This is a genomic window from Amycolatopsis sp. NPDC114503, assembly GCF_055633655.1.
Map to the genome: position 1 here is coordinate 1 of NZ_JBVKDT010000010.1, position 331,919 is coordinate 331,919.

A 331,919-nucleotide genomic window follows, 5' to 3' on the forward strand; every position below is an offset into this window, starting at 1 on the left:
CCTGAGCCAGGATCAAACTCTCCAACAATGAACAGTTCGATCGAGACTATTTCTCAATCATTCTCAAAGGAAACCCCGACGAGGGGGTTTCATATTAAGCTCTACTGGCTTAGTTCACTAGCACACTGTTGAGTTCTCAAGCAACACACCCCGCATCAAACCCCACCCCCGTAAGGGCGAGCCTGACCGAAGCGGTCATTCCTAGCAGTTTTTGGTGGGACACCCACTCAATCACCCTAGAGGCGAGAGCTTGGTTCGTGTCCCGGCGGCCACCCGGTTTCCCTGGCGACTTGGAGAACTTTACATGGCTCGAAACGGCCCGAAACAGGGGGGTCCCTTAATACGATCTTCGCAGGTCAACCGGCCGAATAGACCCCTTGCGGCTCCTCTGGCGGACCGAGCGGCCGCGAGTCGGCGGACCGAGCCCGGCGAATCCGGTCGCTTATCGGCTCGCGGATGCCGCAATGCGAAGGAACGGGCGGCGCGCTATCGGCGAATAGCGGTCCTCTGGACGGAGCGGCTGGCAATAGGAGCACCGGGCGCGGCGGTGGACGGCGATCGACCGACCGTGGCGGAGTGCGGCATCGAGGCCACGGAGGCGGACCAGCAGCGGGGCGAGCGACGAGGTCGGCTCGGCGGACCAGCAGCGGCACGAGGTCAGTCCGGCGCAGAAGCTGCGGGCAGCGCCAGCAGCGGGAGGGCCGAAGCGCCAGCGAGACGGTTCTGCCGGGGGCATCCTGGTCACCAAGCCGGTCCCGCATGAACCGGCGGGTGACCCAGGTCACCCGAACGGACGCCGACGCGATGTCCGGTCCGGGGCAGGCAGCTTCGTTCTTTCCTCGACTGGCGGCCAAGCGCCGGTCGCAAAGAGCAGGCCCGAGAGAGGGAGCACCCGATGAAGTACTTGATCCTGGCGTACGGCAACCAGCAGGACTACGACCACCTGGGCGGCAAGGACGGCGCCGCGCCCCCGGCTACCCCGGCGGAGCTGACGGCGATCGAGGAGTTCCTCGGCGAGTTCACCGGAGCGCTGGCCGAATCGGGAGAGCTGGTCGAGACGCAGGGGCTCACCGCTCCGCTCCTGGCCCGTCGCCTCGATCTGCGGGACGGCGTTCCGGTCGTCACCGACGGGCCGTTCGGCGAGACCGAGGAGGTCATCGCCGGGTACTGGATGGTCGACTGCGCCAGTTTCGACCGGGCGACCGACATCGCGGCGGGGCTGCTCAAGGCGCCGGGCCGGTTGTCCGAGGCCGGGGTGGTGGTCCGGCCGGTGATGGGGGCCGAGAGCGAGCTCTGACCCGGGCCGGACGCGTCAGCCAACACAAACCGCCCGAGCAAGCCGACCCGGGCGGAACCGAGCGACAGACCGAGGCGGCAGAGATGACCGACCGACTCCACGACACCCTGCGCACCCTCGCCCCGCAGGTGCTGGGCGCGCTGGTCCGCCGGTACGGGCGGTTCGACCCGGCCGAGGACGCCGTCCAGGAAGCCCTGCTCAAAGCCTCCCGGCAGTGGCCGGAGACGGGCATCCCCGAGCGCCCCTTCGGCTGGCTGCTGCAGGTCGCGAGCCGGAAGCTGATCGACCTGCTCCGGGCGGAGCAGGCGAGGCGGGAGCGGGAGGTCCGAGCAGCCCGCGAGGAGGTCGGCGAACCCCAGGGCGACGCCGACGACACGGTGATTCTGCTCCTGCTCTGCTGCCATCCGGCGTTGTCGACGGCGTCGCAGATCGCGCTCACGCTGAGGGCCGTCGGCGGGCTCACGACCGCGGAGATCGCGCGGGCGTTCCTCACCTCCGAGGATTCGATGACCCGCCGGATTTCCCGGGCCAAGCGGACCGTCCAGGACAGCGGCGTGCCGTTCCGGATGCCGCCGCGGGAGGCGCGACAGGAGCGGCTCGCAGCGGTCCTGCACGTCCTCTACCTGATTTTCACCGAGGGCTACTCAGCGACGTCAGGGCCGGATTTGCGCCGAGGGGACCTGGTCGCGGAGGCGATCCGGCTGGCGGAAATGACCGCCGCGTTGCTGCCGGACGACAGCGAAGCCGCGGGATTGCTCGCGTTGATGTTGCTGACGGACGCGCGGTCGCCGGCGCGGGTGACCGAGCAGGGCGAGCTGGTTCCGCTGCACGAACAGGACCGGACGCGCTGGAAAGCCGAGTCGATCCGGCGAGGGGCGGAACTGGTGACGGCGGCCTTGCCGCGCGGGCCGGTCGGGCCGTATCAGCTGCAGGCGGCGATCGCGGCGGTCCACGACGAGGCGGCCACCGCGGAGGAGACCGACTGGCGCCAGATCGTCGGGCTTTACCGGCTGCTGCTCAAAGTTTCGGCGAGTCCGGTCGCGAAGGTGAGCCACGCCGTCGCGGTCGGGATGGCGGACGGGCCGGCGGCGGGGCTCGCACTGCTTGCCGCACTGGACAACCGCGACCGGCGGTTTCACGCGGCGCGGGCACATCTTCTGGAAAGGGCGGGCGACCGCGAAGCGGCTCGGAGCGAGTACCTGCGCGCGGCCGGACTCGCCACCAACATCCGCCAGGTGCGGTATCTCAACGCCTGCGCCCGGCGGCTCTCCGAAGGAGCTGGACATGAGTGACGAGATCCGGCCGTATCGGCTCGAGATCCCGGAAGCGGACCTGGCCGACCTGCGGGAGCGGCTCGGTCGGACGAAGTGGGCGCCGGAGCCGGCCGGCGGCGACCAGGGATACGGCGTCAACGTCGCCCGGGTGCGCGAGCTGGCCGAGCACTGGCGCCGTCGCTACGACTGGCGGGCCTTGGAACGGCGGTTCAACGAGTATCCCCAGTTCACGACGACGCTCGACGGCAGCAACGTCCACTTCTTGCACGCCCGTTCCCCGGAGCCGGGCGCGATCCCGTTGATCCTCAGCCACGGCTGGCCGGGGTCGGCTGCGGAGTATCTGGCCGCGGTCGGGCCGCTGAGCGATCCTCGCGCGCACGGGCTTGATCCGTCGATCGCGTTCGACGTCGTGCTTCCGTCGTTGCCGGGGTTCGGGTTTTCCGGTCCGACGGCCGACACCGGCTGGGGTCCGCGGCGGATCGCGCGGGCCTGGGCGGAGTTGATGCGCCGGCTCGGCTACGAGCGCTACGGGACGGCGGGCAACGACTGGGGTTCGGGGATCGCTCCGGAGGTCGGCCGGGTCGCGCCGGAGCGGGTGATCGGCGCGCACGTGACGCAGACCTGGGATCCGCCGCCGGACGACGATCCACAATGGATCGCCGAACTGTCCCCTAAGGACAAAGCCGCGTGGGACGCGTTCCACCGCTACTTCGCCCACGAAGCTTCCTACGGCGTCGTCCAGGCACAGCAGCCGCAAACGCTCGCGCACGCGCTGTCCGACTCCCCCGTCGGCCTGCTCGGCTGGAACGCGCAGGCGATGCACGACCACGGCCTCGACGCCGACGGGATCCTCGCCCACGTCACGATCCACTGGCTGACCGGCACGGCGGGTTCGGCGATCCGGATCTACGCCGAGGAAGCCCGCGAGACGCCCGCCGAGGGCCGCAATCCGGTGCCGCTCGGGGTCGCGCAGTTCCCGGGCGACCTCCCGTCGATCCGGGTGTTCACCGAGCATCACCGGAATCTGGTGTCCTGGAACGAGTACGACCGCGGCGGGCATTACGCGGCGCAGGAGGTGCCGGAGCTGTGGGCGGGCGACGTCCGACAGTTCTTCGCGAAGCTGCGCTAGAAAACATTGCTCCGACTACATTGCGCCTTATTGCACTGAGAAATCGCCCCGATTAGCGTCGGGGACATGCAGACAGTCCTTCTCCCCTCCGGCGCGCGGATCGCCTACGACGATCCGGGACCGCAGCCGAAGATCCCGGTGCTTCTCGTGCACGGGCATCCGTTCGACCGGTCCATGTGGGGTCCGCAGGCTGAGCATCTCGCGCGGAACGGGCATCGGGTCGTGGTGCCTGACCTGCGGGGATACGGGGACAGCACCGGTCCGGCGGTCTGCGGGCTCGAAGACTTCGCCGGGGATCTGATCGAGCTGGCCGATCACCTCGGTCTGGCGCGCTTCGCGCTCGGCGGGCTGTCGATGGGCGGGCAGATCGCGATGCAGACCGTCCGGGATCACCCGGAGCGGATTGCCGCGCTGGTGCTCGCCGACACGTTCGCCGAGCCCGAGACCGACGAAGGCAAGGTGGTCCGCAATCAAGCCGCGGACCGGGTGCTGGCGGAAGGCATGACCGCGTACGCCGACGAGCTGCTGCCGAAGATGGTGTCGCCCGGCACGCTCCGCTCAAAGACCGAGGTAGCCGGGCACGTCCAGAAGATGATGCACGACGCACCGGCGACAGGCGCGGCGGCAGCGCTTCGAGCCCGGGCGAAGCGACCGGACTATCGCGATTCGCTCAAGCAGGTCAGCGTGCCGACGCTGGTCGTCGTGGGCAGCGAAGACGAGTTCACGCCGGTCGCCGACGCGCAGCTGCTGCACCGGCTCGTAGCCGGCTCGGAGCTGGTGGTGCTCGACGGCGCGGGGCACCTGCCTAACCTGGAACTCGCGGCCGAGTTCAACGACGTGTTCGGCCGCTTCCTGGACCAGGTCCGGCCGGACCACGCAGAAGAACGGTGACGCACTCCATGAAGACCGTATTGGTGAGCGGCGCGAGCGCCGGGTTCGGTGCCGCGATCACGCGCCGGTTCGTCGCGGAAGGAGCCCGGGTCGTCGCCGCGGCCCGCAGCGGCGACCGGCTCAAGACCCTCGCGGACGAACTGGGCGACGCGGTGTACCCGCTGGTGCTGGACGTCCGTGACGCGGCGGCGGTCGCCGACGTCGTCGCGGAGCTGCCCGAGGAGTGGGCGAAGATCGACATCCTGGTCAACAACGCCGGCCTCGCGAAGGGTCTCGAACCCGCGCACGAGGCGAAGCTGGACGACTGGGACCAGATGATCGAAACCAACGTGACTGGTCTCGTCCACCTGACCCGAGCGGTGCTGCCCGGAATGGTCGAACGCGGAGCCGGGCACGTGATCAACATCGGCTCCGTCGCAGGCACCTACGCCTACCCCGGCGCGAACGTCTACGGCGCGACCAAGGCGTTCGTCCACCAGTTCAGCCTCAACCTGCGCTCCGACCTGCGCGGCACCGGCGTCCGAGTGACCAACGTAGAGCCCGGCCTGGTAGGCGGCACCGAATTCTCGACCGTCCGCTTCGGCGGCGACCAGACCAAGGCGAACAACGTCTACGCCGGCACCACCCCCCTGACCGCAGACGACGTCGCCGAGTCCGTCTACTGGGCCAGCTCCCAGCCAGAACACGTGAACATCAACGTCATCGAACTGATGCCAGTAGTCCAAACCTTCTCCGCGCTGAACATCGACCGCGAGAGCTAAGCCTCCGACGTCCGTGAGGGGAACCCTGAGGGAATCAGATTCCTTCAGGGTTCCCCTCACAGCCCTTCGGCCACCCACCCCACCGCAGCCGAATCACCCAGGCGCAAACCGCTCCAACCCGAACAACTCAAACAACGCCTGCTGCCGACCAGTCCGATCAGACAAAATCCGCCGCGTCCGGGGCCGCCCGCCCGTAGACCGATGCCGCAGCACCGTCTCCCCGATCCCCCGCAACTGGTCAAGCAACTCAGCCACCGACAGATTCATCCCAGCCCGGTCCGCCTCCCGCCGCATCAGGTGCGTGACCGTCGCAGCCAGCACCGACACCAACGTATGCACCGCGATCCGGTGCGGCGTCCACTCCCATCGCGGCGACGGCCCGGCCACCGCGGACCCGGTGAGCCAGCGAAACGTCGAGTCGAGGTAGGTCCGGGCCCGATAGGCGGTGACCACCTCGGCAACCGGCCAGTCCCGGTCCGTCACGAGGATCTGCTTGCCGAAAAACTCCTCCGCCAGCCGAGCGACCGCAGCGTCATCAACCCGCCGCTCCAGCCGCAGCTCCCCAGCGCGGCTTCCGGTGAGCGTCGTGTTCAACACCCGCTCCACCCGCCGACCACGAATGATCCGGGACATCTCCGCATGCACCTGCGTCCGGTCCCCCCGATGCGTACCAGCCGCAAGCGCAGCCGCTAACCCGTCCAGCTCCCGCACCGTCGTGCTCAGCTCGCTGGTGAACGCCCGATACTGCGCCGCGTGCAACGTCGCGGAATGAGTAAGGATCACGCGCCGACGCGCACCGTCCACAGTCGCCAACGTGTCAAAGGCAGTCAGCCCGGCGAACCGCTCCGGATCCACCCGCCGCCGCACCGACGCCGGACGCGAGAGCAACTCCGGATGATCAGCCAGCGGAAGCGAACCGACAAACCCGGTCCTCGCCCCCAAATCAAGCTGCGCAGCCTGCCCGGCATGGAAGACCAATGTGACGTCCGTGGCCGGATACCGCTCCCCCAACTCCACCGCCAGCGCACCGAAGGTAGGGGCCTTCTCCCTCCGATAAACCCGGGAAGCCAACGGAATCGCCCCATCCCGCGTGACAACCAGCCCCAGCCCGGCGAGCACGTCCTGACAAGCCGACGGCAGCGTGCAATCCGCAGCGGTGAACGCGGCGAACTGCGCGACATCGACCGCCAACGCCTCTGTGCCATCGTCGCCCAGCAACTCCAGAACCGCTTCCGCGACAACGGTTTCCACTCCAGCGATCCGCTCCGGGTTGAGCCGCTGCAACGCCCGCCAATGGCTGGCCGTCGTCATCGACCCCTTGGGCGGCCGAGGCCGGACGAGATCCTGCGCGAGACAGCCCGTCCACCACTCCTCGAACTCCATCTCCGGAGCGGTCGCCCGATGCAGCACGGCCAGCGCGACATGGAGGCCGAGCGTCGGCCGGGCACGCTGCGGCCCGGCGACGGAATCAACGCGCCGGACAAGGTCCAGCCGCTGCAACGTCCCCCACACGGCGGAGACGTCCCCGAACGACCGATGCCGCGCGCCGGCCGCCTCCGGACCGCCGCCGGCCACCGCAGCAGCGATGTCCTCCGCCGTGCCGAGATAACGCTGGCCGACCACGCGCGGCTTGCCGTCGACGCGCGCGGACTCGGCGAGGTAGTAGTACGTCCGCCCGCCGATGCGCTTCCCGATCACTGACGCCACCCTTTAGGTAATACCGGCGCGAACGACCGTCCACAAGCCCGCAACCTGCGCTAATGATCACTCTGGACCCAGCGCGCGCACCGTGGCGGGCTAAGAGCTGGCTGGTCGCGGCGGCCGGGTCCTAGCGTGGCGGGAATGGAGCCCGAAGCTGGCGTGACCACGCCCACCCCGTCGGCCATGCGCCGTGCGCTCGCCCGCGCGCGGGACGGGAAGACGCTCGACGTCGCCGAGGCGGCCGTGCTGCTGCACGCCCGCGGCGACGACCTCAAGACTTTGTCCGACCACGCCTCCCGCATCCGCGACGCGGGCCTCGAAGAAGCCGGTCGCGCGGGGATCATCACCTACAGCCGCAAGGTGTTCATCCCGCTGACCCGGCTGTGCCGGGACCGGTGCGGCTACTGCACCTTCGTCACCGTCCCCGGCAAGCTCGAATCGCCGTTCTTGTCCCCGGACGAGGTCCTCGACATCGCCCGCAAGGGTGCCGAAATGGGCTGCAAGGAAGCTCTTTTCACCCTCGGCGACCGGCCGGAGGACCGCTGGAAGGCCGCGCGCGAGTGGCTGGACGCGCACGGCTACGACGACACGCTGTCCTACGTCCGCGCGATGGCGATCCGGGTGCTCGAGGAGACCGGTCTGCTGCCGCACCTCAACCCGGGGGTCATGAGCTGGCAGGACTTCCAGCGGCTCAAGCCGGTCGCGCCGTCGATGGGCATGATGCTGGAGACCACCGCGCGCCGGCTGTGGAGCGAGAAGGGCGGGCCGCATTACGGTTCGCCGGACAAGGATCCCGAGGTCCGGCTGCGCGTGCTGGAGGACGCCGGGCGCAGCTCGGTGCCGTTCACCACCGGCGTGCTGATCGGGATCGGCGAGACGCACGAGGAACGCGCCGACGCGCTGTTCGCGATCCGCAAGACCGCGCGCGAGTACGGCGGCATCCAGGAAGTCATCGTGCAGAACTTCCGGGCCAAGCCGGACACGAAGATGCGCGCGACCCCGGACGCCGACCTCGAAGAACTCGCCGCGAACATCGCTGTCGCCCGGTTGGTGCTGGGTCCGCGGATGCGCATCCAGGCGCCGCCGAACCTCATCGGCGACCAGTACGACCTGATGATCCGCGCGGGCATCGACGACTGGGGCGGCGTTTCGCCGCTCACCCCGGACCACGTGAACCCCGAACGCGCGTGGCCGCAGATCGACCTGCTGGCAAGGCAAACCGAAAAGGCCGGGTACGCGCTGCGCGAGCGGCTGACCATCTACCCGGAGTACGTGAAGCGCGGCCAGCCGTGGCTGGACCCGCGTGTCACGCGGCACGTCGCGGCACTGGTCGACGGGGAGACCGGGCTGGCGCGCGAAGGCGCGATGCCGGTCGGGATCCCGTGGCAGGAGCCGGACGGCGGCTGGCAGGAATCCGGCCGCACCGATCTGCACACCGAGATCGACACCACCGGCCGCACCGAGGACCGGCGAGGCGACTTCGATTCGGTCTACGGGGACTGGAAAGAGATCGGCCGGAAGATCAAGACCGGGCCGCAGCGGTTCGACACCGACATCCGGGATGCGTTGCGCAGTGCGGAAAAAGACCCCGCCGGGCTGTCCGACGACGCCGCGCTCGCCCTGCTGCACGCGGACGGGCCGGAGCTGGACGCGCTCACGAAGCTGGCCGACGACCTGCGGCGCGAGGTGGTCGGGGACGACATCACCTTCGTCGTCACGCGGAACATCAACTTCACCAACGTCTGCTACACCGGCTGCCGCTTCTGCGCCTTCGCGCAGCGAAAGACCGATGCGGACGCGTACACGTTGTCGCTGGAGCAGGTCGGCGAACGGGTGGACGAGGCGTGGGCCGCGGGCGCGACCGAGATCTGCATGCAGGGCGGGATCCACCCGGATCTGCCGGGGACCGCGTACTTCGACCTCGCGGCCGAGGTGAAGCGGCGGCAGCCGGACATCCACCTGCACTCGTTCAGCCCGATGGAGGTCGTGAACGGCGCGTCGCGGACGAATCTGTCCATTCGCGACTTCCTGATCCGGGCGAAGGAGTCCGGAGTGGACTCGCTGCCGGGCACCGCGGCGGAGATCCTCGACGACGACGTCCGGTGGGTGCTCACCAAGGGCAAGCTGCCGACGGACGCGTGGATCGAGGTGGTCACCACCGCGCACGACGTCGGGCTGCCGACCACGGCGACGATGATGTACGGCCACGTGGACAACCCGAGCCACTGGGTCGGGCATCTGAAGCTGCTGGCCAAACTGCAGCGCGAGGGCGTGGAACGCAACGGGCGGCGCGGGTTCAGCGAGTTCGTGCTGCTGCCGTTCATCCACCAGAGCTCGCCGATCTATCTGGCCGGCCTCGCCCGCGCGGGCACCACGCTGCGCGAGAACCGGGCGGTGCACGCGCTGTCCCGGCTGCTGCTGCACGGCACGTTCGACAACATCCAGAGCTCCTGGGTGAAGCTCGGCGAGGAAGGCAGCCGGGCGGTGCTGCAGGGCGGCGTCAACGACATCGGCGGCACGCTGATGGAGGAGACGATCAGCCGGATGGCGGGCGCGGCGAACGGCTCGTACAAGACGATCAGCGACATGCGCGCGATGGTCGAGCCGCTCGGACGTCCGCTGCGGCAGCGGACCACGTCGTACGGCACGCCGACGGACGAGCGGATCGCCGCGGCGAACGAGTCCGACGGGGTCGCGACGGCGGTGCGGAAGCCGTTGCTGCCGCTGCTCACGCCGTGATCAACCGGTGCGGTGCAGCCGCCACAGCGCGATAGCCAGCTGCAACCGCAACCGGCCCGCGGGATCGCGCACTGGCCAGCCGAGCAGAGCTTCGGCGTGGGCCAGGCGCTCCTGCAGGGTCGAATGGTGCACTACCAGCGCGTTCGCGGCGGCGCGCAGGCTCGGAGCTCCCGCGACGGCGACCAGCGTGGGCAACACCCACGGGGCCGTCGTGCGGGCGTTCTCCAGGCTCGTGACGTCCGCGACCGGTTTGGTGCCGGGTCCGACCGCATCGGCGAGCACCGACAGGCCGCCGAGGTCGGCATAGTCCACAACGGACGGACCGGGGTCTTCTTCGGTTGCGGTGAAACGGAAAGCGGTCCGGGCTTGCTCGCCGGACACCGGCAGGTCGACCAGGTTCACCACAGTCCCCAGCCCCACGCGGGTCCGCTCCGGCGGAGTCCACTGTGGAGGGACGATCAGCGGTACCGCGTCGGCCACGACAGCCCGCGCGGTCGTGCCGAGACCGAGGCGGTGTGCGGCGCGGAGGCGGGTTCGCTCGTCCGCTGACGCGTCCAGCACCACTTCGACCGACGCCGGATCGACGACCCGCCCGCGCGTGCGGTCCAGTACTGCCCGCGCCGCGGCAGATGCGCGCTCCAGCACCATGGCGTCCACCGGACTCGCCGGACCGGGCCGTTCCAGCCACAACGCGACCGGCCCGTCCGGACGCACCGGAGCCGACGGCCATTCCGGATCGGGCAGCTCGGCCGACGGCACGACACGTCCGTCCGGTTCGACGCGGACGCGCACCCGGCGTTCGTCGTCGGCCAGCCGCGCCGGACAGCCCGACAGCACCGCCGCGCCGCGCACGATCGGCTCCAGGCCGGCGCGGCCCTCGACCAGCCGGTCGAAGTACGCGATGACCTTGACCGTCTCGGCCGCGCCGGGATCGAGCGCGCTCAGATGCGTGACCAGCTCCCTCATCGGTCCATCATCGCTTGTCCGGCTCAGCCGAGCAGCCGCCGCAGCCACGGAGTCCGCTCGGCGCGAGCCTGTTGCGACAGCGCCGCTTGCGGGGCGGAGCCGTCGAAGCCGTGGAAGGCACCGGGCCAGACGTGCAGTTCCGCCTGCACCCCGGACAGCCACAGCTGGTTCGCGTAAGCGATGACCTCGTCGCGGAAGGTCTCGGTGCTCCCGACGTCGAGGAAAGCGGGCGGGAGGCCGGACAGGTCTTCGGCGCGCGCGGGCGCGGCGTACGGCGACACGTCCGGACCGCCGCGGGCGTCGCCGAGCAACGCCGTCCAGCCGACGTTGTTCGCGGCGCGGTCCCAGCTGCCCATCTCGGCCATCTGGATCGCCGAGGGAGAGTCGTTGCGGTCGTCGAGCATCGGGTACACCAGCAGCTGGCCGATCAGATCCGGGCCGCCTCGGTCCCGGGCCAGCAGCGCGGTCGCCGCCGCGAGCCCGCCGCCCGCGCTCGCTCCGCCGATCACGACACGGGAGGCGTCGAAGCCGTACTCGGCGGCGTGTTTGACCGTCCATTCGAGACCGGCGTAGCAGTCCTCGACCGGTGCCGGATGCGGGTGTTCGGGCGCGACCCGGTAGTCGACGCAGACGAAGCCGAGGCCCAGTTCGGTCGCGTACTCCTTGAGGACTTGCAGGTCACCGCCCTTGTGGCCGCCGATGATCATGCCGCCGCCGTGCAGCCAGTACAGCACCGGGACGTCGACCGCCCCGGCCGGCCGCGCGACGATCAGCGGGATCGGGCCGCGCGGTCCTTCAGCGTCCGCTTCGGACACTTCGAGGGCGCCGTCGGCGGTGATCTCGTCCAGCGAGATCTGTCGCTTCGCCGCCTCCGCGCGCACCGCCGGGATCGACTCGAGCGTTTTGATCGGCGGGCGTTCGGCTGCCAGCACTTCGAGCGCCGCGGCGAGCTCGGGGTCGAACGGGAGCGGCGGATAGGCGGTCATCGCGGGGGGCCTCCAAGGACTCGGGTACTGGACCCATCCTCGCCACCCGGGAGCCGGACGGGGCCAGCCGGGCGGCGGGAATCTCCCGCCGGATGGCGGGGTCAGCGGTCCAGGCTGATCGCGTTCTTCGCCCGTGCGACGGATTCCTCCGGCGCGGGTCCGTTCGCGTTTTCCGTGGCCAGCGCCTGGTTCAGCTCGACGAACGGGCGCATCCGGGTCTCGTAGTCCGCCAGGCCGTCAGCCAGGACGTACGCACCGACCAAGGCGAGGCTCGTGCCCTGCCCGGACAGCACGGACGCGCAGTACCCGGCGTCGCCGACCAGCGCGACCCGGCCGGTCGTCCAGCGGTCAAGGTGGATCTGGAGCATGGCGTCGAAGAAGAACGCCGGGGCGTCCTCCATGGCCTTGAGCAGCTCGGGAACCGGTCCGCCGACCTCGCTCAACCGCTGCGCGATGAGCTTCTTCTGCTCCGCGACGTCCCGGATCTCGCGGTACTCCGGTTCGCCGAAGCCGAGCGTCACCCGGATCTCCGCGTTGCCCGGCACCGGATAGACCGCGCCGCCGACGCCTTCGCCCTGGAACCAGATCTGCCAGTCTTCGAGGCCGACCGTGTTGGCCGCCGGGAAGATCGCCAGGTACTGGCCGAGGTAACGGCGGAACTGGTCCTCCGGACCGAACGCGAGCCGCCGGACCGCCGAGTGCGCGCCGTCCGCGCCGACGATCAGGTCGAACGTGCGCGGCTCGGCGTTGGCGAACTCGACCCGGCCGGACTCGGCGTCGAGCGCGGTGATCTCGTCGCCGAAGCGGTACTCGACGTCGGCCGCATTGTGCAGCAGCTCGACCAGGTCGTCGCGGAGGATCTCGATGTCCGCGCTGTCGAGCCGGCCGCTGCTGTAGGTGCGTTCCTCGGAACGGAACACCTCGTTGCCGGATGCGTCGAGCATCGACATCCCGCGCATCCGCGTCCGCTTGGCGCGGACCTGCTCCCCCAGGCCCATCCGCTCGACGACCTCCAGCGCGACGCCGCGGATGTCGATCGCCTGACCCCCGCTGCGCAGTCCGTCCGCGCGCTCGACGACCGTCACGTCGTAGCCGTTGCGACGCAGCCAGTAGGCCGACGCGCATCCGGCAACTCCCGCGCCGCAAACCAGTGCTTCAGGCATGTTCTCACCCCTCGATACGGTGCATCCTTACCCTGATGAACCTGCCGTGACCTGGGATCCGCTGCCAAAACTGACCTAGTACAGTTACCCTTCTGACCTAGTACAGACAGGACGCCGATGCCGACCGAACCGCCGTACCTCCGCATCGCCGCCGCACTCCGCGAGGAGATCGCGCAGCTGCCGCCGGGTGCGAAAGTGCCGTCGACGCGTCAGCTGGCTTCGGCGCATGGTGTCGCGACGGCCACCGCGGCCAAGGCGCTCGACGTCTTGCGCCGTGAGGGCGTGGTCCGTGCCGAACCCCGGTCGGGTCATGTCGTCGCCGGTCCGCACACCGCTGCCGACCCGAAGCGGCCAGCGTTGACACGGGATCGGTTGGTGCGCACGGCAATCGCGATCGCCGATGCGGAAGGTGTCGCGGCGTTGTCGATGCGCGGGCTGGCCGCGCGGCTGGGCGTTCCGGCGATGGCTCCGTACCGCTATCTGTCCGGAAAGGACGAACTGGTCTTCCTGATGGCGGACCACGTCTACGGCGAAATCGGTTATCCGGCACGGGAACCGGAGGGGTGGCGGGCGCGGCTGGAGCTGTCGGCGCGCACGCTGTGGTCAGTGCACCGGCGACATCCGTGGCTGGCGCATCTCGTGCCGCTCACCCGGCCGTGGCCGCTGCCGAACCTGGCCGCGCACAACGAACGCGCACTGGCGGCGTTGTCGGTGTTCGGGCTGAACTCGGCTGATCTGTGCGATCTGAATGTGCTGTTCTTCAACCACATTCAGGGCACGGCGATCCATCTGGAGCGGGAACGGCACGCGATGGGCGCGACGGGGATCACCGAGGACCAGTGGATGGAGACGCAGGAGCGAGGGTACGCGGCGCTGACCGGGTCGGGGCGGTATCCGGTGCTCGCGCGGATGGTGGGGGATCTTGCCGAGGGGTACGACCTCGATCTGGACCATCTGTTCGAGATCGGGCTGCAGGCGTTGCTGGACGGGCTGGCGGTGCGTTATCCGGTTGGCGGCGAGGTTTCCGGGAGGCGGGCGTGAACCGCATCCGCCTGGTCCCCGCGATCCGCGAGCGCAGGAAGCATCAGCGTGAGCGCAGGTATCTCGACTTCGAGGTCGACGGCGTCAGCCTGCGCGGCTTGGTCGACACCGAACTGGACCTGATCTCGGTGTTGCCCACCGACCGCCCGCGCGATCCGTTGCGCTTGGCCCGCGTGCTCGGCGAGGCTCCGGGCGACTCGCCGGACGGCCGGGTGCTGCTGTACGTCTGCCCCGAATGCGAAGACATCGAGTGCGGTGCCATCGCCGCGAAGGTTTCGCGGCGAGGTGACCTCGTCACCTGGCGAGACCTTGGCGTACCGGAAGAAGACGAGGCGGACAACGAATTCGTCGAGCACACGGTCACCTTCTCGGCGCGACAACTCCCCCGCGAGCTGCCCTCCCGCTAAGCAGTGAGCTTCAGAATGTCGATCCCACGCTTGTTGTCCGCCACATACGCGTACCCGTCGTGCCAGTACGGAGCCCACGAAGCCGCGTCCGCCGGCCGGAAGTACGCGATCTGCGTCGGGTTCGACGGGTCGCTCACGTCCAGGAACCGGGTCCCCTGCGCGTAAAACGACTGCACCAGCACATGCCCGCGCACGTCGAAGTAGTGTGCCGAGCAGTCGTCGGACACCGGGTCGCTGCCTTCCTGCCCGGCGACGCCCCAGGTGCCGATGCTGCGCATCCGGAACGGATTCTCCGGCGTCGACCGCCAGCCTTCGCCCTGGTACGAGCCGTCCAGCGAGGAAATCGTCAGCACGCCGTCGCCCGCGCAGCCGGGGAGGAAGCTTTCCTCGGTGGCGTACACCAAGTCATGACCGCGCCAGGCGCCGTCGTCGCGTGCGCCGACCGGGTGGAAGCTGTTGTGCAGGAACTTCGACGGCGCGGCCGTTTCCGACACTCCGCCGCCCGCGTACGGCACCGGTTTGAGCGCGGTCGCCCAGCGGTAGCGGTTCTGCACCGGGTCGTGATGGAGACCGGAAGTCCAGTAGCCGCGCACGCCGCCCGCGCCGGACACCCACGCGACGCCCATCTTGTCCACCTGCACGTCGTGCACGTAGTCGGTTTTGCCGTCGTTGCGGGCGAGTTCGATCGGGTCCGGGTGCACCTTCGGGTCGCGCGGGTTGCGCACGTCGGTGACCCAGATCGGCCTGCCGCCCCAGTCCGCGGGCTGGTTGTCGGCCTTCGCCGGGCCGCCGGTCCAGAGGTAGCGGCAGTCGTCGACGCAGCTGGTGGTGTGGCCCGCCGGGACCTTGACGTAGCTGAGGATCTCGGGCTTCTCCGGATGCGACACGTCGACCACGTAAATCCCGGACTCGCCGGTGTGCGTGTTGCCCTTGAACGCACGCGGGTCGCGGGAGAGGAACACGAGCTTGCGCTTCGCGTCGACCTCGGTGTCCTCGGTCTCCCACAGCCCGGGCAGGCTCAGCTCGCCGATCGCGCGCGGCTTCGCCGGATTGTCCGTGAGGTCGTAGACTTTCAGGCCGAACTGGCCGGACACGACCATCACGTCGCGTTTGCCGTAGCTGAGGAAATTCGCCGAAATGGCTCCTTGCGCGTCGGGCACGTTGCCGACCGGCTGCACGCCCTTGATCGCGCCGGGATCGCCCAGCGAATGCTTCGCCTCGGTGACCGGCTTGTCGTCCTCGCAGGCCGCGGCGGGCCATCCGGTCGCGACGAGCGTCGCCGCCGCGGTCGCCATCGCCAGTCCGGAACGAATCCACCAACGGCGCACGCGAAACCTCCAGGAGACCCCAGTGTGACTGAAGTACTTTAAGACGGTCCCTAACCGGACACAACCGCCTTTAGTGGCTTTCCACCTGGTAGTAAGTCAGCATGCGATCGCGTCTGCTGGTCCCGCTCACGCTCGCCGCCGTCGTCGCGGCCGGTCTCTCCGGCTGTTCGTCGTCGGCCGAACCCGCCCGGCCCGGCGTCTTGTCGGTCGGCCTCGGCGAACCCGGCACCCTGCTGCCCGCCGACGTCACCGATCCGTCCGGACGGCTCGTCACCGGCGCGCTGTGGACGCCGCTCGCCGATTACGATCCGGCCAGCGGAAAAGCGACCCCGCGCGCGGCCGAATCGATCAGCAGCACGGACCGCGTGACGTGGACCGTGCGGTTGCGGCCTGGGAAGTTCCACGACGGCACTCCGGTCACCGCACAGTCCTATGTGGACACCTGGAAGGCGATCGCGGGTCATCACTGGGCCAGCTCCCCGGTGCTCACGAAGTCGCTGCGAGCCAAGGAAATCACCGCAGTCGACCCGGCGCAGCTGCGGATCGTGCTCGACCGGCCGTCGAACCAAGTGCCAGCCTGGCTGTCCGCGCCCGGGCTGGTGCCGCTGCCCGCGTCGGTGCTGAAATCGCGCGACTGGAACGGGTTCGCCCGCCATCCGATCGGCAACGGACCGCTGCGGCTGGAGGGCGACTGGCAGTCCGGTTCCGGCGGCAAGCTCGTCCGGGTCGCCGCGGATCCGGGACGGGCCAAGGAGATCGAGCTGCGCGTCGGCAATCCGGCGGAGCAGTACGACGACGTCAAGGAAGGCAAGCTCGACGTCGCCACGTCCGTCCCCGGCGATCGGCACGAGGCGATGCACGCCGATTTCGCCGACCGGCACGCGACGTGGGCGCTGCCCCGCGCTGGCTACCTGGTGTTTTCCGCCGAGGCGACGCGATTCGCCGACCCGACGGTGCGGCACGCTTTCGCGCTCGGCACCGACCGCGGCGCACTGGAATCCGGGCCGCTCGCGCACCAAGCGGACGCGGCCAAGGGGTTGCTGCCGCCCGCGGTCGCACCCGGCGAACGGTCCGGAAGCTGCCGTCCGTGCACTTTCGACGGCCCGGCCGCCAAATCCCTGTTGAACCAAGCGGGATTCGCCGGCGACGCCACAATGTACTACGACAGCTTCGACGGCACCTGGCCGCAGGCATTAGCCGACGGATTGTCGAAGAGCCTGGGAATCCCGGTCACCGCACAGCGAAAAGCCACCGGAGGCAAGCCGACCGGGCCGTCCGCGTTGGAGGTCAAGGCGGTTTCGCCAAGCCCGTCCGACATCCTCCACGCGCTCGCGGACGCCGCGGGTTACACCGATGCCGGGTTCGCCGCCGACCTCGACTCCGCCGAAACCACCGCCTCGCCGGAAGAATCCGCGCAGCTCTTCCGGGTCGCGGAGAACGAAGCACTGCGCGATCTCCCGGCGATTCCACTGTGGACCGGGCACGGACACGCCGTCTGGTCCGCCCGGGTCCACGACGCCGTGACGACGCCGTTCACCGGAATCGACCTGACTCGGCTGCGCGATTAAACCCGGGCGTGCCGCGCCAGCACTTCGCCGAACGCTGCGGTCAACGGATCCGGTTCGCTGCGTCCGTAAGCGACCAACTCGCGCCGAATCGGCTTGCCAGGACGCAAAACCCGGCCGCTGAACTCCGCTGGCAGCACGTTCGCCGGAACCAACGCAGGCCCCAGCCCGGCCGCCGCGAGCAACGGTGCGGCGGCGGTCTGTTCCGTGCGCACGGCAGGCCGCGGCCGGAACCCCGCTTCCGCACAGGCCGCATCGAGAAGTTCCGCTAACCCGTGCCCAGGCGCGTAATGCACCCACGCGCAGTCGGCAAGATCGGCTAACTCGACCGTACCGTCCGAAGTGGACTCCGTCGCGCCGTCAGCCGGGAGCACCACGACGAACTCCTCGGTGCCCAGCGACCGCACCGGCCCGGTCCAGTTAGCCGGACGCGGACCGATCGCGAGGTCCGCTTCTCCGGCCAGCATCGCGTCGCGCAGTTCGTCGGCGTGGCGGTATTCGAAAAGCCGCACGTCGACGTCCGGCCGCTCGCGCCGCCACACCCGGAGGGCGGGCGGCAGCACGCCGAGACTCACCGAGTAGACGGTCGCGATCAGCAGCTCTCCGGCGACCTGACCAGAAGCTTGCCGCGCGGCGCACCGGGCGCGTTCGGCGTCGGCGAGCGTGGCGCGGGCGTGCGGGAGCATCGCGCGGCCCATCGGCGTGAGCCGGACCGAACGCGGCAACCGTTCCAGCAGCGGCCCGCCGACACTGTGTTCCAGCGCCCGCATCTGGTGCGAAAGCGCGGGCTGCGTCACGTGCAGCTGCTCGGCAGCCCGGGTGAACGAACCCATGTCCACCACCGTGACCAGGTATTCGAGCTGCCGCAGACTTGTCATAAGCCCAGTTTATCGAAGCAGTGAGAAGTAAGCCTTGGATTTATCAGCTGGGCGAGGACAGGATCGAAGACATGAGCAGCACACGCGTGGCCCTCGTGGCCGGGGCCAACGGGATCATCGGCCGGAAACTCGTCTCTCACCTGCGAACTCTCGACGGCTGGGAGGTGCTCGGGCTCTCCCGTCGCGGCGGGCCGGGCGGCCTCGCCGTCGACCTGCTCGACCCGGCGGGCACCCGGGCGGCGCTGGCCGGCGTCGGCGCGACGCACCTGTTCTACGCGGCCTACCAGGACCGGCCGACGTGGGCGGAACTCGTGCCGCCGAACGTCGCGATGCTGGAGAACCTGGTGAACGGCCTCGACGAAGGCCCGCTGGAGCACGTCAGCCTGATGCAGGGCTACAAGGTCTACGGCGCACATCTCGGCCCGTTCAAGACTCCCGCCCGCGAAGCCGACGCCGGACAGCACATGCCGCCGGAGTTCAACGTGGACCAGCAAAAGTTCCTGGAACGCCGGGCCGCGGCCAGCGGCTGGTCGTGGTCGGCGATCCGGCCGTCCGTAGTCGGCGGAACGACTCTGGGCAACCCGATGAACCTCGCGCTCGTCATCGCGGTCTACGCCTCGATCTCGAAGGAACTCGGCCTGCCGCTGCGGTTTCCCGGCAAGCCCGGCGCGTACGACAGCCTGCTGGAGATGACTGACGCACAGTTGCTCGCCGAAGGCACGGTGTGGGCGGCGACGTCGAGCCGCAACGAAGCGTTCAACATCGCCAACGGTGACCTCTTCCGCTGGCGAGAGCTGTGGCCGAAGCTGGCCGCGTACTTCGACCTCGAAGTCGCTCCGCCGCTACAGCTGCCACTGACCACGGTGATGGCCGACAAGGAACCACTGTGGACGGAGATGGCCGCGAAGCACGGCCTCACTGCTTCGTACGCCGACGTGTCTTCGTGGGCCTTCGGCGACTTCGTGTTCTCGTGGGACTACGACATGTTCGCGGACACGTCAAAGTCACGCCGCGCCGGTTTTCATTCCTATGTGGACACTGAGCGGATGTTCTACCGGCTGTTCGACGAGTTCCGCCGCGACGGCGTCATCCCCGGCCGATGAACGGCATCGTGGTGGCGGTGATGGTGAGGAACTGGACGTTGGCGTCCAGCGGCAATCCCGCCATGTAGAGCACTGCGTCGGCGACGTGGCCCGCGTCGAAGGTCGGCTCGGCCAGCAGCCGTCCGTCGGCCTGCGGGGTGCCCGCGGCCATCCGCTCGGTCATTTCGGTGGCCGCGTTGCCGATGTCGATCTGTCCGCACGCGACATTCCAGGCGCGGCCGTCGAGCGAGATCGACCGGGTGAGGCCGGTGATCGCGTGCTTGGTTGCGGTGTAGGCAACGCTCGCCGGGCGCGGGACGTGCGCGGAGATCGAGCCGTTGTTGATGATCCGGCCGCCGCGGGGGTCCTGGTCGCGCATCAGCCGCACGGCCTGCTGCGCGCAGAGGAACATCCCGGTGAGGTTCGTGTCGACAGTGCGCCGCCAGTCCTCGACGGACAGATCCGCGACGGTGCCGCCGAGCGACACTCCGGCGTTGTTCACCAGCAGGTCCAGCCGGCCCCACTCGCTGCGCACCGCCGAGAAAAGTGCCTCCACCGACGCGGGATCGGCGACGTCCGTGGGAACGACCAGCGCCTTCGCGTCCGAACCGGCCGTCTCGCGCAAGGCGTCCTCGCGACGTCCGGCGAGCGCGACCCGGTACCCGGCGCCGAGCAGCGCTTCGGCGATCCGGCGGCCCAGCCCGGAACCTGCCCCAGTGACCACAGCGGTCTTCTCCGACACAGTCTTCTCCAGCACCTGGCCTCCTCGAAAGTCCGTTCGCCCGCACGTTGCCATATCGCGGCACACTGGGTTCATGGGACCACGTGACACTCTGCTCGCCGGCCTCGCCAAACAGCTGGGCCATCCGCGGGGCCGGGCCGGGCAGGCTGTTGTCCGGCTGCTCAACAACGTCAACCGCGGCCCGGTCACCGGAGCGGTCGACGCGCTGGAGATCCGGCGCGGCGAAACCGCGCTGGACCTCGGTTTCGGCGGCGGGCTGGGCCTCGACCTGCTGCTGCGCGCCACCGAGGGCGGCACCGTGCACGGCGCGGAAATCTCCGAGACAGCGCTGGCCCGCGCGCGACGGACGTTCCCGAAGAACCTCGCCGCCGGACGGCTGGTGCTGCACCAAGCCGGAATGGCCGAGCTTCCGCTGGAAGACGGGACGATCGACGCGGCGCTGACCGTCAACACGGTCTACTTCATTCCCGATCTGGCGCCCGCGTTCGCGGAGGTCGCGCGGGTGCTCGCGGACGGCGGCCGGTTCGTCGTCGGCGTCGGAGATCCCGAAATGATGCGCGAAATGCCGTTCACCGGCCACGGCTTCCGGCTGCGCCCGCCGGAAGAGATCGAAAACGCACTCGCGGACGCCGGGCTGGAACTCCGCCGCCACGACCGCCTCGGCGACGGGCCGCGCGCGTTCCACCTGCTGGTCGCCGGGCGCTGAAAAGGGCGGGCTCCCCAGTCGGGGAACCCGCCCTTCCCGATGCCGCTACTTCTTCGGCACGCCCAGCGCGGCCAGCGCCGGACCGGCCATGATCACGCCGTTGCCGGTCACCGCGTCGAACCCGGGCGCGCCGAGGTCGATCGCGCTCGACACCAGCGCCGTGCGGACGTCCGCCGGGGTCGCGGACGGCTTGCCGGACAGCAGCAGCGCCGCGATCGCCGCCGCGTGCGGGGCCGCCGCCGAGGTCCCGAAGAACGGCTGGAAGCCGGTCACCGAGGTGGCCACGCCGTCGGCCGCGGTGATGTCCGGCTTCGCGCGGGTCGCGCCGCCGGTCGAGGACACGTTGCCCGGGGTCAGCTCAGTGCCGTCGGCGTTGTAGAAGAGGTGCCGCTGGCCGTCCGAGGTGAAGCGCTCCCACTTGCTGGCCGAGGTGAACGGGCCCGGGTACGGGCCGGCCGGGTTCGCCGGGTCGCCGGTCTCCAGCGGCCGCCCGAACGCGGTCGCCGCCGGGGCCGCGGCCACCGAGAACGCCGCGGCTGCCGCCGAATGGCCCGAGGTGACGCCCGCGGTGCTGAAGCCCTTGAGCGAACCGGAGTCGACGAACCGGCCGCGGACCACGTTGACCGCGAAGAACCGGTCCTGGCCGCTGTACTTGACCACCGCGAGGCGGTAGCCGGAGCCGGACGTCGGCACGGTCAGGCTCTCGTACGGGTTCTGCGAACCGTCCTGCGCGTTGGCGCTGGAGGCGACGACGCTGCCGGAAGCGTTGAGCAGGAACAGGTCGTAGTCGTTGGCCGAGTGTCCCCACGGGTCCGACCAGAACAGCGTCACCGGCCTGCCGAGCGAGCCCGGCGACAACGGGTCGGTGGTCTGCACGCCGGAGCCGGGGTCGAAGTCGTGCGGGGTGCCGGTGACGCCCGGCAGCGTGGTGCCGGACGAGCGGAAGTCGCCCTCGTAGTAGCCGCTGCTGCCGTCGGTGAGGTTGCCGGAGTTGCCCGCGGAGGAGAAGTAGAGCGCGCCGGCCGCGGTCACGTCGTTGACCGCCTGCGCGACCTGCGTGTCCTGGAACGGCGACTCGTCGAAGTACGCGACGTCGTCGACGATCACCGTGCACTTGCCGGTGTTGCGCAGCGCGCGGATGTTGTCCGCGAAGCTCGACTCGCTGGTGAAGGCGGTGGCGAAACCGAGCGTCGCGCCCGGGGCGAGGTCGTGCACGATCTCCAGCATCGCGGTGCCTTCGTCGCCGCTGCCTGCCTGGCCGGGCAGCACGTCGACCGCGGGAAGTTCTCCGGCGTCCTGCGACTTCTTCAGCGAGTTGACGCCGTCGGAAAGCACGCAGACCTTCACGCCGGTGCCGTTCACGCCGTAATCCGTGCGGGCGGTGTCCGCGCCGTGGGCTTTGTCCCCTTCGGACACCTGCACGGCGGCGACGGCCTTCTTGGCCAGCTGCCGGCGCTGCGCGTCGGGCTCGTTCCAGGTCATCGCCTGCGTCGCGGGCTGGACCTGGCGGACGTCGCCGCGCGCCGCGATCCGGTCCACCGCGTTCAGCGGCAGCTGGGCGCGAATCGAGCCATCGGACGAGGTGGACTGAACGGTGCCGCCCGCGGCGCGCACAGCCTTCGCGATCGCGGCGCCCGCAGTGCCGGCGATGTCCACCGAAACCGTGCCAGTCTGGCTGACCGGCAGGCCGGTGCGGTAATCCGGAAGCAGCGCGGCGAGACCGCGGTCGGCGCGCAGGCGCTTCTCCACGACGAGCTGGCTGGACTGTTTCCGCTCGGCCGGGCTGAGGGTCTTCTTGATCCCCTGCAGCGCGCTGATCCCGGCTCCGGAGCGCGCGTTCGCCACGTCCGCGGCAGACGGCTGCGCGACGGCGATCCCGCTCCCGGCGAGCACGACCCCGACCGCCAGCGGCACCGAATACGCGGCCACCCGGCTCGTTCTTCTCATGACAACTCCTGTTCTCGCCCCCGGCCACCGACTGTGGTCACGTGAATCTAAAGAGCGACCGCGAGTAAGACCACCGACCAAAGTGGTATCTGCCCGGATGGCCCACCTGGTGAGACTTCAACGGGCCCTTTCCGGCGCGGAACCGGAGCTGGCACTCTGCTCAGGTGGCGAACCTGGGGAGGGATTTCGCGCGGCTGTGGGCTGCGTACGCGATCAGCACGGCGGGCAGCACGGTCGGAGCGGGCGCGCTCGGGCTCGTCGCGGTGCTCGTGCTCGACGCTCCCGCGTGGCAGGTCTCCCTGATCACCGCCATCTCGGCCGCCTCCAGCGCCGTTCTCGCTTTCCCGCTCGGGCCGCGCGTCGAGTTCGCCCGGAAACGTCCCGCGATGATCACCGGAGACCTGGTCCGCTGCGCCGCATTGGCGAGCGTGCCGTTGGCGGCTGCGCTGCACGTGCTGACCATGCCGCAGCTCTATGCCGTCGACATCGTCGTGGCCACCGCGGCCGTCATCTTCTCCGCGGCCAGCGGCGCGCATCTCAAAGCCCTTGTCGCGCCGGACGAGCGGGCAGTCGCGTTGAGCCGCTTCGAGAGCACCGATTGGATCTGCTGGTCAGCCGGACCGCCGTTGGGCGGCGTCTTGATCAGCGCGCTGGGCGCTACCGCGACGATGCTCATCGACGCTTTCTCGTTCCTGTTGTCCGCTCTCGGAATCCGTCGCTTGCATGCGCCGGAGCCGCCGCCTGCGGTTGCTTCAGGACCTGCGCGCCGAGGGTTCACAGACGGATGGCGTTACCTGCTGCGCAGTCCTGAACTACGGCCGTTGTTCTTCAACTCGGTGTTGTTCAGCGGCGCGGTCCTTTGGGTCACGCCGCTGCAAACCGTGCTGATGCTGCGGGATCTCGGCTTCGCGCCATGGGAATACGGGCTCGTGCTCGGCGTCCCCTGCCTCGGCGGACTCCTCGGCGCTCGTCTCGCACCGGCGCTCAGTTCTCGATACGGTGCGCCGAAAGTGTTGCTGTGGACCAGTTTCGCGCGTACGCCGTGGTTGCTCGCGCTGCCGCTCGCAATTCCCGGGCCTGCCGGAGTCGCCTTACTGATCGCCGCGAACTTCGGGCTGTTGCTGGTGGCGGGCATCTTCAACCCGACCTACTCGGCGTACCGGCTGTCGCTGATCGACGACACTGTTCTGACGCGAACCCTCACCGCTTGGTCGACCGGAACCCGTACCGCCAAACCGATTTTCATCACCCTGGGCGGGATCGCTGCCGGAGTGCTCGGTGTGCGCTTCTCGCTGGAGATTGGCGCCGCGCTCTGCCTCCTCAGCGCGGCCGCGTTGCCCGCCCGGCGAGCCGGGTGATCAGTTTTTGTCGGTGGTGCCGGTTACCGTGGCTGGCATGTTCAAGATCGACCGCGCGACCGCTGCCGACGCCGCCGCGCTCACCGACCTCATGCACTCGTCATCGGCCTACCAAGGCCAGTACGCCTCGATCCTGGAGGGATACGCCGTCACCGCGGATTACCTTCGTCAGCACCAGATTCTGGTCGCACGCGGACCGTCCGGACCGCTCGGGTTCGCCGCGCTCACCGATGCCGAACTGGATCTGCTGTTCGTCGCCGACGACGCGCAGGGCACGGGGTTGGGCGCCCGGCTGGTGCGGCAAATCCTTGACGTGGCAAGGGAAAACGGGCTGCCCGAAGTGCGCGTGGTGTCGCATCCGCCCGCGGTGAAGTTCTACGAACGCATGGGCGCCCGGCAGGTCGGGACTGTGCCGCCGAAGCCGCCGAAGATCTCGTGGTCCCGTCCGGAGTTGGTGTTTTCCTTGTCCGAGCCCGAAAACGACAGCGCCCCGGCCCGCGAAACCACCGCGGACCAGGGCGACCGTCGAAGAATCAGAAGTTGATCATATGTCCGGCCAGACCGTGCACCGCTTCCTTGACCGCCTCGCCCAGTGTCGGGTGGGCATGCACGTTGCGCGAAACCTCGTGCACCGTAAGGTCCCACTGCTGCGCCAGCGTCAGCTCCGGCAGCAGCTCCGTCACGTCCGGGCCGATGAGGTGCGCGCCGAGCAGTTCGCCGTATTTCGCGTCGCTCAGCACCTTCACGAAGCCCGCCGCGTCGCCGAGGCCGTGCGCCTTGCCGTTGGCCGTGAACGGGAATTTCGACACCTGGACGTCAAAGCCCTTCTCGCGCGCCTGTTCCTCGGTCCAGCCGAAGCTCGCGATCTGCGGCTGGCAGTAGGTCGCGCGCGGGATCATCACGAAGTCCAGTTCCATGGTCTCCGCGCCGGCGATCGTCTCCGCCGCCACGATGCCCATCGACTCCGACGCGTGCGCCAGCATCAGCTTCGCCGTCACGTCGCCGATCGCGAACAGGTGCGGCACGTTCGTCCGGCCGCGGCCGTCGATCGCGATCGCGCCGCGCTCGGTGACCTCGACGCCGGTGTTCTCCAGCCCGTAGCCCTCGACGTTCGGCCGGAACCCGATGGCCTGCAACACCTTGTCCGCCTCGAGCACCTGCTGCTCGCCGTTCTTCGACACGGTCACCAGCACCTGGGATCCCGAGTCGTCGATCGCCTCGACCTTGGTGCCCAGCAGCACCTTGATCCCCAGCTTGCGGTAGCGCTTCGCCAGCTCGGCCGAGACCTCGGCGTCCTCGAGCGGCACCATCCGGTCGAGGAACTCGACGATGGTCACGTCCACGCCGTAGTTGCGCAGCACGTAGGCGAACTCCACGCCGATCGCGCCGGCGCCCGCGATCACGATGCTGCCCGGCAGTTCGCTTTCGAGGATCTGCTTTTCGTAGGTGACCACGCGCTCGCTGCGCTGCGTGCCCGGCAGCAGCCGAGCCGTCGCGCCGGTCGCGATGATGCCGTAGGTGAAGGTGATCCGCTCGCCGTTCACCTCGAGGGTGTTGGCGTCGACGAAGGTGCCTCGCCCGTCGTACTCGGTGATCTTGTTCTTCTTCATCAGGAAGTGCACGCCCTTGACGCGCCCGTCCGCCACCTTGCGGCTGCGCTCGTACGCCGCGGTGTAGTCGAACCGGATCTCCCCGTCGGAGGAGATGCCGTAGGTCTTGGCCTCCTCCTTCACCGTGTGCGCCAGCTCGGCGTTGCGCAGCAGCGCCTTCGAAGGGATGCAGCCGACGTTGAGGCACACCCCGCCCCAGTACTTCTCTTCCACGACCGCCACGCTCAGGCCCAGCTGCGAAGCCCGGATCGCCGCGACGTACCCACCGACTCCGGCCCCGAGGACCACCACGTCATAGTCTGCGCTCATACCGTTGAAACTACCCGCCGCGCCCGCGCGGGGCGGCGTGACGGCGCCCGCTTTCGGACCGGCGGCCGCCCGCTCCGGCGCATTCCCGGACGGCGGATCCTGGCGATGCTCGCCGGAACCGGACGTCACCTGGTCCGCGACGCGGCATCGGGCGCGGCTGAATTGTCCACAATGGTCGCCGCCGCGTTCCCCGGCGCACCGGGCCGGACCGCCGGATCCGGTTGTCAGACCGGCGGGCGCACGCCCCGGATGCCGATCAGCAGATCCGTCACCGCGGCCATGATCCGCGCCGTCGCCTCCTCCAGCACGTCCCTGGTCAGCTCGCGCCCGCGCAGGTCGGCGAGATCGACCGGCGGCCCGGCGACGAACTCGATCTTCCGCCGCGGCAGGACGCGCGGGAACCGCGAGCCGGCGGGCAGCAGTTCGTGCGTGCCCCAGTTCGCGACCGGGATCACCGGCACGCCGGTCTCCAGCGCGATCCGCGCCGCGCCGGTCTTGCCCTTGGCAGGCCAGCCGTCCGGATCGGCCGACAGCCCGGCCTCCGGGAAGATCGCCACGCATTCGCCCGCCCGCACCGCCGCGACGGCGTCGCGGTACGCGCCCGCCGCGGTCGGCGCGCCCCGGTGGACCGGGATGTGCTTGCCCGAACGCATCACCGACTTGATCACCGGCGCGTTCCACAGGCTCGCCTTGGCCAGGTACCGAGGCACCCGGCCGGAGCCTAGGCAGAACGCGGTGAGCGTCGTCGGGTCGGCGTTCGACAGGTGGTTGGAGGCCACCACGACCCCGCCCGAGGCCGGGATGTTCCGCGCGCCGCGCACGCGGAACCGGCTCGTGAGGGCGAGCAGCTGCCAGACGACCTCGATCGCGAAGTGGTACCAGGCTCCCCGCCCGGACTTCGCGAACCTCCTGCCGTACTTCTGCATGCCGCGGAAGCCGAGCAGCTCCCCTTCGAGAGGGGTCCAGTTGTCCCGGGTCCGGGTGCGCAGCGCCATGAGCGTCATTCGTAGCGGAAGACGCTCCGGTTCGGCGCCGCGCGGACCCGGGACGCGGCGGGAATCACACCCGCTCGAGCACCACCACGGGGATCTCGCGGTCGGTCTTCTTCTGGTAGTCGTTGTAGGCGGGCCACACCGCGGCGAGCTTGTCCCACAGCCGGGCGCGTTCCTCGCCGGTCGCGGTCCGGGCGCGCGCGGTGAACTTGTCCGCCCGCACCTGCACGCGGACCTCGGGGTTCTCCTGAAGGTTCAGGTACCAGCCGGGGTGGTTCTCCGCGCCGCCCTTCGAGGCGACGATCACCGGGTTGCCGTCGTCCTCCTGGTAGATGAGGGCGAACTTGCGGTCCTGTCCCGTCTTGCGGCCCTTCGTGGTGAGCACCAGCGTCGGCACGCCCTCCTGCCAGTCGTGCCCGACCTCCCCGTCGGTCTCCTCGTAGCGGCGAACGTGCTCGTCACCGAACAGCATGCGGATTTCCTTTCGTTCGACTTCCGCGCTCGACAGCCCGGACCTGCCCTCCCACCCTGCCGCGAACCGGTCGGTCGCGCTGATCAGCTCGTGCAGCGTGCCCGGTTCGTCGAAGGCGTGCCCGGCGTCGCCGATCATCTTCAGCTCGGCGCCCGGCAGCACCTGCGCGAGTTCCCAGGCGGTGGTGGCGGGAGTGACCACGTCGTACCTGCCCTGCACCAGAACACACGGGATGCCCGAGAGCTTCCCGGCGCCGCGGATCAGCTGGTCAGGGGCGAGCCAGCCGCCGTGGCGGAAGTAGTGGTTCTCGATCCGCGCGATCGCGAGCGCGAACTCCGGCTCGGCGAACGCGGCCACCACTTCTTCCTGCGGCGTGAACTTGACGGTCTCGCCCTCCCACCGGCTCCAGGCGAGCGCGGCGGGCCCGTGCACGTTCGGATCCGGGTGATTCAGCAGTTCGTGGTAGACCTCCAGCAGGTCGCCGCCGCGGCGCGCGTACGGCACCGGTGCGAGAAACCGCGACCAAGCCTCGGGGAACAGGCATGCCGCGCCCCCGCCGAAGAGCCACTGCACTTCCTTCAGCCGCAGTGTCGCGACGCCGCGCAGGACCAGTTCGGTCACCCGCTCCGGATGCGTCTCGGCGTAGGCGAGCGCGAGCACGCTCCCCCACGAGCCGCCGAACAGCTGCCACCGGTCGATGCCGCGGTCCTCGCGCAGCTGCTCCATGTCGGACACCAGATGCCAGGTCGTGTTCACCGAGAGGTCGACGTCCGGCTCGCTGCAGTGCGGCGTGCTCCGGCCGCAGCCGCGCTGGTCGAACAGCACGATCCGGTAGCGCTCCGGGTCGAACAGCCGCCGGTGCCGCGCCGACGCGCCGCCCCCGGGGCCGCCGTGCAGGAACGCGACCGGTTTGCCCTCGGGATTGCCGCATTCCTCCCAATACAGCGTATTGCCGTCTCCGACCGGCAGCATCCCGTGGTCGTACGGATCGAGTTCCGGGTACAGACCGAGCATGCAGCCACTATGCCCGACCTCGGCCGCGTCCCGCTGAGGGTCCACTGTGGACGCGCGGACACGGCAGGGAGGGGCCGGTTAGGCTTCCCGCATGGCGAAGGTACTGGTGGTGGAGGACGACGCGGCGATCGGCAGCGTCCTCGACTCCGCGCTGCGCGGGCACGGCCACACAGTGCAATGGTGCCGGGACGGCCGGAGCGCGCTGCGCGAGACCTCGGCCGATCTCGTGCTGCTGGACCTGGGCCTCCCGGACGTCGACGGCGTCGAGGTGTGCCGGCGGCTGCGCTCGGCCATGCCGGGCGCGGTGCTGGTGATCCTCACCGCGCGGGCGGACGAGATGGACGTCGTGGTCGGGCTGGAGGCCGGGGCCGACGACTACCTCACCAAGCCCATCCGGCTGGCCGAACTGCTCGCCAGGGTGCGCGCGCACCTCCGCCGCGGCGCGCCCGCCGCGCCGTCGACGCCGGTCGTGCGGATCGGCGCGCTGGAGGTCGACATCGCGAGCAGGCGGGTCAGCCTGAACGGCCGGGAGGTCGCGCTGCGGGCGCGGGAGTTCGACCTGCTCGCGCGGCTGGCCGTCCAGCCGGGGCAGGCGGTCAGCCGCGAGACGCTGATGTCCGACGTGTGGGATTCGCACTGGCACGGCTCCACCAAGACGCTCGACGTGCACATCGCCGCGCTGCGCCGGAAGCTGGCCTCGGCCGCCGAGTCGCCGTACGAGGTGCCGAGGATCGCGACCTTGCGCGGGCACGGATACCGGTTGGAAGGGGACTGAACGGAGTGCGCCGCCGGATCGTGACGCTCACCGTCCTCGCGGCGGTCCTGGCCACGAGCCTGTTCGGGCTGCCGCTCGCCGTCGGGGCGCTGTGGTACTTCCGCACGCACACCACGTCCGCGCTGGAGCGGGCCGCCGACGGCACGGCCGTCGCGGTGTCCGACGCGCTCGCCGCTGCCGAGCCCTTCCAGGTCCCGGACAACGAGGACGGCGCCGAGGTCGGGGTCTACGACCCGGCGGGCAAACTCCTCGCCGGAGACGGCCCGCCCACCGCGGACGACGTCGTGCGCGGGGTCGCCGCGAGCCGCAGCGACATGCTGAACCAAAAGGTCGGCGACGAGGATGTGCTGGCCGTGCCGGTGCTGACCGGCGCCCGCCTCACCGGCATCGTGCGCGCCGCGCTCCCCCGGTCCGCGCTGACCCGCGACGTCGGCGCCACCTGGCTGGTGATGGCCGGGTGCGCGATCGGCGCGGTGCTCGCGAGCTGGATGGTCGCCCGCCGGATCGCCGCGCGGCTGACCCGCCCGCTGGAAGACCTGGCCTGCGCCGCCGCACGCCTGGGCGAAGGCGACTTCTCCGCACGGTCCCGGCGCTCGGCGATCCCGGAAATCGACCGCGTCGGCGCGGCTCTGGACGTCACCGCGACCCGCATCGGCGAAACCCTGGAACGAGAGCGAGCCTTCTCCGCCGAAGCGTCCCACCAACTGCGCACCCCGCTCGCCGGGCTCCGCCTGCAGCTGGAATCCGCCCTGGAAACCCCTGGCCGCGACCCCTATGCCGCCATCCGCGCCGGAATCACCGCGGCCGACCGGTTGGAACGCACCGTCGAAGACCTGCTCGCGCTGTCCCGGGAACGCCGTACCCCTCGCGACGAACTGGACCTCACCGCCCTCCTGGCCGAGCTGACCGAAGGCCCGCTGCCCGACCACCGCGAGCTGCGCCTGGAAATCACCGACCCGCCGCCAGTCCGCGCATCGGCCCCCGCGGTCCGGCAAGTGCTCGCGGTGCTGCTGGACAACGCGCTGAACCACGGCGAAGGCACGATCACCGTCCGAGCCCGCGACGCCGGCGGCGCCCTGGCGGTAGACGTCGTCGACGAAGGCCCGGACCTCGGCGAACGCGACCCGTTCGCCGACCACACCCCCGGCGGCCACGGCATAGGCCTCCGCCTGGCCCGAAGCCTGGCCGAAGCCGAAGGCGGCCGCCTACGCCTTTCGCGGCCCGATCCGCCGACGTTCACCTTGCTGCTTCCCGAAGCTCCCGCTTCCTGATCTGGCCCTGCCAGCGCCTCGCTGCTCGTGCGACGAGCGGAATTCCGCCCGCGCCCGACGCCGCCGGGAGTGATCGCGCAGCCCCTTCGCCCACCGGCCTGCCGCAACCCGCCCCGCTGACGGAGCCGATGCACCCACGTCAGGAACCCGCGGTGCCCTAGCCCAGTGCCCCAAGTCGCTCAGCCCAATCAGTCCGCGCGCCCGACGACCAGCACCACCCAGCAACACTCCGCCGCCTCGACCTCCCAACCTCGCGACGCCCGGCCGCCCCGACCTCCCAACCCCGCAACGCAACCCAGAGCACCCTCACCCAACGCCCCACCGCCCTCCGCCCAACCGGCCGCACGCCCGATAACCGAAGCCACCCGATCCCCGCACCCAAACCCGCCGCCGCGAACCCGCTCCCCCGATCACTTACAGTCATTCCCGGCCCGGAAGCCCGAACCTCCCCAGGCCGCACCGCCCCGCAGAAACCGACCCCGAGAGCGCAATGAATCACCCACCGCCACCCTCAATCCGCAACAGATCTCGGTTTTCGGGGCAGTTTTCGATCGATACCGTGGCTCGAAGTCGACAGTGGCGTCACAATGAATCACTAGGAGCCGCCCGGTGAGCACCACCTCCTCCAGTCCTGCGCGCGGGAGGATCGCCGCGGCGATGCTGCGCCGCAAACCGGTCACCGATCTGGTGGCCGAGGCGGATCACGGTCCGCTGAAGCGGTCGCTCGGGCTCAGTCAGCTGACCATGCTCAGCATCGGAGCCACCCTCGGCAGCGGGATTTTCGTGGTGCTCGGCGAGGCGGTCCCGGTGGCCGGGCCTGCAGTCGTGGTCTCGTTCGTGCTCGCGGGGATCACCGCGTTGTTCTCCGCGCTTTCCTACGCCGAACTGGCGGGCATGATTCCGCTGTCGGGCTCCTCTTACTCCTACGCGTATGCGACTCTCGGCGAACTGATCGCCTGGGTGTGCGGCTGGTGTTTGGTGCTGGAGTACGGCGTCTCCGTCGCGTCCGTCGCGGTCGGGTGGGGGCAATACGTCAACGAACTGCTGCATCTGGCGTTCGGCGTGACGTTGCCGGAGGCGCTCAGCGGGCCGCCGGGCGACGGCGGGCTCGTCAACATTCCGGCGATTGTCGTGGTGCTGCTGGCGATGGTGCTGCTGCTGTCCGGCGCGAAGGAGAGCGCGCGGGCCAACGCGATCATGGTCGTGGTGAAGATCGGCACGCTGATTCTGTTCTGCGCCATCGCGTTCACCGCCGTCCGGGCGCAGAACTTCACGCCGTTCCTTCCGCTCGGGCTGGCCGGAATGAGCGCGGGCGGGGCGAAATTGTTCTTCTCCTACATCGGGTTCGACGCCGCCTCCACCGCCGGCGAGGAGGCGCGCAACCCGCAGCGGGACCTGCCGCGCGCGATTCTGCTGTCGCTGGCCATCGTGACCGTGCTCTACTGCCTGGTCGCGTTCGCCGCGATCGGCGCGCTGCCCTGGCAGGAGTTCGGCGACAAGCAGGCCGCGCTGTCGCACGTGCTGACCACGATCTCGAGCAACCCGCTCTGGGCGATCCTGCTCGCGATCGGCGCGATCGTGGCGATCTCCAGCGTCGTGCTGACTGTCCTTTACGGACAGACCCGGATCCTGTTCGCCATGTCCCGCGACGGGCTCGTGCCGAAGTCGCTGTCCACTGTGCATCCGAAAACCGGCGTGCCGCGCACCAACACGCTCGTGGTGTCCGGGTTCGTCGCGGTGCTCGCCGCCTTCATCCCGCTCGGCAAGCTCGCCGACGCCACGAGCATCGGGACGCTGTTCGCGTTCGGGCTGGTCAACATCGCCGTGCTGATCCTGCGCAAGCGCCGTCCCGAAGCCGAGCGCACTTTCCGGGTGCCGTTTTCGCCGGTCACGCCGATCCTCGGCGTGGCGTGCTGTGCCTACATGATGTTCAGCCTCGACGGGGCGACCTGGATCGTGTTCGGCGCGTGGATGCTGCTCGGCCTCGTCATCTACTTCGGCTACAGCATCCGCCGCTCGCGGCTCGCGGAGGTCCGATGATCATCGCCGTCCACCAAGGACCGTACGACCGGCTGCCCGAGGCGATGGCCGCGGCGGCGGAGCGCGGCGCCGAGCTGATCGTGACCTCTGAGATGGGCACGACGGGATACAACATCGGCGCCGAAGCCGTCGCCGAGCTGGCAGAACCGGCGGACGGACCGCACGCGGCCGAACTGGGCGCGTTGGCTGCCAAGCACCGGATCGGGTTGGTCTACGGCTATCCCGAGCGCGACGGCGACGCGGTGTACAACTCGGCGCAACTGCTGTCCGCGCAAGGGGAACGGCTCGCGAACTACCGCAAGACCCACCTCTTCGGCGACCTCGACCGCGACCAGTTCTCCCCCGGCGACGAGCCGGTGGTGCAGGCCGACTTCAACGGCCTCCGCGTCGGTCTGCTGATCTGTTACGACGTCGAGTTTCCCGAGCTGGTCCGCGCGCACGCGCTCGCGGGCACGCAGGTGCTGCTCGTTCCGACCGCGCTGATGCGGCCGTATGAGCGCATCGCCGATTTGCTCATTCCGGTTCGTGCGCACGAAAGCCAGCTGTACGTCGTGTACGCGAATCGCTGTGACACCGAAGGCGAGCTGAGCTACTGCGGACGCTCGACAGTCGCGTCGCCGGATGAAGTCGTCGCGAAAGCCGGGCCGGACGAAGAGCTGCTCTTCGCCGATCTCGACCCCGCCGTGCTCGCTCAAGCGCGAGCCGAAACCCCGTACCTGGCCGACCGACGGCCGTCGCTGTACCGCTCTCTCACCGAAGGACCCCGGGCATGACCTCCGCAGTTCCCGCCGCGATCCACGCCGAGGAACCGGCCGGCAGGCCGATCACGATGTTCGGCCCCGATTTCCCGTTCGCCTACGACGATTACCTCGCCCACCCGGCCGGGCTCGGCACCGTGCCGGAGCAGGCGCACGGCACCGAGGTCGCGGTGATCGGCGGCGGCCTCTCCGGCATCGTGGCCGCCTACGAGCTGATGAAGCTCGGGCTGCGGCCGGTCGTGTACGAGATCGACGGGATCGGCGGACGGCTGCGCACGCACCATTTCCCCGGCCTGCCCGACGACGTCGTCGCCGAGATGGGCGCGATGCGGTTCCCGCCGGCGTCGACGTCGCTGTTCCACTACCTCGACACCGCCGGGCTGGAAACCACGCCGTTCCCGAACCCGCTTTCGCCCGCGACGCCGAGCACGGTCGTCGATCTTAAGGGCCGCAGCCATTACGCGCGCACGCCCGAAGATCTGCCCGATGTGTACGGCGAAGTGGCGAAGGCCTGGCAGCGCACGCTCGATGAGCACGCGTCATTCGCCGAGATGCAGACCGCGATCCGCAATCGCGACGCCGCGACGGTCAAAAAGATCTGGAACGAGCTGGTGCCCCGGCTCGACAACCAGACGTTCTACGGATTCCTGTGCGATTCCCCGGCATTTTCCTCATTCCGGCATCGAGAGATCTTCGGGCAAGTCGGATTCGGCACCGGCGGCTGGGACACCGACTTCCCGAACTCGATTCTCGAAATCCTCCGGGTGGTGTACACCGGCGCGGACGACGAGCACCGCAGCATCGTCGGCGGCAGCGAGCAGCTCCCGCGACGGCTGTGGGAGCACGTCCCGGACCAGCTCGCGCACTGGCCTTCCGGCACGAATCTGGCTTCCCTGCACGAAAACGGCCAGCCTCGACCCGGTGTCACGCGGCTGCACCGCACCGCGCCGAACAACATCACCGTCACCGACGCGTCCGGCCACATCCGCACGTTCGGCGCGGCGGTGTTCACCGCGCAGAGCTGGATGCTGCTCTCGAAGATCGAATGCGACGAGGCGCTGTTCCCGATCGACCACTGGACCGCCATCGAGCGCACGCACTATATGGCTTCCTCCAAGGTGTTCGTGCCCGTCGACCGACCGTTCTGGCTCGACCCGGACCCGGTCACCGGCCGCGACACGATGAGCATGACGCTCACCGACCGGATGCCGCGCGGCACCTATCTTCTCGGCGACGACCCGAACCGGCCCGCGGTGATCTGCCTGTCCTACACGTGGGCCGACGATTCGCTGAAGTGGCTGCCGCTTTCCGTGTCCGACCGCGTCGAGGTGATGTTGCAGTCGCTGCGCGAGATCTACCCCGGCGTCGACGTGCGGCGGCACATCGTGGGCGACCCGGTGACCGTGTCGTGGGAAGCCGAACCGCATTTCATGGGCGCGTTCAAGGCGAACCTGCCCGGGCATTACCGGTACCAGCACCGGCTTTTCACGCACTTCGTGCAGGATTCACTGCCCGAGCGCTATCGCGGTTTATTCCTTGCGGGCGACGACATCTCGTGGACCGCGGGCTGGGCCGAGGGCGCGGTGCAGACCGCGCTCAACGCGGTGTGGGGCGTGCAGCGGCACTTCGGCGGCGCGAGCGATCCGGCGAATCCCGGTCCGGGAGACCGGTTCGCGGACCTCGCGCCGATCGAGCTTCCGGACTGAGCGGGGCCGTCAAGCCGTACCGCGCGGTAGCAGCCGAACGTGTTTCCGCTGCGACATTCCGCCCGGTTAATCCGCCTTACTGAACCGATCATGCCAAACTCATGCCATGAGCACCGATCCGGCGCCGAAGTGGCGGCGACTCGAACCGGACGAACGCAAAGAGCAGATCTACGCCTGTGCGGCGAGACTGTTCGGCGAACGACCGTATTCGGAAGTGTCCACTTCGGACATCGCGGCCGAGGCAGGCGTGGCCCGCGGACTGATCAATCATTATTTCGGAACGAAAAGGGAGTTGTACCTCGAAATAGTTCGGCGTGCGCTTACCGTGCCACGGATTGCGGTGCAGATTCTGCCGGACGGACCGCTGGAAGTGCGCGCGGACGCCGCCATCGACTGGCTGCTCGACATGGTGCGCGGGCAGGAGAAACTGTGGCTCGCCGCGATCGCGCCGGAGGGCATCGGCCGCGACCCGGAGGTGGACCGGATCGTCGCCGAGGCCGACCGAGCGTCGGCCGACCGCGTGCTGGAGGCGGTCGGGCTGTCCCGCGACAGCGCGCACGGCGAGGAACTGAACGCCGCCGTGCGCGCGTTCGCCGGCATGGTCAAGGCGGCGGGCCGCGAGTGGCTCGTGCACCGCTCGCTCGACCGGCACCAGGTCCACACGCTGCTCACGATGTCGCTCGTGACCGTCGTGGGCCAGGTGTTCCCCGCGATCCAGCATCCGCCCCAGCACTGAGGCACCGGAAGGAGAACCCCCGGCACCACGAGGGGGGAGGAAAGTGCCGGGGGCCCCTTCCGGAGGCAAGGCCCCCGGTAGCTGTCCACGCTACGCCGGGAAGGCGTCGAATCGGTGTCGGTCGGCGCAGGGGCGGCCCGACTTTTCACCATGACCACGCGGACGGCCCAGTCCGAACGCCCTGACGGAGCAATTTCGCGAATTTCACCCGTTCAGCTGGGCCAATCTGCAGGTGAGCCCGTCGAGGCACCGGCGGATCGCGAAGTCGAACAGTCGCGGATGGTAACCGGCCGCCGCTTCGGGGTCGCTGAGCAGCCCGTGCATCGAGCGCCCGAACGCGGCCATGCCGGGCAGGTCCTCGCGGTCGCGGTAGGAGGCGTACTCCTCGGTGTTGTCCAAGCGCAGCGCGAGGCTGCAGTCGCGGTCGTCCTCGAGCGCGACGTACTGGCACGCGGTGGTGGTGAGGATCGTGTAGGCGAGCGAGCTCTCTTCGCCGAAGCCCGCGTCCAGCAGGATCCGCACGCCGCGGTCCAGCGTGGGCGTGGTCGCGCCCACCGACGGGCCGAACGAGGCCATCCGGCGCGCCGTGCCCGGGTGCTTGCGCAGCAGCTCGCGCAGGCCGGTCAGCAGTTCGACGAACCACTCCTGCCAGTCCAGGTCGTCGTCCGGCAGCCGAAGCTGGCCGACGACCCGGTCGAGCACCGCGCACACGACCGCGTCCCGGTCCCCGACGTGGTGGTAGACCACCGCCGGGTACGCGCCGATCGCGGCGGCCAGCTGCCGCAGCGTCCAGTTTTCCAAACCGCGCTCGACGGTCAGCTTCACCGCCGCGTCGATCACTTTTTTCGCGGTGACCGCGGGCAGCCCGGCGGCCGAACGGGACCGGGCGCGCTGTCCGGCACGCGGAGTCGGCATGCCGTGCACCGTAACCGGCGACCCGCCGGCTCGGCCACACGCGGTTCCGCGCTGCGGCATGATCGGGGCATGCCACGCGCACAGGCCAACGGCCTCGAACTCGAGTACGACACGTTCGGCGATCCGGCCGCCCCGCCGATCGTGCTGGTGATGGGGCTCGGCGCCCAGATGATCACCTGGGAGGAGGGCTTCTGCGAACTGCTCGCGAGCCGGGGCTTCCACGTGGTGCGCTTCGACAACCGCGACGCGGGCCTGTCCACCTGGTTCGACGAGCTGGGCGCGCCGGACCTCGCCGGGATCGTCGCGGGCACGGCGCCGGCTCCGTATCTGCTGTCGGACCTCGCGGACGACACCGTCGGGCTGTTCGACGCGCTCGGTTTCGCGAAGGCGCACGTCGTCGGCGCTTCGATGGGCGGGATGGTCGCGCAGCAGCTCGTGCTCGACCATCCGGACCGGGTGCTGAGCCTGACGTCGATCATGTCGACGACCGGTGACCCGTCGGTCGGCCAGGTCTCGCCCGCCGCGCTGGCGACGCTCACCAAACCGGTGCCGGAAACGCGCGGGGAGCAGATCGAACTGAGCGTCGCGAACTACCGCGTGACGGGGTCGCCGGGCTATCCGTCCACCGAGGAATACCTGCGGCGCAAGGCAACCCGGAACTACGACCGGGGCCGGCACCCCGTCGGAATGCAGCGGCAGGCGGCCGCTGTCGTGGCGTCGGGCGACCGTACAGAACGACTGCACGACGTCCAGGTGCCGACCGTCGTGCTGCACGGAGACTCCGACGTGATGATCGACGTCAGCGGCGGGAAAGCCACCGCGGCGGCGATTCCGGAGGCGGAGCTGGTCATCGTTCCGGGCATGGGTCACGACCTGCCGGAACCGCTGTGGCCGGAGATCGTGGCCGCGATCGTCCGCGCGACCGCTCGCGCCTGACGGAGGTCAAGAAGCCGTCAATAACCAGGGCCTGGGCGTACAGGTCCTGTACGCGCACCCTCGCCTACGCGCCCGCGCGGGGTGCCATGGGGCATGCGTACTGAAGGACGACTGGCTGGCGGGTTCGGTTTTCCGCTCGGTTGTGTGGCGGTGGTGACGGCCGTGATCGCGGCGGACCTTGTCGGGGCCACCGCGCATCCCAGTTATGCCGTGGCGGCGGTGGCGCTCGCGGTCGGCGCAGTGGCAGTGATCACGACGCCGCTCGCGGTGGCCGGGCTGGTGGGGGTGGCCTGGGCGGTGCTTTCCGGATTCGCCTACGGCCGGGCCGGCGACCTGGTTTTCACCGCCACGACCGGCTGGGTCGCGGTGATTTTGGCTGGTGCGGCGGGGTTCGGGTTTGTCCTCGGCGCCGGATGGCGCACGGTTCAGCGGGTTCGCCCGGTCTTCGCGGAGGCTGTCGTGCCGGAGCCGCGGAAGGCTGTCGAAGCAGGCCACCGCCGGGTGGCATCACTCTGAAATGGCTCGCCAAGGTGCGTGAAGGGTGCCAGGCTGACGGGGTATCACGTCGTCACCTTCGGAGGTCAGCCATGAGTGAAGCGCAACCGGCACCCAGCGACGGGGAGGGCGACGTCAAGCGGAAGTTCCGCGAGGCGCTGGAGCGGAAGCAGGCGAAGTCCCGGGAAGGGGCTGCGCACGAGAACGCCGGGCAGCAGGGGCAGCATGCGCACGGGCCCGCGGCGAACAAGCGGACTTTTCGGCGGAAGAGCGGCTGATTGCCGCGGGGGTGCTTTGCGACCAGCGTTGCGTGGGGGCACCCCGAAGCTGATGGTGACTACGGGCTGAGGGTGCTTGTCAAGGCGGGAAAGATGCCTTGACAAGCACCCTCAGCCCGTGTTTTTGGCTTCGTATCGGGGTGCAGGGCCAGGTGTGGGTGCCTGGATCGGTTGGGTGCGTCGGCGGCGGATAGCGGTGGGGGCGGGGGTTGGTGCGCTGGCCGCCGGTTGAGCGCCGCGGTTGCGGCTGAGTGGCAGCGGGGCTTTAAGGCCTCCGCGAGGGGAGCCCTCACTACGTGCCGAGGTCGTGAGGGGAACCCTGGGGGAATCTGATTCCCCAGGGTTCCCCTCACAGCTTTCGCAGAGCTACACCGTGAGGATCGAACGCAGGCGGCCGACATCCGCCATCCGGCGTTCGGCCAGGCGGTCGGCAGCGGCGGCGGGCGGCACGCCGTCGGCCTTCGCCAGGTCGTACACCGCCTTCGTGGTGTCGAAGATGGCCGCCGTTTTGCGCTGGGCGCGGGCGAAGTCGAAGCCGTGCCGTTCGTCGTCCACCTGGATTACGCCGCCCGCGTTCACCAGGTAGTCCGGGGCGAAGAGGATGCCGCGGTCGTCGAGCAGCTTGTCGACGCCGGGGTGGGCGAGCTGGTTGTTCGCCGCGCCGCAGACGATCCGGGCTTGCAAGGCGGCCACGGTCTCGTCGGTGAGCACGCCGCCCATCGCGCACGGGGCGAAGACGTCCAGCTCGGCGCCGATCATGGTGTCCACATCGGACACCACCTCGACGCCTGGGTATGCCGCGCGAGTGCGTTCGACCGCGCTGGGCGCGACATCGGTGATCACCACGTGCGCGCCGGCTTCGACCAGGTGGCCGACGAGAATGTGTCCGACCTTGCCGACCCCGGCCACGCCGACGCGGCGGCCGGTCAGCTCGGGGACGCCCCAGGCCTGGTCCGCCGAAGCGCGCATCCCCTGGTACACGCCGAAAGCAGTGAGCACCGAGGAGTCGCCAGCACCGCCGTCCTCTGGCGAGCGGCCGGTGACGTGCCGGGTTTCGCGGGCGACCACGTCCATGTCGCGCACGTAGGTGCCCATGTCGCACGCAGTGATGTAGCGGCCGCCGAGTGAATCCACGAAACGGCCGAAAGCGCGCAGCAGCGCTTCGGACTTCAGCGTGTTCGGGTCGCCGATGATGACGGCCTTGCCGCCGCCGAGATCGAGGCCGGCGAGTGCATTCTTGTACGCCATTCCCTTGGAGAGCGCGAGAACGTCGTCCAGCGCGGCGTCTTCGGTGGCGTAGGGGTAAAACCTGGTACCGCCGAGGGACGGGCCCAAAGCGGTGGAGTAGATGCCGATGATGGCTTTCAGCCCGCTGGCCTCGTCGTGGCAGAACACGACTTGTTCATGGCCGCTGTGCCGGCCGAACACGCCTTCGGTCACGGTGGTGACTCCTTTGTCTCCCACGCGGCTTGTGGCCGCGCAAATGTGTGAACGGTGCGCACCAGGGGACGGGGGTTGCCCGTTCACCGGTGCACACCGTCAACCTACTTCGCCGTTCTTCGGGCCACCACCCGCATCCCGGGAGCTTCACCCCAGATCCGCGACAGCTTCCCGAAGTGTGGAAATGGCGGTCTCGAGCTGTTCATCCGACAGGTACGGCGCAGGACCGAACCTGAGGTAATGGCCCCGGCTGTCGGTCCGCACGCCGCGCGCGGCCAGGCGTTCGCACAGCTGTCCGGCGACGGGACTGCGCAGCGAGAGGAAGCCGCCGATGTCTTCGAGCGGGGTGTCCCGGTCGCGGGTGACGACGTCGTCGGGGAGACCGAGAGCGTCGAAGCAGCGGGCGAGCAGGCCGACCTGGTGCTGAGACACCTCGCGCAGGAACTCGGCGGTGAGTCCCTCTTCGGCGAAGAATCGCTGGACCCGCACGCCGCGGTAGTGGCTCGACGGGTCGTAGGTGGCTCCGGCGAACCGGTCACCGCCGGGTGCGTACGCGACTTCGTCCGGTCGGCGTTCGTCGGCGAGGGCGCCGAATTCCGCGTACCAGCCGGTAATCACCGGGCGCAGTTCCTGGGCGTGCGCGGGCAGTCGCAGGAAGCAGTTGCCCTCGCCGAGCTGGAGGTATTTGTAACCGCCGCCGAGGACCCACGCGTTGGTGAGGCCGAGGTCGTGCAGCGGGAACGGGACCGCGCCGACCGCGTGGTAGGCGTCGACGACCAGCTCGACCGAGCGGCTCCGGCAGGTTTCCGCCAGATGCGCGAGACCCGGCACGATCCAGGACGTCTCGAACAGCACCGCCGAGGTGAGCACCGCGGCGGTGCGGTCGTCGACCTGCTCGGCGAGCCGTTCGGCCAAAGTGGCCACGGGTGCGGCAGGCACACGGACGACCTCGACGCCTTCCTCGGCCAACCGGGTGAGCTGGCGGCGCAGAGTGTGGAATTCTCCGTCCGTGGTCACCAATCGCGGCCGCTTCCGGAGTTCGATCGCGGACAGAAAGCGCAGCACGAGTTCGTGCGTGTTCTGGCCGAGCGCGTAGTCGCCGTGCGGATCGGACAGCCACTGCCGGAACCCGTTTCGCAGCTCGTCGGCCTTCGCGAACGCCCGGCCCCACTTTTCGTCCACCTCCTCCGCGGCGTCGGCGAACGCTTCGCGCAGGCCCTCTTCGGCGACGTCCGGCCAGGCCTGGTGCGAATGCGCCGACAGCAGCAGCCGGTCGGCGACGCGGAACCGCGAGTAGTGCGGGGCGAGCGCGTTTTCCTTGGCGCGCAAGGATTCCACTGTGGTCACAACCGGCTCCGGACAGCCCAGAGGTCCGGGAACATCGGGTTGAACAGCGTGGTGCGCAGGTAGGTCGCGCCGGACGAACCGCCGGTGCCGGTCTTGTCGCCGATCGTGCGTTCGACCATCTTCACGTGCCGGTAGCGCCATTCCTGCAGGCCCTCGTCGAGGTCGACCAGCGCCTCCGCGAGCACCGACGGGCCGCCGTCGTCCTGGTACACCTTCAGCAGCACTTCCTGCAGCTCCGGCGACGCCTCGATCGGACGGGTCACGTCGCGATCGGTGGCGACCGGGTAGCCCTTTCCGGACAGATACGTCAGGAACGAGTCGAACACCGACGGGCGGCGCATCGCGTCGGCGATCCGGGTGCGCTGCTCGCCGCCGTCCGGATAGTGGGCGAACACGCGCTCGTCGCGGCGGCCGAGCACCGCCTCCAGCTCGCGGAACTGGCCGGACTGGAAGCCGCTCGACGCGTCGAGGCGGGCGCGGAAGCTGGTGAACTGGCTGGGCGTCATCGTCTCCAGCACGTCGATCTGCGCGACCACCACCTTCAGCACGGTCAGGATGCGGCGCAGCGTGCGGATCGAATGCGCGGTCTTGCCCGCTTCCAGGCTTTCCTGCAGGAACTCGGCCTCGTGCAGGATCTGCTTGAACCACAGTTCGTAGACCTGGTGGATCACGATGAACAGCAGTTCGTCGTGTTCGTCCGAGCGGGGGCGCTGCGCGGTCAGCACCTCGTCGAGCGCCAGGTAGGACGTGTAACTGAGCGCGGCTTGGGTGTCGTCGGTTCCGGTCATCGGGTTCCTCATCTCGTGGACAGGGTTCGGTCGAAGTGGCGCTGAGCGGGTGGCGCGAGCGCCGAATACAGGTCGTGGAACAGCTTGACCGCGGCGTCCCGGGTTTCCGGCGCCGGGATCAGTTCGGACGGCAATTCCGGGTCCAGCGAAGGAAATTCGCGATAGGTGTGCACCAGGCGGGTGCGCACGGCGAACGCCTGCGCGTCGCTGAGGTCGCCCGGGCAATCGCCGAATTCGGCGACGAACGCGGCGTAGCGGGCGGACAGTCCGTCGAGATCCCAGGCCCGTCCGGCGAGCCGGCGCACGTCCAGCGCGGCGGACGGGGTGCCGAGCATCAGGCCGGCGTGCTCGGCGACTTCGAGTTCGGTCAGCACCGCGAGCACCTCGGCCTCACGGTCGTGCGGGGCGAGCCAGGTGCCGTCCTGGACCGGGCCGAAACCGAGAAAGCGCAGCCGCCGCACCAGCCGTTCGCGGGATTTGCGCCGCGTTTCCGGGATGTTCTGCCACAGCACGGTCCAGGTCCCGGCCGGCTCGTCGCGGCGGCCGAGGCCGAAGATCCGCCGGTCGCCGTCGTCCAGCAGGGCGACCGTGCGCGAGGTCAGCGAGTAGTGCACGAGCCTCCCCTCGCGGTGCCGGGACAGCAGGCCGCGGCGCACCAGCCGGGTCAGCGCGATCCGGGCCGCGCCGTCGGAGAACCCCAGCTCGTGCAGCAGCGCGACGAGCCCGCCGGACCACACGCGCTTGCTCTCGCGCGGGCGCACGTAGCTGCCCAGCAGCGTCATCACGAGCTCCTGGGGCGTGCGGGCGGGTTCGGTGTCGGGCACGAGGCAACTCTATACACCTCAGCCCGCTGCAGTGTAGCTTTCGGGAGTGAGCAGTTTTTCGGACCGAGTCGTCGTGGTCACCGGCGGGACGCGCGGCATCGGCGCGGCCGTCGCCGAGCGGTTCCGCGGCGCCGGCGCGACGGTGCACTCCCCCGGCCGCGCCGAATGCGATGTGACCGACGAGGCCGCCGTCCGCGAGTACTTCGCCCAGCTCGGACCAGTCGACGTGCTGGTCAACAACGCTGGAGTGTCGTCGAGCGCGCCGCTGGCGAAGACGGGCCTCGACGATTGGCGCGGCCAGTTCGAGGTCAACGCGACCGGTGCGTTCCTGTGCACCCGCGCGGTGCTGCCGGGGATGCGCGAGCGCGACTTCGGACGGATCGTCACGGTCGCGTCGACTGCGGGTCTGGCTGGTGCGCGCTACACGTCGGGCTACACCGCGTCTAAGCACGCGGCGGTCGGTTTGATGCGGGCAGTGGCGGCGGAGGTGGCTGGCACTGGCATCACGTCGAACGCGGTGTGCCCGTCGTTCGTGCGCACCGACATGACCGCGACCTCGGTCGCCCGGATCCGCGAACGCACTGGCCGCGACGAAGCCGACGCGGAGGCCGCGCTCGCCGCCGCCTCCCCGCTCGGCCGGCTGCTCGAACCCGGCGAAATCGCGTATGCCGTGGAGTTTTTCGCCGCCCCGGAGGCGGCCGCGATCAACGGACAGACTCTCGTACTCGACGGTGGAGGAATCCAGAAATGAGCCCGTTCCGCGCCAGTGTCCCGCTCACGAAATCGTGGGAGCATTTCGAGTTCACGGTGGACGACGGGGTCGCGACGGTGACCTTCGACCGTCCGGAAAAGCTCAACGCGCTCACCTTCGACATCTACGCCGACCTGCGCGACCTCGTCGCCGAATTGCCGCACCGCGGCGACGTGCGAGTGCTCGTGCTCACCGGGAAGGGCCGCGGGTTCTGTTCGGGCGGCGACGTCGAGGAAATCATCGGCGAGCTGCAGAAAATGGACACCGCGGAACTGCTCGAATTCACCCGGATGACCGGCGCGGTGGTGAAAGCCATGCGCGAAACGCCGATCCCGATCATCGCGGCGATCAACGGCGTCGCGGCCGGAGCCGGTTCGGTGCTCGCGCTGGCGAGCGATTTCCGGCTGCTGGCCGAATCCGCGAAGTTCGCCTTCCTGTTCACGAAGGTCGGTTTGGCGGGCGCGGACATGGGTTCGGCGTATCTGCTGCCGCGGCTGGTCGGCCTCGGCCGCGCGACGGAACTGCTGATGCTGGGCGACAAACTCCCCGCCGCGCGCGCCGAAGCGATCGGGCTGGCGAACCGGGTGGTGCCGGACGCCGAACTGGCCGGCGAGGCCGCCGCGCTGGCCCGGCGGCTCGCGGACGGCCCGGCGCTGGCGTACTCCACCACGAAGGTGCTGCTGACCCGCGAGCTCGACAGCGACCTCGGCAGCTCGATCGAACTGGAAGCCATCACCCAGGCCCTGTTGATGACTGCCAAGGACCACAAGGAGTTCTACGCCGCATGGGCCGCCGGTCGCAGTCCACAGTGGACTGGCCGCTGATCAGGACCGGATCACCGGCACCTGGAGCTCCGTCACCCAGTCGTCGCGGTTTTCCGGGCACTCCAGGTTGACCTCGCGCGGATAGCCGGTCGACTGGTAGCCGTTGGCGTCGATCCAGCGGGCCAGTGCCTGGGCCGCCGGATCGATGGTCTCCATGGAACCGCGGTGCACGATGGTCGCGGCATGGTCCAGCGGCGGCAGGTCGAGGACCCGGACGTCGCCGTCCCGCGGCGGGACGGAAACCTCGACGGCGGCGTGGACGACGACCTTGCCGTCGCCGTCGGGGACGTCCTCGTAATAGGCCACCCCGGGTCCGGTGCACGCGATGCCCGCCGCCTCCAGCCGGGGGAGAAGCTCGTCGTAGAGCGGTCCGATGACGGGACCGATGTCCTCGGGCTCGAAACTCGCGGCGATCGCGGACAGCTCCGCCACCCGCACGGCGGGAACGCTTTTGACGACGACGTCGTTCTCGGGCATGTGCCCCTCGCTTTCGATCGCTCGGAGCCTCGCCTCGACCCGCATCAGCCGAGCCGCCGCGGCCGCCATCGCCGCCTCCAGATCGGCCCGCCGCAGCCGCAGCATGGCGCCCAGCTGCTCAGTGGTGACCTTCTCGTCGAGGATCTCCTGGACCTGCTGGAGAGTGAAGCCGAGATCCTTGAGCGCGATGACGCGGTTGAGGCGCGCCAGCTGGGCGGCGGCGTAGTAGCGGTAACCGGTGGCGGGGTCGACATGGGCCGGGCGCAGCAGTCCGGTCGCGTCGTAGTGCCGCAGCATGCGGACCGAGACGCGGCCGTGCCGGGCGAAGTCTCCGATAGTGAACATGACGTCTTAGAGTTGACCGCCTGACACGGTGTGAGGGTCAAGAACCTGATCAGAGATCCGTGTAGGCGATCGCGTTTTCTTCCAGGGAGCCGAACCACAAGCGGCCGTGGTACTCGCGGATGCCCACCAGCAGGTGGAATCCCGGGATCTCGCCGCGCAGTTCCCGCACGACCGAACCGTCCGGGTCGACGGCGACCGCGCCCACCCGGCGTTTCGGCGCCGGCTGCACCGCGTCCGGCAGAGCGCGCACGGCCGTCCGGACCGCGCGGGGAAGACGGCGCACGACGTCGAGGGCACGGATGCGCGGGCTGGCCTCGGTGATCCAGATCAGCCCGTCCGAACCGGTCGCGATGTTGTCCGGGAAGCCCGGCAGATCGTCGATCAGGACGTCGCGGTCGCCCGCGCGCGGGCCGGTCAGCCAGACGCGGCTGACCCGGCACGCGCCGGTTTCGGCGACCGCCACATAGGATTCGTCCGGCGGCAGCGCGACGCCGTTCGCGAACTGGAGGCCATCGGCCAGCAGGTCGATGTGACCGTCCGGCGCGCGGCGCAGCAGCCGTCCGCCCGCGGTCTGCTCGATGAGGTCGTCACGCCAGTTGTCGATGCCGAAGCGGCGCGAGGAATCCGTGAAGTAGACCGTGCCGTCGGCGGCGACCGCGGCGTTGTTGCAGAAGACGAAATCCAGCCCGGCGCCGGAGGTCGCGAGGGTCGTCGTCTCGCCGCCTGCCAGCGGCATGGTCAGCAACCCGGCGCGGGCGTCGCAGATCAGCAGTTCGTCGTCGCCGTACAGCTCCAGCCCCAGCGGGCGGCCGCCAGTGTCGCCGATCAGGTCGATCCGTCCTCCGTCCGGCGAAAGCCGCAGGATCCGGCCGTCGTCGACGCCGGTGTAGACCCGGCCCTCGGCGTCCACGACCACGTCTTCGGGACCGTGCCCGTTCACCGGGACGATCGTGACCTCACCGAACTGCACTCCGGCCTCCTACCGGTAGCTGAGCAGCCGCGCGTTCTCGCCTTCGAGATGCGGATGCTCGTTGAAGGACAACAGGTTCACGCCGCCGCGGCCGGACGTCAGCTTCGTGATGCCGGTGTTCACGGTGACGCGGTTGAGCTTCAGCAATCCAGGTCCCGGCGTGCCCAGCAAGGATCCGGCGACCGCGCCCAGCACGCCGCCGGAGGTGAACACGAGCCCGTTTTCGCCCTTGCCCAGCGAACCGGCCAGCTCAGCCAGGGCCGCCGTGCAGCGGCCGAGGAAGGCGGGCCAGCTTTCCGCGCACGGACCGGTGTCGCCGGAGTCGACCCACGCGGTCAGCGCGGCGTCCAGCAGCCGCTGGTACTCGCGCGAATCCTGTTGCGGCGCACCGCCCGCGTGGTGCACCGCGATGTCGACGTGGTCGTATTCGTTCCAGCGTTCGTCCTCGATCGCCGGCACGTCGCAGCCGAGCGCCTTCAACGCCGTCGCCGCGGTGTCCCGTTGGCGGGCCAGCGTCCCCGAGCGCACCTGCGTGAACTCGACCCCGCGCCGTTTCAGCTCCGCACCGACCACTGTGGACTGTTCGAAACCCAGCGGCGACAAGGCGTCGTAATCCGCCGCGCCGAACGACGCCTGCCCGTGCCGGATCAGGTAGATCGCACCCATTTACGCCCGTCCCGTCAGGAAAACATCCGCAGCAACCGGCCAGGGGCCCAGCGTACCGCGAGGCTCAGCGGTACCCAGGGCCACGAAGGCACGTACGCGCGCTTCGGCTCCGCTTCGATCGCCTTGACCAGCGCGTGCGCTCCGGCCTCCGCCGACACCATCAGCGGATTGGGTTTGGTCGAGCGCGCGGTCATCTCGGAGCTGATGTAGCCGGGCCGCACGTCGGTGACCGTGATGCCGTGGCTGCTCAGCTCCAATCGCGCACCTTCGGCGAACGCGGAGATCCCGGCCTTCGACGCGGAGTACGCGGTGAGGTTCCGCGGAAAACCGCGCAGCGCCATGAACGACGAGATCACCGCTAGGTGCCCGTCGCACTGCTCGCGGAAGATGCCCGCCGCCGCCTCGATCTGGGCCACAGCGCCGACGAGGTTGGTTTCGAGCGTCTGCAGGTTGGCGTCGAACCGGCCCGCGCCGACCGGCTGTCCCTTGCCGAGCCCGGCGTTGACGATCACGCGGTCGAGCCTGCCGAGTTCCGTCCGGAACTCCTCGAACACCTCGAAGACGCGCGCGTGGTCGGTGACGTCGAGCGCGCGCGTCGCGACGGTGATGCCCGGGTACGCCTCGCGCAACTCGGCAGCCAGGTCGTCGAGCCGTTCGGTGCGCCGGGCGCACAGCGCGAGATTCCGGCCGCGAGCGGCGAACTGCCGGGCCATTCCCTCGCCGAGGCCGGAGCTGGCTCCGGTGATCAGGATGTTCTGCCGCAGGACCATGCCCGGAGCCTACCCGCTGGTAACCAACCTGGCGGTCCCGCGGCTCACCTCGCCGCCCACCTCCGCTCGGCCCGTTCCCGGCTGCCGGGAATCAGCCGGAACAGGAGCTTCGGCACCGCCCCGGAGAAGCAGTACGTCTTGCCGTCGACCTCCAGCGTGTGCTGCTCTTTGCCCGCGGGCGCTTTCCCCGCCGGCCCCAGGCTCAGCGCGAACGCGCACTTGCCGTCGAACTCCGGCGCGGCCATTTCACGCGCCTGGCGGAGGAAGGATTTCCAGCACGTCGATCGTGCCGATCTCGGTGTGCGGGTGCCCGGCGAGAAGGCCCTGCACCGCCTCCGCCGAATCGGCCTGCAGGATCGAGTACCCGCCGATCGTGCCGTCCCCGCCTGCGGTGGGCGCGCCGCCGTCCACCACCGCGTCGCCCGCTTTCGCGAACCACGCCATCCAAGCCTGCATCCCGGCGGCCTGCTGTTCCGGCGTCGCCTGGGCCATGCGCTCCGCTGCCGACTGGTCGGCGCGGTAAAGCAGAAGGAATTTCGCCATAGCTCTTCCCCTGCGATCGAGGGAAACCGCCCCGCTGACGGGGATCTCGCTTATGGTCTGCCGCTTCGGCGACTCGCGCAAGCTCGGGCGGATCCGGCGCGGATGACCGGTGGCCCGGCTTCTGGGGGCATGCCGGGCCACCGGTTTCCGGGCGCGGCCGCCGGCCGGGCGCGGGGCGCGGTCCGCGCTGCCGGGGCCGAGGCTCCGGACGCGCCGGGGGCGGCGCGTTCCGTCCTGGCCATGGAAGCGCGACCGTGCAGGTCACGGCAATGGTTCACAGTTGCCAGTACTAGCCCGTTCGCCGGAGTGGTACGGCGGTACAACCTGGTCCGGCGGCTGCTACCGTGCCTGTGTCGGGCTCGGCACGGTCGGTTACCGATGGGGGCGGTCGAGAAGGAAATGGCGCAGCGACATGCGGACCACGCCGGTCCGGACACCGCCGAAGGTGCCCGGACCGCGTTCGCGAGCGCGCTGCGCGCCGCGATCGGAGCCAGCGGGCTTTCCCTCGACCGGATCCAGGCACGGTTGCGCGCCCGCGGCGCGACGGTGAGCGTCACGGCGCTCAGCTATTGGCAGTCGGGCAAACGCCAGCCGGAACGGGCCGGATCGCTGTCGGCGGTGCGGGTGCTGGAGGAAATCCTCGACGTCCCCGACGGCGCGCTGCTCGGCTTGCTTCCCCCGCCCCGCCCGCGCGGCGCGAGCAGGCGCGACCGGGCGGGCGAGGAACCGGTCACGTTCACCCGCGAAATCCTGCAGCCGCTGCTGGACCGCGTCGGCGCACCGGACGCGCTGGACCAGCAGCACCAGCTGAAGCTCGTCGGCCTGCACGACCGCTGCGACATCGCGGCCGACGGCGGCCAGCTCGCGGTCACCTCGCGCGCGGTGTTCCAGTCCGGTGCGGACGGTCAGGACCGCTGGCTGCTGGTGTACGCACAGGGCGACGCGACGGCGGTGCCCGACTTGCAGCCGGTGCGCAACTGCCGCGTCGGACGCGCCGAAGTGGACGACGACCACGGCATCCTGGTGGCCGAACTGCTCTTCGACCGCGCGCTGGAACGCGGCGAGACGCATCTCATCGAGTACACCTTGCACAACTCCGGGCCGCCGTATCCGCAGTGCCGGGCCACGCATTACCGGGAATTCCGCCGCCCGGTCCGCGAGTACCTGCTGGAGATCCGCTTCGACCCGACCGCGGTGCCCGCCCGCTGCTGGCAGTACGCGAACGCCACCGACGAGGCGCCCGCCCGGCGCCGGCTGCGGCTCGACAGCGGCAACGGCGTGCACGCGATCGCGCTGGACTTCGGGCCGGGGATCTTCGGCATCGGCTGGGGTTCGTGAATCCGGCGGCTGAGCTGCGGGAGCTGCCTGCTCTGGTCGGCGCGGGGCGGTGGCGTGAGACGGTTCTGGACTCGGTGTGCCGCTCGTGCCGCAGTCCAGGGTCACGGCGTTCGCCGCGGAGCGAACCGTCGGCGACCAACTGAACGAGCGTCAAGAGCGCTGTCACGGCCGGAGCGTCGGCGATGCCTGCAAGGCAGCGGTCTATCCCGTGTAGACGCTGGACCTTTGCCCGAACCAGCGCCTCCCTCGACCGCCCTCGAAGATCCTTGCCTGCAGGGCTTTTTTCAGTAACCGCGCTCAGCCCAGCTTGGTCCGCAACACCTTCCCGGTCGCGTTGCGCGGCAGCTCCTCCAGGAACTCCACGTCCCTCGGCACCTTGTAGCGCGCCAGATTCGCCTTCACGTACTCGCGCACGCCGTCCTCGTCGAGCGTCGAGCCTTCCGTGCGCACCACGAATGCCTTGAGCCGCTCGCCGAAGTCCGGGTCCTCGACCCCGATCACGGCCGCCTCGAGGACGTCTTCCCGCTCCACCAAGAGGTTTTCCACCTCGATCGGGAACACGTTCTCGCCGCCGGAGACGATCATCTCGTCGTCGCGGCCGTCGATGAAAAGCAGGCCGTCCTCGTCGAAGTGGCCGACGTCGCCGCTGGAGAGCAGGCCGTCGATGATCTCCTTGTTGCGGCCGTCGGTGTAGCCGCCGAAGCTGAGCCCGCTGCCGACGAACACCCGTCCGGTCACGTGCGGCGCGGTGATTTTGGCACCGTGTTCGTCGTACAGCGCGACGCGACAGCCGACCGGCGCGCGGCCGACCGTGCCCGGCGCGCGCTTCCAGTCCTCCGGCGTCGCGACCGTCGCCACGGCGACTTCCGTGGAGCCGTAAAGGTTGTGCACGACATCGCCGAATTCCTCGTTCGCCCGGTTGCCGAGATCCGGCGACAGCGCGGATCCCGCGACGAAGATGATCCGCAGGCACGAAGTGTCGTAACGGTCGCGGACTTCCTTCGGCAGGTCGACGATCCGCTGCAGCATCGTCGGCACCAGAACGAGCGCGGTGCACCGATGCGTGGCGACGCCCTTCAGCGTGGCCTCGGGGTCGAACTTCCGGCGCATCACCACCGTGCAGCCGAGCGCGAAGCTGAGGATGAACTGCGACAGCCCGGTGCCGTGGAACAGCGGTGCGCCCATGAAGGTCGCTTCGCCGGAGCGCAGCGGGATGCGGTCCAGGAATTGCGCCGAGGCTAGCGCGGACGTGTGCGGTCGCGGCGCGCCCTTGGGGGTGCCGGTGGTGCCGCTGGTGAGCAGCACGAATCCGCCGGGTTTGGCGGGCGCGGGCAGCGGGCGGTCGTCGGTGCTGGCGATGATCTCGGCGAGCACCGGGATCTCGTGCCCGCCCGGCTGGTCCACCCAGGCCAGGTAGCGGTCGACATCTCCCTCGATCGCGTCGAGCAGGCCGGTGAATTCCTGGTCGTAGACGAGCGCGGTGACGCCCTCGCGCTGGGCGACGTCGGCGAACTGCGGTTTGGCGAACCCGGTGTTCATCAGCAGCAGCCGCGCGCCGAGCTTGCCCGAGGCGGCCATCGTCAGCACGAGCCCGCGGTGGTCGCGGCACAGCGCGGCGATCACCGAACCGGGGCCGAGACCGCGCTGCGACCAGGCGCGGGCGAGCGCGTTGGACTGGTCGTCGAGCTGCTTGAACGTGAGCGGGCCGAGGTCGTCGACGATCCCGACGGCCGTCGAATCGCGCCGGGCCGCGATGTGGTTCGCGCCGGCGAACGGGCCGTACTTGCGGATCGCGACGAGGGACCGCACGCCCTCGTCGAGACGGGGGAACGGCACCAGCCCGGCGCGGCGCATCACTTCGACGCTGCGCACGGTCTCGGTCAGCTTGCCTGCCACCTGGCCGGCCAGCTCGGCCACACTCATCCGGGCACCTCCATTGCTGCTGCGGGAGCGCCCACGCCGACGGTCTCCGTACCGCCGGTATGGGAGTTACTCGACAGTAAAGCAAGGCCCGGCCGCGCACCAGTGCCCGGCCGGGGAGGAAATCCCCAGTACCGGTCACCGACCGTCCGTGAAGGGCTCCTTGAGGGAATCTGATTCCTTCAAGGAGCCCTTCACGGACGCCGAGGACGCCGGGTGCGCGGAAATTGTCGGTGCTGGTCCGCACAATGTGACGGTGCAGGTGATCACCGGCCGGGAGGAAGAGTCCGGCTACACGATCGAGGGCCCCTCGGGGACCCTCCGCGGGCTGTCGCGCGCTGACTGGGCCGACGAGGTGCGTCGGCTCGAGGCGGCCGAGAGCCCGCGCTGGGTGCTGCCCTCGGCCGAGGAGATCTACCCCACGCTGGTCAAGGCCGGGGTGCGGCTGGGCCGGTGCTACGACCTGTCGCTCGCCGAAGGACTGCTGCTCGCCTACGAGGGCCGGGAGGGCGAATCGCGCAGCCTGCGGGCAGCGTGGGCCCGGGCGAACGGCGAGGAACCGCCCGACGACGGCCCGGCCTTCGGCGAGGACGCCCAGCCCACGCTGTTCTCGCCGCGCGGCCCCGGCCTGCCGCCGGGCGTCACGGTCGTCGCCGCGGCCCGGCGAGTACTGGCCGAGCAGGAGAAACGCGTCGCCGCCACCGAGGCGCCCGCGCGGATGCGGCTGCTGCTCGCGGCCGAATCGGCGAGCGCGCTGGCCGCCGCCGAAATCTCCGCCGCCGGGCTCCCCTGGCGCGCCGACCGCCATCTGCAGTTGCTGGAAGAGCGCCTGGGACCGCGCGTACCCACTGGTCAACGCCCGAAAGTCCTCATCGACCTCGCCGCGAAAATCTCCGCGGCCCTGGGCGGACGGCCGGTCAACCCCGACTCGTCGGCGAGCGTCGTCCGCGCGCTGGCCCGGGAGGGCATCGAAATCCCGGCCGCGCGGAAGTACCTGCTGCAGGACATCGACCACCCCGCCGTCGCGCCCCTGCTGGAGTACAAGGAACTGTCCCGGCTGCATTCGGCCAACGGCTGGGCATGGCTGGACGAATGGGTCAGCGAAGGACGATTCCGGCCGCACTACGTGGTCGGCGGCGTGGTGTCCGGCCGCTGGGCCACCCGGGGCGGCGGGGCCCTGCAAATCCCGCGCGCGCTGCGCTCCTGCGCGTCCGCGGACCCCGGCTGGAAACTAGTCGTAGCCGACGGTGCACAGCTGGAGCCGCGCGTCCTCACGGCTTTGTCCGGCGACCGCCGCCTGGCCGAAGTCGCCGCGGCCACTGATTTGTACGCCCGGCTGGCGGAGGCGCTGTTCTCCGGTACCCGTTACGTCCCGCTTCGCCCTGGGGACACGAGAGACGACCGTTCCCGCGCGAAGATCGCCATGCTGTCCGCGATGTACGGCGGCACCTCCGGCGAGGCCGGACCGCTGCTTGCGTTGCTGCGCCAACGTTTCCCGGATGCGGTGTCCTATGTGGAGCATGCCGCCGCGGCTGGTGAGCGAGGTGAACGGGTCCGGTCCCGGCTGGGCCGGACCTCTCCGGCCCCGTCCGCTGCCTGGCGGGCATTGACCGGTGGGCTCACCGAGGACGAGGCAACGGAAACCCGCGCTCGCCGGGCGTCGCGGAGCTGGGGGCGGTTTACGCGGAACTTCGTGGTGCAAGCCAGTGCGGCCGACCTGACCGCGGTCCTGTTGGCCACGCTGCGCGGGCGACTGCCCGATCCGGCGCATTTGGTGTTCTTCCTGCACGACGAGGTGATCGTGCATGCGCCTGCCGAGCTGGCGGACGAGGTCGCGGGCATCGTGGAGGAGGCGATCCAGGAATCCGCCCGTTTGGTGTTCGGCGAGGCGTGCCCGGTGCGGTTTCCGATGCACGCGAAGCCGGTGGACACTTACGCGGAGGCGAAGTGATCAGCCTCGCCCCGGGGTTTTCCCAGGCGCCCCAAGACTGTCCGGGCACCACACGGCGGGTCCCCGTCTCACCAGTACGGCTGAACGCCTGGCTGCACCGGGTCACCGCGAACCGATTTCGATCATTCTCCCGCGCGAGCCGGCGACGTCGCGCGTCCGCTCACGTCCTCAGTCGCCGATCTTGATATGCATTCGCACGGTTCCGCCGGGATGCGTGCGAAAGTAGGTCAGGATCTGCGCGCTGTCCGCCGTGCATCCGGCGTTCGTGAAGCCGTTTTGTTCCGTGTAGCCCAGAATGACGGAACATTTCGCGATAAAGGTGTACTCGTCGGGCAGCAGCACGAAGAACGTCGCCACCGCCGTGCCCGGCCCGCCGTCATTGCGGAAAATGGCGCTCATCGTGCACGCGGAGCCCTGGCACGGTCCGTCCCATTGGGAGGACCGCACCTGGAACGAGGGTTCCGCGGGCGCGGTGCTGCTGGGACTCTCCGAAGTTTCCGAGGTGCTGCTCGGGGTGGTGCTCGGCGTGATTTCGACTGTCCGCACCGGGCTTGTCGGCGGCGCGCCAGTAAGCGTGCCCGTCGCCTGCGGCTGGCCGGCCCCAGCGACCGAATCGCCCGCAGCTCCGGAAACCGGAGTGTTTTTGCTCGTATGCGGCGAAATCCATTCTTTCACCGGGTTGAACCCGGTCAGCGTATTGACAGCCACCAGAATAGCCAAAACGCCGCTCACCACGCCGATGATCAACGACCATTTCTTGACGCCGGAATCGTCGTCGGGCTTCTTCGGCTCGTCCCCCTCGCCTGCCATCGGCCGATTCTACAGCGCTTCGTCCAAGGCCTTCGTAATCCGCTTCAGCGACACCGGATGCGCCGTCCCCAACGTCTGCGCGAAGAAGCTCACCCGGAGCTCCTCGATCATCCACCGCACCTCCGCCAGGGCGGGCGACGACGTTCCCGGCGGCAACGCGCTCACCGCGTCCTGGTACTCCTTCGCGATCCACGCGACGTCCGCCATCCGCTGCAGGTCTCGCGTCTGCTCCAGCGGCAGCTTCTCCAGCCGCCGCTCGATGCCGCGCAGGTACCGGACCACGTTCGGCAACCGTCCGGCGCCCGTTTCCGTCACGAAGCCCGCGTGCACCAGACCGTCCAGCTGACGGCGGATGTCCGCCAGCGATTCGGCCGGGCCGCGGGTGTCGGACAGGCGCGTTTCGACGTCGATGGCCGCGCGAAGGATCCGCTCGACCTCCGTCAAAACCTCCAGCACCTTCGAGTTCAAGCCCGCCCGCACCTTTTCCAGCAGAGCGGCGAAACCCGCCTCGTCCCAGACCGGGCCGCCCGCCGAGGCCATCAGCGCGTCGACAGCACAGTCGACGCAATCCTCCAGCAGGCCCGCGACGCTGCCGTGCGGATTGCGGTTCAGCACGAGCTTCGAGGAGTTCGACAGCGACCGCGTAATGAACTTCATCGGCGAGTTCAGGTTCAGCCGCAGCATTCGCCGCGTGCCGGACCACATCGCGTGTTGCTGTTCGGCGGGCGTGTCCAGCAGCCGCACGGCCACCGACGCGCCCTCGTCCACCAGCGCCGGATACGCCTTCACGTCGTGGCCGCGCCGGGTGGAGGCGAACACCTTCGGCAGCTCGCCGAACGACGGCTGCACCAGGCCGGCCTTCTCAATGCTGTTGGCAGCCTTGGAAATCGTCTCCCGCACGCGCGGCGCAAGACGGCGCTTCAGCTCCTCCAGGTCCTTGCCCTCGGCCACCCGCTTGCCGCGCTCGTCCACCACGCGGAAGGTGATCCGGAGGTGGTCCGGCACCGTCGAAAGGTCCCACGCCGAATGCGGGACGTCGATGCCGCGCATCGCGTGCAGCTCGTCGCCGAGGATGTCGAGCAGCGGACCGTCCGAAGGGGACATTCGCGTCAGCGCGTCCGCGGCCGTGTCCGGAGCCGGGACGAAGTTGCGCCGCAACGTTTTCGGCAGCGATTTGATCAGCTGCGTCGCCAGTTCGCCGCGCAGGCCGGGCACCTGCCAGTCGAAACCGTCCGGCGTGACCTGGTTCAGCACCGGCAGCGGGATGTGCACGGTCACGCCGTCGGCGTCCGCGCCGGGTTCGAACTGGTAGGTCAGCTTGAAGACGTGCGTGCCCTGCGTCCACGAGTCCGGGTAGTCCGATTCCCGGACCGCGCCCGCGACCTCGTTGATGAGCATGGACTTCTCGAACGACAGCAGGTCCGGCTCGTTCCGCCGCGCCTTCTTCCACCAGCTGTCGAAGTGCCGCACGGACACGATGTCCTCGGGCACTCGCGCGTCGTAGAACTCGTACAGCGTCTGGTCGTCCACCAGGATGTCGCGCCGCCGGGCGCGGTTCTCCAGGTCTTCGACCTCGTCGAGCAGCGCGCGGTTCTCCGCGAAGAACCGGTGATTCGTGTGCCAGTCGCCCTCGACCAGCGCGTGCCGGATGAACATCGCGCGCGAGATCTCCGGGTCGATCCGGCCGTAGTTCACCCGCCGGTCGGCGACGAGCGGAACGCCGTACAGCGTCACCTTTTCGGTCGCCATCACCGCGCCCTGCTTGCGCTCCCAGTGCGGCTCCGAATACGAACGCTTCACCACGTGCTGCGCGAGCGGTTCGACCCAGTCCGGCTCGATCCGCGCGTTGACCCGGCCCCACAGCCGCGACGTCTCCACCAGCTCGGCCGACATCACCCAGCGCGGCTGCTTCTTGAACAGCGCCGAACCGGGGAACACCGAGAACCGGGCCCCGCGCGCGCCGAGGTAGTCGCCCTTCGCCGGGTCTTTGAGCCCGATGTGCGACAGCAGCCCGGAAATCAGCGCCGTGTGCACGTGCTGCGGTTCGGCGGGCGTGGTGCTGAGGGTGATGCCGAGCGGTTTGGCGAGCTGGCGCAGCTGCCCGAAGATGTCCTGCCACTCGCGGATCCGCAGGTAGTTCAGGTATTCGGTACGGCACATCCGGCGGAACTGGTTGCCGGTCAACGTCTTCTGCTGTTCGCTGACGTACTCCCACAGCTTGAGGTAGGAGAGGAAGTCCGACGTCGGGTCCGCGAACCGGGAGTGCTGTGCGTCGGCGGCCTGCTGTTTCTCCGCCGGCCGCTCGCGCGGGTCCTGAATGGACAGTGCGGCGGCGATGATCATCACCTCGCGCACGCAGCCGTTCTGCGCGGCCTCCAGCACCATCCGGCCCATCCGCGGGTCCACCGGCAGCAGCGCGAGCTTGCGGCCGACCTCGGTGAGCCTCGAGGAATCGCCGGTCTCGAACGCACCGAGTTCCTGCAGCAGCTGCACGCCGTCGGTGACCTGGCGGCGGTCCGGCGGCTCCACGAACGGGAACGCGTTCATGTCGCCGAGGCCGAGCGACGTCATCTGCAGGATGACCGACGCCAGGTTCGTCCGCAGGATCTCCGGATCGGTGAACTCCGGCCGCGATTCGAAGTCTTCCTCGGAGTACAGCCGGATGCAGATGCCGTCCGAGGTACGCCCGCAGCGGCCCTTGCGCTGGTTCGCCGACGCCTGCGAAACCGCCTCGATCGGCAGCCGCTGCACCTTCGTGCGGTGGCTGTAGCGCGAGATGCGCGCGGTGCCCGGGTCGATCACGTACTTGATCCCGGGCACGGTCAGCGACGTCTCGGCGACGTTCGTGGCCAGCACGATCCGGCGTCCGGTGTGCCGCTGGAACACGCGGTGCTGATCGGCCGCGGACAGCCGCGCGTACAGCGGCAGCACCTCGGTGTTCCGCAGGTCCAGCCGGTTCAGCACGTCCGCGGTGTCGCGGATTTCGCGCTCTCCGGAGAGGAACACGAGGATGTCGCCCGGCGCCTCGCCGGACAGCTCCTGGACCGCTTCGGCGATCGCCTGCGTCTGGTCGCGGTCCGGATCGCCCTCGGGCTCGTCCGGGTCCACGAGCGGGCGGTAGCGCACCTCGACCGGGTAGGTCCGGCCGGAGACCTCGACGATCGGCGCGTTGTCGAAATGCCGCGAGAACCGTTCCGGGTCGATGGTCGCCGAGGTGATGACGACCTTCAGGTCGGGACGGCGCGGCAGCAGCTGCTTGAGGTAGCCGAGGATGAAGTCGATGTTGAGGCTGCGCTCGTGCGCCTCGTCGATGATCAGCGTGTCGTACTGGCGCAGCATCCGGTCGGTCTGGATCTCGGCCAGCAGGATGCCGTCGGTCATCAGCTTGACCAGGGTGTCCTGGCCGGAATGGTCGGTGAACCGGACCTTGTAGCCGACTGTGTCGCCCAGTTCGGTCTTCAGCTCGCTGGCGATCCGGTCGGCGACCGTGCGCGCGGCGAGCCGGCGCGGCTGGGTGTGCCCGATCTGCCCGCGCACGCCGCGGCCCAGCTCCAGGCAGATCTTCGGCAGCTGCGTGGTCTTGCCCGACCCGGTCTCCCCCGCGACGATCACCACCTGGTGGTCGCGGATCGCGTCGCCGATCTCGTCCTTGAGCCTGCTGACCGGCAGCTCGGCGGGGTACTCGATCTTCGGCACGCTCTCGCGGCGCTGCTGCACGCGCAGCAGCGCCGTTTCGACGTCGGCGGCGATGCGCTCGGCCGTCTCCTGCTTGCCACGAGACCGGCGCGCGCCGTCGAGACGACGACGGAGCCGGTACTCGTCGCGCAGCATCAGTTCGGGCAGCTGGGCGCGCAGCTCTGCGAAGGGGGATGGAGTGGACATACTTGGGCCAAGGATAGCCGTGCGTGACCGTCGTGGCTTCCGAATATGCCGCGAGTGACAGCCCCCGCTCCCCGGCTCACGGCGCCGGGGCCGGGCGCGGCCGGACGAGCTTGGCCGGAAGCAGCCAGGTCAGCCGGTCCGAGCGGAGCACGGCGAGCGGTCCGATCACGGCCAGGAGCAGCACGTATCCGGCGACGAACGGGGCCACCCGCGAGTCGAGCCCGGCCGCGGTCGCCATCGTCGCCAAGACCAGCGAGAACTCGCCCCGGGTGAGCACGGTCAGGCCGATGTTGACGCCTTCCTGCCGGTCGAAGCCGTGCAGGCGGGCGGCGAACGCTCCGGCGGCGAGGTTCAGCACCAGCGTCAGCGCGACCGCGGCGATGACCGGGAGGACGACCGTGCCGACCGCGCCCGGGTCGATCGACAGCCCGAAGATGAAGAAGAACAACGCGCCGAACGCGTCGCGCAACGGCAGCACCAGCTTGTGCACGCGCGGCGCGACCTGGGAATTGCCGAGCATCATGCCGACCATGAACGCGCCGATCGCGTCGGAAACGCCCACCTCCTCGGCCACCGCGGCGCCGAGCACGGCGACACCGACGAAGCAGACGGTGAGCAGTTCGTCGTCCGCCGAGCCGAACAGTCGCGACACCAGCCGCCCGCCCCAACGGGCCAGCGCGGCGAGCACGAGCAGGAAGCCGAACGCCTTGCCGAACTCGGCGAGCGCCGCGCCGAATCCGTCCGCACCGCTCAGCACCGGCTGCAGCAGCGCCAGGTAGAGCGCGAGGAACAGGTCTTCCAGCACGATGATGCCCATGATCAGGCGGGATTCCCGGTTGTTCATCCGCCGGGTTTCCAGGAGCAGTTTGGTGACGATGGCCGAGGACGAAATGCCGATCGCGCCGGCGATCACCAGCGCCTCGCGCGCGCCCCAGCCCAGCGCGAAACCGAACGCGAGCCCGCCGCCGACGTTCAGCACCAGGTACGCCAGCCCCGCGCCGGCGAGTCTGGCGCCGCCGCGGGCGAGGTCGTCGAGCGAGAACTCCAAGCCGAGATAGAAGAGCAGGAACACGAGGCCGAGCCCGGCCAGTACGCCGAACTCGGCCGGATCGTCCACAAGGGACAGTCCGGGGGTGTGCGGGCCGAAGACGAAACCGGCCAGCATGAACAGGGGGATCGTGGGCAGCCCGATCCGGGCGCCGACGCGGGCGAGGGCGCCGGCGGCGAGAAACGCGCCGCCGACGGCCAGCAAAGCATGACCGTTGCTCATGAAATCCTCTTGAGAGCCGGGTACAGGTGGGGAACGAGTACTCAGCAATCAGGAGGGGCGCGCGCCGCGGCGGGCGCGGGCGCGCGATCCAGTTCGACCGGCGACGAGGCGGAGAACGGGACGGTGCACCAATCCGGCCGGGCGAGGCGGATCTCGCCCGGGGCGTCGGCGAGCGGCAGCGGATGCGCGGCGACGAGATGCGGGCCCTGTTCCTGGACCAGGGCCGGTTCGGGATCGTGCGGACGCGGGCCGGACGGCCCTGGCCCGGGGACCGCGACGCCGAGCAGGAGCAGCGCGGCGAGTGCCACGACGAGGATGGACCGGTGCCGTGGCGCGGGAGCGGCGGCAGCAGTCGTCATCTCGGGGCGAGTTTACCATGTCTTTAATCTATGCCGAGGACTCTCGATTTCGTCCACAGTGGACAGTCCAACGAAGACTCCCGCAGTTCCAGCGGATTTTCGGCCGCCTTCAGGCAATCTTCATTGTCCACAGTGGACGACTCGCGTTCACATCCGTGAAAAATTTTCGCATCCCTTGCCCTGCGGCTTCACGCTCGGTTATCGTGGCGCTACGCCGCAGCAGTACCCGGAACCGGTCCCTTCGCCGGTCCGGCCGCCTTGCCCACGTACCGCGGAAAGGGATTCCCCTCATGCGCAAGACGATGCGGCCCACGCTGGTCGCCGGTCTCACGGCTGCCTCGGCCCTGGCCCTCGTGCTCAGCTCTCCCGCTCTCTCGGCCGCCGCCGTGCCCGCCCCGCTCGCCGCCTCGGCGGCTGTGCTCGGCTCCGGCGGCGACCTCGCGTCTCCGGAGAAGAAAGAGATCGCGATGCAGCTGGTGTCGAGCGCGGAAAACTCGTCGCTCGACTGGAAGAAGCAGTACTCCTACATCGAGGACATCAAGGACGGCCGCGGTTACACGGCGGGCATCATCGGGTTCTGCTCCGGCACCGGCGACATGCTCGAACTGGTTCAGGCCTACACCAAATCCGTGCCGGACAACCCGCTCGCGAAGTTCCTGCCCGCACTGGAAAAGGTCAACGGCTCCGATTCGCACGACGGTCTCGGCGCACCGTTCGAGAACGCGTGGAAGGAAGCCGCGGGCACCCAGGAATTCCAGGCCGCGCAGAACAGCGAACGCGACCGCGTGTACTTCGACCCGGCGGTGAACCAGGGCAAGTCCGACGGCCTGGGCGCGCTCGGCCAGTTCATCTACTACGACGCCATCGTGATGCACGGTCCCGGCACGAGCACCGACAGCTTCGGCGGCATCCGCGACGCCGCGCTGTCGAAGGCGAAGCCACCGGCCCAGGGCGGCGACGAAACCGCTTATCTCAAGGCGTTTCTCGACGCGCGCAAGGTGGTCATGAAGAAGGAAGAGGCACACGCGGACACCTCCCGCGTCGACACCGAACAGCTGGTGTTCCTCAACGACGGCAACCTCGATCTGCACACGCCGCTGAAGTGGAAGGTCTACGGCGACCCGTACGAGATCAACTGAACCCGCAGCAGGTTCTCGCGGTCGACGCGCACAGCGCGTCCGGGTGGGACCACGACCGCGGCCGCTGGGTACGGACCCTCGGTCCGTACCCAGCGGAAGTCGGCGTGCAAGGAATCGGCGTTGCGCGCGAAGGACTTTCCCTTACCCCCGCCGGAATCTGGCCGCTCACCGAGGCGTTCGGCATCGAGCCGAACCCCGGGACCCGGCTCCCCTACCGGCAGGTGACCACTTCGGACTGGTGGGTGTCCGATGTGCACTCTCCGCGGTACAACACGCATTACCGAGGCGCACCAGGCCCATTCGACGAAGCGGCGGGCGAGAATCTCGGTGCGGCGGGCCCGGCGTACGCGCACGCGGTGGTGATCGACTACAACCGCTCGCCAGTCGTACCCGGTGCCGGTTCGGCGTTCTTCCTGCACGTGGCCACCGGCGGACCGACCGCTGGCTGCGTCGCTCTCGCACAAAACGACCTGATCGCGGTGCTGCTCTGGCTCGATCCAGCGCGGAATCCCGCTATCGCAATAACTGATCAGCCGTCCGCGTATTGATGATCCGTTCCGGTCCGATGCCCGCGTTTTCCGCCCGCTCGCAGCCGTAAACCTGCCAGTCGAGCTGGCCGGGCGCGTGCGCGTCGCTGTCGATCGCGAACTCGCACCCCAGCTCGGCGGCCTGGTGCAGCAACCGCGTCGGCGGATCGAGCCGGTCCGGCCGCGAGTTGATCTCCACCGCCACCCCGTTCTCGCGGCAGGCGGTGAACACCTTCTCCGAGTTGAACTGCGACTCCGGCCTGCTGCGTCCGCCGACCAGCCGTCCGGTGCAGTGCCCCAGCACGCGGACATGTGGATTCTCGACGGCGGCCAGCATCCTCGGCGTCATCTCCCGGGCCGGCATGCGGAGCTTCGAGTGCACGCTCGCCACCACGAAGTCGAGCCGGTCCAGCAGCTTCTCGGTCTGGTCGAGCGCACCGTCGTCGAGGATGTCGACCTCGATGCCGTGCAGCAGGCGAAACGGCGCCAGCTGCTCGTTCACCCGCGCGACCTCGTCCATCTGCGCCCGCAGCCGCTCCGGGGACAGGCCGCGCGCGACGGTCAGCCGCGGCGAATGGTCGGTGAGCACGATCCACTCGTGCCCCAACTCGCGCGCCGTCTCGGCCATCTCGAGGATTGGACTGCCGCCGTCGGACCAGTCGGAGTGCGTGTGACAGTCGCCGCGAAGCGCCGTACGCAGCGCGCCGCCGTCCGGCAGCTTCTTCTCGGGCAGCTTTGCTGCGTACGCAGGCGTACGGTCGTGCCACGCGTCTTCGATGACCCCGGCAGTGGCTTTGCCAATCCCCTTCAACGCCTGAAGCGTCTTCGCACCGACGCGCGACGCCAGCTCGTCTTCGGAGAGCCGGTCGACCACTGCGGCGGCCTGGCGGAACGCGCGCACCCGGTAAGTCGGTTCACCGGCGCGTTCGAGCTGGAAGGCGATGTCGCGCAGGGCGCGGGCCGGGTCCATGACTCCTGTTCTACCCGTTCAGCCGCGCCGAGGCAGCTCGTGCAGCTTGACGTCGCCGAGACGGCCGTCGCGGATTTCGGCGGTTTGGTACGTGCAGAACGGCTGTCGCCGCCGGTCCGTGGGCGAACCGGGGTTGAGCAGCCGCAACCCGCCGGGCGTCACCGAATCCCACGGGATGTGGCTGTGGCCGAAGATCAGCACGTCAACGTCCGGATACAGCGCATCGCACCGAGCCGGACGGCCCTTCGCGTCGCCAGTTTCGTGGACTACCGCCAGCCGGACGCCCTCGATCGTCTCGCGAGCCACCTCAGGCAAGCGCTTCCGCAGTTCAGGGCCGTCGTTGTTACCGTAAACGCCGATCAGCCGGGCACTGCGGGACTCAAGGGCATCGAGAGTATCCACGTCGACCCAGTCGCCCGCGTGCACCACGACGTCGGCCTTCGCGACTTCGTCCCAGACCTGAGCAGGCAGTTCCTTCGCCCGCTTCGGCAGGTGGGTGTCCGCGAGGAGCAGCAACCGCACGCCGTCACTCCTCCCCGATCGCCTCGAGCACGTGGTCGAGGAACGCCGCGATGTGCGCGCGCAGCAGCTCGGCCGCGCCGTCCTCGTCGCCCTTCTTCGCCGCGGCGAGCACCGCCTTGTGCTCGTTCCATTCCTTGCGCCAGCTGGGATTCGCGTCCCAGCCGACCACCGTGATCAGCGCCGCGCGGTCGCGCAGGTCGTCCAGCATCGACACCATCAGCGGGTTGCCGCAGCCCGCGTACAGGGCACGGTGGAACCGCCGGTTCAGCAGGCTCAACGTGGTCTGGTCGGCGTCCGCGGCCGAGGCTTCCTTCAGGATCTGCCCGGCCTCGTCGAACCCCGCCCGGTCCGAAGACCGCACAGCGCGGCGCAGCGCTTCCGGCTCCAGCACCATGCGCACGTCGTAGACCGACCGCGCGAGCTCCGCGTCGACCACGCACACCGACGCGCCCTTGTACGGGCTGAACGTGACCAGCCCGGTGTTGGACAGCACCTTGAGCGCCTCGCGCACCGGCGTCTTCGACACCCCGAGCCGCGCGGCCAGCTCCGCCTCCACCAGCTGCTGACCGGGCACCAGCTCGCGGGCGAGAATGCCGCGCCGGATCTCCTCCAGCACCACCTCGGTGCGGGAGGCGGGGAGGCTGAACGTGGACGGCATGCCGACCCTCCTGGCTTTCGCGCTCGTCCCCGCACATTCAACCAGGCGGGCGTCTCCGAGCGTCGACACGTACGATCATATATCAGATGCCATCCGCCGACCGAGGAGACGCAGCCCGATGAAGGCACCCGAGGACTTGCGCAGCCACCGCTGGTTCGGCGGCGACGACCTGCGGAATTTCAGCCACCGCACCCGCGCCCGGCAGCTCGGCTACGAGCCGGAAGAGCACCTCGGCAAGCCGGTGATCGGCGTTCTCAACACCTGGAGCGACATCAACCCGTGCCACCAGCACCTGCGCGAACGCGCCGAGCAGGTCAAGCGCGGCGTGTGGCAGGCGGGCGGATTCCCGCTGGAGTTCCCGGTGGCGACGCTGTCGGAGACCTATCAGAAGCCGACGCCGATGCTGTACCGGAATCTGCTGGCGATGGAGACCGAGGAACTGCTGCGGTCGTATCCGGTCGACGGCGCGGTGCTGATGGGCGGCTGCGACAAAACCACCCCGGCGCTGCTGATGGGTGCGGCGAGCGCGGGGCTGCCGTCGATTTTCGTGCCCGCCGGTCCGATGCTGCGCGGAAACTGGCGCGGCGAGGTGCTCGGCAGCGGCACCGACATGTGGAAGTACTGGGACGAACGGCGCGCGGGCACGATCGGCGACCGCGAACTGGCCGAGCTGGAGCGCGGTCTCGCCCGCTCCCCCGGGCACTGCATGACGATGGGCACCGCGTCGACCATGACGTCCGCCGCCGAGGTGCTCGGGCTGACGCTGCCCGGCGCGGCGTCGATCCCGGCGGTCGATTCCGCGCACCACCGGATGGCCGCGGCGAGCGGCGCGCGAATCGTGGGCATGGTGTGGGAAGACCTCACGATCGGGAAGCTCCTCGACGAACACGCGTACTCCGACGCGATCACCACCGTGCTCGCGCTCGGAGGGTCGACCAACGCGGTGATCCACCTGATCGCGATGGCCGGGCGCAGCGGGATTTCCCTGTCCCTGAAGGATTTCGACGAGATCGCGCGCCGAGTTCCGGTGCTGGCGAACATCCGGCCGGGCGGCGATTGGCTGATGGAGGACTTCTACTACGCGGGCGGCCTGCCCGGGCTGTTGTCCCGCTTGACCGACCTGCTGCACCTCGACCGGATCACCGTCACCGGGCGTCCGCTCGCCGATTCTCTCGCCGACGCGCGCGTGCACAACGACGACGTGATCCGTCCGCGCGACAACCCGGTCGCCAGCGAAGGCGGCGTGGCCGTGCTGCACGGAAACCTCGCTCCCGGCGGCGCGGTGATCAAGCACATCGCCGCCGACCCCGCGCTGCTGACGCACACCGGTCCGGCGGTGGTTTTCGACAACTACAAGGACCTGAAGAAGCGCATCGACGATCCGGCGCTGGGCATCACCGCCGATTCCGTGCTGGTCCTGCGCGGGTCCGGTCCGCTCGGCGGTCCCGGGATGCCCGAGTACGGCATGCTGCCGATCCCGGCGCACCTGCTGGAACAAGGCGTTCGCGACATGGTGCGGATCTCCGACGCCCGGATGAGCGGCACCAGCTACGGCGCGTGCGTGCTGCACGTGGCACCGGAATCGCACGTCGGCGGCCCGCTCGCGCTCGTCCGCGACGGCGACCTGATCACCCTGGACGTGCCTTCCCGGACGTTGCTGTTACAGGTGGACGACGCCGAGCTGGAACGTCGTCTCGCTTCGTGGGCCGCCCCTGCGCCGAGGTTCGAGCGAGGTTACGGTGCGCTGTACGCGGAGCACATCACGCAGGCCGACGAGGGCTGCGACTTCGACTTCCTCGCCCGTGCCGGCGCCAATCCGGAACCGGACGCCGGGTGACCGGTTTGTTCCGCTGGGGGCAGTAGTCCGGCATGTCCGGCTCGGCCCGTACGCTGTGCCCCTGACCGCAGCGAATCGAAGGGGTCGTAGAGGTGCAGTACGAACCGCGCTGGCCGGAAACCGACAGCGACCAGACCGAGATCCTGCCGGTCGTGCCGCCCGAGGAACCTCCGGCCCCGCCGCGAAGGCGCGGCCTGCGCAAAGCGGGCTGGATCAGCGGCGGCGTGCTCGGCGTGCTGGTCGTCGCCTACCTCATCGACCTGCTGACCAGCCAGGGCCGGGTGCCGCGCGGCGTCGTCGTGGCCGGCGTGGACGTCGGCGGGCTGGAGCGGCCGGTCGCCGAACGCGAGCTGCGCGGGAAGATCGAGCCGCGGCTCACCCAGCCGCTCACCGTCACCGCGGGCAACGCGCACACCAAGCTGTCGCCGACCGAGGCCGGGCTGGGGCTCGACTGGAGCGGCACTCTCGACCAGGCGGGCGACCAGCCGATCAACCCCTTCACGCGGCTCGCGTCGTTCTTCAGCACCCGCGAGCTGGGCGTCGTGTCGCACGTCGAGGCCGAGAAGCTCGATCCGGCGCTCGAGGACCTGCGCGGACGCGTCGACCGGGAGCCGGTCGAGGGCACGATCCGGTTCGACGGCACTACCCCGGTCGCTGTCCCGCCGCAGGCCGGGCAAAAGCTCGACGTCGCGGCGGCGCGGGCGAAGGTGCTGAGCGGCTGGGCTTCCAGCAACGAGCTGACGCTCCCAGTCGCGCCGACGCCGGTTCGCACCACTGCCGAGGGCGTCCAGCGGGCGCTCGCCGAGTTCGCCAAGCCCGCGGTGTCCGCGCCGATCGTGGTCAAGGGCGAAGGCGCGGACGCGACGCTGGCGCCGGAGCAGATCGCCGGCGCGCTCACGTTCGTGCCCGGCGACGGCGGCGGACTCGCCCCGCAGGTCGACCCGAAGAAGGTCACCGACGCGCTCGCGCCGCAGCTGAAGTCCACCGAGCAGGAGGGCAAGGACGCGGCCATCGCGTTCTCGGGTGGCAAGCCGGTCGTCGAACCGTCCGCGGACGGCAACACCGTCGACTGGGAGCAGAGCCTCAAGCCGCTGCCGAACACGCTCAAGCAGACCGACAGCCGCGAGCTGAAGGCGATCTACAAGAAGACGCCCGCGAAGGTCACCACCGAGCAGGCGGACAAGCTGGGCGTCAAGGAAGTCATCGGCGAATTCAGCACCGGCGGGTTCGCGGCCGACTCCGGCACGAACATCCGCGTGGTCGCCGAAAAGGTGAACGGCGCGATCGTGAAGCCGGGAGAAACGTTCAGCCTCAACGGATTCACCGGTCCGCGCGGGCGGCCGCAGGGGTACGTCGAGGCGGGCGTGATCGAGAACGGCGCGCCTGCCCGCGAGGTCGGCGGCGGCATTTCGCAGTTCGCCACGACGCTGTACAACGCGGCGTACTTCTCCGGGATGAAGGACGCCGGGCACAAGGAACACAGCTACTACATCAGCCGTTACCCGGCCGCGCGCGAGGCGACGGTGTTCCAGAACCCCAATGGCGCCAGCGTGATCGACCTGAAGTTCACGAACGACTCGGACACCGGCGTCGCGATCCAGACCGTCTGGACGCCGTCCTCGATCACCGTGAAACTGTGGGGCACCAAGCGGTACACCGTCGAATCGGTTCCCGGCGAGCGGTCGAACCCGACGCCGCCGCCGACGAAACCGGGTCCGGCGGAGAACTGCCACGCGTCCAACGGCGCGCCCGGTTTCACCGCGAGCGACACCCGGATCCTGCGCGACGCCTCGTCGGGCCGGGAAGTTTCGCGGCACACGCGGTCGGTCCGCTACAACCCGCAGCCGAAGATCACCTGCGGGGAGCAGTGAGTCGTTGCATCGTGGCGGCCACCGCCAGATCGACCGCGAAGGAAAACTCCGCTTCGTGATCGCACCGCGCCAGATGCGGCGCGGATTCGACCACGGCGGGAAGTCCGGTCTGCTCCAATTCGGCGCGGCGGTGGGCGATTCCGGCTTCGTCGGTGACGCCGAACGCCGGTCCCGCGCCGGCCTCGCGCAGGAGCGAGCCGACCACGACGGCCAGGAGCGACCGCAGCAGGTGTACCGACTCCTCGGGTGACGCGCCTGCCTTGCGCAGCACCGAAAGCACCGCCTCGACCGGGGCGAGCGCGGCGAGCGACGGCAGCTGCCTGGTCAGGACCAGCGCGGCGGCCTGCGGATGCGCTCGCGTCGCTTTCCGGAAGGACTGGGCGATCGCGCGGAGGTCTTCTTCGGGCTGTCCGGTCAGGTCCGGGAGGCCGACCCCGCCGAGCACGTGCCCGGCAACGGCGTCGAGCAAAGCTTCTTTGCCGTCGATGTGGTGGTAGAGGCTCTTCGCGTCCACGCCGAGGCGCTGCCCGACGGTCCGCATGCTCACCGCCGCCGCACCGTCGGCGTCGACCACTTCCAGCGCGGCCGTCAGGATCGCCTCCCGCGACAGCCGGGCGTCTCCCTTGCGCGGGCGTCCCCGGCGCGTCGTGGTGTTCACGGCTCCATCATGGCGCACTTGCGGTTAACCCACACTGTGGATTAAATTGCGGTTCCGCTTTCCCGGCTTGGAGGAACCCGTGGACCCGTTGGCCATCCCCGCGCCCGAAGTGCTGCGAGCCCGGCAAAAGCTCGTCCTCGACCACTTTCGCGACGAGGTGCGCCAGGACTGGGACGACGTGCTGGCGACGTTCCCGCACCCGCGCTACGAGATCGTCCCGACGATGACCGTGCACGACGGCGATTCCGCGGTGCGCGGCTACTACGACGAAACGCGTCGCGCTTTTCCCGATCAAGACCACGAAATCATCGCGTTGCGGCACAGCGCGGATGCGGTAATCGTTGAGTTCTGGCTTCTCGGCACGCATCTCGGACCACTCGGCACAATTCCGCCGACCGGGCGGCGGTTCCGGGTCCGGATGACCGCGTACTTCCTGTTCGACGCCGGCGAACAGCTGGTGTGCGAACGCATTTACTTCGACACGCTCACCATGCTCCGCCAGCTGCTGCGCGCGTACGACGTCCGGAAACCCACGTCCTGGCCCAAGCTCGTCCGGGCCGCGCGCGGGCTGCTGGCGATGTCCGGAACCCCTGATCCCCGGCTTTCCGGCACCACTCCGCCGGAGCTGTCCGCTTTTTGTCGGTGACCCCTTGTACAGTCGGGCGCACACCACGGGAAGGGGGAACCGGTGTCCGACGACGCGGCCATGGGGCTTTACGGACTCACCAAACGGTTCGGGACCACGCTGGCAGTAGACGATGTGCGGCTGGAAGTGCCACGGGGGTCGTTCTTCGGCCTCGTCGGGCCCAACGGAGCCGGGAAAACGACGTCGTTGTCGATGGCGGTCGGGCTGCTTCGGCCGGACGCCGGCGAAGCGCGCGTGTTCGGAGTGGACGTTTGGCGGGAACCGGAACGGGCGAAAAGCCTGATCGGGGTTCTTCCGGACGGATTGTCCATTCCGGAGCGGCTCACCGGACGGGAACTGCTGACGTACATGGGCTTGCTGCGCGGGCTCGCGCCGGACACGGTCGCCGAACGCGCGCAGGAACTGCTCGGCGTGCTGGAGCTGACGGACGCCGAGCGCACGCTCGTCATCGACTATTCCGCGGGCATGCGCAAGAAGATCGGCCTCGCGACGGCGTTGCTGCACGGCCCCCGGCTGCTGGTCCTTGACGAGCCGTTCGAGGCGGTCGACCCGGTTTCGGCGTCGACGATCCGCACGATCCTGCAGCGGTTCGTCGCTTCCGGCGGCGCGGTCGTGCTGTCGAGCCACGTGATGGCGTTGGTGGAACAGCTGTGCAGCCACGTCGCGGTGATCACGCGCGGGCGCGTCGTCGCCGCGGGCGCGGTGGCGGACGTGCGAGGCGAAGGCACGCTGGAAGACGCGTTCGTGCACATCGTCGGCGGGCGGACCGGTGGAGCGGAGGGGCTGGCGTGGTTGGCGTCCTCGTCCGACTGAAGCTGCGGGTCCTGCGCAATTCGCTGCGCGGGCGGCAGATCGCCGGAATGATCGTAGGGGGCATTTTCGGTCTCCTCGCGGCCTTGTTCACGATCGGCGTCGCGGTGTTCCCGGCTCCGGAAGCACGGATCACCGTCGACCTGCTCACCTCCGTCTACGCGGTGTGGATGGTGGGCTGGGTGCTCGCGCCGATCGCGACCGGCGGCGGGGACGACACCCTGCGGCCGGAGCACTTCGCGCTGCTGCCGATCGGCAGGCGCAAGCTGGCGGTGGGACTGCTCGCGGCGAGTTTCGTGGGGGTCACCGCGCTGGTGAGCCTGCTGGCGTTCCTCGGGCTGGTGTTCTACGGGCTGCGGTTCGGCGCCGGCGCGGCGCTCGTCGGGCTGGTGTTCACCGTGCTGCAGCTGGCGTTCGTGGTGCTGCTGTACCGCGTGGTGATGGCCGCGCTCGGCACGCTGCTGACGTCGCGCAAGGGCAAGGAACTCGGCATCATCCTGGTGGCGCTCACCGGGTTGTCCGGCGTCGCGGTGAACTACGTGATGAGGAGCGTCGGCCCGGCGATCGTCACCGGCCAGATGCCCGGCTTCGTCAGCGTCATGCACGCGCTGCCGTCCGGCTGGGGCACGCTCGCGGTACACGCCGCCGGCACCGGCGAATGGGGCACCGTCGGCGGTCTGTTCGCCGCGCTGCTCGGCGCGGTGGCGGTTCTGGTCCTGATCTGGGGCGCGCTGCTGGCCCGCCAGGCCACCACTCCTTCCTTCCGCGGCGCCTCCCGCACCCGTGCGAAGAGCACCCGCACGCGGCGCAGCCTGCTGCCTGCCACTCCGGTCGGCGCCGTGGCCCGCAAGGAGCTTTTCACCTGGTGGCGAGACGCCCGCCGACGCGTCGCCCTGCTGTCGACGCTCCTCATCGGCTTCGTCATCACCGTCGTGCCAGCCCTGTCCGGCGGCAGCGGCGGACAGTCGGTGATGCTGCCGTATTTCGGTGTCGCAGTGGTCCTTTTCGCGTCCATGCAGTCCGGCAACCTGTACGGAATGGACGGCAGCGCGCTGTGGCACACGCTGGTCGTCCCCGGAGCCGAACGCGCCGACGTGCGCGGCCGGCAACTGGCGTGGGCCTTGATCGTCGCCCCCGTCGCCTTGGTACTGGCGCTGGTCCTGCCCGGGGTCACCGGCGTGCCGGAGGCGTACCCGTGGGTCCTCGGCCTGGTCCCGGCGACGCTGGGCGCCGGAGCCGGAATCTTGATGCTGCAGTCCGTCTTCCTGGCCTTCCCCCTGCCGGATCAACGCCGCAGCGGCAGCCCGTGGTCGTCCGGCGGACGCCCCGGTTGCGCCCGAGCCGCCCTGATGCTGGCGACGACGCTGCTCATCGTGCTCGGCGCGCTGCCGGTGGTGGCGCTGTGCGTGGCCGGAAAGCTCGCGGACCTGCCCGTGCTGCAGTGGCTGGGCATTCCGGCCGGGATCGCGACCGGCGTCGCACTGGCGTGGTGGTGGGGCTCGCTCGCGCAGCAACGCCTGGTCACCCGTGGCCCGGAGCTGCTGGCGACCGTCTCCAAAGAACGGTGACGGATTTTCTTGCCGGGTTTTCTTGCCGGTTTTTCGCCGGGGTGTCGAATGGCGTCGAGCGCGTTCGTAGCCAAGGCAAGAGACCCGGCTTGAGGAGTTCGCCATGAAGCAGTACCTGCTGGCTGTCCAGGGAGACGAAACCACGCTGGAGACCGGCGACGAGCTGGCCGCCCAGATGGCGCGCACCACGAAAGTCACCGACGACATGAAGGCCGCCGGCGCCTGGGTGTTCGTCGGCGGCTTGCGTCCCTCGCACGCCACCACGGTGGTCCGCCCCGCGAACGGCACCACCACGATGACCGACGGCCCGTTCGCCGAAACGAAGGAACAGCTGGGCGGCTTCTGGGTGATCCAATGCGCGGACCTGGACGAAGCCCTTTCCTGGGCCGACAAGTGCGCGCAGGCGTGCGGCCGTCCCATCGAAGTACGTCCGTTCGCCGACGGCCCGGAGGACGCTGCGTGACGCTGGACGCGGTCTACCGAGCCGAGTACGGCCGCTGCGTCGCCACCCTGACCCGCCTCCTCGGCGACATCGGATTAGCCGAGGAGGCGGTGCAGGACGCCTTCGCCATCGCCGTCACCGCCTGGGCCGAGTCCCTGCCGGCCAACCCCGGCGCCTGGATCGTGACCACCGCCCGAAACCGCGCGATCGACCGCCTCCGCCGCGAGTCCACCCGCGAGGCCCGGCACGCCCAAGCCCTGCTCCTCCACCAGCCCGACGAACCAGCAGAGGAGAGCCCCGTGCGCGACGACCAGTTGCGGATGATCTTCACCTGCTGCCACCCAGCCCTGTCGCCGCTCGCGCAAACCGCACTGACTTTGCGCCTGCTGGGCGGTTTGGAAACCGCCGAGATCGCACGCGCGTACCTGGTCCCGGAACCGACGATCGCCCAGCGCATCGTCCGGGCCAAAAAGAAGATCCGCGACGCCGGCATCCCGTACCGAGTCCCCGACGAAGCCTCCCTGCCAGACCGCCTGGCCTCCGTCCTGACGGTCCTGTACCTGGTTTTCAACGAGGGCTACACCTCGACCTCCGGCCCGCTCGTGCGGACAGACCTGTGCCTGGAAGCCGTCCGCCTGACGCGCGCCCTGGCCGCCCTGATGCCCGACGAGCCCGAAGTCCAAGGCCTGCTGGCCCTGCTCCTGCTGACCGAGGCCCGCCGCCCGGCCCGCGTCGACTCCGCCGGCAACCTTGTCGTCCTGACCGCCCAAGACCGCTCTCTGTGGAACCAAGACCTGATCGCCGAAGGCCACGCCCTGGTAAGGCAATGCCTACGCCGCAGCCAGCCCGGGCCGTACCAGCTGCAAGCCGCGATCAACGCCGTCCACACCGACGGCACCACGACGGATTGGCCGCAAGTACTGGCCCTCTACGACCAACTCCTGGCCCACACGCCAACCGCCGTGGTCGCCATGAACCGCGCCGTCGCAGTCGCCGAAGTACACGGCCCAGAACTGGCCCTGGCCCTAGTAGACGAGCTAGACCTCCCCGGCTACCACCTGCTGCCCGCCACTCGCGCGGATCTCTTGTCGCGCTTGGGCCGCACCGCCGAAGCCGAAGCCGCCTATGGCGAGGCGATCGCGTTGGCTACGAACGAGACTGAACGAGCCTTCCTTGAGACACGCCGGGCGCAGCTCGCCGGGGATGCCTGAGCTTGGTCTCGCTGGGTGACCAAGCATCGGTTCTTCGCCCAGGCACATACCGCGGTTCGGCTTGGCTGGGCTTTCAGCTTCCGCTCGCCAGCCTCAACCGGCCCACTCGCCCACCCCAGGATCTGCGCAGGCCGGTCCACAGGCACCTGCCGCGGCGTGATTCGGCGGAGCTTCCTTCCACCGTCCGCCACCGCGACCCTGCCCATCGACTGGCTGCGGTCCATCCGCGGGATCCAGCTCGCCTGCCCACTCCGACGAGGACGCGCACCGAACCAGCTCGACGGAGCATCGCGCCATCCGAGACAAAGCCCCAGCCGCTTCCTGCCCAACCGCCCGCAGCTCCGACCAGACCGCTCAAGCCAACCGAACCGGCCCGCCAACCGGACCGGCCGCCGCCGTCTCGTCACCGCCGAAACCGTTCCAGCAAAACCTCGCCAACCGACCGCAACCTAACCGACCCGCCAGCTGATCCACCCGGCCTCCTGCCGCCCGCTCACCGATCCCAGCCACCGACTTCCGGCCAGCCCTTAGCGCAGCATCGCCCGCCAACTAGTTCCCTCAGTTACCTCCTCTCCAATCCGCCAGCCACACCCCTCAGGGAAGCGCCGCCAACGATTCCTCCAATGCCGCGTCCGGTAGTTCGTTGTCCACCATGTCCCCAGCCAGATACGCGCCGTACGCGGGCAAGTCGAGGTGCGCGTGTCCGCAGAGTGCCGTCAGGATCACCTTCTCCTCGCCAGTCTCCTTGCAGCGCAACGCTTCCTGGATGCACGCGGCCAGCGCATGCGTCGGTTCGGGCGCGGGAATGATGCCTTCGGTGCGGGCGAACTGCACTCCCGCCGCGAAGCATTCCTGCTGACCGATCGCGAGCGCCTCGATGAGACCCAGTTCGTAGATGTGCGAGATCAGCGGCGACATCCCGTGGTAGCGCAGGCCTCCGGCGTGGATCGGGTCCGGGATGAAGCCGTGGCCGAGCGTGTGCATTTTCAGCAGGGGCGTGAGACCGGCCGTGTCGCCGAAGTCGTAGGCGTAGCGGCCTCGGGTGAGGGTCGGGCAGGCCGCCGGTTCGACCGCGCGGATCACCGGGTTCATCCGGCCAGCGAGCTTTTCCCGCAGGAACGGGAAAGCGAGCCCGCCGAAGTTGGAGCCGCCGCCGGTGCAGCCGACGAGCACGTCCGGGGTGTCGCCTGCCATTTCGAACTGCCGGAGGGCTTCCTCGCCGATCACCGTCTGGTGCAGCAGCACGTGGTTGAGCACGCTGCCCAGCGCGTACCGCGCACCCGGATCCGCCGCGGCCTGCTCGACGGCTTCACTGATCGCGATCCCAAGACTGCCCGTCGACTGCGGGTTCTCCGCCAGGATCGCGCGGCCAGCGGCAGTGCGATCCGACGGGCTCGGGTAAACCTGCGCGCCGAAGGTCTCCATCATCAGCTTGCGGTACGGCTTCTGGTCGTACGACGCCCGCACCTGCCAGACCTCGCACGACAGCCCGAACGTCGCGCACGCGAACGCCAGCGCGCTCCCCCACTGCCCGGCTCCGGTCTCGGTGGTGAGTCGCGTGACGCCCTCGGCCGCGTTGTAGAACGCCTGCGGCACAGCGGTATTCGGCTTGTGCGAGCCGACCGGGCTGACGCCCTCGTACTTGTAGTAGATCCGGGCCGGAGTCCCGAGCGCCTTCTCCAGCCGACGGGCGCGGTAGAGCGGAGACGGACGCCAGAGCCGGTAGACGTCGCGGACTTCCTCGGGAATGTCGATGTAGCGCTCGGTGGTGACCTCCTGCTCGATGATCGCCCGCGGGAACAGGGGAGCCAGGTCCTCGGGCCCGACGGGCTCGCGCGTTCGCGGGTGCAGCGGCGGCGGAGGCGGCTCGGGCAGGTCCGGCACCACGTTGTACCACTGCGCCGGGAGATCGGCCTCGTCCAGGATGTATTTCGTCCGTTCTGCCATGACGCCTCCTCGGTCGGCGGACCCCAACGTAGGCCGGGCCGAGGGAGAAGCCAAGCGCCGGAGCGCGCGAGGGGACCCCTCGCGCCGATAAAGCAGCAGGTCCACCCATGTGGGCGACCTGTCCACAATGGAGGGTGTGGAGGATTCGCCGGAAGCCGTTTCCGGCGGGCGCCGGTTTTTGTCGGTGGGTGCCGGTAGGTTCGTTGGCATGGCGACATTGGTGACGTTCCACGCCCATCCGGACGACGAGGCGATCATGACCGGCGGCGTGATGCGCAAGGCGGCCGACGAGGGGCACCGGGTGGTGCTCGTGGTGGCCACGCGCGGAGAAAAGGGCGAGATCCCCGAGGGCCTGCTCGAAGACGGCGAGCAGCTCGCGGACCGGCGAGTGAAGGAGACGCAGGCGGCGGCCGAGGTGCTGGGCGTCTCGCGAGTGGAGTTCTTGGGATACCAGGACTCCGGAATGATGGGCGACCCGTCGAACGACGGCCCGGGCACGTTCTGGACCGCGCCGGTCGAAGAAGCGGCGGAGCGGCTGGCGGCGATCCTGCGCGAGGAGTCGGCGGACGTGCTCACGGTGTACGACGACTTCGGCGTCTACGGCCACCCGGACCACATCCAGGTCCACCGCGTCGGCATGCGCGCGGGAGAACTCGCGGGCACGCCGCGGATCTACCAGGGCTCGGTGAACCGCGACGAGATCCGCCGCGCCGCCGAAGCCGCGCGCGCAGCGGGCGAGGAAGGCGGCCCGGACGAGGACATGATCATCGGCAAACCGGCGGCCGAGCTGACCGCGGAAGTGGACGTCACGGCATACGCGAAGGCGAAGCGGGCGGCGATGCGCGCGCATCAGAGCCAGATCAGCGAGGAGTCGTTCTTCCTGGCGCTGCCGGACGACAAGTTCGGCCAGACGTTCGGGACGGAATGGTTCATCCGGGAAGGACAGGGTCCGGGGGTGACGGAGACGGATCTGATGAAGGGGCTCTGACCGGAGTTAAGGCGATCCGCGGGGAGGCGGGTTTCCGGCGCGGGGCGCTGGGTCTGGCCGAGTCGGCAGGTTGACGCTGTCGGAGTCGCCCGCAGGTTCGGGTCTCCGGCGCAGATGGTGGGCCGAGTCCGGGCGGCGGGTGGGCACCAACAGAGTTGCCTGCGGGCACGGTTCCCGACGCAGATGGTCGGGCAAGTCTCGGTGCCGGATCGGCGTCGACAGAGTTGTCCGCAGACACGGTTCCCGGCGCACGTCGCGGACCGAGCCCGGGCGGCGAATCGGCACCGTCAGAGTTGTCCTCGGGCACGGTTCCCCGCCGCCACTCGCGGACCGAGATCGGTGGCGAATCGGCACCGACGGAGTTGTCCTGGGGCACGGTTCCCCGGCGCAACTCGCAGACCGAGCCCGATCGGCGAATCGGCACCGACGGAGTCGCCCGCAGGCGCGGCTTCCACGCGTGCATCGCGGACCGAGCGCAGTCAGCAGATCGGCACGGGCGGCCACATGCGGGTCGAAGATCGGCACGGGCGTCCGCACGCGGGTCGAACTGCGAAGGGCGGCAGGGTCCGCGATGAGCCGACGGTCGATGGCAAACCGACCATGCCCGGCGAAGGCGGGATTGGTCGCTTCGCACCGGGCAGATAGCCCCAGCCGACGCGAGCGACGCCCAGGCCGAGCGAAATGGCTGGCCGGTCCGCGTTCTCGGCGGGCTTACAGGCAGTTGCGTGCGCGCGGCTTGGCAAGCCGGGCGCAGACGGCCTGGCAAAGCAGCTCAGTAGACCTGTCGGTTCCCACAAGCGGCCAGCCGTCACGCAGGGTTCGCGGGTTCCGCCTCTCCGACTCGGGCCGAGGCCAGGCGGACTGCGTCCAGGATTTTCTCGTACCCAGTGCAGCGACAGAGATTACCCGCCAGGGCCTCGCGAATCTCCGGGTCCGTCGGGGCGGTCACGCGGTGCACGAGTTCGTGTGCGGCGACGATCAACCCCGGCGTGCAGAAGCCGCACTGCACGGCGCCGGCTTCGACGAAGGCTTGCTGGACCGCGTCCAGGTGGTCGCCGTCCGCCAAGCCCTCTACGGTGCGGACGTTCCGACCTTCGGCCTGGCCTGCGGCGACCAGGCACGAACACACTGGGGTACCGTCCAAATACACTGTGCACGAACCGCATTCGCCCTGTTCGCAGGCGTTCTTCGAGCCTGGCAAGCCCAGTTGGTCGCGCAGCACGAACAGCAGGCTTTGTCCTTCCCAGACCTCGTCGACGGTGCGCAGTTCGTCATTGACAGTGAGGTTCAGGCGCATTTCGGCTGCCCGCCTTTCCGATAGTCTTCCCAGGCCCAGCTCAACGTCCGGCGGGCCAGCACTGCGATTGCGTGGATGCGGTAATCCGCGCTGCCCCGGACGTCGTCGATGGGGGACGCGGCGCTCGCGGCCAACTCGCCGAAGCGGCGTACCACCGGGTCCGGCAGCGGGGAGCGGGATTCCCACGAATCAGAGAGGGCGTCGCGGAGGAAGTCTTCGGCGGCGCTGGCTCGGCGTGGCGTCGGGGCGGCCGAGCCGATCGCCGCGCCCACCCAGCCGGTTTCCGGGGCCAGGTCCAGCGCGAACGAGCACACCGCAATGACCATCGCGTTGCGGGTGCCGACTTTCGCGAACTGCTGCGGGCCGGTCGCGACTGGGAGGTGGATGGCGGCGATCAGCTCGTCCGGGGCCAGTGCGCTGCGTTTGACGCCTTGATAGAACTCCGTCGCCGGGATCATCCTGGTGCCGCGTGCGGACGCGACTTCGATGGTCGCGTCGCAGGCCAGGAGCGTGGGGTGGGTGTCACCGGCTGGGGACGCTGCTCCCAGGTTTCCGCCGACGGTGCCGCGGTTGCGGATTTGCGGGGAGCCGACGGTGCGGCTGGCCATCGCCAGGCCGGGGAGGCGGGTGCCGAGTTCGGTGATGATCCGGGTGTACGACACGCCCGCGCCCAGGCGGATCCGGCCGTCCTGCACGGTCCATTCGGACAGCTCGCTGATCCGCGTGAGGTCGAGCAACGCGGCGGGACGGCGGTGGTCGAAGTTGAGCTCGACCAGGACGTCGGTGCCGCCGGCGAGGGGGACGGCGTCCGGGCGGTCGGCTTTCAAAGCCAGGGCTTCCGCCCAGGTCGCGGGGGTCAGGAAATCCACGGGGCACCTCCGGGAGGCGACAGCCGGTTCGAGGCCGGTGGTGCGGTGGCGCGGCTAGGCGGGCCAAGGGGATGGGGGTTCATCGTGCGCACTTTCTCGATCGGGGACGGTCGGCGGAGTGGGGCGTGCCGATTGCCGAATCAGTCGACGGGGAATGGATCAACGAGCCGGAAAGAAATGGCTCGCCAAGCCAGAGACGAAGAGGCCAGACGCGGCAAGCCCGGCCGTGCGAAGCTGACTGGCAAGGCAGATTCGCGGCCGAGCGCCCGACGCCTCTCCCGACCATCCCGGCCACCGCAGCGCACGCCGGTCACGAAGCGACCCGCAAGGCCACGCCCGGTTCCTCTCCCCAGGCGATGTCGGCCAGGCCGACCGAGGGAATCCGCCAAAGACAAGCCGGTCACGAAGCGACCCGCAAACCCGCCCCCGTCTCCCCCGCCAGTGCGATGTCGTCCGGGCGGATGGGGGCGTTCGGCAAAGGCAGGCCGGTCGCCGAGCGGAGGGCGTTCAGGATCGCCGGGGTCGACGACAGGGTCGGCGGCTCCCCCACGCCGTTCAGGCCGTACGGCGAATCCGGGTGCGGAAACTCGAACAGGCTGATCGGCATCGGCGGCACGTCGAGCACCGTCGGGATCAGGTAGTCCGTGAAGGACGGGTTCCGCACCCGGCCCTCGCGGTCGACCAGGATCTCCTCCATCAGAGCCAAACCCAGGCCCTGCACGCTCCCGCCTTCGATTTGGCCTTCCACGGCCAGCGGGTTCATCGCCTTGCCGACATCCTGGGCGGTCGCCAATTCCACCACCTTCACCAAACCCAGCTCGACGTCCACGTCCACCACCGCTCGGTGGGCGGCGAAGGCGAAAGCGATGTGTGCGTCGCCTTGGCCGGTTTCTGGGTCTATGCCTTGGGTGGGGCGGTGGTGGTACTCGAAGGTGTGCGAAAGGGTGTCCGAACCCACCAGGTCGGCGATGGAGCAGACCGAGTGGCCAGCGCTGTCCAGGACTTGGTCGTTTCCCAAGGAGAGCGCGGGGAGGCCAGAAGCGGCAGAAGCGCGACGCAGCAGTTCGCGAGCGATGTGGCGGCAGGCGCCTTGCACAGCCCCGGTGGACATCCAGGTCATGCGGGAAGCGGACGCGGAACCGGCGTCGCCGATTTGGGTGTCGGCGGGGAGGACTACTACTCGCGACACGCCCAGTTCCGTGCTCGCGACTTGCGACTGGACGGTCGTGACGCCTTGTCCGCATTCGGCGGCGGCAGTGTGCACTGAAACCACCGGGGCACCGTTCACGACGGACAGAGCGACTCGGGCCGTCGAGATGTCGTCGACACCTCCTGAGTAGCCGATCGCTTTCACCCCGACCGCGTAGCCGACTCCGCGACGCACCCCCTCGCCGTGCGTCGTGTTGGCGGCTCCGCCTGGCAGGGAAAGAAGATCCGTTGCACCAGCGGGAGGGAGTGGACGGTCTCGGAGGGCTTGCAAGAGTTCCGCGACGGGGGCTGGGCCGTCGACGGCTTGGCCGGTGGGCAGGACGGTGCCTGTGGTCATTGCGTTGCGGAGGCGCAATTCCATCGGGTCCATGCCCAGTTCGCGGGCCAGTTTGTCCATATTGGACTCACAACCATAGGCCGATTGGACGGCACCGAAACCGCGCATCGCGCCGCACGGCGGGTTGTTCGTGAAGACTGCGAGACCGTCGATTTCGGCGTTCGGGACGTCGTAGGCGCCGGTGACGAAATAGCAGGCGTTGGCGATGACTACCGGGGAGGTTGAGGTGTAGGCACCGCCGTCGAGAACCAGTCGTGCTTTGACGTAGACCAAGCGGCCGTCTTTGGTGGCTCCGTGTTCGTAGCGCATCTTCGCCGGATGGCGGTGCACGTGGCCGAAGAAGGATTCGTAGCGGTTGTAGGACATTTTCACCGGACGGCCGAGGCGCAGGGCCAGCATGCAGGCGTGCACGTGGACGGACAGGTCTTCTCGGCCGCCGAAGGCTCCGCCGACGCCTGCCATAGTCAGGCGTACTTTTTCTGGTGGCAGGCCTAGACAGGGAGCCAGTTGTTCCAGGTCTTTGTGCAGCCATTGCGAGGAAACGTAAAGCTCGACGCCGCCATCCTCGGAAGGAATTGCCAGGCCGGATTCCGGGCCAAGGAAAGCCTGGTCCTGCATGCCGACTTCGTACTCGCCAGTGACCACGACATCCGCCTCCGCGCGGGCGCGGGAAAGGTCGCCGTGGCGGATTTTTACGTGCCGTACGAGGTTTCCGTCGGGATGGACGGGGCGGACGCCCTCGTCCAGGACCGTCATCGGGTCGGTGACCGGGGTGAGCGGTTCGTAGTCGACGATGATCAGTTTCGCTGCCTGGCGGGCGGTTTCGGGGTCGTCGGCGGCGACTAGCGCGACCGGCTCGCCGTGGTAGCGGACCTCGTCGACAGCGAGGACCGGCTGATCGGCGGATTTCATGCCGTACGTTTTCGCGCCGGGCACGTCCTCGTGGGTGAGGACGGCGTGCACGCCTGGTTGAGCGAGAGCTTTGCTCGTGTCGATCGACCGGATCCGAGCGGCCGCGTACGGGCTGCGCAGCGTGGTCGCCCAGACCATGCCCTCGATCCACAAATCCGACGAATAGGCGAACCTGCCGGTCACCTTGGCGTTGCCGTCCGGACGGAGAGCGCTTTCGCCCACCCCGGCGGCTTTCCCGGTTTCCGCGGCGCGTACCAGCGAGTCCACAGTGACCACCAGCTTTCCTGCTTTGCCGACTCCACGGGATTCAACACGTGTAGATCGGGACTGTCAACGGCTCTTCGGGTATCGTCTGGCGCATGCAGCGGGTCACCCGGGACGATGTCGCACGGCTGGCGGGCACCTCGCCGGCCGTGGTCAGTTACGTGCTCAACAACGGTCCGCGTCCGGTCGCTCCCGCTACGCGAGCGCGGGTGGAACAAGCGATCGCCGAGCTCGGTTACCGGCCGAATCTCGTCGCGCGGGCGTTGCGGTCCACGCGCAGCAATGTGCTCGGCCTGGTCGTGCCGGACAGCAGCGAAGGCTACTTCACCCAGCTCACCCACGCGGTCGAGCGGGCCGCGTTCGCGCGCGGATCCCTGGTGCTGCTGGGGAATTCGGCCTTCTCCCGGGAACAGGAGCTGCGGTACGCCGAATCGCTGGCGAACATGCGCGTGGACGGCCTGCTGCTGGTCCGCGCCGAGATCGCCGGAGCGGCCGCGACGCACTCCACTTTGGACGTTCCGGTCGTCTACCTGCACCACCACGCGCCGTCCGGCAGCACCGCGCCGTCCGTCGTCCTGGACAACAAGGCCGGCGGGCGGTTGACCACCGAACATCTGCTCGGGCACGGCTACCGGGAGATCGGGTGTCTCACCGGGACCGCGCGGTCCGGGCCGGTGGCCGATCGGGCTCGCGGCTGGACGGAGGCGATGCGGGCGGCGAAAAGGAGTGCGGGCAATGTCGTCCGGACCGGTCTGGATCGGCATGCCGCGCGGGCGGACATCCGGCGGTGGCTGCAGTCGCCGGAGCGGCCGCGCGCGATCATGGCGACGGCGGACGGGCTGGCGCTCGACACGCTCACCGTCGCGGCGGAACTCGGTTTGAGCGTGCCGAAAGACCTTGCGGTGATCGGCTTCGGCGGTACCGACGCCGCCGCGCACAGCTGGCCCGCGCTGTCCACCGCCGGGCATTCCTTCGACGATTTCGCCGACGCGGCGGTGTCCACTCTGGACAAGCTCCGGGAAGACGCTCAGCCGGAGGACCGGATTCTCGACGTGCACCTGACCGCGCGCGCCAGCTGCGGGTGCGACTGAACCCGCAGCCGGCGCGAGCGAATCAGGAGTTAGCGGCCTCCGCCCACGCCGAAGGCGTGTAGCCGAGATAATGCGACGCGTGCGTATTCGCCGCCGAGGCCTGCGGAATGTCCCCGCGCAAATACGCCTCGGCTTCCGCCTTGTCCTTCGGCGGCGGTGTCGGCGCGAGGCCGAGCAGCTTGGCCATGTTGTTGCCGAGGTAGCCCTCCAGGTCGTCCTCGGACAGGTTCAGGCCCTGCGGCGGCTGGTGGCACAGCACTTCCAGCTCCCGTGCCCACATGCCGGGCTCGTTCGGCGGCGAGTCGGTGCCGAAGACCAGGTCGCTCTTCTTCATCTCCTTGGCGAATTCGACGATCCGCGACTGCAGCAGCCAGCCCGATTCGCCGATCACGTTCGGCGAGTCCTGGATCATCCAGAACGCTTCGAAACAGTAGACGCCGCCGGTCTGGATGCCGAAATGGCCGAGAATGAACGTGACGTTCGGGAACTCGCGGATGATCGGGTAGAACTGGGTCGGGATCGAGTACGGCCCGTCCCCGGTGTGGATCAGCACGATCACGCCGAGCTCGTCGCACACCCGCATCACCGGCCGCAGCCAGTCCAGCGCCCGGTCCGGGCGGTAGGAATGCATGTTGGCGTGCAGCTTCAGCATCTTGTAGCCGTATTCCTTCACGTGGAAGGCCAGCTCCGCCGCGCCGTTTTCCGGGCCGAACCGCGGGTTGTACATGAAGTTCCCGACGAACCGGTCCGGGTACTGCTGCACGAGCGAGGTCACGTACGCCTGGTACTCGCGGATGCCTTCGCGCCCGGTTTTGTTGCCCTCGCGCCAGGTCGTGTTGCCCGGCGGCGGCATGATGCAGCTGACGTCCACGCGCCGCGGCTTGCCGTTGATCCAGAATGGACCGTCCATCATTTCCAGCGTGCGCTCGCCGGTGAACGGGGTTCCGGTGTGCCGCCAGGCTTCGTCGACGAGATTCGTCGGATGGACATGGGTATCGATAATCACCGGATGTCTCCTTACGCAAGACTTGAGTAAAGGACTCCCCGGCCGCGCTTCACCGCACCTACGGGACCCGGAAGCGCGATCCGCGCTCCGGCGCAACCGAGTGCAGCACCTTCGCCGCCCGCTGTCAACACATGATCGTCAAATGCGTTGCGCGGCAAGACTTTTCCAGAAGAGGCTCTTGACACCGGCGCCGCGAGGGCTTTGCATTGAACGACCCGGCGGCGCTGCCGGGCGCCGGTGACCTCCCGTTTCGGGCCAACCGTTCGGCCAGCTGCCTCCAGCCGCGCGCTGGAGACGACCGCCGGGCCGGGTCCGACCCCGCCCGGGGAAGGGCGGCCCGATGTCGGCTGCGGAACCGGAACCCTGCGATCTCCTGCTGACCGGCGGCACCGTGGTGACCGTCGACGACCAGCGCACTGTCCATCAGACCGGCCACGTCGCGATCGTCGGCGACCGGATCGCCGGAGTCGGCGAAGGGCCTGGCACCGAACGCTGGCGCGCCGCCGAGATCATCGACTGTCGCGGCAAAGCCGTGCTGCCCGGCCTGGTCGACGGGCACAACCATCTCTACCAAGCGCTCGCCCGCGGGCTCGGCGAAGGCATGTCGATCGTGCCGTGGCTGTGCGAGTTCATGTGGCCGTATTCGATCGCGATCACCGGGCCCGAAGCGGTGGCCGGGGCACGGCTCGGCGCGGTCGAGGCGTTGCGCGCCGGCATCACGACGGTGATCGACAACCATTACGCGCCAAGCGATCTCGAAACGACGCTCGCCGTCGCCGACGTCATCGAGGAGGCCGGGCTTCGCGGTGCGGTCGCCCGCGGCATGCTGGGCGAACGCACCGAAATCGCCGACCGCCGCGGTCAGCCGATCGAACTGTTCCGCTATTCGAGCGAGGACGAATTCGCGATCACCCGCGAGGCGATGGAACACCGGCCGCCGACGTCCAAGGTCGCGGTGTGGCCCGCCGCGCTCAACCTCTGTTACGTGGAGCAGAAACTCGTCCGCCGGACGGTCGAACTCGCCCGGGAATTCGGCACTCGCTGGCACACCCATTGCTGCGAAAGCAAAACCGATCCGGTCAGCTACCTCGAAACCCACGGGGTCCGGCCGGTGGAATGGCTCGCGACGGAGGGCCTCCTCGACGAGCGGGCCACCCTCGCGCACGCGATTTGGCTCGACGAGGCCGAAATCGACCAGGTCGCGGCGGCTGGCGCGGGGATCTCCCACAACCCGGCCTCCAATGGCTACCTCGCTTCGGGCACCGCGCACGTCGCGAACATGCGAAAGCGGAACATCCCGGTCGCGCTGGGCACCGACGGTCCCAGCTGCGGCCACCGGCAAGATCTTTTCGAGGCAATGAAACTCAGCGTCTTCGGCCAGCGAACGGCCACTTTGGACCCGACGGCCCTGCGGGCCGAGGACGCGCTGGAAATGGCTACCCGCGAGGGAGCCCGTTACGCCGGAATCGACGCGGGAGTGCTGAGCGAGGGCAAACTCGCCGACGTCATCGTGACCGCGCTCGACCGTCCGCACGTGCGCCCGGTGCACCGGGCTGTCGCCGCCCTCGTCTACTCCGCCCGCGGGTCCGATGTGGAGCTGACGATCGTGGGCGGCGAGATCGTCTACCGCGCCGGACAGTGCGTCCGCGTCGACGAAGAAGCCGCCGCCGACGAGGCGGAACGGCACGCGGCCCGGCTGCTGGAGCGCAGCGGCATGGGCGGACTGCTCACTCCCTGGGCGCGGTGATCCGCGCTCCCCTTTTCCCCGCTGTGGAGGAAACCATGCGATTCCGTCCGCGCACCACCCGAGCCGAAACCACGACCCGAGACGCGGTCGACACCGTCCCGCGGTTCCGGCAACTGCTCCCGCTCGGCATCCAGCACCTGCTGGTCGCCTACTCCGGAATGGTCACGGTCCCGCTGCTGATCGGCCTCGGCGTCGGCCTGTCCACCGCGCAGATCGCCACGCTCGTCACGGCGAACGTGCTGGTCAGCGGCGTCGCGACGCTGTTGCAGACGCTCGGGATCGGCAACGTCGGCGTCCGGCTGCCGATCGTGATGGGCTCGACCTTCACCGGCATCACCCCGGCGATCATCGTCGGCAAGGAGGCCGGGCTGCCCGCCGTCTTCGGCGCGACGATCGTCGCTGGGCTGCTGACCTGGCTTGTCGCGCCGTGGTTCAGCAAGCTGATCCGGTTCTTCCCGCCGATCGTCACCGGGACGATCATCGCGATCATCGGGTTCTCGCTGCTGCCCTCCACCGCGACGCTGATCGCCGGGTCCAATCCGGGCGCCGCCGACCACGGTTCGGCCGGACGGCTGATCCTCGGGCTGGGCACCATCGTGCTGACTGTCTGTTTGGAACGGTTCGCTCCGCCCGCGGTGCGCCGCTTCGCGATCCTGATCGCGCTGGCCGCCGGCACGCTCGTGGCGATCCCGCTCGGCATGGCCGACTTCAGCTCGGTCGGACAGGCGGATTGGGTCGGCGTGGTGAAACCGTTCGAGTTCGGCATGCCGACGTTTGCCTTGTCCGCGTTGCTGCCGATGATCATCGTGCAGCTGGTGAACATGGTGGAATCGACCGGCGACACCCTCGCCATCGGGCAGATCGTCGGCCGCGATGTCGGACCGCCCGAGATTTCCCGGGCACTGCGCGCGGACGGCATCGGCACCGCGTTCGCGGGCGTGTTCGGCTCGTTCACCGTCGTCACCTTCGGCGAGAACGTCGGCCTGGTCAGCATCACCCGCGTGATGAGCCGGTTCGTGGTCGCCACCGCGGGCGCGGTGCTGGTGCTCATGAGCCTGGTGCCGAAACTCGGCGCGGCCGTCGCGTCGCTGCCCGGTCCGGTGCTCGGCGGCGTCGGAGTGGTCATGTTCGGCACCGTCGGGGCGGTCGGGCTGCGCATCATGAGCCAGGCGGATCTCAGCAACGGCCGCAATATCCTGATCGTCGCCATCTCGTTCGGCTTCGGCCTTCTGCCGGTCGGCGCGCCGGAGTTTTACCAACATCTGCCGGTTGTGGTGCAGACCGTGCTGACGAGCGGCATCGCGGCCGGCGGCATCGCGGCGTTCCTGCTGAACCTCGTGCTCAACCGCCGCGAGCGGGCCCCGCGCACCGGGCCGGAAGCCGCGCCCGGGTATTGACCCTCGGCGGCTTCCGATGCACCATAGTCGAAACTCCTTGCAGGGAAGGAAAAATCTTCGGACATCCCATAACCCCGTAGGTGCGGCGGCAGGATTCGCGCGCGGCCGGGGGTCATCGACGCCGGCTGCCCGTCCGGCTCCGGCGACGACCCACGATCCGCCCGGCCCGGCCGCTTCCCGGTCCCGCCGGCCCAACGAGGTGAGGGAATCATGGCGAATCACCCGTCTCCCCCGTCCCCTGTGGACGAACGTCCCCGATTCGGTCCGCTGGTGCTGCTGGGTTTGCAGCACGTGCTCGTGATGTACGCCGGTGTCGTCGTGGTGCCGATCGTCGTGGGCGCCGGGCTGGGGCTGCCTCAGTCGCAGATCGCCGACCTGGTCAGCGTCGACCTGGTGCTCGCCGGGATCGGCACCATGCTGCAGGCCTTCGGCGTCTGGAAGTTCGGCATCCGGATGCCGCTCGTGGTCGGCGCCGCGTCCAACGGAATCTTCCCGATGGTGCTGATCGGCAGTACGCAGGGCCTGTCCACAGTGTACGGCTCGCTGCTCGTGGTCGGCGTGCTCTGGGTGCTGATCGCGCCGTTGTTCAGCAAGCTGCTCAAGCTGTTCCCGGAGGTCGTCACCGGCACCGTCATCACGTTGATCGGGCTGACGCTGATTCCGGTGGGACTGAAACTCATCGCCGGTTCCAATCCGTCCGCGCACAATTACGGTGCGCCGGCGAATCTCGCGCTCGCCGGGTTCACGCTCGCATTGATCGCGGTGTTCTACCGGGTGTTCCGCGGTCTGCTCGGCCAGCTCGCGATGCTGATCGCGCTGACCGTCGGCGCGATCGTCGGCTGGCTGACCGGACTGGGCAGCCTCGCCGGAGTGGCCCATGGCCCCGTCTTCGGGCTCCTGCGACCGATGCATTACGGAGCGTTGCATTTCGACATCCCGTCGATTCTGCTGTTCCTGGTGATCGTTTTCGTGCTGATGGTCGAGGCGTCCGGACAGGGCCTCGCGGTCGGCCAGGTGGTCGGCAAGAAGGTCGGGCCGCGCGACATCGCCAATCTGCTCCGGGTGGACGGACTGCTCACCGCGCTCAGCGGCGTGTTCAACGGCTTCGCCTACACCACGTTCGGCCAGAACATCGGGCTCGTCGCGCTGACGAAGGTGCGCAGCCGTTATCCGGTCGCGGTCGGCGGCATGATCCTGGTGATTTTCGGGGTGGTGCAACCGATCGGCCGGGTGATCGCGGCGATCCCGCAACCGGTGATCGGCGCGGCCGCCGTCGCGACGTTCGCCGCGCTGACGGTGTCCGGCATTCAGCTGCTGTCCCGAGCGGACTTCAACAAGACCGGCAACCTCGTGATCGTCATGCTGTCTCTGGGCATCGGCCTGATCCCGGCCGGCGCGCCGGACTTCTACAAGCAGTTCCCGTTCGCCGCGCAGGTTTTCCTCAAGAGCGGCGTGGCCACCGGCACGGTGCTGGCGGTGCTGCTGAACCTGCTTTTCTTCGCTGCCCGGAAACGGCGGCCGGAAGAGCCGCTCGTGCACCGAGAACCCGCCGCTGAGCTTTCCCAGTCCTGAAAGGACGTCATGGGCACCGAACCGCAGCGGCCCCGGCTGATCGTCGGCATCACCGGGGCCAGCGGCCCGCACCTGGCTGTCCACCTGCTGACCGCGCTGCGCAAGCTCGGCACGGTGGAAACGCATCTGGTGATGTCCCGGGCCGCGCACCGCACCATCGAACTGGAAACCGGAAGGCCGCCCGCCGAGGTCGCCGAACTGGCCGACGTCCGCCATGCGCGCGGGGACATCGCCGCGTCCATCGCGTCCGGTTCCTTTCGCACCATGGGCATGGTCGTCGTGCCGTGCTCGATGAAAACCGTCGCCGGGATCGCGCACGGCTACAGCGACGACCTGCTCGTCCGCGCCGCCGACGTGACGCTGAAGGAACGCCGTCCGCTCGTGCTCGTCGCCAGGGAGACCCCGTTGAGCCTCGTGCACCTGCGCAATCTCGTGGCGGTGACCGAGGCGGGCGCGACCGTGCTACCGCCCGTTCCCGCCTTCTACCACCAGCCCGAGTCCATTGAGGACATCCTCGCCCACCTGACCGGCAAGGTGCTCGACCAGTTCGGCATCGAGAACGAACTGTTCGCGCGCTGGCAGGGGCCGCCCGCCTCGCAAGGAGTTTCGCGGTGAACCACCGGCAAGATCCCCATGCTTTCGTTGACCAGTACCGGCGCGATTTTCCCGGCGACGTCCTCGTCCTCGACGATCCCGTTCCGGCCGACGAGGGCGTCACCGGGGTGATTTACGAACTCGCCGCGGCCGGACGGCACGAGATGGTGCTGTTCCGGAAGGTGACCGGGCTCGACGTGCCGGTGGTCAGCAACCTGTTCGCTTCGCGGCAGCGCATCGCCCGCATGCTCGAAACCGGACCGTCCGGTTTGCACAGTGCCTACCAGCAGCGAGCCCTTCGCGCGGTGCCGCCGAGGGTGGTCGACAACGGGCCCGTGCTGGACGACGTGACGACCGATGTCGACTTGGCGACCGTCCCGATGCTGCGGCATTTCGCCACCGACCGGTCCCCTTACGTCACCAGCGGAATCATCGTCGCCGAGGATCCGGACACCGGCGTCGGCAATCTCAGCTATCACCGGGCGATGCCGCATTCCCGCACCGAATTGGCGACCAGCCTCCATTCTCGGGGCGACCTGTGGCGAATGCTGCAGAAGTACGCCGAACGCGGAGAGCCGATGCCGGTCGCGATGGTGCTCGGCGGGCATCCGCTGTTCATGCTGGCGGCGTCCGCGCGAGTCGGCTACGACGTGGACGAACGCGCGGTGGCTGGCGGACTATTAGGCGAACCGCTGGAAGTCGTCCGCACTCCGCGGCACGGCATCGGTGTTCCGGCCTGGTCGGACTTCGTCTTGGAGGGCACGATCGACGCCTCCGAGCACGCGGACGAAGGCCCGTTCGGCGAATTCTCCGGCTATTCCTCGAACCGCTCGACCAACAACGTCCTCCGGGTGCACACGATCATGCGCCGCTCCGACGCCATGCTCATCGACGTCGTCGGCGGCAATACCGACGAGCACCTGAATCTCGCACGCGTACCGCGGGAATCGGAAATGGCGGAGAAACTCAAGGCTCGCTTCCCCGACGTCACCGCGGTCCATTACCCGACCTCCGGCACGCACTTCCACTGCTATGTCGCGCTACGTCAGCGACGGCCCGGCCAAGCCCGGCAGGTGATGCTCGGCCTGCTCGGCTGGGACCCGTACGTGAAGACGGTGATCGCGGTGGACGAAGACGTCGACGTCACCAACGACAGCGACGTCCTCTGGGCGCTCGCGACGCATTTCCAGCCGCACCAAGACTTGTTCACTGTGGACGGTCTGCCCGGCTCGCCGCTCGACCCGTCGTCGGGCTCCGACGGCACGACGTCCCGGATGGGCCTGGACGCCACCCGCGGCCCGCACTTCGACGGCAATCGCATCGTCGTCTCGGAAGAAGCACGTCAGCACGCTCGCCGGATTCTCGGCGGGAACGTTTAAGGAGGGAATCATCATGGCCAAAATCCCGGTGACCGTACTGACCGGCTTTCTCGGCTCCGGCAAGACCACGCTCGTCAACCACATCCTCACCGCGAACCACGGGCACCGGATCGCGGTGATCGAGAACGAGTTCGGCGAAATCCCGATCGACAACGCCCTCGTGCTCGGCGGCGACGAGAAGATCATCGAAATGAGCAACGGGTGCTGCCTGTGCTGCACCGCGCGCACCGACCTGATCGAAATCCTGCAGTCGCTGCTGCGCCGGCGCGAACGGTTCGACCGGATCCTCATCGAGACCAGCGGAATGGCCGACCCGAACCCGGTCGCGCAGACGTTCTTCGTGGACGACGAGGTGTCGTCGGCCTTCGCGCTGGACGCCATTGTCACGCTGGTCGACGCGCGGCACGTCGGCAGCCATCTCGAGGAGGGCGAGCACGACGGCGTCGGCGGGCAGGTGAGCAACCAGATCGCTTTCGCCGACCGGATCGTGCTCAACAAGATCGACCTGGTCACCGAGCCGGAAATCGAGGAACTGCGCACGCAGCTCCGCTCGGTCAACGCGACCGCGGACATCCTCACGTCCAGCTACGGGAGCGTCGACCTGGACGACATCCTCGGCATCAACGCCTTCGACCTGAACCGCACCGTCGCCGCCGACCCGGACTGGCTCGAAGACGAGTCCCACCACCACGACCCGACGCTGGAATCCGTCTCGATCGAACTCGACTACCCCCTGGACCGCGCCGCGTTCGAACAGTGGCTCACTGCATTGCTGGCCGAACGCGGCGACGACCTGTACCGGTTCAAGGGAATCCTGGCTTTCGACCGCCGCACGGTACTGCAAGGCGTGCACCGGATTTATGAATTGACCGATGCGGGCGAGTGGGGTGAAGAGCCGCCGGTCAGCAAGCTCGTGCTCATCGGGCGAAATCTCGACCGCACGGAGCTGACGGACACGGTGTCGCGCTGCAGCCTGGCCGCCGCTGGACGGTGACTCACACGAGCGCCGCGGTCACGTCCAGCTCGACAAGCTGCCCCCGGAAGCCCAAGCACGTCACCCCGACCAGCGTGCTCGCCGTGGTGAACGCCGCCGCGATCGGAGAATTCACGAACCGGTCCCACACCGCGGCGAGGACCGGCTGATCGGAGGTCGCCACGTAGATCACCGTGCGCACCACGTCCTCGGGGGTCGCGCCAGCATGGGTCAGCGCGGCCTCGGTGTTGGCGACGATCTGGTCCACCTGCGCGAGGACGTCGCCGGGAACGACCTGGCCGTCGAGCGACAGCGGGCACTGGCCGGCGAGGTGCACGGTGCGGCGCGCGTCGACGGTGGTCACGTGGTGGTAGCCGGGAGTCGGATGCAAGGCGGGCGGGTTCTGCCGTTGAATGGTCACGAGGCGGATCGTCGCGCACGCACGCGGCGGCCCGCCACGGGATTTCCGGACCGGGAGGGCGTATGCGCAGGACAGTCGACTGGGCCGACGGGGCGATCGTGATCGTGGACCAGGTCGCGCTTCCGGGCGAGTACCGCACCCTCACGCTGCGCACCGTGACCGAACTGGTCGACGCGATCCAGCGGCTGGCGGTTCGCGGGGCGCCGGCGTTGGGGGCGGCGGGCGCGCTGGGGGTCGCGCTGGCGGCTCAGCAGGGCGGGGATGCGCGAGCCGAGGCGGACCGGATCGCCCATGCCCGGCCGACGGCGGTCAACCTGGCTTGGGGCGTTTCCCGGGCGCTGGCCCGGCTGCCGCAGGGAGCCGGCGCGGTGCTGGCCGAGGCGCGGACGATGCTCGACGAGGACGAGCAACGCAACCGCACCGCGTCGGCGCACGCGGCGGAAGTCGTGCTCGACGCGTGTCCGCGCAGGCCGTTGCGACTGCTCAGCCACTGCAACACCGGGCACCTGGCGACTGTCTCGTGGGGCACGGCGCTCGGCGTCGTCTGGCACCTGCACGAGCGGGGCCTGGTGGAGTCAGTGCTGGTCGACGAGACGCGGCCGTTGCTGCAGGGATCCCGCCTCACCGCTTGGGAACTCGAGCAGGCCGGGGTGCCTTACCGCGTACAGCCGGACGGCGCGGCAGCCGCGGCGATGGCACGCGGGCTCGTGGACTGCGTCCTCGTCGGCGCGGACCGGATCGCGGCGAACGGCGACGTGGCCAACAAAATCGGCACTTACGGGTTGGCCATCGCCGCCGCGCACCACCGGGTTCCGTTCGTCGTCGTCGCCCCAACGTCCACTGTGGACAAAACCGTCGCCACCGGTGCGGACATCGACATCGAGGAACGTGCTCCCGTCGAACTGACAGAGTTCGGCGGGACTCAAATCGCGCCGGACGGAGCGGCGGTCTTCAATCCGGCCTTCGATGTCACGCCCACCGCGTTGATCACGGCGGTGGTCACGGAGGACGGCGTGTTCCGCTAAGGCCGCGGCCCGACGACCTCCGCACCGTCCCGCACAGTGATCGCCATGGCGGGACAGGAATCCGCCGCGTCCAGCACTGTCTCGTCCGGTTCGACGGTCTCCGCGATCGCACGGGCCGTGGCACCGTCCAGCGCGAACGTCTCCGGCATCAGCGACGCGCACATCCCGCTGCCGATGCACGTTCCCCCGTCGACCTCGACCGCCCAGCTCATCGTCACCACCCGACCGGCATCGAACGCGGTCCGCGGACCAGCATCTGCGTCTTCCACTCGATATCCCCGGCCAACCGCAACCCCGGCAACTCCCGGGTCAGCGCGCGCAACGCCTCTTGCAGTTCCAGCCGGGCGAGCTGGGCACCGAGGCAGTGGTGCACACCGTGCCCGAAACCGAGGTGGTGGTTGTCGCCGCGGTCCAAGACGAGCTGGTCCGCCGCGCTGAACTGCAGCCGGTCGCGGTTCGCCGCACCGACCGCCACCAGCACCGGTTCTCCTTGGCGCACCAGCACATCGCCGATCTCGACGTCCTCCGTCGCGTAGCGGGCGAACCCGGCCCCGGCGCCGAGCGGCACGAAGCGAAGCAGCTCCTCCACCGCGGTCGGGATCAGCCCGGGGTCGGCACACAGCCGTTCCCAGTGCTCGTGCTGGTCCAGCAGCGCGTACACGAAGTTGGGAATCTGACTGGCGGTCGTCTCGTGGCCGGCGACCAGAATCCCGACGCACAGGTCCACCAGCTCCAGCTCCGTGAGCCGATCCCGGACATCCCGCGCCTCGATGAGCGCGGTCATCAGGTCGTCCTGCGGCTGCGCACGATGTTCGGCGATCAGGCCGGCCATGTACGCCCGCAGCTCCTCGCGGCTGCGCTCCGACTCCTCCGGCGTAAGCCGCGTGGTCGACAACGCCGCGTCGCTCCACTCGCGGAACTGCGGGCGGTCGCCCACCGGCACCCCGAGCAGCTCGCAGATCACCGCGACCGGAATCGGGAGCGCGTACAGATCGACCAGGTCAGCCGGCTGCCCGTGCTCCCGCAGCTCTTTGATCAGCTCGTCGGCCAGCCGCGCGACCCTCGGGCGCAATTCCTCGACCCGCCGCGCGGTAAACGCCTTCGCGACGAGCGTGCGCAGCCGGGTGTGATCCGGCGGGTCCATCGACAGGATGCCTCCCGGACGCCGGTACTCCGACATCCGCGGCTCGTCGCTTTCCTGTGCCAGCGCACGGGAAAACCGCCGGTCCCCCAGCACGAGGCGGGCGTCGGCGTAGCGGGTGGCGAGCCAGGCGGCCTCGCCGTGCGGCATCTGGACGCGAATCATCCCGGCGTTCTCGCGAGCGGCGGTGTAGGCCTCGTTGAGCGCGAGGCCCGCCTCCTCGTTGAACGGGTAGGCGAGCGGTTCGGTGTGCGTGGTGGTCATGCCAACGACTCCCCGGATCCCTTTGTAAGCAGGTGCTTACATGCCTACACCCGAGATCGGCCGCGCGTCAATCCGCCAGGAGATTCCAGAAAGCCGCGGGACACCCCCCGTTCTTCCGCGGCGGATCGCTCATCGACCCGGACAGGTGCTTCCCGGCTGGTACTAGGTTCACCATGAGATCGGGTGCAGGTTTCATGGCACCGTCCTCCTGCGGTGTCCTAGCGTCGTGCCATGACGATTCCAGCCGGGCTGAGCCGCACGGTCCTCCGGGCGCGGCGGGACACCGGCTTTCTCGCCGCTGGCGTGCTGTCGCACCTGGCGCTGATGCCCGTGTGGGCCTGGGCGGCGGTGACCGCCGCCAGGACGGAGAACTGGCTCCTCACGGTTTCCGTGTCGGCCGTCCTGGTCCTGCTCGGCGCCCCGGTGCTGACGGCCGTTCAGCGCGCTCGCTACCGGGCGCTCATCGGCGTGGACGTCCCCCGGCTCACCCCCGCCGCGCAGGAAAAATGGACGTGGTCCTCGACCGCCCGATGGCTCGCGGTGACGCGGCCTTGGCGCAAGATCGGCTACCACCTCCTGCTGGGCCCGCTGCTCGCACTGCTGGAATTGCTGGTGCTCGCGGTGGCAGCGGCGGGCTTGGCGGGCGGCACCGCCTACGCCTGGTCATGGGCGCTGCCAACCGGAATTCGCCAAGAGTGGTTCGGCTACGCGACCCAGCTGCCGGCGTACACCGCGGCTGGACTCCTCCTCTTGTGCGCCCTGCCCTGGACCGCGCTGGCATTAGCCCGGGCCGAGGCGCGGCTGGCGTTGAGCCTGCTCGGGCCCAGCCAGGCGCAGCGGCTCCAGGAGCGGGTCGATCAGCTGGCCGTGAGCCGGACCGACTTGATCGAGGCCGTCGACGCGGAGCGCCGCCGGATCGAGCGCGACCTGCACGACGGCACCCAGCAGCGGTTGGTGTCCCTCGCGGTCAACCTGGGTCTGGCCATCGCCACCCGCCCGGACCTGCCGAGCGATGCCCGCGAGGTGATCGCGAAAGCGCACCTGGAGGCGAAGGACGCGATCGCCGAACTCGATGACCTGGTGCGGGGGCTGCACCCGGCCGTGCTCGAAGACCGAGGTCTGGACGCGGCGTTGTCCGGGCTGGCTGTCCGCACGCCCCTGCCGGTGCGGCTGCGGGTCGATCTGGAGGAACGGGTGGCGCCCAACGTGGAGTCAGTCGCGTACTTCGTGATCTCCGAGGCGCTGACCAATGCGACGAAGCACGCCAACGCGATGCGCGCGGAGGTGACCGTCCGTCAGGTCGGCGAGGTGCTGCGAGTGCGCGTTACCGACGACGGGCTGGGCGGTGCCGACGCCGCCGCTGGCACCGGCCTGACCGGACTGGCCAAGCGAGTCGGCTCCCTCGACGGGACCTTCCGCGTCAGCAGCCCCGTCGGCGGGCCCACCACCGTCACCGCGGAGCTGCCGTGCGCGCGGTGATCGCCGAGGATTCGGTGTTGTTGCGGGTCGGCCTGATCAAGGTGCTGGAGACGGCCGGGTTCGAGGTCGCCGCGGAAGCCGGCGACGCGGAGGGGCTGTTGGCGGCCGTGGCGGAGCACCGGCCCGAACTTGCCTTGATCGACGTCCGGATGCCGCCCGGCTTCACCGACGAGGGAGTGCGGGCGGCGATGGAGATCCGCCGGCGCTGGCCGGGGACGCCGGTGGTGCTGCTTTCGCAGTACGTGGAGGAGCGGTACGCGGCCGACTTGCTGTCTGCGAACACCAGCGGTGTCGGCTACCTGCTCAAGCAGCGGGTCGCCGATGTCGCCGACTTCGTCGCGGCGGTCCGGCGAGTGGCCGACGGGGGCACAGCCCTGGACCCGCAGGTCGTCGCCCAGTTGCTCCTGCGGCGCGACAGCGACCCGCTCGCGCGGCTGACTCCCCGCGAACGGGAGGTGCTCGGCCTGATGGCCGAGGGACGCTCCAACGCTGGCATCGCGCAGGCGCTGGTGGTCAGCGAGAGCGCCGTGGCGAAGCACATCAACAACATCTTCGCCAAGCTTGACCTGCCCGTCGTCGACGCGGACCATCGCCGCGTCCTGGCCGTGCTGCGGTTCCTCGGAGCGTCCCGGGCCTGACCTTCCCCGTGCTGGAGGTACTGGGCAGTGTCGGCCAGCCGTTGCTTCCCAGGCGATTCGGGCGCTGGACCGGGCCGCCGAGCACGTCACGCGCTCAGCGGGCCCGGCCGAGGGAAGACCCGGGTCGCGAGAACCGCGCAGGCCACCGCCAGTGGCAGCTCGGCGAAGACCGCCATCAGGACCGCCAGCCTGAAGTCCGAACCCGGGGCAGCTGTCATGGTGTCGAACCAGGCGTCGACCAGCAGCAGGGCCGCGGTCGCGGCGGAGGTCAGGCAGGCCCGGCGGTCGCCGCGTCTGAGGAGAAGTCCGGTGGAGAGCAGGCCGAGCGCCTCGAGGCTGTCCAGGCCCGTCCACGTCCAGGCCCAGTGCGAGACCTGAGCGGTGGCCGGCAGCCCGGCGTGCAGGACGATCAGCCAGGGAATCATCGCGAGCCCGAGCACAGTGAGGACCGTGGCCGTCCGGCGAAGCAGCACGGGCAGCGGCGAATCGGCCTTCGGAAGGATCCGCCGGACAACGCTCGCCATGACACCTGACCCCCTCCGGTGCCCGCCCCTCGGGCACGACGTCAGCTTGTCGTTCAGGCGCGCCCGAGGCAGTCACGCTTCTATCCGACTTCGCGGTGGCAGTAGGTACACCATCCGCATCCGAAAGTGCGGCCGCGGTCCGGCAGTGGAACACCGGCAGCACCCGGGAATCGATGGAAGCGACCGCCGAGAGCGGCGACTTCTCCAAGCAGCATCTGGTCAACCCCGTTCTCCTCCGGCTTCTCGGCGACGTGCGAGGCCGGAGAGTGCTGGACGCGGGCTGCGGCAACGGTTACTTCAGCCGGATGCTCGCCGCGCCCGGGTGCGCGAGGTCGTCGAGCCGGGGCTCGACCCGGAGGCGGGGGCGGCGAACGGGATCGAGGCTTGCGTGCGCATGCCGAACTTCCTGATCGTCGCGGCAGAAACCGGCTGCCCGTTAGGGCAATGACCGGTTCCCGAACGCCCCGGCCGAGGCCCGGCTTTGGATAGCGTGGTCGCATGCTGGACTACGGCTTGGATTTGTCCGAAACGACCCGTGAAGTCGTGTTGCCGGATTTGCTCGCGGAAGGCGACGACCTCGACGCGGTGGTGTCCGCGGAGCCGGACTGGTCGAGACCGACTCCGGCCGAGGGGTGGACGATCGGCCACCAGATCGCGCATCTCGCGGCAGCCGACGCGAACGTCCTCCTGGCCATCCGCACCCCGGAGAAGTTCGCCGCCGTGCTGGAGGAAGACGCCGACGCGGTCGCGGCCGAGGGAGCCGCGCGACCGCGTTCGGAACTGCTGGACTCCTGGCGCGCCGGTCGGGCCGAAGTGGCGGCAGCACTCGGCGAGATCCCGTTGGACCAGCCTTTTCCCTGGTACGGCTCGGAATCCACCGCGACGCTCGCGGTGATGCTTCGGCTGATGGAAACCTGGGCGCACGGACAGGACATCTTCGACACCGTGGGCGTCGAACACCGCCCGACGGACGGCCTCAAGCACATCGCCGCTCTGGGCGTGGCAGGGCGCGGGCTTTCGTTCTACGCCGCCCAGCTGCCGCTGCCGGCCGAACCGATCCGGGTCGAGCTGACCGGCCCCGACGGCGCCGTCTGGGGTTGGGGTCCGGACGACGCCGCACAACGGATCCGGGGCAGCGCACGGGACTTCTGCCTTCGCATCACTCAGCGGCGCGCGTTGGACGAAACCGGTCTGGCCGCGATCGGCGACGACGCGAAAGCATGGCTGGAGAACGCCCGGATCTTCCTCTAACGACGCCTGGGCCGCAGCAGCGCGACGCCCAAGGTCAACGCGCTCGTCGACGCGACATGGATCGCCAGTGCCTTCCGGTTCGGCGCCCACACTCCGGTCGTCGGACCGCCGGACCACATCGCCGCGACGAAACCGCCTGCGGCACAAGCCATTGCCCGCCACAACGCCGACGAGCGATCCCGTCCGGCCGCCAAACCTGTGCCCACCGCACCGAAAGCGCCCGCGGTGATCAGCGCTTCGCGCGCCATGTGGTACTGCACATGGCCTTCGCCGTGCCGGACTTCCGGTGCGCGGTAGCTCGGATCGGTGATGTGCGTGACCGTCTGCCATACCGACGGCACGGCAGCGGCCAGGCCAGCGACAACAGCTGCCGCGCCAAGGGTTTCCCGCTTCATTGCTCGTCCTTTCCCTTGAGGTGGTGCGAAACCCGCCGCAGCGCGTCGTTCACCAGCTCGATGGTTTCCGGGTCGAGAGCCTTCGCGATTTCGCGTTCGATCTCGGTCTTGAGCTCGAACGACGCGAGCGCCTGCCGTTTGCCCTCCTCGGTGAGAGACACGAGCACCGAGCGCCGGTCGCCGGGGTCCTTGTCCCGGCGGACCCAGCCGCGGGCTTCGAGCCGGGTGATCCGGTGCGTGACCGAACCCGAGGTCAGCTCGACCGCGGCCATCACCTGCCCGGGCGTCAGCCGGTGTTCGGGCGCGCGCTTGAGCGCGGCGAGCATTTCCAGCTCCCACAGCTCGATCCCGTGCGCGGACAGTTCCCGGCGCATCGCCAGTTCCAGCTGGTGGGCGACCCGCCGGAGCCGGTAGGACAGCGATTTCGCGCCCAGCACGCGCTCGTCGCCGCCTCCTCGGCGGACGGCGTCCACCAGATCGTCGACCGCGTCCCGCGGCGCTGCGTTCACCGGCCGGACCTTTCTCTCGACATCAAGACAGTGAGAGAATACCTTGACGTCAAGAGAGTTTGCCAGTCGAGCATCGGCCAAGGGGGAATCATGGAGATCGAAGTCGCGGTGATCGGAGCCGGACCCGTCGGGATGGCGGCGGCCGCGTTCCTGCATCGCGCGGGGGTCGCGGTCCGGATATTCGAGGCGGATCCGGAACGCGCCGGGCAATCGAGGGCGACGACGATCCACCCGCGCACCCTCGAAGTTCTCGATTCGCTGCCGGACGCGCGGGGTTCGCTGGCCGCGCGCATGGTCGCGGCGGGAAATCCGGTGCCTGCCGCACATTTCGCGGCCCTGCCGAACCGGTTGAGCTACACCGGACTCGACACCTCGTTCCCGTTCGTCCTCATGCTCCCGCAGCCGGAAACCGAGCGGCTGCTGGCCGAGCATCTCGCCGGACAGGGCGTCGTGATCGAGTACGGATGGAAACTGGCCGACCTCACGCAGGACGAGCAGGGCGTCGCCATCGTCTCCGAAACCGGCGACACCCAGCGCGCCGGTTACGTCGTGGGCGCGGACGGCGCACACAGCGCGACGCGGCACGCGCTCGGGCTCGCCTTTCCCGGAAATCCCGCGTCCACCATGGGTTTCCTCGCCGACGTCCGACTGGAGCGCCCGCCAGCACACCCGCACAACTGGGACTACAAGCGCGGCTCGTACAGCGTGCTTCCCCTGCCCGGTGGCATCCACCGCATCTTCGGCCACGAACCCGGCGACACCGGCCTCACGCCCGAGGAAGCCGCGCGCCGCCAAGCACTGATTCCCGACGAGACCGAACTGCGCGCGACGCTCAAACGGCTCGCCGACGACGATTTCGGGATCACCGAAGTGATCTGGTCCTCGCGGACCGGCGACACCACCCGACACGTCGAGCAGTACCGCGCCGGCCGGGTGTTCCTCGCCGGCGACGCCGCGCACGTCCACCTTCCGGCGGGCGGCCAGGGCCTGAACGTCGGCGTGCAGGACGCGGCGAACCTCGCGTGGAAGCTCGCCGCGGAGGTGCAAGGCCGCGCGCCCCGGCGGATCATCGACGGTCCGCAGTCCTACGACGCCGAACGCCGTCCCATCGCGGCCCGGCTCGCGGCCAACACGCTCGCCCAGGCCGCACTCATGGTCACCTTCACTCCTGGCGGGAAAGCGTTGCGGGACTTGATGTCCGACCTCATCGGCCGCGACGGCGACACCGCGGACGAACTGCGCGGCTGGCTGTCCGGTCTGGACGTTTCCTACGCCGAAGACGGCAGCCTGGTCGGCCGTCGCGTGCCCAACCTTCCGCTCGCCGACGGCCGCACCCTCCACCGCGCGTTGCGGCCAGACCGGTTCACTCTCGTGGCTTTCGGCAGCACTGTCCCGGAGCGCGAGAACGTCGTGCACTCAACCCGGGATTGGCACGACTTGGCCGCCGTGCTCGTCCGCCCCGACGGCTACGCCGCCGAAGTGTGGGCTCCGGACGAAAAGATCACCAACGACTGGACGGAGCGCTGAATGGGCGTCGACACCGCACGCGGGCGCTTCGGCATTCTCGCGATCCTGTGCTCCAGCATCCTCGTCGTCGCGATGGACAACACGATCGTCAACGTCGCGCTCCCGGTCATCCGCACCGATCTCGACGCGTCGATCAACGGTCTGCAATGGACAATCGACTCCTACACGCTCGTGATCGCTTGCTTCCTGATGCTCGGCGGCGCCACCGGAGACCGGTTGGGGCGCAAGCGAATCTTCCTGGCCGGGTTGGTCCTTTTCGGACTCGGCTCGCTGCTGTGCAGCCTCGCCCCGTCGATCGGCTGGCTGGTCGCCGCCCGGATCGTGCAGGCGCTCGGCGGCGCGATGCTGAACCCGGTCGCGATGTCGATCATCACGAACGTCTTCGCCGACCCGGGCGAGCGGGCGCGGGCGATCGGGGTGTGGGGGTCGATCGTCGGGATCTCGCTGGGCGTCGGCCCGGTGCTCGGCGGTGTGCTCACCGAGAGCATCGGCTGGCGGGCGATCTTCTGGGTCAACGTCCCGGTGGTTCTCGCCGCGCTCGTGCTGACCGTGCGCTACGTCCCGGAATCGCGGGCTCCGCGGCCGCGCCGGCCGGATCCGGTGGGACAAGCGCTGGTCGTGGTGCTGCTCGGTTCAGTGGTGACCGCGGCGATCGAAGGCCAACGGCTCGGCTGGGGCTCGCCGCTGATCCTCGGTCTGTCCGGGCTCGGCGTCCTCGCCTTGATCGCGTTGATCCGCTGGGAAATCCGCCGCCGGGAACCCCTGGTCGAGCTGCGGTTCTTCCGGAGCGCGCCGTTCTCGTCGGCCACGATCAGCGCGGTGTGCGGGCTCGCCGCCTTCGGCACGTTCCTGTTCCTGTCGCCGCTGTACCTGCAGGACGTGCGCGGATTGTCGGCGCTGCAATCCGGCTTGATGCTGCTGCCGACCGCCGCGGCCGTGACGATCGCCGCGCCGCTGTCCGGCCGCCTCGTCGCCACTCGCGGCGCGCGGATTCCACTGCTGACCGCTGGTATCTCAATGACCGTCGTTGCCATCTTGCTCACCACCGCGTCGGCCGCCACGCCGCTGTGGGTGCTCGCGATCACGTACGGCGTGTTCGGAATGGGCTTCGGCCTGCTGAACCCGCCCATCACCAACGCGGCGGTGAGCGGCATGCCGCGGTCTCAAGCCGGAGTCGCCGCTGCGGTCGCGTCCACGTCGCGGCAGGTCGGGCAGACCCTCGGTGTCGCCGTCGCGGGCACCATCCTGGCCGCCGCGGCCACCCCGCTCACCGGCTACGCCACCGCCTGGTGGGCCGTCGCGGGCGGCACCGCGCTCATCATCCTGCTCGCCGTCCTCGCCACCACCGCCTGGGCCCGCGCCGGAGCGGAACGGGTGGCCCGCCGTTTCGCCGACGAGCCGATCACCGAACCGGTCTAGCTTCGGCGCTCGCCACCTCGCCATCGCATGCAGCGTGTTCGGGTGGGATTCGACATGTTGAACCCGCTCGCCGCCACTCTGCGGCGAGCGGCACGCCGCGCTCCCGAGCCGGGGGCGTCGCCGCCCGGTAGGCCGTCGCGAGCGGCACCACGCTCATCATCCTGCTCGCCACCACCGCCTGGGCCCGCGCCGGGGCGGAACGGGTGGCCCGCCGTTTCGCCGACGAGCCGATCACCGAACCGGTCTAATCGCGGCGGGGTGAATCGGGCAGAGGTGTGGTCCTTCCGTCGCCTATCCCGATCGATCGCCCCGCGACGGTGCGGGCTTCTCCAGAGTGGAAGATGCCCGCACCGTCGGAGGAAAGGCGCCATCCGCATGCCCACCCCGCCCGAGACCCCGGCACTTCCGACCACCCGCACCGCGGATCTCCCGACCACCCGCCCGGCAGAGTGCCCGTTCGACCCGCCCGCCGAGTACGCCGCGTTGCGGGAGAGCGCGCCGGTGTCGCGGATCCGCTGCCCGGCCGGGTTCGACACCTGGCTCGTCACCCGCTACGACGACGTCCGCGCCGTGCTCGCCGACCCGGCGCTCAGCTCGCGCGGCGCCTCGTCGGTACACGTCAAGGCCGATCTAGACCCGTACGCCGAGGTCGACCCCGGTTCGATCATCCAGCTCGACGGCGCGGAGCATTCCCGGCTGCGCAAGATGGTCGTCGCCGAGTTCACCGTCCGGCGGGTGGAGCGGCTGCGCGAATACGTCCGTGAGCAGGTAGACCAGCATCTCGACGCCATGCTCGCCAAGCCCGGCCGCGCCGACCTGGTGCAGGATTTCGCGCTGCCGATCCCGTCGCTGGCGATCTGCGAACTGCTCGGCGTCCCGTACGCCGACCGCGAGCTGTTCCAGCGCCAGAGCAGCCTCCTGGTCAGCACCGACCAGGACGCCGAAACCACGGAGCAGGCATATCACGAACTGGCCGGCTACCTGGGCAAACTGTTCGCCGGCAAGCAGCAGGACCCTCACGACGACCTGTTCAGCAGGCTCATCGTCCGCGCCGAGGACTCCGGGGAACCGCTCGACCTGGACGAGCTGATCATGCTCGGGCTGAGCCTGCTGGTCGCCGGGCACGAAACCACCGCCAACATGATCGCGCTCAGTGCCCTTTTGCTGCTGGAACACCCGGAGCAGCGCGCGCAGGCCCTCGCCGATCCGCCGCGTGCGGTCGAAGAGCTGCTGCGGTATCTGTCGGTCGTACAGTTCGGCGTGCTGCGCTACGCCACCGAAGAGGTCAAGGTCGGCGGCCAGACGATCGCCGCGGGTGATTGGCTGATCGCCGCACTGAACTCCGCCAACCGCGACGAGGACCGGTATCCGCACGCCGACCAGCTGGACTTCACCCGCGAATCGCCGCGTACGCACGTCGCCTTCGGGTTCGGCGCGCACCAGTGCATCGGCCAGCAGCTCGCGCGGGTCGAAATGCAGGAGGCGCTGACCGCGTTGTTCCGCCGCGTGCCGCGCCTGCGGCTGGCGGTGCCGAAGGAATCATTGGCGTACAAGCACAACGCGCTCGTCTACGGCCCCGAGGAGCTGCCGGTCGCCTGGTCCGCGTAGTTCGTCCGGCCGATCCGGGACCGTCCGGGTTAACCTCGTCGCGCACCACCGGCGCACACCAGGGGGAAACCGAATGGCCGCGGACCAGCCTTCGCGCAAACGCGACGCGACGGCGACGAAAGCCGCGCTGCTGGACGCCGCGGCCGAACTGTTCGCCGACCGCGGCTTCGACCGCACCACGGTGCGCGACATCGCGAACCGCGCGGGCGTCAACCAGGCGCTGCTGTTCCGGTACTTCGGCAGCAAGGACGCGTTGTTCGAGCACGTGATGGCGCGCGGCGGCCTTGCCCAGGTCGAGACGACCCCGCCGGAGCGGCTGTTCTCCGCGGCGCTGCGAAGCCTCCTCGAACGCGACGACTCGGCGTCCCGCTCGATCGAGACCTACTTGCGGTCGTCCGGCACCGATCGCGCCGACGAGGCTCTCCGCGCGCAACTCGACGCCGAGTACACCCGCGCGCTGTCCGGGCTCACCGACGAGCCGGACGCCGAACTCCGCGCCGACCTCGCGATGGCCTGGCTGCTCGGCATCGGGCTGGTCCGCTCGATCACCCGCAAGGAACCGCTCGCCACCGCGCCCGCCGACGAGATCGAACGGCTCATCGGCCCGGCTGTGCGCACCCTGCTCGAACGCAGCAAATAATTCGCTGCGGCGGAGGAACACGCGCCGATACCGTCGGCGCATGTTCCCGCCCGCCGCCACCGCGGCCGAGTCCGACCAGTTGACCCGCGAAGGCCTGCTGCCCGCAGTACGAGCCCTTCTCCGTTCGCTCGGCGAACCCGGAGTACCCGTGCCGTTCGACGACGGTTCGCTGCCGGTGTACGCGGTCGGCGACCAGCTCGTCCTGAAGCTCTATCCGCCGGTCGATCTCGACGAGCTGACCACCGAGCGCACCATGCTGGAAGTCCTCCACGGCAAGCTCCCCGTCCCCACGCCGGGCGTCGTGCACGCCGGAACGCGCGACGGCTGGGGTTACGTCGTGATGGAACGGCTGCCCGGGCGCACGCTCAAACAGGTCTGGCCGGAACTGTCCACAGCGGACAGACTCGCGCTCGCCCCGAAGATCGGCGAGGCGCTGTCCACATTGCACTCCGTGCGCGACCCGGCATTGTCCGTGCTCGCTCCGCGGGACTGGGCCGCGTTCCTCGCCGGGCAACGCGAAAAGCTGGTCGAGCACCATCGCAAGACCACATTGGACGAACACTGGCTCGCCCAGCTGCCGGAGTTCGTCGACGCGGTCGACCTGGGAACGCCGGAAACCGTGCCGTTGCACACCGAGGTCATGCGCGACCATCTGATGGTCACCCGCGAAGGGGATGGCTGGCGGCTGTCCGGCCTGTTCGATTTCGAACCGGCCATGCGCGGCGCGGCGGAATACGAGTTCGCCGCCGTCGGCTTGTTCGTTTCGAGCGGCGACCCGGCATTTCTGCGCAGTCTTCTGCTCGCTTACGGTTACCGTCCGGCCGAACTCGGCCCGGACTTCTCGCGCCGGTGCCTCGCGTACACGCTTCTGCACGTCTACAGCGACTTCCGCTGGTACCTCGACGTGCTCCCGGCTCCGGAAGAACCTACTTTCGTATCCCTCGCGAAGGCATGGTGGGGCACGTGAGGGGTACCCCCAAACTACCCCGCGACATACCCCCGTAAAAAGGAGTGAAATACGCGACAACGTGGCATTCGCGACGGACACTGGAACTGTTCCCGGGGTACACCAGGGGCCGGGACAGAAGGAGGAACCGCCGTGACTGCCGAGCTGAACCATCGGGAGCGGGCAACCCTGCGTGCCGTGGCCGGAGGAAACGCGGAGATCAGCTGCAGCTGCGAACCGGACTTGTTCGTCGACGGGCTGAGCTGCTGCGACCAGGGCACGGTCCGCGACCTCGTCCGCAAAGGGCTGATCGCGCCCGCCGAGGACGGAGCGTGCGGCGCGCGAGTACGCGCGGTGCTCACCGAAGCCGGGGCGCGGGCGTTGGACGGAAAGCCCGTCGCAGCTTGATCTTCCGGAGGTGAGCCGGTGCGCGGCTACCCGCGCACCCACTCCTCCCCCAGTTCGGCCGCGACCGCCTCGCCGCCGGTGAGGTCGGCCAGCCAGCCGCTGAATCGTTCCTCCTCGCCGGGCGACAACCCGACCTCGAAATGCGCCGCCGCCTCGAAACGCGTCTCGCGCAGCACGTAGGGCGAAGCGCGGAGATCGTTTTCGAAGCGGCCTGCCCGGGTGTAGTCCATCGTTACGTCGAACAGCCGCAACCGCCGGTACTCCACCAGGCCTACCGCGTCGAGCGCCTCCGACACCGCCTGTCCGTACGCGCGGATCAACCCGCCCGCGCCCAGCAGCACGCCGCCGAAATGCCGCGACACCACCGCGACCGTGTCGGTGACTTCGCGGCGGCGCAACACCTCCAGCATCGGCACTCCGGCCGTCCCGGCGGGCTCGCCGTCGTCGCTCGAGCGCTGGGTCCGGCCGTCCGGGCCGAGGACGAACGCGTGACAGTGGTGCCGGGCCGCGGGTTCGGCGCGCCGGCGGGCCGAAATGATCTCTCTTGCGGCCGCCTCGGCACCGACGGGAGCGAGCGCGCACAGGAACCGTGAACGCCGTATTTCAATCTCGTGCAGCCCGGCCGCCGCCACGGACAGATAACGATCAGTCATCGGCGCTCCCCCTCATGACCACCAGTCAACCAGCATCAGACGCCGGGTTGACACCGGGCGGGCAGACAGGTTTGCGCAGGTCAGCGCCCTGGCTGACCGCGTGCCGGGAGAGACGGCCCGACATATGGGAGTACCCCGGAGGGCGTCAACGTATGCGTGGCTTATCCCACGAGAGCGCGATGACGTATGTCGATCACAGCGAATTCACACTATCGTCATAAGACCCGGCGAACCCGGGAGTCACCACCACGCGCCCCGGCTGGCCCCCACCACACAGGCTGACCGACCCCGGCGCGTGCGCCTGTACAGCGACGTGCAGAACTTTTTCCGCCGCCCATCGCCGTGCGGTGACAAACCATCCGGCACCCGGCCCGGTCTGCGACCGGCCGCGGTCAGCCACGCATCGCGACGCAGTGCCGCGCCTCGCGAGAGCGAAGGCACCGGATGGTTTCCCTTCTCGACTGACCATCGCGGTTTCGGACCACTTCGTTAACCGGTTCAGTGATGAACCCCCCTTCGGAGTGAAAGAAACCGCGCCAACGCCTTGGGAGGCGGCCAGCCGTGACCCACCGTTCGAGCACCCCGGCCACTGACGGCCTTTACGACCCCGCTTACGAGCACGATGCCTGCGGGGTGGCGTTCGTCGCGGACCTGACCGGTCGCCGAGACCATCAGATCGTGGCGAAAGCCCTTGTCGCGCTGAAGAACCTGGAACATCGCGGGGCACGCGGGGCGGAACCGGACACCGGGGACGGCGCGGGCCTGCTCATCCAGGTTCCCGACGCGTTCTACCGCGAGGTCGCCGGGTTCGAGCTGCCCCCGGAAGGCAGCTACGCCGTCGGCACCGCGTTCCTTCCGCAGGACGAAAAGCGCCGAGGCCGCGCCATGACCACCATCGAGCGGATCGCCGCCGAGGAGGACATGCGCGTGGTGGGCTGGCGCGAGCTGCCGGTCGACACCGCGCACTGCGGTCCGACCGCGGCGCAGACCATGCCGCACTTCACCCAGCTGTTCCTGGCCGGGCGCAAGAACAATCTCGACGGCCTGGCGCTCGAGCGCGCCGCATTCTGCGTGCGAAAGCGCGCCGAGCACGAGCTGGTCGAGGACGACGTGTACTTCCCGTCGCTGTCCTCGCGCACGATCGTCTACAAGGGAATGCTGACCGAGCCGCAGGTCGAGAAGTTCTTCCTCGACCTCGCCGACGAGCGCGTGACGAGCGCGATCGGCCTGGTGCACTCCCGCTTCTCCACCAACACTTTCCCCTCGTGGCCGCTCGCGCACCCGTACCGCTACGTGGCGCACAACGGCGAGATCAACACGCTCAAGGGCAACCGCAACTGGATGGACGCCCGCGAGGCGCTGCTGGAGACCGACCTGATCCCGGGCGACCTCAAGCGGATCTACCCGGTCATCACGCGCGGAGCGAGCGACTCGGCGTCCTTCGACGAGGTGCTGGAGCTGCTGCACCTCGGCGGCCGGTCGCTGCCGCATTCGGTGCTGATGATGATCCCGGAGGCCTGGGAGAACCATCAGGAGATGGACCCCGCGCGCCGCGCCTTCTACGAATTCCACTCCACGCTCATGGAGCCGTGGGACGGGCCGGCGCTGGTGGCGTTCACCGACGGCGCGCAGATCGGCGCGGTGCTGGACCGCAACGGCCTGCGCCCCGGCCGCTACTGGGTGACCGACGACGGGCTCGTGGTGCTCGCCAGCGAGGTCGGCGTGCTGGAGCTGGACCAGGCGAAGATCGTCCGCAAGGGACGGCTGGAGCCGGGCCGGATGTTCCTCGTGGACACCGTCGCCGGGCGGATCGTCGAGGACGAGGAGGTCAAGGGCCAGCTCGCATCCGAGCACCCGTACGACGAATGGGTCGACGCCGGGCTGCTCCGCCTGGAGGAGCTGCCCGAGCGCGACCGCGAGGTCCCGCTGCACGCCGCGCTCGTGCGCCGTCAGCAGGCGTTCGGCTACACCGAGGAAGAGCTGGAAACCATCCTCGAGCCGATGGCCCGCACCGGCGCGGAGCCGATCGGGTCGATGGGCAACGATTCGCCGCTCGCGTCCCTTTCGTCGGGTTCGCGCCCGTTGTTCGACTACTTCATCCAGCTGTTCGCCCAGGTGACCAACCCGCCGCTGGACGCGATCCGCGAGGAGCTGGTGACCGCGCTCGGCACGCAGATCGGCGCGGAGCCGAACCTGCTGGCCGCGGACTCGACGTCGTGCCGCCGGATCGTGCTGCCGTTCCCGGTGCTGGACAACGACCAGCTCGCGAAACTGGTGCACGTCAACGACGACGGCGACCTGCCGGAGTTCCAGGCGGTCACCGTCATGGGCCGGTACAAGGTCAACGGCGGCGGCGACGCGCTGCTGCAGCGGCTCGACGAGATCCGCGCCGAGGTGTCCGAGGCGATCGAGGACGGCGCGCGGCTGATCGTGCTGTCCGACCGCGGGGTCGACGCCGACCACGCGCCGATTCCGTCCCTGCTGCTCACCGGCGCGGTGCACCACCACCTGGTGCGGGAGAAGACGCGCACGCAGGTCGGCCTCATCGTCGAGGCGGGCGACGCGCGCGAGGTGCACCACATCGCGCTGCTGGTCGGCTACGGCGTGGCCGCGGTGAACCCGTATCTGGCGATGGCGACCGTCGAGGAGATGGCGCACCGGGGCCTCATCCCGGGCGTGACTCCCAAGCAGGCCACCGCGAACCTGATCAAGGCGCTCGGCAAGGGTGTCCGCAAGACGATGTCGAAGATGGGCGTCTCGACGGTGGCCTCCTACACCGGCGCGCAGATCTTCGAGGCGGTCGGCCTCGGCGCCGAAGTGATCGACACCTGTTTCACCGGAACCACTTCGCGCCTCGGCGGCGTCGGTTTCGACACCCTCGCCGACGAGGTTTCGCAGCGGCACGTGCGCGCTTTCCCGGTCGACGGCGTCCGGGCGAGCCACCGCGAGCTGGAAACCGGCGCGGACTACCAGTGGCGGCGCGAAGGCGAGCCGCACCTGTTCAACCCGCAGACGGTGTTCAAGCTGCAGCACTCCACGCGCGCCGGGAAGTACGACGTCTTCAAGGAGTACACGAAGGCGGTCAACGACCAGGCCGAGAAGCTGCTGACGCTGCGCGGGCTGTTCGACTTCAAGTACGGCGACCGGAAGCCGGTGCCGATCGAAGAGGTCGAGCCAGTTTCGGAGATCGTGAAGCGGTTCGCCACCGGGGCCATCTCGTACGGCTCGATCTCGATGGAAATGCACCAGACGCTGGCGATCGCGATGAACCGCCTCGGCGGCAAGTCGAACACCGGCGAGGGCGGCGAGGACCCGGAGCGGCTGTACGACCCGGAGCGGCGCAGCGCGGTCAAGCAGGTCGCCAGCGGCCGGTTCGGCGTCACCAGCGAGTACCTGGTGAACTCCGACGACATCCAGATCAAGATGGCGCAGGGCGCGAAGCCCGGCGAGGGCGGGCAGCTGCCCGGCGGCAAGGTGTACCCGTGGATCGCGAAGACGCGGCACTCCACGCCGGGCGTCGGGCTGATTTCCCCGCCGCCGCACCACGACATCTACTCCATCGAGGACCTGGCGCAGCTGATCCACGACCTCAAGAACGCCAACCCGGACGCGCGCATCCACGTGAAGCTCGTGTCCGAGGTCGGCGTCGGCACGGTCGCCGCCGGTGTGTCCAAGGCGCACGCGGACGTCGTGCTGATCTCCGGCCACGACGGCGGAACCGGCGCCTCGCCGCTGTCCTCGATCAAGCACGCGGGCGGACCGTGGGAGCTGGGCCTGGCCGAAACGCAGCAGACGCTGCTGGCCAACCGGCTGCGCGACCGGATCGTGGTGCAGACCGACGGCCAGCTCAAGACCGGCCGCGACGTCATGATCGCGATGCTGCTGGGCGCCGAGGAGTTCGGTTTCGCGACCGCGCCGCTGGTGGTGTCGGGCTGCATCATGATGCGCGTGTGTCACCTCGACACCTGTCCGGTCGGCGTCGCGACGCAGAACCCGAAGCTGCGCGAGAAGTTCAGCGGCAAGGCGGAGTACGTGGTGAACTTCTTCGAGTTCATCGCCCAGGAGGTCCGGGAATACCTGGCGGAGCTGGGATTCCGGTCGGTCGAGGAGGCCGTGGGCCACGCTGAGCTGCTCGACAAGCGCAAGGCGGTCGACCACTGGAAGGCCGCCGGGCTCGACCTGTCGCCGATCTTCCACGTGCCCGAGCTGCCGCCGCGCGCGGTGCGGCACCAGACCGTCAAACAGGACCACGGGCTGGACAAGGCGCTCGACAACACGCTGATCCAGCTCGCCGAGGGCGCGCTGGCGGCGGGCGACAAGGTGCGGCTGGAACTGCCGGTGCGCAACGTGAACCGGACCGTCGGCACCATGCTCGGCTCGGAGCTGACGAAGAAGTGGGGCGGCGAAGGGCTTCCCGACGACACCATCGACGTCACCTTCACCGGCACCGCGGGCCAGTCGTTCGGCGCGTTCATTCCGAAGGGCATCACGCTGCGGCTCTACGGCGACGGCAACGACTACGTCGGCAAGGGCCTGTCCGGCGGACGGATCATCGTGCGGCCGCCGAAGGAATCGCCGATCGTCGCGGAAGACCACATCATCGCGGGCAACGTGATCGCGTACGGGGCCACGAGCGGCGAGATCTTCATCCGCGGCCAGGTCGGCGAACGGTTCTGCGTGCGCAACTCCGGCGCGCTGGCGGTCGTCGAAGGCGTGGGCGACCACGGCGGCGAGTACATGACCGGCGGCCGGATGGTCGTGCTGGGCCGCGTCGGCCGCAACTTCGCGGCAGGCATGTCCGGCGGCGTCGCGTACGTGCTGGACCTGCCGGCGCACCGGGTCAACCCGGAGATGGTCGACATCGACCCGCTGGACACCGCGGACGTCGACTTCCTCCGCGAAACCATCGAAAAGCATTACAACGAAACCGAATCCGCCGTCGCGCGGGCCTTGCTGGCGGACTGGGACAGTGCGGTCGACCGGTTCGGCAAGGTCATGCCGAAGGACTACAAGCGCGTCCTCGCCGCTCAGGTGGCCGCGGAACGCGATGGCCGGGACGTGAACGAGGCGATCATGGAGGCCGCACATGGCTGACCCCAAGGGCTTTCTGACCACCACGCGCGAGGAACCGAAGCGGCGTCCGGTGGACCTGCGGCTGATGGACTGGCGAGAGGTCTACGAGGACTTCGCGTCGACCAAGCTGGAAAAGCAGGCCGGGCGCTGTATGGACTGCGGGATCCCGTTCTGTCACCAGGGTTGTCCGCTCGGGAACCTGATCCCGGAGTGGAACACGCTGGTGTGGCGGGAGGACTGGCAGCAGGCGGCGGAACGGCTGCACGCCACGAACAACTTCCCGGAGTTCACCGGCACGCTGTGCCCGGCCCCGTGCGAAACCGCGTGCGTGCTCGGCATCAACGACGATCCGGTGTCGATCAAGCGGGTCGAGATCTCGATCATCGACCGGGCCTTCGAGGAAGGCTGGGTCACGCCGCAGGTTCCGGTCGCGAAAACCGGCAAGAAGGTCGCGGTGGTCGGGTCCGGTCCGTCCGGGCTGGCCGCGGCGCAGCAGCTGACCCGCGCGGGCCACACCGTCGTGGTCTACGAGCGGGCGGACAAGATCGGCGGGCTGCTGCGGTACGGCATTCCCGAGTTCAAGATGGAGAAGTTCCGCCTCGACCGCCGCCTCGACCAGATGCGCGCCGAGGGCACGGAATTCCGGACGTCGGCGAACGTCGGCGTGGACGTCACCGTCGAGCAGCTCCAGTCCGAGCACGACGCGGTGGTCCTCGCGGGCGGCGCGACGGCGTGGCGCGACCTGCCGATCGAAGGCCGTTCGGCCGAGGGCATCTACCAGGCGATGGAGTTCCTGCCGCCGGCCAACCGGGTCGCGTCGGGCGAGCTGGCGGAGTCGCCGTATTCGGCCAAGGGCCTCGACGTCGTGGTCATCGGCGGCGGCGACACCGGCGCGGACTGCGTCGGCACGTCGCACCGGCAGGGCGCGAAGTCGGTGACGCAGCTGGAGATCATGCCGAAGCCGCCGGAGTCGCGTTCGGACGCCCACCCGTGGCCGACGTACCCGATGATCTACCGGGTCACCTCCGCGCACGAGGAGGGCGGCGAGCGGCTGTACTCGGTCAACACCCAGGAGTTCCTGTCCGATGAGGACGGTCGGGTGCGCGCGCTGAAGCTGGTGGAGGTGCGCAACGAGGGCGGCAAGTTCGTGCCGGTCGAGGGCACCGAGAACGAGCTGCCCGCGCAGCTGGTGCTGCTGGCGATGGGCTTCCTCGGCCCGCAGCGCGAGGGCCTGCTGACCGAGCTGGGCGTGGAGCTGGACCAGCGCGGCAACGTCGTGCGGGACAAGGACTTCAAGACCACTGTGGACAATGTGTTCGTGGCGGGCGACATGGGCCGCGGGCAGTCGTTGATCGTGTGGGCGATCGCGGAAGGCCGCTCGTGCGCGGCCGGCGTGGACGCCTTCCTGACCGGCCGGGGCGTGCTCCCGGCCCCGATCGCGCCGACGGACCGGCCGATCTCCTGAGGACTCGGAGCAGGCGCGTCAACGTCGCCGCGCCTGCTCCGTTCAGTCTCGGGGCCAAGCGCGTCACTGCCGCCGCGCTTCGCTCCGTTCAGTTTCGGGACGGGCGCGTCACTGCCGCCGCGCTGGTCCCGGCTGCCGGGCGGGTGTGACAACGGCGTCGCACCCGCCCTTCTTATTGCGCCGTTCGGCCTGCTCGCTGTCCCCTTTTGTGGCGCGTTGGGCGAATGAAGACACTCGGTGAGAAGTTTTCGTTGCGGCGCAACAGGTTCTCCTGGCTATTCTCTGCTGGTGCTCTACGACTACTTCGTCGCGACGGACGACACCATGGCCGCGCTTGCGTTCGAGGATCCGGATGGTGCCCGTTGCGCGGGCTACGCCGAACTCGTTGTGAAGGGCGCCGATCCGATCACGGATCTGCTGCCCGTCGAGGCGTCCCTCACCCGCAGGACCACCGCGGAGGTCGAGGCCGAGCCCGACCGCGGCCGGGAGATCGCGCTCCTCGACGAAGGCGAGGCCGTGGTGCTGTCGCTGGCCGATTCCTTTCGGGACGCACTCGCCACCGCCGACGACGCCGCTCGCCAAGGCGCTGCCGCCGCCTTCGCCGAGCAGCACGAGGAAGACGTCGAGGCTGAGCACATCGTCACGTTCCTCAAGGAACTCGCCGCCCTGGCCGCAGGCGCCAGCGCGGACGGCCACCACCTCTACTGCACCATCTCGCTGTAACCACCTTTTCGCCCGATCCGGTGACCCGGCGGCCGATCCCGTGCTAAAACAGTGCGGCGATGGGAAAACTGACCCGCCGGGCCCGGGCCACGGCCGACTATCTCTTCTTCGTCGGCGCCGGGGAATGGCCGGTCGCCGTCTCCGGGCTCGGGGTCGTGCTCGGAGCGGTCACGATCCTGCCGAGCGCGTTCGGCGTCGCGGTGTCGATCGTCGCGCTCCTGCTCGGCCTGCTGACGCTGGTGCGAGACATCCGCTTGCTGCGGAAACGGTGGGCCGGTTACGAATTCACCGCGATCGCCGCGCCGTTCCCGATCGCGGACACGCCCCCGCCGCGCGCCTATCCCGACGCGCAGTACCTGGCGATTCCCTCCCGTGGCACGGCATTGGTCAGCGACGCCATCGACGCGGCGCTCGCCGAAACCACCTTCAGCATCACCGTCTCCGAGGATCCGTACCGGCTGCCCGCGAAGCTGAAGGCCACCGCACCGCACGTGCTGCCGTTGCGGGCGCGCGGGCGGTTGCTGTTCAACGGCCCGATCGTCGGCATGCGCGGCGAACCACTGCCGGTCACCGGAGCCAGGCCGGCACCGATCGTCCTGCATCGTGCGCGGTTCTTCGACGCGGTCTGCACCAATGAACTGGCCTCGCTGCGCATCACGAACTCCGCGGACGGCCGCGAGTACGACCTGCGCAACGAGGAACTGACCGACTCGTCCGGCGCCCTGCGCACTCTCGCCGCGAGCACGCTCGCCGACCTCGTCGGCGTGTCCACCATCGCGTTCACGTCGGACGGCCTGCTCGTCGTCGTCCGCCAGTCGGCCCGGAACTCGGCCAGCGGGCTGCTGCTCGCGCCGTCCGGAAGCGGCAGCCTCGAACCGAGGGATCTCCTTACCGCGCAAGGAGGAACCCGTCGGACCCTGCACACCGCGGTGTGCGCGGGAATGGAACGCGAACTGTGCGAGGAAGCCGCCGTCCGGCCCGGCGAAATCTCCTCGACGCGGCTGACCGGGTTCGCCCGCTGGCTCGAACGCGGCGCGAAACCGGAATTCTTCGGCGTCACGCAGCTGTCCGTCGACAGCACCGAACTCACCAGCCGCCGAGCGAAGGGCGCGGAACGGCTTTACAGCGCCGGAGTCACCGTGCTGGAAATCGACCTGGCCGCGTTAGGCCAAGAGCTGATCGACGGCGTACCGCTGATCGAAGCGAGCGCACTGCCGCCGCGACTGCGCGAGGACAGCTCGCTCCCGCTGCTGTTGTGCCTCCGCAGCGCCGCGCTGCGGATCAGTGCTCGTTCTTGATGACGAAGTAGGACCCGCGGATCGTCCCGGCCAGCTTCGACTTCTGGCGCGCGAACTTGAACTTGTCGGCGAGTTCCTCGGGCACGTCCATCCCGTCGGAAAGCTTGAAGCCGACGGCGCGCTTGCCGCCTTCCTCGAGGGTGTACATGACGTTGATCGACAGGCCGCTCTCGTAGAAGACGTAAGACATCCGGATGCCGTCGACCTCGAATTCGGTCGCCTCGAGCGGCCGCGAGGAAATGACGAGATCGCGTTCTTCCTTGAGAATCCGGTGCACCCGGTCGATGATCTCCGGGACCTCGGCCGCGGGCTCGACGGTGAAGACGTGGTCGTACTTGTTCTTGAAGTAGCGGGCCTCGTTGGCCCGCAGCCCGGCGAGCGCGTCCGCGACCGGAGAAGACTCCAGGCCGACTGTCGACACGGTGGTGAAATCGACGGCGTAGGACATGATCCGCACTCCCCGGGCTGGGTTAGGTCGCGACGTCCCGGAGAATACCCCGGCACGACAGCGCGGCAACCGCAACGCCTCCCGGGAGCACCCGATGAAGAGCACGCTTTTCCTGGTCCACGGCGGGTTATGGGACGACATGGACGCCAGCCGGTTCTGGACGCGGCCGGGCATCGCCGGCGGTCTCCGCCGGGCCGGGCGCCCGGTGCTGGCCCCCGACCGCCTTCGCCGGGCGCCGGATTGGCAGGCCGAAGCCGTGCACCTCGCGACCTTCCTGCCCGACCGGCCGGTCGCCGTCGTCGCCGGTTCGAACGGGTGCTCCGCGGCGGTCCGTCTCGCGCTGGCCTTTCCCCAGCGGATCGAGCGGCTGCTGCTGGCCTGGCCCGCCACCCCGGTGGACTCCGGCGCCGAGCTGGCCGCCCTCGGCGCCGAGCCGGAGACCGTCGACGCCTTGCTGGGCGGACAGACCCTGCGCGGGGTCGCCGACGACGAACTGGCCACGCTCGCGATGCCGGTCGGCGTGCTCCCCTCCGTCCCGGAAAACGCGTTCCACCAGCGCCGCACCGTCGATTCCCTCCGGCGGCTCCTGCCCGGCCGCGCGGACCTGCCCGGCTGCCCGGAACCGCCCCGGCCCGGCTTCGAGTCCCATCTGGACGGCTTGCTCGCCTCGATCGCCGAATTCGCCGACCGCTGAACCGGCGGTTCTTCCCCCACAGCCGCCAAGCGGGGGAATTTCGGGCAAGCCCTACGGTGGCTTGGTGCGCAACCACCTGATCGACCTGGCCGTGGCGCTCGCCGTGCTCGGCCTGACGCTGGCCGGCGACCTGCCGGACGCGGACCATCCGTGGTTCTGGCCGATCGCGGTCGCGGTGACGTTCGTGGCGGTGCTGCTGCGGCGGCGGTTCCCCTTGAGCGCGCTGCTGGTGTCGGTCGGGGTCGCGCTCGTCACCCCACCCATGTGGGGCACCACGGTCACCCTCTACACAGTCGCTTCGCTGCGCGGGCTGCGCTGGCCGACCGCGGTCGCCGTGCTGGCGGAAGTCGGGCTGACCGCGTCGTTCTCCCGGCCCCCGCCGGACTGGAAGTCGTTCGGGCTCGCGGTCGTGCTGATGGCCGGGGTCCCGGCGCTGGCCGGGCTGTGGATGCACCAGCGCGCGGCGTTGCTCGCCGCCTTGCGCGACCGCGCGGAGCAGGCCGAACGCGAGCGTGACCTGCTCGGCGAGCGCGCCGTGACGGCCGAGCGGCGGCGGATCGCCCGCGAAATGCACGATGTCGTCGCGCACCGGGTCAGCATTGTCGCGCTGCAAGCGGGCGCGCTTTCCGTGCGGGCCAAGGACGAAGAGACCGCGCAGCTCGCCGAGGTGATCCGCGAATCGAGTTCCGCCGCGCTCAACGAATTGCGCGACATCCTGCAGGTGCTCCGCGACGACGGTCCGGAACCGCGTTCGCTGCCGGACCAGACGCTGAGCGGGGTCCGCCAGCTCGCCGGCGACCTCGCCGCCGCCGGTGCGCAGGTCCGCGCCAGCCTGCCGGATCCGATGCCGGACGTGCCCGATCCGATCGGGCGCGCGGCGTACCGGATCGTGCAGGAAGCGCTGACGAACGCCGCGAAACACGCGCCTGGAACGACAATCGACGTGCGACTGTCCGCTTCCGACGACGACCTGGTGGTCGAAGTGGCCAACCCGCTCGCCGATTCGGCCGGGCTGCCCGGCGCGGGCTACGGGGTGATCGGCATGCGCGAGCGCGCCACGCTGACCGGCGGGACGCTCCGCGCCGGTCCGGACGGCGCGGGCAGCTACCGGGTGCGGGCCGCGTTCCCGCTGCGAGCGGAGGAACCGTGCTGAAAGTCCTGCTGATCGACGACGAGGTGCTCGTGCGCAGCGGCATCCGGATGATCCTGGAGTCCGATCCGGGGATCGAGGTGGTCGCGGAAGCCGGCGACGGGCGCGGAGTGCTGGCGCTGGTCCGCGAGCACCGGCCGGACCTCGTGCTCACCGACGTCCAGATGCCCGAGGTCGACGGCCTGGAGGTGACCCGCCTGGTGACCGCCGAACCGGACGCGCCCGCGGTGGTCGTGCTGACGACGTTCGACCTGGACGAGTACGTGCACGAGGCGCTTCGCCACGGTGCCACGGGTTTTCTCCTCAAGGACACGCCGCCGCGCGAGCTGGTCAAGGCGATGCACGTGGTGGGCAGCGGCGAGGCGATGCTGTCGCCGTCGATCACCCGGCGGCTGCTGACGCACTTCGCCACCGCCGCCACCCCGACGCCCGCCCTCGCCCGGCTCGAACCGCTGACGCCGCGCGAGCGCGAGGTCGCGGTGGCCGTCGCGCAGGGGTCGAGCAACGCCGAGATCGCCCGCGGGCTCGGGCTCAGCGAGGCGACCGTGAAGGTCCACTTGGGACGGATCATGGCCAAGACCGAGGCGGCGAACCGCACCCAGGTCGCGATTCTGGTGCACGACGCCGGGCTCGCCTGAATCGTTACCCCGCAACGGGTTGCCAGGTTCTATGCTCGACGCCGGGTCGGGGGGCCGTTTCCGAGGGGACCCCATGCTGCCGCCGAAACCGACCGGGCCGAGCTACGAGGACGCGCCACCGCCGCCGACGCAACCGCGCGGCACCAATGGCTTCGCGATCGCGTCGCTGGTCCTCGCCGTTCCGGCGTTCAGCCTGCCGCTGAGCATCGCGTTCGGGATCATCGCGCTCCGCCAGATCCGCGTGTTCGGCAGCCCGGGCCGCGGGCTCGCGATTGCCGGGCTGTCGATCAGCGGCGCATGGCTGGCGGCGCTCCTGATCGGACTCGCGGTGGCGAGTCCTTCAGCGGACCCGCTTTTCCACGCCAGCCCCGGCGACTGCTTCCGCTCGGGCGCCAAGGCCAGCCCCGTCTCCTGCGAGGACGCGCACGACATCGAGGTGTTCCGCCTGGCGCCCGGCGGCAATTCACTCCTCGACGCCTGCGCGGCCGAAGCCAAGGAGTACTTCGCCAGCAGCGTCCCGCCGGACTACGTTCATCTGGGCGCGCGGCAGCCGTCCACCTCAGACTCACCGGACCAACACGCGGTGTGCACGCTCGAGACCGACTTCCCCACCACCGGCCGGGTCGTGCACTGACCGGTCAGGGCGCTCCCGGCGGCACGAACGGCAGTCCTCCCGGAGCGCCCGCTTCCGCCAGCGCCATCAGCATTCCGGTGTCCACTTCGGACTGGATCGCGTCGGCCAGCCGGTCCAGCATGTCCTCGCGCAGGTCCGCGAACCCCGGCGCGCCCTCGGCGGCCCGCCATTCGACACCCGCCTGCGACGCCGCTTCGGCAAGCCACGCGCGACGGAACCCGTCGTTCTCCAGCGCGCCGTGCCACGTCGTGCCCCACACCGAACCGACGCAGTAACCGTCCAAAAACGACTCCGCGTCCGCCGGGCCGGCACTCCCGTGGTGGATCTCGTACGCGTCCACCTGATGTCCGCGCCATTCGCCGGTCGGACGGCCGAGCACCTTCTCCCCCGCGAACGTCACGCGCGTCGGCAACAGCCCCAGCCCTTCGACGAGACCGGCGCCCGATTCGACATTGTCCTCAATGGACTCCGCGAGCATCTGGTACCCGCCGCAAATCCCCAGCACCGGACGCCCCGCCTTGGCCCGCGCGGTCACCGCGTCCGCCAAACCTCGCGCACGCAACCACTTCAGATCGTCCACAGTGGCCCGAGAGCCCGGCAACACGACCAGATCCGCCGCGGCCACCGTGTCCGGATCAGCGGTCAAACTCACCGTCACGCCCGGCTCGGCGGCGAGCGCGTCCACGTCGGTAGCGTTGGACGCCCTCGGGAACCGGACCACCGCCACCCGCAACCCGCGTTGCGCGGCCTCATGCCGCCATCCGGCCGCGGCGAGGGCGTCCTCGGAGTCGATCCACACGCGGTCCAGCCACGGCAGCACGCCCAGCACCGGCCGTCCGGTGACCTTCTCCAGGCTGTTCAGACCAGGCTGCAGCAACCCGACGTCGCCGCGGAATTTGTTGACCAGCCACCCCGCCACCAAGGCTTGGTCCTCGGCCGACAGCAACGCGAGCGTCCCGTACATCGCGGCCAGCACCCCGCCGCGGTCGATGTCGCCGACCACCAGGACCGGCAGGGAAAACCGCCGCGCGAGGCCCATGTTGACGTAGTCGCCGGAACGCAGGTTGATCTCCGCCGGACTGCCCGCGCCCTCGCAGACGACGAGGTCGAACCGTTGCCGCAACCGGTCAAACGCGTCGAAGGCGATCTCCGCGAGCCCGGCCCGTCCGGTCGCGTACTCCCCGGCTTCGAGGGTGCCGTACGGCTTGCCGAGCGCGATGACGTGACTGCGCCGGTCGCTGCCGGGCTTGAGCAGCACGGGATTCATCGCCGCTTCCGGCTCCACCCGCGCGGCCCGCGCCTGCAGCCACTGCGCGCGACCGATTTCCGCGCCGTCCGCGCAGACCATGGAGTTGTTCGACATGTTCTGCGCCTTGAACGGCGCGACCCGCACCCCGCGCCGCGCGAACCATCGGCAGAGTCCGGCGGTGACCAGGCTTTTCCCGGCGTCGGAGGTGGTCCCGGCGATCAGCAGCCCGCTCATCTCGCCACCGTAATGCTTGAGGCGGCCGGTCCGGGGAGCCGCCCCGCGCTCCGCAAGCCGCCGCGATCGCCAACCCAGCCACCCGCACTGCCCGGCGCCGATCGTCCAGGCTCAGCCCGCGACCGCCGCCCCGCGAACCCGCTCACCGAGCCACCGCGATCCCCGCCGCGACCGCCAACGCCGCCGCCCCCACCAGCCGCGACAAGCGCACCGCCCGGCGCAAATCGCTCGCCCTGGGCGGCCGTCCGTCACCCAGCGTGCTCCGGCGCTCGACCTCGCCGTGATACGTATTCGTGCCGCCGAGCCGGATGTCCAGCGCCCCGGCGAACGCCGCCTCGACCTGCCCGGCGTTCGGGCTCGGATGCGCGCTCCCATCCCGTCGCCACGCACGCCAAGCCGACCGCGCGTGCCCGCCGGCCAACGGCGCGGTCACCGCCGTCAGCACCGCGCCGACGCGCGCCGGCACCAGGTTGGCCCAGTCGTCGACGCGCGCGGCGAACCAGCCGAAGTTGCGGTGCCGCGGCGAGCGGTAGCCGACCATCGCGTCGAGCGTGTTCACCGCGCGGTACCCGAGCAGTCCCGGCACGCCCGCGACCGCACCCCACAGCAGCGGCGCGACGACCGCGTCGGACGTGTTCTCGGCGATCGATTCGGTGGCCGCGCGGGTCAGCTCGGCCGCGTCGAGGCCGGTCGCGTCGCGCGCGCAGAGGTGGCTGAGCCGCTGCCGGGCGGCGGGCAATTCACCCGATTCGAGTAATCGCGCCATTTCGTGCCCCTCCGCGGCGAGCCCGCGGCCGCCGAGGACGGCCCACGTCGCCGCGGCAGTCAGGACAAATCGGGCGCCCGGCCGGTCCCGCGCGGCTTTCTCGGCAAGAAATCCCAGCCCGGCGGCCGACCCGGCGCAGACCGCCGCGTAGACCGCCCCGCGCGGCTTGGAATCGGCCCACCACCAGCGTTCCAGCTGGCCAGCGGCGGTGCCGAACGCCGCGACCGGATGGCCCCGGCGCGGGTCGCCGAACCACGCGTCGGCGGCGTATCCGGCAACGATCCCGGCCGCGGTGACGGATTGTCGGAGTGGCACGTGGCGAACCGTAGCGCTAGGGAGAGAATGCCGGGTATGACCAAGCTGACGCACCGGCTCGCCGGGTCTCTCGAAACCCTGGCGCAGGCCCTCCGCCGGTACGGACGCGACGACGGCAAGGTGCTCGTTCTCGGCGGGGTTCGCTCGGGCAAGTCGAGGCACGCGGAGCGGCTCGTCGCGCACCACCCTCACCTCGTGTACGTCGCTCCCGGGCTGCCCCCGTCGGCCGAGGACCCGGAATGGGCCGCCCGCGTCGAGGCGCACCGGGCCCGCCGCCCGCGCCACTGGACGACGATCGAGACCACCGATCTGGCGACTGTGCTGCGCAACGCGACCAGCCCGCTGTTGATCGACTGCCTCGGCACCTGGCTGTCGCGGGTGCTCGACGAGGTCGGCGCGTGGACGGGCAAATCGGGCTGGGAGCGCAGACTGGACGACCGGCTCGAGGATTTCCTCGCCGCGTGGAGCCAGGCGCGGGTGCCGATCGTCGCGGTGAGCAACGAGGTCGGCAGCGGTGTGGTGCCCGCAACGGTGTCCGGGCGGCTGTTCCGTGATGTGCTGGGCGCACTCAACAACCGGGTGTCCGCCGACAGCGACCGGGTGTCGCTCATCGTCGCCGGGCGGGCGCTCGACCTTCCGTGAGGAGCTAGCCGTGCCGCGTTTCGCCATTCCCGTCCCGGACGCCGCCGCCCGCGCCACCGCACTGGAGCGACTGGACGGCCTGGTCAAACCGGTCGGCTCGCTCGGAAGGCTGGAGGAACTCGCGGCCTGGCTGAGCGCCGCGCACGGCGTGGTCCCGCCGCGCCCGCTGGACGACGTCCGCGTGGTCGTCTTCGCCGGCGACCACGGGGTGTCGGCGCAGTCGGCGTACCCGCGCGAGGTGACGGCGGCGATGGTGCGCGTGTTCCTGGCCGGGCGCAGCGGGGTGACGGTGCTCGCGGCGCAGGTCGGGGCAAAGGTGCGGGTAGCCGACATCGCCGTGGACTGGGACGCGCCTGACGTTCCTGCGGAGGTCACCGCCCACAAGATCCGCCGCGGGTCGGGCGCCATCGACGTCGAGGATGCTTTGGCTCCTGGTGAGGCTCTTGCCGCTTTTGAGGCGGGTCGGGCCATCGCTGCTTCGGAGTCCACTGCGGACGTTCTCATTCCTGGCGACATGGGCATCGGCAACACGACTGTCTGTGCTGCGGTGGTGGCTTCGGCTTTGGGCCTGCCCGCTGCCGAAGTGGTCGGAACCGGGACTGGGGTCTCCGGGGAAGCTTTGGAGCGCAAGACATCTGTCGTCGCCGCTGCTCTTTCGCGCCGCGCGGTGACCGATCCGTTCGATCGCCTGACGGCCCTGGGCAGCGCCTGCCTGGCCGCGACGGCCGGGTTCCTCGTGGAAGCTGCGGTCCGGGGAATCCCGGTGGTGCTGGACGGAATCTTCTCCGCGACGGCGGCGTTGGTGGCCCGGGATATCGCGCCTGGTGCGGAGCAGTGGTGGCTGGCGGGGCATCGGTCGACCGAGCCCGCGCAAGCGTTTGCTTTGAAGGCGCTGGGGTTGACGCCGATCCTGGATCTGGGCTTGCGGCTCGGGGAGGGCAGCGGGGCGGTGCAGGCGGTGCCGACGCTCCGGGCGGCGCGCGCGGTGATCGCGGAGATGGGTCTGTTGGCGGATCTCGGGTGACGGGGTTGCTCGGGGGGCGGGGGTTGGCCGGGGCGACGGGTTTGGCCGGGGTGCGGGCCGGGGTTCGGTGCGGAGGTTGGCTCGGGGTTCAGCGCGGGTGGTGGGCCGCAGTTCGACACGAAGGTCGGCTCGGGGTTCAGCGCTGGCGTTGGACGGCAGTTCGACACGAAGGTCGGCTCGGGGTTCGGCGCGGGCGTTGGGCCACAGTTCGACACGAAGGTCGGCTCGGGGTTCAGCCCAGGCACTGGGCCGAGATTCGGCGCGGGGGCTGGTTCGGGGCTCGGTGGGCGGATCGGCTCGAAGTTCGCTTCGCCGGGGACCGCCCTAATGTGGCTTTGGGCGCATCTCACGCACCCCAAGCAGCGTTCGGCGCGCCCCATCCACCCAACGCGGCATTCCGTGCACCCCACTCACTCAACGCCACATTCCGTGCATCCCACCCGCACAACGCGGCATCGGGGCGCACGCCGTGATCCCGCTGAGCGACGGAATCCGCCTGGCCGTCGGCACCCTGACCACGGTCCCGGTCCCCGCCCCGCGCACGATTGATCGGCGCGTGGCCGGGGTCGCGATGGCGCTCGGCCCGCTGGCCGCCCTCCCGCTCGCGGTGGTGGCAGGGCTCATCGTGGCCGGCGGAGTCGCGCTCGGGCTCCCCGCGCTGGCCGTCGCCGCACTGGCGCTCGGGGCGGTCGCCCTCGGTAGCCGCGGACTGCATCTCGACGGCCTAGCCGACACCGCCGACGGACTCGGTGCCTCCTACGACCGCGCGAAAGCCCTCGACGTCATGCGCCGCGGCGACTCCGGGCCTACCGGGGTCGCGACGCTGCTCTTCGTCCTGCTCGTCCAAATCGGCGCGCTGACCGGCGCGATCGCGCACGGGCACGGGATCGCTGCCGCGGTCTTGTCGGTCCTGTGTGGACGGTGTGTGCTCTCGCTGTGCTGCGCGCGAGGGGTCCCCTCGGCCCGTCCGGAGGGGTTGGGCGCGACGGTCGCCGGATCGGTGCCGATCCTCGTGGCCGCGGTGGTGTTCGTGCTCGCGGCGGGGTGTGCCGCGTTGACGCCGGGGTTGCCGTGGTGGCGAGGGGTTCTCGCGGTAGCGCTCGGTTACGCGGCTGCGGCGGTGTTGCTGGCCCGGTGCGTGCAGCGCATCGGCGGAGTGACCGGCGACGTCCTCGGCGGGTGCGTCGAGGTGGCGGTGGCCGCGGCGTTGCTGGCGACCGCCTGACCCGGCTCAACCCTCAAAGGAAATCGTCGCCGCGTCCGGCAGAGAGGTCGGGAGTTCGTCGAGGCAGCAAGCGTATTCCAAACCGGACAGTACGCCCTGGGTGACCCACACGAGGATCTCGCCGGACCCCTCCACCAAGGCCCGCCGGGGAAACACCCCGTTCAGATCGCCGTACGGGATCGCGTCGGGAACCCCGAGATCGACGCTCACCGAACCCGGCGACCAGTGCGCGACCACCTCCGCCCGGTCCACTTGCGCGAGCAGCACCGGATGTCCGATCAGGACTCGACGCAGTACCGCGCGTTCAGCGGCCGCGTCATGCGAAGTACTCCTCGATCCACGAACCCTCCGTGCGCACAGATTCCGCACGCACCTTCCGCGCGAAGTCGTCGATCGCCGCGTCGATCTCGGCGACTGGACGCACGGCGCCGGCCACCGCTTGCGCCGCGTCGTCGATCGCCTGCCAGCCGCCGGGAGCGCGGCAGATCCGCAGCGACCATCGTCCTTCCAGCGAAAGGGACAGGAACTCGAAGTCAGGCCGGGCCGGCTCCGAGCACGCCTTCCATCTCCGCAGGGCCACGGCAAGTTCCGCCACCGGAAACGACTTCCAGGCGCAGAGGACGATTCCGTCGTCCACGACTTCCAGGTCCGCTTCCACGTTGACGAAGACGTCGCCCTCGCTCCGGTAATGCAGATCCGAAGTGTCAGAGCAGGAGTACGCGAACTTCACCAGCACTTCTCCCCTCTGCCCCCCAATACCATCGCACCGGCAATGCCCGCGCAGCAACCGATTTGCCGGGTACGTCCGGCCAGTCGGGCAGACCGAACCGTCCCAGGCTGCGGCGGGAGTCAGACCCGTGTTACCAAGGGATGCCTGCGACGATCAACCGAGGGGAACTCGTGGCACCCAGCTCGCCCGTATCCGCGCACCTCACCCGGCGTCGGCTGTTTCACCTCGCCGCCGGTCTTTCGGTTCTCGGCACGGCTGCCTGCAGTTCGGCCCCGGACAGCCCGGCCCCGGACGCAGCGGCACCCAAACCGGACGGAGCGCTCGGGGCGAATTTCAACGCCGACCCGGACACCATGGGCTGGGACGAGCTTCAGCGGTCCGGCGCGAAGTGGGTGCGCGGGTTCACCGCGATGCCCGATCTGGACAAGCACGACGCCACCGAGAACCCGACGATCAAGACTCTCCTGCAAGCGGTCGAGCGCAAGCACGGGACCGTCCTCTCCCTCAAGTTTCCGTATTTTCCCGAGTCCCACAAGCAGATTCCCCGCCCCGGAACGCCGGAGATGCAGGCGGATCTCGCGCGGCTCGACAAGGTGCTGCCCGCGGTCATGGGCAAGGTCGACATCCTCGTGATCGGCAATGAGCCGTTCATCGAATGCCCGCGGTCCGACTGGAACAACGGTGCTCTCAACGAGTTTTACGAGACCGTTGCTGCCCACGTAATCAAGCAGCGCAAGGGAAAGACCGTCCTCTACATGGGTGCGCTCAACAATCTTGACGATCCGAAGTGGACTGGCGCGGGTACTGAACGCTGGATGAAGTACGTCCGCGAGACGCCGGAGATCGAAGGCACCGACATCCATCCGCACGTCGGTGCGCCGGATCATGTTCAGGCGTTTCTGGATTACGTCCTGCCCAGGCTCGGTGGCAAGAAGTTTCTCGTCACCGAGTTCTCGCTCGTCCAGCTGTGGAAGAAGCATCTCGGCGACAAGGTGTCAGCCGAGTATGGGGGCAAGTACCGCGTGCCGGAGGAAACCAAGGTCTGGCAGGTCATCCGCAATGCGCTGCATCAGCCGTTTCCCAAGGCGCGCTGGGATGATTTCCTTCGCACCAGTCCGTGGTTCGAGAACAACAAGAACTTCCTGACCGACCAGATGGCGAAGTTCCGCGCGACGGGCAAGCTCGCTGTCGCCACGTACGGGATCGACCAGGGCATTTCCGCGCTCAAGGGCGCGGACTTCGGTCCGGACACCCCGCCGTGGTTGCTGAACAGCGTGTTCGCCCGCGCGACTGTCCAGAAGAATCCCGACGGGACGATCGCGCCGAATTACGCCTGGCTTGAGGAATTCACGAAGCTCCAGAACAGCTAGCCCAGCGCGGCAAGGAAAGCGTCTGTCGTAGCGCGGTCGCGGACTGCGATGCGCAGGTGATCCGGGCCCAGGCCGGGGAAAGTGTCGCCGCGGCGGACGGCGTAGCCTGCTTCGCGCAGCCGCAATCGGACGTCTGCGCCGCCGGGGACTCGGATCAGCACGAACGGGCCGCGCGGGATGCCGAGTACGGGAATTCCCCGTGCTGCCAAGCCGGATTCCAGGTAGTCGCGGTCGGCTTCCGCGGCGGCGGCCAGTTTTTCGGCTTCTTCCAGGGCGGCCGGACGACAGCAAGCAACCGTCGCGACAGCGGCCAAAGTGGACACTGACCAGGGTGGCTGCACCGAGCGCAGCCGCGCGATCAGTGCTGGTTCACCGAGGACGTATCCGGCTCGCAAACCCGCCAAACCCCACGTCTTGGTAAGGCTTCGCAATACCACGACGCCCGGGATCCGTTCTCCGGCCAGGCTTTCGACTTCTCCGGGGACGGCGTCGAGGAAGGCTTCGTCCACTACGAGCGTACGGCCGGGGCGAGCCAGGGTCCGCACGGAATCGGCTGGGTGCAGGACTGAGGTCGGGTTGGTCGGGTTGCCGAGGAAGACCAGATCGGCGGAAGCGGGGACCAATGCTGGATCTAGCCGGTAACCGTCTGCTTCGGACAGGATGATCCGGTCGACCGCGTGTCCAGCAGCGCGCAGAGCGGCTTCCGGTTCGGTGAATTGCGGGTGGATCACCACCGGGTGCTTAGCCGGAACTGCCGAAGCCAGCAGCGTGAACGCTTCCGCGGCACCGGCGGTCACCAGAACGTCGTCGAAATCCCGGCTGTGTCGGGCGGCGACGGCTTCCGCGGCGCGAGTGGGGTCTGGGTAGGCAGCCAGATCGTCCAGGGCGGCCGCGAGTTCCGCGCGAAGCCAGGCAGGCGGAATCGGGAGCCGGACGTTCACGGCTAGGTCGACAAGGCCCTCGCCGACTTCGCGGTCGCCGTGGTGGTGGAGGTCGTAATCAGCCATGAACTGCTGCCAGGGAATGCGCGCGCACCCGGGACGCGAAACGGTCCGCCAGTTCGGGATGCCCGGCCCAATGGACGTGCAAGTAAGACGCGTGCAGCGAATCCGAAGCGAATCCGTCCGGTCCGCGATCCCAGCCCCACGCAGCGGTTTCACCGTGCGCGGGCGTGATTTCGGTGCGGTGGAATTCATGGCCGGTGACGCGCTGCCCGGCTGCTGCCAGAACATTGTCCGCTACCGCTACGGCCCGGCGGTAGCCGAGCTTCCCGCGCGCGGTCATGGTCGCGTCCGCGGCGACGGCGCCGACCATCGGCAAACCGTCCAGAGAACGGCACAGGTACAGCAAGCCCGCGCATTCCGCGCTGACCGGCATGCCCGCATCGATGGCCTCACCGACGGCCGCAAGGAGTTCCACATTGGACGAAAGTTCGGCGGCATGCACTTCCGGGAAGCCTCCGCCGAAGTACAAACCAGCACAGCCAGGCGGTAAGGCCTTGTCCTGCAACGGGTTGATGTCCACGACATCGATCCCGCGAGCGGCCAGCAGTTCGAGGTTCTCGGCGTAGCGGAAGGTGAACGCCGGGCCGCCCGCAGCGGCGAGCGTCGCACGTGGACCCTCGAAAGCGGGGCCCGGATTCCACAAAGGACCAGTCAGCGCGGGAGCGCTCCGGGCCACCCGCACAATAGCCTCGAGATCGACCCCGGCAGCGACCCAGTCCGCCAGCTCCGGCAGCAGCCGTTGCGACTCAGCAGCTCGTTCGGCAGCCGGAACCAGCCCGAGGTGACGGCTCGGCGCGTGCACGTTTTCGTTGCGCCGCAACGCACCCAGCAAGGGAACGCCGGTCGCTTCCAGCGCGGTGACGATCTCGTCCTCGTGCCGTTGCGAGCCCAGTTTGTTCAGGATCACCCCGGCGAGCCGGACGCGAGTGTCGTACTGCGCAAACCCCAGCACGGTCGCCGCGACGCTGCGCGAGGCCGCCGAAGCATCGACCACCAGCACGACCGGCGCGTCGAGCAGTCGCGCGACATGGGCGGTCGACGCGTAGCCCTCGGTGCCCAAAGCGCCGTCGAAGAGACCCATCACGCCTTCGATGACAGCGATGTCCGCGCCGGCGGAACCGTGTCGCAGCAACGGAACCAGAGCCTCCTCGCCCTGCAGGAACGGGTCGAGGTTCCGCGCGGGACGGCCGGTGGCCAGCGAGTGGTAGCTGGGGTCGATGAAGTCGGGGCCGACTTTGTGCCCGGACACCGCGTGCCCGGCGGAGCGCAACGCGGCCATGAGCCCGGCCGCGATGGTGGTTTTGCCGTGCCCGGAACCGGGCGCGGCGATGACGACCCGTGCTACCACTCGATCCCCCGCTGGCCCTTCTGCCCGGCGTCCATCGGGTGCTTCACCTTCGTCATTTCGGTGACCAGATCGGCGGCCTCGATCAGTTCCGGCGGCGCGTACCGGCCGGTGATCACGACGTGCTGATGCCCGGGCCGGGACGCCAATGTGGACACGACGTCGTCCACCTCCAGCCAGCCCCATTTGAGCAGGTAGCTGAATTCGTCAAGGACATAGAAATCGTGCGTCTCGGCGGCGAGCCTGCGCTTGATTTCCGCCCAGCCTTCTTGCGCGTTGGCGGCGTGGTCCTCTTCGGACCCCTGCTTGCGCGACCAGCTCCAGCCCTCGCCCATTTTGTGCCACTCGACCGGACCGCCCTGCCCGGTGTCGTCGTGCAGCTTCCCGAGCGCCTTGAACGCGGCTTCCTCGCCGACGCGCCATTTCGCCGACTTCACGAACTGGAACACGCCGATCGACCAGCCCTGGTTCCACGCGCGCAACGCCATTCCGAACGCCGCGGTGGATTTCCCTTTCATCTCGCCGGTGTGCACGGCGAGCAGCGGACGGTTCCGGCGCTGGCGCGTGGTGAGCCCGTCCTTCGGCACGACAGCCGGTTTTCCCTGCGGCATCAGGCAGCCCTTCCCGTCCGTTCGCGCACTGCCGAGGCCAGCGATTCAGCGGCCACAGCGGACAGCGGCACGTGCTCGGCATCCAAGTGCCCGGCCAATTCCGCGGCCAGGCCAAGACGCATCCGGCCGGTCTCGCAGTCCATCACGATCGTCGTCACGCCGGTGAGCAAACCCGCCGCGGCCTTGGCGCGGGCCACCGCGTCGGCGCCGCTCGTGGCGCGGCCGTCGGTGACGAGCACCAGCAACGGCCGACGCCGCGGGTCGCGGATCGCCTCGACCCGCAGCACCCGCGCGGCCTCCAGCAATCCCTCGGCGAGCGGCGTGCGTCCGCCGGTGGGCAAACCGTCCAGCCGGGCGGCAGCGGCTTCGACGCTGATAGTCGGCGGGAGCGCCAGTTCGGCGTCCGCGCCGCGGAACGTGACCAGGCCGACCTTGTCCCGCCGTTGGTAAGCGTCCAGCAGCAGGGAAAGCACCGCGGTCTTCACTTCCCGCATCCGGGCCCGTGCGCCCATCGAGCCCGACGCGTCCACACAGAACAGCACCAGATTGCCTTCGCGGCCTTCGCGCAACGCGAACCGAAGGTCCGGCGACCGAACCTCCAGCCCCGGCCCGGATCGGCCCCGCGCCTGCTGATGCGGTGCGGCGGCACGGATCGTCGCGACCAGGTGCGGACGCCCGTCCCGCACACTGGGCGGCTGCACGCCGATCGTCCGGCCGGTGTCGGTGATCGCGCGCGACCGACGGCCTCGTTCGCCCTCGCCGGTGCCCTTCACCCGGAACACCCGCGCGCGAAACGTATCCCCGGCGCCGACCGTCTTCTGCGGCGAGGACCCATTGCCCGACGGGGCCGGGGTTTCGCCGCTGTCAGCGGGCGGAGCGCCATCAGAAGGGCCGCCGTCCGGAACCGGGCCGCCGTCGTCCGGACCGGGGCCGCCCTCGCCAGGACCGTCGTCGTCCGGCCCCTCTGGCGGTTGCGCGTCCTCCAGCGCCTGTTCCAGCTGCTCCTCGGAAATCCCCGGCGCGTCAAACGGATTCCGCCGCCGCCGATGCGGCAACGCGAGCCGCGCCGCGACCCGGATGTCCTCCGTGGTGACCTCGTCACGCCCGGCCCAAGCCGCGTGCGCGACCGCCGTCCGCGCCGTCACGATGTCCGCGCGCATGCCGTCGACCTCGAACGACGCGCACACCTCGGCGATCTGCCGCAGCGCCTCGTCCGGCAGTTTCACCGAGGGCAAAAGCCGTTGCGCCGCCTCGATCTCCGCCGCCAGCGCCGCGTCCGCCGAGGCGTACTCGTCCGCGAAACCGTCCGGATCCGCTTCGTAGGCGAGCCGTCGCCGGACCACCTCGACGCGCTGCTCCGGATCCCGGCTCGACGCGACCTCCACGGTCAGCCCGAACCGGTCGAGCAACTGCGGCCGCAGTTCGCCTTCCTCCGGGTTCATCGTCCCGATCAGCACGAACCGCGCCGCGTGCGAAACGGAAACGCCCTCGCGCTCGACCGTCGCCCGGCCCATCGCCGCCGCGTCGAGCAGCGTGTCCACCAGGTGGTCGTGCAGCAGGTTGACCTCGTCGACGTACAGCAGCCCGCGATGCGCGGCGGCCAGCAGGCCGGGCTGGTAGTCGGTGACGCCCTCGGCCAGCGCCTTCTCCAGGTTCAGCGAGCCGACGACCCGGTCCTCGGCCGCGCCGACCGGCAATTCCACCAGCCGCGCCGGCCGCCGGTGCGCGGGAACGCCCGCCGCGTGCGGGCCGTCCGGGCACCCCGGGTCGGGGCTGACCGGGTCGCAGGAGAACCGGCAGCTGTCCACCACGTCGACGCCCGGCAGCAGCCCGGCGAGCGCGCGCACCATGGTCGACTTCGCGGTGCCCTTCTCGCCCCGCACCAGGACCCCGCCGACCGCGGGCGAGATCGAGGACAGGACGAGCGCCAGACGCAGGTCCGGCATCCCGACGACAGCGGTGAACGGATAGGGCTTCAAGAGCACTCCCTCGTGGGTCGGCGTCCGGCCGATCATCGCACAGCGAAGCTCTCGCTTAGGGTGGGAAATCGTGCGCGAAGAATCACGCCTGACGGTGGTCGGGATCGGGGCCGACGGGTGGGCCGGGCTCACCCCGGCGGCCCGCGACGCCGTGCGGCGGGCGGACGTCGTGCTCGGCGCGGAACGGCAGCTGAAGTCCTTGCCCGAAGACCTCTGCACTCAGCCGTGGCCGAGCCCGCTGCTGCCCGCGCTCGACGAGATCCTCACCGAGCAGAACGGCCGCGTCTGCGTCCTGGCGAGCGGCGACCCGTACCTGTCCGGCATCGCCACCACCCTCCGTGACCGCGGCTACGCACTCGATGTCCACCCAGCGGTCTCCTCGGTGACGCTGGCCCGCGCGCGGCTCGGCTGGTCGTTCGAGGAAACCGAGGTCGTGACGGTCGTCGGCCGCGCCGTCCACCGCGTCGCGCGAGCGCTGGCGCCCAACCGGAAACTGCTGGTCCTGGGCGGCTCCGCAACAGAACTGCGCGAGCTGCTCAAAGCCCGCGGCTACGGCGATTCCGCCCTTACCGCACTGGAAAACCTCGGCGCGGACGACGAACGGATCGCCGACGGCTGGACCCACGACCCCGGCCCGCTCACCGTGTTCGCCGTGCTCTGCGACGGCCCCGGCCTCCCGCTCATCGGACTCCCCGACGACGCCTTCGAACACGACGGCCAGCTCACCAAACGCGACCTCCGCGCGTCCGCCCTCGCCCGCCTCGCGCCAGCCCCGGGGGAACTCCTCTGGGACGTCGGAGCGGGCGCGGGCAGCGTCGGCATCGAATGGTCCCGCGCGCATCCGCTGAACCGCGCCGTAGCGATCGAACGCGATCCGGCGCGCGCCGAGCGCATCCAGCGCAACGCCAATGCCCTTGGCGTGCCGGAATTACAGGTGGTCACCGGCCCGGCACCCGAGGCACTGGCCGGACTCCCCCGCCCGGACGCGATCTTCATCGGCGGCGGCCTGACCGTCCCCGGCGTCCTCGACCAGTGTGTCGAAACCGACGCCCGGATCGTCGCGCACGGTGTCACCCTCGAAGCCGAGCAGATCCTCGCGGCCGCGTACGCCCGGCACGGCGGGGAACTGCAACGGATCTCCGTGGAGCACGCGAAACCGCTCGGCGGGTTCACCGGATGGACGCCGTCCCGAGCAGTCACGCAGTGGAGCTGGAAATGACCGTTTACTTCATCGGCGCCGGACCGGGCGCGGCCGACCTGATCACCGTGCGCGGCCGCGACCTGCTCGCGCGCTGCCAGGTGTGCCTGTACCCGGGCAGCATGACGCCGACCGACCTGCTCGCCTACTGCGCGCCGGACGCCGAACGCGTCGACACCGCGAACCTCAGCCTCGACCACATCACCGCGAAGCTCATCGACGCGCATCGAGCCGGGCACGACGTCGCGCGGCTGTGCTCTGGAGATCCGTCGCTGTACAGCGCGGTTGCCGAGCAGGTGCGGCGGCTGGAACCGGAAGGCGTGCCGTACGAGATGGTGCCCGGGGTTCCGGCCTTCGCCGCGTCCGCCGCCGTGCTCGGGCGGGAACTGACCGTGCCGGGAATCGGACAGAGCCTCGTGATCACGCGCGCGCAGGCGAGGTCCACCGCGATGCCGGACGCCGAAACGCTCGAGAATTTCGCGCGCACCGGCACGACTCTCGCGCTGCACCTGGCGATCAACCACATCGAGCGCGTCACCGAAGAACTCGCCGGCCACTACGGCGAGGACTGTCCCGCCGCCGTCGTCGCCTTGGCCAGCCAGCCCGGGGAAACGGTGGTGCGCGGCACGCTCAAGGACATCGCAGGCCAGGCGCGAGAAGCCGGAATGACCCGCGCGGCCACGATTTTCGTCGGACGGGTCCTCGCCGCAGGCGGATTCCCGGACAGTTTCCTGTATTCGAGCACCCGCGATCGGGCGAGCCAACCGGAGTCGTTGTGACCGAACTGCGCTGGGGCCTGCTGGCCACCGGGACCATCGCCGCCGAATTCGCCGCGGGCGTCGAGCAAAGCCGCCACGGCGTGCTCGCCGCAGTGGCCTCGCGCACGGCCGAGCGGGCACGGGATTTCGCGACCAGGTACGAAATCCCGAAGGCGTACGGAAGCTACGAAGAACTTCTCGCCGACCCGGACGTCGACGCCGTTTACGTGGCGACTCCGCACGCGCAGCACGAGGAATGGGCGATCCGGGCCGTCGAAGCGGGAAAGCACGTGCTGTGCGAGAAACCGCTCACGCTCACCGCGGCCGACGCGGAAAAAGTCATCGACGCCGCACGGCGCAACGACGTTTTCCTCATGGAAGCGTTCATGTACCGGCTGCACCCGCAGACGCGACGGCTGGTCGAGCTGATCGAATGCGGCGCGATCGGCGAAGTCCGCGCGGTGGACGTCACGTTCAGCTTCGATTCCGACGAAAACGACGCGGCTCGCCTCGGCGACCCCGCGCTCGGCGGCGGCGGAATCCTCGACGTCGGCTGCTACTGCACCTCGCTGGCCCGGCTGGTTTCCCAGGCCGCGACCGGAATTCCGGCAGTGGAGCCGACGCGCGTCACCGGCATGGCGCGGCTCACCGAAAGCGGCGTCGACGAGTTCGCGATGGGTTTGCTACGGCTGCCCGGCGACATCATCGCCCAGCTGTCCTGCGGCTATCTGCTCACCCAGGACGACCACATCCGGATCTACGGCACCACCGGCCAGCTGTATGTGCCGAAACCCGCGTGGATCCACGAACTGCGCACGCCGGGCGTCTCGACGATCGTGCTGACTCCGTCGGGCGGCGAGCCGGAAGTCATCGAAATCGAAGCCACACAAGGGGTTTACGCCCGCGAAGCGGATTACGTCGCCGCGCACGTCGCTGACCGGCAAGGCCCGGAGCTGACCTGGGCGGAGACGCTCGCCAACATGCGCACCCTCGACCGGTGGCGCACGGCCGTCGGGTACGGGCGATGACCGTCCTGATCTTGGGCGGCACCGCGGAAGCCCGCGACCTTGCCGCCCAGCTGCACGAACGCGCCGTCCCGGTGGTCTCCTCGCTGGCCGGGCGTGTCACGCGACCGCGGCTGCCGGTCGGCGAAGTGCGGGTCGGCGGATTCGGCGGCGTCGAAGGTCTCACGACCTGGCTGCGCGAAAACGGCGTGCAGGCAGTGATCGACGCCACGCATCCGTTCGCGGAACGCATCGGCGCCAACGCTTTCCACGCCACTCAAGCTGCTGGCATTCCCCTCCTGCGGCTCGCGCGCCCCGGCTGGCAGCCGACCGGCGACGACCGCTGGCATTGGGCCGCCGACCTCGAAGACGCCGCGGCACTCCTGCCCGGCCTCGGCACCCGCGTGTTCCTCACCAGCGGCCGCCAGGGTTTGGCCGCGTTCGCCGACCTCGACCCGCTGTGGTTCCTGATCCGCTGCGTCGACCCGCCCGGCCAGCCGCTGCCGCGACAGCACGAGGTGGTCCTCGACCGCGGCCCGTACCGCCTCGACGGCGAACGCGCGCTGATGACCGAACACGACATCGACGTCCTGGTCACCAAGGACAGCGGCGGCGCGATGACCGCCGCGAAGCTGGACGCCGCGCGGGAACTCGGCCTGCCGGTGGTCGTCGTGCGCCGTCCGCCCCGACCGTCCACAACGGAAACCGCGGACGTCACCGCCGCTGTCGAATGGGTACTGAAGCAATGAACGAACTGTTTTACGAAGTCCTGCACCGCCGCCGCGACGTCCGCGCCGAGTTCACCGGCGAACCGGTCGACGACGCCGTCCTCACCCGGGTGCTCGAGGCCGCGCACGCCGCGCCGAGCGTCGGGATGAGCCAGCCGTGGGACTTCGTGCTGGTCCGCGACCCCGGCACCCGCGAGGAATTCGCCCGCCACGTGCACGAGGAACGCGACGTCTTCGCCGCGTCCCTGGACGGCGAGCGCGCGGAGACGTTCGCCAAGATCAAGGTCGAGGGCATCCGCGAATCGAGCCTCGGCATCGTCGTCACCTACGACGAGCAGCGCGGCGCCCCGGCCGTGCTCGGGCGGCACGCGATCGCCGACGCCGGGCTGTACTCGGTGTGCCTCGCGATCCAGAACCTGTGGCTGGCCGCGACCGCGGAAGGGCTCGGCGTCGGGTGGGTGAGTTTTTACCGCGAACCCGCGCTCGCGAAGCTGCTCGGCATCCCCGCCGGGATCCGCCCGGTCGCCTGGCTTTGCGTAGGACCGGTCACGAATCTCGCCGAGGTCCCGGACCTGGAACGGCACGGCTGGCGCAGCCGCGCGCCGCTGGCCAGCGCGTTACACCACGAGCGCTTCACCCCGCGCGACGAGGGGCCCGCGCGACAGCGTCAACCATGACCCAATAGATTTCCTCTAATGCGTCCGATTGCCGTAGTGCTGGGGTTGCTTTCGGCGCTGTGCGCCCTGGCCTATCCCTTCCTGCCGGTCGTGCAGGACACCGCGGAAGTCGTCTGGCCCACCGCCTCCGACACGCGTTCCGTCAACGCGCCCTTGACCGGGTACTGGGCACAGGACCTGAAGGCCGAACTGCCCTGCGACACGATCCGCTCGCTCGACGCGCGCACGAACGGCCCCGCGCTGCTGTTCTCGACCGTCCCGGACGGGCGCACCGGCAAGCACGCGGCCAACGGCGTCGGCCTTCAGCTGCGCGTCGACAACGGCGTGCTGCTCGCGTCCAGCCAGGGCCAGCAGATCTCGCAGCAGCCGCTCCCGGAGACCGGCTGCTCGGTCACGCTCGATTCGGACGCGACCCAGATGACGCTCTCGGTCGGCAAGACCCCGATCTTCCACACCACCGGCGACGTCCGGCCGCGCGTGCTCGGCATCTACTCCTCGATCACCTCCGCGCGCGACCCGATCGCCGGGCTGCACGTGTCGGTCGTCCCGGACACCCGCTACCAGACCTCGCCGACCACGCTGAAGATCGTCGTCGGCATCCTCGCCGCGCTGTCGTTCCTCGGCTGCCTGATCGCGGTGTGGCGGATGGACTCCGGGTTCGCCCGCCGCGCGCCGCGCTGGGCCCCGGTCGGCTGGTGGCGGCTCACCGGCCGCGACGCGACGGTGTTCGGCGTGCTCGGCGCGTGGGTCTTCATCGGGCCGGTGACGTCGGACGACGGCTACATCCTCACCATGGCCCGGGTCACCGAGGCCACCGGCTACCTCACGAACTACCACCGCTGGTTCGGCGTCGCGGAGGCCCCGTTCGGCTGGTTCTACCACCTGTACGAGCTGATGACGCACGTCAGCACGGTGCCGCCGTGGATCCGGCTGCCCTCGTACCTGCTCGGCGTGATCAGCTGGCTGCTGATCAGCCGCGAGGTGATGCCGCGGCTGGGCACGCAGGTCCGCCGCAGCCGCGCCGCCGGCTGGGCCGCCGCGGCGGTGTTCCTGGTCTGGTGGATGCCCTACAACAACGGCGTCCGGCCGGAACCGGTCGCCGCGCTCGGGTCGCTGCTGGCCATCTGCGCGGTCGAACGCGCGCTGGTCACCCGCCGTCTGCTGCCGCTGTGCCTCGGCCTGACCGCGGCCGCGTTCACCCTCGCCGCGACGCCGACCGGGCTCATCGCGGTGGCCCCGTTCCTGGTCGCCGGGAAGCCGCTGTTCAAGCTGGTCCGGCAGCGTTCGTCGAGCGGCTGGCTGCCGATGCTCGCGCCGATCCTGGCGTCCGGCTTCCTGGTGCTCGTGGTGATGTTCGCCGACCAGACGTTCGCGACGGTCCAGGAGGCCACCCGCATCCGCACCGCGGTCGGCCCGAACCTGTCGTGGTTCCAGGAACTCGCGCGGTACCAATTGCTGTTCGAGAACCTGCCGGACGGCTCCGCGCCGCGCCGGTTCCCGGTGCTGCTCGTGCTGCTCTGCACGGTCACCTGCCTGGTGGTGCTGCTGCGCCGCGGCCGGATCCCCGGCGCGGCGCTCGGGCCGAGCCGGCGGCTGATCGGCACCACAGCGCTGTTCTTCCTGCTGCTCGCGCTGACCCCGACGAAATGGACGCACCACTTCGGCGCGTTCGCCGCGGTCGGCGCGTCGATGGCGGCGCTCACCGCGCTGGCGACCAGTTCCACGGTGCTGCGCTCCAACCGGAACCGAGCGGCGTTCCTGGCGGTGCTGCTGGTGGTCGCCGCGCTCGCCGCGACCGGGCCGAACGCGTACTGGTTCGTCTCGAAGATCGGGGTGCCGTGGACGAACGGCGCGCCCTCGGTCGGCGGCATCCCGCTGTCGACGATCCTGCTCGGGGCCGCCGCCGTCGCCGGGATCTACGCGTTCGTGGAGAACATCCGGGCGCACCGGCCGGGACCGGCGCCGCAGGAAGGCCGGAGCCGGTCGCTGCGGCTCGGTTCGCTGTCGCTGGTCGTGGTGTGCGGTCTGGTCGCCGCGGGCGAGATCTACACGATGGGCGCGGCGATCTACTTCCAGCGCGACAGCTACAGCCTCGGCGCGGCCAACGTCGGGCATCTGTTCGGCAAGAGCTGCAACCTGTCCGATCACGTGATGGTCGAGCGCGACGCGGCGAAGAGCATCCTGCACCCGCAGCCCGAACAGCGGACCGTGCCGGAGAAGCCGGTCGCGCAGAACCCGCCGAACCCGCTGCCGAACCCGGACCAGGACAACGGCCGCGTCCGGACCGGCTTCCACACCAGCCCGGTCGACGACAAGGACCCGCTGGCCGAGCCGCCGCACGGGTTCAAGCAGGACCAGGTGCCGATGTGGAGCAGCTACCTCGACACCCAGACCCGCGCCGGACGGCTGCGCAGCGACTGGTACGCCCTCACCGACCGGACCGAGAACGGCCAGATCGTGGTCGCCACCGCGAGCCAGTCGCGGCGGCCCACGTCGGTGAGCCTGGAGTACGGCGTCAACACTCCCGAGGGCGTGCGCGTGCTGCGCGGCCAGTTCGCGCTCCCGCCCGGCGCGGGCACCGGCGGCTGGAACGACACCCGGATCAACCTGCGCGACCTTCCGCCGGAAACCACGTCGGTGCGGATCGTGATGGTGGACAACGACCTCACCGAGGACGGCTGGATCGCCGCGTCCGCGCCCCGCGTGCCGACGTTCACCACGCTCACCGACAAACTGGCGGGCAAATCGGTGTACATCGACTGGCCCGCGTCGTTCGTGTACCCGTGCGCGAACCCGGTCACCTCGCACGACGGCATCTCCGCGATGCCGGACTACCGGATCACTCCCGGCCAGCTCGCCGACGAGGCGAAATGGGCGTCCAGCACCAACGGCGGCCCGAACGGCTGGCTCGAGGAGATCGCGGACGAGCCGGAGGTGCCGAGCTATCTGAACGGGCAGCCGTACCAGTCTTGGGGACAGTTGCTGCAGATCGAGCCGTATACGACCGGGGTGGCGCCGACGGTGCGGCAGGGGGAGAAGACGGTCTGGGGCTGGTGGTCGCCTGGGCCTGGGCCTTCTCAGCCGAACGGCAAGGACCCGACGCGCTAGGGCCTCGTGAGTGGCGAAGCCGGTTCTCACCGGCGTTGCCACTCACGAGGGCTCCCGCAACCTCCGCGCCGCAACCACCGACACCGCGGGCAGCACCGCCAGCGCCAGCAACGCCCACTGCAACCCGGCCGCGTTGGCGAGCGCCCCCACGGCAGGCGCGGCCACCCCGCCGACGCTCACCGCCAGCCCCAGCGTCACCCCGCTGGCGGTGCCGAGGCGATTCGGCAGATAGTCCTGGCCGAGCGTGACGTGCAGGGAAAACGGGACATACAACGCCAACGCCGCTAACGCGACCAGCACGAACACGCCGTACCCCGGCACCAGCGCGATCCCGGCGACCGCGGGCACTGACACGACGTACGCGAGGTAAACCGTCCGGATCCTCCCCCACCGTCCGGCCAGCACGCCGCCCAGCAACGTGCCCAGCGCGCCGACCCCGAACAGCACCGCCAAAGCCACTTCCCCGGCGAGCACGCTGCCGGTCCGCTGCGTGACCCAGATGGCGAGGAAGGTGTTGAGCGAGAAGGCCGCGATGGAGCGTCCGACGACCACGACGGTCAGCCACCCGAACTGACGCCAATCGTCCCGCCCGGCGTGGTCCCTCTGCCGCACGGCGGAATGCAGATCGCTCATCCGCCGGAACAACGCGGCGACGACCACCCCGGCGACGAGCGCGGGCAGCACCAGATACGGCGTCGCGCCGAGTCCGCCCGCCTGCAGCACCGGGGTGACGAGGATCGGCCCGAGGGCGAAACCGACGTTGCCGCCCAAGGAAAACCAGCTCATCCCGACGTGCCCGCGCCCGGCGATCCGGCGGGCGATCCGCGCGGATTCCGGGTGGTAGGCAGCGACGCCGAGGCCGGACAACGCGATCGCGAGCCAGGTCAGCGCGTAGGAATCGGCGAGCCCGGAGAGTCCGATCCCGGCACCGGCCACCGTCATCCCGACCGGCACGAGCCACGGCATCGGCCGCCGGTCGGTCAGCACGCCGAACAACGGCTGGACCACCGAAGACAGCAGCGTCGCGGCCACCGTGATCCCGGCCGCGGCGAGGTAGCCGTAATGCCGCTCGGCGACGAGAAACGGCACGAGCGCGGGGACCGCGCCTTGGTAGAGGTCGTCGACCGCGTGGCCGAGCACCATCAGCGGCATCGGCCAGCGCGCGGTGCGGGCCGGCGCGGGGAGTGTTGTCGTCACCCGATCATCGTCAGACCAGGGCGGGTCTTCGCGATTCCGTTATTGTGCCGAGTTGTGTCGATTTCCAGCCACCTGCCGACCGCGCCCACGAACATCCGGGACCTGGCCGCGACCGCGAGCATCGCCGAGCACTGGCACGACGAGCACCAGGTCGTCTACGCCAGCAGCGGCGTCCTGGCGGTGCACACGGACCGGTCGCGCTGGATCACGCCCGCACACCGAGCGCTGTGGATTCCGGCGGGCACCGTGCACTCCCACCGCGCTTACGGCGTCACGCGGTTGCATCTGTTCGGTTTTTCGCCGGAGCTGAGCCCGTTGCCGGTGACCGAGCCGACTGCGCTCGCGGTCACCCCGTTGCTGCGGGAACTGCTGATCGCGTACACCGAACTCGGCGAGGACCGTGCGACACCTGCGGGGCAACGGATGCGGGCCGTGTTATTCGATCAGCTCACCCTCGCGCCGGAACGTCCGGTGCAGGTCCCCGCCGCGCGCGATCCCCGTCTGGTCGCGGTGTGCCGGTTGCTGGAGGAAGATCCGTCCGACTCGCGCAGCCTGGAAGCGTTGGGCCGCACCGTCGGGGCGAGCGGCCGGACGCTGACCCGGCTGTTCCGCGCGGACACCGGGATGACGTTTCCGCAGTGGCGTACGCAGCTCCGGCTCTATCACGCGCTCCGGTTGCTGGTGGAGGGTCGTTCAGTGACGTCCGTGGCGCAGCTGTGCGGGTTCGCGACCACCAGCGCGTTTATCGACGTGTTCCGGCGTTCCCTTGGCCATACGCCGGGATTTTATCTCCACAATGGACAATCCGGCGCCGCACGACGAGACTCGCCGCGAGCCGGTTGACGCCGAACGAGACGAGGATCAGGCCGGTCGCGTCGAGCAGATGCGCGCCGAGAACGCCGGCCAGCGCGAACGAGCCGATGCGGATCGCGAGAAAGACCGCCCACAGCACGATTCCCGCGCCGGTGAGCCGGTACTGCACGCCGTCGGCTCGCCGGAACCGCGTCACGTAACCCATCGCGGTGCCGGTGCCCGCGACCAGGACGAGTTCGCCGACCAGCAGCCAGTCCGCCGGCTGGAGCCCGCCGCCCAGCTCGAAGCTGAGATAGACCAGTCCGATCGCGATCAGGAGAAGCGGCATCAGCAGCATCCGCCGCGGTTCGGCGGAGCGCCACTGGAACTGCCGCACGATCAGGATCCCGACCGCCACCGCGATCAGCACGTCGTCGACCATCGCCAACTCCATCACTAGTGATACTTCCCTGAATGTATCACCAGTGATTGAATAAGGCCATGCGCGCCGCCGACCTGCACCGCCTCGCCCGCTCCCTGCGCGAGATCGCCCTGACCAGCACCGGAAACACTGGCGCGGAGCAGGTCAACGCGGGAGAACTGGCCGTGGTCGAGGACGTCTCGCGCAATCCGGGCTCGACGATCAGCGACGTGACCCGCCGGACCGGGCTGGCGCAGAGCCTCGTCTCCCGGATCACGCACCAGATGGCGGACGCGGGCATCATGCTCGTGCGGCCCGACGAGAAGGACCGACGCAAGTCACGGCTGGAGATCGAACCGTCCGCACGCGCGATGTTCCGCACCCGCGCGGACGGTTCGATCGCCTCAGCCCTCGCCGCGCACGCACCGAAACTCAGTGCCGCGCAACGGAAAGAACTCACCCACCACCTCGCGGAGGCGGAACGGCTGCTGCGAAAAGGTCAGGAATAGCTCCGCGGCGTCCAGACGATCGACCGCCCGTCCGGAGCTTCTTCCACCACCGTGCGCGAAGAACCCACGATGAGCAGGCACCGCATGTCCACCGTGGACGGATCAAGCTCGCCGAGCGTGGTAACCCGGACGTCTTCCTCCGGTCCGCCGACATCGCGGGCCACCACCACCGGCGTCCCCGGATCCCGGTGCCGCAGCAGGACTTCCCGCGCGTTCTCCAGCTGAGTCACCCGAGTCCGCGAAGCCGGGTTGTACAGCGCCAGCACCAAATCCGCCGCCCCGGCAGCGTCCAGCCGCCGTTCGATGATCTCCCACGGCTTCAACCGGTCCGAAAGGGACAGCACGCAGTAGTCGTGCCCCAACGGCGCACCCACCCGAGACGCGGCCGCCTGCGCCGCCGTCACCCCGGGCACGATCCGCACCCGCGCACCGGCGCCGTTCCCGGCCGAAACCTGTTCCAGCACCGCCGAAGCCATCGCGAACACACCTGGATCCCCGGACGACACCACGGCCACCCGCGCACCCGTCGCGGCCAGCTGCAACGCCTCGACCGCCCGGTCCGCCTCGACCCGGTTCCCCGACGCGTGCCGTTGCTGCCCCGCCCGCTGCGGAACACGCGCGACATACGGTCCGTAGCCGACAATATGGTCCGCTGCCGCCAATTCCGCCGAAGCCTCCGGCGTCAGCCACTCCGGACCGGCCGGACCGAGCCCGACGACCACGACCTCGCCGCCTTCCGCCGGCGCCGAGGCGACCGGAACGGCGGGCTCACCGTCCACACGCGACTTGTAAGCCGGACTTGGCAGCAATGCCAAGGAGAAGTACGGCACCGACTCCGGATCGACGTCCGCGAACGGCTCCACCCGCTGCTGTCCCCAGGTCGCCCGCTCGACGTACCAGGCGTCGTCGAGCTTGCCCGCCTCCGCGAGCGCTTCCCGGACAGAACCGAAGGTACGGCCCAATTTCAGCACCGCCGCCGCTTCGGTGTCCGCCAACCGCCGCGCCAATTCGGGCGCTGGCAACGTTCCCGGCAGCACGGTGAGCACTTCGTCACGCTGCACCAGCGGACGGCCGAGCACCGACGACGCCGCGCTCACCGACGTCACGCCCGGCACCACCTCGGCCTCGAACCGACCGGCGAGCCGCTCGTGCATGTACATGTAGGAGCCGTAGAAGAACGGATCACCCTCGCACAACAGCACGACGTCGCGCCCCGCGTCGAGGTGCTCGGCGAGTTTTTTCGCGCTCAGCTCGTAGAAATCGGCGATCGCGCCTTCGTACCCGCCGGGATGGTCGGTGGTCTCGGTGGTGACCGGGTAGACCAGCCGCTCTTCCAGCTGCCCCTCGCGCAGATACGGCTCAGCCACCGACCGCGCGATGCTGCGCCCGTGCCGCGCGCTGTGGTAGGCGATGACGTCCGCCTCGCCGATCAGCCGCGCCGCCTTCACCGTCATCAATTCCGGATCGCCGGGACCCAGCCCGACGCCGTACAGCCGCCCCGTCATTCGACCGCGCTCGCAATCGCGTTCACGGCGCCGACGGCCATCGCACTGCCGCCGCGACGACCGTGCACGACCAGATACGGCGCTGGCGCCCGCTTCGCCAATTCCACTTTGGACTCCGCCGCGCCGACGAAACCGACCGGCACACCGATGATCGCGGCCGGCGCGCCGACGCCCTCGTCGAGCAGCTCCAGCAACCGGAACAACGCCGTCGGCGCGTTGCCGATGGCCACCACCGAACCGGGCAGCCGGTCGCGCCACAGTTCCAGCGCGGCGGCCGAGCGCGTGGTGCCCAGCCGTTCGGCCAGCCCGGGCACGCTCGGGTCGTCCAAAGTGCACACGACGTCGTTCGCCGCGGGCAGCCGTTTGCGCGTGATGCCGCTGGCGATCATCTTCGCGTCGCACAGGATCGGCGCGCCCGCCTCGAGCGCGGCGCGGCCCGCCTCGACCACGTCGAGCGAGTAGCGCAGGTCGTCGACCAGGTCGACCATGCCGCAGGAGTGGATCATCCGGACCGCGACGCCCGCGACGTCGTCGGGCAGGATCGCCAGGTCCGCCTCTTCGCGGATCGTGGCGAACGAGTGCCGGTAGATTTCGGCCCCGTCCCGCAGGTAGTCGATCACGAAGGTCCCTTTCTCGCCAACGCATCCGCCAACTCGGACGCCGGAGTCCAGCGTCCGTCGACACGGTAGCCGCCGGGTTCGGCGACAACGTCGTGGTGGGTGCCGGACGGTCGTCCGCACCGCCGTGCACAGCCCGAAACGTGCACCAGCTCTCCGCCCGCGACCAGTGTCGCCGCGTCCGCGCGGACGTCGGCGAGAGACTTCGCACACCCCGGCGCGCCGATGCAGGCGCTAAGCTCCGCCGTCGCCGGATCCGTCGACAGCCCCGCCGCGTGCAGACGCTCGATGTCCGCGCCGCCGGGCAGCAGCACCGAACGCCACGGCGTGACCACTGCGTCGCCGAAGTCCGCGATCGTGCGCAACTGCGCGGCAGTCAACTGGCCGAACCGCGGCGCGACCCCGACTGCCTCGCCCCCGTCATCGCGCCGGATCCGGCCGACCGTCGGGTCAATCCGGGTCGGCAGCAACCGCGGCGCTTCCCGCGGACCGTCCGGCACCAGCGTCGAAGGATCGTCCAGTTCCCCGATCCGCCACGCCGAACCCCGCGTGCGCGCAAACGTTTCCGCCACTGTGAGCAGCGCAGACACCGCCTCGTCGCGCGACACCAGCCAGCCGGAATCAGCGCCCGCCAACAGCACCGCACCGGTCGTCGGACCGACCGCGCGCCAGCAAACGTCCGTGCCCACGACGTCGCCGCGCCCATCGTCGAAGCCGAAGAGGAACCGCCCCGGCAGCTCCGCGAGTTCCGGCCGCGCACACAGCTCACGATCCAGCGTCGCGGAAAGCCCCCGGACGTCCGCCAGCCCGCCACGCACCCCGCCCAACGGCGAGGCCAGCACGTTCCGCACGCGCTCGTGACTGGGCGAGGGCAGCAACCCGGCTTCGGCCAGCCGTCCCGCCAGCCCCGGCCGACGCACTCCGCGCAGCTGGACGTTCGCCCGCGAGGTCAGGTGCACGTCGCCGTCGCCCAGGTCTTCCGCGCAGGAAGCCAACGCGCGCAACCGATCCGCGGTCACCACGCCGCCGGGAAGCCGCACCCTGGCGAGCGGCCCGTCCGCCGCGTCGTGCGTCGCGAAGACTCCGGGGCAGGCGTCGGCGCGCACACGGGCAGGGCTGGACATGGCGCTCACTGTAACCCGCGGCTTTTTTATCAGGCTTGCAATCATTTGTAGTACATCTGCTACATTTCATCGTACAGGCAGGATGGGGGTCATCCAATGAGAGATCAAGCGGACACCGTGCTCCGCGTCGAAGGCTTACGCATGCGCTACGGCGCGAACGACGTGCTGCACGGCACGTCGTTCACCGCGCACCGCGGCGAGGTGCTGTGCCTGCTCGGCCCGAACGGGGCGGGCAAGACCACGACGATCGAAATCCTCGAAGGATTCCGGATGCGGTCCGCGGGCGAGGTGTCCGTGCTGGGCGCCGACCCGGCGCGCGGCGGCGAGGACTGGAGGGCGCGGCTGGGGGTCGTCCTGCAGTCCTGGCGCGACCACGGCAAATGGCGCGTGCGCGAGCTGCTCGACCTGCTCGGGTCGTACTACTCGCCGTATTCCACCGACCGGATCCGCCGCCCGTGGGACACCGACGAGCTGATCGAGGCGGTCGGGCTTTCCGAACACGCGGGCAAGAAGATCCGGATGCTCTCAGGCGGGCAGCGGCGCAGGCTGGACGTGGCGATCGGCATCGTCGGCCGTCCCGAACTGCTGTTCCTCGACGAGCCGACGGCCGGGTTCGATCCGCGGGCCCGGCGCGATTTCCACGAGCTCGTGCACCGGCTGGCCGACGACGACACCACGATCCTGCTCACCACGCACGACCTCGACGAGGCCGAGAAGCTCGCCGACCGGATCCTGATCCTGAGCGGCGGCCACATCGTCGCCGACGGGTCGCCGGACCAGCTGAGCAGGAAGATCGCGGGCGAGGCCGAGGTGCGCTGGACGGTCGACGGCCAGCGGTTCGTGCACTCGACGACGGAGGCGACGAAGTACGTGTACGAGTTGTTCAAGCAGCACGGCGAAGCGGTCGCCGACCTGGAGGTCCGGCGCGCGTCGCTGGAGGACACGTACCTGACGCTCGTGCAGCGCGCGGAGTCCGGGCTGACCTCGGCGGGTGCGCGATGACGGCGTCGGCGCAGCGGACCGCGGCGCGGGTGGGACTCCGCCGCGGGTTCATCGAATTCCGCCAGCAGTGGACGAATCGGGAAGACCTGATCGGCCAGCTCGTGTTCCTCGCGATGCTCGGCACCACGCTGTTCTTCATGAGCGGCGCACAGCTGCCGGGCACCTCGCTCTCGCTGGGCGCGGCGACAGTGCCGAGCGTAATCGGCGCGGGCCTGGTGTTCAACGGCCTGTCCGCCGTCGCGGGCTCGCTGATCGTCGATCGCGAGGACGGCACGCTGCTGCGCGCCAAGGCGACGCCGAACGGGATGCTCGGCTACCTCGTCGGCAAGATCACGACCTTCTCGTTGGCGCAGACGGCGGGCGTGCTCGTGCTGCTGGTGCCGTCGCTCTTCCTGTTCTCCGGACTGGCCCCGGACGGGTTCTTCTCGATCCTGAACCTGGCCTGGGTGGTGGCGGCGGGCCTGGTCGCGACCATGCCGATCGGCGCGGCGATCGGCTCGCTGATCCAGGACTCGCGGATGATGGCCCTGGTCATGCTGCCGGTGCTCGGGCTCGGCGCGATCTCCGGGATCTTCTACCCGATCACCGCGCTGCCGGGCTGGCTGCAGGGCGTCGGACAGGTGTTCCCGATGTACTGGCTCGGCCTCGGCATGCGCTCGGCGCTGCTGCCGGACGAGGCGGTCGTCGTCGAAATCGGGCAGTCGTGGCGGCCGTGGGCGACCCTGGGGGTGCTGCTCGCGTGGGCCGTGATCGGATTGGTGCTGGCCCCGATCCTGCTGAAGCGGATGGCCCGGCGCGAATCGGGGTCGTCGGTCGCGGCACGACGGGAAAGGGCACTTCAGCGTGTGTGAGGCGCGGTGAGCGAGAACGTCTACAACCGCATCGCGGTGCTGCGCGCCGAACGCGGCATCTCGCGGCGGCAGCTCGCGGACGCGCTCGGCGTGCACTACCAGACCATCGGGTACCTGGAGCGCGGCGAGTACAGCCCGAGCCTTTACCTGGCGTTGCGGATCGCGGAGTTCTTCGAGGTCGCGGTGGAGGTGCTCTTCTCCACCGCGCCCTTCCCCCGCATCGGGGACGAAAGCAAGCCCGCGTGAGGGTCTGCTCACCTTGACGGCGCCGGTGCGCCCGGCGAGAGTAAGAGCGCACACGCGTCGGCATGCGGAGGAACCCGGTGGAAATCCGGGGCGGTCCCGCCACTGTGACCGGCGGCCCCGCGGCCGCCGGCAGCCAGGAACTCCCGCCGGCGTGCCCGACGACCCGGGGCGCGGACACCCCGAGTGAGGAACGCCGTGATCCTGCTGCTGTCCACTTCGGACACCGACCTGCTCAGCGCCCGGGCCAGCGGCGCGGACTACCGGCTCGGCAACCCGTCCCGGCTTCCGCTCGGCGATCTGCCCGGGCTGCTGGAAGACGTGTCGATCGTCGTCGTCCGCATTCTCGGCACGCCGCGGACCTGGCAAGAAGGCCTCGACACGCTGCGCGCGTCCGGTGCGCACGTGGTCGTGCTGGGCGGCGAGCAGACGCCGGACGCGGAGCTGATGAAGCTCTCCACGACTCCGGCCGGGATCGCCGCGCAAGCGCATCTGTACCTCGCGCAGGGCGGTCCGGAGAACCTCACGCAGCTGCACCGGTTCCTGTCCGACACCCTGCTCCTGACCGGCGAAAGCTTCGAGCCGCCCGCCGAACTGCCGTCGTGGGGCGTGCTTTCGCGACCGGCGTCCTCGAACGACGGACCGGTCATCGGGATCCTCTACTACCGCGCGCACCACCTGTCCGGGAACACCGGTTTCGTGCACGCCTTGGCCGACGCGGTCGAGTCCGCGGGCGGCCGGGCGTTGCCGATCCACACCGCGTCCCTGCGCACGCGCGCGCCGGAGATGATGGCCGAGCTGGGCAAGGTCGACGCCCTGCTGGTCACCGTCCTCGCCGCGGGCGGCACCCGTCCGTCGGAAGCCGGGGCGGGCGGGGACGATGAATCGTGGGACGTCGCGGAAATGGCCGCGCTCGACGTGCCGGTACTGCAGGCGTTGTGCCTGACCAGCGACCGCGAAACCTGGTCCGCCAGCGACGACGGCCTGTCCCCGCTCGACGCCGGCAACCAGATGGCGGTACCGGAATTCGACGGGCGGATCATCACCGTCCCGTTCTCCTTCAAGGAATTCGACGACGACGGCCTCCCCCGCTACGTCGCCGATACCGAACGCGCCTCCCGCGTCGCCCGCATCGCCCTCGCGCACGCCCGGCTCCGGCACACCCCGCCTGCTTCTCGCCGGATCGCCTTGATGCTGTCCGCGTACCCGACGAAACACTCGCGCGTCGGCAACGCGGTCGGCCTGGACACCCCCGCTTCCGCGATCAAGCTCCTGCGCCTCATGCGCGAACGCGGCTACGACCTCGGCGCGGAGGCGTTCCCCGGCGTCGACCCGACCGGCACCGACCAGCCGGACGGCGACGCCTTGATCCACGCCCTGATTGCCGCGGGCGGCCAGGATCCCGAATGGCTCACCGAGGAACAGCTGTCCGGCAACCCGATCCGCGTCCCCGCCGCCCGCTACCGCTCGTGGTTCGCTTCTTTGCCGGTCGAGTTGCAAGAAGCGATGGAAGAACACTGGGGCCCCGCACCGGGTTCGCTGTATGTCGACACGTCGGCAAATCCCGAGGGGGACATCGTCCTGGCGTCGCTGCAGTCCGGCAACGTCATCCTGATGATCCAGCCGCCGCGCGGGTTCGGCGAAAACCCGGTCGCGATCTACCACAACCCGGACCTGCCGCCGAGCCACCACTACCTCGCCGCTTACCGTTGGCTGGAAGAAGAATTCGGCGCGCACGCCGTCGTCCACCTCGGCAAACACGGTTCGCTGGAATGGCTGCCCGGCAAGACCGCCGGCCTCTCCGCCGCCTGTGCCCCCGACGCCGTACTGGGCAATCTGCCTTTGGTGTACCCGTTCCTGATCAACGACCCCGGCGAAGGCGCGCAAGCGAAACGCCGCGCGCACGCGACCATCGTGGACCACCTGGTCCCGCCCATGGCCCGCGCCGAGTCCTACGGCGACCTGGCCCGCCTGGAGCAGTTGCTGGACGAACACGCCAACATCGCCGCGATGGACCCGGCGAAACTCCCGGCGATCCGCGCCCAGATCTGGACCCTCATCCAGGCCGCGAAACTCGACCACGACCTCGGCGTCGAGGAACGTCCGCACGACGCGGAGTTCGACGACTTCCTGCTGCACATCGACGGCTGGCTGTGCGAGGTGAAGGACGCCCAGATCCGCGACGGCCTGCACATCCTGGGCGAGGCCCCGGTCGGCGAAGCCCGTGTCAACCTGGTCCTCGCGATGCTCCGAGCCCAGCAAATGTGGGGCGGCAAGCAAGGCGCCGTTCCCGGGCTGCGCTCCGCTCTCGGCCTGAAGGAAAACTCGGACGCCCCGCTGTCCGAAGTGGACGCCATCGAAAAGACCGCCCACACACTGGTTTCTCTTATGGAGACCCGCTCGTGGTCCCCCGATTCGGTTTCTTCAGCGGTCACCGAGGTGCTGGGCACTTTTGATGCCGAAGTCGCCCGCGTCCTGACCTTCGCCGCCACCGAAATCGTCCCCCGCCTGGCCGGCACTTCGTCCGAAGCAGACGCGGTCCTCCACGCCCTGGACGGCGGCTACATCCCCGCAGGCCCCAGCGGTTCCCCCTTGCGCGGCTTGGTGAACGTCCTGCCCACCGGCCGAAACTTCTACACGGTGGACCCGAAAGCCATCCCCAGCCGCCTGGCGTGGGAAACCGGCCAGGCCCTGGCGGATTCCCTGCTCCGCCGCTACCGCGAAGACACCGGCGACTGGCCACGGTCCGTCGGCCTCTCGGTCTGGGGCACCTCCGCCATGCGCACCTCCGGCGACGACGCCGCGGAAGTCCTTGCCCTGCTGGGAATCCAGCCGATCTGGGACGAAGCCTCCCGCCGCGTGACCGGCATCGAGCCCATCCCGCTGTCCGAACTGGGCCGCCCGAGGATCGACGTGACAGTCCGCATCAGCGGCTTCTTCCGCGACGCCTTCCCGCACGTCATCACCATGCTGGACGACGCCGTCCGGTTGGCCGCCTCCCTGGACGAACCGGAATCCTCCAACTACGTCCGCGCCCACGTCGCCGCGGACCTGGCCGATCACGGTGACGAACGCCGAGCCACTACCCGCATCTTCGGCTCGAAACCAGGCGCCTACGGAGCCGGCCTGCTCCCCTTGATGGACTCCGGAAACTGGCGCGACGACAAAGACCTGGCCGAGGTCTACGCAGTCTGGGGCGGCTTCGCCTACGGCAGGGACCTGGACGGCCGTCCCGCGCGCGAGGACATGGAATCGTCGTACAAACGCATTGTGGTGGCCGCGAAGAACACTGATACCCGCGAACACGACATCGCGGATTCAGACGATTATTTCCAGTATCACGGCGGAATGATCGCCACCGTCCGCGCCCTGACCGGCTCCGCCCCCGCTTCCTACGTCGGCGACTCCACCACACCCGATGCCGTCCGTACCCGCACTTTGGGCGAAGAAACAGCCCGAGTCTTCCGCGCCCGAGTGGTCAACCCGCGCTGGCTGTCCGCAATGCGCCGCCACGGCTACAAGGGCGCTTTCGAACTCGCGGCAACCGTGGATTACCTCTTCGGCTTCGACGCGACTGCCGGCGTCGTGGGCGACTGGATGTACGAGAAGTTGTCGCAGTCGTATGTGCTGGACGAGGAAAACCAGCAGTTCTTGCGAGATGCGAACCCGTGGGCTTTGCGGGGAATCATCGAACGCCTGACGGAAGCTGCGGATCGAGGCCTGTGGGAGGAGCCGGATCCGGAGTTGCTGGCGCAGATGCGCGAGGTGTATCTGACGCTGGAAGGCGATCTGGAGAACGACTGATCCTGCTGTTCCGGGTTGCCTTGGCTGGATTGGGTTTGACCAGCTGAGGCAACCCGGTCAACTGGCTGTCGGCGAACCGGCTCGGCTCTTTCACCCGCTCGGCAGTTTCGTCTGGGCCCCGCTTATCCGGGAACCGGCACTTCCGCTGCAACCGACGGTCGCGATCTGCCAAGCTGCCGGACCCTGCCCGCGGCACACCGCCTCTGCCCGCAACTCACCAGGCCAACCGCGTCGCCGACCTTCGCTACCCGGCCGCTTCCCGGCCGTTCTCCCCTCCGACCAGCCGCCGTCGCCCCACTGCGCCGTGCATCACCGCCATGCCCGCCGCACCGCTTCAGCCCGCCGCGCCGCTTCAGCCCGCCGCACCGCCCCAGCCGCTGCGCCACTCCAGCCCGCCGCACCGCCTGGAGCCCAGCCGCACCAAGCCGCGCCTCCCGGCCACTACCCCGCCCCGTGCCCTCGCCTCGGACTCGCCGAAACCAACCGCGCCGCCGAGTCCGCTCCACCCACCTCCAGCATCTGTGCCCAGCCACCGAAACGTCAGTCATCCCCGCCAAGCCCACCGCGTCGCTACCCACCAGCGTCCGCGAACTGCCCCCGGCTCACCGCCAAGCCCGCCCGTCCCAGCCACGCCACCAGCGCCCGCGACCCGCGCCACACGACCCCCGGGGCTCACCACCAGCCCACCAAGCCACCACCCCGCCAGCGCCCGCGCCCCGGCCAGGCAGCCCCCGGAGCTTCACCGCCAAACCCACCGCGCCACCACCCGCCAACGCCCGCGTCCCCCGCCAGGCAGCCCCCGGGGCCCACCGTCAAACCCGCCGCGCGTCCACCCCGTCAGCACTCACGACCAGCACAGGCCACCCCGGGCCTCACCGCCAAGCCCGCCCACTCCAGCCACGCCACCACCACTGCCCCCGCCACCACTCACCGAGCCTTCCGAACCTCCCCCGCCGATCAGCCACCGCAGCCCTCGCCCCGCGCCTCCTGGCCGCCCCGGTCCAGTCCAACCGCACCGTCACCGTCTCCCCCTCTTCCCTCACCACCGCAGTCCTCGCCTCACCCCTCTGGCGGCGCCAGTCCCACCGCACCGCCGTCCCCCTTCCCCGCAGCGGACCACTCGCCCCCGCGGTCCGCGTCCCTTTGCGCGGAACCGTTGCGCCGCAAGGGTGAACCCGCCGAACCGAATTCCGGCATACCCCCCGAACCCGCCGTCCGCCGGACAAGAGCAGCCGACCGCACCTTGACTTCATAATGGTCTAGTCCAATGCTTACCGCATCAATTTTCCGCATGTTCGCCGGAGGACAGATGCAGCGAAGCAGACTGGCCGCCACACTCGTCGCCGCCGCTACCGTGGCCGGGGCAGCTGCCGTCGTGGCCGCGACCGCCCACGCACAGACCGGGACGTCGACCGCCCTCGACAACAACTGGTACGCCGCCGCGCCGTACCTCATGCCGCAGAGCAACAACCCGCCCGACCCGGTGACCGTCATGAACGCGACCGGGCAGAAAGCGTTCCAGCTCGCCTTCATCCTCGCGCCCAAGAGCGGCGGATGCAGTCCCACCTGGGACGGCACGACGCCGGTTTCCTCGGACACGACCGTCGGCGACGCGATCAACCGCATCCGCGGCAACGGCGGCGACGTGTCGGTTTCAGTCGGCGGCTACGGCGGGACGAAGCTGGGCCAGACCTGCGGGACCGTCGACGCGACCGCCGCGGCCTATCAGCAGGTCGTCGCGAAATACAACCTGAAAGCCATCGACTTCGACCTCGAAGAACCCGAATACGAAGACACCGCCGCCATCGCGAACGAACTCGGCGCCGCGAAGAAACTGCAGGCGGACAACCCCGGGCTGTTCGTCTCGGTGACCATGCCGGGCACCGCCGCGGGCACCGGCTGGTTCGGCACCCAGTTGCTGGACCAGGCGAAGTCGATCGACTTCTCCCCCAACGACTTCTCGATCATGCCGTTCGACGGCGGCTTCACCGGCGGCGGCGCGTCGCAGGTGTCCGCGCTCGAGGCGTTCCACGGCCTGCTCCAAAGCCACCTCGGCTGGGACAGCGACACCGCGTATTCGCACGAGGGTTTCTCGGGAATGAACGGGAAATCCGATTCGGCGGAAATCTTCAACGTTTCCGATTTCCAGACCGTGTACGACTACGCGACGAGCCACCACCTCGGCCGGTTCACCTTCTGGGCGGTGAACCGCGACCGACAGTGCACGACGACCACCGACAACAGCGTGTGCTCGAACGTCCAGCAAAACGACTGGGACTTCACGAAGTTCACCACCCGGTTCGCTGGAGCGACCCCGCCGCAGACCACTCCGCCGACGAGCCCGACCAGTCCGACCAGCAATCCCCCGGGGACTTGCTCGGCACCGGAATGGCAGAAAACGCAGGTCTACAACGGCGGCGCCGTGGTTGCGCACAACAGCCACAAATGGACCGCCAAATGGTGGACCCAGGGCGAGGAACCCGGCACGACCGGCCAGTGGGGCGTCTGGACCGACAACGGAGGCTGCTGACCGGCTAGGTTTTCCGATCGGGCGCTGCGGATTCCATGCCGCAGCGCCCGATCTGTCAGCTGCTTTGAGGAATCAAGGCCGAACGCCGGGCAGATGCGTATTCGCCCGGCGCACTTCCGAAGCCAACGCCGGCACCTCGATCACCCGACGACCGGCCGCGACCAGCCGCTCGACCCCCTCCGCCTCGACGAACAACGACGGTTCCCGCCAGGCCATCACCACCCGCGGAATAGCCGTCTCGAGGATCAGCTGCGTGCAGCTTTTGGGATGGGACGCGCGATCGCTGCACGGTTCGAGCGAGCTGTACATGGTCGCGTCGGCGAGCCGCGGGTCGTGCGGATCGAGCTTCGCCAGCGCGGACTCTTCCGCGTGATTATGCGGATCGCCCTCGCCCGAATGCCCGGTGGCGAGCACCGTCCCGTCGGGCAACCCGACGACCGCGCCGACCCGAAACGTCGAACTCGGCGGACACTCGTCGGCAAGCTCGATGGCCTGACGCAACCGCAGCAGATCGAGCGACGACGGTTCAGCCGCCGCGCGATACCGAAGCACCGCAACTTCCCCGAGCCGCCGCACTTCCGTCAATTCCAGCGGTCGCGGAAACGCACCCGGCCCGAGAAACCGCGGCGCGCGCGGGTCGCCGACCATGACCGGCGCGACCGCGAGCCGGAGTTCGTCGGCGAGCCCGGCGTCGAGGAACTGCGTGTGCACCGCCCCGCCGCCCTCGACGAGCAACGTCCGGATCCCCCGCGCGCCGAGGTCGTCCAGGACGCGCCCGAGCTGCGGCGGACTGCCGACATCCACGACAGTCGCGACCGCGCTCAGGCTCTCCGCACTGCCCCTCGGCGCGTAGACGAGCTTCTCGGCGTCGCCGACAGTGAAGAACCGCGACGCCGGATCCAGCTTGCCGCTGCTGGTGACCGTCACTTTGACCGGTTGCTCCGCCCGCCCCGCCGCGACGCGCTCACGGCGCAGTTCGGCGGAGCGCACGAGGAGCCGCGGATTGTCGGCCCGCACCGTGCCCGCGCCGACGAGGATCGCGTCAGCCTCGGCACGGAGCCGGTCGACCTCCGCGAAGTCGTCCTCGTTGGACAGGAGCAGACGGGTGCTGCCGGCGTCGTCGAGATAGCCGTCCAGCGATTGCGCCGCGGACAGCAGGACGTGCGGCCGCCCGGTCATCGTGCCCATCCGCTCATCGTGCTCCGGCCAGGTCAGGCAGGCACCACGGCGTACTGGCGGACGTACAGGTCGGTGTAGGTCACCGGTCCGCGCGGACCCGGCACCCGGTCGAGGTTGATGCCGGTTTCGGGCACCGCGAGCAGCTTGAAGCCGTCCAGCAGCCGGGTCGGCGCGTTCCAGAACACGCCGGTGCCGGTGTAGCCGTCGAAGAACTGCTCCGCGGCCGCCGGGTCCTCGGTCGCGATCCCCGCGGCCAGCCCGGACGTGCGCTCGTTCGCGATCTCGACCGCGTCGACGAGCCCGCCGACCTTCTCCACGGTGACGGTCGCCTCCCGCTCGGAGTCCAGCGCCCACTCGTAGCCGATCGGATGCTCGTGCGGCGCGAGCGAGGGCGTGACGCCGCGCTCGGCGAGCGCCGACTCGATCTGCGGCCACACCGTGTCGTGCACGTCCTCGTGGATCAGCAGCAGGTTCAGCCGGTTGCAGACGCCAAGCCGGTCGAGGCTCGAGAACACGAGGTCACGGACCTTGTCCGCATCCGCCGCGGCGTCGACGTACAGCACCCCGCCGCCGTCGGCATGCGCCAACGTGCGCACCCCGTGCACCGCGGCCTCAGTCGCCAGCGCGCGCGTGCTGTCGCCGCTGCCGCGCAGGATGACGAGCGGCACGAGCCCCGGCAACCGAACCAGCGCCGACGCCGCCTCCCGCTCAACGCGCGGCACCAACTGCACGACGTCCGGGTTGATCCCGGCGGCCTCGAGCGCGGGCGCGATCACGACGTCCCGCAACCGCTGCGCCGACCCCAGCGCCGCCGACCCCGTCCGCAGCACGCCGCCATTACGCGACTTGACCAACTGCGACGCCACATCGACGGTCACGTTCGGCCGCGCCTCGTAGTTCGCACCGATGACACCCACCGGACGCCGCCGCTCGACCAGCCGCAGCCCACCGTCCAACGTGGACACGGGGACGGACCGCTCCTGGTGCGGAGCTCCGGCTAGCAGCCGCAGCTGCGCAGCCATCCCGTCCAGCCGCTCGGGCGTGATGGTGAGCCGATCGAGCAGACCGGCGCTCATCCCGTCAGCAGTAGCCTTGGCGACGTCGGCACGGTTGGCCTCAAGCACCTCGTCCCGGTGCTCGACGAGCCGCTCCGCCATCCCGACGAGCGCCGCATCCACCGCATCGTCCCCGGCGGCAGCCAACGACGGCGCAGCCGCCTTCGCCGCCCGCGCACACTCCTCGACGGCCTTCGCGACCTCGTCCATCGCCTGTCTCCCTCCGGCGGCTCAGCAGACGTCCAGTCTGCCGTACCGCCCACATGGGGAGACGACGGGCTCAGCCCTCGGGACACTCACGGCACCAGTCTCCTGGTGGACTACATGGTCGACAACGCCGCCGCTCACGACCGCTGCGTCGCTGTCCGCGGCCTGCCGCCGTAACCGGGGACGCACCCACGCGAGCCGCTGGTGCTGCTGGGGTGCGGCCGGTGCTCCGGTCCGCGATCGCGTCGTCACGCGGTCACGCGCTCACGCCGTCCGCCGCCCTGCTTTCCGCCCAGCGGGCCCGGACCGCCACGAACTCACCCGGCGGTCCGGCCCAGCAGCTAGCCGCTCCGCACCAGACCAGCCCACGGCCTCAACCGCCACAGCACGCCCGCGCAGCCCTCCATGCCTCACGCCACCTCAACGCCCAGAGCGCCAACCACGCGGTCCACATGCACCAAGCGCGACCAGACCTCGATGCCCACGGACGTCGCCGCCGAACCACCGACCCGCTCCGCCGCATCCCAGCGGCCCCACGCAGTCACCCCACGCGACCCCGCGACCGTCCGCGTCAGCGCGCCGCACGCCAGAACCGCTACGGCAGCATCACAGCCCCAACGGCTGCAGCAACCACAGCCCGCCCGCGATGACGCAGCTCACCGTGAGCACGCCGAACACCAGCACCCACAACACCGCAGGCACGGCGGTCAACCGGCTCAGCTGATCGGCATCGGAGTCCCGCGCTTGGCCGCGTCGCCGTTTGAGCTGAAGCTCCACCACCGGCCGAACCCCGCCGAACAGCAGGAACCAGGTCAGCAGATACACGAACGGCGCCTGCACCACCTTCGGCGCGACCAGAGCCACGAGCCCGAGCACGACGGCACTCGCCACCACCGTGAACACGCCGTAGGCATTGCGCACCATGATCAGCACACCCAGCAGCAGCAACGCGACCAGCACGAGCACCGCGGTGATCAGGTCGGCTCCGACCAGGCTCGCGAACAGCAGCCCCAGTACCGACGGCGCGACGTATCCGGCCAAGGCCGTGAACGCCATCCCCGGCCCCTCGGGCTTGCCACGCGACACGGTGACCCCGGAAGTGTCCGAGTGCAGCCGGATCGACCGCAGCCGCCGCCCGACCGTCACCGCCGCCAGCGCGTGGCCGGCCTCGTGCACGATCGTGATGACGTTGCGGGCGAACCGCCACGGCGTCCCGCCTGCGAGGACCACCAGCAAGGCGATACCGCCGGTGACCAACGTGATGACGCTCGGCGTATTCGCCTGCTCCAGCGCCGCACCGACTGTCCCAGTGCCCGCTGCCATGGCCGCACCAGAGATTTCTCCGGTACCCGGTCGAGCACTGAGCACAGTCGAGACGGCGAGTACAGGCGTAGTCACGCGGACACCTCACCACAGGCCCTATTTGGCCCCTGTGAGTGCCCAGGCAACAACCGTCGGCCGCGATTCGGTATGGCGGCGGCCTCACTCCATAGCGTCTCCCTCCCGTGGATCCGCGACTTCAGAAACCGCTCAGTCCGCCACCTCCCCGGACTCCGCCGTCCTCAACCGATCGAGCCGGAAGAGATGCGCGACCCACGACCGATACGGACGCCAGTCCTCAGCCAGCGGTTCGAGCTCGTCCGGTGGAGTGTCGGGAGGCAACGAGTATTCCGCGCACAGGATCTGGTGAAGCTGGGTGTCCAGCCGCGGGAAGAAATCGGGATGTCCCGCGCCGTGCAGCAGAATCTGCTCGGCGGAGAACGCTCCGATGCCCGGAATCGTGCACAGCCGCGTCATCGCGTCGGGGATCGACAGAGCCAGCAGCTCTTCGGTTTCCAGGCGGCCGTCGGTTGCGGCCCGGGCGACAGCTCGAAGGCGTGCGAGCCGGAACGGCCCCACTGACGGTTCGTCACCCAATTCGGCCAGAATCTGCGGCGCGGGAAAGGAAACCGGCCCGTCGTCGCCCACCTGGCGGCCGTGCCGCGCTGAAAGCTGTTCCCGCAACCGCATCGCCTGCCGGGCCCGCATGCCTTGGGTGAGCACGGCCCAGCAGGCTGCTTCGTACGGCGACGAATACAGCACCGGGCGCGCTCCGCTGTGGCGAGCCTGCAGCCGCCGGACCACGGAGTCACGGCTCGCGACCTCGGCGAAACCGGATTCGTCGACGTCGAGCGAGAGCATCCGGCTCACCTGCGCGACCACCCGCGAGGCAATCTCCACCGGCGCCGCCACGCCGACTTCGACCGTCCCCGGGGATCTCTGCCGGATCGCGGCCCCGGCATGGGTCCAGGTCCCCTCCACCGGGAACGCCAGCCGCAGCACGCCCGGTTCGGCGGCGAAGGATCCCGCCGGGCCCGCCCCGGCGAGCCACTGCGACGCGGCGCTCAGGTCGAAGTCCCCGCGCACGGCGATTTCACCGGTGGGCAGGTCGATCGGACGAAAGATCGGTGCGGTCATCAGACAGTCCTCCTCGCTGGTCTCCGCGGGTCGGAGACCGTGCGGACGACGTTAGGAACAGGCACCGACAATGCCGGGCCTCGAACGCTTGATCGGACCGATCTTCACTCGAACGAGTTAGCCACTGATGCCGCATACTGCCGGTATCCCCATCGACCGGTATCCCCATCGAGAGGACCCCAGTGCCCCATCACAGCACCCGGCAACGGCTCGCCGACCTGCTCAGCGAGCCGGCCACGACGGTCGACGGCTTCCTCGACACGCTCGGCGACGCCGCCCAGGCAGGCCCGCCCACCGGACTCACCCAACGGCTCATGCGCACCACACTGCTGCCGCAGGTCTACGAACGCTATTGGCGGCCAGTGCTCGGCCGCGTCCTCAAAGGTCCCGGCGGCCCGAGCATGGCCGACGAGGTCGCCCTGGCCGCCGAACGGCTCGCGCTGCAGTCCGGCCAGGTCGTGCTCGACGTCGCGTGCGGGACTGGCCGGTTCACGCGCGCATTCGGGGACGCAGTGGGACCGGACGGGCTTGCGGTCGGCTTGGACGGCGCACGCAGCATGCTTTCGCGCGCGGTCGAAGAAACTGATTCGCCGGCCGTGACTTACCTTCGCGCCGACGCGGTCGAGCCGCCACTGCTTTCGTCCACTGTGGACGCTGTCTGCTGTTTCGCCGCACTGCACATGTTCGCGGAGCCGGAACGCGCGCTTGATTCGTTCACCCGGATTCTGCGTCCCGGCGGCCGGATCGTCCTGCTCACGAGCGCTCGCCGCGACTGCCAGGTGACCCGGATCGCCGACACCGCAGGAGGAATCGTCAGCGGACAACGCATGTTCGACCGCGGGGAGATCGCGGCCAACCTGCGCGCGCGGGGCTTCGACGAAGTGCGCGAGCAGTACTTCGGGGTCGCCCAACTCGTCTCCGGTCGGCTGTCCGACGTGCAGTGATCCATTTTTGTCGGGGTTCGGAGATAGCATTCCCCGCATGACCCACGCCGCGCCTGTCCCGCCCGACGACAGCCACCTCCGTTCCCTCATCGAAGCCACCGCCGATGCCGTGGCCGCCGCCGAACCGCTTGGCTCCGACCACGCCGGAGCCGACGCGGAAACCCGTGCTGCGGTTGAAGAAGAAGTGCGCGCCCGAGCCGGCGAACTCGTCGCGCTCAGCCAGGATCTGCACGCGCACCCGGAAGAAGGGTTCGCCGAACACCGGTCAGTCGGCGCGCTCGCCGAATTGCTGCGCGCGCACGGACACGAGGTAACCGTCGGGCTCGGCGGGCTGGACACCGCGCTGCGCACCGGAACTCCGGGCAACGACGGGCCGCACATCGCAGTCCTGTCCGAGTACGACGCCCTGCCCGGATTGGGGCATGGCTGCGGGCACAACGTTATTTGCACGGCCGGAGCCGGCGGATTCCTCGGCGCGGCGGCCGTGGCCGAACGGCTCGGCGGTCGGGTGTCGCTGGTGGGCACTCCCGCGGAGGAAGGCGGTGGCGGCAAGGAAACGCTCGCTCGCGCCGGGATCTTTGACGATGTCGACGCGGTGATCATGCTGCATCCGTTCAGCCACGACATCGCACTGCACCCGTTCCTCGGCAGGCGACAACTGGAGATGGTTTTCCATGGCGTCGGCGCGCATGCTTCGGCTCAGCCGTTCATGGGCCGCAATGCGCTCGACGCCGCGGTGGCGGCCTATCAAGGAGTGTCCGCGCTGCGGCAACAGTTGCCGTCGAGCGACCGAGTGCACGGTATCTTCACGGACGGCGGCGCACGGCCGAATGTCATTCCTGCCCGGGCGGCTCTTTTGTTCTATCTCCGGTCGGCGAATCCGGAGACGCTGCGCGACCTGGCCAACCGGATGACCGCGATCGCCCACGGCGCAGCCGAAATGACGGGCTGCGGGGTGGAACTGCGCTGGGACGCGCAGCCGGCATACCTGCCGATCCGGTTCAACACCACACTGGCCGGCCGGTGGTCGGTCAATCAACAGGGCACCGGGCGGAAACCGCTGCCGCCGGGCATCGTGCCGGAGTTCCTGACCGGGAGCACCGACCTCGGAAACTTGTCGTTCCGCATGCCCGCGCTGCATCCGATGATCGCGGTGTCCGGGCCGACGGTCGCGTTGCACACCAAGGAATTCGCCGAGGCGGCCGGGTCGCCGACGGGTGATCAAGCGGTCGTCGACGGTGCGCTGGGCCTGGCTCTGACGGCCGCCGATTATCTCGCCGACGCGGGCCTGCGCAAAGCCGTGCACGACGAGTTCGAGGCATCGGGAGGGGCGTTGGACGTGCCGAGTTTCTTTGACTGACGCGTGGTGGGAGAGACGGAGGATGCGGGAATGGCGATGGGCCGCGAGGCTAGAGAGGAGGTGCAGCGGCCGGTTTGACGAGTTGGGCTGGAGCTTTTCGCGGGCGGGGCTGGCTCTGTGTGGGCTGGGCTGGCTCTGTGACGGTCGCGGGTGGCGAGCACTGATGGGCTCGTGTCGGCACGACACGGACGCACTTCCCGGCTGAGAGCGGCTGAGAATTCTCAGCTGATTCTTCTCAGGAAAGCCTGAGGGTTTTCCACAGGTTGCTCATAAGCGCAGGCGCGAGTCTGGGTTCATGACCGAGAACGAGAGCCGGCCCGGCCCCGCTGCCCCCGGTGGGCGCCAGCCGCACCAGAGCAGTGAGCAGTACGGCCAGTACCGGGCCGGGTCGAGTCCGTTCGATGCCAACGCGGAGATGCCGCGCGGAGCTCAGCGCGTTCCGGCGGTGCCGCAGCCAAACGCGCAGCAAAGGCCGTCGGCGATCGATGGTGCGCAGCCAGCGGCGGCGGGACCCGCGCAGCAACCAGCACCGGGCAACGCGCAGGCGGGCCGCAGTGTCCCGGCGAGTTGGCCGAGTGCCGCCGAACCGGTCGGGCCGAGCACCGCCCGACAGCCCCAAGGGGCCGAACTGGGCGCTACCCGACGATCCCAGCCGTTCTGGCCGGACACTGGCCAACCATCCCAGTCCGCCGGGCCGAGCACTGCACAACCATCCCAGCCAGCCGGGCCAAGCACTGCCCAGCGATCCCAGCCAGACGCTGCACGCCAATCCCCATCGAACGCTGCCCAGCAGCCCGAGCCGAACATCGCTCTCCTGCCAAACCAGCACGCCGCACGCCAATCGCAGCCGAACGCTGCCCCACAGTCCGACCTGAATACCGCTCCCCTGCCAAACCAGCACACCGCACAGCAACCCGGCACCCCGCACTACGGCCCGATGCCACAGCCCGCGCAACCACCCGCAGCCCTGGCCGGCCCGAGGAAACGACCCGCCCGCATGGCCGTCCTCGTCGGAGCCACTGCGCTGGCCGCAGCCCTCCTCGGCGGCGGTGCGGGAGCGGCGATTGTCGGGCTGAGCGGCGGTTCCAGCGAGTCCTCGACCACCGCGTCGTCTTCCGCTACCGGGCAGACCATCAGCAACACCACGGGTTCCGGGGACGTCAGCACCGTCGCGGCGAAGGTCGTGCCCAGTGTCGTTCAGGTGAACGTCACGACTGGCCGCGGCACGGCGATCGGGTCGGGCGTCATCCTCACCGCTGACGGCCGGATCCTCACCAACGCTCACGTCGTGCAGGGGGCGCAGACCGTCACAGTCACCACGTCGGACGGCAAGAAGTACCAGGCCAAGGTCGTCGGCTCGGACACCAAGAGCGACATCGCGGTGCTGCAGGCACAGGGCGCGAGCGGGCTCGCCGCGGCGACACTCGGCGATTCGGGCAAGCTCGCCGTCGGGCAGCAGGTCATCGCGATCGGGTCGCCGGGCGGACTGCAGAACACCGTCACCACCGGCATCGTCAGCGCGCTCAATCGGCCGCTTTCCGATGTCGGAGGCGGTGACGGCGGCGATCAGCAGAATTCGCCCTTCGGCAGGCAGACCTCGAACGTCACGTCCGGCCCCAGCTACACCGCGATCCAGACCGACGCCTCGATCAACCAGGGCAACTCGGGCGGTGCGCTCGTCGACAGCCAGGGCCGGGTGATCGGCATCAACTCCGCGCTCTACAGCCCGAACTCGTCAGCCGGCAGCGTCGGGATCGGGTTCGCCATCCCGATCAACGACGCCAAGAAGATCGTCGACCAGATCGTGAACGGCTGACCGAAACCCAGGAGGCGGACCGCGGTCGGGGCGGCCCGCCTTCGCTCCTCACTCGGGACGGTGAGGAAACCTGGCCGCTCTCTCCGGGAATTCGGGGCCTGGAGAGAGCGGCTTCCTCACGCGTCCGGCAGCTCGTAGACCAGCGTGAACGTATGCTTGCCCGCGTCGTCCACGGCGATGTCGGCCGACCCGGAAATGCCTGCCAGCTCGTCCGTTCCCGAGCCGGGAAGCAGGACCAGCGACAGTCCCTCGTCCCCGGCCGTGTGCCGGAGGACGAAGCTTCCCTTCCGCCCGTCGACGGAGCCGGTAAAGCGCTCGAAAGCGACATACGCGCGCGAGATGTCGTTCGACGCCGTCAGCATCTCGACCCGGCTGGTCCCCTCGACCGCCCCGGTGAACGTCTTCTCGATCAGCACCTGCGCGAACGCCGTGCCCCCAGACTCGTCCTGCGCCTGCGGCTCCCATTTGTCCAGTTCGAACGCGGCGACGGCGGTACTGGTCATGCTGCTGCTCCTCTGCCGGAAACTCGATCAGGAACAGTCAACCGCGGATACCTGCCATCTCCTGTCAGGTATCTCAGCGGCGCCGGTTGCCGAACAGCCCGCGCGAGAACTCCCGTCCGAGCGAACTCGCCGCCGAGCGCATGAACGACTTCACCGCCGGGTTGCTCAGCACCTGCGAGATCATCCCCGGCTCCTCCTTCTCCGGCCTGGGCGCAGCTGGAGCCTCAGGTTCGGCGGCAGGCGCGGAGGGCTCGGCCGGGGTGGCCTTCGCCGTCAACTTCTCGTACGCCGACTCGCGGTCGATCGTCTCCCCATACTTGGCGTTCAGCTCCGACGATGTGACCGCCGCTCGGATCGCGTCCGCCCCGATCGATCCCATCTTCGACCGTGGCGCGCGCAATCGCGTCCACGCGACCGGCGTCGGCGCACCGCGTTCGGACAGCACGGTGACGATCGCCTCGCCGATGCCCAGCGACGTCAACGCCGTCTCGAGGTCGTAGTGCGGCGACTTCGGATACGTCTTCACCGTGCGCGCCAACGCCTTCTGGTCGTCTGGCGTGAACGCGCGCAACGCGTGCTGCACCCGCGCGCCGAGCTGGGACAGCACGTTGTTGGGGATGTCGGTCGGCAGCTGCGTGCAGAAGAACACGCCGACGCCCTTCGACCGGATGAGCTTCACCGTCTGCTCGATCCGCTCCAGGAACGCCTTCGACGCCCCAGAGAACAGCAGGTGCGCCTCGTCGAAGAAGAACACCAGCTTCGGCTGGTCGAGGTCACCCTCTTCGGGCAGCTCCTCGAACAACTCGGCCAGCAGCCACATCAGGAACGTCGAGAACAGCGCCGGCTTGGACTGCAGATTGTCCAGCTCCAGCAAGGTGATGACGCCCTTGCCGTCCTGCTGGCGCATCAGGTCGTGGACGTCCAGCTCGGGCTCGCCGAAGAACTCCTCGCCGCCCTGAGCCTCCAGATTGGACAGTGCGCGCAGGATCACGCCGGCCGTCGCCGCGGACACCCCGCCGATGCCCTTGAGGTCTTCCTTGCCCTCGTCGCTGGTCAGATGCGTGATGACCGACCGCAGGTCCTTGGTGTCCAGCAAGGCGAGACCGCGCTGGTCAGCCCAGTGGAAAATCAGGCCGAGGGTCGATTCCTGCGTCTCGTTCAGCCCCAGCACCTTCGACAACAGCACCGGCCCGAAGCTCGTGATCGTCGCGCGCACCGGGATCCCGGTACCGCTGGTGCCGAGCGACAGGAACTGCACCGGACCCGCCGCCGGCGCCCAGTCGTCGCCCAGTTCCGCGGACCGTTTCGCCGTGCGGTCGCTCGCCTCGCCGGGCGCGGACAGGCCGGAAAGGTCGCCCTTGACGTCGGCCAGCACCACCGGAACCCCGGCCGCGGACAGCTGCTCGGAGATCAGCTGGAGCGTTTTGGTCTTGCCGGTGCCGGTCGCGCCGGCGACCAGGCCGTGCCGGTTCAACGTCGCCAGCGGCAGCCGAACGGCGGCCGACGCTTCCGTCTTCCCGTCGATCACCACCGCGCCCAGCTCGACCGCCGCCCCGTCGCTGACGTATCCCTGCGCGATCTCCGCCGCTGGTCCCGACCCTTGCTCGGCCACTGGCCGCACCCCGTTCCGAGTCCGAAATCACACCTCGTTGCACTGGCTGACCGAGCGTAACGCGCCGGAAGCCCAGGTGACGCCGCTGATATCCCCGTGTCGGGTTAGGGTGGTGCGGGTGAACGACCATCTTGTCTGGATCGACTGCGAGATGACGGGGCTCGACCTCGGCAAGGACGCGTTGATCGAAATAGCCGCGCTGGTGACCGACGCCGACCTGAACGTGCTGGGCGAGGGCGTCGACATCGTCATCCACGCCGACGACGCCGAGCTCGACGGCATGCCGCAGGTCGTCCACGACATGCACGCCAAGTCCGGCCTCACCGAAGAAGTCCGCGCCTCGACGACCACGCTGGCCGAGGCCGAGCAGCGCGTGCTGGAGTACATCCGCGAATGGGTTCCGGACCCGGCCAGCGCACCGCTCGCGGGCAACTCGATCGCCACCGACCGCGGCTTCATCGCCCGCGACATGCCTGCGCTCGACAGCCACCTGCACTACCGGATGGTCGACGTGTCGTCGGTCAAGGAGCTCGTGCGCCGCTGGTACCCGCGGATCTACTACGCCAAGCCGGAAAAAGGCCTGGCCCACCGCGCGCTCGCGGACATCAAGGAGTCCGTCGGCGAACTCGAGTACTACCGCGCGATCGCCTTCGTCCCGCAGCCCGGCCCGACGAGCGACGAGGCCAAAGCCGCCGCCGCCGAAGTGCTGGAACGCCACCGAGGGTGACCCCCTGAAAAGCGCTCGCGGGCACCCGCTAGGATTGCTTCCAGCAAGGCGATCGCGAGATCTTTTTGCCAGATGGTGGCTATAGCTCAGCTGGTAGAGCACCTGGTTGTGGTCCAGGAGGTCGCGGGTTCGAGCCCCGTTAGCCACCCTTGCACCCCGGCTTCACCGAGATCTTTTTCGGAGAAGCCGGGGTTTTGTCATTTCCGGGGTACGGTGGCAGTACGGGTGTCGCTCAGGTCACTGCGGCGTCTCCGCTGGCCAGCTGCCGCCGCACTGGCCGCCGATCGCCGGTTTCACGGCGGGTCACCGCCCCTGACCAGGGCGGTTGCCCCGGCGAGCCGAAAAGGGGACCCCCCTGGAACGGGGGCTGAACGCCCTGCTAATCTTTTCCACGTCGCCGAGGGAAACCACAGCGGCGGGAAGCACCAAGCGCCATTAGCTCAATTGGCAGAGCAGCTGGCTCTTAACCAGCGGGTTCGGGGTTCGAGTCCCTGATGGCGCACAGTTCTGAATCGAAGCCCATCTGCGGGGTTCCTCAATCACGGGGATCTTGCCGGTGGGCTTTGATCATGAGTGGGGCCGAATGCGGCCGCACCGGCCGATGTTGCTTCTTAGCCACCCTCCTCCGGCTGCGGCGTCCCTTCCCGCGTCGGCGCTGCCTTCTCCTTCCTCGTTCTCGCAACGCGATCGCAGTGTCGCGGGCGGCCTCCAACACCAGCGCCGCGGTTGCCTCGGCAGCGCGATGGGCCAGACAAGGCAGCACGCTCGTGTAAGTGTCCGCTGTGAGCACAATGCTGGAGTGCCCGAGCATCGCCTGCACGACCTTCAGATCGTTGCCCGCAGCCAACGACAAGCTCGCCGCGCCATGCCGCAGATCGTGCAACCGGACCGGCGGCAAACCCGCCTCCACCAACAATCTCGTGAAGGTGTGCGTCACATACCCTGGGCTCAACGGCCCGCCGTCCCGGTTGGCGAACAGGAACCCGACCGGCTCACCACCGTCACCTTGCCGCCGCTGCGACCGAATCACCCGCAACGCCGCCACCAGGCCATGATCCAACGCCACCGTGCGCACGCTCGCCTCGGTCTTCGGCGGACACACCACCGTGCGGCCACCGCGGTCCTGGACCTGGTGCGACACCTGCGCCACTCCGGCGTCGAGGTCGAGATCGCACCACCGCAACCCCGTCGCCTCGCCACGCCGCAACCCGAGCAACGCCACCGCCAGATACAGCACGTACAACGGGTGACCGCGAGCATGCTCCAGGAATTCGGCCGTCTGTTTCGCCGTCCACACCGCCACCTGCGGACGCTCCCCGGTAGCTCGCCAATGCGCCACCCGCGCATCCGTCCACACCACCGCGCGCGGCCGCCGCCCCGAGGGCAACTCCACCAGATGCGCCGGATTCTGTTCGATCAGCCCGACCCGGATCGCGCCGTTCAACGCCGCATGCAGCGTGCCGCGGATCCGCACGAACGTCGCCGGCGACAAAGGCCGCCGTCGCGTCGCGTTCGCCCGGACGAGCCCGACGAACATCGCCTGAACCCGCGCCACCGTCAACGACCGCAACGGCACGCTCCCCAGACACGGCTTCAAATAGTCGTTCACCTGCTGCGTGTACAGCCGACGCGTATTGAAACCCAAGCTCTGCCGCATCTCCAGCCAAATGTCCAGCCACTGCCCCACCGTCACCGCGCCCCGCCCCGGAACCACATCCGCGCCCAGCAGATACGCCCGCGCCTGCTCGGCAGCAGCACGGGACCGGAAACCACCGCGGCGCACCCGATGCCGACGGCCGTCCCGACCACACGGCAACTCCAGCGAGAAATACCAACTCCCATGACCCCGCTCCCCCAACCGAGGACAACGCCCGCCACCCGCTTCATTTCGCGTCCTGCAACCGCACCGCTTGTACACCGCCACTCGCCTCATCACGACCTCCATATCGAACACCCCAGCGTGCGCCTTCTCGTCCTAGACGACGACCAGCCTGCTGTGGATAACTGACGAATAACCCACGACGGCCCTTCCGTCGTTGAGCCTCGCGAGTACGACGCCGCGACCGTTCCGCACAGCAGCCGACAATCTCCAAGCACCCGACTCCTCCTGGCACTCGGAATCAGCCAATCTGGATCACCCAGGGTGCTGAGTCGATGGGCATCGGCATCACGGTTCGACTCGGAGCGTCTCGGCGTTCACCCAGTACATCAATGCTTCGCAGAATTGCTGACCGAGTTCAGCCTCGCTGAAACACTTCATAATCTCGCGTCCTTGGCGAAATAGGCTCGACTGCTTTGTGAAGAATCTCCAGCGCCAACTCCCGCCACCTCACCGGCGCACCGCTCTCATTTTTCCTTCGGTGCAACCGAAGCCACGCCGGACGACCTCCTCGACCTGTTCAGCGATCTTGATCCAGTTGCACGGAGTCTTGTGTACCGCCGACGCGAAAAGCAACGCGCAAGTTGCTCAGTACGGCAGCGAGACGATCAACAGCTACCAACGAAGGGCCGGGTACCCAGCTGCCACCTGCCGCGATGACTTACCGACCCCTACAAGATTCGAGCCGTCCGACGCCGCGGCTCGGCTGGATCAGCTGTCACTCGCACGAGGGAATCCCGTGCGCGGCCCCGCCATCAAACATGCTGGTCAATGCCACCCTTGCTGTGTGAAACACCACACCGACGCCAGCCCACGGCAGCTGTCCCTGCTGGACCAACTCGGCCAGCCCGCCTTGACCAGCCCGCCGCCAGACTCGGCCGGCTCAAGCACGTCGGTGTACGAGCACGACGGTATGCTGTGGAAACCCGGCGAAGGCACCACCGTCACGTTCGACGAGTTCGTGGCCGCCCGCAACACCGTGGTCGAGATCCTCGGCACCCAGCATTGGAACCCCTGGATCCGTGAGGAACGCGAACCCGAGTTGCGTACAGCCGCGGCGATTTTCGAGCAGTGGCATCGCGGCGAACCCGACCACCACATGTGGAGCAGCGCAGAGACCCAAGCATGGCTCACAGCCGAAGACGCTCGCTGGAGGCAGAAACGCGAACGCGAGGAACGAGAGCGGCAAGCCCGCATTCCACTCTATGACCCCGACCGAGCCCGAGCCCGCCTCGAGCTCCTGGAAGACGAAGCAGGCCTTCGGGCCTCGATCAGGCACCTCGGCGAGCTGAGGGACGGAACCTACGCACCTCTCATGGCCCCGGAGAAACGCGCGGTGGAGATCACCGACACCGAAGCGAGCGTCGCTGCGCAGCAAAGCCGGGTCGAGCAGCTCCGTCACAGGGTCGGCGACCCCGAGACCGTCATCGACCAGAACGGGCGTCTCCCCGCCCGCCGGCGCGAACTCAACCTGGTCGGCTTCTCCTGCCATCGCCAGCACGAAGTACGGCGGCTCCGCGCCCTCATTGCCGACCTCCGTGCCAAGCTCAAAGCGAGCACCGACCGGAGCGAACGCAGCGAACTTCGTAACCAGATCGCCCGTGAAGACCACACGCGCGTCGCGTGGGAAGCCATCCCGCAACTCGACGCGGCGGACATGTGTTCCGAATGCGACACGCCATCAAACTGGCACGAAAGCTCCTACACCATGATCCTCCCCAAAGGCCCCTGCTTCGCCTGGCCCCGCCGCGCCGAACGCATGCGCGAAGCCCGCAAATGGTTCCTCGAACTCACCAACAAACCCCGCACGCCCGAGCTCCCCAAACCGAAACCACTCGCCGTCATCCCCTCCGGTCTGCCCCTTAACCAAATCGTGACCAAACTCGCCGAATTCCAAGCGAAACACCCCAACGCGATCGTCCGCCGCGGCAACGCCAACAAATGGGAACTCTGGCCACCCCCCAGCACCACCTCTCACGAGCCTGTGCCAGATGAGACGGCTCGAATCCGTTGACCCGAATCTCCATCCGCGAACCCTCGTTAGCCTGATTCTAATTCCAGTGGAGACCCCGGCATTTTGGGCACCGTCCCGTAGTAAGGAGACGGTCACGGACTGGCAGGGAGTAAGAGTGTTCTGGGTTTGCTACACACGTCCAGACCGCCCTGAAATTAGATCTGAAATAAAGCTCATCGGCACTTCTTCCTGACTGGTCAGCATTTAGGTAGGCAGCAACTTCCGGCACTCGGGTATCCAATCTGTTTGTTACCGACAGCCTCTTTCCTGCACAAAAAGGTCATCCTGCTATTCGTCCCTTTCGTATTCGCGATGCGGGTGGCCCCGTCCATCGATGGTCGAGCGCCACCGGGCACACCCAAGGAACACTTTTTTGGCTCCCAGCGGTCAATTCTGACACATCGATTGAGGATCTCGTCAAATCTAGTTGAGCAGCGAGTTCTGGGTGAGTGACATCGAGGCGCGTTGTTGACGATGGACGGCGACCGGAGCAGAACGGGCATCCAGCAGGTTTAGATGGATTGGTTCGACTGTACGGCGGAGCACTCCAGCGATGATCATCGCCAGCTTGGCACTTCCACCAGATGGTCGCCCGCCCGGCGGTTGGTATCCGCTCTGGACTGCGCCCAGTTTTCCCGACATCGACTTGCGCCGCAAGTTCAGGATGACTCACCGAGAGAACACGACCTTGCCCCGCGGAGAGCCGAACACGTGCGACACCGCGCTTTTTATACCCGCACTCGGCACAGCCCCTCCGCTGCACCGCATCCGCGACACGGCACACACGAGTGTTTGGACATCCCGGACACAACCAGACACATCGATCCCCGCTATTGGCGTAGAGACGGTCTGGCCCAGCATCGGGATTACTCAGGTTCTCGATAAACTGCCGTGCAACATCCGGTCGCAATTCCGCCAGCGACTGGCCTGTACCCGCGCGCGCCCTTCGCCTTCCTCCGATAGCACGGGAACACTCGCGACACCCAGTGGATTCACTACTACTCCGTTTACTGGCCGGTGTGACCCACTGATGGCCACACGCGGAACATTTCCACCTGCATCGGTCATTGCTGCTTCGATGCATCAAATCTGGCGTCAATCCAGGACGATCGCAGTTCTCGACGAACTCGCTGACAATATCGGGATGAGCCGAAGCCAAGGACCGCACTGGAGGGTTCCCCACGAGTTCGATCCACGCATGCACGGCCGCCGCCAGACATTCCTTGACACGACTGTTGCTTAGATTTCGCACCGAAATATCACGCTTAGCGATATAACGGCATAGTGCCTGCATCCACACGACCGGATCACCAGTTTGATCATCCACTATCACCGTCGACGCGCGCAGTGGAGGAAGAGTCCGCGGCCTCACGCGGACGAAGTGCCGATCAGCCAGACCGTCCGCTTTGCGCTGATCCCGCTGAACATCAGCAGCCGAACTATGCCACGAGAACGGATCAAGGTCGATCAGAATGTCAACCTCCGGAAGATACAGGTCGACACGATAGGTCCGCGCTCCTTTGCCGGATTGACTTCGAGCCGGATGGTCATACACCACACTCAGACCAGTTGCCGCCGCGAGCAAAATTCCAACCTCCAACTCAAAGCGACTCCGTCTCGTCATTGCATTACAAACCGGACAATGCGTCTTCTGCTTACCGCGCTGCGCAACAGTAGTATTCCACAGGTGACCAAAATCGCATTGCCATTCGACTCGATCACTTCCCGAAACAGGCGTGGTATTCGCAGTTCGGTCAGGACGAGAGAGATTGCGACGAAATTCGGCCGCCAACGCAGGATTCGCAACACTCAGCGGTGTCATAAGCTTATCCCCCTTGGCCCTGTAGGCGCACCGCTTACATCCCGTGCCGACCGTCACCCGTGTCGCCACCGTCGCAATCCAGACGTGCCCGCAACTCGAGCACTTCCATCGACATCGGTCACTCGACCCTCGCGTAAGGTGATGAAGGTCGCGTCCTGTCGTTAGATTTTCTAGAAACTCAGCAACCACATCCGGGCTCGCCAGCGCAGCCGGCTCCGCTGGCAAAGTCGCGAGTCGCACACAGCTAGCGCATCCATCGTCCATGGCTCGCGACGCGCGCGTTTTCCACTGGTGCCCACACACGCGGCAGCGCCACCGGCAAATATCCGTAGAACGACAGCTCATCCGCTCCAGAGATCGTCCTGGATGCGTAACGTTCTCGACGAGTTCTAACGTTGTCGAGCCAATAACCGCTGCCAGTGACTTATGGACGCGTCCGGCGCAGCGCGGGCATCCGCTTCCCACTACCGCCACCCTGTTTGCGTTGGCTTCCCACTCGTAGTCGCATGTCAGGCATTTCCAGCGGAATCGGTCGTTCGACCCTGCGGTCACTCCGGTGCCCAAGCCGGGGCGGGACAGGTTGTGCAGTGGCCGCACCGAGCGACCCTCCAACGCTGCCAGCAGGGCAGGGTGCCGGCGACGGGTCCGTATAGGTCGGTCCATGTGTGAGCTGGCCTCTTTCAGTAATTGCCGGTCGCGGAGTGAACGGGCTGCATCCTGCCAGCTGGGTACGACAACCTGAGCATTCGCCAACCCGGTGATAACACGACGCCGCCTCCGCTCCGCCGTGCCACACGCCGTCGCCGCCCCGGTGTGTTCACACCTGGAGGGCCCGGGCGGTTCTACGATGCTGCGATGAGCATTCATCTGGGTGACCTGCCGACCTGGATCGCCGCTCGGCGGCAGCAGAACCGCGGTAGCCGCGCTGATCAAATGGTGCTGCAACGCCGCCAGCTAGCCAACCAACGCCAGGCACTCGAGGCCGAGACCGAACGAACCGTAAGCGCGACGAACTGCTGCTCCAGCAGTTACACGACTTCGACCAGCGGATACGCACCTGGCAACGACGGCAGGCCGAGAAAATCACGAAACTTGACCAGCACGCCAGAGTCGCCAAGCGGCATCACCGCGAAGGTAAAACCCTAACCCAACAGGTTCATTTGGGAATTCGGTGCAGAATTGAGCCATTTGGGTTATGCGGACTGGCTCGATCGGCGCTTGCTCAGGGAGACCACAATACAGAGACGAGCTCCGTGAAGGGCAGAGCTTCGCCACATCAGTCCAACCCAGCCTCCACAGCAGTGGGTTCGAATTTCATCGTACGGGCAATCAGGTCTGCTCGGACGATGCCGTTTCCACCGTGATCGTCGAGTTGCTTCCACATCCGGAAACCCTCGATGATGGCGCGCTCCCAGTCGGCTGCCGTGCGAGCACCGACCTCGAACTGGGCGGTGGAGGTCGCGATCGAGGCGAGGACGTCGCCGTCGACGCGGGCTGTGCCTCTGAGGTAGTCACGCGTGGCCGCGTAGGCGAAGGTCGACGCCGCCAGCCCTTCTTCGATGGCGATCGCACGTCCTCCGTCGTCGTTTTCGTCGATCGCCGGATCGCTTCGGCGCTTGCACCCGAGCAACGGGCGGGTGACCGGAGACCAGCCGAGCAGGCACGCGTAGCTCAGGTGGAATACGTCGTGTAAGCGGTAGCTGTCGGTGTTGCGCGAAGCGTCAGTGAGGGTCGCGTCGACCTGCACGCTTCCGCAGGAGACCTCTGTCGCGAGGACGCCGTCCGGCTCGCGGTAAGTCCGGAACTCGTATGCGATCGACAAGGGCAGCCGTTCCCCAGTCGGGAAGCCCGATCCAAGCCGAGGCCGTCGGCGAACGCGGTCAGATTCCACAGGACATCGCCGAGTTCTTCGCGGCCCTGGAGTTTGCCCACCTCTAATGCTCGCCATCACGCTGGGTCCGTTGGTACTGCCTGGAAGCGAAGAGAACGGCGAAACAACCACACAAGCCGGCCGAGACGACCTGCCGGGTCCACAACGGCTTCACAGAGCCTGGTCCAGCAGGTCGTAGCGAAGGGCTTCCTGCGGTATGGCCCGACCGCCGGTCAGGAGCGCGATGCTGCGGTCCCTCACGCTTTCCGGTAGCCACTTGGCCAGATCACGGGCTCGCCCAGGCTCGACTCCGGGGCCGGGTCGCGAAGGCCGGTCCGCCAGCAGCCGCCAAAGCGTCTCCGCCGGTCCGGCCAGGATTCCTGACCGGCTGACGATCGCGCATGCGGTCGCAGCGATCTCGAGGCCCGGGGCGTCGAGGTCACCAAGGTAGTCGAGCCGCGTCACCCGGAACGGCAGATCGAGAACCGACTCCAGCGGTGCCGTGTTCCGTCCCTGGATCCAGGCCACCGCCACCCACCTCGGTGTAGTCCGTCCCCGGAGCACCCGGAGCAGGCTTCGGAAGGTGGCGTGGTTCTCCACGCAGACCAGTGCACCAGGCGGGCCGACGACCGGTACGGCCGGCTCCCACGTCAGCGGCGTCGGAACGCGTACGCATCGCAGCAGGCCGAAATTGAGCCGGTCAGGCCGCCACAGCGTCTCCCCGCCCACCGGAGGCGTCGAGTCGAACGCCTTTTCGTTGCCGAGAAGTTCGTACGCACGCTCGGCGGCCGGGATGACCGCCACCTGTCCGCCGTTCGTGCGGCGCAACCAGTCGTTGACGGCCAGCAGCACGGTTCGCTGACCGCTGAGCAGGTCGAGCGACGTCGCCCAGTCCGCGAGTTCGGGACGCAGGGGTACGCCGACCGGACGCCGTTGGTCACCGGCTTGGACCGCCCGGATGAGCTGGACAGACTTAGGCAGCACGCTGCGTCCGCGTCGGACCGTGGTCTTGGCGACGGACCAGAGACCAGCCTCTCGGCCGCGCTCGAGGGTGGCTCGGACGAGCTCAGGGACGTCGCCGGGCCCGGCTCCGGGAACGAGCTTCCTCAGCTCGGTGGCGAACGCGTCGATGTCGCGGCGGCCGCCCCGGCCTTCCGGATCGAGCGCGAGGACCAGTGCGCCGAGGTCGACCATGGTCATTCGCCGAGCACCTGCAGGACGTCGTGCTGGATCAGCTCGAGATCCGCCAGCTCGCGGTTGCCGTCGTCGACGAGCACGACCTTCTCGCCGGACGACGGGCGTGAACGACGAGCCAGGGTGATGATCCGGTCGAACATCGACAGCGCCCCCTTGTCCTTGGGGGCGGCGGTGAAGACGAGCTGCAGCCCGAGCTTGTCGGCCGCGAGCCGCATGGTCCGGACGAACTGGTCGGCGGACGCCTGGCCGAATGGGTTGTCCAGCCAGAGCCAGCCGATCGAGGTGTCGTTGCCGGCCGCCTTCACCCGGGCCATCGTGGCGTACAGCAGCACTCCCGCAGTCACCCGCTGTCCGCCGGAGAAGTTCTTCAGCTCGGCGACGTCGACCCGGTCGAGGGCGAGGTCGGTGTGGGGCTTCAGGAGCCGGACGCGGAACGGCGCGTCGACGAGAGCCCGGGCGGCGGCGAACAACATCGCCTGGGCATCCGAGCTGCCCGCACTGGGCGAGAGGAGAGCGTGGACAACTCGCGCCACACGGTCGACCGAAACGGATTCGTCGGCCGGCACGGGTTCGTGGTCGATGACGGCGAAGCGCTGTCCCGACCACTCGCCCAGCCCTTCTGGCAGACGTGACTGGTTCTGGTAGTGGCGCAGCTTCTCGATCGCCGTGGACGCCTGGATGTGCAGCATCCGGGCACAGGTCCGCACGCGTTCGTCGTGTTGCCCGAGGTCGTCCCGCAGGGTGGCCGCCCGCTGCTCGAGCTGCTCCGCGATGCGTTCGGCGTCGAGGGCGAGGCTCTGGTCCGTCCTGAGCCGCGTGATCAAGTCGGCCAGGTGGGGATCGGCCCGGTCTTCGACAGCTCTGGCGTCCTTGCCGTTGGCGTGTGCCTGCACGCCGGCGGTCAGTTCGTTCAGCGCGTCTTGGGCTCGCGAGACGTTGTCGGTCGCGGCCCGCAGCTCTTCAGTGCTGTTGGCGAGGGCCTCGGTCAGCTTGCCCACGTCGTCGAAAACGCGTCCGGCAGGAAGCTCGGCCGCGAGGTGGCGCAGCGGCCGCACCGAAGCCTCGATCAGCCGACGCGCTTCCGCAGCCTTGGCACCGGTCTCTTCGGCCTCCTTCATCAGGCGGTCCTCGACGTTGCGTTTCTCGAGAAATTCCACGGCCACATCGTTGAGCTGACGTGCGTACTGATCGGCTTCCAGCGGCGAAATGACCCGCACCGCGCTCGGGAACCCGTCGGCGTCCGGAGAGGTGCGGTCCTCGCGGTCGTCGACCCGCTGCTGGTAGACGCGCCGGGCGGCCTCCGCTGTCGCCTCCGCCTTCGCGAACTCGACCCCTGCATCGGAACTTCGCCCCTCGGCGATCCTCATCGACTCGGCCAAAGCGACCGGATGGCGGGCACCTCTGCTCGCTGCGTACTGCTGGGCGAGCTCGCGCCGCTCCCGGTCCGTGCCGATCATCGCCTCGGCATTGGCGAGTTCGCCGCGGAGCCGCTCGATCTCGTCGAACAACGCGGGATCGATCGTGGCGCTCGCCAGTGTCTCCTGCACACCGGCCAGTCGTGCCTGGATAACCGTCTCTCCTTCGTCCGGGATCGGCCCCTCCGTCGTCGGCGCCAACCCCGCTTGGCGCAACGCGTTGGCCGCGTCATCGCGAGCGTTCGCGTGTTCGACCTTCAGCCCCTTAGCCTCGTCGATGCGTTCCGCCAGATCGGCCTTGACGTCCGACAGCTCCTCGATGCGCGCGCCGAGCGAGGCGATCGCATCACGGAGTCCCGGCAACGCGCGGCGCGCCGCGGCGATCGTCTCGGCCGCGGCGATCGCGGGGACGAGCAACCGGCGGTGCTCGGCTGCCGTGTCGATCGTCAGCTGGGCCTCCTCCACCACGCCCCGCTGCACGACCTGCTCTTTTTTCAGCGCGGCGATTTCCTCTTGCGCAGTCTGTTCGTGCCGGCTTGCCTCCTCCCCTCGTTGCTCGGCGGCCTCGATACTGCGGTTGAGCGCGGGACGAGGATCCACCGGAAATTCCAGCCACAGCTGCTCGCAGGTCGCGAGGACGCCACGAAGTAGCTGGGCGCGTGCGGTGGCCTTGGCGCGATCGTCTTCCGCGCGTGCGCGGTCGTCGGCGGCCGCGGCGACGAGTCCCGCCGCGGCGTCCCGGTCGAAGACTCCCGCGGGCGGCAGCAGAATCCGCGCTTCGGTCCCGCTGCCGCCGCCACCTGACGCCGCGGCATCGGGATTGGTGACCGCGCCGACCCAGAGGGCAACACCGAGGTCGAGACCGTCGAGCACAGCCGCTACCGCAGGCACGAGGCGAGGCTCCGCGACGACGAGTCCGGAAGCGATGTCCGGCCGCGACCGGGCGAACGACTCCGCAGGCTCGGCGGACATCGTGTCCGCGATCCACCGCCACCCGGACCACACCGTGAGTTCTTCCTGCTCGCACCGCCGCACCGCGTCCTCGACGATCTCGGCCGGCGGCAGGAGCCCGTCGGTGCCGATCGAGTCGATCGTGCGCTGCGCCGCCTCGGCCGCCCGGCGCGCTTCTTCCGCGCCACCGTCCGCTCGGGTGGCGCGCCCGGTCAGCACGTCCGTGAGCAGCGCGCGGCTGGCCCAGAGATCGGCGACCGTACCGCCGAAGGCGTCCACCACGAGTTCGTTCTCTTCGAGTGCGACCACTCGCCGATCGACCGTGTTCAGCTGTCCGCGGAACCGCTCGACGTTGTCACGCGCTTCGCGGACCCGCCGCTCAGCCGCCACAAGCCGGTCCTGTGCCGACCCGAGAGCGGTTTCGATCCGTTCCAGCTCGACCCTGGCGGCGTTTCGCCGGCCCTGCGCGGCGGTGATCGCTTCGGCGAGCTCGAGGTCCTGCTGTGCCGGTTCCTCGCCGTCCGGCAGCAAGCTCGCCTCGACAGCCTCGGCCAGCGTGCCCTCTGCCGCGGTCCGGTTCTTTTCGTGCTGCTCCGCCCGCTGGGTGACGGCGCCTCGCTCGCCGAGCGCCTGCTTCTCCTCGTGAGTTGCGTCATCCAGGTCGTCGCGTGCCTTCTTCAGCCTCGTCTCGGCTGCTCGGCGGGCGCTCTCCGCTTCGTCTCGGCGTGCAGTCAACAAGCGAGCGATACTGTGCCTGAGCGTGCTTTCCTCGCGCTGCAGTTGTTCCGTCTTCATTTCGACGACCCGCCGGCGCTCTTCGAGACCGGCGAGACGGCCGGTGAGCTCTCCGGCCAGGATGACGTCTCCGACGATCCGCCAGGCGGCGAGTTCCCGCTCGGCGTCCTCTCGTTCGTCGCGCCGCCGGTCGGCGATGCCCTCGGCTTCCCGCACACGCAGCTCGGCGGCACGCAGTTCCATCCGAAGGCGGTGTGCCTGCGCTCGCCGCGCCGCCGAGCCGGCCTCCCGGCGAGCGCCGTCGTGGTGATCGTAGAGCTGCTGCGCCGTTTCCTCCTTGAGGTGCAACGCCGCAGTCGTTGCCTCCGCGTCGGCAACGGCCGAGACAGCACGTGTCCTGGCCGCCGTGGCCGCGCGGCGCTGCTTGCCGGCCTCGTCGTGTGCGACGGCGAGGTCGAAGAGCGGCTCGATGAGTTTCTGCCAGAGGTTCAGCTCCTCCTCCCAGCGCGGCCGGGCGGCGGCGTTGGCCCGGAGGACGTCCACGCTCTTCGTGATCTGCTCCACGGTCGAAGTCGGCATGGTGGCACCGACGAGCCACTGGACGAACTGGTCGGAGTCGGTGAACCGCATGACCCGGTCGACGCCGCCCTCGGCGGCGTTCATGACGGCCTGGAAGCGAACCTGGTCGAGATCGACGCCGACGGCGTCGAGCCACCTGCGCCAGTTTCCCTGGTGGTCGGACGGCGGATGCGGTGGAACCGCACCCCCGTACGGCAGCACGGCACGCACGCCGTCCGTGAACTGGTTGCGGGTGGCCCACCTCCCGGCATCGGTCCGGAACGGAAGGTCGTCGATGGTCGGCCCGTGCTCACCCGAAAACCAGCCGTAGAAGACGCGGTGGAGACGTGACGGGTTCTCGAGGTCCTGGGTGCCTCCGCTCGCCCAGTCGGCGACCATGCCGACCACGACACGCTGCAGCTCCCCGTCGACGACCCGGCTGGCCTGCTCGACAACGTGGCAGACATCGCGGGAGCGGACCAGCTGGGCCAGCGACCGGTCCGATTCGCCGCGGATGAAATCCCGGGCGGACGGCAGGTAGAGGGCGTAGCGCAACGCCGTGACCATCGTCTTGCCGGTGCCGTTGTCCGCCCACAGAGCCGCGTGCGCCGTGCGGTCGAGGGGCCCCGACCACCTGAGATCCAAACCTTCCAGCCGGGACTCGGCCAGGCCGGCTCCCGCCAGGAAGGTGCGTTCCAGCCGCCAGCCGAGATGTCTCACGCATCCTCCTCGTCGAGCGCGGAAATCCCCGAGTTGACGATGGTCTGCCACGCCAGCGGACCACCACCGGTGGCGACGTGGGCGCGGAACCGGTCGGTCGAGCGCCACACCCGCAGGTCCGGACGCGGCGGCGGCACCGTCCGATCCACCACCAGGAGGCCGAAGGCGGCCAGCATGCCGAGCGCTTCTTCGCACATCTTCACCGTGCAACCACGCTTGAGCTGGCCGGTGTTCTTCGTGACGGCGATTTGCTTGCGGTGGACGCTGTACTGCTCCCACGCCGGCCCCAGACCGGCAGGCAACTCGGCTTCCCCGGCTTCGACCGCGGCGGCGTGTTCCCGGATCAGCCGGTCGACGTCGATCGCGGAGACGCGCCGGGTGCCCGGCTCCCGCACCGACCGCGCGGTCGGGTAGCACCAGGCGGCGGCCCCTCCGAGCGCCACCCCGTAGACCATCCGGTCCCCGGCGCTGCTGATCCGCAGCCACGGGGTCGTGTCGGCGACGGCAAGCGGTGAGTCGACCTCCGCGGAGAGCACCAGGCCGGTCGTCCGATCCGCGGCCAGTGTGCGGACCCCGAGGCCGGCCGCGGTCTCTTCGAACGCCGTCCGCAGCTCGGGATCCGTGGTGTAGCGGTCGAGGAGCCGGTTGTAGGTGTCGTGGCGAGCGGGCGTCACCGTGTGGTCGAGAGCGAACCGCAGCAGCAGGCCGACGTCCCTGGCGAGGTCACGGTCGGTCATCCGGCCCCCTCCGGTGCAGCAGCAGATCCGGGAAATCGAGATCGGGCGCGGATTCGCGGCAGGCGTCGTCGACGGCCCACCAGTCGTCGCTCGGGTCAGGCACGCCGTCCGGGCGCCACAGCATCAGGGCGTCCAAGGCGAGCAGCAGCCGGAGGCGCAGCCGTGCGGTGTGCCGTCCGCCGGCAAGGGTGGCCAGCTCGACGACGGTGCGGAGGTCGGGCTGGGAGAAGAGCGCATCGGCGTCGGCCAGCAGATCAGACAGCCGCGCCTTCATCCCGGGTGCGATCCGCCGGCCGCGCAGGGCTTCGGCGACATTGTGGAACTGCTCGGGGAACTGCTGGTAGACACCGTCGTTGTCCTCCAGCGCGCCGGTCGCCACTTCCCGTCCGGGGACGTCGAGAACGTGACGCGGCGGCGCGACGAGCCGATCCGTCAACGCCAAGAAGTTCAGCAGCCGTGCCGGTGCCGGAGGCGAGGCGTCGGCACCGGCCGGCAGCGGCTGTCCGGCCAGCAGCGCGGACAGGACGTCCGCGGTGGGGTCGACCTCAGTCGCCGGAACCGCCGTGAACGCCTGCGCCGCCTGAGCGTCGCGCCAGCGCGGTGTCGCACCGATGACGTCGGTGTGGAGTTCGGCGAGCGTCTCGACGGCCTCGCCGAGCCGGGAGATCGCCATCGTGAGCTGCTGGACGGCTTCGGGATCCTGTTCTTCGGACGCATCGGAACGCAAGCTCTCCAAGTGGCGCAGGAAGGTCCCGTCGACCTGGATCCGCCGTTCCAGGTGCCTCGACGCGGCGGTCAGTTCCGGCCGCAGCGTGGTCACGTAGTCCACCCGGCTGACATCGCGCTCAGCTTCGATGATCATGCGGCGGACATTCGCCGAATAGGTCCGAGACAACATCAAGGCGTCTTCGGCCGATTCGATCGCCGCACCGAGCCGTCCGCTGTCAGCCTGCGCCTGCATGACGGCGATGACCGCTTCGTGTTCGTCTTCGAGGGAGCGGTTGGTCGCGAGCAGCAACAAGGCCACCGCGGTGTGGTCGGCGTTGACCTGCAGCGACGACCCGTCCTCCGCCAGGGTTTCATACAGGACACGGACCTGGTGGGTCACGGGTGCCCAGCCGGCATCAGCGTCGGCGTGCTCGACGGTGAAGTACGGCGACGGCTCGTCGTGCCTCAGCAGATGATCCAGCACGAACCGGGCGACCCGCTCGTGCTCGGCGACGGGCCGGTGCGGGGCCATCATGGCCGCGCCCCGCGTCATCTCGTCCAGGACCGTCTCGCGCGGAGCACCCAGAGTGCCGTCCAGGCCCGAAGAAAGCGCGATCGTGTCCACGCTCAGCTGGACCAGCGCGACGAAGTCGTAGGCGGCCCAGTCGACGTCCGACGGGTTCCTGGCCCGGTTGAGGTGCACCTCGAAAATCGGTGACAGGTGCGCGAGCGTGCGCCGTCGGCGAGCGGCGCTCCCGGACAACGAGAAACCGGCCGTCACCCGCGTTCTCCGCTCGGGTCCCCGCCGCCGAACCACGAGGTCATTCCCCACCTCCCGGACACTGACCGTAATCGCAGGTGATCCGCCCGAACGACGACCGATCGGGTGATGAGACACGAACTGCCTGCCCACGGGCCCTACGCCAGCCGCTGCAGGCCGCTGGCCAGGTCGGCTTGCACGAGTTCGTCGCGTTCCGCCGCCGTCAGCCAGCGAGCCGTCGAACCGGCAGCACTGCGCTCAACCCACAGGACGTCGTCGACGGCTTCGGCGACCGCGTGCAGGTGACTGATCACCATGACGAGGCGGTCACCGCCGGCCTGAGCCCGCAGCACTTCCAGTGCCGACTGCAGGGCCGCCGTATCGAGGGCCGCGAAGCCCTCGTCGAGGAACAGCGAGCCGAGCCGGGGACCGCTGCGCGAGTGCAGCTCGGCCAAGGCCAGCGCCAGGGCGAGGGACGCCAGGAACTTTTCGCCGCCGGATAGCCGGTTCGCGGCGTGGACGACGCCGGAGTTGCGGCTGACGATCTCGAAGCTGCCGGCGAAACCGAACCTCAGGTCGGTCAGCTGCCCGAGCAGGTCACTGGCGATGCCGAGCAGCGCCCGGGTGTTCAGTCCCGTCAGGTGGCCGAGGAACTTGGCTTCGACGAGCTCGCGGCGCAGCACGTCCAGCGCCGCCAGCCGTGCCTGTCCTGCCCGGATGGCGAAGTCCAGATCGGCGGCGGGCTTGACCAGGTCCTGGGCTCTGCCTTGGAGCTTGCGCTGGTTCGCGGCTTCGGTTTCGGCTTTGGCGCGAGCCGCGACGAGCGGGTGCAGGTGCGACGAGTCCGTCAGGCAGCAGGCGGGATCGACTCCCTCGACGTCGGTCAGCACCGCGGCCTGTGCCCTGAGTCCGGCAGCCGCTTCAGCCGCCCGAACCGAATGAGCGGCGCCGACCTTGGTCAGTTCGCTCCGCAGGGCGCCAGTGACCGCGGACAGCGCCGTGGCGAACGTCCGGATTTCCGTGATTCCCGGCTCCGCCGGAGCTTCGGGCAGCCGGTTCCCATCGGCATCCGGCAGCTGGGCCGCGGCCTGCACCGCCGCGTCCGCCCACCCGTCCAGGCGGTGGCGAAGGCGGGTGAGCGGCTCGTCCACCGCTTTGCCGGCCTCCTGGTCGAGTGCACGCTGGAGCTTGAGGACCGTGTTCTGCTCCGTGCGCACCGACTTCTGCTCGGCAAGCAGGTCCTTGATCTCCGCCAGCCCCGCGGCAATGGTTCCGGCCACCTCGGCGGCGACCTCGGCACCGACGTCAATCGCCTTGTCAGGCAGAACCTGCCGGATCCGGGCCGGCAGAGCGTCGATGTCCTCGGTCATCCGGTCGACTGCGCGCGAGTGCCGCACCGACGCTGCCTTGGCGGTCTTGACCGCCTTTGCGTGGATCTCCTTCCGGCCGCTCAGCGCCTTGCGTTCGACGTCGAGCGCGGCGGTTGCCTCGATCGCTTCGGTACGCAGCCGGTCCGCACGTGTCGCGGCGGCGTGCTCACACCTGGCGAGCGCAGCGGAGACGGGTTCGACGAGCTTCGACGGGTCGAGCGTGCTGTCGTCCGAGTGGGTGGCCAGTGCCGTGGTGGCCTCGGTCAACGTCGCCGACGCGGCCTGGGCGTCGAAGGATTCTTCGGCTTCGACGGCAAGAGAAGCGAACTCCACGTGAACCTTCAGCGCTTTCTCGGTGGCGCGTTGCAGGTTCTCTTCGGCTTTCCGGTGGTCTTTCGCGTGGCCGGACGCGGCCGTCTCGGCCGTGGTGACCGCGCCGCGGGCGTCGGCGAGCGCACGGTCGGCGCTCTTCGCATTCGCCCTTGCCTTGCGCACCAGCTCCTTCGCCGCGCCGAGGTCGGCCTCACCCGCCCCGGCGGCCAGCTCGAAACCGGCGGGGAGTGCGCGCCGGCACACGGGACAATCGTCACCGGCGTGGAGTTCGGCGGCAACCGAAGCGGCCCGGTCGCGCAGCTTGAGAGCGTCGAGGTGCTGCTCCGCGGCTTCGACCTCGGCTTCGGCGCCGCGGACCTCTTCGTCTAGCGGCGCGACGGCCTGCTGCGCGAGGTCGACGTCCCTGACGGCGGTGCGGTGTGCGAGCGCAGTACGGGCGACCTGCTGCGCGGCCGCCGTCGCTTCGGCCAAGTGAGTGCGAACGCCAACGCCCTTGGCCTGCAGTCGCTTGCTCACGTCGACGGCGGCTTCGGACGCTTTGGTCAGCGGCTTGGCCAGCTCGGTACGCTGCGTCACGGCAGCCGCGACTGCAGTGATGGCTTTGGTTTCGGCCGCGAGTTCGGCTTTCTCGGCGACGAGCCGATCGCGCTCGGCACGATGTTCCCCGGCTTGCCCCGGGAGCTTCGCCACGACGGCGGCGGCCGTGACGAGTTCGTCATGTCCTTCGCCACGGTCCTCGATCTCTTCGATTTGCGACGTCAGGACGCCGTCCCGCGCAGCGGCCGCGGTGGCTCGCGAGTTCAGTGACCCGCGGCGTGCGGAGATGCCGGCGGCAACCGGCTCGAGCGCGTCCAGAACGGACTCGGCGTCGGGCACCGCCTTTTCGGCCAGGAACCGCGCAGCGTTGTCAGCTGCAGCCGCGGCCGCTGTGGCTTCGGACACGAGCTTCTGCAGCGCAGAGACGGTCTCGATGGCGGAGTCCAGGCGTTCGACGCGTTCCTCGGCGGCTTTGGCCGCTGCTCCGGCCACCTCGGCGGCAGCTGCGGGATCTTCGGGCATGCCGGAGCGTTTGCCCTTCGCCTCCGCCAGCAATCCGCTCAGGCTCGAATGCCGGAGGACAGCGCCCTCACGGATGGTCTCGAGGGCGTCGGCTCCGAAGAGTTCCCGCAGCCGCGCGGTGCGTTCCTTCGCGGCGGCCGTGAGGAGCTGGTCGAACTTGCCCTGGGGCAGCAGCCCGACCCGCAGGAAGGTGTCGTAGCCCATCTGCAGCACGGCCTTGATCCGAGCGTCGACCGCGCCGGCGCTGTCGACCTCCTCGCCGGTGTCGAGGTTGGTGAGGTGGTGCCGCCCGGCGTTCGCGTTGGTGGCGTGCATCGTGCGGTCCACCCGCCAGCGGTGCCCGTTGTGCAGGAAGATGAGGCTGACGCTCATGGCCTGGGCGCGGTCGGCGATGAGTTGCCGGGGTTCCTTGGCGTCCCAGGAGCTCTTGCGGAACAGCGCATAGGTGATCGCGTCGAGCAAGCTGCTCTTCCCGGCGCCCGTATCGCCGACCGCGGCTGCCAGGTTCCGGCCGGTGAAGTCGACCGTGGCCGGACTCGGGTAGCTGCGGAAGCCGGTCAAGGACAGTTCGATGGGTTTCATCGCCGCTCCTCCGCTCCCGCGGTCTCGGCGCCGATCAGCAGACCGGCCCGGTCGACGCCGTCGAAGGCCTCGCCGGCGATGGCGGCGGTCAGCAACGTCTCCTCGCAGCAGGGAACCGGCTCAGCGGGATCCGGTTCGGCCTGCAGGTCCGCGAAGGTGGCCATGACGTGGTCCAACGCGACCCCGGCCGTGCCGCGGCCGGGCAGGTACTCGCGCATCAGCTCGTCGACGCCGGGGAGGTCGGCGACGGAGGTCGCCCGATCCAGGACCTGAACGGCGGCACCGGGACGGCGTTCCTCGATGTCGACGATCGTCGCCCGCGGCAGCAGCTTGGCCAAGGCCTCGGGGAGGAACACGGTCGGTCCTTCGACGTTCACCACGGCCTTCACCCAGGCATCGCCGACCCGGTCGGCGCGCTGGGCGATCTCTTCCAGCGAGCCGGTCAGGTGGACCAGACGGCGTCCGCCCGTGAGCGGCTCGAGGGTGATCCGAGGCTCCTTGCCCGGGGCGAGCTCGGCCAGGACGACGCTTTTGGTGTCACGGGTCTCGCCGAAGTCCAGCTGCAGCGGGCTGCCGGCGTAGCGGGCGGGGAAGCCGGCTCGTCCGACGCGCTGGGGCTGGTGGATGTGGCCGAGGGCACCGTAGTCGACGCCGGGCAGGTCTTCGGCGGCGACGGCGTAGTCGGAGCCGATCGAGACCGGCCGCTCGGAGTAGGACGGCGTGGCCCCCTCGACGAAGAGGTGGGCGGCGAAGATCAGGAGGTCGCGCGGGCCGCGACCAGCGGCCAGGCGTCGGTGAACGTCAGCCTGGACGGCACGAATCCGCTCGGCGTAGGTGGCGGTCGCCGCAGCGGGATCGGCGAAGTCGTAGGTGAACCGGTTGGGGTGCAGGTACGGCAGGGCGCCGACGCGCAGGGTCAGCTCTCCACCGGATGCGGGGAATTCGGTCAGCAGCAGCCCGCCAGGGCGGGCGTCGGTGGCGAAGCGCACCCGGACCTGGTCATCCGGCCGGTGGCCCATGTCGTTGAGGAAGTACTCCAGGTGTCCCAGGACGTACCGGGTGTCGTGGTTGCCCGCGACGACGACCACCGGAGCGATGTCCCCGAGCCGGCGCAGTGCGTGGGCGGCCCGGCGGATGTCGTCCAGGCTCGGGCGTGGGCCGTCGAAGAGGTCGCCGCTGTGCACGATCAGGTCCGGGGCGAAGTCCGTGGCGATGTCGACGATCTCGGCGAGAACCGCGTCGAATTCGGCGTCGCGCCGGTGGCGGCCGATCTGGCGCCCGAGGTGCCAGTCGGAGGTGTGGAACACGCGTCCCGTCACGGGATGCCTCCCCGGGGAGTAACGGCGTCGGCCGAGGCCGCGTCTGTGGGTGTGACACCGCACACCGTACACGACATCTCAGGAAATGTCTGGAATAATTCTGGAAGTCTGGTACTCTTCGATCATGAGCGATCCCCTGGACGTGCTCGAGAAGAACATCGCCGAACTGCGCCGCGCGATCCGCGACGCGGCGACCGCCGGCGCCTCCGAGCGGGCGGCAGAGCTGCGCACACGGCTTCGCCGCGCCGAACGCGCCTGGGACGCCCTCCTCGACACCGACGAGGACGCGGCCGCACCGGCGGCCGCCGGGCCGGACGACGTGCCGCCGGGGCCGCCCGCGACCCGGGGCGCGATGCTGCCGGCGCGCGAACATGCCCACCGGGCACTGATGCTGCTGCAGACCCCCGCCGCACCCAAGCTCATCGTCGGCGTCCACGAGGCCTTCTTCCCCGGGGAGCTGTCCGCGGCCAAACTCTCCAGCCTGCGCCGCGACGAGGAGCGTTCCTACCGGGCCGCACCCGGTGCCCGGCCGTACTACCTTTGCCCCGCCCTGACCCACGACCTGCTCTCGCCCGCGCGAGCGCTCGTCACGATCAGCACCTGGCCGCTGGAACAGCGGATCATCGGCCCGCTGTCCCCGCGCGCCGACTTCCTCGGCGGCGCCATCCGCATCGCCGAGGCGATCCGTGCCATCGCCGCTTCGCCGGACACCGAGCCGCGTCCGGCGGCGCAGCGCCTGCTCTGGCGCTTCGCCGTGAACATCCCGGGCGCGACGAGCGCGGAACCGGCCGCCGGAGCCGGCACACCGGACCCGGACCGGGTGATCGCCGCGGCCCACGCCGAACTGGCCGTGCACGCCGACACCGACCACGCCACCCGGGCCGCGGCCGCCCAGCGTGCGCGCAAGCAGCTCGGCGACACCCAGCGGCTGTTCGGCGCGTCGCTGCAGGATGTCAAAGCTCGTCAGGCCGAAGCTTGACCCCGCCCCACCCGCACCACCGCAAGGAACGAACCACTGTGAAGGCTGCTCCCGACCAGCGCCTGGACGTGCTGCGCGGCTCCGCACCTCGTGTGCACCACAACGCCCGCACCCTGGCCGCGCTGGAGAACAACCCCCGTTGCATGCTGCGGGCCGTGCTGGACGCCTCCGGCTCCGACAAGGCCGCGATCGCGGCCCACGCCGGGTACCCGAGCCCCTTCGGCCAGTCCTCGTTCGCCATCGTCCGCGGCAACACCTTCGAGGCCATGGTGAAGGCCAATGGCTGCGCCGAGCTGCTGCGCGTCCTGCGCGAGACCCTCCAGCTCACCCTGCCGGAGGTCGGGTACCAGGATCTGAACGACGTCGGCGGTGACGGCCGCCCCGAGACCCGCCGCGCCCGGACCGCACACCTGCTGACCGGCGCCACCCAGGGACGCGGCAGCGACACCCTCTACGACCACCCGATGCTGCGGCTCACCGTCGGCGGGCACCCGGTGTTCCTCGAGCCGGACCTCGTGGCGTTCCGCATCGGCGACCGCTTCCACATCGTGGAGATCAAAAGCTTCCCGATCGTCGACGGGCAGGCCGACCCGGCGCAGGTCCGGGCGGCGACGACCCAGGCGTGCGCCTACATCATCGCGCTGCGGGCCATGCTCGCCGAGGCCGGTGTCGGCCCCGAAGCCGTTTCCGACACGATCGTCCTGGTCGCCCCCAAGGACTTCACCAACCGGCCGACCGGCGCGTTCGTCGACGCCCGGAAGCAGGTCGCTACGCTGACCCGGCAGCTGGCCCGGATCGAGCGCATCGCCGACCTGGTCGACCTCCTGCCCGAGGGCTTGACCTTCGACCTCGCCGCCGACGACACCGGTCGCCCGCGTCGGCCGGCCCAGGAGCTGGCCGAGGCACTGGACCAGGTACCCGCCACCTACCGACCGGACTGTCTCAACCACTGCGAAATGGCATTCTACTGCCGTTCTCGCGCGCGGGCCGAATCGTCGCTGGACGTGCTCGGGACCGAAGTACGCGAGCACCTCGGCGGCATCGACACCGCGACCATGGCCCTGGGCCTTGCCCGCGGGACGCTGACACCGGACGACGACCAGGTCGAGATGGCCACCGCGCTGCGGCACGCCGCACGGCTGCGGACCGAGCTGCTCGAGTCCGGGGACGCCCGATGAGCAGGGTGTCCGCGCTGGCGCACCTCGAGGCGATGGAGGAGATGCAGGCGGTGCCCCTGACCCGGTTCCGGCACCGGCACCTGTCGGACCGGCCGCTGGTGGTGGTGCCGCTGACCATGGCGGGCGAGGCGGGCACTCCGCTGGCGGTCATGGTCGGCGCCGCCCGGAGGTCGCCGGTCCTGCTGGTCGTCGGCCAGCCGCGCAACCGCGACCAGCGGTTCGCGTTCGCGGCCGAATTCGGCCGGATCGTCATGGACTACATCGACTCCTGCCGCCAGGACCGCCGCGACCTCCCGTCCCGCGGCGAGGAACGACCTTCCCGGTACACCGCGGCTCCCCAGATCCTGGTCCCCAACCGCGGCGGCATCAAGGCGCTGGCAGACCTGGGCCGCATGTGCCGGTTCCGCCGCACGACCGGTCCGTACCCGGTGCCCGGGGCTGTCCCCGAACTCGGGAAGTGGCTGACATTCCTGGTCGAAACGGCCGAGCAGGCGGGCACCTCGATGCTGCTGCCGGTGACCGGCCTGCTCGGCGAGCACTGGGCCACCGGCCAGAGCACGCTCGAGGACCAGAACCTGGCCTCGATCATGGCCTGGATCTCGCCCCCTGACGGCCTGACCGTCGAGCAGGCCATGGCCGACGCGGAGAACCCCATGGTGTGCCCGCCCGCGGGGCCCGCGACGTCACCTGAGTTCGACAACACCTACCTCGCTCCCGCGATCCGGCGCTTCGACTCCGCGCGGGCGGTCGGCGACCAGCAGGCGCTGGCCGACGCCCAGGCTGACCTTCGAGACCTGATCGGCGAGCAGCTCAAACCGACCTGGCGGCTCATGTGGAGCGCCGTCTCGCTGCTGCGCAACGTTCCGGAGGCGCCTCGTGCGGCCAGCCGCTTCGACCGCGACCGCGGCCTCTTCACCGACTACTCCGACTACCAGGAATCTCCTGACGCCCGGCCACAGCCCAAGCGGGACGGTGCCATCGGCGCCGCGCGGCGGCTGAGCCGGCTCGAGCGCGCACTCGCCGACTTCGAGGCCGAAATGGCGTTCGACGACCCCTACGTCCTCGCCGACCGGCGCAGTCTCGGTGAAGCTTTCGCCGGAGCAATCGTCATGGCCGAGCCGGACCGGGTCGTGACCACCGAGTCGAACCGGCGGGTGCCGAGGCCACGGGTCACCGTGCGCACCCTGGATCCCGTCCGGCTGGCCGACGACACCAAGCTGATCAGCCCCACGATGCCACCCGGCCACAAGGCCGTGATCGTCTCCACCGTCCGCGACGGCGAGGCGAGCCTGGTCACGGTGGAGATCACGGGCGGAATGGGCCGCGCCTGCGTACCCAAGCCGGGAACCGTTCCCGCGGCCGGGCAGCGCGTCGCCTACCTGCCCGACCCCGGCTGGCGCCCGGCCCCGGTGTTCCCGGAGCCGGGCCGGATCCCCTGGACGCACGCCGGCGATGCGGCGGATTCCGAAGCCGCGAATCCTGCCGCGGACGATGCAGCCGCTGCCGAGGAGTGGGGCGATGACACCTGAGTGCGACCCGGGCTTCGACCCGGCCTCGGCCGCCGACGCGGCCACCACCGCGATCCTCGCCGACCTCGAGGAGAGCGGCCACCGGGCGGTGGTCGTCGACTCGCCACCCGGCGCCGGCAAGAGCACGCTGGTGGTCCGGGCCGCCGGCGACCTCGTCGGCGGCGGTGAGCGGCCGATCATCGTCGCCCAGACCAACAACCAGGTCGACGACCTGGTCATCCGGCTGGCCACCGCCCACCCGGACCTCATGATCGGCCGGCTCAGCGCGTCCACCTACACCGCGCCGCCCGCCGTCGCCGCCCTCGCGAACACGACCGTCGCGGCCCGCGTGGCCGACCTTGCCGGCTGCCGGATCGTCGTCGGCACCTCCGCCAAGTGGGCCACGGTCCGCGACGCCACGTTCGGGTGGGCGATCCTCGACGAGTCGTACCAAATGCGCTCGGACATGCTGCTGCAGATCGTCGAGCGCTTCGACCGCGGCCTGTTCGTCGGCGACCCCGGTCAGCTGGACCCGTTCACCATCGTGGGCACCGAACGGTGGGTCGGGCTGCCTCACGACCCGACGCAGAACGGCGTCACCGTGATGCTGGAGCACAACCCGGACACCCCGGTGCACCGCCTGCCGGTCTCCTGGCGGCTGCCGGCGACCGCAGCCGCCACCGTTTCGGCGGCGTTCTACCCGTTCACCGGCTTCACCGCGGGGACGGGCCGAGAGGCGCGATCTCTGGAATTCCGCACGCGAGCCTTCGGCGGCTCCACGCTCGACGAGACCCTGGCGATGGCCTTCACCACAGGCTGGGCACTGCACCAACTGCCACGGCGGCACGTCCCCCGCACCGACGCCGAGACGATCCAGACCGCGGCGGACCTCGCTGCCCGCCTCCTCGACCGCGGCGCGGTCGTGACCTGTGAACGCCACCGCGACGGACGGGTTCTCGAACCCGGCGACATCGCCATCGGCGTCGCCCACCGCGACCAGGCCGACCTGGTCCGGCTGGCGCTCGCCCGCACCGGCCGGCCGGGCGCGTCCGGTGTCGCAGTCGACACAGCCAACCGCCTGCAGGGCCGCGAGTTCGAGATCGTGATCATCGTGCACCCGCTGTCGGGGCGTCGGGACGCCACTGCGTTCCACCTGGAGACCGGCCGGTTGTGCGTCCTCACCTCTCGCCACCGGCAGGCCTGCATCGTCGTCGCCCGCGAAGGGATCAGCGACCTGCTGGACAGCCACCCGTCGACGGACGCCGTTCACCTGTCGGTGCCCGCGAAGTTCCCGGACGGCTGGGAGGCGAACCAAGTCATGATGGCCACGTTCGAACGGCATCGCGTCCTGGGGTGACTCCGCATGCGGAGGCGCAGCAAGAAAACGACCGATGGACTCTTTGGCAGGATCACACCATGGTGGCTGTCAGCCACGGTGAAGACCTCACCGAACTGCTGGACATCGCCGATCTTCACGGCCGGGACCGCAGGCTCGACACCCGTGGCCCCGGCGCACCTGAGCCGGAGCCGAAAGCAGAGTCTCTGACAGGTGAATTTCCAACTCGCGCCGAACCCCTCGAGTGACGATTCGATCAAGTCGGTAACTCCCCTTCGGCAAACAACGATCCTTCACCAGGAACGAAGCAGTATGTCGCCTCAAGGCGTGCGATCGAGGGGGTTTCTTTGGCAGCGCTGGTCGTCCTCCTGATCGCGGTGGCCATCGTGATCCTGCTGGTCAGGAAAGCCTGGCGAGCGTCCGATTCCAGAGCATCACAGAGACCGGCAGAACCTCCGCAGTTCCGGCAGGCGCCTCCGCCAGCTGTGCCTCCGCACTGGCAATCGGCACCGCAGGGGCCCGATCAGGAGCATCGCCGCCCGAGTACGGCGCAAGTTCTCCGGCCTCCAGCGCTCGCACCTGCTCACCGGGCCACACCTCCTCGCCAACCTGACCGGCGCCCCTCACAGCGTGCCGCCAACGCGGCTTCGGCGCCGAGCCGATCGGCCCGTACCCGTCCCGCTCACCGGTGGCTTCCCCAAGGCCAGGATGTTGTCGTCGCGGGAACGACGCTGCGGGGCGGTCTGCTCTACGTGGGCACCGGCATGCCCGACGCCGCCAGGATCGGAACAGAACCCGCCTTGATCGACCCGGGCCTGCCAGTGGACCTGCGCAACCCGGACTGGGCGGGCGAGTCGATGGACTACTGGCCTAGCTACGCCGACATATCCCCACGAGCTCGTGGCGCCTACCTCTCTTGGCTGGCCGGTGGTCGCGCGAACGCGAACGCCTACATCGGCTATGTGTTCCTGTACTTCTACGGTCTCGAACGTCGCCTGCTCACCGAGCTCCCCAACATCGACGACGCCGACGCGGAGTTCGCAACGTTGGTGATCGAAGTCCGCCGGTTGCTCCGGATTTACCACGGCAATCGCTCCTTCCGCGGCTACGCCGAAGGACTGCTCGACGCGGTCGCTCTTCTCGACCCGACGGTGCGGTACGACCGCGCGGCGCCGGCTGTCCCCGAATGGAGCCACGAGCTGCCCGTCGAGCTCAAAATCGGGTTAGCGCAATTGGCCGTCGACGAACATCCGGTCCCGGCGGACTGGGCGTTGTCCTGGTACGGCCACCATCCCGACGCCCACCTCCGCACGCCGGCGGTGCGCTGCGCACACGAGTTCCAGGAGCTGTTCACCAAGCGGTACCACGCCAAGTTCGGCGAGGGAATGGTCGTCAAGCCGAACAAACCTCGCCTGGCCGTCGGCTACTACGCGGCCAGTAGTGGCTTCCACGGCCACGTCACGCTCGAGAACACGAAACTGCCCGACGTCGGCAAGCTGACCGGCCCGATCACCAAGCTACGCGACATCGTCGAGGGGGTGACCAGCGATCTCGACGCCTACAGCCGCTACCTCGGCCGCAATCCCGACGGTGCCGGCTCACCCGCGGCCATCGCGCTCCTGCCGGAGGGCGTCACCCATAAGCCGACCCCCGAAACCGAGGCACTGTGGTCGTGGGCCACGCAGAGCATCGGCAGCGACGGCCGCGGGGTCACCCCGGCCCAGGAGCTGATCTCGCGATGGCCGACCAAGACCGGCAAACTGGCCAAGCCCGACGCCGTCGCCGTGGCTCAACTGCTCGAACACCGCGGCCTCGGCATCGAACCCGACGTGCGGTTCGGCGGGAACACGCCGACCCCGACGTCATCGGTGGTGTTGTTCCGGCGAGCGGATCCCCCAGTCACTGCCCCCAGCGCCGAGTACGCCTCCGCGCTCGCGATCATCAACCTCGGCATGCTCGTCGCCGCCGCGGACGGCACAGTAAGCGAACCAGAGCGACGTGCACTGCGGGAACTGGCGATCGACGACCTCGATCTCAGCGAAGACGAGCAACTCCGGCTCGACGCCCACGCCGCACTCGTCCTGACCAAACCACCCACCCCCGCGGTCCTGCGCCGGCGTCTGGAATCCCTCCCGACCTCGCGCAAGGCCGCGGTCGGGCGATTGCTCACCACAATCGCAGCGGCCGACGGCCAGGTCACCCCGGACGAGATCCGCACTCTCGAGCGGCTGTTTACCACCCTCGGCCTCGATCCCGGCGAGGTATACGGAACGCTCCACGCCGCCGCCACGTCGGCGGACGAGCTGACCAGCACTCGGATCCCCGGTGCACGGCGGTCCGGTCGCACCATCCCGGCTCCGTCGCCGAGTCCGGCGGGAACCTCGACGCTCACCCTCGACCCGGAACGGCTCGCACGAACGAGGGCCGAGTCCGTGCAGGTCGCCGCCGAACTCGCCGAAATCTTTGCCGACGACAAACCCGCTCCTCCACCGCCCGCTCCCGTAGACGCGGTTGTCGGCGGGCTGGATTCCCCGCACGCACTGCTGTTCCACCGGCTCGTCGAACAGGACACGTGGAGCCGTGCCGAATTCGACGTGCTGGCCGCCGAGGCGGGGCTGCTGCCCGACGGTGCCCTCGAAGTCCTCAACGAGGCAGCCTACGACCGCACCGACGAGCCGCTGTGCGAAGGCTCCGACCCCATCGAGATCAACCAGGACATCGTGAAGGACATGCTCGGATGACCACACCGACCCCGAAGCCCGCTCGCCTGCGCCCCCGCGACCGGGACACGATCATCTCCTCCCTGCGATCCGGGGTGGTGCCCCGCGCCGGATTCCAGTACATCCAGGTCGGACGTGCGGCCGAGGTCTCGGCGATGAGCCGGGAGATCACCCGGATCGCCGACGGCGGCTCCGCGGTCCGCTTCGTCATCGGCGAATACGGCGCCGGCAAGACCTTCTTCCTGAACCTGGTCCGTTCCATCGCCGCCGAGCGCAAGCTCGTCACGACCGCCGCCGACCTCAGCCCCGACCGTCGGCTGCACGCCAGCGGTGGTCAGGCGCGCTCGCTCTACGCCGAGCTGATGCGCAACATCGCCACTCGCTCCACACCGAACGGGAACGCCCTGCCCAGCATCGTCGAGCGGTTCGTGACCTCGGCGATCCAAGAGTCCACCAGCTCCGCGACCTCGCCCGCCACGGTGATCGCAGGCCGCCTTGAACTGCTGTCGGAAAGCGTCGGCGGCTATGACTTCGCGCAGGTCATCGCCGCCTATTGGAAGGGGCACGACACTGGCAACGAGCAGCTGAAGTCCGACGCGATCCGCTGGCTGCGCGGCGAGTTCGCGACCCGCACCGACGCCCGTGCGGCGCTGGGCGTGCGCACCATCGTCGACGACTCCAGCTTCTACGACCACCTCAAACTCATCGCCCGCTTCGTCCGGCTCGCCGGCTTCTCCGGCCTGCTCGTCTGCCTCGACGAGATGGTCAACCTCTACAAACTCGCCCACACCGGCGCCCGCAAGTCGAACTACGAGCAGGTACTGCGGATCGTCAACGACTGTCTCCAAGCGAACGTCGAAGGCCTGGGCTTCTGCTTCGGCGGCACCCCGGAAATGCTGATGGACACCCGCCGCGGGCTCTACAGCTACGAAGCGCTCCGCAGCCGTCTCGCCGAGAACAACTTCGCCGTCGGCGGCCTGGTCGACTACTCCGGCCCCGTCCTGCGGCTGGCGAACCTGACCCCCGAAGACATGCACGTACTGCTCGAACGCCTGCGCCACGTCTACGCCGCAGGCGACCCGGCTACCTATCTCGTCCCGGACGAAGCGCTCGCCGCGTTCATGCAGCACTGCGCCAGCCGGATCGGCGACGCGTACTTCCGCACCCCTCGCAACACCATCAAGGAATTCGTCAACCTCCTGGCCGTGCTCGACCAGAACCCCGGTGCCGACTGGCGGCAGCTGCTCGGCAACGTCTCGATCGACACCGAAACCAACCCCGATCTCGAGCCGCTGCCCGACGAACTCGACACCTCGGACCCGAACGGCACCGATGAACTCACCAGCCTCCGCATCTGAGGCCGTCAACTTCGGCTTACTACACCCGAAAGCGCAGAGGTGGGTGTGGCAGCAAGGGTGGAGCGAGCTGCGCGACGTCCAAGACGCGGCCATTCCCGCCATCCTGGGCGGCGACACCGATGTCTTGATCGGCGCCGCGACTGCCGCGGGCAAGACCGAGGCGGCGTTCCTGCCGATCTGCTCGAAGCTCGCCGACCACCGCGGCCCGGGCATCCAGGCGCTGTACGTCGGGCCGCTCAAGGCATTGATCAACGACCAGTTCCGGAGAACTGAGGAGCTGTGCGAAGCCCTCGAAATCCGGACCCACCGCTGGCACGGCGACGTCGCCGGCGCCCGCAAGCAGGCCTTGCTGCGCGATCCGTCTGGAATCTTGCTGATCACCCCGGAGTCGCTGGAAGCCATGTTCGTCCTCCGCGGAACGCAGATCCCACGGCTGTTCGGGGCACTGCAGTACGTGGTCGTCGACGAGCTGCACTCGTTCCTGGGCACCGAGCGCGGTGCTCAGCTGCTGTCGCAGCTGCACCGCCTCGAAATTGCCATAAGGCGACGCGTACCGAGGGTCGGCCTGTCCGCGACATTGGGCGATATGTCGCTGGCCGCCGATCAGCTCCGCCCGGACCACAGTGACCGAGTCACGATCCTCGAATCCGCTGCGACCGGTCAGGAACTGCGGCTACAACTGCGCAGCTACGTCGACAAACGACCGGACACCGACGAGGACGCGGGCATGGCCGTTCGCCGCATCGCCGACCACCTGTTCGCGAACCTGCGTGGCCGGACCAACCTGGTGTTCGCCAACGCGCGGTCTCGCGTCGAGCTGTACGCGGCTGAACTCGCCGACCGCAGCTCGGCCGCAGGGATCCCCAACGAGTTTCACGCGCACCACGGCAATCTCGGCAAGGAGCTCCGCGAAGACGTCGAAGCGATGCTCAAAGACCCGACCAAGCCGACCACCGCCGTCTGCACGACGACACTGGAGATGGGCATCGACATCGGTGCCATCGCCCAGGTCGCGCAGATCGGCCCGCCACCTTCGGTCGCCTCGTTGCGGCAACGGCTCGGTCGCTCCGGCCGTCGCGACCAGTCGGCGGTCCTCCGTGCCTACTACGCCACCGTGGCGATCGACGCCGAGACATCGCTCCTCGACCGCCTCCAGCTTCCCCTGGTACAGACGATCGCGTCGATCGATCTGCTGCTCGAACGCTGGTGCGAGCCGCCCGAGCCGTCCCGCCTTCACCTGTCCACGCTGATCCAGCAGCTCCTCTCCTTGATCGCCCAGCACGGCGGAGCCAAGCCGGCCGAGGCGTATCGGGTGTTGTGCGGACGCGGAAGCCCGTTCTCGGCCGTCACCACAGCACAGTTCGCGGACCTGCTCCGCACACTCGGCGCCAAAGACGTGCTCACCCAAGCCGGCGACGACACCCTGCTGCTCGGTGGACGCGGAGAGCCGACCGTCAATCACTACACGTTCTATGCCGCCTTCCAAACGCCAGAGGAGTACCGCCTCGTTCACGGTGGACGGCAGCTCGGCACCATGCCGATCGACTTCCCCCTGTACGAGGGCCTATTACTGGTCTTCGCCGGTCAACGGTGGCGTGTCGTCTCGGTCCATGAAGAAGACAAAGTCGTCCAGCTCACCCCGGCATCCGGCGGCAAGCCCCCGAACCTCGGCGACTCCGGCGGTTTGGTGCACAGCGAAGTCCGGGCGAAGATGCGAACACTCCTCGGAGGCGACCACGCTCCTGCCTACCTCGACCAGCAGTCGCGAACGCTGCTCGAGCAAGCCCGGAGGGACTACGCGACCCTCGAACTCGACAGTCGTCCGGCAATCACCGACGGCTCCGACACGCTGCTGTTCCCGTGGACCGGCGACCGCCAGCTGCACACTCTCGCAGCGATGCTTAACGCGTCCAGGTTGGAAGCCGCAGTCGACGGAGCCGTCATTCGGCTGGTCGGCACGCCCTGCGAAGCGGCGCTGACCGCGTTGGCAAAGGTGGCAAAAGGGCCTGCGCCCGACGCGCACGAACTCGCCCGCAAGATCGAGAGCAAGGCGACCGAGAAGTTCGACAGATGGTTGAGCGAGGAGCTTCTCTGCGATCAGTTCGAGTCGGCCGTCCTCGACTGCCCGGGAGCTGTCCAAACTGCCCGGCTTCTCACAAGCTAACCGCTGCCGATGTCTTGATTCGCCCCGGATTTGGTGCAGGTCTCGTTGTCTGACACCGAGCCCGGGCAGGCTCGCGGGGTTGATCGTAGCGTGACTCTCGGTGGTCGGCTTCGGTCTGGGCTGGGGGTGAGGTGGCCGACTCGCGGTGGATGCGGCGATGGTTGTACCAGTCGACGTATTCGGCGACGGCGACCTCGACATCGCGGACGGATTGCCAGCCGCGGCCGCGGACGATAGGATTGATGAATCAATTAACCCTTGAATAGCGAGTTGAACGCCTCGGCCATCGCATTGTCGCATGAATCCTTGCGTGAGCCGACAGGGGCGACGACTTCGGCTTGCGCTAAGCGCTCGGTATAGCGGATGGCTCGATATTGAACTCTGCGGTTGGAATGGTGGACGAGGTCGGCGACGTCCTTGTCCGGATCGTTTTCTCGCCCAGATCCCCGTCTCCAGAGCGTCGCGGGCGAACTCAACGAACGACTACCGTCCGATTCGCGAACGCGCTGCGGACAGAAGCCGCAGCCAGCCAGAACCGCCCGACATGACCGGCCACGACAACGGACACCCGCTAGGCTCAGGCGACCACCGCCGGAGCCGACGCAGACCCGTCGCACCACTCCTCGCGGACCACTCGCGTCAACATCCGGGAGCGTTTCGCCCCTACCCCCAGCGCCTTCCGCAGCACCTCCGCCGAGACCGGACGCTGATACCGCGCACGATGCTCCGCGTCAACCTGTCGTGCCCGCTCCACCAGATCAGGATCGAGCCCAGCTCTCCCACCAGCGTCCTCCGACAAGGACTCATGGCGATCAGCCACTGACACACCGGGACGCCGATCGACTCCCCCGTGCACGTCGACAAGAGCTTGCAGAAGATCCGGGCCGACCTCAGACCAACCAATCAGCAACAACGGCCCCACCGCATCGAACAACGCTCTGCGGACCTCGCCAGCCACCAGTGGCTCAGCAACATTCAACGCCAACGTCACCACACTCGCACCTACCAGCAACCGCCGCGCAGACCGCATGGTCGCTGGAGAAGCCCCGCACGCCGACAATCGTCGAACCGCGACCAGCAACGCCACCACCGTCAGATCAACCGCAGGCGCAACCAACGGTGCCACCCAGACCGGAACGCCTAGCCGAAGGGCAAGCGCCAGCACGTTCCCGAAGCCGAACGTGAATGTGAGCCCAACCACAACGCCGACCATGACGCTCACCGCCGAAACGACCGGATCACGCCGAACCCCTGACCCCGTCACGGCAACCACCCCAAAACGCGGTGCCAGACCGGGCCGGACCACGCGACACGACCCGACATTTGCGAGCCCGAGGCGAGCCCGAGACCTCCAGCACACGACAACAGCAGCCGACACAGCACGACACCACGGACGCCCCTCGACCAGACGAAAAGGTCTTGTCTGACATCACTCGGCACCACCCGGCAGGTCAAACCGTGAACTCTTAACCAGCGGGTTCGGGGTTCGAGTCCCTGATGGCGCACCCTCACTCCCCAGGTCTTGAGATTCATAGGCCTGGGGATTTTGGTTTTCTGGAAGCTTTTTCCGATTCTGGACTGTCCATTGTGGTCGTTGGCGAGCCCGAGACTTTTCGCTGCCTGCCGCGGGATGATCGCAGCCGTGGCTTCCGCCGCGGCGAACGTCACCTGGGGCAGCACGGTGGTGTAGATATCGGAGGTCACCGTGATCGAAGAGTGCCGCAGCATCCGCTGCACCGCCTCCGCCCCCGCCCCCGCCGCCAACGTCACCGCACCGTGCCGCAGGTCAGGCAGCCGGATCGGCGGCAACCCGGCTTGGGAAGACAGCTCGTAGAACACGTGCGTGACATACGCCGGGTGCAACGGCGAACCGTCGGACTGGGTGAAGGCCAGATCGTGCTCTTTCCACTGCGACCCGGACCGCGGTGCTCGCCGGGCTGGGTTCCTGGCTTCCGCCGAACGTGGTGACCAACGCCGAACTCGCCGCGCACCTGGACATCCTCAGCCGCACCGGCATCACCGCACGCAGGCGGGCCGATCCCGGTGCCGCCACCAGCGATCTCGCAGCCCGGGAAGCTTTCGCCCGGTTCCCATGGTGTCAGTTGCTGCCCGCTCCGTCGCTCTCAAGTGCGGCCCCGGCGCGGAGGCCCGCCCGAGCGTCGTCCGGCTCGACCGACATCGCCGAGCGTTCTCCGGTGGGGCGCAAGGCAGGCACCAGCACCGCTGCCCCGATGAACGCGGCGACCATGATCCAGACCGCGCCGACGTGCATCGCGTGGATGAACGCGTCGTCGGCGGCCCGGGCAAGCGCGGGCTGGCCGATCTCGGCGGCGACGTGCCGGGCCTGTTCCGCGGAAACCCGCGCTTGGTCCCGCGCGGCCTGGGGCAGCCCGCCCAGCGACGGTTCGATCGAGTTCCGGTACGCGACCGACAGCACTGTGCCGCCGATCGCGATCCCGATCACGCTGCCCGTCTGCCGCGCGGTGTGCGTGACGGCCGACCCGGCGCCGGCCCGGTCCATCGGCAGGGTGCTGATCAATTCCCCGGTCACCGGCATCAGCATGCCGACCGAAAGGCCCTGCACGAACAACAAGAGTGCGATCAGGACGAGCGGGGTGTGCAGTCCGAGCAACCCGAACGCGCCCATGGACAGCGCCACCACGACGAGCGTCGGGACCGAAACCGCGCGCAGCGGCCACAAGCGAACCAGACGGGCCCCGAGCGGCGCACCCACCACCGCGCCGACCGCGGTCGGGATGTTGACCAAGCCTGCCTTCATCGGCGAGAAGCCCAGTGCGCCTTGCAGATAGAACGCGTTGTAGAACGTGATCGCGGCCACCGCGAAGAAGACCATGGCCATGGCCGCGTTGCCGCCGCCGAACATCCGTTTCGCGAGCAGCCGGGGATCGAAACTGGGCGCCTTGATACGCAGTTCGACGAGCACGAAGGCGACCAGCAAGGCCAGTCCGACGGCAATCGGAGCCCAGACGTCCGGATGCCCCCAGTCGACTACCTGCCCGGCGCGGATCAGCCCGTACGCCAGCGCCGCGAGCCCGGTGATCGACAGCAGCATCCCGGCCGGGTCCAGCGGCCGCACGGTGGGGCTGCGGAAGTTGGGGACCAGCGCGACGATGCCGAGCAGGGCCAGCACCACGATGGGGACGTTGACCAGGAAGACCGAGCCCCACCAGAAATGGCCGAGCAGGATCCCCGCCAGCACCGGACCCGCGGCCATGCCGACGCCGGCGGCGGTCGAGGAAATGGAGATCGCGGTGACCCGCGCGGGGCCGCTGAAAGTCCACAACAGGATGGCGAAGTTGGCCGGCATGATCAGCGCGGCGCCCACTCCCATCACCGCGCGGGCGGCGATCAGCTGAGCGGGGTCGCCCGCGTACGCCGCCCATACCGAGGCCGCGCCGAAGATCACCACTCCGGCGGCGAGCACGGTCCGGTGGCCGAAACTGTCGCCCATCGCGCCCGCGGTGAACATCAAGGTGGCGAAGACCAGGGTGTAGGCGCCGGTGGCCCATTGCAGCTCGGACGGGCTGGCGCCCAGCCCGTTGACGGGATCGGTCAGAGTTTCCAAGGCGACGCTGAGGATGGTGTTGTCCACCCAGATCACCAGCTGGGAGAGCATGAGGACAGCGAGGATCAACCACTGCCGAGTCTTCGGCAATGCTGAAGAGGCGGTCATGAACACCTTCGAATGCGATCGGTAACAGTCCGGTAATGGGACCGTACGCACTCTTCGCAACCCCGTCAATCCGATTCGCTGAAACCGTTCTTGGCGATGCGAGGACATATTTCGGAATTCTTGTCAACTTTGACTCGAGGCATACTTTCGAAGCCTCGTCAATTTTCTCCGGGGGCATTGTCCGCCCATGCTTGTCAATCTCGAAATAATGTGAACCAGCTCATTTATTTCTCTCGGCAGTGCGGGCTGTGCCGCCCCGCCCACTGCACGACCGGGTGTCCGCGAGGGGAACCCTGAGAGAGTCCGATTATGACCTGTTCCCCGGAAGTTGGACTGGGAATCCGGTTCCGACTGTCCGGGAAGTGGTTCGTTGTATCCGTGTAGTTCGTTGCCCGAGGAGCAGCGGGAGGCTGCTGTGGCGTTGTTCGGCGCCGGTTGAGCAGGTGTGCGGTCGCGACCCGGTTGGGCGTGTCGGTGACGGCGGTGCAACGTTCGCGCGATCGTTGGGTGCTGCGCAGCGCGGGAGCGCTGATGAACAAGCCGGACAGACGGTCTTTCACGTTCGAGTTCCAGCTCGCGGTCGTGCGCCGCCATGTCGGCGACGAGGCAACCACGATCGAGCTGGCCCTCGAGTACGACCTGTCCTCGCCCAAGCTGGTCGAGTCGTGGGCGCGGGCGTACCGGCGCGACGGGGAGGACGCCTTGCGGCCCAGGAGGAAGGGCCGCCCCGTCTCGCCGGGCCCGGACGGGTCCGGCGAACTGAAGCGGTTGCGGGCCGAGAGCCCGCGCCTGTCGGCGACGGTGGCCTACCTGGAAAGATCGCGGGTCTTGAGAGACCAGGGGCGAGGGTGAAAACCCAGGCCGTCGCCGCCCTCAAGGCCGAGTATCCGCTGCTGGCGGCCGCGGTCCTGGCCCGGTCGACGTTCTTCTGCCACCAGGCCCGCCTCGATCGGCTCGCCCCGCACGCCGAGCTCAAACCCGCGATCACCGAGGCATTCCGGGCCGCCCGCGGCCGCCACGGACACCGGCGTATCCACACGGTGCTGGCCCGCGCCGGCTGGCAGGCGGCCAAGACCCCGAAAGACTGCGAAACCCGCGCGTCCGCCTCCGTGAACACGCCCCCGCCACAGCCGCAGGTCCACCGAACCAAGACCGGTGCCAGCCGGGAAATAGTTCATGCCGTGGCACGTCCCGCCGCAGTGCAGGAAATCGCGGACGAACTCGGCGAACACACCGGCGTCCGGCGTGACCGACGAAGCGCTCCCCCGCGCGAAAAGCCCTCGGAGTCAGATCATCGATGTGCCGAAAATGCCTGTGGCAGGCGCGGATTGGTCGGCGACGGCAGCGCAGGTGCGGCACGCGAGAAAATCGTGCGACGTTGCAGCATCGGCACCGGTCCACGCGACCGTCCTCGGCCCGTTCGGCTACCGCAAAGCGGATGCCCTCGCGAGGCCGTGAACCGGCGGCGCACCGCGGGCCTGTCGCTCGCGGTGCGCCGCCGGAGTTCAGGCGCGGGCCGTCCGCGTGGATCGGCGCGCCCGGTAAAGCGTGACCGCGACTAGGACGAGCACTGCGGCTTCCGCCAGGACGCTCAGCAAAGCCTCCGGCGCGGGCTGGAAACCCTGTTCGGAGAAGCCGAACAACCCGGTCGTCCGCGAAAGCACAAAGCCAGCCAAGGCGCCCGCCGCCAGTGCGGCCGCTGCCAGCCGCAGCAGGAGGGGACCGCCCAGGGCCACCAGTGCGGCCACCGCGAATGCCGCGGAAGCCTGAACGAGGAACGACGGCCCGATCACCGGGATCACGCGATAGCCGCCGATGTACAGCTGTGCGTGGAGATAGCCGCTCGCCGCGAGGCATACCGCCGTCGCGAGGCGGAGGACGGTGTTCATGCCAGCTTCACGTCCTTCACCGCCAGGCCCGGCCCGCCCGGGCGGTAGGACACCTCGCGGATGCCGAGCGCGTCCTTGAGCTTGCCCGCGGGCAGCGTCACCGGCGTCGGCGCCGGCCGCGATCCCGGCTGGGGCAACGGGTACGCGGTCGTCGTCGCGCTGTGGAAGGTGATGTTGCCTTCCGTCTTCGTGAAAAGCTGGTGCACGTGCCCGTTGAGGCAGGTCACCGACGAGAACCGCCGCAGGTACGAGAGCGCCTGGGTCGCGTCGTCGGTCCCCCAGCCCCACTTCGGGTACATCGCGAACAGCGGGATGTGGCTGAACACCACGATCGGCGTGTCCGAACCGAGCTTCGCGACGTCCTTGCGCACGAACTCCAGCTGTTCTTGGCCCAAGTGGCCGAGCTTTTCCAGGCTCAGCGTGTTGACCAGCGCGATGAAGTGGACGCCCTTGAGGTCGAAGCTGTACCAGCCGTCGCCCGCCGTGCCCGCGCCGAACGCCTTGCGGTACTTCTGGCCGGCGTCGTCGATCGAGTCGTGCTCGCCGGGCACCGTGGACACGTGCCCGGTGTTGAGGGTGCCCATCATCTGCTTGACCTGGTCGAACTGGGCGGGCGTCGAAAGGTGCGTCAGGTCGCCGGTGTGCATGACGAAGTCCGGGCGGTAGCCGAAGGCGTTGATCTGCGTGATGGCCTCGGAAAACGACGACTCGACAGCGGTGTTCGCGGGCCCGGTGAAGCCGAGGTGGCTGTCGCTGATCTGGACGAACCGCAGCGCGTTCGGGTCGCCGTCGGCGGCCGCGTCGCCCGGCGCGGCGATCCGGCTGATGACTTCGCCGCCGGTGACGGTCAGGACCACTGCGGCGCCGAACCACGCCGTGTGGCGCAGGAGCTGGCGGCGGGTCATGCCCTCCGGGCTGTGGTCGTCTTCGGTCACGGGTTCACCGTCACGGTCGCCGTCATGAACGGATGGATGGTGCACAGGTACTCGAAGGTGCCGGGCGTGCTGAAGGTGTACTGATAGGACTGTCCGGTTTGGAGGGTCGGCGACCGCAGCGGGCCACCGGATCCCGTGCTGGTGACCGTGTGCGCGTCCTGGTCCTGGTTGGTCCAGGTGACGGTGGTGCCCTTCTTCACCGTCGTCGCGGCGGGCGCGAACGCGAAGTCCTTGATGGCCACGGCATTCGCCGTCGAGCTGGCGGCCGTGGTCGGCGGGGACGACGGCGTCATCCCAGGCATCCCAGGCATCCCAGGCATCCCGGTCATCCCGGTCATCGGTGCGGCGGGCGGCGGCGCTGCGGGCGGCGAAGCGCCGCAGGCCGTCAACGCCAGCGCGGCCGCAGTGATGAGCAGGAAGTGTTTCACCCCAATGGATTTCCTCATACCAGTAATACGTGCGGGGGTTACGCTCCCTCCGCCGGCACCAGGACCTCGACGACGCCGCCGGACTCGCGCACCACCAGGTGCGGCAGCGGCGGCGGGGTCACCGGCAGCTGGTGCGTGAGGACCGCGCCGTCGACGGCGAACGACGTCCGGTGGCACGGGCAGTTCAGCCGCCGGGCCGGCGCATCCAGGTTCAGCCGGCAGCCGAGGTGCGTGCACGTCGCCGAAACCGCGCGCACCTGCCCCCCGGAGCGCTGCACGAATCCGGCGACGGCCCCGAAGTCGAACGGCAGCACGCCGCCTTCGGGCAGGTCGCGGGCCGCGACAACAGCTCGCCACTGGCCGTTCTCGGGCCGCAGGGTCTTCTCTTCCGGGGGCGCGGCGGCCGGTTCGGCCCCGGACGTCACCAGGTACTCGACGCCCGCGCCCGCCGCGGCCGCCACCGCGGCGGCCGAGGACACCTGGATGAACCGGCGCCGGTTGCCGCCCGGCACCGGCGCGGGTTCGCGCAGCTCCTGGGCGAGCCGGCGGTGCAGCGCGGCGACGAACTCCTCGCTCGCCGCCGCACCACCGGGCCGGGCGGCGCGCAGCAGCACCGCGGTCCGCAGCTCAGCCTCGTCGCCGGGGCCTGCCTCGAACGGGCGCGGCCGGCGCCGGCGCAGGAGGTCCTTGACGAACCGGCGGACGCCTCGAGTGCTCACGTCTCCATCCCTTCCGCCAGCTGGGCCGCCTGGCGCAACGCGCGGTGCTGCAGCACCTTCGCGTTGCCGACGGTGGTGCCCAGCTCGGCCGCCGCCTCCTTCAACGAGCATGCCTGCAGGAACCGCAGGCGCAGGATCCGGCCGTAACGCTCGGGCAATTGCGCGAGGATCGCCTCGGCGCGGACGAGCACGCCCGGGTCCACGGTGTCCGCCTCGAACGCGGCGATGTCGCGCTCCTCGTCCAGCGCGGTGATCTCCCGGCCGAGTGTGCGCCGCCAATGCCCGGCCAGTACCGTCCGCGCGGTGGCCAGCAGGTACGCCCGGACCTCGCCCACGCTCGCCGAGACTCGCAGCGGCCGCAACGCTGTCAGGAAGACCTCCGTGGTGAGGTCCTCCGCGTCGGGCCGGTTGCCGACCTTCGAGAACATCAGCCGGAACACGCGGTCGACGTTGTCGCGGTAGACCGCCTCCCAGTCCGGGTAGACGTCCGCGCCGACCGCGTGCAGCCGCGCGCGGGGCGCCGCGCCCGCTTCGTCCTGTACGGCGCGTCTGCGCCGGAACCGCTGTGCCACCGGCACCGCCCGCCTTCTCCCCACCGGGTTCTTCCCATCACCAGAGGGATACGAACCGGGGTTACGCCGTAACCAGAAACCATATCCATGAGCGGAGTTCCCGACGACCCGAGGAGCGAAATGACCGCATCGATGTCACGCCGGCAACTGCTCGTCACCGGCGGGGCGGCCGCCGCCGTGCTCGCCACCACCGCCCTGCCGGGGCCCGCCGCCGCGGCGACGCCGCTCCGGCCGGGCGGCGCGGACGTCGTCCTCGCCTGGAACCGCGAGCTGCTGGCGATCGTGCGCACGCCCGGCCTCCAGCCTGCGACCGTGCACCCGACGCGCAGCTTCGCGCTGCTGCACGCGGCGATGCACGACGCCGTCGTCGCGACGGCCGGTGACGGGCATCCGTACCTGTTCACGCTCGACGTCCGAGGCCCCGCGTCACCGAAAGCGGCGGCGGCGCAGGCCGCGCACGACGTCCTGGCCGCGCTCTACCCCGCCCGGTCCGCCGAACTCGCGAGCCTGCTGACCGGGCAGCTGACCGGCATACCGCCGGACGCGCGCGACGGCGGCGTGCGAGCCGGGCGGCTGGTGGCCCGGTTGCTGCTCGGCCTGCGCGCGGACGACGGCTCCGCGGCGATCCCGCCGGTGCTGACGCCGGGCACGGCCCCCGGGCAGTACCGGCCGACGCCGCCCGCGTTCGCGCCCGCGGTGTTCACCCACTGGCCCGACGTGACGCCGTTCGTGCTCGACCGGGCCGGGCAGTTCCGGCCATGTCCCTACCCCGCGCTGGACAGCGCCCGGTACGCGAGAGCGCTGAACGAGGTCGCCGCGACGGGCCGGGACAAGAGCACTACCCGCACCGCGGACCAGACCGTGCAGGCGCGGTTCTGGGCGGCGCCGATCTGGAACTACTGGAACGAGATCGCGCAGTCAGTCGTCGGCGGTTCGCGCAGCAGCCTCCTCGACGCGGCCCGGGTGTTCGCACGGCTGAACCTGACCTTCGCCGACGCCGTGATCGCGTTCTACGAAGCGAAGTACCACTACCGGATCTGGCGGCCGATCACCGCGGTCCGCCTCGCCGACGGCGACGGAAACCCGGCGACGGACGCGATCCCGGACTGGTCGAGCCTCGCCACCACCCCGGCGGATCCGGCGTACCCCGGCGCGCACAGCGTCATCTCTCAGGCGGGCGCGCTGGTCCTGCGCGAGGAGTACGGGCCGCGACGGGCGCTGGAGGTCACGTCCGAGGCACTGCCGGGTGTGGTGCGGCGGTTCAGCACGTTCCAGGACGTGGCCGACGAAGCGGGGTTGAGCCGCATCCCCGCGGGCGTGCACACCCGGCTCGACCACGACGCCGGCCGCCAGCTCGGCCTCGACGTCGCCGCGTTCGTGCTGCGCTCCTGACCTTCGCAGCTGAGGATCTGGAAACCGACGCGGCGGGGCGGTTTGCGCCGAGGATGCCGGTGTCAAGACGGGGATGGGCTGCATCCACTCGGTCGCGGAGGGAAGCCACCGGGCGTGAGGCTGGCGGGCGGTGAGGGGTGCGGTGAACAGACGGTCGGCGATCCGAACGAGCCTCGGGAACAGGCCCGCGTGGACCGTCTTCCCCGCGCGAGCGGAGGTGGTCCCTGCGCCGTGCTCAACGCCGCCCGACTGGCCGCCGGTTCTCCCCGTGCAAGGACGGGTGGCCCCCAGGAACCGACCCGCGCAAACTCCGATCGAATCTTCCCCTCGCGCGAGGGGTCCAAGGCCGGCACCGCGTCCGACTCGGTGGTGTGTGTTTTAGGGGGGGAGGGGGAGGGGGGAAGGGGAGGAAAGGAGGGATCCAAGGCCGGCACCGCGTTCGACTTGGCCTTGTCTCTCCCCCCCCCCCCCCCCCCCCGTGCGCGAGAAAAATGATGAACGTCGACCAAGCACGCATTCACGCGAATCTTTCTGGAGCAGAACTGGAGCAAGGCCATGCGTCCAACGACTCCGACCAGCATTGAACCGCACTCAAGAGCGGCCAACTACGTTGCCCGTCCAACAGATTCTCGATAACCGCAGTTCAGGGACGCGCCCCAGCCATACTGGCAAGGAGGTAGCCAGCAGCGCTTTTCCCGTAGACCAGAGACAGCCGGCCAACACGATCTCCAGCGGCCTTAGAGCACCACTACATATTGCGCGACCCGTTGACGCGACGCCTTCGGCTGAATCCGCTATAAGGCCCTCGACCCACCATTTCACGACCGCGTTCACCCGGCTCCGCGCAGCCCCCCGGCCCAGATTGTGCGCGTCTCGTGTCCATCCGACCAAGATCCCACGGAATCCGCCCGCCGACGCGGCAGTCGGCCAACCCTGCTCCGACGACAATTCAGTCGGAACCCTCCATCCAGCGAAACCCGCTGAACCTCGTCTCCGGATATCTTGCCCCGCCTGTCGCTGCGTTGCGAGTCAGACCGCGCCGCGGCGATTCAGCGATCGGCTCATCGTCCTCCACCCGCAGCACTCGAGCGGCACGACCGCCTCAGTCTCCGCCGAGTACGCCGGCGCGGCGGCGCGCCTTGATCTCCGGATCCCGGTCGATCCAGCCTTTTCCTTCCGCGGCAATTCCTTCCAGGATGTGCAAGGTGTGCTTGAAACCCGCGTTGTCGAGGTTCAAGTCGGCCACCTTCCTGGCGTCCTCCTCCTCTCCGATGCCGGACCGGTCGTCGATCACCCGGATCTGGCGCGGCTGCCCGTTCATCAAGGTGAGTTCCAGTGCGTGCCGCAACTCGTCGGTGACGGCGACGTGCACCGACGACACCGCGTCGAAGCGATAGTTGATGCGCGCTTCGTCTCCGAAGCTGACCTTTTCGAAGTCGAGTTCGGCCATGCATTCCCGCACTCCGTCGACGGTCATCAGAAAGAGCCGGATATCGTACTTAGAATACCGCCAGGGCCCGTTGCGCACCCGTGCTCGCTTCGAGGGGACTCCGGGGGTTTGGAGGAAGGCATAGGCGAGCACGTCCCGCCAGGCCAGTTTGTAGTGCCTCAATGCCTTGTCGAGGACCATGATGCGGTCGCAGCCCAGCCAGTCCTCCATCTCCCGTTCACGAGGCCGGGTATCGTCGAGCTTTGTGCTCCACCGGCGGTATTCCTGTTCTCTGGCCGCCAGGACCCGTTTCCGCTCGCGCTCCTGTTCGCTGATCCGGCGGTGCTCGCACAAGATGTGTCCCCAGCCCGAAACAGCAGCCCACGCTCCGGCGAAACCCAGCACCGCCGCAGCGGCATTGGGAAAGATCTCAATTCGGACCGCGGCCGACCCGACGTAGATGCTGCTGGCGAGCAGCGCGAAGCACGACAGCGCACACCACACCTGCGTGCCCGGCGGGACGCGGTACTGCTCGCGGTAGTCGAACAACGTGCCGTCCGTCCATCGCTTCCGCGCTTCCCGCGCATGGAAGCGGATCAACCAGTGCACCTGGCTGGCGTCGGTCCGGGATTCCCGGTAGACGTCGACGAGCTCATTGCGCAGCGCCGCCTGGAATCCCGCGCTCTCCCGCAGCCATGCTTCCCGCTCGATGTCGCGCGGCAGGAACTTCCCGAAGTAATATCGCACCTCGCGGTCGACGTCGCGGGCGAAACCTGGCTCGCCGTAATAGGCCCGTGCGCCAAAGCGGGAGAAAGCCCGGTGCTTCGCTGCCAGTCGCTCCGCGAGATGACGCCATTCCAACCCGGTGCGCGCGGCGATGACCCCGACCGCGATGAGCAACACGAACACGATGATCGGAAGCGCTTGCCCGCTCGACAGGACGGTCCATCCCAGATAGCCCAGCCCGCCAACCGCGGCAAGACCGCCGAGCACCGCCCGGACACGGTCCCGCATGCTGACTGTCGACGGCGGCACCACCCGCGCCCTCGGAGGGGCCGGGATCGGATGGAAGTAGGCCCAAGCCCGGTCCAACCGGCCGCCGGAGAGCCGGTTTTTCTTGGCGGTCTGCCGGGTTTCGGCCCACAGGCTTTCGCGAAGACTTGCGGTGAGCACGAGGTCGAGATGCTTGATGATCTCCTGTCGCTGTGCCGCGGCGACCCCGTGCAGCTTCCTCAGTGCCGCACCCGAGTCGAGGGTGGGATCTTCGTAGCAGGCGAGCACTGCCGACACCGCGACCAGCGCTCGGGTCCATTCGTCGGCAGGCAGTTTATCGGCGTCTTGCGGCAAGGCAGCCAACTGCTGCCGATCTTCCTCGGTCAGGTCGCGGTACGACCTCTTGCTGAGCAGGGCGAGCATCAGGTGGAACCGGACGTGCCCGCCGTCGTAGCCGTTCGCCCTGGCGTCGGCGATGAGCTCCCTCGCTTGCGACGGACACCCCTCCCGGAGGTAGGCGACTCCGACCGAATACTTCTTCTCCGGAGGCGAATCCGGCGACACGTCATAGTGAACGGAATTCTGGTAGACGACAGAATCGACGACGTTGTGGCCGTGGATTCCGGTTTGACGGCCGGATCCGGAAGACTCATCGGACGGAATCCCGGTCATGCCAGCCCCTTGGCCGCGGCGATCAGGGCGGTGACCTTCGCCGCCAGCGCAGCGAGATCGGACACCAGCCCGCCCAGCCGCTTGAGCGCCAGCACCACCTTGTCCTTGCGCTCCGGCCCGTCCGCACCGAGTGCTTCGTCCGCCTGGTCGAGTTCCGCGCACGCCGCGCCGTAGGTCGCGTCGTCCACGTGTCCGCAGGCCCGCTCCTGCTCCAAGTCAGCACGGACGGTCGCCAGCTCAGCCGCCAGATCTCGAGGGCCGCCGACCGGTCCGGAGGAATTCTGGTAGACCGTGCTGCCCATGACGTTCACTGCCTGGATGCCGACCTGACCGGCGGCGTAGTTGTGCACAGAGCCGTGCTGCCCGTTTCTGCGTCCGCTCATGGTCCGATGCTCCCCTTTTCGGATCAGTTGTTCTGCCAACCGCACGGCGAAGGCCGCCGCGTGCGAAGCCGCTATCGGTTGCCAATTGCGGTCGGCAGCCGAATTCTTGTTGCCGTCGGCGAGGTCGCTGATGCCCCGGACGATCGCGACGGGGCAGCCGCCAAGGTGTCCTGCCTGCGCGACTCCGGCGGCTTCCATTTCGATCGCCACGGCGTCGTTGTAGTGCTGCCGGATCCAGCGCGCTTCCGCGGACAGCCGCGAATTGTGCACCACTTCGCCGGCAGCGATGACTCCGAACCGCACCTGCGTTCCAGGCGCGACATCCGGCTCCCAACTTCCGGCCCGCGCGACGTACTGGGCGACCTGGCTGACGTCGTGCGCGATCTCCCATCCCCGCGGGCGAGCCTTGAGGCCGTCGTCTTCGGCAGTGCCGCCGTGATACGCCTGCACGTGCGTCGCCACCACGACGTCCCCGAGGGGCGTGTCCCACAACGCACCCGCGACGCCGACGAACAGGAGGGCGGCCGGAGAGAAATGCTCGATCGCCCGCTCGGCCAGCACTGCGGCCGGATGGGTGCCCTTCCCCGTCAAGCTCAGCGCGATCCGGCAGGACGTGCCCTTGATCGTGCCGATTTCGAAGAGCGTTCCCTTGTCGTGCCAATGCGGCTCGACGTCGGCCAGCTTGGACAGGACCGCGTTGTACTCCGTATTGAACGCGGTCAGCACTACGATCAGATCGTCGTTCATTGTTCCCCCTTCGCGGGTACTGCGGGACGCACGAGCGGCGGCCAGAGCGTGACTCGTCCCCCGGCCTTGAACAGCCGCGCGGGGCGTCCCCGGCCGACCCGCCGTTCCTCCCCGACCGGCACCAGAAAGCCGTCGACTGCCTGCACTTTCCGGTAGAAGTTCCGCGGATCCAGCTCGACCCCCCACACCGCCTCGTACACCTGCTGCAGGTCGCTGATCGCGAACGGACTCGTGCAGAACGCGGTAGCCAGCGCCGTGCTCTCGAGCTTCGCCCGCGCGCGTTCCAAGCCGTCTCGCAGGATCAACTCGTGGTCGAACGCGAGCCGGACGCGCTGGTCGAGAATCTCCGGCATAGGCACCCAGACCGCACGCGCGGCGTCGGTGCCCGCTCGCGGCTCGGGAAGGCGCGGCGCGATCGCGAGGTAGGCCACCGAAATGACTCGCCCTCTCGGATCCCGGCCCGGCGCGCCGTATGCACCAAGCTGTTCCAGATGCAACTCGGCCGCATCGAGCGCGGCTTCCTCCCGCAGCTCCCTTGCCGCGGCAGCGACGACGTCCTCGCTGTCGTCCGCGAGAAACCCGCCTGGCAGTGCGAATGCGCCACGGAACGGCTCAATGCCACGTTCCACGAGCAGTACCTGCAGCGCCGACTCGCGCAGAGTGAAGATCACCAAGTCGACAGCAAGCAGGACCGGCGGCGGAGTCCAATGATCACCAGGCATGGCCACCACTGTAGATTACTGTCGATATGACAGTAAAGTGGTTTCTGTCTGTGTCTTCCCAGGCGGTCGGCGAGCAAGCCGAGCACCAGGCACCGAACGCACAGAACGCGGCAGCCAAGATTGCGGTCGACGACTGGAAGTCCGCCACCCCGTCCGCGATCGGCCGGAGACGCACAAACCCGAGGGCAGGAAACGGGTTTTGAGGAACAGCAGGTCAACCGTGGCACCCACGAGCAACGCAGCTACGAGCGCCAGGCACGCCTTCGGCCGTTTTATGGCGGCCAACCAGCACTGGCTGTTCCTCGTGGCCAGCCGGGCTGCGGAACTGGAGAACGCGCTGACCCTCTACCTCAAGGCGGCTCCCCACCCGCGCGCGGCGGCAGGCCAACGCCTTCACCTGGCCCTCGACCTCCACCGCCTGCAGACGCACCCGAAAACACAGGGCCGGGCCGGTGGCGCGAAAGGCCTTGTGCGGGTTGTAGCGAGGTCGATCCCGCAGGAAGCATACGACCGCGCCGCGTCGGGACTCGCGGGCATTGAGACGATCAGGTGATTCTCGAATTCGCGGCTTTGGGCCTGCTCCTGTTCCGGCAAAGTCGAACCTTCGCCCGACTCGATTCAGGAGCGCAGCGCATGCCTTTCGACCCGAACCAGCCCAGAGGCCCCGACGGCAAATGGATCAAGACAGGCAGCTTTTTCGCCGCGGCCGCCTTGGCGACAGTTGTGGCGGCGGCAAGCGGCGGAGACGCAGTCACTTCGGTCGGTGCCGGACTCGACGCTGCGACGACCGAGAGCGTGTCCGACGCGGTCACAGCCAAGAGCAAGAAGGCCGCGCGCAACGGCGACCGCGCCGAGGCTTGGCGACGGCTGACTCTCAAGGAGATCAGGAAGAAGATCGAGAAGGACCTGCGCTGCGCCGTCCAGTCGTACGGCCAGGTTCAGCAGTTCTTCCTGCGCCATCCGTGCGAGAGGCTCGACCAGCTGCTGTTCGCCGTTCAGGACAAGAACGGAAACACGATCGCCGGATCGGTCACCTGGGTGAAGATGCCGTCGGCCGAATCAGCCGCACAGCTCCGCAGGCTGGAAGACACGTACGGATCCGGTGACGTCACCCCGTTCGGGGCGGAGGTTCTCGAAGCAGGCGGCTTTCGTTTCACGGGAAAGCACTACCGGTCGCGGCTGGACGGGAAGCTGGTCGTCATCGCCGAAACGGACCCGATCAAGGGCCGCCCGGCCGACGCGTTCCTCAAGCAGGTCGCCGACGTCGCGGATGTCCTCCCACCGCCATGACGACGTGGGCTGGTCAGCATGGATGCCGGTCCCTTCCGATTGCCTCAGACCTGGGGATCTCGTCGAACTTGGCGACCTGCCGTACCTCGGCCTCCACCTCGCCGAGCAGCTCAGGGCGGTCCGCCGGGCCGCTGTTTTGAGACTAAACATCGCCCCCTCGCCCCGCGGCCGCACAAGGTCTGCTCGAAGACCTTCTCGACGACCCTGCAGCTGCCAACTGCTCTAGCACGAGGACTTCGAAGACGACACGAAATGGTGCCTTGCCGCAGCCGAAATCAGGCACCGCGTTACGCGTCGGGTTCATCTTTTCACGCCAATCCGTGGGTACCACTCGCGTCAACGCCCGGGGCCGTTCCGCTCCGGCTCCCAACGACTTGCTCGAAACCGGACGCTCACGATGTTGCTCGTCTATCAGTTTCGCCCCCATCAACCGGGGATCAAGCCCGACTTCTTTTTTACTATCGGGCTGCGGAGGCCTCTCACACACGTTATCGGTTGACGCATCAGGCCGATAGGCCACCGTTCCCTGAACATCGGTGAGATCTTGCACGAGACCGGCCCGACGTCAGACCAGCTGATCAGCAACAGCGACCCCACTGCATCGAACAACGCCTTGCCGACTTCACCAGCAGCCAGCGGCTCGGCCACGTTCAATGCCAACGTCGCCACCCTCGCGCCCACCAACAGCCGCCGAACCGCGACGAGCAACGCCACCACCGTCAAAACAACCGCCGGTGCAACCAGCGGTGCCATCCAGACCGGCACTCCCAGACGAAGAGCAATCGCCAGCACATTCCCGAAGCCGAGGAGAAATGTCAGGCCAAACCACGACGCCGACCATGATGCTCGCCGCCAAGACGACCGGATCACGCCGAGCGCCCGATCCCGTCACGACAACCGCCCCAGCACGCGTCGCAATACCGAGGCCGGCCCACGCGGCACCATCCGACATGTGCGGCCCGAGGCGAGCCCGGGACCTCCACCACACGGCAACAGCAGCCGACACACCACGACACCGCAAACACCCTGCGACCAGACGAAAAGGTCTTGAATGACATCGCTCGACACCATCCGGCACCTCAGGCACCCAACTCCTAACCAGCGGGTTCGGGGTTCGAGTCCCTGATAGCGCCCCCTCGCTCCCCAGGTTACGTTTACCTGGGGTTTTGGTTTTCTGGAGGTTTTTCCCGGGCCTCAGACCGTCCATTGTGGTCGTTCGCGGGCTCGAGGCGAGCCCGAGACTTCGCGCCGACTGCGCAAGATGATCATCTCTCCCACCGACGCGAACCTTCGAACGTCACTGGTGCCAGCGTCGGTTTCACCAGGATTACCTGGCCGATCCGGCGAACCCTATTCCGTTGCACGCCAAGCAATCTGCCGCCCCAAGCGGACAGGCGAACGAGACAGCGGTCAACTGGGAAGTGCTCGGGTTGTTCCCGGGCGACCAACCACGTGCTCGCCCGGACGAGCCTGGGAACCCAGCACCGAACTCGCGTCCTCGACGCGTCGCACGCCGGGCACCGCACGACCACCGGTCTCATCGACGATCTCGCCTGCACAACCCGCCCGGACGGCCCAACCGGTCCCTGGCGCTTGGACCCGACCGAGATCTACCGGCTGCTTCCCAAAACTGCGCGACGCGGCTTCCGCCTGGTCGCCGCGCTGTCGATGATGCGCGACAGCGAAATCCACGAAATCTGCCGCAGCGCGGTCGTCGAGCACTACAACGCACCAGCGATCGCGTCGCCCCTGGCAAGGGGACATTCCGGCCGGCCAGGGAAACACTGGTGGATCACCACGCCTGTCGCGGAAGCCATCGCTATCGCAGGGGCTGGCGACCCACCGCGGCCGCGTGTTCGCACCCATGAAGCGTTCGCCCGACACCGCCGTTCACGGCCACCGAATGATCGATACCTTCGTCGACACGGTCAACGCCGACCGCTACTGGACTGATCTGGAGGAGATCTCCGCCGGACGATGACGATGCTGACCGACCAGTCGCCGGTTCGGAAGTCACGCTGGGCTTGCAGCTCAAGCACTTCGCAGTACGGGCGCTGGCCAACCGCACCACCATCGTCCCTGTCCGGGGAACCGCTGGGACACGCGCAAAAGAGGATTACGCCGGTGAATGCGCTGGTCAGCGAAAAGAGACTTTCCCGCGGTTCCGCTTCCCCTCAGCCCATCCCTCGCTGGCGAAGCTCGGTTCCGCCGCTTCCAGGCGCGGTACCGCGACGCCCAGTCGTCGTGCTTCCGCCAGGGGTGTGTCGTCATGAGCGGGCTCGTTTCCGGGGCAGACGGTTCAGGATCGATGCTCCCGCACAGAGGATGCCGATCAGGAACGGATGCACAGCGCCGCGTTCGATGAGTCCGATGATGCCGACGACAGTGTCGCCCGCAGTGAAGATGGCGACGAGATAGAGCAGCATCGCAAGCAGGCCGATCACGCCAACCGCGATCAGTGCTTTCCCGAGTATCGGCGAGAATCCGACGCGCCGGCGCATGCTTCCGAGCACGATGGCCAACACGTTGCCGCCGGTGAAGCCTGCGAAGGCTCCCAAGCTGTGGAACTCGCCGGTGCCGTCCTTGAGCGCCTCGCCGGAGCCGGGAAACAACGCGAGCAGGATCCCGCCGACGGCCAGCAGTGTCGCGGGCGCCAGCACGGCCCAGCGGCGTCGCCCCGGCAAACCGCGCAGCATTGCGGTACCGGCGAGGATCGTGATCCCGAACAGGAAGAAGCCGGTGTTCATCACCCACGCGAGCGGCGAGTGCATGTACTGCCCGAACAGTGTCGAAGGTCCGCGAACTCCGAGGTCGCTGATGAAGTGATAGGTGTAGCTGTAGGGCGGATCCGTCCAGGCTGCGGCGGCGATGAACTCGGCGACGAGGAAGATCGCGGGCCCGGCGAGGAGCAACGCTCCCGCGGCTCGGCACTGGGAAGGTCGACTCACATCGGAGGAGAGCGGCTCAGGCCGCGCATTGTCGTCGGGTTTCGCTCGCTCGATGCTCGAGCGCGAGTTCGCGGTCATGTCGTGGTCCCTGCGTTGTTGTCGGTGCGAGCGGGCTAGCGGGAGGTTCACGCGAGCTCGACCCACATTACTTCACTCGGTTACTTACTACACCGAGACTACTTTTATAGTCAATGTGGCTAGGGCTTCGCGCCAGTAGGATCGAGCCATGGTGGACGCAACAGCCGTGGGACGACGCGAGCGCAAGAAGGCGGCGACGCGAGCGGCGATCCTGGATGCGGCAACGGCGCTCTTCCTCGAGCGCGGCTTCGACGCGGTCACCGTTCGCGAGATCGCGGACCAGGCGGATGTATCACCCAAAACGGTCTTCACGCACTTCCCTCAGAAGGAGGCGCTCGTCTTCAGCGACGAGGACGACCGGCACGAACGCTTGGTGGCCGCGGTCAGCAACCGGGAGCCCGGGACCACGATCTCCGACGCGCTGAAGGCGCACTACCTCTCCGAGCTCGCCGCTCTGAGGTCCGAGCCCCAGCGCCGGATACTCACCCTGATGGAAGGGACGCCCGCTCTGGTCGACTACGCGGAGAAGATGTGGTTCCGCCACGAAGACGCCTTGGTCACCGCGATCACCGAGGAGTCCGGGCTCGCTGAGCCAAGCGACGAGATCCGCTTCTACGTCCGGTTCGCGCTGCAGATCCAGCTCAGCGCCGCCCGCCAGGCAGACCCGGAGCCGACCATCGATGCGGGATTCCGACTCCTCGATGAGGGCTGGACGCATTGCCGGGAAAAGCTCGAGGCTTAAAGGGGCCGCGCCGGACGCTTGGTTGCCGTAACGGTGGGCCGGCTGGTGCAGGCCCGGGACTCCCGAAGCTGACCCGAGCCGCAAGGCAGGGGCTTGCTGCTTGTCGAGTTCGCCCCCGCCCGCCGAATGGAGGGCTGGTGTCAACGCTCGGTGAAGCGGATCGCCCGCCCGCGTTCGTCGAAGCGCACCGTGCCGCCCCGCCACGGTCCCGCGAACGCGGCGGCGTCCAGTTCGATGCCGGTCACGACCTCCAGCAGGAGGGTGATCAACGCCCCGGGAGGCAAGTCGCGTGCAGCCCCGGCGACATCGGCCTGGTCGTCGATACGGAACCCGAGGTCGCGCATCGGGCCGACGAACCGGTCCAGGTCCGCGCCGGAGCGGCGGTAGCTGTGCAGCGGATCGATCACCGCGGCCACCCGCCCGTCCCTGGCGGCACTGACTTCCTGCGCATTCGGCAAGAACACCGCCGCTCCCGCCGCCCCGCCGTCCGCGGACAGCGCGGCCAGGATTTCTTGTCGCCAGCCGAGAAAACCGGTCGGCCCGTCGAACTCGACCGCGAGCGTCCAGTCCCGGCCCGGCAACGCCCGCGCGAGCACCAGCTCCCGATCCATCACCCCGAACGGCCCATCTTCGACCGCAGCCGGCCCAATGGTCCCCGACGGCGCCCCATCTTCGCCAGGACTTCGTCAGGCCCTCGCCCGCGGACAACGGCCACACACCACGCTTCCCCGAACTCGGCCGCCAGATCTAACGACATCGCCGCGCCGCTCCTCTCCGTTTGCCAGATACCTGCCGATACGTCGGAGGCGATCTCGCTATTCGCCGGAGTATTCCTTCCCTCGTAACGAAATCGACGACCGGGACCACTGCCCAAAGGCAACAGCGTGCCGATTCCGGCATGGGACTTCTCCGTGAAGCACGTCGACGGGCGGCAGGCTCTGCCTCTGGCGCACCATCCGGGAGGAGTCGCTCGTCCGGTTCGATCTCGGCGGGCCGGGGCTCTACCGCGCCCGCGCTGGCGACCGCGGCCGGATCCGGCAGGAAGTGTCTGAGGCCCCGACCGGATGTCTTCGCCAATGAGGGTGACCTGCGGGCGCGTTGTGCGGGGTCGAGGAGGTGGTTGAACGCGACCCGCAGGCCCATCCCACCGCTCGCGCGGGAGATCGCCTTCGCGGAACTCGCGGCTGGCCGCCAGCAGGTGTCACCCGCGAATCCCTTTGACGGCAGGGTTATCCGAGAGCGATTCGCTGAGGAATCCGTGCTGCGCGGGTCAACGGCGCTCGATGCGCCCGAGTTTCGCGTGGCCGAGGACCGGGTAGCCGGGCAAACTGATCGGGACAAAGCCTTTCTTCGGCTGGCCCGCTACCCACAGGACCCCGGTCGCGCGGACTGCGGCGGCGAGGGGGCCTCCGGTGATGGACACCACGAGGGATCCTTCCGGCGAGGTGGCCCGGCAGGTGAGTTTCCGGCGGTTGCCGCCGTTTCTCATCGAGTCGGAGACGATCCGCAGGGGTGTCCATTGGGTTGCCCGAACTGCCCGCGGTGCGCGAATCAGCCAGTGGTGCAGGGATACCGCTGACGTCCAGATGAGGGCAGCAGCCAGATAAAGCCCGAGGAACGTGGCAAGCCCGAGGAGTTCGTCGGATTGCCGGTAGGTGCGCAGCAGCAAGGGCGCGTAGGTGGCACCCAGCCAGGCTGCCAGCGCGAGCCTCGTGATGGCGGCCGCGATTTTCCGGGGCCGGTAGAGCTGGATGATGAGGCGGAGTTGCGCGTTGTGAGTCGGACGCGGTTCGCAAGGGGACACCGGCCGCGCCGGGCCGGGCAGTTCGCGGGCGCGCAGAACGGCGGTGCTCACCGTACCTGGCACCACGACCCCTGCACGGCCCGAAGGTTCGGGGCCCACCACCCAGATGTAACCCCTGCTGTTGATCAAGCCGTTGACCACTGGCGGGCCGATGCGGAACCACTGGCCGTGCGCCAGCTTCAGGTACAGCGTGCGCTTCGTGGCCTGGAGCATGTCGTCGTCCACGAGCACCTTACGGAACGGCATGTCGAGCAACCGCTCCCGCGCTTTGTGCGGGGCACGGAAGGTGATCCGGGCGAGCGACCAGAGCCCGGCAGCCGCGAAAGCAGTCACGACGGCGGGAAGAGCGACGTAGGTCTTCGACCGGGCGAACACGATCAGCGCCATGCCCGCCGCCAAGCAAACGAACAGGAGCACGGCGCTTTTGCGTCGCAGATTTCGGTTCCCGCGCAGACTCGGCGCGAACCATCGGTCCTGGCTCGACGGCTGACCCTGCTCCGGCTCGACGGCGACGACGCCCTCCGCCGTCGGCGGCGTGTCGGCATCGGGGACTGCGCTCATGGGCGAATCCGTCCTGACCAGGCGGCTCCTGATCGGACCCGAGTGGGCAAGAGATTAGTACGCGAGCCCAGGAGCGTCATCAGTCCTTCCGGTCCGCGTCCCAGCACGGAGCTCCCGGGCTGGGCAAAGCGTCCAAAGACCGCACAATGGGAAAAACTGAGAAAAGAATCAAACAACGCATTCAGCATGGTTCCGGTTTATCGGTCGGTTATTTACTGACGAGAGAAGGTTGCTAATGGCATATTGTGGCCATGTGAGATTTCGCGGAGTCTTTGAAGGTTTGGGCCGCGCGGACGTTCCGACTGCTTGATCGGGTGCCAGCAGTGCTCCAGAACATGTCACCGATCGGGCGGCCTCACTGAGATTCTTCAGCGCGCGGCAAACGCCTGCCCTGTAGCGCCGAAGCGGGCGGGCGGCGAGGGCGTGCAGCACCCGACGCACAAGGGTGCTTTTGCGCGGGCTGCGGGGATAACAGCACGGAAGGCGTCGGGGAACGATTGGCTGCAACGGCCTGCTGACGGCAGTATTCGCGCAGTGCACGGCACCGCCGAACCTGGCCCCGGCACCGGATTCCTTCCAGCCGCCCCGGGCAGGCCCATCGCGAGCATTCATGGCTTTCCCCACGTGAGCGGCAGGTCCCCGCTGGCGCGCACCGGATCAGCCATAAGCAGGGCTGATCAATTCTGCTCAACCATTGATCCAAGGCTCATCTCGTGACGACGCGGCATTCGCCGAGGCAGCGGCGCATCAGTTTCCGCATGCCGCGGACGTGACCGACACGACATCGTTGCGACAGCACGGCAGGGAAAGAAGATTCCCCGCTGACACGTTCCGTCAACAGAGTGTCCACAGTGGACATCAAGCTGCCTTGACCGCAGACAAGCAGCCGATCCCGCGCGTCCGATCAGCGGGTTTCCGCCCCGAGCGAGCCGGGTCATACTCCCCTCGTTCGCGCATTCGGCGCGCATCGGGAGGTGTTCTCGAGTGACACGAAGACATTCCTTTCCGGGCACTTTATTTTCCATCCTTTTACTCGGCGGCGGTCTCCTCTTGAGCGGAAACCACACGGCGACGGCCGAGACGGCGGCGATCGTTGATCTCGGCGCGTTTCCCGGCGATACCGCGAGCGAGGTCACCGGGATCAACGACAGCGGCGTCGCGGTTGGCACTTACGACACCGGGGCCGAGGCCTCCGTCGCCGCGCGCTGGGAGCCGGACGGGTCTGTGGTCCGGCTGCCCGTTCCGGGCCCTTACAGCAGGTCAGCGGCGCGGGCGATCAGTGCGCGGGGAGTCGTCGTCGGGTCCGCCTACAACGGCAGCGGCACGCAGAAACCTGTGCGCTGGCAGGGGGACGGGTCGTTCTCCGAGCTGCGTTCGGCGAGTCCGTTCGGGTACGGCGAGGCCGCGGCGGTCAATTCCGCGGGCATCGCCGTCGGTTTGACCATGCCGGTCAATTCCCACGGCCAGGCGGCGCGGTGGGACGTCAACGGGAACCTGACCATGCTTCCGATGCCGTCGGACGCCATCGAGTCGGCGGCTTTGGCGATCAACGACCGCGGGGCGATTGCCGGGACCGTCCGGAACCGGGCCGTTCGGTGGAATCCTGACGGCACGTTCGCCTTGCTCGCCTTGCTTCCTGGTACCAGCGACAGCAAGGCGAGCGGCATCAGCGATACCGGCGTCGTCGTGGGCAGTTCCGGAGGGCGGCCGGTGCGCTGGGACGCGAACGGCACTGTCCAGCCGTTGCCTGGCCTCCGTTCGCAGGACCCGGTCGGCGGCGCGAACGCGATCAACCAGGCTGGGGTCATCGCTGGCGCTTCCGGTGGCGCGGACGGGGTAAGCCACGCCGTGCGTTGGGATTCTCGCGGTGCCATCACCGATCTCGGTGCGCTGCCGGGAAGCCGTGAGAGCAGCGGTTCCGCAATCGATTCTCACGGGGCTGTCGTCGGCTATTCGGTGACGTCCACCGGATACGCGCGGCAGGCGGTCCGTTGGTCGCCTTCGGGCCACGCTGTCGATCTGAGCCGTTCGCTGCCCCGGTTCGAGTCGGCCTCGGCGAGCGCGATCAACGCCGGAGGGCAGGCTGTCGGAAGTTCCTGGAAATCCGGCGGCAAGCTCCATCCGGTGCTCTGGTCCCGCGACGGCCGCATGACCGACCTCGACCCGGACGGCGACACCCGGTGGGCGAGCGCGCTCAACGCCGCCGGCGTCGTCGCGGGCACCGACGGCTCCTGGGCGATCCGCTGGAACCCGGACCGGACCGTCACCCGGCTCCCGACGCCGGGCGGAAACACCTGGTCGAGTGCTTCGGGGATCAACGACAGCGGAGTGATCGTCGGCCGGACGGCGCAGCGGTCCCGAGGGGCCCGGCCGATCCGGTGGAACGCGGACGGGACTTCGACCTATCTGCCCAAGCTCAACGGCGACTTCACCGGCGGTGCCACGGCGATCAACAACCGGGGAGTGGTCGTGGGGCACTCCGGCCACCGGGACGACACCTCCCGGCACGCGCTCCGCTGGGCGGCGAACGGGTCCCTCACCCAGTTGCCCGGCATTCCGCTGGCCAGCTACACCGCGGCGCTCGCGGTCAACGACCGCGGCGAAGCGGCTGGTTATTCCGGCGACCGCCCGGCGCGCTGGAGCGTTGACGGCAAGCTCGCTGTCCTCGCCGTTCCCGCCGGGGCGACCCATAGCGAGGCCACCGGGATCACCGATGCCGGAGAGGTGGTCGGGTGGGCCTCCTTCAGCTCCGGCGTTCCGGACCGGGCGCTGCGGTGGAGCGCGGACGGGGCAATGACCGTTCTGCCGTCCCTGCCGGGCGGGGCCTCGGCGCGGGCGTTGGGGGTCAACGAGCGTGGGGACGTCGTCGGGAAGTCCGAGAACTACGGCCATCAGATCCACGCGGTGCGCTGGCCTGCACGCTGACCGTCGGGACATCTCGGTCTGGGCGGGATCGGGTGGACGTCGGTATCGGCCGGGTGTCTGTCGCGTATGCGGGGCGGATTCCCGGGCGGGCGCGGGCTCGTCCGGGAACCGCGGAGATCAGGTCAACGCGGAGTGTGGTGGCCGGGCAGCCGCTGGCGAGCAGGCCCGGTCGCCAACATCGAGAGCGGTGTCCAGAATCCGCGGCCGGGCGCTCGGGTGCTACGCAGTCGCGCTCTCGGGTGGCGCTGTCGACTGGACGAGTCGTTGGTCGCCTCGTTCGCAGGACGTCCTGGCGAGACGGTGCTGGCCGAGAACCTTCGCCTCTTCCGCGGTGAGTCCACAGTGGACGGATTGTTCGCCGAGGCGATGTCCTACGCGACTGACGTGGCCGAACCGATGCGCGGCCGCCGTTCTCAGCGGAGCTTGGCGGGATGCCGAACAGTCTTCTTTGTTCCGCGAAACAAAACCCCTGGAACAACGGCTGATTCAAGTCACAGCTCTATGCCCATGGACGAACCCGAACGGTACGGTACCCGCCATGGCACCCAGCATTGGAATGCATCGAACTTCCGATATCCGCCGTCGATCGCCTCAGTCGTTAGCGGATTAAAGCAATGCGGTTCGGTTTTCTCGCCCCCGTAGCGCGACGGCTCTTGATCACGGCGGCGACAGGCCTCGCGGTCGGAGCCGGGGTGGGCGTCGGCGCTGGTGCCGCGCTGGGGGTCTTGGCCGGAATCGCCGTGGCGGCGGCGGTGTTCGTCTGCACGGGATGGCTCGTGTTGTGGCCGATGGCGGCGGATCTGACCCGTCAGTACGCGCGTCGCGAGGATTTGCGGCCGGCGCTTGAAGAACTCATCGTCGTCGCTGCCGCATTGTGCGGTCTGACTGGCATCGTGGTGTTGCTGGTGTCCGGGCAGTCGGCCGGGCCCGCGGCCGCGGCGGTTGCGCTGGGCGGCGTGTTCTTCGTGTGGGCGGCTTTGCACCTCATGTACGCCACCCGCTACGCCGACCTGTATTACGCGGCGCCGTCCGCCGGGATTGACTTCAATTCCGACGATCCGCCCGCGTATCGGGAGTTCTTCTACTTCAGCTACAACCTCGGAATGACTTACCAGGTGTCCGACACCAGCGTGTCCAGCTCGACGATCCGCGCGGTCGTGCTGCGGCACACCCTGTTGTCCTACGTGTTCGGCACGGTGATCCTGGCGGCCACGATCAACCTTGTCGCCGGAATCGTCACCCACTGAGCGCGAAGGACCCGAGCATGACCGAACCCCGGTCCGGCGAGAGCCTCACGACCGTCCTCGTCGCGTTGAGCTCCAACGTGCTGATCGCGGCGGCGAAAACCGCGGTGGCGGCGATTACCGGCTCGGCGGCGATGCTGGCCGAGGCGGCGCATTCCTGGGCGGACACCGGCAATGAGGTGTTCCTGCTCGTCGGCGAGCGCAAGGCGGGCAGGAGACCGGACCAGACACACCCGCTCGGCTACGGCCGGGGCGGGTACGTGTGGTCGATGTTCGCCGCGTTCGGCCTGTTCACCGTCGGAGCGGCGGTCTCGGTCTGGCACGGGGTGCAGTCGCTGCGCGCACCGGAGGAATCGTCCTCGTACGGATGGGCGTACGCGGTGCTGGGGGTGTCGTTCGTGCTTGAGGGGATCTCGTTCGCCCAGGCGCTGCGCCAGACCCGGCGCGGCGCGGCGACCCGGAAGCTCCGGCCGCTGCGGTACGTGCGCGTCACCTCCAATCCGGTGCTGCGGGCGGTGTTCGCCGAGGATCTTTCGGCGCTGATCGGCCTCGTGATCGCCGGGGCGAGCATTCTGGCACACCAGCTCACCGGAGACGCCCGCTGGGACGCGCTCGGCTCGATCCTGGTCGGGCTCCTGCTCGGCGCGGTCGCGGTCTTCCTGATCGTGCGCAACATGGACTTTCTCACCGGGGAGAAGGTCACGCCGCTGGCCCGCAACCGGGCGCTGCGGGCTCTGCTCGAGCACGAGGCGATCGAGCGGGTCAGCTTTCTGCACATGGAGTGGGTCGGCGCGGACAACATCTTTCTTGTCGCGGCTGTCGATCTGTCCGGGGACGCGCCCGAATCCGCTGTCGCGGCACGGGTCAACGAGGTGCAGGACGCGCTCAATGAGCGTCCGGAGATCCAGCGGGCTGTGGTGACTCTGGCCCGGCCGGGCGATCCGACCGACCTGCGGCCTTCTCCGCTGCCCGGCTGGTACGTCGAGTGAGGTTCACCGTCAGGGAGGTCAGCTGGCGGGCAGCCACGGCAACTGCCAAGCCGGGTATCCGTCCACCAAGTCGTCCGCAGCGGAAGGCCCCCACGTCCCCGGTGCGTACAGCCGCGCCGGACGCGGGTACGCCAGTGCTGGCCGCAAGATCCGCCAGCTCTCCTCCACCGCGTCCTGCCACGCGAACAGCCGGTCGTCGCCCTCGAGTGCGTCAGCCAGCAAGCGTTCATAAGGCGAGCGCGGCCTGCCCAACTCCCGCTCGAAGGTCGTGTCCAGCCGCACCGGACGCCACTGCTGCGCACTGTCCAAACCGGACAGTCGCAATCGGAACGCCGGGTCCGGCGAGATCCGCAGCACCAGTTGGTTTGCCTCGACCTCCGCCGCGTCGGGCAGGAATCGCAGCCGTGGCGGGTGTTTGAAGATCAGCCGGACCTCCGTGACGCTCTCCGGCAGGCATTTGCCCGCCCGCAGGAAGATCGGCACCCCGGCCCAGCGCCAGTCGTCGATCGAAAGTTTGAGCGCGACATAGGTTTCGGTATTCGACCCGGCCGCCACCCCGTGCACACCTTGGTAGCCCTCGTACTGGCCGCGCACGCAATCGCCCGGCTCCACGGCCGGGATCGCACGGAAGACTTCAAGCTTCTTCGCCCGCAGATCCGCCACGCTCGACCCGATCGGCGCGTCCATCGCCACCAGCGCCAGCAGCTGCAACAGATGGTTTTGCACCACGTCGCGCAGCGCCCCGACCTGGTCGTAGAACCGTCCCCGCCCGGCCACGTCCAGTTTCTCGGCCATGGTGATCTGGATCGCTGCCACGCTGTCGCGGTTCCACAGTTCGGCGAGTGCGTGGTTCGCGAACCGCAGGTATTCGATCTCGGTGACCGGTTCCTTTCCGAGGAAATGGTCGACCAGGAGCACCTGCTTCTCGTCGAGGACCTCGCTCAGGCGCTGACGCAGGGCTCGAGCCGAGGCGAGGTCGGTGCCGAAGGGTTTCTCCAGCGCCACGCGGGCATCGGCCAGCAGGCCTGCGGCAGCCAGGTGGTCGACGACGGTCGCGAACAGCGAAGGCGGCAGCGCCAAGTAGTACAGCGGGCGAGCGGGCAGTTGCGCGGCAAGTGCTTGGTACAGCTCAGGATCGGTGGCATCGCCGCTGAGATAGGTCATCCTCCGGGCCAGCCGGGCGAACACCGCGTCGTCGAAGTCGTCGACGGCCTTCTCGACGGAGCGGCGGGCGAGTTCGGTGAACTCGGCGCGGGACAGCGAAGCGGTGGCGGTGCCGATGACCGGACACCGCAGTTCGCCGCGCTGTTCGAGCCGGTAGATCGCGGGGAGGGTCATTTTCGCCGCGAGATCCCCGGTGATCCCGAAAATCACCAGTGCTCCGGCGTTCCAGTCCGTCATCGGTTCAGCCCTGCCGGACCGGCGGATCGTCGAGGAAATCGGCCGGGGGCACGAAGAACAGGCTGCCGGTGACCGCGGTGGACACGTCGAGGAGGAGGTCCGGCGGATCGGCGACGAACATCCGCTCCAGCATTTTCTCGGTCACCGCGGGATCGGCCGCGTAGCCGCAGAAGTAGGTGCCGTACTCGCCGCGGGCGATGGAGCCGAAGGGCATGTTGTCGCGCAGGATCTTGTGTTCCGTGCCGTCCGGGTCCTCGATCGTGGTGCGCGAGACGTGCGAATCCGGCGCCTTCTGCGCGTCTGGGATTTCGACGTCGTCGGCCAGGTGCCTGCCGACGGACCGGTCGCGTTCCTCCACCGGCATCGCCGTCCACTTCGCCAGGTCGTGGAGGTATTTCTGCACGATCAGGAAGGATCCGCCGGCGAAGGGACCCTCTCCGATGAGCGCTGCGCGGGCGGCGGCCGCGTCGGTGGGGTTTTCCGTGCCGTCGACGTAGCCGAGCAGGTCGCGGCGGTCGAAGTAGCGGAACCCGGGGGTGGCGTCGTAAACCGAGACCGCGTCGCCGAGCCGGTTCACCACCCGGCGGGCCAGTTCGAAGCACGGGTACTGCCGGGTCGCGCGGATGTGCAGGAAGACGTCGCCGGGGGTGGCAGGCGCGTGGTGACGCGAACCGGTCAGTTCCTGGAAGGGATGCAGACCGGTCGGGCGGGGGCCGGTGAAAAGGCGGTCCCAGGCTTGCGAGCCGAAGCCCGTCACGCAGGTGAGGCGTTCTTCCGGGAGCGGGAATGCCACGGAGCGGACGAGCCCGGCGAGGTCGGGAAGCAGACCGAGGACGGCGGCCTCTCCCCCGGGATTGATCGTCAGCGTCAGGAAGGTCGCGCTTTCGCTCAGCTGGGCGAGAACAGGTTGCGGAGTGGTCATAGCAGGCCTGCCTCGTCCGGGGTGACCACGCAGGTGCGTTCGCGGTCCAGCGGTGCCGACATCGACACGACCGTGCCGGTGCCGCAGCCGCGCCAAGCGACCGTGATGCCTTGCGGTTCGTCGTGGCTCGATCCGATCGGGCCCTCCGCGGCGGTTTCGGCAGGGCCGACGTGGTACGTGCGGATGTCGCCCTCGGCGGTGCCGTCGACCCTGGTCACTTCGTAGGCGAAGATCGCGACGCGCTGTCCGGCGGTCGGGAAATCGGGCGGCCACGGGTTGTCGAAGAGTCCGCCGCTCGGGGTGCCGAGGGTTTTCGCGGTGATCTGGTTCATGGTTAATCCCTTTGAGAGTGCGAAAGTTGCCGGGCTGGAGAGTCGATGCGCAGCGCTTGCATCGCGGTGACAAGCTCGGCCAGGTCACGAGGGTCGGTCAGCGACCGGTCGGTGAGTTCCCGGATCCGCCGCAGCCGGTAGCGGACGGTGTTGGCGTGGCAGTGCAAAGTCTGTCCGGCGCGTTCGGAAGAGCCGCCGCCGGAGAAGTACGCCTCGAGCGTCTCCAGCAGCAGATCGCGTTCGTCGGCGGGCAAATCCAGAACCGGGCCGAAGACCTGGTCTCCGAGCCGCCTGCCCTCGTCGGGGTCGTAGGCGACGAGCGCGGCCAGCGGGCTGGGGTCGAACGCGCGGACCTCGACGCGTTCGGGCGGCGTGCCGGCCAGCGCGGTGCGCGCCAGGTGCAGCGCGCGCGGGGTGTCGGCCAGCGACGCGTACAGCGGGCTGACCCCGGTGCGGGTCAACGCGACTTCGTTGAGCACGGTCAGCACCGCGCTGTATTGCTCGTCGCGCACCGACACCACCCCCGCCTGCAGCACGGGAGTGAGCTGCCACGCCGAGACGATGCCAAGCTGCCCGAGCCGCCGTTCGATGCCGACCAGGCTCTCCTCGGCCAGCCCTCGGGTCTCGGCCGCGACGACGGCGAGTTTCCCGTCGAGCGGCAGGCCGAGCAGCCGTCCGGCTTCCCACGGCCCGGCTTCGGAGAGACGCTGGCCGGTGAACAAGGCCTCGGCCAGCGCGGAACGGCGGCGTTGCTGGGCGACGAGAAGTTCCGCGCTCGCCGCCCGGTACGCCTCGGTCACGCGGACGGCGTGTTCGTCGGTGACCTGCCAGAGCAGGCTCGCGGCGTCGATCAGCACGTCGACGCCGCCGGTCTCGCGGGCGTGCGCGGCCAGCAGGTCCCACAGCATCGCGCAGCCGATCCGGTACACCTGCAGCACCTCCGGCAGCGGCGCGCCCTGGCGAGCGCGCCGGCTGCCGGTCTCCTGCGGAGCGCCCTGGTCCGGGGCCTCGATGCCGCCGAGCGAGTCGACCAGGAACCGCACGTTGACCGCGATCGAGCGGTGCAGGTCCGCGCGCGGCACGATCTTCTCGTCCCGGTAGAGGCCGATCCGTTCGCACGCCGCCGCGCAGATCTCGTCGATCAGCCGCGGCAGCCGCGGCTGAACCCAGGCGACGAGTCCGCCTGTGGTCATCGGCTCGCCCGCTGAATCATGCCGCTGCCTCGTTGTCCCGGCACGTCACGGTGAGCACTCCGTCGTCGAGGCTGACGTCGACGGTCGTGTTGTCGTGCGCTTCGCCGCCGAGCAGCGCGCGCCCGATCCGGGTCTCGACCTCGCGAGCGAGAAACCGGCGCAGCGGCCGGGCGCCGTAGACCGGGTCGAAGCCCTGTTCGGCGATGAAGCGCAGTGCTTTGTCGGACACCTCCAGGGTCATGTTCTGTTCGGCGAGCCGCTTGCGCAGCTCGCCCAGCATCAGCTCGACGACCCGTTCGATCTCCGGCAGCGTCAACGGTTTGAACAGGACGATGTCGTCGATGCGGTTGAGGAACTCCGGCCGGAAATGCCCGCGCAGCGCCGCCATCACCTCGCCGCGCGCGGACTCGGTGATCTCGCCCTCCGCGTTCACTCCGTCGATCAGGAAGTGCGCGCCGATGTTGGAGGTCATGATGATGACGGTGTTGCGGAAGTCGACGGTGCGGCCTTGCGCATCGGTCAGCCGTCCGTCGTCGAGCACCTGCAGCAGGGTGTTGAAGACGTCCGCGTGCGCCTTCTCGATCTCGTCGAACAGCACCACCGAATACGGTTTGCGCCGCACGGCTTCGGTGAGCTGGCCGCCCTCGTCGTAGCCGACATACCCGGGCGGAGCGCCGACCAGCCGCGAAACCGTGTGCCGCTCCTGGTACTCGCTCATGTCGATCCGGACGATGTTGTCCTCGGTGTCGAACAGATCCGCGGCGAGCGCCTTCGCCAGCTCGGTCTTGCCGACGCCGGTCGGCCCCAGGAACAGGAACGACCCGATCGGGCGGCGCGGGTCCTTGATCCGGGACCGGGCGCGGATGATCGCGTCCGCGACCAGCTGCACCGCCTCGTCCTGGCCGATCACGCGTTCGTGCAGCAGTTCGTCCAGGCGCAGCAGCTTCGACCGCTCGCCTTCCTGAAGCCGGCTGACCGGAATGCCGGTCCACCGCGACACGACCGCCGCGATCTCCTCCTCGGTCACGACCTCACGAAGCAGCCGGGTGCCTGCCTGCCGCGTGGCGAGCAGTTCTTCCTCGCCCGCCAGGCGACGCTCCAGTTCCGGCAGCCGGCCGTGTCGCAGCTGCGCGGCCAGATTCAGGTCGTACGCGCGTTCGGCGGCTTCCGCGTCGTGCCGGACCTGCTCGATCTCCTCGCGCAGCGCCTGGACCTTGTGCAGCGCGGCACGTTCGGCCTCCCACTGCGTCCGCATCCCGCCCGCCTCGGCGCGCAGATCGACCAGTTCGCGCCGCAGTTCTTCCAGCCGGGCATGGCTCGCCGCGTCGGTTTCCTTGGCCAGCGCGGCTTCCTCGATCTCGGTGCGGGTCAGCCGCCGGCTCAGCTCGTCCAGTTCGGCAGGCATCGAGTCGATCTCCGTGCGCAGCATCGCGCACGCCTCGTCCACCAGGTCGATCGCCTTGTCCGGCAGGAACCGGTCCGAAATGTAGCGATGGCTCAGCACCACCGCGGCGACCAGCGCGCTGTCCTGGATCTTCACGCCGTGGAACACTTCAAGCCGCTCGCGCAGCCCGCGCATGATCGAGATCGCGTCCTCGACCGACGGCTCGTCCACCAGCACCGGCTGGAACCGCCGCTCCAAAGCGGCGTCCTTCTCGATGTACTTGCGGTACTCGTCCGCCGTCGTCGCGCCGATCAGGTGCAATTCGCCGCGCGCGAGCATCGGCTTGAGCATGTTGCCCGCGTCTATCGCGCCCTCGGTGGCGCCCGCGCCGACGACGGTGTGCAGCTCGTCGACGAACAACAGGATCCGGCCCTCGGCGGCGGTCACCTCGTTGAGCACGGCCTTCAGCCGCTCCTCGAACTCGCCCCGGTACTTCGCGCCCGCGACGAGCGCGCCGAGGTCGAGCGAGAACACCGTCTTGCCCTTGAGCCCTTCCGGCACGTCGCCGCGGTCGATGCGCTGCGCGAGCCCCTCGACGATCGCGGTCTTGCCCACGCCCGGATCGCCGGTGAGCACCGGGTTGTTCTTCGTCTTGCGCGAGAGGATCTGGATCACCCGGCGGATCTCCGCGTCGCGTCCGATGACCGGGTCCAGCTTGCCCGCCGCCGCGTCCGCGACGAGATCACGGCCGTACTTTTCCAAGGCCTCGTAAGCGGATTCCGGCGTCGCCGACGTGACGCGCTGGTTGCCGCGCACCTTCCGCAGCACGTCCAGGAACTTGTCCCGGGTCAGCCCCGCCCCGCGCAACAGCCGTCCGGCCGCGCTCGAACTGCCCTCCTCCAGCAACGCCGCGACGAGGTGTTCGACGGACACGTAATCGTCCTTCAACCGCCCCGCTTCGCGATCAGCCGCGTCGAGCACCCGAGTGAGCCGAGCGGTCACGCGGGTTTCGCCGGGAGCGACGCCGGGGCCGCTCACTTTCGGACGGCGGCCGAGTTCGGCTTCCAGCTCCTGTTTGAGCCGGGCCGGGTCCGCACCTGCCTCTTCGAGAAGCCGCGACGCGAGCCCGTCGGACTGGTCGAGCAACGCGAGCAGCAGATGTTCGCCGTCGACCTCCGGCTGGCCGTACTTCACCGCGGCGGTCTGCGCGTCGTGCAGCGCTTCCTGAGATTTCTGAGTGAGCCGGTTGGGATCCATGGTCAGTCTCCGCTGCGTCGGGACCGGAGGTCCGCTTCGAGGTCTGCGATGCGGTCGAGCAGGTCGGCGACCAGGCCGACCGCGGCGTAGTTCAACGAGAATCCGGCGCGCAGCCGCTGGATCCGGGCGGCCGCGGACACCTGGGCGACCGGATACCACCACTCGCCCCGCGCGTCCTCGACCGGTTCCAGCAGGCCCAGCACGGTGAACCGGCGGACCAGCTCCGGGTGCAGGCCGGTCGCGTGCGCGAACGTCGGAAGATCCAGATGCGCCGCTCCGGGGCGGCGGCGCACGAGTGCATAGGTCATCGCGGCCTCCTCGGGTTTTCGTCGGTGGTCGCGGCCAGTTCCTCGTAGAGCTTGCGCTGGGCGTCGGTCAGGTCCTGGGGGACGACGATCTTGACCGCGGCGTACAGATCGCCGGGATTACCCCGGGAATTCGGGATGCCGCGCCCGCGCAACCGCAGCTTCCGTCCGCTGGAGGTTCCCGCCGCGATCTTCAGCTTCGCTTCGCCGCCGCCGGGGAGGTCCATGGCGACGGTCGCGCCCAGCGCCGCTTCCGAGGGCAGCAAAGGAAGATCGACGGTCACGTCCCGTCCTTCGACCTGGTAACGCTTGTCGTGCACCAGATGCACCACCAGGTACAGGTCACCGCGCGGCGCGCCTTCGCCGCTGCCGTAACCGCCCTGCCCGGCCAGCCGGATGCGCTTGCCGTTGGTCACTCCGACCGGGATGTTGACGTCGACGGTGCGCGAGCCCTCCGGTCCGTCGAGGGCGAACGAACGCCGGCCGCCCTGATAGGCCTCGCTCAGGCTGATCTCGACCCCGGCCTCCTGATCAGCTCCGGGAATCGGCCCGCGCTGACGGCCGTACCCTCCGGGGAAGCCGCCGCCGAACATGCCGCCGAAGAGGTCCTCGAAGTTGACACCTTCAGCGCTCTGGAAGCCGTCTCCGGCCTTGGCGCGAGCGTAGGTTTCCGGGTCCATGTCCGGAGGAACCTGCCGGAAGTCCTTGCCGAACGCGTCGTAGCGCTTGCGCTTCTCCGGTTCGGAAAGCACGTCGTACGCCTCGGAGACGGCTTTGAACTTCTCCTCTGCCCCCGGATCTTTGTTCACGTCCGGGTGGTACTTGCGGGCGAGCTTGCGGTACGCCTTCTGGATTTCGTCCTGGCCCGCCGTCCGGGAAACGCCAAGCCGCTGGTAAAAGTCCTCGCTGTCGCTCATCAATCCGCCTTCGCGACCACGACCGCCGCGGGCCGCAACTGGTTCTCCGCGTCGCCGTAACCGGGGCGCACGACCTCGACCACCGTGCCGGGATCGACGCCGTCGACCGGAATGACCGACACCGCCTCGTGCAGCTGCGGATCGAACGGTGTCCCCTTTTGATCCGCATTCCGCGGGAAGCCGAGGTTGGCCATCGCCGTGTCGGCCTGTGCGCGCACCGCTTCGACGCCGGAGACGATGGACTTGGGGTCTGCCTCGGCGTGCCCGATGGCCAGGTCCAAGTTGTCCAGCACTGTCAGCAGTTCTTTGGCGGCCCGCTTACGTTCCTGCTGCCGCACCTGCACTGTGTCCCGCGCGGTACGTTTGCGGAGGTTGTCGAGGTCGGCCATTGCCGTGCGCCAGTTGTTCTCCAGCTCGGCCACCCTCTGCTGGAGCCAGGAAACGTCGGTGTTGCCTTCCGGCTCCGCGGCTGCGTCTTCCTGCTTGTCCTCCATAGCGATCAGGAGGTGGTGAATTCGGCGTCGACCACGTCGTCGCCGTCGTCGGGGCTTCCCGCGCCGGTCGCGTCGCCGGCGGCAGACGCGACCGCGGACAGGCCGTGGAACAACTGCTGGAGTTCCGAGGTCATCGACCGCAGCTTCTCCAGGTTCGGCTCGTCCTGTTTGAGGAGGTCCCGGGCATCCACGGCAAGGTTCTCCGCGCGCGCCTTTTCGTTGACCGGCACCGCGTCCCCGAGTTCGGCGACGCTTTTCTCCACCTGGTAGACGGCGCTGTCCAGGGTGTTGCGGGCGTCGACGACCTCGCGCAGTTTGGCGTCCTCGGCCCGGTGCGCCTCGGCGTCGGCGACCATCCGGTCGACGTCCGCGGAGTCCAGATTGGAGCTTTCGGAGATGGTGATGGCCTGCTCCCGGCCGGAGTTGGTGTCCTTGGCCGAAACGTTGAGGATGCCGTTGGCGTCGATGTCGTAGGTGACCTCGATCTGCGGCACGCCGCGCGGGGCGGCCGGGATGTTCTCCAGCCGGAACCGGCCGAGCACCCGGTTGTCCGCCGCTTTCTCGCGCTCGCCCTGCAGGACGACGATGTCCACAGCGGACTGATTGTCCTCGGCGGTGGAGAAGGTTTCCTTGCGCCGGGCCGGAATCGTGGTGTTGCGGTCGATGACCTTGGTCATCACGCCGCCCATCGTCTCGATGCCAAGGGACAGCGGGGTCACGTCCAGCAGCAGAACGTCCTTGGCCTCGCCCTTGATGATGGCCGCCTGGATCGCCGCGCCGAGTGCGACGACCTCGTCCGGGTTGACCGTCATGTTCGGGTCTTTGCCGCCGGTCATCCGCCGCACCAGCGCCTGCACCGCCGGGATGCGAGTCGAGCCGCCGACCAGGATGACCTCGTCGATGTCGTGCGCGGTGAGCTTCGCATCGGCGAGCGCCTGCTCCACCGGCACCTTGCAGCGCTCGACGAGGTCGGAGGTGATCTGGTCGAACGTGGAGCGCATCAACGTGGTGTTGAGGTGCTTCGGGCCGGAGCCGTCCGCGGTGATGAACGGCAGGTTGATCGTGGTCTGGGTGACCGAGGACAGCTCTTCCTTCGCCTTGGCCGCCGCCTCGAACAACCGTTGCAACGCCTGCGGATCCGCACGCAGGTCGATGCCGTTCTCCCGCTCGAACTGGTCCGCGAGATGATCGACGACCCGGCGGTCGAAGTCGTCGCCGCCCAGATGCGTGTCCCCCGCGGTCGAGCGGACCTCGACCACGCCGTCGCCGATGTCCAAGACGCTGACGTCGAACGTGCCGCCGCCGAGGTCGAACACCAGCACGGTTTCGTGCTGCTTCTTGTCGAGCCCGTAAGCCAGCGCCGCCGCCGTCGGCTCGTTGATGATGCGCAGCACCTCGAGCCCGGCGATCCGGCCCGCGTCCTTGGTGGCCTGGCGCTGCGCGTCGTTGAAGTACGCCGGAACCGTGATGACCGCCTCGGTCACCTTCTCGCCGAGGAACTTCGACGCGTCGTCCGCCAGTTTGCGCAACACCAGCGCCGAAACCTCCTCCGGCGCGTACTTTTTGCCGTGCACGTCAAACCGCACCGCGTCGTCCGGTCCCGGCACGACGTCGTAGGACACCGCGTCGATCTCGCTGGCCACCTCGTCGTAGCGGCGGCCGATGAACCGCTTCGCCGACGAGATCGTGCCCTTCGGGTTCATGATCGCCTGCCGCCGCGCGAGCTGCCCCACCAGCCGCTCGCCCGAATCGGTGTACGCGACCACCGACGGGGTCGTCCGAGCCCCGTCCGCGTTGGCGATCACCTCGGGCTGGCCGCCCTCCAGCACCGCGATGACCGAGTTGGTCGTCCCCAGGTCGATGCCCACCGCTTTCGCCACGACGCGTTCCTTTCCGGGTTTTCTTTCCTGTCCGGAAGCCTCAGGACAGGACGGGTTCGAGGTCTGGTGTACTGGAGAGGAAAAGCACCGTCAAGGCGAAATGATCTTCACCGGAGGCTTTTCCAGCACAATTGCCGGTCGATTGTGGGCGATGCCAAATAATATTGTTCCGCGACACAATCGGCTGGCTTCGCCGTGGCTCATTTACTGCGTGCGATCAGGGCGTACAATTCCCGCGGAGGTGCCGTCTACACCGGGACGATCGCCTCACGCGCCATCTCAGCGAGGCGTTGACCCTGCAGCACGGGGACGTGCCCGCTCGCTGCGGCACGCTTCGGACCGCCGTCTGCGACTTCTGCCGTTGCGCCGCGTTTAGGCTGGACCGCCATTGGCGGTCTCGGATTCGAGACGTTGAAGCAATGCGCTGGACTATCCCTCGGGGATCTCCAGACCCACGTCCCCCGCCAACGCACGCGCGGCTTGGTTGCTGGCCAGCGCCGGATACTCCAGCATCACCCGGTGCAGTTCTCCCGCGATGAACCTCGTCCCTGCGTCCACGAATTCGCTGACGGAGCAACGCAACGTCGTCTCCAGATAGGTCGGAGTCGCCCGGAGGGACCCGCGATCGAACTCGAAGGTGATGAGTTCGGCGTTCTCGGTGAAATCGACCTTCCAGATCCCGCTTCCTTCTCGAGCGGCCGCCATCACATTCCGCACGCTGTACATCGCGTCGAACAGCGGCACCCAGCCCCACGGAGGCCCGATCTCGACGTCGGCGTGGGAGATCGAAAGCTGGCCGAGGAAGTAATACCACCTCAGATCTTCCCCGGAAACGGAAGTCAAGTCTTCCGTGTGGGTACGTTCTCGTCCATTAGGCGAGTAGACGGGACTGGGCGAGAAGGAGATTTTCACAACGCCCTCCCTTGAATTGGCACTCGTCAGCTGGCCCGAGTTCGGCTTCCGGACGAGCCGCGGCCAGGCATCAAAGCATGTGTCAACTGCTCAAGCAGCGTACTGGTGTCAGCGGCGACGGCGACAGCTGTGCCCGCCGGATGCTCGGCCTTGTCGGCTCGAGTCTGCCCACGCCGTTGCTCCCCGAGGTCGACCGTGACCGACGTGCGGTGAAGCCTGGCGATCGACGGGTCGAGCAGGATCGCGGCGGCCAACGGATCATGAAGCGGGAAAGCCGGCAATTTCCCCGGCAGGGCAAGGAGCATCGCCGCCATTCGCCCCCACAGCCGATCCTGATCAGCGGCGAGGCGTTCAAGCCAGAGCCGGCTGACAGTGGCCTTGCGAGTGACGTCGAGAGGGACCAGCGTCAGGTCGAACCCAGCCGCCACGACTTGAGCAGCGGCCTCGGGATCGTGCCATACGTTGCTTTCGGCGTAGTCGCTGATGTTGCCCTTCACCTCGAACGCACCGGCCATCGCCACCACGCGCCGGATCAGCCGGGGCAGCTCGGGTTCGGCGGCCAGGGCGTACGCGACATTGGTGAGCGGGCCCAGAGTCAGGAGATCGACACAGCCGGGGCTCTTCCGAGCGAGCCGCACCATTTGCTCGGCGGCGGTTTCCTCCCGCACGGGCTTCCGCCTCGGCGAGCCCGCCGCCTTGCCCAGGAGATCTTCCGGGTGGGCGAGATGCAGCGGCCGGGCGAGCGGCTCCGACGCCCCGATCGCGACGGGCGTCGCACGATCATCGGCGATCTCGAGTGCCCGCAGGCCGTTCTCGGCCGCGGCAGCCGCGGACACGTTGCCGTGCACCGAACCCACGCCGACGATCTCGACGCCAGGGGTGCGCGCGAGGAGAACGAGGGCAAGCGCGTCGTCAACACCGCCGTCCTGGTCGACAATGACGGTAGTCGTGGTTGCCATAACGCATCTTCTCCAGAAGCCCGCAGGCGACGCAATTCTTCGACACCGTCCGTGAGCAAGCAACGGCCCGGCAAGCACACCCCTTGACACGGCGTTTCATCAGACAATACGTTCTTGTCGCCAGATGAAACACCCCTCGGCAAGGGAGGCCGCTCGGATGGTTCTCGACACCGCCTACTTGCTTCGTCGCGCGGGGGCTTCCTACCGGGGCCTCACGGCGGTCGACGACGGGCGTACGGCGCGTACTTTCGGCGAGCTTCTCGACCGCGCGGAGCGTCTGGCCAATGCCCTGGACGCGCTCGGCATTCCGGAGGGCGCGAGTGTCGGGATTCTGTCCGACAACCGCACCGAGTTCGTCGAAACCGACTGTGCGCTGGCGCTCGGGAGACGGGTTCGGGTAGCACTCAACGCGCGGCTGCATCTGGAGGATTTCCGTTACGTAGCCGAGGATGCCGGACTCCAAGGACTCTTCTTCGCGCCGAGCTTCACGACTGAGGCGCACGCGCTGGCCGAGGAGTTCGGCATCGTCGTGATTCCGTTCGAGGAAGACGCCAGCTTTGAACACTCGTACGAGGGTCTCATCGCGAAAGCGAAACCCGAGCCGGTGTTGCGCAACCGCGATCCTGAAGCCGCGGCCTGGATTTCCTACACCTCCGGGACAACTGGACGCCCCAAAGGTGTCGTCCTGTCGCATCGCGCACTGCGCGAGGTGGCGTTGAATCTGCTGCTGGAGCTGGCACCGGTCCGCGTGGGGGAACGGATTTTGCTTACCCAGGCCGTTTCGCACGCGTCGGGGTACTTTGTGCTGCCGTATTTGATCAGTGGCGCGGGCGTGCACGTCATGCCGAAGTTTGATCCTGACGAGGTGTGGCATCGGTCCCGCGAGGCGTATTTCCGTACGCTCAAAGCGGTTCCGGCGATGCTCGAACCATTGCTGGACGCGGCGCGCGGCGAGTGGGGGTTCGAGACGATCGTCTACGGGGCGTCGAGCGTGGCGTTGCCGGTGCTGGAACGCGCGCTCGATCGGTTCGGCCCCACGTTGGTGCAGGACTACGGACAGTCCGAGGCGCCGATGACGATTACCTGCCTGAGCAAGTCCGATCATCTCGACCCGCAGGCGAGACAGTCCGCGGGACGGCCTTGGCGGTCGGTAGCAGTCGAGGTGCGCACCGACGACGGCCGGGTGGCGCGGGCTGGGGAGATCGGGGAGGTTTACGTGCGCGGGTCGCATGTGATGTCCGGGTATCACCGCAAACCCGAGGCCACCGCCGCGGTTCTGGTGGACGGGTGGTTGCGCACCAAGGATCTCGCGCGGACGGACGAGCGCGGGTTTGTCCATCTCCAAGGGCGCAATGACGAAATGATCAATTCCGGCGGGTACAACATCGCGCCTCGCGAGGTGGAGAACGAGCTGTCGGCGCACGCCGCGGTCAGCGAGGCGGTGGTACTCGGCCTCCCCGACCCGCGGTGGGGCGACGCGGTCACGGCGGTGGTGCGGTTGCGGGACGCCCAAGCCGCGTCCAGCCAGGAATTGATCGAGTTTGTCCGGCCCCGGCTGGGGATGCGCACGCCGAGAAGGCTGGAGATCTGGGACGCCATTCCGCGCACGCCTTACGGGAAGGTCGATCGGATCGAGCTGCGCGACAAGCTGATCGGAGGGTTCGAGTGAACACCGACGACGTTGAGATCTTAGGCGTGGGGATGCATCCCTTCGGCAGATACACCAACTCGTCGCTGAAAGATCTCAATCGCGTCGCGTGTGTGTCCGCGCTGGTGGACGCGGGGCTCGAGGTGCGGGACCTCGACGCGGTGTACGCGGCCAACGCGATGGCGGGGTTGTTGCAGGGACAGGAGATGATCCGCGGTCAGTCGGTCATGCGGGAGATCGGGATCGAGCGCGTCCCCGTCACGAACGTCGAGAACGCGTGTGCCAGCGGGTCGACCGCGCTGCGTCAGGCCATCCTCGCGATCCGTGCGGGGTCGGCGGACGTCGTGCTGGTCGCGGGCGTGGAGAAGATGTTCGTGGAGGACCGGTCCCGGACGCTCGCAGCGCTGGAGTCCGCGGGCGATCTCGACGTGGTGTCCGGGATCGGGTTGCAGTTCACCGCGGTGTACGGGATGCGGCTGCGCAAGCTCATCGCGGCCGGCAGGCTGACGGTGGACGATCTGGTCGCGGTTTCGGTCAAGAGCCACGCCAACGGCGAGCGCAATCCCTATGCCCAGCACCGGAAAGTCGTCAGCCCGGAGGAAGTGCTGGGTTCGCGGCCGATCGCCGATCCGTTGACGTTGCTGATGTGCAGTTCCATCTGCGACGGTGCGGCCGCGGTGGTGCTGGCGCGGCGGGGAGCCGTCGCGGCGAAAGCCAGGCCGACTGTCCGGATTAGAGCGTCGCAGGCGGCAACCGGGTATACGACCACCGGGAACGAACCGTCGTTGACCGAATTGTGCGCGGCGGCGGCGTACGCGGAGGCGGGATTCGGACCCGAGGACGTCGATGTCGCCGAGGTGCACGACGCGATGGCTCCTGCCGAACTCATCGCGTACGAGCAGCTCGGTTTCTGCGGTCCGGGCGACGCGGGCGCGCTGCTCGACAGCGGCACGACCCAGATCGACGGCTCCCGTCCGGTCAACCCCAGCGGCGGGCTGTCGTCGCGCGGGCACGCGGTGGGGGCGACCGGGCTGGCCCAGATCGCCGAGTTGACCTGGCAGTTGCGCGGTGAGGCGACTGGACGGCAGACCCAGCGTCCGCGCATCGGCCTCGCCCACAACAACGGCGGCTGGCTGGAGGGTGAGTCAGCCGTCTCGTGCGTCCATCTGCTGGAGAGGACCGAGCCATGGGACTGAACGCCGCGTTGAAGGTTCCGACCACCGCCGAACGGCCGCGCGACAACGGGTACGCGCTCGTGGGCAGCCGTTGCGGACAGTGCGGTGCGGCATCGTTTCCGGCGCGCGCCGTCTGTCATCGGTGTGGGAGGGCCGCGCCCGCCGAACACACTTTCGCGGCGACCGGCGTCCTGCTCACCTACACCACCGTGCACGTCCCGCGCCCCGGGCTGCCCGCGCCGTACACGCTCGGCCAAATCGCCCTCGACGACAGCGGGCCGATGGTGTTCGGCCAGGTCAGGACGGATGGAGCCGAGCCTGAGGCAGGGATGGCCGTGCGCGTGCGGATCGGCGAGACGCCGCGCTATTGGTTCGAACCCGAGCGTTTCGCTGGTTGATACGGTGACCTCACACGACAAAACGCAGAGGTGGCCAGTGACTGAAACCCCCGACGGCTCCACGGTCCGCGCGGTCAGCCGGGCGATCGACATCCTGTTCGCGCTCGGGCACAACCCGCTCACGCTCGGCGACGTGGCGGAGGTCGTCTCGCTGTCGAAGCCGACGACCTACCGGCTGCTGAGCACGTTGCGCGCCAAGGGAATGGTCGTCCAGGACCAGGCCAGCGGGCACTACGGGCTCGGCCCCGGCTGTTTTCACCTGATGTCGTCGATCTCGAACGGCAACGCGGGCTTCATCTTCGAGGCCACCGACGCGCTGGAGCAACTGCGCGACGTCACCGCGGAGACCGTCGCGGTGCACGTCCGCGCCGGCCGTTCCCGCATCTGCGTCAAGGAACTCCCGAGCCCGCACCTCATCCGCTACATCGCGGGCGTCGGCGTCTCCGAGGGCATTCACACCGGCTCCGCAGGCAAAACACTGCTCGCGTTCATGCCGGAGGCGGAGCGCGAACGCCTGCTCAAGGACCTCCCGCTCGATCCCACGACGCCGAACACGATCACCGACCTCGAAACCCTGCGCGCCCAGCTGAAGAGCATCGCGGCCGCGGGCATCGCGCACAGCCACGGCGAACGGGCGGTGGGCGCGGTCGGGGTCACCGCGCCGATCACGGACGCGAACGGCTTCGCGCTCGCGGCGTTGAGCGTCATCGGACCGGAAGGACGTCTCGGCAAAGAGAAAATCGCCGAGATCGAACGACACGTGCGGGAAGTCGCGGCCCGGATTTCGGCGACGGTGTCCGGAGCATCCGAAGTGGACTGAACGAGACGGAGGTCCAGTGCCCGACGACATCACCACGGCGAACGACGGCCGGGTTTCCATCCGCGCGCGGTACGAGCCGACCGCCGCTGAGCCCGCGCTGAAAGCGTGGAGCGACACCAGGATCGCCGAGCCCGGACCGTTCCGGCCGCGCTTCATGGTCTACTCCGGACTCGGCCCGCCCACGACGACCGCGGAACGGCTCGCCGTATTGCAGGAGGTCGGCGCGGAGTCGTTCCTGCTGGCCGCGGACCTCCCCTCCCAGCTCGGTTTCGACCCCGACCACGAGCTTTCGCACGCCCAGGTCGGCCGCGCCGGGGTGTCGTGCGCGACGCTCGACGACTTCGCCACGATCTGTTCCCGGCTCGACCTCGCGACCGCCGACAGCATCGGGATGCTGCAGAACTCGCTCGGGCACGTCGCGCTCGGGATGGTCCACAGTGTCCTGTCCGATCGGGACGCACGGCACGTGAAGCTGGTGATGCAGAACGATCCGCTCAAGGAATTCACCGCGCGCGGCACCGAGATCCACTCCCCCGCGCAGGCGTTGCGGATCGCCGCCGATTGCGTCGCGTTCGCGATCGACGAGGACATGCCCGGAGCGGCGCTTACCGTCTGCTCCAACCATTACGACGTCGCGGGCGCGGGTCCGTTGCTGGCTGTGGCTTTCGCTTTCGGCAACGCCATCGCGTACGTGGACGAATTGGCTGCCCGCGGCTACGAACCCGCAGACGTCGCCGGGAAGCTGATGTTCTTCCTCAACGAGCGCAGCGATTTGTTCGTGGAGGCTTCGGTTTTCCGCACCGCGCGGATCTTGTGGAGCGAGATTCTGCGCGACCGGTACGGTATTCCGGTCGCCGAGCAACCCGTCGCGAAGCTCATGGGTTACGCGCACGGCTTGGAATCCGCCGAGGAACCGCTGGTCAACATCCCGCGCGTGACGCTCAGCGTGCTCGGTTCCATGCTCGGCGGCGTCGATTACCTCTGCGCCACCGGTTACGACGAGGCCTTGCGCATCCCGTCCGCCGACGCCGCCGCTCTCGCCGTGCGCACGATGCAGGTCGTCGCTTGCGAACATGGCGCGCTGACGACCATCGACCCGCTCGCGGGCAGCGCCAAACTGCGCGACGTGGACGAGCAGGTGATGCGCAAAGTCCGGATCGAACTCGACCGGCTCACCGAAGCCGGCGGACCGCTCGAAGCCATCGAGAACGGCTACATCGCCGGCCGGATCGACGAAAACCGCGGCGCCCGTCAGGAACAATTGAGAACCGGCGAGCGAATGATGGTCGGCCACGGCATTTTCGACGCCAAGGCCCGCGCTGAGTGGTTCGCGGGCAAGAGTTCGGGCGAGATCGACTTCGCGAAGGTCGAGCAGGACGCCGTCGAACGGATCACCGAGCACAAACGCCGCCGGGACGCCGCGCTGGTCGACCGGGCGCTCAAGGCGGTCGAGACCGCGGCCGCCGGGACCGAGAATCTCGTCCAGCCCAGTATCGAGGCGTTGCGGGCGGGTGCCACCTCTGCCGAGATCGTCGGCGCCACCCGGGAGGGGTTCGAGAGATGACACGCATCGTGCTGGCCAAACTCGGGCTCGACGGCCACGACGTCGGCGTCCGGCTCATCGGCAAACACCTCGCCGACGCCGGGTTCGAGGTCGTCTACCTGGGCAAGCGCGTCCCCACCGCCACGATCGTGCAGGTCGCGGTCCAGGAGGACGCCGACGCCGTCGGACTCAGCTGCCTCAGCGGCGGGCTCGGCCACTTCGCCTCGCTGACCGTCGAAGGCCTGCGCCGCGAGGGCCTCGAGGTCCCGGTCCTCGCCGGCGGCATCGACGAGCCCGCCGAGATCGACCGCATGATGGCGGCGGGCGTGCACCGGCATTTCGGGCCTGGTGCGTCGATGGCGGAGATCGTGACGGCCTTCCGCGAGGCGACCTGACGTCTTCCGCCGCATACCTCCCGCTCAGCCGATCGGGAGGCCCTGATCCTGCCCTGACGGGCCTCGGCAAGACCCCACTTGACCTGCGTGACCAGGGCGAGTAGACAAGCCATATCACGTAGTGGTTCGCACGTTTCATTGGACGAAACAGTGAGGTTTCGTCCCGACGGCCGTCGAAGGTGACGGAAGGAGCGGGCAATGGCGCCGGCGCAGGAACCGACCCAGGCACGACCCGAAACGAGACTGGCCAAGGTCGCGGTGACCGCACTCTCGGCTTCGAGCATCGAGAACTACGACTTCTTCATCTACGGCACGGCGGCGGCACTGGTCTTCCCCCAGCTCTTCTTCCCCGAGCAAACCGCGCTGACCAGTGCGCTGCTCAGCTTCGCGACCTTCGCGGTCGGCTTCATCGCGCGCCCGCTCGGCGGCGTGCTCTTCGGCCACATCGGCGACGTGCACGGCCGCAAGACGGCGCTGATCGGCGCGCTGGCCGGGATGGGCCTCGCGTCGACCCTCATCGGCCTGATGCCGACGCATTCGGTGATCGGCGTCGCCGCACCGATTTTGCTGGTACTGCTGCGTTTCCTCCAGGGCATCGCGGTCGGCGGACAGCTCGGCGGCGTCGTCCTGCTCGCGATGGAGAGCGCGCCGCCCCGGAAGCGCGGCTTCTTCACCAGCTTCGCTCAGGCGGGCGGTCCGGGCGGCATCATTCTCGGCAACCTCGCCTTCATCGCGGCTATCCGGTTCACCTCGCCCGCGGCGTTCGAGGCGTGGGGTTGGCGCGTTCCGTTCCTCGCCAGCGCCGTGCTGGTCTGGCTGGCCATCCACCTGCAGCTGCGTCTCGAAGACACCGACGCGTTCCGTCGGCTCAAGGAAGTCAAGAAGCCGGACGCTGGACGCTCCCCCGTGCTGCGCGCGTTTCGCGTCCACTACAAGCAGATCGCACTGGTCGCGGCTGCCTACATCGGCATCAACGTGACCTACTACCTGTTCATGACATTCGCGGTTTCCTACAGCACGAACTCCGCGATTTTGGGGCTGTCCAAGGACACCATCCTGCTCGCTGTACTCGTCGCGGCTGGTGTGCAACTGGTATTGCTCCCGGTGTCCGGTGCCATCTCAGACCGCATCGGACGGCGCGCGATGCTGCTGGCGGGTTCGGGGATGCTCTGCGCTTTCTCGTTCGCGTTCTGGCCGCTGCTGAACACGAAGTCGACGTTCCTGATCCTGGTCGCGTTCATCGTCGGCCTCGGCCTGATGCACACCACGATGTACGGACCGCAGGGTGCGTTCTTCGCCGAGGCGTTCTCCACCGGGCTCCGGTATTCCGGCGTCTCGCTCGGCGTGCAGCTAGGTGCGGTCATCGGCGGCGCGTTCGCCCCGCTGATCGCCACGTCGCTGTACGCCGCGACCGGGTCTTCAGTATCGGTGGCGATCTACATGGCCGTGGTCTGCGCGATCACCTTCACCGCGGTACTGCTCATGCCAGAAACACACCTGAAAGATATCAACGAGCCGGCGGTGGCATCCGAACCTGCCGCCGCGAGCGGTCCAGCCCGCTAGCCAAAGGAGAAGCAGCATGGCGATGCCCACCCGGCATCTCGGCAAACTCGACGTCGGCGCCCAAGGGCTCGGCTGCATGGGAATGAGCGATTTCTACGGCAGCGGCGACGAAACCGAGTCGATCGCGACCGTGCACCGCGCGCTCGACCTCGGCGTGACGCTCCTGGACACCTCCGACATGTACGGCTACGGCGCCAACGAGGAACTGGTCGGACGGGCGATCGCGGGCCGCCGCGATAACGTCGTCCTGGCCACCAAGTTCGGCGTCGTCCGCGCGGAGGACGACTCGATGGCGCGCTCGGTGCGCGGAGACGCGGAATACGTGCGGCAGGCTTGCGACGCGTCCTTGCGCCGGCTCGGTGTCGACCATATCGACCTCTACCAACAGCACCGGGTCGATCCCGCTGTCGACATCGAGGAGACCGTCGGAGCGCTGGCGGAGCTGGTCGCGGCGGGGAAGGTACGCCACATTGGACTGTCGGAAGCGTCTGCGGAAACGATCCGCCGGGCGCACGCCGTGCACCCGATCACGTCGGTGCAGACCGAATGGTCGCTGTGGTCGCGCACGATCGAGGAGGAGGTGGTGCCAGTCTGCCGCGAGCTGGGCATCGGGATCGTGCCGTACTCGCCGCTGGGCCGGGGCATTCTCACCGGGCGCTACCGTTCGACGGACGACTTCGAGAAGGACGACTTCCGGCGGACGTCACAGCCGCGCTTCGCGGCCGGGAACCTCGAACGCAACCTGGAGTTCGTGCGAGCGCTCGAAGACCTCGCCCGGCAGCGGGGTGTCACGGCGGGTCAGCTCGCGCTGGCGTGGGTGCACAGCCACGGCGACGACGTGGTGCCGATCCCCGGCACGAAGAAGCGGAGCAGGCTGGAGGAAAACATCGCGGCCGTTGATATCTCACTGTCCGCCGCTGACGTGGCAGCGATCGAACAGGCGGTGCCCGCGGACCGGATCGCCGGCGAGCGGTACTCCCCCGACCGCATGTCGTTGCTCGAATGACCTTGATGGGTTGGTGAAATGCGTTTCGCAGACCGTGTGGTGATCGTGACCGGCGGCGGTGGCTCCGGACTGGGCCGGACGCTGGTCCGCCGCTTCGCCGCCGAGGGCGCGGCCGTGGTGGTAGCCGACCGCGACGAGAGGGCTGCCGACCAAGCCGCCGCCGAAGTGGAAGAACAGGGCGGACGAGCGTTGGCGGTCCGGACCGACGTCCGCAGCGATGACGACGTACGCGCGATGGTCGAAGCCGCCAGATTTGCCTACGGCCGCATCGACGTCCTCGTCAACAACGCCTTCACGTCCAATCCGGCGTCCATTCTGGACACTCGCGTCGAGGACTGGCAGCGCGACCTCGACGTCGTGCTGACGGGCGCATTCCGCTGCTCCCAGCAGGTACTCCCGACGATGATCGGCCAACGGCGCGGGGTGATCGTCAGCGTCTCGTCGGTGAACGCGCACACCCACGTCGGCGCGGCCGGATACAGCGCCGCGAAAGCCGGGGTGGAAGCGCTGACCCGCAACCTGGCCGTCGAGTTCGCGCCCTTCGGAATCCGGGCGAACGCCCTGGTGCCCGGCACCTTCCGCACCGACGTCTGGAAGGAACGCCAGAAGATCGACCCGGACCTCCTCGACCGCCTCGCGACCTGGTATCCGCTCGGCCAGGTCGGCGTGCCCGACGACATCGCGTCCGCGGCGCTCTTCCTGGCTTCGGACGAGGCGTCGTTCATCACCGGCAGCCTGCTGCCGGTCGACGGGGGCCTGCTGGCCGGCAATCCGCAGTTCGCGCGCGACGTGCATCCGGAGAACCACCGATGAAGGACGAGGTGCGCGTTTCGCTGGTGCAGTTCAGTTCGGCGGTGCTGGACTGCCCGGGCAACGCCAAACGGATGGCGGAGTTCGTCGAGCGCGAAGCACAGGACCACGGGGCCGAACTGATCGTCTTCCCTGAGCTGAGCAACACCGGCTACATCCGCTCCGCACGCGACGACGCCTATGCCGAGAGCCTTTACGCGGCGTCGGAACTCGTGCCTGGCCCGACCACCGAGGCGCTGGGCGATGCGGCCCGCCGTGGTGGTGCACACGTCGTGGTTGGTATGTCACAACGGCATCCGCAGATACCAGAGGTGCTCTACAACAGCGCCGTGCTGATCGCCCCGTCCGGCGACGTGGCCGGTGTCCAGCACAAGGTGCATCCGTGCCGCGACGAGAAGGAATACTACGTCCCTGGCGATGAGATATCAGTGTTCCCCACCGCACTCGGCACGCTCGCGCTCAACGTGTGCTACGACGTCCGGTTCCCCGAAATGGCCCGCGTGCAGACCCTCGCGGGCGCCGAGATCGTCGTCTCGCTGTGGGCGTCGGCGGTGCAGCCGGGCAAGGTCCCGTCGGACAGCATCGTCTCGCGGTGCGCGACGAGGGCGATGGAGAACGCGGTGTTCTTCCTGGGCTGCAACCGAACTGGCACCGACGACGAGCAGCGCTTCTACGGGCGCAGCGCGGTCGCGGGGCCGAGCGGAGAGGTGCTGGCGCGCTCGGACGACGACCGGGAGGACGCTGTCCGTGCAGTCTTGCGGAGTTCAGATCTCAAAGCGCAGCGCAGATATCTCACGATCTTCCGCGACCGCAGGCCGGAACTGTACGGCCGCGTCACCGAACGCCTCTCCCGCCCCAGCCCGGAGCACGAATGACCTCGGACCTCTCCCAATGGACGGCTGAACAACTCGGTGCCGCCTACGCGTCCGGCGACCTTTCACCGGTAGAAGCGACGAAGGCAGCACTGCAAGCCATCGACGCCCACGACGACCTCCGCGCCTTCGCCTACGTCGACCACGAAGGCGCGCTCAAGCAAGCAGCCGCGGCGGAACAACGGTGGGTCGACGGACGTGCGCTGGGGCCGCTCGACGGCGTTCCCGCGTCGATCAAGGACCTCTTCCAAACCCGAGATATGCCAACCCTGCGCGGTTCGCGTCGCACCGACCCGGCGCAGCCCTGGGACACCGACAGCCCTGCCGCGGCAGCACTCCGCGCGAACGGCCTCGTCCTGCTCGGCAAGACCACGACGTCCGAACTCGGCTGGAAAGGCGTCACCGACAACCTGATCGACGGCATCACCCGCAACCCCTGGGACCCGACGCTCACCGCGGGCGGATCGAGCGGCGGCAGCGGTGTGGCGGTCCGGGCCGGAATGGGCGCGGTGTCCGTGGCCACCGATGCGGCTGGCTCGGTTCGGATCCCGGCCGCGTTCTGCGGAGTCGTGGGCTTCAAGCCGACACACGGGCGCATCCCGATGCACCCGCCGAGCGTCCTGGGCACCCTCGCACACGCCGGACCGATGGCCCGCTCGGTAGCCGACCTCGCCGCGCTGACCGACCTTCTCGCCGCACCGGACCACCGCGATCCCTCCTGGACGCCAACGATCGGCGAAACAGCAAACCCCGTCAGGATCGCGTTCTCCCCGGCGCTGGGCCGCGTGGACGTGCACCCGGAGATCGCCGCCCTCGTCACGGAAACTGTCGCCGCGATCGCCGGAGCGGGCTTGCACGTCGAGGAGGCCGACCCTGATTTCCCCGACCCGGCAAGCGCATTCGACGTTCTGTGGTCCGCAGGCGTTGCGCACGTAGTCCGACGCTACGGCGGCACCGCACCGCTCGACCCGGGCCTGCAGAGGTTGATCGAACGGGGCGCCCAGCACTCGACAGCCGACTATCTCGACGCGCAAAGCGAACTCGCCGCGCTTGGCGTCGCCATGGGCGAATTCCACACGCGATACGACGTCCTGCTCACGCCGACCGTGCCGATCGAACCCTTCGCCGCAGGCCACGACGTTCCGCCGGACAGCGGGATGATCGACTGGCCACAGTGGACACCCTTCACTTACCCGTTCAACCTGTCCCGGCAGCCCGCGCTCAGTGTCCCGATAGGACGGACGTCAGGGGGCCTGCCGGTCGGCATTCAGGTCGTCGGCCCCCGATTCGCGGACTCGACGGTCCTCGAAGTCGGCACGCTGATCGAGCAATTACGGCCCCCGCTCAGTTATCCGCAGGAGAACGCATGAAGTTCGGCGTCAACACTTTCGTGACCGACGAGAGCATCCGCCCGGACGCGCTGGGCCGAGCGCTGGAAGAACGCGGCTGGGACACGCTCCTCGTCACGGAACACTCGCACATCCCGGTCAAACGAGAGACACCCTGGTCCGGCGGCGGCGAGCTGCCGCGCGAGTACTACCGCACCTACGACCCGTTCGTCGCCCTCGCGATCGCCTCCGCGGCGACGACCACGCTCACCCTCGGCACCGCCGTCGCGCTGCTGGCCCAGCGCGACGTCTTCCAGACCGCCAAAGAAGTCGCGACGCTTGACGTCCTCTCCGGCGGCCGGGTCCTGTTCGGAGTCGGCGCCGGATGGAACCGCGAGGAAATGCGCAACCACGGCGTCGAGCCGCGCCGCCGCAGCCCGCTGCTGAACGAGAAACTCGCCGCGCTCAAAGCGATCTGGACCGCCGACGAGGCCGAATTCCACGGCGAGCACGTCGACTTCGACCCGGTTTTCTCCTGGCCGAAACCCGCGCGACGCCCGCACCCGCCCATCGCCGTCGGCGGCGAAAGCCCAGCCGCGCTCGACCGGCTCGCCCGCTACGGCGACGAATGGCTGCCCCGCGCCAAAACCCCAGTCGACGAACTCCGCCGCGTAGCGTCGTGGCTGGCCGATCAAGGCCGCGCCGACGTCCGCACCACGCTCTGCGGAGCCACTTTGGACTCTGACGTCACTGCCTACGCCGAGGCCGGAGTGAACCGCGTGACCTTCACCCTGCCGCCCCTGCCGGAAAAAGAAACGCTGCAATACCTGGACAAACTGGTGGCATACGTCGAACGGCAAACACGCTGAATGCGGTCACTGCCGAATCTGGCAGTGACCGCATTCAGATGCTGAGGACTAGATGCCCATGCTCGCGCCGAGAGTGTCCAGCGCCTTGGTGACCATGCCCTGAGCGGCAGCGTTCAGGTTGGCGTTGGTGCCGTTCACAACCCAGTCCGAGCCGGAGAACATCACCACGGTCACGCCGTTGTCGACGCCGCCGTCAGTGCCGCTGCTGTTGATGCCGAGCAGCGAAGCCGCCTTCACCGACGCTTCGCCCAACTCGCGGGAGTCGTTGTCCGAAGTGTCCTGGTCGTTCGCGGTCTGCGTGTCGCCGAAGATCGCGCCGATCACCTTGCTCTTGTAGAACATCAGCGCGAACTGCCTGCCCTTGATGCCGTGCTCCTTGTAGAAGAAGTGCGGGCAGGGGCTCTTCTTGTCGTAGCAGTCGTCGCCGAGGACGTAGAACGGAACCTTGTGCGCGCCGAGCGACTTTCCGTTGCTGTCCTTGAAAGTCGTGGTGCCCTGGTGGTCGGGATCAGGGTCGGGGTCGCTGCCGTCGGTGTCGACGGCCAGGCCGGAACCGTAGGCGTAGACGCCCTTCGCCACCTGGTAGACGTTGACGTTCTTGGCCCGCGTCATGGTGTTGATGTGCGGTTTGGAGTTGACCTTGTTCGCATCGGTGCTGTTCTTCTTGACGCCGGCCAGCACCTCCGCGGCCGTGTACGACTTGGCAGCGGTGTCCGTGGTGGCCGCGTGAGCGGAGTTGACGGCGAGCGGGACGGCGAGCGCCAGAGCGGCGCCGACCACAGCGAAACGCCTACGGGAGGATGACATGACCGGGCGACCTCCAGCCTTCATTAGGAAAACTTCCTAATGAAGTGAACCATCCGTGACCGGTCGTTGTCACGAGGTCACTTCGAGAAAGTTCGGGGACAGCGGCCTGGTGCTGGGAATCCACGCGGGACAGGTGCCGCTGAACGGAACTCCGGCGCGCTAGTGCAGCTCGAAGCTGTACACCTGGTGCCCGTCCACGAAGAAGTAAATCTGGACTACCCGGCTGGCGCGGTGCGGCAGAGCGTCGCGCATCGCGAAGAAGATCGTCCTCATCGCCTGGAAAACCGTGGTGCGGTCCCGCACCGCTCCGTAACTGCTCTGGAGATCCAGGCGCACACTGGATTGGTTGTTCTTCTGTGCGCTGTCGAGACGCGCCGCGGCGGTGGCGGCGAACTCGCCCGCCGGGGTGTAGTCCCCTTCCCGCTCGGTGCCGCGAGCCTCCGGCGGCGTCAGCAACAGCGGGTCGAACTGCCCGCCCGCGTCCGAGACGGTCTTGCTCGGGGCAGCCGTCCGGAGGTTCGGTTTGGGCGGGTCCTTGCGCGGAGAGAGGTCGAACGTGGCCGACGGGCCTTTGAAGATCTTCTCGCCGGGCGCGGACGGAACCGGCGGTGCGATCGACGGCGGCACGACCTGTGCGTACGGACTGCCCGCGCCCTCCTGCTGGCGCTCCATCGCCTTTCCCGGCTGGTGCTTGATCAAGCCCTCCACGACACTGTGGATAGAGCCCCGCTCCGCGGGGGTCACGCGCGCCTGGTCCAGCGCCACGTCGACAACCTGAATCAATCCCGAGGCGACCGCCGACTTGGCGCCGTCCACGACGAGCTTCCGCAAACCGTCGGACAGCCCCATCCGGCGAAGGATCGGCGTGAGGGTCGAGTCGACGACCACGGCACCGGCCGCCTCTCCGACGTTCTTCGGCCGCTTGTCCGGGTCGGCCTGCGCCGGACCGGCGCGCAAGGGGTCCAGCCGCTCCGCCGGAATGGCGGCGGGCAACTGTTTGGCGATCGCGTGCGCGAGGATGTGCGGCGTGCCGGACACCGCCCCGGACAACCACACCTGAGCCCACGCCATCTTCGCCGCATCGCCGACGAACAACGGCAGGATCGCGAACTTCACCTCATCGGTAGTGCGCAGTGCCTGACCGCCCTGTCGTCGCTGCACTTCGGTCAGATAGGTAGTGAGCACCTTCTCGACCTCGTCGTGGGTCGCGACCGGCTTCCCGCTGGTGGTGTCGGCCTGCCGCTGGATCGCCGCGACCGGGCCGCCGGGAACTGCCCCCGACCCCGCGTCGGCCGCCCGCTCGGCCGGGTCCCCGGGCGCACTGACCCCCGGCACGAGGCGGCTGGCGTGCCGCTGCTGCACCACATGGGCCGCCTCGTGCGTCAGAAGGTGCTCGTCGGGGGTGCCGGCGACGACGATGTCCTCGCCGGAGGTGTAGGCGATCGCGTCGAGGTCCCGCGCGGAGCGGGCCGCCTCGGGGCCGGTGTGCACCCGGACGTCGCGAAGGTCCTCGCCCCATCGGTCTTCCAACCGACGCCGCACCTCGGACGGAAGCGGAGTCCCAGCCGAGCGCGCTGGGATCTGGCTGAAGTCCGTTGAGATGGCAGTCGGCGTCTCCTGGACCTCGTCCGGCGCGACCTGAGATACCGGATCAGGCTTCCGCCTCGTCGGACGGTGGTCGTGGGACCGCATACCGCGCCTCGCTTCCGATCGCCTGGCTACGGCTTCAGCCCTCAGGATCGACCGGGTGCGTCACCGTCCCATCACCGCCGCGTCAGGACGCGCAGTAGGCCTTGAGCGCGGCGTTGCCGAGCGCGGTCTGCCCCGGGGTCGCCGTTCCCGCCAGATGGTTCTCGTTGGCCGCGACCAGCACCTGCTTGCTGCCGTCGTCGCTGGTCAGCCACAGGTTGTAATATCCCAGCACCCCGCCGCTGTGATTCCAGACCATGCCGCAGGCCGTCGGCGACAGGCCGATCCCCAGCCCGTACTGGTTGCCCGCGTTGTCGGTCGGCACCGTCGTCTTCAGCTCGGTCTGCTGCTGCGGCGGCAGGAGCTTTCCGCTCAACAGCGCGCGTTCGAAGTTCGCCAGATCGTCCTCAGTGGACACAATGGCGCCGGCGGTCCCGAAGGCCTGCACATTGGAGACCGTGACGTCGTTGTAGAACGCGCCGAGCACGATGTAGTAGCCGTTCAGATAGTTGCCGGCCAAACCGGGATCGGCGGTCGGGAAGGACGTGCCGCTCAGGCCCAGCGGCTCGATGATGCGCCGCTGGATCTCCGCGGCCGGTTCGTTCCCGGTCACCGCCTTGATCACCATGCCGGCGACCACGTAATTGGTGTTCGAGTAGTGGAACCCCGCGCCCAACGACGGATGCGACGTCGCGATGTTCACCAGCGTCTGCGGCGGCCACGGCTGCCGGGGATCGGTGTTCGCGACGTAGGAACTGAGGAACCGGAGGTCGCCCGCGTAGTCCGGCAGGCCCGAAGTCTGGTGCAGCACCTGCCGGACGGTGATCTTCGTTCCGTCGTTCCCGTTGGCGTTCACCGCGCCGGGCAGCCAGCGGGCGAGCGGGTCGTCGAGGGACAGCCTGCCCTCGGCTTCGAGCTGCAACAGGACCGCCGCGGTGAACGCCTTGGTGTCGCTGCCGATCCGGAACTGCGCTTTCGGATCGGCCGGGGTCTTGGTGGTGAGGTTTCCGTATCCGGCATGGATGTAGTGAGCGGTTTCGCCGTTGCGAACCAGGCCGATCACCCCGGGATACCCCGCGCTGATCCCGGCCTGGGCGCCCGCCTGGAGGATCTCCGCCGGAGTCTCCGCCGAAGCCGGGCCGGCCAGGCCGGTCAAGGCGGCTGCCACGGCTGCCGCGACGGCTCCGAAAGCCTTGCGTCTCATCGCACTCCTCGCATCGATGGTCGCCGGGTTCGCCGATTCCTGAACGGCCCCAGCGACTTCCGGCGAGAGGCGTGCGCACCGTATCCGCTCTCGATCAAACTTCGATGAATCGCCAGAGGAAACCCGGAGGAGACCCCAGACGAAACATCAGAGCTTCGCCGCGTCCGCAATCGCCTGCGCGAACGGCCGCGGAGCCTCCTGCGGCACGTTGTGCCCGATGCCGTCGAGGATCCGGTGCTCGTACTTCCCGGTGAACTTGGCGCGGTAGGCCTTGCCGTCCTTGGCCGCGCCGTCGAAGTCGCTGGACAGCGTGATCGCCGGAACGCCGATGGTCGCTCCCGCGGCGAGTTTCTGTTCGTACGCCTCATATTGCGGCTCGCCCGGAGCGAGACTGAGCCGCCAGCGGTAGTTGTGGATGACGATCGCGACGTGGTCCGGGTTGTCGAACGCCGCGGCACTGCGGTCGTACGTCGCGTCGTCGAAGTGCCAAGCCGGCGACGCCGTCTTCCAGATCAGCTTGTTGAAATCGTGCCGGTTCGCCGCGTAACCGGCGCGGCCGCGCTCGGTCGCGAAGTAATACTGGTACCACCAGCCCAGTTCGGCGGCCGGGGGCAGCGGCTGGAGGTTGGCTTTGAGGTTGGCGACGATGTACCCGCTCACCGGCACAACCGCCTGGCACCGCTCGGGCCACAACGCCGCGATCACCGCGGCGGTCCGGGAACCCCAGTCGTACCCGCCGAGAATCGCTTTGTCGATCTTCAACGTGTCCATCAGCGCGACGACGTCCTGCGCGATAGCCGTCTGCTGTCCATTTCGGACAGTACTGGCCGACTTGAACACCGTCGGGCCGAAGCCGCGCAGAAACGGGACGATCACCCGGAACCCTTGCGCGGCAAGAAGAGGCGCGACGTCGGCGTAGCTGTACGGGTCATACGGCCAGCCGTGCAACAGCAGCACCGGCTTGCCGCCAGCCGGGCCGAATTCCGCGTATGCCATTGAAACGACCCCGGCGTCCGCGTGCTTGATCGTGCCCAGCGAAGTGTGTTCGCCCGAGCCCGCGCGGAGGTCGGGGCCGGCGGCGGGCTGCGAGGCAGCAGGCGAGGAGCAGGCAGCGAGAGAGGTCGCCGCCAGACCGGCCGCGAACGCCTGGGTGAATCGTCTCCTGCTGATCATCTGAACTCCTGTGCGCGAGACCGTGGGACGGCCTCGACGCTAGGGAGCCCGCCCGCCGCCCGCGCCCGTCAGATGACGCAACCGGCGTAAGTCAGTCGCCGAGCGCCTTCACCGCGTCGGCCAGCTCCGCACGGGAGCTGACGCCGAGCTTCGGGAAGATCCGGTGCAGGTGGGTCCCGACGGTCCGGTGCGAAAGATAGAGCCGCTGCCCGATCTCCCGGTTCGTCAGCCCCTCGGCGGCCAGCTGCGCGATGCTCAGCTCGTGCGGAGTCAGCTTGTCCCGGGCGTCCGGACTCCGGTTCGGGCTCGACTCCCCCGCGCTGCGCAGCTCGCGCCGCGCCCGCTCGGCCCACGCCGTCAGGCCGAGCGCGTCGAAAGTCTCCCGCGCGGTTCGCAGGTGCGCCCGCGATTCGACGACCCGGCGCTGCCGCCGCAACCACTCGCCGAACGCCAGGTGGACCCGCCCGCGTTCGGCGGGCCACCCGCTCAAGTCAGCCCGCAAAGCCGCCGTGAACAGGTCTTCCGCGGTGTTCTTCGGGGCGAGCACAGCCCGCGCGTACCGCAGACCGATGTGCAGCGCCGGGGCCGCGGTCACCTCGGCCAGCGGCTCCAGCCCGGCCAGGATTTCCCGCATCGTCTCGGTCTGCCCGGCGCGGACGGCAGCCTCGGTCAGCTCCGCGACGCAGTACGCGCGCAAGGCCAGCTGGTAGGCCGGATCGGCGGGGTCGAGCAACCGGCGCAGGTCGGCGAACGCGTCCTCGTACCGGCCTTCGCTCAACCCCGCGAGCCCGCGCGCGAGTTGGACCGTGGCCAGCACCGGACGCGCGCCCGCCGCGAGGCCCGCGCGTTCGGCCTCGTCGGCGAGCGCGCTGGCCTGTTTGTGGTCGCCGCGCAAAGCCGCGATCTCGGCCTGGACCGCCAGCGCCAGCCCGCCCATGAACGGCTGGCCCGTCTCCCGCGCGAGCCGGACCGCTTCGGCGGCAGAAGGCGCAGCTCCGGCCAGGTCGCCGAGCCGGACCCGGCTCCACGCCTGGACGGCCAGCGCACGCGGCAACACCCCGAGCTTGCCTTGCGCCCGCAAGCCCGGCACCGCGGCCGCCGAAAAGCGGGCGGCCAGGTCGAATGCGCCGACCTGCAAGGAAGCACTGCCCAGGTACCGGTCGGTTTCCGGATCAGCTCCGGCCGCTCCGGCGAGCACCCGAAGCTGCTCCAGCACCGCGGTACCGCGCTCAAAGGGCGCGACGTACGCGGCGACCGCGATCAGGCGCGGGTCGTCGTCGGGGATCGGCAGCGCCGAGGAGACGTCCAGCAGCGTCCGACGGGCCGTCTCGCCGGGTTCGGCCCAGAAACACCGCATCGCGGCGCCCCACAGGATCCGCATCGCCGCGTCCTCCTGCCCGTCCGCGGCAACGGATTCGGCGAGGGCTGCCAACTCCCCGATCCGGGCCGGATCCTCGCGGACGCCGTCCTCGAAACCGCTGAGCAACTGGCTCGCGGTCGCCTTCCGGCGCGGGGAAAGCGACCCGTCGCGCACCAAGCGTTCGGCTGTCTCGCGGCGACCCGATTCGACCGCCAGCTCAGCGGCCCGCAGCAACCGATCCGCGCGTGCGTCCGAGTCTTCGCTGAGCCGCGCCGCCTGCTCCAGCGCGGCGATCGCGGCGGCGGCCCCGCCCCTCCGGCGAGCCCGATCGGCCGCCGATTCCAAAGCCGCGGCCACGGTTTCGTCAGGTCCGGCGGCAGCCCGGGCCTGGTGCCACGCGCGCCGATCAGGCTGTTCGCGCACCGTCTCGGCCAGCGCGAGCTGCGCCCGCCGCCGGTCGCCGAGCGTCGCGGCGGCGGGAATGGCCGAACGCATCAACGGGTGCCGGAAGGTCACGCAGCCGACCGCGAACTCGACCAGCCGGGCGTCGACAGCGGGGCCCAGCACCTCGGGTTCGACCGGTGTGCCGAGCAGAATCCCCGTCGCGGCAAGGGTTTCGGCAATCGAACCGGCCTCGTTGAGCGCCGCGACCAGCAGCGCGGCGCGGGTGGGTTCGGGCAGCGTCGCAACGCGGGAGGCGAATGTCCGCTCGAGCCGTTCGGTCAGCGGCAGGACCGGGTCGAACACGTCGAGGTCGGCCACCGCCGCGGGAAGCTCGGTCAGCGCGAGCGGATGTCCCGCGGACTCGGCGAGCAGCCGCGTCCGGACCATCGGATCCAGCCGAGGCGCGACCGAGTCCAGCAGTTCCGCGGCGGCGTCGTCGGTGAGGCGGCCGAGCGGCATCGGCGAGAGACCGGCGTCGAGCAGCGGGCCGGAATCGTCCCGGAGCGTCGCGATCAGCGCGACCGGCTCGGTCTCGATCCGCCGTGCGACAAAAGCCAGGACGTCCGCGCTGGCGCGATCCAGCCAATGGGCGTCCTCGACGACGACCAGCACCGGCTTCGCGGCGGCGGTGTCGGCCAGCAGCGTCAACGCGGCGAGGCCTACCAGATACGCGCTGGGTTCCGGCCCGTCCGCGAGGCCGAGCGCGGTTTCCAAAGCAGTCCGTTGCGGCGCGGGCAACCCGGCGACGCCCGCGCGGACGGGGTGCAGCAACTGGTGCAACCCGGCGTAGGCGAAGTCCTGCTCGGCCTCGGCACCGGTCGTCCGCAGCACCCGCATCCCGGCGACCGACGCAGCTGCGGCAGCCGCGGCGACGAGCGCGGACTTCCCGATCCCGGCCTCGCCGCGGATGAGGACGCCGACACGTCCTTCCGGGCCGTCGACCAGCTCGGTCAGCTCCTTGAGCTCGGCGTCCCGTCCGTGCAGCGTCATGATCCCTGACGATACCGGGAGCCGACGTACGGCGACGGCGTCGTCCGACGGGCGCGAAGGGTGCTGTGACCGCCTTAGTTTCAGGCGAAAGCGACCCTCCACAAAGGAAAGCGATGAGACGCACCCGAACCCTTCTCTCGGCGTTGCCGCTCGCGGCGCTGCTGGTGACCACCGTCACCCAGCTCGCGCCCAGCGCCGCCGCGGCTGAGACCACCGCCTGCACCACCACCGGAGTCACCGCGCCCAGCGGCGCGAAGATCGAATCGGTTCAGGCCGAATCGAAGCCCGGCTACTGCGAAATCACCGTCACGCTCACCCACCCCGGGGCAAATGACCACGTCAAGGTCGCCGTGGCGCTGCCGCAGACCGGGTGGACCGGACGGCTCCAGGCCGTCGGCGGAAGCGCGTACGCCGCCGGCGACTTCGGCGCACCGCTGGCCCAGGCCGCCAAGGACGGCTACGCGGGCGTGACCACCGACGCCGGCGTCCTGACCGGGCTCGACACCTCGTGGGCGCTGACCGCACCGGGCAAGGTCAACCAGCCGCTGCTGACGAACTTCGCGACCCGCTCGGTGCACGAGGCCGCGCTGATCGGCAAGGACGTCACGCAGCGGTTCTACCACCGGCCAGTGACCTATTCGTACTGGAACGGCTGCTCGACCGGCGGCCGTCAGGGCTACTCCGAGGCGCAGAACTACCCCGGCGACTTCGACGGCATCCTGGCGAACGCGCCCGCGGTCCACTGGACGCAGTTCGCGGTCGCGACGCTCTGGCCGCAGATCGTGATGAACCAGGAGCACGACTTCCCGAGCCCCTGCGTCTTCACCGCGTTCCGGCAGGCCGCGGTCAAGGCGTGCGACGCGAACGACGGCGTCAAGAACGGCATCGTCGACCGGCCGGACGAATGCAGCTACGACCCGCGCGCCCTGATCGGCACGAAGATCGTCTGCGATGGCAAGGAAGTCACCGTCACGGCCAAGGACGCCGACGTCGTGCGCAAGATCTGGGCCGGTCCGACCGACGAACGCGGCCGGAAGCTGTGGGACGGCCTCCCGAAGGGCGCCGATTTCACCTGGCTGGCCGGCACCGACGACACCCCGTCCGCGCCCGGGTTCCCGGTGGCGGTCAAGTGGGTGCAGTCGTTCGTCGCCAAACAGGCCGGTTTCGACACCTCGAAGCTCACCTACGCCCAGTTCGCCCAGGTGTTCCGCCAGTCGGTGCGTGAGTACGACGACGTCATCGGCACCGCCGACCCAGACCTGTCGGCCTTCCGCCGCACCGGCGGCAAGCTGCTGACCTTCGTCGGCTCGGACGACCAGCTCATCCCGCCCGGCGGCACGCTGCGCTACCGCGCCGAGGTCGAACAGGCGATGGGCGGCTCCCACCGGGTGAACGACTTCTACCGGCTGTTCCTGGCCCCCGGCGTCGAACACTGCGGCGGCGGGGCGGGTGCGGCACCCACGAACCCGCTCGGCGCGCTGGTCGACTGGGTCGAGCACGGCAAGGCTCCGGCCACCCTCGCGGCCGCGACCGCGGACGGCAAGCAGACCCGCGACCTGTGCGCGTATCCGCGAATCTCGCGGTACAAGGGCTACGGCGACCCGGCGGTCGCGTCCAGCTACCGCTGCCGCTGACCTGTGCCGTGCGTGCCGACCCCAGCGGCACGCACGGCACTTCCCTTTGCGACGTACAGCAATGCAGTCGGCTGACGGACGCGAAGATGATCAACTGCAGCCTAGTTTTCCTTCTATGCCTCACTTTCTTCGTACTGCCGTCCTCGGTTCAGTTGTCCTGCTGGCGACCGCGTGCTCTGCCTCCGCCGCTCCCCCAAGCCCGGCGGCCGCTCCTCCTGCCCCGGCCTCAGGGTGGCCACCCGCACCCGTCGTCCCGCTGCCGAGCCAGCCGCCGCCCGCACTCGTCGTCGACGCCCCGCTGCCGGAACAGCTCGCGAAGGGCCTGGTCGTCCTGCGCTACCGGGCGGAGAACCTGCGCATCGTCCCGGTCTACGGCCCGGCCGCGCTCGACGTTTCCCCGCGCATCGGCCACATCCACGTCACGGTCGACGACGCGCCGTGGCACTGGGCCGACGGCAGCGGCGAACCGCTGATCATCCAGGCGCTGCCGCCCGGCCCGCACAAGGTGTGGATCGGGCTGGCCGACCCGACGCACCACGTCGTGGACAGCAAAACCGTCAGCTTCGTCGTGCCGGCGGGCGGTCACCACTGAGCGGACCGGCACAATCGGGGGCATGCGATCCGAGGGTTCCCGATGACCGACCGCGCCGATCTCGTCGACGGCAGGCTCAAGCTGCGGCATCTGCGCTACGTCGTGGCCATCGCCGAGCACGGATCGCTGGTCGCCGCGGGCGAGCGGCTGCACGTCACCCAGCCGGTGCTGACGCGCGGGCTGCGCGAACTCGAGGCGATCCTCGGGGTCGCGTTGTTCGAGCGCGGCCCGCGCGGGATGACGCCGACGCTGTTCGGGGAGGTGTTCGTCGACCACGCCAAGGCCGTGCTCGCCGAACTCCGCCAGGCCGGGCGGCATCTCGAGGAATTGGTCGACGGCCACGCCGGCACTGTCACGATCGGCAGTTTCCTCGCCGGGGCGAGCGTGCTGCTGCCGCGAGCGGTCGCGCGGGTGAAAGCCGTCGCGCCCGACCTGACCGTCATCATCCGGCACGGCGGCCCGGAAGCGCTGTACGAGGCGCTGCTCGCGGGCGACATCGACCTCGTCGTCGGCACGCTCGAACCGGCGAACAACGACCGGCTGCGCCAGCACCACCTCTACTACGAACCCGCCCGCGTGGTGGCGCGCACCCAGCATCCCGCGCACCAGCGGCCCGGGCTCACGATCGCCGACCTGATCGGCGAACTCTGGTCGATGCCGCCCGCCGACAACCCGCAGCGGCGGCAGCTGGAAGAGCACCTTCTGAGCCGCGGCCTCTCGACCCCGGCCAACCGCATCGAATGCGGTTCGTTCCTGGCCGTGCGCGCCATCGCGCTGGAGACCGACACCCTGGTCGTGATGCCGCAGCTGGTCGCCGAAACCGAACCGGACCTGGCCCCGCTGCCGATCGACCTCGGCATCGTGGAATCGGTCGGCGTCACGCTGCCCGCGGGCAGGCAGCTCACCCCGACCATGCTGCTGATGACGCGAAAGCTGGACGAGGTGGCGGCCGAGATCCGGGCGACGATCACGAGCTATACCCACCAGACATAGCCGAGCGCCAACGCGGCATTGGACGGGCATGGCCACGGCTCCTAGCGTCGGAGCCATGGAAATGAATTCCTCCTGCTGCACCCCTCCCGGTTCCGGTTCGGCGACCATTGTGCGCCCGGTTCCGAAAGTCGGCGGAAGCTTCCGGCTGATCGACGATTCCGGCGCCGCGGTCACCGAACGTTCCTATTTCGGCGCCTGCCTGCTCGTCTTTTTCGGCTTCATGCATTGCCAGACCGTGTGCCCGCCCGCGCTGGCCCGGATCGACCAGGCGCTCGAAGAACTCGGCAAACTCGCGAATCGCGTGCGGGCCCTTTACGTGACGGTCGATCCGGAACGCGACACCCCGGAAGTCCTGCACGCTTTCCTGGCCGCTCGGCACCCGCGGATCACCGGGCTGACCGGGCCCGCCGAGGAAATCGAGTCGGTGAAGAAGGCGTATCACGTGCACGCCCGCCGAGTCGACGAACCGGACGGCTACCGGATGCCGCACAGCGCGTTCACCTTCCTCATGGGACCGGAAGGCAACTACCTCGCGCACTTCGCGGATACAGTGGACAGCACGGAAATCGCCGCCGCTGTCACGGCTTTCCTGGCAGCGCGGTGATGTCCTCCGCACCGGACATCTCGGGGTACCCCGCGCTCGACGACTTTCAAGCGGGACACGTCCAGCACGTGCGCAATCTTCTCGCCCAGCAGGACAACGAGTGGGCGAACATGGGCAGCATGCTGTGGGGCCAGGAATGGACCGACGCCTACCGCTATCAGCTCACCCAGATGGCCTATACCCTGGGTTTCGCGCATTTCCACCATCTTCCCGCCGCCCCCGGAACGTTCCGTCCGGTCTTCGAAGAGATCATCCGGAAAATGCAGCTTCCGGAAGTGTGGGCATACTGGCGCGAGGCCAGCCGGGGAAGCGTCCGCAACAATCCGGACATCACCGAATTGCGCGAGGGCTGGCGCGATCCGGTCTTCAAAGAAAACATCATGTACAGCGGCCGGTTCTTCGCGATCCTCGGCATGCACAGCATGCTGTTCGCCAGCGACCAGTACGACCGCGAGGGCGCGCTTTCCTTCCGCTGGGACCCGTTGTTCCAGGGACTCGGCACGGAAATCTACGAGTACTCGCTCAGCTCGCTCGCCGACAACCTGTACTGGCAGATGGCCGAACAAGGCTGGTACGGCATCGTCTGCGAACCCAACTGCCTTTTCCTCGTCTGCAACCAGTTCCCGATCCTCGGGTTCCGGTTCCTCGACCTGCGCAAGGGCACTGCGGTCGCCGAAGAGGTCACCCAGGCTTACCAGGCGGCGTGGGACAAGCGGGGAATCCTCAACGAATACGGCGAGTACTGGCGACTCTGGCTGGTCGAGCAGAATCGTCCGGAAATGCCGCTGGAAGGCGGTGGAAACGCCTGGACGGCGCTGAACCTGAACGCCTGGAGCCGCGACCTGGTGCACCGGCTCTACCCGGACCAGATCCGCGACGAGATCCGGCGCACCCCGGACGGCCTGGTCACCCTCGCCGAGCCGACCGCGGCGCTGGAGGCCCGCAAAGCCCGCCTCGCCGGCCGCGAACCGGAGTTCACCCGCGACCTGGACTTCACCTGGCGCGCTCCGGCTTTCGGCTACGTCGCCGGCTGCATGGCCGAGGTCGGCGACGAGGAAAACCTGCGCGGGCTGCTCGGCTACGCCGACGCCTACCTGAATCCGACCTGGGAGAACGGCGGCCTGTTCTACCCGCGCCAGGACCGCTCGTTCGACGAGAACGGCAACCTGATCTTCATGGACCGGCTGACCGGGAACGCAATGCTGGGCTACGCCCGGCTGAACGTCCCGGACGGGCTGTGGAAGATGTATCACCATCCGTGGACCGCGGAGCACTTCCGCGAGCCGCGGGTGACCGGGATCGACGGCACGGCCGAGGTTCTCCGCGCCTGGTACGACCGGGAGAAGTCGTTGCTGGCACTGACTTTGCGCCCGGTCGCCGGAAAACACACCGACGTGACGCTGAGGATCGGCAACGCCGAGGCGCACTGGAAACTCTTCCGCGACGACGTGTTCGCCGCCGATTCCTCCGGGACGGAAATCCCGGACCTGCACGCCCGGCGAGAGGGGAACGACCTCGTCGTCAGCCTCCCGCTGCGGGTGCGGACCAATCTGACGCTCTGCTTCTGAGGAGAAAACCGTGAAACTGGCCAATGTGGACGGCCGGGCCGTCCTGCTGACCGCCGAGGACAAGGGAATTGACGTCGCCACGGCTTCGGGCGGTCTCTTCGGCTTCGGTTCCGTCTACCGGAACTGGCCCGAATTCCAGGCGTGGGCGAAAAACCTCACCGCTGAACCCGACGTCACCTTCACCCGCGCCCAGCTGGGTCCGCCCTCCCCCGCCCCGCAGCAGATCGTGGCGATCGGGCTCAACTACGACGCTCACGCCGCGGAGTCCGGTTTCGCCGCGCCGGACGGTCTTCCTCCGGTGTTCGCCAAATTCGTTTCCGCGCTGACCGGTCCCGACGCCGAGGTCGTGCTGCCGCCCGGCGGCACCGTGGACTGGGAGGTGGAACTGGTCGCGGTCGTCGGCCGGACCGCCGCCAGGGTCGAGGAATCCGAGGCGTGGGACCACATCGCCGGGGTGACGATCGGGCAGGACCTTTCCGAGCGCGTCTCGCAACTGGCAGGCCCGGCCCCGCAATTCGGGCTGGGGAAGTCTTTTCCGGGCTTCGCGCCGGTCGGGCCGTGGCTGGTCACGCCGGACGAGCTGGCGGATCGAGACGACCTGGCCCTGTCGTGCGCGGTCGACGGCGAGACCGTGCAGGACGGCCGCACTCGCGAGCTGATCTTCCCTGTCGCGAAGCTGATTTCCGCTCTGTCTCAGATCATCACCTTGTATCCGGGCGATCTCGTCTTCACCGGAACGCCGTCCGGCGTGGGCGTCGGCCGTACGCCGCAGCGATTCCTGCGAGCCGGGGAAGAGCTGGTCAGCCGGATCGAAGGCCTCGGCGAAATGCGGCAGACCTTCGTCGCCGCGCAGGAGGCCTGACATGGGAATGCATCGGCTGACCCGGGTCACGATGGGTGTCCCGAACGTCGAGGAAACCATTGCCTACTACGCTGATTTCGGGCTCACCCACGCCGGCGGCGGGTCCTTTACCACCCTCGACGGCGGCGAGCAGCTGCGCGTCCGGCACGCGCCTTACCGGCAACTGCTCGAACTCGGAGTGGGAGTCGACGACGCCGACGACATCGCGCGGACCGCGGCGCGCCTCAACCGGCTCGGCGTCGTCAGCACCGAAACCGGCACCGCCGTCGCGGCGATCGAGCCGGTCGCCGGATTCACCGTCCGGGTCGAGATTTCGCCGCGGATCACGCAGCGGCCCGTGTTGGCCACGCCGTACAACGGACCCGGTCGCATCGAGCGGTCCGGCCGCGCGCCCGGCGTAGTGCGCACCGGCGCGGTCCTGCCGAAGAAACTCGGCCATTGCGTGGTGGGCACCACCGATCTCGACACCACCATGCGCTTCTTCACGGAGGCGCTCGGTTTCAAGGTCAGCGACTACATCGGGAACAAGGGCGCGTTCATGCGCTGCTCAGCCGATCACCACAACGTGCTGGCGCTCGCCGCGCCGGTGAACTTCCTGCACCACACGTCCTGGCAGGTCGACGACATCGACGACGTCGGCCGCGGCGCCGCGGCGATGCTGAACGGCCATCCCGACCGGCACGTCTGGGGCCTCGGCCGCCATCACGCGGGCTCCAACTTCTTCTGGTATCTCAAAGACCCGGCGGGGAATTTCAGCGAGTACTACTCCGACATGGACTGCGTCCCCGAGGACGAGATCTGGACGCCGGAGGTTTTCGAAGGCGCCCAGGGCCTGTTCAGCTGGGGGCCGCCCCCGCCGCCGTCGTTCCTCGAACCGGACGACCTCGGCGCGCTCATGACCGGCCAGCATTCCGCCAAGTAATCCCCAGTAATCCCCAGTAATTCCGAAAAAGGAGAGAAATCATGTCTGAATCCCTGTACGTCCGCCAGATTCCGGACAACCTGAACATCCGCTTCGTCGAAAACCGCATCGTGGTCAAGCGCCCGGCGCAGGAGGTGTACGACTGGGTCACCACCTGGTCGAACCTGCCGAAGTGGCTGCCGATGGCATCCGGGACCGAAGTGCGGCGCGGCACGCCGGACGCGCCCGCGGAACTGGGCGACGTACTGCTCGAAAATATCATGCCGGACCTGAACGAAAAGCCGAAGCTGTACACCGTCGTCGCGCGGGTCCCGGGCAAACTCTGGACGGTCGTCGGCCGCGACGTGCTCGAAGACGGAACCCTGGCGCCGTCGATGCACGCGATCGCCACCTTCACCACCTTCGACCTCGGCGACGGCACGACCCTGTTCTGCCGCCTGTTCGAGCGGCTGATCCCGCCCACCGAGCCTGCCGGACCGCACCCGGTCGAGGACCCGGCGCGCATCCAGCCCGGACTGGAACTGCTGAAGGCGCACATCGAGGGCACCGCGGTGTAATTCCGCGGTTGGCCTCTCTGCTCCGCGGCACTGCGTCGCCTGGGTCAACCCGGCGACGCAGTGCCAGCTGCAAGCTAGCGCGAGACGGTGACCGTCGGGCCTTCCAATGTCTCGTACGAGTAATTGTCTCCGACGAACTGGTGCTCGATGACATACTGGCCGAGCTGTGCGCTGGCGAAAACCCCGATGGAGAAGGTGAAGGTTTTGCTGCCGTTGATCGGGACGTCGCCCACGTCGTAGCGAATGGTGTTTCCGGCCTGGTAGCACAGCGCGCAGGTGCTGATGTCCAGGAGCTGGTTGATCGCGCCGTTCGTCACGCCCAGGCCCAGCTTTCCGCCTTTCAGCGGATCAGCGTCGGCGTTCGACAGAGTCACCGAGAAGGTCAGTGCCGCTCCTGGCGCGACAGTGGCCGGCGTAATGCTCACCGTGCTCGACGGCGCCGGATCCGCGCTCGCGGGAACGCTCATCCCCAACAAGGCGAGAACGCACATCACCGCGACAATAGCTTTTCTCATCACAGCTGATCACCCAATCCATGGTCGGCACAACACAGGAAAAAGGGATGAACCCGCCTCGTCCGCCGCGCGCTTGCCCGGCCGTTCGGAGCACAGCTGCTCATTCTTTCGGCCGCACTGCATTTCGTCGCCTTCACACCGGATTGACCGAGAGCGGGGAATGCGACCTCCTTCTGGGCCAGACCCCCGACAGGTCGACGTTAGCCCGGAAATGATAGCGGGAATCCGACCCGTCGCGCGAGAACTGTTCTTCGATCGCCGCTATCGTCGAAGGCAGGTCGCCCATTGCCGGGGACCGCTCGACGGGGGGTCGCCGCATGTATCTCAGCCCGCAGACTGTCGCAATGCCCGGCCAAATCTGGGGCGTGGCGGCACCCGGCCCGGACGGCCCGCTGGTCGCGACCACCTACGACGGCGACAATCTGTCCCGCACCGTGCTTACCGCACTCGATTCCTCGGGTGGAGTGCGCTGGAGCTACCGGGCCGACGGCCACCCGTATCCGCCGCTGATCAGCGTCAGCCGGACGGTGTGGATCGCCCAACGAGACGCAGGCTGCTACGTCCTGACCGAACTCGACCTCACTGGCTCGGTCCTCCGCTCAGTCGTGCTCGAACACGAACCGCACGAGCATCTCGGCGCGTTCGTCCTTCTGGCGGACGGCTTCTGCGTATCGTGGCTTCCCGCCGACAGATTCCACATCGTGCCGCCTGGTCGCACACCCCGGGTGGCCCGCCACGACGAGTGCGGCCGGACAGTCTGGTCCACTTCCGTCCCGCTCCACTCGCTGAAACCGGAGGACACCGACTCAGCCGAACGCCCGGGGCCGCCACGAGAGCCCCGAACGCTCACCGCGGCGCACTGGCAACCGCTGCTCGTCTCCGCCGACCGCATCGCGGCCGGTTTCGCCGACGACGGCAGCGGGATCGGCGTGACGCTCTTTCTCGACACCGCACACGGCAGCGTGATATCTCAGACCCGGCCAGGCCCGCGGAGTCAGTGCGCCATCGCCGCGCCCGGCGAATTCCTGATCGGCGAGCTGGGCTACAGCTTCTTCCGCACCACCCGGTACGACCGCACCGGAATGGCCACCCGAAGCTGGCCCAGCCACGGTTGGCTGCTGATCGACCGGCACGGCGGCATTCGCGGTCCCGAATCCCACAACATCGGCGGGCCACGCTCGCGATTCCGCGGCCTGGCCGAAAACGGTGCCCTGCTCGACGGACCGGTGGTGCGCGGCCACTTCACCACGTATCCGGCGCTGGACCGCAATGGCACGGCCGTGTTCTGGCGAGAAGGCCGCCTCCTCGCCGTCGATGCGGATTTTCACCTGCGCAAGCTCTTCCTCAGCGAAGACGACCGCAGGGTGATGGGCCGGATCCTGCTGCTCGCGGACGGGCTGGTCGTCTTCAGCCTGGGCAGCGAACTGCTGTTCTTCCGCGACACCGGCCTCGGCCCCCTGGACGACGGCCCGTGGCCGTGCGGCGGCGGAAATCTCAACGGCAACCCGGTGAGATACCAGTAGCGCTCAACCGGAACTGCTGCCCGGCCTTCCGGCACCGAGCAAGCGCAGCCCCTCCTCCAACTCCGCCAGCGCCGCATCGCCAAGGAAATGCTCTCGAACCGCACGGGCATGAGCGGGCAGCGCGGACTCATACGTGCGCAAACCCGCTTCAGCCAGCGAAATCCGCATCAACCGCCCGCGCCCCGCAGCCGCGCGGTCGACCAGGCCGCGCCGCTCCATGCGGGCGAGCTGATGCGAGAGCCGGGTCGCGGTCCAGCCCATCAGTTCGCCGAGCAGCTTCTGGCTCAACTGCCTGTCCTCGGCCTCGTGCAAGCGCGCCAGGATCTGGAAATCCGCGCCGGACAGCCCGGTCGCGGCGAACAGATCCCGTTCGACGGCCGCGACCACAGTGCCGCTGAAGTGCACGAACGAACGCCACACCACCGTCTCTCGCGGGGCGAGCGGCTCCGGGTCACGGCTCATGGTCTTCCTTACGTCGTCTCTTGCGGTAGTGTCGGACATCTGACTTGATACGTCAAGTTGACACATCAGGAGGAGCATCATGCGAACAGCAGCGATACTCGGCACCGGCGACGCGGGCTCCGCGATCGCGCGGCGGCTCCGGGAGCACGGCTTCGCGGTCCGCGCGTGGAACCGGACCGAATCCCGAGCCCAGCCGTTGACAGCGCACGGCGTGGCAGTCTTCCCTACCGCCGCGGAGGCGGTGCGCACAGCTGAGGTCGTCCTCGTCACGGTGTTCGACGCCGCTGCGGTGCTGGAGGTACTGAACGAGATCGCACCAGCCCTCGACTCCGAAGCGGTCGTATTGCAGAGCGCGACCGTCGGCCCGGACATCGACGGGATTGTCCAGACCGCGCAACGACTCGGCGTGACGTTGCTCGACGCGCCCTTCCTCGGCAACCCCAAGCTTGGCGGGCTCACGATCATGGTCGCGGGAGCCGTCGAACCCAAGCAGCTGGCGAGCCCGGTCATCGAGGCGCTCGCGTCCACTGTGGTCGATGTCGCGGACCGGCCGGGCGATGCGAGTTTGCTGAAATTGGCTTGCAACGCCTGGCTTTTCGGCCTGAATGCGATGGCCGCGCAGACCGCCGTGCTGACCGAATCGTTCGGGTTGGATTTCCGCCTCTTCCTCGACGCCGTCGCCGGCTCGAAGGCCGACAGCCCGTACCTGCACTATCGCGCGGCCCAGCTGTCCGGCGAAACCGACGAGGTGCTGAGCCCGGTCCGCGCCGCGGTCAAGGACCTCGCCCACATCCGCGCCGCCGCGACATCGGCCAGGGTGCCGGATCTGTTGCTGGACCGGCTCGCGCAGCTCTACACCGATGCCGCGGACAACGGCCTCGGCGACCACGACCTGGCCGCGATCCGCGTCGTCCTCGGAAAGCAGGCGGCATGACCAGCCTCGCCGGAGTGCACCACCTGAAGTTCCCGGTGAGCGACCTGTACCGCAGCCTGGCCTGGCGGGAACGCGCGTTCGGTGCGGCACGGCAGCCGCAGTGGGACCATCGCACGCCGGACGGGACGCTGTTCGGATACATCATCGTCATCCCTGGGATATCAGAGCCGGTCGAACTCAGACTCGCGCCCGGAACGGCCTCCGCCATGTCCGGCTTCGACCCGGTGACCTTCGCGGTAGCCGACCGGTCCGCCGTGCAGGAGTGGGTCGGCCGATTCGACGCGGCGAACGTGCCGAACTCCGGGGTGCTGCGCGGATTGCTCGGCTGGCTGGTCGTGGTGCACGATCCGGACGGCGCGTCGATCCGGCTCTACAGCAAGGAAACCCACGACTGGGACGCCGACCGCTCGGACCTCGAATCTCCCTGGATCGCGCCGCTGGCACGTGACCGCCCGGCCGGTCACCGCACCACGACGTAGTCTCCACCGGCGCGGGCCGCAGCGGGATCGGCGTGCGTTGACCCACTCGTCAGGAAACGCTCCCGAACCACACGGACCCAGGACCCGTCGAGAGGAAAAACAAGCACCAACTTCGTTCCGTCAGTTCCGCGCAGCATCGCCCCCTTTCTCAGGTTGCCGAGAAATTCGATGATGTCGCGTTCGATTTCCTCCGCGAATTCGCGGTGTTTCTCCTGCGAGATGTCGTACAGATCGGTGTCGATGTCGTAGGTGACCCGCTTGCCGCTCGCCGGATCCCGTGCCTCGAACTCCACCCCGAGCCAGCGCTGCGGGTCGACGAACACCGTCGCCTGCCACGTCAACCCGCGGAGTTGCCATCTCACCGAAGCGTCGTCGGCGACCACCGTCCACGTGGTGGTCGCCTCCAGCTCGCGCAGGAAGGCAAGGAGGCCAGTCATGCGGCCGATTCCAGGCCGCGAGCGCGCTGGCTCAGCGGACGGTGAACGGCAGGATCGAATACGAATGCTGACAGTCCAGCGCCACCCAGTAATTCCCGTTCCCCGCCGGAGTAACGTCCGGCCGCACAGTCGCCTGCGCGGTGCCGACATAGGTGGGCGGGTTCGTGGGGAAGCCGGTGAGCACGTTCGACCACAGCTGGCGCACCGGGCCGTCGTCCTTGCTGCATTGCCAGCTCATCGTCACCGGATCGCCGGGCGCACCCGAGTTCGGATCGAGGGTCAGCTGCGAAGTCCTCGGCGACGCGGCCGAAGCAGGCGCCATCGCGCCGATCCCGGCCAGTCCCAGCACGCCAAGCAAAACAATTGTCCGGCGAATCATAACCCCTCCCCAGGTTTCGAACTCCTCACGATAGAGCTGCGCGCTTCGCTCTGTCCAGACATCTCCGCGACCAGACGCCGCCCAGCGCGGTTCGAGGGCGGCGTCTGGCGCTTTCGCGAAACCGGCGGTTCTCCTGCCGCGGGTTCGGCGGGTGACGCCGGTTCGCGAAGTGCGCGGTCAGACTTCCGGGATCCGGGGCAGCAGCGACTGCGGTCGCTGGTTTTCACTGCTGTGCAAGGTAGTCCGGCCGTTGTATTCCGCCCGGTCGCGGTCTCCGGGAAGCTCGTGCCAGTACGCCCCGCTCCCGCGGACTTCGCGGCCGTAAGTCAGCTCGTGCGGTCCGGGCACATGGTGCTCGTAATCCTGGCCGCGCACGGACACTCCGAGCGCGTAACCAGCCGGGACCACAATCGAGAACGGCCAGATCTCCACGTCCGCCTCGTACACCTCTCCAGGCGCCAGCGGTGACACCGCGGTGTGCCGCTGCCAAGGACGGTACGGCCGCGACAGTTCCGGGTCGAGTTCACGTGCGACAGGCGCAGCCAGCCCTGGCCGACCGGACCGTGCGGCTCGAAAGCGGTCGGGAAAAGCACTTCGACGCCTTCGGGATCGAAGCGGTGCACTGTGACGAAAAGATCGGCGTCCTCAGTCGTCGACGAGACGAACAGTTTCAGCGCCGCCGGGCCGGTGTATTCCACCCCGCGCGGGGCGGGCGGCAGGGTGAACAGCAGCCCTTCCGACCGCGCGACGAACTCCGCTTGCTGCCAGCCGGCCGGAGCGTGTTCGGTCAGCGCGCGAGTGCCGAGATCAAGATGCAGCACGGTCCATTCCGTGCGCGCGAGCGGCCATTCCCGTTCGTGGCGCGGGAAAAAGCTGTCCGGCGTGCGTACCTGCAGTTGAACCGGAGGCTGAACGTCCCAGCCATTGTCCTCGCCCTTGAGGAAATGGTCTCGATCCGTCCCCACCGCCGGTAGATGGTCACCTCGTGCACACCCGACCGTTCGGACACTTCCCGCACCGACGGCTGGTCGCGTCCCTCGGCGAACAACTCGCGTACGGCGTTGTGCACCGCCGCACGCGTACGAGCGGTTCGGCCTCCAGGACGGGTGTCTGCCATACGACCAGGCTAGCGTTCGTATCTCAGGCAGCCACTGTGTCGTGCTCAGTCGACGCGGCTGGCAATGGCAAGGGTCCGCTCCGGAACAGCAATGCGGCCAGTACCGCACTGCCGAGGAAAACCGCTGCCGCGATCCAGAACACCAGGTGGTACCCGGCGAAGGTCGCGGCGGCGACGGTCTCCGGGAGTGTCGCGGTCGCCGGGTGCGCGGCCAGGTATCCGGCGACCGCGGACGTCGTGAGCGAGCTGAACACCGCGGTGCCGATCGAGCCGCCGATCTGCTGGGCTGTCGTCACCAGCGCGGACGCCACCCCGGCGTCGCCGGACTCAACACCGCTGGTCGCGGCGTTCTGCACCGAGCCGAAGATGAACCCGAACCCCGCGCCGGTGACGAGCAGCGCGGGCAGGATGTTCGCGGCGTAGCTCGAATCGGCGCCGATTCCGGTGAGGACGACCATGCCGACCGCGGCGAGGAGGCCTCCCCCGGTGACGATCGGCCGCGGCCCCCAGCGCGGCAGGAGCACCGTCCCGGAGAACACCGCCCCCGCCATGACCAGGCCGATCATCGGGAGGAACGCCACGCCGGTCTGCACCGGGCTGAACCCCAGCGTGTTCGCGAGGTAGAACGTGAGGAACAGGAACACCGCGAACATCCCGGTCCCGCTGATCGCCAGGGTCAGATACGCCGCTCCCCGGACCCGGTCCAGGATCACCCGCAGCGGCAGCAGCGGATGTGCGGTGCGGCGTTCGATGACGGCGAAGGCGGCGATGAGCGCGACACCCGCGAGCACTGGCCCGAGCGTCCGGACGTCGTGCCAGCCGTTCCTTTCCGCGGTGCCGAGGCCGAAGACGAGCCCGATCAGGCCGAGGACCACGGCGACCGTGCCCGCGAGGTCGAGCCGGACCCGCTGCGGCCGATCGCCGTCGTGGAGCAGAACCAGCCCGCCGACGAACGCTACCGCCGCGATGACCAGGTTGACGTAGAGGCACCACCGCCACGACAGGCCCTGCGTGAGCACGCCGCCGAGCAGCAATCCCACCGCTCCGCCCGCGCCGGAGATCGCGCCGAAGATCCCGAACGCGCGGCCGCGTTCCTTCGCGTCGTCGGCGAAAGTGATGGACAGCAAGGACAATGCGGCCGGCGCGAGCATCGCGGCGAACGCGCCCTGTCCGATTCGCGCGGCCAGCAGGGTCGCGAAGTTCCCGGCGGCGCCGCCGACCGCGGAGGCGACGGCAAACCCGCCGATGCCGACGAGGAGAAGCCGCTTCCGTCCAAAGTAGTCAGACAGCCTGCCGCCGAGGAGCAGAAGGCTGCCGAACGCGAGCGCGTAGCCGGTCAGCACCCATTGCCGGTAGTCGACGGGGAATCCGAGGTCGTGCTGCGCGCTCGGAAGGGCGATGTTGACGATGGTGGAGTCGAGGATGTCCATCAGCTGGGCGAGGCTCAGCACGACGAGCGCCAGCCAGCGATGCTTGTGGCGCACGGCGTTTCCGGGCGCGCTCCGGGGAGCCGGCTGGGTGGTCCCGGCCGGCGAAAGGTCAGAATTCATGAAGTTCTCTCGATTGCGTGAAGGGGCCCGTCAGCCGGGCAGCAGCACGAGCTTTCCGCGCACGCGGCCCGATTCGCCGGCCCGGTGCGCTTCCGCGACCTCGGTCAGCGGGAACGTCTGCCCGACGGGCAGGGTGAACTTTCCGGCTTCGATCAACTCGCCGAGCTGAGATATCACATAGAGCGCGTGTCCGCCGTCGCCGCGGCTGAACCGCACGCCGTACTGCTGAGCACCGGCGAAATCGGCGACGGTGATGACGTGTTCGGGACCTCCCGCGAGCTGGATCAACTCCGGCAGGACCCCGCTTCCGGCGACGTCCAGCGCCAGGTCGACACCGTCCGGCGCGAGCGCGCGGACCCGGTCTGACATACCAGGGCCGTAGGCGACGGGTTCGGCACCGAGCGAGCGCAGAAAGTCATGCGTGGCAGGGCTTCCCGTGCCGATCACGCGGGCGCCACGGGCCACGGCGAGCTGAACCGCGGCACTGCCGACGCTGCCGGAAGCCCCGTTGACGAGCACCGTGGTGCCGCTCTCGACGCCGAGCTGGTCAAGCGCACGCGCGGCTGTCTCGGCTGCGGCCGGCAGCGCAGCCGCCTCGGCGAAACTGAGCGACGGCGGAATGGGCGCGTAGCAGACCAGCACGGTCAATTCCGCTTGCGCGCCACCGGAAGCGGAGAATCCGAAGACCCGGTCGCCGATCGCGACATCCGTGACGCCCTCGCCGAGTTCGTCGACGATGCCTGCCGCTTCATACCCCATGGTCTGCGGGAGTTCCTGGTCCATCAGGCCCTGGCGCTTCTTCCAGTCACTCGCGTTGATGCCCGCGGCGCGCACGGAGATCCGGATCTCGCCGGGGCCGGGATGCGGATCCGGGACCTCCGCGATCTCGAGGACTTCCGGGCCGCCGAAGGTGCTGAACCGGACCGATTTCATGACGTACTCCCTTCTCGGCCCGAGGCCGAGGATCGAAGAGGCAGGCACGGGAAATCGTGGCCCGCCCACAAGTTCGCGGACAGCTCTTCCGGATAAGACCGCACGCTCGGGTCGGCGCCGATCACCCACGTCGTCCCCGCGTCGTCGAATTCGCCCCACCCGGGACCGTCGCCGCGCGCGAAGCCGGTCCAGGCCGATCGCATCGCCGCCGAGAGCGCGATGAGTTCGGCATTCGGTTGCGGCCCAAGCAGTTTCTCGACCAACGGCCCGGTCAAGTTGCCGAACGTCAGAGCGACGTCGGCACCGTGGCAAGCTCCCAGCGCTCCGCCGAAGCCGGGCGCTTCGACGACGAACTCATACAGGAACGAGCGGCCGGCGTGGTCCCGGGCGAGGTGTGCTGAGGGCATGCGGAACAGCCAGTCGGAATGAAGCATTTCGTAGAGCTGTTCGGAGGTCGCTTCCGGGAAAGCCGCACGGTAGCCGTCCGGCGCCAATGCGGTGAGCGCGTCCGCCGTCATTTCCTCCGTGACGCGCCCGAGCATTCCGCGCCCGGCGAGCATCTTCCGGAATTCGTCACGGGTGTGGCCGACGATCAACTCGACGTCGCGGGAAGCCCCTTCTCGCAGCGCTTCCCAAGGCGTGGCAGGAAGAACGTCGCCATCGACGACCGGCGAGAACGGCGACACCCCGTACGCGAAGACACCCCAGCGATCGACGTGCTCGCGCATATCAAGCGCATCCACTGCCGTGGCAAGTACGGCCGGTGAGATATCACGGAGCCCTTCGACGGTCGGCTCGGCTCCGACTCCCGCCGCGATGGTGGCCATGACGTCCGACGCCAATTCCGGCGAGACAAAGGTCCCAGGCACACTCTGCGCGATCGCCCGGTGGAACAGCCCCGCCGCCCGCGGCATCGCGAGCAACGCGGCGACCCCGCCCGCCCCTGCGGATTGCCCGAAAACCGTGACCCGCCCCGGGTCGCCGCCGAACGCGGCCGCGTTGTCCCGGACCCATTCGAGCGCCGCGACCTGATCCAGCAGCCCGCGGTTCGGCGACGCCCCGGCGATCTGTCCGAAGCCCTCGACACCGACGCGATAGTTGAACGTCACCACCACGACGCCGCCCTCTTCGGCGAGGACCGCCCCGTCGTACACCGAGTCGGCCGAGCTTCCGGCGAGATAGCCGCCGCCGTAAACCGACACCATCACCGGACGGTTGCCGAACAGATCAGTGGTCCAGACATTTGCGGTGAGGCAGCCGCGCCCGTCGTCGAGCAGCTCCGGCGGCGGTGCCACGGCCGACGAAGGGACCTCCGCCTGAGCCGGAATCGGACCGAAGACCTCGGCGTCGAGGACATTCGCCCAGGTTGCGGGCGGCCGGGGTGCCGCGAAACGCAGGTCGCCCACGGGAGGCGCGGCGAAGGGGATGCCCCGGAAGACGGCGAGGTTGCCTTCGGTCGTGCCGCAGACCGGGCCGTGGGAGGTCGTCGCCACCGGCCGGGTCGCTGAGGTGCCCGCTGATCCGGCCTGGGGCTGAGCTGTCAGGTTGTCCACGAACACTGTTCTATCAACGAACAGTGTTCCTGTCAACGCGCGCTCAGCCTGCACCCGGATGGGGATGACGTGATTTCGAGTGGGCGGGAGTCTGGCCGCGATGGGCTTGACCTGGGCTTATTCAGCCGTTTTCCAGTGGGCGAGCCGAGCCGGAGGCGTCACCCGCGGCCGATGCCATGCCTCCTGCGAGACCTAGCCTGGACCGACTGCGGCTGATCACCGACTGGCTCGCGAAGGCGTCGAGCATCCGGAACGAGGGGACGGGCTATGGCCCTCGCCACCGGCGGATTCGCAAGCGACGGCAATGACCTGTTACTGGTCAGCGCGCCAAACCGCCGAGAATCTGGATGGGCGAAGCCGAACCGACGACGCCTCTCACCACCGGCGAGCCTGCGGGCCACCGCAGCGACCGACCGCCAACGCGCCAAACCGTCGACCGCCCCGACGAAAGCCAGCCGAGCCGACCACGCCCGTCACCACGGCCAGTTCACGGCCAACAACAGCAGCCGCCCCCTACCGACCAGCCAACCCGTCGATCAGCAACGACACCGCGAAGTCGAACCGGTCATGCCCCTCCCCGGCAGTCAGCTCGACAGCATGACTTGCGGTGTAAGGAAATTCCTCCGCGGGCAACGAAGCCAACCGGCGCTGCATCTCCTCCCGCCCGACGACCCACACGGCGTCCTTCTCCTCCACCCGCCGACGCACGATCGACGTCTCCAGGCAGTAAGCGGCCACGTAGAGCAGCAGCGCGTCAACCCCCCAAGCGGCAGCCTGCGCCGCGACCCCGCCGTTCAGCAGGATCGCCAACATCCCCTCGGCGAGCCGCGCGGTGTCGAGATCCGTGGGGGCCACCGCGAAAGCCGCGCTGGAGATTCCGGGGTAGGCCAGGTACAGGTCGCGCAGCTGGGCGCACACGTCGCGGATCTGTTCCCGCCAGTTCGCGGCATCCGGCTTCGGCAGGACGATTTTCGCGCTCAGCCGCGCGATCAGCAGTTCGTCGAGATCAGTTTTGTTGACGACGTGCGCGTAAAGCGAAGCGGGGCCCGTGTTCAGCGCGTCGGCCACGCGGCGCATGGACAGCGCCTCGAACCCCTCGGCCGAGATGATCTCCAGCGCGGTGTCGACCACCTGCTCGACGGTGATCGGCACCGTGCGCCGCCGGGGTTTGGGGCTGGCTCCGGAGTTCGGGGACTGGTGCCGCGCCGCGCGTCGTTCTTTCGGATCCACCACCGCACTCTATCTCGGAGTGTTCGTCCGCCGAACACTGTTCGTCCCGGAGCTAGAAGCGGTATCGAAGCACGCGGGTGCCCTGCCTGGACAACGCGGCACTGCAACCCATCAACCGGGTCACCGCGCGCAGCGGCTGGGGGAAATAGTCGACCTCCGGAGCACGGGTCAGCAGTTGCTCGTCGACCAGAGTCAGACCGGCCTGCCAGCGCTCCGGTTCGTGCGCGTCGTCGAAACCCTGCGCGGCGGTGATCCCGATGGCCTTGATCGTCGGGTGGTACTTCATCGACCAGGCGGCGAACCGGGTATAGCCGTTGAGCGCCAGCTCCCCGGTGTCGAAATGCGCGGTCAACTGCTGAGTCATCCGCTGGAAGGCGGCACCGGGCAGGAACGGCAGCACACCCTCGGCGACGATCATCGCCGGCCGGTGGCGCGGCAGCGGGTCCAGCCAGCCGGACGTGGTCAGGTCAGCACCCACGCACTGAGATATTTCCGGGAGGAATTGGGATCGCAGGGCAACGACATCCGGGAAGTCGATGTCATACCAGTCGACGCCGTTGGGCGGGTCACAGCGAAGGGCCCGCGAATCGAGGCCGCATCCGAGGTCCAGCACGACCGCGTCGGGATGGGCGGCGACGAACGCCCGGACCGCTTCGTCGAGTTTCTTGGCGCGCAAGGCGGTACCGCAGACCAGACTCGGTTTGACCTTGAGGCGGGCGAAGTCGTAGTCGATCTGTTCGGCGACGCGGGCCGCATGAGCGTCGCCGAGAATCGGGTGCGGCGACTGGGAATCCAGGGCCCTGGCGTGAAGAGTGAGCAGCAGGGTTTCCCGGAGCGGGTCCAGGTCGAGACGCAGGCGTGGCACGAGAAGTCCTTACGTATTCAGGGGATGGCGCGCCGCGAGGTCGCGCAGCCAGGTCAGGGACCGTTGCGCGGCGCGGATGCGTTCGGTGTTCGGTCCGCCCCCGGCGAGTTTCATGCCCTCGTCGGCGATGTCGCCGAAGGCGCCGAGGCTGTCGAGCTTGCGCTGGACAACCTTGTGCCAGGCGTCGTCCTCGATGCGGTAATAAGTGGTGCGGTCGCCGGGGACGCGGACCTTGCGGATGAGCCCGATGGTGGCCAGGAAGCGCATGTTCGACGTCAGCGAGGCCCGGCTGGCCTGGATCGTGTCGGCGATCTGGCCCGCGGACTGCTCCGGCGGGTCACAGATCATCAGCAGGCCGAGGATGCGCCCGGTGATCGGCGGGAGCGCCCATTCTTCGACGCAGAACGTCGCCACCCGCTCGACCCACTGCAGCACCTCGCCCTGCTTGTCCTGATTGGACATCGCACGCCCTCCTCGGCCGGCTCTTCAGATCCGTCACTCTGTCATGACGGCCCCCGTCGCGCGGGAAGGCACCGGGGTGACGCCGGCCTGCGGAGCCTTGCGCAGGTGCTGGTCGAACCAGTCCACGGCCAGCGCCATCGCCTCGTCGAGCCCGGGTCCCGTATAGAGGCCGAGCACGTCGTAGGGCAGCACTTCAAGCCGTTTCGGTTCGCCCGCCTTGGCGAACGCGCTCTGCGCCTCTTCGAGCACGTGGTAGGGATCCCAGCCCCCGTTGGCGATCATCAACAACGGGGTCGGGGCCAGCCGGTGGATGAGTTCCTCCGGCGCGAAGGTGAGCAGATGTTCGGTCGAGTCGAGCGTTTTTTCGTTGCGGTAGGCAGGAAACATCTCCGCGGCGACATCCGGCGTGTCCCGGACGCTGTCCCCCAGCCTCAGGTGCGGGACCCGCGCGCTGGCCTCGCCCTCGTACCGCCGCTGCCAGTCCTCGTCGAGCTGATCGCGCACCGCGCACACCCCGGCCCAGCCGGCCAGCCGTTCCAGGTACCGCCACCCGTTCCACACGCTGGGGCTCTGCACGACGACACATTTCGCGCGCCGGTCGAGCACCGCGGCCTGCACCGCGACTGACCCGCCGATACTGACACCCCACAGCCCGATCCGTGCCATATCAACCTCCGGCCGTTGCTGTAGGTAGGAGATGGCGCTGCGAAAATCCTCCGCCTGCCGTTCCGGATAGTCCTGACCCCGCGGCTCCCCCTCGCTGCCGCCGACCGTGCGGTAGTCGATCGCCAGCACGGCGAACCCGGCGCGCACGAAGTACGGCGCGAACACGGCCAGCGCCTCCTTGACCATCACCCCGCTGTGCCCCAGCACCAAACCGGGCACCGGGCCCTCGACGTCCGGCAGGTACAGATCTCCGGCGCACCGGGTGCCGAGGCTGTTGAACCTCACCTGTTCAGAGTTCACGGTCGCTCCTCTTCTTGCTAGTTATTTCAGTCTGGACTGAAACAACTAGCAAAGTCAATCAGTCAATCCAGTCGCCATATACTGATCATCGGTATATGCTTCCCTCATGAATGACGGTGCTCTGCGCGAGCCGACCTTCCTGGTCCTCACCGCGCTCGCCGCTCAGCCGCAGCACGGCTACGGCGTGCTGCGCGACGTCGAGACGATCTCCGGCGGCCAGGTCACGCTGCGGGCCGGCACGCTGTACGCCGCGCTGGACCGGCTCAGCGCGGAAGGCTGGGTGGAAGTGGATCGCGAGGAAGTCGTGGACAGCAGGCTGCGCCGCTACTACCGGCTGACCGAACCGGGAGCCGCGCGGCTGGCCGCCGAAGTCCGGCGGCGGCAACGCCACACCACCGCCGCCGAACAGCGGCTTCAGTTCCGCAGCGCGGGAGGGCTGGCATGAACGACCTTGAGCGGCGCTACCGGCGACTGTTGGCCTTGTACCCGCGAGCGCACCGGGCCGTGCACGGCGAAGAAATGTTGGGAGTACTGCTCGACGGTGCCGGAAACCGAAGCACGCCAGGAGTAACGGAGACTCTGGACCTCGTGCGAGGTGCCGTCCAGGTGCACTGGCGGCACGCCCTGAGCGGCAACGGCCGGGATGCCCTGGCGATCGTCAGCCTGTTCGCACCGCTGCTCCTCTGGACCGGAGCCGCCTCGACGGTGCGCGAGATCCGGAGCGTGGCCCGGCTGGACGGTTGGCCGGCGAGGATGTGGTTCGGAGCGCTCGCCGACGTTCCAGTGTGGACGGTTTGGCTGGCCGCCGCGGTGCTCGGCGTGTGCGGCCTGCGCCGCGCGTCGGTGGCCCTCGCCTGGTTGGCCACCGCCGCTTTGCTCGCGGTCGCAATCCTCGACCCCGCCCGGCATTGGGCGGTGGACGTGACCGCGGGCTGGGTGCTGCTCAGCGCTTTCGCGGCAGTCGCGATGACCGCGTCTCCCGGCCCACGCCACGGTTTGGCTCTGCTGGGCCGAAGGCGGCTCGCCATTCTCGTCAGCACCGTCGCGCTACTGCTCGCTCTCACGACGACAGCTCGGGGCATGCACCTTCCCCTGGCTCAACTGGTGCAACTGGCGGTGCTCGTGGTCGGCGTCTTCGCTGCTTGCCGCATTAGCACGCGAAGCGGCCGTCGTGCAGCGCTGATACTGCTCGCGCCGCTCATCGCAGCACCGGTCGTCGCGCGCGTACTCGGACTCCTGGACGTCTACACGGTTCTGCCGGTCGTCATTTACGCCGTACCGATAGCCACCACGTTGGGATGCGCCGTTCTGCTCCATCGTTTTGACCGGCATCCGCGCACGAACCGAAACTGAGCAGACCTTCGCTTGGCGCGGCGGTCTCGCCTGTCCGGAACGCTACGGATTCCTCGAATGAGACACCCGCACCCTTTGTCACCATCAATTCCTCATCGGCGGACACCTCGGAATCCCTCGTCCGCGAACAAGAGACTGCCCTTGCAGCCACCAAAAACGGCCCGACGGGGAAGACCAAGGCTGCTCAGAAAATCGCGAGCGGATTGACCGGAACCCCCGTCAGCCCGAGGATCCGCGGCGGTGCGGCGACAAAGAGAAAGCTGTACCGGCCAAGCTCGGCACACACCGTGGCGAGTTCGTCGGCGTCCACGGCGTCGATCAGCGGCATGCCCAACCTCGGGAGGGCCACCCCGTGCATCGCGAACGGTTGCGAAGGCGGGTAAACGTCCGAGAGGTCTCCGGCATACAGCGACACCCCGCGGTCGTGCATCCACCGCACCGCGTCGATGCTCATGCCGGGCATCGGGTTTCCGCGGTAGCGGGTCTGCACCCAGCCGAACCGCGCGACCAGCGCGTCGCCGGATTCAAGGCGGACCTCGAAGCGTTCCTCCGCGGCATCGAGGTCCCGCCCGGTGATCGCGCGATCGGCGGGCACCGGGCCGTCGGCACCGAGATCCAGCAAAACTCCCCTGGTCACAATGCCTTCGGCGAACGCCGTGGTCGACCCGTGCGCGACGCCGCCCATCGTGACGCTCTCGTTCGCCGGGCGGCCCGGGTACACCTGTCCGTCCTGCGGGATGTGCGCCAGCGCGTCCAGGTGCGTGGACAGGGTGTGGTGATTCGTCACCGTCATGACGTCTGCGTGCGCGAGCGCGGGGCTTCCGGTGTACAGCATGAGCTGCTGCACCGGCGACTCTTCGGCGGTCCGAGGCGGGAAGGGACCGCTCAGCACTGGTGCGGGCCGGATCGGCACCGCGAGGGAGACCGAGCGGCCGGTGCGCACTTCGCGCCCGCCTCGTTCGCGGACCTCGTCGGTGATCAGATTCAGCGTGCCCAGTTCGTCGTCGGCGCCCCAGCGGCCCCAGTTGCTCGGCAGTTCGTCCCGCTCGCTCATGACTTTGATCCTACGGAAAAACCGCCGATGGGACGGCGCGGCGGATCATCGGCCGGGGTCGTGCTTCGCGGCGTAGGACCGGCCCCACGCCGCCATCGCGTTCAAGACTTCCTGAGCGTTTTCGCCCAGTTCCGTGAGGCTGTACTCGACCTTCGGCGGCACCTGCGGATACACGACGCGCCGCAGCAGGCCGTCGGCTTCCAGTTCGCGTAGTTGGCGTGTCAGGACGCGGTCGGTGAGATCTGACAGCAGGCGCGAGAGTTCGCCGAAGCGGAGCACGCCGTGGTCGGCCAGTGCATGCAGGATGCTCGGCTTCCACGCGCCGCCGAGCACCATCGTCGTGATCTCGGCGGCACAGGTCGTCCGCCACGCTCGCACGGCCTTCTCCGTTTGCGGACGCATCCGGCCTCCTCACTATCCATTCGGTGCGTACTGGACGGCGAAGTCCGTACTTGTCGGGTGCGGGGGTGTCCGGACAGGATCGTCGCATGGCGTTGACCCGGGTGGAGCCGCGGCGCGGGCTCGTTCTGATTCCTTTGCTGGCTGGGGTGCTCGGCGGAAGTCTCGCCCTTGGCATGGTCAACACCGCGCTGCCGCGGATCGCCTCCGAACTGCGGGTGTCCGCGCCGGCGCGGGCGTGGATCGTCGACGTGTACCCGCTCGCGCTGGCGGTCGCGATGGTCGGGGCGGCTCGCGCGGGCGACCGGTACGGGCGGAAACGCGTGCTGGTGCTGGGGGTGAGCGCATTAGCCGCGTTCAATGCGGTGGCTGCGGCTGCCACCAGCGCGGCGTTGCTCATTGTGTGCCGAGGATTGCTCGGCGTTGCCAGCGCGTTGATTCTGGCGGGGGTCGTCGGCACGATCGGTTCGCTCTTTTCCGGGCGAAGTCTCGCGTTCGCCAACGGGATGTGGGTCACCACGCTGGGAGCGGGGAACGCGCTGGGGCCGGTCGTCGGCGGGTTGCTGACCGAAGGACCGGGCTGGCGCTGGGTTTTCCTCGCGCTCGTGCCGCTCGCGGTGCTCACGATCGCGCTGGCGGTGTGGTTGCTGCCCGAATCAGTCGGGCAGGCGGCTGCCGGGTGGGAGATCCCGAGCCTGCTGTGGTCGGTCGCGGCGATTGGCGGGATTGTCTACGGGCTGCAGGAAATTACCGTCGCGCCGTTGCGCGGGTTGTTGTGCACCGCAGCCGGCGTTGTTGCGGGGATTGTGTTCGTACGCCGACAGCTTCGGCTTCGGGAACCGTTGTTGCAAGTCCGGCTGTTTCTGCGGCCGGGGTTCGCGTCGGCGTTCGCGCGGATCGTCGTTTCCGCCGCAACGGCCGCAGCCTGTCTCCGATCTCGGCTGCGGGACGGGCTTCGCGGCGGCACTGACCGCTGTTTCCTCCACTGTGGACCCGAGCTGCACCCACCTCGTCGCCCCGAGCGTGCGCAGGAACGGAATGTCGTGGCTCACCACGATAAGCGCACCGGCATAAGCCTTCAGTGCCTGCGACAGCTGGCGGACGCTGGCCAGGTCCAGATTGTTGGTGGGCTCGTCCAGCAACAGCAGTTGCGGTGCTGGTTCCGCCAGCAGCAACGTCGCCAGCGTCGCCCGGAAACGCTCGCCGCCGGAAAGGCTTCCGGCCGCCTGATCCGCCTGCCTGCCACGCAACAGGAACCGCGCGAGCTGAGCGCGGATCTCGTTGTCCGACGCGGACGGAGCCGCCCGGGCCACGTTCTGCGCGGCGGACAACGTGTCGTCGAGAAGGTCGAGCCGTTGCGGCAGCCAGCGCACCGGAACCGGGACTTGGACGGTCCCGGAACGCGGCTCGATCGCCCCGGTGATCGTTTGCAGCAGCGTGGTTTTGCCGGAACCGTTCGGACCGACCAGCGCGATGCGCTCCGGACCGCGCAGCGCGAGATTCACCGAGACGCCGTTCCGAAGCTCCACATCGGACAGGGTCAGCACTTCCTTTCCGGACGGCACCGTGGTTTCCGGCAGATCGATCCGGATCTCGTCGTCGGCGCGGACCGCGCCCTCGGCCTCCTTCAGCCGCTCCTTGGCCTCCGCCACCTTGTCGAGATGCATCGTCCGATGCTTGCCGGCGGCGATCTCCGCGTCCTCCTGACGTTTGCGCATCCGGACCTTGGGCTCGCGCTTGTTCTCCCACTGCTTCCGGCCGTACCGAGCGCGCCGGTCCAGCTTTGTCCGGGCCTCGATCAGCTCCCGTTTCTGCCGTTTGAGATCCGACTCCGCCACCCGCATCATGCGCGAGGCCGCCTCCTGCTCGACCGCCACCGCGGCCTCGTAGTCCTCCAGATTCCCGCCGTAGAAGGTCACCTCCCCGGAACGGAGATCGCCGATCCGGTCGACGTGCCGCAGCAACTCGCGATCGTGAGATACCAGTACCAGCACGCCTTTCCACGCCCGGACCGCCTCGCCGACCCGTCGCCGGGCGCGCACGTCCAGGTTGTTGGTCGGTTCGTCGAGCACGAGCACGTCCGGCTGCCGCAGGAACTGCGCGGCGAGGCCGAGCAGGATCAGCTCGCCGCCGGACAGCTCCCCCGACCGTGCGTCGAGCGCGACGTGCGAGAGGCCGAGCTGACCGAGCGTCGCGCGGGTGCGTTCCTCGACGTCCCATTGGTCGCCGACGGTCGCGAAATGGCGTTCGCTGGCCTCCCCGCGTTCGATGGCGGAGAGCGCGGCCCTGATCTCCGCCAGGCCGAGCACCTCGTCGACGCGGCGCTCGGAGGCGAGGATCAGGTTTTGCGGCAGGTAGCCGAGTTCGCCGGACACGCTGATCGAGCCCGCGGTCGGCCTCAGCTCACCGGAAATCAGCCGAAGCAGAGTGGATTTTCCGGAACCGTTGAGCCCGATGAGCCCGGTGCGGCCCTCGCTGATCGCCAGGGTGAACCGGTCGAAGACGACCTCGCCGTCCGGCCAGGCGAAACTGAGGTCCGTGCACACAATGGACGAAGACATAGGCGTGACTCCTCGTTCGTGATTGGACAAGAACGTGGAGACACCGCGGCACAGCACGCGGGTTACGGGACGGGGCTGCCGTCATCCGAGGCCAGACGCGCGACGGGCGGAAGAACCCGGGTCGCGGTGTCTCTGAACCTCAGAAGATCAATGTTCCCTCTCCGATGAACGGCAGCAGCTGACGTCAGTTTACCCAACGGCCCGGTCGCGGCGCGAACGAATTAACGCGACGGGCGTGGTTCACCAGCGAAACCACGCCCGTCACGCCGCGTCAGTTGCCGTGTTTGCCGGGTGCCGCGCTGCCGGTGTACGCGGCGAGACCGGAGATGAGTTCCGCGATGTCCGGCACGTTCTCGAACCGGATCCGGTGCACCTCGGCGATCTTCGCGCCGATCTCGGGATCCGGGTCGTCGGTGATGTCGGACGACACGAACTCGTCCACGAACGGCAGTCCCACCCGGTCCAGTTCGAGGTGCGCCGGGTGGTTCATGTAGTCCGAGTACCCCTCGATGTCCTCGACCACCAGCACGGCGCCGAATTCGTACTTCCCGCCGAAATCCGGGCCGACGACGCGGGCCTTGACCGCCGGGATCTCGTCGAGCAGTTCGCGCATTTTCGCGAAGACCCCGGCCTTCTCCTCCGCCGTGACTCCAGGCTTGAGCGTGAACCGGATGCTGTGGTAGATCATCGGATTTTCCTTTCAGAGAGCCGCGAACGCGGCGGCGTAGTCGTGGGCGAAATCGGTGAGGTCGCGCGCGGGACGTCCGGTGAGATCGGCGACGGAGGTGTGCACCTCGGCGGCCTCGCCGCGGGCGTAATGGGCGTAGTCCTCGACGAGACCGCCGATCTGCCACGACGGGAGCAGGCCGGTCAGCGCGGCGGCGAACTGGTCGGCGGGTGCGTCGTGGAAGGCGATGTCCCGTCCGGTGGCGGCCGAGAGCGCGGCGGCGATCTCGGCGTGGGTCACGGCGCGCGGACCGGTGAGGGTGTAGGTACGGCCGGAGTGTCCGCTGCCGGTTAGTACAGCAGCGGCGGCAGCTGAGATATCTCTGGTGTCTATGACGCTCACGGCCGCGTCGCCGATGGGCGCGGCGAAGAATCCTTGCGCGATGGTGGCGGAGAAGTTGAGCAACGCCTGCAGATAGAGATTGGGCCGAAGCACGGTGTAGTCGAGCCCGATCTTCTCGACGTGCGCCTCGACTTCGGCGTGCCAGCGCAGGAATCGCACCGGCGAATCGGCGCGGGCCGCGTACTGGGAGAGCAGCACGAGCCGGTTGACGCCGGCGTCGCGGGCCAGGTCGGCGAACTGAATCTGCAACTCTGCGGCGTCAGGCGCCGACGGGCTGTTGAGGAACACCGCGTCGACCCCCTTCAGCGCCGCGGCGATCGACGCCGGGTCCCGCAGATCGGCGATGACGGTCTCGACGCCGTCGACGGGACGGCCCCGGGTCATGGCGCGGACGGTGCTGCCGCGAGCCTGCAGCGCGGGAATCAGCGCGGACCCGACGGTTCCGGTCGCGCCGGTGACGAGCACGGTGTCCATTGTGGAATTTCCTTTCCTCTGGTGTCCTGTCACCACCATCGCCCGGACGCCCCGCCGCTCGCGTCGGTGACAATCACCTACTTCGCCTACGGCCTGTCTGCCCTAAGGTTCGGACCATGCCCACGACGTCCTCCCTCATCGGCCGCCACGACGAGGTCGACCGCCTTCTCGCGCTGGTCCGTGCGGCGGAGCGGGGCGAGGGCGGGGTGCTCGTCCTGCGCGGTGAGCCGGGGATCGGCAAGAGCGCGCTGTTGGACCACCTAGAACAGGCCGCGGAGCGGTTTCAGCGGATCCGCGCGTCCGGGTCGGAGTTCGAGGGCGAGATGCCGTTCGCGGCGCTGCACCAGCTGTGCGTTCCGGCAATGGCGCACCTCGACGCCCTCTCGACCCCCTACCGCGACTCTCTCCTGGTCGCCTTCGGGCTGGCCGACGGCGCACCGGACCCCTTCCGCGTCGGTCTCGCCGCGCTCGAACTGCTGGCCGCCGCGGCCGCGGAACGTCCGATGCTGTGCGTGATCGACGACGCGCACTGGCTGGACGCCGCCTCGGCGCGGGCGTTGACGTTCCTGGCCCGGCGCATCTCGGCCGAGCCGATCGCGATGGTGTTCGCCGCCCGCGACCAGGACCCGGTCCCGGGGCTGGACGAACTGCCCGGGCTGACCGTCGGCGGCCTGAGCGACGCGCATGCACGCGAGCTGCTGGCCGGGGAGAAGACCGTGACACTCGACGAGCGGGTGCGCGATCGCCTGCTCGCCGAAGCCCGCGGCAACCCGCTGGCGCTGATCGAGCTGCCGAAAGCCGGCGGTTTCGCGCTGCCGACGCCGTCGCCGATCGCGAGCCGGATCGAGCGGAGTTTCCTCGCCAGAATGGCGGAATTGCCACAGGACGCACGGGAGCTGCTGATCCTCGCGAGCGCCGATCCCACCGGCGATCCCGGTCTCCTGTGGGCGGCCGCGCGACAGCTGGACCTCGACGTGCCCGCCGCGAGCGCCGCGGCTGAAGCGTCGGGGCTGATTCAGTTCGACACCCGGGCCCGCTTCAGTCATCCGCTGGCGCGCTCGGCCGCTTACCGCGCGGCTGAGCCGAAACAGCGGCAGACGGCGCACCGGGCGCTGGCCGACGCCACCGATCCGGACACCGCCGGCGACCGGCGCGCCTGGCACCGGGCGCAAGCCACCTCCGGGCCGGACGAAGACGTCGCGGCGGAGCTGGAGCTGTCTGCGTCCCGCGCGCAAGCCCGTGGTGGCGTAGCGGCCGCCGCGGCGTTCCTCGAGCGTGCCGCCGCGCTGTCGCTCGACCCCGGCAAGCAGGTCGAACGCACGCTGGCGGCCGCGCGGGCGACGCTCGCGGCAGGCCGGACCGAAGCGGCGGCCGACCTGCTGACCAGCATCGATACCTCGACCTTGGCGATCCCGCAGCACGCCTCGGTCGACCTGGTGCGCGGGCAGATCGCCTTCGTCCAAGGCGCGGACGGGGCGGTTCGCGGTCCGGAAATCATCCTGCGAGCCGCGCGGCAGCTCGCGGACAGCGATCCGGAACGGTCGCGCGAGTTCCTGGTCGCGGCACTGGAGATGGGCCTGGTCGTCGGGAGGGCCGCGGGCGTGCTGGACCGGGTGCTCGCCGCCGCGCCCCCGTCCGGGCCGCCGGATCTCCTGGCCGCGCTGGTGCGCTTGACCACCGAAGGACACCGCGTCGGGGTGCCGGCGATCCGGCAGGTTCTCACCGGCGACGACCAGGGCTGGACCCGCACGCCCGCGCTGGCCACCGTGCTCGCGGGCGAACTGTGGGACCTTGACCTGCACCAGACGGTCGTCGAATGGCTGACGCGGACCGGGCAGTCGACGGGATCGCCGATGACCGTCCGGCTCGGTCTCTCGCAGGCGGCGGTGCACGGGGTGCTCACCGGGAACTTCGGACAGGCGATGGCCGCGATCGCCGAAGAAGAAGCGGTCGCCGACGCCCTCGGCGATCCGCCGCAGCTCTACCCGCGGGTGCACCTGGCGGCGATGCTCGGCCGCCGGCAGGAGGTGCTCGACCTGTTCTCCGAGCTCACGAGCCAGCGCACCGGCCAGCTGACCGCGAACGCCCACTGGGCGATGGCCGTGCTGCACAACGGCCTCGGCGATTACCCGGCCGCTTTCGAAGCCGCCACGCAGGCCGTCGCGAGCGGTGACCTTTTCATCACCGGCATCGCGCTGCCCGAGCAAATCGAAGCCGCCGTCCGGTGCGGAGAGGACGCCGTCGCCCGGTCAGCGCTGGATGCGCTGGTCGAGCGCACCGAGCCCGCTGGCACCAGCTTCGCGCTCGGCGTCGCGGCGGGCGCGCGGGCGATGGTCGACGACACGGAAGACGGCTACCTCGCGGCGCTCTCGTATCTGACGGACAGTCCGCTTTCCGTGCAGGTCGCGCGGGCACACCTGCGGTACGGGGAATGGCTGCGCCGCGCGGGCCGCCGTCGTGACGCGCGCGAGCAGCTGCGGACGGCGCACGAGCAGCTGTCGAAGATCGGGCTGGAGGCGTTCACGCGACGGGCCGCCGATGAGCTGCGCGCTACCGGGGAGGTGGCGCGCAGCCGGTCCGCGCATACCTACGACCGGTTGACCATGCAGGAGATGCACATCGCGCGCGAGGTCGCCGCGGGGGCCACGTCCAAGGAGGTGGCGACGCGGCTGTTCCTCAGCCCTCGGACGGTGGACGCCCACCTTCGTAATATCTTTCGCAAGCTCGGTATCACGTCACGGAGGCAGCTCAGAGATATGCCTGATCTCCGCGACGCGGACTAGACGCGCGGCCTCGCGGGCAAAGCAGCCCGAGCCGCCAGAAGCCCGCCGATTCCCGGAATCAGCGCCAGCAGCCACACCCGATGACGGCCGCCCATCACCACTACAGCGGCGATCACCGTGGCCGTATAAGCCAACCCGTGCACCGGGCCGAGCACCCGCGAGAACTCCGGCTGATGCACGGTCACCACATTTCCCAGCAGCAGCACGAGCGTGACCAACTCCGCCGAGCCGATGATTTCCAGAATCCGCCGCGGGCTCACAATCCCACTCCCGTCGTCGAGCCGGGACGGTAGATCATCAGCACGACGACCGCCGCCCAGAGCAGGTTGAAGATGCCCGTCGTCATTCCCAGGCGAGCTGAGCCGACCGGCTGCCGCTCGGATCCGAGTGCGTCGAGGACGCTTTTCTGACCGGGCAGGACAAGAGCAACCAGAATTCCGGCAGCGGCGACAGTCAGGATCAGCGAGACGATCAGCCAGGTATCTCCGAGCACTCCTATCCGCGCGCCGGTCGCGATGCCGAAGACCGGCACGAGCACCCCGATCACCGCGTAGACGCGGGTCGTGCGGTGGAGAACTTGGAGCGTCGCAGCTTTTTTGGGGTCTTCGGGGGCGAGCCGGGCGGCGGCCGGGAACATGCTCGCGGCGACGGCGACCGGGCCGATGGCGAGAATGGCCGCCAGTACATGAACCGACAACAGGAAAGCGTTCACGCGGAGATCCGCTCCCCGGTCACCGTGGTGCGCGGAAGCCGACCGGCGCGGGATTCCCCGGAAAGGGAGTCGCTATTGACGGTGACCTCGTATTCGAGGTTGAGCCGCATCGGCCGGGTGATGCGCTGCCGCCAAGTGAACCTGTTCCCGGAGACCGCGAGGTCAGTGAGCGGCGTGATTTCACCGCCACTGCTGGCGCTGCCCCGCAACACGCCATCCGCTTCGTCGAAGGTATAAGTGGCTTCCATGGTTCCGATCGGCGTTTTCATTCGCAGCAACCAGGTGCCGACAATGGTGTGCACGTAGTTCCTTTCAGGATTGCGAAGATTTCCAGGTGATGCCGCGGCGTTCGTATTCGAAAAGCTCCTCGACGGCACGCGCGGCGGGCGAGCCGAAATCGCGCTCCAGCACGTAGAGAGCCACGTCGAGCCCAGAGGTGACGCCACCGCCGCTGATGAGATCGCCGTCGTCCACGACCCGGGCGCGGACGGCGTTCACACCGGAGGCGTCGAGGAGGTCGATGCCCAGCACGTGCGTCGTCGCGGTGCGGCCTTCGAGCAGCCCGGCCATCGCCAGCGCGAGCGAGCCCCCGCAGATGGTCACGACCGTGCTGTCCGGATTCTCGAACGCGCGCCGCAGCAACGGCATCGCGTCCCCCGAAGCGAAGCGCGACAACAGCACCGGAATGGTCTCGACGTCCGCGTCCGGATCGCCGTCCACCGGCCCGGCGGCTCCGGGGACGAGGACGTAGCCGGACGCGTCCGGATCGAACGCGGCGGTCGCGGTCAGGGTGAGCCCGGGGACGCCGGAGCGCACGACGCCGGGCCCGTCCGCGCTCACGAGTTCCACGGCGAGCTTGCCGCCGAGGAAGTCGCTTCCCGCCGACAGCACCTCGAACGGCGCGATGGTGTCGAGCGGGTCGAACCCGTCGAAGAGCACGAACTGAGCGCGGAGCATGAGCGGTTCCTTCCGATGGACGCTTTCGTCCATCGAAGCTCTCCGAGATGATCTCCACAATGGCTATCTAGACACCTTCCGCCTGTATCTGGCCATGCGGTAGATGCCTTACTCTGCAGGGATGTACACCACGGCGGTGCTCGCCCTCCCGGACACGATCCCCTTCGATCTGGCCACGCCCATCGAGACCTTCGGGCGCGTCCGGCTCCCGGACGGCCGCCCGGGGTACCGGACCGTCGTCGCCGGTCCGGAGCGCGCGATCGAGGCCGGCCCGCTGCGGCTGACGATCGACGAGGGACTGGAGGCCCTCCAGCGCGCCGACCTCATCGTGGTGCCCGGACGGGAGAACCCGCGGAACCCCGCACCGCCCGCCGTCCTCGAAGCTTTGCGCGCCGCCGCCGACCGCGGCACGCGCATCGCGTCGATCTGCGTCGGGGCATTCACGCTCGCCGAAGCAGGATTGCTCGACGGCCGGGACGCGACAACGCATTGGCTCGCCGCCGACGAATTCGCGCGCAAATACCCGGCCGTCCGATTGAATCCCGACGTTCTTTACACCGACAACGGGAAAATCCTCACTTCCGCGGGCGCTGTCGCCGGAATTGATCTGTGCCTGCACATCGTCCAGACCGATTACGGAACCGCCGTCGCGGCCGATGCCGCGCGCCTTGCCGTCGCGCCATTGCACCGGCCCGGCGGACAGGCGCAATACATCGTCCGCAATCGCGCGCCCAGCCGCGCGACCGCTCTCGACCAGGTCGTGGCCTGGATCGAGGAAAACGCGTACCGGGACCTCGCGCTCGCGGACATCGCCGCCGCGGCCGGGCTGAGCGTCCGCACGCTGACCAGGCGGTTCAAGGACGAAACCGGGCAAAGCCCCATGCAATGGGTGGCCGGAGTGCGCCTGCGGCAGGCGCAAGAACTGCTCGAAACCACCGACCACACCGTCGACCGGATCGCCGCGCAGACCGGATTTCCCACGACGAGCAACTTCCGTTCCCAGTTCGGCCAGGTCGTCGGCGTGACGCCCGGCGCCTACCGGAAAGTGTTCCGGCCGGGAACAAAACGGTCAGCCCATTAGGCCGTCTTATCGAATGCGATGCCGGTCTTCTTGCCGAAAATCGTGAACCTTCTCTAGCTTTTGCCCACAGGAGGGCGAAGCCGAGGGGGTGGCCAGGTGACCGAGCCCCATCCCGCGCAGCCGGCGATCGTCGGTCCGCGAGCAGAACCGGAGTCCGGCGGCGGGCCGTGGCGGCGAGGCCTCCGGGCGCTGCTCCGCAGTTCCCGGGTCATGGTGTCGGCGGCGGTCCTCGCGGCGATCGTGGTGCTGTGCCTGCTCGCGCCGCTGTACGCCAGCCACGTCTCCGGCACCGATGCGTTCGTGGCCAACCCGGTCGGCACCACCGTGCTCGACGACGGAACCGTGCTGCCGCTGCTGCAGCCAGCGCCCCAGGGCGTCGGCGTGCTGCCGATCGGGCCGACCGGCGAGGCGCATTTCCTGCTCGGCGCGGACGGGGACGGCCGGGACGTCGCCGCGCGGATCCTGTACGGCGGCCGGAACACCCTCGTGATCGGGGTGCTCGCCGGCCTCGTCGCCTGCGCCGGGGGCTTGGTGGTCGGGCTGATCGCCGGGTACGTCGGCGGTGTCGTCGACGGCGTGCTGTCCAGGATCCTGGACGTCGTATGGGCGTTTCCGGTGCTGATGCTGGCGATCTCGATCTCCGCGATCAGCTTCGCGTCCGGGATCAGCCTCGGTTTCGTCCGGGTCAGTTCCGGCAGTCTCGCGCTGCCTGTCCTGATTATCGGTGTGGTCTATGTGCCTTATGTCGCGCGGCCGGTGCGCGGCGCGGTGCTGTCCGTGCGCGCCGCGGACTACGTCGGCGCGGCGACGTCCTACGGCGCCGGGCACGGCCGGATCATCCGCCGGGAAATCCTGCCGAACGTGCTGTCCCGGGTGGTCGTGCTGTTCCCCCTGATGGTCGCGACGGCGATGCTGCTGGAGTCAGGGCTGTCGTTCCTCGGCATCGGCGTGCACCCGCCCGCCGCGAGCTGGGGCACGATCATCGAGGACGGCACGCAACTGCTGCGCAACCGGCCGCTGATGGCGATCGTGCCCGGCGCGCTGCTCGCGATCACCGTGTGCGTGCTGAACATCCTCGGCGACGCGATCCGGGACGCCTTCGACCCGAAGGCCGAACTGCGGATGCGTGCCCGGTGATCGGCTACGTCGTGCGCCGGGTGTTCTCCGCGGCCGGCGTGCTGATCGCGGTGAGCGTCCTGGTGTTCCTGATCTTCTTCAAGACCCCGGGCGTCGACCCGGCGCGGCAGATCGCGGGCAAACAGGCGACGCCGCAGGTGATCGCGCAGATCCGGGCCGACTTCGGTCTCGACAAACCGTTGCCGGAGCAGTACTTCGCCATGATGAAGCGCCTGGTGATCGACCGGGACCTGGTGTCCTACACCGATCGCGGCCCGGTGCTTTCCCGGGTGGCCAAGACGATTCCGGTCACGCTGTCGCTGGTCGGCGGGGCCGCGGTGATCTGGCTGCTGCTCGCGCTCGGCGCGGGCACGCTCGCCGCGGTCTTCCGCGGCCGGGCGGTCGATCCCCTGCTGATGGGCCTCGGTCTGGTCGGCATGTCGCTTCCCGTGTACTGGCTAGGCGGCGTCGTTAACATGCTTACCCAGGGCTCCTGGCATACCAGTCTGTTCAGCTGGCTGCCGGAACTCGGCTACACGCCGATCAACGTCAACCCGCTGAAGTGGTTCGAGCAGCTGCTGTTCCCGTGGATCACGCTGGCGATCGGCACCGCCGGACTGTACGCACGCGTGCTGCGGGCCGGTCTGATCGAGGTCGACCGGTCGGATTTCGTGCTCACCGCGCGGGCGAAAGGGCTATCCGAATCCCGGGTGCTGCTGCGGCACGTGCTGCGGAACTCGCTCATCCCGTTCGTCAGCCTGTTCGGCCTCGACCTCGGGGCCATGCTCGGCGGGGCCGCGGTGCTCACCGAGCAGGTGTTCGGCCTGCCCGGGGTCGGCAACCTCACCTTCCACTCGCTCAGCCGATTCGACCTGCCGGTGCTGATGGCGGTGACGCTGTACGGCGCGTTCACCGTCGTGCTGGTGAACCTCCTGGTCGACCTCGGCTACGCCGCCCTTGACCCGAGGATCCGAGTGCGATGACGACCCCGTCGGAGAAAGTCCTGTCGGCAGAAGGCCTGACCGTGGAGTTCCGCACGCGCGGCGGCCTGGTGCGGGTGGTGGACGACGTGTCGTTCGAGCTGCGGGCGGGCGAAACCCTCGGCGTGGTCGGCGAATCCGGCTCCGGCAAATCGGTCTCCATGCTCGCGCTGCTCGGCCTCATCCGCGACGGCAACGCGGTCGTCAGCGGCCGGGTGCTGTTCGACGGCCAGGACCTCCTCGCCCTGCCCGCCAAGAGGATGCGCGACTACCGGGGCGACCGGATCGCGATGATCTTCCAGGACCCGATGACGTCGCTGAACCCGGTGTACCGCGTGGGATGGCAGATCGCCGAACAGATATGTCAGCATCGCCGGATCGGCATGCGAGCCGCTCGTCGCCGCGCCGTCGAACTGCTCGAGATGGTCGGCATCCCGAGCCCGGGAGCCCGCGCGCGGGACTATCCGCACCAGTTCTCCGGCGGCATGCGGCAGCGGGTGATGATCGCGATGGCACTGTCCTGCGAACCCGACATCCTGATCGCCGACGAGCCGACCACCGCGCTGGACGTCTCGGTGCAGGCCCAGATCCTGCGCATCATCCGGGACCTGAGCGCGCGCACCGGCACCAGCGTCGTCCTGATCACGCACGACCTCGGCGTGCTCGCCGGAATCGCGTCGCGGGTGCAGGTGATGTACGCCGGGCGGATCGTCGAGCAGGCGCCGACCGCGCAGTTGTTCGCCCGGCCGCGGCATCCCTACACCGTCGGGCTGCTCGGCTCGATTCCCCGGCTGGACGTGCCCCGCCCCGCCCGGCTGCCCTCCATCGAGGGCCTGCCGCCGCTGGCAGCCGACATCGGGCCGGGCTGCGCGTTCGCGCCGCGATGTCCTGACGCGGAAGCGGTGTGCGTCCGGCAACGGCCGGTTCTGCTGCCTTCGGCCCAGGAGCATTTCGACGCCTGCCTGCTGCGGCACGCGTCGACCCCGGACGAAAAGAGAACCGCCTGATGTCTGATCTCCTGAGCACCACAGACCTGGTCAAATGGTTCCCGGTACGGAGAAACCGGCTGGGCCGTCCCGGACGGCTGCGCGCCGTCGACGGGGTCTCGCTGTCCGTGCGGCGCGGCGAAACGCTCGGTCTCGTCGGGGAATCCGGCTGCGGCAAGTCGACCTTCGGCCGCTGCCTCGTCCGGCTGTACCAGCCGAGCAGCGGGTCGATCACCTTCGACGGCGCGGAGATCAGCCGAACCGGCCGGCGCGGGTTGCGTCCGGTCCGCCGGTCGGTGCAGATGATCTTCCAGGACCCGTACGCCAGCCTCAATCCGCGCCGCCGGATCGGCGATTCGGTCGCCGAACCGCTGCGCGTGCACCGCCGACCGGCGAACCGGGAGGACATCGCCGAACTCCTTGTCCTGACCGGGCTTTCCGCTGAGCTCGCCGACCGGTTTCCGCACGAGCTGTCCGGCGGGCAACGGCAGCGTGCGGTTATCGCGCGAGCGCTGGCACTGCGGCCGCGCGTGGTCGTCGCCGACGAACCAGTGTCCGCATTGGACGTCTCCGTGCAGGCGCAGATCCTGAACCTGTTCGACGATCTCAAGGAGCGGCTCGGGCTCACCTACGTGTTCATCGCGCACGACCTCGGCGTCGTCCGGCACACCTCCGACCGGGTCGCGGTGATGTACCTCGGCCGGATCGTCGAACAGGCACCGGTCCGTGAGATCTTTGCGGCGCCACAACATCCTTACACCGCGGCGCTGCTGGCTTCGGTGCCGATTCCGGATCCGGCGGCGGGCGCGGACTGGCGCGACACCACGCTCGCCGGGGATGTGCCCAGCCCGCTCGACCCGCCGAGCGGCTGCCGGTTCCACCCGCGCTGCCCGCGCGCCACCAGCGTGTGCCGCACTACAGAACCGGCGCTGACGAGGGAACACGCAGGCCGCGAGGTCGCCTGTCACCATCCGCTTGAGCCGGCGGTCCAGGTGGCGCCGGCCGGACCGAAGGCCGCTCGCGATGACTAGCGCCGACACCGACCAGTCCGCCCGTCCGACGCTCCCGCAGCTCGCGGCACTGATCGCGATCTCCGCGACCGGCTCGTTCGCCGGGGCCGCGACCGCGCTCGGCTGCACCCAGTCCGCGGTGAGCCAGCGGGTCGCGAGCCTGGAGCGCGGGCTCGGGGTCCTGCTGGTGCACCGGTCCCGGCAGCAGCGCCGGGTGTCGCTGACCGAAGCGGGCGACACCCTGGTCGCCGCCGCGGAACAGGTCGGCGGGATCCTGTCGGTCGCCGTCAGCCAGGTCGAGACGATCCGCAAGGGGCTGAACGCGACTGTCCGGATCGGTCTGTTCACCAGCGCGAGCGAGCGGGTGATCCCGCCGATGATGGCGGCGCTGCGGCGGCAGCCCGTCGACTACCGGATCGAATTGGTGGAACTGGACCAGCAAACCGAAGTATCCCGGCTGGTGCGCAACGGGGACGTCGATCTCGCGTTCGTGAAACTGCCGATCACCGATCCGGCGCTGCTCACCGCGGAACTCCTCACCGATCCGTTCGTGCTGCTCATGCCCGCCGGCGCGGAGCGGGTCACGCCCGGACGGCTCGCCGGGCTGCCGTTGATCGGCCTGCGCGGCCAGCGCGACCCGATGGAAGCCTGGGCCGCGTCCGTCGGCGCGGAGCTGAACTGGGTGCTGGAGATGGAAACCAACCACGCCGTCGAGGCGATGGTCGCCGCCGGCCTCGGCTACGGCGCCGTGCCCCGGCTCACCCTCGGCGGCCGAACTACTGGCGTACGAAGGATTTCCCTCGCCGGTACGGTCCCGGCGCGGACCGTCGGCATCGCCTGGCGGCGCTATCACCCGAGGCTGGCGTTCATTCGCGGAGTCATCGAAATCATCCAGCGGGTGTGCGCCCGCTCGGCGGAGATCCTGCCGCCGGTCGACGGCGAGGGGATGGCGCGATGAGACGGATTCCAGCGGTGCTCGCATCTTTGGTGCTCCTCGCCGCGAGCGGCTGTGCGGTGGACGACACGCTGGACCTGACGTCGGTCGCGCCCGACGATCACGGGCACCAGGGCGGGATCGAGGTCTTGCTGTCGTCGGGCAACGTCGGCACCGCCGATCCGATGGTCAATTTCTCGACGTCGTCCTGGACTCTTTTCACCGCGACCTACGACGGTCTCACCGCGTTCACCAAGTCCGGGCCGGAAACCGGCCAGCACGTGGCCCCGGATCTCGTGACCGAAATCCCGAAACCCACCGACGGCGGTCTCAAGTGGACTTTCACGCTGCGATCCGGGATCCGGTTCAGCGACGGGCGCGAGGTCCGGCCGAAGGACGTCAAAGCCTCCTTCGAGCGGATGTTCAAGGTGCACGGGCCGACGACGTCCTCGCAGTTCGACGTCCTCGCCGGCGCGAAAGAATGCCTCGACACCCCGGAAACCTGCGATCTGTCGAAAGGAATCTCGATCGACGAGGCGACCAACAAGATCGCTTTCACCCTGACCGAACCGGATCCCGAATTCCCGCAGCAGCTCGGCCAGCCGCTGGCGTCGATCCTGCCCGCGGACACCCCGCCCGCCGACGTCGGTTCGGACGTGACGAAACTGCGCTCGACCGGACCGTACTACTGGGCAGGCTACGATCCGACCGACCGCGTCGTGATGAAACGCAATCCGTATTTCCGCTCCTGGTCTCCGCTCGCCGCCCCGGAGGGATATCCGGACCAGATCGTGCAGAAATTCGGCCTCGAGCCGACCGACCAGGTCACCGCGGTGATCAACGGTCAGGCCGATCTCGCGGTCGATCAGCCGCCGCCGGACCGGCTGAACGAGATCAGCGTCGACCATCCGCGGCAATTGCATCTCGACCAGCTCGGGCACGTCTGGTATTGGGCGTTGAACACGCGGATTCCGCCGTTCGACAATCTCAAGGCGAGACAGGCGCTCAATTACGCTTTCGACCGCAACTCGGCGGTGCTGCAGGCGGGCGGGGCCGGGCTGGCCGTCCCGACCTGCCAGGTGCTGGTGCCGAACATCCCCGGATACCAGCAATACTGCCCGTGGACGATCGACCCCGGCCCGAACGGCCGCGGTCCGTGGCGCGGCGCCGATCTCGCGAAAGCGAAACGGCTGGTCGCGGAATCCGGCACCGCCGGAACCCCGGTTTCGGTGGTGCCCGGAAACAACCGGATGCATATCGCGATGGGCGAGTACATGCAGACGCTGTTGACCGATTTGGGCTACCGTGCCACACTGAAACCGATGGACGAAGGATTGCAGTATCCCTTTGTCCAGAATTCCGGAAACCACGTCGAAGTCGCCTTGACCGACTGGTCCCAGGACTATCCGGCTCCGAGCGATTTCCTGAAAGTGCTGACGTCCTGTGCCGCGTTCGTGCCGAATTCGGACGCGAGCCCGAACGTCGGCGGATTCTGCGATCCGGCCGTCGACGCCCGGATGACCGAAGCGCTGCGGCTGGCCAACACCGATCCGGACGCGGCGAACGCGGTGTGGGCCGAGGTGGACCGCTCGGTCACCGACCAGGCCCCGTGGGTGTCCATGTTCGTGCCGAAATGGATCGATTTCACCTCGGCGCGGCTCGGCAATTACCGGTTCAGCGGCCAGTTCGGATTCCTGCCCGGTGTCGCCTGGCTGCGCTGACCTCCCCCGAAAACCCCTGCCCCGTACAAGGAGTGGCATGCCGAACCCCGACGGTTCCTCGCGATACTCGCCCGACGCCGCCACGTTGCGCCGGCGTCTCCTGCCGCTGCTCGCCGCGCGCGGGCCGTCCGGCTACGAGGAAGAACCGGTGCGCGCCTGGGTCGACCTTGCGGGGGAATTCGCGGACGTGCACGTCGATCCGCTCGGCAGCGGCCACGCGGTGCTGAACCCGGGCGGCACGCCGCGGATCACGTTGATCGGGCACATCGACGAAATCGGGCTGAGCGTCAGCCACATCGACGAGGCCGGACGGCTGTGGGCGGTCAGCATCGGCTGCTGGGACGCCGCGATCCTGTACGGCCAGCATGTCGTGGTCCTCGCCGAAGACGGCCGGGTGCCGGGCGTGATCGGCACCGCGCCGCCGCATTTGAACGACGGCGATTCGACGCCGAAAATGGCCGATCTGTGGATCGACATCGGAGCGACCAGCCGGGCCGACGCGCAATCGGTGATCACGGTCGGCGACCCGGTGGTGTTCGGTTCGTCTCCGGTCGACCTGCTCAACGGCCGGATCGCCGCGCCGGCGCTGGACAACCGGCTCGGCGCGCTGGCCGTCCTCGAAGCGGCTCGCGCGGCGGCCGCGGCGTCGGTCACCGCCGAGATCTCCGTGGTCGCGAGCGTGCGCGAGGAAACGAGTTATCACGGCGCGATGAGCGCGGTTTACGCGACGGAACCGAATTTCGCGCTCGCGATCGACACGACTTTCGCCAGCGACATCCCGGAAGACGGCATCGAACGCAAGACCGGCGACCACCGGCTCGGGTCCGGCCCGGCCATCGGCCGCGGCGCCGTCACCGACGAACCCATGGCGCGCAGCTTGCGGATGCTGGCCAAAGAGCTCGGAATCCCTTACACCATCGAGGCTTACGGCGACGAAAGCGGCTCCGACGCCGACGCCATGGCAGCGGTCGCCGCTGGTATCCGGTGCGGCGTCATCAATATCCCCATCCGGCACATGCACAGCTCCGGCGAAGTGGCGGACCTGGCCGACCTGGCAGGCACGATCGATCTCGCCGCCGCGTTCTGCCTCGCCGGAGGGACCCGATGAGCCCGCTCCGGGAACTCTGAGTTTCCCGGCGTCCCGGCACCACCCGGCAAGGAGGCCAGCCCATGATCGGCGCGGAACGACGGAACCGGCTCGGCCGGGTTGTGCTGGACGCGATCTGGTCTGACAACGGCCGCCTCACGCTGCTGCAGCTGAGAGCGCTCTACGCGGTCGCCAACGAGGGCTCCTTCGCGGCGGCCGCAGTCGCGCTCGGCTGCAGCCAGCCCGCGGTGAGCCAGCGCATCGCGTCGATCGAACGGCGGCTCGGCGTCGTGCTGGTCCGCCGGACGTCCGGGCAACGACAGGTGCGGCTCACCGACGCCGGGATCGCCCTGGTCAACGCCGCCGAACAAGTACAGGTCATCCTCCGCACCGCGACGAGGCACATCCAGGACATGCGGGACGGCCGCGAACCGACCGTCCGGATCGGCGTGTTCTCGAGCGTCGCGGTGCGGGTGATGCCGCTCGTGCTGGCCGCGATGCGCACGCAGCACATCCCGTGCCGCATCAAACCCATCGAAGTCGACGACGACGTCCGCCTGCAGGAACTGCTGCGCTTCGGCGAAATCGACATCGCGTTCGTCATCTTCCCCCTGCAAAGCGGGGAGGCACACGGCCTGGAACTGTTCAGCGACCCGTTCATCCTGCTCGCCCCCCGGAACGCCCCGCTGGCTTCGGTGCCCCGCGTCCGGCCGGCGGACCTGCGCGGCCTGCCGATGGTGTGCCTGACCAGCGAACAAATGGAGGTCGCGGCCGAACTCCGCCGCCAGGGCATCGAGCCGAACTGGGTCTTCGGCACCGACAAGATCCACGTCGTCGAACCGCTGGTCGCCGCGGATGTCGGGTATTCGATCGTCCCGCAACTGGCACTCGGGCAACGCCATCGCGGCGTCACCCGATTCTCGCTGAGCGAGATCGTGTCGCCGCGGGAGATCGGGATCGCCTGGCCGCCGCATCACCCCCGGCTCGGTCTGCTGCTGCGGGTGGCGGACGTGATCCGCGGGGTGTGCGCGGATCCGGCGGACATTCTGCCGCCTATCGACGAGCCGGGGTGTGCTTCGGTGGAGCAGGCGGTGCTTCGGCTTCCATGACCGGCTCCGTTGTCTCCGCGCGGTGGGCGGAAAGATCCACCACTCGAGAACACCTCTGCGCCACCGCGTCATCGTGCGTCGCGATGATGATTGTTTTGCCCGCCTCATTCAGCTTCTGAAGGAGATCCAAGACCCGGTCCCGGTTCTTGGCGTCGAGCGACCCCGTCGGTTCGTCGGCCAGGATCAGGTCGCACGGTTTCAGCAGCAGCCGCGCCACGGCGACTCGTTGTTGTTCGCCGCCGGACAGCGAGTGGATCTTTCGGTGTTCCGCTCGGCGCAGCCCGACCTGGGCGAGAGCCTCCTTGATGCGGTCCTGCTTCGGGGTTCCCCGCTTGGCATAAGTGAGCGCGACCTCCAGATTGCGCTCGACCGTCTCGCTGTCGATGAGGGCGAAGTTCTGGAACAGATATCCCAGCCGGTTGCGCCGCAGCAGGTTCGCTGCGCGGGACCGCGGCCGGGGTGCGCGCTCGCCGAAGAGGCGGACCTCACCGGTGCCGGGCGCTTCCAGCAGGCCCAGCAGGTTCAGAACGGTCGACTTCCCCGCTCCGCTCGCACCGGTGAGCGCGGTGAATTCCCCTGGTTCGACGGTGAGGTCGAAGTCGTCCAGGACCTCGTGGCGGCCGTACTGTTTCCGGATTCCCCGGAGTTCGCACGAGAATTCCATGGGTCACAGCTCCTTCAAGCGTTTGACCGTGTTCCGGCGTTCCACGATGCGAGCGGTCACGACCACGAACCCCACCTCGATCAGCAGAGATACCACTGATACGGCAACCAGCTCCGGTAAGCGGTCCAGCGGGCTCACCGTGGTATCCGAGGAGGACAGGGTGTTCGTCGCGAGCACCGCCAGTCCGATGGCGGCGAGCACGGTTTGGCCCAGCCACGTGCCGCCGAGAGCGACCAGCAGTTCCCGGTAGGAGCGGGTGAATCCGATGCCGTGCAGTCTCCGCACGGTCAGCCTGCGGCGCAGCCGGTCGGAACCGATGACCACGATCACCGCGGTCAGGGCGACCAGGACGAACAACGCCGCGCCCGCGAACACGGTGATCTGCGTGATGCCGCCGCGCACCTGGTCGAGCTGCGTCGCCATGGCCTCGTGCACGGTGACCAGGTGCCGCAGGTTGTCGTCGAGCTTGAGTTCCTTCAGCTTCGGGCCGAGTGCCGCCAGCGTGGCCGCCGGATTGTCGCCGACGCGGACTTTCAGCCCGGTGTCCAAACCGCCGGTGATCGCGTTGAGCCGGTCGACGGCGAGGCTGTTCGCCGGGGTCATGATCTCGACGATCGGATCCGTGATCAGGTTGCCGTGCCCGGGATTGACCTGCGGGTCGTAGCTGAACACGCCCTGCCCCGAGGCGGTCCAGACGATCCGGACGCTCTGTGTCGTGAACCGCGGCTGATCCCCGGTGATGCGCAGCTCCGCTTGGGTCGCACCGGTGATTCCCGGGCCGCCGGTGCGGGTTTCCTGCAGGAGTTGCCTGATTTGCGCTTCCCGCGGCTTGAATTGCTCGGGAACCGCGACGACCCACGCCGGATCGTCGGCGGCGACCGTGATCGGCTTCCGGGAGGCGTCCAGGATCGGGTACTGCTCGAGATAATGCGTGTTGACCCGGATCGGCGGCACCGGCCACCGCGACGTCGGGTCCGGCGGCGTGCCCGGTTCGTAGTTGGCGGCGTCGACGAAGAGCGCGCCGGCTTGGTCGAGCACCGGGTAGAGGTCGCGTGCTTCCGCGACCGACGAGGCGTTGCCCCCGGTTTCCATTTCCTGCTGGTCGTTTCCGGTCAGGCGCGGGTAGAAAACCGCGTATCCCTGGACTTTCTCCCACGGCGCCAGCAACTCCTGTTGTTTCGCCAGCTCGGAGAACTGCTGCCAGACCACTACGGCCAGCACCGCGAGGATCGCTCCGCAAACGGCTTTCACCAAGGCCGGGGCGGCGATCGCCAAGCCGAACGGCGAACGATGATGCGTCCTGTGCTTCACTGCAGGCTTCCTTTGACGAGGTCCGAAATACGCACCCGGTTGACGACGATCAGCCCGATGCCCAGCGTCGCCGCGAATCCGGCCGCTGCCACCGGCGCGACCGCGTACAGGAACGACGAGTCCACGCCGGGAACGGCGAGGACGACTGCGACGCACGCGCCCAGTCCGGCGAGAACGGCGGCGATCTGGGTTCTTCCCACGATCTCGTACCAGATCCGGGTCGCGGGATGCCCGATCAGGCGCAGCACGCCGATCCGCTTTCCCTCGCGCAGCAAGCGGAATGCGATGACCACAGTGGACACAGCGGCGAGAAGATACGCCAGTATTCTCATCCCCGGTCCGGTTTCCGCCGGCTGTTCACCGTGGTCTGGCGGAGCCAGCTCGCCGACGGTCAGCCCAGTGACCCCGGCTTCGACCAACCGCTCGCGGACGAGGGCGAGAAAGCGATCCGTGGCTGGTCCCGCATCCACCACATACCTCCCGGAGCTGGGCAAGGCATCGAAAGCCCGGCGCAACGGCGCGAACGTGAGGTCGTACCGGTTGGCGAAAACCGCTGGCACGCCGACGTTTCCTGCCTCGTGAGCATCCTCCGAGGAGACCTCCGCCGAACCATCGCGCGACTCCGCCGGGCTCAGCCAGCGCCCGCGCTCAAGCGTGAATTCGCCGAACAGAGCCGTCCGGTCACCGCCCAGCAGGACGTAATGCGTGATGCGCTTCCGCTCCCCTTGGGTGTTGACGGTGGTGCGCACCACCGTGGCACCGGTCGCCTCCGCCGCTTCCGCGAGAATGCGCAGCGTCGTCTCAGGATCGGCCGCCTGCGGGCGTTCCGGCCAGACGAACGGCACCCCGACGTGGTCCGCCGCGGTCTCGCTGCGCGCCTCCTGCGCGAGAACGACGTCCAGTAGAACGACCGCCGGAATGGCGAAAAGGGTTCCCGCGAAAAGGAGAGAGAGGATCAGGCGCACGGAAAGCTCGCTCTCGTCGCTGATGCGTGCTTGCTGCCGTGGAGACGCGGCGCCGGGACGCCATTGGCCCGGCGCCGCATCGTGGTGATCATGCCCGGTACGTCAGGCCATGATCACGCGTTGGGGTTGTAGTACGCGTAGCAGGTGTAGGCCCAGCCGGCCCTGGCGTGGGCGTTGGACCAGGAACCCGCGGACGCGTACCGCTTGTCGTTGGCGGCGCCGATGGCCGCCGTCGAGCTGTGGTAATTGCGCGGGTGGTTGTAATTCGAGAAGCAGCCCTTCCAGATCCCGTCGCGTCCGGAACCGTGGCACCAGGTGCCGCCCCCGGCGCTGCCGCAGCTTGCCGGAACCGCTTCCCGGGACGGTGAAGCGTTCGCGGCGGTGACGATCCCCGCGGACATGACGACCGCGAGCGAGGCGACCGAAGCCACCCTGGCGATCTTCAGAGAAGCAGACCCCATTGTCATGATTTCCCCATTCGTTTTCCTGATTTCCCCTGAGCGGAACCGCTCCCCGACCCTGAGCGAAAAACATTCAGGTTTACGCCCCGGCACGGCAATGCCGGACGGAGAACAGCCCGCGTCGTTCCCCCCGCGTCGAGGGGACGGATGCACCGGATCATTCCGGCGGGCAGGCCCGGACAGGCGCGAACGCACAACCGTCGCGAACCCGTTTATCTGCGGTGGCAGCTACTTCGCGACAGACGTGCCGCGTCTCGTGCGCGGCGCGAAGAAAAGTGGTGAAAACACCTGTGATCCCCCTAGCGCTCGACTCCCCAATCTGACGCTGGAACAAAACACTACCGAACGTGCCCGCAATCGGCCAAAGGTCTTTCCTCGATGTCACTGAGATGGCGTAGCCGCTCCCGGAGCGTCGCGTCCGTTGCTGCCACCCAGCCCAACCAGCACCGCCGAATGCCGCCGATCCCTTTCCTGCCGCCATTTCCCGGAAAGCCCGACCGTTTCGCAATACCGGCCGCTCGCGGACTGGTAGAATCGCGGGATAACCGCGGACAGGAAGGACCCGCGCGGTGCCACGCGCTGCTGAGCCGGAAACGCCCGTCGAGTGCCCCGGCGCCTACCGGAACCGCTTCACCGGCGCGCTGGAATCGCTGCTGGCACAAAAACGGTTCCCGAAGATCACGATCGGCGACCTCGTCGGCCGGGCACACACCTCCCGCCGCGGCTTCTACGAGCATTTCGATTCCAAGGAAGCCTGCCTGCTGGCTCTGCTCAAGGACGCGGCCGAAACGGGATCCGCGCAAGTAGCCGCCTCGGTTGACCGCACCGCGCCCTGGCAGACGCAAATCCGCCAGCTCGTCACCGCGTGGACCGGCGTCGTCGACGCCCGGCCCGCCGTCATGCTGAGCTACCTCCGCGACGTGCCCTTGCTGGACGCCCCGATCACCGCCGACCTGAACCGCGACGCCTACGTCAACGTCGTCCGCGCCATCTCGGCCGGCACCGAATTCCGGGAATCCGGAGGCGTTCCGCTGTCGCGAGTTCGCGCGCTGATCCTGTTCGGAGGACTGGAAAAACTGGCCGAGGACGCGCTGCGGCACGGCGGGACGGCGAGCGCGCATACCGAGGAAGCGGTGCAAACTGCGCTTCTTTTCGCAGCTTCGTGATATCTCAGTCCGTGATATCTCAGTTCATCTGACCTGATACCGCGTCCACCAGCGTCCGATACACCTGTTGGCACCGGCGAATCCGCGCCGGACCCGGATCGCCCGCGATCTCCTGCCCCAGTGCGGTAAGCGACCCCAGCAAAGCAACCGCGAGCTCTTCGACACCGCCGCCAGAGCTGCCCGCCTCGCGCAGCAGTGCGACAGTCGGCTCGCGCCACCACTGTTCGTCCAGGTTTCGCCACCGTTCCTGGCCCAGCACGGACGGCCCGTCGACCAGAAGGATCCGTCCCACGGCCGGGTCCGCGCACCGGCGGAGAAAGATCGAGCCAGACGCCTTCAGCCGGTCGGACGGCGCTCCCCCGCCGCCGGATCGAGACCGCAGCACCCGGTGCAGATCGACGTGCACCTGCTCGACCACGGCGTAGAACAGCTCCTGTTTGTTCTCCCAGTGGTGGTAGACCGCACCCGTGGTGATCCCGGCCTCGGCGGCGATCTGGGCCAGCGAGGTCCCCGCATACCCCTGCTCGGCGAAGAGCCGCCGCCCGGCCTCGACGAGATCGTGCCGGGTCGTCCGGGAGCGTTCCTCGTTCGTTCGCCGCATCCACTTACCTAATCATGTTATGTTTCTGGACGTGGATACTGTACGGGCTCAGGAGATCATCGACAGCAGTCCGTTCGGGCCGTGGTGGGGTTTCACGGTGAAGGCCGTCGACCCGGGCACCGCGACCCTCTCCCTGCCGGCCCGGCCGGAGTTCTTCCGCCCCGGCGACGTTTTGCAGGGCGGGTGCGCCATGACGCTCGCCGACGTCACCTGCTGGATCGCGATCCTCTCCGTCATCGGGCCCGACGAACCCGCTGTCACGGTCAACATGACCACCGCGTTCCTCGGTGCCGCGCGGTCCGACCTGACCTGCGAATCGTCCCTGACCCGGACGGGACGCCGGACGATCTACGGCACCGCGACAGTCACCGACGACACCGGACGGCAGGTCTCCCACCACACCCTGACCTACCTGCGCCCAGGCCAATAAAGCGTCAGCTCAGCGCGCGACGCAGCACGACCCACCGTTCCCCCGGCCGGTCGACGGAGGTGGGATACCAGCGCGGTCCGATTGCCGCGGTCAGCTCGTCGCTCCGTTCGATCAGCGAGCTGACAGCGGGTTCGCCGACGACGATCACGGCCGACCAGTCGATCTGGGCCAGGAGGTGGTCCTCGGCGATCCCGAACTGCGTGTCCAGGAGAGTGACGACATCGTGGCCGGTGTCCGGGCTCGACTGGATCGCCGTCGCGTCTGGCACCTCGGCGGTGGTTTCCGGGGTTTCCGGAAGAGACTCCGAGGCTTCCTCCCGTTCCTCGGACCACACATGGTCCTCGAGCCGATCGATCCGGCGGCACAGGTCGAACGCCTGCTCGTCGGACATGCGCAGCGCCACGCTGCGGCCGTCGGCCAGAGTGAACGTCAGCTCCGCCTCCGGAACCCCGGCGCTGCCCGGTTCGGCTTCGACAGTCCCCGCGACGTCGCCGAACAACACCAGCTCGGCCGGACTTTCGTGTCCTTGACCCAGCGAAGGCAGGTTCGCCGCCATCTCGACCACGGAGTATGCGGCGGTCCAGAACGCTTCCTTGTCGCGGAAGTCCTTGCGGCTTTGGCTCAGCGTCCGCCCGATCCCGGCCGGTTCGACGTATGCCTCCACCCGGCCGGTGCAGGCACCGTCGTCCCAGGTCGCGGTGACCGTGACGTTGTTGGCCAAGCGTTTGCGGTAGGCCTCGACACGCTCGTGCCGGGCCAGTTCCCAGCCGTCGATCTGCTCGGGCCAGTCGTCGTTCACCGATGGAGTCCTTTCGCGGCGCGCGGTGCGGATACGGCTATCCGACGTGGCGAGCGCGGGATTCGTTCCTAGCTCCGCGTCACGACCGATTCCGCGGTGTCCGGCAGCTGTCCGGTTTCTGCGTTTGGGGTGCGAGCGAGCAGAGTGACGACAGCCGCGGCCACGATCACCGCCGCCGTGACGAGTGCGGTCAGCGGCCATCCGATCCGCTCGGCCGCCGTCGCACCGAAGGCGGTCCCGAGACTTCCACCAGCGAAATAGACGACCATGTAGGCACTGTTGAACCGCGCCGGCGCACTGGGCTCGATCGCCAGCACGGTGCTCTGGTTCGCGACTTGGGCGGCGAAAAGACCGGCGTCGAACAGCGCCAGGCAGATCAGGGTCGACACAGTGCTCGGCAAGGCGACGGCGAGCACCGCGCTGGCAAGTCCGGCGAGGCTCAGTCCACAGAGGACGACCCGGCGGGCGCCCACGCGATCGGTCCAGGCGCCGGCGATTCGCGTCGCGAGCATTCCCAGGATGCCGGCGAAAGCGTACAGCCCGATGCGTTCGGCAGAATACGAAAAGGGCGGCTTCGACAGCGCGACCGCGATTCCGGACCACACCGCGCAGAACGCGAAGAACCAGAGCGTGCCCCGGACCGCCGCGAGCCGAAGCGCGGAGTATCGCAGGTACAGCCCGGGAATCGAGCGCAAAGTGGCGAGGTAGCCGCGATTGTTCGCCCCGGCCACCGAGGGAAGCACCAACAGCACCGCCACCGCGATAATCGCGCATCCGGCGGCGAAAACGCCCAGCATCGCCCGCCAGCCGACGAGGTCGGCCAGCCAGCCGCCGACGATGCGTCCGGCAAGGATCCCCGCTGAGATACCAGCGGTGACGATCCCCAGCGCGGTAGCGCGCCGTTCCGGGCTCGCCAGCCGGGCAGTCACCGAGCTCAGCCCGGCGCCGACCGACGAGCACGCGCCGAGCACGCCGAGTACCAGCCCGAGCAACCACACCTGTCCGACGAGCGCGTTCAGTCCCAGCGCGGCAGCGAGCGCGGCGAACTGCGCGGACAGGACGTAGCGCGGCGGGAACTGGTCGACGAGCGGCACCAGCAACGCGAGTCCGCACAAGTACCCGACCGGCCCGCACGCGAGCGCGACGCCGACCGCGCCGAGCGAGGTGTTGAGCGCGCCGGCGACCTCGGCGATCGCGGGCTGCAACGGGTAGATGGCCGCGGTGCCGAGCGCGGCGGCGAGGGAGATGAAGACGACGACCGAGCTGTGAAGGCGCGGAGTGTTATCTGAATGCACCGGCCGAGCGTAAGAAGGGAGGGACGGGGAGCGCTGGCGAAAAACCGCCATCACCCGTGGCTTCCGCGAAGGACCGACACCGGCGTCGCTGTTGTGGGATGATCGAGTTCCATGACGACGCCACCGCTTGTGCCCGCCGTTCGCTTCGCGCCGCCGGACCTGGGCGAGTCATGACCAGCGAGCGAGCCGCGCGACACCTCGACGTCAGCCATCTGCCCGAGGACCTCGTGGCCCTCATCGACGCACTCAGACCCGGCGAAAACCTGGTCCTCACCAGGGACGGCGACCCCGTCGCGACCATCTCCGGCGCAGGCGTCCGACCCGAACCCCCGCGGACGGACTACGACGACGTCACGGTCGTCGCCACCGCGATGAAGCTGTCGGCCTCGGCCCGGATGTCGCTGTCCGCCGAACTCGGTTCGGATTACCTCGTGCTGGACCTGCACTCCGCGCCCGCCACGGCCGACGTCCTGCTCGTGCCGCCGGTCAGCCCGCAGCTGATCGGGGGTCTCCGGGAGAAGTTCCCGGAGGCCCGCGTCGTCCTCGCCGAGGTCGAGGACGCCGAGCTGGGCGTCAGTTACCACGGGCCGGTCCGGCGGCTGCTCGACGCCGGCGCGGAGACATACCTGACCTCGGCGAACGTCCCGCATCTGGCGCGGCAGCTCGACCACGCCGTGACCCAGCAGCGGCAGCAACTCACCGGCGGGAGTACCGCACCGCTGGAGATCGGTCCGGTGGAGCAGGGCGGTTAACGTCCCTGCCGCTCGGCGACCTTGACGCACAGTTCGGTACCGCCGTGCAACGGCAGCGAGACCGACACGAATCCGTTGGCCGGATCGCGAATGTAGGCCAGGAAATCGGGTTCGGCGTTGTCGTTCATGACGTATCCGCCGATCCGGATCTGCGGCGCGACGAACTCGATGACCTCACGGGCCAGCGACGGTTCGGTGCCCAGCCATCCGTCGATCAGGGCGAAGTCGACCTTCCCGCCGAGATCGCGCAATGTGACTCGAGCGTCGCCTTCGCGGATTTCTGCGTAGTCGGCCAGCCCGGCCTCGGCGAGATTGTGCCGCGCGGCAGCGATTTTGGCCGGGACCAGCTCCGCGCCGATCACCGTGCCTCCCCCGTTGTCGCGCACCGCGGCCGCGGCGTAGAGCGTCGACATGCCAACTGAAGTGGCGAACTCGACGGTCCGGGTGGCGCGGATCCCCCGGCACAAGAGATAGATCAGGTCACCTTGGTCCGGAGAGATCGAGAAGCCGTATTCGCTGTATTCGTGTGGATCACGTTCGAGGCCGGAACGCGGATCGTCAGCCGGATATTGTTGCGCCGCAACGAGCTTGTCGATGACGGCGTTGACGAGCGGATCGCGGAGCGGACGGTGGATCATGCGGATGCTCCCGTCAACCAGGCGTGGCCTTCTTCGAGGATTTCTTGTTCGCGCTTGCTGAAGCGGGTCGGGCACGTGTCGGGCACCTGATGTCCGCCGCGCTCCAGCAGATATGCCAACGCGGCGTACTCGCGCGGATGCCTTCGCGGGTCGAGGTCGTCAGTGGGCCGAATTCCATAGGGGTAGGTGAAGCCGCCCATGTCGTAGACGGAATCACGGCGCACGATGCGCCATACGCCTTCGCGATGTTCGACCCGGTCGATGAATCTATTGTGGACAGTCACACCGAGTCCCGCTTCGAGGTGGTCGGCGACGAGCATCGCATTGGTCTCCACGAAGGCGCGATCACCGACGGCCTCAATGACCGGCGAACCAATGAAATGCTTGCTGCGCAACGGACCGCCGCTCATCCGGCGCGATCCTTCGACAAAGTCCTCGGCCTTGCCGGAAAACCACAGGATCGTCAGGGTCGCGTCGTCGTGGAACAGGTTCGCCAAGGCGTCCCAATGCTCCCGGTCGCGATGGATCCAACCGGTCATCAAGTCGGTGATCGCCTGCCGATCGGCAGCCCGGATGTCTTCCGTCACAAGGAATCTCCCCTTCGTCAGGCGGTCCGGCACTAGGCCTCGTCTAGCCAGGATCGCCCGGCGCGGAACCCGCCGCCACCGCCCGCCGGACAGCCGATACCGGTATCCCGCCAAGATCACCAGCAGGCCGTTTTCCGGTATCCTGGGAACCGATGCCGAACCGCCGCCACCTCTGCTGGTCGGGCGACGATCCCATCCAGGGCCGCTGGTCGCTGACCCACGGGGAAGGGATCGCCGCGCATCAGCACGCGCGAGGACAACTGCTGTACGCGGCGAGCGGGCTGCTGGCGACGACCACCAAAGGAGGCACGTGGGTCGCGCCGGCGGACCGCATTTCGTGGACGCCGCCTCGCTTCGAGCACGGCCACCGCGCTTACGGCGAGACCGAGGTCAGCATCCTGGAGGTGCCCGCCGAGCTGTGCTCCGCGCTCCCCGCCGCGCCGGCCGTGTTCACCGTGTCCGCGCTGCTGCGCGCCGCGGTCTTGAAGCTGACCGGCGGCGCGGCCCTGCGCCCGGACGTCGGCGACCGGCTGCTCCGGGTGCTGGTCGACGAGCTGACCGAACTCCCCGAACAGCCGGTGTACCTGCCCGAACCGGCCGACGACCGGCTCCGCGCGGTCACCGATCACCTGCGCGGGAACCCGGCCGAGTCCGCCACCCTCGGCGAACTCGGCCGGGCCGTCGGGGCCAGCGAGCGGACGCTGAGCCGGCTGTTCCGCGGCGAGCTGGGGATGAGCTTCTCGCAGTGGCGCTCGCAGCTGCGCATCCAGCACGCGTTGGTATATCTCGGGGAGGGCCGTTCGGTGACCGACACCGCGCTGCGGTGCGGATGGGCCAACCCGACCAGCTTCATCGAGACCTTCGCCGCGATCCTCGGCCAGACTCCAGGGAGCTATCAGGCCTCGCTCAGAGCCGCCCGGTGACTTTTCAGCCGCCGAAGCGGTACGCCTCAGGCCGCTCCGGGTCATAAGCCGCCCAGCCCGGCTTGCCCTCTCGCGCGAACGCCGCCCAGGCGGCGTGCACCTCCGCCGCAAGGCCTGCCGGAGCGGCGTCCGGGCCGAGCAGTCCAGTGTCTCCGTGCAGCCAGGGTTCGTCGGCGAGGTCGAAGACGAACGGCAGCTCGACGGTGTGCGCGGCGCCGAGCCGACCGTCCAGAGCAGTGGAGCGGTACCCGAACGAATAGACATAAGTGCGGCCGGTTGAGATCTCAGCGTGCGCCTGTGCCATACGAAGGGTGCCTCGCCCGAACAACACTTCGCCAAGCTGATCGGCGGTGTCGTCCGGTTTGCCCTGCGGCACCAGGTAAAGCCGACCCTCCTCGGTGTTCGTGCCGATCAGCAGGTCGACGTCGCCGACCAAGCTGTCAGCGGGCTGCACCGGCAGAACCAGGCTAAACGGGCTGAGCCCGGCGAGCGGATCCGCAGCAGCGGCGGTGCGCAGGTCGAGTCCGGCCAGCGCGGGCAAGATATCCAGGAACCGTTCGTCTGAGATCTCAGCGAACGCCGCTGAAGTCGGTTCGACGCCAAGCGCGGCGGCAGCCGCCACGGTGACCCGGCGCGCCTGCTCCGGAGTGAACGCACCCGTACCGCTTCCACTTTGGACAATCGCGCGCCGGAACAGTCCCTTGGCCTCTGGGGTCGCCAGCAGCGCACCGGTGAGCGTCGCCCCCGCGGATTGCCCGAATACCGTGACATTCCCCGGATCCCCGCCGAACGCGCCGATCGAATCGCGCACCCACCGAAGCGCGGCGAGGACGTCGAGCAGCCCGCGATTGTCCGGTGCTCCTTCCAGGGCAAGGAAACCCGGGATGCCGAGCCGGTAGTTCACCGTCACGAGGACGATGCCGTCGCGGGCGAAGGCGCTGCCGTCGTAGAGCGCGGCGCGGGTCGACCCGGTGACGAACCCGCCGCCGTGCACGAAGACCATGACCGGACGATTTCCCGCGTCCGCGGCTGGGGTACGAACGTCGACGGTCAGATATTCCTCTCCAGGGACCCAGCCCGGTCCGAAGTACGGGGTCAAGTCGAGCCGGCCGAAGTCGCGGACGGGCTGCGGAGCGGTCGGCGACGGCTGGGTCCCGTCGCGGACTCCGGACCAGCCCGGATGCGGCGCCGGCGGAGCGAACCGGCCGGGGCCGATCGGAGCGGCGGCGTAGGGAATGGCCCGGTAAAGTTCGCCCGCTGCGTCACGAAGGCCGCGGACAGCACCCGCCGCGGTTTCCACGACCGGATTTTCCCGCTGAGACATAAGAATCACTTCTTTCAGGAGATCCGGGAGAACCCGGCCCACTTCTTGATCGCGAACTTCGATCCGTCCCGCTCGACCTCCGCCGCCCCCGAACCAGGGAAGTGCGCCGGGAACACAAGCGCGTTGTCCTCGACAGCCCGGCCGAGCAGCGCGCGCCGGGTTGCCCGCGCCTGCACCGGGTCCTCGCAGAAACAGGAGTTGGTCTCCGGCTCGGCGATCTGCAGCGGGGTGTGCACCAGGTCGCCGACGAACAGCGCCCGGTCGCCGCCGGAATCCAGCGTCAGGACGGACGAACCGGGAGTGTGCCCTGGCGCGAGTTCGAGGCGCAGGTTCTTGTCGATCTGGTACGTCCCGTCCCACAGCTGGACCTGGCCCGCCTGGTGCACCGGAGCGACGCTGTCCTCGAAAACGTTCTGGTTCCCCCGGCCGAACACAGTCTCGTTTTCGTTGGCCGGGTCCCAGAATTCGAAGTCCCGCTGCGGCATCAGGTAGGTGGCGTTCGGGAAGGTCGGCACCCACGCGCGGCCCTCGAGGCGGGTATTCCAGCCGACGTGATCGATATGCAAGTGGGTGTTGATGACGACATCAACGTCCTCGGGTGAGATACCAGCAGCGGCGAGGTGGTCGAGGTAGCTGGTGTCGAGGCGGCTCCACACCGGCGCGTACGGCCGGTCCTTGTGGTTGCCGACGCCGGTGTCGACGAGGATCGTGCGGCCCTCGCTGCGCAGCAGCCAGGACTGGATCGCCGACTGGCATTCGCCGGTCTCCGGATCCCAGAAATCGGGGGCCAGCCAGCCGCGGTGCTCGTCCCACGAGCCCGCCGGGCTGTCCGGGAAGAACTGGTCCGGGCTCATCTCGACCGTCCCGTAGAACTCCTTGACGCGGGTGACCGTGACGTCGCCCAGAATGATCTCGTCCATACGACCGAGCCTCGGCGCGTCGACGCGCCCGGACCACTCCCGCGTTTTCCTACCCCGCACAGGGTGTGGCAGTGATATCTCACGCGGCGGATAGTGGAATCCATGACCGCTGGCCCGCTAGGAGACTTCCTGCACGCACGACGAGCCCGGCTGCTCCCCTCCGACGTCGGGCTGGCGGACGTCGGACCGCGCCGTCGGGTCGCTGGCCTGCGCCGGGAGGAGCTGGCGCACTTGGCCGGCGTCAGCGTCTCGTACTACACGCGGCTGGAGCAGGGTCTCTCCCGAGGCGCGTCAGCCGAGGTGCTCGACGCGATCGCGCGCGCCCTGCAGCTGGACGCCCACGAACGCGCCCACCTCGACCGCCTCGCCGACGCGGCGCGCCGCACGCCCCAGCCGCGCCGTCCGCGCCCGGAGAAGCTGGCCGACGAAACGCGCGACCTCCTCCGCGCGGTCGACGGCGTCCCGGCGCTGGTGCTGGGCCGCCGGACGGACGTGCTGGCGTGGAACACCCTCGGCCACGCACTGCTGGCCGGACACCTGGACCTGGCCCAACGCCCCAACCTGAGCCGGATGCTGTTCCTGGACCCGCACTGCCGCGAGCTGTACGCGGACTGGAAACGCAAGGCCCGCGCAGTGGTCGGCAACCTGCGCATCACCGTCGGCAAGCACCCGGACGACCCGCTGCTGGCCGAGCTGATCGGCGAGCTGACCATGAAGAGCCCGGAGTTCGTCTCGCTGTGGCGCGATCACCGGGTCGGCCCGTGCGACGCCGATTCGTACGAGTTGCGGCATCCGGTGGTCGGCCGGGTGACAGTGACGCAGCAGACGCTGTCGGTGGCCCGGTCGCCGGAGCAGGTGCTGATCGTGTGCACGACCCCGGCCGGCTCGGCTTCGGAGGAGGCGTTGGCTTTGCTTCGGCAGGTCAGCGGGCCAGACCCGATCAGAACGGCAACTGCCGCCGCAACCGGTTCAACCAGCGTTCGACCGTATCCTGCGGCTGCCCGGGATCATTAGCCGGCGCGGCCTGCGTGACCGCCTCCTGGACGTGCGAGCCCACCGTCCCCGCGTACTGCGGCAGCGCGTACACCACCTGCCAGTAACCCTCGCGCAGCTGCACGGAATTGACCCGCACGTACCCGGCAGTGCCGCGAGCCAGGTCGAAGCCGTATCGCGCCGCGGTCGGTTCCGGATCGGCGGAGGTCACCACGACGACCGTCGGGCGGGCGTTCGCGACCACGTCGGTCGGGTCGGCTCCGTGCGCGATCGCGCGGTCGTTCAGGCCGATGTAGTCGATCGATTCCCAGCCGCTGAAATATGGGATGGCACCCGCGTCGGTCACCGCGAGAGTGCGGCTCGGGGCCGGAACTTCCGCCTTCGCGAGGCCCTTGCCGATCGCGACGTGGGCGCGCTGCAGGTCCGGCCCGTAGTTGGTGATCGCGCCCAGGTCCGGTGCCGTCGCGCCCGCCCACGCGGACCAGCCGACGGCGACCGCACCCAGAACCGAGCCGACCACGCGGCTGCCGAGCGTCCCGACTGCCAGCGCGGCACCGAGGCACAGCACCGGGACTGCGTGGTCAGCGAAGCGGTCCAGGTAGTCCATCGTCGGGCCGGAGACCGCATACGTCACGTACGTGACACCAACAGTCACGACCAGTAGTACGCCAACCGCGCGCGTTGCCCGACGGAGGAGCAGCGAAAGGGTCAGCAACAGCAACGGCAGAAGGACCAGCGTCGTGTGCTTCGTCCAGATCCAGCCGAGCGAGAGGTTGCCGAACTTCACGTAGAAAGTGTTGGGCAGCAGCTGTCCGTAGAACTGCCAGCGCCAGCCGAAATAGCCCGCGCCGACCAGCGCCGCGGCCGCCGTCCACAGCCACTGCGCCCGGCCGCGTTGCCGCACCAGCCACCACAGGAGAACCGGCAGCGCGGCGAGCGCGCCCTCCGGACGGATCATGCCGAGCAGGACCAGCAGAGCAGGCGGCTCCCACGCGCGCACCTGCGTGCCGTCGAGCACCCGCAGCCCGAGTACGACGACCCGGAGCAGCACGGCGGCGAACGCGGCGGTTTCGAGGCCGCCGGTGATGTGGAAGTAGGTCGGGAGGAACACGACGTACGCGCCGGCCCCGACCAGCAGGCCCAGCATCCCGGCCCGGCGGTGTCCTTCGCGCAGGAGCATCGCCAGCGTCGCGAGCCCGAGCACCAGCGAGGTCAGCTTCGTGAACAGCGGCAGCGCGACGCCGAGGACCGAGCCCAGCGCTCCCCACACGACCCAGGCGAAGTTCGTGAAGCCCTCGACCGGCGGGCCCAGCAGATTCCACACCGGACCGTGCCCGTCCGCGAGGTTCGCGGAATAGCGGAAGCTGATGAACGCGTCGTCGATCGTGAAGAACCAGGCCGCCCACGCGCCGATCAGGAACACGGCAAGGAGCCCGAGCGACGCGAGCACCGCCGGCAGAGCCCGCTTCCGGCGGTCCTCTTCCGGCACTGTCGAATCGATGTCGGCGTGGACAGCCGTCATACCCTGCTCCCTGGCTGTGGACAACGGTCGCCACCATACCGGGTGAACTTTCTCGTGATTCGGCACGCTGCGCAGCTGGTCGCGCGCGGCCGATTCCCGGTGCCGCCCGCTCAGCTACACCTCCGCGCCAGCCTCCCGCGCCACCAAGTCGATCTCAGCCAACAGCTCCGACTTGCCCGCCTCCCCCAGGAACGAAGCCTGCACCGCGTTCTTCGCCAGCATCGCCACCTCGGCCGCCCGCAAACCGAGCGCCGCCGCCACCGCCAGGTACTCGCCTTCCAGCGTCGCGCCGAACATCGGCGGATCGTCGGTGTTGAGGGTCACGACGAGCCCGTGATCGAGCATGCGCCGCACCGGGTGGGCCGCGATCGAGGGCACCTGGCGGGTCCGGACGTTGGACGTCGGGCACACCTCGAGCGGGATCCGGTGTTCGGCGAGGTAGGCCAGCAGCGCCGGGTCCGTCGCGCAGCTCGTGCCGTGGCCGATTCGTTCCGCTCCGAGGTCGTGGACGGCCGACCAGACGGTCGCGGGGCCGCTCGTTTCCCCGGCGTGCGGCACGCTGTGCAGACCCGCCTCTCGGGCGGCGGTGAAGAACGGCTCGAATTGTGCCCGGCCGACGCCGATTTCCGGGCCGCCGAGACCGAAGCCGACCAGTCCGTCCGGACGTTCCCGCAGCGCGAACACGGCGGTCTCCCGTCCGGCTTTGACCCCCTTCTCCCCGGGAATGTCGAAGCACCAGGCCAATTCCACGCCGTGCTCCGCCTTCGCGACGGCGCGGCCTTCGACGAGTCCGGTGAGCAGTTCGTCGCCGGGCAGGCCGTCGAGGACGTGGTTGTACGGCGTGACAGTCACTTCGGCGTAGCGGACGTTCTGCCGGGCGAGTTCGGCCGCGAGACCAGTCACGAGCGTGCGGATGTCGTTGCGGTCCTTGAGCATCGACTGCACGGCCCAGTAGACCTTGAGGAAGTGGTCGAAGTCCCGGAACACGAAAAACCGTTCCAGCTCAGCACGATCCGCTGGCACACCGGCTTCCGGATGACGGCGGGCCAGCGCGAGAACTGTGTCGACGCTGGCGGAACCGACGAGGTGGACGTGCAGTTCGGCTTTGGGCAGGGCGTGAACGAACGCGCGCAGGCCAGACATGAGAAAGCTCCCTGAAAGAAGAATGAGGTGACGGAGGAAGAAAAACGGGACGACTCAGGGAGCGAGGTCGCCACGATCGCGGTCGGCTCCGTAGAGCGGCAGCTGAAACTCCGGCACGGCCTCCACTGTAGCGGAGATCAGCTGCCGACCCGGAAAAATCGCGGGAAGCCGTTACCGGCGATGGCTGGGCCGAGCCTGATTGAACAGCACCGCGCTGCAGATCAGCACCAGCCCGGCGACCGCGACCCCGACCACCGGGCTGATCAGCAGCACCACCGTGCTGATCACGCTCGCGGCGAAGGCCGCTTGCAGGCACGCCCACAACGCCGGCGTCACCCACGCCAGCGCCCCGGACGCCGCGCATACCCACCGGCCCCGCGCGACCGGTTTGCGGTGCCGTCCCGGGCCGCGGCGGGCGAAGACTTTCGTCGCGGCGGCCACCATCTCGTCCCGGGTGGCGATCCGCCGCCCGCCGCGGGCCGGTGCGACGGCCGCGCCGAATTCGACGCGTTCCACCCGTCCGGCGCGGTCGTCGTCTAGCGGTCCGGTGTTCTCCGGCGGTAGAGTCATGCCGTCTGTTCCTTTCCCAAGAAGAGGTTTCAGACATCCCCGTGGCCCCCTGTTGCAGCAGGGGGCCACATCTGTCTCCCCGGGCGCACGACCCAGTTCGATAGTTCCCATCTTGGCCAAGAGCGGGCAGACCTCGAGACCTACTGACGGTCGTCTCGGCGAGCGGCACCCAGCGGTCGATTAACGGTAAAGAGACACGACGAACTACCGTGCGCAATATCAGTCCGCCGGTTCAGTCCGGCACTTCTGCGGGCTTTGGCAAAAACGAACTCCCCGACCGAACTCCGCCTTGCGCACGTCCAATCAGGTACCGACGTGCCCCCACCTGGATAAATGCCGAGTCACGCTCTGTGCGCGCGAACACTGGCACGGGACAAAACGCCCAGCGATCCGGAGCGCGGCGGCGATTTCTAGCGCACCTGGAACCGCTTTTCATCACCCACAAGAGTGGTAGCATGCGAGCAGAGGGAAAGGATCAAGAAGAAGCGCGACAGCAGCGCCGTCAGCCGCCACCCAGGGCTCTGACCAGTGATTTTCTCGCGGAAACCGGATCGCGGGACAACATTGGCATTCAGCCAACCCAGCGCGAAGTACTCCGTTCATCGCACGCCCGCAGGCATCTGCCGACTGGAATATGCATGCCTTACGGACCAAGCCAGAATATTCTTACACACCTTGCCGCCACGGCTTCCGGCGCCCCGGACACGGTTCGCCGGAATGCTGCCGATCAGCCAATAACGCTGCCGCACTGGACAAATACCGGCCAGGAACAGGACAGAGCCCGCACCCCGATCACCGCGAGAAAACCGTCCCGACGCCAAACAGGTGAACCTATCGGCCCATTTCGGGATTATGCAAGTCAGCGCCTTGCTTCGGCATATTCCATCCTCGATCCTGAGTTTGAATATGCCAGAAAAAGACGACGGCTTGACAAGGAAGAAACCATGAGTTCTTACGATCCGGACACCGTGAGTTCTTCGCTCGACGCCACCGCCTGGCAGCGGCCTTCGGCGTGCGGCGGCAACGGCGGGGACTGCGTCGAAGTCAACCTGAGCGATCCCGACGTCGTCGCGGTGCGCGATTCCAAGATCGGCCGTTCCCCCGCGCTCCTCTTCGACAATCAGGAATGGGCGGCGTTCTCCGGGGCGCTGCGCGAGGGGCAGTTCGACCGCTGACAGATCGTCATCCCGGTCCCCCCGTTCGAAGCTCGTCCCCGGACGACCGGACGAGCCCCGCCGGTCTTGGCCGGGCGTAATACGAGGACTACTATGATTTCGTGCCCGGCAACGGTGTTGTCTCCTCCCCCGATCGGACGGCTCGCGCCTCGTGAGCCGGCTTTCCGTCGAGGCTCAGCTTGTCGAGCTGGGCAAACTTCTCGTCGCCGCCCGCGTGGAACGCGGGCTGACCCAGGGCGAACTCGGCGACGCCCTCGGCTACACCCAGCCGAACATCAGCAAGATGGAGCGGGGCAGGACCCGCGTCCACCCGCATCTGCTCGACAAATGGATCGACGCGCTCGAGGTCGTTCCCGCCGCCGCGGCGACCATGCGGCAGTACAACCAGGCCTCCCGCGCCGACCGGGTGTGGAACGCCCGCCGCCTCGCGGCCAGCCCGGCTTGGTTCCATCCGGTGTTCGAGGCCGAGCAGGAAGCCGCGATCGTCCTGAAGTGGACCGGCGAGCGCATCAGCGGGATGCTGCAGACCGAGGACTACATGATGGAGCAGTTCCAGGCCTACGGCCGCACGGACGTGACCGACGCCGTGCACGAGCGCAAGCTGCGGGCCAAGCTCCTCGACGACTACCCGGACCGGACGTACAAGTTCATCCTCAGCGAAAGCGCGGTCCACCGGCTGACGCGGGCGCGCACGGACAACCCGTACGTCGCGCTCGGCCAGGTCCGGCACCTGCTCGGCCTCGCCCGCAACCATCCCGGGGCGACGATCCGGTTCGTGCCTTTCGAGAAAGGACCGCTGCACGTCGGTCCCGATTTCACGATTTTGCAGTTCGCCAACAACAAGCTCGACCGTTCGTTCGCCGAAACGTCGAATGGCGTCCAGACCTTCATGAACGACTCCGAAACCTACGACACCGATCTGCAATCGTGGGAATCACTTTCGAGTGTCGCCCTTTCGGCGGAGGAATCGGCAATTCTTCTCGAAGAATCCGAGGCGGATCTGATCAGCACCCGTACGCCCGCTGTCCGGCGGACCGGAGAGCGGCTAGGCTGATCTCGCGCCGTCGACCACGAGGAGAAGCTGGTGACTGGCCTGGAGCAAGAGTCTTTTCCGCCGCCGGGGATCGATCTCAGCCATCCCAGCGTGGCCCGCGTCTACGACTATTACCTCGGCGGAACCGCGAACTGGGAAATCGACCGGCAGTTCGCCGAACGCATGCTGCGCGATTATCCGATGGTGCGCCCGATCGCCCGGGCCAACCGGCGTTTTCTGCACCGGGCGGTCCGGCATCTGGTGCGCAAGGGAATACGGCAAATCGTCGACCTCGGTTCCGGCGTCCCCACGATGGGGCACGCGCACGAAATCGCCGAGCAGATCGCACCCGGAGAGGTGAAAGTCGCTTATGTCGACTGCGAACCGGTCGCCGTCGCGCATTCCACCAGCCTGCTGCGGGAACAGGGCGACCCCGCCCGGCACGTGGCCCTGCACGCCGACCTGCGCGATCCGCGGCGACTGTGGTCCCTGCTCGCCGGATCGGGCGTGATCGACCTGGACCAGCCGGTCGCGCTGCTGCTCATCTCCGTCCTGCATTTCGGGCAGCCGCCCGCCCCGGACAGCGGCAGCACCGAAGACCTCGGGCCCAGCTGCGTCGCCGCCTACCGCGATCTCCTCGCCCCCGGGTCGTACCTGGCGCTGTCCCACGTCACCGACGAGGGCGTCCCGCCGCACTGCGAGCAACTCCTCGCCGACGCCAAGGAGCGGTACGCCGAGGCGGGCACCGATCTCGTCTACCGCAGCCGGGCCGAGATCACCGAGCTGTTCAAGGGCTTCGCCCTGCTCGAACCCGGTGTCACGTGGACGCCGCTGTGGCATCCGGAGGAGGCCGGCCCGAACGATCGGCCCCTCCCGCTCTGCGCGGCCAACGAGTCGCTGCTGCTCGCCGGGGTGGCCCGCAAGGGGTTGCCCACCTGAAATGACGGAGATTTGCGTTATCTCAGTCATTACGCTAACTTGAGCCGCATGGACGAGGACTGGGAGCTCGCGTTCGCCGACGACGCCGGCCGCCACTTCGCGCGGCAGCACGGCATGACCCCGATGACAGGGCGGGTGATCGGCTGGTTGCTGCTCTGCGATCCGCAGCAGCAGACGATCGCCGAACTCGCGGACGCGCTGCGGGCCAGCCGCAGTGCGGTCACCAGCGCGATCAGCGAACTCGAAGAGTGGTCCTGGATCCAGCGCACGCGAACGGCCGGGGAACGGGTCGACCGCGTGCGGCTCGCTTCGGACGTGTGGCTGCGCCTGCTCGACAACCAGTCCGAGTTCGCCTCGCTCAGCGCGCTGGCGCAACGCGGACTGGACGCGATGGCCGGTCAATCCGCTGAACGGCGGGCCCGGATGGAAGAACTCGCGGATTTCGCGAAGTTCCTCGGCGAGCGGATGCCCGAGCTCGCCGTCGAATGGCGTGCTCGGCGCGAAGCCTTGCACAGCAGGTAAGTCCGGCTTCACCACGCGCCTGGCGAACCCGTCAGGCGATTTCGCCCTGCCCGAAATATCTCACTGGGGAGAACTGATGTCTTTCAACCACGCCCACTGGCAGTCCCGGCTCGACACTCTGCGCGCCGCCCACGGCGTTCCGGGTGCGTCCTTGGCCGTGCTGGACGGCGGAGAGGTGCACGAACTCGCGAGCGGCGTCCTGCACCGAGGGACCGGCGTCGAGGTCACCACCGACTCGGTGTTCCTGTCCGGCTCGCTCGCGAAGGCCTATACCGCGACCGTCGTGCTGAACCTGGTCGACGCGGGCACGCTGGACCTCGACACCCCGATCGTCAAGCTGCTGCCGGAATTCGCGACGCCGGACCCGGTCGCCACCGAGACGATCACCGTCCAGCAGCTGCTCAGCCACACCGGCGGCCTCACCTGCGACTTCACCTACGACTCCGGCCGCGGCGACGACTGCCTCGCCCGCTACGTCGAGGCCGCCGCCGGGGTAGCCCTGGACTGCCCGCCCGGCACGGCGCTGTCCTACAGCAGTGTCGGGTACGCCGTGCTGGGCCGGGTCATCGAGGTCGTGACCGGCAAGACGTGGGACCAGGCGGTGAAAGACCTGCTGTTCGCCCCGCTCGGGCTGGAGCACTCGATGACGCTGCCCGAGGAAGCCTTGCGCTTCCGGGTGGCGATGAGCCACCTCGGCGAGGAACCCACGCCCGTCTGGGATTTGATGCCGCGCTCGGCCGGGCCGTACGGCCGCGTCATCATCTCCGCCGGCGACGTCGCGCGCTTCGCGAAGATGCACTTGGACGGCGGCGTCGCGGCCGACGGCACGCGCGTGCTGTCCAGCGACGCGGTCGCGCTGATGCAGCGCCGGGTGGTCGACAGCCCGGACAAGTGGACCGTTTCCGCTGACGGCTGGGGCCTCGGGTGGACGCTCTACGACTGGAACGGCGTCGCCGGATTCGGCCATGACGGCAGTTCCGTCGCGCAGCATTCGTTCCTGCGGGTGGTGCCGCACGCTGGCGTGGCGGTCGTGCTGCTGACCAACGGCGGCGACTTCGACCGGCTGTACCACGAGCTGTTCAGCGAATTGCTCGGCGAACTGGCCGGCGTTGAGATGCCAGAGCCGTTCGCGCCGCCGGCCAACCCGCCCGCGGTGGACATCACGCCGCTGGTCGGGACCTACGTGCGGGAAGGCGTGGTCACCACGATCAGCCGGGCTGACGACGGCAAAGCGCGGATCCGGTACGAGTTCGTGGACGGGATGAAGGACCTGTCGCCGCCGTTGGAAGCGGAGCTGGTGCCGGTGACCGAGACGGTGTTCGCCGCTTGCGGGGAATCCTTCGGCGCGAACCCGGTCCCGGTGGTGTTCTCGAAGCTCGCCGACGGGAGCCCGTGTGTCTACATTGGAATGCGGGCGACGCCGAAGACCTCGTGACGGCGCCCCGGAATCAGGACAGCAACCGCTGTTCCTTGGCGACGGCGACCGCTCCGGATCGGGTATCCACTCCGAGCTTTTCGTAAATCCGCCCCAGATGCGTCTTCACCGTCGCCTCGCTGATGAACAGCCGTCGCGCGATCTCCCGATTCCCCAGCCCCTGCGCGAGCTGTTCGAGAATGTCCCGTTCGCGGTCGGTGAGCGTCGGCCGCGGCGCGCGCAACTGGGCCATCATCCGGTCGGCCACCGGCGGCGACAACGCTGTCCGTCCCGCCGCGGCCGACCGGATCGCCGCGTACAGCTCGTCGGCGGACTCGGCCTTCAGCAAATATCCAGTCGCCCCGGCCTCGATAGACCGGGTGATGTCGGCGTCGGTGTCATACGTGGTCAGCACCAGCACTCGCGGCGGCTCCGGAGCCGAGCGGAGCCGCCGGATCGCTTCCACGCCGTCCATTCCGTCGCCCAGCTGCAAATCCATCAACACCACGTCCGGCCGCAACGCGGCAGCGAGATTGATCGCCTCCTGCCCCGTCGCGGCCTCGCCGACGACCTCGATCCCGCCGGCGCCGGCCAGCAGCGCACGCAGGCCGGCCCGGACCATGGCGTGGTCGTCGCAGAGCACGACGCGGATGGGTTGATCCTCAGACATGGTGTGGTCCCAACGGAATCGCGGCCGAGATGGCGGTGCCCTGTCCGGGCGCGGATTCGACAGTCAGCCGGCCGCCGAGCTGCGTCGCCCGCGCGCGCATGGCGGGCAGGCCGTGGCCGCGGCCGTCGGCGCTCGGGGCGGCCGGGTCGAAACCCCGGCCGTCGTCAGTGATGTCCAGCACGACCTCATCGTCTAGGTAGGTGAGGGTGAGCGCCACTCCCGACGCGTCCGCGTGTTCGCGCGCGTTGGCCAGCGCTCCCTGCGCGATCCGGACCAAAGTGGACTGCACGCGGCCGGGCAGCGGCCGGGCAGGCCCGTCGACCTGGACGCGCACCGGCCGCGGTTCGCGTGCGGCGACGTTCCGCAATGCTTCCTCGACCGAGTGTCCGTCGAGGTCGGTGGGGGCCAGATCTTGCACGAGACCGCGGGCTTCGGCCAGGTTTCGCGCGCCGATCTGTTGTGCCGCATGCAAATGCTCGCGCGCAAGGTCCGGATCGGCCCACGCGCGGTCGGCCGCCTGCAGCAGCATCGCTTGGCTGGACAGGCCTTGCGCCAGTGCGTCGTGAATCTCGCGAGACAGCCGTTGCCGTTCGTCCAGCATCCCCGCGCGACGCTCGGTTTCCCGCAGCCGCACCGCCTGCCGCCGCAGGTACGTGATCACCGCGGCAGTCACGGCGGCGACGGCGACCGGCACGATGGTCAGATTCGGGTCGAAGCCGGTCGAAAGCCGGTTCTGGGAGAGCACGACCAGCGCGGTCACCAGCGTCACCAGCACTAACGCGGGTCCGGTCGGCAATGTGCGGAGGCCGGTGACGAACAGCGGGACCGCGCACCACGCGAAACTCGGCGCGAGCAGCACCAGCACCACCCACAGCACGGTCACGACGGTCAGCCAGGCCAGATACGGCACGGTCACCTGCTCCGGCCCGGTCACCCGCAGCACGAGGCCGACCGCGTAGACCGCGGCGAGGCAGCCGGTCAGCGCGATCACCCAGGGCGCGGCCGGTTCGCCGTGATGGTGGTCGAGGAAGCGCACGATCGACGCGACCAGCAGCAGGAAGAACGCCGTGTGCATGGTCGCGGCCAGCCACCGCGCGTCCCGATCAGTCATCGCCACCTCCGTTTCAGGTCCTCTGGGGAGCCTGACCTGTGCGAACCCGCCCGGCATCAGCCGATCGGATGACCTGAGTGTCGGCCGTTCCGCGCCGCGAGGCGAGCCGAGACTCCGATCCGGTGAAGGCGGTCCCGGACGCACGATGAATGCATCAAGCCGGACAAGCCAAGGAGCATCCCGATGAAGAACTTCACCGCCAAGACCCGCATCGCCACCGTCGTCGGCGGCCTCGCCGTGATCGGAGCCGCCACGACCGGCGCGCTGGCCGCCAACGCCGCCACCCCTGCCGCGTCCGCCGCTCCCGCCGCCGCTGCCGCGCAGGCCGCACCGAAGGGCTTGGTCCAGACCACGCACCTGTCGATCGCCGCCGCGCAGAAGGCCGCGCAGGCCGCGCTCGCTGCCGCCGAGAAGGCGGGCCAGCACGTGTCGGTCGCGGTGGTCGACCGCGACGGCAACACCATCGTCACCCTGCGCGGCGACGGCGCGGGCCCGCAGTCGTACTCCTCGGCCGAGGAGAAGGCGTTCACCGCGGTTTCGTGGAACGCCAAGACCTCCGAGCTGACCGGCCGGCTGCAGCAGGCCCCGACCCTGAAGGACATCAAGGGCACCCTGTTCCTCGCCGGAGCGGTCCCGGTGGACGCGAACAACGCCCCGATCGCGGCGGTCGGCGTGGCCGGCGCGCCGTCCGGCGTGCAGGACGAGAGCTTCGCGCAGGCCGGGGTGGACGCGCTCGGCAAGTAAGACCTGCGGGGATTCGGCCAGCGGTCCGGTTTTGGTTCGGCGGGCCTCGTCGTTGGCGGCGAGGCCCGCTGGCGGGGCGGGGCGGGGCTCTTGGCTGAATCCGCCAGTGATGCTCGCTTTGAACCCCGGCTTCGGGTCAGCATCAAGGCTGGTTGAACCCGCCGGTATTGCTCGGTTTGAGCCCAGACTTCGGGTCGGCACCTGGTCTGGTTGAACCCGCCAGCGCCCAGGCTTCAGGCCAGCACCAAGTCTGGAACCCGCCGTTGATCCTCGCCTAGCCCAAGCTTCAGACCCGGCTGAACCGAGCCCGCCCCGAGACAGAAACCGGCCGACCGCGTCGACCGCCAGCAGGCGAGCTACCCGAGCAGCCGCCCCGCCGACCAGCCCCGGCATCAACTGGATTCCCAATCCACCTCGGCCCCGGCCTGCTCACGAGGCCCGCACGGCCCCGTACTGCAACCCGTCCAGCAGAACCTCAGTGATCCGGACCGCCTCTTCCCGCCAGCCCTCCGCGATCCGCATCCCGCAAATCCCGCCGAGCGCGCGCAATACGGTGCGTCCGCCGACGTCAGCGCGGAGCGTTCCGGCCGCGGCACCGGCTTCGAGCAGTTCGTCGAGCGCACCGGCCATCTGAGCGCGAGCGTCCTCGAACACCGGCGAATCCGTCGCCATGATGCTCTCCAGCGCGACCGCCATCCCCTTGCCGACGGCCGAGTGGTCCACCAACCGCAGCAGGAAATATCTCAACGCCTCGTCTGGCGCGTGCTGTTCGAGCAGTTGAGATGGCACAGCGCACAACTGGTCGACTTCCTGCCGGTACACCTCTTCCACGAGCGCTTCCCGCGTCTCGAAGTGCCGGTAGAGCGTGCCGACCGCTACCCCGGCTCGCTTGGCGATCTCGTCGACATGCGCGTCGGACTCTCCGGCGAGGAACGCTTCCCGCGCGGCGGCGAGGAGTGCATCACGGTTGCGTCGCGCGTCGGCGCGCAGCGGGCGGGTGGGCGGCACCAGCACCTCCATAAAGTGAGTCCGGTTCAGTTTAGTGTATCTTTTCCGGAGTCAGACTCACCTTAGTGCGGGAGCGATGCCATGACAGTTCCGGACGAGGGTCTCGCGGGCCTCCGCGTGCTGGTGACCGGCGGCAGCCGAGGGCTAGGCGCCGCGACGGTCCGCCGCTTCGCCGCCGCTGGTGCGACAGTGTTGGCAGCTTCGCGCAGCGCACCGCCAGACGATCTGCCCGCGACGTTTCTGTCCGCGGACCTCTCGACAGAAGCTGGCGCGGCGGAGCTTGGCCGCCGGGTGGCCGAGAGCGTCGGCGGGATCGACGTCCTGGTCAACAACGCGGGAGCCGCGACCGATCCCGCGCCGACGCTCGGGCGGACCGACGAATCCTGGTTCGCCGACCTGGAGATGAACCTGCTCAGCGCCGTGCGGCTCGACCGTGCGCTGGTGCCGGGGATGGTCGAGCGCGGGGCCGGCGTGGTCGTGCACGTGTCGTCGATCGCGAGTCACCTGCCGCAGCGCGGTGAAGCTCCCTACGCAGCGGCGAAGGCTGCGCTCAATGTGTACAGCCGTTCGCTGGCGACGGAGGTCAGCTCGCAGGGTGTGCGGGTCGTATGCGTGCTGCCGGGGTTTGTGGCTACGGAGGGCGCGGCCGCGCATCTTCAGCAGATCGCGTCTCAGGAAGGCATTGGGGTGGAAGAGATTCAACAGCAGATCGTGGACCGGCTGAACGTCCCGATGGGACGGCCAGGCGATCCGTCGGACGTGGCGGAGATGATCGCGTTTCTCGCTTCGAGCCGGGCGAAATGGTTGACAGGGGCGGAATTCCGGGTCGACGGCGGAATTATCCCGGCAGTCTGACCGCCGCAGCGGAGGGAGTATCCCATGGAGTTGAAGCTTGGTGCGGTGATCATCGACGCGGCGTCGCTTGAGGCGGAGAGCGCGTTCTGGCATCGGCTGCTCGGCGGTTCTGTCGCAACGACGGAAACTCACCATTTCCTCAGGGCGGAGGGGTTTCCGGTGCTGGTGATTCAGCACGCCGCCGGACAGGCGCCGCCGGAATGGCCGGACGGAGCGTCGCAGCAAATGCATCTGGACGTAACCGCGGATGATCTTGCTGCGGCGGAGAAACGGGCGGTGGAGGCGGGTGCGCGTCGGCTTTCCGGCCACGTGTATGCCAGTCCGGCTGGGCATCCGTTCTGCCTTCGGCAGGCTTGAAACCCCAATAGACTCGGCGGATGAACCAACCTGCCTTGTCGTTCGGTGCGGCAGCGTCCGCGTATGCCGAGCATCGCCCGGATTACGCGCAGGCCGCGGTGTGCTGGGCACTCGACGCGGCGCCCGGGCCTCGGGTGCTCGATCTCGGCGCGGGCACCGGGAAGCTCACCGCCGCGTTGGGGGCCGACGTCATCGCAGTCGAGCCAGATCCGGCGATGCTCGGCGAACTGCGGCGCGCGCTGCCGGAAGTCCGTGCCGAGCGAGGCAGTGCCGAAGCGATCCCGCTGCCGGACGGGTCCGTCGACGCAGTGCTGTCCGGTAACGCCATGCATTGGTTCGACATGGACGCCGCCGGACCGGAGATCGCGCGAGTCCTTGCGCCCGGCGGGATTCTGGCCGGATTGTGGAATGTCGTGGACGACCAGGTGGGGTGGGTCGCCGAACTGGCGCGGGTCAGCGGCAGCGCGGCGATCGGGCCGCGTGACACCCCGGCCGGATGGCGTACCGCGACCGCGCATCTTCCGGAGGCCGGTGCGCCGAGCAGGTTCGCATCGCCAGAGCGAGCCGAGTTCCCGCACGGTCAGCTCCGTACCGCTGACACCCTGGTCGCGACTCTGTCCACAAGGGCCGGGATGCTGATGTTGCCGGAACCGGAACGGACCGCGGCGCTCGATCGGATCCGGGATTTCCTCGCGGAGCAGACCGAGACCGCGTCCGGAACGTTCACGCTGCCAATGGCGACGTGCGTGCTGCGCACCCGGAAAAAGCCGTCACAGCCCAGAATTTCCGGATAGGCTGATCGCATGATGATCCGCCTGGACGCGATACTCCCTGTCCTGCCACGGAATCCGTATTCCTCGGCGGGTTCCGCGGTGGTATTCCTTCCTGCCACGCGCGAAAAAGGCCTCTGCCATGAAAGCTGAGCGGGTCGCCGTGGTGACGGGAGCCGGACGGGGAATCGGGCTGGCGATCGTCCGGGCGCTGGTTGAGGACGGGTACACGGTGGTCGCCGCGAGCCGTACGGTCACCGGTTCGCTGAAGGACCTGACGCCGGACGCGATCGAAGCCGATCTGAGCAGCCCGGACGAACCGGCACGGGTCGTGCAGCACGCGCTAGATGAGCATGGCGGGATCGACCTGCTGGTCAACAATGTCGCGGGCACCTCGAATCCGCCCGGCGGATTCCTTGAACTCGACGACGAGGCGTGGCTGCACACGTTCAACGTCACGTTCCTCTCGAACGTCCGCGCGACGCGGGCCGCGCTGCCGAGCCTCCTCGAACGCCGGGGAGCGGTGGTCAACATCAGCTCGGTCAACGCGAAACTGCCACAGCCGCGGCTGATCGCGCAATCGGCGGTGAAAGCAGCGGTGACGAATCTGGGCAAGGCACTGGCGGAGGAGTTCGGCGGCCGAGGCCTGCGAGTGAACACCATCTCGCCCGGTCCGGTGTGGACTGATCTGTGGACCGCGCCCGGCGGTCCTGGCGACCAGCTCGCCCGGCGCGCGGGTGCCGAGCTGGCGGAATTCAAGGACCAGTTGCCGAGCACGGTGGGGCTGTCGACCGGCGAGTTCGCCGATCCGGAGGAAATCGCTGCGCTGGTGGTGTTTCTGGCCTCCAGGAAGGTGGCGAACATGAGCGGCGCGGACCTGGTGATCGACGGCGGGATGACGAAAACCGTCTGACCGGCGCCGACGACCTAGCCGCTGAATCGCTTCACGTAGTCCTCGACGATCGGCCGTTCCGGAGCGATGATGTCGTCCGGCAGCCGGTCCAGCTCGAAGAACTCGTACCCGGTGATCTCCGTCCCGTCCACGGCGACCTCGGTGTTCTCGACGGTCGCAGTGAACGCGGCAGTCACGTTGTGGACCTCGTCGCCGTGCGGATACCGGTAGAAGTACTCCGGTCCGGAATAGACACCCAGCAGTTCGAGATCCCGTACCACCAGGCCGATTTCCTCCCGCACCTCACGACGGCCAGCGTCCTCATAGGACTCGCCGGGATCGAGGAACCCGCCGGGCAGGCCCCAATCCTGGCTTTCCTCCCGGAACACCAGCAGCAGCCTGCCGCGCTCGTCGGCGATCAGCACCGACGTTCCGGGCAGGATCAGCGGGCGCGTGCCGACTAGTTCGCGCAGTTCGGCGATGTAGTTCATCAGCTGTCAGTACCTTCTTGGTCGGGTTCGGTTCCGCCGCGCGGGCGGAAGGCGACGATCGGCAACTGCTGGACCATCCGGTGCCGCGCCGCGTCGGAGCCGTCATAATGCCAGCCCAGCAGTTTGCTCAGCACAGGATGCAGGACTGGGCGCAGCAGCAGATTCCTTCGCTCGTAGTCGGCGATGGCGTCGGCTGCTTCGGTTTCGTCGAGGATTCGGTGCTGGGGAGCGAACTTTCGGCGGCCGATCGCGACCTCCGCCGCGGGGGCTGCCTGGATGTTGCGGTACCAGTCCGACGACGGGCCCAGCCCGGCGATGGCCAGTACTTCGTCGGTCCGGGGACGGAGGCCGATCACTTCCAGCACGGTCCGGTACTGCCGGCCGGACTTGCGGCCGACGTGGGTGAGGCACAGGAAACGCTTGCCCAGCAACCAACCCAGGTCGCGGTCGTACAGCTTCGCCGGCGCCTTGAAGACCGTGCGCGCTATCGGGTTCACGGTCGGACTCCTTCCCTCGCCGCATGGTGCAGGTTCGTGATGAGCGCAGTGGATTTCCCGGTCAAACTCCCGGCCACGAATCGGTCAATTCCGGGCAACCGGGCCAGTTTCAGCGCGAGCCGCCGCAAGTGGAGCTGCGCTTTGCTGTCGGGGAGAAACCAGCGCGCGCCGTTGCGGGCGACTTGCTGTTTGTCGGCCGCGACGGGACGCCAGAGCCGTTCGTACTCCGCCAGCCCGTCGGAGATTGTCGACGCTCGGTTCAGCTGATCTGCCAGCACGTACGCGCCTCCGATGCCCAGTGACGCGCCCTGTCCGGCCAGCAGCGACACCGCGTACGCCGCGTCCCCGACCAGCGTGACCCGTCCCTTGCTCCACGTTGACATCTCAATCTGGGCGACCTGGTCGTAGTAGATCTCCTCGGACGGCGGACAGTGCGTCAACGCTTCCGGCACCAGCCAACCCAGCGAGCCGTAGGTGTCCAGCAGCGACGCCCGGATGTCGTCGGGCATGGCGGGGTCGGGCGTGCGATGGACGGCGAAGGCGGCGACCGTGCCAGCGCGCAGGCCATAGAAACCCATCTGGCGACCGACGGTGTCGGTGAGGCAGAACCGTCCGGCCGCCACCGCCTGGATCTCGGGTGACTTGAACAGGAACGCCGCGGTGTGAAAGCCGAGATAGCGGAGGAACTGCGATTCCTCGCCGAACACCAGCCGCCGAACGGTCGAATGGATTCCGTCGGCGCCGACCAGCAGATGGGCTTCCAGCACTGAACCATCCGACAGCGTGGCCGCGACTCGGTGGCCGTCGTCCTCGACCGCGACTAGCCCGCTGTCGTACCGAAGCTCGACCTCCGCGGGCAACGACGCACGCAAAGCCTGTTCCAGATCCGGCCGCAAGACGCTCAGCAACCGGCCGCCGACGGTGCGCGCGAACCGGGCGAACTGGATCTCGGACCGACGCTTCCCTTGTGCGTCAAGGAGAGTCGCTTCGGAGACCGGGTACGCCGCTTCCTTGATCGCGGGCAACACGCCCATCGCCTCGGCCGCGTCGTAGCCGGCACCGAAGAAGTCGATCATGTATCCCTGGGGGCGAGGGCCGGGCGACCGCTCGACCAGCGTCACCTCGTTGCCCAGCGCGGACAGCCGGTTTGCCGCGGCCAGCCCGGCGATGCCGGCGCCGCAGACCAGGATTTTCATCGCATCCCCCTAGGGTTGGGCGACCAGCCCGCGCAGCACGGCGGTGACCGCCGCCGGATCGCCGCCTGGGGCGAGGCCGCGGTGCAGCAGCAGGCCGTCAATGGTCGCCACCAGCACCTCCGTGGTCGCGTCTGGTTCGGGAACGCCGCGTTCAGCCAGCCAGCGGGAGACCTGCTCGCGGAATTCCAGAAGCAGGCCGCCGATCCGTTCGCGCAGCTCCTCGTCGCGCCGCGCCGCCAGGTAGGCCTCGACGAACAGCACCGACAACGGATCCACTCCGGTGTACGGCTCGACCGACCCGAACAGCGCGGTCACCAGGTCCGCCGGGTTCTGCGTCGCGGCCAGCGCCGGGCCGACACTCTCCAGCACCTCGCGCATCGCGTCGAGGACCGCCTCGCGCAGCAGCGCCTGCAAGGACGGGAAGTGGTAGTGCACCACGCTCGACGTCACGCCAGCCCGCTCGGCCAGCACGCGGGTGCTCACCGCGGTCCAGCCGCGTTCCGGCACTAGTTCCGCCGCCGCTGCCAGCAACCGCTGGCGCACGTCGCGTCCGCGTGCCGTCGCCGGAGAACTCATCCCGCCCCATCTCGGTCAATCGTCCAGGTCGGTCGTACAGGGCGATCGTCCTGTACGACTGCCCTGATCGTAGCGCGGCCTGCCCCAGCAGGGAAAGCGGGTGATCCAAGACTCACCTGAAGGCGGGAGGCGGCGGCGATGTCCGGTCCCTCCTCTAGCGTCTGAAGCGGCTGTTTCTGCCCGTCTCCGAAACCGACAGGTCGTCCACTGTGCGCTCGCCACTGTCCACTGTGTCCATTCGACGGCCGGCGTGGCTGGCGCCGCGGGTCGCGCGGACCGAAATCCTCGGCGGGCTGGTCGTCGCGCTCGCGCTGATCCCGGAGGCGATCTCGTTCTCGGTGATCGCCGGCGTCGATCCGCGGGTGGGCCTGTGCGCGTCGTTCACCATGGCGGTGGTGATCGCGTTCGTCGGCGGCCGTCCGGCGATGATCTCGGCGGCGACCGGGGCGATCGCCCTGGTGGTCGCGCCGCTGGCCAGGGAACACGGCTTCGGCTATCTCGTCGCGACGGTAGTGCTGGGCGGGCTGTTCCAGATCGTGCTCGGCTCGCTCGGAGTGGCGAAGCTGATGCGGTTCGTGCCGCGCAGCGTGATGGTCGGGTTCGTGAACGCGCTGGCGATCCTGATCTTCCTGGCCCAGGTACCGGAACTGATCGACGTGCCGTGGCCGGTGTACCCGCTGTTCGCCGGCGGTCTCGCGCTCATGGTGTTCTTCCCGCGCCTGACCAAGGCCGTCCCCGCGCCGCTGGTGTCGATCGTGGTGCTCACCGCGCTGACGATCGCGGCCGGGATCGACGTGCCGACCGTCGGCGACAAGGGCGCGCTACCCTCAGCGCTGCCGGTGCCGGGCATCCCGGACGTGCCGTTCACCTTCGGCACCCTCGGTCTGATCGCGCCGTACGCGCTGGCGTTCGCCCTGGTCGGGCTGATGGAATCGCTGATGACCGCCAAACTGGTCGACGACATCACGGACACGCATTCGAACAAGACGCGCGAAGCGGTGGGGCAGGGCGTCGCCAACGTCGTCACCGGGATTTTCGGCGGCATGGGCGGCTGCGCGATGATCGGCCAGACCATGATCAACGTCAAGGTCGCGGGCAGCCGGACCCGGCTGTCGACGTTCCTCGCCGGCGCGTTCCTGATGGTGCTGTGCCTGGCGTTCGGGCCGGTCGTGTCGCGGATCCCGATGGCCGCGCTGGTCGCGGTCATGGTGCTGGTCGCGTTCGGCACGTTCGACTGGCATTCGATCGCCCCGGCGACGCTGAAGCGGATGCCGGTCGGCGAAGTCGCCGTGATGGCGGTGACCGTGGGCATCGTGGTGGCGACCAGCAACCTCGCCATCGGCGTCGTGGTCGGGTCGATCACCGCGATGGTGATCTTCGCGCGCCGGGTCGCGCATCTGGTCGAGGTGACCGCGGTGCGCGAGCCCGACAATGTGCGTTACGCCGTGACCGGAGCGCTGTTTTTCGCGTCCAGCAATGACTTGGTCTATCAATTCGACTACGCCGACGACCCGGATCGAGTGGTCATCGACCTCTCGGCCGCACACATTTGGGACGCCTCGACCGTCGCGGCGCTCGACGCGATCACGACGAAGTACAAGGCGCGCGGGAAGACCGTGGAGATCGTCGGGCTGAACAAACACAGCGCGGCGATGCACGAGACGTTGTCCGGAGAATTAGCGGCCAGCAGCTGAGGCCAGCATCGCCGCCTGCTCCCGGATCCGCGGCCGGACGGTGAACCCGCTCGGCTTCAGCGTCAGCGATTCCACGATCTTCAACTCGTACGCCGGGTCTGCCTCGAAGTCATAGCGCTGCAACATGATCCCCAATGCCAGCACCGCCTCGTGCAACGCGAACTGGCGGCCGATGCAAGCGCGTTCCCCAGTACCGAACGGTTTGTACGCCTGGGCCGGGCGCTTCCGCACTTCCGCCGGCTCGAAGCGGTCCGGGTCGAATTTCTCCGGGTCCGGCCCCCACACCGTCGGGTCGCGGTGGAGCATCGGCAGCGGGACGATGATCGAATCTCCCTTGCGCATCCGGTATTTTCCGCCCAGCACAAGGTCTTCGCGGGCTTCCCGGGAGTAGCCGGGCGCGGTCGGCCACAGCCGCATCGCCTCGTCGAGAACGCGCCGGACGTACCGCAGCTTCGCCACGTCGCCGAAGGCCGGTTCGCGATCGCCCCACACCGCGTCGACCTCGGCGCGGGCCTTCTCCAGCAGTTCCGGGTGACGCGTCAAGTAATACAACGCGAACGACAGCGCGCCGGACGTCGTCTCATGGCCCGCGACCACGAAAGTGATGGCCTGGTTGCGAATGTTCACCGGGTCGAGCTTCTCCCCCGTCATCGGGTGCCCGTCGGTGAGCATCAGGCCGAGCAGGTCACGCGCTTCGCCGCCTTCCCGGCGGCGGCTCTCGATGACCTCGTCGACCAGGTTCGTCATGGTCGCGATGTCCGCCTGATTCTGCGCCGACGACCCGGCCAGCGCACGCCGCACGAACGGAAGCTTGACGTTGTCCAGCTGCGCGAACCGCAACGCACGGATCATCGCGGTGACGAACGGATGCGGTTCGTCCCGCTCGAACGACCCGAACCGGTACCCGAACCCGGCGAGACCGATCGTCTCGAGAGTCAGCCGCGTCATGTCCGCGGCGACGTCGACCGGGCCGGTCGCCCCGTCCCACGCCGCGGTCAACTCGCGGGCGACCTCGAGCATCATCGAGTGATAGCGGCGCATCGCCTCGGCGGAGAACGCCGGCTGCAGAATGTCGTGAGCCAGCCGCCAGTTCGGCTCGCGGGTATGCGCGGTGAACAACCCGTCGCCGACGACCCCGCGCAACCGCTCGACGCCGAGGCCGACGTGCTTGCCGAACCTCGACTCGTCGTTCAGCTCGGTGACCAGGTCGATCCCGCAGGCGAACACGATCTCAAGGCCGAAGAACTTGCGGGTGAAAATCGGCCCCAGCCCCGCGCCGGCGCGCATGGTGCTCTGCAACGGCGTGCGCACGTTGGTCCCGAGCAGGTCCCCGAGCACCGGCAACCGGCCCGGCCGGTGCGGAATCGCGGTGGTGTCCACAGTTCGCTCCCTACTGAACCCACATCCAATAGGGTCACCTTCCCCCGCTACTGAACTGGTGTCAAGTAAGCTGGGACGATGCGGACGCGCCTGAGCACCGAACAGCGGCGCGAACAGCTGCTGACCATCGGCGCAGGCCTGTTCGCAGGACGCCCCTACGACGAGGTGTGGATCGAGGAAGTCGCCGAAATCGCCGGCGTCTCGCGCGGCTTGCTGTACCACTACTTCCCCACGAAGAAGGACTTCTTCGCCGCGATCGTCCGTGGCCAGCGCGACCAACTGCTGGCAATGAGCGAACCCGACCCCGCGCTGCCGGTGGCTGAGCAGCTGCGCGCAGGGCTGGAGGTCTACCTCGAATTCGCCCGCACCCACCCGGACGGCTACCGCATCGTGCACCGCAGCGCCGGCGACGCGGACCGCGAAATCCGGGAAATCTGCGAAGCCGGGATGGCAGCGAACGCCGAGCGAATCCTGGCCGCGGTAGGCCTGCTGCGCCCGGTGACCGCTACTACCCGGCTGGCGGTTCGGGGGTGGCTTTCGTTTGTGGCGACGCTGATTCTGGACTGGCTGGACGAGCCGAAGATCAGCACGGAGGAGCTTCGGGACCTTTGCGCGCGGACGCTTTTCGCTGCAGTTGACGTGGATCCCAACACGGTCTGATTGCGGAAGGAACCCCCGCCCCCTCACGCCCCGCCGCTGGGCGGGAGGAAAACCTTCACGGACCTGCATTCCCTCAAAGGGCCCCTCACGGACCACCCGCTCGCCCCGCCGCCGCGAACCGCACCGAATGCCACATCCGGCGCGCTCCACGCGCAGAACGCCACATCCGGGGGCGTCCCACGCACCGAACGCCACGTTGGGCTCGTCCCATGCACCCAATGCCACACCGGGCCGGAGCCTCGCCACATGCCACACCGGGGCGCCGCCCCGTCACACGCCACACCAGGCTGGAGCCCCGCCGCGCGCCACATCGGCGCGCCAGCCCCCGTCACACGCGGCATCAGGGCGTTAGCCCCACCACCCAACCGCAGCCAGCGCACCCACCCAACCACCAAGGCACCCACACTCCCCCGCACCCCGATACGAAGCCAAAAACGCGGCGCGGGGGTGCTTGTCAAGGCATCTTTCCCGCCTTGACAAGCACCCCCGCGCG

299 protein-coding genes, 2 tRNA genes, 3 pseudogenes and 1 riboswitch are annotated in these 331,919 nt (G+C 68.9%); of the genes and pseudogenes, 157 read left to right on the forward strand and 147 right to left on the reverse strand.

From position 1 onward, the window contains the following. Positions 1–895 precede the first annotated feature (895 nt). The 5 genes from ACZ7OI_RS35055 (at position 896) to ACZ7OI_RS35075 (ending at position 5,352) form a co-directional block, all read left to right on the forward strand. Positions 896–1,297, forward strand: a complete 402-nt coding sequence (locus ACZ7OI_RS35055) for a YciI family protein (RefSeq protein ID WP_470268377.1) — start codon at positions 896–898, stop codon at positions 1,295–1,297. Between the two features lie 83 nt (positions 1,298–1,380). Continuing rightward, entirely contained in the window at positions 1,381–2,589 is a 1,209-nt protein-coding gene (locus tag ACZ7OI_RS35060; protein WP_470268378.1) for an RNA polymerase sigma factor, read from the forward strand. Further along, a complete protein-coding gene (locus ACZ7OI_RS35065) occupies positions 2,582–3,700 on the forward strand; it encodes an epoxide hydrolase family protein (RefSeq protein ID WP_470268379.1) in 1,119 nt (372 codons plus the stop codon). Before ACZ7OI_RS35060 ends, ACZ7OI_RS35065 begins: the two co-directional genes overlap by 8 nt. A 66-nt stretch (positions 3,701–3,766) precedes the next feature. Then, the gene (locus ACZ7OI_RS35070) at positions 3,767–4,591 is read left to right on the forward strand and encodes an alpha/beta fold hydrolase (RefSeq protein WP_470268380.1); all 825 of its coding nucleotides are present in this window, start codon (positions 3,767–3,769) and stop codon (positions 4,589–4,591) included. A gap of 8 nt (positions 4,592–4,599) precedes the next feature. Continuing rightward, a complete protein-coding gene (locus ACZ7OI_RS35075) occupies positions 4,600–5,352 on the forward strand; it encodes an SDR family NAD(P)-dependent oxidoreductase (protein ID WP_470268381.1) in 753 nt (250 codons plus the stop codon). A gap of 93 nt (positions 5,353–5,445) precedes the next feature. Here ACZ7OI_RS35075 and ACZ7OI_RS35080 read toward each other — a convergent pair whose 3' ends face one another. After that, on the reverse strand, positions 5,446–7,059 hold the full coding sequence (locus ACZ7OI_RS35080) for an IS1634 family transposase (protein WP_470268382.1): 1,614 nt from the start codon (positions 7,057–7,059) through the stop codon (positions 5,446–5,448). Between the two features lie 135 nt (positions 7,060–7,194). Between ACZ7OI_RS35080 and ACZ7OI_RS35085 the strand changes: the two genes are divergently transcribed. Further along, a complete protein-coding gene (locus ACZ7OI_RS35085) occupies positions 7,195–9,792 on the forward strand; it encodes a bifunctional FO biosynthesis protein CofGH (RefSeq protein WP_470268383.1) in 2,598 nt (865 codons plus the stop codon). Here ACZ7OI_RS35085 and ACZ7OI_RS35090 read toward each other — a convergent pair whose 3' ends face one another. From ACZ7OI_RS35090 to ACZ7OI_RS35100, 3 genes are all read right to left on the reverse strand, one after another. Then, positions 9,793–10,758: a helix-turn-helix domain-containing protein gene (locus ACZ7OI_RS35090; protein ID WP_470268384.1), complete on the reverse strand. Its 966-nt coding sequence runs from the start codon at positions 10,756–10,758 to the stop codon at positions 9,793–9,795. A 23-nt stretch (positions 10,759–10,781) separates the two neighbouring features. Next, a complete protein-coding gene (locus ACZ7OI_RS35095) occupies positions 10,782–11,744 on the reverse strand; it encodes an alpha/beta hydrolase fold domain-containing protein (RefSeq protein ID WP_470268385.1) in 963 nt (320 codons plus the stop codon). Between the two features lie 101 nt (positions 11,745–11,845). Next, positions 11,846–12,907 (reverse strand): FAD-dependent oxidoreductase, encoded by a 1,062-nt coding sequence (locus ACZ7OI_RS35100; protein WP_470268386.1) that lies wholly within the window; start codon positions 12,905–12,907, stop codon positions 11,846–11,848. A gap of 117 nt (positions 12,908–13,024) precedes the next feature. Between ACZ7OI_RS35100 and ACZ7OI_RS35105 the strand changes: the two genes are divergently transcribed. Together ACZ7OI_RS35105 and ACZ7OI_RS35110 are read left to right on the forward strand one after the other, a co-directional pair. After that, positions 13,025–13,948, forward strand: coding sequence for a TetR/AcrR family transcriptional regulator C-terminal domain-containing protein (locus ACZ7OI_RS35105; RefSeq protein ID WP_470268387.1), 924 nt, complete (start codon positions 13,025–13,027; stop codon positions 13,946–13,948). Then, positions 13,945–14,355, forward strand: coding sequence for a hypothetical protein (locus ACZ7OI_RS35110; RefSeq protein WP_470268388.1), 411 nt, complete (start codon positions 13,945–13,947; stop codon positions 14,353–14,355). The genes ACZ7OI_RS35105 and ACZ7OI_RS35110 overlap by 4 nt, the downstream gene beginning before the upstream one ends. On the opposite strand, the gene ACZ7OI_RS35115 is transcribed toward ACZ7OI_RS35110, so the two are convergent. Further along, the gene (locus tag ACZ7OI_RS35115) at positions 14,352–15,650 is read right to left on the reverse strand and encodes an LVIVD repeat-containing protein (protein WP_470268662.1); all 1,299 of its coding nucleotides are present in this window, start codon (positions 15,648–15,650) and stop codon (positions 14,352–14,354) included. The genes ACZ7OI_RS35110 and ACZ7OI_RS35115 overlap by 4 nt on opposite strands. Positions 15,651–15,784: 134 nt before the next feature. On the opposite strand from ACZ7OI_RS35115, the gene ACZ7OI_RS35120 reads away from it, so the two are divergent. Continuing rightward, positions 15,785–17,251: an ABC transporter substrate-binding protein gene (locus ACZ7OI_RS35120; protein ID WP_470268389.1), complete on the forward strand. Its 1,467-nt coding sequence runs from the start codon at positions 15,785–15,787 to the stop codon at positions 17,249–17,251. Here the strand turns inward: ACZ7OI_RS35120 and ACZ7OI_RS35125 are convergent. Further along, a complete protein-coding gene (locus ACZ7OI_RS35125) occupies positions 17,248–18,126 on the reverse strand; it encodes a LysR family transcriptional regulator (protein WP_470268390.1) in 879 nt (292 codons plus the stop codon). The two genes, ACZ7OI_RS35120 and ACZ7OI_RS35125, sit on opposite strands and share 4 nt — an antisense overlap. A gap of 71 nt (positions 18,127–18,197) precedes the next feature. Here ACZ7OI_RS35125 and ACZ7OI_RS35130 point away from each other — a divergent pair, with 71 nt between their 5' ends. Then, the gene (locus ACZ7OI_RS35130; RefSeq protein ID WP_470268391.1) at positions 18,198–19,229 is read left to right on the forward strand and encodes an SDR family oxidoreductase; all 1,032 of its coding nucleotides are present in this window, start codon (positions 18,198–18,200) and stop codon (positions 19,227–19,229) included. On the opposite strand, the gene ACZ7OI_RS35135 is transcribed toward ACZ7OI_RS35130, so the two are convergent. Next, a complete protein-coding gene (locus ACZ7OI_RS35135; RefSeq protein ID WP_470268392.1) occupies positions 19,213–19,965 on the reverse strand; it encodes an SDR family oxidoreductase in 753 nt (250 codons plus the stop codon). The two genes, ACZ7OI_RS35130 and ACZ7OI_RS35135, sit on opposite strands and share 17 nt — an antisense overlap. A gap of 58 nt (positions 19,966–20,023) precedes the next feature. On the opposite strand from ACZ7OI_RS35135, the gene ACZ7OI_RS35140 reads away from it, so the two are divergent. Next, positions 20,024–20,656 (forward strand): class I SAM-dependent methyltransferase, encoded by a 633-nt coding sequence (locus ACZ7OI_RS35140; protein ID WP_470268393.1) that lies wholly within the window; start codon positions 20,024–20,026, stop codon positions 20,654–20,656. A 45-nt stretch (positions 20,657–20,701) separates the two neighbouring features. Here the strand turns inward: ACZ7OI_RS35140 and ACZ7OI_RS35145 are convergent, their stop codons facing one another. Next, positions 20,702–22,603: a S8 family peptidase gene (locus ACZ7OI_RS35145; protein WP_470268394.1), complete on the reverse strand. Its 1,902-nt coding sequence runs from the start codon at positions 22,601–22,603 to the stop codon at positions 20,702–20,704. A gap of 164 nt (positions 22,604–22,767) precedes the next feature. Here ACZ7OI_RS35145 and ACZ7OI_RS35150 point away from each other — a divergent pair, with 164 nt between their 5' ends. Together ACZ7OI_RS35150 and ACZ7OI_RS35155 are read left to right on the forward strand one after the other, a co-directional pair. After that, the gene (locus ACZ7OI_RS35150; protein WP_470268395.1) at positions 22,768–23,961 is read left to right on the forward strand and encodes an MFS transporter; all 1,194 of its coding nucleotides are present in this window, start codon (positions 22,768–22,770) and stop codon (positions 23,959–23,961) included. 37 nt (positions 23,962–23,998) lie between these two features. After that, on the forward strand, positions 23,999–24,505 hold the full coding sequence (locus tag ACZ7OI_RS35155; protein WP_470268396.1) for a GNAT family N-acetyltransferase: 507 nt from the start codon (positions 23,999–24,001) through the stop codon (positions 24,503–24,505). Here ACZ7OI_RS35155 and lpdA read toward each other — a convergent pair. The 4 genes and pseudogenes from lpdA to pip form a co-directional block, all read right to left on the reverse strand. Next, complete coding sequence (lpdA, locus tag ACZ7OI_RS35160; RefSeq protein WP_470268397.1) at positions 24,495–25,880, reverse strand: dihydrolipoyl dehydrogenase; 1,386 nt, start codon at positions 25,878–25,880, stop codon at positions 24,495–24,497. The genes ACZ7OI_RS35155 and lpdA overlap by 11 nt on opposite strands. A 224-nt stretch (positions 25,881–26,104) precedes the next feature. Continuing rightward, the gene (locus ACZ7OI_RS35165; RefSeq protein ID WP_470268398.1) at positions 26,105–26,884 is read right to left on the reverse strand and encodes a lysophospholipid acyltransferase family protein; all 780 of its coding nucleotides are present in this window, start codon (positions 26,882–26,884) and stop codon (positions 26,105–26,107) included. A 55-nt stretch (positions 26,885–26,939) separates the two neighbouring features. Beyond that, a complete protein-coding gene (locus ACZ7OI_RS35170; RefSeq protein WP_470268663.1) occupies positions 26,940–27,344 on the reverse strand; it encodes a nitroreductase family deazaflavin-dependent oxidoreductase in 405 nt (134 codons plus the stop codon). A 75-nt stretch (positions 27,345–27,419) separates the two neighbouring features. Next, positions 27,420–28,358 (reverse strand): annotated as a pseudogene (gene pip, locus ACZ7OI_RS35175) (prolyl aminopeptidase); the annotation flags it as partial. Between the two features lie 91 nt (positions 28,359–28,449). Here pip and ACZ7OI_RS35180 point away from each other — a divergent pair. The 6 genes from ACZ7OI_RS35180 to ACZ7OI_RS35205 all read left to right on the forward strand — a co-directional run bounded on the left by ACZ7OI_RS35180 (position 28,450) and on the right by ACZ7OI_RS35205 (position 35,644). Next, positions 28,450–29,133 (forward strand): response regulator transcription factor, encoded by a 684-nt coding sequence (locus tag ACZ7OI_RS35180; RefSeq protein ID WP_470268399.1) that lies wholly within the window; start codon positions 28,450–28,452, stop codon positions 29,131–29,133. Between the two features lie 5 nt (positions 29,134–29,138). After that, positions 29,139–30,404, forward strand: a complete 1,266-nt coding sequence (locus tag ACZ7OI_RS35185; protein WP_470268400.1) for a sensor histidine kinase — start codon at positions 29,139–29,141, stop codon at positions 30,402–30,404. A gap of 657 nt (positions 30,405–31,061) precedes the next feature. Beyond that, complete coding sequence (locus ACZ7OI_RS35190) at positions 31,062–32,444, forward strand: amino acid permease (RefSeq protein ID WP_344287478.1); 1,383 nt, start codon at positions 31,062–31,064, stop codon at positions 32,442–32,444. After that, complete coding sequence (locus ACZ7OI_RS35195) at positions 32,441–33,217, forward strand: carbon-nitrogen hydrolase family protein (RefSeq protein WP_470268401.1); 777 nt, start codon at positions 32,441–32,443, stop codon at positions 33,215–33,217. The genes ACZ7OI_RS35190 and ACZ7OI_RS35195 overlap by 4 nt, the downstream gene beginning before the upstream one ends. Then, positions 33,214–34,908, forward strand: a complete 1,695-nt coding sequence (locus ACZ7OI_RS35200; protein WP_470268402.1) for a flavin monoamine oxidase family protein — start codon at positions 33,214–33,216, stop codon at positions 34,906–34,908. The genes ACZ7OI_RS35195 and ACZ7OI_RS35200 overlap by 4 nt, the downstream gene beginning before the upstream one ends. A 106-nt stretch (positions 34,909–35,014) precedes the next feature. Next, positions 35,015–35,644: a TetR/AcrR family transcriptional regulator gene (locus ACZ7OI_RS35205; RefSeq protein ID WP_067582875.1), complete on the forward strand. Its 630-nt coding sequence runs from the start codon at positions 35,015–35,017 to the stop codon at positions 35,642–35,644. Between the two features lie 204 nt (positions 35,645–35,848). On the opposite strand, the gene ACZ7OI_RS35210 is transcribed toward ACZ7OI_RS35205, so the two are convergent. Further along, positions 35,849–36,559, reverse strand: coding sequence for a TetR/AcrR family transcriptional regulator (locus ACZ7OI_RS35210; RefSeq protein ID WP_470268403.1), 711 nt, complete (start codon positions 36,557–36,559; stop codon positions 35,849–35,851). A gap of 69 nt (positions 36,560–36,628) precedes the next feature. On the opposite strand from ACZ7OI_RS35210, the gene ACZ7OI_RS35215 reads away from it, so the two are divergent. The 3 genes from ACZ7OI_RS35215 to ACZ7OI_RS35225 all read left to right on the forward strand — a co-directional run bounded on the left by ACZ7OI_RS35215 (position 36,629) and on the right by ACZ7OI_RS35225 (position 38,268). Next, positions 36,629–37,495: an alpha/beta fold hydrolase gene (locus ACZ7OI_RS35215; RefSeq protein ID WP_470268404.1), complete on the forward strand. Its 867-nt coding sequence runs from the start codon at positions 36,629–36,631 to the stop codon at positions 37,493–37,495. Between the two features lie 93 nt (positions 37,496–37,588). Further along, positions 37,589–38,011, forward strand: coding sequence for a hypothetical protein (locus ACZ7OI_RS35220; RefSeq protein WP_470268405.1), 423 nt, complete (start codon positions 37,589–37,591; stop codon positions 38,009–38,011). Between the two features lie 71 nt (positions 38,012–38,082). Continuing rightward, positions 38,083–38,268, forward strand: a complete 186-nt coding sequence (locus ACZ7OI_RS35225; protein ID WP_344287092.1) for a DUF5302 domain-containing protein — start codon at positions 38,083–38,085, stop codon at positions 38,266–38,268. Between the two features lie 366 nt (positions 38,269–38,634). Here ACZ7OI_RS35225 and ACZ7OI_RS35230 read toward each other — a convergent pair whose 3' ends face one another. The 4 genes from ACZ7OI_RS35230 to ACZ7OI_RS35245 form a co-directional block, all read right to left on the reverse strand. After that, the gene (locus tag ACZ7OI_RS35230; protein ID WP_470268406.1) at positions 38,635–39,708 is read right to left on the reverse strand and encodes a Glu/Leu/Phe/Val dehydrogenase dimerization domain-containing protein; all 1,074 of its coding nucleotides are present in this window, start codon (positions 39,706–39,708) and stop codon (positions 38,635–38,637) included. 147 nt (positions 39,709–39,855) lie between these two features. Beyond that, entirely contained in the window at positions 39,856–41,055 is a 1,200-nt protein-coding gene (locus ACZ7OI_RS35235; RefSeq protein WP_470268407.1) for a kynureninase, read from the reverse strand. After that, on the reverse strand, positions 41,052–41,843 hold the full coding sequence (locus tag ACZ7OI_RS35240; RefSeq protein WP_470268408.1) for a tryptophan 2,3-dioxygenase: 792 nt from the start codon (positions 41,841–41,843) through the stop codon (positions 41,052–41,054). Before ACZ7OI_RS35240 ends, ACZ7OI_RS35235 begins: the two co-directional genes overlap by 4 nt. 8 nt (positions 41,844–41,851) lie before the next feature. Beyond that, the gene (locus ACZ7OI_RS35245) at positions 41,852–42,625 is read right to left on the reverse strand and encodes a PaaX family transcriptional regulator (protein WP_470268664.1); all 774 of its coding nucleotides are present in this window, start codon (positions 42,623–42,625) and stop codon (positions 41,852–41,854) included. An 88-nt stretch (positions 42,626–42,713) separates the two neighbouring features. Between ACZ7OI_RS35245 and ACZ7OI_RS35250 the strand changes: the two genes are divergently transcribed. Continuing rightward, positions 42,714–43,418, forward strand: coding sequence for an SDR family NAD(P)-dependent oxidoreductase (locus ACZ7OI_RS35250; RefSeq protein WP_470268409.1), 705 nt, complete (start codon positions 42,714–42,716; stop codon positions 43,416–43,418). Then, positions 43,415–44,242: an enoyl-CoA hydratase family protein gene (locus ACZ7OI_RS35255; protein WP_134662503.1), complete on the forward strand. Its 828-nt coding sequence runs from the start codon at positions 43,415–43,417 to the stop codon at positions 44,240–44,242. Before ACZ7OI_RS35250 ends, ACZ7OI_RS35255 begins: the two co-directional genes overlap by 4 nt. On the opposite strand, the gene ACZ7OI_RS35260 is transcribed toward ACZ7OI_RS35255, so the two are convergent. The 6 genes from ACZ7OI_RS35260 to ACZ7OI_RS35285 are packed head-to-tail and all read right to left on the reverse strand — an operon-like array spanning position 44,243 to position 48,013. Beyond that, entirely contained in the window at positions 44,243–45,064 is an 822-nt protein-coding gene (locus ACZ7OI_RS35260) for a MerR family transcriptional regulator (RefSeq protein ID WP_470268410.1), read from the reverse strand. It abuts the gene before it with no gap. 49 nt (positions 45,065–45,113) lie between these two features. Next, positions 45,114–46,034 carry an SMP-30/gluconolactonase/LRE family protein gene (locus ACZ7OI_RS35265; protein WP_470268411.1) on the reverse strand — a complete coding sequence of 307 codons (921 nt, stop codon included), beginning with the start codon at positions 46,032–46,034 and terminating at the stop codon, positions 45,114–45,116. A 9-nt stretch (positions 46,035–46,043) separates the two neighbouring features. After that, complete coding sequence (locus ACZ7OI_RS35270) at positions 46,044–46,700, reverse strand: histidine phosphatase family protein (protein WP_470268412.1); 657 nt, start codon at positions 46,698–46,700, stop codon at positions 46,044–46,046. Between the two features lie 14 nt (positions 46,701–46,714). Next, a complete protein-coding gene (locus tag ACZ7OI_RS35275) occupies positions 46,715–47,470 on the reverse strand; it encodes an SDR family oxidoreductase (protein WP_470268413.1) in 756 nt (251 codons plus the stop codon). Positions 47,471–47,514: 44 nt separating this feature from the next. Then, on the reverse strand, positions 47,515–47,715 hold the full coding sequence (locus ACZ7OI_RS35280) for a hypothetical protein (RefSeq protein WP_470268414.1): 201 nt from the start codon (positions 47,713–47,715) through the stop codon (positions 47,515–47,517). Between the two features lies 1 nt (position 47,716). Beyond that, positions 47,717–48,013, reverse strand: coding sequence for a YciI family protein (locus tag ACZ7OI_RS35285; RefSeq protein ID WP_470268415.1), 297 nt, complete (start codon positions 48,011–48,013; stop codon positions 47,717–47,719). Positions 48,014–48,412: 399 nt separating this feature from the next. Between ACZ7OI_RS35285 and ACZ7OI_RS35290 the strand changes: the two genes are divergently transcribed. Continuing rightward, complete coding sequence (locus tag ACZ7OI_RS35290) at positions 48,413–49,351, forward strand: hypothetical protein (RefSeq protein ID WP_470268416.1); 939 nt, start codon at positions 48,413–48,415, stop codon at positions 49,349–49,351. Between the two features lie 297 nt (positions 49,352–49,648). On the opposite strand, the gene ACZ7OI_RS35295 is transcribed toward ACZ7OI_RS35290, so the two are convergent. After that, a complete protein-coding gene (locus ACZ7OI_RS35295; protein WP_470268417.1) occupies positions 49,649–51,274 on the reverse strand; it encodes an acyl-CoA synthetase in 1,626 nt (541 codons plus the stop codon). A gap of 253 nt (positions 51,275–51,527) precedes the next feature. Between ACZ7OI_RS35295 and ACZ7OI_RS35300 the strand changes: the two genes are divergently transcribed. Beyond that, a complete protein-coding gene (locus tag ACZ7OI_RS35300) occupies positions 51,528–53,222 on the forward strand; it encodes a bifunctional 3'-5' exonuclease/DNA polymerase (protein ID WP_470268418.1) in 1,695 nt (564 codons plus the stop codon). A 168-nt stretch (positions 53,223–53,390) separates the two neighbouring features. Here the strand turns inward: ACZ7OI_RS35300 and ACZ7OI_RS35305 are convergent, their stop codons facing one another. The 4 genes from ACZ7OI_RS35305 to ACZ7OI_RS35320 all read right to left on the reverse strand — a co-directional run bounded on the left by ACZ7OI_RS35305 (position 53,391) and on the right by ACZ7OI_RS35320 (position 59,543). Further along, on the reverse strand, positions 53,391–53,969 hold the full coding sequence (locus tag ACZ7OI_RS35305) for a hypothetical protein (RefSeq protein ID WP_470268419.1): 579 nt from the start codon (positions 53,967–53,969) through the stop codon (positions 53,391–53,393). Between the two features lie 72 nt (positions 53,970–54,041). Next, positions 54,042–57,914 (reverse strand): ATP-dependent RNA helicase HrpA, encoded by a 3,873-nt coding sequence (gene hrpA, locus ACZ7OI_RS35310; protein WP_470268420.1) that lies wholly within the window; start codon positions 57,912–57,914, stop codon positions 54,042–54,044. A 76-nt stretch (positions 57,915–57,990) separates the two neighbouring features. Beyond that, a complete protein-coding gene (locus ACZ7OI_RS35315) occupies positions 57,991–59,184 on the reverse strand; it encodes a cation:proton antiporter (protein WP_470268421.1) in 1,194 nt (397 codons plus the stop codon). 41 nt (positions 59,185–59,225) lie between these two features. Beyond that, complete coding sequence (locus ACZ7OI_RS35320) at positions 59,226–59,543, reverse strand: hypothetical protein (RefSeq protein ID WP_470268422.1); 318 nt, start codon at positions 59,541–59,543, stop codon at positions 59,226–59,228. 290 nt (positions 59,544–59,833) lie between these two features. Between ACZ7OI_RS35320 and ACZ7OI_RS35325 the strand changes: the two genes are divergently transcribed. After that, positions 59,834–60,682 (forward strand): chitosanase, encoded by an 849-nt coding sequence (locus tag ACZ7OI_RS35325; RefSeq protein WP_470268423.1) that lies wholly within the window; start codon positions 59,834–59,836, stop codon positions 60,680–60,682. Positions 60,683–60,786: 104 nt separating this feature from the next. Beyond that, on the forward strand, positions 60,787–61,230 hold the full coding sequence (locus ACZ7OI_RS35330) for a L,D-transpeptidase family protein (RefSeq protein WP_470268424.1): 444 nt from the start codon (positions 60,787–60,789) through the stop codon (positions 61,228–61,230). Here ACZ7OI_RS35330 and ACZ7OI_RS35335 read toward each other — a convergent pair. Genes ACZ7OI_RS35335 through ACZ7OI_RS35345 form a run of 3 tightly spaced genes read right to left on the reverse strand, consistent with a single transcriptional unit; the run spans position 61,196 to position 63,359 of the window. Continuing rightward, positions 61,196–62,179 (reverse strand): PHP domain-containing protein, encoded by a 984-nt coding sequence (locus tag ACZ7OI_RS35335; protein WP_470268425.1) that lies wholly within the window; start codon positions 62,177–62,179, stop codon positions 61,196–61,198. The genes ACZ7OI_RS35330 and ACZ7OI_RS35335 overlap by 35 nt on opposite strands. A gap of 18 nt (positions 62,180–62,197) precedes the next feature. Further along, positions 62,198–62,701, reverse strand: a complete 504-nt coding sequence (locus tag ACZ7OI_RS35340) for a metallophosphoesterase family protein (RefSeq protein ID WP_470268426.1) — start codon at positions 62,699–62,701, stop codon at positions 62,198–62,200. 4 nt (positions 62,702–62,705) lie between these two features. Beyond that, entirely contained in the window at positions 62,706–63,359 is a 654-nt protein-coding gene (locus ACZ7OI_RS35345) for a GntR family transcriptional regulator (protein ID WP_470268427.1), read from the reverse strand. Between the two features lie 118 nt (positions 63,360–63,477). On the opposite strand from ACZ7OI_RS35345, the gene araD reads away from it, so the two are divergent. Further along, entirely contained in the window at positions 63,478–65,196 is a 1,719-nt protein-coding gene (araD, locus tag ACZ7OI_RS35350) for an L-arabinonate dehydratase (protein ID WP_470268428.1), read from the forward strand. Positions 65,197–65,288: 92 nt separating this feature from the next. Next, a complete protein-coding gene (locus ACZ7OI_RS35355; RefSeq protein WP_470268429.1) occupies positions 65,289–67,067 on the forward strand; it encodes a VanW family protein in 1,779 nt (592 codons plus the stop codon). On the opposite strand, the gene ACZ7OI_RS35360 is transcribed toward ACZ7OI_RS35355, so the two are convergent. Further along, the gene (locus tag ACZ7OI_RS35360; protein WP_470268430.1) at positions 67,048–67,725 is read right to left on the reverse strand and encodes a TetR/AcrR family transcriptional regulator C-terminal domain-containing protein; all 678 of its coding nucleotides are present in this window, start codon (positions 67,723–67,725) and stop codon (positions 67,048–67,050) included. The genes ACZ7OI_RS35355 and ACZ7OI_RS35360 overlap by 20 nt on opposite strands. Positions 67,726–67,804: 79 nt before the next feature. Here ACZ7OI_RS35360 and ACZ7OI_RS35365 point away from each other — a divergent pair, with 79 nt between their 5' ends. From ACZ7OI_RS35365 to ACZ7OI_RS35385, 5 genes are all read left to right on the forward strand, one after another. Next, positions 67,805–68,371 carry an ester cyclase gene (locus tag ACZ7OI_RS35365; RefSeq protein ID WP_470268431.1) on the forward strand — a complete coding sequence of 189 codons (567 nt, stop codon included), beginning with the start codon at positions 67,805–67,807 and terminating at the stop codon, positions 68,369–68,371. Between the two features lie 42 nt (positions 68,372–68,413). Then, positions 68,414–69,184, forward strand: coding sequence for an ABC transporter ATP-binding protein (locus tag ACZ7OI_RS35370; RefSeq protein ID WP_067582806.1), 771 nt, complete (start codon positions 68,414–68,416; stop codon positions 69,182–69,184). Further along, the gene (locus ACZ7OI_RS35375; RefSeq protein WP_470268432.1) at positions 69,160–70,749 is read left to right on the forward strand and encodes a hypothetical protein; all 1,590 of its coding nucleotides are present in this window, start codon (positions 69,160–69,162) and stop codon (positions 70,747–70,749) included. Before ACZ7OI_RS35370 ends, ACZ7OI_RS35375 begins: the two co-directional genes overlap by 25 nt. 103 nt (positions 70,750–70,852) lie before the next feature. Continuing rightward, positions 70,853–71,212, forward strand: coding sequence for a YciI family protein (locus ACZ7OI_RS35380; RefSeq protein ID WP_470268433.1), 360 nt, complete (start codon positions 70,853–70,855; stop codon positions 71,210–71,212). Beyond that, positions 71,209–72,402, forward strand: coding sequence for an RNA polymerase sigma factor (locus tag ACZ7OI_RS35385; protein WP_470268434.1), 1,194 nt, complete (start codon positions 71,209–71,211; stop codon positions 72,400–72,402). The genes ACZ7OI_RS35380 and ACZ7OI_RS35385 overlap by 4 nt, the downstream gene beginning before the upstream one ends. A 594-nt stretch (positions 72,403–72,996) precedes the next feature. Here ACZ7OI_RS35385 and ACZ7OI_RS35390 read toward each other — a convergent pair. After that, entirely contained in the window at positions 72,997–74,349 is a 1,353-nt protein-coding gene (locus tag ACZ7OI_RS35390) for a TrpB-like pyridoxal phosphate-dependent enzyme (protein WP_470268435.1), read from the reverse strand. Positions 74,350–74,557: 208 nt separating this feature from the next. On the opposite strand from ACZ7OI_RS35390, the gene ACZ7OI_RS35395 reads away from it, so the two are divergent. Next, positions 74,558–75,337, forward strand: a complete 780-nt coding sequence (locus tag ACZ7OI_RS35395; protein WP_470268436.1) for a PIG-L family deacetylase — start codon at positions 74,558–74,560, stop codon at positions 75,335–75,337. 808 nt (positions 75,338–76,145) lie between these two features. On the opposite strand, the gene ACZ7OI_RS35400 is transcribed toward ACZ7OI_RS35395, so the two are convergent. The 3 genes from ACZ7OI_RS35400 to pucD form a co-directional block, all read right to left on the reverse strand. Further along, positions 76,146–76,634 carry a (2Fe-2S)-binding protein gene (locus ACZ7OI_RS35400; RefSeq protein ID WP_470268437.1) on the reverse strand — a complete coding sequence of 163 codons (489 nt, stop codon included), beginning with the start codon at positions 76,632–76,634 and terminating at the stop codon, positions 76,146–76,148. Continuing rightward, on the reverse strand, positions 76,625–77,503 hold the full coding sequence (locus ACZ7OI_RS35405; RefSeq protein WP_470268438.1) for an FAD binding domain-containing protein: 879 nt from the start codon (positions 77,501–77,503) through the stop codon (positions 76,625–76,627). The genes ACZ7OI_RS35400 and ACZ7OI_RS35405 overlap by 10 nt, the downstream gene beginning before the upstream one ends. A 400-nt stretch (positions 77,504–77,903) precedes the next feature. Continuing rightward, complete coding sequence (pucD, locus tag ACZ7OI_RS35410; protein WP_470268439.1) at positions 77,904–80,237, reverse strand: xanthine dehydrogenase subunit D; 2,334 nt, start codon at positions 80,235–80,237, stop codon at positions 77,904–77,906. Positions 80,238–80,320: 83 nt separating this feature from the next. On the opposite strand from pucD, the gene ACZ7OI_RS35415 reads away from it, so the two are divergent. Then, positions 80,321–81,316: a LacI family DNA-binding transcriptional regulator gene (locus tag ACZ7OI_RS35415; RefSeq protein WP_470268440.1), complete on the forward strand. Its 996-nt coding sequence runs from the start codon at positions 80,321–80,323 to the stop codon at positions 81,314–81,316. Positions 81,317–81,338: 22 nt separating this feature from the next. Here ACZ7OI_RS35415 and ACZ7OI_RS35420 read toward each other — a convergent pair whose 3' ends face one another. After that, positions 81,339–82,322 carry an amidohydrolase family protein gene (locus tag ACZ7OI_RS35420; protein WP_009081542.1) on the reverse strand — a complete coding sequence of 328 codons (984 nt, stop codon included), beginning with the start codon at positions 82,320–82,322 and terminating at the stop codon, positions 81,339–81,341. A 340-nt stretch (positions 82,323–82,662) separates the two neighbouring features. On the opposite strand from ACZ7OI_RS35420, the gene ACZ7OI_RS35425 reads away from it, so the two are divergent. From ACZ7OI_RS35425 to ACZ7OI_RS35450, 6 genes are all read left to right on the forward strand, one after another. Further along, entirely contained in the window at positions 82,663–84,069 is a 1,407-nt protein-coding gene (locus ACZ7OI_RS35425) for an amidohydrolase (RefSeq protein ID WP_470268441.1), read from the forward strand. Positions 84,070–84,104: 35 nt separating this feature from the next. Further along, on the forward strand, positions 84,105–85,466 hold the full coding sequence (locus ACZ7OI_RS35430) for a nucleobase:cation symporter-2 family protein (RefSeq protein WP_470268442.1): 1,362 nt from the start codon (positions 84,105–84,107) through the stop codon (positions 85,464–85,466). Positions 85,467–85,676: 210 nt separating this feature from the next. Further along, positions 85,677–87,038, forward strand: coding sequence for a nucleobase:cation symporter-2 family protein (locus ACZ7OI_RS35435; protein ID WP_470268443.1), 1,362 nt, complete (start codon positions 85,677–85,679; stop codon positions 87,036–87,038). 9 nt (positions 87,039–87,047) lie between these two features. After that, entirely contained in the window at positions 87,048–87,653 is a 606-nt protein-coding gene (locus ACZ7OI_RS35440) for a UbiX family flavin prenyltransferase (protein WP_470268444.1), read from the forward strand. After that, positions 87,650–89,011, forward strand: coding sequence for a UbiD family decarboxylase (locus ACZ7OI_RS35445; protein ID WP_470268445.1), 1,362 nt, complete (start codon positions 87,650–87,652; stop codon positions 89,009–89,011). Before ACZ7OI_RS35440 ends, ACZ7OI_RS35445 begins: the two co-directional genes overlap by 4 nt. Positions 89,012–89,024: 13 nt before the next feature. Further along, positions 89,025–90,005: a CobW family GTP-binding protein gene (locus ACZ7OI_RS35450; RefSeq protein ID WP_470268446.1), complete on the forward strand. Its 981-nt coding sequence runs from the start codon at positions 89,025–89,027 to the stop codon at positions 90,003–90,005. Between the two features lies 1 nt (position 90,006). Here the strand turns inward: ACZ7OI_RS35450 and ACZ7OI_RS35455 are convergent, their stop codons facing one another. Then, a complete protein-coding gene (locus ACZ7OI_RS35455; protein ID WP_470268447.1) occupies positions 90,007–90,405 on the reverse strand; it encodes a RidA family protein in 399 nt (132 codons plus the stop codon). 62 nt (positions 90,406–90,467) lie between these two features. Between ACZ7OI_RS35455 and mtnA the strand changes: the two genes are divergently transcribed. Beyond that, positions 90,468–91,430, forward strand: a complete 963-nt coding sequence (gene mtnA, locus ACZ7OI_RS35460; RefSeq protein ID WP_470268448.1) for an S-methyl-5-thioribose-1-phosphate isomerase — start codon at positions 90,468–90,470, stop codon at positions 91,428–91,430. On the opposite strand, the gene ACZ7OI_RS35465 is transcribed toward mtnA, so the two are convergent. Together ACZ7OI_RS35465 and ACZ7OI_RS35470 are read right to left on the reverse strand one after the other, a co-directional pair. Continuing rightward, positions 91,427–91,642 carry a ferredoxin gene (locus ACZ7OI_RS35465; protein ID WP_470268449.1) on the reverse strand — a complete coding sequence of 72 codons (216 nt, stop codon included), beginning with the start codon at positions 91,640–91,642 and terminating at the stop codon, positions 91,427–91,429. The two genes, mtnA and ACZ7OI_RS35465, sit on opposite strands and share 4 nt — an antisense overlap. Before the next feature lie 2 nt (positions 91,643–91,644). Further along, a complete protein-coding gene (locus ACZ7OI_RS35470; protein WP_470268450.1) occupies positions 91,645–92,835 on the reverse strand; it encodes a cytochrome P450 in 1,191 nt (396 codons plus the stop codon). Positions 92,836–93,066: 231 nt separating this feature from the next. Here ACZ7OI_RS35470 and ACZ7OI_RS35475 point away from each other — a divergent pair, with 231 nt between their 5' ends. Together ACZ7OI_RS35475 and ACZ7OI_RS35480 are read left to right on the forward strand one after the other, a co-directional pair. Continuing rightward, on the forward strand, positions 93,067–94,314 hold the full coding sequence (locus ACZ7OI_RS35475; RefSeq protein WP_470268451.1) for a sensor histidine kinase: 1,248 nt from the start codon (positions 93,067–93,069) through the stop codon (positions 94,312–94,314). Then, on the forward strand, positions 94,302–94,952 hold the full coding sequence (locus tag ACZ7OI_RS35480) for a response regulator (protein WP_470268452.1): 651 nt from the start codon (positions 94,302–94,304) through the stop codon (positions 94,950–94,952). The genes ACZ7OI_RS35475 and ACZ7OI_RS35480 overlap by 13 nt, the downstream gene beginning before the upstream one ends. Before the next feature lie 86 nt (positions 94,953–95,038). On the opposite strand, the gene ACZ7OI_RS35485 is transcribed toward ACZ7OI_RS35480, so the two are convergent. After that, a complete protein-coding gene (locus tag ACZ7OI_RS35485; RefSeq protein WP_470268453.1) occupies positions 95,039–95,476 on the reverse strand; it encodes a hypothetical protein in 438 nt (145 codons plus the stop codon). A gap of 322 nt (positions 95,477–95,798) precedes the next feature. Between ACZ7OI_RS35485 and ACZ7OI_RS35490 the strand changes: the two genes are divergently transcribed. Further along, entirely contained in the window at positions 95,799–95,924 is a 126-nt protein-coding gene (locus ACZ7OI_RS35490; protein WP_470268454.1) for a hypothetical protein, read from the forward strand. A 50-nt stretch (positions 95,925–95,974) separates the two neighbouring features. After that, the gene (locus tag ACZ7OI_RS35495) at positions 95,975–96,727 is read left to right on the forward strand and encodes a maleylpyruvate isomerase family mycothiol-dependent enzyme (RefSeq protein ID WP_470268455.1); all 753 of its coding nucleotides are present in this window, start codon (positions 95,975–95,977) and stop codon (positions 96,725–96,727) included. Here ACZ7OI_RS35495 and ACZ7OI_RS35500 read toward each other — a convergent pair. Both ACZ7OI_RS35500 and ACZ7OI_RS35505 read right to left on the reverse strand, forming a co-directional pair. Further along, the gene (locus tag ACZ7OI_RS35500) at positions 96,724–97,122 is read right to left on the reverse strand and encodes a hypothetical protein (protein WP_470268456.1); all 399 of its coding nucleotides are present in this window, start codon (positions 97,120–97,122) and stop codon (positions 96,724–96,726) included. The genes ACZ7OI_RS35495 and ACZ7OI_RS35500 overlap by 4 nt on opposite strands. Then, positions 97,119–97,631 carry a MarR family winged helix-turn-helix transcriptional regulator gene (locus tag ACZ7OI_RS35505; RefSeq protein WP_470268457.1) on the reverse strand — a complete coding sequence of 171 codons (513 nt, stop codon included), beginning with the start codon at positions 97,629–97,631 and terminating at the stop codon, positions 97,119–97,121. The genes ACZ7OI_RS35500 and ACZ7OI_RS35505 overlap by 4 nt, the downstream gene beginning before the upstream one ends. Positions 97,632–97,721: 90 nt before the next feature. Here ACZ7OI_RS35505 and ACZ7OI_RS35510 point away from each other — a divergent pair, with 90 nt between their 5' ends. From ACZ7OI_RS35510 to ACZ7OI_RS35535, 6 genes are all read left to right on the forward strand, one after another. Further along, positions 97,722–99,158, forward strand: a complete 1,437-nt coding sequence (locus ACZ7OI_RS35510; protein WP_470268458.1) for an FAD-dependent monooxygenase — start codon at positions 97,722–97,724, stop codon at positions 99,156–99,158. Further along, positions 99,159–100,577, forward strand: a complete 1,419-nt coding sequence (locus ACZ7OI_RS35515; protein ID WP_470268459.1) for an MFS transporter — start codon at positions 99,159–99,161, stop codon at positions 100,575–100,577. It begins immediately after the preceding gene. Between the two features lie 375 nt (positions 100,578–100,952). Continuing rightward, positions 100,953–102,185 carry a cytochrome P450 gene (locus ACZ7OI_RS35520; protein ID WP_470268460.1) on the forward strand — a complete coding sequence of 411 codons (1,233 nt, stop codon included), beginning with the start codon at positions 100,953–100,955 and terminating at the stop codon, positions 102,183–102,185. A gap of 73 nt (positions 102,186–102,258) precedes the next feature. After that, on the forward strand, positions 102,259–102,825 hold the full coding sequence (locus tag ACZ7OI_RS35525) for a TetR family transcriptional regulator (RefSeq protein ID WP_470236169.1): 567 nt from the start codon (positions 102,259–102,261) through the stop codon (positions 102,823–102,825). A gap of 40 nt (positions 102,826–102,865) precedes the next feature. Continuing rightward, positions 102,866–103,792 carry an aminoglycoside phosphotransferase family protein gene (locus tag ACZ7OI_RS35530; RefSeq protein ID WP_470268461.1) on the forward strand — a complete coding sequence of 309 codons (927 nt, stop codon included), beginning with the start codon at positions 102,866–102,868 and terminating at the stop codon, positions 103,790–103,792. Positions 103,793–103,924: 132 nt separating this feature from the next. Further along, complete coding sequence (locus ACZ7OI_RS35535; protein WP_470268462.1) at positions 103,925–104,179, forward strand: hypothetical protein; 255 nt, start codon at positions 103,925–103,927, stop codon at positions 104,177–104,179. Positions 104,180–104,205: 26 nt separating this feature from the next. Here ACZ7OI_RS35535 and ACZ7OI_RS35540 read toward each other — a convergent pair whose 3' ends face one another. Next, a complete protein-coding gene (locus ACZ7OI_RS35540) occupies positions 104,206–104,832 on the reverse strand; it encodes a YigZ family protein (RefSeq protein WP_470268463.1) in 627 nt (208 codons plus the stop codon). Between the two features lie 561 nt (positions 104,833–105,393). On the opposite strand from ACZ7OI_RS35540, the gene gltB reads away from it, so the two are divergent. The 4 genes from gltB (at position 105,394) to ACZ7OI_RS35560 (ending at position 113,391) form a co-directional block, all read left to right on the forward strand. Further along, entirely contained in the window at positions 105,394–109,926 is a 4,533-nt protein-coding gene (gene gltB, locus ACZ7OI_RS35545) for a glutamate synthase large subunit (protein WP_470268464.1), read from the forward strand. After that, a complete protein-coding gene (locus tag ACZ7OI_RS35550) occupies positions 109,919–111,370 on the forward strand; it encodes a glutamate synthase subunit beta (RefSeq protein WP_470268465.1) in 1,452 nt (483 codons plus the stop codon). The genes gltB and ACZ7OI_RS35550 overlap by 8 nt, the downstream gene beginning before the upstream one ends. 288 nt (positions 111,371–111,658) lie before the next feature. Next, entirely contained in the window at positions 111,659–112,093 is a 435-nt protein-coding gene (locus ACZ7OI_RS35555) for a hypothetical protein (RefSeq protein WP_470268466.1), read from the forward strand. A gap of 59 nt (positions 112,094–112,152) precedes the next feature. Then, positions 112,153–113,391: a hypothetical protein gene (locus tag ACZ7OI_RS35560; protein ID WP_470268467.1), complete on the forward strand. Its 1,239-nt coding sequence runs from the start codon at positions 112,153–112,155 to the stop codon at positions 113,389–113,391. Here ACZ7OI_RS35560 and ACZ7OI_RS35565 read toward each other — a convergent pair. Further along, positions 113,375–113,839 (reverse strand): phage tail protein, encoded by a 465-nt coding sequence (locus ACZ7OI_RS35565; RefSeq protein WP_470268468.1) that lies wholly within the window; start codon positions 113,837–113,839, stop codon positions 113,375–113,377. The genes ACZ7OI_RS35560 and ACZ7OI_RS35565 overlap by 17 nt on opposite strands. Positions 113,840–113,933: 94 nt before the next feature. Between ACZ7OI_RS35565 and ACZ7OI_RS35570 the strand changes: the two genes are divergently transcribed. The 4 genes from ACZ7OI_RS35570 (at position 113,934) to ACZ7OI_RS35585 (ending at position 116,955) form a co-directional block, all read left to right on the forward strand. After that, positions 113,934–114,533 (forward strand): alpha/beta fold hydrolase, encoded by a 600-nt coding sequence (locus tag ACZ7OI_RS35570; RefSeq protein WP_470268469.1) that lies wholly within the window; start codon positions 113,934–113,936, stop codon positions 114,531–114,533. A 64-nt stretch (positions 114,534–114,597) separates the two neighbouring features. Beyond that, entirely contained in the window at positions 114,598–115,686 is a 1,089-nt protein-coding gene (locus tag ACZ7OI_RS35575) for a sensor histidine kinase (RefSeq protein ID WP_470268470.1), read from the forward strand. Then, a complete protein-coding gene (locus tag ACZ7OI_RS35580) occupies positions 115,680–116,321 on the forward strand; it encodes a response regulator (RefSeq protein ID WP_470268471.1) in 642 nt (213 codons plus the stop codon). Before ACZ7OI_RS35575 ends, ACZ7OI_RS35580 begins: the two co-directional genes overlap by 7 nt. 73 nt (positions 116,322–116,394) lie before the next feature. Beyond that, positions 116,395–116,955, forward strand: coding sequence for a DUF4190 domain-containing protein (locus ACZ7OI_RS35585; RefSeq protein WP_470268472.1), 561 nt, complete (start codon positions 116,395–116,397; stop codon positions 116,953–116,955). A gap of 4 nt (positions 116,956–116,959) precedes the next feature. Here ACZ7OI_RS35585 and ACZ7OI_RS35590 read toward each other — a convergent pair whose 3' ends face one another. Beyond that, entirely contained in the window at positions 116,960–118,438 is a 1,479-nt protein-coding gene (locus ACZ7OI_RS35590) for a cobyric acid synthase (protein ID WP_470268473.1), read from the reverse strand. Between the two features lie 142 nt (positions 118,439–118,580). Continuing rightward, entirely contained in the window at positions 118,581–119,519 is a 939-nt protein-coding gene (locus tag ACZ7OI_RS35595; RefSeq protein ID WP_470268474.1) for a cobalamin biosynthesis protein, read from the reverse strand. A 36-nt stretch (positions 119,520–119,555) separates the two neighbouring features. On the opposite strand from ACZ7OI_RS35595, the gene ACZ7OI_RS35600 reads away from it, so the two are divergent. From ACZ7OI_RS35600 to ACZ7OI_RS35610, 3 genes are all read left to right on the forward strand, one after another. After that, positions 119,556–120,161: a bifunctional adenosylcobinamide kinase/adenosylcobinamide-phosphate guanylyltransferase gene (locus tag ACZ7OI_RS35600; RefSeq protein WP_470268475.1), complete on the forward strand. Its 606-nt coding sequence runs from the start codon at positions 119,556–119,558 to the stop codon at positions 120,159–120,161. A gap of 10 nt (positions 120,162–120,171) precedes the next feature. Continuing rightward, positions 120,172–121,185: a nicotinate-nucleotide--dimethylbenzimidazole phosphoribosyltransferase gene (cobT, locus tag ACZ7OI_RS35605; RefSeq protein WP_470268476.1), complete on the forward strand. Its 1,014-nt coding sequence runs from the start codon at positions 120,172–120,174 to the stop codon at positions 121,183–121,185. 469 nt (positions 121,186–121,654) lie between these two features. Continuing rightward, complete coding sequence (locus ACZ7OI_RS35610; protein WP_470268477.1) at positions 121,655–122,410, forward strand: adenosylcobinamide-GDP ribazoletransferase; 756 nt, start codon at positions 121,655–121,657, stop codon at positions 122,408–122,410. 6 nt (positions 122,411–122,416) lie between these two features. Here ACZ7OI_RS35610 and ACZ7OI_RS35615 read toward each other — a convergent pair whose 3' ends face one another. Both ACZ7OI_RS35615 and ACZ7OI_RS35620 read right to left on the reverse strand, forming a co-directional pair. Beyond that, positions 122,417–122,677, reverse strand: coding sequence for a hypothetical protein (locus ACZ7OI_RS35615; RefSeq protein ID WP_470268478.1), 261 nt, complete (start codon positions 122,675–122,677; stop codon positions 122,417–122,419). A gap of 49 nt (positions 122,678–122,726) precedes the next feature. Beyond that, positions 122,727–123,140: a DUF7878 domain-containing protein gene (locus tag ACZ7OI_RS35620; RefSeq protein WP_470268479.1), complete on the reverse strand. Its 414-nt coding sequence runs from the start codon at positions 123,138–123,140 to the stop codon at positions 122,727–122,729. 170 nt (positions 123,141–123,310) lie between these two features. Here ACZ7OI_RS35620 and ACZ7OI_RS35625 point away from each other — a divergent pair, with 170 nt between their 5' ends. Beyond that, positions 123,311–124,510 carry a hypothetical protein gene (locus ACZ7OI_RS35625; RefSeq protein WP_470268480.1) on the forward strand — a complete coding sequence of 400 codons (1,200 nt, stop codon included), beginning with the start codon at positions 123,311–123,313 and terminating at the stop codon, positions 124,508–124,510. On the opposite strand, the gene cobC is transcribed toward ACZ7OI_RS35625, so the two are convergent. The 4 genes from cobC to ACZ7OI_RS35645 are packed head-to-tail and all read right to left on the reverse strand — an operon-like array spanning position 124,507 to position 129,449. Then, entirely contained in the window at positions 124,507–125,517 is a 1,011-nt protein-coding gene (gene cobC, locus ACZ7OI_RS35630) for an Rv2231c family pyridoxal phosphate-dependent protein CobC (protein ID WP_470268481.1), read from the reverse strand. The two genes, ACZ7OI_RS35625 and cobC, sit on opposite strands and share 4 nt — an antisense overlap. Beyond that, positions 125,510–126,862, reverse strand: a complete 1,353-nt coding sequence (locus ACZ7OI_RS35635; protein ID WP_470268482.1) for a cobyrinate a,c-diamide synthase — start codon at positions 126,860–126,862, stop codon at positions 125,510–125,512. Before ACZ7OI_RS35635 ends, cobC begins: the two co-directional genes overlap by 8 nt. Beyond that, on the reverse strand, positions 126,856–127,470 hold the full coding sequence (gene cobO, locus ACZ7OI_RS35640; protein ID WP_470268483.1) for a cob(I)yrinic acid a,c-diamide adenosyltransferase: 615 nt from the start codon (positions 127,468–127,470) through the stop codon (positions 126,856–126,858). The genes ACZ7OI_RS35635 and cobO overlap by 7 nt, the downstream gene beginning before the upstream one ends. After that, positions 127,470–129,449, reverse strand: a complete 1,980-nt coding sequence (locus ACZ7OI_RS35645; protein WP_470268484.1) for a putative cobaltochelatase — start codon at positions 129,447–129,449, stop codon at positions 127,470–127,472. Before ACZ7OI_RS35645 ends, cobO begins: the two co-directional genes overlap by 1 nt. Before the next feature lie 70 nt (positions 129,450–129,519). On the opposite strand from ACZ7OI_RS35645, the gene cbiE reads away from it, so the two are divergent. The 6 genes from cbiE to ACZ7OI_RS35675 are packed head-to-tail and all read left to right on the forward strand — an operon-like array spanning position 129,520 to position 136,922. After that, on the forward strand, positions 129,520–130,668 hold the full coding sequence (gene cbiE / locus ACZ7OI_RS35650) for a precorrin-6y C5,15-methyltransferase (decarboxylating) subunit CbiE (protein WP_470268485.1): 1,149 nt from the start codon (positions 129,520–129,522) through the stop codon (positions 130,666–130,668). After that, positions 130,665–131,426, forward strand: coding sequence for a precorrin-4 C(11)-methyltransferase (gene cobM / locus ACZ7OI_RS35655; RefSeq protein WP_470268486.1), 762 nt, complete (start codon positions 130,665–130,667; stop codon positions 131,424–131,426). The genes cbiE and cobM overlap by 4 nt, the downstream gene beginning before the upstream one ends. Continuing rightward, entirely contained in the window at positions 131,423–132,433 is a 1,011-nt protein-coding gene (locus ACZ7OI_RS35660; RefSeq protein ID WP_470268487.1) for a Gfo/Idh/MocA family protein, read from the forward strand. The genes cobM and ACZ7OI_RS35660 overlap by 4 nt, the downstream gene beginning before the upstream one ends. Next, the gene (locus ACZ7OI_RS35665) at positions 132,430–133,158 is read left to right on the forward strand and encodes a cobalt-precorrin-6A reductase (protein ID WP_470268488.1); all 729 of its coding nucleotides are present in this window, start codon (positions 132,430–132,432) and stop codon (positions 133,156–133,158) included. Before ACZ7OI_RS35660 ends, ACZ7OI_RS35665 begins: the two co-directional genes overlap by 4 nt. Continuing rightward, positions 133,155–133,814: a 5,6-dimethylbenzimidazole synthase gene (gene bluB, locus ACZ7OI_RS35670; protein ID WP_470268489.1), complete on the forward strand. Its 660-nt coding sequence runs from the start codon at positions 133,155–133,157 to the stop codon at positions 133,812–133,814. Before ACZ7OI_RS35665 ends, bluB begins: the two co-directional genes overlap by 4 nt. An 18-nt stretch (positions 133,815–133,832) precedes the next feature. Beyond that, positions 133,833–136,922, forward strand: a complete 3,090-nt coding sequence (locus tag ACZ7OI_RS35675) for an arabinosyltransferase domain-containing protein (RefSeq protein ID WP_470268490.1) — start codon at positions 133,833–133,835, stop codon at positions 136,920–136,922. A gap of 42 nt (positions 136,923–136,964) precedes the next feature. Here ACZ7OI_RS35675 and ACZ7OI_RS35680 read toward each other — a convergent pair whose 3' ends face one another. Next, on the reverse strand, positions 136,965–138,119 hold the full coding sequence (locus ACZ7OI_RS35680) for an MFS transporter (protein ID WP_470268491.1): 1,155 nt from the start codon (positions 138,117–138,119) through the stop codon (positions 136,965–136,967). Between the two features lie 54 nt (positions 138,120–138,173). Between ACZ7OI_RS35680 and ACZ7OI_RS35685 the strand changes: the two genes are divergently transcribed. After that, positions 138,174–138,962, forward strand: coding sequence for an AraC family transcriptional regulator (locus ACZ7OI_RS35685; RefSeq protein ID WP_470268492.1), 789 nt, complete (start codon positions 138,174–138,176; stop codon positions 138,960–138,962). Here the strand turns inward: ACZ7OI_RS35685 and ACZ7OI_RS35690 are convergent. Beyond that, positions 138,862–139,365 carry a hypothetical protein gene (locus ACZ7OI_RS35690; protein ID WP_470268493.1) on the reverse strand — a complete coding sequence of 168 codons (504 nt, stop codon included), beginning with the start codon at positions 139,363–139,365 and terminating at the stop codon, positions 138,862–138,864. The two genes, ACZ7OI_RS35685 and ACZ7OI_RS35690, sit on opposite strands and share 101 nt — an antisense overlap. Before the next feature lie 47 nt (positions 139,366–139,412). On the opposite strand from ACZ7OI_RS35690, the gene ACZ7OI_RS35695 reads away from it, so the two are divergent. Further along, on the forward strand, positions 139,413–139,841 hold the full coding sequence (locus tag ACZ7OI_RS35695; RefSeq protein ID WP_470268494.1) for a MarR family transcriptional regulator: 429 nt from the start codon (positions 139,413–139,415) through the stop codon (positions 139,839–139,841). Here the strand turns inward: ACZ7OI_RS35695 and ACZ7OI_RS35700 are convergent. Genes ACZ7OI_RS35700 through ACZ7OI_RS35710 form a run of 3 tightly spaced genes read right to left on the reverse strand, consistent with a single transcriptional unit; the run spans position 139,832 to position 143,087 of the window. Then, the gene (locus ACZ7OI_RS35700; RefSeq protein WP_470268495.1) at positions 139,832–141,346 is read right to left on the reverse strand and encodes a precorrin-2 C(20)-methyltransferase; all 1,515 of its coding nucleotides are present in this window, start codon (positions 141,344–141,346) and stop codon (positions 139,832–139,834) included. The genes ACZ7OI_RS35695 and ACZ7OI_RS35700 overlap by 10 nt on opposite strands. Then, positions 141,343–141,966: a precorrin-8X methylmutase gene (locus ACZ7OI_RS35705; RefSeq protein ID WP_037354494.1), complete on the reverse strand. Its 624-nt coding sequence runs from the start codon at positions 141,964–141,966 to the stop codon at positions 141,343–141,345. Before ACZ7OI_RS35705 ends, ACZ7OI_RS35700 begins: the two co-directional genes overlap by 4 nt. Then, positions 141,963–143,087, reverse strand: a complete 1,125-nt coding sequence (locus ACZ7OI_RS35710) for a precorrin-3B synthase (RefSeq protein WP_470268496.1) — start codon at positions 143,085–143,087, stop codon at positions 141,963–141,965. The genes ACZ7OI_RS35705 and ACZ7OI_RS35710 overlap by 4 nt, the downstream gene beginning before the upstream one ends. 96 nt (positions 143,088–143,183) lie before the next feature. Here ACZ7OI_RS35710 and ACZ7OI_RS35715 point away from each other — a divergent pair, with 96 nt between their 5' ends. The 5 genes from ACZ7OI_RS35715 (at position 143,184) to ACZ7OI_RS35735 (ending at position 151,517) form a co-directional block, all read left to right on the forward strand. Beyond that, complete coding sequence (locus tag ACZ7OI_RS35715; protein ID WP_470268497.1) at positions 143,184–144,089, forward strand: ABC transporter ATP-binding protein; 906 nt, start codon at positions 143,184–143,186, stop codon at positions 144,087–144,089. Continuing rightward, a complete protein-coding gene (locus tag ACZ7OI_RS35720; RefSeq protein ID WP_470268498.1) occupies positions 144,086–144,940 on the forward strand; it encodes an ABC transporter permease in 855 nt (284 codons plus the stop codon). Before ACZ7OI_RS35715 ends, ACZ7OI_RS35720 begins: the two co-directional genes overlap by 4 nt. Positions 144,941–144,946: 6 nt before the next feature. Next, positions 144,947–145,186, forward strand: a complete 240-nt coding sequence (locus ACZ7OI_RS35725) for a helix-turn-helix transcriptional regulator (RefSeq protein ID WP_037354504.1) — start codon at positions 144,947–144,949, stop codon at positions 145,184–145,186. 67 nt (positions 145,187–145,253) lie between these two features. Further along, positions 145,254–145,329: riboswitch (cobalamin riboswitch) on the forward strand. A 52-nt stretch (positions 145,330–145,381) separates the two neighbouring features. Continuing rightward, positions 145,382–148,987, forward strand: coding sequence for a cobaltochelatase subunit CobN (gene cobN / locus ACZ7OI_RS35730; RefSeq protein ID WP_470268665.1), 3,606 nt, complete (start codon positions 145,382–145,384; stop codon positions 148,985–148,987). A 1,309-nt stretch (positions 148,988–150,296) separates the two neighbouring features. Next, entirely contained in the window at positions 150,297–151,517 is a 1,221-nt protein-coding gene (locus tag ACZ7OI_RS35735; RefSeq protein WP_470268499.1) for a chitinase, read from the forward strand. A gap of 72 nt (positions 151,518–151,589) precedes the next feature. On the opposite strand, the gene ACZ7OI_RS35740 is transcribed toward ACZ7OI_RS35735, so the two are convergent. The 4 genes from ACZ7OI_RS35740 to ACZ7OI_RS35755 form a co-directional block, all read right to left on the reverse strand. Beyond that, positions 151,590–152,696 carry a dihydrofolate reductase family protein gene (locus ACZ7OI_RS35740; RefSeq protein ID WP_470268666.1) on the reverse strand — a complete coding sequence of 369 codons (1,107 nt, stop codon included), beginning with the start codon at positions 152,694–152,696 and terminating at the stop codon, positions 151,590–151,592. A 32-nt stretch (positions 152,697–152,728) separates the two neighbouring features. Next, a complete protein-coding gene (locus ACZ7OI_RS35745; protein ID WP_470268500.1) occupies positions 152,729–153,961 on the reverse strand; it encodes an aldehyde dehydrogenase family protein in 1,233 nt (410 codons plus the stop codon). 603 nt (positions 153,962–154,564) lie between these two features. Beyond that, entirely contained in the window at positions 154,565–155,281 is a 717-nt protein-coding gene (locus tag ACZ7OI_RS35750) for a M50 family metallopeptidase (RefSeq protein WP_470268501.1), read from the reverse strand. Between the two features lie 207 nt (positions 155,282–155,488). After that, positions 155,489–156,415, reverse strand: a complete 927-nt coding sequence (locus ACZ7OI_RS35755; RefSeq protein ID WP_470268502.1) for a DNA-3-methyladenine glycosylase family protein — start codon at positions 156,413–156,415, stop codon at positions 155,489–155,491. 182 nt (positions 156,416–156,597) lie between these two features. Between ACZ7OI_RS35755 and ACZ7OI_RS35760 the strand changes: the two genes are divergently transcribed. The 3 genes from ACZ7OI_RS35760 to ACZ7OI_RS35770 all read left to right on the forward strand — a co-directional run bounded on the left by ACZ7OI_RS35760 (position 156,598) and on the right by ACZ7OI_RS35770 (position 160,535). Further along, positions 156,598–157,359, forward strand: a complete 762-nt coding sequence (locus ACZ7OI_RS35760) for a class I SAM-dependent methyltransferase (protein WP_470268503.1) — start codon at positions 156,598–156,600, stop codon at positions 157,357–157,359. A 37-nt stretch (positions 157,360–157,396) separates the two neighbouring features. After that, entirely contained in the window at positions 157,397–158,719 is a 1,323-nt protein-coding gene (locus tag ACZ7OI_RS35765) for a M20 family metallopeptidase (RefSeq protein WP_470268504.1), read from the forward strand. A gap of 871 nt (positions 158,720–159,590) precedes the next feature. Continuing rightward, positions 159,591–160,535 (forward strand): S1C family serine protease, encoded by a 945-nt coding sequence (locus ACZ7OI_RS35770; protein WP_470268667.1) that lies wholly within the window; start codon positions 159,591–159,593, stop codon positions 160,533–160,535. A 116-nt stretch (positions 160,536–160,651) separates the two neighbouring features. Here ACZ7OI_RS35770 and ACZ7OI_RS35775 read toward each other — a convergent pair whose 3' ends face one another. Together ACZ7OI_RS35775 and ACZ7OI_RS35780 are read right to left on the reverse strand one after the other, a co-directional pair. Next, positions 160,652–161,038 (reverse strand): DUF3224 domain-containing protein, encoded by a 387-nt coding sequence (locus ACZ7OI_RS35775; RefSeq protein ID WP_470268505.1) that lies wholly within the window; start codon positions 161,036–161,038, stop codon positions 160,652–160,654. Between the two features lie 73 nt (positions 161,039–161,111). After that, positions 161,112–162,650, reverse strand: coding sequence for a helicase HerA-like domain-containing protein (locus ACZ7OI_RS35780; protein ID WP_470268506.1), 1,539 nt, complete (start codon positions 162,648–162,650; stop codon positions 161,112–161,114). A gap of 118 nt (positions 162,651–162,768) precedes the next feature. Here ACZ7OI_RS35780 and orn point away from each other — a divergent pair, with 118 nt between their 5' ends. The 3 genes from orn to ACZ7OI_RS35795 all read left to right on the forward strand — a co-directional run bounded on the left by orn (position 162,769) and on the right by ACZ7OI_RS35795 (position 163,879). After that, on the forward strand, positions 162,769–163,377 hold the full coding sequence (gene orn / locus ACZ7OI_RS35785) for an oligoribonuclease (protein WP_344287297.1): 609 nt from the start codon (positions 162,769–162,771) through the stop codon (positions 163,375–163,377). Between the two features lie 75 nt (positions 163,378–163,452). Next, positions 163,453–163,525: transfer RNA gene (locus ACZ7OI_RS35790), tRNA-His, on the forward strand. A gap of 281 nt (positions 163,526–163,806) precedes the next feature. After that, positions 163,807–163,879: transfer RNA gene (locus ACZ7OI_RS35795), tRNA-Lys, on the forward strand. A gap of 33 nt (positions 163,880–163,912) precedes the next feature. Here the strand turns inward: ACZ7OI_RS35795 and ACZ7OI_RS35800 are convergent. Next, positions 163,913–165,070 (reverse strand): tyrosine-type recombinase/integrase, encoded by a 1,158-nt coding sequence (locus ACZ7OI_RS35800; RefSeq protein WP_470268507.1) that lies wholly within the window; start codon positions 165,068–165,070, stop codon positions 163,913–163,915. Between the two features lie 973 nt (positions 165,071–166,043). On the opposite strand from ACZ7OI_RS35800, the gene ACZ7OI_RS35805 reads away from it, so the two are divergent. Then, positions 166,044–167,270: a hypothetical protein gene (locus ACZ7OI_RS35805; protein WP_470268508.1), complete on the forward strand. Its 1,227-nt coding sequence runs from the start codon at positions 166,044–166,046 to the stop codon at positions 167,268–167,270. 37 nt (positions 167,271–167,307) lie between these two features. On the opposite strand, the gene ACZ7OI_RS35810 is transcribed toward ACZ7OI_RS35805, so the two are convergent. Together ACZ7OI_RS35810 and ACZ7OI_RS35815 are read right to left on the reverse strand one after the other, a co-directional pair. Then, a complete protein-coding gene (locus ACZ7OI_RS35810) occupies positions 167,308–167,499 on the reverse strand; it encodes a zinc-ribbon domain-containing protein (protein ID WP_470268509.1) in 192 nt (63 codons plus the stop codon). A gap of 51 nt (positions 167,500–167,550) precedes the next feature. Next, positions 167,551–169,959, reverse strand: coding sequence for a zinc-ribbon domain-containing protein (locus tag ACZ7OI_RS35815; RefSeq protein ID WP_470268510.1), 2,409 nt, complete (start codon positions 169,957–169,959; stop codon positions 167,551–167,553). Between ACZ7OI_RS35815 and ACZ7OI_RS35820 the strand changes: the two genes are divergently transcribed. Then, positions 169,948–170,238, forward strand: coding sequence for a hypothetical protein (locus ACZ7OI_RS35820; RefSeq protein ID WP_470268511.1), 291 nt, complete (start codon positions 169,948–169,950; stop codon positions 170,236–170,238). The two genes, ACZ7OI_RS35815 and ACZ7OI_RS35820, sit on opposite strands and share 12 nt — an antisense overlap. Before the next feature lie 130 nt (positions 170,239–170,368). Here ACZ7OI_RS35820 and ACZ7OI_RS35825 read toward each other — a convergent pair whose 3' ends face one another. From ACZ7OI_RS35825 to ACZ7OI_RS35850, 6 genes are all read right to left on the reverse strand, one after another. Next, entirely contained in the window at positions 170,369–171,040 is a 672-nt protein-coding gene (locus tag ACZ7OI_RS35825; protein ID WP_470268668.1) for a hypothetical protein, read from the reverse strand. A 93-nt stretch (positions 171,041–171,133) separates the two neighbouring features. After that, positions 171,134–172,162, reverse strand: coding sequence for a toprim domain-containing protein (locus tag ACZ7OI_RS35830; RefSeq protein WP_470268512.1), 1,029 nt, complete (start codon positions 172,160–172,162; stop codon positions 171,134–171,136). Then, complete coding sequence (locus ACZ7OI_RS35835) at positions 172,159–176,748, reverse strand: coiled-coil domain-containing protein (RefSeq protein ID WP_470268513.1); 4,590 nt, start codon at positions 176,746–176,748, stop codon at positions 172,159–172,161. Before ACZ7OI_RS35835 ends, ACZ7OI_RS35830 begins: the two co-directional genes overlap by 4 nt. Positions 176,749–177,261: 513 nt before the next feature. Further along, positions 177,262–178,764 (reverse strand): hypothetical protein, encoded by a 1,503-nt coding sequence (locus tag ACZ7OI_RS35840; RefSeq protein ID WP_470268514.1) that lies wholly within the window; start codon positions 178,762–178,764, stop codon positions 177,262–177,264. Positions 178,765–178,901: 137 nt separating this feature from the next. After that, the gene (locus tag ACZ7OI_RS35845) at positions 178,902–182,087 is read right to left on the reverse strand and encodes an AAA family ATPase (protein WP_470268515.1); all 3,186 of its coding nucleotides are present in this window, start codon (positions 182,085–182,087) and stop codon (positions 178,902–178,904) included. Continuing rightward, positions 182,084–183,406, reverse strand: coding sequence for a metallophosphoesterase family protein (locus ACZ7OI_RS35850; protein WP_470268516.1), 1,323 nt, complete (start codon positions 183,404–183,406; stop codon positions 182,084–182,086). The genes ACZ7OI_RS35845 and ACZ7OI_RS35850 overlap by 4 nt, the downstream gene beginning before the upstream one ends. Positions 183,407–183,530: 124 nt before the next feature. On the opposite strand from ACZ7OI_RS35850, the gene ACZ7OI_RS35855 reads away from it, so the two are divergent. The 8 genes from ACZ7OI_RS35855 (at position 183,531) to ACZ7OI_RS35890 (ending at position 194,649) form a co-directional block, all read left to right on the forward strand. Next, entirely contained in the window at positions 183,531–184,385 is an 855-nt protein-coding gene (locus ACZ7OI_RS35855; protein WP_470268517.1) for a hypothetical protein, read from the forward strand. Between the two features lie 38 nt (positions 184,386–184,423). Beyond that, positions 184,424–185,563 (forward strand): hypothetical protein, encoded by a 1,140-nt coding sequence (locus ACZ7OI_RS35860; protein WP_470268518.1) that lies wholly within the window; start codon positions 184,424–184,426, stop codon positions 185,561–185,563. After that, on the forward strand, positions 185,560–187,092 hold the full coding sequence (locus ACZ7OI_RS35865) for a hypothetical protein (RefSeq protein ID WP_470268519.1): 1,533 nt from the start codon (positions 185,560–185,562) through the stop codon (positions 187,090–187,092). Before ACZ7OI_RS35860 ends, ACZ7OI_RS35865 begins: the two co-directional genes overlap by 4 nt. After that, positions 187,082–188,428 (forward strand): AAA domain-containing protein, encoded by a 1,347-nt coding sequence (locus tag ACZ7OI_RS35870; protein WP_470268520.1) that lies wholly within the window; start codon positions 187,082–187,084, stop codon positions 188,426–188,428. The genes ACZ7OI_RS35865 and ACZ7OI_RS35870 overlap by 11 nt, the downstream gene beginning before the upstream one ends. A gap of 59 nt (positions 188,429–188,487) precedes the next feature. Beyond that, positions 188,488–188,655: a hypothetical protein gene (locus tag ACZ7OI_RS35875; protein ID WP_470268521.1), complete on the forward strand. Its 168-nt coding sequence runs from the start codon at positions 188,488–188,490 to the stop codon at positions 188,653–188,655. 237 nt (positions 188,656–188,892) lie between these two features. Then, positions 188,893–191,148: a tellurite resistance TerB family protein gene (locus ACZ7OI_RS35880; RefSeq protein WP_470268522.1), complete on the forward strand. Its 2,256-nt coding sequence runs from the start codon at positions 188,893–188,895 to the stop codon at positions 191,146–191,148. Next, positions 191,145–192,485, forward strand: a complete 1,341-nt coding sequence (locus ACZ7OI_RS35885; RefSeq protein WP_470268523.1) for an ATP-binding protein — start codon at positions 191,145–191,147, stop codon at positions 192,483–192,485. Before ACZ7OI_RS35880 ends, ACZ7OI_RS35885 begins: the two co-directional genes overlap by 4 nt. Positions 192,486–192,528: 43 nt before the next feature. Further along, positions 192,529–194,649, forward strand: coding sequence for a DEAD/DEAH box helicase (locus ACZ7OI_RS35890; protein WP_470268524.1), 2,121 nt, complete (start codon positions 192,529–192,531; stop codon positions 194,647–194,649). Here the strand turns inward: ACZ7OI_RS35890 and ACZ7OI_RS35895 are convergent. The 3 genes from ACZ7OI_RS35895 to ACZ7OI_RS35905 form a co-directional block, all read right to left on the reverse strand. Next, a complete protein-coding gene (locus ACZ7OI_RS35895) occupies positions 194,639–194,893 on the reverse strand; it encodes an IS3 family transposase (protein ID WP_470268669.1) in 255 nt (84 codons plus the stop codon). The two genes, ACZ7OI_RS35890 and ACZ7OI_RS35895, sit on opposite strands and share 11 nt — an antisense overlap. A 1,016-nt stretch (positions 194,894–195,909) precedes the next feature. Beyond that, positions 195,910–196,512 (reverse strand): hypothetical protein, encoded by a 603-nt coding sequence (locus tag ACZ7OI_RS35900; RefSeq protein WP_470268525.1) that lies wholly within the window; start codon positions 196,510–196,512, stop codon positions 195,910–195,912. Positions 196,513–196,747: 235 nt separating this feature from the next. Continuing rightward, positions 196,748–198,343, reverse strand: a complete 1,596-nt coding sequence (locus tag ACZ7OI_RS35905) for an MFS transporter (protein ID WP_470268526.1) — start codon at positions 198,341–198,343, stop codon at positions 196,748–196,750. A gap of 531 nt (positions 198,344–198,874) precedes the next feature. Between ACZ7OI_RS35905 and ACZ7OI_RS35910 the strand changes: the two genes are divergently transcribed. Both ACZ7OI_RS35910 and ACZ7OI_RS35915 read left to right on the forward strand, forming a co-directional pair. Beyond that, complete coding sequence (locus ACZ7OI_RS35910) at positions 198,875–199,195, forward strand: transposase (protein WP_470268527.1); 321 nt, start codon at positions 198,875–198,877, stop codon at positions 199,193–199,195. Beyond that, positions 199,192–199,905, forward strand: a complete 714-nt coding sequence (locus ACZ7OI_RS35915) for a hypothetical protein (RefSeq protein ID WP_470268528.1) — start codon at positions 199,192–199,194, stop codon at positions 199,903–199,905. The genes ACZ7OI_RS35910 and ACZ7OI_RS35915 overlap by 4 nt, the downstream gene beginning before the upstream one ends. Here ACZ7OI_RS35915 and ACZ7OI_RS35920 read toward each other — a convergent pair. The 5 genes from ACZ7OI_RS35920 to ACZ7OI_RS35940 are packed head-to-tail and all read right to left on the reverse strand — an operon-like array spanning position 199,849 to position 202,892. Then, positions 199,849–200,232, reverse strand: coding sequence for a hypothetical protein (locus tag ACZ7OI_RS35920; RefSeq protein ID WP_470268529.1), 384 nt, complete (start codon positions 200,230–200,232; stop codon positions 199,849–199,851). The genes ACZ7OI_RS35915 and ACZ7OI_RS35920 overlap by 57 nt on opposite strands. Beyond that, positions 200,229–201,167 carry a metallophosphoesterase family protein gene (locus tag ACZ7OI_RS35925; protein WP_470268530.1) on the reverse strand — a complete coding sequence of 313 codons (939 nt, stop codon included), beginning with the start codon at positions 201,165–201,167 and terminating at the stop codon, positions 200,229–200,231. The genes ACZ7OI_RS35920 and ACZ7OI_RS35925 overlap by 4 nt, the downstream gene beginning before the upstream one ends. Continuing rightward, complete coding sequence (locus ACZ7OI_RS35930) at positions 201,164–201,595, reverse strand: plastocyanin/azurin family copper-binding protein (RefSeq protein ID WP_470268531.1); 432 nt, start codon at positions 201,593–201,595, stop codon at positions 201,164–201,166. The genes ACZ7OI_RS35925 and ACZ7OI_RS35930 overlap by 4 nt, the downstream gene beginning before the upstream one ends. Positions 201,596–201,633: 38 nt before the next feature. Further along, entirely contained in the window at positions 201,634–202,314 is a 681-nt protein-coding gene (locus ACZ7OI_RS35935; RefSeq protein ID WP_470268532.1) for a QcrA and Rieske domain-containing protein, read from the reverse strand. After that, positions 202,311–202,892: an RNA polymerase sigma factor gene (locus ACZ7OI_RS35940; protein ID WP_470268533.1), complete on the reverse strand. Its 582-nt coding sequence runs from the start codon at positions 202,890–202,892 to the stop codon at positions 202,311–202,313. The genes ACZ7OI_RS35935 and ACZ7OI_RS35940 overlap by 4 nt, the downstream gene beginning before the upstream one ends. A gap of 114 nt (positions 202,893–203,006) precedes the next feature. Between ACZ7OI_RS35940 and ACZ7OI_RS35945 the strand changes: the two genes are divergently transcribed. Continuing rightward, entirely contained in the window at positions 203,007–204,278 is a 1,272-nt protein-coding gene (locus ACZ7OI_RS35945; protein ID WP_470268534.1) for a vanadium-dependent haloperoxidase, read from the forward strand. A 1,102-nt stretch (positions 204,279–205,380) separates the two neighbouring features. On the opposite strand, the gene ACZ7OI_RS35950 is transcribed toward ACZ7OI_RS35945, so the two are convergent. From ACZ7OI_RS35950 to ACZ7OI_RS35960, 3 genes are read right to left on the reverse strand one after another with little or no spacing between them, the layout of a single operon-like run. Continuing rightward, entirely contained in the window at positions 205,381–207,372 is a 1,992-nt protein-coding gene (locus ACZ7OI_RS35950; protein ID WP_470268535.1) for a hypothetical protein, read from the reverse strand. Next, the gene (locus tag ACZ7OI_RS35955; protein WP_470268536.1) at positions 207,369–208,502 is read right to left on the reverse strand and encodes a 5'-methylthioadenosine/S-adenosylhomocysteine nucleosidase family protein; all 1,134 of its coding nucleotides are present in this window, start codon (positions 208,500–208,502) and stop codon (positions 207,369–207,371) included. The genes ACZ7OI_RS35950 and ACZ7OI_RS35955 overlap by 4 nt, the downstream gene beginning before the upstream one ends. After that, on the reverse strand, positions 208,499–209,224 hold the full coding sequence (locus ACZ7OI_RS35960) for an NUDIX hydrolase (protein WP_470268537.1): 726 nt from the start codon (positions 209,222–209,224) through the stop codon (positions 208,499–208,501). The genes ACZ7OI_RS35955 and ACZ7OI_RS35960 overlap by 4 nt, the downstream gene beginning before the upstream one ends. 220 nt (positions 209,225–209,444) lie before the next feature. Here ACZ7OI_RS35960 and ACZ7OI_RS35965 point away from each other — a divergent pair, with 220 nt between their 5' ends. Both ACZ7OI_RS35965 and ACZ7OI_RS35970 read left to right on the forward strand, forming a co-directional pair. Continuing rightward, a complete protein-coding gene (locus tag ACZ7OI_RS35965; RefSeq protein ID WP_470268538.1) occupies positions 209,445–209,777 on the forward strand; it encodes a hypothetical protein in 333 nt (110 codons plus the stop codon). Positions 209,778–209,857: 80 nt separating this feature from the next. Continuing rightward, the gene (locus tag ACZ7OI_RS35970; RefSeq protein WP_470268539.1) at positions 209,858–210,514 is read left to right on the forward strand and encodes a hypothetical protein; all 657 of its coding nucleotides are present in this window, start codon (positions 209,858–209,860) and stop codon (positions 210,512–210,514) included. A gap of 426 nt (positions 210,515–210,940) precedes the next feature. Here ACZ7OI_RS35970 and ACZ7OI_RS35975 read toward each other — a convergent pair whose 3' ends face one another. Beyond that, complete coding sequence (locus ACZ7OI_RS35975; protein WP_470268540.1) at positions 210,941–211,267, reverse strand: hypothetical protein; 327 nt, start codon at positions 211,265–211,267, stop codon at positions 210,941–210,943. Between the two features lie 1,514 nt (positions 211,268–212,781). Further along, positions 212,782–213,540: a DUF998 domain-containing protein gene (locus tag ACZ7OI_RS35980; protein WP_470268541.1), complete on the reverse strand. Its 759-nt coding sequence runs from the start codon at positions 213,538–213,540 to the stop codon at positions 212,782–212,784. Between the two features lie 148 nt (positions 213,541–213,688). Between ACZ7OI_RS35980 and ACZ7OI_RS35985 the strand changes: the two genes are divergently transcribed. Continuing rightward, on the forward strand, positions 213,689–214,282 hold the full coding sequence (locus tag ACZ7OI_RS35985; RefSeq protein WP_470268542.1) for a TetR/AcrR family transcriptional regulator: 594 nt from the start codon (positions 213,689–213,691) through the stop codon (positions 214,280–214,282). Between the two features lie 140 nt (positions 214,283–214,422). Here the strand turns inward: ACZ7OI_RS35985 and ACZ7OI_RS35990 are convergent, their stop codons facing one another. Both ACZ7OI_RS35990 and ACZ7OI_RS35995 read right to left on the reverse strand, forming a co-directional pair. Then, positions 214,423–214,893 (reverse strand): DUF6461 domain-containing protein, encoded by a 471-nt coding sequence (locus ACZ7OI_RS35990; protein WP_470268543.1) that lies wholly within the window; start codon positions 214,891–214,893, stop codon positions 214,423–214,425. A 659-nt stretch (positions 214,894–215,552) separates the two neighbouring features. Continuing rightward, positions 215,553–216,647, reverse strand: a complete 1,095-nt coding sequence (locus ACZ7OI_RS35995) for a hypothetical protein (RefSeq protein ID WP_470268544.1) — start codon at positions 216,645–216,647, stop codon at positions 215,553–215,555. Between the two features lie 1,050 nt (positions 216,648–217,697). Between ACZ7OI_RS35995 and ACZ7OI_RS36000 the strand changes: the two genes are divergently transcribed. From ACZ7OI_RS36000 to ACZ7OI_RS36010, 3 genes are all read left to right on the forward strand, one after another. Next, positions 217,698–219,572, forward strand: a complete 1,875-nt coding sequence (locus tag ACZ7OI_RS36000) for a hypothetical protein (RefSeq protein WP_470268545.1) — start codon at positions 217,698–217,700, stop codon at positions 219,570–219,572. Positions 219,573–220,186: 614 nt separating this feature from the next. Further along, positions 220,187–220,819, forward strand: coding sequence for a DUF1345 domain-containing protein (locus ACZ7OI_RS36005; protein WP_470268546.1), 633 nt, complete (start codon positions 220,187–220,189; stop codon positions 220,817–220,819). Between the two features lie 17 nt (positions 220,820–220,836). Then, complete coding sequence (locus ACZ7OI_RS36010; RefSeq protein WP_470268547.1) at positions 220,837–221,805, forward strand: cation diffusion facilitator family transporter; 969 nt, start codon at positions 220,837–220,839, stop codon at positions 221,803–221,805. An 18-nt stretch (positions 221,806–221,823) separates the two neighbouring features. Here the strand turns inward: ACZ7OI_RS36010 and ACZ7OI_RS36015 are convergent, their stop codons facing one another. The 11 genes from ACZ7OI_RS36015 to ACZ7OI_RS36065 all read right to left on the reverse strand — a co-directional run bounded on the left by ACZ7OI_RS36015 (position 221,824) and on the right by ACZ7OI_RS36065 (position 233,761). Beyond that, positions 221,824–223,206, reverse strand: a complete 1,383-nt coding sequence (locus ACZ7OI_RS36015; protein WP_470268548.1) for a glucose-6-phosphate dehydrogenase — start codon at positions 223,204–223,206, stop codon at positions 221,824–221,826. A 4-nt stretch (positions 223,207–223,210) separates the two neighbouring features. Beyond that, on the reverse strand, positions 223,211–224,128 hold the full coding sequence (locus ACZ7OI_RS36020) for a Dyp-type peroxidase (RefSeq protein ID WP_470268549.1): 918 nt from the start codon (positions 224,126–224,128) through the stop codon (positions 223,211–223,213). Next, on the reverse strand, positions 224,125–224,460 hold the full coding sequence (locus ACZ7OI_RS36025; RefSeq protein ID WP_470268550.1) for a hypothetical protein: 336 nt from the start codon (positions 224,458–224,460) through the stop codon (positions 224,125–224,127). The genes ACZ7OI_RS36020 and ACZ7OI_RS36025 overlap by 4 nt, the downstream gene beginning before the upstream one ends. A 2-nt stretch (positions 224,461–224,462) precedes the next feature. After that, positions 224,463–225,653: a PucR family transcriptional regulator gene (locus ACZ7OI_RS36030; protein ID WP_470268551.1), complete on the reverse strand. Its 1,191-nt coding sequence runs from the start codon at positions 225,651–225,653 to the stop codon at positions 224,463–224,465. Positions 225,654–225,669: 16 nt separating this feature from the next. Further along, on the reverse strand, positions 225,670–228,294 hold the full coding sequence (gene clpB / locus ACZ7OI_RS36035) for an ATP-dependent chaperone ClpB (protein ID WP_470268552.1): 2,625 nt from the start codon (positions 228,292–228,294) through the stop codon (positions 225,670–225,672). Positions 228,295–228,296: 2 nt separating this feature from the next. Then, on the reverse strand, positions 228,297–228,602 hold the full coding sequence (locus ACZ7OI_RS36040; protein WP_470230014.1) for a chaperone modulator CbpM: 306 nt from the start codon (positions 228,600–228,602) through the stop codon (positions 228,297–228,299). Further along, positions 228,599–229,516, reverse strand: coding sequence for a DnaJ C-terminal domain-containing protein (locus ACZ7OI_RS36045; protein ID WP_470268553.1), 918 nt, complete (start codon positions 229,514–229,516; stop codon positions 228,599–228,601). The genes ACZ7OI_RS36040 and ACZ7OI_RS36045 overlap by 4 nt, the downstream gene beginning before the upstream one ends. Beyond that, complete coding sequence (locus ACZ7OI_RS36050) at positions 229,516–230,010, reverse strand: nucleotide exchange factor GrpE (RefSeq protein WP_470268554.1); 495 nt, start codon at positions 230,008–230,010, stop codon at positions 229,516–229,518. Before ACZ7OI_RS36050 ends, ACZ7OI_RS36045 begins: the two co-directional genes overlap by 1 nt. A 5-nt stretch (positions 230,011–230,015) precedes the next feature. Beyond that, positions 230,016–231,890, reverse strand: a complete 1,875-nt coding sequence (gene dnaK / locus ACZ7OI_RS36055; protein ID WP_470268555.1) for a molecular chaperone DnaK — start codon at positions 231,888–231,890, stop codon at positions 230,016–230,018. 429 nt (positions 231,891–232,319) lie between these two features. Further along, a complete protein-coding gene (locus ACZ7OI_RS36060) occupies positions 232,320–232,733 on the reverse strand; it encodes a hypothetical protein (protein ID WP_470268556.1) in 414 nt (137 codons plus the stop codon). 95 nt (positions 232,734–232,828) lie between these two features. Further along, entirely contained in the window at positions 232,829–233,761 is a 933-nt protein-coding gene (locus tag ACZ7OI_RS36065) for a nucleoside hydrolase (RefSeq protein ID WP_470268557.1), read from the reverse strand. Positions 233,762–233,918: 157 nt separating this feature from the next. Between ACZ7OI_RS36065 and ACZ7OI_RS36070 the strand changes: the two genes are divergently transcribed. The 12 genes from ACZ7OI_RS36070 to ACZ7OI_RS36125 all read left to right on the forward strand — a co-directional run bounded on the left by ACZ7OI_RS36070 (position 233,919) and on the right by ACZ7OI_RS36125 (position 246,188). Next, the gene (locus tag ACZ7OI_RS36070; RefSeq protein ID WP_470268558.1) at positions 233,919–235,430 is read left to right on the forward strand and encodes an AMP-binding protein; all 1,512 of its coding nucleotides are present in this window, start codon (positions 233,919–233,921) and stop codon (positions 235,428–235,430) included. Positions 235,431–235,456: 26 nt separating this feature from the next. Continuing rightward, positions 235,457–236,605 (forward strand): thiolase family protein, encoded by a 1,149-nt coding sequence (locus ACZ7OI_RS36075; RefSeq protein ID WP_470268559.1) that lies wholly within the window; start codon positions 235,457–235,459, stop codon positions 236,603–236,605. Further along, complete coding sequence (locus tag ACZ7OI_RS36080) at positions 236,596–236,982, forward strand: Zn-ribbon domain-containing OB-fold protein (RefSeq protein ID WP_470268560.1); 387 nt, start codon at positions 236,596–236,598, stop codon at positions 236,980–236,982. The genes ACZ7OI_RS36075 and ACZ7OI_RS36080 overlap by 10 nt, the downstream gene beginning before the upstream one ends. 37 nt (positions 236,983–237,019) lie before the next feature. Next, positions 237,020–237,802 (forward strand): IclR family transcriptional regulator, encoded by a 783-nt coding sequence (locus tag ACZ7OI_RS36085; protein ID WP_344286728.1) that lies wholly within the window; start codon positions 237,020–237,022, stop codon positions 237,800–237,802. Positions 237,803–237,818: 16 nt separating this feature from the next. Beyond that, positions 237,819–239,366 carry a methylmalonyl-CoA mutase family protein gene (locus ACZ7OI_RS36090; protein ID WP_470268561.1) on the forward strand — a complete coding sequence of 516 codons (1,548 nt, stop codon included), beginning with the start codon at positions 237,819–237,821 and terminating at the stop codon, positions 239,364–239,366. Continuing rightward, positions 239,363–239,740: a cobalamin B12-binding domain-containing protein gene (locus ACZ7OI_RS36095; RefSeq protein ID WP_470268562.1), complete on the forward strand. Its 378-nt coding sequence runs from the start codon at positions 239,363–239,365 to the stop codon at positions 239,738–239,740. The genes ACZ7OI_RS36090 and ACZ7OI_RS36095 overlap by 4 nt, the downstream gene beginning before the upstream one ends. A 198-nt stretch (positions 239,741–239,938) precedes the next feature. Beyond that, complete coding sequence (locus ACZ7OI_RS36100) at positions 239,939–241,303, forward strand: MFS transporter (RefSeq protein ID WP_470268563.1); 1,365 nt, start codon at positions 239,939–239,941, stop codon at positions 241,301–241,303. A gap of 22 nt (positions 241,304–241,325) precedes the next feature. Next, complete coding sequence (locus ACZ7OI_RS36105) at positions 241,326–242,309, forward strand: aldo/keto reductase (protein WP_470268670.1); 984 nt, start codon at positions 241,326–241,328, stop codon at positions 242,307–242,309. Positions 242,310–242,327: 18 nt separating this feature from the next. Continuing rightward, on the forward strand, positions 242,328–243,122 hold the full coding sequence (locus tag ACZ7OI_RS36110) for an SDR family NAD(P)-dependent oxidoreductase (protein WP_470268564.1): 795 nt from the start codon (positions 242,328–242,330) through the stop codon (positions 243,120–243,122). Continuing rightward, positions 243,119–243,994, forward strand: a complete 876-nt coding sequence (locus ACZ7OI_RS36115; RefSeq protein ID WP_470268565.1) for a carbon-nitrogen hydrolase family protein — start codon at positions 243,119–243,121, stop codon at positions 243,992–243,994. Before ACZ7OI_RS36110 ends, ACZ7OI_RS36115 begins: the two co-directional genes overlap by 4 nt. Further along, positions 243,991–245,361, forward strand: a complete 1,371-nt coding sequence (locus ACZ7OI_RS36120) for an amidase (protein WP_470268566.1) — start codon at positions 243,991–243,993, stop codon at positions 245,359–245,361. Before ACZ7OI_RS36115 ends, ACZ7OI_RS36120 begins: the two co-directional genes overlap by 4 nt. Next, the gene (locus ACZ7OI_RS36125; RefSeq protein WP_470268567.1) at positions 245,358–246,188 is read left to right on the forward strand and encodes an LLM class F420-dependent oxidoreductase; all 831 of its coding nucleotides are present in this window, start codon (positions 245,358–245,360) and stop codon (positions 246,186–246,188) included. Before ACZ7OI_RS36120 ends, ACZ7OI_RS36125 begins: the two co-directional genes overlap by 4 nt. A gap of 48 nt (positions 246,189–246,236) precedes the next feature. On the opposite strand, the gene ACZ7OI_RS36130 is transcribed toward ACZ7OI_RS36125, so the two are convergent. The 5 genes from ACZ7OI_RS36130 to ACZ7OI_RS36150 all read right to left on the reverse strand — a co-directional run bounded on the left by ACZ7OI_RS36130 (position 246,237) and on the right by ACZ7OI_RS36150 (position 253,855). After that, positions 246,237–246,995 carry a glycoside hydrolase family 75 protein gene (locus tag ACZ7OI_RS36130; RefSeq protein ID WP_470268568.1) on the reverse strand — a complete coding sequence of 253 codons (759 nt, stop codon included), beginning with the start codon at positions 246,993–246,995 and terminating at the stop codon, positions 246,237–246,239. A 159-nt stretch (positions 246,996–247,154) separates the two neighbouring features. Further along, the gene (locus tag ACZ7OI_RS36135; RefSeq protein ID WP_470268569.1) at positions 247,155–248,687 is read right to left on the reverse strand and encodes an eCIS core domain-containing protein; all 1,533 of its coding nucleotides are present in this window, start codon (positions 248,685–248,687) and stop codon (positions 247,155–247,157) included. 82 nt (positions 248,688–248,769) lie between these two features. After that, positions 248,770–249,888, reverse strand: coding sequence for a serine hydrolase domain-containing protein (locus tag ACZ7OI_RS36140; protein WP_470268570.1), 1,119 nt, complete (start codon positions 249,886–249,888; stop codon positions 248,770–248,772). Positions 249,889–250,035: 147 nt separating this feature from the next. Then, entirely contained in the window at positions 250,036–251,061 is a 1,026-nt protein-coding gene (locus ACZ7OI_RS36145) for an alpha/beta fold hydrolase (protein ID WP_470268571.1), read from the reverse strand. 91 nt (positions 251,062–251,152) lie between these two features. Beyond that, a complete protein-coding gene (locus tag ACZ7OI_RS36150) occupies positions 251,153–253,855 on the reverse strand; it encodes an ATP-binding protein (protein ID WP_470268572.1) in 2,703 nt (900 codons plus the stop codon). A gap of 113 nt (positions 253,856–253,968) precedes the next feature. Here ACZ7OI_RS36150 and ACZ7OI_RS36155 point away from each other — a divergent pair, with 113 nt between their 5' ends. The 8 genes from ACZ7OI_RS36155 (at position 253,969) to ACZ7OI_RS36190 (ending at position 261,587) form a co-directional block, all read left to right on the forward strand. Next, on the forward strand, positions 253,969–255,489 hold the full coding sequence (locus tag ACZ7OI_RS36155) for a tannase/feruloyl esterase family alpha/beta hydrolase (protein ID WP_470268573.1): 1,521 nt from the start codon (positions 253,969–253,971) through the stop codon (positions 255,487–255,489). A 115-nt stretch (positions 255,490–255,604) separates the two neighbouring features. After that, on the forward strand, positions 255,605–256,081 hold the full coding sequence (locus ACZ7OI_RS36160; RefSeq protein ID WP_470268574.1) for a DUF6130 family protein: 477 nt from the start codon (positions 255,605–255,607) through the stop codon (positions 256,079–256,081). Positions 256,082–256,123: 42 nt separating this feature from the next. Next, positions 256,124–257,074: a LysR substrate-binding domain-containing protein gene (locus ACZ7OI_RS36165; RefSeq protein WP_470268575.1), complete on the forward strand. Its 951-nt coding sequence runs from the start codon at positions 256,124–256,126 to the stop codon at positions 257,072–257,074. 55 nt (positions 257,075–257,129) lie between these two features. Beyond that, a complete protein-coding gene (locus tag ACZ7OI_RS36170; RefSeq protein ID WP_470268576.1) occupies positions 257,130–257,678 on the forward strand; it encodes an SCO family protein in 549 nt (182 codons plus the stop codon). Then, positions 257,678–259,246: a linalool dehydratase/isomerase domain-containing protein gene (locus ACZ7OI_RS36175; RefSeq protein ID WP_470268577.1), complete on the forward strand. Its 1,569-nt coding sequence runs from the start codon at positions 257,678–257,680 to the stop codon at positions 259,244–259,246. Before ACZ7OI_RS36170 ends, ACZ7OI_RS36175 begins: the two co-directional genes overlap by 1 nt. 10 nt (positions 259,247–259,256) lie before the next feature. Continuing rightward, complete coding sequence (locus tag ACZ7OI_RS36180; RefSeq protein ID WP_470268578.1) at positions 259,257–260,108, forward strand: fumarylacetoacetate hydrolase family protein; 852 nt, start codon at positions 259,257–259,259, stop codon at positions 260,106–260,108. Between the two features lies 1 nt (position 260,109). Continuing rightward, a complete protein-coding gene (locus ACZ7OI_RS36185) occupies positions 260,110–261,030 on the forward strand; it encodes a VOC family protein (protein ID WP_470268579.1) in 921 nt (306 codons plus the stop codon). Positions 261,031–261,071: 41 nt separating this feature from the next. Beyond that, positions 261,072–261,587 carry an SRPBCC family protein gene (locus ACZ7OI_RS36190; protein ID WP_470268580.1) on the forward strand — a complete coding sequence of 172 codons (516 nt, stop codon included), beginning with the start codon at positions 261,072–261,074 and terminating at the stop codon, positions 261,585–261,587. Between the two features lie 74 nt (positions 261,588–261,661). On the opposite strand, the gene ACZ7OI_RS36195 is transcribed toward ACZ7OI_RS36190, so the two are convergent. After that, positions 261,662–262,102 carry a hypothetical protein gene (locus ACZ7OI_RS36195; protein ID WP_470268581.1) on the reverse strand — a complete coding sequence of 147 codons (441 nt, stop codon included), beginning with the start codon at positions 262,100–262,102 and terminating at the stop codon, positions 261,662–261,664. Between the two features lie 344 nt (positions 262,103–262,446). On the opposite strand from ACZ7OI_RS36195, the gene ACZ7OI_RS36200 reads away from it, so the two are divergent. After that, positions 262,447–263,625 (forward strand): hypothetical protein, encoded by a 1,179-nt coding sequence (locus ACZ7OI_RS36200; RefSeq protein ID WP_470268582.1) that lies wholly within the window; start codon positions 262,447–262,449, stop codon positions 263,623–263,625. A 3-nt stretch (positions 263,626–263,628) separates the two neighbouring features. On the opposite strand, the gene ACZ7OI_RS36205 is transcribed toward ACZ7OI_RS36200, so the two are convergent. Beyond that, on the reverse strand, positions 263,629–264,087 hold the full coding sequence (locus ACZ7OI_RS36205) for a MarR family winged helix-turn-helix transcriptional regulator (protein WP_470268583.1): 459 nt from the start codon (positions 264,085–264,087) through the stop codon (positions 263,629–263,631). 79 nt (positions 264,088–264,166) lie between these two features. Between ACZ7OI_RS36205 and ACZ7OI_RS36210 the strand changes: the two genes are divergently transcribed. Together ACZ7OI_RS36210 and ACZ7OI_RS36215 are read left to right on the forward strand one after the other, a co-directional pair. Beyond that, positions 264,167–265,021: an NAD(P)-dependent oxidoreductase gene (locus ACZ7OI_RS36210; RefSeq protein WP_470268584.1), complete on the forward strand. Its 855-nt coding sequence runs from the start codon at positions 264,167–264,169 to the stop codon at positions 265,019–265,021. Continuing rightward, complete coding sequence (locus ACZ7OI_RS36215) at positions 265,018–265,500, forward strand: VOC family protein (protein ID WP_470268585.1); 483 nt, start codon at positions 265,018–265,020, stop codon at positions 265,498–265,500. Before ACZ7OI_RS36210 ends, ACZ7OI_RS36215 begins: the two co-directional genes overlap by 4 nt. On the opposite strand, the gene ACZ7OI_RS36220 is transcribed toward ACZ7OI_RS36215, so the two are convergent. The 10 genes and pseudogenes from ACZ7OI_RS36220 to ACZ7OI_RS36265 all read right to left on the reverse strand — a co-directional run bounded on the left by ACZ7OI_RS36220 (position 265,482) and on the right by ACZ7OI_RS36265 (position 274,992). Further along, the gene (locus ACZ7OI_RS36220; RefSeq protein ID WP_470268586.1) at positions 265,482–265,937 is read right to left on the reverse strand and encodes a hypothetical protein; all 456 of its coding nucleotides are present in this window, start codon (positions 265,935–265,937) and stop codon (positions 265,482–265,484) included. The two genes, ACZ7OI_RS36215 and ACZ7OI_RS36220, sit on opposite strands and share 19 nt — an antisense overlap. 31 nt (positions 265,938–265,968) lie before the next feature. Continuing rightward, positions 265,969–266,316 carry a hypothetical protein gene (locus ACZ7OI_RS36225; RefSeq protein WP_470268587.1) on the reverse strand — a complete coding sequence of 116 codons (348 nt, stop codon included), beginning with the start codon at positions 266,314–266,316 and terminating at the stop codon, positions 265,969–265,971. Positions 266,317–266,493: 177 nt separating this feature from the next. Continuing rightward, a pseudogene (locus ACZ7OI_RS36230) lies at positions 266,494–267,542 on the reverse strand (CocE/NonD family hydrolase C-terminal non-catalytic domain-containing protein). Then, the gene (locus tag ACZ7OI_RS36235) at positions 267,457–268,983 is read right to left on the reverse strand and encodes an MFS transporter (protein ID WP_470268588.1); all 1,527 of its coding nucleotides are present in this window, start codon (positions 268,981–268,983) and stop codon (positions 267,457–267,459) included. The pseudogene ACZ7OI_RS36230 and the gene ACZ7OI_RS36235 overlap by 86 nt, the downstream one beginning before the upstream one ends. 30 nt (positions 268,984–269,013) lie before the next feature. Further along, positions 269,014–269,916 (reverse strand): NADP-dependent oxidoreductase, encoded by a 903-nt coding sequence (locus ACZ7OI_RS36240; protein WP_470268589.1) that lies wholly within the window; start codon positions 269,914–269,916, stop codon positions 269,014–269,016. Beyond that, positions 269,913–271,469, reverse strand: coding sequence for a carboxylesterase/lipase family protein (locus tag ACZ7OI_RS36245; protein WP_470268590.1), 1,557 nt, complete (start codon positions 271,467–271,469; stop codon positions 269,913–269,915). Before ACZ7OI_RS36245 ends, ACZ7OI_RS36240 begins: the two co-directional genes overlap by 4 nt. A 513-nt stretch (positions 271,470–271,982) precedes the next feature. Then, a complete protein-coding gene (locus tag ACZ7OI_RS36250) occupies positions 271,983–272,699 on the reverse strand; it encodes a TetR/AcrR family transcriptional regulator (protein ID WP_470268591.1) in 717 nt (238 codons plus the stop codon). Positions 272,700–272,751: 52 nt separating this feature from the next. Further along, on the reverse strand, positions 272,752–273,564 hold the full coding sequence (locus tag ACZ7OI_RS36255; protein ID WP_470268592.1) for a class I SAM-dependent methyltransferase: 813 nt from the start codon (positions 273,562–273,564) through the stop codon (positions 272,752–272,754). Positions 273,565–273,573: 9 nt separating this feature from the next. Further along, positions 273,574–274,026 (reverse strand): GbsR/MarR family transcriptional regulator, encoded by a 453-nt coding sequence (locus tag ACZ7OI_RS36260; RefSeq protein WP_470268593.1) that lies wholly within the window; start codon positions 274,024–274,026, stop codon positions 273,574–273,576. A 33-nt stretch (positions 274,027–274,059) separates the two neighbouring features. Continuing rightward, positions 274,060–274,992: an alpha/beta hydrolase gene (locus ACZ7OI_RS36265; RefSeq protein WP_470268594.1), complete on the reverse strand. Its 933-nt coding sequence runs from the start codon at positions 274,990–274,992 to the stop codon at positions 274,060–274,062. Between the two features lie 106 nt (positions 274,993–275,098). On the opposite strand from ACZ7OI_RS36265, the gene ACZ7OI_RS36270 reads away from it, so the two are divergent. After that, entirely contained in the window at positions 275,099–275,437 is a 339-nt protein-coding gene (locus tag ACZ7OI_RS36270; RefSeq protein WP_470268595.1) for a PadR family transcriptional regulator, read from the forward strand. Then, the gene (locus ACZ7OI_RS36275; protein ID WP_470268596.1) at positions 275,434–276,345 is read left to right on the forward strand and encodes a hypothetical protein; all 912 of its coding nucleotides are present in this window, start codon (positions 275,434–275,436) and stop codon (positions 276,343–276,345) included. The genes ACZ7OI_RS36270 and ACZ7OI_RS36275 overlap by 4 nt, the downstream gene beginning before the upstream one ends. A 184-nt stretch (positions 276,346–276,529) precedes the next feature. Here ACZ7OI_RS36275 and ACZ7OI_RS36280 read toward each other — a convergent pair whose 3' ends face one another. Together ACZ7OI_RS36280 and ACZ7OI_RS36285 are read right to left on the reverse strand one after the other, a co-directional pair. Next, complete coding sequence (locus ACZ7OI_RS36280; protein ID WP_470268597.1) at positions 276,530–277,399, reverse strand: cyclase family protein; 870 nt, start codon at positions 277,397–277,399, stop codon at positions 276,530–276,532. A gap of 45 nt (positions 277,400–277,444) precedes the next feature. Continuing rightward, positions 277,445–277,801 (reverse strand): winged helix-turn-helix transcriptional regulator, encoded by a 357-nt coding sequence (locus ACZ7OI_RS36285; protein WP_470268598.1) that lies wholly within the window; start codon positions 277,799–277,801, stop codon positions 277,445–277,447. A gap of 173 nt (positions 277,802–277,974) precedes the next feature. On the opposite strand from ACZ7OI_RS36285, the pseudogene ACZ7OI_RS36290 reads away from it, so the two are divergent. Beyond that, positions 277,975–278,547 (forward strand): annotated as a pseudogene (locus tag ACZ7OI_RS36290) (MFS transporter); the annotation flags it as partial. On the opposite strand, the gene ACZ7OI_RS36295 reads toward ACZ7OI_RS36290, so the two are convergent. From ACZ7OI_RS36295 to ACZ7OI_RS36305, 3 genes are all read right to left on the reverse strand, one after another. After that, complete coding sequence (locus tag ACZ7OI_RS36295) at positions 278,455–280,359, reverse strand: ABC-F family ATP-binding cassette domain-containing protein (RefSeq protein ID WP_470268599.1); 1,905 nt, start codon at positions 280,357–280,359, stop codon at positions 278,455–278,457. The pseudogene ACZ7OI_RS36290 and the gene ACZ7OI_RS36295 sit on opposite strands and share 93 nt — an antisense overlap. Positions 280,360–280,630: 271 nt before the next feature. Next, positions 280,631–281,047 carry a Dabb family protein gene (locus tag ACZ7OI_RS36300; protein WP_470268600.1) on the reverse strand — a complete coding sequence of 139 codons (417 nt, stop codon included), beginning with the start codon at positions 281,045–281,047 and terminating at the stop codon, positions 280,631–280,633. A 12-nt stretch (positions 281,048–281,059) separates the two neighbouring features. Next, complete coding sequence (locus ACZ7OI_RS36305; protein ID WP_470268601.1) at positions 281,060–281,902, reverse strand: NmrA family NAD(P)-binding protein; 843 nt, start codon at positions 281,900–281,902, stop codon at positions 281,060–281,062. A gap of 116 nt (positions 281,903–282,018) precedes the next feature. Between ACZ7OI_RS36305 and ACZ7OI_RS36310 the strand changes: the two genes are divergently transcribed. Then, positions 282,019–284,685 (forward strand): AAA family ATPase, encoded by a 2,667-nt coding sequence (locus ACZ7OI_RS36310; protein ID WP_470268602.1) that lies wholly within the window; start codon positions 282,019–282,021, stop codon positions 284,683–284,685. Here the strand turns inward: ACZ7OI_RS36310 and ACZ7OI_RS36315 are convergent. From ACZ7OI_RS36315 to ACZ7OI_RS36330, 4 genes are read right to left on the reverse strand one after another with little or no spacing between them, the layout of a single operon-like run. Beyond that, positions 284,682–284,945, reverse strand: coding sequence for a hypothetical protein (locus ACZ7OI_RS36315; protein ID WP_470268603.1), 264 nt, complete (start codon positions 284,943–284,945; stop codon positions 284,682–284,684). The two genes, ACZ7OI_RS36310 and ACZ7OI_RS36315, sit on opposite strands and share 4 nt — an antisense overlap. Further along, the gene (locus tag ACZ7OI_RS36320) at positions 284,942–285,397 is read right to left on the reverse strand and encodes a DUF2269 family protein (protein ID WP_470268604.1); all 456 of its coding nucleotides are present in this window, start codon (positions 285,395–285,397) and stop codon (positions 284,942–284,944) included. Before ACZ7OI_RS36320 ends, ACZ7OI_RS36315 begins: the two co-directional genes overlap by 4 nt. After that, the gene (locus tag ACZ7OI_RS36325) at positions 285,394–285,699 is read right to left on the reverse strand and encodes a hypothetical protein (protein ID WP_470268605.1); all 306 of its coding nucleotides are present in this window, start codon (positions 285,697–285,699) and stop codon (positions 285,394–285,396) included. The genes ACZ7OI_RS36320 and ACZ7OI_RS36325 overlap by 4 nt, the downstream gene beginning before the upstream one ends. A 10-nt stretch (positions 285,700–285,709) precedes the next feature. After that, a complete protein-coding gene (locus tag ACZ7OI_RS36330) occupies positions 285,710–286,354 on the reverse strand; it encodes a DJ-1/PfpI family protein (protein WP_470268606.1) in 645 nt (214 codons plus the stop codon). A 121-nt stretch (positions 286,355–286,475) separates the two neighbouring features. On the opposite strand from ACZ7OI_RS36330, the gene ACZ7OI_RS36335 reads away from it, so the two are divergent. From ACZ7OI_RS36335 to ACZ7OI_RS36375, 9 genes are all read left to right on the forward strand, one after another. Further along, positions 286,476–287,435: a GlxA family transcriptional regulator gene (locus ACZ7OI_RS36335; RefSeq protein WP_470268607.1), complete on the forward strand. Its 960-nt coding sequence runs from the start codon at positions 286,476–286,478 to the stop codon at positions 287,433–287,435. 96 nt (positions 287,436–287,531) lie between these two features. Further along, a complete protein-coding gene (locus ACZ7OI_RS36340) occupies positions 287,532–288,572 on the forward strand; it encodes an ABC transporter permease (protein WP_470268608.1) in 1,041 nt (346 codons plus the stop codon). Then, positions 288,569–289,534 (forward strand): ABC transporter permease, encoded by a 966-nt coding sequence (locus ACZ7OI_RS36345; RefSeq protein ID WP_470268609.1) that lies wholly within the window; start codon positions 288,569–288,571, stop codon positions 289,532–289,534. The genes ACZ7OI_RS36340 and ACZ7OI_RS36345 overlap by 4 nt, the downstream gene beginning before the upstream one ends. Continuing rightward, entirely contained in the window at positions 289,531–290,538 is a 1,008-nt protein-coding gene (locus ACZ7OI_RS36350; protein ID WP_470268610.1) for an ABC transporter ATP-binding protein, read from the forward strand. Before ACZ7OI_RS36345 ends, ACZ7OI_RS36350 begins: the two co-directional genes overlap by 4 nt. After that, positions 290,538–291,548 carry an ABC transporter ATP-binding protein gene (locus tag ACZ7OI_RS36355; RefSeq protein WP_470268611.1) on the forward strand — a complete coding sequence of 337 codons (1,011 nt, stop codon included), beginning with the start codon at positions 290,538–290,540 and terminating at the stop codon, positions 291,546–291,548. The genes ACZ7OI_RS36350 and ACZ7OI_RS36355 overlap by 1 nt, the downstream gene beginning before the upstream one ends. Beyond that, positions 291,541–292,485, forward strand: a complete 945-nt coding sequence (locus ACZ7OI_RS36360; protein ID WP_470268612.1) for a LysR family transcriptional regulator — start codon at positions 291,541–291,543, stop codon at positions 292,483–292,485. Before ACZ7OI_RS36355 ends, ACZ7OI_RS36360 begins: the two co-directional genes overlap by 8 nt. After that, a complete protein-coding gene (locus tag ACZ7OI_RS36365; RefSeq protein WP_470268613.1) occupies positions 292,482–294,182 on the forward strand; it encodes an ABC transporter substrate-binding protein in 1,701 nt (566 codons plus the stop codon). The genes ACZ7OI_RS36360 and ACZ7OI_RS36365 overlap by 4 nt, the downstream gene beginning before the upstream one ends. Positions 294,183–294,219: 37 nt before the next feature. Next, entirely contained in the window at positions 294,220–295,290 is a 1,071-nt protein-coding gene (locus ACZ7OI_RS36370; protein ID WP_470268614.1) for a zinc-binding metallopeptidase family protein, read from the forward strand. 62 nt (positions 295,291–295,352) lie between these two features. After that, a complete protein-coding gene (locus ACZ7OI_RS36375; protein WP_470268615.1) occupies positions 295,353–296,378 on the forward strand; it encodes a LysR family transcriptional regulator in 1,026 nt (341 codons plus the stop codon). On the opposite strand, the gene ACZ7OI_RS36380 is transcribed toward ACZ7OI_RS36375, so the two are convergent. From ACZ7OI_RS36380 to ACZ7OI_RS36395, 4 genes are all read right to left on the reverse strand, one after another. Further along, entirely contained in the window at positions 296,323–297,042 is a 720-nt protein-coding gene (locus tag ACZ7OI_RS36380; protein ID WP_470268616.1) for an ABC transporter ATP-binding protein, read from the reverse strand. The two genes, ACZ7OI_RS36375 and ACZ7OI_RS36380, sit on opposite strands and share 56 nt — an antisense overlap. Before the next feature lie 3 nt (positions 297,043–297,045). Beyond that, complete coding sequence (locus tag ACZ7OI_RS36385; RefSeq protein ID WP_470268617.1) at positions 297,046–298,353, reverse strand: hypothetical protein; 1,308 nt, start codon at positions 298,351–298,353, stop codon at positions 297,046–297,048. Next, positions 298,350–299,318, reverse strand: coding sequence for a hypothetical protein (locus ACZ7OI_RS36390; protein WP_470268618.1), 969 nt, complete (start codon positions 299,316–299,318; stop codon positions 298,350–298,352). Before ACZ7OI_RS36390 ends, ACZ7OI_RS36385 begins: the two co-directional genes overlap by 4 nt. 113 nt (positions 299,319–299,431) lie before the next feature. Further along, entirely contained in the window at positions 299,432–299,779 is a 348-nt protein-coding gene (locus ACZ7OI_RS36395) for a lactococcin 972 family bacteriocin (protein WP_470268619.1), read from the reverse strand. 569 nt (positions 299,780–300,348) lie between these two features. Between ACZ7OI_RS36395 and ACZ7OI_RS36400 the strand changes: the two genes are divergently transcribed. After that, on the forward strand, positions 300,349–300,945 hold the full coding sequence (locus ACZ7OI_RS36400; RefSeq protein WP_470268620.1) for a TetR/AcrR family transcriptional regulator: 597 nt from the start codon (positions 300,349–300,351) through the stop codon (positions 300,943–300,945). 19 nt (positions 300,946–300,964) lie between these two features. Here ACZ7OI_RS36400 and ACZ7OI_RS36405 read toward each other — a convergent pair whose 3' ends face one another. Further along, positions 300,965–301,546 carry a TetR/AcrR family transcriptional regulator gene (locus ACZ7OI_RS36405; protein WP_470268621.1) on the reverse strand — a complete coding sequence of 194 codons (582 nt, stop codon included), beginning with the start codon at positions 301,544–301,546 and terminating at the stop codon, positions 300,965–300,967. Between the two features lie 31 nt (positions 301,547–301,577). Here ACZ7OI_RS36405 and ACZ7OI_RS36410 point away from each other — a divergent pair, with 31 nt between their 5' ends. Beyond that, positions 301,578–301,976: a PaaI family thioesterase gene (locus tag ACZ7OI_RS36410; protein ID WP_470268622.1), complete on the forward strand. Its 399-nt coding sequence runs from the start codon at positions 301,578–301,580 to the stop codon at positions 301,974–301,976. 4 nt (positions 301,977–301,980) lie between these two features. Here ACZ7OI_RS36410 and ACZ7OI_RS36415 read toward each other — a convergent pair whose 3' ends face one another. Then, positions 301,981–302,775 carry a hypothetical protein gene (locus ACZ7OI_RS36415; RefSeq protein WP_470268623.1) on the reverse strand — a complete coding sequence of 265 codons (795 nt, stop codon included), beginning with the start codon at positions 302,773–302,775 and terminating at the stop codon, positions 301,981–301,983. A gap of 68 nt (positions 302,776–302,843) precedes the next feature. Next, a complete protein-coding gene (locus tag ACZ7OI_RS36420; protein WP_470268624.1) occupies positions 302,844–304,070 on the reverse strand; it encodes an MFS transporter in 1,227 nt (408 codons plus the stop codon). A gap of 98 nt (positions 304,071–304,168) precedes the next feature. Here ACZ7OI_RS36420 and ACZ7OI_RS36425 point away from each other — a divergent pair, with 98 nt between their 5' ends. After that, entirely contained in the window at positions 304,169–304,822 is a 654-nt protein-coding gene (locus tag ACZ7OI_RS36425) for a hypothetical protein (protein WP_470268625.1), read from the forward strand. Here the strand turns inward: ACZ7OI_RS36425 and ACZ7OI_RS36430 are convergent. Together ACZ7OI_RS36430 and ACZ7OI_RS36435 are read right to left on the reverse strand one after the other, a co-directional pair. Continuing rightward, the gene (locus ACZ7OI_RS36430; protein WP_470268626.1) at positions 304,819–305,460 is read right to left on the reverse strand and encodes an O-methyltransferase; all 642 of its coding nucleotides are present in this window, start codon (positions 305,458–305,460) and stop codon (positions 304,819–304,821) included. The genes ACZ7OI_RS36425 and ACZ7OI_RS36430 overlap by 4 nt on opposite strands. After that, positions 305,457–306,047, reverse strand: a complete 591-nt coding sequence (locus tag ACZ7OI_RS36435) for a nuclear transport factor 2 family protein (RefSeq protein ID WP_470268627.1) — start codon at positions 306,045–306,047, stop codon at positions 305,457–305,459. The genes ACZ7OI_RS36430 and ACZ7OI_RS36435 overlap by 4 nt, the downstream gene beginning before the upstream one ends. A 152-nt stretch (positions 306,048–306,199) precedes the next feature. Between ACZ7OI_RS36435 and ACZ7OI_RS36440 the strand changes: the two genes are divergently transcribed. Then, positions 306,200–306,970, forward strand: a complete 771-nt coding sequence (locus tag ACZ7OI_RS36440) for a helix-turn-helix domain-containing protein (RefSeq protein WP_470268628.1) — start codon at positions 306,200–306,202, stop codon at positions 306,968–306,970. 4 nt (positions 306,971–306,974) lie between these two features. Here the strand turns inward: ACZ7OI_RS36440 and ACZ7OI_RS36445 are convergent, their stop codons facing one another. Both ACZ7OI_RS36445 and ACZ7OI_RS36450 read right to left on the reverse strand, forming a co-directional pair. Beyond that, positions 306,975–308,294: a carboxylesterase/lipase family protein gene (locus tag ACZ7OI_RS36445; RefSeq protein ID WP_470268629.1), complete on the reverse strand. Its 1,320-nt coding sequence runs from the start codon at positions 308,292–308,294 to the stop codon at positions 306,975–306,977. A gap of 14 nt (positions 308,295–308,308) precedes the next feature. Further along, on the reverse strand, positions 308,309–309,214 hold the full coding sequence (locus ACZ7OI_RS36450) for an MBL fold metallo-hydrolase (protein WP_470268630.1): 906 nt from the start codon (positions 309,212–309,214) through the stop codon (positions 308,309–308,311). Positions 309,215–309,316: 102 nt separating this feature from the next. Between ACZ7OI_RS36450 and ACZ7OI_RS36455 the strand changes: the two genes are divergently transcribed. Then, positions 309,317–310,228: a helix-turn-helix domain-containing protein gene (locus ACZ7OI_RS36455; protein WP_470268631.1), complete on the forward strand. Its 912-nt coding sequence runs from the start codon at positions 309,317–309,319 to the stop codon at positions 310,226–310,228. Here the strand turns inward: ACZ7OI_RS36455 and ACZ7OI_RS36460 are convergent. The 3 genes from ACZ7OI_RS36460 to ACZ7OI_RS36470 form a co-directional block, all read right to left on the reverse strand. Next, positions 310,155–311,729, reverse strand: a complete 1,575-nt coding sequence (locus tag ACZ7OI_RS36460; protein WP_470268632.1) for a hypothetical protein — start codon at positions 311,727–311,729, stop codon at positions 310,155–310,157. The genes ACZ7OI_RS36455 and ACZ7OI_RS36460 overlap by 74 nt on opposite strands. A 114-nt stretch (positions 311,730–311,843) precedes the next feature. Then, positions 311,844–312,872, reverse strand: coding sequence for an adenosine deaminase (add, locus tag ACZ7OI_RS36465; protein ID WP_470268633.1), 1,029 nt, complete (start codon positions 312,870–312,872; stop codon positions 311,844–311,846). Positions 312,873–313,043: 171 nt separating this feature from the next. Then, entirely contained in the window at positions 313,044–313,442 is a 399-nt protein-coding gene (locus ACZ7OI_RS36470) for a hypothetical protein (RefSeq protein WP_470268634.1), read from the reverse strand. Between the two features lie 455 nt (positions 313,443–313,897). On the opposite strand from ACZ7OI_RS36470, the gene ACZ7OI_RS36475 reads away from it, so the two are divergent. From ACZ7OI_RS36475 to ACZ7OI_RS36495, 5 genes are all read left to right on the forward strand, one after another. Next, a complete protein-coding gene (locus ACZ7OI_RS36475) occupies positions 313,898–314,617 on the forward strand; it encodes a DUF397 domain-containing protein (RefSeq protein ID WP_470268635.1) in 720 nt (239 codons plus the stop codon). A 151-nt stretch (positions 314,618–314,768) separates the two neighbouring features. After that, the gene (locus ACZ7OI_RS36480) at positions 314,769–315,671 is read left to right on the forward strand and encodes a Scr1 family TA system antitoxin-like transcriptional regulator (protein WP_470268636.1); all 903 of its coding nucleotides are present in this window, start codon (positions 314,769–314,771) and stop codon (positions 315,669–315,671) included. A gap of 30 nt (positions 315,672–315,701) precedes the next feature. Next, a complete protein-coding gene (locus ACZ7OI_RS36485) occupies positions 315,702–316,589 on the forward strand; it encodes an SAM-dependent methyltransferase (RefSeq protein ID WP_470268637.1) in 888 nt (295 codons plus the stop codon). Between the two features lie 48 nt (positions 316,590–316,637). Next, positions 316,638–317,111: a GbsR/MarR family transcriptional regulator gene (locus ACZ7OI_RS36490; RefSeq protein WP_470268638.1), complete on the forward strand. Its 474-nt coding sequence runs from the start codon at positions 316,638–316,640 to the stop codon at positions 317,109–317,111. A gap of 76 nt (positions 317,112–317,187) precedes the next feature. Beyond that, complete coding sequence (locus ACZ7OI_RS36495) at positions 317,188–318,546, forward strand: serine hydrolase domain-containing protein (RefSeq protein WP_470268639.1); 1,359 nt, start codon at positions 317,188–317,190, stop codon at positions 318,544–318,546. A 13-nt stretch (positions 318,547–318,559) separates the two neighbouring features. Here ACZ7OI_RS36495 and ACZ7OI_RS36500 read toward each other — a convergent pair whose 3' ends face one another. Both ACZ7OI_RS36500 and ACZ7OI_RS36505 read right to left on the reverse strand, forming a co-directional pair. Next, positions 318,560–319,195, reverse strand: a complete 636-nt coding sequence (locus ACZ7OI_RS36500) for a response regulator (protein WP_470268640.1) — start codon at positions 319,193–319,195, stop codon at positions 318,560–318,562. Next, the gene (locus ACZ7OI_RS36505) at positions 319,188–320,306 is read right to left on the reverse strand and encodes a sensor histidine kinase (RefSeq protein ID WP_470268641.1); all 1,119 of its coding nucleotides are present in this window, start codon (positions 320,304–320,306) and stop codon (positions 319,188–319,190) included. Before ACZ7OI_RS36505 ends, ACZ7OI_RS36500 begins: the two co-directional genes overlap by 8 nt. A gap of 183 nt (positions 320,307–320,489) precedes the next feature. Here ACZ7OI_RS36505 and ACZ7OI_RS36510 point away from each other — a divergent pair, with 183 nt between their 5' ends. Beyond that, positions 320,490–321,050: a GlcG/HbpS family heme-binding protein gene (locus tag ACZ7OI_RS36510; RefSeq protein WP_470268642.1), complete on the forward strand. Its 561-nt coding sequence runs from the start codon at positions 320,490–320,492 to the stop codon at positions 321,048–321,050. A gap of 429 nt (positions 321,051–321,479) precedes the next feature. Here the strand turns inward: ACZ7OI_RS36510 and ACZ7OI_RS36515 are convergent, their stop codons facing one another. Beyond that, positions 321,480–322,058, reverse strand: coding sequence for a TetR/AcrR family transcriptional regulator (locus ACZ7OI_RS36515; RefSeq protein ID WP_470268643.1), 579 nt, complete (start codon positions 322,056–322,058; stop codon positions 321,480–321,482). Positions 322,059–322,139: 81 nt separating this feature from the next. Between ACZ7OI_RS36515 and ACZ7OI_RS36520 the strand changes: the two genes are divergently transcribed. The 4 genes from ACZ7OI_RS36520 (at position 322,140) to ACZ7OI_RS36535 (ending at position 324,953) form a co-directional block, all read left to right on the forward strand. Then, a complete protein-coding gene (locus ACZ7OI_RS36520) occupies positions 322,140–322,913 on the forward strand; it encodes an oxidoreductase (protein WP_470268644.1) in 774 nt (257 codons plus the stop codon). A 24-nt stretch (positions 322,914–322,937) separates the two neighbouring features. Beyond that, complete coding sequence (locus tag ACZ7OI_RS36525; protein WP_470268645.1) at positions 322,938–323,270, forward strand: VOC family protein; 333 nt, start codon at positions 322,938–322,940, stop codon at positions 323,268–323,270. A gap of 20 nt (positions 323,271–323,290) precedes the next feature. Beyond that, positions 323,291–324,064 (forward strand): class I SAM-dependent methyltransferase, encoded by a 774-nt coding sequence (locus tag ACZ7OI_RS36530; RefSeq protein WP_470268646.1) that lies wholly within the window; start codon positions 323,291–323,293, stop codon positions 324,062–324,064. Between the two features lie 118 nt (positions 324,065–324,182). After that, positions 324,183–324,953: an SDR family NAD(P)-dependent oxidoreductase gene (locus ACZ7OI_RS36535; protein ID WP_470268647.1), complete on the forward strand. Its 771-nt coding sequence runs from the start codon at positions 324,183–324,185 to the stop codon at positions 324,951–324,953. A 14-nt stretch (positions 324,954–324,967) separates the two neighbouring features. Here the strand turns inward: ACZ7OI_RS36535 and ACZ7OI_RS36540 are convergent, their stop codons facing one another. The 4 genes from ACZ7OI_RS36540 to ACZ7OI_RS36555 are packed head-to-tail and all read right to left on the reverse strand — an operon-like array spanning position 324,968 to position 327,692. Next, positions 324,968–325,423 (reverse strand): NUDIX hydrolase, encoded by a 456-nt coding sequence (locus ACZ7OI_RS36540; RefSeq protein WP_470268648.1) that lies wholly within the window; start codon positions 325,421–325,423, stop codon positions 324,968–324,970. Then, a complete protein-coding gene (locus tag ACZ7OI_RS36545; RefSeq protein ID WP_470268649.1) occupies positions 325,423–325,920 on the reverse strand; it encodes a nitroreductase family deazaflavin-dependent oxidoreductase in 498 nt (165 codons plus the stop codon). The genes ACZ7OI_RS36540 and ACZ7OI_RS36545 overlap by 1 nt, the downstream gene beginning before the upstream one ends. Then, positions 325,917–327,116 carry an FAD-dependent monooxygenase gene (locus tag ACZ7OI_RS36550; protein ID WP_470268650.1) on the reverse strand — a complete coding sequence of 400 codons (1,200 nt, stop codon included), beginning with the start codon at positions 327,114–327,116 and terminating at the stop codon, positions 325,917–325,919. Before ACZ7OI_RS36550 ends, ACZ7OI_RS36545 begins: the two co-directional genes overlap by 4 nt. Positions 327,117–327,125: 9 nt before the next feature. Further along, complete coding sequence (locus ACZ7OI_RS36555) at positions 327,126–327,692, reverse strand: TetR/AcrR family transcriptional regulator (protein WP_470268651.1); 567 nt, start codon at positions 327,690–327,692, stop codon at positions 327,126–327,128. Positions 327,693–327,913: 221 nt separating this feature from the next. Between ACZ7OI_RS36555 and ACZ7OI_RS36560 the strand changes: the two genes are divergently transcribed. Beyond that, positions 327,914–329,386: a SulP family inorganic anion transporter gene (locus ACZ7OI_RS36560; protein ID WP_470268671.1), complete on the forward strand. Its 1,473-nt coding sequence runs from the start codon at positions 327,914–327,916 to the stop codon at positions 329,384–329,386. Here ACZ7OI_RS36560 and ACZ7OI_RS36565 read toward each other — a convergent pair. Further along, complete coding sequence (locus tag ACZ7OI_RS36565) at positions 329,369–330,766, reverse strand: cytochrome P450 (RefSeq protein ID WP_470268652.1); 1,398 nt, start codon at positions 330,764–330,766, stop codon at positions 329,369–329,371. The two genes, ACZ7OI_RS36560 and ACZ7OI_RS36565, sit on opposite strands and share 18 nt — an antisense overlap. Before the next feature lie 78 nt (positions 330,767–330,844). Here ACZ7OI_RS36565 and ACZ7OI_RS36570 point away from each other — a divergent pair, with 78 nt between their 5' ends. Then, entirely contained in the window at positions 330,845–331,426 is a 582-nt protein-coding gene (locus tag ACZ7OI_RS36570) for a TetR/AcrR family transcriptional regulator (protein WP_470268653.1), read from the forward strand. Positions 331,427–331,919: the final 493 nt, after the last annotated feature.

Coding starts and splice junctions, on each gene's coding strand:
- mtnA (WP_470268448.1), top strand. CDS start 90,468: ATGCGCAGGACAGTCGACTGGGCCGACGGGGCGATCGTGATCGTGGAC.
- ACZ7OI_RS36120 (WP_470268566.1), top strand. CDS start 243,991: ATGACCTCGGACCTCTCCCAATGGACGGCTGAACAACTCGGTGCCGCC.
- ACZ7OI_RS36500 (WP_470268640.1), bottom strand. CDS start 319,195: ATGTCTGAGGATCAACCCATCCGCGTCGTGCTCTGCGACGACCACGCC.
- ACZ7OI_RS36100 (WP_470268563.1), top strand. CDS start 239,939: ATGGCGCCGGCGCAGGAACCGACCCAGGCACGACCCGAAACGAGACTG.
- ACZ7OI_RS36095 (WP_470268562.1), top strand. CDS start 239,363: ATGACACGCATCGTGCTGGCCAAACTCGGGCTCGACGGCCACGACGTC.
- ACZ7OI_RS35775 (WP_470268505.1), bottom strand. CDS start 161,038: ATGACCAGTACCGCCGTCGCCGCGTTCGAACTGGACAAATGGGAGCCG.
- ACZ7OI_RS36405 (WP_470268621.1), bottom strand. CDS start 301,546: ATGCGGCGAACGAACGAGGAACGCTCCCGGACGACCCGGCACGATCTC.
- ACZ7OI_RS36280 (WP_470268597.1), bottom strand. CDS start 277,399: ATGAGCGAGCGGGACGAACTGCCGAGCAACTGGGGCCGCTGGGGCGCC.
- ACZ7OI_RS35255 (WP_134662503.1), top strand. CDS start 43,415: ATGAGCCCGTTCCGCGCCAGTGTCCCGCTCACGAAATCGTGGGAGCAT.
- ACZ7OI_RS36300 (WP_470268600.1), bottom strand. CDS start 281,047: ATGATCTACCACAGCATCCGGTTCACGCTCAAGCCTGGAGTCACGGCG.
- ACZ7OI_RS35430 (WP_470268442.1), top strand. CDS start 84,105: ATGCGATTCCGTCCGCGCACCACCCGAGCCGAAACCACGACCCGAGAC.
- ACZ7OI_RS36430 (WP_470268626.1), bottom strand. CDS start 305,460: ATGATCCACCGTCCGCTCCGCGATCCGCTCGTCAACGCCGTCATCGAC.
- hrpA (WP_470268420.1), bottom strand. CDS start 57,914: ATGTCCACTCCATCCCCCTTCGCAGAGCTGCGCGCCCAGCTGCCCGAA.
- ACZ7OI_RS35245 (WP_470268664.1), bottom strand. CDS start 42,625: ATGACGCTGCTGGGCAGCTACGTGCGCCCGCGCGAGAGCAAGCGCGTG.
- ACZ7OI_RS35570 (WP_470268469.1), top strand. CDS start 113,934: ATGAAGAGCACGCTTTTCCTGGTCCACGGCGGGTTATGGGACGACATG.
- ACZ7OI_RS35415 (WP_470268440.1), top strand. CDS start 80,321: ATGCAGCGGGTCACCCGGGACGATGTCGCACGGCTGGCGGGCACCTCG.
- ACZ7OI_RS36570 (WP_470268653.1), top strand. CDS start 330,845: ATGCGGACGCGCCTGAGCACCGAACAGCGGCGCGAACAGCTGCTGACC.
- ACZ7OI_RS36185 (WP_470268579.1), top strand. CDS start 260,110: ATGGGAATGCATCGGCTGACCCGGGTCACGATGGGTGTCCCGAACGTC.
- ACZ7OI_RS35260 (WP_470268410.1), bottom strand. CDS start 45,064: ATGTTCACTATCGGAGACTTCGCCCGGCACGGCCGCGTCTCGGTCCGC.
- ACZ7OI_RS35205 (WP_067582875.1), top strand. CDS start 35,015: ATGAGCACCGATCCGGCGCCGAAGTGGCGGCGACTCGAACCGGACGAA.
- ACZ7OI_RS35885 (WP_470268523.1), top strand. CDS start 191,145: ATGACCACACCGACCCCGAAGCCCGCTCGCCTGCGCCCCCGCGACCGG.
- ACZ7OI_RS35870 (WP_470268520.1), top strand. CDS start 187,082: ATGACACCTGAGTGCGACCCGGGCTTCGACCCGGCCTCGGCCGCCGAC.
- ACZ7OI_RS35195 (WP_470268401.1), top strand. CDS start 32,441: ATGATCATCGCCGTCCACCAAGGACCGTACGACCGGCTGCCCGAGGCG.
- ACZ7OI_RS36200 (WP_470268582.1), top strand. CDS start 262,447: ATGCCCGGCCAAATCTGGGGCGTGGCGGCACCCGGCCCGGACGGCCCG.
- ACZ7OI_RS35875 (WP_470268521.1), top strand. CDS start 188,488: ATGGTGGCTGTCAGCCACGGTGAAGACCTCACCGAACTGCTGGACATC.
- ACZ7OI_RS35530 (WP_470268461.1), top strand. CDS start 102,866: ATGTTCCCGCCCGCCGCCACCGCGGCCGAGTCCGACCAGTTGACCCGC.
- ACZ7OI_RS35955 (WP_470268536.1), bottom strand. CDS start 208,502: ATGAACGACGATCTGATCGTAGTGCTGACCGCGTTCAATACGGAGTAC.
- ACZ7OI_RS35920 (WP_470268529.1), bottom strand. CDS start 200,232: ATGAACACCGTCCTCCGCCTCGCGACGGCGGTATGCCTCGCGGCGAGC.
- ACZ7OI_RS36425 (WP_470268625.1), top strand. CDS start 304,169: ATGATCGAGTTCCATGACGACGCCACCGCTTGTGCCCGCCGTTCGCTT.
- ACZ7OI_RS35425 (WP_470268441.1), top strand. CDS start 82,663: ATGTCGGCTGCGGAACCGGAACCCTGCGATCTCCTGCTGACCGGCGGC.
- ACZ7OI_RS35130 (WP_470268391.1), top strand. CDS start 18,198: ATGAGCAGCACACGCGTGGCCCTCGTGGCCGGGGCCAACGGGATCATC.
- ACZ7OI_RS35060 (WP_470268378.1), top strand. CDS start 1,381: ATGACCGACCGACTCCACGACACCCTGCGCACCCTCGCCCCGCAGGTG.
- ACZ7OI_RS35525 (WP_470236169.1), top strand. CDS start 102,259: ATGGCCGCGGACCAGCCTTCGCGCAAACGCGACGCGACGGCGACGAAA.
- araD (WP_470268428.1), top strand. CDS start 63,478: ATGAAGGCACCCGAGGACTTGCGCAGCCACCGCTGGTTCGGCGGCGAC.
- ACZ7OI_RS36550 (WP_470268650.1), bottom strand. CDS start 327,116: ATGAAAATCCTGGTCTGCGGCGCCGGCATCGCCGGGCTGGCCGCGGCA.
- ACZ7OI_RS35500 (WP_470268456.1), bottom strand. CDS start 97,122: ATGAAGCGGGAAACCCTTGGCGCGGCAGCTGTTGTCGCTGGCCTGGCC.
- ACZ7OI_RS36460 (WP_470268632.1), bottom strand. CDS start 311,729: ATGACGGCTGTCCACGCCGACATCGATTCGACAGTGCCGGAAGAGGAC.
- ACZ7OI_RS36210 (WP_470268584.1), top strand. CDS start 264,167: ATGCGAACAGCAGCGATACTCGGCACCGGCGACGCGGGCTCCGCGATC.
- ACZ7OI_RS35325 (WP_470268423.1), top strand. CDS start 59,834: ATGCGCAAGACGATGCGGCCCACGCTGGTCGCCGGTCTCACGGCTGCC.
- ACZ7OI_RS36335 (WP_470268607.1), top strand. CDS start 286,476: ATGTACACCACGGCGGTGCTCGCCCTCCCGGACACGATCCCCTTCGAT.
- ACZ7OI_RS35180 (WP_470268399.1), top strand. CDS start 28,450: ATGGCGAAGGTACTGGTGGTGGAGGACGACGCGGCGATCGGCAGCGTC.
- ACZ7OI_RS36020 (WP_470268549.1), bottom strand. CDS start 224,128: ATGACCACTCCGCAACCTGTTCTCGCCCAGCTGAGCGAAAGCGCGACC.
- ACZ7OI_RS35995 (WP_470268544.1), bottom strand. CDS start 216,647: ATGAGCGCAGTCCCCGATGCCGACACGCCGCCGACGGCGGAGGGCGTC.
- ACZ7OI_RS36175 (WP_470268577.1), top strand. CDS start 257,678: ATGTCCTCCGCACCGGACATCTCGGGGTACCCCGCGCTCGACGACTTT.
- ACZ7OI_RS36450 (WP_470268630.1), bottom strand. CDS start 309,214: ATGGACGAGATCATTCTGGGCGACGTCACGGTCACCCGCGTCAAGGAG.
- ACZ7OI_RS35440 (WP_470268444.1), top strand. CDS start 87,048: ATGGGCACCGAACCGCAGCGGCCCCGGCTGATCGTCGGCATCACCGGG.
- ACZ7OI_RS35830 (WP_470268512.1), bottom strand. CDS start 172,162: ATGACCATGGTCGACCTCGGCGCACTGGTCCTCGCGCTCGATCCGGAA.
- ACZ7OI_RS36195 (WP_470268581.1), bottom strand. CDS start 262,102: ATGAGAAAAGCTATTGTCGCGGTGATGTGCGTTCTCGCCTTGTTGGGG.
- ACZ7OI_RS35845 (WP_470268515.1), bottom strand. CDS start 182,087: ATGAAACCCATCGAACTGTCCTTGACCGGCTTCCGCAGCTACCCGAGT.
- ACZ7OI_RS36395 (WP_470268619.1), bottom strand. CDS start 299,779: ATGGGGTCTGCTTCTCTGAAGATCGCCAGGGTGGCTTCGGTCGCCTCG.
- ACZ7OI_RS35165 (WP_470268398.1), bottom strand. CDS start 26,884: ATGACGCTCATGGCGCTGCGCACCCGGACCCGGGACAACTGGACCCCT.
- ACZ7OI_RS36050 (WP_470268554.1), bottom strand. CDS start 230,010: ATGGAGGACAAGCAGGAAGACGCAGCCGCGGAGCCGGAAGGCAACACC.
- ACZ7OI_RS35105 (WP_470268387.1), top strand. CDS start 13,025: ATGCCGACCGAACCGCCGTACCTCCGCATCGCCGCCGCACTCCGCGAG.
- ACZ7OI_RS35345 (WP_470268427.1), bottom strand. CDS start 63,359: ATGCCGTCCACGTTCAGCCTCCCCGCCTCCCGCACCGAGGTGGTGCTG.
- cobM (WP_470268486.1), top strand. CDS start 130,665: ATGACCGTTTACTTCATCGGCGCCGGACCGGGCGCGGCCGACCTGATC.
- ACZ7OI_RS36135 (WP_470268569.1), bottom strand. CDS start 248,687: ATGCGGTCCCACGACCACCGTCCGACGAGGCGGAAGCCTGATCCGGTA.
- ACZ7OI_RS35435 (WP_470268443.1), top strand. CDS start 85,677: ATGGCGAATCACCCGTCTCCCCCGTCCCCTGTGGACGAACGTCCCCGA.
- ACZ7OI_RS36370 (WP_470268614.1), top strand. CDS start 294,220: ATGCCGAACCCCGACGGTTCCTCGCGATACTCGCCCGACGCCGCCACG.
- ACZ7OI_RS35390 (WP_470268435.1), bottom strand. CDS start 74,349: ATGGCAGAACGGACGAAATACATCCTGGACGAGGCCGATCTCCCGGCG.
- ACZ7OI_RS36065 (WP_470268557.1), bottom strand. CDS start 233,761: ATGGCAACCACGACTACCGTCATTGTCGACCAGGACGGCGGTGTTGAC.
- ACZ7OI_RS36170 (WP_470268576.1), top strand. CDS start 257,130: ATGGAAATGAATTCCTCCTGCTGCACCCCTCCCGGTTCCGGTTCGGCG.
- ACZ7OI_RS35465 (WP_470268449.1), bottom strand. CDS start 91,642: ATGAGCTGGGCGGTCGAGGTCGACGGGGGAACGTGCATCGGCAGCGGG.
- ACZ7OI_RS35950 (WP_470268535.1), bottom strand. CDS start 207,372: ATGACCGGGATTCCGTCCGATGAGTCTTCCGGATCCGGCCGTCAAACC.
- ACZ7OI_RS36540 (WP_470268648.1), bottom strand. CDS start 325,423: ATGAACTACATCGCCGAACTGCGCGAACTAGTCGGCACGCGCCCGCTG.
- ACZ7OI_RS36125 (WP_470268567.1), top strand. CDS start 245,358: ATGAAGTTCGGCGTCAACACTTTCGTGACCGACGAGAGCATCCGCCCG.
- ACZ7OI_RS36475 (WP_470268635.1), top strand. CDS start 313,898: ATGCGAGCAGAGGGAAAGGATCAAGAAGAAGCGCGACAGCAGCGCCGT.
- ACZ7OI_RS36260 (WP_470268593.1), bottom strand. CDS start 274,026: ATGTCCAATCAGGACAAGCAGGGCGAGGTGCTGCAGTGGGTCGAGCGG.
- ACZ7OI_RS35470 (WP_470268450.1), bottom strand. CDS start 92,835: ATGACCACCACGCACACCGAACCGCTCGCCTACCCGTTCAACGAGGAG.
- ACZ7OI_RS35145 (WP_470268394.1), bottom strand. CDS start 22,603: ATGAGAAGAACGAGCCGGGTGGCCGCGTATTCGGTGCCGCTGGCGGTC.
- ACZ7OI_RS35855 (WP_470268517.1), top strand. CDS start 183,531: ATGAGCGATCCCCTGGACGTGCTCGAGAAGAACATCGCCGAACTGCGC.
- bluB (WP_470268489.1), top strand. CDS start 133,155: ATGAACGAACTGTTTTACGAAGTCCTGCACCGCCGCCGCGACGTCCGC.
- ACZ7OI_RS35210 (WP_470268403.1), bottom strand. CDS start 36,559: ATGCCGACTCCGCGTGCCGGACAGCGCGCCCGGTCCCGTTCGGCCGCC.
- ACZ7OI_RS35715 (WP_470268497.1), top strand. CDS start 143,184: ATGAGAGATCAAGCGGACACCGTGCTCCGCGTCGAAGGCTTACGCATG.
- ACZ7OI_RS35720 (WP_470268498.1), top strand. CDS start 144,086: ATGACGGCGTCGGCGCAGCGGACCGCGGCGCGGGTGGGACTCCGCCGC.
- ACZ7OI_RS35115 (WP_470268662.1), bottom strand. CDS start 15,650: ATGGCGACCGCGGCGGCGACGCTCGTCGCGACCGGATGGCCCGCCGCG.
- cobO (WP_470268483.1), bottom strand. CDS start 127,470: ATGCCGCAGGGAAAACCGGCTGTCGTGCCGAAGGACGGGCTCACCACG.
- ACZ7OI_RS35700 (WP_470268495.1), bottom strand. CDS start 141,346: ATGACGGGGCGGCTGTACGGCGTCGGGCTGGGTCCCGGCGATCCGGAA.
- ACZ7OI_RS36115 (WP_470268565.1), top strand. CDS start 243,119: ATGAAGGACGAGGTGCGCGTTTCGCTGGTGCAGTTCAGTTCGGCGGTG.
- ACZ7OI_RS35695 (WP_470268494.1), top strand. CDS start 139,413: ATGCGCGCCGCCGACCTGCACCGCCTCGCCCGCTCCCTGCGCGAGATC.
- ACZ7OI_RS35975 (WP_470268540.1), bottom strand. CDS start 211,267: ATGGCACCGCTGGTTGCACCGGCGGTTGTTTTGACGGTGGTGGCGTTG.
- ACZ7OI_RS36530 (WP_470268646.1), top strand. CDS start 323,291: ATGAACCAACCTGCCTTGTCGTTCGGTGCGGCAGCGTCCGCGTATGCC.
- cobC (WP_470268481.1), bottom strand. CDS start 125,517: ATGGCTGATTACGACCTCCACCACCACGGCGACCGCGAAGTCGGCGAG.
- ACZ7OI_RS36160 (WP_470268574.1), top strand. CDS start 255,605: ATGCCTCACTTTCTTCGTACTGCCGTCCTCGGTTCAGTTGTCCTGCTG.
- ACZ7OI_RS36105 (WP_470268670.1), top strand. CDS start 241,326: ATGCCCACCCGGCATCTCGGCAAACTCGACGTCGGCGCCCAAGGGCTC.
- ACZ7OI_RS36005 (WP_470268546.1), top strand. CDS start 220,187: ATGCGGTTCGGTTTTCTCGCCCCCGTAGCGCGACGGCTCTTGATCACG.
- ACZ7OI_RS35380 (WP_470268433.1), top strand. CDS start 70,853: ATGAAGCAGTACCTGCTGGCTGTCCAGGGAGACGAAACCACGCTGGAG.
- ACZ7OI_RS36310 (WP_470268602.1), top strand. CDS start 282,019: ATGCCCACGACGTCCTCCCTCATCGGCCGCCACGACGAGGTCGACCGC.
- ACZ7OI_RS35215 (WP_470268404.1), top strand. CDS start 36,629: ATGCCACGCGCACAGGCCAACGGCCTCGAACTCGAGTACGACACGTTC.
- ACZ7OI_RS35675 (WP_470268490.1), top strand. CDS start 133,833: ATGCGTCCGATTGCCGTAGTGCTGGGGTTGCTTTCGGCGCTGTGCGCC.
- ACZ7OI_RS35690 (WP_470268493.1), bottom strand. CDS start 139,365: ATGGAGTTGGCGATGGTCGACGACGTGCTGATCGCGGTGGCGGTCGGG.
- ACZ7OI_RS35590 (WP_470268473.1), bottom strand. CDS start 118,438: ATGAGCGGGCTGCTGATCGCCGGGACCACCTCCGACGCCGGGAAAAGC.
- ACZ7OI_RS35970 (WP_470268539.1), top strand. CDS start 209,858: ATGCCTTTCGACCCGAACCAGCCCAGAGGCCCCGACGGCAAATGGATC.
- ACZ7OI_RS36225 (WP_470268587.1), bottom strand. CDS start 266,316: ATGATTCGCCGGACAATTGTTTTGCTTGGCGTGCTGGGACTGGCCGGG.
- ACZ7OI_RS35095 (WP_470268385.1), bottom strand. CDS start 11,744: ATGACCGCCTATCCGCCGCTCCCGTTCGACCCCGAGCTCGCCGCGGCG.
- ACZ7OI_RS36375 (WP_470268615.1), top strand. CDS start 295,353: ATGATCGGCGCGGAACGACGGAACCGGCTCGGCCGGGTTGTGCTGGAC.
- ACZ7OI_RS35750 (WP_470268501.1), bottom strand. CDS start 155,281: ATGGCAGCGGGCACTGGGACAGTCGGTGCGGCGCTGGAGCAGGCGAAT.
- ACZ7OI_RS36155 (WP_470268573.1), top strand. CDS start 253,969: ATGAGACGCACCCGAACCCTTCTCTCGGCGTTGCCGCTCGCGGCGCTG.
- ACZ7OI_RS35400 (WP_470268437.1), bottom strand. CDS start 76,634: ATGCGCCTGAACCTCACTGTCAATGACGAACTGCGCACCGTCGACGAG.
- ACZ7OI_RS35170 (WP_470268663.1), bottom strand. CDS start 27,344: ATGCTGTTCGGTGACGAGCACGTTCGCCGCTACGAGGAGACCGACGGG.
- ACZ7OI_RS36295 (WP_470268599.1), bottom strand. CDS start 280,359: ATGTCTTCGTCCATTGTGTGCACGGACCTCAGTTTCGCCTGGCCGGAC.
- ACZ7OI_RS36305 (WP_470268601.1), bottom strand. CDS start 281,902: ATGGACACCGTGCTCGTCACCGGCGCGACCGGAACCGTCGGGTCCGCG.
- ACZ7OI_RS35485 (WP_470268453.1), bottom strand. CDS start 95,476: ATGGCGAGCGTTGTCCGGCGGATCCTTCCGAAGGCCGATTCGCCGCTG.
- ACZ7OI_RS36045 (WP_470268553.1), bottom strand. CDS start 229,516: ATGAGCGACAGCGAGGACTTTTACCAGCGGCTTGGCGTTTCCCGGACG.
- ACZ7OI_RS35815 (WP_470268510.1), bottom strand. CDS start 169,959: ATGAATGCTCATCGCAGCATCGTAGAACCGCCCGGGCCCTCCAGGTGT.
- ACZ7OI_RS35100 (WP_470268386.1), bottom strand. CDS start 12,907: ATGCCTGAAGCACTGGTTTGCGGCGCGGGAGTTGCCGGATGCGCGTCG.
- ACZ7OI_RS35865 (WP_470268519.1), top strand. CDS start 185,560: ATGAGCAGGGTGTCCGCGCTGGCGCACCTCGAGGCGATGGAGGAGATG.
- ACZ7OI_RS35070 (WP_470268380.1), top strand. CDS start 3,767: ATGCAGACAGTCCTTCTCCCCTCCGGCGCGCGGATCGCCTACGACGAT.
- ACZ7OI_RS36380 (WP_470268616.1), bottom strand. CDS start 297,042: ATGGAATTCTCGTGCGAACTCCGGGGAATCCGGAAACAGTACGGCCGC.
- ACZ7OI_RS35585 (WP_470268472.1), top strand. CDS start 116,395: ATGCTGCCGCCGAAACCGACCGGGCCGAGCTACGAGGACGCGCCACCG.
- ACZ7OI_RS35270 (WP_470268412.1), bottom strand. CDS start 46,700: ATGGGTGCGATCTACCTGATCCGGCACGGGCAGGCGTCGTTCGGCGCG.
- ACZ7OI_RS36040 (WP_470230014.1), bottom strand. CDS start 228,602: ATGACCTATGCACTCGTGCGCCGCCGCCCCGGAGCGGCGCATCTGGAT.
- ACZ7OI_RS35315 (WP_470268421.1), bottom strand. CDS start 59,184: ATGAGCAACGGTCATGCTTTGCTGGCCGTCGGCGGCGCGTTTCTCGCC.
- ACZ7OI_RS35755 (WP_470268502.1), bottom strand. CDS start 156,415: ATGACCGCACCGATCTTTCGTCCGATCGACCTGCCCACCGGTGAAATC.
- ACZ7OI_RS36010 (WP_470268547.1), top strand. CDS start 220,837: ATGACCGAACCCCGGTCCGGCGAGAGCCTCACGACCGTCCTCGTCGCG.
- ACZ7OI_RS35990 (WP_470268543.1), bottom strand. CDS start 214,893: ATGGATCGGGAGCTGGTGCTCGCGCGGGCGTTGCCGGGCCGGGACTGG.
- ACZ7OI_RS35140 (WP_470268393.1), top strand. CDS start 20,024: ATGGGACCACGTGACACTCTGCTCGCCGGCCTCGCCAAACAGCTGGGC.
- ACZ7OI_RS35510 (WP_470268458.1), top strand. CDS start 97,722: ATGGAGATCGAAGTCGCGGTGATCGGAGCCGGACCCGTCGGGATGGCG.
- ACZ7OI_RS36275 (WP_470268596.1), top strand. CDS start 275,434: ATGAACGACCTTGAGCGGCGCTACCGGCGACTGTTGGCCTTGTACCCG.
- ACZ7OI_RS36080 (WP_470268560.1), top strand. CDS start 236,596: ATGGGACTGAACGCCGCGTTGAAGGTTCCGACCACCGCCGAACGGCCG.
- ACZ7OI_RS35075 (WP_470268381.1), top strand. CDS start 4,600: ATGAAGACCGTATTGGTGAGCGGCGCGAGCGCCGGGTTCGGTGCCGCG.
- ACZ7OI_RS36330 (WP_470268606.1), bottom strand. CDS start 286,354: ATGCTCCGCGCTCAGTTCGTGCTCTTCGACGGGTTCGACCCGCTCGAC.
- ACZ7OI_RS36240 (WP_470268589.1), bottom strand. CDS start 269,916: ATGAAATCGGTCCGGTTCAGCACCTTCGGCGGCCCGGAAGTCCTCGAG.
- ACZ7OI_RS35220 (WP_470268405.1), top strand. CDS start 37,589: ATGCGTACTGAAGGACGACTGGCTGGCGGGTTCGGTTTTCCGCTCGGT.
- ACZ7OI_RS36270 (WP_470268595.1), top strand. CDS start 275,099: ATGAATGACGGTGCTCTGCGCGAGCCGACCTTCCTGGTCCTCACCGCG.
- ACZ7OI_RS36440 (WP_470268628.1), top strand. CDS start 306,200: ATGCCGAACCGCCGCCACCTCTGCTGGTCGGGCGACGATCCCATCCAG.
- ACZ7OI_RS35120 (WP_470268389.1), top strand. CDS start 15,785: ATGCGATCGCGTCTGCTGGTCCCGCTCACGCTCGCCGCCGTCGTCGCG.
- add (WP_470268633.1), bottom strand. CDS start 312,872: ATGTCTGGCCTGCGCGCGTTCGTTCACGCCCTGCCCAAAGCCGAACTG.
- ACZ7OI_RS36555 (WP_470268651.1), bottom strand. CDS start 327,692: ATGAGTTCTCCGGCGACGGCACGCGGACGCGACGTGCGCCAGCGGTTG.
- ACZ7OI_RS36215 (WP_470268585.1), top strand. CDS start 265,018: ATGACCAGCCTCGCCGGAGTGCACCACCTGAAGTTCCCGGTGAGCGAC.
- ACZ7OI_RS36510 (WP_470268642.1), top strand. CDS start 320,490: ATGAAGAACTTCACCGCCAAGACCCGCATCGCCACCGTCGTCGGCGGC.
- ACZ7OI_RS35335 (WP_470268425.1), bottom strand. CDS start 62,179: ATGGACCCGGCCCGCGCCCTGCGCGACATCGCCTTCCAGCTCGAACGC.
- ACZ7OI_RS35665 (WP_470268488.1), top strand. CDS start 132,430: ATGACCGTCCTGATCTTGGGCGGCACCGCGGAAGCCCGCGACCTTGCC.
- ACZ7OI_RS35910 (WP_470268527.1), top strand. CDS start 198,875: ATGAACAAGCCGGACAGACGGTCTTTCACGTTCGAGTTCCAGCTCGCG.
- ACZ7OI_RS35560 (WP_470268467.1), top strand. CDS start 112,153: ATGGGAAAACTGACCCGCCGGGCCCGGGCCACGGCCGACTATCTCTTC.
- ACZ7OI_RS35550 (WP_470268465.1), top strand. CDS start 109,919: ATGGCTGACCCCAAGGGCTTTCTGACCACCACGCGCGAGGAACCGAAG.
- ACZ7OI_RS35825 (WP_470268668.1), bottom strand. CDS start 171,040: ATGGCGAGCATTAGAGGTGGGCAAACTCCAGGGCCGCGAAGAACTCGG.
- ACZ7OI_RS35240 (WP_470268408.1), bottom strand. CDS start 41,843: ATGACCGGAACCGACGACACCCAAGCCGCGCTCAGTTACACGTCCTAC.
- ACZ7OI_RS35155 (WP_470268396.1), top strand. CDS start 23,999: ATGTTCAAGATCGACCGCGCGACCGCTGCCGACGCCGCCGCGCTCACC.
- ACZ7OI_RS35280 (WP_470268414.1), bottom strand. CDS start 47,715: ATGGCCGCGCCGGAGTTCGACGGCAAGTGCGCGTTCGCGCTGAGCCTG.
- clpB (WP_470268552.1), bottom strand. CDS start 228,294: ATGGATCCCAACCGGCTCACTCAGAAATCTCAGGAAGCGCTGCACGAC.
- ACZ7OI_RS35475 (WP_470268451.1), top strand. CDS start 93,067: ATGACGATTCCAGCCGGGCTGAGCCGCACGGTCCTCCGGGCGCGGCGG.
- ACZ7OI_RS35320 (WP_470268422.1), bottom strand. CDS start 59,543: ATGACGACTGCTGCCGCCGCTCCCGCGCCACGGCACCGGTCCATCCTC.
- ACZ7OI_RS36470 (WP_470268634.1), bottom strand. CDS start 313,442: ATGACTCTACCGCCGGAGAACACCGGACCGCTAGACGACGACCGCGCC.
- ACZ7OI_RS36445 (WP_470268629.1), bottom strand. CDS start 308,294: ATGTCTCAGCGGGAAAATCCGGTCGTGGAAACCGCGGCGGGTGCTGTC.
- ACZ7OI_RS35960 (WP_470268537.1), bottom strand. CDS start 209,224: ATGCCTGGTGATCATTGGACTCCGCCGCCGGTCCTGCTTGCTGTCGAC.
- ACZ7OI_RS35450 (WP_470268446.1), top strand. CDS start 89,025: ATGGCCAAAATCCCGGTGACCGTACTGACCGGCTTTCTCGGCTCCGGC.
- ACZ7OI_RS35905 (WP_470268526.1), bottom strand. CDS start 198,343: ATGACCGCCTCTTCAGCATTGCCGAAGACTCGGCAGTGGTTGATCCTC.
- ACZ7OI_RS35765 (WP_470268504.1), top strand. CDS start 157,397: ATGACCCACGCCGCGCCTGTCCCGCCCGACGACAGCCACCTCCGTTCC.
- ACZ7OI_RS36205 (WP_470268583.1), bottom strand. CDS start 264,087: ATGAGCCGTGACCCGGAGCCGCTCGCCCCGCGAGAGACGGTGGTGTGG.
- ACZ7OI_RS35290 (WP_470268416.1), top strand. CDS start 48,413: ATGGCGCAGCGACATGCGGACCACGCCGGTCCGGACACCGCCGAAGGT.
- ACZ7OI_RS35275 (WP_470268413.1), bottom strand. CDS start 47,470: ATGGTCCTGCGGCAGAACATCCTGATCACCGGAGCCAGCTCCGGCCTC.
- ACZ7OI_RS35565 (WP_470268468.1), bottom strand. CDS start 113,839: ATGTCCTACGCCGTCGATTTCACCACCGTGTCGACAGTCGGCCTGGAG.
- ACZ7OI_RS35200 (WP_470268402.1), top strand. CDS start 33,214: ATGACCTCCGCAGTTCCCGCCGCGATCCACGCCGAGGAACCGGCCGGC.
- ACZ7OI_RS36495 (WP_470268639.1), top strand. CDS start 317,188: ATGTCTTTCAACCACGCCCACTGGCAGTCCCGGCTCGACACTCTGCGC.
- ACZ7OI_RS35980 (WP_470268541.1), bottom strand. CDS start 213,540: ATGACCGCGAACTCGCGCTCGAGCATCGAGCGAGCGAAACCCGACGAC.
- ACZ7OI_RS36140 (WP_470268570.1), bottom strand. CDS start 249,888: ATGAGACGCAAGGCTTTCGGAGCCGTCGCGGCAGCCGTGGCAGCCGCC.
- ACZ7OI_RS35540 (WP_470268463.1), bottom strand. CDS start 104,832: ATGACTGATCGTTATCTGTCCGTGGCGGCGGCCGGGCTGCACGAGATT.
- ACZ7OI_RS35945 (WP_470268534.1), top strand. CDS start 203,007: ATGACCGCATCGATGTCACGCCGGCAACTGCTCGTCACCGGCGGGGCG.
- ACZ7OI_RS36070 (WP_470268558.1), top strand. CDS start 233,919: ATGGTTCTCGACACCGCCTACTTGCTTCGTCGCGCGGGGGCTTCCTAC.
- ACZ7OI_RS36110 (WP_470268564.1), top strand. CDS start 242,328: ATGCGTTTCGCAGACCGTGTGGTGATCGTGACCGGCGGCGGTGGCTCC.
- ACZ7OI_RS35125 (WP_470268390.1), bottom strand. CDS start 18,126: ATGACAAGTCTGCGGCAGCTCGAATACCTGGTCACGGTGGTGGACATG.
- ACZ7OI_RS36015 (WP_470268548.1), bottom strand. CDS start 223,206: ATGACGGACTGGAACGCCGGAGCACTGGTGATTTTCGGGATCACCGGG.
- ACZ7OI_RS36190 (WP_470268580.1), top strand. CDS start 261,072: ATGTCTGAATCCCTGTACGTCCGCCAGATTCCGGACAACCTGAACATC.
- ACZ7OI_RS35285 (WP_470268415.1), bottom strand. CDS start 48,013: ATGGCGAAATTCCTTCTGCTTTACCGCGCCGACCAGTCGGCAGCGGAG.
- ACZ7OI_RS36165 (WP_470268575.1), top strand. CDS start 256,124: ATGACCGACCGCGCCGATCTCGTCGACGGCAGGCTCAAGCTGCGGCAT.
- ACZ7OI_RS35055 (WP_470268377.1), top strand. CDS start 896: ATGAAGTACTTGATCCTGGCGTACGGCAACCAGCAGGACTACGACCAC.
- ACZ7OI_RS35395 (WP_470268436.1), top strand. CDS start 74,558: ATGGCGACATTGGTGACGTTCCACGCCCATCCGGACGACGAGGCGATC.
- ACZ7OI_RS35295 (WP_470268417.1), bottom strand. CDS start 51,274: ATGAGTGTGGCCGAGCTGGCCGGCCAGGTGGCAGGCAAGCTGACCGAG.
- ACZ7OI_RS35985 (WP_470268542.1), top strand. CDS start 213,689: ATGGTGGACGCAACAGCCGTGGGACGACGCGAGCGCAAGAAGGCGGCG.
- ACZ7OI_RS36365 (WP_470268613.1), top strand. CDS start 292,482: ATGAGACGGATTCCAGCGGTGCTCGCATCTTTGGTGCTCCTCGCCGCG.
- ACZ7OI_RS35600 (WP_470268475.1), top strand. CDS start 119,556: ATGACCAAGCTGACGCACCGGCTCGCCGGGTCTCTCGAAACCCTGGCG.
- ACZ7OI_RS36525 (WP_470268645.1), top strand. CDS start 322,938: ATGGAGTTGAAGCTTGGTGCGGTGATCATCGACGCGGCGTCGCTTGAG.
- ACZ7OI_RS36350 (WP_470268610.1), top strand. CDS start 289,531: ATGACGACCCCGTCGGAGAAAGTCCTGTCGGCAGAAGGCCTGACCGTG.
- ACZ7OI_RS36285 (WP_470268598.1), bottom strand. CDS start 277,801: ATGCGTCCGCAAACGGAGAAGGCCGTGCGAGCGTGGCGGACGACCTGT.
- ACZ7OI_RS35710 (WP_470268496.1), bottom strand. CDS start 143,087: ATGTCCAGCCCTGCCCGTGTGCGCGCCGACGCCTGCCCCGGAGTCTTC.
- ACZ7OI_RS36130 (WP_470268568.1), bottom strand. CDS start 246,995: ATGTCATCCTCCCGTAGGCGTTTCGCTGTGGTCGGCGCCGCTCTGGCG.
- ACZ7OI_RS35735 (WP_470268499.1), top strand. CDS start 150,297: ATGCAGCGAAGCAGACTGGCCGCCACACTCGTCGCCGCCGCTACCGTG.
- ACZ7OI_RS36030 (WP_470268551.1), bottom strand. CDS start 225,653: ATGACCACAGGCGGACTCGTCGCCTGGGTTCAGCCGCGGCTGCCGCGG.
- ACZ7OI_RS35225 (WP_344287092.1), top strand. CDS start 38,083: ATGAGTGAAGCGCAACCGGCACCCAGCGACGGGGAGGGCGACGTCAAG.
- ACZ7OI_RS36535 (WP_470268647.1), top strand. CDS start 324,183: ATGAAAGCTGAGCGGGTCGCCGTGGTGACGGGAGCCGGACGGGGAATC.
- ACZ7OI_RS36505 (WP_470268641.1), bottom strand. CDS start 320,306: ATGACTGATCGGGACGCGCGGTGGCTGGCCGCGACCATGCACACGGCG.
- ACZ7OI_RS35740 (WP_470268666.1), bottom strand. CDS start 152,696: ATGACCGGGCGGCCGCACGTCCTGCTGTCCGCGGCGCAATCGCTGGAC.
- ACZ7OI_RS36145 (WP_470268571.1), bottom strand. CDS start 251,061: ATGATCAGCAGGAGACGATTCACCCAGGCGTTCGCGGCCGGTCTGGCG.
- ACZ7OI_RS36025 (WP_470268550.1), bottom strand. CDS start 224,460: ATGAACCAGATCACCGCGAAAACCCTCGGCACCCCGAGCGGCGGACTC.
- ACZ7OI_RS36520 (WP_470268644.1), top strand. CDS start 322,140: ATGACAGTTCCGGACGAGGGTCTCGCGGGCCTCCGCGTGCTGGTGACC.
- ACZ7OI_RS36360 (WP_470268612.1), top strand. CDS start 291,541: ATGACTAGCGCCGACACCGACCAGTCCGCCCGTCCGACGCTCCCGCAG.
- ACZ7OI_RS35085 (WP_470268383.1), top strand. CDS start 7,195: ATGGAGCCCGAAGCTGGCGTGACCACGCCCACCCCGTCGGCCATGCGC.
- ACZ7OI_RS35495 (WP_470268455.1), top strand. CDS start 95,975: ATGCTGGACTACGGCTTGGATTTGTCCGAAACGACCCGTGAAGTCGTG.
- ACZ7OI_RS35820 (WP_470268511.1), top strand. CDS start 169,948: ATGAGCATTCATCTGGGTGACCTGCCGACCTGGATCGCCGCTCGGCGG.
- ACZ7OI_RS35065 (WP_470268379.1), top strand. CDS start 2,582: ATGAGTGACGAGATCCGGCCGTATCGGCTCGAGATCCCGGAAGCGGAC.
- ACZ7OI_RS36150 (WP_470268572.1), bottom strand. CDS start 253,855: ATGACGCTGCACGGACGGGACGCCGAGCTCAAGGAGCTGACCGAGCTG.
- ACZ7OI_RS36220 (WP_470268586.1), bottom strand. CDS start 265,937: ATGACTGGCCTCCTTGCCTTCCTGCGCGAGCTGGAGGCGACCACCACG.
- ACZ7OI_RS35520 (WP_470268460.1), top strand. CDS start 100,953: ATGCCCACCCCGCCCGAGACCCCGGCACTTCCGACCACCCGCACCGCG.
- ACZ7OI_RS35515 (WP_470268459.1), top strand. CDS start 99,159: ATGGGCGTCGACACCGCACGCGGGCGCTTCGGCATTCTCGCGATCCTG.
- ACZ7OI_RS36355 (WP_470268611.1), top strand. CDS start 290,538: ATGTCTGATCTCCTGAGCACCACAGACCTGGTCAAATGGTTCCCGGTA.
- ACZ7OI_RS36235 (WP_470268588.1), bottom strand. CDS start 268,983: ATGAATTCTGACCTTTCGCCGGCCGGGACCACCCAGCCGGCTCCCCGG.
- ACZ7OI_RS36490 (WP_470268638.1), top strand. CDS start 316,638: ATGGACGAGGACTGGGAGCTCGCGTTCGCCGACGACGCCGGCCGCCAC.
- ACZ7OI_RS35190 (WP_344287478.1), top strand. CDS start 31,062: ATGCTGCGCCGCAAACCGGTCACCGATCTGGTGGCCGAGGCGGATCAC.
- lpdA (WP_470268397.1), bottom strand. CDS start 25,880: ATGAGCGCAGACTATGACGTGGTGGTCCTCGGGGCCGGAGTCGGTGGG.
- ACZ7OI_RS35090 (WP_470268384.1), bottom strand. CDS start 10,758: ATGAGGGAGCTGGTCACGCATCTGAGCGCGCTCGATCCCGGCGCGGCC.
- ACZ7OI_RS35745 (WP_470268500.1), bottom strand. CDS start 153,961: ATGGACGAGGTCGCGAAGGCCGTCGAGGAGTGTGCGCGGGCGGCGAAG.
- ACZ7OI_RS36455 (WP_470268631.1), top strand. CDS start 309,317: ATGACCGCTGGCCCGCTAGGAGACTTCCTGCACGCACGACGAGCCCGG.